The sequence below is a fragment of the Flavobacterium sp. 1355 genome, assembly GCF_017833415.1.
In the GTDB taxonomy this organism is placed as follows: Bacteria; Bacteroidota; Bacteroidia; order Flavobacteriales; family Flavobacteriaceae; genus Flavobacterium.
The window spans coordinates 1-333,258 of sequence record NZ_JAFICC010000004.1; the positions used below are offsets into that span (position 1 = coordinate 1).

316 protein-coding genes, 1 tRNA gene and 5 pseudogenes are annotated in these 333,258 nt (G+C 34.0%); 149 read left to right on the forward strand and 173 right to left on the reverse strand.

What is annotated here, in order from left to right; all coding sequences use genetic code 11:
- Both JOD96_RS05725 and JOD96_RS05730 read left to right on the forward strand, forming a co-directional pair.
- A partial coding sequence (locus JOD96_RS05725; protein ID WP_209563322.1) for a transposase occupies positions 1-541 on the forward strand: 541 nt, incomplete at its 5' end.
- A gap of 36 nt (positions 542-577) precedes the next feature.
- Positions 578-898 carry a transposase gene (locus JOD96_RS05730; protein ID WP_209563323.1) on the forward strand — a complete coding sequence of 107 codons (321 nt, stop codon included), beginning with the start codon at positions 578-580 and terminating at the stop codon, positions 896-898.
- A 250-nt stretch (positions 899-1,148) separates the two neighbouring features.
- Here the strand turns inward: JOD96_RS05730 and JOD96_RS05735 are convergent, their stop codons facing one another.
- The 4 genes from JOD96_RS05735 to JOD96_RS05750 are packed head-to-tail and all read right to left on the reverse strand — an operon-like array spanning position 1,149 to position 3,071.
- Positions 1,149-1,415, reverse strand: a complete 267-nt coding sequence (locus tag JOD96_RS05735) for a helix-turn-helix domain-containing protein (protein WP_209563324.1) — start codon at positions 1,413-1,415, stop codon at positions 1,149-1,151.
- A 35-nt stretch (positions 1,416-1,450) separates the two neighbouring features.
- Positions 1,451-1,882 carry a hypothetical protein gene (locus JOD96_RS05740; RefSeq protein ID WP_209563325.1) on the reverse strand — a complete coding sequence of 144 codons (432 nt, stop codon included), beginning with the start codon at positions 1,880-1,882 and terminating at the stop codon, positions 1,451-1,453.
- A 3-nt stretch (positions 1,883-1,885) separates the two neighbouring features.
- The gene (locus JOD96_RS05745; RefSeq protein ID WP_209563326.1) at positions 1,886-2,332 is read right to left on the reverse strand and encodes a hypothetical protein; all 447 of its coding nucleotides are present in this window, start codon (positions 2,330-2,332) and stop codon (positions 1,886-1,888) included.
- A 43-nt stretch (positions 2,333-2,375) separates the two neighbouring features.
- Positions 2,376-3,071 (reverse strand): XRE family transcriptional regulator, encoded by a 696-nt coding sequence (locus JOD96_RS05750; RefSeq protein ID WP_209563327.1) that lies wholly within the window; start codon positions 3,069-3,071, stop codon positions 2,376-2,378.
- A 293-nt stretch (positions 3,072-3,364) separates the two neighbouring features.
- Here JOD96_RS05750 and JOD96_RS05755 point away from each other — a divergent pair, with 293 nt between their 5' ends.
- From JOD96_RS05755 to JOD96_RS05870, 24 genes are all read left to right on the forward strand, one after another.
- Positions 3,365-3,646, forward strand: a complete 282-nt coding sequence (locus JOD96_RS05755; protein ID WP_209563328.1) for a hypothetical protein — start codon at positions 3,365-3,367, stop codon at positions 3,644-3,646.
- 20 nt (positions 3,647-3,666) lie between these two features.
- Positions 3,667-3,915: a hypothetical protein gene (locus tag JOD96_RS05760; RefSeq protein WP_209563329.1), complete on the forward strand. Its 249-nt coding sequence runs from the start codon at positions 3,667-3,669 to the stop codon at positions 3,913-3,915.
- A 99-nt stretch (positions 3,916-4,014) separates the two neighbouring features.
- On the forward strand, positions 4,015-4,245 hold the full coding sequence (locus JOD96_RS05765) for a hypothetical protein (protein WP_209563330.1): 231 nt from the start codon (positions 4,015-4,017) through the stop codon (positions 4,243-4,245).
- Between the two features lie 116 nt (positions 4,246-4,361).
- Positions 4,362-4,583: a hypothetical protein gene (locus JOD96_RS05770; RefSeq protein ID WP_209563331.1), complete on the forward strand. Its 222-nt coding sequence runs from the start codon at positions 4,362-4,364 to the stop codon at positions 4,581-4,583.
- Between the two features lie 150 nt (positions 4,584-4,733).
- Positions 4,734-6,740: a DUF2813 domain-containing protein gene (locus JOD96_RS05775; protein ID WP_209563332.1), complete on the forward strand. Its 2,007-nt coding sequence runs from the start codon at positions 4,734-4,736 to the stop codon at positions 6,738-6,740.
- 208 nt (positions 6,741-6,948) lie between these two features.
- Complete coding sequence (locus JOD96_RS05780; RefSeq protein ID WP_209563333.1) at positions 6,949-7,998, forward strand: recombinase RecT; 1,050 nt, start codon at positions 6,949-6,951, stop codon at positions 7,996-7,998.
- On the forward strand, positions 7,998-8,741 hold the full coding sequence (locus JOD96_RS05785; RefSeq protein ID WP_209563334.1) for an MBL fold metallo-hydrolase: 744 nt from the start codon (positions 7,998-8,000) through the stop codon (positions 8,739-8,741). The genes JOD96_RS05780 and JOD96_RS05785 overlap by 1 nt, the downstream gene beginning before the upstream one ends.
- Positions 8,742-8,753: 12 nt before the next feature.
- On the forward strand, positions 8,754-9,194 hold the full coding sequence (locus JOD96_RS05790) for a hypothetical protein (protein ID WP_209563335.1): 441 nt from the start codon (positions 8,754-8,756) through the stop codon (positions 9,192-9,194).
- The gene (locus JOD96_RS05795) at positions 9,191-9,478 is read left to right on the forward strand and encodes a helix-turn-helix domain-containing protein (RefSeq protein WP_209563336.1); all 288 of its coding nucleotides are present in this window, start codon (positions 9,191-9,193) and stop codon (positions 9,476-9,478) included. The genes JOD96_RS05790 and JOD96_RS05795 overlap by 4 nt, the downstream gene beginning before the upstream one ends.
- A 9-nt stretch (positions 9,479-9,487) precedes the next feature.
- The gene (locus JOD96_RS05800; RefSeq protein WP_209563337.1) at positions 9,488-10,312 is read left to right on the forward strand and encodes a DEAD/DEAH box helicase; all 825 of its coding nucleotides are present in this window, start codon (positions 9,488-9,490) and stop codon (positions 10,310-10,312) included.
- Positions 10,313-10,317: 5 nt separating this feature from the next.
- Positions 10,318-11,058: a hypothetical protein gene (locus JOD96_RS05805; protein ID WP_209563338.1), complete on the forward strand. Its 741-nt coding sequence runs from the start codon at positions 10,318-10,320 to the stop codon at positions 11,056-11,058.
- Positions 11,021-11,884: a hypothetical protein gene (locus tag JOD96_RS05810; protein WP_209563339.1), complete on the forward strand. Its 864-nt coding sequence runs from the start codon at positions 11,021-11,023 to the stop codon at positions 11,882-11,884. Before JOD96_RS05805 ends, JOD96_RS05810 begins: the two co-directional genes overlap by 38 nt.
- Positions 11,881-12,105 carry a hypothetical protein gene (locus JOD96_RS05815; RefSeq protein ID WP_209563340.1) on the forward strand — a complete coding sequence of 75 codons (225 nt, stop codon included), beginning with the start codon at positions 11,881-11,883 and terminating at the stop codon, positions 12,103-12,105. The genes JOD96_RS05810 and JOD96_RS05815 overlap by 4 nt, the downstream gene beginning before the upstream one ends.
- Before the next feature lies 1 nt (position 12,106).
- A complete protein-coding gene (locus JOD96_RS05820) occupies positions 12,107-12,328 on the forward strand; it encodes a hypothetical protein (RefSeq protein WP_209563341.1) in 222 nt (73 codons plus the stop codon).
- Positions 12,325-12,765, forward strand: coding sequence for a hypothetical protein (locus tag JOD96_RS05825; protein WP_209563342.1), 441 nt, complete (start codon positions 12,325-12,327; stop codon positions 12,763-12,765). Before JOD96_RS05820 ends, JOD96_RS05825 begins: the two co-directional genes overlap by 4 nt.
- Before the next feature lie 88 nt (positions 12,766-12,853).
- Entirely contained in the window at positions 12,854-13,108 is a 255-nt protein-coding gene (locus JOD96_RS05830; protein WP_209563343.1) for a hypothetical protein, read from the forward strand.
- Positions 13,092-15,680: a DNA methyltransferase gene (locus JOD96_RS05835; protein WP_245188359.1), complete on the forward strand. Its 2,589-nt coding sequence runs from the start codon at positions 13,092-13,094 to the stop codon at positions 15,678-15,680. Before JOD96_RS05830 ends, JOD96_RS05835 begins: the two co-directional genes overlap by 17 nt.
- On the forward strand, positions 15,680-15,991 hold the full coding sequence (locus JOD96_RS05840; RefSeq protein WP_209563344.1) for a hypothetical protein: 312 nt from the start codon (positions 15,680-15,682) through the stop codon (positions 15,989-15,991). Before JOD96_RS05835 ends, JOD96_RS05840 begins: the two co-directional genes overlap by 1 nt.
- Positions 15,969-17,084 (forward strand): DNA polymerase III subunit beta, encoded by a 1,116-nt coding sequence (gene dnaN / locus JOD96_RS05845; protein WP_209563345.1) that lies wholly within the window; start codon positions 15,969-15,971, stop codon positions 17,082-17,084. The genes JOD96_RS05840 and dnaN overlap by 23 nt, the downstream gene beginning before the upstream one ends.
- Positions 17,085-17,262: 178 nt before the next feature.
- Positions 17,263-17,577 carry a hypothetical protein gene (locus JOD96_RS05850; RefSeq protein ID WP_209563346.1) on the forward strand — a complete coding sequence of 105 codons (315 nt, stop codon included), beginning with the start codon at positions 17,263-17,265 and terminating at the stop codon, positions 17,575-17,577.
- A 2-nt stretch (positions 17,578-17,579) separates the two neighbouring features.
- On the forward strand, positions 17,580-17,870 hold the full coding sequence (locus JOD96_RS05855) for a hypothetical protein (RefSeq protein WP_209563347.1): 291 nt from the start codon (positions 17,580-17,582) through the stop codon (positions 17,868-17,870).
- A 165-nt stretch (positions 17,871-18,035) separates the two neighbouring features.
- A complete protein-coding gene (locus JOD96_RS05860) occupies positions 18,036-18,437 on the forward strand; it encodes a hypothetical protein (protein WP_209563348.1) in 402 nt (133 codons plus the stop codon).
- A 2-nt stretch (positions 18,438-18,439) separates the two neighbouring features.
- Positions 18,440-19,072: a hypothetical protein gene (locus tag JOD96_RS05865; RefSeq protein WP_209563349.1), complete on the forward strand. Its 633-nt coding sequence runs from the start codon at positions 18,440-18,442 to the stop codon at positions 19,070-19,072.
- 11 nt (positions 19,073-19,083) lie between these two features.
- Positions 19,084-19,341, forward strand: coding sequence for a hypothetical protein (locus tag JOD96_RS05870; RefSeq protein WP_209563350.1), 258 nt, complete (start codon positions 19,084-19,086; stop codon positions 19,339-19,341).
- On the opposite strand, the gene JOD96_RS05875 is transcribed toward JOD96_RS05870, so the two are convergent.
- Positions 19,323-19,643, reverse strand: a complete 321-nt coding sequence (locus JOD96_RS05875) for a hypothetical protein (RefSeq protein WP_209563351.1) — start codon at positions 19,641-19,643, stop codon at positions 19,323-19,325. The two genes, JOD96_RS05870 and JOD96_RS05875, sit on opposite strands and share 19 nt — an antisense overlap.
- Before the next feature lie 101 nt (positions 19,644-19,744).
- Here JOD96_RS05875 and JOD96_RS05880 point away from each other — a divergent pair, with 101 nt between their 5' ends.
- Together JOD96_RS05880 and JOD96_RS05885 are read left to right on the forward strand one after the other, a co-directional pair.
- Entirely contained in the window at positions 19,745-20,347 is a 603-nt protein-coding gene (locus JOD96_RS05880) for an ASCH domain-containing protein (RefSeq protein WP_209563352.1), read from the forward strand.
- On the forward strand, positions 20,328-20,543 hold the full coding sequence (locus JOD96_RS05885; protein WP_209563353.1) for a hypothetical protein: 216 nt from the start codon (positions 20,328-20,330) through the stop codon (positions 20,541-20,543). The genes JOD96_RS05880 and JOD96_RS05885 overlap by 20 nt, the downstream gene beginning before the upstream one ends.
- Before the next feature lie 5 nt (positions 20,544-20,548).
- On the opposite strand, the gene JOD96_RS05890 is transcribed toward JOD96_RS05885, so the two are convergent.
- The 3 genes from JOD96_RS05890 to JOD96_RS05900 all read right to left on the reverse strand — a co-directional run bounded on the left by JOD96_RS05890 (position 20,549) and on the right by JOD96_RS05900 (position 23,420).
- A complete protein-coding gene (locus JOD96_RS05890) occupies positions 20,549-21,097 on the reverse strand; it encodes a hypothetical protein (RefSeq protein ID WP_209563354.1) in 549 nt (182 codons plus the stop codon).
- Positions 21,098-21,205: 108 nt separating this feature from the next.
- A complete protein-coding gene (locus JOD96_RS05895; RefSeq protein ID WP_209563355.1) occupies positions 21,206-21,865 on the reverse strand; it encodes a hypothetical protein in 660 nt (219 codons plus the stop codon).
- A gap of 28 nt (positions 21,866-21,893) precedes the next feature.
- On the reverse strand, positions 21,894-23,420 hold the full coding sequence (locus JOD96_RS05900; RefSeq protein ID WP_209563356.1) for a hypothetical protein: 1,527 nt from the start codon (positions 23,418-23,420) through the stop codon (positions 21,894-21,896).
- Positions 23,421-23,647: 227 nt separating this feature from the next.
- Here JOD96_RS05900 and JOD96_RS05905 point away from each other — a divergent pair, with 227 nt between their 5' ends.
- Together JOD96_RS05905 and JOD96_RS05910 are read left to right on the forward strand one after the other, a co-directional pair.
- Positions 23,648-24,469, forward strand: a complete 822-nt coding sequence (locus JOD96_RS05905) for a hypothetical protein (RefSeq protein ID WP_209563357.1) — start codon at positions 23,648-23,650, stop codon at positions 24,467-24,469.
- An 80-nt stretch (positions 24,470-24,549) separates the two neighbouring features.
- Entirely contained in the window at positions 24,550-24,882 is a 333-nt protein-coding gene (locus JOD96_RS05910; protein ID WP_209563358.1) for a hypothetical protein, read from the forward strand.
- A 3-nt stretch (positions 24,883-24,885) separates the two neighbouring features.
- On the opposite strand, the gene JOD96_RS05915 is transcribed toward JOD96_RS05910, so the two are convergent.
- The 9 genes and pseudogenes from JOD96_RS05915 to JOD96_RS05955 form a co-directional block, all read right to left on the reverse strand.
- A complete protein-coding gene (locus JOD96_RS05915) occupies positions 24,886-25,221 on the reverse strand; it encodes a hypothetical protein (RefSeq protein ID WP_209563359.1) in 336 nt (111 codons plus the stop codon).
- An 11-nt stretch (positions 25,222-25,232) separates the two neighbouring features.
- Positions 25,233-25,859, reverse strand: coding sequence for an SOS response-associated peptidase (locus JOD96_RS05920; RefSeq protein ID WP_209563360.1), 627 nt, complete (start codon positions 25,857-25,859; stop codon positions 25,233-25,235).
- Between the two features lie 36 nt (positions 25,860-25,895).
- Positions 25,896-26,276: a hypothetical protein gene (locus JOD96_RS05925; RefSeq protein ID WP_209563361.1), complete on the reverse strand. Its 381-nt coding sequence runs from the start codon at positions 26,274-26,276 to the stop codon at positions 25,896-25,898.
- Between the two features lie 12 nt (positions 26,277-26,288).
- A complete protein-coding gene (locus JOD96_RS05930) occupies positions 26,289-26,606 on the reverse strand; it encodes a hypothetical protein (protein WP_209563362.1) in 318 nt (105 codons plus the stop codon).
- Between the two features lie 79 nt (positions 26,607-26,685).
- Entirely contained in the window at positions 26,686-27,570 is an 885-nt protein-coding gene (locus tag JOD96_RS05935) for a hypothetical protein (protein WP_209563363.1), read from the reverse strand.
- Between the two features lie 669 nt (positions 27,571-28,239).
- A pseudogene (locus JOD96_RS22420) lies at positions 28,240-28,687 on the reverse strand (DUF3109 family protein); the annotation flags it as partial.
- Positions 28,671-28,880 carry a hypothetical protein gene (locus JOD96_RS05945; RefSeq protein WP_209563364.1) on the reverse strand — a complete coding sequence of 70 codons (210 nt, stop codon included), beginning with the start codon at positions 28,878-28,880 and terminating at the stop codon, positions 28,671-28,673. The pseudogene JOD96_RS22420 and the gene JOD96_RS05945, both read right to left, overlap by 17 nt.
- 106 nt (positions 28,881-28,986) lie before the next feature.
- The gene (locus JOD96_RS05950) at positions 28,987-29,274 is read right to left on the reverse strand and encodes a hypothetical protein (RefSeq protein ID WP_209563365.1); all 288 of its coding nucleotides are present in this window, start codon (positions 29,272-29,274) and stop codon (positions 28,987-28,989) included.
- 46 nt (positions 29,275-29,320) lie between these two features.
- Positions 29,321-29,617 carry a hypothetical protein gene (locus JOD96_RS05955; protein ID WP_209563366.1) on the reverse strand — a complete coding sequence of 99 codons (297 nt, stop codon included), beginning with the start codon at positions 29,615-29,617 and terminating at the stop codon, positions 29,321-29,323.
- 149 nt (positions 29,618-29,766) lie between these two features.
- On the opposite strand from JOD96_RS05955, the gene JOD96_RS05960 reads away from it, so the two are divergent.
- From JOD96_RS05960 to JOD96_RS06040, 17 genes are all read left to right on the forward strand, one after another.
- Positions 29,767-30,390 (forward strand): terminase small subunit, encoded by a 624-nt coding sequence (locus tag JOD96_RS05960; RefSeq protein WP_209563367.1) that lies wholly within the window; start codon positions 29,767-29,769, stop codon positions 30,388-30,390.
- A 295-nt stretch (positions 30,391-30,685) separates the two neighbouring features.
- Positions 30,686-31,018, forward strand: a complete 333-nt coding sequence (locus tag JOD96_RS05965) for a hypothetical protein (protein WP_209563368.1) — start codon at positions 30,686-30,688, stop codon at positions 31,016-31,018.
- Between the two features lie 27 nt (positions 31,019-31,045).
- The gene (locus JOD96_RS05970; RefSeq protein WP_209563369.1) at positions 31,046-31,273 is read left to right on the forward strand and encodes a hypothetical protein; all 228 of its coding nucleotides are present in this window, start codon (positions 31,046-31,048) and stop codon (positions 31,271-31,273) included.
- 50 nt (positions 31,274-31,323) lie between these two features.
- Positions 31,324-32,751 (forward strand): phage terminase large subunit, encoded by a 1,428-nt coding sequence (locus tag JOD96_RS05975; RefSeq protein ID WP_245188360.1) that lies wholly within the window; start codon positions 31,324-31,326, stop codon positions 32,749-32,751.
- Positions 32,752-32,753: 2 nt separating this feature from the next.
- Positions 32,754-34,190, forward strand: coding sequence for a phage portal protein (locus JOD96_RS05980; protein WP_209563371.1), 1,437 nt, complete (start codon positions 32,754-32,756; stop codon positions 34,188-34,190).
- Positions 34,191-34,295: 105 nt separating this feature from the next.
- Complete coding sequence (locus tag JOD96_RS05985; protein ID WP_209563372.1) at positions 34,296-34,958, forward strand: hypothetical protein; 663 nt, start codon at positions 34,296-34,298, stop codon at positions 34,956-34,958.
- A 3-nt stretch (positions 34,959-34,961) separates the two neighbouring features.
- Positions 34,962-35,357 (forward strand): hypothetical protein, encoded by a 396-nt coding sequence (locus tag JOD96_RS05990; RefSeq protein WP_209563373.1) that lies wholly within the window; start codon positions 34,962-34,964, stop codon positions 35,355-35,357.
- A 10-nt stretch (positions 35,358-35,367) separates the two neighbouring features.
- Positions 35,368-36,645 carry a major capsid protein gene (locus JOD96_RS05995; RefSeq protein ID WP_209563374.1) on the forward strand — a complete coding sequence of 426 codons (1,278 nt, stop codon included), beginning with the start codon at positions 35,368-35,370 and terminating at the stop codon, positions 36,643-36,645.
- Position 36,646: 1 nt separating this feature from the next.
- Positions 36,647-37,225 (forward strand): hypothetical protein, encoded by a 579-nt coding sequence (locus tag JOD96_RS06000; RefSeq protein ID WP_209563375.1) that lies wholly within the window; start codon positions 36,647-36,649, stop codon positions 37,223-37,225.
- Between the two features lie 3 nt (positions 37,226-37,228).
- Positions 37,229-37,747 carry a hypothetical protein gene (locus JOD96_RS06005; RefSeq protein ID WP_209563376.1) on the forward strand — a complete coding sequence of 173 codons (519 nt, stop codon included), beginning with the start codon at positions 37,229-37,231 and terminating at the stop codon, positions 37,745-37,747.
- 16 nt (positions 37,748-37,763) lie between these two features.
- Positions 37,764-38,639, forward strand: coding sequence for a hypothetical protein (locus JOD96_RS06010; RefSeq protein WP_209563377.1), 876 nt, complete (start codon positions 37,764-37,766; stop codon positions 38,637-38,639).
- Positions 38,639-38,854, forward strand: coding sequence for a hypothetical protein (locus JOD96_RS06015; RefSeq protein WP_209563378.1), 216 nt, complete (start codon positions 38,639-38,641; stop codon positions 38,852-38,854). The genes JOD96_RS06010 and JOD96_RS06015 overlap by 1 nt, the downstream gene beginning before the upstream one ends.
- Complete coding sequence (locus JOD96_RS06020; protein WP_209563379.1) at positions 38,790-39,248, forward strand: hypothetical protein; 459 nt, start codon at positions 38,790-38,792, stop codon at positions 39,246-39,248. Before JOD96_RS06015 ends, JOD96_RS06020 begins: the two co-directional genes overlap by 65 nt.
- Entirely contained in the window at positions 39,245-39,847 is a 603-nt protein-coding gene (locus JOD96_RS06025) for a hypothetical protein (protein ID WP_209563380.1), read from the forward strand. The genes JOD96_RS06020 and JOD96_RS06025 overlap by 4 nt, the downstream gene beginning before the upstream one ends.
- Positions 39,840-43,997, forward strand: coding sequence for a hypothetical protein (locus tag JOD96_RS06030; RefSeq protein WP_209563381.1), 4,158 nt, complete (start codon positions 39,840-39,842; stop codon positions 43,995-43,997). Before JOD96_RS06025 ends, JOD96_RS06030 begins: the two co-directional genes overlap by 8 nt.
- Positions 43,997-46,237 carry a hypothetical protein gene (locus JOD96_RS06035; protein ID WP_209563382.1) on the forward strand — a complete coding sequence of 747 codons (2,241 nt, stop codon included), beginning with the start codon at positions 43,997-43,999 and terminating at the stop codon, positions 46,235-46,237. The genes JOD96_RS06030 and JOD96_RS06035 overlap by 1 nt, the downstream gene beginning before the upstream one ends.
- A gap of 3 nt (positions 46,238-46,240) precedes the next feature.
- A complete protein-coding gene (locus JOD96_RS06040; protein ID WP_209563383.1) occupies positions 46,241-48,250 on the forward strand; it encodes a hypothetical protein in 2,010 nt (669 codons plus the stop codon).
- Positions 48,251-48,333: 83 nt separating this feature from the next.
- Here the strand turns inward: JOD96_RS06040 and JOD96_RS06045 are convergent, their stop codons facing one another.
- Positions 48,334-48,531, reverse strand: a complete 198-nt coding sequence (locus JOD96_RS06045) for a hypothetical protein (protein ID WP_209563384.1) — start codon at positions 48,529-48,531, stop codon at positions 48,334-48,336.
- A gap of 108 nt (positions 48,532-48,639) precedes the next feature.
- Between JOD96_RS06045 and JOD96_RS06050 the strand changes: the two genes are divergently transcribed.
- Genes JOD96_RS06050 through JOD96_RS06075 form a run of 6 tightly spaced genes read left to right on the forward strand, consistent with a single transcriptional unit; the run spans position 48,640 to position 53,255 of the window.
- Entirely contained in the window at positions 48,640-51,180 is a 2,541-nt protein-coding gene (locus JOD96_RS06050) for a hypothetical protein (RefSeq protein WP_209563385.1), read from the forward strand.
- Positions 51,181-51,205: 25 nt separating this feature from the next.
- Positions 51,206-51,514, forward strand: a complete 309-nt coding sequence (locus tag JOD96_RS06055) for a hypothetical protein (RefSeq protein ID WP_209563386.1) — start codon at positions 51,206-51,208, stop codon at positions 51,512-51,514.
- A 2-nt stretch (positions 51,515-51,516) separates the two neighbouring features.
- Positions 51,517-51,732, forward strand: coding sequence for a hypothetical protein (locus tag JOD96_RS06060; RefSeq protein ID WP_209563387.1), 216 nt, complete (start codon positions 51,517-51,519; stop codon positions 51,730-51,732).
- On the forward strand, positions 51,729-52,277 hold the full coding sequence (locus JOD96_RS06065) for an N-acetylmuramoyl-L-alanine amidase (RefSeq protein WP_209563388.1): 549 nt from the start codon (positions 51,729-51,731) through the stop codon (positions 52,275-52,277). Before JOD96_RS06060 ends, JOD96_RS06065 begins: the two co-directional genes overlap by 4 nt.
- Positions 52,277-52,633, forward strand: a complete 357-nt coding sequence (locus tag JOD96_RS06070) for a hypothetical protein (RefSeq protein WP_209563389.1) — start codon at positions 52,277-52,279, stop codon at positions 52,631-52,633. The genes JOD96_RS06065 and JOD96_RS06070 overlap by 1 nt, the downstream gene beginning before the upstream one ends.
- A gap of 4 nt (positions 52,634-52,637) precedes the next feature.
- On the forward strand, positions 52,638-53,255 hold the full coding sequence (locus JOD96_RS06075; RefSeq protein WP_209563390.1) for a hypothetical protein: 618 nt from the start codon (positions 52,638-52,640) through the stop codon (positions 53,253-53,255).
- Positions 53,256-53,292: 37 nt separating this feature from the next.
- Here the strand turns inward: JOD96_RS06075 and JOD96_RS06080 are convergent, their stop codons facing one another.
- From JOD96_RS06080 to JOD96_RS06170, 19 genes are all read right to left on the reverse strand, one after another.
- Complete coding sequence (locus tag JOD96_RS06080; protein ID WP_209563391.1) at positions 53,293-53,760, reverse strand: hypothetical protein; 468 nt, start codon at positions 53,758-53,760, stop codon at positions 53,293-53,295.
- Positions 53,761-53,873: 113 nt separating this feature from the next.
- A complete protein-coding gene (locus JOD96_RS06085; protein ID WP_209563392.1) occupies positions 53,874-55,034 on the reverse strand; it encodes a tyrosine-type recombinase/integrase in 1,161 nt (386 codons plus the stop codon).
- 134 nt (positions 55,035-55,168) lie between these two features.
- Positions 55,169-55,253 (reverse strand) — tRNA-Ser (locus JOD96_RS06090).
- Between the two features lie 148 nt (positions 55,254-55,401).
- A complete protein-coding gene (locus JOD96_RS06095) occupies positions 55,402-55,803 on the reverse strand; it encodes an acyl-CoA thioesterase (protein WP_209563393.1) in 402 nt (133 codons plus the stop codon).
- Position 55,804: 1 nt separating this feature from the next.
- Positions 55,805-56,938: a 3,4-dihydroxy-2-butanone-4-phosphate synthase gene (gene ribB / locus JOD96_RS06100; RefSeq protein WP_209563394.1), complete on the reverse strand. Its 1,134-nt coding sequence runs from the start codon at positions 56,936-56,938 to the stop codon at positions 55,805-55,807.
- 2 nt (positions 56,939-56,940) lie between these two features.
- Positions 56,941-58,395 (reverse strand): LptF/LptG family permease, encoded by a 1,455-nt coding sequence (locus JOD96_RS06105; RefSeq protein ID WP_209563395.1) that lies wholly within the window; start codon positions 58,393-58,395, stop codon positions 56,941-56,943.
- An 8-nt stretch (positions 58,396-58,403) separates the two neighbouring features.
- Positions 58,404-59,096: a LolA family protein gene (locus JOD96_RS06110; RefSeq protein WP_209563396.1), complete on the reverse strand. Its 693-nt coding sequence runs from the start codon at positions 59,094-59,096 to the stop codon at positions 58,404-58,406.
- Positions 59,097-59,103: 7 nt separating this feature from the next.
- Positions 59,104-61,551: a DNA translocase FtsK gene (locus tag JOD96_RS06115; protein WP_209563397.1), complete on the reverse strand. Its 2,448-nt coding sequence runs from the start codon at positions 61,549-61,551 to the stop codon at positions 59,104-59,106.
- An 18-nt stretch (positions 61,552-61,569) separates the two neighbouring features.
- Entirely contained in the window at positions 61,570-61,944 is a 375-nt protein-coding gene (locus tag JOD96_RS06120) for a diacylglycerol kinase family protein (RefSeq protein WP_209563398.1), read from the reverse strand.
- A gap of 7 nt (positions 61,945-61,951) precedes the next feature.
- Positions 61,952-62,449, reverse strand: a complete 498-nt coding sequence (gene tpx / locus JOD96_RS06125; RefSeq protein ID WP_209563399.1) for a thiol peroxidase — start codon at positions 62,447-62,449, stop codon at positions 61,952-61,954.
- A gap of 610 nt (positions 62,450-63,059) precedes the next feature.
- On the reverse strand, positions 63,060-63,317 hold the full coding sequence (locus JOD96_RS06130) for a DUF6952 family protein (protein ID WP_017495510.1): 258 nt from the start codon (positions 63,315-63,317) through the stop codon (positions 63,060-63,062).
- 58 nt (positions 63,318-63,375) lie between these two features.
- Positions 63,376-63,684: a thioredoxin family protein gene (locus JOD96_RS06135; RefSeq protein ID WP_007805605.1), complete on the reverse strand. Its 309-nt coding sequence runs from the start codon at positions 63,682-63,684 to the stop codon at positions 63,376-63,378.
- Between the two features lie 150 nt (positions 63,685-63,834).
- Positions 63,835-64,473: a peroxiredoxin gene (locus JOD96_RS06140; protein ID WP_031453682.1), complete on the reverse strand. Its 639-nt coding sequence runs from the start codon at positions 64,471-64,473 to the stop codon at positions 63,835-63,837.
- A 135-nt stretch (positions 64,474-64,608) separates the two neighbouring features.
- Complete coding sequence (locus JOD96_RS06145) at positions 64,609-66,222, reverse strand: glycoside hydrolase family 3 protein (protein WP_209563400.1); 1,614 nt, start codon at positions 66,220-66,222, stop codon at positions 64,609-64,611.
- 2 nt (positions 66,223-66,224) lie between these two features.
- A complete protein-coding gene (locus tag JOD96_RS06150) occupies positions 66,225-66,674 on the reverse strand; it encodes a GNAT family N-acetyltransferase (protein WP_209563401.1) in 450 nt (149 codons plus the stop codon).
- Positions 66,675-66,688: 14 nt separating this feature from the next.
- Positions 66,689-67,030: a hypothetical protein gene (locus tag JOD96_RS06155; protein ID WP_209563402.1), complete on the reverse strand. Its 342-nt coding sequence runs from the start codon at positions 67,028-67,030 to the stop codon at positions 66,689-66,691.
- 22 nt (positions 67,031-67,052) lie between these two features.
- On the reverse strand, positions 67,053-68,372 hold the full coding sequence (locus tag JOD96_RS06160; RefSeq protein WP_209563403.1) for an MFS transporter: 1,320 nt from the start codon (positions 68,370-68,372) through the stop codon (positions 67,053-67,055).
- Positions 68,359-69,930 carry a glycoside hydrolase family 10 protein gene (locus JOD96_RS06165; protein WP_209563404.1) on the reverse strand — a complete coding sequence of 524 codons (1,572 nt, stop codon included), beginning with the start codon at positions 69,928-69,930 and terminating at the stop codon, positions 68,359-68,361. Before JOD96_RS06165 ends, JOD96_RS06160 begins: the two co-directional genes overlap by 14 nt.
- 325 nt (positions 69,931-70,255) lie before the next feature.
- On the reverse strand, positions 70,256-71,464 hold the full coding sequence (locus JOD96_RS06170) for an anhydro-N-acetylmuramic acid kinase (RefSeq protein WP_209563405.1): 1,209 nt from the start codon (positions 71,462-71,464) through the stop codon (positions 70,256-70,258).
- A gap of 213 nt (positions 71,465-71,677) precedes the next feature.
- Here JOD96_RS06170 and JOD96_RS06175 point away from each other — a divergent pair, with 213 nt between their 5' ends.
- The 7 genes from JOD96_RS06175 to JOD96_RS06205 all read left to right on the forward strand — a co-directional run bounded on the left by JOD96_RS06175 (position 71,678) and on the right by JOD96_RS06205 (position 83,802).
- On the forward strand, positions 71,678-75,481 hold the full coding sequence (locus JOD96_RS06175) for a fibronectin type III domain-containing protein (protein ID WP_209563406.1): 3,804 nt from the start codon (positions 71,678-71,680) through the stop codon (positions 75,479-75,481).
- A 566-nt stretch (positions 75,482-76,047) separates the two neighbouring features.
- Positions 76,048-76,476 (forward strand): hypothetical protein, encoded by a 429-nt coding sequence (locus JOD96_RS06180; protein WP_209563407.1) that lies wholly within the window; start codon positions 76,048-76,050, stop codon positions 76,474-76,476.
- Positions 76,473-76,871, forward strand: coding sequence for a hypothetical protein (locus tag JOD96_RS06185; protein WP_209563408.1), 399 nt, complete (start codon positions 76,473-76,475; stop codon positions 76,869-76,871). The genes JOD96_RS06180 and JOD96_RS06185 overlap by 4 nt, the downstream gene beginning before the upstream one ends.
- Before the next feature lie 69 nt (positions 76,872-76,940).
- Positions 76,941-77,390, forward strand: coding sequence for a hypothetical protein (locus tag JOD96_RS06190; RefSeq protein WP_209563409.1), 450 nt, complete (start codon positions 76,941-76,943; stop codon positions 77,388-77,390).
- Between the two features lie 546 nt (positions 77,391-77,936).
- Positions 77,937-78,335: a hypothetical protein gene (locus JOD96_RS06195; protein ID WP_209563410.1), complete on the forward strand. Its 399-nt coding sequence runs from the start codon at positions 77,937-77,939 to the stop codon at positions 78,333-78,335.
- A 219-nt stretch (positions 78,336-78,554) separates the two neighbouring features.
- Positions 78,555-81,461 (forward strand): FAD-binding and (Fe-S)-binding domain-containing protein, encoded by a 2,907-nt coding sequence (locus JOD96_RS06200; protein ID WP_209563624.1) that lies wholly within the window; start codon positions 78,555-78,557, stop codon positions 81,459-81,461.
- Positions 81,462-81,867: 406 nt separating this feature from the next.
- Entirely contained in the window at positions 81,868-83,802 is a 1,935-nt protein-coding gene (locus tag JOD96_RS06205) for an amino acid permease (RefSeq protein WP_209563411.1), read from the forward strand.
- Between the two features lie 222 nt (positions 83,803-84,024).
- Here JOD96_RS06205 and JOD96_RS06210 read toward each other — a convergent pair whose 3' ends face one another.
- Positions 84,025-85,227 carry an aminotransferase class I/II-fold pyridoxal phosphate-dependent enzyme gene (locus JOD96_RS06210; RefSeq protein WP_209563412.1) on the reverse strand — a complete coding sequence of 401 codons (1,203 nt, stop codon included), beginning with the start codon at positions 85,225-85,227 and terminating at the stop codon, positions 84,025-84,027.
- A gap of 411 nt (positions 85,228-85,638) precedes the next feature.
- Here JOD96_RS06210 and JOD96_RS06215 point away from each other — a divergent pair, with 411 nt between their 5' ends.
- The 3 genes from JOD96_RS06215 to JOD96_RS06225 all read left to right on the forward strand — a co-directional run bounded on the left by JOD96_RS06215 (position 85,639) and on the right by JOD96_RS06225 (position 88,659).
- A complete protein-coding gene (locus tag JOD96_RS06215) occupies positions 85,639-86,094 on the forward strand; it encodes an Lrp/AsnC family transcriptional regulator (protein ID WP_209563413.1) in 456 nt (151 codons plus the stop codon).
- 443 nt (positions 86,095-86,537) lie between these two features.
- Positions 86,538-87,941, forward strand: coding sequence for a dihydrolipoyl dehydrogenase (gene lpdA, locus JOD96_RS06220; protein WP_209563414.1), 1,404 nt, complete (start codon positions 86,538-86,540; stop codon positions 87,939-87,941).
- Between the two features lie 172 nt (positions 87,942-88,113).
- Positions 88,114-88,659, forward strand: coding sequence for a lipocalin family protein (locus JOD96_RS06225; protein ID WP_209563415.1), 546 nt, complete (start codon positions 88,114-88,116; stop codon positions 88,657-88,659).
- Between the two features lie 59 nt (positions 88,660-88,718).
- Here JOD96_RS06225 and JOD96_RS06230 read toward each other — a convergent pair whose 3' ends face one another.
- Together JOD96_RS06230 and JOD96_RS06235 are read right to left on the reverse strand one after the other, a co-directional pair.
- Entirely contained in the window at positions 88,719-89,093 is a 375-nt protein-coding gene (locus JOD96_RS06230) for a DoxX family membrane protein (RefSeq protein ID WP_209563416.1), read from the reverse strand.
- A 210-nt stretch (positions 89,094-89,303) separates the two neighbouring features.
- The gene (locus tag JOD96_RS06235; protein ID WP_209563417.1) at positions 89,304-90,197 is read right to left on the reverse strand and encodes a DUF4349 domain-containing protein; all 894 of its coding nucleotides are present in this window, start codon (positions 90,195-90,197) and stop codon (positions 89,304-89,306) included.
- Positions 90,198-90,336: 139 nt separating this feature from the next.
- Between JOD96_RS06235 and JOD96_RS06240 the strand changes: the two genes are divergently transcribed.
- The 3 genes from JOD96_RS06240 (at position 90,337) to JOD96_RS06250 (ending at position 95,236) form a co-directional block, all read left to right on the forward strand.
- Positions 90,337-91,623 (forward strand): anthranilate synthase component I family protein, encoded by a 1,287-nt coding sequence (locus JOD96_RS06240; protein WP_209563418.1) that lies wholly within the window; start codon positions 90,337-90,339, stop codon positions 91,621-91,623.
- A 206-nt stretch (positions 91,624-91,829) separates the two neighbouring features.
- The gene (tilS, locus tag JOD96_RS06245) at positions 91,830-93,140 is read left to right on the forward strand and encodes a tRNA lysidine(34) synthetase TilS (protein ID WP_209563419.1); all 1,311 of its coding nucleotides are present in this window, start codon (positions 91,830-91,832) and stop codon (positions 93,138-93,140) included.
- Positions 93,140-95,236 carry a protein-disulfide reductase DsbD family protein gene (locus tag JOD96_RS06250; RefSeq protein WP_209563420.1) on the forward strand — a complete coding sequence of 699 codons (2,097 nt, stop codon included), beginning with the start codon at positions 93,140-93,142 and terminating at the stop codon, positions 95,234-95,236. Before tilS ends, JOD96_RS06250 begins: the two co-directional genes overlap by 1 nt.
- Positions 95,237-95,375: 139 nt before the next feature.
- Here JOD96_RS06250 and JOD96_RS06255 read toward each other — a convergent pair whose 3' ends face one another.
- Positions 95,376-96,692, reverse strand: coding sequence for an ammonium transporter (locus tag JOD96_RS06255; RefSeq protein WP_209563421.1), 1,317 nt, complete (start codon positions 96,690-96,692; stop codon positions 95,376-95,378).
- Between the two features lie 316 nt (positions 96,693-97,008).
- Between JOD96_RS06255 and JOD96_RS06260 the strand changes: the two genes are divergently transcribed.
- Together JOD96_RS06260 and JOD96_RS06265 are read left to right on the forward strand one after the other, a co-directional pair.
- A complete protein-coding gene (locus JOD96_RS06260; RefSeq protein WP_209563422.1) occupies positions 97,009-97,980 on the forward strand; it encodes a Gfo/Idh/MocA family protein in 972 nt (323 codons plus the stop codon).
- A 78-nt stretch (positions 97,981-98,058) separates the two neighbouring features.
- The gene (locus tag JOD96_RS06265) at positions 98,059-99,594 is read left to right on the forward strand and encodes a YifB family Mg chelatase-like AAA ATPase (protein WP_209563423.1); all 1,536 of its coding nucleotides are present in this window, start codon (positions 98,059-98,061) and stop codon (positions 99,592-99,594) included.
- Between the two features lie 89 nt (positions 99,595-99,683).
- On the opposite strand, the gene abc-f is transcribed toward JOD96_RS06265, so the two are convergent.
- The 16 genes from abc-f to gltB form a co-directional block, all read right to left on the reverse strand.
- Positions 99,684-101,273, reverse strand: a complete 1,590-nt coding sequence (abc-f, locus tag JOD96_RS06270) for a ribosomal protection-like ABC-F family protein (RefSeq protein ID WP_209563424.1) — start codon at positions 101,271-101,273, stop codon at positions 99,684-99,686.
- Between the two features lie 168 nt (positions 101,274-101,441).
- On the reverse strand, positions 101,442-102,152 hold the full coding sequence (locus JOD96_RS06275; RefSeq protein ID WP_209563425.1) for a GNAT family N-acetyltransferase: 711 nt from the start codon (positions 102,150-102,152) through the stop codon (positions 101,442-101,444).
- Positions 102,153-102,486: 334 nt separating this feature from the next.
- On the reverse strand, positions 102,487-102,990 hold the full coding sequence (locus JOD96_RS06280; protein WP_209563426.1) for an SRPBCC domain-containing protein: 504 nt from the start codon (positions 102,988-102,990) through the stop codon (positions 102,487-102,489).
- A 49-nt stretch (positions 102,991-103,039) separates the two neighbouring features.
- On the reverse strand, positions 103,040-103,540 hold the full coding sequence (locus JOD96_RS06285; RefSeq protein ID WP_209563427.1) for an SRPBCC domain-containing protein: 501 nt from the start codon (positions 103,538-103,540) through the stop codon (positions 103,040-103,042).
- Positions 103,530-103,856, reverse strand: coding sequence for an ArsR/SmtB family transcription factor (locus tag JOD96_RS06290; RefSeq protein WP_209563428.1), 327 nt, complete (start codon positions 103,854-103,856; stop codon positions 103,530-103,532). The genes JOD96_RS06285 and JOD96_RS06290 overlap by 11 nt, the downstream gene beginning before the upstream one ends.
- Positions 103,857-104,043: 187 nt before the next feature.
- The gene (locus tag JOD96_RS06295) at positions 104,044-105,228 is read right to left on the reverse strand and encodes a hypothetical protein (RefSeq protein WP_209563429.1); all 1,185 of its coding nucleotides are present in this window, start codon (positions 105,226-105,228) and stop codon (positions 104,044-104,046) included.
- A gap of 283 nt (positions 105,229-105,511) precedes the next feature.
- Positions 105,512-105,901, reverse strand: coding sequence for a VOC family protein (locus JOD96_RS06300; RefSeq protein ID WP_209563430.1), 390 nt, complete (start codon positions 105,899-105,901; stop codon positions 105,512-105,514).
- A gap of 134 nt (positions 105,902-106,035) precedes the next feature.
- Positions 106,036-107,193: a DUF1624 domain-containing protein gene (locus JOD96_RS06305; RefSeq protein ID WP_209563431.1), complete on the reverse strand. Its 1,158-nt coding sequence runs from the start codon at positions 107,191-107,193 to the stop codon at positions 106,036-106,038.
- Between the two features lie 93 nt (positions 107,194-107,286).
- A complete protein-coding gene (locus JOD96_RS06310; protein WP_209563432.1) occupies positions 107,287-107,649 on the reverse strand; it encodes a hypothetical protein in 363 nt (120 codons plus the stop codon).
- 98 nt (positions 107,650-107,747) lie between these two features.
- Positions 107,748-108,200, reverse strand: a complete 453-nt coding sequence (locus JOD96_RS06315; RefSeq protein ID WP_209563433.1) for a hypothetical protein — start codon at positions 108,198-108,200, stop codon at positions 107,748-107,750.
- Between the two features lie 588 nt (positions 108,201-108,788).
- On the reverse strand, positions 108,789-109,178 hold the full coding sequence (locus tag JOD96_RS06320; protein ID WP_209563434.1) for a helix-turn-helix domain-containing protein: 390 nt from the start codon (positions 109,176-109,178) through the stop codon (positions 108,789-108,791).
- A gap of 927 nt (positions 109,179-110,105) precedes the next feature.
- Positions 110,106-111,350: a beta-ketoacyl-ACP synthase II gene (gene fabF / locus JOD96_RS06325; RefSeq protein WP_209563435.1), complete on the reverse strand. Its 1,245-nt coding sequence runs from the start codon at positions 111,348-111,350 to the stop codon at positions 110,106-110,108.
- The gene (locus tag JOD96_RS06330; RefSeq protein WP_209563436.1) at positions 111,350-111,907 is read right to left on the reverse strand and encodes a TetR/AcrR family transcriptional regulator; all 558 of its coding nucleotides are present in this window, start codon (positions 111,905-111,907) and stop codon (positions 111,350-111,352) included. The genes fabF and JOD96_RS06330 overlap by 1 nt, the downstream gene beginning before the upstream one ends.
- A gap of 379 nt (positions 111,908-112,286) precedes the next feature.
- A complete protein-coding gene (lysA, locus tag JOD96_RS06335; protein WP_262898515.1) occupies positions 112,287-113,579 on the reverse strand; it encodes a diaminopimelate decarboxylase in 1,293 nt (430 codons plus the stop codon).
- Positions 113,580-114,140: 561 nt separating this feature from the next.
- Entirely contained in the window at positions 114,141-115,595 is a 1,455-nt protein-coding gene (locus tag JOD96_RS06340) for a glutamate synthase subunit beta (RefSeq protein ID WP_209563438.1), read from the reverse strand.
- A 126-nt stretch (positions 115,596-115,721) separates the two neighbouring features.
- Entirely contained in the window at positions 115,722-120,239 is a 4,518-nt protein-coding gene (gltB, locus tag JOD96_RS06345; protein ID WP_209563439.1) for a glutamate synthase large subunit, read from the reverse strand.
- Between the two features lie 415 nt (positions 120,240-120,654).
- Here gltB and sucC point away from each other — a divergent pair, with 415 nt between their 5' ends.
- Complete coding sequence (gene sucC, locus JOD96_RS06350; protein ID WP_042566560.1) at positions 120,655-121,848, forward strand: ADP-forming succinate--CoA ligase subunit beta; 1,194 nt, start codon at positions 120,655-120,657, stop codon at positions 121,846-121,848.
- 184 nt (positions 121,849-122,032) lie between these two features.
- On the opposite strand, the gene JOD96_RS06355 is transcribed toward sucC, so the two are convergent.
- The 3 genes from JOD96_RS06355 to JOD96_RS06365 are packed head-to-tail and all read right to left on the reverse strand — an operon-like array spanning position 122,033 to position 124,356.
- Positions 122,033-122,491, reverse strand: a complete 459-nt coding sequence (locus tag JOD96_RS06355) for a DUF1456 family protein (protein WP_209563440.1) — start codon at positions 122,489-122,491, stop codon at positions 122,033-122,035.
- Between the two features lie 41 nt (positions 122,492-122,532).
- Complete coding sequence (locus JOD96_RS06360) at positions 122,533-123,543, reverse strand: dipeptide epimerase (protein ID WP_209563441.1); 1,011 nt, start codon at positions 123,541-123,543, stop codon at positions 122,533-122,535.
- A gap of 15 nt (positions 123,544-123,558) precedes the next feature.
- Positions 123,559-124,356: an alpha/beta hydrolase gene (locus JOD96_RS06365; protein WP_209563442.1), complete on the reverse strand. Its 798-nt coding sequence runs from the start codon at positions 124,354-124,356 to the stop codon at positions 123,559-123,561.
- Between the two features lie 52 nt (positions 124,357-124,408).
- Here JOD96_RS06365 and JOD96_RS06370 point away from each other — a divergent pair, with 52 nt between their 5' ends.
- Positions 124,409-124,810, forward strand: coding sequence for an excinuclease ABC subunit B (locus JOD96_RS06370; protein ID WP_209563443.1), 402 nt, complete (start codon positions 124,409-124,411; stop codon positions 124,808-124,810).
- On the opposite strand, the gene uvrB is transcribed toward JOD96_RS06370, so the two are convergent.
- The 12 genes from uvrB to trmD form a co-directional block, all read right to left on the reverse strand.
- Complete coding sequence (gene uvrB, locus JOD96_RS06375; protein WP_209563444.1) at positions 124,807-126,798, reverse strand: excinuclease ABC subunit UvrB; 1,992 nt, start codon at positions 126,796-126,798, stop codon at positions 124,807-124,809. The two genes, JOD96_RS06370 and uvrB, sit on opposite strands and share 4 nt — an antisense overlap.
- Before the next feature lie 61 nt (positions 126,799-126,859).
- Positions 126,860-127,795 carry an alpha/beta fold hydrolase gene (locus tag JOD96_RS06380; RefSeq protein ID WP_209563445.1) on the reverse strand — a complete coding sequence of 312 codons (936 nt, stop codon included), beginning with the start codon at positions 127,793-127,795 and terminating at the stop codon, positions 126,860-126,862.
- Between the two features lie 102 nt (positions 127,796-127,897).
- On the reverse strand, positions 127,898-128,128 hold the full coding sequence (locus tag JOD96_RS06385; protein WP_209563446.1) for a hypothetical protein: 231 nt from the start codon (positions 128,126-128,128) through the stop codon (positions 127,898-127,900).
- A 59-nt stretch (positions 128,129-128,187) separates the two neighbouring features.
- A complete protein-coding gene (rlmF, locus tag JOD96_RS06390; RefSeq protein WP_209563447.1) occupies positions 128,188-129,138 on the reverse strand; it encodes a 23S rRNA (adenine(1618)-N(6))-methyltransferase RlmF in 951 nt (316 codons plus the stop codon).
- Between the two features lie 248 nt (positions 129,139-129,386).
- Positions 129,387-130,049 carry a thiamine diphosphokinase gene (locus tag JOD96_RS06395; protein WP_209563448.1) on the reverse strand — a complete coding sequence of 221 codons (663 nt, stop codon included), beginning with the start codon at positions 130,047-130,049 and terminating at the stop codon, positions 129,387-129,389.
- 142 nt (positions 130,050-130,191) lie between these two features.
- Entirely contained in the window at positions 130,192-130,632 is a 441-nt protein-coding gene (locus tag JOD96_RS06400) for a DinB family protein (RefSeq protein ID WP_209563449.1), read from the reverse strand.
- Positions 130,633-130,637: 5 nt separating this feature from the next.
- The gene (locus JOD96_RS06405) at positions 130,638-131,120 is read right to left on the reverse strand and encodes a GyrI-like domain-containing protein (protein WP_209563450.1); all 483 of its coding nucleotides are present in this window, start codon (positions 131,118-131,120) and stop codon (positions 130,638-130,640) included.
- A 9-nt stretch (positions 131,121-131,129) separates the two neighbouring features.
- Complete coding sequence (locus JOD96_RS06410) at positions 131,130-131,951, reverse strand: DUF4249 domain-containing protein (protein WP_209563451.1); 822 nt, start codon at positions 131,949-131,951, stop codon at positions 131,130-131,132.
- 31 nt (positions 131,952-131,982) lie between these two features.
- Positions 131,983-134,364: a TonB-dependent receptor gene (locus JOD96_RS06415; protein ID WP_209563452.1), complete on the reverse strand. Its 2,382-nt coding sequence runs from the start codon at positions 134,362-134,364 to the stop codon at positions 131,983-131,985.
- A 133-nt stretch (positions 134,365-134,497) separates the two neighbouring features.
- Positions 134,498-136,720: an NADP-dependent isocitrate dehydrogenase gene (locus JOD96_RS06420; RefSeq protein WP_209563453.1), complete on the reverse strand. Its 2,223-nt coding sequence runs from the start codon at positions 136,718-136,720 to the stop codon at positions 134,498-134,500.
- A gap of 931 nt (positions 136,721-137,651) precedes the next feature.
- The gene (gene rplS, locus JOD96_RS06425) at positions 137,652-138,002 is read right to left on the reverse strand and encodes a 50S ribosomal protein L19 (protein ID WP_026981821.1); all 351 of its coding nucleotides are present in this window, start codon (positions 138,000-138,002) and stop codon (positions 137,652-137,654) included.
- 213 nt (positions 138,003-138,215) lie between these two features.
- Positions 138,216-138,893 (reverse strand): tRNA (guanosine(37)-N1)-methyltransferase TrmD, encoded by a 678-nt coding sequence (gene trmD, locus JOD96_RS06430; protein WP_192185512.1) that lies wholly within the window; start codon positions 138,891-138,893, stop codon positions 138,216-138,218.
- Positions 138,894-139,088: 195 nt separating this feature from the next.
- Here trmD and JOD96_RS06435 point away from each other — a divergent pair, with 195 nt between their 5' ends.
- The 9 genes and pseudogenes from JOD96_RS06435 (at position 139,089) to JOD96_RS06475 (ending at position 145,777) form a co-directional block, all read left to right on the forward strand.
- Entirely contained in the window at positions 139,089-139,553 is a 465-nt protein-coding gene (locus tag JOD96_RS06435) for a nuclear transport factor 2 family protein (protein ID WP_209563454.1), read from the forward strand.
- A 27-nt stretch (positions 139,554-139,580) separates the two neighbouring features.
- Positions 139,581-140,453, forward strand: a complete 873-nt coding sequence (locus JOD96_RS06440; RefSeq protein WP_209563455.1) for a sugar phosphate isomerase/epimerase family protein — start codon at positions 139,581-139,583, stop codon at positions 140,451-140,453.
- A gap of 14 nt (positions 140,454-140,467) precedes the next feature.
- A complete protein-coding gene (locus JOD96_RS06445; RefSeq protein ID WP_209563456.1) occupies positions 140,468-141,334 on the forward strand; it encodes an archaemetzincin in 867 nt (288 codons plus the stop codon).
- Positions 141,335-141,375: 41 nt separating this feature from the next.
- A complete protein-coding gene (locus tag JOD96_RS06450; protein ID WP_209563457.1) occupies positions 141,376-142,074 on the forward strand; it encodes an aspartate/glutamate racemase family protein in 699 nt (232 codons plus the stop codon).
- Between the two features lie 10 nt (positions 142,075-142,084).
- A complete protein-coding gene (locus JOD96_RS06455) occupies positions 142,085-142,630 on the forward strand; it encodes an NADPH-dependent FMN reductase (protein WP_209563458.1) in 546 nt (181 codons plus the stop codon).
- 10 nt (positions 142,631-142,640) lie between these two features.
- On the forward strand, positions 142,641-142,985 hold the full coding sequence (locus tag JOD96_RS06460) for a cupin domain-containing protein (protein ID WP_209563459.1): 345 nt from the start codon (positions 142,641-142,643) through the stop codon (positions 142,983-142,985).
- Positions 142,986-143,189: 204 nt separating this feature from the next.
- A pseudogene (locus JOD96_RS06465) lies at positions 143,190-144,352 on the forward strand (MFS transporter).
- 86 nt (positions 144,353-144,438) lie between these two features.
- Positions 144,439-145,371 (forward strand): peptidylprolyl isomerase, encoded by a 933-nt coding sequence (locus tag JOD96_RS06470; protein WP_209563460.1) that lies wholly within the window; start codon positions 144,439-144,441, stop codon positions 145,369-145,371.
- 91 nt (positions 145,372-145,462) lie between these two features.
- Positions 145,463-145,777, forward strand: coding sequence for a c-type cytochrome (locus JOD96_RS06475; RefSeq protein WP_209563461.1), 315 nt, complete (start codon positions 145,463-145,465; stop codon positions 145,775-145,777).
- A gap of 90 nt (positions 145,778-145,867) precedes the next feature.
- Here JOD96_RS06475 and JOD96_RS06480 read toward each other — a convergent pair whose 3' ends face one another.
- From JOD96_RS06480 to JOD96_RS06490, 3 genes are all read right to left on the reverse strand, one after another.
- Positions 145,868-146,248 (reverse strand): GreA/GreB family elongation factor, encoded by a 381-nt coding sequence (locus tag JOD96_RS06480; protein WP_209563462.1) that lies wholly within the window; start codon positions 146,246-146,248, stop codon positions 145,868-145,870.
- 378 nt (positions 146,249-146,626) lie between these two features.
- Complete coding sequence (locus JOD96_RS06485; protein ID WP_209563463.1) at positions 146,627-147,181, reverse strand: thioredoxin family protein; 555 nt, start codon at positions 147,179-147,181, stop codon at positions 146,627-146,629.
- A 116-nt stretch (positions 147,182-147,297) separates the two neighbouring features.
- Positions 147,298-148,191 (reverse strand): alpha/beta fold hydrolase, encoded by an 894-nt coding sequence (locus tag JOD96_RS06490; protein ID WP_209563464.1) that lies wholly within the window; start codon positions 148,189-148,191, stop codon positions 147,298-147,300.
- Positions 148,192-148,324: 133 nt separating this feature from the next.
- On the opposite strand from JOD96_RS06490, the gene JOD96_RS06495 reads away from it, so the two are divergent.
- The gene (locus JOD96_RS06495) at positions 148,325-148,660 is read left to right on the forward strand and encodes a tRNA-binding protein (protein WP_209563625.1); all 336 of its coding nucleotides are present in this window, start codon (positions 148,325-148,327) and stop codon (positions 148,658-148,660) included.
- Positions 148,661-148,728: 68 nt separating this feature from the next.
- Here the strand turns inward: JOD96_RS06495 and JOD96_RS06500 are convergent, their stop codons facing one another.
- The 4 genes from JOD96_RS06500 to JOD96_RS06515 all read right to left on the reverse strand — a co-directional run bounded on the left by JOD96_RS06500 (position 148,729) and on the right by JOD96_RS06515 (position 152,426).
- Positions 148,729-149,274 (reverse strand): RBBP9/YdeN family alpha/beta hydrolase, encoded by a 546-nt coding sequence (locus tag JOD96_RS06500; RefSeq protein WP_209563465.1) that lies wholly within the window; start codon positions 149,272-149,274, stop codon positions 148,729-148,731.
- Positions 149,275-149,296: 22 nt separating this feature from the next.
- The gene (locus JOD96_RS06505; protein WP_209563466.1) at positions 149,297-150,118 is read right to left on the reverse strand and encodes an alpha/beta hydrolase; all 822 of its coding nucleotides are present in this window, start codon (positions 150,116-150,118) and stop codon (positions 149,297-149,299) included.
- A gap of 92 nt (positions 150,119-150,210) precedes the next feature.
- On the reverse strand, positions 150,211-150,579 hold the full coding sequence (locus JOD96_RS06510; protein ID WP_209563626.1) for a PUR family DNA/RNA-binding protein: 369 nt from the start codon (positions 150,577-150,579) through the stop codon (positions 150,211-150,213).
- A 68-nt stretch (positions 150,580-150,647) separates the two neighbouring features.
- Complete coding sequence (locus JOD96_RS06515; protein ID WP_209563467.1) at positions 150,648-152,426, reverse strand: ABC transporter ATP-binding protein; 1,779 nt, start codon at positions 152,424-152,426, stop codon at positions 150,648-150,650.
- A 203-nt stretch (positions 152,427-152,629) separates the two neighbouring features.
- On the opposite strand from JOD96_RS06515, the gene JOD96_RS06520 reads away from it, so the two are divergent.
- From JOD96_RS06520 to yajC, 3 genes are all read left to right on the forward strand, one after another.
- Positions 152,630-153,739 (forward strand): amino acid dehydrogenase, encoded by a 1,110-nt coding sequence (locus tag JOD96_RS06520; protein WP_317195272.1) that lies wholly within the window; start codon positions 152,630-152,632, stop codon positions 153,737-153,739.
- A gap of 273 nt (positions 153,740-154,012) precedes the next feature.
- Positions 154,013-154,924, forward strand: coding sequence for a transcription antitermination factor NusB (gene nusB, locus JOD96_RS06525; protein ID WP_209563628.1), 912 nt, complete (start codon positions 154,013-154,015; stop codon positions 154,922-154,924).
- A 58-nt stretch (positions 154,925-154,982) separates the two neighbouring features.
- Positions 154,983-155,261 (forward strand): preprotein translocase subunit YajC, encoded by a 279-nt coding sequence (gene yajC, locus JOD96_RS06530; RefSeq protein ID WP_209563468.1) that lies wholly within the window; start codon positions 154,983-154,985, stop codon positions 155,259-155,261.
- Between the two features lie 244 nt (positions 155,262-155,505).
- Here yajC and JOD96_RS06535 read toward each other — a convergent pair whose 3' ends face one another.
- The 4 genes from JOD96_RS06535 to JOD96_RS06550 all read right to left on the reverse strand — a co-directional run bounded on the left by JOD96_RS06535 (position 155,506) and on the right by JOD96_RS06550 (position 159,745).
- Positions 155,506-156,093 carry a YdeI/OmpD-associated family protein gene (locus JOD96_RS06535; RefSeq protein ID WP_245188361.1) on the reverse strand — a complete coding sequence of 196 codons (588 nt, stop codon included), beginning with the start codon at positions 156,091-156,093 and terminating at the stop codon, positions 155,506-155,508.
- A 1-nt stretch (position 156,094) separates the two neighbouring features.
- Complete coding sequence (gene pepT / locus JOD96_RS06540; protein WP_209563470.1) at positions 156,095-157,372, reverse strand: peptidase T; 1,278 nt, start codon at positions 157,370-157,372, stop codon at positions 156,095-156,097.
- 121 nt (positions 157,373-157,493) lie between these two features.
- On the reverse strand, positions 157,494-158,630 hold the full coding sequence (locus JOD96_RS06545; RefSeq protein ID WP_209563471.1) for a formylglycine-generating enzyme family protein: 1,137 nt from the start codon (positions 158,628-158,630) through the stop codon (positions 157,494-157,496).
- Positions 158,631-158,785: 155 nt separating this feature from the next.
- Positions 158,786-159,745, reverse strand: a complete 960-nt coding sequence (locus tag JOD96_RS06550; protein ID WP_209563472.1) for a DUF6515 family protein — start codon at positions 159,743-159,745, stop codon at positions 158,786-158,788.
- A gap of 369 nt (positions 159,746-160,114) precedes the next feature.
- Between JOD96_RS06550 and JOD96_RS06555 the strand changes: the two genes are divergently transcribed.
- On the forward strand, positions 160,115-161,149 hold the full coding sequence (locus JOD96_RS06555) for a quinone-dependent dihydroorotate dehydrogenase (RefSeq protein ID WP_209563473.1): 1,035 nt from the start codon (positions 160,115-160,117) through the stop codon (positions 161,147-161,149).
- Here JOD96_RS06555 and JOD96_RS06560 read toward each other — a convergent pair.
- Both JOD96_RS06560 and JOD96_RS06565 read right to left on the reverse strand, forming a co-directional pair.
- Complete coding sequence (locus JOD96_RS06560) at positions 161,135-161,851, reverse strand: DUF3307 domain-containing protein (protein WP_209563474.1); 717 nt, start codon at positions 161,849-161,851, stop codon at positions 161,135-161,137. The genes JOD96_RS06555 and JOD96_RS06560 overlap by 15 nt on opposite strands.
- 4 nt (positions 161,852-161,855) lie before the next feature.
- Positions 161,856-162,461, reverse strand: a complete 606-nt coding sequence (locus JOD96_RS06565) for a hypothetical protein (protein ID WP_209563475.1) — start codon at positions 162,459-162,461, stop codon at positions 161,856-161,858.
- A gap of 210 nt (positions 162,462-162,671) precedes the next feature.
- On the opposite strand from JOD96_RS06565, the gene JOD96_RS06570 reads away from it, so the two are divergent.
- The 4 genes from JOD96_RS06570 (at position 162,672) to guaB (ending at position 167,252) form a co-directional block, all read left to right on the forward strand.
- Positions 162,672-163,538, forward strand: a complete 867-nt coding sequence (locus tag JOD96_RS06570; protein WP_209563476.1) for a hydroxymethylglutaryl-CoA lyase — start codon at positions 162,672-162,674, stop codon at positions 163,536-163,538.
- 79 nt (positions 163,539-163,617) lie between these two features.
- Positions 163,618-164,169 carry a hypothetical protein gene (locus JOD96_RS06575; RefSeq protein WP_209563477.1) on the forward strand — a complete coding sequence of 184 codons (552 nt, stop codon included), beginning with the start codon at positions 163,618-163,620 and terminating at the stop codon, positions 164,167-164,169.
- Positions 164,166-165,563 (forward strand): DUF5723 family protein, encoded by a 1,398-nt coding sequence (locus JOD96_RS06580; RefSeq protein ID WP_209563478.1) that lies wholly within the window; start codon positions 164,166-164,168, stop codon positions 165,561-165,563. The genes JOD96_RS06575 and JOD96_RS06580 overlap by 4 nt, the downstream gene beginning before the upstream one ends.
- Before the next feature lie 216 nt (positions 165,564-165,779).
- Positions 165,780-167,252: an IMP dehydrogenase gene (gene guaB / locus JOD96_RS06585; protein ID WP_209563479.1), complete on the forward strand. Its 1,473-nt coding sequence runs from the start codon at positions 165,780-165,782 to the stop codon at positions 167,250-167,252.
- 56 nt (positions 167,253-167,308) lie between these two features.
- Here the strand turns inward: guaB and JOD96_RS06590 are convergent, their stop codons facing one another.
- The 15 genes from JOD96_RS06590 to JOD96_RS06660 all read right to left on the reverse strand — a co-directional run bounded on the left by JOD96_RS06590 (position 167,309) and on the right by JOD96_RS06660 (position 182,939).
- Positions 167,309-167,809 (reverse strand): hypothetical protein, encoded by a 501-nt coding sequence (locus tag JOD96_RS06590; RefSeq protein WP_209563480.1) that lies wholly within the window; start codon positions 167,807-167,809, stop codon positions 167,309-167,311.
- A gap of 188 nt (positions 167,810-167,997) precedes the next feature.
- Entirely contained in the window at positions 167,998-168,888 is an 891-nt protein-coding gene (locus JOD96_RS06595) for a L,D-transpeptidase (protein ID WP_209563481.1), read from the reverse strand.
- A 71-nt stretch (positions 168,889-168,959) separates the two neighbouring features.
- Positions 168,960-169,544, reverse strand: a complete 585-nt coding sequence (locus JOD96_RS06600) for a hypothetical protein (protein ID WP_209563482.1) — start codon at positions 169,542-169,544, stop codon at positions 168,960-168,962.
- Positions 169,545-169,561: 17 nt separating this feature from the next.
- Positions 169,562-170,146 carry an NUDIX domain-containing protein gene (locus tag JOD96_RS06605; protein ID WP_209563483.1) on the reverse strand — a complete coding sequence of 195 codons (585 nt, stop codon included), beginning with the start codon at positions 170,144-170,146 and terminating at the stop codon, positions 169,562-169,564.
- 50 nt (positions 170,147-170,196) lie between these two features.
- A complete protein-coding gene (locus JOD96_RS06610) occupies positions 170,197-171,468 on the reverse strand; it encodes an adenylosuccinate synthase (RefSeq protein WP_209563484.1) in 1,272 nt (423 codons plus the stop codon).
- A 93-nt stretch (positions 171,469-171,561) separates the two neighbouring features.
- Positions 171,562-172,020, reverse strand: a complete 459-nt coding sequence (locus JOD96_RS06615; RefSeq protein WP_031453777.1) for a Fur family transcriptional regulator — start codon at positions 172,018-172,020, stop codon at positions 171,562-171,564.
- Between the two features lie 185 nt (positions 172,021-172,205).
- On the reverse strand, positions 172,206-172,748 hold the full coding sequence (locus tag JOD96_RS06620; RefSeq protein ID WP_209563485.1) for a hypothetical protein: 543 nt from the start codon (positions 172,746-172,748) through the stop codon (positions 172,206-172,208).
- A gap of 17 nt (positions 172,749-172,765) precedes the next feature.
- Entirely contained in the window at positions 172,766-174,985 is a 2,220-nt protein-coding gene (locus JOD96_RS06625) for a RelA/SpoT family protein (protein WP_209563486.1), read from the reverse strand.
- A gap of 231 nt (positions 174,986-175,216) precedes the next feature.
- The gene (locus tag JOD96_RS06630) at positions 175,217-176,005 is read right to left on the reverse strand and encodes a TrmH family RNA methyltransferase (protein WP_209563487.1); all 789 of its coding nucleotides are present in this window, start codon (positions 176,003-176,005) and stop codon (positions 175,217-175,219) included.
- A gap of 177 nt (positions 176,006-176,182) precedes the next feature.
- A complete protein-coding gene (locus JOD96_RS06635) occupies positions 176,183-177,268 on the reverse strand; it encodes a phosphoglyceromutase (protein ID WP_209563488.1) in 1,086 nt (361 codons plus the stop codon).
- 117 nt (positions 177,269-177,385) lie between these two features.
- On the reverse strand, positions 177,386-178,714 hold the full coding sequence (locus tag JOD96_RS06640; RefSeq protein ID WP_209563489.1) for a DUF58 domain-containing protein: 1,329 nt from the start codon (positions 178,712-178,714) through the stop codon (positions 177,386-177,388).
- A 202-nt stretch (positions 178,715-178,916) separates the two neighbouring features.
- Positions 178,917-179,930: an AAA family ATPase gene (locus tag JOD96_RS06645; RefSeq protein WP_209563490.1), complete on the reverse strand. Its 1,014-nt coding sequence runs from the start codon at positions 179,928-179,930 to the stop codon at positions 178,917-178,919.
- A gap of 40 nt (positions 179,931-179,970) precedes the next feature.
- Positions 179,971-181,176, reverse strand: a complete 1,206-nt coding sequence (locus tag JOD96_RS06650; protein ID WP_209563491.1) for a DUF4350 domain-containing protein — start codon at positions 181,174-181,176, stop codon at positions 179,971-179,973.
- Entirely contained in the window at positions 181,169-181,945 is a 777-nt protein-coding gene (locus tag JOD96_RS06655) for a DUF4129 domain-containing protein (RefSeq protein WP_209563492.1), read from the reverse strand. Before JOD96_RS06655 ends, JOD96_RS06650 begins: the two co-directional genes overlap by 8 nt.
- A 22-nt stretch (positions 181,946-181,967) precedes the next feature.
- On the reverse strand, positions 181,968-182,939 hold the full coding sequence (locus JOD96_RS06660; protein ID WP_209563493.1) for a stage II sporulation protein M: 972 nt from the start codon (positions 182,937-182,939) through the stop codon (positions 181,968-181,970).
- A gap of 20 nt (positions 182,940-182,959) precedes the next feature.
- Between JOD96_RS06660 and JOD96_RS06665 the strand changes: the two genes are divergently transcribed.
- From JOD96_RS06665 to JOD96_RS06690, 6 genes are all read left to right on the forward strand, one after another.
- Positions 182,960-183,703, forward strand: a complete 744-nt coding sequence (locus tag JOD96_RS06665) for an RDD family protein (protein WP_209563494.1) — start codon at positions 182,960-182,962, stop codon at positions 183,701-183,703.
- Between the two features lie 44 nt (positions 183,704-183,747).
- On the forward strand, positions 183,748-184,350 hold the full coding sequence (locus JOD96_RS06670) for a trimeric intracellular cation channel family protein (RefSeq protein WP_209563495.1): 603 nt from the start codon (positions 183,748-183,750) through the stop codon (positions 184,348-184,350).
- 24 nt (positions 184,351-184,374) lie between these two features.
- Complete coding sequence (locus tag JOD96_RS06675; RefSeq protein ID WP_209563496.1) at positions 184,375-185,352, forward strand: GNAT family N-acetyltransferase; 978 nt, start codon at positions 184,375-184,377, stop codon at positions 185,350-185,352.
- The gene (locus JOD96_RS06680) at positions 185,349-186,428 is read left to right on the forward strand and encodes a DegT/DnrJ/EryC1/StrS family aminotransferase (RefSeq protein ID WP_209563497.1); all 1,080 of its coding nucleotides are present in this window, start codon (positions 185,349-185,351) and stop codon (positions 186,426-186,428) included. The genes JOD96_RS06675 and JOD96_RS06680 overlap by 4 nt, the downstream gene beginning before the upstream one ends.
- 15 nt (positions 186,429-186,443) lie before the next feature.
- Positions 186,444-187,754 carry a CDP-glycerol glycerophosphotransferase family protein gene (locus JOD96_RS06685; RefSeq protein WP_209563498.1) on the forward strand — a complete coding sequence of 437 codons (1,311 nt, stop codon included), beginning with the start codon at positions 186,444-186,446 and terminating at the stop codon, positions 187,752-187,754.
- 83 nt (positions 187,755-187,837) lie between these two features.
- Complete coding sequence (locus JOD96_RS06690; protein ID WP_209563499.1) at positions 187,838-189,283, forward strand: lipopolysaccharide biosynthesis protein; 1,446 nt, start codon at positions 187,838-187,840, stop codon at positions 189,281-189,283.
- 7 nt (positions 189,284-189,290) lie between these two features.
- On the opposite strand, the gene JOD96_RS06695 is transcribed toward JOD96_RS06690, so the two are convergent.
- On the reverse strand, positions 189,291-190,427 hold the full coding sequence (locus JOD96_RS06695; protein WP_209563500.1) for a glycosyltransferase: 1,137 nt from the start codon (positions 190,425-190,427) through the stop codon (positions 189,291-189,293).
- A 32-nt stretch (positions 190,428-190,459) separates the two neighbouring features.
- Here JOD96_RS06695 and JOD96_RS06700 point away from each other — a divergent pair, with 32 nt between their 5' ends.
- Genes JOD96_RS06700 through JOD96_RS06710 form a run of 3 tightly spaced genes read left to right on the forward strand, consistent with a single transcriptional unit; the run spans position 190,460 to position 193,061 of the window.
- Positions 190,460-191,566, forward strand: a complete 1,107-nt coding sequence (locus JOD96_RS06700; protein ID WP_209563501.1) for a glycosyltransferase — start codon at positions 190,460-190,462, stop codon at positions 191,564-191,566.
- A gap of 11 nt (positions 191,567-191,577) precedes the next feature.
- Entirely contained in the window at positions 191,578-191,970 is a 393-nt protein-coding gene (locus JOD96_RS06705; protein WP_209563502.1) for a sugar 3,4-ketoisomerase, read from the forward strand.
- Complete coding sequence (locus JOD96_RS06710) at positions 191,967-193,061, forward strand: glycosyltransferase (protein ID WP_209563503.1); 1,095 nt, start codon at positions 191,967-191,969, stop codon at positions 193,059-193,061. Before JOD96_RS06705 ends, JOD96_RS06710 begins: the two co-directional genes overlap by 4 nt.
- A gap of 45 nt (positions 193,062-193,106) precedes the next feature.
- Here the strand turns inward: JOD96_RS06710 and JOD96_RS06715 are convergent, their stop codons facing one another.
- Positions 193,107-194,000, reverse strand: a complete 894-nt coding sequence (locus tag JOD96_RS06715; protein WP_209563504.1) for a glycosyltransferase family 2 protein — start codon at positions 193,998-194,000, stop codon at positions 193,107-193,109.
- A complete protein-coding gene (locus tag JOD96_RS06720) occupies positions 194,000-194,683 on the reverse strand; it encodes a cell division ATP-binding protein FtsE (protein WP_209563505.1) in 684 nt (227 codons plus the stop codon). The genes JOD96_RS06715 and JOD96_RS06720 overlap by 1 nt, the downstream gene beginning before the upstream one ends.
- Before the next feature lie 332 nt (positions 194,684-195,015).
- Between JOD96_RS06720 and JOD96_RS06725 the strand changes: the two genes are divergently transcribed.
- From JOD96_RS06725 to JOD96_RS06770, 10 genes are all read left to right on the forward strand, one after another.
- On the forward strand, positions 195,016-198,030 hold the full coding sequence (locus JOD96_RS06725; RefSeq protein WP_209563506.1) for a tetratricopeptide repeat protein: 3,015 nt from the start codon (positions 195,016-195,018) through the stop codon (positions 198,028-198,030).
- Between the two features lie 172 nt (positions 198,031-198,202).
- Complete coding sequence (locus JOD96_RS06730) at positions 198,203-199,063, forward strand: PhzF family phenazine biosynthesis protein (protein ID WP_209563507.1); 861 nt, start codon at positions 198,203-198,205, stop codon at positions 199,061-199,063.
- Between the two features lie 145 nt (positions 199,064-199,208).
- Positions 199,209-200,966, forward strand: a complete 1,758-nt coding sequence (locus JOD96_RS06735; protein WP_209563508.1) for a TonB-dependent receptor — start codon at positions 199,209-199,211, stop codon at positions 200,964-200,966.
- Between the two features lie 136 nt (positions 200,967-201,102).
- Positions 201,103-201,552, forward strand: coding sequence for a hypothetical protein (locus JOD96_RS06740; RefSeq protein WP_209563509.1), 450 nt, complete (start codon positions 201,103-201,105; stop codon positions 201,550-201,552).
- Positions 201,553-201,900: 348 nt separating this feature from the next.
- Complete coding sequence (gene asnB / locus JOD96_RS06745) at positions 201,901-203,577, forward strand: asparagine synthase B (RefSeq protein WP_209563510.1); 1,677 nt, start codon at positions 201,901-201,903, stop codon at positions 203,575-203,577.
- Positions 203,578-203,812: 235 nt separating this feature from the next.
- Positions 203,813-205,429 carry an asparagine synthase B gene (gene asnB, locus JOD96_RS06750; RefSeq protein ID WP_209563511.1) on the forward strand — a complete coding sequence of 539 codons (1,617 nt, stop codon included), beginning with the start codon at positions 203,813-203,815 and terminating at the stop codon, positions 205,427-205,429.
- A 237-nt stretch (positions 205,430-205,666) separates the two neighbouring features.
- Positions 205,667-207,607, forward strand: a complete 1,941-nt coding sequence (gene gyrB, locus JOD96_RS06755) for a DNA topoisomerase (ATP-hydrolyzing) subunit B (protein ID WP_209563512.1) — start codon at positions 205,667-205,669, stop codon at positions 207,605-207,607.
- A 110-nt stretch (positions 207,608-207,717) separates the two neighbouring features.
- On the forward strand, positions 207,718-208,653 hold the full coding sequence (gene mdh / locus JOD96_RS06760) for a malate dehydrogenase (protein WP_209563513.1): 936 nt from the start codon (positions 207,718-207,720) through the stop codon (positions 208,651-208,653).
- A 226-nt stretch (positions 208,654-208,879) separates the two neighbouring features.
- Entirely contained in the window at positions 208,880-211,867 is a 2,988-nt protein-coding gene (secDF, locus tag JOD96_RS06765; RefSeq protein WP_209563514.1) for a protein translocase subunit SecDF, read from the forward strand.
- An 86-nt stretch (positions 211,868-211,953) separates the two neighbouring features.
- Positions 211,954-212,565 (forward strand): acyloxyacyl hydrolase, encoded by a 612-nt coding sequence (locus JOD96_RS06770; RefSeq protein WP_209563515.1) that lies wholly within the window; start codon positions 211,954-211,956, stop codon positions 212,563-212,565.
- A gap of 53 nt (positions 212,566-212,618) precedes the next feature.
- On the opposite strand, the gene lgt is transcribed toward JOD96_RS06770, so the two are convergent.
- The 6 genes from lgt to JOD96_RS06800 form a co-directional block, all read right to left on the reverse strand.
- Positions 212,619-213,551, reverse strand: coding sequence for a prolipoprotein diacylglyceryl transferase (gene lgt / locus JOD96_RS06775; RefSeq protein ID WP_209563516.1), 933 nt, complete (start codon positions 213,549-213,551; stop codon positions 212,619-212,621).
- A 63-nt stretch (positions 213,552-213,614) separates the two neighbouring features.
- Positions 213,615-213,854 carry a membrane protein insertion efficiency factor YidD gene (gene yidD, locus JOD96_RS06780; RefSeq protein ID WP_209563517.1) on the reverse strand — a complete coding sequence of 80 codons (240 nt, stop codon included), beginning with the start codon at positions 213,852-213,854 and terminating at the stop codon, positions 213,615-213,617.
- A 20-nt stretch (positions 213,855-213,874) separates the two neighbouring features.
- Positions 213,875-215,353 carry a cysteine--tRNA ligase gene (gene cysS / locus JOD96_RS06785; RefSeq protein WP_209563518.1) on the reverse strand — a complete coding sequence of 493 codons (1,479 nt, stop codon included), beginning with the start codon at positions 215,351-215,353 and terminating at the stop codon, positions 213,875-213,877.
- A gap of 60 nt (positions 215,354-215,413) precedes the next feature.
- The gene (locus tag JOD96_RS06790) at positions 215,414-215,803 is read right to left on the reverse strand and encodes a four helix bundle protein (RefSeq protein ID WP_209563519.1); all 390 of its coding nucleotides are present in this window, start codon (positions 215,801-215,803) and stop codon (positions 215,414-215,416) included.
- Positions 215,804-215,840: 37 nt separating this feature from the next.
- Positions 215,841-216,512 carry a GTP cyclohydrolase I FolE gene (gene folE / locus JOD96_RS06795; RefSeq protein ID WP_209563520.1) on the reverse strand — a complete coding sequence of 224 codons (672 nt, stop codon included), beginning with the start codon at positions 216,510-216,512 and terminating at the stop codon, positions 215,841-215,843.
- 204 nt (positions 216,513-216,716) lie between these two features.
- Positions 216,717-217,916: a pyridoxal phosphate-dependent aminotransferase gene (locus JOD96_RS06800; RefSeq protein ID WP_209563521.1), complete on the reverse strand. Its 1,200-nt coding sequence runs from the start codon at positions 217,914-217,916 to the stop codon at positions 216,717-216,719.
- Between the two features lie 122 nt (positions 217,917-218,038).
- Here JOD96_RS06800 and JOD96_RS06805 point away from each other — a divergent pair, with 122 nt between their 5' ends.
- The 5 genes from JOD96_RS06805 (at position 218,039) to JOD96_RS06825 (ending at position 225,836) form a co-directional block, all read left to right on the forward strand.
- Positions 218,039-219,364 (forward strand): PDZ domain-containing protein, encoded by a 1,326-nt coding sequence (locus JOD96_RS06805; RefSeq protein WP_209563522.1) that lies wholly within the window; start codon positions 218,039-218,041, stop codon positions 219,362-219,364.
- A gap of 135 nt (positions 219,365-219,499) precedes the next feature.
- Positions 219,500-222,133: a gliding motility-associated C-terminal domain-containing protein gene (locus JOD96_RS06810; RefSeq protein WP_209563523.1), complete on the forward strand. Its 2,634-nt coding sequence runs from the start codon at positions 219,500-219,502 to the stop codon at positions 222,131-222,133.
- Positions 222,134-222,167: 34 nt separating this feature from the next.
- Positions 222,168-223,103 carry a type IX secretion system membrane protein PorP/SprF gene (locus tag JOD96_RS06815; protein ID WP_209563524.1) on the forward strand — a complete coding sequence of 312 codons (936 nt, stop codon included), beginning with the start codon at positions 222,168-222,170 and terminating at the stop codon, positions 223,101-223,103.
- Between the two features lie 10 nt (positions 223,104-223,113).
- Positions 223,114-225,243 (forward strand): OmpA family protein, encoded by a 2,130-nt coding sequence (locus JOD96_RS06820; protein ID WP_209563525.1) that lies wholly within the window; start codon positions 223,114-223,116, stop codon positions 225,241-225,243.
- Between the two features lie 110 nt (positions 225,244-225,353).
- Complete coding sequence (locus tag JOD96_RS06825; protein ID WP_209563526.1) at positions 225,354-225,836, forward strand: hypothetical protein; 483 nt, start codon at positions 225,354-225,356, stop codon at positions 225,834-225,836.
- 69 nt (positions 225,837-225,905) lie between these two features.
- Here JOD96_RS06825 and JOD96_RS06830 read toward each other — a convergent pair whose 3' ends face one another.
- Entirely contained in the window at positions 225,906-226,286 is a 381-nt protein-coding gene (locus JOD96_RS06830; protein ID WP_209563527.1) for a DUF1573 domain-containing protein, read from the reverse strand.
- Between the two features lie 219 nt (positions 226,287-226,505).
- Between JOD96_RS06830 and JOD96_RS06835 the strand changes: the two genes are divergently transcribed.
- Positions 226,506-229,139 (forward strand): valine--tRNA ligase, encoded by a 2,634-nt coding sequence (locus JOD96_RS06835; RefSeq protein ID WP_209563528.1) that lies wholly within the window; start codon positions 226,506-226,508, stop codon positions 229,137-229,139.
- Between the two features lie 163 nt (positions 229,140-229,302).
- Here the strand turns inward: JOD96_RS06835 and JOD96_RS06840 are convergent, their stop codons facing one another.
- The 6 genes from JOD96_RS06840 to JOD96_RS06865 form a co-directional block, all read right to left on the reverse strand.
- Positions 229,303-230,616, reverse strand: a complete 1,314-nt coding sequence (locus JOD96_RS06840) for an APC family permease (protein ID WP_209563529.1) — start codon at positions 230,614-230,616, stop codon at positions 229,303-229,305.
- Positions 230,617-230,743: 127 nt separating this feature from the next.
- Entirely contained in the window at positions 230,744-231,292 is a 549-nt protein-coding gene (locus JOD96_RS06845) for a PepSY-associated TM helix domain-containing protein (RefSeq protein WP_209563530.1), read from the reverse strand.
- 21 nt (positions 231,293-231,313) lie between these two features.
- Positions 231,314-233,560 (reverse strand): TonB-dependent siderophore receptor, encoded by a 2,247-nt coding sequence (locus JOD96_RS06850; RefSeq protein WP_209563531.1) that lies wholly within the window; start codon positions 233,558-233,560, stop codon positions 231,314-231,316.
- A 243-nt stretch (positions 233,561-233,803) separates the two neighbouring features.
- Complete coding sequence (locus tag JOD96_RS06855) at positions 233,804-234,529, reverse strand: DUF4198 domain-containing protein (protein WP_209563532.1); 726 nt, start codon at positions 234,527-234,529, stop codon at positions 233,804-233,806.
- 133 nt (positions 234,530-234,662) lie between these two features.
- Positions 234,663-237,092, reverse strand: coding sequence for a TonB-dependent receptor (locus JOD96_RS06860; protein WP_209563533.1), 2,430 nt, complete (start codon positions 237,090-237,092; stop codon positions 234,663-234,665).
- A 199-nt stretch (positions 237,093-237,291) separates the two neighbouring features.
- The gene (locus JOD96_RS06865) at positions 237,292-239,610 is read right to left on the reverse strand and encodes a TonB-dependent receptor (protein WP_209563534.1); all 2,319 of its coding nucleotides are present in this window, start codon (positions 239,608-239,610) and stop codon (positions 237,292-237,294) included.
- A gap of 226 nt (positions 239,611-239,836) precedes the next feature.
- Between JOD96_RS06865 and JOD96_RS06870 the strand changes: the two genes are divergently transcribed.
- Positions 239,837-240,997 carry an MFS transporter gene (locus JOD96_RS06870; RefSeq protein WP_209563535.1) on the forward strand — a complete coding sequence of 387 codons (1,161 nt, stop codon included), beginning with the start codon at positions 239,837-239,839 and terminating at the stop codon, positions 240,995-240,997.
- 277 nt (positions 240,998-241,274) lie between these two features.
- On the opposite strand, the gene JOD96_RS06875 is transcribed toward JOD96_RS06870, so the two are convergent.
- The 6 genes from JOD96_RS06875 to JOD96_RS06900 form a co-directional block, all read right to left on the reverse strand.
- Complete coding sequence (locus tag JOD96_RS06875; protein ID WP_209563536.1) at positions 241,275-241,751, reverse strand: DUF6265 family protein; 477 nt, start codon at positions 241,749-241,751, stop codon at positions 241,275-241,277.
- A 211-nt stretch (positions 241,752-241,962) separates the two neighbouring features.
- Positions 241,963-244,266 carry a DNA topoisomerase 3 gene (locus tag JOD96_RS06880; RefSeq protein WP_209563537.1) on the reverse strand — a complete coding sequence of 768 codons (2,304 nt, stop codon included), beginning with the start codon at positions 244,264-244,266 and terminating at the stop codon, positions 241,963-241,965.
- A gap of 357 nt (positions 244,267-244,623) precedes the next feature.
- Positions 244,624-245,052, reverse strand: coding sequence for a copper resistance protein NlpE N-terminal domain-containing protein (locus tag JOD96_RS06885; RefSeq protein WP_209563538.1), 429 nt, complete (start codon positions 245,050-245,052; stop codon positions 244,624-244,626).
- A gap of 48 nt (positions 245,053-245,100) precedes the next feature.
- Positions 245,101-245,595, reverse strand: coding sequence for an SRPBCC family protein (locus JOD96_RS06890; protein ID WP_209563539.1), 495 nt, complete (start codon positions 245,593-245,595; stop codon positions 245,101-245,103).
- Positions 245,596-245,714: 119 nt separating this feature from the next.
- Positions 245,715-246,512 carry a PhzF family phenazine biosynthesis protein gene (locus JOD96_RS06895; protein WP_209563540.1) on the reverse strand — a complete coding sequence of 266 codons (798 nt, stop codon included), beginning with the start codon at positions 246,510-246,512 and terminating at the stop codon, positions 245,715-245,717.
- A gap of 94 nt (positions 246,513-246,606) precedes the next feature.
- Positions 246,607-246,975, reverse strand: coding sequence for a hypothetical protein (locus tag JOD96_RS06900; RefSeq protein ID WP_209563541.1), 369 nt, complete (start codon positions 246,973-246,975; stop codon positions 246,607-246,609).
- A gap of 98 nt (positions 246,976-247,073) precedes the next feature.
- Here JOD96_RS06900 and JOD96_RS06905 point away from each other — a divergent pair, with 98 nt between their 5' ends.
- From JOD96_RS06905 to JOD96_RS06915, 3 genes are all read left to right on the forward strand, one after another.
- A complete protein-coding gene (locus JOD96_RS06905) occupies positions 247,074-247,268 on the forward strand; it encodes a hypothetical protein (RefSeq protein WP_209563542.1) in 195 nt (64 codons plus the stop codon).
- A 218-nt stretch (positions 247,269-247,486) separates the two neighbouring features.
- On the forward strand, positions 247,487-248,446 hold the full coding sequence (locus JOD96_RS06910; RefSeq protein WP_209563543.1) for a collagen-like protein: 960 nt from the start codon (positions 247,487-247,489) through the stop codon (positions 248,444-248,446).
- Positions 248,447-248,795: 349 nt separating this feature from the next.
- Positions 248,796-249,377 (forward strand): hypothetical protein, encoded by a 582-nt coding sequence (locus JOD96_RS06915; protein ID WP_209563544.1) that lies wholly within the window; start codon positions 248,796-248,798, stop codon positions 249,375-249,377.
- 83 nt (positions 249,378-249,460) lie between these two features.
- Here JOD96_RS06915 and JOD96_RS06920 read toward each other — a convergent pair whose 3' ends face one another.
- Complete coding sequence (locus tag JOD96_RS06920) at positions 249,461-249,955, reverse strand: DUF1877 family protein (RefSeq protein ID WP_209563545.1); 495 nt, start codon at positions 249,953-249,955, stop codon at positions 249,461-249,463.
- Between the two features lie 195 nt (positions 249,956-250,150).
- Here JOD96_RS06920 and JOD96_RS06925 point away from each other — a divergent pair, with 195 nt between their 5' ends.
- A complete protein-coding gene (locus tag JOD96_RS06925; RefSeq protein ID WP_209563546.1) occupies positions 250,151-250,471 on the forward strand; it encodes a hypothetical protein in 321 nt (106 codons plus the stop codon).
- Between the two features lie 244 nt (positions 250,472-250,715).
- On the opposite strand, the gene JOD96_RS06930 is transcribed toward JOD96_RS06925, so the two are convergent.
- From JOD96_RS06930 to JOD96_RS06945, 4 genes are all read right to left on the reverse strand, one after another.
- Positions 250,716-251,393 carry a hypothetical protein gene (locus JOD96_RS06930; RefSeq protein WP_209563547.1) on the reverse strand — a complete coding sequence of 226 codons (678 nt, stop codon included), beginning with the start codon at positions 251,391-251,393 and terminating at the stop codon, positions 250,716-250,718.
- Positions 251,394-251,401: 8 nt separating this feature from the next.
- A complete protein-coding gene (locus tag JOD96_RS06935) occupies positions 251,402-251,773 on the reverse strand; it encodes a superinfection immunity protein (RefSeq protein WP_209563548.1) in 372 nt (123 codons plus the stop codon).
- Between the two features lie 149 nt (positions 251,774-251,922).
- Positions 251,923-252,219: a hypothetical protein gene (locus JOD96_RS06940; RefSeq protein ID WP_209563549.1), complete on the reverse strand. Its 297-nt coding sequence runs from the start codon at positions 252,217-252,219 to the stop codon at positions 251,923-251,925.
- A complete protein-coding gene (locus JOD96_RS06945) occupies positions 252,206-254,347 on the reverse strand; it encodes a hypothetical protein (protein WP_209563550.1) in 2,142 nt (713 codons plus the stop codon). The genes JOD96_RS06940 and JOD96_RS06945 overlap by 14 nt, the downstream gene beginning before the upstream one ends.
- A gap of 283 nt (positions 254,348-254,630) precedes the next feature.
- Between JOD96_RS06945 and prfA the strand changes: the two genes are divergently transcribed.
- Entirely contained in the window at positions 254,631-255,707 is a 1,077-nt protein-coding gene (prfA, locus tag JOD96_RS06950; RefSeq protein WP_209563551.1) for a peptide chain release factor 1, read from the forward strand.
- A 414-nt stretch (positions 255,708-256,121) separates the two neighbouring features.
- Here the strand turns inward: prfA and JOD96_RS06955 are convergent, their stop codons facing one another.
- The 11 genes from JOD96_RS06955 to JOD96_RS07005 all read right to left on the reverse strand — a co-directional run bounded on the left by JOD96_RS06955 (position 256,122) and on the right by JOD96_RS07005 (position 262,587).
- Complete coding sequence (locus tag JOD96_RS06955; RefSeq protein ID WP_209563552.1) at positions 256,122-256,514, reverse strand: hypothetical protein; 393 nt, start codon at positions 256,512-256,514, stop codon at positions 256,122-256,124.
- 34 nt (positions 256,515-256,548) lie between these two features.
- Entirely contained in the window at positions 256,549-256,914 is a 366-nt protein-coding gene (locus JOD96_RS06960) for a hypothetical protein (protein WP_209563553.1), read from the reverse strand.
- 34 nt (positions 256,915-256,948) lie between these two features.
- Positions 256,949-257,233, reverse strand: a complete 285-nt coding sequence (locus tag JOD96_RS06965) for a YtxH domain-containing protein (RefSeq protein ID WP_209563554.1) — start codon at positions 257,231-257,233, stop codon at positions 256,949-256,951.
- Between the two features lie 48 nt (positions 257,234-257,281).
- Entirely contained in the window at positions 257,282-257,434 is a 153-nt protein-coding gene (locus JOD96_RS06970; protein WP_209563555.1) for a lmo0937 family membrane protein, read from the reverse strand.
- A gap of 32 nt (positions 257,435-257,466) precedes the next feature.
- Entirely contained in the window at positions 257,467-258,117 is a 651-nt protein-coding gene (locus JOD96_RS06975; protein ID WP_209563556.1) for a porin family protein, read from the reverse strand.
- A gap of 38 nt (positions 258,118-258,155) precedes the next feature.
- Entirely contained in the window at positions 258,156-258,722 is a 567-nt protein-coding gene (locus JOD96_RS06980) for a DUF4142 domain-containing protein (RefSeq protein WP_209563557.1), read from the reverse strand.
- A 134-nt stretch (positions 258,723-258,856) separates the two neighbouring features.
- Positions 258,857-260,641 carry a CHASE3 domain-containing protein gene (locus JOD96_RS06985; RefSeq protein ID WP_209563558.1) on the reverse strand — a complete coding sequence of 595 codons (1,785 nt, stop codon included), beginning with the start codon at positions 260,639-260,641 and terminating at the stop codon, positions 258,857-258,859.
- Positions 260,642-260,651: 10 nt separating this feature from the next.
- Positions 260,652-261,101 carry a response regulator gene (locus JOD96_RS06990; RefSeq protein ID WP_209563559.1) on the reverse strand — a complete coding sequence of 150 codons (450 nt, stop codon included), beginning with the start codon at positions 261,099-261,101 and terminating at the stop codon, positions 260,652-260,654.
- Positions 261,102-261,121: 20 nt separating this feature from the next.
- Positions 261,122-261,673, reverse strand: a complete 552-nt coding sequence (locus JOD96_RS06995; RefSeq protein WP_209563560.1) for a helix-turn-helix domain-containing protein — start codon at positions 261,671-261,673, stop codon at positions 261,122-261,124.
- Positions 261,674-261,832: 159 nt separating this feature from the next.
- A complete protein-coding gene (locus tag JOD96_RS07000) occupies positions 261,833-262,018 on the reverse strand; it encodes a CsbD family protein (RefSeq protein WP_209563561.1) in 186 nt (61 codons plus the stop codon).
- A 95-nt stretch (positions 262,019-262,113) separates the two neighbouring features.
- Positions 262,114-262,587, reverse strand: a complete 474-nt coding sequence (locus JOD96_RS07005) for a Dps family protein (protein WP_209563562.1) — start codon at positions 262,585-262,587, stop codon at positions 262,114-262,116.
- A gap of 160 nt (positions 262,588-262,747) precedes the next feature.
- On the opposite strand from JOD96_RS07005, the gene JOD96_RS07010 reads away from it, so the two are divergent.
- From JOD96_RS07010 to JOD96_RS07020, 3 genes are all read left to right on the forward strand, one after another.
- Complete coding sequence (locus JOD96_RS07010) at positions 262,748-264,931, forward strand: DUF5723 family protein (RefSeq protein WP_209563563.1); 2,184 nt, start codon at positions 262,748-262,750, stop codon at positions 264,929-264,931.
- Positions 264,932-265,044: 113 nt separating this feature from the next.
- Positions 265,045-265,896, forward strand: a complete 852-nt coding sequence (gene pyrF / locus JOD96_RS07015; protein WP_209563564.1) for an orotidine-5'-phosphate decarboxylase — start codon at positions 265,045-265,047, stop codon at positions 265,894-265,896.
- A 192-nt stretch (positions 265,897-266,088) separates the two neighbouring features.
- Positions 266,089-266,889 (forward strand): ABC transporter substrate-binding protein, encoded by an 801-nt coding sequence (locus JOD96_RS07020; protein WP_209563565.1) that lies wholly within the window; start codon positions 266,089-266,091, stop codon positions 266,887-266,889.
- A gap of 141 nt (positions 266,890-267,030) precedes the next feature.
- Here the strand turns inward: JOD96_RS07020 and JOD96_RS07025 are convergent, their stop codons facing one another.
- Together JOD96_RS07025 and JOD96_RS07030 are read right to left on the reverse strand one after the other, a co-directional pair.
- Positions 267,031-267,951: a helix-turn-helix domain-containing protein gene (locus tag JOD96_RS07025; RefSeq protein WP_209563566.1), complete on the reverse strand. Its 921-nt coding sequence runs from the start codon at positions 267,949-267,951 to the stop codon at positions 267,031-267,033.
- Positions 267,952-268,036: 85 nt separating this feature from the next.
- Complete coding sequence (locus JOD96_RS07030) at positions 268,037-269,047, reverse strand: aldo/keto reductase (RefSeq protein WP_209563567.1); 1,011 nt, start codon at positions 269,045-269,047, stop codon at positions 268,037-268,039.
- A 592-nt stretch (positions 269,048-269,639) separates the two neighbouring features.
- Here JOD96_RS07030 and JOD96_RS07035 point away from each other — a divergent pair.
- The gene (locus JOD96_RS07035) at positions 269,640-271,118 is read left to right on the forward strand and encodes a catalase (RefSeq protein WP_209563568.1); all 1,479 of its coding nucleotides are present in this window, start codon (positions 269,640-269,642) and stop codon (positions 271,116-271,118) included.
- A gap of 178 nt (positions 271,119-271,296) precedes the next feature.
- Here JOD96_RS07035 and purU read toward each other — a convergent pair whose 3' ends face one another.
- The 7 genes from purU to JOD96_RS07070 form a co-directional block, all read right to left on the reverse strand.
- Positions 271,297-272,151, reverse strand: a complete 855-nt coding sequence (gene purU, locus JOD96_RS07040; RefSeq protein ID WP_209563569.1) for a formyltetrahydrofolate deformylase — start codon at positions 272,149-272,151, stop codon at positions 271,297-271,299.
- A gap of 103 nt (positions 272,152-272,254) precedes the next feature.
- Entirely contained in the window at positions 272,255-272,971 is a 717-nt protein-coding gene (locus JOD96_RS07045) for a DUF4197 domain-containing protein (RefSeq protein WP_209563570.1), read from the reverse strand.
- A gap of 209 nt (positions 272,972-273,180) precedes the next feature.
- A complete protein-coding gene (locus JOD96_RS07050; RefSeq protein ID WP_209563571.1) occupies positions 273,181-273,753 on the reverse strand; it encodes a hypothetical protein in 573 nt (190 codons plus the stop codon).
- A 12-nt stretch (positions 273,754-273,765) separates the two neighbouring features.
- On the reverse strand, positions 273,766-274,185 hold the full coding sequence (locus JOD96_RS07055) for a cytochrome c oxidase assembly factor Coa1 family protein (protein WP_209563572.1): 420 nt from the start codon (positions 274,183-274,185) through the stop codon (positions 273,766-273,768).
- A gap of 300 nt (positions 274,186-274,485) precedes the next feature.
- Positions 274,486-275,352, reverse strand: coding sequence for a hypothetical protein (locus JOD96_RS07060; protein ID WP_209563573.1), 867 nt, complete (start codon positions 275,350-275,352; stop codon positions 274,486-274,488).
- 125 nt (positions 275,353-275,477) lie between these two features.
- Positions 275,478-275,819, reverse strand: a complete 342-nt coding sequence (locus JOD96_RS07065; RefSeq protein WP_209563574.1) for a hypothetical protein — start codon at positions 275,817-275,819, stop codon at positions 275,478-275,480.
- A 292-nt stretch (positions 275,820-276,111) separates the two neighbouring features.
- On the reverse strand, positions 276,112-277,683 hold the full coding sequence (locus JOD96_RS07070; protein WP_209563575.1) for a murein L,D-transpeptidase: 1,572 nt from the start codon (positions 277,681-277,683) through the stop codon (positions 276,112-276,114).
- A 347-nt stretch (positions 277,684-278,030) separates the two neighbouring features.
- On the opposite strand from JOD96_RS07070, the gene JOD96_RS07075 reads away from it, so the two are divergent.
- From JOD96_RS07075 to JOD96_RS07085, 3 genes are all read left to right on the forward strand, one after another.
- Positions 278,031-281,486: a methylmalonyl-CoA mutase family protein gene (locus tag JOD96_RS07075; RefSeq protein WP_209563576.1), complete on the forward strand. Its 3,456-nt coding sequence runs from the start codon at positions 278,031-278,033 to the stop codon at positions 281,484-281,486.
- A 204-nt stretch (positions 281,487-281,690) separates the two neighbouring features.
- Positions 281,691-283,337 carry a T6SS phospholipase effector Tle1-like catalytic domain-containing protein gene (locus JOD96_RS07080; RefSeq protein WP_209563577.1) on the forward strand — a complete coding sequence of 549 codons (1,647 nt, stop codon included), beginning with the start codon at positions 281,691-281,693 and terminating at the stop codon, positions 283,335-283,337.
- Positions 283,338-283,404: 67 nt separating this feature from the next.
- The gene (locus JOD96_RS07085; RefSeq protein ID WP_245188362.1) at positions 283,405-284,391 is read left to right on the forward strand and encodes a DUF2931 family protein; all 987 of its coding nucleotides are present in this window, start codon (positions 283,405-283,407) and stop codon (positions 284,389-284,391) included.
- 315 nt (positions 284,392-284,706) lie between these two features.
- Here JOD96_RS07085 and JOD96_RS07090 read toward each other — a convergent pair whose 3' ends face one another.
- The 3 genes from JOD96_RS07090 to JOD96_RS07100 all read right to left on the reverse strand — a co-directional run bounded on the left by JOD96_RS07090 (position 284,707) and on the right by JOD96_RS07100 (position 286,719).
- Positions 284,707-285,093 (reverse strand): secretion protein, encoded by a 387-nt coding sequence (locus JOD96_RS07090; protein ID WP_209563579.1) that lies wholly within the window; start codon positions 285,091-285,093, stop codon positions 284,707-284,709.
- A gap of 371 nt (positions 285,094-285,464) precedes the next feature.
- Complete coding sequence (locus JOD96_RS07095; RefSeq protein WP_209563580.1) at positions 285,465-285,869, reverse strand: T9SS type A sorting domain-containing protein; 405 nt, start codon at positions 285,867-285,869, stop codon at positions 285,465-285,467.
- A 442-nt stretch (positions 285,870-286,311) separates the two neighbouring features.
- Positions 286,312-286,719 carry a T9SS type A sorting domain-containing protein gene (locus JOD96_RS07100; RefSeq protein ID WP_209563581.1) on the reverse strand — a complete coding sequence of 136 codons (408 nt, stop codon included), beginning with the start codon at positions 286,717-286,719 and terminating at the stop codon, positions 286,312-286,314.
- A gap of 447 nt (positions 286,720-287,166) precedes the next feature.
- On the opposite strand from JOD96_RS07100, the gene JOD96_RS07105 reads away from it, so the two are divergent.
- The 4 genes from JOD96_RS07105 to JOD96_RS07120 all read left to right on the forward strand — a co-directional run bounded on the left by JOD96_RS07105 (position 287,167) and on the right by JOD96_RS07120 (position 291,774).
- On the forward strand, positions 287,167-288,039 hold the full coding sequence (locus tag JOD96_RS07105) for an AraC family transcriptional regulator (RefSeq protein ID WP_209563582.1): 873 nt from the start codon (positions 287,167-287,169) through the stop codon (positions 288,037-288,039).
- A gap of 88 nt (positions 288,040-288,127) precedes the next feature.
- Positions 288,128-290,164, forward strand: coding sequence for a M13 family metallopeptidase (locus tag JOD96_RS07110; RefSeq protein ID WP_209563583.1), 2,037 nt, complete (start codon positions 288,128-288,130; stop codon positions 290,162-290,164).
- 113 nt (positions 290,165-290,277) lie between these two features.
- Complete coding sequence (locus JOD96_RS07115) at positions 290,278-291,147, forward strand: alpha/beta hydrolase (protein ID WP_209563584.1); 870 nt, start codon at positions 290,278-290,280, stop codon at positions 291,145-291,147.
- 93 nt (positions 291,148-291,240) lie between these two features.
- Positions 291,241-291,774: a hypothetical protein gene (locus JOD96_RS07120; RefSeq protein WP_209563585.1), complete on the forward strand. Its 534-nt coding sequence runs from the start codon at positions 291,241-291,243 to the stop codon at positions 291,772-291,774.
- Positions 291,775-291,824: 50 nt separating this feature from the next.
- On the opposite strand, the gene JOD96_RS07125 is transcribed toward JOD96_RS07120, so the two are convergent.
- The 3 genes from JOD96_RS07125 to JOD96_RS07135 all read right to left on the reverse strand — a co-directional run bounded on the left by JOD96_RS07125 (position 291,825) and on the right by JOD96_RS07135 (position 296,138).
- Positions 291,825-293,624: a T9SS type A sorting domain-containing protein gene (locus tag JOD96_RS07125; RefSeq protein ID WP_209563586.1), complete on the reverse strand. Its 1,800-nt coding sequence runs from the start codon at positions 293,622-293,624 to the stop codon at positions 291,825-291,827.
- 185 nt (positions 293,625-293,809) lie between these two features.
- Positions 293,810-294,778 carry a TerC family protein gene (locus JOD96_RS07130; protein ID WP_209563629.1) on the reverse strand — a complete coding sequence of 323 codons (969 nt, stop codon included), beginning with the start codon at positions 294,776-294,778 and terminating at the stop codon, positions 293,810-293,812.
- 343 nt (positions 294,779-295,121) lie between these two features.
- Positions 295,122-296,138 (reverse strand): glutamine synthetase beta-grasp domain-containing protein, encoded by a 1,017-nt coding sequence (locus tag JOD96_RS07135; RefSeq protein WP_209563587.1) that lies wholly within the window; start codon positions 296,136-296,138, stop codon positions 295,122-295,124.
- A 427-nt stretch (positions 296,139-296,565) separates the two neighbouring features.
- Here JOD96_RS07135 and JOD96_RS07140 point away from each other — a divergent pair, with 427 nt between their 5' ends.
- From JOD96_RS07140 to JOD96_RS07150, 3 genes are all read left to right on the forward strand, one after another.
- The gene (locus JOD96_RS07140) at positions 296,566-298,755 is read left to right on the forward strand and encodes a glutamine synthetase III (RefSeq protein ID WP_209563588.1); all 2,190 of its coding nucleotides are present in this window, start codon (positions 296,566-296,568) and stop codon (positions 298,753-298,755) included.
- Between the two features lie 293 nt (positions 298,756-299,048).
- Positions 299,049-300,227, forward strand: a complete 1,179-nt coding sequence (locus tag JOD96_RS07145; protein WP_209563589.1) for an AIR synthase related protein — start codon at positions 299,049-299,051, stop codon at positions 300,225-300,227.
- An 86-nt stretch (positions 300,228-300,313) separates the two neighbouring features.
- Complete coding sequence (locus tag JOD96_RS07150) at positions 300,314-300,670, forward strand: hypothetical protein (RefSeq protein ID WP_209563590.1); 357 nt, start codon at positions 300,314-300,316, stop codon at positions 300,668-300,670.
- Positions 300,671-300,889: 219 nt separating this feature from the next.
- On the opposite strand, the gene JOD96_RS07155 is transcribed toward JOD96_RS07150, so the two are convergent.
- Positions 300,890-301,513, reverse strand: a complete 624-nt coding sequence (locus JOD96_RS07155; RefSeq protein ID WP_209563591.1) for a M949_RS01915 family surface polysaccharide biosynthesis protein — start codon at positions 301,511-301,513, stop codon at positions 300,890-300,892.
- Between the two features lie 104 nt (positions 301,514-301,617).
- Here JOD96_RS07155 and JOD96_RS07160 point away from each other — a divergent pair.
- Together JOD96_RS07160 and JOD96_RS07165 are read left to right on the forward strand one after the other, a co-directional pair.
- Positions 301,618-302,493: pseudogene (locus tag JOD96_RS07160) on the forward strand (glycoside hydrolase family 92 protein); the annotation flags it as partial.
- 776 nt (positions 302,494-303,269) lie between these two features.
- Positions 303,270-303,458 (forward strand): hypothetical protein, encoded by a 189-nt coding sequence (locus JOD96_RS07165; protein WP_209563592.1) that lies wholly within the window; start codon positions 303,270-303,272, stop codon positions 303,456-303,458.
- On the opposite strand, the gene JOD96_RS07170 is transcribed toward JOD96_RS07165, so the two are convergent.
- The gene (locus JOD96_RS07170; protein ID WP_209563593.1) at positions 303,439-303,720 is read right to left on the reverse strand and encodes a hypothetical protein; all 282 of its coding nucleotides are present in this window, start codon (positions 303,718-303,720) and stop codon (positions 303,439-303,441) included. The two genes, JOD96_RS07165 and JOD96_RS07170, sit on opposite strands and share 20 nt — an antisense overlap.
- 191 nt (positions 303,721-303,911) lie before the next feature.
- On the opposite strand from JOD96_RS07170, the gene JOD96_RS07175 reads away from it, so the two are divergent.
- A complete protein-coding gene (locus JOD96_RS07175; protein WP_209563594.1) occupies positions 303,912-304,811 on the forward strand; it encodes a hypothetical protein in 900 nt (299 codons plus the stop codon).
- A 139-nt stretch (positions 304,812-304,950) separates the two neighbouring features.
- Here the strand turns inward: JOD96_RS07175 and JOD96_RS07180 are convergent, their stop codons facing one another.
- Positions 304,951-306,153: a hypothetical protein gene (locus JOD96_RS07180; protein ID WP_209563595.1), complete on the reverse strand. Its 1,203-nt coding sequence runs from the start codon at positions 306,151-306,153 to the stop codon at positions 304,951-304,953.
- Between the two features lie 23 nt (positions 306,154-306,176).
- Positions 306,177-306,821 carry a hypothetical protein gene (locus JOD96_RS07185; protein ID WP_209563596.1) on the reverse strand — a complete coding sequence of 215 codons (645 nt, stop codon included), beginning with the start codon at positions 306,819-306,821 and terminating at the stop codon, positions 306,177-306,179.
- Positions 306,822-307,217: 396 nt separating this feature from the next.
- Between JOD96_RS07185 and JOD96_RS07190 the strand changes: the two genes are divergently transcribed.
- Positions 307,218-308,189, forward strand: a complete 972-nt coding sequence (locus JOD96_RS07190) for an IS1595 family transposase (RefSeq protein WP_410744173.1) — start codon at positions 307,218-307,220, stop codon at positions 308,187-308,189.
- A gap of 15 nt (positions 308,190-308,204) precedes the next feature.
- On the opposite strand, the gene JOD96_RS07195 is transcribed toward JOD96_RS07190, so the two are convergent.
- The gene (locus JOD96_RS07195; RefSeq protein ID WP_209563598.1) at positions 308,205-308,420 is read right to left on the reverse strand and encodes a hypothetical protein; all 216 of its coding nucleotides are present in this window, start codon (positions 308,418-308,420) and stop codon (positions 308,205-308,207) included.
- Positions 308,421-308,509: 89 nt separating this feature from the next.
- Here JOD96_RS07195 and JOD96_RS07200 point away from each other — a divergent pair, with 89 nt between their 5' ends.
- The 6 genes and pseudogenes from JOD96_RS07200 to JOD96_RS07225 all read left to right on the forward strand — a co-directional run bounded on the left by JOD96_RS07200 (position 308,510) and on the right by JOD96_RS07225 (position 312,027).
- Positions 308,510-308,782 (forward strand): hypothetical protein, encoded by a 273-nt coding sequence (locus JOD96_RS07200; RefSeq protein WP_209563599.1) that lies wholly within the window; start codon positions 308,510-308,512, stop codon positions 308,780-308,782.
- Between the two features lie 56 nt (positions 308,783-308,838).
- A complete protein-coding gene (locus JOD96_RS07205; RefSeq protein ID WP_209563600.1) occupies positions 308,839-309,114 on the forward strand; it encodes a hypothetical protein in 276 nt (91 codons plus the stop codon).
- An 89-nt stretch (positions 309,115-309,203) separates the two neighbouring features.
- Positions 309,204-309,410, forward strand: coding sequence for a hypothetical protein (locus JOD96_RS07210; RefSeq protein WP_209563601.1), 207 nt, complete (start codon positions 309,204-309,206; stop codon positions 309,408-309,410).
- 5 nt (positions 309,411-309,415) lie between these two features.
- Entirely contained in the window at positions 309,416-309,820 is a 405-nt protein-coding gene (locus JOD96_RS07215; protein ID WP_209563602.1) for a hypothetical protein, read from the forward strand.
- A gap of 38 nt (positions 309,821-309,858) precedes the next feature.
- Positions 309,859-311,319 (forward strand): annotated as a pseudogene (locus JOD96_RS07220) (GH92 family glycosyl hydrolase); the annotation flags it as partial.
- 264 nt (positions 311,320-311,583) lie between these two features.
- Positions 311,584-312,027 carry a hypothetical protein gene (locus JOD96_RS07225; protein WP_209563603.1) on the forward strand — a complete coding sequence of 148 codons (444 nt, stop codon included), beginning with the start codon at positions 311,584-311,586 and terminating at the stop codon, positions 312,025-312,027.
- A gap of 161 nt (positions 312,028-312,188) precedes the next feature.
- Here the strand turns inward: JOD96_RS07225 and JOD96_RS07230 are convergent, their stop codons facing one another.
- The 15 genes from JOD96_RS07230 to JOD96_RS07300 form a co-directional block, all read right to left on the reverse strand.
- Positions 312,189-314,048: a peptidase M61 gene (locus tag JOD96_RS07230; RefSeq protein ID WP_209563604.1), complete on the reverse strand. Its 1,860-nt coding sequence runs from the start codon at positions 314,046-314,048 to the stop codon at positions 312,189-312,191.
- Positions 314,049-314,156: 108 nt separating this feature from the next.
- Positions 314,157-314,435: a DUF2805 domain-containing protein gene (locus tag JOD96_RS07235; protein ID WP_035684082.1), complete on the reverse strand. Its 279-nt coding sequence runs from the start codon at positions 314,433-314,435 to the stop codon at positions 314,157-314,159.
- A gap of 110 nt (positions 314,436-314,545) precedes the next feature.
- On the reverse strand, positions 314,546-315,382 hold the full coding sequence (locus JOD96_RS07240) for a sterol desaturase family protein (RefSeq protein WP_209563605.1): 837 nt from the start codon (positions 315,380-315,382) through the stop codon (positions 314,546-314,548).
- 179 nt (positions 315,383-315,561) lie between these two features.
- Positions 315,562-315,801, reverse strand: a complete 240-nt coding sequence (locus JOD96_RS07245) for a GlsB/YeaQ/YmgE family stress response membrane protein (RefSeq protein ID WP_209563606.1) — start codon at positions 315,799-315,801, stop codon at positions 315,562-315,564.
- Positions 315,802-315,846: 45 nt separating this feature from the next.
- Positions 315,847-316,554 carry an aquaporin Z gene (gene aqpZ / locus JOD96_RS07250; protein WP_209563607.1) on the reverse strand — a complete coding sequence of 236 codons (708 nt, stop codon included), beginning with the start codon at positions 316,552-316,554 and terminating at the stop codon, positions 315,847-315,849.
- Between the two features lie 30 nt (positions 316,555-316,584).
- Positions 316,585-316,941 (reverse strand): DoxX family membrane protein, encoded by a 357-nt coding sequence (locus tag JOD96_RS07255; RefSeq protein WP_209563608.1) that lies wholly within the window; start codon positions 316,939-316,941, stop codon positions 316,585-316,587.
- 84 nt (positions 316,942-317,025) lie between these two features.
- Complete coding sequence (locus JOD96_RS07260) at positions 317,026-317,922, reverse strand: EamA family transporter (RefSeq protein WP_209563609.1); 897 nt, start codon at positions 317,920-317,922, stop codon at positions 317,026-317,028.
- Between the two features lie 213 nt (positions 317,923-318,135).
- Positions 318,136-319,263, reverse strand: a complete 1,128-nt coding sequence (locus JOD96_RS07265) for a peptidylprolyl isomerase (RefSeq protein WP_209563610.1) — start codon at positions 319,261-319,263, stop codon at positions 318,136-318,138.
- A 27-nt stretch (positions 319,264-319,290) separates the two neighbouring features.
- Positions 319,291-320,364 carry a peptidylprolyl isomerase gene (locus tag JOD96_RS07270; RefSeq protein WP_209563611.1) on the reverse strand — a complete coding sequence of 358 codons (1,074 nt, stop codon included), beginning with the start codon at positions 320,362-320,364 and terminating at the stop codon, positions 319,291-319,293.
- A 16-nt stretch (positions 320,365-320,380) separates the two neighbouring features.
- Positions 320,381-321,049, reverse strand: coding sequence for a gliding motility-associated peptidyl-prolyl isomerase GldI (gldI, locus tag JOD96_RS07275; RefSeq protein ID WP_209563612.1), 669 nt, complete (start codon positions 321,047-321,049; stop codon positions 320,381-320,383).
- 6 nt (positions 321,050-321,055) lie between these two features.
- Positions 321,056-322,060 (reverse strand): DHH family phosphoesterase, encoded by a 1,005-nt coding sequence (locus JOD96_RS07280; protein WP_209563613.1) that lies wholly within the window; start codon positions 322,058-322,060, stop codon positions 321,056-321,058.
- A gap of 152 nt (positions 322,061-322,212) precedes the next feature.
- A complete protein-coding gene (locus tag JOD96_RS07285) occupies positions 322,213-323,469 on the reverse strand; it encodes a voltage-gated chloride channel family protein (protein ID WP_209563630.1) in 1,257 nt (418 codons plus the stop codon).
- Positions 323,470-323,611: 142 nt separating this feature from the next.
- The gene (locus JOD96_RS07290) at positions 323,612-323,995 is read right to left on the reverse strand and encodes a RidA family protein (RefSeq protein ID WP_209563614.1); all 384 of its coding nucleotides are present in this window, start codon (positions 323,993-323,995) and stop codon (positions 323,612-323,614) included.
- Between the two features lie 162 nt (positions 323,996-324,157).
- Positions 324,158-324,463, reverse strand: coding sequence for a chaperone modulator CbpM (locus tag JOD96_RS07295; protein WP_209563615.1), 306 nt, complete (start codon positions 324,461-324,463; stop codon positions 324,158-324,160).
- Entirely contained in the window at positions 324,456-325,379 is a 924-nt protein-coding gene (locus JOD96_RS07300) for a DnaJ C-terminal domain-containing protein (protein WP_209563616.1), read from the reverse strand. Before JOD96_RS07300 ends, JOD96_RS07295 begins: the two co-directional genes overlap by 8 nt.
- Before the next feature lie 312 nt (positions 325,380-325,691).
- Here JOD96_RS07300 and JOD96_RS07305 point away from each other — a divergent pair, with 312 nt between their 5' ends.
- The 6 genes and pseudogenes from JOD96_RS07305 to JOD96_RS07330 all read left to right on the forward strand — a co-directional run.
- Positions 325,692-326,405, forward strand: coding sequence for a hypothetical protein (locus tag JOD96_RS07305; protein WP_209563617.1), 714 nt, complete (start codon positions 325,692-325,694; stop codon positions 326,403-326,405).
- Between the two features lie 162 nt (positions 326,406-326,567).
- Positions 326,568-328,097, forward strand: coding sequence for a glutamine-hydrolyzing GMP synthase (gene guaA / locus JOD96_RS07310; RefSeq protein ID WP_209563618.1), 1,530 nt, complete (start codon positions 326,568-326,570; stop codon positions 328,095-328,097).
- Positions 328,098-328,159: 62 nt separating this feature from the next.
- A complete protein-coding gene (locus JOD96_RS07315) occupies positions 328,160-330,082 on the forward strand; it encodes a LysM peptidoglycan-binding domain-containing protein (RefSeq protein WP_209563619.1) in 1,923 nt (640 codons plus the stop codon).
- A gap of 96 nt (positions 330,083-330,178) precedes the next feature.
- Entirely contained in the window at positions 330,179-332,272 is a 2,094-nt protein-coding gene (locus tag JOD96_RS07320; protein ID WP_209563620.1) for a LysM peptidoglycan-binding domain-containing protein, read from the forward strand.
- Positions 332,272-332,673, forward strand: a complete 402-nt coding sequence (locus tag JOD96_RS07325; RefSeq protein ID WP_209563621.1) for an OsmC family protein — start codon at positions 332,272-332,274, stop codon at positions 332,671-332,673. The genes JOD96_RS07320 and JOD96_RS07325 overlap by 1 nt, the downstream gene beginning before the upstream one ends.
- A 307-nt stretch (positions 332,674-332,980) precedes the next feature.
- Positions 332,981-333,258: pseudogene (locus tag JOD96_RS07330) on the forward strand (6-phosphogluconolactonase); the annotation flags it as partial.

Below are 333,258 nucleotides of genomic sequence, written 5' to 3' on the forward strand. Positions count from 1 at the left end.
AGCATTACAGGAGATTAGAATAAAATATCGTTGGGAAGCGATGGATACCGAGAATCGATTGATATTACAAGCGAAAAGAGAAAACAAAACCTATGCCCCAGAGCTTTTACCTAATGGAGACTCTGTAAAACAGTTGTTAGCCAGAAGCAGATATGTTCTTTATAAGTCCCGCGATAAATGGACCGAGAGACAAAACGAACGAGCCCAATTGTTATTTGGCTTGTATCCGGATATTAAAAAAGCCTACGGTTTAACCCAACAACTACGGGGTATTTACAACAATCAAAACAATAAACATATTGCGATGGCCAAACTGGCACATTGGTACAGGAATGTAGAGGATTCAGGGTTTAAAAATTTTAATATCCTTTTAAATACTATAACGGTTAATTACCAATCAATCTTAAACTATTTTGATAATAGAAGTACTAATGCTTCTGCAGAATCATTCAATGCTAAAGTAAAAGCATTTAGAAGTCAATTTAGAGGAGTGCGTAAAGTAGATTTCTTCTTATTCAGATTATCTAATCTTTTTGCTTAATCCCCAACTTTTGCACCTGATCCATTGTTATTTGGCTTGTATCCGGATATTAAAAAAGCCTACGGTTTAACCCAACAACTACGGGGTATTTACAACAATCAAAACAATAAACATATTGCGATGGCCAAACTGGCACATTGGTACAGGAATGTAGAGGATTCAGGGTTTAAAAATTTTAATATCCTTTTAAATACTATAACGGTTAATTACCAATCAATCTTAAACTATTTTGATAATAGAAGTACTAATGCTTCTGCAGAATCATTCAATGCTAAAGTAAAAGCATTTAGAAGTCAATTTAGAGGAGTGCGTAAAGTAGATTTCTTCTTATTCAGATTATCTAATCTTTTTGCTTAATCCCCAACTTTTGCACCTGATCCTTTTTGTATTGACCCAAAACATGTGCTTTTTGAAAAGTAAGCAAAAATGAAAGCCTTTAAACATTAATGTTTAAAGGCTTTTGATTTTTAAAACTTCTTTTGAAGCTTCTACTGGCGGAGAAAGAGGGAAACTCCAAATATCTTTTTATAAAATTTAAATGATTGATTTATATGACTTTACAAACAAATTAAAATAGGTTAATAATAAGTTTTGTTCACTTTTTTGTTCACTGTAGAAAATCAGCAATTTCAATGCTTCCCGACATGTTGAACACTTTTTTGTCAAGGCCAAAAATCCAATTTGCGTTTACATTATATTTTTCAATAATGTTCTCAATATGTGTAACGGTAAAATGATTAGTGCCTTTTTTAATTTTTGAAACTGTTTGTGGAAGAATGTTTATCTCTCTACAAAAGTCTATTTCACGATTTACTTTATTCTGAAATATCAGAACATCAATAAGTCGCAGAATACGTTGATCAGTTTTTTGCATTTAACATTAGTTTATTTCAGGCTATTACATTCGGGCTAATCTTCAATCCTTAAAAAATTAAATTTGTTATCACTGACAACAATTTTTTCATGTAGAACTGTAGCATTAAAATGGTTTTTTGCTCTGAATTTATACAAGAATTCTATTTCATTAGCTGGAAGCATTTGTGCTTTAGTAGAGCTAATTTCGTCTTCAATCTTCATCAAATTATATTCATTTTTGGCACTATCTTTTTGATATTCACTTTGCAATTTTGAAAGATCTTGCATTCTTTGATTAGTTTGCATCCTTTTGTTTGTGTCTACTACAAAACTTACAAATTCATAGGACTTTGGATCATTTAACTGAGGCAGTAAGCGTTTTTCTGCTTCGAGTTTTAGAATATCATTTGGTGCACTTGGTTTATTATCACAGTTATATAATAATACACAGATAATTAGAATTAATATTTTTTTGATGAATGACATGAATTAGAATGCATTAATTTTTATTAAGTTAAATTTATCATCATAGTAGGCATTTATTACGCCGTCTTTTGTTGAACCATAGTCATTTTGCGCTGCATATTCTATAGTTATGTACCATTGCTGACTTTCTGCTAAAAAGGATATCTTGACTATCTTACTTTCATAAGTATATTTATTTTTCACAAGTCCTTTTGCTTTCTCATTTACATCTGCAATCATAGAATTAAGTTTATCTACATCAGTATTTAAATATATCTCTGTCGGAATTCCGATTGTAAGAAATGCGTTTGACATTACATTGTTACCATTATTCAGGTTAATTGACTTATCGGTAATTCTCCAACGATTAGTCTCCACTTGTTTAAAATCGGTTTTTTTTACATAATCAACGACTTGACTATAAGAAAAGGTTGTGATCGTAAATACTAATAATAATAATGCTTTTTTCATTTTATAATTTTAAGGATGATAAAATTAACTATATGTAAATCTGTTACCTTCTATTTCTTTTTCTTTGAATATCTACAATATTGAAGATCTTGGAGACATTTCGTAGATCAATATCAAAATCTTCGTAATAGTCATTTAAAGAATGACATGTGATAATTCCTTTTTCAACATCATGTTTTATAATTCTTTTTACGCAGATTCCGTTGTCTTTATCAACAATTACAAAATCCCATTTATTGATATGTAATTTACTATGCCAAAAATCTTTTCTAACATTTCTACAAAGTAGAATGTCTCGCTCCAGGTAACTTTCGTGTGTACCGTTATCCATGCTATCTCCTTTGACTTCAAAGCAGATGTATTCTCCCTTATGCTCTTTTTCAACTAAAAATGGAATTTTTGGTAATTCCTCAATAAATTCTGGGTCATTATAACCATTCATATAACCTGCGTATGCGTATTGATTTACAAGTGGAACATTCATTATGTTTTCATTAAGATACAAAACTGGTTGCTTCTCAACTTTCTTTTTACTTTCATTATTGTCACCTACAAGGAGCCAAGACGGCTCAATTCCAAAATAATCGCTAATTACTTTCAAAGTACTTGCATTTGGCTTAGAATCTTTATTGAGAATTCTGCTCAATGTAGATTGCGATATACCTGTTACATCGGCCAGCATATATGCTGTTAGCCCTTTAGAATCTAGTAATTGCTTCAATCTTAATCCAATACTCATTTCAATTATTATTTAGAAACATTTTAAATAAAAGTATTAAGCAAGTATTTTAATGCTTTTTACTTGCATAATACTTTCATTTGATATATTTTTGCTCTGTACAAATGACAAATGCAAATGTACTCAAAAAAAGTTCTTTGAAATACTGAAAACCGTAAAATGAAAAAATAAGCTCTGTGGGTTTAAGAAAACCTTTTTGAGAATGAGCTGAAAAATAAAAATCGAATATGTAAGCCGTTGCGAGTAAGTCGTAGCATCGAAGCAACAACGGCGCGAATTTCAAAAGACGAATTATGAGAACATCAATATTTAAAAAAGCATGGGAATTATTTAGAAAGTTCCAAATGACATTTTCGCAAGCGTTAATTGAAGCTTGGAAAATTGTGAAAAGAGAAATGTTAGTGATTGCTTACAATAAGATTCCTTCAACAAGAAGTTTCCAAAAAAAGAAACTGGAAGCTAAAAAGAAATGGCAGGCAATTACAACTATTACTTATCCATGGAGAGATCATTTAGTGGTAAATAATGCAGCTGCAGCCGGATATTACGGAATTGGAAAATACTGCGGGGATTAACAAATTATAACTTCAAAAATATGTCTACAACAACTACAAAGAAAAAGCAGCTTAAAGACGAAATATATACCATCATCCGGAATGATATTCCTTTAAGAGAAAAAATTGCAGCTCAATTAAGTATTCAGGTTCAATCTGTGTACTTATTGGCTGTCAGAAAGTCAACCAAATTCAGTTTGCCTTTTGTGTTAGATGTAATTGCAGAGCATCTTCGAAAGCCAAAAGAACAACTTATTGATGAACCAAAAGAAGAATTAACCGATGTCTAGTTTAGTGTCAGCAGAAGATGTGATCATGTTTTTGATACTTCTGATTATCGGACTTGGCTTGATAAACTTAATTAACTGGATTTCTAAAAAAATAAACAGATGGCAGTAAAAACAATAACAATTCCATTGGAAACATACAAATGTCTGCGGGGGCATTTAGAACAGGCGAATGAAATTTTCAAGAGTCTGGGCATGGTTGGGAGTGTCGAAAGTAAAATTGATACTCCTAAATCAGCGCCGAAAGAAACAAGAACTCAAAAAGTCAATAAATATAAAGACTTAATAGCAAGTGGTAAGCGGGGCACAAAACCAGATTACCTTAAAAAGTAAAGCCACTATCGACAGTGGCTTTACTAATCAAAGAGATTGAATCCCCCGATCTAATCTCTACAAGTGATGATAATTTAATAAACAAATTGGACGTCCAAATCCTAATTCTATTTACTATGAGAGCAAATTTAGTACAAAAATTCGAAAAAACTAAGTTGTCAAATGACAAAACAAAACTCCTTTTAGGCAAGTGTTTGAAAAAAGCATTTGCAGATTCTATTTCAGATGCAGAAGAATCAGAAGAAATACTTGCTCTGGCTTGGAAATTCCAAGTTCCTCAATTTGATGAAATGTTTGAAGATCATCAAAATCACGATTATCCATCTTTTAATTGCTAAGCTATGGACTTCGATACAGAACGATCTATGAGAATGTTTAATCTGTTTATGATTGCATTCATTATCGCCTTTACAATCGGATTCATATTAGGTGCTTTTACTTGGTCCATTGTGGTTAACAATATTTAATCTAATTCAATATCTAACAAAATGAAAAATATAGAAATCAAAGGTTTAAACCTTACAAACTTTAAAGGAATTTTAAAATTATCGCTTTCTTTTAAGCACAATACAGATGTTTTTGGCGCGAATGGTACCGGAAAATCTACAATTTATGATGCTTTTCTTTGGCTGCTGTTTGGCAAAAATGCTGAGGAGAAAAAAGACTTCAGTATTAAAAATACGGTTGATACCTCTTTGAATAGACAAGATCATGAAGTCGAAGGATTCTTTGAAGTGAACGGAGATCGAATTACTTTAAAGAAGATCTACAAAGAAAAGTGGTCAAAGAAAAGAGGTGAAGAAACTGCCGAATATACAGGTAATGAAACTTTGTACTACTGGAATGAAGTTCCAATGAACCAAAGAGATTTTCAAGCCAAAGTTAGCGGAATTATGGATGAGACAATTTTCAAACTGATTACAAACCCTTTCGCACTTAACTCCATGAAGTGGCCAGAACGCCGAAGCATAATTACTCAAATGGCCGGTGAATTTACCGATGCTCAGATAGCAGAAGGGAATCCGGAATATCAAGCGTTATTAGCAAATCTGACACAAGATAAAACGATAGCCGAGTATCTAAGCCAGATTAAAGCGAGTGTCAAAAAATCTAAGGACGATCTAAAAGCAATTCCAACTCGAATTGATGAAGTTTCAAAAACGAAACCGGAGGCTTTCGACTTTCAGAATCTTAAAAATCTGCTTGGTGCGAAAGAATCACAGTTAACCAAAATTGACGAAGCAATCCTAAACAAATCTGCCGGTCTCGATTCTATTTTAAAAAGCAATGAAGATGCAAAACGAACAGCATCCAATTTAAGATCTGAAATTCAAAGTATCGAAAGTGAAACAAGAACTAAAGCAACTGCTTCTGGTAAAATAGACACTTCTGAATTAGACGCTTATAATACCGGGCTTATCAATAAAAATGGAGAGCTGACGACTGCGGAAAACAGTTTAAAAACTTTAAAAGGTCTGGTTGAAGGAAAAGAATCGGATATAAAAGCATTGGACGGAAAAATGCAAGCTAAGCGCGAGGAATGGGCCGCTGAAAACGCAAAGGAACTGACTTTTGATCAGGATTCTTTTTGTTGTCCAACTTGTCAACGTGCATTTGAAGAATCAGATGTTGAGGCCAAAAAGACTGAAATGTTAACCAACTTTAAAAGTAAAAAGGCCGCTAATCTAAGTGAGATAAACCGTCAAGGTGGTTTATTAAAAACTGACAAAGAAAACTTAGAATCTGAGCTTAAAACTTTGAAAGAAAGAGTTGAAAACGGTCAAACTGTAATTAATGCACTGAAAACAGAGATAGCCGACTTACAAACAAAAATTGACGCTGAAAACACCAAAAAAAATAATGCTACACCGGTTGATGTTGAAGCAGTTTACAACCAACTTCTTCTTGCAAACGCTGATTATAATGCTAAGAAGGCCGAGCTTCTAAAAGTTGAAGCAACTATTAAAGAAGAGCCAAAAGTTGATGATGAACAACTAAAAGCAGATAAAAAAACATTGTCTGAAGAAATTGAAGCAATCAAAGTCAAATTAAGAAACGAGGCTCAAATATTAGCTGTTGATGAAAGAATCAAACAACTTACTGATGAAGAAACAAGATTGGCTCAGGAGATTGCCGGAGTTGAAAAAACTCAATTCTTAATTGAGCGTTTCGAAAAAGATAAAATGTCAGCAATTGAAAACAATGTCAATTCAAAATTCAGAATTGTAAAATTCAAAATGTTTGAGGATCAAGTTAACGGAGGAGAATCTCCTGCATGTGAAATCATGGTAAATGGTGTTCCTTTCTCCGATGCAAATACAGCATCTAAAATTAATGCCGGTATTGACATTATCTCAACTCTTTGCCAATTCTACCAAGTATCAGCACCAATCTTTATTGATGGTGCAGAATCTATCCACTCTATTTTAAGCACCGATAGCCAATTGATAAGATTGGTAGTAAGTGAGCAGGACGAAACTTTACGTGTTGCATAATGACTGGCGTAAAAGTCAAAAGAGACTCCGACGGAAACCTTATAGAAAACTGTAAAGAAAACGTCGGAGTTAAAATAGGAAGTTTTGACTGTACTGCCAATTGTCCGCATAATCAAAACACCGCAAAAGAAATTCAAACGGAAGCTTTCGAATTAAGGTTCGTAAAGTGTTCCAAAATCCAAAGTAATCAACTTTTAATAGAAATATAATGAACACAGAAAACACCCCTGCACAAACTACAAATGCAAATGTTGCAAATGTGCAACCATCCCAAAGTGAAAGATTTACAAATGCAGTTTTAAAAGAGTTTTCCTCAAACAACGGTGCTGTTACGCTGACGCCATTTCAAAAGAAACTCTGCCAAAACTACTTTATAAAAGTTGATCAAACTTTAAAGGACAATGAGAAAAAGAGATTGGCCAAGCCGGAACACAGTCGTGATCTTTTACCATTCACTTGGGAAAATGTTAATATGGCAAAGCTTGCCGTTGATGTTATTGCTTATTCAAGTGTTGAATTGGACCCTACACAGCCAAATCATATTAGCATTGTCCCATATAAAAATACGGCAAACAATAAGTTTGACATGGGATTTTTGATTGGCTATCGTGGAATGGAAATCAAAGCTAAAAAATACGGATTAGAAGTTCCAACTGATGTTGTTTGCGAATTAGTTTACTCAACTGATAAGTTTAAGCAATATAAGAAAGATCTAAACAATCCTGTTGAAACGTACACTTTAGAAATAACAAACGATTTTGATCGAGGAACTGTTGTTGGCGGATTCTGGTACCATGAATTTAAAGATAGTCCTGAGAAAAATAAAATCAAGGTGTTCTCTTTAAAAGACATTGAAAAAAGAAAACCAAAATATGCATCTGCCGAGTTTTGGGGCGGGAAAAAGGATGTTTGGAAAAATGGACAAAAAGCAGGAACAGAAGAAGTTGAAGGATGGTTTGAAGAAATGGCCATTAAAACAATTTCAAGAAATGCTTACAATGCTATCACAATTGACAGTAAAAAGATTGATGATAACTATTTGGCAATTCTGCAGAAAGAAAATGAAATGAATGATTCTATAATCCAGAATCAGATTGATGCAAATGCGAATTCTGAATCGCTAGAATTTGACGATGCTGAACTTGTTGACGATAAGGTTTTAGAAATATCGGTGATCACAAGTGAGAACGCTTCTCCAGAGCAAAACTCTCAGCAAGCTATGAGCTTAGATGATGCAGGTAATCAACCTAATTTCTAATGAAATTAAAAGTTATCTCAACAGGTAGTATTGGTAACGCTTACATTCTCGACAACGGGAATGAAGCGTTGCTTATTGAGTGTGGTGTCAACATAATGGATATCAAAAAAGCTTTAAATTTTGATTTTTCAAAGGTTGTTGGATGCCTTGTCACTCACGAACACAATGATCACGCAAAATCAATTAATGAGGTTATGAAATTGGGGATTGATGTTTATGCGTCCGGAGGAACATTTGCTAAAACCGGTCATTCAATTAAAAGCCATAAGCAGAATGAAATTGTATCAAAACAAAATTTCAGAATTGGAAATTTTAAAATCATGGCTTTTGATGTTCAACATGATGCAGCTGAACCGTTAGGATTTTTAATTGATCATGCGGATTGCGGAAAGACACTTTTTCTTACTGACACAAATTATTGCAAGTATACTTTTCCGGGACTGAACAACATCATTATCGAGGCTAATTTCTCAAAAGAAATTATTGATCGAAAGTTTGGCGCTGATAGTGGAAAAGAGTTCTTGAGAAATAGAATTTTAAGATCTCACTTTTCATTAGATAATTGCAAAGACATGTTAAAAGCAAATGATTTAACGGCTGTCAATAATATTGTTTTGATTCACTTATCAGATAGTAACTCAAACGAAAAACAGTTTGTGAAAGAAGTTTATGACCTGACAGGAAAAAATGTAACAGCAGCTGTTAAAGGATTGCATATTGATTTCCATAAAACACCTTTTTAAAACTAATTAATTATGCTCTACAATCCAGCAAAACCGATAGATGTTCAAAGAGCTGCCGAAAAGCTTAAATACTTTGTAGAGCATAATAAAGTGTTTGAATTGTCGGCAAAGAAAGTTCCTAAAACATATCCCCAAATTAAGTATGCTCATTTAATCATGTCCTGGTTTGCTTTGGAATATGGCGAACAATTGGAATACATAAAGCTTGAGTACTTTAAAAAACTTGTGAATCCTGCAATCTTCGAATATGAATTTGTTAACAGGATTACTTCAGAAGTTCGTACAGAATATAGAAGCTTAGCGAACCTTACTAAAGATGAATTGACATTAGCAATTGATCGATTTAGAGATTATTCAAGTAAACATGCAGGTATCTATCTTCCGGAACCTAAAGATTTGGCTTTACTCAGAGAGATAGAAATTCAGGTAAAAAATAACGAGCACTATTTATGAACCAGCAAGAAATCAAATTTAATGATCTATTTCACATCGAAAATAAGATCAGTAACCAGGAACATTTTGAACGGAACAAAGAACAATTTTCCAATCAATGCAGAATCGTTTATGAAGCACTTTTAAGAGGCGAACGCTTGACAACGACAAAAGCTTTGTTAAATTATCAAATTGGTGATTTACGCAGGCGAATTAAAGATCTCAAGGACATCTGGAATGTTCCTGTTCAGTCGGAATACAAGGAAGGAAAATACAAAGAATTCTTTTTAATAATTAATGAATAACAAAATATCATGGCCAAAACAATCACAATTAACTCGGACAAGTTTACTGCAGCATTAGAAAAGATTTCAGAAAAAGAAGTTGAAATTAAGGGTGCTTCGATAAATGATGCATTATGTGCATACTCTTATGAGCTGTTAAAAGGTCCAACAAAAGGAGATACACTAAATCGAAAAGGAGCGCATATTGTTCACGATGATTTGCAGATAAAGTTCGATCAACTGGATGTCTTTTTTGCACATCTGGAGTATTACAATTTTGATGTTATTGACCGAAGTAAATTAGAACTTAACAGCTCAGGAACCGACTTTACACAAACTTCCCTACGAAGATATTATAAGTCAATCGACATGCCATCCAGAATAGTAAAAACAGCAACAACGATTTTAAGTAAGAGAAAAAATATTTTGATTTTCTGCTCTTTAATTGAAGAGGCCAAAGCTGTTCAAAAACGAATACCAGGATCTGCAATTTTAACCGGAGAAACAAAAAAGGAGGAAAGGGAAAGGATTCTGAGTCAGTTCAAAAAAGGTGTTATTAAATGCCTTATTAATGTTGGAGTTTTAACAACTGGGTTTGATTATCCGGCACTTGAAGCAGTCCTTATGGCACGATCAACAATGTCTCTTTCATTGTATTATCAAATTGTTGGCCGCGTAATGAGAATCTTTACCTATCCAGATGGGACAAAGAAAATAGGCTGGTTTATTGACATGGGAGGAAATATAAATTTCTTCGGAAAAATTGAGACTATGCAAATAAAACAAACTGAGGAAGGCTTATTCTCAATCTGGAATAATGGACGACAATTAACGAATGTACCATTCATAAAATAGAAAACATGGCTGATGATAAACTAGATTACTTCAAGCTCATGCGTGATTTTTGGGATTTTGCTTTTAAAAATCCTGAAAGCATAAAGCCAAACCATTGTGCTGTATATGCCTATGCTGTTGAACACTGTAACCGTTTAGGCTGGAAAGAGAAGTTTGGCTTTCCAACCTCGATGGTTTTAGATTATGTTGGAATTAAAAGCTATTCAGTTTATAAAAAAACCTTTGATGATTTAGTTCAGTTTGGTTTTTTTGAAGTAGTAGAATATAGTAAAAATCAGTATTCAGCCAACATAATTGCTTTGAAAGAAAATAGCAAAGCACATGTCAAAGCACCTATCAAAGCAACCGAAAATAATGAGGAACGCTTTGAAAGAAAATTACAAAGCACATATCAAAGCACCTTACAAAGCACATGCGAAAGCACGGTGAGTATAATAAAACAAGAAAACAATATAAACCTTATAAAACCTTTAAAAGAATTTACGCAAAATGAAATTTTTGGAAAAGAGCTTTTAGAAAGTCCAAGTTGGTTAGAAACAATTGCAATACAAAATAAAATCCGCCCGGATGAAATAGAAAGTTGGATTGAGATTTTTAACACCAAATTAATTTCCGAGTTCGACAACAAAAATTATAAACAAGATTATGCCGGCCATTTTTCAAGATGGCTTCCAGGTGAAATTTTAAAATCTAAAAAAGTAATCAACAATGGAAAACAATCAATTACAATCGAACGGAATAGGTAACATCGGCGTTACACCCATTGGACCGCACAAATACAATTATTTGAAAAGTAAATCTCTTGACGACTTGACCGATTTTGAGAAAACGCAAATTCAAACATACGAGGCAAAAAGAAATTATTCACCTGAAGAAACCATTTTAAAAACCGCTGATTACTTTGAAAAAATTTACAAGCCAAAAGAAATTAAGGTTTTTGAAATTACAGCACTTCAACTTTACAAACTATTTAAGGCCAAATTTCGACAGATACACGGGAAGAAATTGCAGATTGTGCAAAATGTTACAATTGAAAACTTAGAACCTCTGATATATTATTTCTCCAAAGATGAAAGATTCTTTAAGTGTAAAAATCTATCAAATATTACTGATCCAAGTTTTGACAAAGGTCTTTTGATTATTGGCCCATTTGGAAACGGTAAAACTTCCACAATGAAAGTTTTCGAGGAAATCTTCAAAGGCATTTCCGGAATTGGTTTCCGTGGTTTTTCTGCAAATGAAGTTGTTGTAATGTTTGAAAAATGCTCTTCCGAAACAGACAGAACAGATTTTGAAAACTTGATGTACAAAGGAACTCGCTATTTTGATGATGTTAAAACCGAAAGAATCGCGTCAAACTATGGAAAAGTAAACCTATTCAAAGAAATTATCGAAGAGCGTTACAACCGAAAAGTAAAAACTCACATTACCTGCAATTTCAAAGAAGGATATCAAGGCGATATTGAAATGGCTCTGGCAGAGTTTGGTGAAAAGTACGGAGCACGTGTTGATGATAGAATGTTTGAAATGTTCAACGTCATTGAATTTAAAGGGAAATCTTTTAGAAAATGAACCATATTCGCCAGCGGAATAACTTAGAAATTCAGCTTAAAAACTTCAAAGATTATGTTCCCTTATGTCCGAATGATTCGTTGCCAAAACTACTTCAGGAAATCACTAAAATTCAAAATCGCTTAGAAAAAATAAGGGAATTTACAATTGATCAATTACTTCAAGATGTTACAGTCGTCGAAGATACCAAGCAAAGCAAAATCAACTTTAGAACAATTTAAAATGGAAAGCACCGAAATATTATTAAAGCTGGTCGCTATAAAAGACCAAATCACAGACTTAGGAATCAAACATCTTGAAAACCAAATGCCAGTTGCTCTAAGCGATGTCGGCATATTGCTAAGGCCTTTTACAGGTATAGACACTGCTCTAATTTCGGCTATAAAAAAGCTTTCAGAAGAATGTCCTGGATCAATCCCAAAAGCAAACAGCCTGAAACCATGATCAAGAAAAAGGAAAAATATTTAATTGGTATAGATCCAGATGTTGATAAATCCGGAGTTGCTTTCTTAAGTGGGAATCAACTGCAGCTTGACAATCTTACCTTCTTTCAACTGTTCGATTACTTCGTCGAAATGAAAAAGCAGTATCCAGAGTTAGAGGTTTTTGTCGAATGTGGGTTCTTGAATAAATCTAATTGGCATCGTAAAAATGATCAATCAGCTGCTTTTAATGCTAAGATCGGATCATACACAGGTGCAAACTTTGAAACGGCCAAAAAGATTATTGAAATGTGTGAATATTTGAAACTCACTCATTATAAAATTAAACCAACAGCTCGAAAAATCACCAACAAATACTTTAAGCAAATTACAGGCTATACAGGACAAACCAATCAGGAACAGCGCGACGCCTTTATGCTAATATTCGGAAGGATTTAAGCAATTACATCATAAACATTTTACAGCTCTCTATCGAGGGCTTTTTTATTGGCTAACTAACAACAAAATAACATTGAAAACATATCGCATGGATTTAGAAAATATCAATATCGAAAAAATAGAAACTGAAAAAATCGTAAAAAGCATTTGGGTAGCCAAAACAACCTTCTTCATTCCAAATAAAACGGAAATTGAAATGAAAGGAGTAAGTGAGATAAACGCTTACGAAAAACTTTTAGAGTTTCTGTCTTTTGACCAAAAACCAACAGAAGTTAAGGAGCTGCCAAACGGAAATAAAATCTACTACTTTAAAAAACTACCGAGCCATGATAAAATCGTATGATGAATTTCTGCAATCAAAAATTAGAATAGCACAAAAAGAAGGTTTCGATTTAGATCTTTCTGATATCAGTCCAAAACTTAAAGACCATAATAAGCTAATGGTTAAGTGGCTTGTGGAAGGTGGTCGCCGCGCTTGTTTCGCCTCCTTTGGACTTCATAAAACTGTGACGCAACTTGAAGCAATTCGATGTACTTTATTAAAAACTGGTGGACGGGGATTGATTATAGCTCCTTTAGGTGTAAGAGCTGAGTTCTCAAAAGATGCTGTTAATATACTTGGATGGGATTCTGGCCCGAAATTTATCAGGAGAATCGATGAAGCTTCCGAAACAGGTATTTATATCACCAATTATGAAACAGTTAGAGATGGAAAATTAGATCCGAGATTGTTTCAGGTTGCGAGTTTAGATGAAGCATCAATTTTACGAGGGTTGGGAGGTTCAAAAACTTTCCGTGAATTTATGCGATTGTTTACCGGTGATGCCGGACCAAATGGAGATCGCCGAGGAACTGAATGTGTACCTTATCGTTTTGTTGCAACTGCGACACCTTCTCCAAATGATTATATCGAATTACTTGCTTATGCTGACTTTTTGGGAGTTATGGATGTTAGCCAGGCTAAAACGAGATTCTTTAAAAGAGATAGTACAAAAGCCGATAAACTGACACTTCACGCCCATAAAGAAGAAGAGTTTTGGTTGTGGGTTTCTTCATGGGCCCTTTTCGTTTCAAAACCTTCAGACATTACAGGTGAAGAGAATGATGATGCAGGATATATTTTGCCGCCGCTTGATATTAGATGGCACGAAATAGCTTCTGATCACTCGGACGCTGGAAACGATAAACGTGGCCAGTACCAAATGTATAACGAAGTTGCAATTGGTTTGGAAGGCTCAGCGAAGGAAAAAAGAAAAAGCCTCAGAGATCGTGTAAATAAAATGCTTGAATTAAGAGATCAAGATATTAATGCTCACAGAATATTGTGGCACGATTTGGAAGATGAGAGAAGATTAATTGAAAAATCAATTCCCGGTTGTAAATCGGTTTTTGGAAGTCAAAAACTGGAACTCAGAGAAGAAATTGTTTTAAAATTTTCCAATGGTGAGTTACAAGAATTAGCCGGAAAGCCTTCAATGTTAGGATCTGGTACCAATCTTCAAAAGCATTGTTCGTGGGCAATTTATTTAGGAATAGGCTTCAAATTTAATGACTTCATACAATCAATTCACAGGCTTTTACGATTCGGACAAACCGGAACTGTTCGAATTGATTTGATATATACTGAAGCCGAACGTGAAATCAGGAAACAACTTGAGCGTAAATGGAAACAACACAACTTAATGGTAATTAAAATGACGAACATCATCAAAGAATACGGATTATCTCAATCTGCAATGGCTCAGCATTTAGCCAGAAAGATAGGAGTTGAAAGAATTGAAATTAAAGGCAATAATTTTACGGCTGTCCAAAATGACAACATAAAGGAATTGCCGCTGATCGAATCAAATTCAGTGGGTTTAATTCTCTCATCAATTCCTTTTGCAAATCAATATGAATACTCTCCAAATTATGCAGATTATGGCCATACATCAAATACAGAAGAGTTCTTCGCTCAAATGGACTACTCAACACCGGAGGCCTTCAGAGTTTTACAACCGGGAAGAATAGCAGCAATTCATGTGAAAGATAGAATTATCCCCGGCGGCCTTTCTGGATTAGGATTCCAAACTGTTTATCCATTCCATATTGACACCGTAAACCATTACCGAAAACATGGATTTGAGTATATGGGGATGAAAACCATTGTTACCGATGTTGTTCGAGAAAACAATCAAACTTATCGTTTAGGTTGGACTGAGCAATGCAAAGATGGCTCAAAAATGGGAGTTGGAATGCCGGAATATCTTCTTTATTTCCGCAAACCGCCAAGCGATACTTCAAACGCTTATGCCGATATCCCAGTTGTAAAAGAGAAAAGAGAGTTTGATCATAAAATAGGGGAGTTTAACAACAGAGGATATTCTCGCGCCAGATGGCAAATGGATGCGCACGGTTATACTCGCAGTTCTGGTGAAAGGCTTTTAATTCCTGATGAGGTTGCCAAACTTGAACACGATCAAATTTACAAACTATTCAGGAGCTACAGTTTAAACGAAGTTTGGGATTTTGAACAGGTGGTTTCAATTGCTGAAAATCTTGAAATACAAGGGAAATTGCCATCCGGTTTTATGCTTTTGCAGCCTCAAAGCTGGTCGTCCGAAGTATGGACTGATATTACCAGAATGAGAACTTTAAACGGCTCACAATGGAGTTTAGGAAAAGAAATGCATATCTGCCCAATGCAGTTTGATATTGCTGACAGAGTTATCGAGCAAATGAGTAATCCGGGAGATCTTGTTTTAGATTATTTCGGTGGACTTATGACTGTACCCCTTCGAGCTATTAAAAAAGGTCGCCGCGGTTATGGAATCGAATTGAATCCAACTTACTTTTTAGATGGTGCAAATTATCTAAAAGCAGAGGAGTTAAAACAAAATGTGCCTACACTTTTTGATCTTAATGATGTTGCTTAATGGCGCAACTAAACCTTTTCACAGAATACGAAATAGAAGAGAAAAACGAAAAACTTTCACAAGCTGCTGATGAAATCTTAGCAGCTTTAAATGACGGAATGAAAGTAAAATTTGAACCTCATTATTATTTCCAAGATGGCGGCCTTATAATATTAATGGCCGTCAATAAATTAAAAGTTTCGGTTTTTAATATCCTTGATCTCGACGGTAACGTTCCAGATGGTTTTACATCTTGCTGGCGAAACATTCAACACATAAAACAAGATTTAACTAAATATAATTGTAAATATGAAACTAATACTAAACAGTAAAAATTTACTCGAAAAACTATTGATTTTAAACGGCGTAATCAATTCATCAAATACTCTTCCAATCCTGGACAATTTCTTGTTTGAGATCAATGAGAATTTGCTGAAAATCACGGCAACCGATTTGGAAACGACGATCAGCTCTACATTGGAAATCAGTTCATCAGATAAAGGATCTATCGCCATTCACGCAAGAATGCTAATTGATATTCTAAAAGCTTTCCCAGAGCAGCCACTTGAGTTTGCCGTATTAGAAAACAGTACAATGGATATCACTTCATCTTCGGGAGTTTATTCAATTGCTTATTCTTCGGCGAAAGAATACCCTACAGCTGTTTTATTTGAGGATGCTCAATCAGTAAGTATTAATTCTAAAATCCTGAGTAAAGCGATCACTAAAACTGTTTTTGCTACCGGAACAGATGATTTGCGTCCGGTTATGATGGGAGTATTATTTCAGTTCTCTGAATCCGGATTAAATTTTGTTGCAACCGATGCACATAAACTGGTAAGGTACACTCGAAAAGATATAACCACGCCTGAGCCTGTCGAATTAATTGTGCCAAAAAAGCCTCTGAACGTTCTAAAAGGGATTCTTTCGACATTAGATACCGACGTTGCACTTTCATTTAACCAGACAAATGCAATATTTGCTTTCACCGATTTTATTGTGATCTGCAGATTGGTTGACGGGAAGTACCCAAACTATGCCGGTGTTATTCCGAAAGAAAATCCAAACAAAGCAGTGATCAATAGAAACACTTTGTATAACTCTGTAAAATGCGTCTCGATTTTCTCCAACAAAACCACAAAGCAGCTAGTTTTAGATTTCTCAGGAAACGAGATCCATTTAACCGCTGAAGATGTTGACTACTCAAATAAAGCAAACGAAAGATTGGCCTGCAATTACATTGGCGAAAACACCAGGATTGGTTTTAATGCCAGATATCTTTCCGATATCATCAGCAATGTTACTTCCGAGGAAGTCAACTTTGAGTTCTCACTTCCAAGTCGAGCGGCAATTATGACTCCGGCAGACGGTGAAACGGAGGAGGAGAGCCTCTTTATGTTGCTCATGCCAACACTTATTAACTAAACCACATTAACCGCCCAATTAGGGCGGTTTTTTATTAACCCAAAAAACAGAATTATGAAAACAATTTTAGGAATCACAGTAAAAGAATGGATCCGGATTATTATCGGATTCATCATTATCATTTCAATCGCATTATATGTAGTTGAGCAAGGAAAAAATAACTCTTAAAAGACAGATCATGAATTATAATAAAGACTTTGAACCAGAAGAAGATTTCGAAGAAATGGAAATGCCAACCCCTTGCCAAAAATGCGGCGGTTGGTTTGACCTTAATGATGGTACCGCTTCGGAAAAGTGGTTTCCACGAACTGTAATTTGTTCCGATTGTGGAGAAAAAGAGCAAAATATAATTGAGATCGAACAGGACATTGAAGATTTTATAGAAGAAATTGATCAGGCTAAAGATTCTATTACATCTGCAGAACAAACTATTCGTGTCAATACACTAAAAATTTGTGCATTAAAAGAAAAACTAAAACTGCTAGAGGAATAATTATGAAGCGACTTAACTATTACCAGGTTCATAAAAACAAATCTCCACGAAAGGTACGAAGTCCAAAAGCGAAAAAATCTCATATTCCATTACTAGCCATTTTGATGGCGATGAGCGCAGTTCAAATAGCAATTGTTGAAAGTCAAATTCACATTAGTCCAATCGCTAAAATTACTAAAATGTTACTTGTTGCCGTTGAATCTGCTTTGGCGATTACCGAGATTGTAAAAAGAAATAACTCTAAAAGACTGTATTATGAAAGTCGTTTTCAGAAATCCAGTCCCTGCAATTAAAGCAGATTTAAAATATTATACATGCATTAACTGCAAAGTCGAGTTTAGATGGTCGGAGGGATGCATGAGCAGAATAATACCAGAAGGTAAATATCACGATAAGGTTGAGTGTCTTTGTGAAAAATGCTCAGAATCATATTTAACGAATCAATTAAAATTAGAATTATGAACGCAAATTATTATTTCTGCTCGCAGGCAGTTATTGATCAGTTTAAACCTGAACAACTCTCAAAACCTTTTAAAAGTGGTTTTGAATCAGATGGTGATACACCACATTATATAGCATGGTTAAATTTTGACAAAGTGAAAAACTACTTCGAAGCAGTAGTCGAACCAAACAATGAAGATGATGACAAAGAAGATATTGACTTTTGGTGTTGGGAAATTATTCCCGGAAACATTGATGTTGAAAATATTGATCTCGAGCAGGCTCAGCTGTTTGGCTTACTTTGGGAAATTCAATTCAGAACTGGCCTAACAAAAACCTGCAATCAGGCAATGACAATTTATAATCTTGCCGAACGTGAAAGTCTGAATCCGATTGAATTAATCAATAAAATCGCTTAGTTATGAAAAAGTTAACCTTGACAGAACAATTACATCAACTTATTTCGGAAGAATCACGAATTAAGGCTATTCATTTAGAAGAATTTTGGAGCAAAAACCATGAACCTCAAAAACTATTTAAAGTAAACAGGATTGGTGAAATCAAAGAAATTGAAATAACTGGAAGTCATGTGGGTTATGTTTTTACAGACAGGAACATATGGGCACCGCATTACGATAAAGATAAAAGACCTTCTAAAAATTTAGTTGTTGCATACTGGGAATATGTAGAAAATATCAAAACTGCTGAACAAATCATTTATGTCGATTATCGCGATATGGGTTCTGGATCTTATAAATATACTGATATAATAAAAGAGCCTCATTTTGCTTTCAATGAAGCTGATTTAAAAGAAGAATCAGAAAGACTTAAGGAGATTTATGCCCCAAAAGAAAATCATACTGCTTGTGGTTATTGTGGAAAACAAACGCCTGACGATAAAGTAGTGACAAGCACTATAATTGGACGTGGTCGAAAAGAAGTTTGGAACAGTTGGAAAGGTAGATACGAAAATAAGTCGTGTACGACCCAAGAACCGATGAAGTTTTGCTCCGGAACTTGCGCAGGAAATGAGCAAATGTCACGTGAAGGATAATTTTAATTAATATGAAACCTTCACCAAAACAAAAACAGATCCTGGACTTCGCTCTAAAAAACGATAACCAGATAACCAAAAAGCAAGCAATTGAACTTATTGGGCACTATTACTTTTTAAATGCTCAAAAGTATGTAGGTGAAGTGCTCAGCCGTATGGTAAAATCAAAACTGCTAAAGCGAGTAAAGAATGGTTTATTCGAAATCTCGACCGATAGAAAAGAAACTGCAAATGGAATTGTTAACCCTAATCAATTAGAATTATTATGACTTTGTTCAAGCCAACTTATTACCCAGTTGATGTGATTCTTAATTTTAATCAGGAACAATTTATCTACATTATCATCTTTAAATAGATCATCAATTTCATTTTTTTCTGTATTAATTGAATATTGTCTGTAAAAGTTTTTATAGTCTTCCCGAGTTTTAAAATCATTTTCGCGTAGCAATATTAAACCGCTAGTTAAGTGAATGTATTGGGATCTATCAATTGTTTTTTTACAGTAAAACTGAATAGGTGCATCATTTACATATTTTTCTAATCCTTGAATTAAATCTGTTCTAAACGTCATGGTAAGTATTTTAAGATTGATATATAAAATTACTCATAATTATAAGCTCTTCAACAGTGGCATAACTTTATTTTTCCAAACTAAAACATCAAATCATAGAAATGAAAGCACTATCAATAAAAAATCCGTGGGCGTATTTATGCGTATTAGGAATTAAAGACATTGAAAATAGATCCTGGAGAACAAATTTCCGGGGAAAAATTTACGTTCATGCTTCAGGGCAGATTTACCCATTTTTTAAAGGAGGTAATCTTGCTTTTCCAGCAGATCAATGGGCGGCAATCAATAGTAAGGTAGACGTTCACATAAAAGAAGAACACGACAAATTCTTTACAAAATCCGCTATAATTGGAGAAGTTGAAATTATTGATTGTGTTGTCAATCATCCATCAATATGGGCGGAGAAAACCGAAGTAATCGGAAAAACAATCGAAGGAGATCCTCTGTATAAAACAAAACCAATCTGGAACTGGGCTCTTGCTAATCCAGTACTCTATGAAAAACCAATACTAAATGTAAAAGGAAAGCTTTCTTTCTGGGAGCCGGATATTGACATTCAGGAATGCATCGGCTGCTCTCAAAAATTCGATCTTGAAGAAATGGAAGAAGATGATGGCGGCGAAAAGTTTTGTCCGGAGTGTTGGGAAGTATTATCGCCTGTCATGGCTCAAGAAGCAAAGGAAAATGCTACTGAATCCCAATAGTACCTACAGCCGAAAGTCTAGTATTGTTTACGACGAAAGCGGTTTTCCAGTATTGAAATTTAAATCCTATCTCCCGAACTTTGAAAAGCTGTCAGTAGATGCCATTAAATACATGAACAGGTATTATGAAGCCGATCCGGAAAAGTTTGAGGTGTATAATAAGGAAGATAGGGCAGCTCAATTGTCATTGTTTTAAAGTGGTCATAATATTGGCCACTTTCTTTTTTTCTCACCTAAAATATTACGAAACTCTTTTATTATTTCTTTCTTTATTGGATCAATCTTTTCTGGTATTTTTTTATGCACAAAAGCGGCATCGAATTGAATGTTCCTGTCCGGTTTGGTATATTCATCTGTCATTTGCAGCTTTAAGTCATAAATATTAAATATTTCTCCACATTCGGCAAAGTAGCTTGTAATGATTTTTTCAAGCGGTTCCGGAAAATATAGTACATTATCCTGAAAGTAATTCAGAAATTCATTGTGAGTATTTCTATAGTTGATGCTAAGTTCTCGCTCCTGTTCGATAAAAGTTTTTCCCTCTTCTACAAATTTAAATGGCTGAGTGTATTGCCTTAAAAGCCTTAAACTCAGATTTAAATATTTAAAAGTTTGTTCTAAAACATCAAGACGTTTCTCATGCAGTTTTACAAATTTAAAACTTTCGTTAGAGTGTTTTTTCTTAAGCAATTCAGTTACAAACAAAGTTGCGAATGTTACTATTATTGGTAAGGCAATATTTAAAATCATAATTTTTAGTTTTAGGCTTTATTTTAATTAATCCAGTACATTACAAATAAGATTATTTCAAATAATAATAAACAAATTACGAAACATTTATACTCTCTTTCAATGTAGTTATTTAAGCTCCTTTTGAAGTTTTTCTAGTACCAAAAAGAGCTTATTTATAACCTTAGGATCTTGATATTCTATAATTTCATCATCATTTTTATTTATCAAGTCATCGATGAATATCGTAAATTTTTCTGCTTCGTCAATTAGATCTTGAAACTCCTTTAACGAAAAATCATATTTGTATAAGTAGCTGTAACGTTGTTCAAATGTTGCAAGAAGTGAATAAAATTGTAAAAATACTTTGGCATCTTTTTCAATGTCCTCTTTAATCTTGTTAATCATTTCAATTGTCTGTCCTGGCTTGCGTATCTTTGTTACTTTTATTGTCATTGCATGTACAGAAGTGAATACTTCCGTTAGAAAATAGGCTAATTGTTCATAACTGTCAATGCGTTTTAAAAGTAGAGAAATGTTTTTGTTTTCTTCATTTGATTGCTTACCAATATTGTGAGTTAACAACCCTAAAATTATTAAGCTACTAAGTGCTAAAATCGTATTGATAGTTCCTCCTATAAAATCACCAAATGAAGCCCAAACGCTTAAATCATTTGAAATAATATTTCCTCCAAAATGGTAGAGAAATACCGTTACTGGAATAAGTAGAAGTATAAAAGAGATAACTGATATTGTTAGAAGGATGTTGTTTTTAATGTATTTTTTCATTTTACTATTTTCGGGATTAATTAGTTATTTACTGTCTAACGTGCTTTCTAAAAGAACGGATCATTTCAAACACTCCAATACCTGTAAAAATTCTTCCAAGTAGATCAATCAAACCAGACCAACTAGTTAAAGTTCCAGACTTTTCCATAAACTCAATTTTATGCAATGGATTTAGAAACTGAGGAAAGTAAGGTAGTAAGTTTTCTATAAAAAAAGAAGCACCAGTCTTATCTAGGCTTAGTGATATACCCTCAATAGTATTAATAAATAATAAGAAGAAAATAAAAGAAACCAGTATTGTTATAAAAATAGCTTTAAGCCAATTTGTTCCGTGATTACTATAAAGGCCAGAGACAATTATAGTTATGATTGATCCATAGTCTTTAGGTTTGGAGTCTTCAAATCTTAAATGTTGCAGTAAAAAGTGCTGAGAAATTCTATAATAATATACTTTGTCTTTTGTATTGCTTTGTTTATTTGCTGACGTATATAGGTCATTGTAAACATTATAGTAATTAAGATAATTGTCGCGATATAAAATATGTGGTATTTTCGAGTTAATCAATTTTAAGGAATTTAAATCTGAATTTTTAAGTTCAATATCATAATTTTCAAATTGTATGTTTTTAAATTCTAAGATCCCAGCGGATGAGTTAGTTATTTTAAATTTATATGTTGGATAACTTTCCCATAGTAAGAAATCATTATAATAATTTTGTTCAATAAATTTTTTGAATTCTATTAGCGAGTGATATCCTTTTATGAGATCTACTATCGTTAAATTTTTATCGAGAGCACGGACTTGTTTCTGTTCATACTTAATATTATTTGACCTAAAGACAGCGAAGCTTTCAATATATTCACTGATGCTGTTCTGTTTAAAGGCTTCTATAGCAGCAGCGGTAATATTTGAAAAATATATTTTACCATCATTATTCATTTCGTCAAGATAAATTTGTTTATTTAAAATGCTATTAAAGTCTAATCTTGAACTCGTATTAAAATAACCTGATAAATTTATCTGATTTATAATACAAGACTTTGAGACAAGTGTAATTCCAGTATTAGACTTTACAGTTAAACTATTTATAAATAAAAATTTTCCAATTAAAGTAAATTGAGTTTTATCACTTAATGGCTCTATTAGTAAGATTCTAATAATGCCAGCATTAAATTGTATTCCATTACTGCATTCGTTTTTGAGAAAAGTTAAATAAGATATATCACAATAATTAAAAATCAGACTTTTCTCAAATGTACAATTTTCAAATTTTAAGTTAGGTGCAACTATGGAAGAAACGTCAAAATTCATCGAAAATTTACAATTCTCGAAAAAAATAAAACCTGTCCATTCAACATCTACCAACATTAGACCTTCAAAGTGGCAATTTTCAAAGGTTATGTCATATGTAAATTTACTACTATGAATTACTAATGACCCCTCAATTTTCTTATCGTAAATGCTTTTGGAGTTGGGAAGGACTTCAAATTTACTTTCAAGTTTTTCAGGAGTGTGTAAGTCTCGTAGAAGTGTATGTGCAGATATTTTTTCCAATGTGATGATATTTCGTTTGACCAATATAATAATTCTCGGAGACTGTATTTTTATTTTGTGCTTATATGACTTTCGATCGTTTCCATTAACGTATATTTAACAAACATAATATTTAATTGAATAACTATGTCATGTGAGAATAAAACAGGTATTTATACTCGTTTTACTTGTGCTTTTTGTTCTTCTATTTTTCATATGTTTGCGAGAGCAAAACTCAACTTAAGATCATGACGGACTATATATCATCTTTTTTAGATAACTACAAAAATAAAATTAGAAATCCTTTTATTGGTACGATGATAAGTGTTTGGCTGATCAGAAACTGGATTGTTGTATATGCGTTTTTTTCATTTGACGCTGACAAAAACATGGAATGGAAAATTAAATATATTAGGGCATACTTTTCTAAAAAATATTTTTGGGAAGAATTTTTTAATGTTATTGGAATTGCATTCTTAAGTCTGCTCTTTTCGTTTATATTGCTTGGTGTGTCAAGAGCATTAACTGACTGCTATTATAAAATAATTGAAAATGCCATAGTGACTAAGATCGATAAAAAAGCAATATTTACTCTAAAAGACAAGGAACTGCTTGACAAGAAAATTGTTTCATTAACCGAAAAATTAGAAAAAGCTAATGATTTACATAATAAGGCAGAGAACTTAAATGAATTATTGGTAGCAAAAAACAAAATAAGTCAGGATAAATTTGATGATGAATTCAGAACTCTCTCGGCAGATACCGCCAAAACTTTAGAAATAAACAAAAGTCTTAGCGCAGAAGTTAACAGATCGAAATTTATACGTGATTCATATCATAACTTATTTATCAGACTTGCTCCCCATGATAAAAATTCACTTGTTACTCTTCTTCACAAAGGCCCAATAGAAATTGACAAATCGTTAGAAGGAACAAATCTGGATTTAGAACGATTAATAGACATCGGTTTCGTAAAGTTTAATGTTGAAAAAAAACGTTATTCCTTGACAGAGGCAGGTACGATATTTATGAACATTTATCAATATAATGAAGACAATCCGGGAACTTAACAGCTAACTAAAAATTAACACTTGATTTAAAATTTTAGTAATGCATTGTGTTTCTTCTGTAAAATTCCTATTTTTAGGTTATGAAAAATCACACACTCATATTATCAACTGCAAAATTATCACTCGAGAATGGTGTTAGTATTGACTTTGTGACTAATTTGCTAAATCGTGGCTTAACCGGGATAGAATATTTTGGCCCGGAATTAGATAATCCGGAATGCTATATTGATGATGACATGACTGCAGCAAGTGCCGGAATTACTTATTTAGAATTTCACTTTGAAACACCTGAGCCAATTGCTTATGATTCTTTAAATGAAATTGAAGTCGATAGGCTGATTTATGAAGAAATAAAAAAATCCGCCTGCATTGATCTGCGAGCGGATGAAAAAGATATTACTGTCTATCTTTAATTTTTATTTGCTTTCTCCGAGATACACAACTTTGCCAACACCAGTTTCAAATAAAGCTTCAATCTCTTTATTGCATAACTTGAATATTTCCCTTGCTTTTTCAGCAGCCAAAACGTCTATTTCATCTACCGTTATTTCATCATTAAACTCGGATAATTCGCTAAATATATAACTTTGTAGTATTTGCTGGCAACGCATTATGTGCGCATCTATTTCGCTGTGATCATCATAAAGATGATTTGGGTAAACATAAGCTGTTATTTCTTTTAAGGTATTTAAATCGGTTAAAAAAAACTCGATGAGTTCCTCGTTCTGTAAATTTTCAAAATATTTATTCATGGTATCTTTATTTAAGCTGCTTCAAAAGCAATTAACTTACTTTGATAAGGCAAAGCGAAATCTTGTATTTTATTGTTTGTGTCAAGCCAGGCTAATTCATCCTCTCGATTTAGCATGATCGGCATACGCCTTTTGTGATTATGGATAAACTGCATTAATTCGTTTGCCTCTGTCGTAACCATTGTAAAAGAGTTCAGGACTTGTCCATTTGCAGGATTTACCCAGCTGTCATATAATCCCGCAAAACAAAAGATTTCGTCGCTCTGGGAGAAGATTTGATACTTTTCTTTTTTCTTTCCTTTTTCATCGAGCCAGCGCCATTCGTAGTAACCGGTGGCGATAATCAAACATCGGTTTTCAGTTATATTTCTATACGAAGCCGTACTGTCTATAGTTTCAATCCTGGCATTTAAAGTTTTGCTTTTAAAATCTTCGTTTTTTGCCCAGCTTGGAACTAATCCCCAATGATAATCAGTAGATATAATATCCGCGCGTCCGTTTGTTATTACCGGAAGATTAGGATGTTCGAATCCATTAATAAAAACACCTTCATAAAACTGGCCACTATTATTTACTGCGATATTAAATCTAATTTTTACATCGCGTCTACTTGCTTTCTGATCTACGTAGTAACACATAATCAATATTTTAAATCAATACTCTAAGTTAAGAATTTAAGTTATATCATCTTCTTCTAAATTTAGATTTTGTGTCCTTTTCCAGCCGGAACCTTCATCCTTGCCAACGCTTAATGCTTTATCTCGTTTCGATATAGTATGATAGTCCGGTTCTGGTACACGGCCCATTACATTTACGTAGTATTTTTTAATTGCTTCATCAGTTACTGTTATCGCATCACTTCGAATTTCTACTTTTAAGCCAATATGCTCTAGCCACTTTGCATTTTGTATGCAGAACGGTTTTTCATACCAAATAAATGACCATTCACCCATGATTAACAGGCTTTGAATTGCATGATAACCTTTAGTCTTTATATCGAACCCACCAACTTTACTAATGTGTTCTGTCACTTCTTTTTTTTCTTCCCTTGTCATCACACCGCTTTTTTAATTATAATCCCAGTCCTTGTCATAAAAAATGTTTCCTTCCTCATGGTTTTTGGGGGTAAGCCCCATCACATTAACATAATACTTAAAGTATACTTCATCATTTACGATGATTTTATTCCAACGAATTCCACATTCGAATTTTAAAAACCACAGTTCTTTTCGTAAAGAAACGGCTTCATCATATCCCACTTCTTGAAACACTAACGCTTCTTCTTTTAATAATCTCTCTAGTAATTTGTAACGAGGAGTAGCGGGATGCATTCCATAAGCATTAAGTATATGCGCTTCAACTGCTTCTTTTTCATTTGCTTCCATATTGATTAATTTAGAAAAGCAAAATTAGCACAGGACATAACAAAGTGTATGTGTTTTAATGTTCTAAATTGGAACAAAATTATTTATTTTGGTCAGTATAGATATTTTGAAGTATTCCTACAATAATGCTTAGTATAAAAATAAAAATAAATAGATTGTGAATGAAGTATATAGTATTTGCAATTTTACTTTTCGGAACGAGATTCCCATTAGTGAATATGTTTAAGGAATAGGGCAGCACGCTTTTATATGACCAAAATTTATTAACCTTTATTTTATCAATTTCATTGTTCTTTTTGGTTTCTACACTTTTATATTTGTTAATTGCGTCTGCAAAAACGGAAGAAATGTTTCTAAATTCTTTTTCGTTTTCCACGAATAGTTTATAATTACCTTTTTTATCATATATAGTTAAAGATCTTATAGGCTCCGGGGGATGATTACCTCCAAAACTTAACTGATAATCAGCAACGATAATGTAATTCTTAAGTATGTACATTTGGTTATTTTTTATGCTATCTGTATTTGTCCTTGCAAATAGTGGTTCATGTGAAATTATGTCTTGTAGTATATTTTGTTTATGAATACTGGTTTCTCCATAAATTTCTTTTACTAAAACAAATTGATTTGATTTTTCAGATTCTAAAATGTCCTTTTCAATCCTTAAATTACTTGGATCCGAATTTAATAGATATGTATAGACTAATGGAAATGCGACACAATGAAAAAATACAAATACCGCAATTAATTTGAATAATAATTGATTTTTTAATTTACGTGAAGTGAAGTACCAAGAAGCAAGTACAATACCTGTAAAAACGCAAATAAGCATTATATCGTACACATAATCAATCACCTTTTCTTCCTGGATTAAAAGATATGGAAGTGAAGTTACCAACCCTGAAATTATAGCTACAATTTGTGCAATATTTTTGCTTCTGCTTTTAAAATCTTCTACGTCCATATTTTGAGTTGATAAGATGAATTTATTTTAGTATAAGTGATGTACATTGAGTCGTAACTTCTGCAATTATAGAATTGTAATAGAGTGGTTAGACACTTATAAACAGAATTAGTTAAATTGTTTATAATTTATAAATCATTTAAACGTAATTTAATTACGTATTTAGATTAGGTTTTCTATATTTGTAAACGAAAAAACCGCTTCAGTTTTTTAAAACGTCGGCGGCATTAACAATTATTCTATCTTTCGATAAATAATTTCACAAAGTCTAAAAGAAGTCTGCCAAGAATTGCTATAGACGGAGTGACTTTCATAAATTTGAGCCATAGACTTTCAGAGTCTTTAGGCTCATTTTTTTTATTTATCATTCTGAACTACAAAGATTGTCATTTGTTGCCAAAAAAGAAAGCCATACTTATTCACAATATGACGTAGTTTTTAACAACGGGAAAAAAGTGGTCAATTTTTCACACAATATTAAATTCTTGTAAATGAGAGTTTTAAAATTAACTTTTACTCGTTAAGTGCCGTAAAATATAGACTTTTTGGAATAAAAAGCAAGAAATTGTAAATTGTTTTTAAAAGTTTTTCTGAGTTAAAAACTTTCATTTTTTGAGTTAAAAAATACTGTTTTCGAAGTGTATTAATTGCACTCAGTTTTTTAGGAATTTTGAGTTCCTGGGCCACTTTTTCAAACTCCATATACCAGTCTTCACCAAAGCGACGAATTAAGCCTTCTATACAAACTCACAAACCGGAACCTCTAATTCTTTTCCTAAAGAACAGGCATCATCGCAAATATCCCACTTATCATAATTGACTGCGGCAAACTCTGTAAAGTTTTTTACACGTATTGGAAATAAATGGCATGAAACCGGTTTTTTCCAGTCTATAATTCCTGGATTATAGGCCTGTTCAATTACGCAAAGTGCTGTTTTTACATCAAAAATAACATAGGCACAATCTTTCTCGTCTGTTAAAGGCGTTTCACGATCACCCATCAATTATTTACTCATCTATCCTGCGCTTCAATAGCAGCATTTTCTTTAATTAGCCGACAAATAGATTCTTTTTTAAGAATATCCTCTAAAATAATGGTTTTACCTACTTGAAACATCTAACCTGGCTGCAAGTGATTTGATAAAAGTCACGAGATCTATATAATTCTTTTCATTAAATGAGTGACGATCATTATTAGGGTTTCTCTTGCTCTTAAAAGTAGCGTAGGTAATTCCCATAGCTTCGGCCGCTTTTACTCCTGTAATACCAAAATCATCTAAGACTTTGTTTATTTTGTCAATTGGTTCCATAAGCACTTAATTGGTATATTTGTAACAAATTTAATTTTAATAATTAAGTTTCCTTTCTACAAAAGGTAAAACCTCTCCGTAATAAGAGAGGTTTTTTTATTCCAGGCTAATCGATGTATTTTCCAATCAGCTTGTTCGCCGTTCCATAGGGAGAATATATAATATCTTCTACAAGGAACAATTTAAATGATTCCGGATTCGGATAGTTGTTTTGACTTATTTCAACTTTGGACCCAATCTGCGGAACCGCATACATAGTTTGAATACAAATTGTAATATCATCCTGAATAATCTGAATTTGAAATGTCATCTCGTTTTCTACAAATTCAATTAAAAAACCAAATAACAACCAATTCAAAATGCTTTTTCTTCTTTTGTGAAATTCTTTTTTCATGTGAAAGATTTTTAAAGAGGAGCCTTTCAGCCCCTCTTGATTAGTTTTAGATTAATTTTCCGTGAAGCTCCCAGCTCGTGCATGTTCTATTAACCTCGATCCTTTCAATAATAAATCGCTCTCTTTTCTCAGTTTGAACTATCATTCCAATTTGATATCCTGCTGACGTAGTTGAAAAGTGGTCCAGCATTTCGTTTTTCTCATCTATCAGAAAGATGTTCTTATTTAGCTGTTCATCTATCGCATAGGTTACTTGGTCACAAAACCAATCTTCTAACTTCCATTTAGGTGCGTTAATAAAGTTTTCCCATCTTAACGACCAAGACAATTTTTTCTTTTTCATTGTTTAAAATTTAATTGTTAATAATTGTTTCAATTCTACCCTGTAAATATACGATACCTTTTAGTATCGTACAAGTGATTTGTAAACTTTAACATATTATGTTATTAAATAATATTAATTGCTACTTTTGCTATACCAATCCTATGAACATGAAGATTAACAATTTGACTTTGAAACAAGAGACTTTCTGCCAAGCTTACATTCGTTTAGGTGACAAGACAGCGGCTTATCGAGAAGCTTACTCGACTGGAAATATGAAGAATGAAACGATTCATAGTAAGGCCAACTTGTTGAGTAATAAGGGCAATGTGGGGGCAAGGATAAAAGAATTACAATCAACTGTTGCTGATATCGCAGAAAAGGAGTTTAAGATCACGGCCGAAGAAATGCTTCGACATTTAAATATTCTTCGAAAAGCCAGGATTGATGAGTACGTTGAATATCACGAATTCGAAGTGCCAGTAACAACAACTACCGGAACCGGAAAGAATAAAACTGTGCAAACAACTATTGAAAAGCGAACCGAGCTAAGAATAAAGCCATTCGATAAACTTACTGAAGAGCAAAAGATGTGCATTGAAGGCATTAAGCAAACAAAATACGGTATTGAACTTAAGCTACATGGTAAAGAGTGGTCCATTGAAAAGATAAATAAGCATATTGGCTTCTATGAAAAGGATAATGAACAGAAGAATAAGGTTCTTGATATTTCTAACACAGAGGAACGTGAAGCACGAATTGCTGAATTGATTGCAAAGGCCAAACAGGCATAATTTCCTGTAATTAAAAACTAACATAATATGTTATTATATAATAAAATATATTAGTTTTGTAAAGTAATCAACATTTTAAATATAAAGGCAATGATCACCCTGATAAGTCAGGACATAGAACCATTCGGGGTTATAAGTAAACTCGTTAAATCATTCTATGATATGTGGATTAGTGGTCTGGCACATAGACAATCTGGATCGTTTAGCGTTGAGGTAATGAAGTCGAAATCCGTTATTACTTCTATAAAAAACCAGATGTGATCGCTTTTGTATTTGAAATAAAACCACCAGAACCATGAGTATAGAAATTGTAAACGGACGAGTATTTGTTGAAGGAAAAGAAACTGTTGATGCTGCATTCATTGGATATGCAATATTAGATCTGGCAGAGAATACTGATATTAAGTTAAGTACTGTAGAAGGCATAGTAAATCCTAAAATAAAAACACATGTTGTTCACTCGCAAACAAAAGACGCTTGGAATGTTATTGGTAAAAGCTTAGGAAGCAAGTATAAAATTGCAAGAATTCCATATATAAGTGGCGAAACAAAAGAAGCGTTTAATCATGCTGCGTTTATATCCGAATGTTTCAATAACTCAGATTCTTTGATGTCACTACTCAAGTAAAACACTATCACTCAAAAACAAAAAATTATGATGGCATTTTTTCAAAAATTAGTGAATTACTTCAAGGAAAAAAAGATACGTAAAGCTGCCAGAGCAGCAACGCTTGCTCGTGTTACTTCTGATTATGAAGCTTTGATCAATGAATTAAGGCTAATTCAGGAAAAGAAAAGCGTGCTTTCAAGAAGCGAAAGAGACTTTGTTGAACTAAGAATCAAACACCTTATCGCTAAAGGTCACATCCAAGTAAATAAATAATCAAGTGAATGTCATTAACCGATGCTGAAATATTAGAGCTGGAAGAATTGTTGGCAGCACGTGATATTGACATGTCTCGTAAGAGGCTTACGACGATTGATGAAGAAACAAATCCGAACTATTCTCTTCTATTTAACGCCATCCAAAACCAAAAATACGAAATCATTGACGGAAAGTCTGAACTGGTTTCGGGATATCGAGGCGCCGGTCTTGAAGGATCATCCCGTTCCGGAAAGACATGGTCCGGAATCGATATTATCATTTGGCTTTGTTTGTTCTATGAGCCGAACGGCTGTACAATCAACATATATCGTGAAACCTACAATGAGTTTAAAACAACTTTATACGATGATTTCAAGCGCCGATTAGATGATTACGGACTACCAAATAAGTTTAAAGACAATGATGAAATCAAAAGTTTTAAAATTGGAAATAGTAAGATCTATTTCATTGGAGATGGTAAGCATGGGGGAGGTTGTGATTATGCTTTCTTTAACGAGGTTATGTTCATTAAGAAATCAGTATTTGACCAGGTTAAAATGCGTTGCAGAAAATTCTGGTGGGCCGATTATAATCCATCTTTTACTGATCACTGGTTCTTTGATAGTGTATTGGCCCGTCCTGATGTTATTTTCTTAAGAACGACTTTCAAAGACAATAAATATATCTCAGCTCAGGAAAGAAATGAGATATTAATTACTGAGCCATGGAAGCCAGGTTCATATATAGTTAAAGATGGAGTTGTACAATGCTACAACAAAACCACTAATAAAGTTGAGCCGCTGTCGCCAACTAACCAACCGCCTCCACATCCAGATAATATAAGAAATGGTACCGCAGATGAAAGCTACTGGCGAATTTATGGTTTAGGATTAAGAGGAGCAATGAAAGGATTAATTTTCCCATTTGTTACATGGATTGATAAGTTCCCAGAAGATAAAGCGGCAATATATCCAAATGATTTTGGGTTTACAACTGATCCCAACACGCTTGTCAAATATGCTGAAGATGAATTCAACATCTGGATTGAACCTTTAAGCTATGAACCTATTGAGACGCCAGAGGCCCTTTCGTTATTGTTAGAGAGCTTGAATATAGATAAAGCAAAAGATATTATTCCCTGTGATTCTGCTGATAAATATACCGGCGAAAACAAAGGAACGGTTGAAATGGTCAAAGGTTTAAGAAGACAAGGCTTTATAAATGCTTTCAAAATAAAGAAAACCAAATCAGTTATGTTCTGGCTTACTTCTATGAAGAAGAAGAAGATTCACATCGTAAAAAACCATCTGTACAAGGAAGCGCTTAAAGAACAACAAAATTATAAGATGCGTGAAATTGCCGGAATTGCAATTAATCAACCATTGGATAAATTCAATCACATGTGGGATAGTGCTCGTTACGGCCACATTGCTCACAATTCCCCAAAACTAACGTTAGAGTCAACGCCACAAGCAATTAACAATATAAATTACTAATTATGGAAGAAGAATTATTACTTCAATTAAAAACAGATCCGGAATCTGTGATTGAAAAAATTAGAAAGCAATCAAAAGACAATGCGACGATTACTGAATATCAAAAAGAATTTAAAGACCACGATAGAACAATTCGCGAGTCTCAAGTCGGAAATATACAGAAAGATAAAGTTATCGGTTCGGGAGAGAAGTCGAAATCAGTTAAAACTGTAAAAATACCAATCGATTTTGCCAGAAAGATTGTTTCGACTGCCACTGCATTTGAAGTTGGTAAGCCAGTTACTCTTATTCCTTCAGAAGTAAATGCGTTGTCTGACCTGATTAAAATGATATGGAAAACAAATCGTATTGATTCATTGCTGCAAAAGCTGGTTTCACTTAAGAAATCTGAGACGCAAGGGGCTATACAATTTTACATTGCAGATATTGCAGATAATTCTTTATTTAAAAAGATCCTGAATTTTCTGAAGCTTGGAAAACAGGTAAAGGAAATAAAATCTAAATTACTTGATAATTCTAAGGGAGTAATGACGCCTTTCTTCGATGGTTCTGGCAATATGATTCTTTTTATGTGGGAATATAAAGCAAAGAATCAGAATGATCAAGAAATAAACCATGTGGAAATATGGGATTCGGAAAATTATCATTACTTAAATGATGAAGGCGGCAAAATGGCGTATTTGGATAAAGTTATGCTACACGGTTTTGATAGAATTCCGATTGTGTACGTTAATCAGGATGAGCCAGAGTGGTTTGTTGTACGAGAACTTATTGATAGGTTTGAAACTTCATTGTCAAAACTTGGCGGTTCAAATGATTACACTGCCTATCCTTTACTTCAAATCTTTGGTACAGTAAATTCATTTCCTGATAAAGATGACTCTGGTAAAATCTTGGAGTTTCCCATAAAAATAGATGATGATGGAAAGCCGGTGCACGGTAAAGCTGAGTTCTTAACAGCTGACAACGCAGCGGAAAGTGCCAAATTAGAGTTTGACAATGTTAAGGATCTGATTTATTCAATTTCACACACTCCGGATCTATCGTTTGACAACGTAAAAGGACTTGGTACCGTTTCCGGAGTAGCATTAAAGTTATTGTTCTTAGACGCAGTGATTAAAGCAACTATGAACGAAGGTGACAACCGTACCATGATTGAGAGAATATTAAACATTATCACCTCAGGTGTGGTTAAAACAACAAATACTGGTCTGGCCAAGTTTTCAGAATCGCTTTATTATGACATCGTTTTTAATTCAATTATTCCTGACGATGTTAAAACAGCAACTGATATCATAACTTCCCTGAAAGAAGCTGGTCTTATCTCAACTATTTCAGCTATTAAACTTCTTGATTTAGTTGAGAATCCAGAGGATGAGCTTAAACTGATCAATAGCGAAGTAAAAGTTCCTGAACCTGTCGAAAAGATACCTGCATAATCAATTAAAACTTAAAAAATAAAATCCTTATTTAGAATCATTCTAAATAAGGATTTTTTATTTACATTTGTTTCATAATTAGTAATCAACTAAATAATCATAAAAATGGCAGTAACACCAGAACAGATTAAGGCACGACTTAAGATCAAATATCCTAAGGCGAACTTTTCGCAAAAAAGGATAGACGCAATTGCGGCTAAACTTGCACCAAAACCAGTAGATGGAGCAGATGATGATGCTATTGACGCAGTTTTAGAAGCTGCTAATGACTTTATGTCCTTTGAAGATATCGCAAGACAGGATGATCGAGTTAGGACATTAGAGGCAAATCAAAAACCAAAAGCAGATCCACCAGCGCCAAATCCAAATGATCCACCAGCACCAGCAAAAATTGAGGTAGAGGATGATACGCCTAAATGGGCGAAAGCAATACTTGAATCAAATCAAAAGATGGCTGGAGAATTAGAATCATTCAAGAAAGGAAAAGTGATAGAAGATAAAAAATCAACTGTAGCTCAACTTATAGAAGGTTCTGAAATCTTGAAAGGATTAAAACCGGAAATTAAAAAGAAGTGGATGGAACGTGTAAATGTAGAATCTGAAACTTCATTTGAAGATCAGATCAAAGAACTAGAAACTGAATACTCAGAATTAGTTCAGATTAATGCGGACTCAAATTCTTATGCACCGGCAGCAGGTAGTGGTTCGACTGAATTTAAGCCAGATGAAAAAGTAGTTGATGATATAGTAAACAACTTAAATATTTAAAACATGTCTACAACAGCAGATTTAGCTAAGAAAGGACCAACTTATGATACTGGTAATGACAATATCGTCATTGTCAAACATCTCGAAGGAATTCCTGGAGGAAGAACATTAGATGTTACTTCTTATACACCGGATGTTATTCCGGCAGGTCATATCATTATTTGCACAAATGATGAAAAGACATTTAAACCAATGCCTGTAACAGGATCGGCTTACGACGCCTTGCCAGCTTCTCACAAATATGCAGGTGTTTTGATTTCAACAATCTTAAAATCAAAACCGTTTGCGGGAATTATGGTTAGAGGAACTGTAAACAAAGAAGCGTCATTCTATCCATTGACAGCGATTTTGTCAGCAGTTAAAACGGCATTACCATTAATTCGTTTCACACAAGATTAATTAGAAGAATATGAAAGAATCATTATTTGTAAAGTATGTTTCATGGTTAAGTGCCATCATACTTGGAGTAGTAACAAAAGTAAATGGCGGTACCACGGAATTAAGTTATTTGCATAAAGCAATGCTTACCGAAGAATTGTCAACCGATCTTAAGTGGTCTTCTTTATCTGTTAACAGTACCATCGTAGCAGCAGATGTTGTTTCCATGGATTCTGAAATGCCATTAAAGAAACGTGACGCGATTTCTACTGCTGACGGAGAGATTACCAAGTTAGGTATGAAAAAACAGATGACTGAAAAACAACTTTCGGACATCGATATTCTCATCAATAAAAAAGTAGAGAACAAAGTAATTATTGAAAAGATCTTCAATGATGCTGTTGCATGTACGATGGGAGTCTACGAGAAATTGGAATATATTTTCTTGAAAGGACTGTCAACAGGAATAACAGTAGTTGAAGATACCGAAAACGTTGGTACCGGAATCCGTATTGATTACGGTTATAAAGACGCCAACAAATTCGGAGCATCAATTAAATGGTCAGATGCTAATGCTAAACCACTTGATGATATAACAAGAGTTTTAAAAGCTGCTAAAGACAAAGGAGTGTCCATAAAGATCCTTATGATGGACCAGAATGTATTTGACATTTTAGCACAGAATGATCAAGTTCGTCAATACTTTGCTTTTTCTCAAAACTTCGTCGGCGGGAATGTTCCTATTCCGGATCTCGAACAAGTAAACTCTATGCTCCAAAAGAGATATAAAATTCAAATCAACATTGTTGACAGAACTATTATCGTCGAAAGAGATGGAAAGCGTGAAGTAAAAACTCCTTGGGAAGCTAACAAAGTAGTTTTCTTAGAAACTTCAAAAGTTGGTCGATTGATGTACGGTATTTTGGCCGAGGAAACCAGAAAGTCAAAAGCAGCAACTTACACAAAAGCCGGAAGCTTTATCCTGATCAAGAAATGGTCAAATGAAGAACCATTTGCAGAATATACTTCTTCTCAAGCTTTAGTTATTCCTGTAATTGACGCAGTTGACAGTATTTATTTATTAGATACTGAAGAGGCTGTTGCTGATGTTCAAACTGAAGGTGATGCTAACTTCAATTACAAAACTGTTAATTATACCAAAACATCGGTGATTGCTGCAATCAATTTAGCTACAGGTAAAACAACTGCAAAATCAACAAATACAGATGTAAAACTTCAGGAGTACATAAATGCCTTATCTGATGAACAGACATTGACTTTTGAAGCCAATATAACGCCATCAGCTTAATATGTACAGTCAAGAAGCTATAGAAGTACTTATAAACCGAATAGGTTGGTCTGAGTTATCCTCAGGCCTTCCATTCGTTTTAACTCCGGAAAATCTATCTGCCCAATCTGGAAAGAAATTCAATTGGTATCATTCATTGATATTGGTTGATAATATTTATGCAGCGGTACCGGATACTGAAATGTCAGAAACAGACTTTAATGCTTATTTATCTGACGTTAGAAAGCAGGCTGTTTTAAGCGTGCTTACTTCTCTTCTTGAAACTTATGTTGATTACGATCCGGAAAATGATTACTCACAAATAATCATCACAAGGCCTACTTTATTTGATGACGCTATTGGTTATTCAGTAGCGATAAAAATGATTGAACTATTTCTTTCAACGACCAGAAAGAATTTCAATGAGAGAAGCGCTAAAATGAGTTATCAGGCATTGAAAGTAGAGTTGGAAGGCGCAAAGAATGACAACGGTCATTTTATCGCAAAGGGAATCATCTTTAAGTTGGAACAAAGCATTAAAAAAGCACAAAAAATCATCTTTCCCTATAAAGTAATTGTTAATAGCCCATCAGTTTGGTAAAATATGAACTACCTAATCACAAAACCAAAAGGAATTGATAAGGAAATCCAGCTTATTCAAACCGCTTTGTTTGAAAAACTTGGCTGGTCACCGATTGATGTATTTGGCAGAGTTCATAAAAATCAATCGAAGGAAAAAGGTTTGGTGCCGGAATTTTACTTTGGTAAAGGTGAGTACAAAGATGTATTCACAAATGATCTAAAGGCAGCAAACATTTTCTTTATCGATGATGAGGTTCATACTACAGATAACCGGGTATTCTGGTACAGCGAAGTTAAAATTGTGTTCATGGTTGATCTAAAAAAAGTAAAACCAAGCATCACTCATCGCGCTGATATGGAAGCTGAAATTGAAGCTTTAACGATAGTGAAGAAATATAGAATGTTTCAAGTTGATGGTTTTGAAAAAGGTATTGAGTCTGTTTTTAAAGGTTTCAACACAAATCAAATAAAGCTTTTGGACATGCAACCCTTTCATGTATTCGCTATTACGGGGAAATTGAAGTACAAAATTAATTGTTAATTAAAAATTATACATCATGGTTTATCAAGAATGTAAAAACAAAAAGAAAGCCAAAAAGAACACTGGAGCAAAAGAGCAGTGTCTTGAAGGGCTTACTATTAAAACGGCGGTCCATATTCCGGGTTTCAAATTTGATTCCATTGCAGATGCAAAAGACAAAGCGAAATGGGACACGGCTATTGCGGCCAAACAAATCATTCCATTATACGAAGTGGAAGAATTGGCTTCCGCAAATACAGAGGACACTGTATTTGAAGGTAGAAGAAATCAATACATTACTTCTTCAGGTAAAAAAGTTAGCACTTACAATAGCTTTTTGAGCCTTTGTTCACACTCTGCTTTAAAAACTTACCATAAATCTGAATTAGGCTTGTTTGAGTTTACAGAAGATGGAGCAATCAAAGGAGTTATTAATGACGATGGAACTGTAAAAGGTCAATCTATTGTTATGAACGTTGGAAAGCGTATCGACCCTACAGCTGATAGACCAGCATCAACTCAAGTAACTCTTAACTATAAAGATTACAATGAGTTTGAAGATGATGGTGCTATTTTCCGTCCTGAAGGTTGGGGTGCTGATGATATCTACGGAATCTTTGACGTAACAATCAACCAGGTTTCGGCATCTTCTACAGAAATCGAATTCACAGCAACCGATGGTTGTTCTGGTGGTGATGAAGAGTTAACAGCATTCCTTGCTGCTAACATTGTTGTTAAAGATACTACCGGTGCTACTGAAACGGTTTCGTTTGTACCGGCAAACTCTGAAGGAGTTTACAAAGTAACTGGTACCGGCTTCGCAAATGGTTTTACTGTTGGTCTTAACGGTGTAATTACTCAAACCGGAATTTCTTATGAAGCTCCTACACCTCTCACAATCACATTAGATTAATGAGAACTTATAAAGGGATTGTTTTTGCAGAGGGCTACAATAAGCCCTTTGCAGAATTTAAAAAAGAGTTTGCTTCAACTCATATTTTTAAAGAAATCCCATCCGGAGAAAGAGAAGCGGAACTAAAAAAAGCTCATAAAATCGCAACCGATGGCAACATTTCAGGAACACCTAGCAAGAGCAAAGAAACTGAAACCACGAAAACTGCAGAGTGATCTTTTTAAGTATATCAAAAGCCTGGAGAAAGAATTGGTCGAGATGGAAAAGCGAAGGCTTTCTGTTGACAGCAAAGATATTTTCGGCAATCCAATAGGTTTTTATTCGGAAGGCACAGAGATTATGTCCGGCGGTAAAAAAAAGGCAGGAGATCCCTTTACTGCAATTGATACTGGTGATTGGTTTAAGGGCTTTTATCTGCAAGAAGTTTCAGGAGTGTTGAGGTTTGGTTCAACAGATCCCAAAACAAATGAAATACTTAGCGACGGACCTGACAATACATGGCTTTCTGATGAACTTTTTGGATTAACTGATAAAGAACTAAAGGAAGTAATCACACGCAGATTACTTCCTTTTTTTATTAAAAACGTTCGCAATACCCTTGAAATATGACTTATTCGACTTTAGATACCATACCATATAAAACGTTCTTAAATATTGCTAAAACGGGTGATCTTACATTGTTATCCACTACCGAAACGGATCCGGAAGCATTACTTAAAATATGGGACGATTTATACGAACAACATTTGAATCGTGAGAATGCGACATCTCAAGAGAAAAAGACATTTCGTATTTCAAAGGAAGTTGATTCGCTTGAAATCCAGTATAAGATTACTCTAATGGCATGTGATGCTCTAAAATTCGATTTTAGTGAGGAATTGCACCTTCTGTTGACTAAGGAATATGGCTTTAAGCTTAGACTGGATGATGAGGAAGTATACTATCAAGATATTGACAGAATTGAACGAGAGGCAAAATCTTTTAATGTGAAAGCTGGTGTATTGAAAAAGCATCTTCCGAAAAAAGAAGAGGGCCAGGAATATAGTATCGATGATATTATGGCATCATACGGTTCAATACTTGGCTATCCGATCACAGGCGACTTCAATCAGATCACTTATACCGCATTTTTCAGCTATGAAAAACAAGTTCATGCAAAAATCGATGCAATCAAGAAACAAGAATTAAAATCAAAGAAAAATGGCTAGTTCAAACGGTATAATTACAAGAAGACAAGTTATCGAAGATGAAGCGATGAACTGGGGGCCGGAATATGCTAAACAAGTTCAAGTTGCCATTGATAAAAACAAAGAATATGTTACTGGTATTCTTCAGATTGCTACTATCCAAAAACAAATTAAGGATGCTTCTAATAATACTGCTTACATCAATGCATTACAACAGGAAAGATTAGAAACACAAAAAAATATTTTAGCGATCAAGGAGCGAGAGGCTGCAGAGGTATCTGCAAACAAAATTAAAATTTCCTCGATTGCGCTTGCGGATAAAGAAGCAAGATCAAAAGATTCTTTAATTAAGAAAAGTCTTGATGAACGAATTCAGTTAGCTGAGACAAATAAGCAACTTAAAGAGCAAGCTAAAGAACGTTTAGGAATGATATCTGCCTATCAGAAGCTAAATAACGCCCGTCTGGCAGCACAAAAACGTTTGGCAGAGCTACTTTCTGCGGAAAAACAGAATGTTGGCCAAATTATCATTGCTCAAAAAGAATTTGATAAACTTGATGCAAGGGTAAAGGCGGTTGATGCTGCGATTAGAAATTACTCAAAGAACATTGGTAATTACAAAGAGGCGTTCAAAGGTCTAAATGAAACCCTAAGAGATTTAACTTCCACATTTGGTCTTGTTTCTGGTGTAGCCTTATTCGGTACCATTGTTAAGGATATCTTCTCTGTAATTAAAGATTTTGATAGACAATTGATTGCTGTTGGTAAAACAACAAACATGTCTGGAGAAGAATTGAAACAATTTGGTAGAGAAGTTGTCGAGCTTGGTGATAAAACTAACGGTATTACTGTTGACGGTTTAATTAAATCGGCTGAGGTGGCCGGACAATTAGGTGTAACCGGTACGGCTAACATCTTAAAATTTTCCAGTGCAATTGAAAAGTTAAAGCTTACTTCTGATATTATTTCTGACGAACAAGTTGCACAATTTGCCAAGTTTATCGAGGTTTCATCAGACAGTTTTGAAAATGCGGATCGATTAGGCTCTGTTATTACGCAATTAGGAAACGCGTTCGCCACTACCGAGAAAGAAGTTCTTTCAAACGCTACCGAAATTCAAAAAGGTGTTGCTGTTTACAATACTTCTGCTCAAGGTGTTCTGGCACTTGGTGCGGCGACATCTTCATTGGGATCTGAATCTGAGGTTTCGGCCAGTTCTATTCAGAAAACGTTTGGTGTGATCAATAAATCCATTGCTACAGGTAAAAACCTTGAAGCGATTTTGAAACTTACTAATTTAACTCAGAAAGAACTTTCGAAGCAATTTAATAAAGATGCAACCGGAGTATTTGTAAAATTCATCAAAGGATTAAGCAATGCAAAAAAGGAGGGGCAAAATTTATCGATTGTGTTGGGTGAACTTGGACTTGATGAGGTAAGATCTTTTAAAACGATTGGTTCGTTAGCAGCGAATTACGATTTGCTGGCTAATGCAATGGAGCAAGCGAAAAAAGAGTATGTAGATAATATCGCATTGAACAAAGAGGTAGAGGCCGCCTCTGAAAGTTTAGTTTCCATATTGGCCGATATCAAAGATAGGTGGGAAGCTTACATTCTTAGTACTGATGATGCAAATTCCGGTAGTGCTTCACTTGCCAAAACGTTAAAATTCGTGCGTGACAACTTCAAGGAGATAATGGATTTTGTGGTGAAATTTGGAACAATTCTTTTAACCTACATCGGTGTTTTAAGAACTGTAAATTTTGTTACTACAACATGGAGCGCAATTCAAACTGCTGCAACAGCTGGACAAATACGTTTTGCATTGGCCACTGGAATTGGTACCAAATCAATTTTGGCACAAGCCGCAGCTGCCCGAGCAGCGACAACAGCGCAAGAAGGATTAAATATTGCAACTAAAGCTACTCCTTGGGGCTTAATTCTCGCTTTTCTATCTGCTGCCATTGTTGCATACATGGTTTTCAATGATGAAATGAGTGACGCTGAGAAGAACATTCAACGTATTGTTGATGCAAATAAGCAGCTTGAAGAATCTGAGAAAAATTATGCAGATGCACGAGATCAAGCTAATAACGAAAGATTTAAGGATATCGAGAATGATATAAAACTTCGAAGAGCTCAAGGCGAAAACGGAGACAAATTAGATAAAGAGGAGATTGCAAGGAAGAAAAAAATTCTTGAGGCTTCTTTGGTGGTCTACTCTCAATTGAAAAAAGCTGAGCTTGAACGTACCGAGACCGAAATTAATACTTCGAGACAAAGAATTGTTCAGTTCCAGCTTGAGAAAAGTGTTTTAGAAAAGAGTGGGTACAGAGTTAGCAAGCAAGGAAATACCAGTGAAGAACTTGACGAAATGATACGAATTGAAAAAGAGAAATTAGACGTTAGAAAAGCTTCTTTGACCCAAAATTCGAAACTAACTGTAGCTGAGCAAAATCGTATTCTAAAACAAATCCAGGATCTTGATAAAGATGCTGCTGTAAAAGATGCCGAGTTTAAAAAAGAACAGTCTGAAAAAGAAAAAGCTAGAGAGCGAAAAAGATTAAAGGAATTGTATGAAGCAGAAAGAAAAGCTCAAGAAGATTTGTTTAAGCTCCAGCAGTTAAGAATTCAGATCGCTATTGATGTAAATGAGGATATTCTGAACAATGATAAAATGTTCTATGATGACAAATTGGACGCTCTTAATGAAAATATCCAACTTGAATCTGAAAAAAGACGGAATGCCGCAGAATATGAATTGTCTCAACTGGGAAAATATAATGAAAAAACCGGCAAGCTAATTCGTGAACTGTCTGATGAGGATATAAAAATTCTTCTGGAAAATGGTGAAAACAAGAAGAAGTTAACTTCCGGACAATTATTGATTTTAGAAAGATTTCAAGATGAGCAAAAGAAATTAATTCAAAAAGGAGTAAAGGATCGTCAGAAAATATTAGACAGTGAAGTAGAAGAGGTTAAAAAAAGAATTGATGCTGAAATTCTTAAACAGGACACAAGTCTTAATAAAGCATTAGAAGCTGAAAATATTCTTTATAACGCTTCATTAAGTTCAATGACTAATCTGGAAGATGCTCAGGAAGAGCATGAAAGAAGAATTCTTGAAATTAAAAAAGCGTTTGCTAAAGAAGGACTAGCTGCTCAGATTTCGGCTATTGAAGGACTAATAAAAGCGCAAGATTCTTTACCAGAAAATGAGAGAATTTCTGCGGAAAAGCGTGCTCAAATTGATAATGAATTAGCAAGATTAAAAAAAGAGAATTCTGATTTAGACGTTGAAAATAATGATGTTGCAGCCACAAAGAAATTGTTTTTCGAAGAAGAGAATTTTAAAAAGATTGAAGAGCGTTCAAGAGAATTACATTCCGTTTTAATGGATTTGGGAAATGCTATTTTCGATGCCAGAATTCAAAGTATTGATGCAGATCAGAAAGCGAATGATGAATTTTATGCACGACAAATTGAACTTGCCAAAAATGATGAGCGTCAAAAAGATATCCTTCAAAAAGAGCGTGATAAAAAGAATGATGAATTAGAGAAAAAGAAGCGTAAAGAGCAACAAAAACAAGCAGTTTTCAATAAAGCATTGGCCATTGCCGAGGCAGGAATGAACACTGGAAAAGCTGTAACGGCTGCTCTATCTGCCGGTCCGGGTATTGGTTTAGCATTAGCAGTTATCACTGCAGCTGTCGCAGCTGTCCAATTAGCTGCAATTGTAGCAACTCCAATACCAAAATATAAAGATGGACGTAAAGGTGGTAAAAAAGAGATTGCAGTTATTAATGACGGAATTGGTCCAAGTGGTGGATATGTTCAGGAGGTTATCGAACGTAGTCATGGGGGAATAGAAGTTCCAACTGGAAAAAATAAGATTGTTCAGCTATACGAAGGGGATACAGTTCATAAATCAGTGGGAGATTACAATAAATTACAACGTGCGGCAATGATGGCAAGTTTAAATATGGAAGGTAGAAAGATGAGTGATTTTCAGGCGTCACAATATTTTGAAGCTTCGTATGGAAAAGAACTTCTTGATGAAATGAAACTGACTCGAAAAGCAATCCAAAATCAAAAACCGGCTGTTTTTCATTCACAAAAAATCGATATCCCTCACGCTATTTGGAAATCTAAAAATACAAACTGGAACTAATGGGAAATATAAATCCACAATATAATGATCGCGTCCAATATATCCTTAGCAATAAGGATATGGGCGATATTGTAACAATAGAACCGATCGGATGGACAGCCGACGATAAGGAATATTCCAGACATGAAAAATATCACGGGATCTTTCCAAAATTCTCCAATGCTCTAAAATTTGTTGGAGAGGCTAAGGACTACATTCAGCTTATAAAAGATATTTATGGAATAATGGCCGAAATAAAATTGACCCGTAATGAAAAACATCCTCAAACAGATGTTTGGACGTTGTCATATTATGGTTATTTAGATTTATCCACTTATAGCAAGGAAGATGGACAATTATCTGTCAAATTCAATTCAGGTGGCTTAGAACAAGATTTAAAAGCCAGGGATGCAGAAAGTGTAGAAGTTGATCGTATCACAACAATGAATGATACTATTATTCCGGAACTTAAAACTATAGATGTTGAATTAGAGGGCAGAAGGATATTTCTTCAAACTAAGTACAAAACGAATCCTAGTGATAACTGGATTCAGCTTGTAAGTACATCTTCTGATGGAAATACAAGAGGGTGTACCGCGCCTGTTCCTATGGTTTTGGTGAATAAATCTCATGAATCTGCACAGTCACCTATTTCAGGAACATTGATTGATGATAATTCATGGCCGCGAACTGGCAAAGGTCAAGGATCATTACTTTTTTTTGCTTTATCTGACAAGGATAGGGACCTTAAAATTAATTTTAAGTTGCAATTTACGGTTGTAATGGACGTTTTTGATGATGTAGATAATTTTACATTTTATGCCAGGTTAGCAAAATATACAAATGGCGGTGAACTTGACAATAAGGATAATATCTTCCTGATGATGGAGAGTGATTACAATACTTTGTCCGAGCAAACATTTAACCTTAGTTTCAATGAAACTGTTACAGTTTTGGCAGGCGAAAGTTTAGCTCTTGTCTTTGATCAGAATGTTGATTTTAACAATACATCGTCTCAGAGATTGTCAATTGTCGTTAAGAACGTAAACGTGAGCATGGATGTCAACGAAGATAGTTTTCAGGAGAAATCAACGACAAAAGCAATTTTGGCTCATGAATTAGCTGATCGATTGGTAACAATCGCAACAAACAAAACTGGCGCATTTTATTCTGATTATTTTGGCCGAAAAGATTTAGGTTACCCGGAAGATGGGAAAGGAGCGTATATCGCTTTCACTCACGGTTTTTGGGTAAGACAGTTTGATAAGGAACCATTACCACAAGAAGAAACACCTATATCTACAGAAGTAAAAAATTTATTTAAGCCTTTGACAACTTCTTTCAATGAGTTTACTACTTCAACCGAAGCTATCTTAAACATTGGCGTAGGTATTGAGAACTTTGGAAATGTTGAACGTGTACGAATTGAAGAGAAAAGCTTTTTTTACAATAAAAATGTTACCATTAGATTACCTAACCAGGTTAAGAATGTGAAAAGAACAACAGCGGTTGATAAGTATTATTCCGCCATTGAAATTGGTTACGAAAAAGGAGGAGACTATCAAGAAGCTTTTGGTCTTGATGAATTTAATGTAAAATCAAATTTTTCAACCTTCATAAGTAGATTAAAAAACATTTACATACAGATTTCAAAATATCGTGCTGATAGTTACGGGATGGAATTTGCACGGAGAAAACCAAAGACTTTAAATGATACTGAAGACACCAGTTATGATGAGGATATTTTCTTTTTGGATTTAAAGAAGGGTCCGAATGATGTGTTTCTTCAACGTAAATGGCAAGACGATTTTGCTAAAGCACCTACCGGAATATTTAGCCCGGAGACAGCAACAAATTTGAGATTGTCGCCGGTTAATGCAATGCTGCGCCATGGTTGGTGGATATCTGCGTCATTGATAAAATATGCAACGCAAAAATTAAAGTTTGGGTCATCAACTGCAAACAGACAATTAAAAACGCAGTTTGTTGGCAGTAACGAGTATGGAGAAAATGATGATATCATTAATTCAGAACTTGAAACTGCAAGATTTGAACCTGAAGAAATAGAGTTTGAACATGTATGCGATTTTTACGTCATGCAGCAAATCAATGGCAGTACAATGATTTTAGGTAAAAGAGTTATTAATCTTTATGGCTTGGTAGAATTTATAAATGAAGATAATGAAATCGAGAAAGTATTTTTAATGAACTTGAAACCAAATGGAAACGGTAACTGGAAAGTATTAAAATTAAATAGATAGAAAATGGCATATTCTAAAGTAACAATAACATTTACCGAAATACCGGAACTAAACACCTATCTGACCATTCAGGAAACGACTAGGGCAAAAATATTTGTTGAAACGTTTAAGGGTAACAGACTAGCATCATATCAGGTAAAATTACCGGTTTTGGTAGGGCCTGATACTTATTCCGGTTTTGTGACCGATAATTTTAAAACCGCCTTTCAGCTTGATCATAATTTCGCAAATGAATATACAATTGATGTAATCAACGGACTTCCTAATTCCGGAATAGGTCAAGTTATAATTACTGCAAACTATCCAGGGGCTGTATTTTCTGTCTACGAAAATGATAGTGGCGCAATTCTAAATTTTTCAAATGAACCTGCAATCCCTGAAATAGCAATTTCAGATATTTCCTTCTCAGAAGCAAGCACAAATAAATGCCAAAATATAAAAGTTGACGTTGCCACAAGTATTCTTGCGGTAAAAGTATTGAGTCCTGTTGTCATAAATCCAAACAGCAATAATCCATTTTCTTTTGATTGGTTAAGAGGTGATTCAATAAACGTTTTAGTTGAAGATGCTAACGGAAAACAGGCAAATCAAACGGTGATTTTACCAAGTTTGTTGAATGCATCAAACTTTACGATCAATGTGAACAACAGCCCGAATGGTGCAACTGTAATAGTGGAAAATGTTAATTCGACAGGGCTTAATTTGCAGTATTCTTTAGATTCAGTAATCTGGCAAACATCCAATACATTTTCTGGATTAGCTGTTGATGATTTTATTTTATATGTCCGTGATCAGTTTGGATGTAGCTTCGAAAAAGGTTTTACTGTAAATGAATTTGGTATACAGACACCGTATTTTTATATAAGCAAATCTAATTCTATTCGATTTGCAAATAGGATAACCTGGGGAGATTCCGGGAACTATAAAACAGATGAAAACACCTTGAGCTGTGAAGTTGATGTTGACGTCCCATATAAAGAAGTACAGCAATTCCAAAGTGCCGATATTATCACAACACAGTTTAAGGCTAATTATAGTTCGAACGTCGCCAAAATCATAAAAGAAGATCTTTCTGAAGTTCTTATTCCTGTAGAAAAAAAGACAAATAATATTGGGATTAAGGATAAACGAGACGCGAGAAAATATAATATCGGCAGCGGTAAAACGGGTATTTATTTCATTTCTGGCAATAATTACGACTATCATACAAACACGATTACGGGGACATACTCATTAAATGGCCTATTGCCGGAATGGGCTGTTGAAGGAAATTATATTGTCATTGCCAGTGCATGGTTTTTAATTGAAGATGTTGTGTTTGATGAAACAAAGAACGCTGATGTCATTATTATTTCTCAAAATTACACTGGTCCGGAAGTTAACATTGTTGTAGGATCAGTCTTTAATAGATTCAATTATGAAGTTTATGAATTCTCAGTTGACATGGTTAACTATATTGATCAAAGATTTCAAGTTCAATTAGTAAATTCAGATCCGAATTTCCCGACTATTACCCACCTGAGTGAAGAGCTTTGGTGCAAAGTAAAACATGAGGATGTATTAGAGATAAAATACCGTAACACGACAAATACAGATGTCTTTTACGCCACCGGTATTGAGTTTAAAATCAGAGTGCCTTTTACCTTTGTGCGAGGAAGAATTGACGAAGAAAGTGAAACGCATAAAACTGATACTAATACATTACTGTTAAGTGCGGAACTTTATGAAGTAGATGAATTTGTTTTTGAGCCCGTAACAAAGGAAATTTGGCGAAAACTAATGATCGCATTATCACACGAAATTGTTTCAATTAATGGTGTTTCATACGTGAAAAACGGCAGCTTTTCAACAGAAGGACCTTTGGAGAGTTCAAACCTTTATGTGTTAACTGCTCAGATGATTAAAACAGGAAATATTTATAATTCTCAAGGAAGCGGTAATCTTGATTTTAGTGGAAGTGAAGTTGAAGTGCCAGGTCTGATAGCAACGGAGACTGGTTTTGTAAGATATTAAAAAAAAGCCTCTAAATGATTTTACATTTTAGAGGCTTTACGTTAAAATATAGGCGTATAATTAATCGTGGACATTCCAATAAATTATTTCAAATCTTTGATGTTTTTGCCATCGACATGAATACTTCTGTTATCGTGGTAATGGTGGTGGTGGTGAATTGTAGTTGATTTATCAACATACCCTGACCGATTATAGTTATCCGGAAATAAAGAATTCCCGGCAGCTTTTCCAAGCTTCCAGCATCCTCCAACAATAACTATGAACAGTAGTATAAAAAACATATGCGCAAAGTTATTAAAAATTAAAGCTTTACAGAATGCATTTTGTTATTTAGAATGATTCTAAATAGACTTTTTATTTCTACATTTGTTGAAATAAAAATATCTAAAATGGGTTTCGAAAGTTTTGTTACAGAGAGATTGGCTGCAATAACAGAAATGTTAAATGACTACAACACAAACGCTAAGACGATCGCGGAACTTCCGCCGCAAAATACATTAGATACTTCATCACTAATTCATGTTTCTCGAGCTGGTATTTCTGAAAAGCTTGAAATACAAAAAATTATTACTGCCATCTTAAATTATGAATTCAATAGATTGATTTCTATTGCTGGCGAAATAACTGTCTTAGGGAATGACGTTACAGTGCCTCCTGCAATATGGGTGATGGAAAATGTTCATTATCAAACAATAACTGATACGGTTATCAATGTTCCATATGCTGAAACTGGTTATACTAGAAATGATATTTTTGTTGCAAACAAATTCAGCCAAATATTTAAAGTCACAGGGCCAGAAACAGAAGGCATTTCTCCAACTCCTGCGATCCCAGTTGACACAGTCCTTGTAACAGTTTTAAATGTCACTGACTCAACTGTTAGTTATGTGCCACCTCCTTATGGAAAAAATCAGTTTTCTATTGCATTTGTAGAGATAAACGGCGACGATAGTAGTGCAGAAATTGGCAAAGTTGACAAACCATTTTTAACAATAGAGGCTGCTTTAGATGCACTGCCTTCAACTGGCGGTGTTATAAAGATAGGAATTGGCACCTTTCAAAGCCCTGACAAAACGAAAATAAAAGCAAATTGCTTTTTTATCGGTAGTGGAAAACCTTATCCAAATATTACGGTAAATTATACAGATGAAACAAGTGCTCCAAACTATTCCAGTCCTACGAAACTAGTCGGAGGCACAATTTTAACGGGTAATTTTTATATAGATAAGGTTGACAATGTTCAAGTCTCCGATTTAGGGATTGATTGCGGAAAAGATTTTATAGATGCATTTAGGGCTGGTGTGACGGAAGAGGGTTTAACTATAAACGGCGTTTTAACTTCGGCAAATAACAATAATACGATGCCACCTATAAAGGGCATAAGAATTAACAATGTCTCATCTTTAAATTACTCAGCAACTGCGCCAAGACATGCAGTATTGGTTCAGGATGGTTTTGATATTTCGTTTACAAATATTTCTACTTATTTCGGCGTTCATGGAATTGCTTTAAAGGGAAGAAATATAAACGCTAATAATCTACAATGTTTTGGACATAGTACAGATGGCTTAATTATTAAAAGCGATAAGTACTCGTATGCAAGTGACATATCTGTGAATAATGTCTTTATAACATCAATAGGAAGTTTTGATGGCGGAGGAATTATTTTTGAGTCTGGAGGAGACTCTGTTGGAGGTACTGATAATCGCCTGTATCGAGCCAATGTTAATAATGTAAATATAAGATTTGCAAAATTTGGGATAATAGATCTTGGTGGGTTATCTAAAACAGATAATATAAATGTAAGTAACGTCAATATATATAATGTATCAGCCAGTGCGATATATTCTAGAAGTAATTCTAAAAACGTAACCTTCTCTAATATAAACATAGACCGAGTATCTACCGGCAACGCAGTTACATTAATTTCCAATTCATCAGACGATGTAAAAACATTAAGTAATTGTGTTGTAAGAAATGCTAACGGAGTTGGTCAAAACGGATATTTTTTTAACGGTGTAGGCGGTAAGGTTAATTTAGTAAATGTATTTTCTCCTGACAGTAACATCGTGATTGATGGAGGTAGCACAAGCAACGTTTCAGGTTATGGAGTTAAAACATCCGCAACATTCTCAGGAACTCTCTTATTTGATGCAACAAACGCAACGGATATTTTACCATCAATTGATGCAAACGGATTGATAAAGAAAAGTTTGGCGACTGTTAGCGCTTTGGGTGGCGGCGTTTTCCCAAATGGAGTTTCAGGAAAATCGTTAAGTGCTACTTTTGGTGCAAGTAATACGGTGGGGTCAGGATCCTTTTTTGCTTTAACAAATGGTTTAGCAGCCGGAGCGCAACGGCAAATGGTTTCGCAGCTTAGTGCATCAAATGATATAATTTGGTTTTACTTTAATGGAACTACATTTGTTAATACTGGATTAGTTTTTAAAAATACCGGAGCAATAGAATTGCCCTCGTTGTCTTTAACAACCGCACCAGCTACAAGTGCGGCGACGTACGATGTACTGACTAGAAATACATCAACTGGGGTGACTGAAAAAATACCCTCTTCCAGACTTGCAGCATCCGGAACATATACTCCGACAATCACAGGAATAGCAAATTACACATCTTATACGTTTGTGTCGGCCACTTATACGATTGTAGGTGAATCGGTAACAGTACTGATTGATTTAACTGTAAAACCAACAGCAGCCAACTTATTAACAGAATTCAGTATTTCCCTTCCTGTAGCTGTGGCAACTTTTGTTGGTACACAGGCTTCAATTGGCGTTGGCACATTTGCTAATACGGATTATTTAGCTGTAAGAGTTAGCAAAACAAATAGTACGACTGCTAAAGCATCTTTTAAGACGCTCAGCGACATTAACAGTGGATCGATTTCTCTAATGTTTACTTATCAGAAGTAATTTTAAAAATATTAAACATTCATTTATGAAATTAGATTTACTCAAATATTTTACCGCGTTTTTTGATTATTTCAAAAAGCTGAAACCTAGTGAAAGGATTCACTTCGCATATATGACATTACTAATAGCCTCTTGGACATTACTCTACTTAAATGATAAAAGACATTGCGAAAATACTATTGTTCTTAGTGCTAGAGTTGAGCGTGGCGATGCTCTTCGTACCAAAGACCAAAGCGAATACAATAAGAATTTGGAACATTATACGGACAAGTTCGTTAGATTTTCAGAAATCATTCTGGAGCAAAATAAAAAGATTGAACAAATAAAAAAGTAACTATGAAAACAGCCTTATATGCATTAGTAATTATGGTGCTTTCTTTTGCAAGCATCAAAGCAATCATCCCTAAAGAATATCCACCAAAAAAGGTAAAAGAAGAAAGGGTATCAATCAGGCTTAAGGAACAAAAACTAAATAATCTGATTGATAAACTGGAATATGATCTTAAAGTTGACAGTATGAAATTAGAAACAATTAAAAACCAAAATTTATGACAGCATTTATTTCAGCAGGACATAATCCGAAAGGAATTAAAGTAGATCCGGGAGCGGTTGGTAACGGATATACAGAAGCTGATTTGGCAGTTGAATTTAGAAACTTGGTAGTTAGTGAATTACTTAAACGTAAAGTAAAAGTGATCACCGATAGCGATGATGAGCGTTTAGCGGATTATCTAAAACGAATTCAGACAGGCTCCGGATCAGTTGTTTTAGAGTTTCATTTTGATGCTGCAGTATCATCAGCAGCAACAGGAACGACCGCTTTAATAGGGAATGACGCAGATCGCCTTGATAAAGGCTTTGCAAAAGAATTAGTGGAATCGACTTCAACAATTTTAGGAATTAAAAATCGTGGAGTTTTATCGGAGAAAGATAGTCGCAGAGGAAGTTTAGGTTTGATGCGTGAGCAGGGAATTGTTTCTCTACTTGAATTGTGCTTTATTTCAAATCCGGATGATTTGAAAAAGTATCACGTAAATAAAAAGGTTTTGGCTATAAAAATTGCAGAAGTTGTTGAACGTTACGAAAACATGCTCTAATGGAAAAACCAATAAAAGCTAAACCTCATTTTTATGCATGTTGTTTTTTGGAGCTTCAAAAAATTGCTGTCGATTTTGGTTACAATTTATTGCTTCATGGTAGTATGGCCCGAGATATGGATTTGGTCGCAGTTCCATGGGTTAACGATCCTAAAACGCATTTAGAATTGTTGCAAGCTTTTTCACTGTATCTAAATGGCATTGTTGGGGAAGGCTTGGAAAATAATTATATGTTTTCAATGTTGCCAGGTGGAAGATCTTCGTATGTAATAAATCTTAATCGGGGAGGGCAGTACAATCATTATGTTGACGAACAGTATTATTTAGATATTTCAATTACACCTCTTCAAAAGTAAAATCATGCAATTATCAATTATTTCCCAAAACATAAAAACTATTCTGATAGGAATTGCAATTGCTGTTGCAGTTTGGTTTTACAAGGATTACAAGTACCAAATTTCAGAAAATCAAAGACAAACTGAAAATGCAAGTCAGCAAAGGAAAGCGGATAGCTTGCGTTTTAGTAGTCAGATCTTAAGTGAAAGAGAGCTTAAAGATTATCTGCAATATCAAAATTCAGATCTGAAAATGAAACTGGAAAATGCCGGTATAAAAGAAAGTCGAATTCAGAGTATAATTTCGCAGACTTTGAAGTATCGCGATACAACGAAAAGAGAAACTGATATTTCCGGATTGATCGATGCTATCAAAAATAGTGTTCCTAAACAGCAGCGGTGGATTGATTCATCTAAATGCTTAACAAATTCTGGGCTTGCATTATATGACGGTACAACTCTTAAAATTATAGTTGATGATCGCCAGTTTAATAATAAATCTGATGCTGTTGCATATTGGGAAAGGAGACAATGGAAATTCTTAGGAATTAAGACACGGTTACTTGGCCGTAAAGAATATACTTCTCAGTCTTTCGATGAATGTGGGGAGAGTCGGACAATTAAAATTGAAAAGAAAGAATAATATAAACAAAAAAGCATCCGATTGGATGTTTTTTTGTTTATCTCTCTTGGACTAAGCGCGTACCGAAAATATCGGCAGTGTCTAACATCTCGTGCTCATCAAAATCAGGCATAAATTTACATTTAATTAAACCTGGTGTCGCGGGTAATTTATTTTCCATACTTTCAAACATTTGCTTTACGTCTGTAGCGTTATATTCGATATTTGCTACCACTGTCTGTCCATATTTTTTATATGAGTTTGATCCAGGATAAAATACCAGTACCAATGTGGGATTCAATCCCCATTGCTTTAGCAACGTTGTTGTGGTCCACCTATTACCTTCGTTCCTTTTCGTGGAAGCGTGATCTTCTATTTCGGCCATTCTTTTCTTAAAGGTTTGTAGTTTTATAGATTGCACTTGAGTTAATAATTTATTTGTCTGTAATTCTTCTACTGAATGTTTATAAAGCTCGTACAGATTATAAACATGTTCTTCATCGAATAAATTAAGATTTAAAGACATAGTAATATATTTTTAGGTACTTTAAAGATAGGGAAATAACTGGAAATTTTTGCATTACAGAATATTTCTGATTAAGATGGGTTTTGATAATGTATATATACTTCTTAATAATTTTAAAGTGCTGGCGCATTCTCCAGTATGTTTCTACGATTGATTTCTTTAAGGTCCGTTATATAAATCTGGGTAGTGACTTGTGATGTATGGCCAAATAAATCCTTCAGAGCGTCAATAGAAACACCTGCTAAAATCATTTTATTTGCACCGTGTTTCTTCATTGCATATAAATTCATATCAATCCCTAATCCTTTTTTTACGATTCTTTCCCAGCGTTTAGTTGCTGTATCTCTCTTTAATTTAGTTGAGCCTGGAATAAAATCTAATTTTGCTCCGACATTCCCTTTTCCTTGCTGCCTAAAACTTCCAAATAAATAAAAGTACTCCGGTAGATTTTCAAATCTCATGGAGTGTAATATTTCACTGAGATGTTGATTTATTGGAACAATACGTTCTTTATTAGTTTTAGTAATCTCTGCAGGCAATGTTATTTTTGAATTAGAAAGATCAATCATTCCTAATGTAATTTTCAAGATTTCCTCTGGGCGAATTCCGGTATAAAATATTGTTGAGCAAAAATTCCAGAAATTACGATGATTGTTCTGCATTTCTATTTTGATTTTTTGAAAATCTTTATCGGAAGCAGGAACATTGGCTCGGCTTTCCGCAACGGCCATATTATTTATCTTATGTGCAGGATTGGTTTCTATAATATCCCATTGGATTAATTCACTCATGATCGCTTTTAAGTGATTCAAATGTTTATTATATGCATTGTTGGTCCATTTGCGCTGCTCTTTTGCTTTTTCCATTATCAGCTTTATGTGAACTCGTTTCGCATCAACGATAGGCAACTGTGACATATCAAGCGTCTTTACAGCGTCTTTAACGAATTTAATGGTGCCGTTGTATCCGGAGAGGGTTTTCACACCGATGCTGGATTTCTTTTTATCAATTGCAAAATCAAGAGCATCTATTAAAGTTAAATTACTTTGCGCTGTAATTACGTCCGGGATTTGAGGATTCCAACCTTCTTTAAGTTTCTGGTGCAGTGCATCGCGAAGCAGATTTGCTTCGATTTCTCTTTTTTTATAATTGTCAATGTAATTGATTCCGTACTTAAAACGGAAAAGAACCTTGTTGTATCTAAAGTAGACAAACCAGGATTTAGAAAGATCGTCATATTTGACCACCTTCGGGATAGTGTAGATTGATTTCATTTTAATTTGTTTAAGAATTAAAATGTTTGCGGGGGACATTTAATCAATCGTATGAACTGAAGCGATCACTTTTTGTTCACTTTTATTTATAAAAAAACGGGAAGCCTTTTGTTTATTAAGCTTCCCGAGTTCAGCGGAGAAAGAGGGATTCGAACCCCCGGACCTGTTACAGTCAACAGTTTTCAAGACTGCCGCATTCGACCGCTCTGCCATTTCTCCAGTATGTCGCTATCATTTTGTGATTGCGAGTGCAAATATAAGACGCTTTTTCGGTTCTCAAAACTTTTTGAGCACTTTTTTTAAACTTTTTTTTGAAGGATTTTTAAGTGCTTAATTATCAGTATTTCTGAAAAATATTTTTTTGCAGTTATAGTTCCAAATCATCTAAAATTGGTACTGGTGTCTTATTCTCATCGACTGCAACAAAAGAAAAAGTTCCTGAAACCACAGTTTCACGAAGTTCAGAATACATTTGTTCCATAAAAATGTCTACGTGAATCTTGCAGCTTGTTCTTCCGACACTCATAACTTTTGCAACTAATTCTATTAAAGTTCCGGCTGGAATTGCTTTTTTAAAATCAATTTGACCCGTAGAAATTGTAACAACCTTCTTTCGGCTGAATCTTGTTGCGCAAATAAAAGCAACTTCATCCATAAGATGAAGCGCAGTTCCGCCAAATAAAGTATCATAATGATTTGTTGTACTAGGAAAAACGGCTTTAAAAATGTGGGTTTCCGATTTTAAAATTCTCTCTTCTATTGTGCCCATATTAGTAATTTACGTATTCAGTAATTTCAAGTCCATAACCGATCATTCCAACACGTTTGGTTTGTTCTGTATTTGATACTAATCTAATTTTAGAAATATCTATATCATGCAGAATTTGTGCTCCGATCCCGTAGTCCTTGCTATCAATGATTACTTTTGGAGCTTTTAACGTACCATTAGATTGTAATGCTCTTAATTCTGAAATTCTGTTTAAAAGGTTTACAGCAGTCATATCCTGATTAATGAAAATTACGGCACCTTTTCCATTTTCATTAATGACTTTAAACATATCGTCTAATTGTTGTTCTGCATTATTAGTTAATGTTCCCAGAAGATCATTATTCACTTGAGAAGAGTGTATTCTGGTTAAGATCGGCTCACCCAGGTTCCATGTGCCTTTAGTTAAGGCAATATGAATTTGTTTATTTGTTGTTTGTTCATACGCTCTTAATCTGAAAGTTCCAAAACGAGTTTCAATATCAAAATCCTCTTTTTTAACAATTAGACTGTCGTGCTGCATTCTGTAAGCAACAAGATCTTCTATAGAGACTAATTTTAAATTAAATTTCTGAGCTACTTTTATTAATTCCGGTAAACGCGACATAGTCCCGTCCTCGTTTAATATTTCGCAGATAACCCCCGCTGGTTTAAAACCTGCTAATCTCGCAAAATCAATTGCAGCTTCTGTGTGGCCGGTTCTTCTTAAAACCCCCCCTTGTTTGGCAATAAGAGGGAATATATGTCCCGGACGTGCTAAATCATGTGGTTTTGTAGATGGATCAACCAGGGCCTGAACTGTTTTAGAGCGATCTGCCGCTGAAATTCCGGTAGTAACTCCATTTCCCTTCAAATCTATAGAAACTGTAAAAGCGGTCTCCATATGATCTGTATTGTTCGTAACCATTGCACGTAGATCAAGTTCTTTACAACGACTTTCAGTAAGTGGCGTGCAGATTAATCCGCGACCGTGTGTAGCCATAAAGTTGATCATTTCAGGTGTTACTTTTTCGGCTGCTGCCAAAAAATCACCTTCGTTTTCTCGATCTTCATCATCGACTACAATTATTACTTTACCCTGACGAATATCTTCTATAGCTTCTTCAATGGTATTAAGTTGTATTTTTGTTGCTGACATAATTATTGTTTGTTTTGAACAGGGAAAAACCGTTCGGAAATTTTTTGAAATAGTTGTGATATTGGTGTCGTAATGGCGTCAAAGTTGATTAAACCGTTATCATTTGTAGCGCGATAAGTCAGTAATACAGCCAATGGCGATAATATAAAAGACGACATCCATGATCCCATAAAAGGAGTCATACCGCCTTCTTGAGAAAGCCTTTTTCCAAAAGTATTGATGAAATGAAATGTAATAAAAATTAAAACGGCAAATACAATTGGCAAACCAAGACCACCCTTTCTTATAATTGCTCCTAGCGGAGCACCAATAAAAAACATTAAGAAACAGGCAAAAGCGATAACGAATTTCTCGTATAGTGCAGTAAGATGTTTGTTGATGTCTCTTTGCTTGTCTTTTAAATCTTTTTGAGTCGTTTCTATAGAGTAAATATTGCTGGTCACATTACTGGCAGCCATTTTTAGAAGATCAGATTTTTGTTTATTTGTATATAAGGACAAAAGATTGTTAGGAAGTGGTTTTTTCTTTTTTTCAGTCTTTAATACTTTCGGGGAACTTTTAATCCCAACCCGCTGATTAATATTTTCAGAAAAAGAAACTATTTCATTCTTTAGGTTTTTATTCAGGGAATCTAATGTATATCGCAATTCATTAACATTTAACATTCCGTTTGTGCTTCCGACACTTTCCTGGCTATCATCAGTTTTATTTAATTCTGATAAATCTATATTAATGATTTGTTTCTTAAATTCTCCTTTTATGAAAGGTAATTTTGTGCGATCCTCGTATTTTTTTGGTGTAACATCCTGATAATAATAGCCGTCATTTAAAACTAATTTTAAAATACTAGACTTTTCGTTACTTATCAGTTCACCATTTTTTGCTTTTATTACAGTTTTGTTTTCACCGTAGTTATTAGCTTTTTCATGAATTGTAACTCCGGTCAAAATATTACCATTCTCACCGGATTTTTTATTAACCTTGATATTATAGGTTCCTACATCATTAAACTGTCCTTCTGCAATTGCCATGGCAGGCTTTGCCTGAGCAATGTTTTTTCGGAAATTAACAAATTTATATTCAGCGTAGGGAATTACATTGTTTGCAAACCAAAAAGCAACAAAGCTTAAGACACAAATGAAGATAATTAAAACCCTCATTGCTCTTTGTAGTGATATTCCCGAAGATTTCATTGCTGCAAATTCATAATTCTCAGCAAGATTACCAAAAGTCATAATGGATGCTAATAAAACCGATAGTGGTAAAACCAGCGGAATAATTCTTGGCATTGAGAAAAGCAGGAATTTTACAACCAGAATCAAATCAAGATCCTTACCTGCAAGTTCAGAAATGAACAACCAGACTGTCTGAAGTATGAATATAAAAAACAGGATTACAAAAACCGTAGTAAATGTAGTCAAAAATGTTTTTAATAAGTATTTGTCTAAAATTTTCAACCTTGTAATTAATCTAATTTATTGATGTAGTATTTTGGATATTTGCTCGCTACAAAGGTAAATTGATTTTTTGATAAAGGCTGATTGGTTTTAAAAGAATTAACGGTCAAAGTGGTTTTTGTTCCATTTTTTCCGGTTTCAATCAAATTGTAAATATGTTTTGTTTGTACATCAATACCCAATAGGATTTCTTTTCTTTGATCTTTAGCGTTTGTAGGGGCTAATTTGATGTATTGGATTTTTCTTCCTTTTACATTCTGAACGATATCCATATTGTATTTATAACCAGAATTAAAGAAAGTAAGCATTTTTGAAGGTGTAATAGCTGTGTCATCTTTTTCGTTTACTTTAGAAATTGTAACTTCTTCATCTTCAGGGACAATTGTGTAGGTCTTCTGACCGTCAAATATCTTGGTAACTCCCATAAAATTTAATACATATTGATTTCCTTTCATGATTACATTTCCTTTGCTGTCCTGATTAATATTTTCTTTGGCGTTATTTAGAGAATATTTAAAATCAATTGAGATATTATCGTAGCTTTTTATTTTAGCTGTCACCTGGTTCAATAAATCTTTGGCTTTTTTATCCTGAGCCTGAATAGAAGTGATGTTTAATAGCAAAATAACAGCTATTTGCAGGCACTTTTTAGTCATGTTAGTGATAGAATTGTTTTGGATTTCCTGAATTTTCGTTTTCATGATGGGGTTAATTTTGTTCATTATTAAAAAATTGATCAAGAGCACTCAAATCTGAGATGTTGACACTGCGTGCTTTACTGCCTTCAAACGGACCAACAATTCCAGCTGCTTCCAGCTGATCGATCAGACGACCGGCTCTGTTGTATCCTAATTTTAATTTTCTTTGCAGTAAAGAAGCAGAACCTTGCTGTGCATTGACTATTATCTCTGCAGCCTCTCTAAATAAAGTATCTCTTTCGGAAATATCCATATCAAGATTAATGCCACTTTCTTCACCAACAAACTCAGGAAGTAAATAAGCAGTGGCATAAGCTTTTTGTCCACCAATAAAATCAGTAATTTTTTCAACTTCAGGAGTATCGATAAAAGCACACTGAACACGTACAACATCATTACCATTAGTATATAATAAATCTCCTCGTCCAATCAATTGATCGGCACCCTGAGTGTCCAAAATTGTTCTCGAGTCAATTTTTGAAGTTACCCTAAATGCAATTCTCGCAGGGAAGTTAGCTTTGATTAAACCGGTAATTACGTTTACAGACGGTCTTTGTGTAGCAATAATTAAGTGAATACCAATAGCACGTGCTAACTGAGCCAAACGGGCAATCGGAATTTCAACCTCTTTACCTGCCGTCATAATTAAATCGGCAAACTCATCGACTACCAAAACAATGTAAGGTAAAAATCGGTGTCCCGCTTCAGGATTTAATTTTCTCGATTTAAATTTTTCGTTGTATTCTTTGATATTACGAACCATCGCATCTTTCAATAGTGAATAGCGATTATCCATTTCAACACAAAGTGAATTTAAAGTGTTCACCACTTTTGCATTATCTGTAATAATAGCGTCTTCCGTATCTGGAAGTTTGGCCAGATAATGCCTTTCGATTTTATTGAAAAGTGTAAGCTCTACCTTTTTTGGATCTACCAAAACAAACTTTACTTCTGCCGGATGTTTTTTGTATAAAAGCGAGGTCAATACAGCATTTAATCCAACAGATTTTCCTTGTCCTGTTGCTCCGGCCATCAGTAAGTGGGGCATTTTGGCAAGATCGACAACAAAAGTTTCGTTAGAAATGGTTTTTCCTAAAGCAATTGGCAGCTCCATTTCAGCTTCCTGAAATTTAGCGGACCCAATAACGCTCTTCATGGAAACCATTGTGGGGTTTTTGTTCGGAACCTCAATACCGATAGTTCCTTTTCCTGGAATTGGTGCAATAATACGGATTCCCAGAGCAGATAATGATAAAGCGATATCATCTTCTAAACTCTTGATTTTAGAAATTCTGATTCCGGCTTCCGGTACTATTTCGTATAATGTTACCGACGGGCCAACTGTTGCCTTAATCTGTGCAATCTCAATTTTATAGTTACGAAGCGTATCTACAATCTTGTTTTTGTTTTCTTCTAATTCTTCCTGATTAATGGTAATTCCTCCAGTTGAATATTCTTTTAATAAATCAATGGTTGGAAATTTGTAATTTGAAAGATCTAAAGTTGGATCAAATAATCCAAAATCGGCCACAAGGCGAGAGGCAAGATTTTCTTCTATAATATCCTCTTCTTCGGCTTTTTCAATAACAAATTCTTCTGTATGTACAGGAGCTTCTGTTGTTGGGTTTATGTTCATTTGAAGGGGTTTTAAAACCGGATTCAAATCAATTTCTGATGAATTTGTAATAGTTGGTTTTAAAGCTTCTTTGTTGATTTCGAATTTAGAATCTTCGCTTTTTAAATGAATATTATCCTGTTCTTCCTCAAATTCTTCAACAGCAAATTCTTCAAGATTATATGCACTTTCTGGTTGGGGCTGTGTTTTAAGTGCGCTTAATTCGGTCTTAATGTCGTTTTTTGTTGAATCAAAATAAGATTGAATTTTTTCCGGAGATAATTTTATTTTAAAAATTAAATACACGATCAATCCAAAAAGAAGGGCTAATAGAGTCCCTGTTTTTCCGATATAATCCTGCGAAAACAAATTAAGCTCATAACCAATAGTTCCGCCCAATTCAGGTGCAGAAGTTGCAAAAAAGCCAAATAATATAGAAACAATTATTATGGCAAATAAATCCCAGAACCAAATATTTTTTAGTTTTTTGAGGGATAATTCCAATGCTAAAAACATTCCGGTAAGGAAAAATAGTCGCACAAAAATAAAAGATGCCAATCCAAAACCTTTGTATACAATTAAATCGGATAAATAAGCACCAAATTTCCCGAGCCAGTTCTGTACAACCTCTGTTCGGTCATCAAGCTGGCTGACAGCACTCTGGTCAGATTGTCCGTTGATATAAAAGGAAATAAATGCAACTAATAATGCAATAGAAAATAATACCAAAAGGCATCCTAAAACAAAACGTTGTTGTTTGTTTGGCCTCCAAGATCTTACAGTTGTCTCAGTTTTTGGTTCTTTTTTTTTGTCTAAAGTTTCTTTTTTGGTTGTTTTTGCCATTCTTTCGTTTAGTATTGCCTATACAAATTTTGGAATATAAATGATCAGTCCTATTGCGATAGCGGTCATTGCGGCAAAAAATACCGCTCCTGCAGCAATATCTTTAATAAACCCAATTTTTTCGTGATAATTGGGATGAATAAAATCGGCTACTTTTTCAACAGCAGTATTCAAACCTTCTACGCTTAGTACCAGACCAATTGCAAAAATTTGAAAAAGCCATTCTTCATGTGAAATATGAAAATAGAAACCGGCAATAGTCATTAATATTCCCAGTGAAAATTGTACCATAACACTATGTTCGGTACTAATTAATTTTACTGCTCCCTTAAAAGCGTACGTAACGCTTTTAAGTCGGCCTTTTACAAAAGTATTATCTTTTTGAAACTCCATTATGTCATTATAATGCCGCCAAAGCTGCTTCGTAATTTGGTTCGTCTGCAATCTCAGCAACTTGTTCTGTATGAGTGATTTTTCCGTTTTCATCAACAACAATAATGGCTCTTGAATGTAAACCTGCAAGCGGCCCATCAATGATATTTAAGCCATTTGTTTTTCCAAAACTTCCTTCTTGAAAATCAGATAGATTAACTACATTCTCTAATCCTTCCGCTCCACAAAAACGTTTTTGTGCAAAAGGTAGATCTCTTGAAATACACAATACAGTTGTGTTTTCTAAATTGCTTGCACTTGCATTGAATTTTCTAACAGAAGTTGCACAAGTTCCTGTATCAACACTTGGGAAAATATTTAAAACTAATTTTTTACCAGCAAAATTGCTTAGTGTAGCAACTGATAAATCATTTTGTACTAATTTGAAATCAGCTAATTGTGTTCCAACTGCTGGCAGCTCGCCTGATGTGTGAACCGGATTTCCTCCTAATGTTATTGAAGCCATGTTTTTTGTTTAAATTAATGAGGTTCAAAAGTAAGGATTAATATTTGAATCTAAAAGTATTTGTTGTTGCCAGTAAGAACAATTAGGCAAGTTTTAATACTAACGAAAAAAACGTCATAGTTAGTATTGATTTGTTGTTTAGAGGATTTGGCTAAAAGAAGAAATGGCACGCAGATGACAAGATTATGTTGATTATGTTATGATGAAACTGAAATCAAAACCGGTCTCCGCGAGAGGGATAGGAGCATACTACCGAAGTAGTGCGTATAGCCCGACAGTATTTGGAAAAGCAGGCGAATAAAGACAAAGTATGTTTGCCTGCTTTTTCCAAATACTGTCTCGCCCAAATTATTATAGATTTTGGAGGATAGATTTTAGATTTAGTATGACTGCGAGCAGAGCTTTGTCAAAATTTAGAACTTTGAAAGGTTTTATATTAATTACGGAGCTGCGTACGTGGGCTTCGCCTTCGCTCAGCCTGACAGACATTATATAATCTGAGGCAGGGGACTGAAAAAAGGGATTGGGAAAGCTGAAAATAAAAAAAGCGTCTCTAAATAGAAACGCTTTCTCCGTCATGTTTTTTTGTTTTTTCTCTGAAAGAGGCCGACTATTTGTCGATAGAACCCAGAACACGTTTCATGAACGCATTTAAAGCTTCTTTTTTATCGGTGCCCTGAACTACCATTTTATGGACTTCAAGTGCACCATACATATTCGAAATCAATTCGCCAATTACATCTAATTCTTCATCTTTTAGAGACGGAATCTCAGTCATAGCTTCAAGAACTTCAATCGTTTCGATGATATAATCCTGATCGTTTTCTTCGATGAACTGCGTTAATTGCTTTATTACAGGTAATTTCATTTTGTGGAGTTTTTAAAAGCTTTGTCAAAGTTTAAATTTTGATAAGCTTAATGATGAATTAAGCAATTGCGTTTACCAGGTCGATTAAAACTTCTTGTTTGTTGGTTTGCGTTTCGCCCACTAATTGTCCGTTTACGAAAGTGGCAAATGTTGGCAGGTTGCTCACATTGGCTAATTTTCTTGATTCAGGAGAATTTTCTGCATCAACCAAAACAAAAGTGATAGCTTCATTTTCTGTGGCTAATTTTTTGAATTTTGGTTTCATAATACGGCAATTTCCACACCATGAAGCTGAATATTGTACTACTACTTTTTCGTTTTTAGCAACTAAATCTGCTAACGTATCTTCGTTTAAGTCGATTAACATGTTTTTGTTTTTAGAGGTTCAAAGAGGCAAAGGTTCAAAGGGGCAAAGTTTTGAGCCTTTGTGAATTGGCAACAAAAAACTTTGTAAACATTAGCAGCAAAACCTTTGCTGCTTTGTACCTGTGAACCTTTGTACCTTTATATAAAAAAATTAGTTTGCGCTTAAGTACTCAGCAGTACTTACTCTGTCTGCAGACATAGCTTCTTTTCCAGCTTCCCAGTTTGCAGGACAAACTTCACCTTTAGTCTGGATGTGAGTGTAAGCGTCTACCATTCTTAAGTATTCGTTTACGTTACGTCCTAATGGCATATCGTTAACACTTTCGTGGAAGATTTTTCCAGTTTCGTCAATTAGGTAAGTAGCTCTGTAAGTTACGTTTGATCCTTCAACGATTACTGAATCTGTATCTTCGCTATAGCTTGTAGATTCGATATCAAGAATACCTAAAATGTTAGCTAAGTTACGGTTAGTATCAGCAAGGATTGGGTAAGTTACACCTTCAATACCACCATTGTTTTTTGGAGTGTTTAACCATGCAAAGTGTACTTCGTTGGTGTCACAAGAAGCTCCGATTACGATAGTATTTCTTTTTTCAAATTCTGGTAATGCAGCTTGAAAGGCGTGTAATTCAGTTGGACATACAAAAGTAAAATCTTTTGGATACCAGAACAATAGTACTTTTTTGTTGTTGTTTACTGCTTCTTCAAAAATATTGATTTTTAAGTTATCACCCATTTCTGAGATAGCATCTACTGCGATACTTGGGAATTTTTTTCCTACTAAAGACATATTTTTCGTTTTTAAATTAAATATTTATTTGGTGCAAAAGTAGGGTATAAGTAAGGGTACTTACAATAAGATGTAATTATTAATATTTATTAAGTAATAACTTTTAGTTATAATAGCAGATAAAAATTTTGTAAGTTATTGAATGTCAATATTTACCGGAAGAGTTCCGGGACAGTTGCTTTTTTCAAGAAATTTAATTCCTGCCATTTTTTGAAACTCATCAAAATCCTGATACACCTGAATTAGCCCGGACGCGTTTTTAAGATTTGGAATTAATGGTAAAACGTATGGATTACCGAAGACATAAATAATGCATTTCTTAGTTTGTAGTAATTCAGAAAGTAAATTAAAAACGGTATCATCTATCTCAAAGTTATTTGCCGGTTTTGCTTTTGGAACAAATAATGAAATTAGGATGGTTTCAAAATTTTGAATTTCTTTTTGAATTTCTGAAATCGTAGATTCTTCAGTGTTTTCAAAAGCAAATTCCGGTGAAACGAGTTTTGAATTTAAGGTTTTGAAGAATGTGTTTTCTGTGTTTTTATATAAACTGAGTTTGGCTAGTTTGTTGTTTTTCTGAGCTTCAAAAACTAGTTCTGTGTTTGAATTATGGATGATTTCTGTAATACAGTTTTCTGCAATTTCGCTATTTAAAACAGCTGCTTTTTTGAAGTTTAATTCTCCCGAAGCAAAAGTATCCTTTAATAGAATTCCGACTTTTTCTTTCGCTTTTCTTATTCTTTCATAACTTTCGAAGATGCGGTCCGGCGAAGCATTTTTAAGAATTGCTTCGATTCCTTCCGGAACATTTTCGGCGAAACACAGAATATCGTTTCCTGCATTAAAAGCTTCCCATTCTAATTGTCCTTTGGTGTCATATAATTTCGAAACGCTGTGCATATTCAAAGCATCAGAAATAACTAAACCATCATAACCTAGTTTCTCTCGCAAAAGTGTCTGGATGATTGGTTTGGATAAAGTGGCAGATGTATCTTTGCCGTCGTTTAAGCTCGGAACTGCTAGATGTCCAATCATAATTGAATCGACATTGTTTTCGATCCCTTTTATAAACGGATATAATTCATTTTCCAATAATTCTTCCAAAGTTTCCTTTAAGACCGGTAATCCCAAATGCGAATCGACATTGGTATTTCCGTGTCCGGGAAAGTGTTTCAGACAGCCCAAAACGCCAGCTTCAGACATTCCTTTTAAGTATTCTACAGCAAAATGGGCTACTTTTTCTTTGTTTTCACCAAAAGAACGATACCCAATTACAGGATTATTTGGATTATTGTTGATGTCCGCCAAAGGAGACAAATTGTAGTGGATTCCGGCTGCTTTTAAGTCTAAAGCAATTTGTTTTCCAACTTCGTAAACCAAATCAGATTTACTTTCCGGCAAAGCACCTAAGGTAATTGCGTAGGGATATTGCGGTGTTTTTTCGATACGCATGGCCAGGCCCCATTCAGCATCAATACTGATTAAAAGTGGAGTAGAAGCTGCTTTTTGGTAACGAACAATCAGGGCTTTGATTTTTTCGTAACTATCATCATTAAAAACAACTTTTTTCTTGCTTTCATAATTCGTTGCAGCGCTCGCCCGACTGTGAAAAAAAGTCAGCCCGCCAATATTATGTTCTTTTATAAGGCGTTCTGTTTCCTGAATATTTTCTTCGGTATCGTTTATAAAAACAGCGGGAAAAAAAAATTGTCCCACTTTTTGTTTTAATGCTTCGGCTGTCATTTTCATTATTATAAAGTCTTTTTCATGCAGACACTATTATCCATCTTTTCGTAAGGCGGATAATTTGGAATTATGGTATAACCTGATTTTTGGTACAAAGCAATGGCTTCGGGTTGTTTTTTTCCAGTTTCTAAAACTGCGTACGGATACTTAATTTCTGCAGCCCAGCGTTCTAATTCGGCTAAAACCTGAGAGGCAATTCCTTTTTTTCGATGATCCTGATGCACATACATCCGTTTTATTTCGACCGAATCAGTTTCTTTTTCTCTAAAAGCGCCACAGCCTATTGCGACATCATTTTCATAAAAAACAACGACATGTTTTATTTTATCAATTTTATTAAACTGATTGTAAAAACTGTGATCTTCTCCGTCTCTGATGGCTAAATCTTTGTCTAATAAAACAACGAGATTTATAAAATCGGTATCGTCTGAGTTGGTACGTTTTAAGGCAGCCATGATGTAGAGTATTTTTATTTCAATTTTGCTTTCTTTTGTTTTGCTAACTGTGCTTTGGTAAGTACTGCTTTTTCTAATCGGTTTTTAAAGCGGAATAATTTCGGAAGGCCCTCCAGACGGTCTTCAATGGTGATTTCTTCATAAACTACGATTGCTTTTTCTAAAACCCGGATTTCGTTATCGATATCGTTTTGGTTTTTGTAGATTGTAGCCAATCGATCATAGGGATGATTTCCTTTAAAGCTTTCTGCGACATTTTCCTCATACAATTCAATTGCTTTTTCAAAATTTCCGGCTTTCTCGAACTCAGCCCCTTTCAGGTTGCGTTCGTTTTGCAGATTTTCATTAATTTCCATAGATAAGATGTTTGATTTGGGGTTAAACTTCTTCTGATTTTTTCCCAAAATCTTTCGGGAAAATTAAAAAACGTGATAAAATAAGACCTGGAATTGTAGCTAGAAAAACCCATATAAAGAAGTTTTGATAGCCTAAATATTGTTGTACATATCCGCTCAACATTCCCGGAAGCATCATACCTAATGCCATAAAACCGGTTGCAAGTGCATAATGTGCTGTTTTTGATTCTCCTTCGGCAACATGAATCAAAAACATCATAAAACCTGTAAAACCAAAACCGTATCCAAATTGTTCCAATATAACAGTAATACAGGTGTAAAGATTAAGAGGAGAATTTATTTCAAAAAAATATAAGTTTATATGTAAATGAAAAAGTTCTTCCGGCTGAAAATGTGCCAACCCTATAAAACCAAGAATAGGAAGGTGCATCGCCAGAAACATTGGAAGCATCCATCTTGTCAGACCGTGTTTAGAAATGGCAATACCTCCTAAAATTCCTCCAACGGTTAATGCTAAAATCCCCAAAGTTCCATAAATAATTCCGACAGCTTCTGTGTCCAGAGCCATTCCGCCTAATTCTTTTTTGTCTAACAAAAAAGGGCTTAACATCTTCAGCAGCTGAGATTCACCTAATCTAAAAACCAAAATAAAAGCCAGAACCAAACCGATTTGTTTTTTCTTAAAGAAGCTTACAAATACAGAAGCAAAGTTTTGATGATGGTTTTTGTTGGTCTGGTCTGCATTAATTTCTGTTTTTGGTGTCGCAAAGAAATTATAAACCGTTATAAATGTCATTAACAATCCAACCGCGATCATCGTATACGACCAGGCTTTGGTATTATCACTGTATTTGTGTTCCAGATAACCGGCAAAAAGTACGATTAAACCGTTTCCTGCCAAAAGTGAAAGTCTGTAAAATGTACTTCTGATCCCGAGGAAAAAAGATTGTTGTTCTTTTGGTAAAACCAATAAATAAAAGCCATCACTTGCAATATCGTTGGAAGCCGAAGCAAAAGCAGCAACCCAGAAAATCGCCAGCGACATCATAAAAAAGCCGTTAAGCGGAATCGTAAACCCGACAAGCAAAAAGGCAATCGAAATAAGCAATTGCATGGATAAAAACCATTTTCGTTTTGTTCCGTTAAGCTCAATAAACGGGCTCCATAAAGGTTTTATTACCCATGGCAGATATAATAAACTGGTATAGACGCCAATATCCTCATTTGTAATCCCGAGGTTTTTGTACATAATAACCGAAACCGAAATTATCACGGCATACGGTAAACCGGAAGCAAAATTAAGAAGCGGAATCCAAAACCACGGTTTATTATCTGTTTTCATTTGGTTGGGCAGGTGAATATATTTTAAATGTCTTGTTTAGGTCGATAGTAGTCGGGGTACTTTCGTTTGCAAAATAGTCAATAAATGTTACTGCACAAGCTTTATACTGATTCATTTTTTGCGTAAGGACTGAAAATGTAATCGAGTCGTTGATTTCATTGACTTTTATCTTTTCTACAATTTGCGTTGCATCGTTTGTATTGATTTTTGAAATATGATCTGCACCGTAAACTACCATATAACGCACTTTTGTATTGAGTGGAGATTTGATAGTAAAGGTATAAAACGAACTGTCTTTTGCAAATTCTGTTACTGTTGGGATATCAATTACGATTCGTTTCAGGTTCGGTACAGCCGGAGGCAATGCAGGATATTTATATTGGTTTTCTTCTAAAAGGCGAACAATATCAAAGTTTTTATTTGTAAACCATTTGGCACTAAAATAAGCGCTTCCGCCCACTTTTTTGAAACTTCTGGCATAATCAATCTGAGTTGGGATTTCACTGGCAAAGTTCCAGCTTTTATCACCATCGGCTCTGATTTTATAAGAAGCATGACCAATATAAAGGGCAGTATTATTAGAGTTTTCAGACCACCATTTTACCAGTTTAGAATAAGAAGCTCTCGGGTTGTTCATACTCCAGTATAATTGCGGCATAATATAATCGATCCATTTCTGGTCCATCCATAAAACAGGATCAGCATACAAATCGTCATAATTAGAGGTAGATTGTGTTTCTGAACCCTTCGGGTCTACCGATTTGTTTCGCCAAACCCCAAACGGACTAATACCAAACTGAACCCACGGTTTGCTTGTTTTTATTGTGGTAGAAATTGTGTGAACAAAATTGCTCACATTGGCACGGCGCCAGTCGGCAAGGGATAAACCGGAGCCGTATTTTTTGAATGAAGCAGTATCGTTAAAGACTTTTCCCGGAACGGCATACGGATAAAAATAATCATCGAAATGTATGGCATCAATATCGTATTTGTCTACTACTTCTTTTACTACTTTGGTCAAATGTGCCTGAACTTCTGGTAGTGCAGGATCATAATAATATTTTCCTCCATATTCAATCATCCATTCCGGATGTTTGAAAACATCGTGGGTAGGGCTTAAAAGATTTTTGTTTAAATCAAAAGTTGCACGGTACGGATTCATCCAGGCGTGAAACTCAAAACCTCTCAGGTGAGCCTGTCCAATCATCCACTCAAGTGCATCGTAATACGGACTTGGGGCCTGACCTTCTTTTCCGGTTAAAAAACGGGACCATGGTGCCAGTTCTGATGGATAAAAAGCATCACCAACACTTCTTATCTGTACAATGACAGCGTTATAATTTAATTTTTTGTACGTATCTAAAATGTCAAGATAATCTGATTTTTCTTTTTCTACGTTATCTGTCGCTGTTTTTGGCCAGTCGATGTTGACAACGGTTGCAATCCAGACACCTCTAAATTCAGTTTTAGGATGCGTCGTATTTACCTGAGAATTGACATTCCATCCAACGGTTAGTAAAAATAAGAGAGTATATATTAGGTGCTGATTTTTATGCATTTCAATGTTTTTTAACAAGAACCAAAAATAGTTTTTTTGGCTGATTATAATAAATAATTCTGGAATTATAATTTGAACGGTAATTTCTGAGTTTTATTTTTTGTCACATATTAAAAGGATTTTTTACTCTGGTTTATTTTTTTGCCACGAATTACACTAATTTACACCAATTTCTAGTCATATTCTAAAGAAAAAATAATTCGTGATAATTCGTGAAATTCGTGGCAACTTTCTTCGCAACAGATTCCAGCATTAAAATGAAATCCTTTCTAATCCTTTTAATCTGTGGCAAAAGAAAAAAATCCAGTGCAAGTAGTACCATTTCTCAATCGGGAAATGAAATTTTACCCATCGTTACAGAAGGAATTCCTTTGTTGTTTCCGAAATTATAATTCCCTCCTGCGACAGTTTCGTTGGCCAGAATGGCAAATAAAACCGCTTCTTTGGCATCGCTCAAAATTCCGAGATCGTCGCTGGTATGAAACTGGCACGGCAATAATTCTTTTAACCATTTTACGAGTAACGGATTATTTGTTCCGCCACCGGACATATAAATATGAAAATCTTTAGAATCAATATTCACTCTATTTATGGTAAAAAGAATTCCTTCGGCTATAGTCTCGGCACTCAAACGTGTTAAAGTGGCAAGCAAATCTGATGCCGAAATCGTTTCTAAGCCAGTTTTTGAAAGTGCTTTTTGTACAAAATCAAAATTAAAAACTTCCTGACCAATTGATTTTGGGAAACTTTTCTGGAAGAACGAATCGTTTTTTAATTCGGTTAAAAGGGTTTGATTTACCGTTCCCATTTGGGCAATTTCGGCGTCTTTGTCGTAGCTTTTTTCAGGGAAATAATGTTTGGTAAAAATATCAATTAACGTATTTGCTGTTCCGGTATCGGTTACAAAAACGTCCTCAGCGTTTAGGGAAGCAGGGAGGTAAGTATAATTGGCGATGCCGCCCATGTTGAGCATAATGCGGTTTTCGCCTTTTTTGCTAAATAATAAATAATCGCCATAAACCGCCAAGGGTGCGCCTTCGCCACCTGCAGCAACATGTTTTTGCCTGAAATCGGATAAAGTTATAATTCCGGTTTTTACGGCAATATGATCGCCGTCTCCAATTTGCAAAGTTGCATTGGGAAATTTTTCCTGCTGATGCAAAAACTTTGGAGCGTGCAAAACTGTTTGTCCGTGCGAGGCAATTAAATCGACTTCGTGTGCGGGAATATTCCATTTTTGAAGACAATCGTTGACCATGCCGGCGTGCAAAAGACCGATCCATTCGTTTAATAAAGCCAAATGCTGAAAATCGATCGTTTTTTTGGCAAACACTTTACGGATTTCGGTTTTAATATCTTCTGTGTAACTGATGGTTTCGAATTCCAGAATTTTCACAGCCGTATTTTCGCCCGCACCAGAAATAGCACAAAGCGCAATATCCAATCCGTCAAGCGAAGTTCCTGACATTAAACCTACTATTTTTCGGGTCTCTTTTTGAGCGATTTCAAAAAGAGCGCTTATATTTTTATTCATTAAAATGAGGTTTTAAGGAAGTGTTGTATTTGGTAATGCTAAAATGGGATTTATTTTATAAAATTAGGAAAAATGCCGGCTTTTTAATTTAAGGAGCATTAAATTTTACTAAGAAAGAAAATAACCCTATTTTAATATAATATTACCTTCTAAGGGAGTGATCTAGTTTTTTACAGTTTTAAATTCGAGTATAACATAAACTCCTCATTTAAAATGAAAAAAAACTTTACACGCTTCTTATTTCTTTTATTATTTATTTGGAGTTTTGAAAGTCATGCCCAACTATTTCCCGTTCAGCTAACTCCTGTTTTCAATAGTCCCTATAGTCTTAAATTATCGGACTATGCGACCAGTATGGACACTAAAATGCAGTTGATGATCAACCCGACTGATATCATGATATCCAACAGGCCGGTTAGATTAAAACTATACATTCAGGGCAACGGGCTCAACATACAAAGCAGCGATTACATGCAGGGGCAAAAACCGCTCTTTATCAATGGAGGCGAACTGCAAACCCTGACCAATACAGATATCGCAGCCTTGTTCAGGCTCGAAAACCTGCAGGGAATTACGACGGCTCAATACGCCAACGGATTACCGGAGGGAATGTACAGTTTCTGTTTTGAGATGTATGACTTTGTCACCAACCAAAAAATATCGCAAAAAAGCTGTGCCAGTTTATACCTGATTTTAAACGATCCGCCACTCTTGAATACCCCGCAAAAAAACGAGCAGATTGCAGCCACTGATTTTCCTAATATTATGTTTACCTGGACACCGCGCCAGAGAAACGCAACCAATGTTTCTTATAAATTTGAATTAAAACAGCTTTTAGATCCTTCACTTGATCCTCAGTTTGCCTTTCAGATGGCTCCTGTTTTATACGAGGAAACACTTTTTGGCACTGCACTGCTCTACAATTTAAACATGCCGATCCTGACACCCGGCATGCGTTATGCATGGCGTGTAAGGGCAATATCAACCACGGGACTATCAGAAAATGCCATTTTTAAAAACGACGGGTATAGCGAGATTTATTCTTTTAAATATACCCAAAAGTGCGATCCTCCCACCTTTGCCTTATCTGAAATTGTATCGCCAAGCAGTGTAAAAATAAGCTGGCAGGGATTGCCCGATCACACCAAATATCAGGTACAATATCGCAAACAGGCTGTTGTAGAAGCCAACAAAAGAGGCAAAGAAAAACAAAAAAACTTTGAGTGGTTTTCTACTTATACCAATAACAATCAGGCTTTGCTTACCAATCTGGAGCAGGAAACAACTTATGAGTTCAAAGTAGGTTCAACTTGTACTTTAGAAGGTGATGGTGTGCAGAGTTTTAATTACTCTAATACGAACACTTTTAAAATTCCGAAAAAAGAAAATGGAATCGCCAGTTATAACTGTGGTATTGTTCCGAAAATCAATATTCAAAATCAAAAACCACTTACGAATTTAATTCAGAGCGAAACATTTACTGCAGGAGATTTTCCGGTAACTGTTTTAGAGCTGCAGGAGAAACATAGTCCTTATTCGGGAAAAGGTTATATAATAGTGCCTTATTTGGCGGATACTAAAATTGCCGTTGAATTCAATAATATTCTAATCAACACAGATTATCAATTGATTAGCGGTGTGGTTGAAACCAGTTATAATGCGGATTGGAAGAATGTTACCGATATTGAAGACTTTACAGGCGAAGGCCAGGGAGGGCAAATTGAAGAAACGGTTAAGTTTGAAATAAAAAACATCGTTATCAATGCCAATGGCGATATTGTAGTTAATGGTAAAAATGGGGAACAGGTAACAATTCCGGGAGGAAAAGATACTGTAATCACTGATAGCACAGGAAAAGTATACGGTGTAGACAGCAAAGGAAACGGAAGCAGTCAGGGTACAGAACCTGCGCCCGGAGGAAAACCAACTCCCGAGAATACTGATGGCGTTGATAAAAGTGGTCAGGCGACAGCTTTTACGGCACAAGGAGTTACAATTGCTTTTTCAGGAAATGGAAGTAAATATGCCTTTGATGTGATGCCAAATAACGCAACAGCTACAATACAAAAGTTATATAAAAAAGTAGATGATGCTGTATTGCCTTATAAAGCAGTTTTAAATGGAGATACTGATACAGTCGTTGCCACGGTAACCATTACCGATACGATTGTAAAACCGGACAAAATTGTTTTTAAAACCCAAAACGGAGCGAATGTGTCGTTTACCAGAAATGGAAAAACATTTATACTTACTGTAAAAGGAAACCAAACTTATGCAGAGGAGCAAATATTAGCAGTGATTCAGCAAGGTGAAAGATGGAAAGTGATTGGTGCTTTTATGCTGGTTCATATTTCGGCGAAGGAAGTAAATTTGGTTTTAGTCCCGTTAAATAAAGAAACTCAAATTCCGTCAAATGCAGAAAATGAGATCAGTGCTGTTTATAAAAAAGCAGGTATAAAAATGAATATTACAAGATCTGAAAAAGTTAATTATACAGATGCTGACGGAAAAATACAAGTGGGAGACAGTGATTTTTTTGAAACTTACACAAATGAAGAACAAACGATCAATAATTTAATAAAAAAATCTGGTAGCTATAAATCAGATTCTTATTATTTAATTTATTCTGATTTGCCAGCAAGTAATCCGGCTATTAAAGGATTTATGGCATTAAAAGGACAGTTTGGATATGTTTTTGCAAATGGTGATAATAGAATTGCTAGCCATGAATTAGGACATGGTATTTTTGGTTTGGAGCATCCCTTTAAAAATAAAACAGAAGAAGGTAAAACGGACTTTTTAATGGATTATGGAAATGGACTAAATCTTTGGCATAATGACTGGAAACAAATTAATGATCCTAAATTTAGATTGTATTTGTTTCAAGGTGATGCTGAAGGGGAATATGAAACGGATGGGCATTATTCTACCGTTTATTTGGTTTCTCTTATGTTAGGTATGGATCCTGTTAAAGCTTTAGAATTAGCTAAGGCTACAGAAGCACCAGATACGACAATTCATAGTCCTATGAATTTTGAGCTAAATGATACATGGGGACATCCAGGGGGGGCACAACAAGAAATACATTCATTAAATGGAGGATTTCATGGAATTGAAGAATTTTTTACAGCAATTAAATTTTTATATTCGGCAATTGGAGATATCAAAACTCAAGGAGAATTATTACATCGATTTGGAGATACTTATGCTCATACAAGGATCGGAAATCTAAAACCACAAGATATTAAGGAGAATTTAAATTTAAAAGAAGCAGATGACGCTACTATTAAAAAATATATAGATTCTTGGAAGAAGATAAAATCAGAAACAACACTTGGAAGTCAAGTGCAACCTTGGATTAAATTTTTTAATTATTATTTGCAAAAAGACGGATTGGAATTTTTAAATAGTGAGACAAAGCAAAAGGAAATTTTTAAAGGAAGAACTTTAAAAGAAGCTTTAAAAGATTTATATCTTACTAATAATTCAAGCGGTTTTATAATGTATGGAGAAGAAGGTTACACAGGAGATCATTTTCAGTCAGATGGTGGCTATCCAGATCAAATTTTTTTAAGGCCAGATTGGTATCATATTTACGTACAGAATTTATCTTGGCTTATTGCTTCAAAATACAAATTAAATAATTTACTTCTGAATTTATCTGTTTTTGATAAGATGATTAATTTTATTGTTAGAAATAAATGTTCAATGAAAGGAATTATAGATTATGAGATTGCTAAATTACGAAATGAAAAAGTTGTATATGTTCCTATTTATTATGCTAACGGTAAAATATTAGCTGCTGTAGATGAGGCTTTAAGTGATTATGAAAAAAGAGCTGTTAATGTAGTAGAATATACAGTAAAGTATTTAGGAGAACAGGGAATTCCTCCTTCACGAATAAAAGTTACAAGAACTGACAGGGTAGTTGTTAAACAATTTTCTTCAGCTAGTGGAGCAGTATCCTTGCCAAGTTCTTCAACAACTATTGAAGCATTTGTTATAACAATAAATTAATAAATTATGTTAAGTTACATTTTACAAATATTTTTTTTACTTTCTATTGTCTACATTTCATATAGAAGCAAATCTTACCTGTTGTTTAATTATTTCATAGGCTTAATCTTGCTTTTGTATTTTGTAGATTTAAATTTCCGTGGAGAATCTAGGTCATTAATGTTTGAAATCGTAATGCTTGTATATATTATACCATCATATACGGTTCTATTCGTTTCTTCTTTATCTATTTATTTTGACGAAACAAACTCTAAAGAATATCATTTTTTTATACCAATATTTTTTTATTGTGTTATTATATTTTTAGAGTTATTTTATTTTAAGATGAAAGAGGCATTCAGTTTTATTTATCTCCCAATTTTTGTAGCTTTTTTTCCATTATATATTTTGAAATATTATCGAAAATATATAAAAGGAGAAAATAGTTAATATTTGAGAATTTAGACGATTAGAGATTGATGATAATCCGTTCGATATCGCGGATTTGCAAACCGTGCACACACACACAGAAAAAATCGACAAAGTAGCAAAGAATAAGAAGATTGAAGAAAATTAAGATTTGATAATTGGAATGGGCACAGATTACAAATCCGCGCTATCGGGTTGATGCATCAGCAAGAGCTCATGATGTAGGATATGATTTTGTAGGTGCCGAGGGAGCTTATGGTGCGACAATGGATAAAAGCGCGCTTCAAGCAGATATTCAGCTTGTTCGAAGTGCTAATAAAGTTATTAATATGTATGCAAAGAAAGAAATTGATCCCTTTACTAAAAATTGTGTTTCTAAAGAAACATTAGAAAGAGCTAAAAAAGTTGTTACATTATTTTCGGTACTGTGCAAAATTAAAGGCATTGATAAAACGGAAAGTATTATTAAACAAAAAGCAATGTCTCAAGCATTAGATGTATGGCTGAGTAATATAGATTTGACAATTGATGATGTTATTAATCCAGTCAATGAATCAGGGAAAAAAGTTAAAAAATTCTACAAATGAAAATGATTAAGTGGTTAAGTGTCTTTATTGTGGTTATAGTTATTTCCATTTTTGTGTATTGGCTAAGTTTTGCAATTCTTTATTCTTATGGAGCAGGAGGCCAAGGCAGGATAAAAAACTATCAATTTGGAATAAGTACAAGTATCATTAAAAATGAAATATTTTCGATTTGTCATAAAAAATCAAGTATAAGTTGTAAAGATTCTATAAGTGATTTGGGAGGAGGATATAAACAAAAATTAATTGTTATTAAAATAGAGAAGGATTCATTTATAATAAAAGATGCTGAAGGAGGAGATTTATATACAAGTTACAATTTAATTTCTATTAATGGCAAAATCGATGATGATTTTGGCTGGTTTTCCTTTGAAAAACATAAAAACATAAAAACATAAAAACATAAAATTATTTGAAAAAGAAATTATCGACCCATTATCAAAGAAATACAAATATGAAAAATTAGAATGACAAAAAATATAAGTTATATTTTAGTTACACTTGTTTTAGGTTCTTTCATCTTTTATTTATCTCTATATTTTATTGGAGGTTACTATGTTGGAAGCTATGGAAGTGGTAAAATAAAAATATATGAATTTGCAACAAAAAAAGAGAATTTAGAAAAGGAATTAAATAGAATTTGTAGTGTTTCTAAAAATATTTCTTGTAAAGATTCGATTAATTATATTGGCAGAACTTATAAAAAATCATTAGTAATAAAATTAAATTCTCAACCAATTTATGTTCTAAAATTATCAGGTGAGGCAAACTATAGCGATCTTCATTTGATCTACATAAACGGTAAATCAAATGACGATTTTGGATGGTTTTCTTTTGAAAAACATAAAAAAGTAAAATTATTTGAAAAAGAAATTATCGAACCATTATCTAAAAAGTTTGAAAGAATTGACGAATAATGATTTGATGAAAAAAGGGAAATGAGTAAACTAATAAAATATATAGTTACCTCAAAAGTTTAAAAGAGTTGAAAAATATATACATATATGCTGAGTAATTTCATTCAAATAAGTTTACTAATTTTTATCATTTATATTTCTTATAAATCAGATTTTTTGATAGTGTTTAATTACATTATAGGTTTTGAGTTGGTAGTGTTTTTTACCAATTTAAATTTTCAAGGACATACTAGATATAAAGAAGAAATTATAGTATTCCTCTTAAATCTTTTTTTGTATTCAGTTTTGTTTTGCTCTTCCGGATTCATTTATTTTGATGAAGAAAATGATAAAAAACATTATTTTTTTATACCGTTTCTTGTGTATCTAGTTATTATGATTTTTTTAGGTAGGCAAGATTTTTTTATGGTTGTGTTACCTATTTCAATAGCTTTCTTTCCATTATATATTTTAAAATATTATAGAAAATATTAAAAATAAATGAATAAATAAATAAATTCAATTGACAATAAATTATAATTAATTCGCTAAAATCAAAAGTCTCAAATGAAAATTATTAAATGGTTAGCTATTTTAGGCAGTACAGCGCTTAGTATGGTTGTATTATATTGGATCGGTTTTGCTATTCTTTTTTCTTATGGTGCAGGCGGACCAAAAAGGATCGAGGCATATGAATTTAAAATAACCAAAAAGAATTTACGACAAGAGTTAAAAATGATATGTAGCAATTCAAATTATCTATCCTATAAAGATACTATTGATGATAACGGATTTACAAAAACATTAGTTACAATACAAATCACAGAAGAAAACAATAAAACAGTTTATGATTTACGTTTATGGAATATGGGAAGTGATGAAATTACAAGTTTTTATCTTTATTATATAAATAGCAGATCAAGTGATTATTTTGGATGGTTTTCTTTTGAAAAACATAAAAAGTAAAATTATTTGAAAAAGAAATTATCGAACCATTATCTAAAAAGTTTGAAAGAGTAGAATAGTAAATGAATATTAAATAGATTATAATCAATAATTAAAACATGGCGCTCCCGTCCAAAATCCCAATTTTATAATCCAATCACAAAAAAACTTAGAACCTTAGTATCTTAGAACCTCAGAACCTTAAAAAAAACTATTTTTGTGAAATCATATTCAGCAAAAATGTCAATACTTAAGGATTTAGAACAATTATCAGCGTCGTTGGAAGGAACACTTTTATACGATGATCTTCATAAAACGCTTTATTCGACCGACGCTTCGGTTTATCGAATAAAACCAAAAGCGGTTGCCGTGCCCAAAACGATTGAAGATATTTCCAAACTTATCAGGTTTGCGGCGCGCCATAATGTTTCGGTTACGCCGAGAACTGCCGGAACTTCGCTGGCCGGGCAGGCGGTTGGTGACGGAATTGTAATTGACGTTTCTAAAAACTTTACCAAGATTCTTGATTTTGATGCTGTAAAAAAAACGGTTACGGTACAGCCGGGTGTAATTCGAGATGAACTGAATTTGTTTTTGAAACCACACGGGGTATTTTTCGCACCGATTACTTCGACTTCAAACCGTGCTATGGTGGGCGGAATGGTTGGAAATAATTCGTCTGGAACTACTTCTATCCGCTACGGTGTTACACGTGATAAGATCGTGGAGCTAAAAGGACTTTTGAGCGATGGATCTGAAGTTGTTTTTAAGGATTTGACTTCTGCTGAATTTATCGAAAAAACCAAAGGAGATACTTTAGAAAATAAAATATATAAAACCATTTACGACGAACTTTCCGTTAAGGCGACTCAGGAAGAAATTGTAAAGGAGTTTCCAAAACCGGAAATTCACCGCAGAAATACAGGCTATGCTGTTGATATTTTACTGAAATCGGATTTGTTTGGAGGTCAGGAACCCACAATCAATCTGGGGAAACTGCTTTGCGGAAGCGAAGGAACTTTGGTTTTTACAACAGAAGTGACCTTAAAAGTAGACGATTTGCCTCCGGCACATAATATTATGGTTGTGGGGCATTACCACACCATTCAGGAATCACTGGAATCTGTGGTTGTGGCGATGAAGCATCATTTGTATACCTGCGAGATGATTGACGACACCATTTTGGATTGTACCAAAACAAATCGTGAACATGTTAAAAACCGTTTCTTTTTGGTAGGTGAACCCAAAGCAATTATGATGTTTGAAGTCGCATCTCACAGTCTGGAGGATGCCGAAAAACAAGCCGATGCCTTAATAGCCGATTTAGAAAAACATAATTTTGGCTATGCCCGTGTAAAGATTTACGGGAACGATATTGACAAAGCAAACGAACTCAGAAAAGCCGGACTTGGACTTTTGGGAAGTATTGTAGGCGACAATAAAGCGGCCGATTCTATTGAAGATACTGCCGTTGAATTGAGTGATTTACCGAATTATATTGCTGAATTTTCGGCAATGATGTTAAGTCACGGTCAGGAAGCGATTTACTATGCGCATGCGGGTGCGGGTGAATTGCACCTTCGGCCGGTTTTGAATTTGAAGAAAACGTCTGATTTAAAATTATTCAGGACCATTGCAACCGAAGTGGCTCATTTGGTTAAAAAATACAGAGGTTCGTTAAGCGGTGAACACGGCGACGGAATTGTACGCGGGGAGTTTATTCCGTTTATGATTGGCGAGAAAAATTATGAATTGCTGAAACGTATTAAATTGGCTTTTGACCCCAATTCGGTTTTGAATATAGGTAAGATTGTCAATGCTTTAAAGATGGATGAAAACCATCGTGTGGTTTCGGGCAGGGTAGAACCGGATATTAAAACGTTTCAGGATTTCTCAGACAGTTTAGGCATTTTGCGTGCTGCCGAAAAATGTAACGGTTCGGGCGATTGCCGAAAATTACCATCGGCAGGAGGAGCAATGTGTCCGAGTTATCGCGCAACCAAAAATGAAAAGGAAACAACACGTGCGAGAGCGAATGCCTTGCGTGAGTATTTGACCTATTCGGAGAAAGAAAACAAATTTGACCAAAAAGAATTATACGAAGTTTTTGAGTTGTGCGTAAGCTGTAAAGCCTGCGCGAGCGAATGTCCAAGTAATGTGGATGTGGCCACTTTGAAAGCCGAATTTTTATACCAATATCAAAAAGCAAACGGATTCTCTACCCGAAATAAGATTTTTGCCAATAACGCCAAGCTCAATAAAATGGGAAGTAAGTTTCCGTCGATTACCAATTTTATTTCAAATCAGTCAATTGTCAAGAAAACAATGGGGATTGCACCAGAGAGACAAGTTCCGTTGTTGGCAAAAACTACTTTCAGAAAATGGCATGAAAATCATAAACCAGCAGCAACAGATTTTCCAAACGGAAGATTATATCTGTTTGTAGATGAATTTACAAATTATTATGATGTCAATATCGGAATTGATGCTTTTGAATTATTAACGAAATTAGGGTATCAGGTTTTGGTCGTAGATCATGAAGAAAGCGGAAGAGCGTATCTTTCTAAAGGTTTTCTGGAAGAAGCCAAGAAAATTGCCAATCATAATGTAAATGTTTTTAAAGATTTAGTATTAGGAAACGCACCTTTGGTTGGTCTTGAACCTTCGGCAATTCTTACTTTTAGAGACGAATATCTGCGTTTGGCAGATGATAAGGAAAGTGCAGAAAAGCTGTCCGGAAATTCCTTTACGATTGAAGAATTCTTTAAAAAAGAAATTATCGATGGCAAAATCCGACCAGATTCTTTTTCAGAAGAAAAGAGAGAAATCAAAATTCACGGACATTGCCATCAGAAATCTTTGAGCTCTGTTGAAGCAACCTTTGCGATGCTCAATTTACCTACCAATAATACAGTGACAATTTACAACTCAGGCTGTTGCGGAATGGCGGGTTCTTTTGGGTATGAAAAAGAACATTATAGTGTGAGTATGCAAATGGGAGAAGATACACTTTTCCCCAAAATACGGGCCACAGCCGAAAATGTAAAAATCGCCGCAGCAGGAACAAGCTGTCGACACCAGATTTATGACGGAACGAAACGCGAAGCACAGCATCCGGTTAGTATTTTGAGAAATTGTTTGAAATGAGAAATGGCACGCGGATGAACACGGATTCACTTCGTGAAAACGCGGATAAACGCGGATTTTTTTTTGTTTCACGCAGATTTGGCAGATCTAGCGGATTTAATTCGATTTAGTTATAAATAAATCTGCGCGCATCTGCTTAAATCTTTTAAATCTGCGTGAAATAATTTGTGCTAATTTGTGAAATTTGTGGCGAAAAAAAAACTTTCCATCTTAGCGTCTAAGTGGCAAAAAAATAAATCTGCGTAAATCAGTTTAATCCGCATAATTCGCGGGCAAAATAATTCACCACAAAAAACACACAAAACAAAATCGTTTTATATATTTGAAATCAGGATAATTTTTGCATTATTTGCAAAATAAAACCACAAAGACCTAAATATATTAATTTATAAAAGCAAAACCACATATGGCATTATCAGGTTTATTCCGAAAAAAAACGGTGCAGGATATTCTCAAGCAAGTTGCAAAAAACGAAGCAGATGGTCATAATGCTCTTGGAAAACATTTGACGACCAGGGATTTAACTGCCTTTGGAATCGCAGCAATTGTTGGAGCAGGTATTTTTAGTACTATCGGAAAAGCCAGTGCAGATGGTGGTCCGGCTGTTATTTTCTTGTTTTTATTTACAGCTTTAGCTTGTAGTTTTGCAGCTTTTGCCTACGCCGAGTTTGCCTCTATGGTTCCGGTATCAGGAAGCGCTTATACATATTCTTATGTTGCTTTTGGAGAAATTATTGCCTGGATAATTGGCTGGGCTTTAATCATGGAATATGCCGTTGGAAATATAACGGTCGCCATATCGTGGAGTGATTATTTTACCGGACTGCTCCATAGCGGCGGTATAGATTTGCCACAATGGATACAGATGGATTATTTAACCGCTTCAAACGGTTATAATGATGCGATGGCCTTAAAACAGGCAGGCAAATTATATGAAAATTTAAGTCCATCGTTGCAAGCTGCCTATACCGCCTGGACAACTGCACCAAAAATTGGATCTTTTCATTTTGTGGCGGATTTACCTGCTTTATTTATCATTGTTTTAATTACTGCTTTGGTTTACAGAGGGATGAAAGAATCTCGTAATGCAAGTAATGTAATGGTTGTTGTAAAATTATGTATTGTTCTTTTAGTTATTGCTGTCGGAATATTTTATGTAGATACAGCCAATTGGGATCCGTTTGCACCAAATGGAGTAGGAGGCGTTTTAAAAGGAGTTTCGGCTGTATTCTTTGCTTATATTGGTTTTGATGCCATTTCGACAACTGCAGAAGAATGTAAAAATCCACAGCGTGATTTACCAAGAGGAATGATGTGGGCAATTATAATATGTACCATTTTATATATTGCCATTGCTTTGGTTTTAACCGGAATGGTTCGTTATAACGAATTAAATGTTGGAGATCCTCTGGCTTTTGTTTTTGAGAAATTAGATCTTAAATGGATGTCGGGAATTATTGCTGTAAGTGCTGTAATTGCTATGGCAAGTGTCTTATTGGTTTTTCAAATGGGACAGCCACGTATCTGGATGAGCATGAGCCGTGATGGTTTATTGCCAAAGAAATTCTCTACGGTGCATCCAAAATTCAAAACACCTTCTTTCGCAACAATCGTAACGGGTTTTGTGGTTGCAGTTCCGGCTTTGTTCTTGAACCTAACAATGGTAACAGACTTGTGCAGTATTGGGACTTTATTTGCCTTCGTATTAGTTTGTGCCGGAGTGTTGGTTTTACAAAACAAACCAGAAATTCCGAGAGGGAAATTTAAAACACCTTATGTAAACTCAAAATTCATTCTTCCATTATTAATGATTGCCGGATTGTATTACGCTTTTGCTTTCAACAATAAGGCAACAATGGCTTTTATTAATAATGAAGCACAAATTAATGATCCAACGACAATTATTACGTCTTTAGATAAAACAGAATCTGAAAAGGTTTTTAATTATTTAAAAAGCATAGAAGTAAATAACAAAACTGCCGAAACTTCAGATTTAGAGCATTTATTAGGACAATACCAGGACGATGAAGCAAAATATACAGAAGTTGTAAAAGGTCTGCCAATTAATGATTCATTAAAATACGAATCAGGTTTTAGCTTATTCAAACACAAGATCCCAATGTGGATTTTCCTATTCGTTTTAGTAGGATTAGCCGTTTGGGCTTTCAGAAAAAACCTTTCTCTAATTCCGCTTTTAGGATTAATCTGCTGCCTGTACATGATGGCCGAACTAAGCGTTTGGAATTGGATTTATTTCACGATCTGGTTACTAATCGGATTGTTTATTTACTTTACTTATAGTAGAAAAAATAGTAAGCTGAACTTCGTGCAGGAAAGCTAGAAGTTAGAATTTATATGTAAAAAACCGTTCTGAAAATAATTTCAGAACGGCTTTTTTTTTGTCATCCTGACGAAGGAAGGATCACACTAGAAATTCTGTACTGAAATTCGTCCCTGCCTGGCTGATCCGCTTGGCCGAACCGCTTGTGTGATTCACTTTGTCGAATTACTTGTGGGATCCTTCCTTCGTCAGGATGACAAAATAAGTGCTTTAAATTATTGTCTACAAAACCCCAAGCTCCACCATACAAGTCTTCATCATCTCATAAGTACGCTGAATATCATTATCCAATCCGATAGAAAAACGAATCAAACCATCCGTCAATCCCATTTCTTTTTGCTCTTCAAGTGGAATTTCACTAGAAGTCGAGGTTCCAGGCGCGCTAAAAAGTGTTTTATAAAATCCTAAACTTACCGCCAGATAACCCAAATTTCTTGCTTGCATCAACTCCATTAATTCATTAGCTTTTGCCAAAGTTCCAACATCAATTGTCATCATTCCGCCAAAACCATATTCAGGATTAATCATTGTTTTGTATAATTCATGGCTTGGGTGGCTTTTCAGTCCCGGATAAACAGTTTTTAAACCATCAGCTTCAAATTGATCCGCCAGAAAATGCGCATTATGACTATGTTGTTTAATTCGGATATGAAGAGTCCTTAAATTTTTCATTACAGAAGCCGAACGCAAACTGTCCATTGTTGGTCCCAAAAGCATACTTGCACCCGTGTTTACATTTTTCAGCGAATTAATAAATTCTTTCGATCCACAAGTTACACCCCCAACCGTATCACTGCTTCCATTAATGTATTTTGTCAAAGAATGAATTACAATATCGGCCCCAAGTTTTGCCGGAGAAACAGATAAAGGTGAAAAAGTGTTGTCAACAACCAACTTTAAGTTGTATTTTTTAGCAATTGTAGCCAATCCGGCAATATCCGCAACTTCCAAAAGTGGATTACTTACCGTTTCACAATACAAAACTTTCGTTTTAGATGTAATTGCATTTTCCACAACATCCAATTTTGTAATATCTACAAAACTGGTTTCTATTCCAAAGCGAGGAGTAAAATTCTTCAAAAAGGCATAAGTGCCACCATAGATGGTTCTGCTCGAAACAATATGGTCGCCCGCGCCGCATAATTGCAAGAGTGTAGGCGTAATCGCCCCCATTCCCGAAGCCGAAACATTTGCCGTTTCCGTTCCTTCCATCGCCGCCAAAGCCTGATCCAGATACAAATTACTTGGCGAAGAATGGCGTGAATACAAATAACAGCCTTCCATATTGCCCTCAAATGTATCAAACATAGTTTTCGCCGAAAGGAAAGTATAAGTCGAAGAATCAGAAATCGACGGGTTTACACCACCAAATTCCCCAAAGTATTGCAAATCCTGAATTTTATCTGCTGGGTTAAAGTTTTTCATATAGTTAGTTTTTGTTTGTTTTGTTTCAAGTTTCAGGTTTTCAAGTTCCAACAGCGTGAAAGTTTAAACCTGAAACAAAATTTTTTAAGAGCTATTCCAGCTTTCCGTTTCAAGTCCTCATAAAAAAGTCAAAGTTTCTAATGTTCTAAAAAGAGCTTCCGTTGGTCGCTTTTTTAGAACAAGAAACTTATGCCTTTTTTACTCCGGGCTTTCCACTGCAATCTGGGCTAGGGCAGTCATTTTCAAAAGAAATTCTATTCAAAATAAGATCTAATAAGAAAATTAATCAACTGTAAAGTAAAAAAATAGATTTTAAAACTATAATAATGTATTTGTAATGATTTTTAATCTAAATTTGGATTCATAAAGACCAATCAATAGATTTTCTTTCATTTTCCAAAACAAACAAAAATGACTTTAGACGCTACAGATAAAAAACTTCTGGTTTTGCTTCAAACCGATAGTAAAAAAACAACCAAAGAATTGTCATTAAAACTTGATCTTTCTGTTACAGCGGTATATGAGAGAATCAAAAAATTAGAGCGCGAAGGCATAATAAAAAACTACGTCGCCCTAGTCGATAAATCCAAAATTGAAAAAGGATTTGTGGTGTTCTGTCATTTAAAACTCATTCAGCACACCAAAGAATTCCTAACCAAGTTTGAAAGCGAGGTTGTCAAACTCAACGAAGTTCTTGAATGTCACCACGTAAGCGGTGATTATGATTATATTTTGAAAGTGCTGGTAAAAGATATGGAAGCGTATAGAGAATTCTTAGTAACCAAACTGACTTCGCTTCAACATATTGGCAGTACACAAAGTATGTTTATGATTAGTGAAGTGAAGAACTCGACAGTGATTTTCTAAGATACTAAGGTTCTGAGTTGCTGAGTTTCTGAGTTTAGGGCAAAAGGTTTTTTTACTCATTTTATGTCATCCTGAGGAACGAAGGATCACACAAGAGACTCCACATGCTGAGTCGACAATCTTTGTTGAGTTACGAATGCGATCCTTCGTTCCTCAGGATGACAAGTTTGTGTGTTAACTTCGTGTTCAAGACTTTATAAAAAAACAAAAATCTGCTAAAATCTGCGTGAAACCTTTTTTCATTTTTTTTTAATCAAATCAAAACTTTGCTACTCGCGACTTTGCGAGACTAAAAAATGAAGCTTAGCGAATATTGCGTAAATCTTAGCACCCCTCGCGGTTAAGTCCTCCCTTCAAATTTCAAACAAAAAACATTGAAATTTAAACTTTAAACAAAACTTTATTCCTTAATTTTGTATCGCTAAAAATAAAATAGACAAACTATGAGTTCATTTGACGTAGTCATTATAGGTTCAGGTCCTGGCGGATATGTATCAGCAATTCGTTGCGCACAATTAGGTTTTAAAACTGCTATCGTAGAAAAGTATAACTCTTTGGGCGGAACATGCCTTAACGTAGGTTGTATTCCTTCAAAAGCATTATTATCATCTTCTCATCATTATGCAGAAATTGCACATTTTGCAGATCACGGAATCGAAGTTTCCGGAGATGTAAAAATCAATTTAGAGAAAATGATTGCGCGCAAGCAAGCAGTTGTAGATCAAACCGTAGGTGGAATCAACTACTTAATGGATAAAAATAAAATCACTGTTTTCACAGGTTTAGGTTCTTTTGTAGATGCAACGCACATTGCAGTTGCAAAAGCAGACGGAACATCTGAAACTATTGAAGCAAAATATACTGTAATTGCTACAGGATCAAAACCATCTTCTTTGCCTTTCATCAAAATTGACAAAGAAAGAATCATCACTTCTACAGAAGCTTTGGCTTTAAAAGAAGTTCCAAAACACTTGGTAATTATTGGTGGTGGCGTTATCGGAATCGAGCTTGGACAAGTTTATCTTCGTCTTGGAGCCCAGGTTTCTGTAGTGGAATTCATGGACAGAATTATTCCTGGAATGGACGGTTCTCTGTCTAAAGAATTGACTAAAGTATTGAAAAAACAAGGAATGAAATTTTACGTTTCTCACAAAGTAAAATCAGTTGAAAGAAACGGCGATGCTGTTGTAGTTCAGGCTGAAAACGCAAAAGGAGAAACAATTACCCTTGAAGGAGATTATTCATTAGTTTCTGTTGGTCGTCGTCCGTACACAGATGGATTGAATGCTGACAAAGCCGGAGTTAAAATCTCAGACAGAGGACAAGTTGAAGTAAACGACCATTTACAAACTAACGTTCCGAATATTTATGCAATTGGAGACGTTGTTCGTGGAGCAATGTTGGCACACAAAGCAGAAGAAGAAGGAACTATGGTTGCTGAAATCTTAGCAGGTCAAAAACCTCATATCGATTATAACTTAATCCCTGGTGTTGTTTACACCTGGCCGGAAGTTGCCGCAGTTGGAAAAACGGAAGAGCAATTGAAAGCAGAAGGAATTGCATATAAATCAGGAAGTTTCCCATTCAAAGCTTTAGGACGTGCAAGAGCAAGTGCTGACTTAGACGGATTTGTAAAAATCCTTGCTGACGAGAAAACAGATGAGGTTTTAGGAGTTCACATGATTGGTGCCCGTACAGCAGACTTAATTGCTGAGGCGGTTACTGCAATGGAATTTAAAGCGTCTGCTGAAGATATTTCAAGAATGAGCCACGCGCATCCAACTTTCGCGGAGGCGGTAAAAGAAGCAGCACTGGCAGCTACTGAAAACAGAGCAATACACGTATAAGTTATTACGAAAATCATATTTTGACCGTCAGAAATTTATATTCTGGCGGTTTTTTTTGTTTTCTAAGATATTGATTAGTAACTTTATAAGATATAAGAAACAAAAATAATTCTGTAAATAGTTCTTTGAGTGTTGCATTAAATTTATATATAAATATAAAACAGAGCACATCATGAAAAATAAATATATAGCTCCGGTTTTGTTAGGAGCAGGTATAGCATACGTACTATATTCCTGCGGGGTTTCTACAATCCCAAAGAAAGCCACGGCCGTCACTAATTTTGATAAGGCCCGATATCTTGGAAAATGGTATGAGATAGCAAGATTGGATTATAAATATGAAAAAAATATGGATAACGTGACCGCAAATTATTCTTTGAATGATAACGGTACGATAAAAGTTGCTAATAAGGGCTATAACGTCAAAAAAGACGAATGGGAACAAAGCATTGGGAAAGCCAAATTTGTCAAAAAAGATGATGTCGGCATGCTTAGAGTCTCATTTTTTGGTCCTTTCTACTCAGGATACAATGTAATTGCAATTGATCCGGATTATAAATATGCCCTCGTTGCAGGTGAAAGTCTAAAATATCTGTGGATACTTTCAAGAGAAACTACAATCCCGGCCCATATTCACGCAGAATATGTAAAAAAAGCACAGGAAATTGGTTATGATGTTTCGGCACTGATCTGGGTAAAACATGATAAAGCAAGTTAAAATAAAAAACCCCGACAGTTTTAGTTCTGTCGGGGTTTATATTTTCAAAAGATAAAAGTTTACGGTCTGAAAACACTTCTGTAATTATCCCAATATCTGTAAATTAAAAATAAGTTTGCCAAAAATAATAATGCTGCAATTGGCAGGCCTTCGGGAGCCATAAAGTAATTAATAAACAAAATATTGATTGTAATTGGTAAGATCAGGATGTTGGCCAATGTTACAAAACGACCTGTTATAAATGCAATTCCACAAAGCAGTTCTATTGATTTTGCCAGTGGTAATAAATAAGTTGAAGCAACTAAGCCCATATTAAAAGCTTTAAAATTTCCTGTTACCTCCGGTTCGGGCGCCAGCTTGAAGAAAAAGCTGATGGAAGCAAAAAGTAACAATAAGCCAATCAAAACTCGAACGATAATGGTAGCAATTTTCATAATACTAGGATTTTTAATAGGTTAAAAAAATATAAATTATTTGCTGATATACATTACAAATGGAATTTTCTAATAAAATAAAAATCTCTTTTTGAGGGTGTTTTATTGAGGATATTATAATCAATAAAGCAGTATTTTAGGATTAATCTAAGCCTATATCAAATATAGTGATTTTTTTCTTATTAAATTGCTGTAATATTAACAGTTCGGCTAATTTTTTTTATATTTTTTGTAAAGCATCAATCCTCCGATAGTAATTAAAATTAATGGCCAAAGATTCAATAGAAAAACAAAGATTTCTTCCAGAATATACCAGCCATTTTTTAGCGAATCTACAATCTGGATTCCAAGATGTGGCTTGTATTCGTGACTATCTTTTTCTCCTGCAGTTATTTCCTGTTTAATAGTTTCATTTTGATAAAGCTGAAGCGTAATAGTGCTGAAATTAATTTGGTCCTGCATTGACAAATTATCAATTACACTAGTATCATTTGCTTCTTTTTGATTAGCCAGAGTCTTTTCTGCATCAATAATATCGTTTATTTTTTTGCCTTTATCATCAATCGCTTTTGCAACTCTTTTTTCGGTAGCAGCGCTTCTTTTTTGAGCCAGCTGATTGGATAAAAGTTTTAAGGAAACATCATCAGCTTTGATTACTCTGAAATCCAGAAAATCAATTTGTTTTGCTATGGTCTTAATTACAGTATCAAGCTGGGTATTGGGCACGCGAATAGTAATATTGTTTTCGACAATATATTTTGTAGTTTCAAGAGTACTGTCCTGGCTTATTTTTGTTTTAATCTGTTCATGAATGGTACTTTGTAAATTTGTATAAGTTACAAAACCTCCAAATTTCTGGACAGCGTTTTCAATTGCATAAGTTGACTTTGCGACATTTCTCACCTTAAATTTTAGATCTGCCGTACGGATAAATTTTTGTTTACTGTCTTTTTTTTCTACCGCAGCAGAGGAAGAAACAATGGTACTGTCTGCAACAGCATAATCTGCGGATTCTTCGCCAACGGATCCGTCTGATTTTTTACAGGAAAATAGTAATGCAAGAATTACTAATGAGGCCAAACTTAATTTTGCAATTGTTTTCATAAAAGGTTAAAGGGTTGATTAATAATTTTGATTGTTATACTAATCTCGTGTACTAAAAAGTGTGCCAATAATTTTTGATGATTACTTTTTTGGAAGGATTTTTTTTGTCGTAATTTTGAAATCTAAAATTTATCTATTTTTGAGAGTTTCAATCCATAAACATATTGCCAATCCCGAGCAGGTTAAACAACAGCTTTTAGTTTGGTCACAACAATTTCGAGAGGTTGTTTTTTTGGATAGCAATTCATATCCGCAAGAATATTCAAGCTTTGACTGTCTGCTGGCCGTCGATGCTTTTACTTCCTTAAAGACCGATTTTGAGAATGCTTTTGATGATCTCAGACAATACCAGACTACAACAAAAGACTGGCTTTTTGGTTATTTATCATACGACCTGAAGAACAATGTCGAAAATTTAAGTTCCTCCAATTTTGACGGATTGAATTTTCCGGATTTGTTTTTCTTTCAACCTAAAAAAATATTTCTGCTAAAAGAAAACCAACTGGAAATTAAGTATTTATTTCTTTGTGATGATGAAGTTGAAGACGATTTTGATGAAATTATCCAAATTCAGTCCGATGCTTATGAGACAGTAGCAAAACTAAATATTCAGCAAAGAATTTCAAAAGAATTTTATGTAGAAAAAATAGCAAAAATGCTGAATCATATCCACGCAGGTGATATGTATGAAGCTAATTTCTGCATGGAATTTTTTGCCGAAAATGCGGTAATAAACCCATTGGAAAAATTTCAAAAACTAAATGAAATTTCACAAGCACCATTTTCTGTTTTCTTTAAAAATAATAAACAATTTTTACTTTCAGCTTCACCAGAACGTTACCTGAAAAAAGTTGGAGAAACTATAATTTCACAGCCGATAAAAGGAACTTCAAAACGTTTTTCTGACCCGATTGAAGATGAAATTTCCAGGCAATATCTGGAAAACGATCCAAAAGAACGTGCAGAAAATATCATGATTACAGATTTGGTTCGCAATGATTTGTCGCATACAGCGCAAAAAGGTTCTGTTGAAGTAGCAGAGCTTTGCAAAATATATTCTTTTCTGCAGGTTCATCAAATGATTTCGACAATTACCTCAAAAATAGATGCTCAATATTCTCCAATTGATGTTTTAAAAACAACTTTTCCAATGGGAAGCATGACCGGAGCACCAAAAATTTCGGTTATGAAAATTATCGAAAATCTTGAAGAAACAAAACGCGGTTTATACAGCGGGGCCATAGGTTATTTTACACCAGATGGAGATTTTGATTTTAATGTCGTGATACGGAGTATTTTGTATAATCAGGAAAACCAATACGTTTCATTTTCTGTCGGAAGCGCCATAACTTCGCTGTCAATACCCGAAAAAGAATATGAAGAATGTTTGTTGAAGGCCAGGGCAATGCACAAGGTTTTGAAATAAAAAAAAGTTTGCCACAAATTGCACTTACTAATTTTTTAAAGGTCGGTAACTGCGTGAAACAAATCTTTTTAAGCAGTGGTTAAAAAGTCTATTGAATGCCGCATTAAAAAATAATTTAATTAAAAATTAGTGCAATTCGTGGCAAAAAAAATACACTTAACATTTCATTTAAGAATAGATACATTTTAATTTTTTACTTTTATCAAATGCTTTCAAAATTTCAAAATCATATCATTTCCAGATTTCCTTTTTTAGCAGAAAAAAAGCTGTTTCTTGCTGTAAGCGGAGGCTTAGATAGTATGGTTTTACTTCACTTACTGCAGCAATTGCCTTATGAAATTGCTGTTTTGCATTGTAATTTCCAGCTTCGGGGATTAGAAAGTTTTGGAGATCAGGATTTTATTCAAAATTATTGTGACAAAAACAATATTCCTGTTTTTACAACCCAGTTTGATACTGAAGCTTTTGCAAAAGATTATAAACTTTCGACACAAGTTGCTGCCAGAGAATTGCGCTACAGTTGGTTTTATGAACTTATAGAAACTAAAAATTTCGATTACATCCTGACCGCTCATCATGCAGATGATAATTTGGAGACTTTTATAATAAACCTGACAAGAGGCACAGGACTTGATGGACTAACAGGAATTCCGGAACAAAATGATAGAATTATTCGTCCGCTTTTGTATTTTTCCAGAGAAGAAATCCTGAATTATGCTCAGGAAAACAATATTGAATGGCGCGAAGACAGCAGTAATGCATCGAATAAATACCTTCGAAATAAAATTCGCCATAATTTGGTTCCGATTCTAAAAGAAATCAATCCCAATTTTCTGAATGCTTTTCAGAAAACACAATCTTATTTGCAGGAATCGCAGGAAATGGTTGAAGATGCTTCGATCATGATCTATCAACAGGTAGCAAAAGAAGCAGGAGATGATATCCATTTTGATTTAAATCAGCTTAAAAAATTGCCAAATTATAAATCATACCTGTACCAATGGCTAAATGAATTTGGATTTATCGCCTGGAATGATATTTATGATTTAGTAGAAAGTCAATCCGGAAAACAGGTGTTTTCTGAAGAATTTCGATTATTAAAAAACAGGGAAACGTTGATTTTGAGTCCTATTTCTGAAGTGAATGAAAATCAGGAATATGAAATTAACGAAGGCGAAACAGAAGTTAATTTTCCCTTAAATTTGAAGCTTTGTCAGGTAGATGACATTACAATAGATTCAAATAAGGCTATCTTTGTGGACGCCAAAAAAATCCATTTTCCTTTGATTTTACGTAAATGGAATGAAGGAGATGTTTTTCATCCCTTTGGTATGAATGGAAAATCCAAAAAAGTGAGTAAGCTGTTTAAAGACGAAAAACTCTCACTCATTGAAAAAGAAAAAACATGGATTTTAAGTTCTGATAATCAGATTGTATGGGTTGTTGGAATTCGTCAGGATGAAAGATTTAAAATTGAAAATACCACTAATAAAATACTCAAAATAGAACTACAATAATGAACTTTAATCAAACTTGTCAAGCGATATCAAAAAATGTCTGGAATCAAGCCATTCTGTTTTTGTTATTTTTCATTTTTGCTTTTGCAAAAGGAAATGCCCAAATACTGGAACCTGTTAAATGGACTGCTAAAATTGAAAAAAAATCAGGGAGCAATGCCATCCTGATTTTTGATGGAACGATTGAGAAAGACTGGCATATGTATTCGCAATTTACACCCGACGGAGGCCCGCTGCCGTTAGAAATTGTGTTTAAAAACCAAAAAGGAAACTACAACCTGGTAGGCAAAGCCAAAGAAGGAAAAACGAGAACTGCCTTTAATGATGTTTTTGGAGTTAATGAAACTTTTTTTGAAGGGAAAGCACATATTGAGCAGGAAATAATAATTACAAATTCAAACTTAAAAACGGTCGATGTTGATTTTGATTTTCAGGTTTGTAAGGAAGTTTGTATCAACTCAAGTAAAAAATTCTCAATACCAATTCCGGCATCATTTCAAATGGTAGCTGTTGCAACAGTTTCTGAAGCAAAACCTGATGAAACAAAAGTAACAGGAATTGCTATTGATACAGTAAAGCCAGTTGCTGTTGACACTGCTAAAACAGATGTTCATATTGCTCCAAAAGGAATTTCTGCTCAGGAAGAAATCCCGGCTCCCGATCAACAAGGAAGCTTATGGACTTTATTCTTTCTGGCTTTTTTAGGAGGTTTTACAGCATTGTTTACACCTTGCGTATTCCCAATGATACCGATGACGGTAAGTTTCTTTACAAAACAAAGTAAAACAAGAGCTGCAGGTATTAGAAATGCTATTATTTATGGCATCGCCATTATTTTTATATATGTCATACTTGGTTTTTCTGTTTCCTGGATTTTTGGTGCAGATGCTCTGAATTCGTTAGCAACAAACGTCTATTTTAATTTGTTGTTTTTTGTCTTATTAATTGTTTTTGCATCGTCATTTTTAGGCGCATTCGAAATTATGCTGCCTAATTCCTGGGCAAATAAAGTAGACAAACAAGCAGATAAAGGCGGAATCGTAGGAATCTTATTTATGGCTTTGGCACTTGCAATTGTGTCATTTTCATGCACAGGTCCAATTGTAGGCCCGCTTTTATTTCAGGCTGCAACTAACGGAGTTTTAGGGCCAATTGTCGGAATGTTGGGTTTCTCTTTAGCCTTGTCATTGCCATTTATGCTTTTTGCTATGTTTCCGGGCTGGCTAAATTCATTGCCAAAATCAGGCGGTTGGTTAAATACAGTAAAAGTGTTTTTAGGATTTTTAGAGTTGGCTTTTGCATTTAAATTTTTATCAAATGCAGACTTGGTTTTGCAATTGCATTTCTTAGAAAGAGAAGTTTTCATCGCAATCTGGATTGCGGTATTTGCAGCACTAACATTATATCTGTTCGGGAAAATTACCCTTCCACACGATAGTCCTCAGGAACGTATTTCTGTCGGAAGGTTATATGTAGGATTACTTTCTTTGGTATTTACCATTTATTTAATTCCGGGACTTTGGGGAGCACCATTAAAGTTAATAAGTGCATTTCCGCCGCCACAGCAATATAGTGAAAGTCCTCTTGGATTTGGCAGTTCAGGAAATTCATCCGGTTCTACTAATGAAATACAAGGTTTACCTGATGGAGCCGAATTAGGACCGCATGGTATAATGGTTTTTCATGATTACGAAGATGGGTTAGCATATGCCAAATCAATCAATAAACCAATTATGTTAGATTTTACAGGTCATGCTTGTGTTAATTGCAGAAAAATGGAAAATAATGTTTGGTCTGATCCGGGTATTTTGCCAATCCTGAAAAATGATGTGGTTTTGATTTCGCTGTATGTTGATGATAAAAGGGACTTGCCAAAAGAAGAACAATTTGTAACCGCTGCAGGAGATAAAATTGAGACAATCGGTGATAAATGGACAGATTTTATGATTTCGAAATACAAAACAAACACACAGCCTTTGTACGTTATAACAGATTTGGAAGGAAAAAATCTAAACAATTCTAAACCTACAATTAGTTATGTCACTACTGAAGAATATCTGGTGTGGCTAAAAGAAGGAATTTCTAATTTTAAATAGTTTTAAGAATATAGAATATAGAATATAGAATATAGAATATAGAATATTCTAAAATAACAGGTCAATTAATTCAAGCAAAAATCCCTCTGAAGTTATATTCAGAGGGATTTTTTATGGTGTGTTAGTTGTTTGAAAAATATTATAAGTATTCTCCGTGTTGAGAAATATCTAATCCTAATTCTTCTTTCTCTTCAGATACCCTTAGCGGAGTAATTTTATTTACAATAAAAAACAATGCATAAGAAGCAACAAAAGCAAAGATAGATACAACTACCAAAGCAGTTAACTGATTGATAAATAAAGTTGAAGTTCCGAAGATTAAACCTTGGTTATCACCTACAGCAGGGTTAATTGCTTTTGAGGCAAAAACTCCTGTTAACAACATTCCTACCATACCACCAACACCGTGACAGGCAAATACATCTAAAGCATCATCAATTTTTCCTTTAGGGAATTTGCTCACTACAATGTTACTTACAATAGCAGAGAATGCGCCTATGAAAATTGCATGAGGGATACTTACATAACCGGCAGCAGGCGTAATGGCTACAAGACCTACAACTGTACCGATACAAGCTCCAAGAGCTGATAATTTGTGACCTAAAATTTTATCAAGAAAAACCCATGCCATTGCAGCAGCGGCAGCAGCAACAGTAGTAGTTCCCAATGCTTGTACAGCCAATCCGTTTGCTCCAAGAGCAGACCCGGCATTAAAACCAAACCAGCCAAACCATAATAAACCTGTACCTAATAATACATAAGTTATTCTTGCAGGATTAACTTTTTGAATTTTTCTTCTTCCTAAAAAGATTGCTCCGGCCAATGCAGCCCAACCAGCACTCATGTGTACTACTGTTCCTCCGGCGAAGTCTAATACTCCCATTTTAAAGAAAACTCCATCAGGATGCCACGTCATGTGAGCAAGAGGAGCATATATCAATATTATAAATAAAACCATGAATAATAAATAAGCCCAGAAACGTACACGCTCTGCAAAAGCACCTGTGATTAATGCGGGTGTAATGATGGCGAATTTTGCCTGGAATAATGCGAATAACATAAAAGGAATTGTTGGAGCAAGACTCCATGCAGTATTGGTACCAACGCCTTCAAAAAATAAATTGTGAGTTGGGTCTCCGATAATTCCACCAATTGTTGGACCAAATGCTAATCCAAAAGCCACCACAACCCATAAAATGGTAACAATTACCATTGCCATAAAACTTTGTAACATTGTACTGATTACATTTTTCTTTCCTACCATTCCGCCATAGAAAAATCCTAATCCAGGAGTCATAAGCAGAACAAATGCTGTTGCAACGACCATCCAGGCGGTATCTCCTGTGTCAAACTTTACAGCTTCGGCAGGAATTGGATTGTCTGATAGAATAAAATTTGAAATGAAGGTTAGTACTAAAATCGTGATAAGAATCACACTTAAAATAATTTTTCGCATAGTTATTTAGTTTTAAATTTTTTGATAAAAGTATAAAATGAATTGACACCCCTAAAAAAAATAGAGTTCAATGGTTGATTTTTGCTGATTTTTTATTTTGACCCCCTATATTTTACATGTATTTGTTAAAATTGACTTAAAATTTACAATTTGACAACATTTTTTTTTCCTTATCTAAAAGATTCTGTCGTTTTGTGTTTTTTTTCTGATATTTTTATTTTGAATTTAGGCTGAATATTATTAAAAAACGCTTCTTTTGTTTTTATGATGATGTATATTTGATGTTTTTAACATTTTTTATAATTAAAATTTAAGAATGGAAAACCAAAAAATAAAATGGGGAATTGTAGGCTTAGGAAATATTGCCAATCAGTTTGCTACAGACTTATTATTGTTACAAGATGCTGAATTGGCAGCAGTTGCATCAAGAGACATAAACAAGGCAAATGAATTTGCCCAAAAATATAATTGTATAAAAGCATATGATTCTTATGATGCACTTTTTGCCGATGATCAGGTAGACATTGTGTATATAGCAACGCCACATGATTCTCATGCAGAGTTATCAATAAAGGCTTTAGAAAAAGGCAAACATGTTTTATGCGAAAAACCGATAGCATTATCTTATAAGGATGCCATTCGTATGATTGAAACTTCCAGAAAGAATAATAAATTTTTTATGGAGGCATTCTGGACAAGATTTATCCCTTCTGTTCAGGATACACTGGGGAAAATACAAGCAGGAGAAATAGGTGACATAAAGTATATCAATGCCGATTTTGCTTTTTATGTAAATGAATTAGAAGGAAATAGAATGACAGATAAGAATAGAGGCGGAGGTGCACTTTTTGATATCGGCGTTTATCCATTATTCCTAACCTATATCATACTCGGAATTCCTCAGGAAATTATCGCAAAATCAACCTATCATACTTCCGGAGTTGATTTGCAGACCAGTATGATTTTGCAATATGAATCTGCTCAGGCAGTTCTGCATGCTGGTTTTGTATCAGAATCTGATATGAAAGCTACAATTAGTGGAACTAAAGGACGAATAGAATTAAATTCTCCGTGGTTTATGGCAGATGGTTATTCTTTATTTAAAAATAATCAGGAAGCTGTTTTCAAATTGCCAAATTTAGGAAAAGGCTATGCGCATGAAGCTGTTGAATGTCATAACTGTATTAGAAACAATACAATAGAAAGTAAGCAGTGGTCACATCAGAATAGTCTGGACTTAAGTAAAATTGTTGATGAAATCAAAAATCAAATTGGGCTGGAGTTCTAAAACCATATTTTGTAGTAAAAAGATTATAAATTAAATATTTTTTGATTAGTTTTAGAAATATTTAATGAATAAATTTTTATGCTGATTAAAGTTTACGGAAGTGCCGTTTTTGGAGTAGAGGCCACAACAATTACCGTTGAGGTAAATATGGATAAAGGAATTGGTTATCATTTAGTTGGGCTGCCCGATAACGCCATAAAAGAAAGTAGTTATCGTATTGCAGCAGCGTTAAAGAATAATGAATACGCAATGCCCGGCAGGAAAATAACAATCAATATGGCTCCTGCCGATCTTAGAAAAGAAGGTTCTGCATACGATTTGCCTCTTGCAATCGGAATTTTAGTGGCATCAGATCAGATAAAGGCACCCGAAGTTGATCAATATATTATTATGGGAGAACTTTCGCTTGACGGAAGCCTGCAATCCATAAACGGAGCTTTGCCAATTGCAATAAAAGCCAAAGAAGAAGGCTACAAAGGTTTTTTTCTGCCAAAACAAAATGTAAAAGAAGCAGCTATCGTTGCGGGTTTAGATGTATATGGAGTTGAAAACTTGCAGCAGGTAATCGATTTCTTTGAAGGAAAAGGAACTCTGGAACCGACAACAATTGACACCAGAGTCGAATTTTATAAAACACTCGATTTTCCTGAATTTGATTTTTCTGATGTCCGCGGACAGGAAAGTATAAAACGCTGTATGGAAATCGCCGCAGCCGGAGGACACAATATCATTTTAATTGGCCCACCCGGAGCAGGAAAAACCATGCTGGCAAAAAGATTGCCAAGTATTTTACCGCCGATGACTTTGCGCGAAGCACTTGAAACTACCAAAATTCATAGCGTTGCGGGAAAATTAAAGGAAGTTGGTTTAATGAATCAAAGGCCATTTCGCAGTCCGCATCATACTATTTCTAATGTTGCGTTGGTTGGCGGCGGAAGTTATCCTCAGCCAGGTGAAATTTCGATGGCACACAATGGTGTTTTGTTTCTGGATGAATTACCGGAATTTAAACGTGATGTCCTCGAAGTAATGCGTCAACCGCTTGAAGATCGGGAAGTGACTATTTCAAGAGCCAAATTTACCGTCACATACCCATCATCATTTATGTTGGTTGCCAGTATGAATCCAAGTCCGAGTGGCTTCTTCAATGATCCAAGTGTGCCAAATACTTCGTCACCACACGAAATGCAGCGTTATATGAGTAAAATTTCGGGACCACTACTGGATCGAATCGATATTCATATTGAAGTGACACCTGTTCCTTTCGAAAAATTATCAGACGACAGAAAAGCAGAAAGTAGCGTCGAAATTCGAAAAAGAGTAACCGCTGCACGCGAGTTGCAAACCGCTAGATTTGAAGGATTGCCAAATATTAATTATAATGCCCAAATGAATACCAAACAAATCAGGGAATTTTGTTCGCTTGACGAGCAGTCAAAACAATTATTAAAAACAGCAATGGAACGGCTTAATCTTTCGGCAAGAGCTTACGACAGGATTTTGAAAGTAGCCCGCACAATTGCAGATTTAGATGCATCACAGCAAATTATATCATCTCATATAGCCGAAGCAATTCAATACAGAAGTTTGGATCGCGATGGATGGCTGGGATAATAAATGTAGATTTTTTTTGATAATATATGGTGATTGATTCTGTGTCAATCACCATATATTATCAGGGAGAGATTATATTTTAAATCTGTCTAATTAAGATTAATTGTTTTCTTAATGTTTATTTGTTCTAAAAAATATTCATCGTGCGAAATCACAATCAGTGTTCCCTGATATTCATTAATTGCGGTAGTAAGGATTTCGATATTCTGAATATCCAGATTATTTGTGGGTTCGTCAAGAATAATCAGATCAGGTGATTCGTTATTGATAGTAAGACAACAAAGTATCAATCGCATTTTTTCGCCACCGCTCAAAGAACTACAGGATTTATCCAGATCATTTTGCGGAAACAAAAACCGATTAAGTCTCATTCTGATATCATGTACCTGTAATCCCGAAATATTAAATTTTTCTGCCTGTTCGTACACAGAAAGCAGATTATCAATTAATGAATAATCCTGATCAATATAAACCGACTTCCATGTTGCTGCATAAATATTTCCTTGTTTTGGCGGCAGGGTTCCGGTAATAATTTTGATCAGAGTTGTTTTGCCTGAACCATTAGCTCCTTTCAGCGCAATACGTTCTCCGCTTAAAATCTGAAAATTGAGGTTTTCCTGCCAAAGTAAATCATCATTATAACCATAATTTACATTTGTGGCTGTAAATAATGTTTTACCATGGTGTAAATCGGCATTATTCAAACCAAATTTCATCTTATCAATTTCAGGTAAGCCTGAACGTAACTCCTGTAATTCCTGAGAAATTCCACCAATTTTTTCGGCGTGCATGCTTTTGGTTTTAGAAGTACTGTTTTCGGCATTGTTTCGCAGCGTATTCATCATAATACGCGAAACACCGGCTTTTTCCTGTTTCTTTTTTCCGCGTGAATCTAGTTTTTGCTGGCGTTCCATAGTTTCACGTTCCTTCTCTTTTGCTTTCCGTAAAGCTTTTTCCTTGCTCTGAATATCCTGACTTAACGCGTTATTTTCAATTTGTTTCTGTTCAGCATAAAAGTCATAATTGCCACCGTAAATTGTGATTCCGTTTTTGGTTAATTCATAAACCCTGTTTAAGAGATTGAGCAATTTTCTGTCGTGACTTACAACAATAAGCGTGCTTGTAGTATTTTGTATAAAATTGTATAATAATGTTCTTCCGGCAAGATCCAGATGATTACTTGGCTCGTCAAGCAAAATAAGCTGAGGCTGGTGAATAGAAATTCCTGCAAGAAAAACTTTTGTCTTTTGCCCACCGCTTAAACTTTCCAGTTTCTGGGTAAAATCCAAATCCTGTAACTGCCAGTATACCATAGCTTCTTTGCAACGGTCTTCTATTGTCCAGTCGTCATCTAATGTGTTTAAATTGGTTTCAGTCACATTGCCCTCGAGAATTTCTCTAAGGGCATTTAACTTATCTTCAATCCGCAAAGCTTCAGAAATAGTAAGATGATTAAATTGCCCGAAAATCTGGGGCACATAATAAGGTTTTGAATCCAATTTGAGCAATCCATCCGAAGCTTGTAATTCGCCGGAAATAATTTTTAATAATGTAGATTTTCCAACGCCATTGTTGCCAATCAATGCAATTTTTTCGTGATTGTTGGCTGTAAAAGTAATTTTGTCAAACAGCAAGTCCCTGTTCGTATGTAGGTATGAGATGTTTTGTAAAGTAAGCATAATTTCTTCTTTAGAGTGAATAATTATAGCGAACCACAATGGGTTTACTATCTAATTTTTCGGGAAGAAATTATTTTTCACATAAGGATTATGTTTCGTTTTTACTTCTGCAAATATAAGAATGTTTTTAAAAGCCTGCAAAATCTTTGTTTTACCAAGCTTTAAATTTTATTGCTTTTTTGAAATTGCAGAAGAATAGTCGTTTTTAGAAATATTCCAGAAACTCATCTTTCTTCGGGTTGCAAAACCTAGTTTCTCGTAGAGTTTTATCGCTCCGGGATTAGTTTCGACAACATGCAAAAAAGGAGTTTTATTTTCATCAAAAATGCTATTGACAACATGCGATGTTAATTGTTTGGCATAGCCTTTTCCGGTATGATCCGGATGTGTTACAATAGCACTTACTTCGGTAAAATCATTCATCTTCATACGTTCGCCTGCAATTGCAACCAATTGTCCATTGTTGAAAATTCCGTAATAATTACCCAATAAAAATGTTTTGGTTTTAAAATATCCGGGCTGAACCAAATTTACCAAATCGAATAATTCGTCTTTATGGGACTCAGTTAATTTAATAATTTCATTATCTAATGATATTTCAATTTTTTCGTGAATAATCATCTGAAGGCAAACCAGTTCTTTTACTATTTTTAGAGTATCAGCGATCTTGGGTTTTTCTCCAACAATAAAGAAATTGTCACATAATGAAGCATATTTTTCAGTTGCATATAAAGTGCTCTCAACCTCTGTAAAACCGCCAAACGGACAATAATCCGGATTATAAAAACGCGTACCATTATAATCAATAGCAAATTCATGATGGCTTTCTGATAATGAATTCCAAACGGGATTGTCTAATTTGTTTTCTTCAGTAATCATTTTTAATTTAAAGGTAAAAAAATTCAAAACAACAGGATGTAGAATTTTTCTTTGATTTTCTTTATTGTTTTTGATCTTTTAAAGCGATGACGTAAAGCTATCTTTTTATTAATTGATCAGTGTTTAATTTATTATGTTTATAAAATTGAATGTAAATATATTAGAATTTTTTATAGTAAAATATTCATTTTTTTCGAATTATTATTGTAGGGTAATTCTTGAAATTTAAGCTCTTGATTTCTATTATTATAGATAAATAAAAATATTTGATTATAAAATAAAAAAATCTCATTCCTGAAGAAATGAGATTTAATTGATTAATGATTGAATTTTTTTATTTCGCTCTTTCAGCAAAAATAGCGTCTAAACCTTCTGTGGCAATAGTGAAACCTTCTTTGAAACCCATTTCAATAATCATTTCCAAATCAGATAGTTTTTCATGTTTAATAGCGATGTCAACTATCGTCGATTCACCCTGCTCAGAAAAATTAATATTCCAGTCAGATCTGGGAAACTCTGTATTTAAATTACCTTCGCTGTCACAAAAAGCATCAAGATATTTAAAATTGTCATTTGGAGTGATCGATGTATAATCTGCTATCGCCCAATGCTCTTCGCCTTCGGGCCCAATCATTGCATATAGTCTTCGTCCACCTACATTAAAATCCATACTTTTTGTTTTCGACTTCCATGGCGCTGGCGCCCACCATTGGTCTAAAATTTCAGGTTCTGTCCATGCTGCCCAGACATTATCAATTGATGCTCTGAACTCGCGGTTTATATTTACAGTCTTATTTTCCTTATCTATGGTAAAATTCATTAATAGATTTGATTTCATTTTTTTAGATTTATTTATTAATATTTAATTCAATCTTTTTTGAAACGTTTTATTTTTTTGTTTCAAAGATTTTATCAAGACCTTTCATAGCACTTGTAAACCCTTCTTTGAATCCCATTTCAATCACTTTTTCTAATTCGGCCAGACTGTCGCGCTTTATTTTAATATCTACAACAGTCAAATCACCTTGTTCAGAAAAGGAAACATCCCAATAAGAACTTCCCATGTCCGGGATCGGATTAGCATCAGCATCACAAAAAGTAGAAGAATGCTTAAAGTTTGTTTTAGGAGTAATCGAAGTATAATCAAAAAAACTCCAGCCTTCCTGACCATCTGGGCCAACCATGGCATACAATCTTCGCCCTCCTTCTTTAAACTCCATGCTTTTTGTTTGTGACTTCCAGGGAGCCGGCGCCCACCATAGATCGAGGATTTCAGCTTCTGTCCAGGCAGACCAGACATTAGGCAATGATGCATCGAATTCGCGTTTTACATGTACAGTTTTATTTTCTTTGTCTACGATAAAATCCATTAAAAGATTAGTTTCCATTTTCTTTATTTTTTAAATTAATTAATACTTGATCCAGTTGGGTAAAACGTTTTTCCCAGATTTCCTTAAATTGTTCCAACCATTTATCTATTTCTTTCATTTTGTCTATTTTTAGTTGATAATAGATTTCCCGTCCTTCTTTTTTCTCTTCCAGTAAATCACATTCATTTAAGATTTTAATGTGTTTAGAAACCGCCTGTCTCGTGGTTTTAAATTGCTCAGCTATTGCATTTGGGGTTAATGCTGTAGATGAGATCAATACCAAAATAGCTCTTCGTGTCGGGTCGGCAATAGCCTGAAATATATCTCGTTTCATTTTGATTTATTTAAATATGCAATCAATCAGTTGCAAATATACGCAACTTTTTGGTTGCGCAATACTTTTTTTACTTTTTTTTATTTACAAGAATAAAATTTTACAAAGCATAATTATTTTGGCCTAATAAAAAGACAAAAAAAAATCCCATCTGCTTTTGGACAAATGGGATAGGAGAGGGCTAGTTTTATGATCTAAATCTGTTTCTGACTATAATATTTTTGAGTTTGGCTTTGAGGTCTTCTCCGGTATCAAAAACCATTTGCTCGTTGTTCGGAAACGGTACGGCACGTTTATTAAAATACCCCAGATAGCTTTCGTCGCAGGCATTTCGGTCACCGCGATACGTAGAATAAATATTCTCAAAAATATATTCGCTAGCCACAGGAAAAGATTGCAGCAGCTGATTCGATTTTAAATCGACATAATCCACTTTAGCAGTTACCTGACACGCTTTGAATTGTCTGAATTCGTAAATATTGATTTTGAGGGTTTTAAAATTATCAACTTTTACAGGTCGGCCCAAACTGTCCTTTACAGGATTTCCTCTGCTGTCGGTAAGCGTTCTTACGCCATCCTTAACTTGTTTTTCTTTAATAAATTCTTTCTCTTTTATCTGTTCCGGTGAGATGCTTATTTCTCTAAAATTAACAATCAATCCGTAATCGTACGAAATGTTTTTTTGTTTAACACTATGATAAACAGTCCATTTGTCATCCAATCCGTAAGTACTGATATCCAAAAGATCATTCTGCAGCTGTTTCGGAATTATCATATTGGTCTCGTTTGTGGCATAAACGTTTACAAAATCAGTTCCCTTAAACTCTGCATCAAGCATTAACTTTTTTGCATTCTTATAATTCGGATTAATACTTTCCACATAACTCAAATCATCAAATGCTTTTCTGGCATTTAGTTTATTCGGAGATTTTAAAAGTACTTGGGCATTATCATATAAGTATTTGGATAAGGCATTTTTACTGTTCACAATTTGATCCGAATAATTATCAAAAGGAAACTGCGCCGGTTTTCCCTGCTTCAGTAATTGAAGCGGCAACAAAGGCCTGATTTTTTCCTGACGATTATCTAATTGAATATAAGTTTTATAGATGCGCTCCAGATTGGCAGGATTTTTTTCTTTCTCCATCATTTCCAGATTGCGCAAATCACGGTCTTTAGCTTTTGCAAAAGCTTCTTCGAGAAGATAGACATAATCTTGTTTTCCTTTGGAGTCTTTTTTGGTTTTCAATGCTTCGACAGCACGATTGATAGCACCATCATAATCACCGTCGCTCAAAAGGGACTGCGTTGTTTTTACGCCGCACGAAACTGTTAAAAATAGGATAGAAACCAGTAGAGTAATTTTTTGCATGAGGTTGCTTTTTGAAGTGTAAATATATCTTTTTTTAACTTTTCAACAACTATGCCTTTTTTAAATTTATCAGAAGCAGAAAATTACTGTTTTCATAATCACCTTTAGTCCCGCTTTCGCCTTTATCTCTCCATCCCGATAGCCATCGGGATTACGAGGATACCGGCTCTATCGGGGCTAGGTTAGAGGTTTTTGTTTTCATAAGCAGTCTTGTTTAAGTAAGTGCGGGAAATTAAATAATTCCATTAATATTTAAAATACTGGTGCGGCAAATGGCTTAAATTTACTCTGGCCAGTACAAAATATTAAATTTATGACCATCCGGATCAGAAAATCCAAAGAAATAACCTTTTTCAAAACTTTGCGGTTCAGCAAAAATAGTCCCGCCTGCATTTTTAACATTCAACAACCATTGATGTACTTCATCTGTACTTTCGGCAGAAAGAGAAAAAATAATTTCATTTCCTTGTTTTAAGTCGGCAACTTCATCATTCACCGCCCATTTAAAACGTTCTTTTACAAAAAAATGAATCATAAAATTATCCTCTCCAAACATAAAACTGGTCAGTTCTGTATTTGTGCCGTTTGGTTTAAATCCAAGTTCACTATAGAATTTAGTTGTTCGCTGCAGATCTTCTACGCCTAAATTGGCCCATATTTTTTTAGTTTTCATAACATTCTGTTTTAAAAATTAAAACTATTTCGACTATTCTATAAAGTCTTATACTAAATTTACAAATTATAATTAACTAATAAAAAAGGAGATACACTATCTGTAGCTCCTTTGATGAATTTTATAAATAAAGTTTAGATATACTTCAGCCACCAATATTGATTTTCAGCCTTATATTTCCCAAACCATAGACAAGGTTTGTAAAGAATCACCACAACAAAAATCCAGATCAGATAGATTGCCCAAAGCGATAAACCGCTTTCTACTCCCTTTGGTCTTCCAAAAGTTCCCGATGCAAATTCCAATTGAGACCAATTAAATCCTTGTAGAATAAGCATAATCAAGGTGAGAATATGAATGACATAAAAATGAATCACAAAATAAAACAACGGCACTTTTCCGTAGACCAAAGCCACTTTTTTAATTCGGTTTTGAAATTGCTCTGCGAAGGCAAGCAACAAAAACAAAATCCCCAAAGTTACCAGGCAAAACAATAGTGAAGGCGGATATTTGGTCACATTCATAAAAGACAAAAATGTAAATACAGCATCTTTCTGTATTGACCATAAAACCGGATCACCATAAATATTGAGAAACCGAACGGCGATAAATAAGCCTAAAGCGCCGAGGCCAATTTGTACAAATAGTTTTTTCCTTTTTTCTGCAAGCATAAAGAATTTTCCTGTTGCAAAACCAACCAACATGATTCCCAGCCAGGGAATTGGCGGATACCCCATAATAAAAGCCCTGCCGGAAAACGGAATTACTATTGGACTAAAAAATGGCGATAAAACCGTTTTTAAAGTTGAGTTTTCTGCAAACGGAATAAGCGGTAAGAGATTGTGAGAAAAGATTATAATCAATCCGATAATTCCCAAAATTTTGGAACGGATTTTTAAAAGCAATCCTAAAATAATAAAACCAAAACCTATTGCGGCTATCACCTCGAATAATAGGGTATGAAAACCAATATCAAAGAAGAGCCCAAAATTGACAATAGTAAATTCAACAACGAGTAACCAAAAACCTCTTTTTAATAAATGTTGTCTTTTTTCTGCAATATTGTTTTTGTTCTGAAGCGAAAGATACACCGAAGTCCCTGCCAGAAAAACAAAAATTGGTGCGCATAAATGGGTAATCCAACGTGTGAAAAACAACAAAGGTGTAGTAGTAGCCAAATCGGTCGGACTCTGCGTAATAGAATCGACATGCATCAAATCCCGAACATGATCCAGCGCCATGATAATCATTACAATTCCGCGGACTATGTCTATTGATGGCTGTCGTTTCATGGGTTTGATTTTTAAATACTTAGCAGTAAATCTAATAAATATTTTTAAGTATTTAAAAATGAATTGCCTCAAGCTTTAGCTGGTGGCAATATTTTAGCTTTTCCTGATTTTCACCTGATACACAATTTCCCAAAAGATAATTGAAAAAATAGCATTGGCGAATATCGCAGTTTTAACCTGATAGGGATCATATTTTAAAAACAGATGCAAATTGGTAAATTTCAACGCTAAGAATAACGCTAAAGCTGCAATTGCAACAGAAAACAGTATGTTTAATAACGGGTTCCATTTTAAAGCCAAAAAAGCATAAATAAGATTTAAGCAGGCAAAACCAAATCCTAAAGTCAGGTAAGGGTCAGTTTTTAATATTTCGCCCAACGAGAGTAAAAAAGGAGTAGCCGTTAGGTATAAAAAAAACATTATTGAATACAGCAGAATTCGTATTTGTGGTTTCATTTTTTAGATTTAAGATGAAGAGTTTTTAATACGAAGATAATATTAAATGTTGAAAGCTGTAGACCTTCTGCAAGTTCAAAAACTAAAAGTCTCGTTGCTTATGGTAAAAGCGCTTCTATTTTTGCTTCTGATTTTTCTCTGACGGGGCTGTCTGGGTGAAAACTCCAGATAATCAGAAATTTTCCCTTTACCAGATATTCTTCCGGATGCTCATCGCTTGGCTGGCCTTCTTTTCCCCATAATAATCCCTGCAAAAAACGATCACCTTTGAACCTGTTTTCAAATTCAAAATACATGATTGACCCACCGTCTGCTTTGTTTTTAAAATTTTGAATGGCTTTACTCTTTACAGTTCCAACAATGTTGCTGTACGTTTCAATGTCATTATAAAAAGTGCAGGCCTGAGGCGTCACACAAATATTACCGTCGCTTAAAGTGTAACCGCCTTTCGGAATTTCTTTTGGTTTTAATTTTAAATCAGCAATGGTCTGGCTGAAGGTATTTGTGGTAAATATTAGGACTAATATCAGTAGGGGAAATGTGGTGTTCATGGTTTTTTGGGTTTGATTTGGCCTGCTAAAATAGTATTTTTATTTGAGTTTTTGAAGTTGGTTTTGATGTGGGAAGCAAAAAACTCGTTGACGCGAGCATCCCGCTAGTGCCTATTTGGTTTTATATTGATAGATTTGTCTGGCGTGTGTTCACGAGCGAGACGCTCGCTCTAGCGGGAAGATTTATTGTCATTACTTTGTATAGTAATATTAAATCGACAGAGTATAGAGACAAAATAAAAAAACAGAAATCAAAAAAACGACATTATAAATTATATACTTTATCTGTGTTTTTCTTGTTTCATTTTTCCATTGCGTTGTAAAATATTCATATTGTCTTTTAAATTCGTTCTTATTGAAATATTCAATAACGAGACAAATTGCTGCAAAAAAAACAAAGACAATAGGAAAGTCAATTTTTAAACTTGAAAATAGAGTTTTCTTTAAAATGATAAAAAACATCAATATTATAAAAGCTTCAATACACGAAAGTAAGGTCGTTGGTTTACTGCCGTTTTTCGGACCGGTATTAAGGTAAAAGAAACGTTGATATAATTTTTTAATGTCCAAAAAAGGTTTTTTAGAATATTATTTTCCTTTATATAATTTTTCTAAATATTCGTTTTTATCTTTTTCTGCCTGAACCAAGCGTTCATAAAGTTCAACAACTTTATCAAGTGGATTGAAATTACAAGAATTGTTAGTAATAAAGCTTCCTGTAACAGATTCATTAAAAGTATTGAAATAATTAAATACATTTTCTTCAGAAAAACTTTTGATAGCTTCAACCGTAACACCAAGTGCTTCTGCTATATTAGCAAGTTTTTTTTCATCAATTTCCTCACTACCTTCAATTCCGGAAATAGCTTGCTGATTTGTACCAATTGCCTGCGCAAGTGCTTCTTGTTTCATACCTCGAAGTTCTCTGATTCGGCTAATATTTCTGCCAATATGTTTTGGTTTTGATGTCGTGCTCATAATTCAAAGGTATTTAAAATTCTTTAAAAAAATTGTTATCAGTAAAAAACATAGTTATTTGGTGTGATACTATTCAGGTGCTTTTTGCAGAAAACAAATATATTATTTTTCTGATAGGAATTAATCATTGCTTTTCTGAAATTTTATTTTCATTGCAAGCGTTCAATACAGAATTGACTAATATAAATGAGTAAAAAAAACTAAAAAAAACATATAAAACTGCATCAGGGATAGAGGCGGTATCCTTTTGTGAAGTGGAACGGAGCAAAAGATATAGCCGAAAGCCCGGCCCGGAGGGAGATGCCCAGATTATTAATATTAAGGTTTAAAGTTTCAAATTCCAATCTTTGTCGAGTTACGCGTGCGATTTCTCCTTACGTCGAAATGACAAACTTGTGGTTACTTTGTGTGGGTTCTGCCGAAGTCTCGGGACACTCAGCCTGACAATATTGGAGTATAAAAATCCGTTTTAATCTGTGTTTTCGCAAAGCGAATCCGCGTCATCCGCGTTCTATTGCCAATCTTTGTCGAGTCTCGCATGTGATTTTTCTCCCGAAGTCTCGGGATCGAAATGACAAAAAAGGCTAGGCTTCTGCCAAAGTCACGGGACGCTCAGCCTGACAAGATTGAGTTAATATTATTATAAAAAATCCGTTTTAATCCGTGTTTTCGCAAAGCGAATCCGCGTCATCCGCGTTGTACATTGGCGATTTGCTTTGTGGGGCTTCTCCCTCCCGAAGCTTCGGGATCGGGACGCTTAGCCTGACAAAGATTGTGTAAAATGAAATCTGCTCAATCTGCAAAATCTGCGTGAAACTAAAAACAAAAAATCCCGCCTCAATTAAGAAACGGGATTGCAATGATATTCTCTTTTTTTTATTTTAAACTGTTGCAGCAATTTCTTGTGGCAACGTAATTGATTTTAAACTATTCAGTAAATTTTTTAAATATTGAACTTGCAATATGTCCTCCAAAACCAAATGTGTTGCTCATGGCGTAGTTTACTATTCTTGGTTGTGCTTTGCCTAATGTGAAGTTAAATTTATTTGCGAAATCGGGTTCGACTGTTTCTGTATTTATGGTTGGTGGAACAATGTTTTCCTGAACCGCTTTTATACAGGCAATTGCTTCTATTGCGCCGGCTCCGCCAAGTAAATGCCCTGTCATGGATTTTGTTGCACTAATGTTAGCATTAGGTTTTATCCCAAATACTTTTTCCATTGCTTTGAGTTCGCTCAAATCACCGGTTGGAGTAGAGGTGGCGTGTGCATTTATATAATCTATTTGATCTGGTGTTATTTGGGCTTCTTCAAGCGCCAGTTCCATTCCCAGAATTGCACCTGCACCATCCGGATGTGTTCCTGTTAAATGATACGCATCGCCGGCCAATCCTCCGCCAACAATTTCGGCAAGAATGACAGCATTTCGTTTTATGGCGTGTTCGTAACTTTCTACTATAACAGCGCCGGCACCTTCGCCTAAGACAAACCCGTCTCGGGTTATATCAAATGGGCGGGAAGCTTTACTGTAATCATCATTGAGGGTAGATAAGGCTTTTGAGGCGTTAAAACCACCAATTGAGGATGGGGCAACAGAGGCTTCAGAACCGCCACTAATAATCATATCGGCTTTGCCCCAACGAATGTAATTGAATGCATCGATAATTGCGGTATTGCTTGCAGAACATGCAGAAGCAGTGGTGTAATTAATTCCGCGAAGTCCGTATTTAATAGAAATTGCTCCCGATGCAATATTTATAATTCTTTTGGGAATGAAAAACGGACTAAATCTTGGTATTCCGTTGCCTAATTTGTATTCTCCAATTTGTTCTTCAAATGTCGAAACTCCTCCGTCACCAGAACCCCATATAACGCCGATTCTGTCTTTGTTTAAAGAATCAAAATTGATATTGGCATTCCTGATCGCTTCATCAGCCACGTACAATGCATATTGGGTAAAAAGATCATATTTTCTTATTTCATTTTTTTCAAATATATGCTGCGGATCAAAATTCCTGACCTCGCAGGCAAATTTGGTTTTGAAATTTGCGGTATCAAATTTTGTTATTTCAGCGGCTCCGCTAACTCCATTAATCAAAGAATGCCAATATTCTGCGACAGTATTACCAATGGGTGTTACTGCACCTAGTCCTGTTATTACGACTCTTTTCATTATTTTTTGGGTTTTAATTCTTGTAGGATTGTTTCTTTTACAGTTTCAAAATCGTGATGATCTGTAAGTCTTGATAATTGTACAATTGCAATCATATTAGTGATTATCATTAATGCTTTTGTTCTTGCAGGAATTTGAAAATCAAATACTTTGAGTTCTTTTCCTTCTGTTAAAATTTCGGTCACCCAGGTAAGAACAATGTTGGCAAATAATTGCAATTCTGTTTTTATACTATCATCCAGCGTGTTCAGGTCTGTTGCTAAAGAACCTACAATGCAAACTTTATTTTCATGTTTAATTTTTTCCTGAACAGCCAAAAAAGCTTCAAGTTTGATTTGGGGAGACTGGTTGGCAACTTCTTTTTTCAAAATTTCAACTCGTTCTATATGTTCTTTGATTGTAGCAACACCCAAATCTGACTTCGTCGGAAAATGATAATGAATTGAAGCAGTTTTTATTCCAATATCATTAGAAATGTCTTTAAAACTAAAAGCATTGTAACCTTTATTTCTAATTAGCTCGTCTGCTTTATCGATGATTATTTCTCGTGTTGTCATGTCCAATATTTTTCACAAAGATACTACCTATTAGTAGATAGGCAAATTAATTTTGATTTATTTTTTGGGCTTGAAATTTAGAGCCGTATTAATCTACAAAAGGGCATAGGCTTCTCCCTCCCGAAGCTTCGGGATCGTGACGCTCAGTCTGGCAAGATTTAGTTTAAAATATTAGGATAAAAAATCCGTTTTACCCCGTGTTTTCGCAAAGCGAATCCGCGTCATCCGTGTTCTATTTGGCGATTTTGCTTTGCGGGGCTTCTCCCTCCCGAAGCTTCGGGATCGGAACGCTCAGCCTGACAAACGATAACATCTACAATAAAAAAAATCCCGCCTCAATTAAGAAACGGGATTGCAATGATATTCTCTTTTTTTTATTTTAAACTGTTGCAGCAATTTCTTGTGGCAACGGAATTTGATTTTTAAGTAAATCTTCGAAAGTCTCGTGAGCGCGAATTAAGATCCCTTTACCGTTCATCCATAAAACTTCGGCTGGTTTGTATCTTGAATTATAGTTTGAAGACATTGAGAAACAGTATGCTCCTGCGTTTCTGAAAGCTAAAATATCACCTTCGGTAATTTCTGAAATTCTTCGGTTGTTGGCAAAAGTATCTGTTTCGCAAATGTATCCGACAACAGAGTAAAAACGCTCTTTTCCTTTTGGGTTTGAGATGTTTTCAATATAGTGTTGTGAGCCGTAAAACATCGGACGGATTAAGTGGTTGAAACCACTGTCTACTCCGGCGAAAACTGTTGAGGTTGTTTGTTTTACAACGTTTACTTTTGCTAAGAAGAAACCTGCTTCGCTCACCAGGAATTTTCCCGGTTCGAAAATCAACGTTAAATCTCTGCCATATTCTGCGCAGAAAGCGTTGAATCTTTTTGATAATTTTTTGCCTAATTCTTCAATGTCAGTTTCGATATCGTCTTTTTTGTAAGGTACTTTAAATCCGCTTCCGAAATCCAGAAATTCTAAATCTTTGAAGTGTTTTGCTGTATCAAACAGGATTTCAGCTGCATATAAGAAAACTTCAATATCAAGAATATCAGATCCTGTGTGCATGTGAATTCCAACAATACTCATTTTTGTATTTTCTACAATTCGCAAAATATGCGGTATTTGATGTACCGAAATTCCGAATTTACTATCGATATGTCCAACAGAAATATTAGCATTTCCTCCCGCCATTACGTGCGGATTGATACGAATACATACCGGAATTTGTGGATATTTTGTTCCGAATTGCTCCAGAATCGATAAGTTGTCTATATTGATTTGTACACCCATTGCAGCAACTTCTTCGATTTCTTCTAAAGAAACGCCGTTTGGTGTAAAGAAAATTTTGTCAGGATCATAGCCAGCATGAAGCCCCAATTGAACTTCCTGAATCGATACAGTGTCTAAACCAGATCCCATGTTCTTTAATAACTGAAGAATCGCAACGTTTGACAATGCCTTCATGGCATAATTAACTCTTAAGTTTTCTACCTTAGAGAAAGCTTTAGTTAATCTATTGTACTGTGATTGGATTTTTTCGGCATCATAAACATATAATGGACTTCCAAATTGGTCTGCTAACTGCAGTAAATCTTTTGCTTGCATTTTTAAATCATTTTGGGCAAAGTTATTACACTTTTGAGTAACGGCAAATTTTTTGTAGAAAAATAACAAATTATAACAAATTGTTTGTTTTTAAACAAAAAGTCGTGTATTTCGAATTTTTTTAAAATTCTTTTAGGTACTAAGGAGCTAAGACTCTAAGTTACTAAGTTTTTGCCACAGATTAAAGGATTAGCGCAGATTTTTTTGCCACGAATTGCACTAATTTTCGCGAATTTTTATTTTGAATTTCCTAAAAATGCATAAAAAATAACCCATGGTTTCAACCACGGGAACGTTGCAGATTTGCCGTAATTGGATATTATTTCCCCGCGGTTGAAACCGCTCGCTATGTCTGAAGATAAGATTTTTTAATTTTGGATTTTTCGTAAAGGCTCAAAACATAGCCGGTGATCTCAATAAGGGAAACGTTGGGAATTGGACGTAATCATCTATTGTGTCCCTGTGGTTGAAACCACGGGCTATGTTTAATTTTAGAAGCGCAAAAAAAAGAAATTAGTGGAAATTAGTGCAATTCGTGGCAAACAAAAAATCTTTTTAATCTGTGAAATCTGTGGCCAAAAAAAGCCCCTGAAATAATCAGAGGCTTATGTTAGTTGTGTGTTATAAGGTTTAGAGACTCGGTAAGTCTCCGTTTCCTTTGGTTGGCAAGTTGGTAGAGCCCATTAAGAACAAATCTACTTCTCTTGCTGCTTCGCGACCTTCTGAAATAGCCCATACAATTAACGATTGTCCTCTTCGCATATCACCAGCAGTGAAAATGTGTGGTACATTCGTTTGATAATTTTTTGCTTTATAGTTGCTTCTCATGTCAACTTCAAGACCCAATTGTTCGCTTAAAGTTTTTTCAGGACCTGTAAATCCTAAAGCCAATAAAGCTAAATCGCAAGGCCAGATTTTCTCAGAACCTTCTTTTTCGATCAATTCAGGACGCTGACCCGGAGTCATTTTCCACTGAACTTCAACTGTTTTTAATCCGGTTAATTCTCCTTTGTCATTAGAAATGAATTCTTTAGTATTGATTAACCAGTTTCTGTCGCAGCCTTCTTCATGAGAAGAAGATGTTTTTAACTGCAGCGGCCAGAAAGGCCAAGGAGTTGATTCGCTTCTTCCAACAGGTGGTTTTGGTAAAATCTCAAAGTTAGTAACTGATTTTGCACCGTGTCTGTTTGATGTTCCGATACAGTCTGAACCTGTATCTCCACCACCAATTACGATTACGTCTTTTCCTGTTGCCATTACCTGGTCGGGAATTGACTCTCCGTATAAAACTTTAGTTTGTTGAGTTAAGAAATCCATTGCCTGAACAACGCCTTTGCTTTCGATTCCTTTTGTTGGCAAACTTCTTCTTTCAGTTGCTCCACCACATAATACGATAGAATCAAATGCATTTAGTTCTTCAACGCTAAAGTTAACACCAACATTTACGTTAGTTTTAAAAGTGATTCCTTCTGCTTCAAGGATTGCTACACGTCTGTCAATAATTCCTTTTTCTAATTTGAAATTTGGAATTCCGTAACGTAATAAACCTCCAATGGCATTGTCTCTTTCAAAAACCGTAACCGTGTGTCCGGCTCTGTTTAATTGCTGTGCAGCTGCCAAACCAGCAGGACCTGAACCAATAACAGCAACTGTTTTTCCTGTTCTTGTTTTTGGTGTTTGTGGTTTGATCCATCCTTCTGCAAAACCTCTTTCAATAATGTTTTTCTCGATATTTTCGATAGCAACCGGTTCTTTGATTATTCCTAGTACACATGATTTCTCACATGGAGCAGGACATAAGCGGCCTGTAAATTCCGGAAAGTTATTAGTAGATTGTAAAATCTCCAAAGCACCTTGCCATTCTTCCTGATGCACCATGTCGTTGAAATCAGGAATTAAATTTCCTAACGGACAAGCACTGTGGCAAAAAGGAATACCACAATCCATACATCTTGATCCTTGTTCTTTTTTCTTTTCTTCAGATAACGGAATAGTAAATTCGTTGTAGTTCGAAACACGTTCTGCTACTGCTAAATTACTTTCGTCGGCTCTGCTATATTCTTTAAATCCGCCTATTTTACCCATGACATTTTTAATTAAAATAAAGTTTTAAAATTCCAATGTTTAAATTCCAAATTCCAAATCCTTCGACTTCGCTCAGGAAGACATCGTAAATAAATCTAAAATCTAAAATCTGAATTCTAAAATCATTTATCCAGCTATTAATTCTTCTATTTTTTTCTCTTCTGCAATTCGTTGTAATGCTTTTTTGTAATCAGTTGGCATTACTTTTACGAAATGTTTCTGCTCATTTTCCCAGTCTGCTAAAATTCTTTTTGCTAATGGACTGCTGGTGTACAATGAATGATTTTTGATTAATCGTCTTAGTTTTGTAACATCCTCTTCTTCCATCGGATCGAATGCAACCATTTCCATGTTACATAATGTTGAATCAAATTTTTGATTTGGATCATAAACATAAGCTACACCACCGCTCATACCAGCTGCGAAGTTTCTTCCTGTTTTTCCTAAAACTACCACTGTACCACCGGTCATGTACTCGCATCCGTGATCTCCAATTCCTTCAACAACCGCAGTTGCTCCGGAATTTCTCACACAAAAACGCTCTCCGGCCATTCCATTAATATAAGCCTCTCCGGTAATAGCTCCGTACAAGGCAACGTTTCCAATAATGATGTTTTCCTCAGGTTTGAAGGTTGCAGTAGGAGGGACTTTGATAATCAATTTTCCTCCCGAAAGTCCTTTTCCTAAATAATCATTACAGTTTCCGTGAATTTTAAACGACAATCCGTTTGTTGCAAAAGCACCAAAACTTTGTCCGGCAGAACCTTCAAAATCAACTAAAATAGTATCATCAGGTAATCCTTGTGCACCATAGATTTTTGAGATTTCATTACTCAAAATGGCACCTACAGAACGGTCTGTATTTTTAATTTTAAATGTAACTCTTGTTTTTTCTTTTCTATAAATAGAAGGAATTGCTTCTTTGATGATGGCAAAATCCAATACGTTTTCAAGCTGGTGATCCTGCTCTGTTGTATTGTGATTCGGAACCGTTTTCGCTTTTTCCGGTTTGTATAGAATAGAAGATAAGTCTAAACCATTGGCTTTGTAATGTTTGATCGCTTTATTCACATTTAATTTTTGTGACTGACCCACCATTTCTTTTAAGGTTCTAAAGCCTAATTGCGCCATGATTTCTCTTAGTTCCTCAGCAATAAAATACATAAAGTTGATTACGTGCTCCGGAGTTCCTTTGAAATTTTTTCTCAATTCTGGATCCTGAGTTGCAATACCAACCGGACATGTATTTAAGTGACAAGCTCTCATCATAATACAACCAGAAGCAACAAGCGGAGCAGTTGCAAAACCAAATTCTTCAGCTCCTAACAATGCAGCGATTGCTACGTCACGACCTGTTTTTAATTGTCCGTCACACTCTAAAACCACACGGCTTCTTAAATCATTTAAGATTAAAGTTTGCTGTGCTTCGGCTAAACCAAGTTCCCACGGAATTCCAGTGTGTTGTAATGAAGTTAATGGTGCAGCACCCGTTCCTCCATCATAACCTGAAATAAGGATAACGTCAGCTTTTGCTTTGGCAACACCGGCAGCAATAGTTCCAACACCCACTTCAGAAACCAATTTTACGTTTACACGTGCTTCACGATTTGCATTTTTCAAATCATAAATCAACTGAGATAAATCCTCAATAGAATAAATATCGTGGTGAGGCGGAGGCGAAATTAAACCTACATAAGGTGTAGAGTTTCTCGTTTCGGCAATCCACGGCACTACTTTTTCTCCAGGAAGCTGCCCACCTTCACCAGGTTTTGCTCCCTGAGCCATTTTAATCTGGATTTCTTTAGCGTTTGTCAAATAGTTGATCGAAACACCAAAACGTCCAGATGCCACTTGTTTGATTGCACTATTTCTCGAATCTCCGTTAATTTCTTTCTGGAAACGTTTCGGATCTTCTCCACCTTCTCCAGAGTTACTTTTTCCGCCAATTCTGTTCATTGCAATTGCTAAATTCTCGTGTGCTTCTCTACTGATAGATCCGTAAGACATTGCACCTGTTTTGAATTTTTTTACAATTTCTGTCCAGGGTTCTACTTCATCAATAGAAATTGGATCTAAATTATTGAATTCAAACATTCCTCTAATAGTCATTAAGTTAGAGCTTTGCTCATTGACCATATTAGAGTATTCTTTATAACTTTCAGGACTGTTTAAACGAACAGCTTGTTGTAATTTTGCAATAGTTGTTGGATTAAACATGTGTTTTTCACCGCCACGTCTCCATCTGTAAATTCCTCCAATTTCTAAAGGTAGCAAACTTGCCACTTTTGAATTTGGAAATGCTTTTTGGAAACGTTTTTTCACTTCTTTCTCCACTTCAATCAAACCAATTCCTTCGATTCTTGAAGGTGTGTAAGGGAAATATTTAGAAGTAAAGGTTTTGTTTAAACCTAAAATCTCGAAAATCTGGGCAGCTCTGTACGAATGTAAAGTAGAGATACCAATTTTGTTCATGATTTTAACGATTCCTTTTGCAATCGCTTTGTTGTAATTTACAATTGCATAATCAGCTTTTACACCTTTAATGAACCCTTGATTTACCTGATCGTGAATGATTTCATTTACCATGTATGGATTGATCGCACTTGCGCCGTATCCGAACAATAAAGCAAAATGATGCGGTTCACGAGGTTCTGCAGATTCGATTATGATTCCGAATTTAGAACGAACCTGTAAAATGTTCAAAGAGTGGTGAATGTAAGAACAAGCCAGTAACATAGGAATTGGCGCCATTTGCTCACTAACACCTCTGTCTGATAATATGATTACATTGCAACCTTCAGAAACAGCTTTAAAAGTTGCCTGAACACATTTTTCAAGAGCACGTTCTAAACCATTCACTCCTTTTTCTATTTTATATAAAGTAGAAATTGTAGCCGATTTAAAATCTGCGTGATCAATGTTTCTTATTTTATCTAAATCCTCATTAGAAATAACCGGATTTTGGATTTTTAATTTTTTACATTGTTTCGATTCAATTTCAAAAATATTGAAATCTCCACCAACTGCTAAACTAATATCAGTAATGATTTCTTCACGAATACCATCCAAAGGGGGGTTGGTAACCTGAGCAAATAATTGTTTGAAATAGTTGTACAACAATTGAGGCTGGTCTGACAATACAGCCAAAGGCGTGTCGTTACCCATAGAACTGATAGCTTCAGCTCCCTGACCTCCCATTGGGTTGATGATTGTTTTTAAATCTTCAATTGTATAACCAAATAATTTTTGTCTCGTTAAGAAATCCAGTTTCTCAACCGGAGTTGGATTATTTGTGTACGGAACTTTAGATAATGGCAATAAGTTGGCATCTAACCATTCTTTATAAGGACGTTTTGTAACTATCGCTTTTTTAACTTCTTCGTCTTCGATAATACGGCCTTCGTTCATATCCACAAGGAACATTTTTCCTGGCTCTAAACGACCATGCTGAATTACATCTTCGGGATCGATATCCAATACACCAATTTCTGATGACATGATTACGAAACCACTTTTTGTCAATGTATAACGAGAAGGGCGCAATCCGTTTCTGTCTAATAGGGCACCAATTACGTTACCATCTGTAAACGGAATAGAAGCAGGGCCATCCCAAGGTTCCATAATACAAGCGTTAAACTCGTAAAATGCTCTTTTTTCAGGAGACATGGTCTGGTGTTTTTCCCAGGCTTCAGGAACTACCATCATCATGGCTTCAGGCAATGAACGACCTGTCATTAATAAAAGCTCTACCACCATATCCATAGAAGCAGAATCTGATTTTCCTTCTAAGATAATTGGGAATAATTTTTTGATGTCATCACCAAAAACTTTGCTTTGCATTAATTCTTCACGGGCGCGCATACGGCTTACGTTTCCACGAAGCGTATTGATTTCACCATTATGACACATGTATCTAAACGGCTGTGCTAAATCCCATGAAGGGAAAGTATTTGTAGAGAAACGTTGGTGTACAAGCGCCAAGCGTGTCACTAAATCGGGATCTTTTAAATCAACATAATAACGGCTGATGTCTTCCGGCATCAATAAACCTTTATATATTATGGTAGTTGTCGATAAACTAGAGAAATAAAACATGTGGCTTTCAGAGGTTTTAGATCCTCTAATAGCATGTTCAGCGATTTTTCTAGCTGCAAAAAGTTTTGCATTAAATTCTTGTTCTGTTAAATCCTGACCGTTTTTGCTAACAAAAACCTGTTTAACAGTTGGTTCTTTTTCTGCGGCAATCTGCCCTAAATTTTCTACTTCAACAGGTACATCTCTCCAGCCTAAGATCTTTAGATTTTGATCTTTAACTGTTGATTCAAAGGTGTTCATGCAAAATGATACCTGGTTTTTGCTTTTTGGTAAAAAAACCATTCCTACTGCATACTCACGCGTTTCAGGGATTTCAAAATCACATACTTTTTTAAAAAAATCATGTGGGATATCAAATAAAATTCCGGCTCCATCACCAGTTCGTCCGTCAGAACTTACTGCACCACGATGTTCCAATTTTATTAAGATGTCCAATGCTTTGTGAATGATGTCATTAGATTTAATACCATTCAAATTACAAATAAATCCTGCACCACAATTGTCGTGTTCAAATTCAGGCAAATAAAGCCCTTGTTCTTTAACTCTCATTCTTGATATTTTTTCTACAAAAATAAAGATTTCGTTAAACATAATGTATTGAAAATGTCATTTGGCTTACATTTTTATAGTAATATTAGAAAAAGGGTTCTTAAATGATAATAATTTTATTTAAACCATTGTGAAATGATAAAATCACAATATGTTTTAAATAATATTAGGAAAAATTGGCGCTTAGCTATTGAAACCATTGATATTTTTGTTAAATATCAAACGATATAGTGATTTTTAGTTAACAATTTGCATGCAATTGTTTAACGATTACTTTTCTTTAAAAAAGAATAACTCCCTTATATAAATTTGAGGCATTTTTTAATTAAAAAAGATTTTACTTTTAAGTTGAATTTTGCTATTTTTGTCGCACTTTTATTCTGAACTAAATTCAGAACCAGACAAATTCTATATTATGAACATACACGAATATCAAGGAAAAGAAATTTTAGCAAGTTACGGAGTACGCATTCAACGCGGAATTGTGGCTAACAATGCAGTTGAAGCTGTAGCTGCTGCAAAACAATTAACGGCCGAAACCGGAACAGGATGGCATGTGATTAAAGCACAAATTCACGCAGGTGGTCGTGGAAAAGGTGGTGGAGTTAAGTTGGCTAAAAATTTACAACAAGTTGAAGAAATTGCAGGACAAATTATAGGAATGCAATTAATTACGCCTCAAACTTCTGCTGAGGGTAAAAAAGTAAACAAAGTTTTAGTTGCTGAAGATGTTTACTATCCTGGTGAAAGTGAAACTTCTGAATTTTATGTTTCTGTTTTATTGAATAGAGCTACAGGACGCAACATGATTATGTATTCTACTGAAGGTGGAATGGATATCGAAGAAGTTGCTGAGCACACACCACACTTAATCTTTACTGAAGAGGTTGATCCTTCTGTAGGTTTACAAGGTTTTCAGGCTAGAAGAATTGCTTTTAACTTAGGTCTTTCCGGAAATGCTTTCAAAGAAATGGTTAAATTCATCGACGCACTTTACAATGCTTACATTGGTTCTGATGCTTCTATGTTTGAAATCAACCCGGTTTTGAAAACATCTGATAACAAAATTATGGCTGTTGATGCTAAAGTAAATATCGATGATAATGCTTTATACAGACAACCAAAGTATGCTGAAATGAGAGATATCCGTGAGGAGAACCCAATCGAAGTTGAAGCTAAAGAAGTAGGATTGAATTATGTAGATCTTGACGGTACTGTAGGATGTATGGTAAACGGAGCTGGTCTTGCAATGGCAACTATGGATTTAATTAAATACGCTGGTTTTGAGCCTGCTAACTTCCTTGACGTTGGTGGAACTGCTGATGCTAAACGTGTTGAAACTGCTTTCAGAATTATCTTGAAAGATCCAAACGTAAAAGCTATTTTGATTAACATTTTTGGAGGAATCGTTCGTTGTGACCGTGTTGCTCAAGGTGTTGTTGATGCTTACAAAAATATGGGTGATGCTATTAAAGTGCCAATTATCGTTCGTTTGCAAGGAACAAATGCTGAAATTGCAAAAGAATTAATTGACAATTCTGGTATGCCAATCTTATCTGCTGTTCAGTTTCAAGAAGCTGCAGATCAAGTTAAAGCTGCGCTTTCTTAATCAAATAAGAAATCAATTATATAGAAAAGCCTCCGATATCGGAGGCTTTTTTTTTCAGGTCAATTTAACCGCAAAGTGCGCAAGGTTTTTACTTGTAGGGTTTTATATAAACGCAAAAGTTCGCAAAGCTTTATCAATATAGCTTTGCGAACATTGCGTAATTCTTAGCGCTCTTTGCGGTTAATTATTTTTTATTCTTTCCGTTTTTATAGACAACCTTTTCTACCACCTGTATTTTAGGTGCAGCAGGTTTTTTCTTAAAAGGTTTTTTAGCCGCAGTTCCTGTTTTAGAAGGTGCTTTATCGCCTCTTCCTTTTTCAGCATCTTTCGCACTTGCTTTAAATTCAGGTCTTTCTTTTGTGCTGTCTTTCTTCGGAATTTCTGCTTTATGTTTTGCTAAAACATCGTTTGGGTTTTTAGGATTTTCTTTTGTTCCTCTTAAATGAATTACCAATCCGTTCAGGAAATTACGCAAAACCTGATCGCCGCATTCCATATAATTTTCATGATCTTCGGCTCTGAAAAAAGCTCCTAATTCTGATTTTGAAATTCTAAAATCTACTAATTCTAAAATCTCAACTATTTGGTCATCACGGAGCATTAAAGCCACGCGAAGTTTTTTTAAGATATCGTTGTTCGTCATCGTTTAATTTTTTACAAAGGTACATTATTTTCCAAGGAATGTCAGAACAAAATTACGCCAGTTCCGGTTCTGTCAGGGTAAAATGTTTTGCCGTTTTCAATTGTTATACCGCTGGCTATATCTTCGGCCAATAATAAAGGACCATCCATATCGACATAATCTAATTCGGGTAATAAATGAGCAATCGAAGAAATTCCAACAGTTGATTCTGTCATACATCCTACCATTGTTTTTAAACCAAGTTTTTTAGCCTCAGCAATCATTCTTCTGCCGGGTGTAATTCCGCCACATTTCATTAATTTGATATTTACGCCATGAAAATGATTGTAACATTTTACAACATCACTTTCTATAATGCAACTCTCATCGGCTATGATTGGCAAAACGGAGTTTTTAAAAACTTCCCGCTGACCTTGCCAATCGTTTGCTTTTAGGGGCTGTTCGATAAATTCCACATTTAATTTTTTTAGAATTTCAGCATTCGATAAAGTTTCCTCAACCGTCCAGGCGCAATTGGCATCAACCCTAAAAACAGCATCGCTCTGTTTTCTTAATTCGGTTACAATTGCAATATCTTCCGGAGTGCCCAGTTTTATTTTATAAATCGGCCACGGAAGTTCTTTCATTTTAGCAATCATATTTTCGATACTTCCAATACCGATTGTGTAATTTGTTAACGGATTATTTGCTATGTCGTAATTCCATAATTCATATAGTTTTTTGCCTTTTTTGCGCGCATACAAATCATTATAAGCATTATCTAAAGCGCATAAAGCAAATGGATTGTTTTGTAAAAAAGGACTTAATTTGAGCCAGAATTCCTCGGGAGTTTCATTCGAAGTATTTTCAATATTATTACGAATTAGTTCAATATCGTTTTGTATGATATCAATTGTGATATTATAATACGGATTTGAAGTTGCCTCACCAAAACCGGAAAAACCATCTTCTTGTAGCTCGACAATAACTGAAGGCTGAAAATCAATTGATTTTCTCGAAATCCTAAAAGTGTGTTTCAGTTTAAGATCGTAAGCTCTTACTATTAATTTCATATTATAAAATTATTTTTAATAACCAAGCCATACTATTGCTTTTGCAAAACCATCGCGCCAGAGTTTTTCATTATGCTGTCCGTTTTTTACAACTTTAGTTTTGGTAAGATGAAGGCAATAGCAGCGTTTAGTGTCTAGTAAATACTCCATTTTAGTCACATCTTTTACCATATTTTCATCTTCATTGTCTCCACATAAAAAATATATTTTTGTTTTGATTTTTGGGGCTTTTTCGGTAAAAGTGAAAATTTCTTTTGAAAACCAAAATGAAGGAGAAAAAATGCCGGCCTTACCAAAAACTTCGGGATATTTTACAGCAGCATAATAAGATACCAAACCACCCAGCGAACTTCCCATAATTATAGTGTTTTTGGGTTTTGTTTTGGTTCTGTAGTTTTTGTCGATATATGGTTTTAAAGTTTTTACAATAAAATCAACATAATTATCGGCATTTCCGCCGCCGTATTTTTCATTTTTATAAGGTGTTAATTCTTCTATGCGTTTTTCGTTTCCATGCTCAATTCCGACCACAATTACCTGTGCTTTTAAACTATCCAGTTTTTCATCGACATTCCATTCACCAACAAAAGAAGTCTTTGTATCAAATAGATTTTGCGCATCATGCATGTAGATTACACTAAATTTCTTTTTTACTGCTGTTGCATAATCCTCAGGAAGATAAATCCAGATTTCTTTTGTGGTTTTGAGCTGAGGTGCCTCGATAGTAAAAGTCGATACATTTTTTGAAGCGGTGCTTTGGGCATTCCCGGATATCATCCAAAAGAATATAAAAATGAAGAAACCTCGAGTCATTAGTTTTGTGTTTATACTTAAAAACAATATTTTAGCTAAAAATACAAATTTGATGAATACGCAAATAGAAAAGAAAAGTTTACTTTTAGAAATGATCGCTTTTTCTACAATCGATGGGAATCTGCATAAACGTGAGCATGAATTTCTATGGATTGTGGCACAGGAATTAAATATAGATCGTACTGAGTTTAATGATTTATTTCATCAGGAAATAAAACCATTAGTTATAAGATCAGAGTTTCAGCGTATTCAGCAGTTTTACAGACTGGCTTTAATTATGCATTGTGACGGCATTCTGCATGCAAAAGAGGCCAAAGCCATTCAGCAAATTGCAATCGAAATGGGACTGAATCCAAATGCAACAAAAAGAATTCTGGATTTAATGAAAAAAGCACCAAATGCGATAATTGATCCTAAACTTCTGCTAAAGGTATTTCAGGAACAACACAATTAAGCCAATTGTTCCTGTAGTTTTTTAATATCATCACGCAATTTAGCAGCTTGTAAAAAGTCAAGTTCTTTTGCTGCTTTTTCCATAGATTTACGTTTTTCACGAATCATTTTCTCCAAATCTGCCTTAGACATATAAGCCGTTTCCGGTTCTGCAGCAGCAGTCAGTGTATGGCCTAATTCATATTCTACTAATGGATTTTTAGTAAAAGCACTTTCGATTTTTTTATTCAATGCCTGAGGCACAATATTGTTAGCTGTATTAAAGTTAATTTGCTTTGTTCTTCTGTATTCGGTTTCGTCAATTGTTTTCTGCATACTGGCTGTAATTTTATCAGCATACAAAATTGCTTTACCGTTTAAGTTTCTTGCGGCACGACCAATAGTTTGGGTCAAAGACCTGTGATTACGAAGAAACCCTTCTTTATCGGCATCAAGAATCGCTACAAGAGAAACTTCGGGCAAATCAAGCCCTTCACGAAGCAGGTTTACACCAATAAGAACATCAAAAATACCTTTTCTTAAATCCTGCATGATTTCGATACGCTCCAAAGTATCTACTTCTGAGTGAATATAACGGCATCGAACGTTAACTTTGGTTAAGTATTTTGCCAGTTCTTCGGCCATTCTTTTGGTCAGGGTTGTAACTAAAACCCGTTCATCTAATTCGCAGCGTACCTGAATTTCTTCGATTAAATCATCAATCTGATTTAGACTCGGGCGAACTTCTATTGTTGGGTCTAATAATCCCGTTGGACGAATAATCTGTTCTACATATATACCATCAGATTTTTGCAATTCATAATCAGCAGGGGTTGCAGATACATAAATTACCTGATTTTGTAATGCCTCAAATTCCTCGAATTTCAACGGACGGTTATCCATCGCAGCCGGAAGCCTAAAACCATACTCTACCAGATTTTCTTTACGGCTTCTGTCTCCGCCGTACATGGCATGAACCTGAGAAACCGTTACGTGACTTTCATCAACGATCATCAAAAAATCGTTTGGAAAATAATCTAACAGACAGAAAGGCCTTGTGCCGGCTTGTCGTCCGTCAAGATAACGCGAATAATTTTCAATTCCCGAACAATAACCTAATTCCCGAATCATTTCAAGATCAAAATTAGTTCGTTCTTCCAAACGTTTTGCTTCGAGGTGTTTGCCTATTTCTTTAAAATAATCTACTTGTTTGACCAAATCCTGCTGAATTTCCCAAATAGCTCCTTGTAGAACTTCGGGAGAAGTCACAAACATATTGGCGGGATAAATCGTGAGTCTTTTAAATTTTTCGATGACTTGCGATGTCTTGGCATCAAATGATTCTATTTCTTCAATTTCGTCTCCAAAAAAGTGGATTCTAAATGCGTCATCGGCATAACTTGGATATACTTCTACCGTGTCGCCTTTAATTCTAAAAGTTCCCGGATTAAAATCGGCTTCTGTTCTGGCATATAAACTCTGTACCAGACTGTGCAATAATTTTGTTCTCGAAATAACCTGATCTCTTGTAATTTCGATTACGTTTTTCTTAAATTCAACCGGATTTCCTATACCATACAAACAAGAAACCGATGCTACGACCAAAACATCACGACGCCCTGAAAGGAGAGAAGAAGTGGTGCTTAAACGCATTTTTTCAAGCTCTTCGTTGATAGATAAATCTTTTTCAATAAAAACTCCTGTAACAGGCATAAAAGCTTCCGGCTGATAATAATCGTAGTACGAAACGAAATATTCTACAGCGTTATTGGGAAAAAACTGTTTGAACTCCGAATACAATTGTGCTGCCAAAGTTTTGTTGTGTGCCAAAACCAGTGTTGGTCTTTGCACTTCCTGAATAACATTGGCAACAGTAAAAGTTTTACCGGAACCCGTAACTCCCAGTAAGGTTTGGTATTTTTCTCCATCAACGACACCTTGTGCCAATTTCTGGATTGCCTGAGGCTGATCACCTTTTGGGCTATATTCTGAGAAAACTTCGAATTTCATTTTGAATGGCTGAAAATTAAGTCTTGTAAAGATACAAACTTTGAATTCTTATAAGAAATCATCATTCTAAAAAGTCTATCATAGCTGTATTGGTTATTTTAGACTGATCGATGCTTAAGAAATGTCCGGCATCTTTTATAATTTTGGTTTTGCTGTTTACCAGATATTTTTGCGCTCTTTCAACACTGTCTTCGCCGTTAATCACATCATGATCACCAATTAGAACCAAAACAGGATTTTGAATTGATTTTAATTCGTCGTCTGAGAATGGATGCATTTTAAGCATGCTGGAATTTGATTTTGCATATTTATTAGCAAGATAAAATTGCCTTTTGTAAGCCGGGCTTATTTTTTCAGGATGTGTGGAGAAAGTGTTTAATGTTTTTCCGAATTTTTTTTCGCTCGGAAAAAGCTTGAGCATCAAGGCTGAAGATGTTTTTCCTATTTTGTCAATAAATTTAAAAGTCTGCGCCGGACTTAATAAAACTATTTTGTCAATAGAATTATGTTTCTGGGTTGCTAACAAAGTTGCTATCCATCCGCCACGAGAAGCTCCAACAATATCAAATTTCTTTAATTTATAATGATTGAAAATCTCGTTGTACCAAATCACAATTTCTTCTAAAGAAAGTGGCTTATCTTTTAAAACAGATTTGTTTGGCTCCATTAAAAAATCGATAGCATAAACACGGTGCGTTTTGGCCAAAACCTTAATGTTGGGATACCACATTGTAGAACTGGCGTCCATTCCGTGAAGTAAAACCAAATCTTTCCCATTTTTTGGCCCTGCAATAATAACATGTGCAGTTCCGTAAGAGGTTTTAATATTTTCTTCTGTATAGGGAATATCCCAAAGTTTGAGGGCCTTATTGTATGAAGCTGTATAAGAATCTTTTTCTTTTTTGGTTTTAAAGCTGTAATCTTCAAATTTTGTTTTTGTGGAAGAACATCCTATAAAAAGAAATAAGATAACAATTTGTAGCGATTTTTTTAGCATAGTAGTGAATTAGATATACTAAAATTACCTGAAAATAAAATTTAACATGTAATACAATTATGTTTTAAACTATCATAATTATAATGTTGTTTAAATAAATTTTTAAGACAACTTCCACTTTTCAACTTCTGACAGTATTTCTGATTGCGAATAAAAATCATTGGCCACAATATCTTCTTCAGATAATGTAAGTTCATAATTGTTTTCCTTAAAATTATTTTCCAGAGATGTTTTTCTGCTGTCAACAATTATTTTTAGGGCAGACAAAAAAGCTGTATCATCAATTTGACTGATTTCAGAAATCAACGTATTTTTTAGTTTAAGACTGTTCATATAGAGGTGTTTTTATCTCTAAGTTACAAAACTATATGTTATAAATTGCTTTCAAAAGCTTAAATTTTCCAGTCCAATTGTTCTTTTTCGTTTAAAAAACTCCAGGCTACAATACGACTATTTTTCTGTCCTTGCGACATTTCGATTGTTTTTATCGAAACTGCATTTACCTTTTTTAAAATTTTATAAATAGAAGAGAGATTTTCCTTTTTAGAAACCAAAGTTGTAAACCATAAACATTGCGAAGCATATTTTGCACTTTCGTAAATCATTTGTGTTACAAAACCAATTTCGCCTCCATTACACCATAATTCAGCATTTTGACCTCCGAAATTTAGAACAGGATTGGAAGTTTTCTTTTCCTTCGGATTTAAATTAGAAACTTTTCTAACGGTACTTTTATTTGCTTCTTCTGCAGAAGCATGAAATGGAGGATTACACATTGTAAAAGTAAAGCGGTCTTCGGGTGTAATGATATTTTTAAAAATAAAACGCGATTCGGTTTGTTGTTGTAAACTTATAGCGTCAATTAGTTTTGGATTGGCTTCTATAATTTTACTACAATTCTGGATTGCCATTTTGTCAATATCTGTACCTACAAAGCTCCAATTGTAAATGCTGCATCCTAATATCGGATAGATTAAATTTGCGCCTGTTCCGATGTCTAAACCTAAAACATTAGAAGTATTTGGAGTTTCATTATTATGACTTTCTGCCAATAAATCTGCGATGTAATGTATATAATCTGCACGCCCTGGAATTGGCGGACAAAGATAATTTTTAGGAATACTCCAGTTTTGAATATCGTAATACGTTTGTAATAAAGCTTTATTCAACGTTTTTACTGCAATCGGATTGCTAAAGTCAATAGTTTGAATTCCGTGTTTATTGATGGAAACAAAAGCTTTCAATTCAGGACAATTCGAAATCAGTTTTTTGAAATCATATTGCGAACGATGGAGATTTCTTGGGTGTAAATTGTCTTTTTGTAAATTGTTTTCTGCTTTCATTTGTCTTGATTTCTGTGTAAAGATAGCGATTCCTTTTTTGGATGCTTAGAATTTCACCCCGATGGCGCTTTGCCTAAATGTGTGATTAATATTTCTATAAATATTTCATCGCGATGGGATTTCTTTATGTGGTTTTAAAAAACTCAGCGGAGCGTAATATTTATAGCAAAATTAGTTTGCGTTATCAATAAAGCTCCATAGGAGCGACATTTATTAATATTTCACAATTCACTCCTCTGAGATTCATTTTAGTCAAAACATTCCATCAAAAGAAGATCACCTTCAAGATGTGTAATCGTCACAATACCGTCTTTTTCTACAGAATTACTGCTTCCGGTTCTGTAGCCCATTGTAAGTGTATCATTGTTTAATTCGTATTTTAAGTTATTCGAAAAAATACCATTTACAACACCAATTGGAATAAGAGAAATTGGTGTTTTTGCTGTATACCATTTCTCGAATTTGTTGGGTAATAAAAATATTTTAGAATGATCGTCGAGAATTACAATTTTAAGCAAATTGCGATAACGCACAATATTGGTAAGATTTGTAATAGTATGATCGGCGCGTTTTCCTGTGGCCCAAACAACATTTGCGGCAGGAATTTGTCTTTGTATTAAATAATCAAAAGCTTTTTCAAGATCTGTTTTATTTTGATCCGGTGCGTATACAATTTCGATAGGATATTGTGACGTTCTGTAAATTTCGGGATCAAAACCACGATCGAAATCTCCCAGAAGTACATCGACTTTAATGCCCAATTCAAGAACTCTTTCTATGGCAGAATCGAGTACCACAACCAATGGAGACCATTCTAATAATTGCCCTAGTAACTCTGGGTCACAGGCTGCTCCGTTGGCAATGATTAAGGCAGGTTCCTGGTCGTCGCGTACAATATGGTGTGATGACATGTTGATTTTTTTTTGAGATGCAAAGGTACGGGTAGAATTTTAGAGTTCTGATTTTAGATTTTAGATTTTTTGCCGCAGATTAGATTAATCTGCACCAAATATTTTGAGCCAGTGATTTTAATCTAAAATCTAAACTCTAAAATTAAATAAATCTTCTATGATAATTTATCTGACCTAAATGATATGCCAAATGTGTAGAAAGATGCACCAGAAAATATCCGGTTGTCATTTCTTTTTCGAAAACAATTTCCGGATAAATGGCTTCTAGATCAGCTTCGGTTAAAGAATCGAAAACAGTATTTACCATGGCAATTGTTTGTTCTATTTTATGGATTAATTCTGATTTCGGAATATCTTTTAAGGAAAATTCCAAAGGTCTGTTGCGAATGTAACCGGTTTTTCCAAGTTGTGCACCAATATAGGTATTAATATTGCCAATTAAATGAAGGCAAAGATTTCCGGCAGAATTTGAGATATTTTTGTCGATTGCCCAAATTTTAGATTCGTCCTGATAGGATTCTATTTCTAATTTGAGTTTATTAAGATCACGGGTAAAAAGCGATTTTAGTGTTTCGATTAGCATGATTTTTATAATTTGTTTTTTATCGGAATCCAGATTTCTTCTTCAGAGTCAGGATCATTTTTTTTGTACTTCTCACCCATTATGGCAAAATGCGGGCGGTCATCAACAGTATATTCTGAGTTTGGCAGCCATTCTACAAATATACCATGATAGGTTTTATAAGCCTCATTCTGGTCACCTTTATGAATAAAAACAGCGTATAATTGTGGAGGAATTATTAAGCTCTCCATTTCGGCTGGAATTTCGCTAAAATCTGAGACTTCAACGGCTGCCCATTTTTCGAAATGTTCTTTGGGATCAAATTCATTAAAATGCCCCGGAGTAAAAACTTCTAAGGAATATAAATCAGAGCCAATCTGGTTTTTTATTTCTTTGCGGCGAGGCATGAATGAAGACCACAATTCAAAGGTTTTATTTTCAAGAAATGACATTGTAATATGTTTTCCTATAAGTTTTTTTTCTGTAGCAATTTCAATTCTGGCTTCCATTTATAAGTATTATTCAATAATATATTTTCTTGTATCTATTTCGCTTAGCGAAAAATAGCCCAAAGGATAATTCGCTTTATCTGTTGTATTTACAATATTTCCTTTTACAGTAGCCGGCGGTGACTGAAACGGACCTCCAACATTGCTTCCTGCAATACTGACAAGGATATTCATATAATTATAATATTGTTTTGAGATTCCAATATGGGTAATTTCAATTTCATCTCCGGCTTTTAGCTCGTCATCATCTGAAATACTGAAAAATTCATTACCCTGAAAAAACTTGTCTTCATCAACATAAAAAGTAGATGCTATTTTATTCGAATATACATATCTATATAAATAATAATTTGTTTCATCAGCGGGATCATTATAAAACGCTTTGATCTCAATATCTTTTCCGGTAAAACCACCTTCATTATTTTGTTCAATCCTGGTTATGGGCGCAATAGCTTTCATGGTTTCTTTTGCTGTATACGTATTACCGTTTGTCACAATAGTCAGTGTATATTCTTCATTAATTACGGGTTTAAAATTGGGACAGATATAACGTCCGCTTTTAGGTACTTCAATAAAATTAAATTGTTGGTTCTCACTGTTCTTTATAAAAACAGTTGCCCCCGAAACTACGGGAATCTGATCTTCAAAATATCCTGTTGTGGTCGTTAGCCTAATAACCTGTTGTGCACCGTTGGTTCCTTTTTTCCAATTGATTGCAGCTTCAATAACCAATTTTGGCGGTGCTGTATCGAGATCAACATCAACAACTTCTTCACAACTTGTAAAGAAGAGTGAAATCAAAAAAACAGTTAATAAAATTACTTTTTTCATATTGTATTTATTTCTTGAAGAAATTAATTTTCTAAAATTTAAAATTATAGCTAACAGCCGGGACAATTCGAAAAATCGATGTTTTTACTGCTTCATTTATACCGGTATCAACATTTTGGCGAAAATTTATCGAAGCGGCATTTTTTCGATTATACAAATTGTAGATACTAAAAACCCATTCGCCTTTCCAGTTCCTGTCCTTGTTTTTTCTCGGCGTCAGCGTTGCCGAAATATCCAGATGATGATAAGCCGGTAAACGATGCTCATTTCTCAGTCCATAGCTTGGTACTGTTATTCCTAAATACTCATATTGACCATTGGGATACGTAACAGGCTGCCCGGACTGCAAAGCGAAGTTCGCACCAAAGGACCATTTTTCATTGAGATTGTATGCAGATGTTATGGCCAGATTATGTGTTTTATCATACGCAGAATTATACCATTGGCCGTTATTGATTCCGATTTCGTCAGGAGTTCTTCCCGGAGTCTGTTGTTCTGATTTTGATATGGTATATGAAATCCATCCATTGAATTTGCCTTCATTTTTTTTGACCATAATTTCCAGACCATAACTTCTCATACGGCCATTTAAAATCACCTGTTCAATAGCTTCATTTGCAATGAGATCGGCACCATCAATATAATCTAAACGATTCTGGACTTTTTTAAAATATGTTTCGGCCTCAAGAGAATAAGCGCCGCCATTGATGTTTCTAAAATAACCCAAAGCAACCTGATCTGCAATTTGCGGCTTTATGTAATTGTCACTTGGCATCCAGACATCCAGCGGAGTAGGAGATGAGGTATTTGAAATCAATTGAAGATATTGCGCCATTCTGTTATAACTGACTTTTATTGCTTCTTCATCATTTAACTGATAAGAAAGAGCAAATCGGGGTTCCAGATTATTATAGCTCTGAACCACTTTGTTTTTGCCATAATATTTAGTTGAAGATGGCGTGCCTTTCTCATAAATCTGCAAATCAGAATTGAAAACAACGGGACTATTATTATCATAAAAATTAATAGTTGACTCTCCCAAACGATAGAACAAACTATAGCGTAATCCGTAAGCAACTGTTAGTTTGTTGGTAATCTGGTTTTCTGCATCAATGTAAACAGAAGGCTCAAAAGCATATTTTTTATCTAACTGATCTGGATTTATGCCAGACACATCACTGCTTGGCTTGATAGTTCCGGGATTGAACTCATAATAAATCCCGTTTAAGCCATAATTTAATTTGAATTTATCTGAAATGTAATTCTTGAAATCGTATTTTATGTTGTAGTTTTTAATTCCTGAATCCCATTTAAAACCTACAAAATCCAAATCAAGTCCGTAATAATAATCGCTGTAAATAAGGGATAAATTAGAAAATAATTTATCTGAGAACAAGTGATTCCAACGAAGGTTCAAAGTTGCATTTCCGTAAATATTAGTAAAACTTTTGTTCAGGCTAAAAACATCACGGCCAAAATATCCTGATAAATACAAACTGTTATTGTCATTGAGTTTATAACTCAATTTAGTATTCAGATCATAAAAATAAGCCGAATTGTCTTTTTGGTCTTCAGATAGTTTTAAAAATAAATGTGCATAAGAAGCCCTTCCTCCGATAAGAAAAGAACCTTTGTCTTTTACCAAAGGACCTTCGGCAAGAATTCGGCTTGAAATTAAACCAATTCCACCATTTACATGAAAATCTTTACTGCTCCCGTCTTTTTGGTAAATATCCAGAACAGAAGAAGCTCTTCCTCCGTATCGGGCAGGAATTCCTCCTTTATAGAGTTTTAAATCTTTGATGGCATCCGGATTAAAAACCGAAAAGAAACCAAAAACATGCGAAGAATTAAATATAGTAGCTTCATCCAGCAAAATTAAATTCTGATCGGCACCACCACCGCGAACGTTAAATCCCGAAGCGCCTTCGCCGGCATTGGTAACACCCGGAAGTAATAAAATAGATTTTAAAACATCTACTTCTCCCAAAACAACAGGCATTTTTTTGATTGTGGCTATCGAAAGTTTATTGGTGCTCATTTCAGGAGATTTAGTATTGATTCTGCCTTTATTATCGGTAATCACAACTTCCTGAAGTTCTTCGCCCCCTTCGCTAAGTGCAAAATTATTTTTGGTATTTTGATTTAAATTAATTGTTTTCTGAATAGTCTGATAACCAACATAACTTATTTCGATTTGGTGTTCACCATCCGGAATTGTCAATGAATAAAAACCATATTCATTAGTAGTAGTTCCAATTTTTAAGGCAGGAATATAAAGGTTTACACCAATTAAGGTTTCATTGTTTTTTGAGTCGCTAACGATTCCGCTTAAAGTGAATTTTTCCTGAGAAAATGAAGTTAAAGTCGTTAAAATAAGAAGAATAAAAAAACTAATCTTTTTTGTAATCATGTTCTCAGTTTTTGATTTACATAGTTAACAATTCTTATTAAAAGTCATTACCTCAAAATTGTTAAATATGAGTTAAGAAAAAAAAGACAACCGTTTAGAGTTGTCTTTTTTGTGAAAATAGTAAAACTATATGTTATTTGATTTCAGCAAGAATTGCATTAAAAGTTGCACTAGGACGCATTGCTTTGCTTAATAACTCCGGAGTTGGCTGGTAATAACCGCCCAAAGTTTGTGGTTTTCCTTGCGCACCAATTAGTTCAGCATCGATTTTTGCTTCATTCGCTTCAAATTGAGCAGCAATTGGAGTGAAGATCGCTTTTAATTCAGCATCTTTATTTTGAGCAGCCAAAGCCTGAGCCCAATAGAAAGCTAAATAAAAGTGAGAACCACGGTTATCAATCTGTCCAACTTTACGGGCAGGAGATTTATCGTTTGCTAAGAATTTATCATTTGCCTGATCCAAAGTTTCAGATAAAACAATAGCTTTAGAATTGTCTAAAGTTTGTCCTAAGTGTTCTAAAGAAGCACCAAGTGCCAAAAACTCTCCTAATGAATCCCAACGCAAATATCCTTCTTCTGTAAATTGCTCAACGTGTTTTGGAGCAGAACCTCCCGCACCAGTTTCGAACAATCCTCCACCATTCATTAGGGGAACGATAGATAACATTTTTGCAGAAGTTCCTAATTCTAAAATTGGGAATAAATCTGTTAAGTAATCACGAAGCACGTTTCCTGTTACAGAAATAGTATCCAAACCTTTGATGATTCTGTCTAAAGTAAATTCTGTAGCAGCAACCGGGTTTAAAATACGGATATCTAAGTTTGTAGTATCGTAGTCTTTTAGGTATTTTTGCACTTTTACGATCAATTCTCTGTCGTGCGCTCTGTTCTCATCTAACCAGAAAACAGCAGGAGTGCTTGATAAACGAGCTCTGTTTACAGCCAGTTTAACCCAGTCCTGAATAGGAGCATCTTTTGCCTGACACATTCTGAAAATATCGTTTGTTTCAACGTTTTGCTCCATTAAAACATTTCCTTTTGCATCAACAACACGAACAACTCCGTCGCCTTTCATTTGAAAAGTTTTGTCGTGAGATCCGTATTCTTCTGCTTTTTGCGCCATTAATCCAACGTTTGGAACACTTCCCATTGTTTTTGGATCAAAAGCACCGTGTTTTTTACAGAAATCGATAGTAGCAGTATAAATTCCGGCATAAGAACGGTCCGGGATCACAGCAATTGTATCTTGTTGTTTTCCTTCTTTATTGTACATCTGTCCAGAAGTACGAATCATTGCCGGCATAGAAGCATCAACAATAACATCAGATGGAACGTGTAAGTTTGTAATACCTTTATCAGAATTAACCATTGCCAAAGCTGGTCCATTTTCGATAGCTTTAGTAATGTCTGCTTCAACTTCTGCCTGTTCAGGTCTACCTGCAATTTTTGCATAGATATCACCCAAACCATTTCTTGTATCAATATTTAATTCATTAAATAAAGTTTCATATTTTTTGAAAAGATCAGCAAAATATACTTCAACGATAGCGCCAAAGATAATCGGGTCCGAAACTTTCATCATAGTCGCTTTTAAATGCACAGAAAGAAGAACACCTTCTTTTCTAGCATCAGCAATTGCTTCAGCAGCAAATTCTTTTAATTTTTTTACACTTAAAACAGCGCTGTCGATGATTTCACCGGCTTTAAGCGGAGTACTTGCTTTTAAAACAGTTACAGATCCGTCTTTAGCCACAAATTCGATTTTTACATCATTAGCATCTGCAACAGTCAATGATTTCTCACTTCCGTAAAAATCACCGTTTGGCATAGAAGCCACTTTTGTTTTAGAATCAGCAGACCATGCACCCATTGAGTGAGGATTTGCTTTTGCGAAGTTTTTAACTGCTCTTGGCGCTCTACGGTCAGAGTTTCCTTCACGTAAAACCGGGTTTACGGCAGAACCTAAAACTTTAGCATATTTTCCTTTAATTTCCTTTTCAGCATCATTTTGAGGCTCTTCCGGATAATTAGGAATGTTGTAACCATGAGATTGCAATTCAGCAATTGCAGCTTTTAACTGCGGTACCGAAGCCGAAACGTTTGGCAATTTGATGATGTTGGCTTCTGGCTGCGTTGCTAATTGACCAAGTTCTGCCAAAGCATCTCCGGTTTTTTGAGCATCTGTTAGAACTTCAGGGAAATTTGATAAGATTCTACCTGCCAACGAAATGTCTCTGGTTTCAATTGCAATACCTGCCGTAGCAGTAAATGCCTGAACAATTGGTAAAAAAGAATAAGTCGCTAACAATGGCGCCTCATCAGTTAAGGTGTAATAAATTTTTGAATTCTGTGTCATTTCTTTTTTTTTTATGGTCGTATCGCCAAAGTACAGCGATGTAAAGGTGTATTCGGCTCAAAACGAGCGGAGCAAATATAATAAAAACAGTCCGAAAACGGTATAGTTTTACAGAGAAATACAGGAATTATCAAATTGTTATTTCGGAATCGTTAAATTGCTAAATCGATGATTTTGATATTAAAATATTACAGTTTTGATGAATCAGAGTTAAAAACGGAAGATTTTGAAAATGAAAAATGCTAAAAGTTATAAAATCTATTGAGATCTTATTTTTTTGTATGAAAAATTGTATTTTTAACTAAAATGCAATAGCACGACAATAGATGTATAGAATATCATTTTTTTATAAAAATACAAACCGATGCTTTTATGAGTGTCGGTTTTTTTATTTTGGGCGTGTTCGCCGCGGCGAACCGGGCTATCCGTTTCAAGTCCTCGCACTTCCTTCGTCAGGCTGTGGGCTTTCCACTTCTATCCCTCACGCAAACAGTAAAACAAGAACTTTTTGTTTACTAAGTCCAACAATTATCCACAATCTTGTCATTTCGACGAAGGAGAAATCTCCGTAAGTAACTCCACAACGAGAGTCTAATCTTTATCGAGCCTCGTATGAAGATTTCTCCTTCGTCGAAATGACATAAAATGCTTAAAATTTTCGACATGGGCGGATTTTAATCCGTTGAAATAATTTAACAGTTTATCAAGAAAGTAATTGAAAAAATCCGTTTTTATCAGCGTTTTCGCTTTAGCGAATCAGTAAAATCAGCGTCTAATTTTGACGCGTATAAAACAGATTTACTTCGTAAAAACGCGATGAAAACGGATAGCAGGATTAGCTTCTGAAAAGAGTTGGTATTAAAAAACAGGCACAAAAAAAACTCGTTTCAAATAACATGAAACGAGTTTTTTATAACAAATAGATAAATGATTATCTTCTTTTATCTTTAATCTTAGCTTTTTTACCAGTAAGTTCTCTGAAGTAGAAAATTCTAGCTCTACGTACAGCTCCTTTTTTGTTGATTTCAATTTTTTGTAAAGCTGGTAAGTTTACCGGGAAGATACGCTCAACTCCAATAGCTCCAGACATTTTACGGATAGTAAAAGTTTCTGTGTTTCCAGAACCTCTTCTTTGAATAACAACTCCTTTAAAAAACTGAGTTCTTGTTTTTTCACCCTCTTTAATTTCGTAGAAAACTGTGATAGTATCTCCAGCTCCGAAAACAGGGAAATCTTTTTTAGCAACTAATTCGTTTTGAACGAATTTCATTAAATCTGCCATGATATCTTATAATTATGGTTTTTTATATAAAGCAACATTCACGGATCTCGCCAGAGGTTGGTTTAATTCGGGTGCAAATGTAGTTAAAAAAATATAAATTCCAAATTTTAAAAACTCCAAAATTCAATAAAAAAATATAAATTCCAATGAAAGGAAATTCCAAATTCCAATTTATTAACTAGCTGATTAATTGGAATTTTTAAATTTTGGAATTTATTCCTGAAGCAAATCAGGTCGTCTGTTCTTCGTATGCTCATAAGCCATATCCTCACGCCATTTGTCGATTTTTGCAAAATGTCCGCTGGTTAGAACTTCGGGAACTTTCCATCCTTTATAATCTGCAGGTCTTGTATATATAGGCCCGGAAAGTAAATTATCCTGAAAACTGTCTGTCAATGCCGAAGTTTCGTCACTCAAAACGCCCGGAATTAATCGGATCAAAGCATCAGACAAAACCAAAGCTCCTAGTTCTCCGCCAGATAAAACATAATCTCCAATCGAAATTTCTTTTGTAATAAAATGATCCCTTACGCGTTGATCTACACCTTTATAATGTCCGCATAAAATGATAATGTTTTCATACATAGACATGGTGTTGGCCATTTTCTGGTTCAGGGTTTCGCCATCGGGGGACATGTATATAATTTCGTCGTATTCGCGCTGGCTTTTCAAATGCGTGATGCAATCGTCAATTGGCTGAACAGTCATTACCATTCCGGCACCGCCGCCAAAGGGATAATCATCTACGCTTTTTTGTTTGTTTGTTGTATAATCGCGTAAATTATGAAAATGAACTTCTACCAGACCTTTGTCTATAGCGCGTTTCATAATCGAAGCCTCAAACGGGCTTTTTAATAATTCTGGCAAAATCGTTATAATGTCAATTCGCATTTCTTTTCTTCAATTGTTCTAGGCACAAAGATACAAAGTAAATATTTGAGAATTTTAATGTTTTAAAACTGATAGCAGAACAACTTTCCAACAAATTTGCTTTCCCGGAAATTTATCAGAAGCTTTTTTACTATTTTTAATTAAAATTTAATGATTTTATCGTCTCAAAAACTAACTTTTTTAAATGTACTTATGATGAAAAATATACTCCTTTTGTTTATCGCTTCTTTTATGCTTTTGGCATGCAATACTAAATCTCAGGAATCAAAACTGGATCCGACAGAAAAGGAGAAAATAGTGAAACAATATTTTGAATATTTCAACAAACATCAATGGAAAGAACTGGCTGATATGTATTCGCCGGTATCAGATTTTAAAGATCCGTCTTTTGGAACAGAAATGATAACGCAGACCAGAAAACAAACCATTGAAAAATACGCACAGCTTAATGCTGTTTTTCCTGATTTGCACGATGAGGTTGTAAATGTTTATCCCTCAGATGAAAAACATATTATAGTAGAATTTGTTTCTACAGGAACCGCAGCCGACAGCACAAAATTTAAGCTGCCGATTTGCACTATATTTACAATCGAGAACGGAAAAATAACCAAAGACTTTACTTATTTTGATAATTTTGATGATTCGAAATCTGATAAATAAAAGTAGTTTTACTTTAAATTAATAACCATGACTTCCCGACGAACCTTTATAATCAATGGCAGTCTGGCAGCAGCAGCTGTTTTAGCCATGCCTTCATTTGCATTTAATATGAATAGAAAAGAAATAGGTTTACAATTATACACGCTGCGCCACGAGCTCCCAAAGGATGTAAAAACGACTTTAGAGAAAGTAGCTTCGGCAGGATTTACGACAGTAGAAACCTATGGGTTTTCTATAAAAGATCAGTTTTGGGGATTGTCTCCAATGGAATTAAAGAAAATTCTGGACGCCAATAAATTAAAAGCCGTAAGCGGCCATTACGGAGTTGGCAGTTTTTTAGCCGATGGAAATACTACTGAATTAGAAGCTGCAATTATTGCCGCCAAAATATTAAAAAGTGAATACCTCACAATTCCGTGGGTTGATCCGCCTTTCAGACAAAATATTGAAGATTATAAGAAAATTGCCGGCCGGTTAAACGAAGCGGCAAAAATGTGTCATAAGGCAGGTTTAAAACTGGCATATCATAACCATGATTTTGAATTTGAAAATTATAACGGAACGACAGGTTATGAAATTTTATTAAAAGAAACCAATAAAGATTTGGTGTTTTTTGAATTGGATTTATACTGGGTTGTACGTTCCGGAAAAGATCCTTTACAATTGTTTAAAGAAAATCCCGGACGTTTTAAAATGTGGCACGTTAAGGATATGGACAAACTTAACCCGGGTTTGAATACAGAAATTGGGGCTGGTTCAATAGATTTTAAACCTATTTTTAAAGAAGCAAAACTGTCGGGAGTGAAACATTTTTTTGTAGAACAAGAAAATAACTTCGCAGTTGATTCTTTTAAATCAATAAAAACAAGTTGTGATTTTATTTCAAACCACTTAATTTAGAATTACTGCTATTTATGAAGAAACTTTCTCTTTTTATTCTTGTGTTGCTGTGTGCCTGTAAAACGGATAAAAAAAACGAATACTTTGATGCGATTAAAGCCAACGATGTTGCGCTATTTGCACCTGCGTCAGGTGAATGGCTATACTCACATAAAGAGAAGGGACAAACTTTTGAACAATTTGAGAATTCAAAACATATTACCCCGACAAAAGAGGCTAATATTATTTACATCAAGCCTATTGGTAATTTTACAGCTATTCAAAATAAGCAAATCGAATTGCTTAGGGAATATTTAGAAATATACTTTCAGCTAGAAACTAAAATTGGAGAACAAGCTTCGGATGATATTATTCCTGCTCATGCCAGAAGAGAATTGACCAAAGATTATGAACAATTACTGGCAGGTTATATTCTGGACAGCGTTCTGAAAAAAGAGAAACCATTAAACGGAATTGCCCTAATGGGTTTGACAGAAAAAGATCTGTACCCAAAACCAGAGTGGAATTTTGTTTTTGGACTGGCTTCTTACAGTCAAAAAATTGGCGTAAGTTCAATCTACAGGCTGCAAGACGAAAAACTAACCGATTCAAATTTTAATTTATGTTTATCCCGATTATTAAAAATATGTTCACACGAAATTGGACATATGTTTGGGTTACATCATTGCATAGATGCTAATTGTGTGATGAATGGTACAAACAGCTTACCTGAAACAGATGAACACTCCATAAGATTATGTTCTGTGTGTCAGAAAAAATTAAATACCGGCATAAATTACGATAATAAGAAAAGGCTGAATGAACTCGCTGATTTTTTTCAGCGCAATAAATTAATAGAAGAACTGCAATTAATGAAGAAAGATATGGTGAGTACCCGATGAGAAATAAGCAGTAAAAAAAATAAATGCAATAAAGCACAAATATGAAAAAACTAGGACTTGTAGGCGGAATCAGCTGGGTTTCGACAATTGATTATTATAGATTTATCAATGAAGGAATCAACGAAAAATTAGGCGGACTTAATTTTGCCGAATGTATAATTTACTCTTTAAATTTTGATGATTTTCAGCGTAATAACACCAATGGAGACTGGGATGCCAGTTTTAAATTACTTTTAAATGCCTGCAAAAGTTTAGAAAATAGCGGAGCAGAAGGTATTGTTTTATGTGCCAATACAGCGCACGCGGTTTCGGACAGACTTGAAAAAGAAATTAAACTTCCTATAATTCATGTGGCAACAGCTACGGCAACAGCAATTAATAGACAAGGATTAAAAAAAGTGGGTTTATTGGGAACAAAATTTACTATGGAAATGGATTTTTACCTAAATAAGCTTGCCGAAAATAATGTAGAAGCAATTGTTCCATATTTACAGGAAGAAAGAGATTTTATACAGCAAACCTTAAAAGAAGAATTAGGGCGGGGCATTGTTAAGGAACAAACCAAAAGAGCCTATCTTAATATCATTGAAAAATTAATTGAAAACGGAGCTGAAGGCATCATTCTGGGTTGTACAGAAATTCCGTTGCTCATAAGCCAGGAAGATGTTTCGGTCCCTGTTTTTGATACAACAAAAATTCATTCTGAGGCAGCCGTAAATTTTGCTGTTTCAGCAGAATAAAGTACTGAAAATGACTGATGTTAAAAATAAAATATTTGCCATTTCAGGAAGCACGAGAAAGAATTCCAGTAATTTTAAAATCCTGAAATTCATATCAGAAAATATCAATAATAAGTTTGAAGTCGAAATATTTGAGGATTTAGAAAGCATTCCTCATTTTAATCCAGATTTAGATACCGATAATCCTCCGGCAGTAATAACTCTTTTGAGAAATAAAATTGCTGCTGCAGCCGGAGTAATAATCTGCACACCAGAATATGTTTTCAGTCTGCCGGGAAGTTTAAAGAATGTGTTAGAATGGTGTGTATCAACTACCGTTTTTTCAAATAAAAAAGTCGGTTTAATAACGGCTTCGGCATCAGGAGAAAAAGGCCATGAACAATTGGCTTTAATTATGCAAACCGTTGATGCTGGATTTACAGAAGAAACCCAACTTTTAATTCAGGGAATCAGAGGAAAATTGGACAGTGATGGAAATATTTCAGACAAAAAAACGTTCAGTAGTCTTCTGGAATTCGTAATGAATTATGAAAAACAAATTGAAGATTTAAATTAAAATAAAGAGCATGAAAGCAACAAGCAAAGAGTTTATAAAAGGAGATGAAATAGAGTGGGAAGTAGTAGGTGAAGGGATTAAACGCAAAATCCTGGCTTATGATGATAAAGTAATGTTGGTAAATGTTCATTTTGAAAAAGGCGGTATAGGCGTGTTGCACGATCATTACCACTCTCAGGTGACGTATATCGCAAGCGGAAAGTTTGATGTCACAATTAGTGGCGTAACACAAACGCTAAAAGAAGGAGACAGCTTTTATATTCCGCCTCACGCTATTCATGGTGTAGTATGCCTGGAAACCGGAATGCTCACTGATGTTTTTAGCCCAATGCGTGAAGATTTTTTGAAGAGTTAAGGGTTAAGAGTTAAGGGTTATGGGTTATGGGTTATGGGTTAAGGGTTATGAGTTAAGGATTAAGAAATAAAAAAAAATCCGTTTTAATCAGCGTCTTTGCGAAGCAAATCAGTATAATCAGCGTCAAATCTCAAGACTCGCTCACATGGTTTTTTTAGTTAGAAAAAACTTTTTAAAGTTTAATTTACATAGTATTTTTGCAACATGAATTTATCCAAAACGAATGTCTTATTTATGGCAGTTTGCACTGGACTTATAGTTGCAAATCTTTATTACTGCCAGCCTCTAATTGTTTTAATTGCCAACGAATTTAAAATTCCTGAAGCCAATGCGGGAACAATAACCTATCTTACACAAGCAGGTTATGCAATCGGATTGTTTTTTATGGTGCCGCTTGGCGATAAAATAGAACGAAAAAAACAAATCCTTATGACGACTTTAGCGTCTGTAATTGCTTTAATAATTGCAGCTACTGCACAAAGTTTTTTTATTTTGCAAATTGCTTCCCTGCTTTTAGGAATCACTTCAATCGTGCCACAACTTATTTTGCCACTGGCAGCCTCATTAACAGCTCCCGAACAGCGCGGAAAAGTAGTCGGAACTATTATGAGTGGTTTACTGATCGGAATTTTGCTTTCCAGAACTTTAAGCGGTTTTATAGGTCAGCTTTGGGGCTGGAGATCCATGTTTTGGATTGCAGCAGGAATTTGCCTTCTGATCTTTTTTGCCATTCAAAGAAAATTTCCCGTTAACAAACCTCAATTTCAGGGTTCGTACGGACAATTGATACAATCACTTTTTACGCTAATAAAAACACAACCTGTTTTGCGTGAAGCTACTTTAATAAATGTATTTTGTTTTGCTCAATTTGGAGCTTTTTGGACTACTATGGTTTTACTGCTGTCAGGAGAGCCTTTTTCTTTTAATAGCGCTACAATAGGGCTTTTTGGGATCGTAGGAGCCTCCGGAGCTTTGGCAGCGCCTTTGGTTGAAAAATGGGAGACAAAGGAAATCCAAGAATTGCAGTAGGTTACGGCTGCTTATTAATGTTAATCAGTTTTATTGTTTTTTACTTTTCTATAGAAAGTATAATTGGGGTGATTATCGGTATTGTCTTCATTGACGTCGGGATTCAGGGGGTTCATATCTCAAACCAGACCAGAGTATATTCACTTTTGCCCGAAGCAAGAAACAGATTAAATACTGTATTTATGTCGTTTAGCTTTTTAGGGACTGCCGCAGGTTCAGCTTACGGTTTGTTTTTATGGAAGTTAGGCGGATGGCATGCTGTTGCTATTGGATGTGCTGTTCTGGCTTTACTCGCATTAACAGTTTATGCGGTGACTTATAAATCATCCCGTCCCTAAGCTTCGGGATCGGGACTAAAAAATAGAAAGCACAAATTGATAAAAAATTAATTTGTAAATTTGCGTTTAAATTTAAAATCACGAAAATGGAAAACGGAATATATGCTAAATTCAATACTAGCAAAGGTTCAATATTAGTAAAATTGGCACACGACTTAGTACCAGGTACAGTGGGTAACTTCGTAGGTTTAGCAGAGGGAAATTTAGAAAATAAAATCAAACCACAAGGGAATAAATTTTACGACGGATTAAAATTTCACCGTGTAATTCCTGATTTCATGATTCAGGGAGGTTGTCCTTCGGGAACAGGAACAGGTGGTCCTGGTTATAAATTTGATGATGAATTCCACCCAAGTTTAAAACACGATCGTCCGGGAGTTTTAGCTATGGCTAATTCAGGTCCTGGTACAAACGGTTCTCAATTTTACATCACTCACGTTCCAACTTCATGGTTAGACGGAAAACACACTGTTTTTGGTCATGTTGTAGAAGGACAGGATATTGTAGATGCTGTCGCTCAGGGAGATGCTTTAGAATCAGTAGAGATTGTGAGAGTAGGAGAAGAAGCTCAAAAATGGAATGCTATTGAGGCATTTAGAGTTTTTGAAGGTTCTCGTGCAAAACGTGAAGCTGCAGAAAAAGCTGCTGCTGAGGCAAAAATGGAACAATTGGCTGCAGGTTTTGATAAAACTGAAAGCGGTTTACGTTACAAAATGATTCAAAAAGGTGATGGTAAAAAAGCAGAAGCCGGAAAAACTGTTGCTGTACACTATGAAGGATCTTTAGAAACAGGAAAAGTTTTTGATTCTTCTTACCCAAGAAAAAAACCAATCGAATTCAGATTAGGTCAGGGACAAGTGATCGAAGGATGGGATGAAGGTATTGCCTTATTACAAGTTGGAGACAAAGCACGCTTTGTGATTCCATCTCATTTGGCTTACGGATCTGCCGGAGCAGGAGGGGTTATTCCGCCAAATGCAACTTTGATTTTTGATGTTGAATTAATGGAGGTAAAATAAAACCAAGGTTAGTTTTAAATAATCTATAATGAATCCCATTCGCTAGCCGAATGGGATTTTTTTTATATTTACTTCATAAAAAACAAATTCAATGATATCAAAATTTTTAGCCCTTGCCGCAGTAACTGTCTTTTTGGTTTCGTGCGATACTCAAAAAACGGCAGTAGCTGCAACAACTGCTGTAGCTCCTCCGGTAACTGAAACTCCAACGACAGTAGTGTCAACTGAATTAACAGAAGGCCAGAACTTATATTCTAATAATTGTGCAAATTGCCACAAATTATTTGAACCGAAAAAATTTACAAAAGAAGAGTGGGCGCCGATTTTGGTGAGTATGGGAAAAAAAGCACATTTGGATGGCACTCAGATGGCATCAATTACGAATTATATTCATTCGCAATTATAAAATTTAATGAAAGCATTCTTAAAAGGATGCTTTTTTTATTTCAATTTAAGACATAAAAAAACACCTTCATTCGTTGAGGTGTTTAAGAAATTATTGATTGCTGACAGCAATTATTTTTAAGGTTTTGATTCCGGCAGGTAACTCCCAATCAACTTCGTCATTTTCCTTAAAGCCAATTATAGCAACGCTCAAAGGAGCCAAAATCGAAATTTTCCCTTCTTTAACATCTGCAATAGAAGGTAAAACAATCTGAATCTTCATTTGTTTTTTTGCTTTTACATCTTCAATAGTTACAAAAGAATTGATTCTGATAACAGAACTGTCTAACTCGTCTTCTTTGCTAATAATAGCACGGTCTAATTCCTGCGAAAGCTGATTTGCTTCTTTTGTATTGGTTGAATTTTTACTTTTTAAAATCAGTTCTCTGAGGAATTGATAATCTGTTTTACAGAAAGTGGGTGTTGGTTTCATATCTATAAATTTAGTGTTATACTTTTTGAATGATTTTCTCCTTTTTTTTATTTCAAAAAAAGAAATTATTTTTCTCCATTTAAAATGGAAATAACTGAAAAACTTTGATTTTTGGAAAAAAGAAAATACCTGACAGATTTGAATTTGTCAAATAATAAAATATTTAAACTGATGTAAATCCTCCGCCTGAAAGAAGAATCGAAATAGACGGAGGCCTAATTGATAAAGGCCTTGTTATGTGAAATAATTACAGCAGCAAGCGATTCTCTTATAAAAGAAAATGAGAAATTGAAGCCGGTAAATGATATTATATTTCGCATAGCATAATAAGCATGATTAGCAAAGATAACCAAACTTTTTAGAATTGAAGGAAATTATTTACTTCCACTTAATATTGCAGCCAATACTAGGTTTTTGAGAATCGTTTAGAGTTCTGTTATAAATTAAAGCATCTATTGCACCTCTCAAATCGTTTCCGCTTAACGGAATTCCATTATTTGGCCTTGAGTCATCTAATTGACCACGATAAAATAAGCGATCACGATTATCAAATAAATAGAAGTCAGGAGTACACGCAGCATCAAAAGCTTTTGCCACTTCTTGTGTTTCGTCAAATAGATAAGGAAAATCTATTTTGTTTTTAAAGGCAAATTCAGTCATTTTTTCAGGTGAATCCTGAGGAAATTTTTTAATATCATTGCTGGAGATAGCAATTACACCAATTCCCTGAACACGATAATCGTTTGCAATCATAACGATTTCATTGATTACATGAAGTACAAACGGACAATGGTTGCACATAAAAATGACAAGTGTTCCTTTTGTTCCTTTCAGATCCTCAAACGAATACTCATAATTCGAATTTGTGTCTTTCAGTCTGAAATCCGGAGCAATAGTTCCGAGCGGTAACATGTTAGAAGGGGTTTGTGCCATTTTTATAGAATTAAGTAGATCAAAAATAACTTTAAATTCTGTATAAAAAAGCACCTAAGCAGTAAAAAAAATCCGGAACGTTTTTTTATCAAAAACTTTCCGGATGTATGTATGTTTTATGAATTAAGAAAATTCAACAAATCGTTGTTTAGTTTTTCTCTTTCGGTGTAGAACAAACCGTGAGGCGCACCTTCGTAAACAATATAAGTACTGGTACGAATACCTTCTGCAGCCTTCTTGGATGTTAAATCAATCGGCACAATTTTGTCGTCGTCACCATGAATAATTAACGTAGGGACTTTTACAAAATCTAATTCATCTCTAAAGTCAGTAAACGAAAAAGATTCAGCACATTTTAATGTTGCTCTTGGCGAAGCAACCGAACAAAGGTTTCTGTAATATTCTAATAATGCAGAACTTAATGGTTTATTGATGATATTAACACCAAAAAATGTTTTTCCGAAATTATCTATAAAAGCGATCCTGTCTTCTTTAATGGCAGCTGCTGTAGCTTCACTTTTTTCTCTGGGATGCCCATCAGGATTGTCATTTGTTTTTAATAAAAAAGGAACCACAGAAGAAATTAAAGCTGCTTTGGTAACACCTTTACCACCATGTCGGCTAAAATAACGTACAACCTCGCCGCCACCCATAGAAAACCCAACTAAAGTAGCATCGGTTAATTCCAGCTGTTCAATGATTTCTTGCAAGTCATCAGACAAAGTATCATAATCATATCCGTCCCATGGTTGAGATGATTTACCAAATCCGCGACGGTCATATGCAATTACCCTAAATCCGTTTTGAACCAGAAACTCTATCTGATATTCCCACATTTCATTAGAAAGAGGCCAGCCATGAATAAGGATTACAGGCTTACCTGTACCATAATCTTTTACATATAAGCGTACATTCTGCGCTGTTTCTATATATTTATCGGTATGCACCTGTTTCAAATTAGATTCAAAATCCTTAATTGTCATGCATGCATTTGGTTCAGTATGTTCCATTTTATATATTTTTATTGTTAGCTTATTAGTTTTTATACAGTAAAATTAAATGCTATGTCAAAAAAATAGGTTATAGAATTAGTATTATTAATTACAAAATTAATAGGTTTGTAAACCAAGCAATTAAATGAATATGGACTTAACCTGGAACGAATTTGAAAGAACCGATATGCGTGTCGGAACCATAATAGCTGTAAATGATTTTCCCGAAGCCAGAAAACCGGCTTATCAGCTTACGATTGATTTTGGTGTGGAAATCGGAATCAGGAAATCATCGGCGCAAATAACAAAACGATACTCAAAAGAAGAATTGTTAAACCGCCAGATTGTGGGTGTTGTCAATTTTCCTAAAAAACAGATAGGAAAATTTATGAGTGAATGTTTAGTTCTTGGCGCTGTAGGTGAGGAGGGAGATGTAATTTTACTTGCTCCCGATTTTAAGATTGAAAATGGCTTACGAATAGGGTAGTCAGTTTCAGTCACAGTTTTCAGTCACAGTTTCCAGTCTGAAAACTGAAAACTGTGAGTAAAAAAAAACTAAGAAACTTTCGCAATCAGTTGTTGTAAAATCAATTGTCCTTCTTCCCAGTATTTCAAATCAGAATCTGAGTTAATGTGTCCTTGCCGGCCTACATTTACAAAGTCACTTCCCCATTGTTCTGCAAAATATTTTTTTCTTTCAAAAGAAGCATAAGGATCATTTTCACTTGCCACTACAATAGATGGAAAAGGTAATTTTGTGATTGGTATAGGAGCAAAATTTCGAATTACTTCAGGGGTATGTTCCGGTGAATCAACATCTGCAGGAGCTACTAATAAGGCACCGACTATATTTTTATCATTATTGGAAGATGCCCAGTGTAATACCAGAGAAACAGCCAAACTGTGCGCTACAAGAATGGTTGGTCCTTCAAGTTTTAGTACTTCTTCTTTTAATCTTGCGATCCAGTCTTCAAGAATTGGTTCATCCCAGTTATCCTGGATAATCCTTTTTGAATTTTTAAATTTTTCATGCCAGAAGGTTTGCCAGTGTTTTTCGCCAGAATTACCGAGCCCGGGTAATATTAATAAATTTGTTTCCATTGCCGTGGATTTTATTTAAAGGTTATTTATTTCGTTCTTTTATAATTCGGTTCACCTCATTTACAAGTAGCGGAAAGCCCGGTTCTGTCATTCCGTGTCCGTAACCGTCTAATTCAAAAAGTTTAGTTTGTTTGTGCCCTGCAATTTTCATCATGCGTACCATATAAGCGTTTTCTTCATAACGGCCTAACATTTCCATTTCGCGGTCTCCGGTAATAAGCAATAAAGGCGGAGCATCTGCACGAACATAAAAAAGTGGTGCAAAACTATCTATAGTGGGTTGTGTTTCAGGAATTCCGTTTTCTCTTCTGATTTCAAAATGAGTAATACACTGACCGCTAAACGGAATCAGTCCTGCAATTTTATTAGCATCAATACTTTCTTTTTGCAGCCATTTTTTGTCCAGTCCAATCATAGAGGTCAGGTATCCTCCGGCAGAATGGCCTGATACAAAAATCAGCGAAGGATCACCTCCGTAACTGGTAATGTTATTAAAAGCCCACGCAACTGCAGCTGCGGCATCTTCAATACATTTAGCGGCCTTAACTTTTGGAGATAATCTGTAATTTACACCAATAATAGCAAAACCTTTATTTTTTAATGCTTCAGGAATTTCTTTACTTCCTCCGGTAAGGCCTCCTCCATGAAACCAGACTACAGTAGCAAAATTTTTACTGTTTCTTGGATAATAAATATCCAGCACACAACGTTCATTAATGTAGCTGTCATTTTTGTTGATTGCAGAATTGTAATATTGAATGTTAGATTTTGTTTCATATTCTGCTTTCTGTGCAAAAACGGTAATTCCGAAAAAGAAGAAACAAAGAAGAAATATTTTTTTCATTTTATAAATTTTAAGAGCGAATGATTTAAAGATATAAAAAAAGTCCAAAATGCTGGACATGTTGGACTCGTAGTTTTTAAATGGTATTGGGACTAAATATCGTCAAAATCAATATCGGTAAAGCTTGATATCTGGCCTTCTGTTTTATCAGAACCGTATTCTTTTTTAAAATCCTTTTGATGTCTCTCAGAAATCACTTCTTCACCTTTGTGGTTTAAAACATATGAAGTCATTTCTTCCAGTATTTCGGCAAAAGATCCAAAATCTTCTTTGTATAAGTAAATTTTGTGTTTTTTAAAGTGGAATGAACCATCTTCTTCGGTAAATTTTTTGCTTTCGGTAATCGTAATATAATAATCGTCAGCTTTGGTAGCTCTTACATCAAAGAAATAGGTTCTTCTTCCTGCTCGTAATACTTTAGAAAAGATCTCTTCTTTTTCTAACATGTCATTTTCTCTCATAATACGTTCTATCATTTTTGGAATTAATAGTACTCAAAAATCATAAAAAATTATCTATTACGCAACATTTAAAGTAATTCTTTTTCCGAAAGTTGTTTTAAATATAACGATGCATAATACCCCTCCTGATTTATTAATTGATTATGAGAGCCTTGTTGTATGATCTTACCTTCTTCTAAAATGATTATTTTATCAGCATTTTTGGCTGAAGAAACACGATGGCTGACAATAATTGTAGTTTTATTTTTACAAATTTCAAATAAATTATTCAAAATAGTTTCTTCTGTTTCAGTGTCTACAGCAGACAGACAATCATCAAAAAGTAAAATAGCAGGCTGCTTGATAATGGCTCTCGCTATCGAAACACGCTGTTTTTGCCCACCAGAAAGTGTTATACCTCTTTCGCCCAAAATAGTATCATATTGTTTGTTGAAAGTGATAATATTATCATGAACAACAGCACTTCTGGCAGCTTCAATTACTTCTTCATCTGTTGCGTTTTGATTACCAAATTTGATATTGTTTTTGATGGTATCCGAGAATAAAAATGCATCTTGGGGTACAATTCCAATATTGTTTCTTAAATCATTCAGGTTTAAAGTGCTGATTTCATTCTGGTCAATTGTTATTCTTCCGTCTGTAACATCATACAATCTGGAAATCAATGACAAAATAGTAGATTTTCCGGAACCTGTTTTTCCTAAAATGGCCAGAGTTTCTCCTTTTTTTACTGTAAAAGTTACATTTTTTAAAGCTTGAATATTAGTATCCTGATAAGTAAAACTGACATCTTCAAATGAAATTGAACCCTGAATATCCGATGGATTATTATTGTTGTTTTTGATTTCCGGTTCAATTTTCAAAAATTCATTTAAACGCTTTTGAGAAGCTTCTGCCTCCTGAACCATAGACGAAACCCATCCCAAAGAGGCAACTGGCCAGGTGAGCATGTTTACATATAAAATAAATTCTGCTATCGTACCGATATTCTGAATTTTTCCGTTGATATACATCACTCCTCCAAAGTAAATCACAACCAGATTACTGATTCCTATCAACGCAATCATTAAGGGGCCAAACAGCGACTGCACTCTTGCCAGGCTTAAGCTCTTGCTTTTACTTTCTTCTGCAAGCGCCACCATGTTATTTTGATGCTGATTTTCTAAAGAATAAGCTTTTATAACCCGGATTCCAGAAAATATTTCCTGCGAAAAACTCGAAACTTTAGATAAATATTGCTGAAAGATTGTGCTTCGTTTATTGATTTCTGAACTCAGTTTGAAAATACAATAAGACAAAATTGGTAAAGGCAAAATCGTATATAATGTCAATAATGGTGAAACATTATACATGTATATAATAACAATTGCAAAACGTATAAATGTATTTATCGTATACATTACGGCAGGTCCCACATACATACGGACTTTAGAAACATCTTCGCTGATTCGGTTCATCAAATCCCCGGTTCTGTTTTGTTTGTAAAAGTTCTGCGAAAGATTTTCGTATTGTTTAAAAACCTCATTTTTTAAGTCAAACTCAATATGACGCGACATTACAATCAGAGTTTGTCTCATGAGGAAGGTAAGTACTCCGCCTACAACAGCACTTCCAATAATTAAGTACACATTATGAAGCAGTTCCTGTTTATGAAAACTTCTGATTATCTGTAATTTTTGATCGCTTTCTGATAATTTCAAAAAGCGCTCTATGATATCAAAAGACTCACTAACCAGTTTTGGAGTGAATAAAAAGAAAATTTGTGCGATTATGGTGATTAAAATACCTAATAAAAAACTGTATTTATATTTAATGAAATATTTGTTTAAATAGCGTAATTCTTTCATTTTTTTAAGATATTCAATGTTGAAATGATATTGTTTTTATAAATTACTTTCAATATAAAGCAATGTAAAATACAATTTAATCAAAATAATTTGATTGATAATTTGTTATTTTAAAGATAAAAAATTAGCACAAGTGTATTTTTTGCTTATGTTTGAGATGTCTTTTTGACAAATTCATAATTTAACAAATAAATAGTAGCGCTATGGATGCAACTTTCGCAACTGGAAAAGAACTTCAAAAAATGGATCCTGTTTTTGGTCAGTTATCTTTTGACGATCATGAACAAATTGTATTTTGCAATGACAAAGATACAGGTTTAAAAGCAATTATTGGTATTCATAATTCTGTTATGGGGCCAGCTTTAGGAGGTACTAGAATGTGGAATTATAATACTGAATGGGAAGCTCTAAATGATGTTTTGCGCCTTTCAAGAGGTATGACTTATAAATCTGCCATTACAGGACTTAATATTGGTGGTGGAAAAGCAGTAATTATTGGTGATGCTAAAACACAAAAAACGCCTGAATTAATGCGTAAGTTTGGTGAATTTGTTCACTCTCTTGGCGGAAGATATATCACTGCTGAAGATGTAGGAATGGAAACTAAAGACATGGATACTGTAAGAGATGTAACGCCTTATGTTACGGGTATCTCTGAAGAAAGAGGTGGTTCTGGAAACCCTTCTCCTGTAACAGCTTACGGTGTTTATTTAGGAATGAAAGCGGCTGCAAAAAGTCAGTTTGGATCTGATGTTCTGGATGGCAAGAAAGTTTTGGTTCAGGGAATTGGGCATGTAGGTGAAACTTTGGTTGAATACTTAACTAAAGAAGGAGCACAGGTTACTATTACCGATATCAATGAAGAAAAATTATATCAGGTAGCTTCAAAATATAATGCAACGATTTATACCGGAGAAGATTTATATACAGCAGATGTAGATATCTATGCTCCATGTGCAATGGGGGCAACTATTAATGATGCGACAGTAAATAAAATTAAGGCCAAAGTAATTGCCGGTGCTGCCAACAACCAGTTAGCAGATGAAAATGTTCACGGTGCAAGATTGCAGGAAAGAGGTATTTTATATGCACCGGATTTCCTGATCAATGCTGGTGGAATTATCAATGTATATGCTGAATTGGAGCATTATGGTAAAGCTGAAATCATGAGCAAAACCGAAAATATCTATAATACTACCTTAGAAATTATCGATTATGCTGTTAAGAACGGAATTACAACGCATAAAGCTGCTCTGACAATCGCTCAGAATCGTATTGATCAGAGAAAATTAGAAAACGCTGCTAAGAAATAATTATTAGTTTACAATTTGCCAGTCCCGGTATTCAGTTTCAGTTTGCAATATAAACTGTGATTGAATACCGGGACTTTTTTATGCAGTTTCTAAATTACTGAAAACCGCGACCGAAAACTGGGACTCAATTGAGTAATATTGAAATTCGAGACTGAAAACTGCGACTTTTTTACGAATTAATTTTATTATAAGCTGTGAAATTCTTATTTTTGCACCCTAATTTTTAAATGTTCTTACAAGGTGGTAAATAGAAGACACATACGCGTTAAGGTAATGCAATCCATTTATGCTATGCATCAAAGCGGTTCTGACAATCTGGAAAAAGAAGAGAAATTTCTTTTCTACAGTATAGATAATATTCAGGACTTATATTTAGTAATGTTATCTTCATTGATAGAGATATGTAAAAAAGAATCTGTTTTTTTACATCTTTCAAGTAAAAAACATCTTGCGACTGCAGCAGAACGTAACCCAAACGAAAAATTTATTAAGAACAAAATTTTTCAGATTCTTGCAGAAAGCAACTCTCTGAGTATCGCTTTAGAAAACCGTAAAATCAACAACTGGTCATTAAACGATGATTATATCATTTTACTTTTAAATGATATTAAAGCAAGCGATTTGTATAAAAAATACATGAGCAACACTGTTAATACTTTTGAAGAAGACAGACAATTTATAATCGATTTATTTGAAAATGTAATTGTTCCGAATGAAAAATTATATGAGTATCTGGAAGATGATAAACTGACCTGGGTTGATGATATTCCGGTTGTAAATACACACATCATCAAACAGCTGAAAGCTATTAAAACAGAAGATTCAGATGATTTTAGAGTTCCAAAATTGTATAAAGACGTAGAAGACAAAGATTTTGCAAAAGACCTGTTTAGAAGAACAGTTTTAAACGAAAAAGTTTTAGCAAAAGAATACGAAGACAAAACACCAAACTGGGATAGTGACCGTATTGCAGAAATTGATACTATTATTTTGAAAATGGCAATCTGCGAGTTTTTAAAATTCCCTTCGATTCCGGTAAAAGTAACTCTTAACGAATATTTAGAAATTGCAAAAGAGTATTCTACACCAAAAAGCAGTATTTTTATCAACGGAATTTTAGACAATTTGGCTAAAGAACTGGAAGCCAACAAAAAGTTGATTAAAGTTGGAAGAGGTTTGATGTAATTGAAAATAAATTCTCAAAAAACAAACATAAATTCTAAAACAATAAAAACAAAAAATTATGCAAGATATAATGAAATTTGCTCCTTATTTATTAATGTTCGTAGTGCTTTATTTCTTTATGATTATGCCGGCACAAAAAAAGGCTAAAAGAGAAAAAGAATTCGCTCAAAGTTTAAAAATAGGAGATAAGATAATTACTATTGGAGGTATTCATGGAAAAGTTACTGAAATATCTGAAGCTACTTTAGTTATAGAAACAATGTCAGGAAAATTAAAAATAGACAGATCTGCTATTTCTGTAGAAAAAACAGCTGCTCTGAATGCTAAAAAAGCTTAATTTTTAAATTCACAAAATATAAATCCCAAATTCCATCCCGATACTTATCGGAGGAGTTTGGGATTTTTTTTGCTACTATCTTGTCATCCTGACGCAGGAAGGATCACAAACGGAATTCCGCAAAGAATGTCGATGATATATCTCAAGCTGTTAGTGTGATCCTTCCTGTGTCAGGATGACAAAATGTGAAAAACGTCAATATAGTATTGGAATTGGAATTTTAAAAATATTGAATTTTAAATTTCTACCTGTATTTATCATTCAACCCAATATTTCCTAATATCATCGGAATCACTTTTTCAATTCTAGATAGCTTAGTTTTTTCCTGTTTAGCCGTTTCAATATATTCTAAAAACTCATATTGTTTATAAGGAGAAAATTTTTCAAAAGCTTCTTTTAAGTCCGGATTCTGAATCATTTCTTTATCCAGAAGTTCAGATGTAATCGTTTCCTTTTTTGAAGGTTTAATGATTTTTCCCTGCTTTTCATTTTCGATTGCTTCCCGGATATATTCTAAAATCTCCTTTTCGTTTACCTCTTCTTTTGATTTAAAACGCCATTGACGAAGTGATTTGGTTTTATCTTCCTGAGCATTCAATAGTTTCTTTTTTTCGTCTTTGAGAAAAACGCCATTGAAGAACCAAATAGCAAAATATTCTTTGAAACCGCCAAGGCCAATAACGTTCTTTTTATTAAAAACATAAACCGGGCCGCCCCATTTTGTCGTTTCCGTTAGTTCAGTTTTATCAATAATTGATTTTAGGAGAAGTAATTCCTCCTCCCATTTTTGACTAAATTTCCAAAGTCCTTTACTATCAGATTGAGATTCCAATTTACTTGTTTTTTTTAGTTTTTTCAGTGACATCAAAAATTCCCGGAATAGCTGTTAGCTCAGCAATTTTTACAATTACATCTGTTGCTTTCTGGATACTCTCTGCCGGAACATATTCGTATTTTCCGTGAAAGTTATGCCCGCCTGCAAAAATATTAGGACAAGGCAATCCCATGTAAGATAACTGAGAGCCATCTGTACCGCCACGAATTGGTTTTATGATTGGTTTAATATGCAATTCACGCATTGCTTTTTCGGCAATATCAACAATATGTTTTACCGGAAGCACTTTTTCTTTCATATTATAATACTGATCTCTTATTTCGGCTATTACAATATCTTCGCCATACTGTTTAGCAAATTTTTTATTGATTTTTTTGGCAATCCTTTCAATTAAACTTTTACGTTTTTCGAATTTAGCCTTGTTATGGTCACGTATAATAAGTTCCAGAACAGTTTCTTCAATACTTCCTGTTAAATGGTGCACATGAAAGAAACCTTCATAACTCTTTGTTTCCTGTGGAGTTTCACCTTTAGGAAGTTCATTAATAAATTCATTTGCAATTAACATTGAATTGATCATTTTTCCTTTGGCATATCCCGGGTGAACACTTTTTCCTTTGAAAGTGATTTTTGCTCCTGCCGCATTAAAGTTTTCGTACTCTAGCTCGCCAATTTGGCTTCCGTCCATTGTGTATGCCCATTGAGCACCAAATTTCTCTACATCAAAATGATGAGCGCCACGGCCAATTTCTTCATCTGGAGTAAATCCAATTCTGATTTTCCCGTGTTTAATTTCCGGATGCTGAATTAAATATTCCATTGCAGAAACAATTTCTGTAATACCGGCTTTATCATCTGCGCCCAAAAGAGTAGTTCCGTCTGTAGTGATTATGGTCTGACCTTTGTATTGCAAAAGATCCTTGAAATAGTTTGGGGATAAAACGATATTTTTTTCAGCATTTAGAATAATGTCTTTTCCATCGTAATTTTCAACAATCTGCGGTTTTACATTCGCCCCGCTAAAATCTGGTGAAGTATCAAAATGAGAAATAAAACCAATTGTTGGAACTTCATGTTCAACATTCTCTGGCAAAGTGGCCATGATATAAGCTTTCTCGTCTATTGTAACATCTTGCAGGCCAATTGCTTTTAATTCTTCGACTAATTTATTGGCAAGATTCCACTGTTTTTCTGTACTTGGCGTTGTTTGTGAATTTGGATCAGATTCCGTGTCAATTGTTACGTAACTAATAAAACGATCGATTATATGTTGCATTTTTTATTTTTTTAGCAAAGATAAGGCATTTTTGTTAGCTGGAAAATTACAGCTTTTTATATAAAATCAAACAAAAACGGATTCTAATAAATAGAATCCGTTTTGTGTTATTTATATTTTTTTATATACTTTTTACGCATCGAAAACCAAGATGATTAGCAGCAGACCTTACTTCTCCTTTTCCTCTTGTTCCGACCATGTAGCGTGTACAGTATTGATCGGTACATAAAAAAGATCCTCCACGATGTACTTTTTTTATTTGATTGGGATCGTTGGGATCATGATAAGCCTCAGGCCCCTGTGGATTTTTAGCGACTTTACCATTTTCACTTAGAGATTTGTAATAATCTACACTATACCAGTCATTAACCAATTCCCAAACATTTCCTGCCATATCGTATAATCCGTATGAATTTGGGGCATACTGTGCAGTAGGAGCAATACCTATAAAACCATCTTCACCAGTATCACCATCCTTTATAGGAAAATGTCCCTGATAAATATTAGCCTGAAATTTTCCTTTTTGTTTCAAGGTATTTCCCCAGGCGTATAAGTTTCCGGTTTTTCCACCTCTTGCAGCAAATTCCCATTCTGCCTCGGTTGGTAGCCTTTTGCCGGCCCATTTTGCATAAGCTGCTGCATCTTCATAAGCAATCTGAACTACAGGATATTTTTCTCTTCCTTTTATAGAGCTCCCGGGCCCTTCAGGATGTTTCCAGTCAGTTCCGCCAATATAAGCCCACCATTGTAGAAAATTATTTAAATTAACTGCTGAAGGAGTAGGCGAAAAAACTATAGAGCCAGCAATTAAATCTTCATCGGCTGCCGTTGGAAATTCTTCTTTAGTCGGTTTCTGTTCTGCAACTGTAATATAGCCTGTAGCTTTTACGAACGCCGCATATTGTTCATTTGTCACTTCTGTCTCATCCATAAAATAGCCATCAACATAAACCCTATGAATCGGGGCGGCGTCTTTTGTAATACCCTTTATGCTGCATAGACTTTCGTCTTCGACATTGCTTCCCATAGAGAATTCGCCACCCGGAATCCACACCATTCCTTTCGGTGCCTTAGACGGAGCCGAAGTGTTATTTACGATGGTAGGTTTAAATTCAGATTCTGCCGAAACATTCGGAGTCGCCTCACATTCAGCTACTTCTTTTTTGTCTTTTGGATCAATTAATTTGGTAAAACCATATGCAATTGAGACAATAAAAATGGTAATTATGGCAAAAACCCAATACGTTTTGTTTTTCATTTTGGTTAATTTAGGAGTAATTCTGGTTTGATATTAAGATACGATTATAAAAACCTCAATTACAGTTACATCAATGAGGTAATTAATATTTTTTTTCCAAATATATAAAATTCTACTGAATCTATAGGATAAATAGTTTTTAAAACAACTAACATTTATTTGTCTTTTTCTACTAAAACTACTTCGTATTTATTTTTACCATCTACCTGAACAGGCTGATAATAAGTTTCGCCAAACTGAATATATTTTACATCTCCAATAGTTACTTCTTTGCCGCCTTCCGGAAGGCTTTCTACTATAGTCCCGGCTGTAGGAGCGACAACCTTGTAAGAGTTTCCGTCTTTTTCATAATAAGTTCCTCCGTAATAATAATTATTAACCGTTCCTGTATTTACAGTTTGTGCCCCGCTTGGAATATTGTTTACAGTTCCTCCAACCGGTGCTGGTACTGCCGTATATCCACCATTTGACGGTGCATACCAAACTCCCTGATCATAATGATATTGAGTGCTTTCTACACTTACAACAATTGCTGTAACGGCCAGGGTAGCTACAAAAAAGCCCCACGGATGCCAAACCGGTCCCCAGTAATAAGGTCTGTAAGGATGATAATAATAAGGATGATAACTGTGATATCTGTAACCGCCATATACATAAGGTGGTCGTGTGTAAACTACAGTATTTCTGCGCACTACAGTATTACGATTGTTGTTAATAGTAATATCCCTGCTTCTGTCAACATTAATATTATTTCTGGTATTACCACTTATGTTAGTGTTTCTGTTACCATTATTTCTATTTATTGTGTTGGAGTTTCTATTTGTGTTAGTTCTGTTAGTATTATTTCTATTACTGATTTTTGAGTCTGAACTATTTCCGGGTCTTGTTACTTTAGTTCCGGAATTATTCGATCCGGGTCTGGTTGTCGTTGGCCTGGTAGCATTAGGCCTTGTCTGCGTAGCTGGTTTTGTTGGTCGATTATGTGTTGCGCCGCCGGATCTTTTAACCCCGCCGCCATGATTGCGTTGCGCAAAACTATCAATTGAAATGAGGAAAAATGTACCAATCAAACACAGAAGTGCAGATTTTTTTAGAGTTTTGGATATGTTTTTCATTTTCAGCGATTTATATGATTAAAGTTATGAAAAAAAGATATTCAATTTGTATTTAAGAACGTAAAACTTTGAATTATAGTGAAATATCCCATTAGATTTTAAAACGCCAGCCCTGTTTTCCAGGGGAAATGTTTTGTCCTGAAAACTGTTTTAAAATGATTTGCAGTTTAAATAAAACACAATTCACAATAAGAATTTTCTTAATTTTATCAAAATTAATTAATATAAGTTTCAGATGAACTTATCAAAAGGCGTGACTTTGTTTCATTTTATAATTTGCAACCTCTTATAATTTTGTTTTTGTAAAAGAGTACCTTTTTAAACTATAATATTTAAATTTGCATCCAAAAAAAACACAACAACACTCTTATGTATAAATTGATAATTCGCCCGATACTTTTTTGGTTTGATCCAGAAGAAGTACATTACTTTACTTTTTCATTTATTAAATTCATTTCAAAGATCCCAGGCGTTTCAGCAATTATAAGATCAGTTTATGAAGTAAAAGACAGTCGTTTAGAAAGAGAAGTTTTTGGAATTAAGTTCAAAAATCCGGTTGGACTTGCAGCGGGTTTTGATAAAGATGCAAAATTATACAAAGAACTAGGCGATTTTGGTTTTGGTTTTATCGAAATCGGAACTGTAACCCCGGTCGGGCAGGAAGGAAATCCAAAAAAGCGTTTATTCAGATTAAAAGAAGACCAGGCAATTATTAACCGAATGGGTTTTAATAATGGCGGAGTTTTAGAAGCTGTTGAGCGTTTGAAAAAAAAATCGGGTGTTTTGATTGGCGGAAATATCGGAAAGAATAAAGTAACTTCTAATGAAGATGCAGTTAAGGATTATATCATTTGTTTTGATGCATTGTTTGATCATGTTGATTATTTTGTAGTAAATGTAAGTTCACCAAATACACCAAATTTAAGAGCTTTACAAGATAAGGAACCTCTGACGGCTTTGTTACAGACATTGCAAAACAGAAATATCGAAAAGCAAAAAACAAGCACTCAGAAAATAAAGCCAATTCTTTTGAAAATTGCTCCTGACTTAACAGACGAGCAGTTATTGGATATTATTGATATTGTAAAAACGACGCAAATAGCAGGTGTAATTGCAACAAATACAACAATTTCAAGAGAAGGTCTGCAATCTGCGAACCAAACAGAAACAGGAGGTTTGTCTGGAAAGCCGTTAACAAAGCGTTCGACAGAAGTGATTCGTTTTCTCTCAGAAAAAAGCAATAATGCATTTCCTATTATCGGAGTAGGAGGAATACATTCTCCTGAGGACGCAATCGAAAAATTAAATGCAGGAGCCAGCTTAGTACAGCTTTATACCGGTTTTATTTATGAAGGCCCGGCTTTGATTAAGGCAATTAATAAAAAAGTATTAAAGCAGCTGTAAAAGCAATCCCTGGACAATAAGTCCGGTAATAATTGCAGATCCGAAACTTATCAGAGTTCCGATTAGGACATATTCGGTTAGTTTTCTGTCTTTGGCTTCTTTAAGGTCGCCAAACCTGAAAATAGATTTCGCAGCCAGTAAAAAACCTATAGCTTCAAAATGACCCGTCAGGATAAAACAGAAAACAAATAAGCGTTCTAATATTCCAATATAATTTCCTGCATTGGCAAGAGAATTATCACTATCATTATTGCTGTTTTCGGGATTCCAGACAGAAATGATTGTTTTAATGAGAATTGATATTGGTTTTGTTATAAATAAAAATCCGGTTATAAGAATCCAAAACCGATTGTCAATCCAAAACATATAGATTGTTTTATTTTCATACAAAAACACAATTCCGGTTAATACCAGCAGATGTAAAATTTGATCAACAATAAACCATGTCCTTTTTGTTGTATTTTTTTGGAAATTTAATTTGATTAAATCAATAATTCCGTGGGTAAGAGCAATTAATACAGCATACGGAATAAACTGAACTTCCCAAACCAGAACTGCAGCCAAAATTCCGTGTAGTAGAATATGAAAATATAAATAAATACTCTTGTGTTTTTTTGCTTCCTTATCGGTTACCCATGAGTTTGGCTGCCATATAAAATCGCCTAATAAATGGGATAACAGCAGTTTTATAAATAAAATCATAAGATTATAATTGGTTTATCTGAGTTCTAAAATAACGGTCTAAATTCATAACCAGATCAAACTGTGCACGTTTTTGTCTCCGGCTGACAGCAGCCTGGTTTATTCCTAATTTCTGACCTAACTCTTCTTGTGATAAGTTTGGGTTTTCTATTGCCGCGGCCATAAATTCTGCCGATTGTACAAGCCAGTTGTCCATAAATGTCAACGCCAGCCGAATCATTAGATTCATTTTTTCGTCTATTGATTGATTACCGGTACGCATAGCCAAGGTTACTTTTTGTTTTTTTAAAGTCTCAAAAAGTTCTCCGGAATTTATAAAAGCAGAACCATAACTTTCGGATATTTTTTCACCATTATGCGTTTTGTCTCCAAAACCAATACTCATGCGTGCATCTAATTTTAGCGCCCTTAAATGTGCTTTAATTAAAATAGCAGTCAATAAGGCGTCTTCGGGATTTGTTATTTCGATTTGAAATTCATCTCCCCTGTACACTTCCCATTGAATTGGTGTTTGCCCAAATGGAGACAGAATTTTTTTTAAACTTTCTATCCAGTTTTTCGATTCCTGCTTTCTTGAATCTATTATGTCGCCTGTAATTACACTAGTCATGATTTCAAATATAATAAAAAAATACTACTATTCTTATTTGCAAATATATGTAATAATATTAATTATTACATTTTTATGTAATATTTAATATTATTACTTTTTTTCGTAATAACAACAATTATTACAATATTGAGTAATATAATTAAAAGGGAGTATAGTTTTTATTTCTTTAAAAAAGAAACTAACTTAGCATTCACTAAAGAATACGCCTTGAATAAAGAAATCAAAATTATTGAATGTCCACGCGATGCCATGCAAGGTATCAAAACGTTTATTCCGACAAAAAATAAAGTTACTTATATACAAGCCTTACTTAGGGTTGGCTTTGATACTATTGATTTTGGAAGTTTTGTTTCTCCAAAAGCTATTCCGCAAATGCAGGATACAGCTGAAGTATTGGCACAACTTGACCTTTCTAAAACGACAAGTAAATTGCTCGCAATTATTGCAAATACCCAAGGAGCGATTCAGGCATCAGAGCATGAGCCGATTCGGTATTTAGGATTTCCTTTTTCTATTTCAGAAAATTTTCAGATGCGTAATACCCACAAGACAATCGCAGAATCTTTAGTCACACTGCAGGAAATTCTCGAAATTGCCGATAAAAAAAACAAAGAAGTAGTAACGTATCTTTCAATGGGTTTCGGAAATCCATACGGAGATCCGTGGAATGTTGAAATAGTGGGAGAATGGACAGAGAAATTGTCAAAAATGGGAGTGAAAATCTTATCACTTTCAGACACTGTAGGCAGCTCAACGCCAGAAGTAATTACCTACCTTTTTTCACACCTGATTCCAAAATATCCTCAAATAGAATTTGGTGCGCATTTGCATACAACACCCAATACCTGGTTCGAAAAAATAGATGCTGCATACCAGTCAGGCTGTACACGTTTTGATGGCGCTATTCAGGGCTTCGGAGGATGTCCGATGGCAACAGATAAGCTTACCGGAAATATGCCAACAGAAAAACTGATTTCTTATTTTACGGCAAATAAAAAGATAACTGGCTTAAATTCACTAAGTTTTGAAAGCGCTTATAATGAAGCTTCAAAATTGTTTGGAAAATTTCATTAAAAATATAGTATCTTTATTATCAATGTAATAATAAACAATAACATTACACGTTGTAAGTTTAATCTTATTTTATGTGGTTATGAAATTATTTTTTGAAAATAAAGTATTCAGATTCCTCTTTTTGCCATTATTATTTATTTCATGTACTAGTGATTTAGATTTTGATCAGGTCAGGGATTTAAAATTAAAGCCGGTAGTAGTGGCCAATCTTGCTTATTTTGATGTGCCTGCAAGCCAGCTTACAGATGATGGGGGAACTCATATTGCTTTTGATACGCGTGAATTTGATATTTTTAAGGATAAATTTTTCACAGAAGATTTATTAAAAGCAGAATTTGATTTTGAAATAGAAAATACAATTAACAGAGCTTTTGCCGTACAGCTGTTATTGCTAAATGCCAATAATGAAACTCTCGATACCATTTCTTTTCCTGTTCCAGCCTACATAGGAAGTCCGAATGTTATAAAATATCCTACTGAAGTATTTGAAAACCAAAGATTGGAGCTGCTAAAACAAACTGTAAAAATTGGGTTTGTTCTAATTGTAGCTGCAGGACCTCCATTGGATGAAAATAGTACCGGAAATATAAAACTGAAATCAGGTGGAACCGCTTATTTAGAGATAGAATGAAAAAAGTATTACTATTATTAGTCCTTTTTCAGTTTTCTTCTTATTCTCAAAATAAAGAAGTGCTTTATAATTTTACTTCAATCCCTCAGTCATCCCTTGTCAATCCGGGTGCCGATGTATCCTATAAATTTTATTTCGGAGTTCCTGTATTATCCGGAATTTCTGCTAATCTCGGGTCAAGCAGTTTCTCAGCCTATGACTTATTTGCAGATAATGGGGTTGATTTTAATGATAAAGTTCGAAATGTTATTAATAAGTCATCAAGCAATGACAGAATGGTGACAAATCAACAATTGGAATTATTTTCGGGCGGTTTTAGAGTAGGAGGGAGAGAAAGCGAGTCTTACATATCATTTGGAATGTATCAGGAATTTGATTTTTTTATGTACATGCCCAAAGATCTGGCATTGCTGGCCTTAGACGGAAACAAAAATTACATGGGAAAAGCATTCAATTTAGGAGATCTCAGCCTAAAAGCCGAAGTTCTTTCTGTATTGCATGTAGGGTTTCATAAAAAAATAAACAAAAAACTTGTCTTAGGCGGACGTGCAAAGATTTACTCAAGCGGAGCCAATGCCACTTCAACAAAAAATTCGGGATTCATCTATACAGGACAGAGCACAACAACGCCAAATATGTATAACCAGTCCATATCATCAAATTTAGAACTTAAAACCTCAGGAATTTCAAAATTTACAAAAGACGAATACGAAGGAAACGTAGCCAAAGATATTGCACACAATACTTTTTTTAACGGAAGTCTCGGTTTAGGTATTGATGCCGGACTTACTTATTATTTTAAAGAAAACCTGCAATTTACAGCCAGTGTTATAGATGTTGGTTTTATAAAGCAAACCAAAGATATCGAAACATTAACCTACAAAGGCACTTATCAATATAATGGTGCAAATCCCGATTTTTTGGGATCAGACAATCCTGAAAATGTTTTTGACGAATTTGACCAAGCCATTCCCAGAGATACGCTTTATAATAAATACACCACATGGAGGCCCGTAAAAGTATATTCATCCCTTCAATATTCATTTGGAGAATACAGGTCAGATGAAGATTGTAATTGCAGAGGACAAATACAAAGACGTTATTTGAATGATGTCGGAGTTCAGTTTTTTGCCATGTCAGCTCCACGATCACCAATTGCTGCAATAACAGCATTTTATAAACGCAGTATTTTCAAAAAATTAGATGTAAAGGCTACTTATACATTTGATACTTTTTCAAGCAAAAACATTGGTCTCGGACTTTCGGGTACTTTAGGAAAATTCAATATTTATGCATTGGTAGATAATGTTTTAGAATACAAAGATGTTTCAAAAGCCAATAGTGTAGCATTTCAATTTGGTCTCAATTTTGTTTTTCAAAATAAGGAGGATTAGATTTTTTTAAATCTAATTTTTGTAATTTCGACTCAAGGCCCAAAATCTCCGGGTATTCAAAAAAATACTGTCGCTATTTGGAATTTAGAATTCAAAAAAAATTGAACTTTAATATTGTAAGTAGTTTCCTGTAAATACAATTTTATGAAGGAGAGAGTGAACAAGTTGCCGATTTATTCACTATATTTGCACGCAATTCAACTAGAAATTGCAACAATGATAGCACACAACTCCAAGATTATCGGCGAAGGTTTAACTTACGACGATGTATTATTAGTACCTAACTACTCGAATGTGCTTCCCCGCGAAGTGAGTATCAAATCAAAATTCTCAAGAAACATAACATTAAACGTTCCAATCGTATCTGCTGCTATGGATACAGTGACCGAAAGTGCAATGGCAATTGCTATGGCGCAAGAAGGCGGAATTGGAGTTTTACATAAAAACATGACCATCGAGCAACAAGCGGCGAAGGTTAGAAAAGTGAAACGAGCAGAAGCCGGAATGATTATCGATCCGGTAACATTACCAATGAATTCAACTATTGCAGATGCAAAAAATGCGATGAAAGAATTCGGAATTGGCGGTATTCCAATCGTTGACGAAAACAGAATTCTTAAAGGTATTGTAACGAATCGTGATTTACGTTTCGAAAAAAACGGTGCAAGACCAATCGTTGAGGTAATGACAAGCAAAAACCTGGTTACAGTTGCCGAAGGAACTTCACTAGAACAAGCCGAAGTAGTTTTGCAAGGTCATAAAATTGAGAAACTACCGGTTGTAAATGCTCAAAATGAATTAGTTGGACTAATTACTTTTAGAGATATAACAAAGCTGACTCAAAAACCAATCGCTAATAAAGATATTTTTGGTCGTTTGAGAGTTGCTGCTGCAATTGGTGTTACAGGAGATGCAGTTCTAAGAGCAGAAGCTTTGGTTGCTGCCGGTGTAGACGCCATAATTATTGATACAGCACACGGACATACTGAAGGTGTGGTAAATGTATTGAAAGAAGTAAAATCAAAATTCCCTGAAATAGATGTAATTGTTGGAAACATTGCAACGCCGGAAGCTGCTAAATATTTGGTAGAGAATGGTGCTGATGGTGTAAAAGTAGGAATCGGTCCTGGTTCTATCTGTACTACACGTATTGTTGCAGGTGTTGGTTTTCCTCAGTTTTCTGCAGTTCTTGAAGTTGCAGCTGCTATTAAAGGAACTGGTGTTCCTGTAATTGCTGATGGTGGAATTCGTTATACAGGTGATATTCCTAAAGCAATCGCAGCCGGAGCCGACTGTGTAATGTTAGGTTCATTATTAGCAGGAACAAAAGAATCTCCGGGAGAAACTATTATTTTTGAAGGAAGAAAGTTCAAATCTTATCGCGGAATGGGTTCTGTTGAAGCAATGCAGACAGGTTCTAAAGACCGTTATTTTCAAGATGTTGAAGACGATGTTAAAAAATTAGTTCCGGAAGGAATTGTCGGTCGCGTTCCTTACAAAGGAGAATTAAACGAAAGTATGCTTCAATTTATTGGAGGCCTTCGTGCCGGAATGGGATATTGTGGTTCTAAAGATATACCGACTTTGCAGGAATCTGGACGTTTTGTTAGAATTACATCAAGCGGAATTACAGAAAGTCACCCACATAATGTAACGATTACTAAAGAAGCTCCAAATTATTCAAGATAATTTTTAGTTTTAATATAGAAAAGGCATAAGAAATTAAATCTTATGCCTTTTTTGTTTTAGTTAATAATCGAAATCCCATTATTCAATTCATCAATAATATTCTGATTTTGTTCTATTGCTTCTGCCTGAGCGCCATATTGCATTTGTATAGAACCACCTTTTCCGTTGTAGATAAATCCCTGATATTTGTACAGCATATCGTTGTAATCCAACTCACACTCAAAGTAATTCACCGTTAAATCGTTTATTTTCTTTTTGGTGATTTTTAGATTTTTGATTTTACCAAACGCTTTGTATTCGTCTTCAATTGTACTTTTGAGCTTTTTATCTGTAATGAAATAATCATATTCAATAAAATAGGCATTGACCAAATTGTATTTGTCATGAAATTGTACATCCCAGTCGGACGTCTCTGTCAAAATCCATTTTTCAGGATTGTATTTTATTTCATAAATTTCTTTTCGGCTTGTATAAGTTTCTAATTTTGAAGCCTTTTTTGTTTGCCCAATTGCAAAAAGACTTGATAGAAAGAACAGGAAGATAAATTTCTTTGACATTTTATATCGGTTTTGATTTTAATTCTCCACTTTTGATGGAGACATTTTCTAACGAAAATAAGAAATTTATAAGATTATTAAAGGACTAAATTTAAAAAAGATTTTTCAATATTAGTTTAATAAAAATAAAAACAGCCAACACAATTTTTGATTGTGCCAGCTGTTTTTCAGGAAAGAAATAATATAGTTTATTTAGCAGTTGTCTGATTGGTTTCTCTGATATTTTGATTGTCCAATATCTGTTTAAGAAATGGTTTTACCTGAGAGTCAATTTCAGATTCAGAGATGTCCAAAGCTTTAGGGTCATTAATTAACGCATACCAGGGTTTTGGACCATCAAAATTATAACTCCCAAAAACAATGACAGGAGTTCCTTTAACCTTTACATTTTCTTTGTCTTTTAAGATCCATTCATCGGCCCACTTGTATAAGTATTTTGCATCCTTTTCAAGAAGTCTTAGACAAGAATGCGATGCCGGATAGCCCGGTAATTCATATTCGTGAAAACCAACTCCAAGTTTGTTTTCTATATTGAAATTCCATTTTAGATCCCATTCGTCATTAAATGTGCTGGTTGTTTTCTCTGCTTTCCAATTGGTAAAGAATAAACCCGTTGGTGTCGGGTCTTTTTTTCGTCCCATATTTGTTGGCCCGGTATAGACTAATTGTCCGTTTTCATAAGCTGCAAACGTCTGGGCAGGATAAGAGAAAATAAGAACTTTAGAAACATCTTCTAAAGCACTGACATGTATAGGGAAAGGCATATAATAAACCAAATCTCCGCTAAAATCTTCAGGAACAATAATAGAATCTTTTTTTGCAAGATTGGCTTTGTCTGTTCTGTTTATAGCATAAACAATAGCTGTTTTGCTGCTGTCGGCTTCGTTTGTTTTTAGCCATTCTTTTGTTTTCTCAAAGTGATAAGAAACAGCATTCGGCTTTTTATATTCAATTTTCTTGTGTTTTTTGGCTTTTATTTCCGGCTCATTTTTTTTCGTTTTATTTTGGTTGTTACAGGAAACCAATAAAACCAAAACTAAAAGGAGAAATGCGTTTGATATATAGTATAACTTTTTCATAGGTCGTTTTTTTATTATGATAAAGTTCTCTTTTTTATACCGGCTTACCCTTATAGAATTTTTTGAAATGTTTATTTGATTTGCATTTTATTAATGGAGTTCATTTGAAATAATTCATCAAGCATTAGCTTAAAAAGCTGAAGCAATAACTGTAAGACTTCTAAATTATCAATTTCGCCGTCTGCAAAATAAGATAATTCATATTCTCCTTTGGGAAGCTCTTCCTCCCAAATACCTTTGATACTGCAGATTTGAATGTTAGTAATTTTTTGGGATTCGATTAAGCTCCGGATTTCTTTATTTCTGAGTAGCGTTTTTATTTTAAATTCATTATTGCTTTTTACTGTAAAAGCATTATCAAAATCTGAATATCCAATTTGAATATCCTGCGCTCCAAAAAGCTTTTCAACTTTTCGAATAAATCCTTCATTATAAATTTCAAACTTAAAATTGTCATTAAGGAGAATAGGAGCAACTACTCTGGTCATTTTACTGCTATATTTTCCAGACCATAAAGTATAGTAGTCAAAAATGATTTTCCATTGTTTATATTCAATTGTTGTTGAATCAGAATTCCATGAATAACCTTCGGTAAAAATTCCACCTGTTTCTTTGGTGAATTCTTGCCAGATATTACTATTTTGGTTTTGTTTCATCAATATGATTGGTTTATTTAGATCAGCCCTTTTATCTTCGCATGCTGCAGTAACAAAATAGTTTTAGCATCTGTAATTTCACCAGATTCGATCATGGCGTACGCCTCATCAAAAGTATATTCCAGCACTTCAATATTTTCCTGCTCAGCATCCAATCCACCGCCATCTCCTACTTTCATAGTTTCATCATATTCTCCGACAAAAAGATATAAAATTTCTGTGACAGATCCTGGAGACATATAGGTTTCTATGACTTTCTGAACTTTCTTTAAACGATAACCAGTTTCCTCTTCAGTTTCACGAATAATAGCCTGCTCGGCATTATCCTTGTCCAGAAGTCCGGCGCAAACCTCAATCATCATTCCGGTTTTATTTCCGTTAAGGAAAGTCGGTAAACGAAACTGTCTCGTCAGGATAACTGTTTTCTTTGTTGTATTGTAAAGTAAAATCCCGGCTCCGTTGCCACGATCGTAAACTTCACGAATGTGCGATTCTGTTGGTTGGTTTTCTTTTTTATAATTAAAGGTAACCTTATTCAATATATACCAATTATCAGATAGTAACTTAGTTTCTGTAATTTCAATTTCAGGATTTTTTCTCATGATAAAATTTTATAAAAAAAAACGCTCTGATTACCAGAGCGTTTAGAATATTATTTTGTTATAGTTTGCTTTCTGTCTGGTCCAACCGATACAATTTTGATTGGCACTTCAACTTCCTTCTCAATAAATTCGATGTACTCTTTTAGCTCAATCGGTAATTGATCATAAGTCGTCAATCCGGTCAAATCTGCTTTCCATCCTTTAAACTCTTTGTATATCGGAGTAACATTTTCAGGTTCGATGTTGTATGGGAAATGAGAAATATTTTGTCCTTTATAATTGTACTCTGTACAAACTTTTAAAGTTTCAAAACCAGAAAGAACATCACCTTTCATCATCATCAATTGCGTTACACCGTTAACCTGAATGGCATATTTTAACGCAACCAAGTCTAACCAGCCACAACGTCTTTGTCTTCCTGTTACAGATCCAAATTCATTACCAACTCTTGCCATTGTAGCACCAACTTCGTCAAAAAGTTCTGTTGGAAAAGGACCGCTTCCTACACGTGTAACATATGCTTTAAAAATTCCGTAAACCTCTTTAATTTTGTTTGGCGCAATTCCTAAACCAGTACAAGCACCGGCTGCAGTAGTATTTGATGACGTTACAAAAGGATAAGTTCCAAAATCAACATCCAACAGGGATCCCTGAGCACCTTCACAAAGAATAGATTTACCTGCTTTTTGGGCTTGGTGGATATATTCTTCACTGTCAATAAAATCTAATTTTTTTAATTCTTCAACAGCTTCAAAAAACTCTTTTTCAAGTTCTGCCAGATTGTATTGAATATTAACATCGTAAAAAGCAATCATGGCTTCGTGTTTGTCAGCCAGAGCTCTGTAACGATCTTTAAAATCTTCTAATTCAATATCTCCAACGCGTAAACCATTTCTACCGGTTTTGTCCATATAAGTTGGCCCAATTCCTTTAAGGGTAGAACCAATTTTTGCTTTTCCTTTAGAAGCTTCAGAAGCTGCATCAAGCAAACGGTGGGTTGGTAAAATTAAATGCGCTTTTCTTGAGATGATTAATTTACTTTTGATATCAAGGTTAAATTTCTCTAAACCTTCAATTTCTTTTTGAAAAACTACCGGGTCAATTACAACCCCATTTCCGATGATATTTACTGAGTTTTTATGGAAAATTCCTGAAGGAATAGTTCTAAGTACGTGTTTAATTCCATCAAATTCTAATGTATGCCCTGCATTTGGTCCTCCCTGAAAACGTGCAATAATATCATAATTTGAGGTAAGTACGTCTACAATTTTTCCTTTACCTTCATCTCCCCATTGTAATCCTAGTAATAAATCTACGGTCATTCTGTTTTAATTTGCGTTGGGACAAGCTAAGCCGTCCTACTGATTAATGTAGTTAATTTTCTTTTTTATTTTTTTAAATAATTCCCTTCCGGATTATTGATTTTGTTTCTTGTTTCCGTAGAAATACAATGAGTGATTGGTGATCTCAATATCAAATATTTCTTCGATTGTTTTTTTGATGGTTTGAATTCTCGGGTCACAAAATTCAATTACTTCTCCGGAATCTGTCATGATAATGTGATCGTGTTGCTTATCAAAATAAGATTTCTCGTAGTAAGCCTGATTTTGCCCAAATTGATGTTTTCGAACCAAGGCGCAGTCTAACAATAACTCGATCGTGTTGTATAAAGTTGCTCTACTCACACGATAGTTTTTGTTTTTCATTTTGATATAAAGATTTTCGATATCAAAATGCTCTTCACTATCATAAATTTCCTGAAGAATAGCATAACGCTCAGGAGTTTTACGATGTCCTTTCTGCTCAAGATACATTGTAAAAACATTTTTTACAATTTCTTGATTTTTAGTATTGTCAGTTGAAATTAGTGTCATAATCTCGCAAAGATAATTTTTTATTTTAATGAATAAAAGTTTAAGGTTTAAAGTTTAACTTTCACAATATGATTTTGGCATTGCCAACACTTCTGTTTTAAAGGTTTTTCAATACATTTTGGTTGTCCTTTATACCTTGCTTTATTAACATATTAATTTTAATTTGAGATAAAACTAACAAACAATTATTCGGTTTTAGTCATAAACATATACCAGTTCCATTCCCAGTTTTTTCCTTTGTCATCGCTCATTGCCTGACTCCAGACCGGATTTTTTTTGTCTCTTGCGTCCCATCTGAAAACCTGTATGACATCCCTGCCTTCAAAAACATCTTCTGAGAAAAAATGTCCTACATTATTTTCAAAAGAGCCTACAACAGGCCTGTCTAAAACCCCTGTATTAGAATCTGACCAATAGATACTCCATAGTTTTGTTGCCGGGTTAAACAGACGAACCGTCATTCCCTCAAAAGGTTCGCCATCAAAAGTGGCAAGAAAATTATCGATATTGCCAATTCCGTTGAGAATCTTATACATTTCCTGTGTTGATGGAAATTCAATCCATTCGGTACAATTGTCAAAACGTTTTTTTAATTTTTTGTTCCGGATATTAGATTTTCCCTGAAAGAAATCAAAATCATCTTTTGAAGAAGATTCAGATGCGGTAATTATAAGTTTGCCATCCTCATCAAAGTTTAATTTTGGAATTTCTAAAGAATCATTTAGCATAATGATTTAGTTATAAATTATGTTCTGTATTCTCTTGTTACCTTGTCCACACCGTCGATTTTCTTGATTGCATTGATCATTTTCTTCAGAATAGTATTGTTTTTTACAATTACTGCAATCTGACCATGAAAAATTCCCGCATCTGTACTCAGAGAAATACTCTGGATATTCACGCTCATATTGTTCGAAATTACTCTTGTCAATTGGTTTGTAAGACCCAAAACATCCATTCCGGTAATATTGATAATTGCTTTGAATTCTTCCTGAGACGAATCAATCCATTTAGCGCTCATGATGCGATACGCATAATTAGACTGCATTCCGATTGCATTTGGGCAATCTTTTTTATGAACTTTAATACCTTCGTTTATCGTTACAAAACCAAAAACATCGTCTCCCGGAATTGGGTTACAACACTGTGAAAGTTTATAATCCAGCTTATCATGCTCGGTTCCAAAAACCAGCATATCATAATTACTGCTTATAACAGGTTTATGGATATCTTCGGCAGCAGTGTCTTTATTTCGCTTAATTTTATTTTTAAAGAAATTGATAAACGTATTGCCTTTTTGCGCCGCGTAATCCTTTAATTGTTGGTTTTCGATAGCACCAATTCCAACTCTGAAAAATAAATCTAAACTTGTTTTTAGTTTAAAGAAGTTTACCAACTCATTGATAACCTGCTCGTTGATTGTTATTTTTAAATGCTTTAATTTTCTGGTAAGTAATTCTTTTCCTTCTTCAGCAATTTTTTTGGTGTTCTCGTTAAGAACGTTTTTAATTTTATTTTTGGCTCTTGAAGTCGTTACATATTCAAGCCAGTTTACTGTTGGTTTTTGATTTGGAGAAGTAATAACTTCTACCTGGTCGCCACTTTTAAGCTCATGATTTAAAGGAACAAGACGGCCATTTACACGTGTTCCTCTTGTTTTTATTCCGATTTCTGAGTGAATACTAAAAGCAAAGTCAAGAGAAGTGGCACCTTTTGGCAGTGATTTAATTTCTCCTTTTGGAGTAAAAACAAAGATTTCTTTTGAATATAAATTCATCTTAAAATCTTCTACAAAATCAACTGCATTTGTTTCCTGATTTTCCAGAGCTTCACGAAGTAAGTTCAGCCATACGTCTAAACCGCTTTCTTCTGTTGCACCATTTTTGTATTTATAATGAGCAGCATATCCTTTTTCGGCAATTTCATCCATTCGTTCGCTTCGAACCTGAACTTCAACCCAGCGGCCTTTTGGTCCCATTACTGTAATGTGCAAAGCTTCATAACCGGTTGATTTTGGAGATGAAATCCAGTCACGCAAACGGCTAGGGCTTGGTCTGTAATGATCGGTTACAATTGAGTATATTTTCCAGGCAACGAATTTTTCATCATGAGGATCTGATTTATAAACAATTCTAAGAGCAAATTTATCGTAGACTTCATCAAAACTTACGTTTTGGGCACGCATCTTTCGTCGTATCGAATAAATAGATTTTGGTCTGCCTTTTATGATATAATCTATATTTTCTTTGTCTAAGGATTTTTTTAAGACATCTGAAATATCTTTTATATAAGCATCCTGTTCTTCTTTGGTCTCCCTAATTTTGCTTACAATGTCATCATAAACCGCAGGTTCAGTGTATTTTAATCCTAAGTCTTCGAGTTTTGTTTTAATATTATAAAGTCCAAGACGATGGGCAAGGGGAGCGTAAATATATAAAGTTTCAGAAGCAATTTTAGTTTGTTTGTATTCTGCCATAGAATCCATGGTTTGCATATTATGCAGACGATCGGCCAGTTTTATCAAAATAACACGAACATCATCATTGAGCGTCAGAATCATTTTTCTGAAATTTTCTGCCTGCATAGAAGCGTTCAGGTCTTTTTGTACCAATGAAATTTTGGTCAGGCCTTCAACAAGCTGTGCTACTTTTGGATTAAATAAGCGTTCAATTTCTTCAACCGTAACCGGAGTATCTTCTACAACATCATGAAGTAAGGCCGCAGCAATAGAGGTCGCTCCCAAACCAATTTCAGAAGCAACGATTTTTGCAACTGCAATAGGATGAAAGATATAGGCTTCTCCAGATTTGCGACGTTGTTCTTTATGCGCATCAACCGCTACATCAAAAGCTTTTCTGATGAGTTTTTTGTCAGCGGGCGATAAAGTCTGGTAGCTAATTCGAAGTAATTCTTTGTATTCCTGCGCAATTGCTTTGTTTTCTTTTTCAATATCTATTTCAGTCATAACGGCATAGTTCAAGTACTAAAAATAGCAATAAGTTGCAACATACACAAGGTTTTTGGTTGTAGATTTAGGATATTGGATTTTAGGTTTTTGCCGTATAAAAAGGACTTCGACTTTGCTCAGTCTGACAATAGAAATATCCAATTTTTGCTCAAAAATTAACAGTAAAAATATTTGATAACCAGTAAAGTAAAGCCAGTAATTTTTAATTTTAACCTCAGAGCCTCAGAACTAAAATCCTCTCTGGCGTTTGGCTTCAAAAATCAAAATAGCCGCTGCAACTGAAACATTCATACTATCGATTTCGCCCTGCATCGGTATAATAATATTCTGAGTAGAAGCGTCTCTCCAATCCTGTGTTAAGCCTGTAGCTTCTGTTCCCACAACTAAAGCTGTCGGAGTGGTAAAATTTTGAGTATGATAAGAAGTTGAATCCTGTAGCGTAGCACAGTAAAAATCAATTTTTCTGTCTTTTAAAAATGAAATAATTTCTGATGTAGTTCCCGTTGCAATTTGATTGGTAAAAAGACATCCCACGCTTGAGCGTACAATATTCGGATTATATAAATCACTTTTTGGGTTAGCAATCAGGACAGCATCCAGATTTGCAGCATCAGCTGTACGCAAAAGGGCTCCGATGTTTCCTGGTTTTTCTGGTGCTTCGGCGACTAAAATTAATGGATTTCCAGATAATTTTAAATCTGATAATTGCAACGATTTGGTTTTGGCTACGGCCAAAATTCCTTCGGTTGTATCACGATAAGCCAGTTTCTGATATACTTCTTTGTTGATTTCAATTAATTGAAAAGAAGATTTAATCAAGTTACTGATTTCATTTTCAGACACTAATTCAGGTAAAAACAAAACGGTTTCTATTTCATAATCACCTTTTATGGCTAATGAAATTTCGCGTAACCCTTCAATCAAAAATGTACCGGTTTGTTTTCTGGCTTTTGCTTTTTCCTGCAGTAAAACAAGAGATTTTATAAACGGATTTTGAACTGAAGTGATTTGTTTCATTTTTTTTAAGGTACTTAGATTCTAAGGTGCTAAGGTACTGAGATTTTTTTAAAATAGGTTGGTTAAGGTTGAGAGTCGCCAAGGATTAAAGGCGTTTTGTCCCGAATTACACTAATTTTCTCGAATTATAAAACATTTTAATTTGTGAAAATTAGTGTAATTCGTGGCGAAAGAAAACTAGTTTTCAAACACTGCTTTGATCTCTTCTGCTACCTCATGATCTGCTTTAAAAGTATATCCCATAATTTTGGCAATTGTCTGCGCAAATTGTTTTTGATATATTTGAGATTCTGTTTTAATTTCGCCTTTTGGAGCAATTTCAGGTCCCATTACAGCAAACCAAATTTCTGATGCTCCCTCAATATCGTCACCATGGCTGGTCCATTCTGGTTTCTTTTTGTCGCCGCGTCCGTGATCTACCGTAATCAACAGGGTTGTTTTGTTTTTGTATTGCGGATCATTTTGCACAAAATTCCAAATTTCTTTTATCCAGGTATCTACTTGATTTGCAGCATCAAGATATGATCTGTAATGTCCTCTGTGCGCCCATTCATCGGTTTCACCGTAGGCAATATAAAGCACTTTTGGCTTGTTGGTTTGGAGTTCGTTAAAGGCTTGATAATGTGTAAAAACATCCAGGCATTCATCTTCATGAAATGGTTTAAACGAATTGGCTTTCATTTCGTTTAGAAGTTTCTGAATTTCTGTTGGTTTGTTTCCACCAATACTGTCAAAAGCAGAAATAACCGGAAAGTTGCTTCTTTTTTCATTCAGAATACGATCAAAAGCATTCCATGCTCCAAAAGCAATGGTCTTTCCTTTTATTTGTGGCTGTTGGTTTAAGAACTCCAAAACGTTTACATTAGGATTGGCTTTATGTCCATTTGTATTGATTCTTTTATCTACGTTTCCAGTCATGATTTCGCTGTATCCGGGATAACTAAACCAATAAGGATTTGATACATCAACCTTATTTCCCAAATCACGATTGCCATAAATCTGACCTTTTGATGCAATTTCAGACCAAAGGAAAGGCATTATTTTTTTACGGCTTTCCTTATCGTCAGAGCTTTTATATTTTTTATTAATATAGGATTTGTCATCCTGATTGAAATCTTTATCGTTGGCAATTTTTGAATCCATTCCCTTGAAGACTTCCTGCCATCTAAAGCCGTCTGTCGTTATGATAATAATGTTTTCTGTTTTTTGTGCGCTGGATAAAGAGCTTATAAATATAAGTGCGAGTATAAATATTTTTTTCATTTTGTTAAATTAAGACTGGAAGTTATAATAGTTTAAAACTAACGAATAATACCGATAGCTCTAAGGCTATTGTTTATTCATATCTTAAAAATAACTATAAATTTACAAAACAACAAATTACAAAATCCCTCTCGATTTTATTTCAAGATATTTATTGATCGCATCCAAAGTCAGGTTTTTCGGCTGCGTTAATATCGAATGAATTCCGTATTTCTTGAGTTCATTGGCAATAAGACGTTTTTCGAACATGAACTTTTCTGCAATTACCTTGTCATAAACTTCCTGAATAGTGTCGGTTTTTTTATTGATAATTTCATTTAATTCTGTATTGCTAAAGAATATAACAACCAATAAATGACTTTTTGCAATCCCTTTTAAATAAGGTAACTGACGATTTAAACCGTCCATTGTTTCAAAATTGGTGTACAGAATAATTAAGCTTCTCTGATTGATGTTTTTCTTAATATCAACATATAAACGGCTGTAATCACTCTCAAAAAAATCAGTTTTTACATTGTATAAAGTTTCGAGTATTTTTTGCATTTGCGAACCTCTTTTTTCAGCAAACACTCTGTTCTCAACCTTTTTGGAGAATGAAAATATGCCGGCTTTATCCTGTTTTTTTAGAATCACATTCGATAAAACCAAAGTCGAATTTATCGCATAATCCAGCAAACTTAGTCCGTTAAAAGGCATTTGCATTACGCGCCCTTTATCAATTGCCAAATAAACAGATTGTGATTTCTCATCCTGAAATTGGTTGACCATTAAGGAATTTTTCTTAGCTGTTGCCTTCCAGTTCAAAGTTCTCAAATCATCACCCTGAACATATTCCTTAATTTGTTCAAACTCCATTGTATGGCCAATACGGCGAATCTTTTTTATCCCGTATTGATGATTATTCGAAAAGGCAAAAAGATCATATTTTTTTAATTGAATAAAAGACGGATAGGTTGGAACCATCTGATCCTTATCAAAAGTAAACCTTCTTGAAATCAGTTTTAATGGTGAAGAAACATATACATTTAGGTTTCCAAAATAATATTCACCACGCTCTGTAGGACGCAAATCGTAACCCATTTCTTCGTGGGCAGAAGCTTTGATGCTTTTTAAGATTTTAAAATCACGCACCTGAAACTGAAAAGGAATTTCGTCAATAATTTTAACCAAAACAGAGAAACTATAATGGTTTTTTATGGAAATTTTTATCGGGTTTAAATCCCCGTTCGAAAGTTTCTCCGGCGTATGCCTGTTAGCTTCGATTCCTGTTTTGGCTAAATATAAAAGCAAAACATCGAGTACTAAAAAAGTACTTAATACCAAAACGATAAACCAGACTCCGTTGTATAATGCCGGAAAAATAAAAGCACCGATAAACATTCCGATGATGCCCAAAAGCACATAGAAAAAGAAGTTATTAAGATATAGACTTTTTATGAATTTCAATTTTTAAAATTTTTTAAAGTTTAATTGTATATTTTAGTAAGACTATCGTAATCAAACCCTTCTAAGTAAGCTATTTTCCATATCCCGTTTTCTTTAACAGCTTTTACTTTATATTTCGAATCATCTTTCCATTTCGTCCATGTCCAAATAAAGGTCAGGAGGTAAAGTTTAGAAAATTTCATTAAAAAAGTTTAGATTAAAATTACCTTGGTATTTCAACCGTTTCTATAATTTGTTTAATGATTTCAGAACTTGTAATGCCTTCCATTTCGCGTTCCGGAGTAACGATTACACGATGTTGCAAAACAGGAACAGCAGCTTCTTTAATATCTTCCGGTGTTACAAAATCACGGCCATTTATAGCAGCAAAACCTTTAGAAGCATTAAGAATTGCAATCGATGCACGAGGTGATGCTCCTAAATACAAAAATGCATTTTCACGAGTATTTACTACAATTCTGGCAATGTATTCCAATAGATTTTGTTCTACTCTGATTTGTTTAATAAGAGCCTGATACGATTTTATTTCCTCAGCAGAAAGAACAGTTTTTATTGCTTCTAATTTGCCATGATCCTGCAATAAATGCTCTCTTTGAATAATTAAAACTTCTTCGTTTAGTTTTGGGTAATCAATTTTAATTTTGAATAAAAAACGGTCTAATTGCGCTTCCGGTAAACGGTACGTTCCTTCCTGTTCAACAGGATTTTGTGTAGCAATAACCAAAAACGGAGTTTGCAGCTGATAAGCAGAACCGTCAATTGTAATCTGACGTTCTTCCATAACTTCAAAAAGAGCGGCCTGAGTTTTGGCAGGAGCACGGTTGATCTCGTCAATTAAAATTAAATTAGAGAAAATCGGCCCTTTTTTAAATTCAAATTCAGAACTTTTTAAATTAAAAATCGAAGTTCCCAAAATATCAGAAGGCATTAAATCGGGTGTGAACTGAATTCTGCTAAAACCAATATTCAAAGTTTTTGATAATAACTTGGCAGTAATTGTTTTGGCAACTCCGGGAACACCTTCCAGCAGAACGTGTCCGTTTGATAAGATAGCAACCAAAAGCTGGTCAATCATTTTGTGCTGACCCACAATTACAGTTTCAAGCTCTTTCTTGATAGTGTTAACATGCTCTAAAAGAGGTGCTAAATTTAATCTTGTTTCAAAATTTACATTTTCGTTTGTAATTTCTGTTTCTGATGTATTAAAATCGTCCATGGTTTGGTATGTTTTCTTTTGAATGAATTCTGTTAAAATATTAATGTAAAACTTTCTCGATTGCGTTATTGATTCTTATCAGATCTTCTTCGAGACTTCCGTGATAACTTTTTCGATGTTCGTTAATCAAAAATACAAGATCCCGGATATCATCTTCATTTTTTCCGGATTTATGATGCAGTTTTTTTATAAAATCTTCGTCAAGTTTTGTGGTATCGAGTAAATATTCATTTCGCATTCTTTCTAAAAAGTAAATGATTTTTTTATCGATAATATTACCATGATCGCCTTCCTGATAATATAGATTTCCGATAGTTTTGGTAAAATCAACCGTGAGGTTTGGCAATGGTTTCAATATCGGAACAATTCTTTGTTTTCGTTTTACATTAAAAAGAATAAAAATCAATATTCCGATTATGAATAAATACCAGGCCCATTTTAGCGCAGGCTGACTTAAAATATATCGCAAAGGCGAATCGGAAATCGATTCGTTGTTTTGGCCTTTTGTATACCAGTATATATTTCCTTTTGGCATGTAAGAAAGTACTTTTTCAGCATATTGGTAATGATCTGCTTTTAATAAATTATAATTTGTAAAAGCAATAGGCTGCATGTGCAGATAAAAATAACCATTGACATACGGAACTTTTATAAAATTGACGTGTTTCTGATTTTCGTTGCCCTGGTATCCAAGTACTGTAGTTGTTGCGGTGTCGATTTTCGCAAAATAACTTTCGATACCCACATCTTTTAAACGATATTTTTTGGTACCCAAATTTTTATTTGCCAGCCAAACTGATGAATTTTCAACAGCCTGGAAATCTGAATTTAATTCGATTTTTAAACTGTCCATTAATGTCTGAGGAAAAGTTTTCATGCTTAGAAATACATTGTTTCCATGAGAAACAAAATAGAAAAGCTCTTTTATAGACTGATCATCGATTTCGTTGTTTTGGGTAATATTAAAAAATGTTCCTTTTATCTTATATTTTCCAACAATTGTATCAGGAATATATTTTGAATCTAAAAACTCATAAGGAGTTAAGGCAGAAACTCTTTCAATTTTCTGATTTTTTAAAATGCTGTTTACTTCTTTATCAAAGACATATAATCCGTACGGAATTTTATCATTAACAGAATAGGTTTGACGCCAGTCGATAGGTTTACGCTGACCTGAACTTGCTATTAAAATCAATCCGAAAACAAAAACCAGAATAGCGATGTAAATTTTGATAGATTTATTCATTGCCAAAGGTTTTTATAGATTTCTTAAATCGGTTTTCGGCTTTGTTGAAAGTAGTTTCATCAATTTCAAATTCGCCATACCAAATGTAATTGTATAAATAAGACAAATAGGTAAAATCTTCTTTATAGACCGGATTTTGAAGCTCGTATAAATAATCAGAATTGGTTTTTTCGATATCCCATTCAATATAATGATTTTGCGCCATAACTTTTAGCAACCATAAATAATAGTAGCGGATTGCAATCCTTCTTTCGCCTTTTTCAAGACTTTCATGAATTAATTTTTTAAAATCCAATAAATGAATGTTTTTCTCTAATTCAGAATAATGAATTGTTTTTTTGTTGGCATCTTTACCAAAAATCCACTTTCCTTCTTTTCCTATTAAGGCCTTGACAATAAGGTAAATTACAAAAACAATAATCAGGACAGCTAGTACTCTCAGTATGATAGCCACAACATTTAGTGCCGCTGCAGGATTTTTAAAAGTAAAAAGATTTCTTAAGATACTTGCCAGCCATTCTTTAAAATGGTCCCACCAATTTTTCTCGGGCGCTTTGTATTCATATACAAAATCACTGTCGGTATATTTCTTTTTGAATTTTTTCTGGAAAGTCTTAACCTCCACAGTATCCGAATCGATGTAGATATCTTTTTCGGTATATTTTACAGAAGATATTTTGGGTGGATCTGTACTGATCTCCAAAGAATCCTGGGCATTTGATATGCAAAAGAAAAAAAGAAAGGATAAAACAAGTAAAATTTTATTCATTATTGGTTTCTGGTTAAGTCAATTAGGCTGATAGTTGTTGTGTTTTTTTGTGAACAATAAATGGGTAAACCAGATAATAAAATGAAATTATACCTAAAGTAAACAATATAATAAAACTGCTTAGCCAGTTAGGCATGTCAATAGAATATCTTGTGATAAAACCTTCAAGAAATCCGGCACTAATTGTGAAAGGAAATGTGCTTAAGAAAATTTTGAAGCTGTTTTTGAAGCCTATTTTAAAAGAATTTATTCTCGAAAAAGTTTTAGGAAAAAGGATTGAAGCTCCTAAAATAAATCCGGCAGCAGTTTCGATTACGATGGCAAAAATTTCCATAGAGCCATGAATCCAGATTCCTCTAACGCTTTTCCAGAAAACTCCCTGTTCATAGAAAAAGTATTGAAATGAGCCTAGCATAATACAGTTTTGCATCGAAATATAAAAAGTTCCAAGTCCGCCAAAAATGCCATAAATGTAACATCTGGCTCCTACATAGAGGTTGTTCATCGTAATCCCGATAAAACTTCCCCAATTGCTGCCGGTACCATAGACAGCCATTGGATCTCCTTTTTTAATATTTTCTAAAGTCATATTAACGTAGCCATCGCCCAAAATTAACCGGACAAAATTCTGATCATAAATAGCAGAAACTACACCAATGCCAACGGTTATAAAAAACAGCACAAATGAATAGATTAAATATCTTCTGTATTCGTAGACAAGCAACGGAACTTCGGTTTTGAAAAATTCCATAAACCTGTTTTTTTCTGCCCGTTTGGTTTTGTAAATCTTCTGATAAATCTGCGATGCCAAATGATTTAGGTAAATCACAGTCTTACTTTTTGGGTAATACGTCTGGGCATACGACAGGTCATTCATCATTTGAATGTACAAATTAGCTAACTCATCAGGATTTTTTTTAGCTTTACCGAAAATTGCTAGCTCAAATTCCAGCCATTTTTCTTTATTTTGTTTTATGAAGGCGATCTCTCTCATTGAGGGCTAAAATATAAAATATGTCAGAATTATCAATAAATACGACACAAAATGTCAAAATAAATTTTATAGCTGCCTCTCCAGGCGAGCGAATAGGTTCTTATTTCATAGATCTTGCTATAAAAATAGCCTATGTTATAGTGATTACCATGATATTTTTTTATTGGCTAAAGCTTGGTTTGCTACTGGATAAATTAGATAACTGGTCCAGAATGTCGATTATTTTCTTGTTTTATCTGCCAGTAATAATTTATTCGATCACTTTAGAAAGCATTTTTGAAGGACAAACGATTGGAAAAAAGATTTTAAAAATTAAAGTTGTAAAAATTGATGGTTACCAGGCAGGTTTTGGGGACTATCTTATGCGTTGGTTTTTCAGGCTAGTTGATATTTCTCTTTTTAGCGGAATAATTGCTTTAATAACTGTAGTTTCAAGTAAAAAAGGCCAGCGATTAGGCGATATGGTTGCGGGTACGTCTGTAATTACTTTAAAAAATAAAATCAACATAAGCCACACTATTCTGGAGGAAATCGGATCAGCTTATGTACCCACATACCCTTTGGTTATAAAGTTGTCTGACAATGATATGCGTATTGTTAAAGAAACTTTTCAAAAAGCAGATCTCAAAAATGACTACGAAACAATAGCAAAATTGGTTGCTAAGGTTGAAAGTGTTACCGGAATCAAAAATCAATCGGGAAACCAACGTGATTTTCTTCGTATAATTTTAAAAGATTACAATTTTTATACACAAAATATGTAATTGAAAATGCATTAAGCACTCGCAACTTTGTAATTCAAAAAAAAATGTTTCACTTATTAGATATAGTCGGCACGATGGCCTTTGCAATGTCGGGAGCTTTGACAGCGATGCACAAAAAACTAGATCCGTTTGGAGTTTTTATTATAGCATTTGTCACTGCAGTTGGCGGCGGAACACTACGTGACGTTTTAATTGGCAGAACACCAGTTGGCTGGATGATGAACCTGCAATATGTGTATGTTATAATTTTAGGATTTGGGCTTGCTATTTTATTTCGTAAAAAGTTTGATAAATTAAGGACGTCGTTGTTTTTATTTGACACCATCGGATTGGGCGTTTTTACTCTGATTGGTCTTGAAAAAGGACTTACTGTCGGACTGCACCCTGTAATATGTATTGCCTTAGGAACAATGACAGCATGCTTTGGGGGAGTCATTCGTGATATTTTGTGTACAGAAATCCCAACTATTTTTAGAAGGGAAATTTATGCAACGATTTGTATTTTTGGTGGAATCATTTTTTTTCTGCTCAGAAAATTAAATCTCGAAGATGATGTCTTGTATTTGGTAACTTCTTTGATTATCATTGCTATACGATTATTGGCTGTAAAATATAAATGGTATCTAAAAGCATTTGATCACAAATAGGAGACGCGAAATCAAGAAATCAGGATGACTAAATTTACCGTAAAAAAATACGAACAAAAAGATTTCGCAATTTGGAACGATTTTATCGGTCAGGCCAAAAATGCAACGTTTTTGTTTCACCGTAATTTTATGGAATATCACAAAGACCGTTTTGATGATTTTTCTCTTTTAATTTTTGAAAATCAGAAGTTAGTCGCTGTTATACCGGCCAATAAGCATGGAAATTCAGTACATTCGCATCAGGGACTTACGTATGGAAATTTGGTTTATAATGATTTGGCCCGACAGAGTTCCATAATTGAAATTTTTAAGTCTGTTTTGATTTTTTTGAATGAGAATAAAATTTCCAAATTAAATATCAAAATACTGCCGTCAATTTATAATCTCAAACCTGCAGAGGAAATTTTATACAGTTTGTTTTTAGCAGAAGCAAAATTGATTCGGAGAGATTCACTTTCTGTAATTGATTTGTCTCAGAGCAACAATCTTTCAAAAATTAGAAAGAGAAATTTTAAAAAAGCAGCTTCAAAGGAACTGATTATTAAAGAAGAAAATAATTTTGAATCTTTTTGGGATAAAATTTTAATTCCGAATCTTTATAAAAGACACAACGCAAAACCAGTTCATTCGATAGAAGAAATAAGCCGTTTACAATCTCTTTTTCCTCAAAATATTCATCAGTTCAATGTTTATTTTGAAGATAAGATAATAGCAGGAACGACTGTTTTTGAAACAGAAACAGTTGCCCATTGTCAGTATATTTCCAAAAATGAAGATGAAAATAATTTAGGAGCCCTTGACTTTTTATTTCAATATTTAATTCAGGAAAGATTTGCTAAAAAGCGTTTTTTTGATTTTGGAATCTCTAATGAAAATCAGGGAAAAAACCTAAATGAGGGATTGTCTTACTGGAAAGAAAGTTTTGGCGCCGGTACAATTGTCCATGATTTTTATGAAGTTGAAACGTCCAATTATCCTCTTTTAAATAATGTTTTTATATGATTTCCTTCCTAGATCTAAAAAAAATAAATCAACCTTACGAAAACGCTTTTCAGGAAAAACTGAAAACGGTTTTGAATAATGGCTGGTATATTTTAGGAAAGGAAACAGAAACATTTGAAAAAGCTTTTGCAGCATATTGTAATGCTAAATATTGCATAGGAGTAGGAAATGGCTTAGATGCTTTAACATTAATCTTCAAAGGTTATATTCAGTTAGGAAAACTCAAAAAAGGAGATGAAGTTATAGTTCCTGCCAATACCTATATCGCCAGTATTTTAGCAGTTTTAGAAGCAGGCCTTGTTCCGGTTTTAGTTGAACCAAGACTCGAGACTTACAACATAAATCCTGATTTAATCCGAAAAAAAATTACTTCTAAAACAAAAGCAGTTTTACCAGTTCATTTGTATGGACAATTGGCGGAAATGGATGAAATCAATGCAATTGCAGAGGAATATAATTTGTTGGTTATAGAAGATGCTGCACAGGCTCACGGAACATTCAGCAATTTAAAATCGGCAAGTGCTTATAGTTTTTACCCGGGGAAAAATTTAGGTGCTTTGGGCGATGGCGGCGCTATTGTCACAAATGATTATGAGTTGTCAAAAGTTATTTTAGCGCTTCGTAATTATGGTTCAGAAAAAAAATATCATAACCAATATATTGGTGTAAATTCAAGATTAGATGAGTTGCAGGCAGCATTTTTGAACCTGAAATTACCAAATCTGGATGCTGATAACGATAAACGCCGCGCAATTGCAAAACGCTATCTTTCTGAAATTAAAAATGAGAAAATCATATTGCCATTTTGGAATTTTTCGAGCAATCATGTATTTCATTTATTTGTAATCAGAACAGAAAATAGAGCAGCATTACAAGAGTATTTAGCTCAAAACGATATTCAGACTGTCATTCATTATCCCATTCCGCCGCACAAACAAAAGGCATTTTCAGGCTGGAATAATTTATCGTTTCCCATAACAGAAAAAATTCATGATGAAGTTTTGAGTTTGCCTATTAGTCCTGTTTTAACTGATGACGAGGTTGGGTTTGTTATTGAGATTTTAAATCGATATTAATTTGAAATAGGTAAAATGACAGAATTAAAATTAGTTATCAAGAGATATGTACCAGAAAAAATTTGGATTTCGCTTATTAAAATTTATAATTTCACACATTTAAGAGAGTTGTATGATTTGTATTTAATTGGCAAAGCAAAAAAAAAGCATCAAAAAGCACTTCAAGTTGTCAAAAAAAAAGAAAAAATTAAAGTTGCTTTCTTTTTGATTCATGAATCTGTTTGGAAATATAATGTTCTTTATGACTTAATGCTCAAACATCCCAGATTCGAGCCTATAGTGTTTGTTTGTCCTGCCGTAAATTTTGGTATGGAAAATATGTTGTTTGAAATGAATAAAACATATGATGCATTTAAAAAGAAAGGCTATAATATTATCAAAACATATGATAACGAAAAGGGAGAATATCTGGATATAAAAAAAACATTTTCACTGGATATAATCTTTTTTACAAATCCATATGAAGGCCTTCAGGATTATAGGTACTATATAAAACAGTTTTCAGATACATTAACCTGTTATGTACCGTATGCAATCATGACAGTTAATTATGATTTTATCTATAATTTAAAATTCCACAATCTTGTTTGGAAAATTTTTTCTGAAACTCCCATTCACAATGAAATAGCATTACAAAAACAAAAAAATAAAGGAAGAAATAATGTATTAACAGGTTATCCGGGATTTGATCAATTATTGATTAATACAAAGCCAAACAATGCTGTTTGGAAAAATACAAGTTCTCGTCTGAAAAAGATTATATGGGCACCACATCATGCAATAGCAGAGTGGAATAAAGTCGCAAATTTTTTAGAATATTATGATTTCTTTTTAGAATTAGCTGATAAGTACAGCGATAAGATACAAATTGCATTTAAACCACATCATTTACTAAGAATTAAATTAGAACAAGAATATTGGGGAAAGGAAAAAACGGATATTTATTATAATAAATGGATGAACCTAAAAAATGGGCAATGTGAAAATGGAGAATATATAGATCTTTTCTTAACGTCAGATGCGTTAATTCACGATTGCGGCTCATTTATGGCAGAATATCTTGTTACTGGAAAACCAACACTTTTTATGGTTAGAAATGAATCAGTTATGGAGCATTGGAATGTTTTTGGAGAAAAAGCAGTAAATGCACATTATCAATCCAGGAATAAAAAACAATTAGTAGATTTTATTGAAAATGTTGTGTTGAATGAAAACGATTGTATGAAAGAAGAACGTAATAGTTTTGTGCATAACAATTTGATTCCAAAAAACAAACTCACTGCATCAGAAAACATATTAGATTATTTAGAAGGCCAAATCTTTTAATACCATAGAGTTTAAAGTATCTGGGTTTTAGCAGAAAAAAACAGAATCATCATTATAATTTAATATATAAATAATTTATATACATGCACAATGCCTCTCTAAAATCCGTTGCAACAAAAGGAATTTTTTGGTCAGCAGTTGATAAGTTTGCTGTTCAAATCGGGCAATTTATTGTGAGTGTATTGCTTGCCCGGATTTTACTGCCGGAAGATTTTGGATTGATAGGAATGTTATACATTTTTATAGCCATATCACAAACGTTTATTGAAAGTGGACTAGGCACAGGTTTGATTCAGCGTCAATCTAGATCGGATATTGACTTTTCGACTCTGTTCGTATATAATTTAATTGTAAGCTGCTTTTTTTATTTGGTTTTATTTTTGCTAGCACCTTTTATTTCCTCTTTTTTTGAACAGCCACGCTTAACGGATCTGACCAGAATTTTGAGTTTAACCTTGTTTTTAAATGCTATAGGAATAGTTCAAAGAACCAAATTAACAATTGCAATTGACTTTAAATCCATAGGAAAAAGCAACATAATTGGAATGATTACAGGAGGATTATGTGGTATAATTGCTGCTGCAAATGAATTTGGAGTTTGGTCATTAGTGATTCAAATGCTTGTGAGTTCTCTGGCTTCGTCAGTTTCTTTATGGTTTTTAAGTAATTGGAGACCTTCTATTGCTTTTTCTCAAAAATCTTTTAAATCTTTATTTGGCTATGGTTCAAAACTTTTAATGGCTGGTCTCTACGCTCAATTACTAAATAATATTTATAATATTAGTTTGGGAAAATTTTATTCTACTGCTTCATTAGGATATTATACAAGAGCTAAAAGCTTGGCAGATATATCTGCAGGTACAATTGTTAGTGTTTTGCAGCAAGCCACATTTCCAATACTTACATCTGTACAGCATGACACAGAGAAGTTAATTTCTATTTGCAGTAGAATGATTCGTATGTCGGCTTTTTTTATTGTTCCAATTATGACTCTTATCGCTTTGCTTGCTAAACCAATCGTAGTTCTGTTACTTACTGACAAATGGATTGGTCTAATTCCACTTTTACAATGGCTGGTTTTTTCACGTATTTTTCTTCCTTTGAGTACTATGAATTTAAATTTATTGAATGCTGTTGGACGTTCTGATTTATATTTTAAAGTTGATTTATCTAAACTGCCTATAACAGTTTTAGTGATGGTAATTACAATTCCTTTGGGAGTAAAAGCTATAGTAATTGGACATGTTTTTACATCAGCTCTTTTTTTTGTTGTAAATGCCTATATTCCGGGTAAGTTATATGGTTATGGCCCACTACATCAATTAAAAGATATGTTACCAGTTTTTTTTGCAACAATAGTAATGGCAATTTTAGTATTTGCGTTGTCTTGCTTTATAAATAATCTAATATATCAATTGCTTTTTGGAGGTGTACTTGGAGTGATAAGTTATTTGTTTACCTGCTGGCTATTAAAAATAAAAGAATTAAATGAGGTTTGGGAGGTATTTTTGAAGTTGAAAAAAGATTAAAAATTAATCAATTCTTTGCCCAGGTTTCTAAATATTTTTCAGCAATTTTTATATAATTATGTTCTTTTTGTACAAATGTTGCTGCACGTTTCCCAATAGCTATTATTTCTTCAGGGTTTTCAATTAAAAAAGATAATTCCTGAAATAAATAATCTACATCAGGAAGAGCATTTACACATACTTTGTCTGAGATTTTATAGTAATTTGTAAAATCATTTTCAGCACCCGTAAAGACTACTTTGCCTTTCGCCATTGCTTCAAGTGCATTAAAACCCTGATCTTGAGAAGTACACTGATCTAAAAGAATATGAGCTTTATTATAAAGATTTATGTATTCAGGATAGGGAATTGTATTGGCAATAATTATTTCAACTTTCTCATTATACTTTTTCTTAACCAAATCTAAAGCTTTTTCAAAATAGAGAATTCCTTTTTGATGGTAACTGTATCTACTTATTCCAAGAAAAATAATTACTTTTTTTGTGATTAATAATGGCTCAGATTTTAATTTAGTAATATCAATTGGGTACGGTATAAAACCTTTATAAATGCGGCTTTTTTTATTGGCTTCAACATAATCAAAATCTGTCGCTATTAATCCGTTAAAATGAGCTGTGATAAAATCATGGATTTTAATATGTCTTTTACTAAAATAATCAAAGAAATGTATATGTTCTTTTAATTTTGGATTATCAAAAAAAGGTATCATTAACGACTTGTAACTTTTATTTTCCATGTAAAATTTTAAAGTTAAATAGTCAATACCTGCTGATAAAACAAAGCTCTTTTTATTAGAGTAGAATATTTTTTTTATAAAAAAGTATTCCAGAGATTTAAATGTTTTTATCGGAGCTTCATTTACAAATTGAACAATATCAAAGTTTTTTAATTTTGATAAATGTAAATAAAAACGAAATCCATATTCTAAACCAACTATATCAAACTTAAATAAGCGAAATAAGATTTTTCGTGGAATTAGAAAGATTTTTTTTGTTAGAAATTTTGCTTCATGGTCATAATCAACAGGGTAGGATCTGTATCCGTTACTGTTGCCAATAAGAATTACTTCATGTCCCAGTTCAATCAATCCCTTTTTTAAGGAATTATGCAATAAACTATATTCTCCAACAAGTAAAATCTTCATTAATGTTATATTTGTTGCTAAAATAGTCAAAAATGCGCAAATCAACCAAGCAAAAGCCCCGTGTTTGTATTGTTTCTGATCAGCTTGCCGGAGGTGGTGCAGAGCGCTGTTCCGGATTATTGTCTGTTTTTTTTGAGCGAAATAATATTGATGTTTGTCATGTAATTGTTTTGGATAAAGTAGAATATGAGTACGCGGGAAAGCTTATAAATTTTGGAAAATTAAAGAATGCGAACAATGATTTTTTAAATAAACTTAAAAGATTTTATTTTCTTATAACTTTTTTTAAAAAAAATAAGTTTGATTTTATAATTGATACTAGAGTCAAAAACTATAATTTACAGGAATATTTCATTTCTAAATATATTTTCTCTTCTCCTTTAATACAAATTGTTCATAGTTATATGATTGATTTATATTTTCCTAAAAATAAATTTATAGCAAAGAACATATATTCACATTACTATAAAATACTGGGAGTATCTCATGAAATTAGAAAGAAAATAATCCTGGATCATAAATATTTTAATGTAGAAACAATTTATAATCCTATTGATTTTGAATATGTAAACAGACAGTTGGTAAAAGACGAAGTTCCGGTTTTAAATCACTATATTCTGGCAGTTGGAAACATGGAAAGTAATGTAAAACAGTTTGATGCATTAATAGATTGTTATTCTAAATCCAATTTAGTAAATGAAAATATAAAATTGATTATTATTGGAGAAGGAACTTTAAGAAGTAAATTAGAACAATATGTAAGGAAACTTCATTTAGAACATTTAATCACATTCAAAGGTAAAATTGAAAATCCATTTCCGTATTATAAAAATGCTTTTTTTACAGTTTTATCCAGTAAGAATGAAGGATTTCCAAATGTATTGGTTGAATCATTAGCTTGTTCTACGCCAGTAGTAGCTTTTGACTGTCAGTCAGGACCAAAAGAAATTATTTTAAATAGAGAGAATGGTTTGCTTGTAGAAAATCAAAATAGAGACAAATTAACCGAAGCGATGAACTTATTTATGATTGATAAAGCATTATATGATTATTGTAAAAGCAATTCTTTGCAAAGCGTACAACATCTGGATCTGGATTTGATAGGTAAAAAATGGCTGGAATTAATGAAATTTAATTAGAAAATTTAATTATGCATATAGATTTGATTGACATTCCTTCTATTGAAAACAGGTTAGGCAACCTTGGTATTATTGAAAATGATGTAGTTCCTTTTGAGATAAAAAGAGTATACTATCTTTATGATATTCCAAGTAATGCAACTCGTGGAGGGCATTCACACAAAAAATTACAACAAATTCTGATTGCTATATCCGGAAGTTTTGATGTCATTCTTAAAGATGGAAATTCAGTTGAGAAAGTGACATTAAATAAGCCGAATAAAGGACTTCTGATAAAAAATAATACATGGAGAGAATTGGAAAATTTTTCTTCGGGAGCAGTTTGTTTAGTGTTAGCGTCAACAATTTATGATGAGGATGATTATGTAAGAGATTTTAATGAATTCCTGACCCTAAAGAAATGAAAATTTTATACATAACTCCGGATATAACAAACTCAGGAGGAATTGCTAGAGTTATTTCCTTAAAAACAGATTATTTAATTGATAAGTTGAATTATGAAATCTGTATCCTGACAGTAAATAATAATTCTTCGGATTTTTTTTATGAATTTAATCCCAAAATTAAATGGTTTAAAATTACTCAATCAAAAAACAAACTGCTGTTTTTATGGCGTTATAGGAGTTTGATTAAAAAAAGTGTTTCTCAAACAAATCCTGATGTTGTAGTTTTTTGTGATTCCGTTCTCTCGGTTTTTATCCCTTGGATGATAAAAGTTAAAAAGCCAATAGTTTTTGAAACTCATGTCTCTGCTTACCTGAAAAAAGTAATAAACAAAGGATTTTTAAATGCGTTAAGATTTGTAGTTGTTCATTTTTTTAAAAAGATTACATTTAAGAAAATCGATAAATTTATTGTATTAACAAACGAAGCAGCCAGTGAATGGGATATTAATAATTGTAAAATAATCCCAAATCCAAGAAGCTTTTCTTTACTACATAAATCAAATTTAGAAAATAAAAAAGCTATAGCAATCAGCAGACATAGTTATGAAAAAGGTCTGGATAGATTATTATTAATATGGAAAAAAATTGTAGAAAAACACCCAGATTGGAGTCTTGATATATATGGAGAGTGGAATACTGATATGACATATCAAAAGATGGCGGTAAACCTTGAAATCTCAAATAGTGTAAATTTTATTGCTCCTGTAGTTAACATACAAGAGAGTTATCAAAACGCTTCGGTTTTTTTAATGACTTCACGCTCAGAGTCATTTCCTATGGCACTTATTGAAGCAATAAGTTCCGGATTAGCCTGCGTTGTTTATGACTGCCCGAATGGTCCAAATGCAATTATTAAAAATAATGAAAACGGATTTCTTATTGAAGATGAAAATGAAAGTTTATTTTTAGAAAAGCTGGAGCTTTTGATTGATAATAAAAGTTTGCGTGTTGAATTAGGCGAAAAAGCATTTAAAAGCGCTGAACAATATGACATTGAAATAATAATGCAAATTTGGGATGATGTATTTCAGGATTTAAAAAAAAAATAAGAATAAACAAAACGAAACCAAGATTGAATAAAGATTTTTTAAGACTCATTTTGCATATTTCTTCAAAGTACAATAATAGCCCAAACGATAAATATCAAAAATAAACAGAGACGGTTTTTTGCCCAGTAATTGCTTCAAAAACAAAGGTCTTATTATTTTGAATCCAAAAGCAATTATAGATTGAAGATTATATTTTTTTATGATTTGAAAGTAGTGCGAAAGTTTTACATAGTCAGAAGAAATTAAATTAGAATCGACTAAGTTTTTTAATCCAACAACTGCTTCTTCAGATTTTTTCAAAAATGTTTTGCTATCCTCAATTCCTAAATGATAAACAGGGTTTTTGATGTGAATAATTTCAATTTTATTTTGCATTAATTCATACGAAAACAAAGTGTCTTCATGTCTTAGATTCGGAATGTTTTCATTAAAAGTTACAGTAGAAAAAAGACTTTTTTTAATTAAAAAGTTCAAAGTCAAAAACGAGAGATGCGGATTTTTTTTCCGGTCCGAAACATGTAAAGCTTCTCTTTTTTTACCATAAATCCATCTCAGAAGTTCATTTGCCGAAGGTTTTGAGGTCTTATATAAAATACCGCCATAAACAACTTTTTCACTAGCGTTTATATGTGAGATATAGTTAGAAATAAATTTGTCATGAACCGGAATTGTATCTGCATCCAGAAAAAGCAGATTTTCATAAATTGCCTTTTTTGCCAATAAATTCCGAATAGCACTTCGGCCGATATTCTTTTCTAAAACAGAATATGTGGAATTTTTAAATTGATTTATTTTCTGATTCTCAGGCAAAAAAACATCGGAAGCATCATCCAAACAAACAATCTCAAAAGGAATATTACATTTCAAAACCTGATAATACAATGTTTCGACAAGTGTAAAAACATTATAATTATAAACAGGAATTAAAATAGAAAGCATTATACGCTGCGTTGCACAACCTCAAAAATTCTTTCGTCCTCACATTTTAATGTCTTAGACGGAAATTTCATCAATAAAGCATAATCATGGGTTGCCATGATAACGGTTTTACCATTTGCATTAATTGTTTTTAATACCTCTAAAACTTCTGAACTGGTCTGCGGGTCAAGATTTCCCGTTGGCTCATCTGCAAGAATAAACTCAGGATCATTAAGTAAAGCTCTTGCAATCGCAACACGCTGTTGCTCACCACCTGAAAGCTGATGAGGCATTTTGTTTACGAATTCTTTCATTCCTACCTTATCCAAAACTTCATCGATTTTGTGTTCCATAGCGTCTTTTTCTGTCCAGCCTGTTGCTCTCAGAACAAAAAGCATGTTGTCTTTAACAGAACGGTCGGGAAGTAGTTTGAAATCCTGAAATACAATTCCGATTTTACGTCTCAGGTAGGGAATGTCTTTTTCTTTTAAAGTTGCCAAATCAAATTCAACTATGTGGGCTTCACCTTCTGTTAAAGGCAAATCGGCATATAAAGTTTTTAAAAAAGTACTTTTTCCGGAACCTGTTTTTCCGATAATATAGATGAACTCACCATGTTGAACATCTAAATTAATATGAGAGATAATTTTTCTTCCTTCTTGATATATAGTGACTTCCTTAAGAGATAGTACGGTTTGTGACATAATAAATTGATTTGAATGGTAAAAGTAATAAGATAACGGGTGGATTCAAAATAAATTTCAATGATTTCTAAAGAAAATCTTTCAAAAAAGCATCATAAAAACCAAACCCAATAAGGGATGCAACCTAAACTCTTTGCAAAAAAATGAAAACATACCCATAGATTACACTACAAGGTAGTGAAATATTTGTTTTGATAGTTTGAGTACCAATAATTTGTGGCTCACAATGCGGTAAAATAACAACTATTAAAAAAAATGTTCATAATAAAAGCCCAAAACGTTTCGTTATAAACGGTATAAAATGATAAATTTGAATACTAAACATAATTAAAATGCGTAAACTTTCCTGGTTCTTTTTATTGCAAATTGTCCTTTTTTCGACCATGGTTTCGGCACAAAAATCAGCTATATATACTTACGACTTAAAGGATTTTGACAAAGCACTGGCTTTATATAATGACAAACAGTACGCTTCGGCACAACATATTTTTGAGTATGTAAAAAACAATGCAACGACTGAAGAAGTGAAGTCTGACTGCGCTTATTACATTGCAAACTGTGCTATCAGGACCAATCAGCCAAATGCTGATGCCCTGATGGAGAAGTTCGTTGAGGAGTACCCAACAAGTACAAAACAAAATCAGGCTTACATAGAAGTGGCTCATTTTTTCTTCGAGCAGGGAAATTATCCAAAAGCCCTGCAGTGGTTTGATAGAGTAGATGAAAGCTATATGAGTAAATCTGATTTGGATAAATTTAATTTCCAAAAAGGTTACAGTTATTTTAATGCCAAAAAGAAAAAGGAAGCTACAACTTATTTTAATAAAGTTGTTAATTCGCCGGAATTTGGTTCGCAAGCCAAATATTATTTAGGTTTCATGGCTTATGAAGGTGACGATTATAAAGAAGCTACCAAATATTTTGATGAAGTCTCGGGCGAAGAAAAATACAAAGAAAAGCTTTCGTATTTTCAGGCTGATATGAATTTTAAATTAGGGAATTTTCAAAAAGCAATCGATTTAGGGCAGGCTGCCATGAGCAAATCAAATGAACTTGAAAAATCAGAATTGAATAAAATTATTGGAGAAAGTTATTTCAACCTAAAACAATACGGTAAAGCGATTCCGTATTTAGAGCAATATGCAGGCCGAAAAGGAAAATGGAATAATACTGATTTCTATCAATTGGGATATGCTTATTATGAGCAAAAAGAGTATGAAAAAGCCATTTCTCAATTTAATAAAATTATTGAAGGAAAAGATTTTGTGGCTCAAAATGCCTATTATCATTTGGGTCTGAGTTACTTAAACACGGGCAAAAAACAAGAAGCACTGAACGCATTCAAAAACGCTTCAGAAATGGATTTCAATGCACAAATCCAGGAAGATGCTGCTTTAAATTATGCTAAACTGAGTTACGAAATTGGTAATGCCTATCAAACTGTTCCGGGAATTTTACTTGATTTCTTAAAAAAATACCCAAATAATTCAAGCAGGGCTGAAGTAGAAAAATTATTGGTCGATTCTTATATTTCATCTAAAAACTACAAAGAAGCGCTGGTTTTATTAGAAAAAAACAGAACTCCCGAAAATAAATTAGCGTACCAAAAAGTGCTTTTTTACAGAGGGTTAGAATTATACAATGATACAAATTATACAGAAGCACTAAAAATGTTCAACAGTGCCGTAAAAGAACAAAAAGACCCTGATTTTACCGCTCGTGCCACTTTCTGGAAAGCAGAATCAGAATATGTTACCGATGATTTTCAGTCAGCATTAATTAGCTATAAACAATTTGCAGGTTTGGCTGCAGCAAAAGCTACTGATGAATATAAAAACATTAATTATAACATTGCTTATACTTATTTTAAACTAAAGGAATACGATCAGGCCGGAAATTATTTTCAGGCACAAATTGATAATTCAAAAGAAGATAAAGTTCGCTTAAACGATTCATATTTGCGTTTGGGGGATTGTCGTTTTGTAAACGCAAAATATGGCCCGGCGATGGAAGCTTACGCAAAAGCAATGGATGCAAAAGGAGTTGATGCCGATTATGCACAATATCAAAAAGCGCTTTCGTACGGATTTATGTCCAGAAATGACAAAAAAATTGAGGAGCTGAATAATTTTCTTTTGATGTATAAAAAATCATCTTACAGAGATGATGCATTGTATGAATTAGGAAATACTTATGTAGCCCAAAAGAAAAATGATCAGGCTATAAAAACCTATGATCAGCTGATTGCTGAGTTTAAAAATGGTCCATTTACCTCAAAATCAATCCTAAAGCAAGGTTTAATTTATTACAATACAGATCGCGATGATCAGGCATTAGTAAAGTTTAAAAAAGTAGCTGCTGAATTTCCGAAAACTCCCGAAGCATTAGAGGCCGTTTCTACCGCAAGATTAATTTATGTTGATTCAGGAAAAGTGGATGAATATGCTTCATGGGTACGAACTTTGGATTTTGTTGCTGTAACAGACGCAGAACTCGATAATGATACTTACGAAGGAGCTTTTAAACAATACAGTCAAAATAACAGCAAAGTTGCCATTACAGGTTTTACAGGATATATAAGCAAATTTCCGACAGGAATTCATGCGCTTGAAGCCAATTATTATTTAGCACAATTATACTATGCAGAAGGTTCAGAAAATAAAGCTGCTGCTAATTACCAATATGTAATAGATCAGCCAAGGAACGAATTTACAGAGCAATCATTAAACAAATTAGCTCAGATATTTTTGAAAGCAAAAGATTGCGATAAAGCAGTTCCGGTTTTAGTTCGCTTAAGCGAAGAATCTGATTCATTTCAAAATCAAAACTTTGCACAGGCAAATTTGATGAAGTGCTATTATGATAAAAAAGATTATAACAACTCGGTTATTTACGCAGATAAGGTATTGCAAAACCAAAAAGCAGATGCAAACGTAAAAGCAGATGCTCAAATTATCGTAGCTCGTGCAGCAATGCAGACCGGAAACGAAGAGAAAGCAAAAGCGGCATATGCAAAATTATTGGCAACATCCAAAGGAGAATTGGCGGCAGAAGCATTGTATTATGACGCTTATTTTAAAACCAAAGAAGGCAAGTACGATGCCTCTAACATTGCAGTTCAAAAATTAGCCAAAAATTATTCAGCCTATAAATATTACGGAGCAAAGAGTTTGGTTTTGATGGCAAAAAACTTTTACGGATTAAAAGACAGTTATCAGGCAACTTACATTTTAGACAATGTAATAAACAATTTTACAGATTATCCGGATGTAGTTGAAGAAGCGAGAAAAGAGTTAAGCGCAATTAAATTAGAAGAATCAAAAACCAATTCGTCAATCACAAAATAAGAATAAAGAGAATAGAGAATAGAATAAAGAAAATAGATGCAGGATGAAAGAGAAAAGATTTAAAAAAGTCAATTTCTTGATTCTTTCTTACTCTAAAAAAACAGAAAACAAAGATTGAAAGTCTATTTTCTTTATTCTTTGCTCTATAATTCTAAAAAAAAAGAAAAAAGAAATGAGTTTACCTTTTTATATAATTGATGTTTTTACCGATAAAAAATACTCAGGAAATCAGCTGGCGGTTTTTTTAGAAGCAGAAAAATTGAGTTCAGAAGAAATGCAGCAGATTGCACGCGAAATTAATTTTGCCGAAAGCACTTTTATTACCAGGCTTGACAAAGAAAACAATAGCGCTGAAATTAAAATATTTACTCCGGCCAATGAAATGCAATTTGCGGGTCATCCCATTATTGGAACTTCTTGGGTTTTGATGAATAAGATTTTTAATTCACCTAATGAGATTAAACTGGAAGTTCCTATTGGTCCAATTGCGATTCATAAATCTGGAGATTTAATTTGGCTAAAAGCAGCACAGCCGAAATTTTGGGACACTTTTTCGAAAGTCGATTTTACATTTTTTAGTAATCTGGAAGTAAGCGATTTTGAAAATCAGTTTCCAATACAGGAAGTAACAACCGGAAGTGCTTTTGTTATGGTTGGGTTAAGTAGTAAAAGAGCGCTTGAAAATTTGGTTTTAGACAAAGATAAAACAGATGAATGGCTGAAACAGCATTGCAAAACCAGTCACAGAGGGCTATATTTTTACTATCTGGAAGGTTCAAAAGTTTTTAGCAGAATGTTGTGCGTAGAACATAATCAATTGGTTGAAGATGCTGCAACCGGAAGTGCCAGTACCTGTCTTCAGGCTTTTCTGTTAAAATATCATAAACCTGAATTTGAATTAATAAATTATCAGGGGGATTATATAAACCGCCCGTCGCAGATTCATTTTAAAGGAAAATTAACTGACAATGATTTTGACATTAAAATAGGTGGAAACGCACAGTTTGTGGCCAAAGGAGAGTGGGAAAGTTAATTAGGAATAAAACCAGATTTTTAGAAAATAGAATAAAGAAAATAGAATATAGATTTTAGAATAAAAAACAAAGAGTTTGAAAGAATCAGAACATAGGCAAAGTCGATTTTCTATATTCTTCTCTATACTCTCAAATAAAATAAATATGAAAATTAATTTCCAGAATAAAACCATTATTTTGATTTTGCTGTTTGTTTTTCAGCTTTCATCTGCACAAGTAAAGAAGGAAGAAAGCATCGGAACAGAAACAGTAAATGTTGTAAAACCATATTCGCCAACAATTTCGGATGCTTTTAAGGTTAAAGAAACTCCTTCGCTTGACGACTCAGGAAATCAGCCAAAAGAAACTATTAAATATAGTATTTTGTCGGTTCCTGTTGCCTCAACTTTTACCCCTTCAAAAGGAAAAGCAGCAGGTGTTGAAAAATCAAAACAAGACCGTTTATTTAGTAATTATGCTACATTGGGAGTTGGAAATTATGCTACTCTTAATGCTGAATTATTTGTAACACAGGATTTAGGAAATAATGATTATCTGTCAGGAATGTTTCGTCATCATTCGTCTCAGGGTGGAATAAAAGATGTAGAACTAAATGATGAATTTTACGATACAGGTCTGAATATCGGTTATGGACAAAATAACCGTGATATATCATGGGCTGTCGATTTGGGCTATCAGAATCAAATATATAACTGGTACGGTTTGCCTGCTGATTTTGGTGCCACTTTGCCTCTTGATGACCGTTTTGACTTAGTGAATAAAATAAATCCTAATCACTCTTACAACACAATTTCGTTAGGTGGGCATATTGATTTTACTGAAAGCGTTTTTAATAAAATTGCTACACGATTTACCCATTTTTCTGATAATTTTTCTTCGTCTGAAAATCGTTTTTATGTCAAGCCTTCTTTTAAAGTTGATGTAATGGACCAGTCTATAAACACCAATATTATTGTAGATCACGTAAGCGGTTCTTTTGAACGTAATTATTTTAATGATAATACAAAGCCTTTAGATTACAGCCTTACCAATTTTGGAATTGAACCAAGTTTTGTAATTCTGGAAAATGACTGGACTCTGGAATTGGGAGCCGGTATTTATTATGGTCTGGATTCTGAAAATAGCGGAAACAAATTTTATTTTTACCCAAAAGTAAATGCTTCTTATAAACTGGTTGGTGACTTAATGATTTTTTACACTGGAGTAAATGGAGCATTGAACCAAAATTCGTATGCCGATTTTGTAACAGAAAATCCATTTTTGTCTCCAACACTCAACATGAGACCGTCCAGTACTCAATATAATGTTTTTGCAGGTTTAAAAGGAAAGCTGGCCAACAATATAAGTTATAATCTAATGGGTTCTTATCTAAATGAAAAAGATAAGGCATTGTTTAAGAGTAATGATTATACAGAAGATTTGTTAAATCAAAATTATGCTTACGGAAACTCTTTTGGTGTGGTGTATCAGGATGTAAGAACGTTACGTTTTTATGGTGAACTAAAAGCTGATTTTTCTGAAAATGTCAGTTTTGGAATCAACGGAACTTTTAATAGTTACAAAAATGACGGACCTCAAGAAGCCTGGAATTTACCGACTATGAAATTAAGTTCTAATCTTGATGTTAATATTACAAAACAATGGTTTGCCGGTGTGAATGTTTTTTATGTAGGAGAACGTAAAGATATGCAGACCAATTTGGATATTTCGCCAAGTGCAACTGTAATAAATTTAAAAAGCTACTTTGATGCCAATGCACATTTGGGATATAAATTTAATGAACGTCTGACTTTCTTTTTAAAACTTAATAATATAGGAAATCAGGCTTATGAGAAATGGCTGAATTACCCGGTACAAGGATTTCAGGTTTTAGGCGGGGCAAATTATAAATTCGACTTTTAATTTATTTGCCACAAAGGTGCTAAGTCTAAAGTTTTTAGCCACAAATTCATGAACTAAATTAATATTTATTCGTGAATTCGTGGCTTGCTTTTTTTTTACGATCTTTGCGACTTAGCGTCTTTGTGGCAAAAATACTATGGAATTTAAGCAAAAAATACATACGCATTACTTACAAATGGTTCAGGATCGAATTGATGTTTTTAGGGACATGATTACAAACCTGACTGAAGATTCTAAAAATGATGCAAAAGGTTCTGCCGGCGACAAGCACGAAACCGCTCTGTCGATGATGCATATTGAACAGGAAAAACTTACCAATAAACTAAAAGAAGCAATTTCTCAAAAAGCCATTTTAGATAAAATTGACTCTTCAAAAACAACAGAAAATATTATTTCAGGAAGTTTGGTAAAAGCAAACGGAATTTATTTGTATGTGAGTGTTGCACTTCCTAAAATAACTATTGATGGTATTAATGTAATTGCACTTTCTCCGCAATCACCACTTGGCACTCACTTAATGGGAAATAAGGTTGGTTTTCAATTTGAAATTAATAAAACACATTATACTATTGAGAGTGTTGAATAATGCGAGAGCCTATTTTTATCATCCTGACGAAGGAAGGATCACATAAGAAATCCGACAATAATTAGCGACTTTGTTTGCAGAGTTTGTAGTGTGATCCTTCCTTCGTCAGGATGACAAACAAGCTGCTTAAAATTATTGCACAAACCTTCAATCTTATCCTTCTTTATCCTTCAAAATTAAAATTTTCAATTTCAACCCAATTTTTACTGCTAAAATTTTACAGTTTATATGTAAAAATGAGTTTATGGTTTTAAATTGTAACCGAAATTAGGTTTTGTGTTTTGTAATTATAACCATTATTACATCTTTGCCTTATCAAAATAAAATTTACAATAAAAATATATAATTATGTGTGGAATCGTATGTGCCTTCGATCTAAAGCAAAAAGCTGAAACGTTAAGACCTCAAGTGTTAGAAATGTCTAAAATCATTCGCCACCGCGGACCAGACTGGAGCGGAATTTACAGCAATGAAAAAGCTATCTTATCTCACGAGCGTTTGGCAATTGTAGACCCTGCTTCAGGAAAACAGCCTTTGTTTACAGAAGATAAAAAATTGGTTCTGGCTGCAAATGGTGAAATCTACAACCACAGAGAATTGCGAAAACAATTTGAAGGAAAATATAACTTTCAAACAGAAAGTGACTGTGAGGTTATTTTAGCATTATACAAAGAAAAAGGACCTCATTTTATTGATGAGATGAACGGAATTTTTGGATTTGCCATTTACGATGTCGATAAAGATGAGTATTTTATTGCTCGTGACCACATGGGAATTATTCCATTATATATTGGTTGGGATCAGCACGGAACTTTTTATGTAGCTTCTGAATTAAAAGCTTTGGAAGGATATTGCACAAAAATCGAATTATTTCCTCCGGGACATTACATGACAAGCAAAGATGGTGAGTTTGTACAATGGTATAAAAGAGACTGGACAGAATATGATGCAGTAAAAGATAATGAAACCAGTATTCCTGAAATCAAAAAAGCGCTTGAAGCTGCAGTTCACAGACAATTAATGAGTGATGTGCCTTATGGAGTTTTACTTTCAGGAGGTTTAGACTCGTCTATTACTTCGGCTGTAGCCAAAAAGTTTGCTCAAAAACGTATTGAGTCTGACGATACTACAGATGCATGGTATCCGCAATTGCACTCTTTTTCAGTTGGATTAGAAGGTTCTCCGGATTTGGCAGCAGCAAGAAAAGTGGCCGATCATATTGGGACCATTCACCACGAAATTAAATTTACAATTCAGGAAGGTTTAGATGCTGTTCGTGATGTAATTTATAACCTGGAAACGTATGATGTAACTACCGTTAGAGCTTCAACACCGATGTGGTTAATGGCGAGAGTTATCAAATCAATGGGAATCAAAATGGTTCTTTCAGGTGAAGGTGCAGATGAGTTATTTGGAGGATATTTATATTTCCACAAAGCGCCAAACGCCAGAGAGTTTCATGAAGAAAACGTTCGTAAATTAGGTAAACTTCATATGTACGATTGTTTGCGCGCCAACAAAAGTTTAGCAGCGTGGGGAATTGAAGGGCGTGTGCCATTTTTAGATAAAGAATTTATGGATGTTGCAATGCGCATCAACCCACAAGATAAAATGATCAACAAAGAGCGCCCGATGGAAAAATGGGTGGTTCGTAAAGCTTTTGAAGATATGCTTCCTGAAAGTGTGGCATGGAGACAAAAAGAACAGTTTTCTGACGGTGTTGGATATAGCTGGATTGATACTTTGAAAGAAGTGGTAGGAAGAGAAGTTTCTGATGAACAACTGGCAAACGCGAAATATAAATTTCCGTTACAAACTCCGGCTTCAAAAGAAGAATATTATTACCGTTCTATTTTTGCAGAACATTTTCCAAGTGATGCAGCAGCATTATGCGTGCCTCAGGAAGCAAGTGTGGCTTGTAGTACAAAAATTGCTTTGGAGTGGGATGAAGCTTTCAAAAACATGAACGACCCTTCTGGAAGAGCAGTTGCAAGCGTACATGATGATGCCTACGTTAAAGCATAAATTCATATTTAAATTTTATTATTTTAAGAAAGACGTTCTCATTTTGAGGACGTTTTTCTTGGTTTAAATATTAAATTGTATTATTTCAGCTACTTAAAAATAATTATTAGTAATTATTTAACTTTCTTTTCTATATTTGACATTCCCCAAAAATGCCTGACCTGATCTGAAAAAGTAATGAAATAAAATATGTTTACTTTTAAAAACATTTAGAAATAAAAAAAACTAGAAAGGTATGTCTGGAATATTAGCCGTTATTGGCAAAGGAAAAGACCCGCAGCTCGTGAGAGAGCTTTCTGCAAGAATGTCGCACCGCGGTCCCGATGAAAGAGGTTATCATATCATGGAAAATGGCAGTATTATTTGCCATGAAAGCTTGTCAATCATAGATTTAGATTCGGGTAAGCAGCCTATTCAGGGCGCACAAAAAGCCTGGATGGTTCATGATGGAGAAATTTACAATTACCAGGAATTAAAAAACGGAGTTTTAAAAGATTACAATTTCAGAACAAAATCAGATTCAGAAGTCATTGTGCATTTGTATGAGGAATTTGGATATGATTTTTGTAACAAATTAGATGGTGACTGGGCTTTTGTAATTATTGATGGTGACGATTATATTGCAAGCAGGGACCCTCTTGGCATAAAACCTTTATATTATGGTTTGGATGAAAGAGGAAGAATATATTTTTCTTCGGAAATGAAGCCAATTGCAGACCAGTGCAAAACATTTTCAACCTTTCCTCCCGGACATTATTATACCCCAAAAACAGGTTTTGTAAAATATTATCAGCCTGAATATGAAGATTACGAAAATGCAAATAACGATCTTAAATTAACTGAAATAAGAGAAGCATTAACAGAAGCGGTACGTAAACGTCTGATGGGAGATTTACCTGTCGGGGTATTACTTTCCGGCGGCTTAGACTCTTCTTTGATATCTTCGATTGCGGCAAGATTACTAAAGGAATCAGGAAAAAAATTACAATCATTTTCAATTGGTTTAAATGCAGATACGCCTGATAATAAAGTGGCGAGAAAAGCAGCTGAATTTTTAGGCACAGAACACCATGAAATTCATTTTTCTGTAAAAGAAGGAATTGAACTTTTGGATCAAATAATCCAGAACATCGAAACTTATGATATTATATCAGTAAGAGCAAGTGTTCCAATGTTTATATTGTCTAAAGCTATTGCTGACCAGGGAATAAAAGCGATACTTTCCGGAGAAGGTGCCGATGAAATATTTGGCGGACATTTGTATTTCAGAAACGCTCCGTCAACAGAAGAATTTCAAAAAGAAACAATAGAAAGAGTTCAGAAGTTATTTACAGCCGATTTATTGCGTGCAGATAAATCTACAATGGCAAATAGCATAGAGACAAGGATTCCGTTTTTAGATAAAAATTTCCTTGATACTACAATGTTAATCAAGCCAGAGGAAAAACAGCCTAAAACATATGACGGAATTGAAAAATATATTCTAAGAAAAGCATTTGATACTCCGGAAGACCCTTATTTGCCATCGGAAGTCTTATGGCGCCAGAAAGAGCAATTTTCTGATGGAGTAGGATATAACTGGATCGATGAATTAATTGAATATTGCGCAACTCAGGTATCAGATGAGCAATTGGAAGGAGCTGCAGCAGAATTTCCATATAACTCACCAACCACAAAAGAAGCTTATTTGTACCGATCGATTTTTCACAAATATTATCCACAGGTCAGTGCGGCACAAACCGTGCGAAAATGGATTCCAAAATGGCAGGAAAACCAGGATCCAAGCGGAAGAGCAAATGCAGCCCATTTAAAAGCAGATATAAAAATTGCAAAATCAGGTGTAGCAGTTTAGAAACTAAATCTGTTTTTAACATATAATTTATTAAAAAACCGAAATACATTTAAGATGTTATTTCGGTTTTTTTTGTGCTATTTTTATTTTTAGAATTGGAATTTAAAGAATTTTGAATTTAAATTGGATTTTGTGTTAATAACTTAAGTGCTTTAAGTCAGATTTTAATGGGTATATAGTCCGCGTTTTTATATATTTGCGTGTTAGACAATAAATACATTTTTTAGAATAAATTATATGAGCGAAGAAATCAAGAAGAACAATTATTCAGCAGATAGTATTCAGGCATTAGAAGGAATGGAGCACGTAAGAATGCGTCCATCGATGTATATTGGAGATGTAGGAGTTCGAGGGCTACATCATTTGGTTTATGAGGTTGTTGATAACTCTATTGATGAGGCGATGGGAGGACATTGTGATACCATTGGTGTTGCAATAAACGAAGACGGTTCTGTAACAGTTGAAGACAACGGTCGTGGTATCCCGGTTGATTTACATAAAAAAGAAGGGGTTTCTGCACTAGAGGTTGTAATGACAAAAATTGGTGCCGGAGGTAAATTTGATAAAGATTCTTATAAAGTTTCCGGAGGTTTGCACGGTGTTGGGGTTTCGGTTGTAAATGCGCTTTCAGTTCATATGAAATCTACTGTTTTTAGAGACGGTAAAATCTACGAACAGGAATATGAAAGAGGAAAAGCAATGTATCCGGTAAAACAAATCGGAGAAACAGATAAAAGAGGTACACGTCAGACTTTCTATCCTGATGATACAATCTTTACGCAGACTACAGAGTTCTCTTATGATACCTTATCGGCTCGTATGCGTGAGCTTTCTTTCTTAAACAAAGGAATTACAATTACTTTTACTGACAAGAGAGAAGTAGATGAAAAAGGTGAATTTAAAGTTGAAGTTTTTCATTCTGATGAAGGTCTTAAAGAATATATTCGTTACTTAGACGGTAACCGTGAGCCAATTATCTCTCACGTTATCAGCATGGATCACGAAAAAGGTGAAATTCCGGTTGAAGTTGCCTTGATTTATAATACAAGTTACACGGAGAATATTTTCTCTTATGTAAATAATATCAATACTCACGAAGGAGGAACGCATTTACAAGGTTTTAGAAGTGGTTTGACAAGAACCCTTAAAAAATATGCAGATGCATCCGGAATGTTGGATAAACTGAAATTCGAAATTGCGGGCGATGACTTCCGTGAAGGTTTAACAGCCATTATCTCAGTAAAAGTTGCAGAACCACAATTCGAGGGTCAGACTAAAACCAAACTTGGAAACAGAGAAGTAGTTTCTCCGGTTTCTCAGGCAGTTGGAGAAATGTTAGAGAATTATCTGGAAGAAAATCCAAATGATGCCCGAATCATTATCCAGAAAGTAATCTTAGCTGCACAGGCACGTCACGCTGCAAAAAAAGCACGTGAAATGGTACAGCGTAAAACCGTAATGGGCGGCGGTGGATTGCCAGGAAAATTATCAGATTGTTCTGAGCAGGATCCTGCAAGATGTGAGGTTTACCTTGTCGAGGGAGATTCGGCTGGTGGAACAGCAAAACAAGGTCGTGATCGTAACTTTCAGGCGATTTTGCCATTACGTGGTAAGATTTTGAATGTGGAGAAAGCAATGCACCATAAAGTATTCGAAAACGAAGAGATTCGTAACATCTTTACCGCTCTTGGAGTTACCGTTGGTACTGCAGAAGACAGTAAAGCCTTAAATCTTGAAAAACTAAGATACCATAAAGTAATCATCATGTGTGATGCCGATGTCGATGGTAGTCACATTTCTACCTTAATATTAACCTTCTTCTTCCGCTTCATGAAAGAGCTAATCGAAGAGGGACACGTTTATATTGCGGCTCCACCTTTATACCTTGTTAAAAAAGGAAATAAAAAGGAATATGCATGGAATGATGTTCAGCGTGATCAGGCTAATGAGAGAATGGGAGGAAGTGCAGCTATCCAGCGTTATAAAGGTCTTGGAGAGATGAATGCGGAGCAATTATGGGAAACTACAATGGATCCGAGCTTTAGAACTTTACGTCAGGTAACAATCGATAGTCTGGCAGAAGCCGACAGAGTTTTCTCAATGTTAATGGGTGACGAAGTACCGCCGCGTAGAGAGTTTATCGAGAAAAATGCGGTTTATGCAAATATTGACGCATAAATTATAAAATTAATAATTCTAATTCGTTTAATTGTTTAAATTTACTAAACAATTAAACGAATTTTTTGTTTAAGATATAAAGTTAATTAATAACCGATAAAGTATAAAATATGAAAGTTACCATTGTAGGAGCAGGAAATGTTGGAGCTACATGTGCTGATGTTATTTCTTATAGAGGAATTGCAAGCGAAGTAGTATTGTTGGATATTAAAGAAGGTTTTGCCGAAGGGAAAGCACTGGATATTACACAATGTGCTACAAATACAGGTTTTAATACCAAAGTATCCGGAGTAACCAATGATTATTCTAAAACTGCTGGAAGCGATGTAGTAGTAATTACATCAGGAATTCCAAGAAAACCAGGAATGACACGTGAAGAATTAATAGGTATTAATGCAGGAATTGTTAAGGGAGTTGCTGAAAATGTACTGAAATATTCACCAGATACAATTATTGTTGTTGTTTCTAACCCAATGGATACTATGACGTATCTGGCCCTAAAATCTACCGGATTGCCAAAAAACAGAATTATAGGTATGGGAGGAGCTTTAGACAGTTCTCGTTTTAGAACTTATTTATCTTTAGCACTTGATAAACCTGCAAATGATATTTCAGCAATGGTTATTGGCGGACATGGTGATACTACAATGATTCCATTAACACGTCTGGCATCATATAATGGTATTCCGGTAACAGAATTCCTTTCAGAAGAAGTATTACAAAAAGTAGCTGCTGATACTATGGTAGGCGGGGCAACTCTTACAGGTCTTTTAGGAACTTCTGCATGGTATGCGCCCGGAGCTTCTGTAGCCTATCTTGTAGATAGTATTTTAAATGACCAGAAAAAAATGATTGCATGTTCTGTTTTCGTAGAAGGAGAATATGGGCAAAACGATATATGTATAGGAGTCCCATGTATAATTGGTAAAAACGGAGTTGAAGAAATTCTTGATATTAAATTAAATGATCAGGAGAAAGCTTTGTTTGCTAAAAGTGCAGATGCCGTTAGAGGTATGAATGACGCTCTAAAATCAATTTTAGCATAATGAAATTGGTAAAAAAAAGATAAGGCTGCACTTTTGCAGTCTTTTTTTTGAGATTAATTAATAAATAAATTGGTTAATCTTTTCGTAAATTATATATTTGCTCGGTTTAAAAAAAATGTTGTAATTCGTGATCTAGTTTTTTTGTTTTAAAAAAATCTGTCAGGGCTTATTTTATGGCACTTTAAAACAAAAACAAACAATAAAACATAATTAATTTTTAGTAATAATGCAGAATAAAGGACTTATTAAATTTTTCGCAATTCTATTTGCATTGGTAAGTATTTACCAACTTTCGTTCACTTACCTGGCAAGCAATGTCAAAAGTGAGGCTAAAGCTTTTGCAGGAGATAATCCTGATAAAGAGCTAAAATATTTAGATTCTATTGGTAAAGTAGAGGTGCTAAATCTTGGTTTTACGAGTTTTACTTACGATGAAGTAAAAAACAAACAAATCAATAAAGGTCTTGACTTAGAAGGAGGAATCAACGTTATTCTTCAAATTTCTATTAAAGACGTTTTAAAAGGATTAGCAAACAATTCTAAAAATCCGGTATTTAATAAATCATTAGCCGACGCGACTGCAAATTTAGAAGGTAATAAATCTTATTTAGATAAATTTTTTGAAGCCTTTGATGCAAATTCAAACGGAACAACAAAATTGGCTTCTCCGGAAATTTTTGCTAACAGAAATTTACAAGGTGAAGGTGGTATTGCTTTTGAAATGACCGATGCTCAAGCTCAAAAAATAATCAGAAAAAAAGTTGATGAGTCAATCGAAAGTGCTTACAAAGTACTAAGAGAGCGTATCGATAAATTTGGTGTAACACAGCCAAATATCCAAAAACTGGGTGCTACAGGAAGAATCTTAGTTGAACTTCCAGGTGCAAAAGATGTAGACAGAATTAAAAAATTATTAGGTGGAAAAGCTCAGTTAGAGTTTTGGGAAACTTATAAGATTGAAGAAATCGGAAACTTTTTGGTATCGGCTAACGAAGCTTTAAAGAAAACTGAAATCAAAAAAACAGAAACTAAAACAGTTGCTAAAGATTCATTAAATGCTTTATTGACTGATACTAAAGATTCAACTGAAGCTAAAAAAGGAAATAACCCATTGTTTGACAAAATTGTTATGCAGGGTGGTGGACCAATTTTAGGTTATTTTGCACCAAAAGATACTGCAACTATTAATTCTTATCTTAAAAGACCTGAGATTAGAGTTTTATTAGGTGCTGATCAGCACTATGCAAAATTTGTATGGAGCAAACCAACTACTATATCTGGAGCTACTGCAAAAGATCCAAAAGCAAAAGATCTTGAAGTAGTTGAATTATATGCATTAAAAGGAAACAGAGACAATATCCCGGCAATGAATGGTGGTCTTGTTACTGATGCCAAAGATACTTTTGACCAAATGGGTAAACCAGCTGTTTCTATGCAAATGAACAGTCAGGGAGCTAAAGTTTGGGAAGAATTGACAGGAAGAGCTTATAATCAAAAAAGCTACATCGCTATTGTTTTAGATAATATCGTTTATTCTGCGCCAGGTGTTACAAGCGGACCAATTGCTGGAGGAAGATCTGAAATTACAGGTTCTTTTGATGTAGCTGAAACTAAAGATTTAGCAAACGTATTAAATGCAGGTAAATTACCGGCTTCTGCAGATATTATTCAATCAACAGTTGTAGGACCATCTTTAGGTCAGGCTGCAATTGATGCAGGAACAATCTCTTCTGTATTAGGATTTTTATTAGTTTGTTTATGGATGGTATTCTATTATGGTAAAGCAGGTTGGTATGCTAACCTTGCCTTATTATTGAACTTACTTTTCTTATTTGGAATTATGGCTAGTTTTGGTTTTGTATTAACATTACCAGGTATCGCAGGTATCGTATTAACATTAGGTACAGCGGTAGATGCCAACATTATTATATTTGAAAGAGCAAAAGAAGAATTACGTGATGGTAAATCGCTGGCTGAAGCAGTAGCTGCATCTTACGGATGGCATGGTGCAATGCGTTCGATTATTGATGCAAACGTTACTCACGTTTTAACTGGAGCAATTTTATTTATTTTCGGAACTGGACCTATCAAAGGATTTGCATTAACATTGCTTATTGGTATCATAACTTCTATGTTTACCTCAATCTTTATTGCGAGAATCTTTATCGATAGAAATATTGCAGGAAAAGGTGATTTGACTTTTTCTACAAACATTACTAAAAACTGGTTTACAAATTTCCACTTCGATTTCATCAAAATCAAAAAGTTTACTTATATTTTCTCTTCTATTGTAGTTGTAGTAAGTTTAATTTCTATCTTTTTCGTTAACGGATTAGATCAGGGTGTTGATTTCGTTGGAGGTAGAACTTTCCAGGTTAAATTTGAAAAACCAGTTGATGCAACTGTAGTTTCAGATGAATTATCTGCTGCTTTTGGAACTCCGGTTGAGGCTAAAATTTTAGGTGATGATGATCAGTTAAAAATTACAACTAAATACAAAATCCAGGAAGATGGAGTAGCAGTTGACGAAGAGGTGAATCAAAAACTTTACAAGGCATTAGCTAAGTATTATCCAAATACTACTTATGAAAAGTTTACTAATACTTATGACGGTAAAACGGTTGGAGTATTACAAGCTTCTAAAGTTGGAGCTTCTATTTCTGAGGATATCAAAACAAACTCTTACTGGGCAGTTTTAGGAGCTATGGCAGCAATCTTCTTATACTTAATGATATCTTTCCGTAAATGGCAATATTCATTAGGTGCGATTGCAGCTGTTGCGCATGACGTTATCTTCGTATTAGGAATTTACTCTTTATGTTATAAATTCATGCCTTTCCACATGGAAATGGATCAGCACTTTATTGCGGCGATTCTTACTGTAATCGGTTACTCTATGAATGATACTGTAATTGTATTTGACAGAATCAGAGAGTTTATCATCGGAAACCGTAAAGGAAGTTTTGAAGATATTGTAAATGCTTCTATTAATACTACATTATCAAGAACATTGAATACTTCATTAATGATGATCATTGTATTATTAACAATGTTTATTTTTGGTGGAGAATCAATTAGAGGATTTATCTTTGCAATGTTAGTTGGTATTATTGTAGGTACTTATTCTTCATTATTTATTGCAACACCAGTATTGGTTGATACGATTTCTAAAGATGATAAACACACGATTGAAGATAAACATAATAAGGCTTAATTTAAACCTTATAGTTTTATATAACAGAAAGATCCAGTGAAAGCTGGATCTTTTTTTTATGCTTATATTTAACTTAAAAAGTATATATGAGAAGATGTTTACTATTGACTTTATTTTCTTTTTTGGTTCTTACTTCAGTGTATGGGCAATATCCGGGTAAATTCATTATTGGTTTTAATTATGGATTTGGGAATGAGTTTAAAAATAAGGATTATATCTTCGATAATCATTTTTACAAATTTGAAATCTATTATAACTTAAAAGAAAATAGAAACTTTCAGTATCAAATCCTTTTGCAGCCTGAAATTAATTTTGCCAAACACAAATTGTTGAATTTATATTTTGTGAAACCGGAAACCGCTGATTTTGAAGAAAAGAGACTCGTATATACACAATTAAAAAATGTTCGTGAATATGTGTTAAATATAGGCTTTTTGGTAAGGAAACCCATAAATGAGAAGCTCTCGGTTTATGCTTTGGGAAGTATTGGTCCTATGATTACAGATACAGAAACAGAACGAATGTCTGAGGGGTTTGCTTTTGCAGATGTTTTAGCAATTGGTTTCTGTATAAAAGTGCTAAGATTTCAGCTTGATATCCGTCCGGGCATCAGACATGTTTCAAATGCGGGATTAGGTAATTCTAATGCAGGATATAATACAAAGAATATTGAATTTGGAATTTCTTATTGCCTATAAAAAAACACCCGGTAATTTTAATTACCGGGTGTTCTATATTTATGTTGCAATTATTATGAAGTTGCTAAAGGATTTCTTTTGGCTCTTATAATGAAAAAAGCGCCGATAATTATAAAAGGTATGCTTAGCCATTGCCCGGTGGAGAATAAGCCTAATTCACTTTCAATACCACCTTGACTTTCTTTTACGAACTCTACTATAAATCGTACTACAAATAAGAGTACAAGAAATAACCCAAATAAATAGCCTGATCTTAATCTTGCATTTGTTTTCCAGTACAAAAAGAATAAAATAGCGAATACAAAAATGTAACAGAAAGCTTCATACAATTGAGTAGGATGTTTTGCCGGAACTGTGGCTAATAAATCTGCAAATTTCGGATCTGTTGCAATTGCTGTATAAGCGTCTTTTGGATTTGGAATATTAGTAGCATTTACGGCTTCGGCTTTGCTAAATTTATCATGCAAAAAACGAATGCCAAATGCCGAAGCAGTTTCATGGCCAATAATTTCTGAGTTAAAAAAGTTTCCTAAACGTACAAAAATTGCACCACTCGCAACTGGAATAACAACTCTGTCCAAAATCCATAAAAGTGGACGTTTTAAGATAATTTTGCTGTAGTAATACATTGCTATAATGATAGCAATGGCAGCACCGTGGCTTGCTAATCCCTGAAATCCTGTGAATTCGAATTTAGGTTCAAATTTAAATGGAAGGAAGATTTCAAGTAAATGATTTCTAAAATATTCCCAATCGTAAAATAAAACATGTCCCAGACGTGCGCCGATTAAAGTAGCTAAAACGGTCCAGACGAATAAAGAATCTAATTTATCAATTGATTCGTTTTCGCGTTCAAAAATCTTCTTCATTAAGAACCATCCAAGGCCAAAAGCGATTACGAACATTAAACTGTAGTAGCGAATCATAAAAAATCCTAAATCAATTCCTTCAGAAGGATTCCAAATGATATTTAAGGCGTGTGTCATATGTTAATTTTTTAGTTTGTTGTAAAAATAAATATTTAAAACAGAGTATATCTTTATTTAAAGTTAATGTTTGTGCGAACATTTCTTTTCAGGGACAGGGTCATAGCCGGTTCTTCCCCAGGGATGACAGCTCAGGATTCGTTTTGTTCCTAAATACCCTCCATAAAATAATCCATGCATTTGCAGTGCCTGAATCATATAAGAAGAACACGTCGGTTCAAACCTGCAGCTTGCTGGTGTGAAAGGTGAAATCGCTGTCTGATAAAAGCGTACTAATAAAACAAATGGAGTGATTAATTTCATAGTTTATTAGATTGGATGATTTATATAGAAAAGCTTGTACCTTCTTTTCCGTCTTTTAATTGAATTCCTAAACCAATTAACTGGTCACGAATCTGATCAGAAAGCGCGAAGTTTTTATCGGCTCTGGCCTGATTTCTCATTCCGATAAGCATATTAACAACACCTTCTAATTTATCATTATTACTGTCAGCAGCCTTTTCATCGCTTAAGCCTAAAACATCAAAAATAAAAGTATTAATTGCAGTTGTAAAGATTTTTAGATCCTCTGCAGAAATGGTTTCTTTTCCTTCTTTTAATAAATTGATATAGCGAACGGCTTCAAATAAATTTGCAATTAAAATTGGCGTATTAAAATCATCATTCATAGCATCGTAGCACAATTGTTTCCAGGATGCTATATCCAGAGAACTTGTTGCACTAGCAGAAATAGCAGGTAAAGTGTCAACAGCTTCCATCAATCTTTTATATCCTTTTTCGGCAGCTATGATAGCATCATCAGAAAAATCTAAAATACTTCTATAATGAGCCTGTAACATAAAAAAACGGGTAACAGAAGCAGAAAAAGCTTTGCTCAGAATGTTATTATCTCCGCTTAAAATCTCGCCCGGCAAAATGTTATTGCCAGTTGATTTTGCCATTTTCTTTCCGTTTAAAGTAAGCATATTGGTATGCATCCAGTAATTTACCGGCGACTGACCAGTGCATGCTTCATTTTGTGCAATTTCACATTCATGGTGAGGGAATTTTAAATCCATTCCACCTCCGTGAATGTCAAAATGATTACCAAGATATTTAGTACTCATTGCAGTACATTCCAGATGCCATCCGGGAAAGCCATCGCTCCAGGGAGAAGGCCATCTCATAATATGTTCAGGTTCGGCTTTTTTCCAAAGCGCAAAATCCTGCGGGTTTCTTTTGTCTGATTGGCCATCCAGATCACGTGTATTAGCAAGCATGTCTTCGATGTTTCTGCCGCTTAAAATTCCGTAATTGTTGGTTTCGTTATATTTAACTACATCAAAATAAACCGAGCCGTTGGCTTCATAGCCAATTCCGGTATCGATGATTTTTTTGATGATTTCAATCTGTTCTATAATATGCCCGGTAGCAGTTGGTTCAATACTTGGCGGAAGAAAATTGAATGATTTTAAAATATCATGAAAATCTACCGTATAGCGCTGTACAACCTCCATAGGTTCTAACTGCTCTAAACGTGCTTTTTTTGCAATTTTATCTTCACCTTCGTCAACATCATCAACTATATGCCCTACATCAGTAATATTTCTTACATAACGAACTTTATAATCCAGATGAAGAAAATATCTAAAAATGACATCAAAGGACATAAACGTCCTTACGTTTCCTAAATGTACGTTGCTATAAACTGTAGGACCGCAAACATACATTCCAACATTTCCTTCATGAATAGGGTTGAAACTTTCTTTTTCACCCGAAAGTGAGTTGTATATTTTTAGCGATTGTGAGTTGTATAAAGGCATTGTAAATTGTTTATTGTTTTTAGTTTATTGTTTATTGTTTTTAGTTTGAAGGTCGGAATATTATTTGAATTTGAGTCCTTTAATTTCACAATTGTTTAAATAGTTCATCATCGCTCCAATTTTGTTTTTTACTAATTCAACTGTTTCATTTAATTTTAAATGTTGCTCTTCAGAAATCAATTTTTTATCAAAAGCCCTGTAAGATTGTGATTTTACTTCTCCGGCTGAACCTTTTGCAATGCTTAAAAACTGAATGAATTCTCTATTGCCATTTCTCTCAAAACCCTCAGCAATATTATCCATAATAGAGCCAGAGCTTCTGTCAATTTGATCTTTTAAAGCGTAATTTGTTTTTAAGTTTGTATTTTGTATAAGGAATTCGATCTGTTGGCATATTAGTCGAGCTAATCTCCAAATATCGAGATCTTCAAATTTTTGTATTTTTCCCATAGTAACTACAAACAAAAAACAAAAAACAATTAACTTTTTAAAACTGAGTATCTAGTTTGATATAGTCAAGAAATTCTCTCTTTGTCTGAGGATCTTTGAACTTTCCGCCGAATTCAGACGTTACTGTACTGCTTTCGATATCCTTGATTCCTCGTGAATTAACGCAAAGATGTTTGGCGTCAATGACACACGCAACATCTTCAGTACCTAAAGCTTTTTGAAGTTCCTGAACAATTTGCATTGTCAGACGCTCCTGAACCTGAGGTCTTTTTGCATAGTACTCAACAATTCGGTTCATTTTTGATAAACCAATAACTCTTCCGCTTGAAATATAAGCAACATGCGCTCTTCCGATAATTGGTAATAAATGGTGTTCGCAGGTAGAATATACGGTAATGTTTTTCTCAACCAACATCTCACCGTATTTGTAATTATTCTCAAAAGTAGAAGCTTTTGGTTGTTTTGAAGGGTTTAAACCACCAAAAATCTCCTTTACAAACATTTTTGCTACTCGGTTTGGAGTACCTTTTATACTGTCATCTGTCAAATCCATTCCAAGAGTCTGGAGGATGTTTTCGACATCTTTTTTTATTTTTTCTATTTTTTCTTCGTCACTTAAGTCAAAAGCATCCTTTCTTAAAGGGTTTTGTGCATTACTGCTGAAGTGATTGTCACCTATTTCGTCTAAAAAATCTTCGTTATTTGTCATTAAAAACTACAATTATAATGGGTATATCTTTTTAAGGAGGTAAAGATAATTAATAAAAAGGAAAACTTTTCTATCGTTTTTACTATTTAGTGCTTACTTTTTAGTAATAGTACAAAATCAACTTAATCAGTATTCTTTAAACGAAAAAGACAATAACCGCAATTAGGTTATTGTCTTTTTCAATTTAAGACTTTCTTCTATTTATTAATGTCTGCTGTTGTAAGCTAAAAGTGCTTCCTTTAGTATGTTAACAGCAGTTGTTAAATCTTTTTTATTTAGAACGTACGCAATTCTTACCTGATTTAAACCCATTCCCGGAGTAGAATAAAAACCTTTGGCCGGAGCAATCATTACTGTTTCTCCGTTAAGATCATATTTTTCTAAAAGCCATTGTGCAAAATCATCAGAATCTTTTATTGGCAATTGTGCTATGCAGTAAAAAGCTCCTTTTGGTTTGGTTACGATGACGCCTTCAATTTTATTTAATTCAGTTATCAAAGTATCGCGTCTGCTTTTGTATTCTGAAATTACTTCATCAAAATAACTCTGTGGAGTATCAATAGCAGCTTCGCAGGCAATTTGCTCAATGGTTGGCGGACTTAATCGCGCCTGTGCAAATTTCATTACTGTTGCAAGTACATTTTTATTTTTGGTCACCAGACAGCCAATTCGTGCACCGCACATACTGTAACGTTTAGAAACAGAATCGACCATAATAACATTTTGCTGTACATCTTCTAAATTCATTACAGAAAAATGAACATCATCTCCGTCATACAAAAATTCACGATAAACCTCGTCAGCAATTAGATACAAGTCGTGCTTTTTGATCAGACCTGCCAATTGTTTAATCTCTGCTTCTGTGTATAAATAACCGGTTGGATTTCCAGGATTACAAATTAAAATGGCTTTGGTTTTAGGCGTAATCAGTTTTTCAACTTCATCAATCCCTGGCAAAGCAAATCCGCTGTCTATTGTTGATATTACCGGAATTACAGTTGCACTTGTAGAAGATGCAAACGCATGATAATTAGCATAAAAGGGTTCGGGAATAATAATTTCGTCCCCAGGATCTGTAATAGTGGCCAGTGCAAATAACAAAGCTTCAGAACCACCAGTAGTTACAATGATATCTTCTGAGTTGACATTTACATTCTGGCGTTGGTAGAACTGAGCTAATTTTTTTCTATAACTTTCATATCCGGCAGATGGACTGTATTCTATAATGCTTAAATCAATATTTTTTACCGCCTCGATGGCCACTTCGGGTGTCTTGATATCCGGTTGACCAATGTTTAGATGATACACTTTATGTCCTTTTTGTTTTGCAAGATCTGCATAAGGAGCAAGTTTACGTATCGGTGATTCGGGCATGTTTCTGCCTTTGTGTGATATTGTTGGCATGAGTTAAATTATTGAAGTGCAAATTTGCATTTTTTTTTCGAATATAACATGCAGAATACTAGTAGTTGTGAAAATGTAACAATTATCAATTTTTTTATTAATTTTATATTAAAAAATTATCAATGAAAAAATATATTGCGTTGTTTTTTGGGGTTTTAACACCTTTTCTTTTAAATGCTCAAAGTGATTTTTTGATTGAAAGCGGACATTCGAAGGTTACAATTCCTTTTAAATTAATAAACAACCTTATTTTTATTCCAATAAAAGTAAACGGTGTAGAATTAAATTTCCTTTTAGATTCTGGCGTAGAAGAAACTATTTTGTTTAGTATGGAAGACAAACAGGAAGTTAGTTTTAATAATGTCGAAAAAATAAAACTTAGAGGATTAGGAAGTGAGGAAGAAATAGAAGGATTAAAATCTACCAACAATGTTTTGACAAGTCATGGTCTTAAGTCACAAAATCATTTGTTATACATTATTTTAGATCAAACTTTTAATTTGTCCTCACATATAGGTATCCCGGTAAATGGAATAATTGGTTATAAGTTTTTTAAAAACAATATTGTCGAAATCAATTACCAAAGGAAGAAAATTACGATACATTCAAATAATGAAGAAGTAAGAAAAAAACTGGGCAAAAAATTCAAATCAATTCCTATTACGATAGAAAAATCAAAACCATATATTGAAGCTGTCGCTGTTGTCGATTCACAAAATATTCCCGCCAAATTGCTTATAGATATTGGGAATAGTGATTCTTTTTGGGTTTTTGAAAATAATAAAATTAAATTGCCAAAAAAGAATTTTCCTGATTTTTTGGGCAAAGGATTTAGTGGTGATATTGAAGGACATCGTGCTAAAATTGAAAAATTTTCTCTGGCAGATTTTAGTTTTAAAAATCCTATTGTATCCTTTCCTGATTCATCATCAATTAAGAATGTAAGAATGGTTCCGGGAAGAATTGGTTCTGTAGGAGGAGAAATTTTAAAACGATTTACCGTGGTTTTAGATTATGCCGGAAGAAACTTATACCTGAAAAAAAACAGTAAATTTTTTGAGCCTTTTACTTATAACAAAAGCGGAATCACAGTCCAGCACAATGGTTTGCAATGGGTCCAGGAAACTGTGCATTTGCAGACAGTTCAGGTTGCTTCATCAGTGGGAGAGGTTGAGCAAAATCTAAAAAAAGATGATAATTTCAGGTATAAATTTTCATTAAAACCAGTTTACGAAATAGTGAATATCCGAAAACACTCTGCTGCAGAAAAATGTGGTTTGCAAAAGGGGGATATCATTGTAAGCATCAATAATAACTTACCTTATAAATATTCATTACAGCAAATAAATTCTCTTCTAAAATCTGAGGAAGATATCTGGATTAATCTGGAAGTGGAAAGAAACAGTTTGATTTTGAAATTTAGATTTAAATTAGAAGATGAATTATAAAATAAGAAATTATTTGTAGAAATAAAAGTCAAACAGGGCTGTTTTTGTTTGAATTTTCTTTAAAATATTGGTTAACTTGCATTTTTGTTTACTTAGAGATATAATTTCACTAATTTTATCCCAAAATAGAAGTTTATGATCAAAAAATACGCACATTTCCTACTAATTTTAATATTTTTTATTTTTTCTTCATTTTTACCTAATGGACTTTATGCACAATGTGCAGGAGATGATGCAGACTTAACTGTATGTGATATAACCGATTCGGCTAGTCAAACGATAAATTTGTTTGCCGCCTTAAACGGAACTCCAACACCGGGTGGTATATGGACAGACGATGATGGTTCGGGAGGTTTAAATCTCACTACAGGTATTTTGAATGCGCAGCTTATTCGCCAGAGCGGTATTTTTCACTACACCTATACAGTAGAAGGTGTGGGAGGATGTACAGATAACTCTGCTATGGTGACTGTTACAATAGGAGGATATTCAGGAGTTACTTCGCCAAATGTTTCCGTTTGCAGCGCAGTTAAAACGTTTAATCTTTTTCAGGCATTCAATGGTGTTTACCTAAGTCCGCATTCTAACGGACTGTGGCATAATGATACTACCAATGAAGATGTACGCGGTCTTATCAATGTAGAAGACATAGAAGGCACTTTTCAATTTACATATACAATGCCTGCAATAGGTACTTGTCCGGCAGTATCTTCTACAGCAGTAATAACAGTTTTTAGGGCACCGGAATCTGGAGATAGTCCAGGTTTGTTTTTGTGTGCAAGCGATGGATTATCAGCTTATACCAATTATGATTTGTTTAGTTCGCTTTCAGGTCAGGATCCAGGCGGTACATGGAGAGATGCTAATCCCAGATCTACTGGCGAATTGACTACTCCGGGAGATCATTTTATTGATATAGAAAAAATATACAATAGATTTGGCGCCGGTAATTTTTATTTTACCTATGCCGTTCCTTCAACCAATCCTATTTGTCAGGACGCACAAACAACAGTCAGAATATATCTTGAAGATAAACTTGATTTTACAGGGGCCACAATGAATGTAAGTAGTGATATCTGTGAAACAGAAATTCCGACAGCAAACTATTCCATAAGAATCAATAAAGGCCCGGCGCCAATACCAAACGGCTCTTATTTGGTTTCTTTTAGGGTTTCAGGACCAAATAGCGCTACAGAAAGAGTAACAGCAACTTTTAATAATGGTGTGATGTCATTTTTTATAAAGCCAGATTATTTTCAACAGGCAGGTACTTTTAATGTAAATATCTTGAGTATAATTCCATCAAATAGCGCAGGTATATGTGCAAACATTATTAATAACTTGTCCGACGATTTGATTATTTATGCCATCCCGGATTTAGATGGTGCGAAAATCACAGAGTCACACATCTGCCGTAATAATGATGCATTGATACAAATCACAGATGCCATAAAAGTTACAGATGGTACATATGAAATTAGATATAACCTCTCAGGAGCTAATACAGCATTTAATCAAATAGCTGTAGCTACATTTACAGGCGGTAACGCAAGTTTTACTATCCCGGCAGTATTTAATACAGCCAGCGGGACTACAAATATTATGATTACCAATATCACACATGCCCCTTCTCAATGTACGAATACAGCCAATCTTACAGGGAATTTAATTATCGATCCGCTGCCGGATTTATCAAGTTTAATAATACGGGCAAATGATGTTTGTTTTGGAGGTGTTGTTACGGCAACCGTTTCAGGATTTAGAAGTTTAACAGATGTTACACTGTCTTATGTTCTTTCAGGAAGCAATACATCAACAGTACAGGTGATACCGTTAACATTAACGAATGGTTCAGCTAATTTTGTAATCCCTTCAAACCTAATCCCAAATACAGGGGCTACAACAATATCGGTGACGAATTTGGTTAATAACACGACAAATTGTGCAGTGAATGTAACCAATGTGACAGATGCCTTTTTAATAAACCCTTACCCAACAGCTCCGGTTGTAAATAATCAGGATTTTTGTAAAATAGAACTGGCAACAGTTGCCAATTTGGTTCCTAGCGGAAATCAATACAAATGGTACGATTCGGCTACAGCTACAACACCTCTGGCAGATACCGATCTTCTTATGTCTCAAAATTATTATGTAAGAGAAACTATAAGGGATTGCACATCAGATCCAAGCATGATTACTGTTACCATAAATGATTTGCCTGCACCGGTATTAAATCAGGACGGACAAAATTTCTGTGGTTTAAATAATCCAACCATTGCAGATTTATCAAATAACACAAATGTACCCGCTACAATAGTTTGGTATGATGCTCCAAATAATGGAAATTTATTGCCGTCAACCACACCATTGATTGATAAGGGAATTTATTATGGATTTGATTTTTCCAGTACAACCAGCTGTATATCAAATGAGAATATTGAAGTTACTGTGTCATTGCTAGATTGCGATTCACCGGAGTATTCTTTCTTTATTCCTGATGGATTTTCTCCAAATGGAGACGGAGTAAATGATGTTTTTGTTATTCCGGACATTGATTTTTTATATCCTGATTATACGCTGGAAATTTTTAACAGATATGGAAGCGGAATGTACAAAGGACATAAAAATAAACCGGGTTGGGACGGAATAAATTATGAAACTAATGGGATTGCGAGCGGAATAGCACCAAATGGGGTTTATTTCTATGTTCTATACTTTAATAAAGATAATAAACCACCTAAACAAGGACGTCTTTATTTGAATAGATAAATTCCTTCTCACATTACTTAATATAGTTTTTCAGATGAAAAAAATAATACTTTTTATAAGTTTTCTCTTTTATATAACCTCAGTTTCAGCTCAACAGGATCCCGAGTACACACATTATATGTATAATATGAGCGTTGTCAATCCTGCGTATGCAACAGGAACTCCTTCTATGTTAAATCTTGGCGGACTATACAGAACCCAATGGGTAGGAGCAGTTGGAGCACCAAAAACGTTTACTTTTTTCGGGCACAGTGCTTTGTCTGATAAGGTCGAAGTAGGGTTATCTTTAGTATCCGATGATATTGGTGACGGTGCTAAAAAAGAAAATAACGTGTATGCTGATTTTGCTTATGTTTTGGATTTAGGCAAAAAAAATAAACTTTCATTAGGGCTTAAAGCGGGAGTTTCATCCATGCAAACCAATTTTAACGGTTTTGTTCTGCAAAGTGGAAATGCAGATACAGATATGGCTTTTGCCGAAGATGTTAATGTGACAAAACCCAATATTGGAGCAGGGGCTTATTATTTCAGGGATAATTTATATGTAGGATTATCAGTTCCTAACTTATTAAAATCAAAACATATCGAAGAAAAATCAGGAATAAATGCTTTTGGTTCAGAAAATATTCACACCTTCCTGACTGCAGGATATGTTTTTCAGATCAATGATATGCTAAAACTGAAACCTGCATTTATGTCAAAATTTGTAAAAGGAGCTCCGGTTTCGTTAGATCTGACGGCCAATGTTTTATATAATGAAAAATTTGAATTAGGCGCGGCATACAGAATAGACGATTCGGTAAGTGCTTTGGTAAATATAAACATTACACCATCTCTGAGAGTTGGTTATTCATATGATTATACACTGACAAACTTAGGTCAGTTTAATTCGGGAACGCATGAAATTATGCTGTTGTTTGATTTGGATTTATTAGGGAAAGGATATGATAAATCACCAAGATTCTTCTAAAATGAAAAATATGAAAAAACTACTCGTTATTATATTCGTATTTTCAATACAGTTTATAAATGCTCAGGATAAAGACCTGCTCAGAGCAAAACGTTTTTTTGATAAAACGTATTATACTGAATCTATCCTCTTGTATGAGAAATTGGCAGAAGAAAAGCCTTCTCAGGAAGTAATTAAAAATCTGGCAGACTCTTATTATTACACTAACAATCAGATCAAAGCACAACAATATTACAGGCTTTTATTTCAAAATTATAATAAGGATTTAGAAAAAGGATATTATTTTAGATATGCCCAAACCTTAAAAGCGACAAATAATTATGATGAAGCTAATGTTATTTTAAAAGATTATTATGCTAAATCATCCAATCCTGACGATATTGTTTCTTTTGAAAAAGAATTAAAAGAACTCGAGAACGTTTCTGCTATTGGTAATAGGTTCGAGATTAAAAATCTGGCAGTCAATACTCCAAATTCTGAGTTTGGAGCAGTTAATTACAATGATAATTTAGTTTTTGCAGCAGTAAAATTAAAACCCGGATTATTTGATAAAAAATTTAAATGGGATAATGAAACGTATTTAAATCTGGTAAAAGTACCGATGAAAAATATTAATTCCAAAGATTCTGTTGCGCAGTATTTTGCCAGCGAATTAAAAACCGGAATGCACGAATCTAATGCTGTTTTTACAAAAGACGGCAAAACGATCTATTTTACAAGAAACAATTCCAAAAACGGAAAGAAAAGAAAAAATGACCAGAAAATTTCGAACCTTCAGATTTTCAAAGCCGAATTAGTAAATGGAAAATGGACCAATGTAACATCACTGCCATTTAATAGTCCAAATTACTCTACAGAGCATCCGGCTTTGAGTGCAGATGAAAAAACACTGTACTTTTCTTCTGATATGCCCGGATCAATTGGTTCATTTGATATTTATGCTGTAAATATTAACAAAGGAGCATTTGAGACCCCAAAAAATTTAGGTCCGGTAATTAATACCGACAAAAGAGAACAGTTTCCTTTTGTAGCAGCAGATAATAAACTTTATTTTTCTTCTGACGGACATTTAGGATACGGATCTCTTGATGTATTTGTTTCTGAAATAAATGGAAATGAATATTCTAAACCAGTAAACATAGGATTGCCCTTAAACTCAAATTTGGACGATTTCTCATTTAATATAGATTCAAATACCAAAGAAGGTTACTTCGCGTCAAACAGAGAAGGAGGAAAAGGGAGCGACGATATTTACCAGTTCAAAGAAACAAAGGAACTAATAGTTGAAGATTGTAAACAATTTATAGCCGGAACCATTACAGATATTGATACCAAACTGGTTTTAGAAAACGCTACAGTATTGCTGCAGGACTCTGATAAAAAAACTTTGAATACAATTGTAACGACTGCAGATGGTAAATTTAGTTTTACAGTTGCCTGTGAAACTTCTTATACAGTGGTTGCATTTAAAGAAAAATATACAAATGAATCCAAATCATTCACTTTAGATAAAACCAGAAATGTTATAAATGACGGATCATTAGCATTGAAATCTTTGGATGCTATTAAATTAGAAGAAAAAGAAACCGCAGAAAAGAAAAGAAAGCAGGAGATTATTATAGAAGAAGAGAAGAAGAAAAAAGAAGAATTGGCTATTATCGAATTAAAACAAAAAGAGAAAAAAGCCAAAGAAGACGAAATTGTAACTGCAGAAATAAAAAAGAAAGAAAAAATAGATCAGATCTTAAAACAGGAAAAAGACGTTGTCAGAGACAAAGACCGCTTAATCATCAAAACAGATCCTATTTATTTTGATTTTAATATGTGGTACATCCGTAAAGAATCAAAAGTAGTTTTAGGAAGAGTAGTGGCTTTGATGAATAAATATCCCGGGATGACCATCGAAATAGGATCGCATACCGATACTCGGGGAAATGCAAAATTTAATGCAGATTTGTCCCAAAAAAGAGCCGATTCAACCAGAGATTTTATAATTCAGTCCGGTATAGATTCCAAAAGAGTAACCTCAAAAGGATATGGAGAATCGATGCCAATCGTAAAATGCAAAACCGACGATTCCTGTACAGAAGAAGAACACGAACTCAACAGGAGATCAGAGTTTGTGATTAAGAAGTTGTAGAAAATTTCAAATTACGGAGAAAAGAAAAGCTTCAAAATAAATATTTAATTTTGAAGCTTTTCTTTTTTTTTAATTATTTTTATAGAATAACAATGACTAAAAAAATAATTATGAAAAAACTTGTCTTATCTTCCTTACTTCTGACTTTTATTGGATTGCAAAGTTGTAAAAATGAAGAAAAACAGAAAGAAGCCGAAGCCGCAAAAGCCGCAGCCGAAAAAGTGGTAAGTTCTGAATGTTACAAAGCAATTTATGAAAAGGATACTATTGATTTAAAACTAAATACTTTAAAAAATGGAAAATTAACTGGAGATTTGATTATGAAAGTGGCTCCTTCAACCGTAAGAACTGGTGAAGTTGCAGGTGAATTTCACGGGGATACCTTGTTTGTCGATTATACATTTACCGACACAGCAAATAAAGGCAAAACATTCAAAAATCCTATGGCATTTTTAAAAAGAGACAATCAGCTTATTTTAGGAAACGGAACCATGCAGACAACAATGGGTGTTACTTATTTGGTTAAAGACAAGCCTATCGATTTTGAACGTGTCAAATATAAATTTTCAGTTGCAGAATGCGCTACAAAGTAAAATAATAAACATATGTCATAAAAAAGCCGTTTCTTAGAAACGGCTTTGCTATTTAAATTTTAAATTTTTTTATAGAACTTCTCCTTTAATTTTTAAGGCGACTCTGCCTTCAGGCTGATTTACTGCATTTGTTTCAACAGTAATTGTCTTGCGAATCGGACCGGGAGTCATATTGTATTTTACATCAATTTTTCCTTTTTTTCCGGGCATAATTGCAGTTCCGGGTTTTGTAACAACAATTGAACTTACGGTAGATTCTGCAGATATAATTAATAATGGGGCATCTCCTGTGTTTGTGAATTCAAAAGAACGAACCCCATTATCACTTTTAGAAATTTTTCCATAATCAATTGTGTTGTCTGGTGCTGTAAATTCAATTTTCGGGCCGTTTTGTGCATAACCGATTGCGCTAAACAATACGATTATAATAAAAGAGGCAACATTTTTCATTTGAAATTGTTTTTAAGTTGTAAGTAAATATACTTTGTTTTAATTAATACACAAATTATTATTTCGCTTTTTATAGTGTACTTAATTATTTACTTTTGCTGTCAACACAAATACAAAAACTGAACCAAAGTGTAAAAGTGATTTGTTTAGCCATTTTGTTAAGGCAAAAGGTTAAGGCAAAAAATAGATAATTTAACAGAAAAACATATCCACGATAAAATGACAATTCCAGCACAATTTGACGCTAAGACGATCGAGAATAAATGGTATGCGTATTGGATGAAAAATAATTATTTTCATTCAGAACCAGATCACAGAACACCTTATACAATTGTAATCCCGCCGCCAAACGTCACTGGAGTCCTTCACATGGGGCATATGCTGAACAATACTATTCAGGATGTTTTAATTCGAAGAGCACGACTAAAGGGTTTCAATGCCTGCTGGGTTCCGGGAACGGATCACGCTTCTATTGCTACTGAGGCAAAAGTTGTAGCAAAATTAAAAGCAGAAGGAATCAATAAAAATGATTTAACCCGCGAAGAATTCTTAAAACACGCCTGGGAATGGACCGACAAATACGGAGGAACAATTCTGGAGCAGCTCAAAAAACTGGGAGCTTCATGCGATTGGGAACGTACCAAATTTACTATGGACCCGGATATGTCGGCATCTGTAATTAAATCGTTTGTAGATTTATATAACAAAGGATTAATCTACAGAGGATACCGTATGGTAAACTGGGATCCTGAAGCAAAAACAACTTTGTCTGACGAAGAAGTAATTTACGAAGAGCAGCAAGGAAAATTATTTTTCCTGAATTATAAAATTGAGGGAAGTGAGGAATTTTTAACCATTGCTACAACACGCCCCGAAACTATCTTTGGAGATACTGCAATTTGTATCAACCCAAATGATGAGCGTTTTACACATTTAAAAGGTAAAAGCGCCATCGTTCCGATTTGCGGAAGAGTAATTCCGATTATCGAAGACGAATATGTAGATGTAGAATTCGGAACAGGATGCTTAAAAGTAACTCCTGCGCACGACATGAACGATAAAACGCTGGGAGAAAAACACAATCTTGAAATCGTTGATATTTTTAATGAAGATGCTACGCTAAATAGTTTTGGATTACACTATCAGGGAAAAGACCGTTTTGTGGTTCGTACCGAAATTGCAAAAGAACTGGAAGAAATCGGAGCTTTGGCAAAAACAGAAACGCATTTGAATAAAGTGGGAACTTCTGAAAGAACCAAAGCTGTAATCGAACCAAGATTATCAGATCAATGGTTTTTGAAAATGGAAGATTTAGTAAAACCGGCAATCAAATCGGTTTTAGAAACAGGCGATATTAAATTGCATCCAAAACGTTTTGAAAATACGTATGCGCACTGGTTAAACAATATTCGCGACTGGAATATCTCTCGTCAGCTTTGGTGGGGACAACAAATCCCGGCCTATTATTATGGAGACGGAAAAGAAGATTTTGTAGTTGCTGAAAGCATAGAAGATGCTTTAGCTTTAGCTAAAGAAAAAACAGCTAACAATTCACTTACAGCTTCTGACCTTAAACAAGATGTAGACGCATTAGATACCTGGTTTTCTTCATGGTTATGGCCTATGTCTGTTTTTGGCGGGATTATGGATCCGGAAAGTGCAGATTACAAATATTATTATCCAACAAATGACCTGGTTACAGGTCCGGATATTTTATTTTTCTGGGTTGCCAGAATGATTATTGCAGGTTACGAATATGCGGGTGAAAAACCATTTACAAACGTATATTTAACTGGTTTGGTAAGAGATAAACAACGTCGTAAAATGTCTAAATCATTAGGAAATTCTCCTGATCCTTTGGATTTGATCGATAAATTTAGTGCCGATGGTGTTCGTGTAGGATTACTTTTGAGCGCTTCTGCAGGGAACGACATTATGTTTGATGAAGACTTGTGTAATCAGGGAAAAGGTTTTTCAAACAAAATTTGGAATGCTTTTAAACTAATTAAGGGATGGGAAGTTTCTGAAACTATCGCGCAGCCGGAATCATCAAAAGTGGCAATCGAATGGTATGAAGCGAAGTTACAGCAGACTCTGGTTGATATTGAAGATAACTTTGAGAAATACAGGATTTCAGATTCATTAATGGCAATTTACAAATTGGTTTGGGATGATTTCTGTTCGTGGTTCTTAGAAATGATCAAACCAGGATATCAGCAGCCAATAGATAAAGTGACGTTTGATAAAGCAATCGAAATGTTAGAAAGTAACTTGAAATTGCTTCACCCTTTTATGCCTTTCTTAACGGAAGAAATCTGGCAGTTAATTGCTGACAGAACTACAGAAGAAGCTTTAATTGTTTCAACATGGCCGGAATTAAAACCATTTGATGCTAAATTAATTGCTGATTTTGAAAATGCTATCGAAGTAATCTCAGGAATCAGAACGATTCGTAAAGACAAAAATATTCCGTTTAAGGACACAATTGAATTAAAAGGAATTAACAGCGAAAATGTTTCTGCTTATTTTGATTCAATCATAACGAAATTAGGAAACGTATCGGCATTCGAATATGTTTCGGAAAAAGTTGAGGGCGCATTATCTTTCCGTGTAAAATCGAATGAATATTTTATTCCGATTACAGGAAATATTGATGTTGAAGCAGAAATCGCAAAACTGACAGAAGAATTGAATTATACAAAAGGATTCCTGAAATCTGTAGAGGCAAAACTTTCTAACGAGAAATTCGTAAACGGAGCTCCGGAAAAAGTATTAAATATAGAAAAACAAAAACAAGCCGATGCTTTGGCAAAAATTGCCACAATAGAGCAGAGTTTGGCTGGTTTGAAATAAAATCAAATCTATTTTAAATATAAAAGCTGTCCAAAATGGACAGCTTTTTTTGTTTTGTCATTCCGAGGAACGAGGAATCACACTCATGAGTGACAAAGATTAGCGACTTTTTGTGTGGGATTTCGCGTGTCATTCCGAGGAAACGAGGAATGACAATATTGTACTATTTTTTCTTCGTCAAAACCAAAAACAAAGGATAAGAAATCAAAGTAATTCCAACAATGATAACAAAGCTTTTTGGATCACTGTAAATAAATCCGATCAATAATGCAATCGAGGCTATAATAGCGATTATCGTGCTCCAAGGATACCAAAAAGAGTGATACGGTCTAGGTAAATCGGGTTCTTTTGTTCTTAATTTCAGGAGCGAAAAATAAGCCAGCCCCCAAACGATAATCGAGATAAAAGCGGCAAAAGAGAACAATACTTCAAAAGAGCCAATACAAATTAAAAATAAGCTGAAAAGTGATGAAACTAAAAGTGCCACAATTGGAGTTCCTCCTTTATTTACCGTTGTTCCTTTCCTGATAAAAAATCCGTCGCGGCTCAATCCATAAAGAATTCTTGGCGGAATCATCATAAAGGCATTTAAAATACTGATTAAAGAGAAAATAGAAATTACAGTAACGATTTTAGCCCCGTTTTCGCCAAAGAGAATCTTAGCAACATCGGCAGCAGCAAGGCTTGATTTGGCCAAAGTTTCAATAGGCAAAACATGAAAGAAAGCTGCATTTACCAAAACATAAATTACAATCACAAGTAATACACCGCTATATAATGATTTAGGAATATTTTTACCCGGATTCTCATTTTCTTCCGCAAAAAAGCAAACGCTGTTCCAGCCATTATAAGTTCCGATAATAAGCTGTAATGACTTGAAAAAACCAAAAATAAGCCCAATTTGAAAAATTGAATTATCTGTTTTTATTTTCGGAACCTCAACGCCCGAATATATAAAACAGGCTATTACCAGAGCCACAAAACAAATCACTTTTAAAAAACTGGTAATTTGCTGAATAACGCTTCCGTTTTTTACCCCGCTCAAATGAAGAAGGACAAAAGCAGCTAATAAGGAAACAGATATTACAGTTGAATAATTGGCAAGCTCAGGAAATAAAATAATAGTATATTCACTAATAACAATGCAGTAAAATGCAGGCGGAATGGCATTTACAATGTAATCAAACCATCCGGAAAGAAAACCTGCATATTCACCCAAAGCTCTTTTGATGTAATTATAAGATCCGCCGGCTTTTGGCAGCATGGTAGCAAGTTCAGAATAGGAATTGGCACCTAATAAAACGTAGAAACCTCCAAAAAGCCAGGAAGCAATAATTAACCAATAATTATCAAGCATTTCTGCAATAGTTCCCGGCGTGCGCAAAATTCCGACTCCAATTGTTCCGCCAATTAAAACGGCAATATTAAAACTTAGACCTAAACTCTTTTTTAATTGATTTTTTGCGGCATCTGACATTTTTAAATTTTGTTTTGTTGTGATTTCTGGCGGTAAAAGTAATTATAATAAAACTAGTTTCTTTTTTAAAATCAATAAACCTCATCTATTGCTAAATGAGGTTTATGTGTATTAAAGTATTGTTTGTTTAAGAAAATACGAATAAGAAAATTAAAGGAAAAACTAAACCTGCCAAAGCTAATTTCCAGCCACGGCTTTTAAAACTAAATTTTCCTGCTTTAATAATAAATGTGCCCGTAATCGCAATTGTAATTAAACTCAAAGCAAAAATATCAGAATAATAGATCCACCAGTTCGAAGTACTTTTATGAATTTTCATTGTCTGACTAATAATTGGAGTTTTTGTAAAAGAAACAATTTCTCCTCTTCCCGTTTTCATATCAATTTCGACATCATGATTTTCAAAAGAAATTTTATAAGTTCCTTTTTTAATTCCCTGACGACGAATTTTATCATCAATATTTAATTTCTTTCCTAATTCTTCAGCAAATTTTTCATTTAGATTTTCCTCAGCAGGAAGGCTAATCTGTATTGCTTTTGTTTCGGTTGTATATTTTTCGGGATGCCAGTATTCACGATGATTCATCATAAGTCCTGAAAAGGCAAACGAAACAATTAACCCAATATAGAAATAACCCAAATCACGGTGTAGATTTCTTGCTTTGATTTTTTTCATGATTCAATTTAATAATAGCTGTTAGAATTTATACCTCAAACTTGTCATCACCTGACGCGGAGCGATTGGATTTACACTGTAATTCTCATGTACAGTATAATTCAATTCGTTGGTAATATTTGATAATTTACACAATATTGAAAATTTTCTCCATTCATAACCTGCTGAAACATCAATAGTGGTGTAGTCATCTAGCGGAATATCACGATCTCTTATTGTTACAGTATATGGAAGTGCCGGTGGAGCAGGTGTTGGTGTGATTGGTGTCCACAAATAATCATCATTCCATCCGCCTAAACGTTCTCCGATATAGTTGCCAATAGCTCCAACACTTACTCCTTTAAAGAATCCGTTTGGTACTTTGTAAAAAAAGCTTAAGTTGGCCGTAGTTTGTGGTGTTCTTGCAACACGATCTCCCTCAATAAAACTTCCGTTTGTACCAGAAGTTTTTGTGTAACGCATATCATTATAACTGTATCCCGCCATGATATTCAAACCTTCAACAGGATTTGCTGTAACATCAATTTCAATACCTTTACTTTTTGTTGCTCCGCCTAATATTTTAAGAGAATTATCGACATTTAAACTTCCGTCTGCTTTAGTAGGAGCAGTCTGAGCGAGATTACTGTTAGTAATTTGATAAACAGTAACATTAGTTGTTAATAAACCTTTTAAGAAATCAGTTTTTATTCCAGCTTCGTATTGATCAATTATAGAGGCCTTTATAGGCTGCAAATCTACCGTTGTACCTGTATTTGGAGTAAATGAACTAGAGTAACTACCAAACACAGAAATTTCTTTTGTTGGCTGGTAAACTATTCCCGCTTTTGGCGAAAAAGCATTATCTAAACGTTTTGGAGTAATTGCAGGAACTGCTTTTTCAGGATCTCCAGCTCCGGAAGCGGTCTCTTTATAAGTACTAACTTCTGCTTCCTGCCATGACCATCGTATACCAGCCAAAACTTTAATTTTTTCTGTAATTGAAATTAAATCCTGAAAATAAGCTCCAAAACGATTTGTATCTGTTTTTACAATTTGAGTAGCTCTTGCATTCGGAATATCATTTCTTTGCATAGAAGGATCAAAATTGTAAAGATTTATAGTATCGTAATTTGCAGGATTAAATGCATACGTGTAAGCAGTAGCAAAAGAATTTTCCCAGTCTGCTCCTGTATAAATTTGATGTTTAATAGTTCCGGTTGCAAAATTGCCCTGCAAACTTAATTGATCACCAAATACTTGCTCCAGGTTTTGATTTTGTACCAATGGTCTTGTCCAGTCACCGTTTTGTTTTACTGTAGATAATTGTGCTGTAGACTTTGAGGTTCTGTCATAAGTTTGAAAAGAACTATTAAAATTTAGTTTCCAGTTTTTATTAAAATCATGATTTAATAATACCGATGCACTAGAAGATTTTGTATTTCCATTTGACCAAAGCGATCCGTAAAAAGCATTTCGTGGTAAATCAAGAATTTCTTTTCCAATGATTCCCGTTCCGAAATCAGGAGTCCAGTCTGCTGTTAAATAATCACCCTGCAGGGTAATTTGAGTTTTTGTACTGATATCAAAAAGTAAAGAAGGATTGATATATAAACGCTCGTTTTTTACGACATCTCTAAAGCTTTCTGAATTTTCGTAAGAACCATTAATCCTAAAAGCAACAGATTTACTAAGTGGTCCGTAAAAATCAAAAGCAGGTTTGTAGAAAGAATAACTTCCTGTTTGCATCGAAATTTCTCCACCACGTTTAAATGATGGTATTTTGGTCACCAGATTCAATATTCCGCCTGGAGCAACATTTCCAAACAATAAAGCAGAACCTCCTTTTAAGAATTCCACTTTTTCTAAACCGGAAACTTCAGGAATAGAACCGGCATTATATCGAAAACCATTTTTAAACATATTGTTTGCGCTCATATCGTAGCCTCTCGAAAAAAAAGATTCCTGAGCACCACCACGGGCAGAACCTACATAAACACCATTTGCATTTTTTATAACTTCGCTTAAACGAATTGCTTGTTGCTGTTCAATTATTTCAGAACCTATGACTTGTATACTTTGAGGATTGTCCATTGGTTTTAAACCAGAACGTACTGCAGTAACAGGCTTTGGTTCTTTGTTTTTTGTAACAATTACTTCGTTTAGAATTTCTCCTTTTTTATTTTTTACGGTATCAGTTGCACGCTGGGTCGTTTCATTGTTTGAATAATCCTGACTGTATGAGGCAAAGCTTATTAATCCTAATGCAAATAGTAAATTAAATTTCATGGTATTTATTTAGATTCAATTAAAATAATTGAGCGCAAATATACTATCACAATGTTTTTTTAACAATTTATTAAGGAACTTTTAAACTTAAACTTTGCTTATTATTTTCTTAAGATTAGCTTAATTTTTTAGGAATATAAAATATTTCATTATTGAATTTTTGCCGCGGGGTATAAATAAGAAATAAAAAAACCTTGCATTGCAAGGTTTATAAAAAAAAAATCTAAGAATAAGGTTTGTAAATTATTTTACAACTATTTGGTAAGTGGCCATTTTCCAGATTTCATCATATTTTTTACCGTTGTGTTCACCTGCAGATTTATCTGTATGCGCGTATTCAACCATGTAATTTCCTGACCAGATTGGTGTGAAAGAAAATTCACCTTTATCATTTGTCCATAATTCTTTTTCCCATCCGTTTGGAGCGATTACTTTAATTTTTGTTTCTTTTGCAGAAGCTCCGTCATAAGTAGCAAAACCTGATACCTTTTGGTTCTTTTTTGCAACATCAGCATTTTCAGAAAATAAACCGATTTGATTTTTATTTGCCATAGCATAATTTCCTGCAGTTTTGTTGCCAACTACAACAGTGGCACTTGAGTTATAGTCTAACTTCATAGTTCCGTAAACATCTCCAACAGTATGGTGCATTACGATAGTATAAACTCCTTCTTCATCTGGTGTAAAAAAGGCCTGGTATTTATTGTCTAAAGCTTTTGGAGTAAGTTTTGTTTCTTTTTTTGAAGGGCTCACTAATACTAAACTAAAATCTTTTAAATCAGAAAACCATTTATCAGCTTTTGTGATGTCGTTCTCAGAGAATTCTCCAAAATAAACAGAAATTTCCTGAGCTTTTCCTTTTGTTCCTGTAGCTTTGGTTTCAATCCAAAGGGCGTGAGCAAATAATTGCGGACTTGCAACTAACATTAAAAGTAAAAATGTTATTGTTTTTAAAGTATTTGATTTCATACGATCAAGTTTAAATTGTTAGAATGATATTTTTTACAAACATAAGTCTTATTTAGAACAATTAAAAATAAAAAACCTTAAAATCAAGTTTATAAATGATTTTAAGGTTTCTCTATAATGAATAAATCAGGGTTTAGAATTTATAAGCAAAACTTGCCACAATATTTCTTGGTTTTTGAGGATTAACGGTAGACCACCCGCCATTGTAATACTCTTTATTTCCTATATTGTTTACATTTAAGGCTACACGAAATTTTTGTGCGTTATAAAAAACAGAACCATTGATTACTGTATACTCAGGAAGAACAAATTTGCCGGTTACCGGACTGTCCAGTATGGCATTGTCGCTTGCGTAATTTCCTCCGAAACCAACACCAAAATTATTCAGGAAGCCTTCATCAAATTTATAGGTTGCCCAAAGATTTACTAAATTTTTAGGCCCTGACCAAAATGGTCTTTTTCCTTGTTGAAGCCAGACATTTTCTTCATCACCTTTTGTAATTTTACTATCGTTATGACTATAGCCGGCAATAATACTTAATCCTTTTACAGGAGCAGCATTCAGATCAAATTCAAAACCCTGGCTTCTGGCTTCGCCACCCTGCAAACTTCCCAACAGGGGATTGCTCGTAACGAGGTTGGCTACATTAATCACATAATAACTTGCCGTTGCAGTTACTTTATCACTAAAAAGATTGGCTTTAATACCTGTTTCTAATTGATTAGCATGCTCAGGTTCAAAAACTACAGAACCCACAAATTTTCCATCAACATCATAAACAGGTGAAGGAGCAATATTCCTGAATCCATTCATATAATTTGCAAACACAGACAATTGATTTATTATAGGCTGATAGACTAAACCAAATTTTGGAGAAAAGGCAGTTTGATCGTAATCGTCAATAGTAGAATTGACATCGCCTTTGGTATCAAAATGATCCACTCTAATACTTGCCATAGCTATCAAAGATGGCAGAATATTAAGCACATCCGAAACATAGGCACTATAAGTAGCATCTTTAGAGTGGTACATTTTTCCCGGCTCTGCAGCAAGAAGATTATTAACAGATTCGGTAGTAAGATAATTTGGATTCTGGTCATCAATTTGTCTGACTTCTCCCTGTGCGGTAAGATTATAAAGTTTGACATAACCCGTACCTTGAAAAATAACATCCCTTTTAAAATAATCAAGTCCAATTACAATGCGGTTGCGCATATTTCCGATTTTAAAATCGCCTGTAAAATTTTGTTGAATATCTGTAGTTGAGGTTTGTGAATTTTCGTTGGTAATCCATAGTCCAAAATCTTTGTTTCCGTCTTCATTATCATAAATATAAGAGTAATAACCTCTTGACTTAGAGGTTCCTCTTGAAAATACGGTTTGAGAATTCCATTTAGGAGAAATTTTATAATTCATATGGGCCTGCAAACTGAATTTCGGGTTTTTGATCGGTAAATCATTACTATAAAATGATAAATCGGTATTGTAATTCAGTTCATCCAGATTCGCATATTGCAATGGTGCATCCCTTCCTAAAAACAACATGGATGGCGTTGTTTTTTCTTCATCCATAAATTCGGTATTGACAAGAAAAGACAGTTTATCATTTACCTTATAAGATAGCGTTGGAGCAATAAAAAACGAAGTACGGAAACCGGCATCCTGAAAACTGTTTTCTGTCTGAAAAGCCGAATTAACCCTAAATAAAATGTTTTTATTCTCGTCCAGAGGCGTGTTGACATCTACCGTAGCTCTGTTTAATCCAAAGCTTCCGGTGAGATATGAAATTTCACCTCCAAAACCTTCATATGGTTTTTTTGTTACAGTATTAATAAGACCTCCGTAACTTACCAGACTACTTCCGAATAAAGTTCCGGAAGGACCTTTTATTACCTCGATTCTTTCAATATTCGCAGGATCAAGAGTTCCGTTGGTTAAGCCTGGCAATCCATTTACTATATTGGCCTGGATTTCAAAACCTCTCAAAGAATAATAAGAGCCTCCGTCTCCGCCGCGTCCGGTCGATTCCCAAAGTTTCTGAATTCCCGGAACATTTTTCAATGCATCCTCATAGCTTGTAATGGCTTGTTCTTTCATTATTTCAGAAGAAACAATATTGTAAACCTGCGGATTTTCGATGTTTTTCAGAGGCATTTTAGAAACATAAGTACTTTGCTTCGGGAAAGCTTTTCCTCTGTTATTGGTAATGACAACTTCTTTCAATTGTTTATTAGAAACCGTAAGTTTCAGCTGTAGGGTAGTAGTTTTATTCTCTGTGACTGTTACTTGTTGTGTAAGAGTTTCATATCCTGCCAATGAAATTTCTAAAATATACGTATTTGGTTTTACTCTGTTTAATTCGAAGGCACCATATTCATTAGAAGTAGTGGAGTATTTTGAGTTTTTCAAGATTAGAAAAACTCCTTCTGCCTGTTCACCATCGGAGGTTGTTATAGTGCCTTGTATGCTTCCAAAACTTTGCTGTGCTGAGGCATTAATTGCAAATACGAGTAAAAATAAAACAAAAAGAATTTGTTGTATTTTTTGATTAAGGTAATTCATGGTATTTTATTTGGTTAGATTAGTAGTTTACTATTTAGAATGAGTAAAAACAACACAAAAATAAAAATTAATATTATTTTAAAGCCTGATAATTTTAAAAGTTTAGCCGTAAAATTGTTAAATATGGGCTTTTAAAAAAAAAGCTCCTTATTCAGTTACGAATAAGGAGCTCTTTTGAAAAAATTTATTTTGAAAAATCTTAGAATCTAACGGTAAGATTAGCTGCTATATTAGAACTGGGCTGACCCATTGCATAAGAATCCCAATATTTTTTATCAGTCAGGTTATTCCATTTTACACCAATTCTCCAGCTTGGCCTGTCATAAAAAACAGTAGCATTGTACACAGAATAAGACGGGCTGTAGAATCCTTCATCATCATATTTATATTGTTTGTCAACATAATTTCCGCCAAAACCAAGGCCAAAATCCTTTAATACGTTTTGCAGTTTATAAGAAATCCAAAAATTTGCTACATTCTCCGGTGCACCGCTCACCCTGTAATCTTTGCCTGCATCGTCTGAAGATTTAATGCGGTTGTCATTATAAGCATAACCAGCCATAATATTTAAACCAGCTATAGGATTTGCAATTAATTCAAAATCAAATCCTTTGCTCACTTGTTTGCCATCCTGAAAAGTATAACCATCAGAATCACTTCTTGTGGCATTATCAATTGCAATATTGTAATAACTAAGTGTTGTACTCAGTTTTTTGTCAAATGCTTCTACTTTAACACCACCTTCATATTGATTTGCATAGACAGGTTTTAAGATCAGTCTGCTTCCGTCAGGCTGGTCTATTGGTGAAGTATTTTGAAAACCATTCATATAATTCCCAAATAAAGAAACCTGATCCTTTACCACCTCGTAAACCAACCCTAATTTTGGTGACAAAGCCGTCTGATTATATCCAAAGCCTTCTTCATCTTTTATTTTTTTCTGTACAAAGTTATCTACTCTAAGGCTTAACATAACCGATAAGCGATCTGTAAAACTGATCACATCTGAAGCGTAAGCGCTAAAAGTCTGTTCATTCGGGATAGCAAATTTCTGATCTTTCAGGAATGGATCAACGTCTTTTTTTCTGATAGGTTCAAAATCTTTTGTAACATCTATGACATCCAGTGCCTTGGTTGCTGCATAGTTAAACGTTCCTTTTGAAAATCTGGCATTAACACCGGCCAACAATTTATGTTTAATACTTCCTGTAGAAAATTCACCATTAATATTCTCCTGCAAATTGGTAAATTTAGTACTAATAGGACCAAAACGGGAAACCATTCTCTGAACCTCCGTTGGTGAATTCCAAACTGTGTAGTATTGATAACTATACGCTACATTTTCGTCTACAAAAGAAAAAAGAGTAGTAGATTTCCAATTGTCAGCTAATTTATATTCTGCCTGAGCAAAGATTTTTGGAGATGAGGTTTTAGCATCGGCATCATCATGAAATAAACTTTTTCTGTAATCCAGTTTCAGATCTGTTGGATTTGTGATTCCCGGTGCATAAGAACGCCCGTAAGTAGGTCGCGTATTATTTGTATTGTAGATTTCGGTGTCCAGGCTTAAAGTTAATCTGTCGGTTGCTTTGTAAATGATACTTGGGGCAAATAAGATCGTGTTATTGAAACCATAATCTAAAAAGCTGTTTTCTGTATTTGCAGAAGCATTCATCCTGAACAATACTTTTTTATCCTGGGTCAAAGGCATATTAAAATCGACAGCCAGGCGTTGTAGGCCAAAACTGCCTCCGGTATATGAAATCTCTGTTTTTTGAGTTTCAAAAGGTTTTTTGGTAACCAGATTTACAACACCTCCAAAAGAAGAAACAGAGGATCCGAATAAAGTTCCCGATGGGCCTTTCAAGACTTCAATGCGCTCAACATTATCAATAGAAATTGAACTTCTTCCCGTAAGGGTTTCCATACCGTTTCTGGCATTTACGCCTGTACTAAATCCTCTAAAACTAATTTCAAGCCCGCCCGAAGGATAAATTTTTGTCACTACTCCCGGTGCATTTTGAACTGCGCTTCTAATATCTATCGCGATTTGCTCTTTTAGAAGTTCTTTGCTTACAACATTGTAAACCTGAGGATTTTCCAGATTATTCAAAGGCATTCTCGCCACATAATCTGTTTTTTTGGTAATCATTTTGTTATTACTAATGATTACTTCCTGCAATTCTTTATTAGAAACTTTTAATTGTAAATTAAGTAACGTTGTTTCGTTTTCTTTAACTGTGATTTCTTTTTCCAGCGTTTCGTAACCCGTTAAGGAAACCTGTAGTGTATAAGTATTAGGTTTTACTTTGCTAAACTCAAAAGCACCATATTCATTTGCAGCTGTTCCGTATTTTGAGTTTTTTAGTAAAATATTTACGTCAGATGCCGGTTTGCCATCAGAAGTTGAAATCGTTCCTTTTATTTTTCCGTTATTTTGTTGTGCAGATAAAGTAGAAACAGAAAAAAATAGTACGGCAGATAGATATTTTAAATGCTTTGATTTTAAAAAATTCATTGGTTTTAAACTTTGGTTTATAATTAATTATTATTTAGACTCAATAAAAACAATGCAAATGTATGTATAAAAATTTCTTCAACAATTCTTTTTGAAGTAAATTTTTAATGTTATTTTAATGGTAAAAAAGTTTAAATGTTAAAACCACATTTAAATGAGTTTCTTTTAACTATTTGGGTTACTTACGTCTTAAATGTTTTACTTTTGCATTCAGAAAAATTATTTCATGATTTTACCTTTCTTCAAAAAGATTCAAAATACTCCCAGAGGATATCGTATAGCCAATACTGTGTTTTTTTTCCTTTCAGGTTTTGGATATTCTTCATGGGTATCCCGAATTCCGCATATACAAGCACAGCTGCATTTGTCTGAAGCACAATTTGGAGCAGTTTTGTTTGCATTTCCGATTGGTCTGATGTTAACAATGCCCTTTACAGGAAAGCTTTTAAATAAATACAGCAGCCGCTACATTATGCTGTTGGGAGCCATAATGTTTAATATTGTGTTGTCTTTACCCGGTTTAGTGGCTTTTGTATGGCAGCTGGTAATTGTGCTTTTAATTTTTGGCGCTTCCCGTAATATTTTTAATTTATCTATCAATGCACAATCTCTTGAGGTGCAGAAACTATATCCAAAATCTATCATAACCCGTTTTCATGCAGTTTGGAGTATTGCCGTTTTTTCTGGAGCAGGGTTGGGGTATGTAATGGTAACACAGCACATTGCACCATCACATCATTTATTGGGCGTAAGTGTTTTTATGCTGGCTCTTACAGCTTGCTTTTATCCCATGAGTATTCACAATGAGCCTGTACCGGTTAAAAAGAAATTCTTTTCGATGCCGGAAAAAAATCTGGTAAAGTTTGCCGTGATTTGCTTTGTTTCTATGGCCTGCGAAAATACAATGTACGACTGGAGCGGTATTTATTTTGAAAATATATTAAAAGCTTCTCCAAAAATGACCAGCGCAGCATTTGTGTTTTTTGCAACTGCAGTTACTTTAGGCCGTTTGTTTGGAGATCATGGCGTAATGAAATTTGGTACTAAACGAATTCTGCTTTACAGCGGTATTTTGATCACTGCAGGATTTGGTATTTGTTTTGTCCTTCCTTATGCTTATCCTACTATTTTTGGGTATGTTTTAATCGGATTTGGAGTATCCTGTGTAGTTCCGTTGGTATTTAGCATTGCCGGGAGATCATCAAAAATGAGCAGTGGCTCGGCATTAACTTCTATTTCTACGATTGGTTATCTGGGCTTTTTACTTGTTCCGCCAATGGTGGGTTTTATTTCTGAATATTTAAGTATGAAATGGGCATTTTTGATCATGGCACTCTTAGGAATACTCATGATTTTTATGGTAAATAAGATAGGGGAGAATGAGTGAGTTTGGAGTTTTTAAGATGCTAAGCGACTATTCTGAGTTTTTTTGATTTTATTATCGTGGATCTTTGTTAAACTGGACTAAAGTCCAGCCCTACAAAATATGGCGAACCTATGGCTCTTTTTTGACTTTTTAAAATTTCGGAGGATCTCTTTATACTGTTTAAAAATTCCGGAGGAATGAATTATATTTTGTAGCAACGGATTTTTAATCCGTTGAAAAATAGATTGCAAGAGTTTAAAAGTTCCGTAGGAACGATATATTAAATCAATTATAAAAATTACTTCTTCTTCATAATAAACCTTTCCGTTGTCATTTTTCCATTCAGTTTTCCTGAAATTTCAGCCGTTAAAGTATTATTAGCATTTTTTGTATAAGTAATTTTTTGAGGATAATCGTGTTGCGGATTTTCAAAAACCAATTTTGTTGCGGTTTCACTAGTCGAAGGAAAATCAATTGCTTTGTTATCATTTTGTCCATTTACTGTGGCACTGTAAGTTAGTTTTTCACCATTTTGCGACAAAACGATTTTTTCCAAATGCAGCGTATCTTTTCCTTTTATAAAATAAGAAGTAGCACTAAAAGTACTATCGTTTACTTTTTGCCAGTTTTCGGTTAATACACCATCTGGGTTTTTATTTTCCCAGTTTCCGATAAGCCAGTCGGCAATTTTGATTTTATCTTTTTCGGTTGTTTCTTTTTTCTGGCAGGAAACAACTACTACTAAAAACGCTAAAAAAATAATTTTCTGAAACATGTCTGTAAGTTTATATCATACTAAAGTACAAAAAAAATGTTTGCCACAAATTACGCTAATTTTCACGAATTAATTTTTGATAAATCAGTGTAAATATTTGATACAGATTATAAGGATTAAAAAAAATACCAGATTTTATAACTCAAAATAATCTGCACAATCTGCGTGAAAAAATGAATTAGTGGCAAAAAAAAATAAATTCGTAAAAAATCTAAACGCTTTCCTGTAAAATAGAATACACCAATTCCTTAGTTGGTTTTTGATCTTTTAATTTGGCCCTGACGTCATCAAAAGTAACTTTAAAATCACAACCTGATTTATATTCCGCACAGCCGTAAGCGGTTTTACCTTTTAATATTGTTCCTTTTTTGCATTTCGGGCAGGCCAAAGAATCTGACGTTTCTGTTTTAGAAGCTTTTGTTTCTATCTTTTTGGGCTCTAATTTCAGTTTGTAATTTTCTTCAAAACGAATTAAACCTTCAACAGTTTCAGAATTGATTTTAAAGCCTTTTATGTTTACCGTTGAGCCTTTTTGAACCAATCTTAAATACTGGCTTTCAGTAATCTTTTTATCATGAAAAACAAAAGGCAGTACAAAATTGCAGCCCGATTTGTATTCACTGCACCCAAAAGCCGATTTTCCTTTGATCAGATTGCCTTTCTGACATTTGGGACAAGTCTCTGCCAAAATTCCCGAAGCTTTCTTTTTCTCTGCTTTTGCAACTGGTTTTTGAATCGTGGCGGCATGCGAAATGTTTGCATGTTTGGTTTCGCTTCTTACTTCATACACCAAAGCCTCCACCATGCGTTTCATGTTTTTAATAAACGCAGCAGCTGTAAAAGTGCCTTTTTCGATATCCTTAAGTTGTTTTTCCCAGGTTCCTGTAAGTTCAGCCGATTTGACCAGTTCGTTCTGGATCGTATCGATTAGCTGAATACCGGTTATTGTTGGTAAAACCTGTTTTTTATTTCGAACAATATACTGACGCTTAAAAAGCGTTTCGATAATATTCGCGCGCGTTGACGGACGCCCGATTCCGTTTTCTTTCATCAGTTCACGTAAATCTTCGTCATCAATCTGTTTTCCAGCGGTTTCCATGGCGCGCAGTAAAGTCGCTTCGGTAAACTGATTGGGTGGTTTTGTTTCTTTTTGGAGAAATGACGGTTCATGCGGCCCTTTTTCGCCTACAACAAAAGTAGGCAGTAAATCGGGTTCTTTTTCTTTGGCGTTTGGATCTTCAAAAACAACACGAAAACCTTTTTTGAGGATTTCTTTTCCTGTAGCTTTAAAAGTAACATCGGCTGCTTTTCCGATTACTGTCGTATTGGCAACCAGACAATCATCATAAAAGACGGCAATAAAACGTCTTGTGATAATATCATAAACCTGTTGCTGATTGTATGCCAGATTATTTTGAACTCCTGTTGGAATAATCGCATGGTGATCGGTTACTTTTTTATCGTTGAAAACCTTTGGTGATTTTTTTATTTTTTTGGCTAAAACAGGCTGTGTTAATTCGCTATAATTGGTTAATTTCTGCAGAATGCCGGGTACCTTCGGATAAATATCATTTGGTAAAAAAGTCGTATCAACTCTGGGGTACGTAATTACTTTTTGTTCGTACAGAGTCTGTGCTATTTTAAGCGTTTCTTCTGCCGAGAATCCGAATTTCTGGTTGCAATATACTTGTAAACCAGTCAGGTCAAAAAGTTTTGGTGCATACTCATTTCCGTTCTTTTTATCTACAGAAACAATTTCAAAATCACTTTCTTTTACTTTTTCTGCCAGAATTTCACCATCTTCCTTTTTTAGAAAGCGGCCTTCCTCATAACTAAAAAGTGTTTCCCTGTATAAAGTCTGCAATTCCCAATACGGCTGAGGTTTAAAGTTTTCGATTTCCCTAAAACGGTCTACAACCATAGCCAATGTTGGCGTCTGCACACGCCCGATAGACAAAACCTGTTTGTATCCGCCATGTTTTACGGTATACAAGCGCGTCGCGTTCATACCGAGAAGCCAGTCGCCAATGGCTCTGGAAAATCCGGCGTAGTATAAATTATCGTAATTAGCAGAGGGTTTTAAGTTTTCAAAACCTTCTTTTATGGCTTCTGTGGTAAGTGATGAAATCCATAAACGCTGAATTTCTCCTTTATAATTTGCTTCGTTCATTACCCAACGCTGAATCAATTCTCCTTCCTGTCCGGCATCCCCGCAGTTAATAACCACTTCGGCTTTGTCGAAAAGACTTTTTATGATTTTAAACTGTTTTTGAATTCCCGAATTTTGAACGACTTTGGTTTCAAACTTTTCAGGAAGCATCGGGAGATTGTTTAAATCCCAGCTTTTCCAGTGCGGTTTATAATCGTTGGGCTCTTTTAAGGTACATAAATGACCAAAAGTGTAGGTCACAGCATAGCCGTTGCCTTCGTAATATCCGTCGTGCTTGGTATTGGCACCCAAAACGGATGCGATTTCGCGTGCTACACTTGGTTTCTCGGCAATACAGACCTTCATTTTTCTCTTTTACATTTGAAGAGCGAAATTAGGGAATTTTTTCTTAAAGCTAATGAGGCGCTAAGGGTCTAAGATGCTAAGTTTTTCTATTATCATTAATGAGCTGGATATGAAGTTTTTTACGTTTGTTTTTTTTTAAATCGCGCAGAGGCGCAAAGATTTTGCTGTGAATTATTTCACGCAGATTTTAAAAAGATTTAAGCAGATGTACGTTCTGTATTCGAAACATCTTTATTAAAGCACTTCGATTCAGGACATCTATGGTTCTTTCTGCCTTCTGGTTTGAGAAAAAAACAAAAACTGTAAAAGTTTTTATGGTCATTTTGTTTCACGTTTTGGTCTTAATTGAATGTTATTTTACACTTTAAAAATATCAATTCTTTTCATCCAGAAAATTTCTGATTCCAGAAACTGAAGTTTTGTCTTCACTATTTTATCGCTTTTATCTCTCGGATTTTTAGTAACAAATCTCGCTATAGAATTATTAAAATCCAAAGTATATTTTGTGTCAAAATCTTCATTTTTGTCAGAAGAAAAAGTAACCATATTGTCTTTTGCACTCCATTTTCCTTTTCCATATTTGTTTACCTCCGGCGGAATCCCGCCCTGAATTTTTGTATACGAATGAAATAGAAATGTACCATCCTGGTTTAAAGTCAATTTATATTCAATGATATGTTTTCCTTCTTCTGAAAGTGAGCGCGTATATTCGCCTGAGAATTGATTGGATTGTGCAAATAATGCTAAGTTTGAAATTAATAGGAGGGTGGTAATCAATAGTTTCATAGGTTTAGATTTTGTAAAAAGTCAGTTTATTGTAAATTATATTGCAAACTAATTATTAATCATAGGATTTAAATTACTGTCCTTGTTTCGTAAATCCAAACCGCCTTCGTAAACCGATTTAAGATTGGTAAGATAAAAATGCCAGCCGTTTGAACAGCCCAGTCTGATATATTGTTTTGAATTGTCATCTGTTGGAATATTATGATGGCGAAGTTCAATTAAAGTATACCCATTTTCTTCACTCAATTTTATATCTACAAGACAAGTTCCTTCAAAAGTAAACTGCAATTGGTCTTTTCCGTTGGCAAAAGTAATTTTCCCCAACATCGGATCACGGTACAAATACCAAAACCATTGATATGTAAAGCCTTCTGAAATGTTTTTGTCTTTACTTACTTCCTTCTGATTTTCATCAAGGAAAGATACTTTTTCGAGAAACCATTTTTCCAGCCCATCTGCTGTTGTCCAGGCATTATAAATGTCACCGAGTTTAGCTTTAATTGCTATTTTTTTTGTGAAGGATGTCCAGTCGAAATTTTCCATTTTAAACTAATTTTATTGTTTTGAGCAATTTTAAAACTGAATTTATCAAGTATTTAGGGCTAGAATATATCATGTCCCCAATAGATTTCCAATTGAAATACTCCAAATATAGTTTTTATTTACAAAATAAACTGACCTTCCAAAACCGTTACTGCTTCGCCAAAAATAAAAACTTTGTCCTCTGCAAGTTCTGTACGCATTGATCCTGTTCTTAGCGAAGACTGATAAGCATTTAATTTTGTTTTGTTGAGTTTTTGTGCCCAATACTTAGTCAAAAACGTTTGTATACCGCCTGTTACGGGATCTTCATTAGTGCCTGCCCAGGGCCAAAAATATCTGTAATGAAAATCGAAACTTTCATTGTCAGAAACCGCAGTTACCAAAACACCATTTATTCCGGTATGTGAATTTATCAAAGCAGCAAAATCAGGTTTCAGATTTGCCAGTTCAGCGGCGCTTTTAATTTCAATTAAAATTATTTTATTTTTTGGGCTGTACCTTTTATTTACAATTTCAGAAATTCCGAGTGCGGCTGTCATTTTTTGAGGCACTTCTGTTTCTTCGGTGTCGTAAACAGGAAATTGCATTTTGATTTTAGCAGCTGTTTTTTCAATAAATAGCTCTACATTTTCGCAGTTAATGAATTTTATATTTTCAAAAGAAGTAGTATCGAAAATAATTTTTGATGAAGCCAATGTAGCATGTCCACATAATGGAATTTCTGTCTTTGGCGAAAAAAATCTGATGCTGTAAATGTTGTCGGAGATTTGTTTTATAAAAGCAGTTTCAGAAAATCCGATTTCGATTGCAATGCTTTGCATGGTTTTGCTGTCTAACTCTCTTTCAGGTAAACAAACAGCAGCCGGATTTCCTTTAAATTTTTCATTTGTAAATGAGTCTACAAAATAAGTTTTCATTTTTGGCAGTTAGTGTTAAGTGTTCAATGGTTTTTTATCTGGTTTTTTCCAAAAACTTTTGAAATTGGATTTGTGATTTAAAGATAATGGAATGTTATTTCTTCGAAGCTTTCAATTGTTTTATTTCTTTTGTCAGTGTTGCAATTTTATCATTTTTCATTTCTATAATTTCAAGTCTTGCTTCGGCTAATTCTTTGAAATTTAAATCATTTTCAGATTCTGTGTTTTGAGTTTTAAGCATAGATCCGCGACCTGTTAAAAGCCAGTTCGCATCGATATCATTAAATTGCTGCACTAAGTTTTGAATTGGTGTTATTCCTGCATTGGTTCTTTTTTTACAGATTTCTGTAATTAAAGATGTGCTTACATTTAATTTTTCTGCGAATGCGGTAGGGTTTTTAACAATTTTTGTTTTTTTTAAATGTTCATAAGTTTCTAAAAATCTTATCGTTACACTATTCATTAGGAAAAGGTTTACAAAATTATGTATTTGTAAGTTTTTTTATACAGATTTATGTATATATTTGTACTTGCAAATGCTGTCAAAGATAAACTTTTGTTATGACAATCGAACAAATTAAAGAGAAGACATTGTACGGAGATTATACACTTCTTGGACAAGTAATGGGTATTAAAGCACCTGCGGCTAAAATGAGATTTCTACGTGGTGATGAAAATGCAAAAAGAATGCTGCAAAAAATCATCATTAATCGCGAAAACCTGATTATGGAATTTCAAAAAGAAAAAGAAGCATAACACTGTGTGGCTGCTTATAAATCAAGTTATGATTAAAAAAGAATACCATATGTTTAAAATAAAAACAATAGAAAACTAATATAAATAATACATTACTAATCTAGTTAATTTTCCCCCCAGGAATTTTTAAATTTTCCAATTAGAAATGTTCAACTTATAATAGTAAAACTACCGAGTGTAAACTTCGGTTTATCCATTTGTTTAATAATTAGTATGTTATGAAGAATAGATTACTCGCTTCGTTTTTTGTTTTAGGAATTTATACAGCTCACTCGCAGGCAGGTATTGGAACAAAAAATCCTAATCCTTCTGCTGCATTAGAAATTTTTTCTACTAATAAAGGTTTGCTAATACCACAAATTGCCTTAACAAGTATTATTGATACAGAGACAATTGTGTCTGGTAATGTGGTTAGTTTATTAGTTTATAACACAACTAATAGTACCGAGATCACACCTGGTTATTATTATTGGTTTGATAATAAATGGAACAGAATTCTAATTGCAGAAGATGTTAATGTTTTTGCTGGCAGCTCAGTGCCTGACAGTAGAGGTGAGGCCGGTTATCCCGGAGAAAATATTACACTATATACAGATAAAACCACTGGTGATGTTTATGTTCAAAAGCAAGACGGAACATGGAAAGCCGTAACCGGAATAAAAGGAGACACCGGAGAGCAAGGTATTCAGGGGCCAGCCGGAGCAAAAGGAGATACCGGAGCCAGAGGTATTCCTGGTATTCCTGGTGCACCTGGAAGTGACGGGGATAAAGGAGAGAAGGGAGATAAAGGTGATACGGGAAATACCGGAGCACAAGGTATTCAGGGAGTTCAGGGAGTTCAGGGTGCTCAGGGGCCAGCTGGAATTGGTGGAAAAACAATTGGTGGCGTAGGAATAACAGTAACAGGATCAGGAAGTGAACTACAGCCTTATGTTGTCAATGCTGCACTTCCCAGTCAAGAAGTAAGTGATCAATTTATTCCATTCGAAGGCCAGCTTAACTTTACACTCAGTGCTACTCCAGCTTCAATATCTAAAGTAAAAATGTATATAAATGGTCTTCGTATTAATAATTATGCAGTAAGCGTTACTGGCAAAGCAGTGACTTATATTCCTGATTACAATAACTACTATGAATTAAAGGATACGGATAATGTAATAATAGATTATTTAAAATAATATCTATAGTTTAGAAAGCACTGAAAACACCTAACATAAGCGATAACGCAGCTTTCAACAATATTTGGAATAGCATCTTTAAAAGATTGAAAAATGCTATAAGTACATATTAGGAAAAAAATAATTACCAAATTTTTATTTTTCTTTCTTAAGAGAGGGGGCTTTTGCCTCCTCTTTTTTTTGTTTTAATGTAAGCCTTTTTCTTTGCAATTATTTTATCAAAATATTTGTAGCTACAATCCTTGTCATTATATTAAGTTTTATGGTTGTTCGTTTTTTTGCATATATTTATCTGCGATAAGTAAATACCAAATCTAATATTCATCTGGTCAAAAACTAAACCCAAAGAATGAAAAACGCCTCTAAATTATTTTTTATCCTGATTGTATTAATGGCAATTGGCTGCAAAAACGAAACACAGAATACGCCTGTTTTACAAGAAAACACTGCATCTGCTGAAATTCTGGTAGAGGCAGTGCCCAAAGCATTACATAAAATGAATGGCGCTACAGCATTTGCATTAAAACCAAGCGAAATCTACAGCAAAGATTCTCTTCCAAAAAGCAAAGAAGCATATTGTGTCATCATGGATGTAGCACTAAACGACAAAAAAACTTCTATTGTAGCTTTTAAAACAGGAGAGGCTACTTTTAGTATAAACAATATGGATCTTCAGTTTGAGAAGAACCCACAGTCTTTTAATTCCCTTTCGACTTCTCTGGTAGAAAAAGCCGAAAAATCATTGTCTCAATTTACGCCTGCAACTACAAGAGAAGAACCAAATCAAAACCAGGTTAAGATCTATGTTTTAACTGGAGATAATAAATATGTATACGAGAATAAAATTACTGAACTTAAGAAAAATAAAGAAATTCAGGATATTTTTGAGTCTGCTATGACACTATTTTCAGAATCGAGAAAAGCATTATAAAAAGAAAAATCCTCTAAAAACATTTATAAAAAGCTGCTGCAAAGTAGGGTTTGATTTTTTATAAAAGTTTAGAGATATATTATTTATCCTTTGCATACAATAATTCCCTTGCCATTTTCAGCAGCTTTTTTAAATGCTGTAAAGATGGTTTCTACATCATGCAAAATATAATCCCAACTTTTTTCTTTAGTGATATATCCCGCATTGTAGATGTAAGGATCTTGCATTTTTGATTCGTCATATGCTTCTTCAATTTGCTGCAAAGAAATTTGATTCAATATTTTATTCATTTCAGCTACATTGATTGCTTTGATGTAACTTAGACCTTCTAAATTTTCTAACGGCTGACCTAATAAGCCAGATAATATTTTTTCTTTCGAAGTATCGTTTTGACGAATTAGAAAACTGGCAATATCCCAAGCTTTGTCACAATAAAAGTTATCTTCACCTTCATGATGAAATTCGCCGTCAGGACTAGCATAATTATCATAAAAGTGTCTTTCAAACGCTTCTGGATTTTCTAAGAACTCATTAATAAAGTTATTATATACCAGATAAAATTCGCACACAATTCCCATATGATTATTTGAAGATATTAAATATAAGACTATTCAAATTTAGAATTTTTACGAACACAAAATTTAAAGTTAGAGACATTCCAGGATTAGTTATAAATTCATTTATTAATATCAGTTGTATACACTCGGTTGTATACAATCACATGAAATTAATCTATTGCTTGTAATTTTGTTTTCGAAGAAAAAAATAAAATCATGGAAATACAACATACACAAAAAGTCATTGAATTTCTGGAATCAATGAAAAGATTAAATAAATTCGATAAACTAAAATCAGATAATATTAGTGACAATTGGTTTAGCGTAAAGCTAAAAGTTTCCAGTTATAACGAATTAAATCTAATGGTTTCAGATCTTCTAAAAGCTAGTATTATTTTGCTTAATAATGATGCGCGGGATACTTCAATTATAAAAGATAGTGTCAACGTAATGACGCTGCTAGAAATTGCTTTACAGCTTCTGCCAGAAGGTGAAATGGAATTGCTGGACGATTTGCATGAGATTTATTTGAGGTAAAGCTTTTTTGTGGTTTACGCGAGAGTGAAGGTTAATTGCTAAATTTGCTGTGCGAAGTCTTGCGTTGTGCGAAGTCTCCCAACTTCGTACCCATCTTTATGCTAGCGCGAGCGTCCCGCTCGTGCCCGCAAAGTATTACATTTTTTTGTGTTGACAATGGCTTGTGTTCACGAGCGGGACGCTCGCGCCAGCGTGGGGGATTTGTGTAAGCTGAGTCTACAAGTTTGACTTATTTTAGATAGCACTAGTGGCTAGTAAGTATGATTTTTCTTTTCTCAGAATTTTTGAAATTTGCATTTTCGATCAATAAATTATCTAAATGTCTATTTGAAAAAGTAATATTAAAGTTTTGTTGAATTTCTTTTTTTAGCTCATAACATTTACAAAAGAATTTAGCATATTCAATATCAATATTTTCTAATTCAGTAAGATATTTTAATGTTGCAGGAACTTTTGTTTTATAATTTCTTAAAGCTTCAACTGCTCTTGTATCGTAAATAAAAAATAATTCGGGTAAGTGAAAATGTAAATATTTCGAAACTAAAGAACGTTTGTTCTGGTCCGTAATTTTATGTATAACTTTTGTCAAATAATAATGAGTTTCTAAGACAAGTTCTAGATTTTTAGATTCTAAAGATTGAATGTTTTTTAGTTTATTTAAATACTTATCAATGTCTGAATTTTGAAATGTTGGAGCAACTGTATCTATGTAGAAATTATCATTAATGTCGTTGCTTTTTGTTTTGCGTCTTTCAATTGCAGCGGCATAAATTCTACCGATAAATAAAACTTTAGCTAAAATGTGTTGATTGTTCTTGTGTTCGAAATTTTCTCTACACATTTTGTAAAGAACTTCATTGCCAAAATGCCACGCATTATTTTGCATTGCGATTTCAATTTCTTTAAGTTTTAATTCTTTCATATCAAAATTTACGATTTCAATAATTTTGATTTTTGTTGCTCAAACTCTTCTTGAGATAAGACACCAGAGTCTAATAAAATTTTTAGTTTTTGTAAACTATTTAATTTTTCATCAAAATCATTATTTTTTTGTATGGGATTTTCTTCTTTAATATAAGGGGTATTATTTACGACAATTGTATGAGTTTCATTATCTTTTAAACAAGCCCAAACTAATGCAGCTATCCATCCAATGAATGTCCAACCCAAAAAGAAATTCAATAATGTTATTGCAGTGCGATTAGTTTTTTTTCGACTTACTGCAATAAGTGTGGGTAAAAAATAAATCGCTAAAAATGGAATTCCAACTACAAATAATTCTGTTACTCCAAGTTTTCCCATAATTTTTGTTTTATTAATTAATATTTACTTTCTTATGCTAGCGCGAGCGTCCCGCTCGTGCCCGCAAAGTATTTCCATTTTTTTGTGTTGACATGGCTTGTGTTCACGAGCGGGACGCTCGCGCTAGCGTGGAGTTAGATATGCTATTTTTAAAACAGATCATTTAATAGTCCATTGTCTTCTAATTCTATATATGTACTTTTAAGTTCTGCGTTGAGTTGCGTTATATATTCTTTGCAAATATGAAAATATAAATCTTCTTTGTCGTCTACCAAATTGAAATCAATTTCATCATCCTTTAAATGAATTAACAGTTTATTAAAAATTGATTTGACTTCATTAGGATTATCATCTGTTAGGACAATATTCAATTCTTCTTTACCAATTGCAAGTTTTAATGTTGCACCAGTTTCCTTTCTTTCAATTGTTGCGTTATGTGTTGCCATATATTTTCCCTCTTTCTCCGAAAGCTGATTTTCCGCCTTCTAATGTTTTCATACTAATTAATTTCCAGTCTAAGTTTGTTTTTGCGCTTGAATTACATATTAAGCTATTTGAGAACGGATTACCTGAATAAGTGTAATATCCGTTAATGTCGTGTTCACGATAAATAGAATTATAAGGTAATGTTCTAACAGCAATATTGGCATCGTGTGTAGCTATAATTACTTTTTTTCCACTTTTTGCAATTTCTTTGATCAACGGTACAATTACTTCGCTGATATAATCGTTTCCTAAACTTTTCTCGGGTTCATCAATTAAATAAATTTCTTTGTCTTTCATCAACTCATTGTGTAATAACACCATTGAAGATTCACCATTAGAAGGTTTATAAACTTTACCGTCTAAAATAAAATGTTTATGAAAAAGTAATAAATCATCTATTGAAGCAACAGTTTCAGCTCCCTCAATTTTCTTTAACTCGTCAATTTTCTCAAATAATGTGTTTTCATAAATGTGCTTTGAAATAATTTCTATTTGAGAAGCAACAGTTTTTTGTGGAATTTTAGTTTTGCTTTGAATATGTTTGTAGTCAGAATCTGAAATTACTCCGTTTTGTATTAGTAAATTAGTTTGACAAAATAATTTTCCCTTTTCACCCAAATCACCAACTTCTTCAAGTATAGGCGAAATTGATTTTAAAATATTATCACGGATTTTTTTTATATTTTTTTCAATAGAAATTCGATTACTCGCATATTCAGAAAAACCAGTTTTTGTTGGTTTTTCTGGTTGTCCGGTCTTTTTAGAAATTTCAGAAACAAATACTTGAATTAAATTATTGAAAAAGCTAATGCTTTTAAAATCAATAAAACGCTTATCTTTTTCTAAATTAATTTTTTCTAAAACTTTTGTAATTAAAGTGTCTAATTCCGTTAAAAGTTCATCACCAACAGTATCTTTAAGTTTTGCATCTTCATTAAAATAGTTTTTAAAATTAGTAAAGTTTTTAAAATAGTTTTTTACTTCTTCAAAATTCCTTTTAGTAGAGTTTTCATCAAGTAGGGTAAATTGATTTACTTTAATGTTTTTAGTTATTTTATTAGTTGCTTCTGCTGAATAATACCTTAAATAAGTTGATAAGCTTGTAACTTCTTTTTCTGATGCATTTCTTAATGACGCCAATTCGTTAGAGCAATTATCTATACCTAAATTTTGTACATCAATAATTAATTGATTTCCTTTTAAATCAAAAACATCGTCAAGTTTTTTTGAATTTGATTCATAAACTTCTGTGGTAAAGCCTTTTCCATTGTAATAAGTTGATAGAGCTTTTAAAATATCTGTTTTTCCAGTTCCTTTTGAGCCAAAAAAAATATTTATATCATTATAAATATCAAGGTCAATAAGTTCTGCAATACCAAAAGGGTTTATTTGAATAGACTCTTTTGTCTTTTTATCTAGTATTGTTTTAATAGTTGTATCGTCTTTATCCAAAAGCAAACAAAATTGCTCAAAGCTTTCAACTGGCAATCTTAATTCAGGTAAGTTATTTGAATCCTTCACATAATTATCCCAATTATGAACATCTGAACCGTGAATAGAATTATGACCATGATTTATATAAATTCCGGCAGAAATTGAGTTAGATGCTTCTTTCAAAACTCTTTTTTGATTGGTTACTAATTCTAAGAGTTTGTCTACATCTTTATCTAATAAATTTGGTTTCTTTGAATGATAATGGGCGATAAATATTACATCTAAATCATCAAAATTAGAAACAACATCATTTATGCTGATTGTAAAATTGTCAGCAGTTGTTGTTCCAATAACTTTATTTACTCTCTGATTAAAAGATTCAGAATTTTTAGGATTGGCAATAACTATTAAGTGTGCTCTATTTTCATCTTCAACAACATCAAATTCAATACCTGGCCATATTTGACAAATTCCGTCAACATTTGTTTTAAATTGTAAGTATTGTTCGTAGTCAAAATGATTATGATTTGTTATAGCTAAGATTTTAACATCAGTTTCCTTAATGATATTGGAAAATTTATTTACATCAACATTTCTATGTTCAGAATCTCCTTGTTTTATTTTCTTTGTATGAGTATGTATGTCTATTTTCATATTCGTGTTTTTCTTCTGTAATAGGGTCGTTTAATATTGTCAAAACTAATTCCTTTAAAGTCAATTAAATTACGGAAAACCATAACTGTTATAAAAAATAAGATTATGTTACACTTTTAAACAAAACAAACATCGCATTTAATTTAAATCTATCACTACGTAAAAACACCTGATTTATAAAAAGAAAAAACAACAAAATTCACCATAAAAAACTCAAAACCTCAATACTAGAATTTTCAACAAAAATTTCGTAATTTTGCAGTCCAATAAAAGGAATTAGAAAATGTTAGATAGACTTCAATATGTAAAGCAGCGTTTTGATGAGATTTCGGATTTGATTATTCAGCCGGATGTTATTGCTGATCAAAAGCGTTATGTGCAACTCAACCAAGAATATAAAAGCATCAAAGCTTTGGTTGAAAAGAGAGAAGAATACATTCTTGTTTTAGCAAATATTGACGAAGCAAACGAAATTATTGCCGACGGCAGCGATGCAGATATGGTTGAAATGGCCAAAATGCAGCTGGACGAAGCAAAAGAGCGCTTGCCTCAACTGGAGGAGGAAATCAAATTTATGTTGATTCCTAAAGATCCTGAAGATGCTAAAAATGTAATGGTGGAGATTCGCGCCGGAACGGGTGGGGACGAAGCGAGTATTTTTGCAGGTGATTTATTCAGAATGTACACCAAATATTGCGAAAGCATGGGTTGGAGAACTTCTGTTGTAGATATGAACGAAGGAACTTCGGGAGGTTTCAAAGAGGTTATTTTTGAGGTTTCGGGAGAAGATGTATACGGAACGTTGAAGTTTGAAGCAGGTGTACACCGTGTACAGCGTGTTCCGCAGACAGAAACGCAGGGTCGTGTGCATACATCGGCAGCTACTGTTATGGTATTGCCAGAAGCAGAGGAGTTTGATGTACAGATCGATATGAACGATGTTCGTGTAGATTTCTTCTGTTCATCAGGACCTGGAGGACAATCGGTAAATACAACGAAATCGGCAGTACGTTTAACGCACATTCCGACAGGATTGGTGGCGCAATGTCAGGATCAGAAATCACAGCATAAAAACAAAGATAAAGCGTTGACAGTTTTACGTTCTCGTTTGTACGAAATGGAATTGGCCAAAAAAGAAGCTGAGGATGCTACAAAACGTACTTCTCAGGTAAGTTCTGGTGACCGTTCGGCTAAGATTCGTACGTACAACTACGCTCAGGGCCGTGTAACGGATCACAGAGTTGGTTTGACACTTTACGATCTGGGAAACATCATGAATGGTGATATCCAGAAAATTGTTGCCGAGTTACAATTGGTAAACAATATGGAGAAACTAAAAGAAGCTTCGGAAGTTTACTAACGTAAACTTCTTAGGTTCAAAGGTACATAGTTACAAAGGTTCAGAGGTTTCTTTTCTGACGTAAAATAGTAAGCCGAACATTTGTTCGGCTTTTTTGGTTTTAAATCTATGTTCCTATGCAACTCTGCATCTTTGCACCTTAAAAAAAAACAAAAAAGCAAAGTACACTTTTATAAAAAGTAGACTTTGCTTTTTCCTTATAAGGCTCTAATTATAAAAATTAGAATTTATATAGTGAAGTATTAGCTGCTTAACCGTTATTTAATTGTTATAGCAGAACGTATAAACGAGCTAGATACCGAGAAATACTCTTGTAAATTCAAAATATTTATATAGATTGGAGTAAATGTGAACACCATTTTTTAATACTATTTCGCTAAACTTTTCCATAATAATTTATATATAGTTAAACAATTACTCTCTTGATGGTTCATATTGTTTAGATTCTTCTTCTTCTTCTTCTTCTTCTTCATCCTCTGAAGAATCGTCTTTTTTAGAAACTAATTTTGTTACTACGAGTTGTAACAGTGTGCCGAAAACATTTTTCATCATAGAATCGGTTTTTCCTATTACAAATCTTTTAGCGAGATAGCCAATTCCGATACTTATCGCAGATTGTGCTATATTGCCCTTAAAGCCGACAGTTTCATTGATTTCTTCAATCGTGTTGCGAATAAGATTAAGAGGTTTCAGGTTCTCCTTAATATCGTCGATTTCATCTTTTATTGCACACCATTCTTCATCCTGTCGATTTTCCAGTAGCTGAATCCTCTGATTTAAAGTTTCAATATTATAAATAGTTTCCATAACCAGTCTTCGTTTATAATTTTTAAATCAGGGTTTAATTTTCTTTTTTAGTTTCTTTTAAAATACTGGAAACAATCATATTCCCAATTGGAGTCTTAATTAATTTGTGCTGTGTTTTGTGCATTACAATGGCAACTATCAGATAGAATAAAGCCATTATAAAAAAACCGTAATAATACTCACCAAGTTCTTTTCCAATCCATAAACTGATTCCTATATTAAGAAACAAGGTAAAAAATGCAACAACAGCTCCGACCGCTATTCTAGATGTTACTGTTGACAAGGCGTCAGCAGCAGCTGAAACAGTTTTAAGTTTAATTAATTCTAAACTCGTTTTTGTATAGTTTTCGGCTTTTTCATAAAGATTAAGGTTTTCATTTGTTGTTGCATTTGTTTCCATGATAAAGGTATTTATGGTTTAAAAATTTCACTTATTAATAGTTAGTTTTTACAGTTTTTGCTTCATCTTTAATAGAATTGAAGTCTTCTTTTGCAGCGTTAAATTTTGCTTTACCTTCTTCGATGATATCTTTACCGTTTGAAGTAATTGTACTGATGATTCCATCTACTTTACTTTTTAGGTTATCTCCGTAATCTTTAGATTTATCTGAGATTTTTTTTCTTGTGTTTGAACCTTTGTCCGGTGCAAACAATACTCCTAAAAATGCTCCCGCTGCTGCGGCTCCTAGAATTCCTAATAATGTGCTACTTGCTTTCATAATATTTGATTTAATGGATTAATGAATTTTATAATTAATTGTTGTTTTTTAAACTTCCCGACCTTTAATAAGTCTGAACAGAATTGCGATAATGGCAATTACCAGTAATATGTGGATAACACTTCCAAGGCTATAAACGAAGAACCCAAGGGCCCAAAGAATAACCAGTATTACTGCGATTGTATATAATAAATTTGACATGGTCTTTATTATTTATGGTTAATAATTAATTTTTAATTTAGTTTGTATGATAAGTATACACTCAAATTACTGTTTTTTGCGTCTGGGAATGTATAAGTACCTCCAAAACCATCGTTTCTTTCTTTACCAATAGTTGTTAAACCATAGTTGTAACGAACACCAATGCTTATTGGGCTAAAGTCAACTCCAACACCTGCTACAATACCTGCATCAAATTTGTTTAAGTCATCAGTATCAACTGGTTCTTCAAAATCAACAGTTCCCTCTCCAGTAACTTTAGAACTTACAAGATAAGATGCGTAACCACCTGCCTGAAGGTTAAAGTTTTTAGTGATATTTACTCTTACCAATAATGGAACTTCTATATAATTTAATTTGAATTTTGCTTTTTGATCACCTAAATCGCTGTTATATTCTAACTCTGAACCTCGTGTAGTGAACAAAACTTCTGGTTGAATAGCAACAAAATCTGAGATTGGTAATGTGGCATATACACCGGCATTAAAACCATACAGGATATTTTCGTCAGTTACTTCATCGTTATCTGATAAAAAATTAGACATGTTGAAACCTCCTTTTACACCGAACTCAGTTGTAACGTTGTCATTTTGAGCGTGTAGCATTCCGAATGATGCTGTTAGAAATAGTGTTAAGGCGCATAAAAAATTTGATTGAATTTTCATAATTTAATAATTTAGTTAATAAATTGCTTTACGGGCTTTTAATAAATTTGTTCTTTAATTTGTTTAGTTTCTCTTAGAAACTGGTAATCTGTCGGCAAATACTGTAATACTAACTTTAAAATCATTTTATCATTTGTGTCTCTGGAAATTGATTCGAACAACTTAATCTGAGCATCTAATGATTCTATAACCGAATCGAGATAAGCCTCATTAAATTTTGCATTGTCCTTATCAATTAAATCGTATAAATCCTCTTTATTAATTGTCTCTATATCTGTAACAATCACGAGCCTGTTGTTGGCCATTTTTGTTACTTCCTGTAACAAAAGATTCTGATGATTTTCCAGCTTTATACTCATTTCCCTTATATTACTTTCTGAACTTTTTTGCTGAGCAACCTGACTTTTAGAAATTACAGACTTACTTATACCTGCCGTCGCAATTAAAAAATAAGCTGCAGTAAGTTCTTTGTCACTTTTTATAAAAACCTGATTTTTTAGAGTTGTTTCTATTTGATTATTTTTTTGACAAGAATTGCATATTAATATAATCAGTAAAAAAAAGACCCTTAAAAAAAATGCTTTTACAATGTGTTTTGCTTTCATCAATTACTTCATAAAGTATTACATTACAAAGATGCTAATGAAATGATTATTTTACTTTACAGCATAAAAAAGAAACGTTATATAATTCCCATTATGGATTATATAACGTTTTTTATGTAGTCTTTTTGTAGGATTTATTCAGGAAGGAAAACCGTAAAAACTGAGCCTTCATCGGGCGTGCTGTCTGCGGTTATAGAGCCTTTGTGGTTCTCAACTATTTTCTTGCAGATGGCTAAACCTATTCCGGTACCAGGATAATCCTGTCTGGAATGTAAGCGCTGAAAAAGCACAAAAATAGTTTCTTTAAATTGTGGGTCAAAGCCCATTCCGTTATCCGTAAAAGTGATCTTGTAGAATTTCTTAATATTCTGATCCAGCAATTCGGGAAACTGATCCGAGTTTACTTTTTCACTTTCAATACTTATTTCAGGTACCAAATCGGGCTGACTGTATTTTAAGGAATTTCCGATCAGGTTTATAAACAGCTGTTCGATCTGATATGGGATCACAGAAAGCTTTGGTAATTTTGAAGCGGTAATGATTGCCTTTTTTTCGTCTATAATTTCTGTTAGTTCAGATTTGGCATTTTCAAGCAATTCACTCAAGTTTGATTTTATGAATTCCTTTTTAGTAGTATTGGTTCTTGAAAATAAAAGTAAATCATCAATAAGTACACGCATTCTTTTGGCCGATACTTCTATCTTATATATATAGTCTTTGGCGCTGTCAGACAAAACGGCTTTGTCTGCATCAGAAACTCTCGAAATAAAAGTCTGAATTTTTCTCAAAGGTTCCTGCAAATCGTGACTTGCAACGTGGTTAAAAGAAGCCAGTTCTTTATTACTTGCTTCCAGCTCAGCGTTACGTTCCTTAAGTTCAATATTTAATAAGTGTTCGTCTGTAATATCAAAATTGATTCCCAATAAGATATTGCCGCCCTGCTGATCTGACAATATTTTTCCGGTAGATTTAAAATATCTAATTTCATTATCCGGACGCAACACCTTATAATAGATAAACGGCAACTGCTTTTTTTCTAAGATATTTTCAATAGATTCGGCAACAGCTTCTTTGTCATCAGGATGCACAAAATCCAGAAAAGTCTTTTTTTCAGGTACAAAACTATTTGGCCACACACCTAATAATCGATATTGGTTTTCTGAATAATCAATTTTTTGTGTGTCAAGGTCCCATTGCCATGTACTGAACTTACCAATAGTTTCAGATTCTGACATTAATCGCGAAGAGATAAGGAGTTTTTTATTATAAACTTTTAAGCTTTTGATGTCTCTGCTTATTTGTCTGTAAGATAATATGATAAAGATAAGGGCAGTAAGAAACAGGGAAATAGAGAAGACAGGACTTAGGGAAATTTCCTCTGCATAAATTTTTAGTTTTTTTTGCAGATAAGCTTTTTCGATATCATTCATTTTATCAACCTGAAAACGAATGTTCTCCATTAAAACCCGACCGCCAAACATATGATTGTCGAGTTTTCTCTTATCATATGTTTTGGGATCGCTGTATTTGAAACAATTTTCGAACGAAGTAAAACGCTGAATTATTAGTTTGAATAATCTGCGCAGATTTTGTTGCTGTGCCGGATTATCTGCCGTTAGTTTTTTTAAGGTAATAAACGAAGTATTGACCTTGTCGCGCGAATAAAGATAAGGCGAAAGAAAACGATTATTGCGTGTTATGATGTAACCTCGCTGACCCGTTTCGGCATCTTTTATAGCCGACATTAACCGCTCTAACTGTATATTTATTTCATAAGTATGCATTACCAACTTACTGGATTCGTTTAAGTCCTGGTTGTGTTTGTAAGCAATTGAGGAAAGAAATAACAGAATAAAAACTGCAATTACAAATATAACTCTTAACGAGTTAGAAGAATTAAACCGGGGTAACCATTTCATGGAAATGCTATTATTTTAGGCGCAACAAAAAATTATCACGGTTAAGGCCAGACGTGTGATAGTGCCAATTTAAAGTAACGACTTCATTAATTATTTTTTTTAACGTATTAAAATCACTTGGCTTTTTAATATAAATATTGGCCCCTTCAATAAAGGTATCTTCAATATCTTCTTCAGAAGATGAAGTAGAGTATATGGCAATAATTATATTTTTAAGATGCTCGGTTTTTTTGATTTCGATCAAACATTCTTTACCAGTCTTTTTTGGCATATTTAAATCCAGAAACAGAATATCGGGTAATTTGACATCAGGTGTCATAAGGTATTCCATAAGTTGAAGACCATCATGAACAAATTGTACTTTTGTTTGTACCCTTACTTCTTCAAAGGCATCTTTAAAAAAAAGTCTGTCATCTTCATCGTCATCAGCGAGCAAAATGTGTAATGCGTTTTTTTGCATTGATTATAGTGGTATTAAATTTATTTTAAATTTTCTCTTCTCTTTTTAATAATCCTCTGGAAAGCAGACGGAGTAATCCCGGTTGTGTTTTTAAATTGCGTACTCAAATGCGCAACACTCGAATAATTAAGTAAAAAAGCAATCTCGGTTAGACTCATTTCATTAACCAGCATAAGTTGTTTGGCTCTTTCTATTTTTTGTAAAATAATGAAATTTTCAATCGAAGAATACGTCACTTCCGAAAAAACATTCGATAGGTAACCATAACTGTGATTTAATTTTTCAGCCAAAAATACAGAACTTTTAAAGTTGTTATTATCGTCCATATAAACAAGTTCGATAATAGCATCCTTAATTTTCTGAACTAAAACGCTTTTTTGATTTTCTACAACTTCAAAACCAAACGGACCCAGACTGTTTTTTAAACTTTCAAGTCCTTCAACATCCAGATTTTCATCTAATTCAATTTCACCAAATCCCAATGTGGTAAAATTAATATTTTGTTCTTCGAGTTTTTCTTTTAAAAAAAGAGAACAAATGGTGTTAATATCGAACTTTATAAATAGTTTCATAGGATAAAAATAGGGTTAAAGATAATTAATTTTTTTTTGGTTTTGGAAGGGTTTTGTATTTATTAAGATAATATTTTAAGAATTTGTTGTTTTGACCCAGCCAAAAAAATACCGTCTAAGCATAAAATTTAGACGGTATTTCTATTGGGTCAAAAGGGTTTACAAATCTGATAACAATTGATTAAACTCTTCTTTAGTTTTGCCTAATTTCTGCTGAAGTCTTCCATACAATTCGTCCTCTTTTCCTTCTTCATACATTAGGTCATCATCTGTAAGATCAGCATATTGTTGTTTCAGTTTCCCTTTCAACTCATTCCAATTTCCTTTTATTTCTGTAGTATTCATGATATTTTTTTTTACGATTTTTATTATTTGTAAAATTGCAATTTAATATCAATTCCTCCCTTATATCAATTTTCAGGAATGTTCTATAATTCACATTATGCCTGATAGCGGCGCAGGATCCACGCCATTTTTTCATGTTGCTGAAGCAAACCCGTAATAAAATCAGCAGAACCTATATCGTGATTGTCATTTTCAAAGGCCGGAATATAGTCCCGAAATTCAGTTACCATTTGTTCATGATTTTCCAAAAGCTCCTGTAGCATGTTTTTTTGAGAAGCATATTCTTTTGGAGATTCCTTTAATGTAGAATTTTCTATAAACTCCGTCATTGTTCCGATTGTTTTTTCACCCAACTGGCTAATGCGTTCAGCAACTTCATCAATGTTATTCTCCAAAATTCGATATTGATCTTCAAACAGTTTGTGCAGTTCCATAAAACTGTTACCTGAAATATTCCAGTGAAACTTTCTGGTTTTTACATACAGTGTCATTTCGTTAGATAAAATCGTGGCTAATATGTTGGTGCTTTTCTTTAAATTCTTGGTACTAATTCCAATATTTGGACTCATATAACTGTATTTTTTGGGTTTGTTCAAAAATATAGAAGTAGAAAGTTTTATTTCTTACATAATTAATTGCAGATGTTACATGAATTCAATGTTTTGTTAACATCTTAATAAATGTTTTATTGTAGTTTTGCCGCCGAACTAAACTAAAACCCCTATTTGAATGAAAAAGAAATTACTCGTTTTATTAATTTTAACTGCCTCAATTCATTTAAAAGCCCAATCTTATCTAGGTTATTTTCATGATAATTATGCAGGTGTACAAAGTGTACTTTTTAACCCGGCATCTATAGCCGATTCCCGTTTTAAAACAGATATCAACTTATTTTCAATCAGCGGATCGGTGCAGAATGATTTGTACGGAGTACGACTTTTTGATGTATACAAAGATGGATATGATTTTGACAGGGAAGCGAAAATGACGCCGTCAAATGCCAATAATGGTCTTGCAAATTTTGATATTATGGGGCCATCCTTTATGTTTAATATTGCTCCTAAGCATACCATTGCCGTATTTACAAGAGCAAGATCGGTAAGTAACGTAAGAAATATAAACGGATATCTTGTAGATCAGGTTAAAGACGGTCTCGATGAGTCCAGTGATTTTAATTTTAACGCCGGAAATGCAAACGGTTCTTCCAATACCTGGGGCGAGTTGGGTATTTCCTATGCAGCCGTTTTGTATCAAAAAGACCAGCATTTCTTAAAAGGAGGTTTCACCGCCAAATATCTTCAGGGAGGTGTAAATGGATACGTTAGAGGAAAAGACGTAAATGTAACGTATGTTGAAAATACAGTAGACCCAAGTCAGGGAGTTTTGATGTCCAGCGGAGAAATTACGGTTGGTGCAAGTCAGGATTTTGAAGCAAATGAAGATTATGATTTTGATGCCAAATCAAGAGGTTTCGGTTTTGATTTCGGACTTGTTTACGAATGGAGACCAGATTATGCAGATTATGATTTAGACAGAGCTAAACCTGCAGATAACAATTTCAGAGATTTAAACAAATACAAATTGCGTTTCGGATTATCTGTAACCGATATAGGTTCTATTGATTATAAAAATGCAAAACAGGATACCTATAACGTAAATGGTGTTATAACACAGCAAATGATTGATGATGCAGAAAATCTGTATGATTTCTTAAACGAACATTATACCAAAACCTCAACATCAAAAGGAGCAAAAACAAATTTGCCAACAGCACTTCATGCTGATGTAGACTGGAACATGTACAGAAAATTCTACCTGAACCTTAACGGAGATATTAATATGGTTTCTGCCAATAAGCTGAACAGCTACGGAATCGCCGACAGAGTATCTCTGACGCCACGTTACGAAAGCAGATGGTTTAGTTATTACATGCCATTGACATGGATGGAATACAGCGGGATGCAGGTAGGATCAGGAATTAGAGTAGGAGTATTCTTTATTGGTTCTGGTTCTGTCGTTAGTAATTTAATTTCTAAAGAATCAAAAGGAGCTGATTTTCATTTAGGAATGAAAATCCCGGTGTATGAAAAGAAATTTAAAGACACAGATGAAGATGGTGTGATTGACAAAGAAGATGCGTGCAGAAAAGTAGCAGGACCAGCCGAAAATAGTGGCTGCCCTTGGCCGGACACAGATGGAGACAAAGTTTTTGATAAAGATGATGCCTGTCCGGATGTTAAAGGTCCTGTAGAAAATAAAGGCTGTCCTTGGAAAGATACAGACGGAGATACATTACTGGACAACGTTGATGCTTGTCCGGCAGTAGCAGGTCCTACAGAAAACAAAGGCTGTCCATGGCCTGATACAGATATGGATGGTGTTTTAGATAAAGACGACGCTTGTCCTAATGAAGCCGGATTACTAGAAAACAAAGGATGTCCAAATCTGGATGCAGATAAAGACGGTGTTTTGGACAAAGATGATGCATGCCCATTAATCGCAGGTCCAGCTGACAATCAGGGCTGCCCAAAAGTTTCTAAAGCAACATTAGAGCAATTAAAAGTAGAAGCAAAGTCTATCTTTTTTACAACAGGAAAAGCAACTCTGAGTGATGCCAGAAAAGGAGAAACATCAGGAAGATTAGATGCCATAAAAGAGATTTTGAAAAATTATCCAAATGCAAAATTTGCCATTAACGGTCACACCGATAACGTAGGAAATGCAAAAGCAAATCAAAAATTATCCGAAGCCAGAGCAAAAGTAATCATGGATCTTTTGATTGAAAAAGGAGTAAATCCTGCCAATCTAACTTCTCAGGGATTTGGTGCATCAAAACCGGTAAAATCTAATAAAACTGCTGCAGGAAGAGCAGAAAACAGAAGAACAGAAATTGTTTACTTAGGTAATTTGTAAGCAGAACTGAATATAAAACCAAAAAGCCATTCTTAATTGAGTGGCTTTTTTTATTTTTGCATACTTCTAAAAAAGAACAGCTTCTAATCGAACAGAAGATTAAAAAAACACGAATGACAACACAACAGCTACACGAACAAATTCTTCAGAAAAAATCATTTTTATGTGTCGGATTAGATCCTGATCTGGACAAAATTCCACCGCATTTACTAGAAACAGAAGATCCTATTTTCGAATTCAATAAAGCAATAATTGATGCAACTCACGATTTGACTGTCGGATATAAACCTAATACTGCTTTTTTTGAGGCGTATGGCCTAAAGGGATGGCTTTCACTGCAAAAAACAATTAATTACATCAATGAAAATTATCCTGATATTTTTACCATTGCCGATGCCAAGCGTGGTGATATAGGAAATACTTCGAGTATGTATGCAAAAGCTTTTTTTGAAGATCTTAATTTTGACAGTGTAACCGTTGCCCCTTATATGGGAAAAGATTCTGTAGAACCTTTTCTTGCCTTCGAAAATAAACATACTATCATGTTGGCATTAACATCAAACGAAGGTGCTTTTGATTTTCAAACCTTAACCACAAACGGAACTCGAGGCGAAGCCGAACAGAGCGGAGCTAAAGAATTATACAAACAGGTTTTAGAGACTTCTAAAACATGGAAAAACAGTGAAAATTTAATGTATGTGGTTGGTGCTACAAAAGCAGAATATTTTGCAGATATAAGAAAAATTGTTCCCGATAGTTTCCTGTTAGTTCCGGGAATTGGTGCTCAGGGCGGGAGTTTGTCGGAAGTATGCAAATACGGAATGAATGATAAAATCGGTCTTTTGGTAAACTCTGCCAGAGCTATTATTTATGCTTCAAAAGGAACTGATTTTGCAGAAAAAGCCAGAGAAGAAGCTTTATCTGTTCAGAAAGAAATGGAAGCGATTTTAAATTCCAGGTTTTAGTTTACGTTAAGAATAATTATATCACAGAGATTCACAAAGTTTTCACAGAGCTACACTAAGATAATTTTAATTTTTTGAGCTTTAATCTAAATAAAATAATTAAAAAAACTTTGCGAATCTCTGTGAAAAACTTTGTGCAACTCTGCGGTAAAAAAACAATTCAACAACTTAAAAAACTGAAACAAAAATCAAATGAAACAACTTACAGATCAAATTGGTCAAATCCATTCTTTTGAGAAAACACCAAAACGAATCATTTCGTTAGTGCCATCTCAAACAGAATTGTTGTATGATTTGGGTTTAGAAGAAAAAATTATCGGAATAACGAAGTTCTGTGTGCATCCTTACCATTTCAAATCAACCAAAAAAGTTGTTGGCGGAACCAAGAAAATTCACTTCGAAAAAATAAAATTATTACAGCCGGATATTATCATTTGTAATAAAGAAGAAAATACAGAAGAAATCGTAAATCAATTAAGTGAAATTTGCCCGGTTTGGGTAACCAACATTATTACTATTGAAGATAATTTTCAAATGATTTCAGATTTCGGGCAAATCTTCAATTGCAGAACCGAAGCTCAAAAGTGGAACGACAAACTGGCTTTCGCTTTAAGCGATTTCAGAAAATATATTCAGGATATAGAAGTTAAAAAAGTGGCTTACTTTATTTGGAAAGATCCTTATATGGTTGCCGGAAATGATACATACATCAATGAATTATTAAAACTGAATCATTTTAGAAACATCTACGAAGACAAAGGTCGTTATCCTGAAATCGAGCTCAAAAAAATGCGATTAGAAGGCGATCCGGATTTGGTTTTTCTTTCCTCAGAACCTTATCCTTTTAAGGAAGAAGATGCTTTTGAAATCGGACGTTTTACGCACCACGCCAAAACTGTTTTTGTCGATGGAGAAATGTTCTCCTGGCACGGAAGCCGATTATTAAAGGCATTTCCTTATTTTAAATTACTTCATGAACGATTAAAGAGTTAGTTTTCAGGTTTTATGTAGATTTTACCACAGAGATTCACAAAGTTTTTTCACAGAGATTCACAAAGTAATTATTTTTCCTTTGCGAAACTTTGCGTAACCTTTGTGAATCTCTGTGATATAAAAGCTTAATCACACAACGGGTTAATTAAACGAGCTTCTAAATTCCAACGGTGATACGTTTGTTTTGCTTTTGAATAATTTATTAAAAGATTGCGGATATTCAAATCCCAACTGAAAAGCAGTTTCGCTCACGCTTAAAGAAGTTGTAGTGAGGAGTTCTTTTGCTTTTTCAATAATTTTATTGTGAATATGATGTTGCGTACTTTGCCCGGTTAAGGCGCGTAACATATCACTCAAATAATTGGGAGAAACATTTAATTCTTCCGATAGATAAGTTACGGTGGGCAATCCAAATTTTTGCACTTTATCACCTTCAAAATAGTTATCCAATAAATTTTCTAATTTGCTTAAAAGCGTGTTATTGGCAATTTTTCTAGTAAGGAATTGGCGGTTGTAAAAACGATTGCAATAATTAAGCAGCAGTTCGATGTGCGAAATCATGACGTCCTGACTAAAAGCATCAATAGACGAACAATATTCCTGTTCGATATTTTTCATGATTCCGGTAATCATAGTTTGTTCTTTATCAGAAAGATGTAAAGCTTCGTTAACCGCATACGAAAAATAACCAAAATCTTTAATGTTTTTTGATAAAGCATAATTTTGAATGAAATCAGGATGAATGACCAGCATTGCGCCATAAACGGCAGTGTCAACCGAAACTTCGGTAGAAATTACCTGGCCCGGCGACATAAACGTCATTACGCCTTCATCAAAATCATAAAAATTCTGTCCGTATTTCATTTTTCCGGTAAAACCTTTTTTAATGCATACAGTATAAAAAGAATACACAACACTTTTGAGGTTATCATCAAAATGACAGGTTATTTTGCTTAAATCGACAAAGCTCACTAAAGGATGTTCCGGTTTTGGAATTTTTAGCAACGAATGTAATTCTGAAATAGACTGAATCGTATACGGAATATGAACTTCTTTTTTCATGGCAAAATTTTTAAAGTATAATCAGGAAAGCCATCGTAAAGATAACTTTTCCTGATTAAATTATATAAGCAATTAGTTTAGTAAATTATTGATCAATTCCGGCCATATTTGCAGCATCATATCTAGCACCAGTCTGAGTCCCAAGCGGAATGATGGTTTCAAGATGGTTTATTTCTTCCGGACTTAAAACCATTTGTGCAGCAGCAATATTTTGTTCTACATATTTGACACGTTTTGTACCCGGAATCGATAAAATGCCTTTTGAAGCAATCCACGAAAGTGCCAATTGCGAAGCGGTAATATTTTTTCCTGCTGCCATTTTTGTAATATCATTTACCAATTCTATATTTTTATAAAATTGTTCTCCCTGAAAGCGGGGAATTGCTTTTCTGAAATCATTTTCAGGAAAATCGTCTGGTGTTTTGATATCTCCGGAAATAAAACCTCTGCCAAGTGGAGAGTAAGCAACAAATCCTATTTCTAATTCCTTTAAAGTATCTAAAATTCCGGCTTCTTCAACCGTTCTCTCAAATAAGGAATACTCAGTCTGGACAGCGGTTAAAGGATGAATTTTATGTGCTTTCCGAATCGTTTCTGATGAAACTTCCGATAACCCAATGTAACCCACTTTTCCTTCTTTTACCAAATCTGCCATAGCTTCGACTGTTTCTTCAATTGGCGTGTTCGGATCAAGACGGTGTAAATAGTACAGATCGATATAATCTGTGCCCAAGTTTTTCAGGGAACGTTCTACCGCTTTTTTCACGTATTCTTTTTTGCCGTTAAAATTCCAGGTTAATTGTTCGTTATCATCGATTTCATAACCAAATTTTGTAGCAATAGTATAGAAATTACGATTGCCTTTTATAGCCTTTGCTATTAATCTTTCATTTAATAACGGACCATATAAATCTGCAGTGTCCAGAAAATTTCCACCTAATTCCAATGATCGATGAATTGTGGCAATAGCTTCTTTTTCGTCGGCTTTGCCATAAATATCCATTCCGGCGATCTGAGTCATTCCCATACACCCTAAACCAATATTAGGAACCACAAGTCCCTGATTTCCTAAATTTATTTTTTTAATTGTATCCATAACTAGTTTATTTTAATTATAATTATAATACAAAGTTCCGTTAAGTATAACATTATAAAGTAGCCAAATCCCTTGTAGTTGTATCCAAATAGAAGGACGGGAAAGTTTCAGGTTTTCTTTGTTTCAGGTTCAAGTTTAATTGTGTTGATTTAATTGCGATTTCTACGACAGATTCCACAAAAGTTTTCACAACTTACATGGAGTAATTTAGAGGGATATTATAAAAGCTTGCGCATCTCTGTGGAAAGATTATTCAAGTATAGCAACCTGAAATTTGAAGCTAAAAAATCAAAAAGTTTATAAAAAAAGAATGCCGGCATCTCGTAGACGCCGGCATCATTTAACTAACCAAAACCAAAATAATAAATAACCAGTTTATTACATTACAAAGGTCAGACATATATCAATGTATTGATGTTAAGGTTTTGTTATTACTTTGTTGGACATAAGTTAAGATTTATAAATGCTTCATTTTGCAGTTTTTATAAGCAAACATAGCTTTTGATTATTAAAATATAATAACAATCAATTTTGATTATTAATATCAAAGTGTTTTGTTTGTATATTTGATAAAACATTAAATATCAGCAACATGGATTCAAACAAAAAATTAACAACTGCTACAGGTACCCCTGTTGCAGACAATCAAAACATTCAGACTGCAGGACCTCGTGGTCCCGTTTTATTACAGGATTTTTGGTTTCTAGAAAAGATGGCACACTTTGATCGCGAAGTGATTCCCGAAAGACGAATGCACGCAAAAGGATCTGGTGCTTACGGAACTTTTACAGTAACTCATGATATTACAAAATATACGAGAGCTGATTTGTTTTCTGAAATTGGTAAAAAAACAGATATGTTTGTACGCTTTTCTACTGTTGCAGGAGAAAGAGGCGCTGCCGATGCCGAAAGAGATATTCGTGGTTTTGCCATGAAATTTTACACTAATGAAGGAAATTGGGATTTGGTAGGAAACAATACACCGGTTTTCTTTTTTCGTGATCCTATGAAATTCCCTGATTTAAATCATGCAGTAAAACGTGATCCAAAAACCAATTTGAGAAGTGCTGATAACAATTGGGATTTTTGGACATTATTGCCTGAAGCTTTACACCAGATCACTATTGTAATGAGTGACAGGGGAATTCCGAAAAGCTACAGACAAATGCATGGTTTCGGAAGCCATACTTTTAGCTTTTTAAATTCTAAGAATGAAAGACACTGGGTTAAATTTCACTTTGTATCGCAACAGGGTATCGAAAACTTATCTGATGAAGAAGCAGCCGTATTGGTTGGTGGCGACAGAGAAAGTCATCAGAGAGATTTATTTAATGCCATTGAAGACGGAAATTTCCCTAAATGGAAAATGTTTGTTCAGATCATGACTGAAGAACAGGCTAATAATTATCGTTTTCATCCTTTTGATTTAACTAAGGTTTGGTTAAAAGGTGATTTTCCGTTAATTCCTGTTGGAGAATTTGAATTAAATAAAAATCCCGAAAACTATTTCGCCGAAGTAGAACAGGCTGCCTTTAATCCTGCGCACGTTGTTCCGGGAATTAGTTTTTCTCCGGATAAAATGCTGCAAGGGCGTTTGTTTTCTTATGGAGATGCCCATCGTTACCGTTTAGGAGTAAACAATTTTCAGATTCCTGTAAACTCATCAAGATGTCCTTACAATACTTTTCACAGAGACGGGGCAATGCGTGTAGACGGAAACAATGGAGGCCGAAAACATTATGAACCAAACAGTTTTGGAGAATGGCAGGAACAGCCAGAGTTTAAAGAACCACCATTGGCACTGCACGGAGATGCCTATGCCTATAATTTCAGAGAAGATGACAACGATTATTTTACGCAGCCAGGATTATTATTCCGTTTACTGACCGAAGAGAAAAAACAATTGTTGTTCAAAAACACTGCTGCACAAGTAGGAGGAGCGCAATTATTTATCCAGATTCGTCATATTAGAAACTGTTACAAAGCCGATCCCGCTTATGGAGAAGGAGTTGCAAATGCTTTAGGATTAACCATGGAGCAGGTACACAGTTTTGCAGATCCAAGAGTGTGATTTTTTTTTTTTGAGGTTCTGAGATGCTAAGGGACTAAGATTCTGAGTTTAGATTCAGATGTTCAAGGCATAATAAACAAATAAAGCCCGACAGATTAAACCTGTCGGGCTTCTTATTTATAGTCAAACCTAAAAACCTTAGCATCTTAGTCCCTCAGAACCTTAGAACCTCAGAACCTTAAGAAAAAACCACTGTTTTATTGCTGTAAACCATTGTCTTACGTTCAGAATGAAGTTTGATAGCGCGTGCCAGAACAATACGCTCCAAATCACGTCCTTTCATAATAAAATCTTCCACAGAGTGAATGTGTGACACCCTGGCAATATCCTGTTCGATAATCGGGCCTTCGTCTAATTCTTCAGTAACATAATGACTAGTTGCTCCAATAATTTTTACACCACGTTTAAAAGCGGAGTGATAGGGTTTTGCACCCGGAAAAGCCGGTAAAAAGGAATGATGGATATTGATGATTTTGTTTTCGTAAAGCGAAATCAGTTTTGGAGTAATTATCTGCATGTAACGCGCCAAAACAATAAAATTGATTTGATATTTTTTCAGCAGTTCAATTTGTTTGGCTTCACCTTCGTCCTTGTTTTCTTTTGTAAAAGGCACACAGTGAAACGGAATATCAAATCGCTCTGCAATAGATCTTAAATCGTTATGATTGCTAATAATTACCGGAATTTCAACATTTAATTCTCCCGCGCTGTAACGGCCTAAAATATCAAAAAGGCAATGATCGTATTTTGACACAAATAGGGCCATTTTTGGTTTTTGTTCCTGATTATACAAATCCCACGACATGCTAAAATCGGCAGCAATAGTTTGATTAAAATCTTCTTTTAAGCGTTCAATAGTAATGTGGTGATTCGTTAATTCACATTCTAATCGCATAAAAAATACATTTTGCTCTACATCAACATGTTGGTCAATGTAAGTAATATTTCCTTCTACTTTTGCAATAAAGGTAGTGACTGCTGCAATAATTCCTTTTTGGTCTTTGCAATGAATCAGAATGGTAATTTTTTGCATTGTTTTGGTTGGTTTGTTATAGTTTTTTTGTTTTGCAGCTTAAGTGCAAAGTCCGAAAAGCTTTGAACCTTTGGAACTCTGCACCTTTGAACCTTCGAAAAAATTATTTTCCGTCCTGCATTGCAAAAACGCTTTTCAATAAAGGCGTTGTTCTTTCACTGATATTATTACGGATTTCTTTTTCTTCAACAGCAATCATCTTAAAAACACCGACAAGAGCTTTATTTGTTGTGTAATCAGTTAAATCAGGATTTACCTTTTTAACCAACGGAATCGTATTGTATTTATTGATGATTTTTGTCCAAACGACATCAGCACCCACTTTTTGGAATGAACTTTTAATCACAGGATTAAATTTTCCGTATAATGCTGTAGTGGTACTATTTTGCAAATAACTTGTAGCAGCACTATCGTTGCCCAGCAAAATATTTTTGGCATCAGTAAAAGACATATTTTTTACAGCAGTAACAAATATCGGAGTTGCTTCTTTTACAGCATCTTCGGCAGCTCGGTTCAGTACTTTAATTCCTTCATCGGCCAACGAGCCAAGACCTACTTTTCTAAGTGTTGCATCTACTTTCTGCAGTTCTTCGGGCATAAGAATTTTTACCGCTTCGTTTTTATAAAAACCGTCTACTGCAGTCAGTTTACTTACTTGTTGCGTAATACCTTTGTTTAAGGCTTCTCTCAGTCCGGCAGCAATATCAACACCTCCAACGCCGGGTATTTGCGATAATTGTGGTAATTGGTTTAGTGTTTGCTGCATCTCAGCACATGATGTAAGTGAAAATGCAAACGCAAGAATAATAATCTTTTTCATTTATTGGGGATTTATTAGTTTCAAAAATACTACTTATTCAAAAATAAAGCCACAATTTTATTTCAGGAGCACAAACATTTTGTTTCATAATTAACAATAGTCCCGCTATCATTCCAAATCTTTTGTGCCAACAATAGCAATGCAGAGTGGCACAAAAGGATTTTCCCTTCTATCGGGGCTAGATTAGCGGTTTTCGTTTTTTTATGAAATTAAGGCCAGTACTTTCTAATATTGTACTCCCAATATATTTTACTCGAAATATATCGGGGCTTGTCTTCATTTACAGGCAGGTGATTAGAATCCAGAAGCTGAATTCTGATGATTTTTTCGCTGCTATCGTCTTTCATGTCAATATTGCCTTCTGCCTCATCAATAATTTTCTTTTTCCGAAGATATAATTCCGGTTTTTCAATAATAAAAATTATTGTAGCTTCATTTTCTGATTCCCTTTCTCCGGCAGGTTTTCCGTTTATATCATAAGTATCAATCCTTTGAAGAAAATTTTTCTCATAATAAAAAAGCTGGTATACCATTCTGCTATGAAGAAGCTGCGGCTTATGATTAAAAAGGCGAAACCTCAAAACCTGATTTTTGGGATTCGTATATTCAATAGTCCCATTTCCGTTTTTATCCACATAATTGGATAAAACCCTGAACGGTTTTGAAAAAGCTTCAATACCATTCGCATACACACCATATCTGTTTTGAGACTGAATACCAAATGACAGAGTCAGAAAGAAAAATAGAAATATTCTAAAATTCTGATTTTGCAGTATTTTCATCAAATAATGAGTTTATTTTTCCAGCAAATTAATCTCTTCGTCTGTTGCGTTTACATAGACCGACAATTCATCAAAATTCCATTTTACTTTTTTGTGTGCAACTACAAATAAAACTCCGGTTCCTTTTGAGCCTTTTATCGGAATTTCTAAATTACAATTTCCGGTGTTGCCGCTTGTATTAATGCTTCCGGAAACCATTCCGTCTTTCTCAATAGCGGTTCCTAATTTTTGAATTACAATTTCGTTGTGCTGTGCTTTATTCATGGCCTCTTTATAAGCATCAGAATTGGTCATCATTGATGTAACCCCATAGAAAAGACCTCCAATAAACAAACAGAAAAGTAAAATAAGGCTTAAGCATCCTGTAGGAACAAACCATTTCCAGTTTCTGTCCCACCAGTTTTTCTTGGGCTGATAGTAATCTTCAGACATACATTTAAAATTTCAGTTAATGAGTGAAAGATATAATTATTTCTTGTGTAATAGCCAGTATTTATATGATCAATAAAAATTATTTTTTTAAAATTTGTTCAATATCCGTATCGCATTCATTTATTAAATCATAAAAGCCGATATGTACTTCCTGATTATATTTCCAAAGAAGGTCTGTTCCATAAGGAGCATCAAATAACTCTAAAAGTACTGGAGCTATTTTGTAAATTGACTCTGCGCTTTTAAAAAAAAAATCATCTCATAAAATTATAAGATGATTTAAATTTTGTTATCTGATTTTTATCGATTACTAAAAGCTATTTCTTCAAGCGCTTTTGAATTACTAATCGCTTTACTGATTTCTTGTTTTTCCATTTCATCATCATCTCCTGTTCCTGTACTTAATGTAAGTTCTTTTGGGATTATAGGTTTTTGGTCAAAAATAGTTGCATACAATAAGACGGCCTGCATAAATCCTCCGTCGTTTAAAAGATGTAATGTGTTTTCGCCAAAACGAAGATTATCTTTGTTGGCTACTAAATATTTGTAATTATTTTTGCCATTGTAAGCGTCATTAATAGCATCTCCAACTCTTAGCATTCCTGAGTTCTTTGTAGCCTTAGTAACTGCAACTGCATTTTTACGTATCTCATCAAAATAATCCTTGTATTCAGGATCTGTAAAAGCTAACGGAGACATTCCTTCATAAATATAAATCGCCACGTCAGGACTGTTTTTGCGTAATTTTTCTGTGATCATTTTCACGTTAGCTTCATATTTCTCAGGCTCTGCCAGCGCAACAGGAGTCGATTCCTGAATAACTACAAAGTCATAATAATTTCCATCAGCATCTGTTTTAGCAAAATTTTCTTCTGCTTCCGCCTTATGATCAGCATAAATTTTGTCAATAGAAACACCCATTGTTACCAATTGATCAATGTTCATTGGCTTCTTATTAGCTTTGCAAAATTCATCAAACAATACTGGTGCACTTACAAAATACTCGGTATGACTATTTCCTATAAATAAAATTCGCGGAGTTCCCTGAGCTTTGGGGATTTTTGGACTGCTTATTTTTTCTTCAGTAATCGGATTATCAGTTTTAGATTTGTTGCAGGCAGAAATAAGCAGAGCAATGGTACTAAAAAATAAAAAAAGTTTTTTCATTGTGATTAATTAAAAGATTTTGTGATTTTTTATATTCTGTAAAAATCTTTTTAATTAATTTTTTTAATAGTACATAAGAGTTTTATGATTTATAGTTTAAGCCTTATTAGCTTGGTTTTAAAATATTAAACATATTCCAGACAATATAAATTAGGATTGTAAACCGGATTTATTTGTTTTAAATCTGCTAATATGTTGTGAGTGTAATCTTTACCTCCAATTGCTAAATAAAATAAAGATTTTGAAACATAAAATGGTCTTAAAGGAAATGTGCGCCAAAAGTTAGATAGATTCTTTAAAAAGTGTTTAATAATATATTTAAACTTTCTTTCATCCGGGCGAACAAAATAAATAGTTGAACTTTTAGCTTTGGTCATCAAATTTGGAAACATTATAAATTTTCCTCCTTGTTGAATTAATAGATTTATTTCAAAAAGTGTTAATCCTTCGATATTCTCTGTTTTCATGATAAATTAATTTTTAATTAAAAAATTAGTGATATTATTATGATGCAAATTTCCGTCGGTTTTAAGTTTATTTTGTCCTCTAAAAGCTTTTAAATTAATAAGTTACGTTTATTTTAATTCAAAAAATCTAATTTTGTAATAAACGGATTACAGTTTAATGTTAAAATATACACCCCAAATTTAAAAACATAAAAAAATAGCTTCTTGTTACCCTTCCAAAAATCAATTTTTAAAAGTGTAACAAGAAGCTATGTATAGTTAAAATGTAAGTTTTTCTAAATTTGATTTAGTATTAATTATTCGCAACAGATTTTGCTGGAAATTCGCTGGTTGCTTCCTGGTCTTTTTCATAAACATCCTGAAAGAAACCAACTTCACCATTTTCATTTACTAATGAAGTAAAATAGCAAATATAAATAGGCACTTTTTTAGTCAATTTAAAACTGGTTTCTGTTTTGCCTTCCATAGCTTTGCTTATTTTTTCAGGAGTCCATTCAGGATAATCCTTAAGCATGGCAGTTGCCAATTCTTTGGCCATTTTTAGATTTATACAACCATGGCTGAAAGTTCTTTTTTCAAAATCGAATAAAGTTTTAGACGGTGTATCGTGCATATAAATGTCATCTGGATTAGGAAACATAAATTTTACAAGACCCAAAGAGTTTTTCGGTCCCGGTTTTTGTCTCACCTGTCCATTTACCATTTCCATATTGTGATCAGCCAGATAGTTTTTATCTGCAGCTATTTTCATTTTCAATTCGTTATCTACAATACTTTGTGGTACAGTCCAGTAAGGGCTAAAAACGATTCTGTCTATTTCAGAGTTAAAAATAGTTGTTTTAGTTACCGGAGAACCCACAAAAACATTTGATTTCAATTCCACTTTTCCGTTTTTCACATACACCATTTCATAAGAAGGAACATTTACCAAAATGTATTCGTCTTTGTTTACCAACTCAGGCGAGATAGAACGGAATCTCTCCATATTAAGCATTAATGTTTTTACCTTATCAGAAAGCGGCACATTCATTTCCTTAATATGCTCTTCTGCCAGAATATAATTTGGTTTAAATCCGTTACGGACTTTGTATTTCATCACCGCATCCATTAATTCACGGTCATACACATCACTTTTAGAATCTTGTTTTAAGTCTCCTAATAAATATAAACGTGTTCTTACCTGAGCAATAGTGCTTGATACCGCATCCGGGCGTAAATCTTTGTATGGAACTTCGGTAACGATTGGTTGCCATTTGTTGGATTTTTCTAATTTTTTATAATCTTTTAAAACATCTTTAAGTTTATAGTATTGCTCAAAAAGCATTCCGTCATCTTCTGCTTTTGCAGCATTTGCTGTATATTCCTCAATTGTATTATAATTCAAAAAATCGGCCAGCATTGTATTATAAGACAATTTCTTTGCATCAGGATTGGTTTTTTTAGCATAAAGTATATATAGGGAACTCAAAAGCATATCTGCATCTGTTTTGGACAGATTTGATGAGGAGTCAAAAATCTGTTCAATTTCACTTTGATACGGAATAATCAGATCATTAGTCTTTTTTGCTTTTTCATATAAGATACCGGCAAATTCATTAATTTCTCCTTCATCATACCATATTGTACCCAATGATCTGTTTTTGTATAATGACATTACATCAGATCTATACTTTTTCAAATCAGAATATCTTCTAAAAAAGTCATTGACTACTTCAGAATCTGCAAGAGGATCAGTACCTTTTACAAAATCAAAATAAAAATCGTATGAGTTGTGATCTTTGGTAAACTCATTTTTTTTCAAATCAAATGAAGAGGTTAAAAAACCTGTGATTAGAATTATGGCGATTGGATAAAATGTTTTCATTTCTTTAATTTTTTAAATTTTTACGTTTTTCTTCAGTAGGAAAAAAACCAGGGTAAAAACTTGGGGAATTTCTACAGCATTTTAAGATCATTTTCTATACGGCTAAATTACTTTAGGATGTTGAAAAACAAGTTGTTGTATTTCTTTTAAATTTTTCAAGATTGCCATGTTATTAACATTTTTATAAGACTTATATAAGATAAATACGATAGTTTAGAAAAATGTTACCTTCTTGAGGACTTAATTTTAGAAAGACATTGCTATTTTTTATTAACATAAAGCATCAGTGATAAACAAATATTAAAATATTTTGTAAATTGCTCCCTTAAAATTATCATATTCATAAAATGGAACAACAAAAACCATATAATCCTAAAAATAAAGTAAGAATTGTCACAGCTGCGTCACTCTTTGACGGTCATGATGCCGCTATTAATATCATGCGCCGAATCATACAATCTACAGGTGTAGAGGTTATACACCTTGGACATGACAGAAGTGTCGAAGAAGTGGTGAATACTGCCATTCAGGAAGATGCCAATGCAATTGCCATGACATCATACCAGGGTGGGCACAATGAGTACTTTAAATATATGTATGACTTGCTTCATGAAAAAGGAGCGGGGCATATAAAGATTTTTGGCGGTGGGGGCGGAGTTATCCTGCCAAGCGAAATTTCTGAATTACATGAATATGGAATTACCAGAATTTATTCTCCTGATGATGGCCGCTCTTTGGGCTTACAGGGAATGATCAATGATCTGGTAGAACGTTCTGATTACAGCCCCCCAGCCCCCGAAGGGGGAGTTTCCGGAATTGTAAATAATTTGTTGTCCAAAGAGGTAAATACTATTGCCAGATTAATTTCATTAGCCGAAAATAATCCTGATGAATTTTACCAGGCATTTCCGCATTCATCATTAGCTCCCCCATCGGGGGCGGGGGGGGCGCCAGTTCTTGGAATCACAGGAACGGGCGGAGCAGGAAAATCATCTTTGGTTGATGAATTGGTTCGTCGTTTTTTGATTGATTTCCCGGAAAAAACAATCGGGTTAATTTCTGTCGATCCATCCAAAAGAAAAACCGGAGGAGCACTTTTAGGAGACAGAATTAGAATGAATGCCATAAATAATCCACGCGTTTATATGCGTTCGCTGGCGACACGTCAGTCAAATTTGGCATTATCTAAATATGTAGCCGAAGCGATTCAGGTTCTAAAAGCTGCAAAATACGATCTCATTATCCTTGAAACTTCGGGAATCGGGCAATCTGATACCGAGATTATGGATCATTCTGATGTATCCTTATATGTAATGACACCGGAATTTGGTGCTGCAACACAATTAGAAAAAATCGACATGCTTGATTTTGCTGATTTAGTTGCCTTAAATAAATTTGATAAACGCGGTGCATTAGACGCCATTCGCGATGTCAAAAAACAATACCAGCGTAATCATAATCTTTGGGATAAAAATCCGGATGACATGCCGGTTTTCGGAACGATTGCTTCGCAATTTAACGATCCGGGAATGAATACGCTGTACAAAGCGATTATGGATAAGATTGTCGAAAAAACAGATTCAGATTTGAAATCGACTTTTGAAATTACGCGAGAAATGAGCGAGAAAATCTTTGTGATTCCGCCACACAGAACGCGTTATTTATCTGAAATTGCAGAGAATAACAGAAGTTATGATGAAATCGCGCTTTCACAGCAAAAAGTTGCGCAGAAATTGTACGGAATCTTCAAAACGATAGAATCGGTTTCTGGTAAAATTCCTCAAATTAATAAATCAGGCATTGACGACACTAGTGTCATCCTGAGCGCAGTCGAAGGACTAGACGAAAATAGAATCTTCGTTAATCTTTTACTCAATCAATTTGATAAAGTAAAAATGGACTTAGATCCGTACAATTGGGAAATTATCCTGAATTGGGAAGAGAAAGTAAACAAATACAAAAATCCGGTTTACTCGTTTAAAGTCCGTGATAAAGAAATTAAAATCGCAACACATACAGAGAGTTTATCACATTTGCAGATTCCTAAAATTGCTTTGCCTAAATACGAAGCCTGGGGTGATATTTTGCGTTGGAGTTTACAGGAAAATGTTCCCGGAGAATTTCCGTTTGCTTCAGGATTATATCCTTTTAAACGTGAAGGCGAAGATCCATCGAGAATGTTTGCAGGCGAGGGCGGACCAGAAAGAACCAACAAACGTTTTCATTATGTAAGCGCGGGATTACCGGCAAAACGACTTTCGACTGCTTTTGATAGTGTAACTTTATACGGAAACGACCCGGATATTCGTCCGGACATTTACGGGAAAATCGGAAATGCAGGAGTTTCAATCTGCTGTTTGGATGATGCTAAAAAACTGTATTCCGGTTTTGATCTGGTTCATGCCTTGACATCGGTAAGTATGACTATAAACGGGCCTGCGCCAATGTTGCTGGGCTTTTTTATGAATGCCGCGATCGATCAGCAATGTGAGTATTATATTAAGGAGAATGAGTTAGAAAAAGAAGTTGAGGAAAAAATCAACAAAATATATAAAGAAAGCGGATTAGCGCGCCCAAAATACCAAGGCGATTTACCGGAAGGAAACAATGGTTTAGGATTAATGCTTTTGGGTGTTACCGGAGACCAGGTTTTGCCTTTGGAAGTTTATAATGAAATTAAAGCGAGAACATTATCGCAGGTTCGTGGAACGGTTCAGGCTGATATTCTAAAAGAAGATCAGGCACAGAATACTTGTATTTTCTCTACCGAATTTGCTTTGCGATTAATGGGTGACGTTCAGGAATATTTTATTACCAAAAATGTTCGTAATTTTTATTCCGTTTCCATTTCAGGATATCATATTGCCGAGGCGGGAGCCAACCCGATTACGCAATTGGCCTTTACGCTTTCTAATGGTTTCACTTACGTGGAATATTATTTGAGCCGTGGCATGAGTATCAACGATTTTGGACCAAATTTATCGTTCTTCTTCTCCAACGGAGTAGATCCTGAATATTCGGTTATTGGTCGTGTGGCACGTAAAATTTGGGCAAAAGCCATGAAAAACAAATACGGAGCCAACGAAAGAGCACAAATGCTGAAATATCATATTCAGACTTCGGGACGTTCGTTGCACGCACAGGAAATTGATTTTAATGATATCAGAACCACTTTGCAGGCCTTGTATGCGATTTATGATAACTGTAATTCATTGCACACCAATGCGTATGACGAAGCGATTACAACACCGACAGAAGAATCGGTGCGTCGTGCTATGGCGATTCAGTTGATTATTAATAAAGAATTAGGTTTGGCGAAAAACGAAAACCCAATTCAGGGATCGTTTATTATCGAAGAATTGACCGATTTGGTAGAAGCTGCCGTTCTGCAGGAATTCGACAGAATCACAGAGCGTGGCGGTGTTCTTGGTGCAATGGAAACCATGTACCAACGTTCTAAAATTCAGGAAGAAAGTTTGTATTATGAAACCTTAAAACACAACGGAGATTTCCCAATTGTGGGTGTAAATACATTTTTGAGTTCAAAAGGTTCTCCAACAGTAATTCCGGCAGAAGTAATTCGCGCCACCGAGGAAGAAAAACAATATCAAATTACAATGCTGGAAAATTTACACCAGTTTCACGAAACAAAAGTAAACGAGCATTTAAACAAGCTACAAGAAGCCGCCATTAAAAACGAAAACTTATTCGATCATTTAATGGAAGCTACAAAGGTTTGTTCGCTGGGTCAGATTACTTCGGCTTTGTTTGAAGTTGGTGGACAGTATAGAAGGAATATGTAATTTTTTACTTTTTTATAGATTTAGAAAACCTCTCAGAAATGAGAGGTTTTTTTATGCCATTTCCATTTGTATATAAGCTTTACCTTATTCTGTTATTTTAAAAACGTATTGTTTTTTTTATTACTCAATCATTGCAATAAATTTACTAAAACGATTTCGTTGTGAATTTAATAAATATAGGCGAAGAACTATAAACGGTTAATTATGAGCATAACAAGAATTATTGGCGGAACACTAACCAAAACCGCTACAGGAGATATAGATATACGGGCAACTGACGGAGATGTTACTTTTGTTGCAGCCAAACATAACACCTGGAATGGCGGAGAAGGAATTACGTATTATGATTATGAGCCATTGCACCCTGCAGATTCATTGGCTACTGATATTGATATTACATTGAACATTTTTTTTGACGGCACTCAAAACAATAAAACCAATACAGAAGAAGGTAAAGATTATGAAGCATCAAATCACGAAGACGACAGTTATACCAACGATTATACTAATGTAGCGCGTGGATATGATTCTATTGATACCACAATTTTCAATCAATTATCAATTTATGTAGAAGGAATTGGTACAGAGGATCTAAAAGAAGATGATGTTTTACCTGATGTGGCAATGGGCATGGGAAGCCGTGGGATTGTCGCCAAAGTTGCAAAAGCTTGTATCGAGGCAGGTAAAAAATTTAAACAGAAGAAATATCAAGATAAAAAAATAGATGAAATTAAAGTAAATGTCTTTGGGTTTAGCCGTGGTGCAGCTGCAGCCAGACATTTCTTGCATGTAGCCAATAGTCCGGCTAAATTACAGTTGATAGATTGGGAATATGCTTATGCTGTTCCTCCGTTTGTAAGCCATACCAATTCAGATTATATTAAAATTAAAACAGATGAACCTCTTGTGCATAAGCATGGCTATTTTGCTGCCTGTCTTTTAGATAAAGAGATAAGACCTAAAAAAATCAATTTTAATTTCGTGGGTTTATACGATACAGTGGCCTCACACGGGGTTTATCATGGCAATGATGTACAAGATTTACATCTTGATGCAGTAAAAAAAGCCCATTTTGTTTTTCAGCTCTCGGCAGATGATGAATATCGTGAAAACTTTGACTTAACTGATATAACCAGCGCCGGTATCAATGGGCTGGAATATACACTGCCGGGTGTACATTCAGACATTGGAGGTTCTTATATAGACCATGCTTTTGAGAGGGCTGTTTTATATTATAAAAAAGAATCGCTTTACAATGCGATGATTCACAACGCTAAAGAAGAAGTAGCCCAATTTAAAGAAATTGTTATAAGAGAAGGCTGGTACAAAGACTATCAAATGGACGCGGACTTATTTCCAGAATCATTTATTAATCCAAAAAAGAAAAAAGAAAAATTTGAAAATATGGAGGATACTTATTACAGCGTAATAGGCACAAGGAAAATGCGAAATACCTATGATAAAATCCCACTCAAAAAAATGCTTTTTTATTCTAAACAATTCGGGGTAATTTATGATGACTTAATTATTAAAAACAATCACGAAATTGAAGATCCATTTTTACAAAAAGTGTATAATCAATTGTTAAACTATATGGTAGCCTGCAATGATTTGCGCAACAGTTACGTAAGACAAAAATCTTGGGATGCTGAAAAATATTTAGCTGAATTAAGACAAATATCTTATCTGGATTATATTGATTTTCAAGATTTAAAAACATTACGAAACGAATATTTGCACTGGTCTGTAAAAGCCAATGAATTTGGTTTAGGATCCAGAGAAAGTCAGGCACCCTCAAAGGAAGGAGCACTAGAGCATCAATATCGAAAAAGAGAAATTCATCATGGTTAAGAAAAAAAACAAGCTGTTGTATTCTACTCTGTTAATTATTTTATTCATCCCAATAATAAGCTGTCAAATGAAAAAAGAACTGCCTGAATTTCATGTACAAATGTCACATCCCGAAAACAAATATAGAATTGAGCCTGTTTATGATCGTATTAAAACACTCGAAGGCACCAGGGCATCATTCCCATACGGAGGCTCTTCAGGTGAATGGGGAGAATCTCGTAAAGTATGGACAGCGCAGCACGGTACACCTATTGGTGCCGATATTACATATTATGCAAAATATGAAGATACTTTTTATCATTTAAATGTCGATTTTCCAATTGATACTATAAAAGACTGGACTAAAAGATTTTATCCAAATATAGAAATTAAAGAAAACCATGATGAATTACAAGAATACATTTATGATCGAAAACCATTACAGAGACGAGTTTACGACGAATTTAGCGACCTTATTTTCGGATTTGCTCCAAAAGGAATGGTGGTCGTTTGGCTGAGTTTTAGTGGTACTCAAAAAGAGGTTGGGCGTTATCAGGCAGAAGTAGTTAAGGATGATCAGGCTCTAGCTGCAAAATTGTTCTCAAGAACGATTACAGTTCCAAGAGAACAGATAAGAATCGAAAATGCCGTGCCTGATGCAAATCCTGAAAAATGGGACAACTACCGTATAAAATACTTTTGGAAACCTGAAATCACTTCTGAAAATAAAAACTTCAGGCTTTTTTGGGTATTGACCGAATATTTTAATGCTGAATTTGAAAACAAGCTGCGCCCGATGGTACTGCATCCTAAAAAAGAAAAAAGGGCTATTCCGAGTCTTATTACTTTTTTTTGGGAAACCGGTAAGGGAGAAAAGTTTGAAGGCAGGGCATTTTTTAACTGGGAGAAAACAAACCAACAATTTAAAAATGAAGACAACGGCGACAACGAAATTCAAATAAAAATCGAAGAAAATAATAGTGATTTTCAGGTAATGCTAAACGGAAAACCACTGGAAACAGTTAATAAAAGAGTTTTTACAACAGACAGAGAATTCAAGGAATCGTATAGATAGAATCTTTTAAAATTTATTTCAGTAACTACTTCATTTAGTTTAGGATCCAGAGAAAGTAATGCAACCCAGCTCTTTAAAGTGTTCAGTTATAAGATTAGTTGATCGCTGTGCGAAGTCTCCCGACTTCGTACCCGTTCCAATAATCTACAAAGAGAATCAAAATATAATTGTTACGGAATATAACAACTTGTGCAAAGTCAGGAGACTTCGCACAGCAAAGAGTGCTATGATATATACTTTTAGGATTTCAATAATGGTCATAAAATAAAAAAGCATCAGCCGCGGCCGATGCTTTAATTTTGAGGCAAAAAACGATTAACGACGAAATGCAGGACTTTCGTTTACTGATTCATCTAACACAACTGTTTTTACTTTTTTAGCAGAAACCGTAATTCTGTGTTTAACTACTTTACCATTCTCAGCCACTGATAAAAAATAAGTTCCGGCTGGATAAGCCTCTAAACTTAAAGTTTTTGAAATCTCTAAATTGCCTACAGCAGATTCTCCTGTGTACAACAAGTTATTGTTTTCGTCTGATATTGAAAAATTTGCTTTTTCAACGGTGTTCAAAGTAAAGCTTACTACTTTTCCATTTCCGGTTTTTATATACAAGATATAATCCCCTTTTCCGTCAATTGCATACGTAAAGATAGTTGTTAAAAATACGGCAACAACCAGGCCCATTTTTGTAAAATTTGTCATGTTTTTTTAAATTAATTATTAATCGTGGAAGCGTAAAACTAGCAAATACAAATTAAATTTTATTCAAAAAAGACGATTTTTTAATGGCCTAAGTTGCTGAATTGAAACTCTTTCTGTACTTTGTTTGAACTATGTACGTAATTATTGGGATTGTGGATGTTTTTGAATTCATTATTTTTTTGAACAAAAATTTGAGCTACAGACATTTATTAAGAATAATTTTTCAAAATAAAATGGTGAACTATATTTTGCTAAAATCCGGGCATGAAAAAACAGCTCAGTAACCACAAAGAGCTGTTTCTCAAAACAATCAAGTTTTAACTTTTACTAACTATCTAAACTCATTTTATACTGTATGAAGTATAAATTTTTTAGCGTGTTGCCACGCTGGAATTTTTAGCAGAAAAACCTGCTTTGTAAACTGATGAAAATGCTTTTGATGACAAAATAGTTTTGTTGTCTACTATCGTAATTTCATGTTTCACTTTTTTTACATTATCTTCAACTTCTAAGAAGTAAGTTCCCTCAGGAAATTCTTCCAGATTAAAAGTTCTCAAAATTCCTTCTCTGCCTGAAGCATTTTCAGAATAGATTAAAGTACCTTCTTTGTCATAGATTGTAATAGTTGCTTTTTTAACCTGGTTAAGAGCAAATGTTACCACCTTTCCATTAGATCGAATTACATGAAGATTAAAATCTTCATTCCCGTCAATTGCATAAGTGCTTCCTGTGAATAGCACCGCGCATACTAAACTTAATTTTAAAATCTTTTTCATGACCTTTGTTTTTAATTATTAGTTCTAATTCTCTGATGCTAAATTACTTCACTCTTACATAATTATTCACAACTGTGTTTGCAAATTTATATGCTGTATTCTCATTTACGAAACCGTTATAGGTTAAAATGTGAATTATATTTATCGTTTTGGTTAATTCGGTAATTATTTTTCAATGTTTTGTCTGGATTAAGGAAATGTAAAATAATCTGCATTTCTTACAAATATTGGAGATTTATCCGCAAAGGCCGCAAAGTTTTTATTCGTTTAAAAAAAAACAAAAATCTTAGTGCCTTTGCGCCTTAGTGGCAATCTCAAAAAATAAGGCACAAAAAAAACAGCTCAATAACCACAAAGAGCTGTTTTAAAAAACAAATGAATGTTTTTAAACTTTACTAACTATCTAACCTCATTTTTATACTTTATTCGAGTATAAACTTTTTTAGCGTGTTGCTACGCTAGTACCTTTAGCAGAAGAATCTGCTTTATAAATTGATGAAACTGCTTTTGATGATAATGTAGAAGTCTCATCAGTTACAATAATTTCATGTCTTACTTTTTTTGCATTGTCTTCAACTTCTAAGAAGTAAGTTCCTTCCGGAAATTCTTCTAAGCTGAAAGTTCTTAAAATACCATCTTTACCAGAAGCATTTTCAGAATATAATAAAGTTCCATTTTTGTCATAAATAGCAACAGTTGCTTTTTTAACCTGATTAAGAGCAAACGTGATAACTTTTCCGTTTCCTTTTAATACGTGAACATTTAAGTTGTCTCCACCTTCAATTGCATAAGTACTCATTCCTGTAAAAAGCACTGCACATACTACACTAAGTTTTAAATTCTTTTTCATGGCTTTATTTTTAATTTGTTTACTTCTAATTTTCTGATGCTAAATTACTCCGGATATAGATTTTATATCACAACTCTATTTTCCAATTTATGTGCTATATTCTCATTTACGAAACCGTTATATGTTAAAATTTGAATTATTTTAGGTGTTTTAGTTAATTCAGCTATTTTTCTTCAAGTTTTTTCAAAATTAACATTTTACCAAAAACTTCTATATTTCTTACAAAATGAGATATCTTCATTAAAACCTTGAATTAAATGCGATTTGTAAAAAAAAATCCAAGTAAAAAAACAGAGGCTTCAAAAAATGGCGTTTTTATAGAAATGGAATTTTATATTGTTTTCAGTTTTAATGAAATATTCTCAGTTACGAAACCGTTATAGGTTAAAATATGAATTATTGTAGGTGATTTTGTTAAATTTGCTATTATTTTTTAAAGGTATTACCATGAAGACATTAGCCCCCGCCCTCGAAGTGATATCCAATTCATATGGAAGCTCTTTTACCTATACTAAACACGCTCAAAAAGCAAATAGTAAAGCGCATTTGTGGCATTATCATCCCGAAATTGAATTAGTATATATTAATGGTGGAGCAGGGAAGAGACAAATCGGAAGTCATGTCTCTTATTATACTAATGGAAGCTTAATCTTAATTGGTTCTAATTTGCCTCACTGCGGTTTTACCAACGAGCAAACCGGAAATATCAACGAAACCGTAATTCATATTAAACCCGAATTTTTAGGCAATGACTTTTTTGTATTGCCGGAAATGAAAAGGATTCAGAATATCTTAAGCCAGTCAAAGGCCGGAATTGCTTTTGGAGGTGAAACTAAAAAGAGAATCGGTGAAAAAATAGAAAAAATGGAAAATCAGCTTCCGTTTGAACGTTTATTGACGCTTCTCAATGTTTTGGACGAATTAGATTCTTCTGAAGAATATACTATTCTAAATGCTGATGGGTTTTCTCTGGAATTGAATACACAGGACAATGATCGTATAAATGTGGTTTTTAATTATGTAAAGGATCATTTTCAGGAATCTATTGCCATAGATGAAGTCTCGAGTCTGGTTAGTATGACTACACCATCTTTTTGCAGGTATTTCAAGAAAATATCCAATAAAACATTTACAGAATTTGTAAACGAATACCGTCTGGTTCATGCCTCTAAACTTTTGGCCGAAAAACCGATAACGATAAATGAGGTGTGTTACGAAAGTGGTTTTAATAATTTTAGCCATTTTAGTAAATCTTTCAAACAATATACCGGCAAAAGTGCTTCGCAATACCGTAATGAACACAAAATAATAATTAAGTAGCCTTAACTTTTTTTGATTTATCTGTTTTGTAAAAGTTTATTGATTATTTTTAATTTTTATAATCATAAAATAATATCTGACAAAACACATGAATTTACTAAAAGTTTCTCTTCTGACACTTTTTGTTGCTACTGGATTTTCAAGTTGTAATAAAAAAGAAACAACCTTCTCTGATCCTTTGATAACCAACAGAGATACAACTATTAATCCGGGAAATGATTTTTTTAGTTATGCCAATAACGGATGGTTTAAGAAACACCCAATTAATAAATCTGAAAGCAGTAACGGAATCTGGAGAACAATTCAGGATACAATTGATTCCCAAATAAAACAAATCTGCGAAAAATCATCAAAAGATGAGGACGCAGCCAAAGGAAGCAATAAGCAAAAAATAGGCGATTTTTATGCTTCCGGCTTAGACACAATAGCCATAAACAAGGCAGGTATTACTCCGCTTGACGGAGAATTAAGAAAAATCCAGGCCATAAACGATATTCCTTCCCTCAACAAATCTATAGCGCATTTGCAAACGCTTGGTGCAGCTCCGGCATTTGCGTTTTATGTTTTTCAGGACAGTAAAATAAGTTCGCAATACGCCATGTACTTTTATCAGGGCGGATTAGGACTTGGAGACCGCGATTATTATTTTGATAATGAAGAAAGAAATGTCAATATCAGAAAAGAATACCTGAAACATATTGAAGCAATGATGAAGCTGACTGGTGAAAATCAGGAAACAGCAGCAAAAAATGCTTCTATGATTATGAAACTGGAAACGGATTTGGCATCTTCTTCAAGAAAGCTTGAAGATCTTAGGGATCCTGTTAAGAACTACAATAAAATGACAGTTGCCCAATTTAATAAAATGACGCCAAATGTAGATTGGAAAGCTATTTTGCCAATTTTAGGAGTTCCAAAAGGTGATTCCTTAATTGTAGCCCAACCGGAATTCTTTAAAAACCTGAATACCTTATTAAAAAAATATTCTATTGAAGAATGGAAAATATATTTAAAATGGACGCTCGTTAATACGTATTCTTCTTCTTTGAGTAAAGACTTTGAAAAACAGGATTTTTACTTTTTTAGTACTGTAATGAATGGGATCAAAGAACAAAAGCCAAGATGGAAAAGAACGGTTAAGCAAACAGATGCCTTGTTGGGAGATTTGATCGGTCAGGTATATGTAGCCGAATATCTGCCTAAGGGATCTAAAGAAAAATTACTCGAAATTGGTAACAATATCAGGGATGTTTATGCATCGCATATCAAAAAACTCGACTGGATGAGTGAAGCTACTAAGAAAAAAGCATTGCAAAAGCTTAGCAAAATTGTAATGAAAGTAGGGTATCCGGATAAATGGAAAGATATGAGTGCACTTTCTATTGACAGAAAATCTTATTGCTTAAACGTAATGAATGCCAATATCTGGCATTATAATGATATGGTTCGTAAGTTCGGTCAAAAAGTAGATAAAACAGAATGGAGCATTCAGCCTCAAACTTATAATGCATATTACAGTCCAAATAATAACGAGATTGTAGTTCCGGCTTGTAATATTATTGTTCCGGGTTTTGAAGGACGTATGCCGGATGATGCTGTTTTGTACGGAATTATCGGAGGATCAACTTTTGGTCATGAAATCACACACGGTTTTGATGACCAGGGAAGTAAATATGATGAAAATGGAAATTTAAAAGATTGGTGGACAGCTGAAGACCTTAAAAAGTTTAAAGAAAAAACAAAAGCTGTTGTTGCTCAATATAATGGTTATGAAATCGTTGGCAAACATGTAAATGGTGAAGCAACTCAAGGAGAAAATATTGCAGATTTGGGTGGTGTAGTTGTTGGTCTTGAAGCGTTTAAGAAAACAGAACAATATAAAAGCCAGGAAAAAATAAGCGGACTAACTCCGGAACAGCGTTATTTTCTTTCGTATGCTTATGCCTGGATGATAAACAGAACCGATGAATCTACTTTGAGAATGTTGATGACAGATGTACATTCTCCATCTAAATTTAGAGTAAACGGGCCACTGAGCAATATACCTGAGTTTTATAAAGCATTTAATATAAAAGAAGGTGACAAGATGTTTGTACCAAAAGACAAACAAGTAGTAATCTGGTAAAATATTTTTGAGTTAAAAAGCAGAATCCGGCTGGGAAAAAACCAGTCGGATTTTTCATATATATTATTTGGAAAAAAGTATATTTACAATCCCTAATCAGAAAAAATATCAAAATGAAAAACTTTAAAAAATTAGTATTTGCTGCGTTATTATGCATTTCTTCACTGAGTTATGCGGCAAAAGTCGATACGCTTCAGATAGCAAGTACAGCAATGAGCAAAACGTATAAAGCCGCAGTTGTAACACCAAATTCTTATGCTAAAAGCAAATCATCATTTCCTGTAATGTATTTATTGCACGGAGCGTACGGGCATTTTGGTGATTGGTTAAAAAATACGCCAAACAAAAAGCTGGTTCAGACCTTATCTGATCAATATAATATCATTATTGTAATGCCCGAAGGCGAAACTTTTAGTTTTTATCTTGACAGTCCGGTAAATAAAGAAAGTCAGTTTGAGACTTTTATCACTCAGGAAGTAATTCAGAAAGTTGATAAAACATACCGAACTATTGCCAACAGAACAGGCCGTGTGATTACAGGACTTTCAATGGGCGGTCACGGAGCCTTATATTTGTCGGCCAGACACCCTGATTTATTTTGTGCTGCCGGAAGCATGAGTGGGGCAGTAGATATGAGCGCAATGCTCAACAGAGATTCTTCTGCACAGGTTGTAAAATTAATGCAGCCCGTTTTTGGAGATAAAAGCGGAAATTCTGAAATGTACGAGCAGAACTCTGTTCTGGGAATGCTGGATAAAATAAAAGACAACAAATTACCTCTTATCATAGATTGTGGTGTAGATGATTTTCTAATAGAACCAAATAGAGAACTTCATAGAAGACTGGTTTATAACAAAGTTGAGCACGATTACACAGAGCGTCCGGGAGCACACACCTGGGATTATTGGGAAAACTCACTTCCGTATCATGCATTATTTTTTAATAAAATATTGCTTAAAAATCAGGTAGTTGTTAAAAAATAGGAAAAAGTTATCCTCAAAGTCGTTTATTTATCTTTTTTGGTTTGATTTTTGGAATACCTTTAATATATATAAACCTTAAAAATAAATTTTATTATGAAAAAGATACTTACACTTTTCGCAGTCGTTGGATTGATTGTTTTTTCTAGCTGTGAAGGACCAGAAGGACCAGAAGGGCCTCCGGGAGCTCCGGGAGATGCATTAATTGCTGAAGTTATTGATGTCAATAACGTTAATTTTGCTTTGAATGGAGATGGAGAGGTTATAGATTTTGGTTTTACCCTTTATCCTGGCGATGTAGTTTTGGCTTACAGAGCGACTGGAGTAGCAAATGGAAGTACCGTTTGGACTCAAATTCCAGAATCTCATTATTTTGACGACGGAACTTTATTTTTTACTTATAAATTTAATTTTAGCCGAGTAGATTTTGAACTTTATCTAGAAGGATTCGATTTAAATACTGTACCAGCTGACTTGAGAACTAATCAAAAATTTCGTATTGTAGTTGTTCCGGGAGCAGATCCTAAAATTAGTAACAAATCAGTTAATAAGGAGGATTACTCTGATTACAATGCGGTTATTTCAAAATATAATATTGATGATACCAATGTGAAAACAATTAATTTATAATTTATAAAAAAAAGGAAATCGTAAGATTTCCTTTTTTTTTATGATAATCTCTACTGTTTTATAAATATCTTATTGATAATCCCTAAATTATCATTTTCAATTGTGAGAAAATATGTTCCGGGTGTTAAATTTGATACATTTATGCTTATCAAATTTGAGTTTTCTAATGTGAAATTATTTGTATTTACAATTACTCCTGTAATATTAGAAATTGTAATCTTTGAATTTGTAATATTTGAAGTGGTTTCAATATTTAATATTGTTGTGGAAGGATTTGGGAATAATTTTATATATGGTTCATATTTTGTACCATTTAAAAATGTTTCATTACTATAGCTAGAAACATTTTCATAAATCCATTTATTTGTAAAATATTTATAATAAATCTTAGCAATTCTTCTGTAATTATATGAAGTTTCAAATCCCCTACCTCTATCTGAAGTATTGACTATTAAAGGCTGGGTAGGCAAATAGTCTTTTGATGTTGCGTTAACAATGTTTGACCAAATTGAAGTTGATCCATTAATAGGGCGGCTTTGATTCTGCCATTGATATGTAATCTCTTGAATGAAAAAATTTGGTTGTCCAGAAATTGCTTTATCAACAGCAGGAGTTGAGCCTACTATTGTTTGAGGTTTTTCAAAATCGGTTGATGAAAATATTTTTAAGATTTGATCGCAGCAAATAGTATTATTATTACGTATTCCTTTGATGGCAATTTTTATTATATTACTGACTCTTGATATGTTTTTATATATAGCTATTCTTCTTATTGAATAATTTTCATCATTTAAATTTAAGGAATTTGGGTTGGTAAAATCTATTGTTCCAGTAGTTTCATTAGGTATGACAATCCAAGGATTATTGTATAATTTGTCATCATGATATTCCCATCTGTAACCGTCTACATCAACGATATTGTCTCCTCTTTGATTTGTATGATTTGGATCTTGTAATATGTTTAAATTAACAAAAGAAACATATCCACTTAAATTTATTGTCTTTGTGCCTGATAGCTCATAGTATCCATCAGGATTTATTGGGATATCATTTGGGAAAATAGTATTTGTAAGTATTGGAGTTGGTACAACTGTAATAATTACATCATTACTCTTATTAGGGAATTCTCCACCATATCTATATCCTAATTTTCGGTAAACAGTAATATTTTTTAATTCTTTAGTGTAATCTAAAGTTAGAACTCTATTAACGTCGTCCAAGTTTATAATTGAACCATTTGCAGCACCCCATTGTGAGTTAATTCCATACGGTTCTTCCTTATATGGATTTAAATATTGGGAACCTGTTATTGGAGCAGGTTTATCCCCCAATCGAATAGTTTGATTACAGCATAATGTATTCACAATTTTTGTAGGGTTTGGTGCGTCTGCAGGAGGGTTTAGAGTTGTTCCTGATGTCATAGTCGCATTTTTAATAACAGCAATATTTGAACTGTTATAAGAAACACCACTTTTGTATTCGGCATAAATAAAACCTCCCGAAGTTAAAAAATCTGTCCAGTTTAGGTTTATAACAAAACTTTTGGTTGCCACTTTGCCACCTCCAAAATATAATGTGCCACCATCACCTCCAATAGCGACATTTCCGCCTAGAGCTAAACCTTTTGAAAAGAAAATTTTTATAGTTCCATTATCTCCAACCGCAACATTCGTAGGAATTTCGACTTTTATCGCTAATGAAATTGTGGATGTTGGTACAGAGGCTAAATTTATTGCACCACCACTAAAACTTGCCCCATTAACAACAGTTGGAGTAAGTGTAACTTTTTGTCCAACCATAGCTGAACTAAAAATTAAAAAAATAAACAAAAAAATGTAGTTGTTTCTCATAATAAAAAATTAAGAATTATATAATTCGTTAAAAGTATTTGTTTTATAAGATAATTCCTAATTTTTTAATTTAATAGTTAAAGATATATGATAATTGTAAATTATAGGTAAAAATATGAAGTTTAAAACAACAAAAAAGGAAATCGAAAGATTTCCTTTTTTGTTATAACATATGTTTTTAAAAATTAATCCAAATCGGCATCAGTAAGTTCTTTCTCTTTTCCAAACTTTAGAGAAACCAATATTCCGACTAAAAGTGAGACTGCAATAAAACCTAAAGAAGCCCATTCTGGTAGGTGAATCCAATCGTGAAGTAACATTTTTAATCCAACAAAAGCTAGAATAGCAACTAAGCTATATTCTAAGTAACTGAATTTTGCCAGCATATTGGCAAGGAAAAAATACATAGAACGCAATCCAAGAATAGCAAAGATATTAGAACTGAATACCAAAAATGGATCAGATGTAATAGCAAGAATAGCAGGAACACTATCTACGGCAAAAAGAACATCCATCACTTCAATTACAATCAAAGCAACAAATAAAGGTGTTGCGGCTTTTCTGGCCGTTTTTGTCGAAATAAAGAATTTCTCCCCATCCATTTCAGACGTAATCGGAATAATTTTTCCCAGAGTTTTATATATAAAAGAATCCTTTGGATGAAAATCTTCTTCTTCTCCTGTAAATAACATTTTTATAGCAGTAAATAATAAGAAGGCACCAAAGAGATAAGTCGTCCAGGTAAATCTGTTAATCAGCATTACACCAAAGAAAATCATTAAGCCGCGAAAAACCACAGCACCAATAATTCCCCAGAATAAAACACGGTGCTGGTATTTTTGAGGTATTTTGAAAGAAGCAAAAATAATCGCAATAACAAAAATATTATCAACACTTAATGAAAGCTCTATTAAGTAACCCGTAATAAACTTCATCGAAGCAACTGCAGGTTTCAGTTTATCAGGATTGGCAATATAATCTGTTGTGTAAAGCCAGTAGATTACGCCAGAAAACAAAAATGACAATGTGACCCAAATCAGAGTCCATTTGCTTGCCTCTTTGGTACTAATAATATGCGGGTTTTTATTGAAAACTCCCAAATCTAAAGCAAGAATAAGTACAACGCCTACCAAAAATAAAATCCAGACCATTATAAGATAATTTTTAAATGATTTACAAAGATAAGTTTTGATGTTTAACTTAAAAATTAATTATTAGAAAATTACTTTCAATTTTAGTTAAGATTTAGGTGTTAATACCAGACAGGTGTTAAAAAGCTGTCTGGTTTTGGTTATGCAGGCTCAGCTTTGGTAAAAGTTTCCACATGATCTTGTCATTCCGAGGAATGAGGGATCATACTGGCAGATCGATAAAGATTGGCGGCATTCTTCGTGGAGTTTCTTGTGTGTTCCCTCATTCCTCTGGATGACAAACTGTGCGACAAAAAAAAAGAGGCTGCCTTTTGGGCAGCCTCTTTAGGTATAATCTAAGCTTAAATTACAACGCTGATTTAACAGTTTTGATAATTCTTGCAGCAATTTTGTATGGATCTCCGTTTGAAGCTGGTCTTCTGTCTTCTAACCATCCTTTCCATCCTTTTTGAACAGTCATTAAAGGAATTCTGATAGAACATCCTCTGTCTGAAACTCCATAAGAGAAATCGTGAATAGAAGCAGTTTCGTGTTTACCAGTCAAACGTTGGTCATTGTAAGCACCGTAAACCGCGATATGCTCAGCAGTAACAGGACGGAAAGCCTCACAAATTCTTTCGTAAGTTGCCTGATCTCCACATGTTCTTAAAACTTCGTTAGAAAAGTTAGCGTGCATTCCAGAACCATTCCAGTCAGTATCTCCTAGAGGTTTTGGGTGGTATTCGATATAGTAACCATATTTTTCAGTCAAACGATCTAATAAGTAACGAGCAACCCAAATTTCGTCTCCGGCTTTTTTTGCACCTTTAGCGAATAATTGGAATTCCCATTGTCCGCAGGCAACCTCTTGGTTAATACCTTCAAAGTTAATTCCGGCAGCGATACATAAGTCAGCATGTTCTTCTACTAATTTTCTTCCGTGAGTGTTTTTTCCACCTACAGAACAGTAGTACATACCTTGTGGAGCAGGATAACCTCCAACAGGGAAACCTAATGGCAATAAAGTTTTAGTATCCATGATAAAGTATTCTTGTTCAAAACCAAACCAGAAATCTTCATTATCATCATCAATAGTAGCTCTACCGTTAGAAGGGTGTGGAGTTCCGTCAGCATACATAACCTCTGACATTACTAACCAACCGTTGATACGAGTTGGATCAGGATAAATTGCAACAGGTACTAAAAGACAGTCAGAAGAACCACCTTCAGCTTGTTTTGTTGATGAACCATCAAATGACCAGTTTCCAAGTTCTTCTAATGTTCCTTTGAAATTTTCGTGTTCTTCAACTTTAGTTTTACTTCTAAGATTTTGAGTTGGTTCATATCCATCTAACCAAATGTACTCTAACTTAATTTTAGCCATAATAATATAAATTTATTTTTTTTGTTTTTTCGCTGGGTCAAATATAGATTTATTTTTTTGACCGTAAAAATTAGGGGGCTATTTTGTTTAATGAAGTATTATTTTTTAGAGAAGCGCAATTTTCACAGGGGTATATTTTTAAAAAATCATTTTTTAATACCTTAAAAATATAAATTCGTAATAATTAGGGGTAAATTTTGAATTTACTACGCAATGAATTACGAAAAATTGTTTATTTAATCAAGAATATTACTATAAAATGTTATATTTCTTTAAATCAATTTCGATATTCTTTGAAAAAAGCATCTTTTGTTGAAAAATCTTCGCATAAAATTTTACTGTTTAAGTTCTAAACGGGCTGTTTAATTATTTATATTTGTTCCTCTGTTTTTATAGAAAAATAATATGAATTTTAAAACTTATATACATGTCAACATTACGTTTTCAGGCTTTAAAGGAAGCTTCTACGAGAAAGCCGGTGCATTTTGAAGAAATTGATAGAAAATCTAACCTTTTTGGTGCAAATGTGTTTAATGAAAAAGCAATGAAGCAATATTTGACTTCAGATGCTTTTAAAGGAGTAAGAGATGCAATTCAGCACGGGACTAAAATAGAAAGAAAACTGGCCGATTATATCGCGATGGGCATGAAGGAATGGGCACTTGCCAAAGGTGTAACGCATTATACACACTGGTTTCAGCCACTTACGGGGACAACTGCAGAAAAGCACGATGCTTTTTTTGAAACCTCTTATGATGGAAGTGACCCTGTAGAAAAATTTGGCGGAGCACAATTGGTACAGCAGGAACCGGATGCATCGAGTTTTCCGAATGGCGGAATCAGAAACACATTCGAAGCAAGAGGTTATACAGCCTGGGACCCGACCTCTCCGGCATTTATATATGGTACAACTTTATGTATTCCGACAGTATTTATTGCTTATACAGGTGAAGCTCTGGATAATAAAATTCCGTTGTTAAGAGCCTTATCTGCAATGGATGAAGCAGCAACCGAAGTCTGCAGATATTTTGATAAAAACGTAAAAAAAGTAACAGCAACGCTAGGATGGGAACAGGAATATTTCCTGATTGATAAAGCTTTGGCTAATTCTCGTCCCGACTTAATGATGACAGGAAGAACCTTATTAGGACATACTTCTGCAAAAGGACAACAATTAGACGATCATTATTTTGGTTCAATTCCAACTCGTGCCTTAACTTATATGAGAGATTTGGAGCAGGAATGCATGTTATTGGGAATTCCGGTAAAAACACGTCATAATGAGGTTGCACCAAATCAGTTTGAGCTGGCACCTATTTTTGAAGAAACCAATCTTGCAGTCGATCACAACTCCTTATTAATGGATGTAATGCAGAGAGTAGCAGAACGTCATGACTTTAAAGTATTATTTCACGAAAAACCATTCAAAGGCGTAAACGGTTCAGGAAAACACAATAACTGGTCACTGGCAACAGATACAGGAGTTAACTTATTAAGTCCGAGCAAGACACCAATGAGTAATTTACAATTTCTGACTTTCTTTATCAATACTATAAAAGCTGTAAACGATTACGAAACCTTGTTGAGAGCCTCTATTGCAACAGCAAGTAACGATCACAGGTTAGGAGCAAACGAAGCGCCCCCGGCAATTATTTCTGTTTTTATCGGAGCACAATTGACGAAAGTTTTGTCTGAATTGGAAAGTGTTACGACAGGTAAGTTATCTCCTGAAGAAAAAACAGATTTAAAACTAAATGTAGTGGGGAAAATTCCGGATGTTCTTTTAGATAATACTGACCGAAACAGAACATCACCTTTTGCTTTTACCGGAAACAAGTTTGAGTTCAGAGCGGTGGGTTCAAATGCAAACTGTTCAAATGCAATGACTACACTAAATGCAATTGTGGCCAAGCAATTAAAAGACTTTAAAATAGAAGTCGATTCTTTGATTGATTCAAAAGACATGAAAAAGGACGATGCTATTTTTAATGTCCTAAGAGAATACATCAAACAATCTAAAAAAATACTTTTTGAAGGTGACGGTTACAGCGACGCCTGGGAAAAAGAAGCTGCAAAAAGAGGGTTAAGTAATTTTAAAACTACTCCCGAAGCTATCAAAGCAAAGGTTTCTAAACAAGCATTAGACTTATTCGCTGAATTAGGGATTTTTAATCATGTCGAAGCCGAAGCACGTTATGAGATTGAATTAGAAGAGTATACTAAGAAAATTCAGATTGAAGGAAGAGTTTTGGGTGATATTTCAAGAAATCACGTAATTCCGACAGCTATTCGTTATCAAAATACTTTGATTGAAAACGTAAAGGGATTAAAAGAGATTTTTGGTAAGGAGTTTGAAACTATTGCCAAAGAGCAAATTGTCCTTATAAAAGAAATCTCAGGTCACATTGAAGGAATCAATTCTAAAGTTTTGGCAATGACCAACGAACGTAGAAATGCAAATCAATTAACAGATGCCCAACAAATGGCAGAAGCGTATTGCAATAAAGTTAAGCCTTATTTTGAAGACATTCGTAATCACTGTGATAAATTAGAATTATTAGTAGACGACGAAAGCTGGACATTGACTAAATACAGAGAACTGTTATTTACTAAATAATTTTTTTTGCCACGAATTGCACAAATTTTCACGAATTCTATTTTGGATTTTTCGCTAAATAATAATGAACAAAAATCATCCGCTAAGGATGATTTTTGCTTTATAAAAATTTGTGCTAATTCGTGTAATTTGTGGTAAATAATTCTGCTCAATCCTTAAACCATAAAATAATTTTAATTAGTGAAAATTAGTGCAATTCGTGGCAAAAACTTTTTCACAATCAATATAAGGAATCATTCAAAGAATTAAAAAAAGGGATTATCTTTGCACCACATCAACACAAACAAATTTTCATGAGTTCAGATTCTAGCAAAAGGTACGCACAAAGAGGTGTTTCGGCATCAAAAGAAGACGTACACAACGCCATAAAAAATATCGATAAAGGTTTATTTCCTCAGGCATTTTGTAAAATTGTTCCTGATTATTTAACTCAGGATGCTGATTATTGCTTAATTATGCACGCAGACGGAGCCGGTACAAAATCATCTTTGGCTTATATGTACTGGAAAGAAACTGGCGATATTTCGGTTTGGAAAGGAATTGCTCAGGATGCTCTTATCATGAATATTGACGATTTATTATGTGTTGGTGCAACAGATAATATCTTGCTTTCTTCAACAATCGGAAGAAATAAAAACCTAATTCCGGCAGAGGTAATCTCTGCAATTATTAACGGAACAGAAGAATTAATCAACGAATTAAAATCTTTTGGAGTAACCATTCATTCAACAGGTGGAGAAACCGCCGATGTTGGAGATGTTGTTCGTACGATTATTGTAGATTCTACCGTAACAGCTCGTATGAAACGCAGCAATGTTGTAGATAATGCTAATATAAAAGCAGGAGACGTAATTGTTGGGTTGGCATCTTTTGGTCAGGCAACTTACGAGAAAAGCTATAATGGCGGAATGGGAAGTAACGGATTAACTTCTGCACGTCACGACGTTTTCGGAAAATATCTGGCTAAAAAATACCCTGAAAGTTATGACGCCCTTGTTCCGGAAGAATTGATTTATTCTGGTCAGGTAAATTTAACAGATGAAGTGGAGAACAGCCCAATAAATGCGGGTCAGTTGGTACTTTCTCCAACAAGAACGTACGCACCAATAATCAAGAAAATTTTAGATACTTATACTCCAAATGAAATTCACGGAATGGTACATTGTAGTGGAGGAGCACAGACTAAAATTCTACATTTCGTTCAAAATCTACATATTATAAAAGACAATTTATTCCCGGTTCCACCATTGTTCAAACTAATTCAGGAGCAGTCAAAAACCGATTGGAAAGAAATGTATCAGGTTTTTAACTGCGGTCATAGAATGGAAATTTATGTACCTGAAAATATTGCTCAGGATATAATTGAAATTTCAAAATCATTCAATGTTGATGCACAAATCGTTGGTAGAGTAGAAGTGGCCGATGCTAAGAAACTTACTATTACAAGCGAATACGGAACATTCGAATATTAGAACAAACACGAATTTCACAAATTTCACAAATTTCACAAATTTATTCGTGGAAATTGGTGAAATTTGTGTTTAAAAAACAGCAGGCTATGTACGAATTACTTTTTTGGAGATATTTAGACGAAATTTACCTAAACCATCATGAGGTTTACGAATCCCTTGTTGAGAAAGAAGAAGTTGAAGGTCTGGAAATTCTTCCGGTTGAAGTAATCCTAAATCGTATCAATTCTGTTTTTTCAAAATGGGAAAGAGTCGATGAAAACAGCTGGAAAAATAACGACGGAAAAGGTGCTTTTCAGGTAATTACAACACCACAAAGCGTAAAAATAGATTGTTACGGAACCGAAGGAAAAACAATGAATAAGTTAGTCGATGTAATGGCAGAATTCAAATGTCCGCTTTACGATCCTCAAGTTCCTGAGCGTTATGATGAAATGAGTGAATAGGTTTTTATTTTAAACTTTGCGCAACTTCGTGAAATCTTGGCGAGTCTCTGCGAAATAAGTAAGTTATAACACAAAGATGCACTAAGATTTCACAGAGGCACACAAAGAATAAAAATAGGAGTTCAACAACTAATTTTAATTTCTCATACAATATTATCCTAGAAGACGATTTAATTTTATTCCATTGGAATTTAAAATTTTGGAATTTAAATTTAATAACTACCCATCCTTCAATAATAAACCCTGTTCTTTTCTAATTTTAGCGACCAATTGATCAACATAGGTTTTTATTTTCTGCGGAAGTGAATTCCAGGTGGGATCCTTTTTAAAACTTCTTCCATAATCTAAATCAGATTCGACTGCGCGAATAACATATTTTTTGTTTTTATAAACAATAATAATTTTTACACGTCTTATTTCGTCATATTCTGTTCTGGTTCCATAGACAATTACGGGATCAATATAACCATCACCATCTAGATCTTTGGTATTGCAGTATTTTGTCCAAAACCAAATAGTTGTTTCCTTCGGAATAGTATCTTCGAGCAAATCATTGATTCTCCATTTTTCAATAAAGCCTCCATGATCATTCATGACACAAATTGTCTGAATCTTAGTATTTAAAGTATCTTTTTTTGAGATGCTTTTTTTGTTTTCAGTAAAAATTAAATCATAAACTCCGCCTTTATCGCTGTATTCAAAAGCCTTATAAATAGGAAAATCCGAAACTTCATTAAGCTCTCTTTGTGTTATTTGTTCTTTTGTTAATCTATAACTTTCAGTTTTTTGAGAAAAACCAAGTATTGAATTTATTAGAAACAGAAATAAAAATATTTTTTTCATCAGGCGTTTAGTTTATAATCCAAAGATATTTAAATGTATTTAGTTTAAAATTTAAATTTATTGTAATTTTCTAAACTCGAAATAATTATAAAAACTTCATGAATATGCCTCAAAAAACCGACTCTCGTTTTGTGATTGGAATTTTACTACTTGCCTTTACAATTAGTATAAATGCACAGAAAAAGACTGACGAACTTAGAAATCTAATTCAATATGTTGATCCAATGATTGGAACAGCAAAAATGGGACATACTTATCCCGGTGCAACAGTTCCTTTTGGAAGTGTTCAGTTAAGTCCCGAAACAGATACAATTGCATACAGTTTAAACGGGAAATATAATGGCGAAGTTTATAAATACTGTGCAGGTTATCAGCATGAAGATAAAACTATTGTTGGGTTCAGCCACACACATTTCAGCGGAACCGGGCATTCTGACTTAGGAGATTTTCTAATTATGCCGACAACAGGAAAATTACAATTAAATCCCGGAACAGCTTCTAAACCTTTATCAGGGTACAGATCATCATTCTCACATTCATCAGAGAAGGCAGAACCGGCCTATTACAGTGTTCTTCTGGAAGACCATAATATCAAGGCTGAATTGACGGCAACAACCAGAGTTGGGATGCATCAATATACTTTTCCAAAATCAGATGACGCCCATATTATTCTGGATTTAACTTCCGGAATTTATAATTATGACAAAAAGAATGTCTGGACATTTGTTCGGGTCGAAAACGATACTTTAATCACAGGTTATCGCCAGACCAATGGCTGGGCAAGAACCAGAACGGTTTATTTTGCTATGTCTTTCAGCAAACCAATAAAAAGCTACGGACAGGCAGCACAGGAAAAAAGTGTTTACAGAGGTTTTTGGGGAAGATTTGATCAAACTAAAAACTTTCCGGAAATGGCGGGTCAAAACCTAAAATTGTTTTTTGATTTTGATACCAAAGAAGGTGAGAAAATTAAAATAAGGTAAGTATACCCACTTTACACCAAAATTAAAAAAGAGCAAATAATATCTACTTGCTCTATAACTTAATCTATAAGAGAAACCAAAAAAATCGTAGCTTGATGTTCAGGTTAATTCTAATAGTTCTGTTTCTGTGTTTGTTCTTACTCATAGGGTTTTCGGGTTTAAAAATGATTCATTTTATTAAACCATCCTATTTGACAACACATCTCAAATATATTAAAAATACTAATACTTAATAAAACTATTAAAAATTTCTATATGTTTATTGACATTATTACGTCATTTGTTGTATATTTGTCACCACAATCAAAATTATGGTTTTCCATAAAAGCACTAAAAAAGAAAACCCGATAGTGTAGGAACTACCGAGTCTCTTTTAAATCTTACATTATAAGTGTAAGATATAGTTAATAAATTCTACTATTACTTTTATTGATCCCGCAAAAGATGCAATATTTTTAATCATAGTAGTTAATTTCGTCACGACGGACTTTGGCGTAGTTACTTTCTCTACGCGGTCTATTTCACAATAGTCCTCTTTGTTTTTCATAACGATGAAAGTTTAATTATACAATAAAAGCAATGAACTTTTAAAGCTTCTGTAATTGGAGAGCTTTATTTTTATAAAGGTAGTTCTTATCTTTATTCTCACTAATACGCATTTTAATACATTCAAACAAAGTTATTAACAATATAGGTACACTTTTTATCTTTATAATTATTCACTAACAACAAAGCCACTTCATTACGGAGTGGCTTTTTTAATACTTAATATCATGGACTTAAAACAATTTGAAACAGCAACAAAAGAACAACAGAACGAATTTCTTATTTCATTAAAAGACACAGATAAAAACATATCTGATTATATAGTAAAAGAGAGAGTGACTAATATGAGAAATATAACTTTGGAAGCAATGTCAGAAGAAGAACAATTAGAGTATCCTAGATGGTATCGCCCTTAAATCTTAAAGTTTCTAACACCATTACTGCATCTTTTATACTTTTAGGGATGTGAGGATGTGAATATTTCAGAAAATCCCCACTAGAAGTACCATTATCTATTCCTGCTATCCTTAAAATAGTTACTGAATTAGTTGTAAATTTAGTTTTGTCGCATTCAATCACTTTAAAATAGAATGATTCCTTATGTGGATAATCTTTAGATATAGGTTTTTCTGAGTAGTAGAAAATCCTTTCATCAGGACTAGAAGATAGTAGAGACATAGTGTATGGATTTTTAATCAAATATATTAAAAACATTATAGGCCAAACTAGGTATAAATACTTGTTTTATTTTTATGAAATATAATCTTTCAGTTTTTGGAAACAGTTTGTACCCTTATTTAGACTCTATACATTTTGAATAATAAAAGGTATATTTGATAATAAATTTAGTCAATTCCAACAAAAGTTTTATGTCAAATATTTACTGGCCTGTTTATAAAAATTTAGAAGCAGGGGTTCTTAATTTAAGTTATTCAATTCACATTGATGATAATCAACTAAATGTTTATTCATCTCAAATCTCCGATCTTATTTTAAGAGCGTCTGCCGAAATAGAGTCCATATCAAAAGAATTATATAAATTAAACGGAGGAACAAAAACAACAAAGATAAGGTATGATACAGATGCATTAGAACATTTAAATTCTCTATGGAAGTTGGAACAAAAAGTAGCATTGATAAGTTCTGCAAATTGTTTTCAAACTATCAAGGAGCTCAAACCATTTGTCAAAAATGAAACTAGTACATTTCATGGACAGCCAACATATACATGGAACAATTCGTATCAAAACCTTAAACATGATAGAGCTAATTCCTTGCAGTTTGGTAATTTAAAATATCTATTTGATATTATGTCTGCATTATTTATTCTGAATTTATATTATAAAAATGATGTAATTTCTTTGTATAATGACGGTGGGGGAATTAATTTTCCTTTAAACATGGGATCTGATATTTTTTCTGTAAAATTTCATAAATGGTTTCTTTATGACCAAAATCTGAATTATGGAAAGAAAGATTTTTTTGATGAGTGTTTATACTATATGCACTACACAGAAGGGACTATTGAAAATATAAAAGAAGCATATAAGAAAGATTTAAATGGTATGAAAGAATCATTTTTAAGGTATCCTGCAACAACAGAATATTTACAAAATAATACAATTGCAGATGTGGTTGATGAGGATTTCATGAAGAATATATTAGGAAGAGACGATTATTTAAATCTTTGTTTACGTAATATGGAAAACCAATCCGAGGCAGCGAAATACTATCAATGGCAGGCATTCATAAATAAGAATGAATTTTAATTTAAAAATAAAGCCACTCGTTAGTTGGAATGGCTTTATAATACTTAATATCATGGAAAAAGAAGTAGAAGTTCCTTATCAAACATTAGCATTAAAAACACGTAGAAATACCTAGTTTGTTTGATCTAAATTATCAGAATTAATTACAATATTTGGTGTTAGCATCTTTAACCCATTTTTTAGGATCAGGAGTAAATCCATTATCAACAGTTATACAATTGATCTTGTTTTTTGTTGCAGACATTGAATTTATAAAAGTATTTCTACCGTTTTTTAAGTTCAGAGTTTTTAACTGGTTATTCTCTAACTGAATGTAGTATATGAGTTTGTTGTTAGATAAGTCTATATTTTCAATCAAAGTATTAGTGCAGTAAAGACTTCTTAGGTTTGCCAATTCTTTAAGATTTAACAGAGAAATAAGAGTAGAACTTACTTTTAAGTGTATAATCTCTTTATTATTTGTCAAATCAATTTTAAGAATTTTATTGAATGTAATATCAAGAAGAGTTAATTTTGGGTTTTTAGAAATATCTACAGATGTTAGCTTATTATAAGACAAGGCTAAACTTTCAAGATTAGGTAACATTTCTAAATTTATAGATGTTAAACTATTATTGTTATCATTAACACCATCTATTGGACTTCCTCCTAAATTAATTTCTTTTAAAGATATAACAGGTGTTTTTGGAAATTTTATTTCCGTTATTGCATTCTTACTTAAATTAATTGTTTTTAGTTGTGTGCTCCCTGATAAATCTATAACGCCAATTACTCCAGAGTTTTGAAAATCTATTGATTCTAAGTTTGTCTGAGTATTTAAGTTCAAAATGTTTTTAATTCTAGCTAATGAACAATCTAACTTAGTAAGTTTACTGCTTTTTGGAAGAATTATAGTTTGCATGGTGGTTATTGCATTGGATTTAGCCCGAACATTAAAGTTTATCTCTTGTAGATTAGAATTATTGTAAAGATTTAAAATATTGGCATTAGGGTTAATATTACTATCACGAAGTAAAACGTAACCTGTAATTGTTTGTAAATTTTGGAACGATTCAATACCCCCAAGATTGCTTACAGCACCACTATTTCCTAAATCAAGTTTAGTAATTTTTGAAGCTTCTTCGCATGAAATCTTAGAATCATTATTTAAATCATACCCTTTGGATATTAAGAAATTTAAAAAAGAAGAATTATTGGAGTCAAACTTTACATAACCTGAACACTCTACAATATATTTAGAAAGCTCAGAATTATTTGTTTCAGAACCCTCAGCCGAAGAATCATCAGAACTGGAACAGCCAAATAGCAAAATTGACGTAAACAAATGGAGTAATTTTTTCATAGTTTTTAAATTAGAAGGTATTATTATTTAGAGAGTACAATAGAGGAATTTGATTTGCCAATGACATATAAGTATCTTTTAGTTTTATTAATTGCGTCGTAAAACAATACAAACCTAAGACCTTCGTCTAAAAGAGTTATTCCATATTCACTTTCATAGATATATACTTTTGATTGCGAATTATATTCTACAAAATTTTGAGATCTGCCTAACCATTGATTTTGCCCACGTTTAAACCATACTGTATTTTTATCGAAATACAAATAGCCGTTAAATTTTTCTTCTTTAACTGATTTCCATACTCCATTTTCAAGTACTTGGTCTACAATCGTAGGAACACCATAACCGCCAGTTAAAGATGTTGTAACATTGATTTTATAAGAAGGTTTATTGTATGTTGAGTTATAAGAGGTATTTTGAATTGGAGTTGAATTTGTAAAGGATTGGATAGGATAACCATTATCCCTAGCTAATGTTCCGACTTTTCCAGTATAGGGATTGATATTTCCTACAGTTGTAAAATTATTGTTTACAGTATAGTCACGGTTTGTTCTGTAATGCGAAGGTACAACTGTACCATCTGTACGTGCATAAGAATTTACCCAGACATCTTGAGCGAAAGAATTTAAACAAAGAAAAAACAGTAAAAGAGAAGTAAATTTTTTCATAGGGTTTAGTTTGTATCACTAAAACCCAAAGTGAAGTTGTTATACAAAAAAGCGTGGGTTTGTAACCGTACCAAGAATCGGGGTTCTGGACAAACCTTGCACCAATGATAAGTTACGCCCACGCCGTAGCATGAGCATAGTCTTATTATCGTGTGGTGCTTTTGAAATTGTCCAGATTTCGATACCATGATAATAGCTAACGCTAATATTTTAATTCAATCGCAAATGTAATAAATTACAGCAGATTTCAAACATTTGTTATTGAAAAATACCCGAAGTACATTTGTAATCAGGTCTTTAAAGAATTAAAAATCGTTAAAACTAGAATTTAGTTACACTAAAATTTTGTTTAAGTGTAAAAATCTGCTAAATTTGCGTAAAGAAAAACGAAGACCCATGTTTAATAAGGATTTCAATTCAATATTGGAAGTTGCGAGAGAATTCTCTACAGAAGAAAAATGCATAGAACATTTAGAAGCTTTGTATTGGAGTAACAAACCAGTAAGTCCTTTTCACGAGGATAGTATAGTTTATAAATGTAAAGGCAATAAGTACAAATGCAAAACAAGCGGAAAATACTTTACTGTAAAGACAGGTTCTATGTTTGATAACACAAAAATTGAATTACCTAAATGGTTTATGGCTATCTTTTTAGTAACAAACCATAAAAAAGGTATCAGTTCAGTACAGCTTGGAAAAGATTTGCAAATTAGTCAGAAGTCTGCTTGGTTTATGCTACATAGAATCAGAAAATGTTTTGGAATAGAAAATGACATTGATGATAAATTTGAGGGTATTTGTGAGGCGGACGAATCTTTTTTCGGCGGGAAAAATAAAAATAGGCACAAAGACAAAAAAGTTCCAATGTCACAGGGTAGAAGTTTTAAAGACAAAACACCAGTGATAGGAGTTTTACAGAGAGGGGAATCTGAAATAATAGACGGTAAAAAGATTATGTTATCTCACAGTAAAGTAAAATGTATTGTTGGTAAAAACACTAAGAGTGAAACAATCCAACCCTTTATTAAATCAGTTGTTATAAAAGACAGCGTTTTAATTTCGGATGAATGGTGGGGATATAGAGGATTAGAAAATACATACGACCATCATGTAGTAGACCACGGCAAAAAACAATATGTAAATTTTGATAATCCTGAGATACACAGTAATTCTATGGAAGGATTTTGGGGAATAATGAAACGTTCCTACAATGGTATTTACAATTGGTGGTCAAGAAAACATATTCAAAACTATGTAGACGAGCATGTATACAGATTTAACCTTAGAGAATTAAAAAACTCTGAAAGATTCAACTACTTGCTTAAAAATTCGCAAATCAGAACAAAATACAAACAATTAACAGCTTAATTATGAAAGAAAAATCTACTGAATACCAAGTTGCTTTAGCACTTCAGCAAGCCGCTGAGGCTTTGAACCTAAAGCTAATTCCAATTGCTTACGAAGCCCATTCTTACTCTCTAAAAGAGAGGCTTCAAATACTTTTCTTTGGTCATCTGTAAGACAGCTTTCTAAAGCTTTAATTCTTAAACCATGTACCGCAAGACTTAAGTTAATATCATTTATATCTTTTGCATTCATAATAATGAGATTTAAAACACATAGTTAAGAAATTATTTACAGAAACACAAATGATAAATTGCTAACTTTGAAACTTTAAACATAATGATTTGAAAATACTAGAAAAAGAGAAGCTTTTACAAGATGAAAGCATACACAAGACAGAATTTGAAAAACAATGGTATTTCAGTCTTGAAGATATGGCGATATATTTACAAGAGGATTTATCAGAGGTTGAAAATATAGAACTACCGTTATTAATCGACGGAAAACGAAAGACAGTCCAGACTGCAACTTTTGAGGACATAGAAAAAGGGCGGAAAAAAGAACCTTTATCAGAATTTAATAAAGCTCTTTTGAAAGCCAGACACTTTAAGAAATGACATATAGTTGGAAATCAAATAAAAAACAATACCTTTGTAAGGTAAATAATCCAATTATGAGCGAAGAAAAAATTGCCCATCTAGAAAAAAGAATAGATAAATTAGAGTATAAAATAGATAAAATCATAAGTACTCTAAAAGATTTAGCTCCAGCTTTAGATGGAAACTTTGTAGAAATTAAAGATAAACTAGATAGTTTAGAAGTTAAAGTTGATAAGCTTGATGGTTCAACTGAACAAGGTTTTAAAGAAGTTAAGTGGGAACTCCAAAAAATTCAAGATGTAACTAAATATGCAGATGAATACTCAAACATTCCGCCTGCAAAAGCTTAATTTATACGCCTAAAAAATAATTCCTAAGCCTCTACTAATTTAGAGGCTTTTTTATTTGCTATATTTGAGAAACTTAAAACTAACTAATTATGAAAGGATTTATTAAAATAACAAACTTACGTGGTCAAATAATTTACTTAAACATCGACTACATAATTAAGTTCAATGAGCTACCAAGTAAGAACGGCACAAAAAATACTGTTATTAGAGTAACGTCAGGGCAAGAGGTGGCGACATTACTGACGAACACTAGTGCAGAAGAAATTGCAAATATGATAGAAATTTCAAAAGGATAATTCTAATGGAAATCTTTATAGGCGTAGCTGCTTTACTTATAGCTTGGTTAACATATCAAAAAACTTTCAATTCAAAACCTGATGAAGAAAGAAACAATTTACTAGCTGTTTTTATTACCACTCAAAAATTACATTTAGAAGTTCAATCTATTCTTCAAAAGTATATCGATGATAACGATGGTGCTAATCACGAACTCTATCCAAACATAACATTTCAGAAAATGTTGGATATGTACAAACAAGAGTATGAAAAAGGCTTATCTGATAAAGTTTACAATGAGCTAAAAAACAATGAAATTTATACTAAAAGTAATATTGCAACTTTTCAAAATATGATTGACACGCAACATAATGCTTTACTACAATTTAAAAATCAATTACTATTTTTAACCCCACCCGCAAAAAACTAGAAACAAGTAGATCTGGTGTAAAGTGGGTATACTTACCTAAAATAAAAATGGCTCTTTCTCCAGTAAGCTCAGCAGGTGCCTTAGAGAACATGAAAAAAGAAGTCCCGGGCTGGGATTTCGAAAAAGTAAAAAAACAAAGTCAGGAAATTTGGAATACTGAGTTGAATAAAATTCAGATCGAAACCATTCAAAAAGAAGATTTAGTGAATTTTTATACCGCAATGTATCACGCATTTCTTGGTCCGACAGAATATATGGATTTAGATAAAAATTATAAAGGTTTGGATATGAATGTTCATAAAGCAGAGAACTTTACAAACTACACCAGTTATTCGCTTTGGGATACTTATAGGGCTTTGCATCCGTTGTTTAATATTGTTCAACCAAAACGAAATGCAGATATGGTGAGTTCTATGCTGGCACATTCAGATCAGAGCGTGCACAAAATGCTTCCGATCTGGTCGCATTATGCCAATGAAAACTGGTGTATGATTGGCTATCATTCTGTTTCTGTTGTTGCTGATGCGATTGTAAAAGGCAATATTAATTTTGATGCCGAAAAAGCGCTTCAGGCCTGTGTTACTACAGCAAAAGTACCTTATTATGACGGATTAGAATATTATATGAATAAAGGTTATGTTCCCGAAGACAAAAATGGTTCTTCGGTTTCTAAAACTCTCGAATATGCTTATGATGACTGGGCAATTGCTCAGGCTGCAAAGAAATTGGGCAAAACAGAAATTTATAATGAATTCATAGAAAGATCTAAAAATTATAAAAACGTTTACGATGCCAAAACAGGATTTATGCGTCCTAAATTAAACGACGGAACTTTTAAGAAAGAATTTGATCCTTTAGACACACACGGACAAGGTTTTATTGAAGGAAATTCATGGAATTACAGTTTGTATGTGCCACAGGACCCCGCCGAAATGATTAAAATGATGGGAGGAAATGAAAAGTTTAATGTTCGGTTAGATTCATTGTTCAACATGCATTTGCCTGATAGATATTTCGAAAACACAGAAGATATCACCAGAGATGGAATTATAGGGAATTATGTTCACGGAAATGAACCTTCGCATCATGTGGTCTATTTGTACAATTGGACAAACTCTCCGTGGAAAGCGCAAGATAAAATCAGAATGATTTTGAAAAAAATGTACCGAAACGGAGCAGACGGTTTAGGAGGAAATGACGATTTCGGACAAATGAGTGCCTGGTATATTTTTAGCAGTTTAGGGTTTTATCCTGTTGCGCCGGGCTCAGATGAATATGCATTAGGAAGTCCATTAGTTAAAAGCGCTGTTTTCAACCTGGAAAACGGTAAGAAATTCGAAGCCGAAACCGTAAATCAATCGGACAAAAATGTGTTTGTAAGTAAAGTAATTTTGAATGGAAAACAATTAGACAAGCCTTTTCTCAGACATGCAGATGTTATTAGTGGAGGAAAGATTACTTTTTATATGAGTTCGAAACCGAATAAGAAGAATTATTAAATCCGATGAGTTAAACCTGTCAGGTTTGTTGATGCTAAGGCTTCGACTCCTATAAACCTATCGGTTTTCTCGATGTCACCCTGAGCGGAGTCGAAGGGCGCTCCAATTGGACATGGGCTTCGACTTCGCTCAGCCTGACAACACCTAAATACAGAATTAAATTCGAGAAAATTAGTGCAATTTGTGGGGAAAAAATTAATAAGAACAAAAAACAACAGACTTTGTAAAAACTTCACGAAATTTGCACTTTAAACAATAATAAATATGAAAATAAATCTAAAATCAGGAATTGATAAATTGCTTTTCGGAATGAAGCAAAACGATGTAACGGCTGCTTTAGGAAAACCTGATAAAAATTATAAAGACGAAGATGATAATGTGATTTTTGTGTATAACGCACATAAAATCAGATTAACATTTTATGAGGAAGAAGAATTAAAATTAGGCTATTTAGTAGCTTCAAGTAATGATTTAGAAGTTTTTGGATTCAAACTTATCGGAAGAAAAATTGCTGATGTAAAGAAAGATTTCACTGCAAAGGGAATTACAAAATACACTCAGGAAACTTTTGATACTTTTGAGAATTATTTCAACGAAGACAATTGGTTTATTTTGCAAACCGAATTTGATGAGGTTGTAAAATTTGAAATTGGAGCAATCATTAACGATAAAGATGAATTTGACTGGAAGTTCCCGGTTAAGAAGTAAGCAGAATTTTGTCATACTGAGGAACGAAGGATCACACTAGATGATCGCGTGATTGGTGATATTCTTTGTAGAGTTTCTCGTGTGATCCTTCGTTCCTCAGGATGACAAAGCAAAAAAACCGACAAGTGATTGTCGGTTTTTTTGTTGTTAATCAAAAGAAATTACCCTTTCAACCATGCAGTTTTAAGTTTCTCTTTTGAAGCATCTGTAGCTTTAAAAGTTTCTGTTTCTTCATATGGTAATTTCACAGTTCCTTTGATGGTTTGTTCAGTACCGGAACGTTTTATTTTAACTGTAATTGGATCGTTCTCTTTCCAGTTTTCGCTTTCTCCAATTAAGTCATAAATATTGTCTAAGTTATATGCTTTGTCATTAATGGAAATAATTGCATCCCCGGCTTTAAGATTTAAGTTAGTAAAGAATACGTTTAAATCCATATCAGGTCTAACACTTATAACTTTTGTTGCTTTATCGATTCCAATGTAAGGAGTTTGTCCTTTAATGAAAATTGATCCCGGTTTTTTCTCAGAAGATTTTGTTACACCAACTTTGGCTAAATAGAAATCGTAAGGAATTGGAGTAGTTCCGGCAACATATTTGTTTAAAAACTCACCAACTTCAGGATAAGTCAATTCAGTAATTTTTGCAAAAAGTTCGCTATCATTAAATGGTTTTTCAACACCATATTCATTGGATAATTTATGCATTAAATCAAGAATTCCTCTTTCTCCATTGCTTTTTTCTCTAATAATAATGTCAATACACATTCCGATTAAAGCTCCTTTTTGATATACGTTTAAGTACTGGTCTTTATACGGCTGCTCTAATACATTTTTACTCATTACAGTAAACGACATAGTATCGTTTAAACCTTTTGCCTGTTCGATTTTATCAGCTATACGAGTGTAAAATTCAGCTTCGTCAATTAATCCCTGATTAATTTGGAAAAGGTTTGCAAAATATTCAGTTACACCTTCATACATCCATAAATGCTCAGACATTTTTGGTGCATTGTAATCAAAATACTGAATTTCTTTTGAGTGAATAGTCAAAGGAGTTACAATGTGAAAAAACTCGTGAGAAACCACATCTTTCATTGATTCAACCAATTTTTCTTTTGGCATAGATTCAGGTAAAACAACTGTTGTAGCTGTTGGATGCTCTAAAGCTCCAAAACCATGCGCATCATCTTTTGCCATGCTTGATAAATACAATAAAACAGTATATTTTTTAGTCGCATTTACTTTTCCTAAAAAGTTCTTTTGCGCTGTCATCATTGTTTTCATTTCCGGTGTAATACTTTCTGCAGTAAATTTTCCGTTAGGAGAATACACGGCAATCAAAATATCCATTCCGTTTACGTTAAAGGTTGTATAATCCGGTTTAGAATACATAATAGGATTTTCAACCAGAACAGCATATCGTGGTGTTGAGAAAACATCGCTTGTTTTGCTGGCATCTTCGTCTGTCATTGAAGTAGCCCCCCAAAGTGTTTCTGGATGTGTAATGGTAACTTTGTATGGAGCATCTAGTTTATCCTGAAAATAACCTACAAAACCATGAGTGTTTACCATGAAATTAACTCCTGCATTGATGTTTGTACCTGCTGGTGAAAAAACATCATCATTTCCAAAACCAGTTCCTTTTTCTGTATCAAATGTATCGCCAACTAAATAAGTTACTTTTTGTAATGTTTTAGCATTAGAAATCGACCATGAATTATCGTCAATTCTTTTTACTGTCAATGCATTTCCTTTAGCATCATACGCCTTAAAATCATCAGAGTATTTACCGTAATTATCTGTAGAATATGTTCCAGGTACAGTTTTAGGAATACTGTAAATGACTTCGTCTGTTTTGATAGCCGGAGGAGTTACCGTTACCAGAACTTTATCGTCTTTTACATCAACAAGATTAATATTAACGTCTACTGTCTTGTTTTTTGCAGCTCCGGAAGTAGTCCCGGTTTTACAGCTCCAGAATGTTACAGCAAGTGCTAAAGTGTAAATTATTTTTTTCATTTGTTTATATTTAGTTATTCGTATATGACACGTAAAGGATAAAAAAGTTACAGAATTGTTAGAAAACTTATAAAAATAAAAAAACTCCTGAATTTCAGGAGCCTTATTTTAGTCTAATTTATTTTTTATATAATATTTCCCATCCAAATCTTCATCAAAATCATCAATTTTAACGGGTTTTGGTTTCGGTTTATTTGCAAGAGCTTTCTTTTTCCACATTTCAAATTTTTCAAGTGGCATTTTCTTCTTCAAAATTTCCAATACTTCTTTTTCTGCCAATCCAAATTCTTTTTTTATAATTTCAAATGGATTTCTTTCTTCTAAAGCCAGAGAAACAAGTTTTTCCGTTTGTTCCCAATTCAATTCTTTGCGGTTACTCTTTTTCATCTCGTGAAAATTAATTCAAAATAGGTGTTAATGATTAATAGATTGATTTTCAATTTATATATCAATATTAATAAAAAAAATAATTAGTTGGTACGTCGTAGATGTTTTTTTTAATGATTTTGATTGTTTTTTGCAGATCGTGATTTTTGAAACGGAATATTTAGCAAATTCTTCAATTTATTATTTTCTTCTGGCAGCATATGCGTATCTACGCCATAAATTAACTCTTCTTTGGGCAGCGATGTAAAAGTGCCAAAAAGACGGTCCCAAACAGAAAAAATATTACCATAATTACTATCTGTATAAGGTAAAACATAATGATGGTGAACTTTATGCATATTGGGTGAAACTATAAAATAGCTCAAAACGACATCCAGTTTATTCGGAAGAGAAATATTAGCATGATTAAACTGAGACGCAATAACAGATAAAGATTGGTAAAGGAAAACCATCCACATAGGGCTTCCTACAAATAAAACTCCAAGAGTTGTAAACGTAAAGCGTATGACGCTTTCACCAGGATGATGTCTATTGGCACTTGTTGTGTCTATCCAGGTATCAGTATGATGAATAATATGAAATCGCCATAGAAATTTTACTTTATGTTCTACTAAATGAGCCAGATAAGCACCAATTAGATCGAGTAGAAGCAAACCTGTTATTGTATATAACCATATCGGAATCTTTGGCAGCCAATTTAGAATTCCAAATTGATTTTCAGTTGTCCATGCGGCAGTTTTTATTAAGATAAAAGCCAGAATAAAATTGACAATTATTGTAGTAAGGGTAAAAAAGAAGTTAATTCCCGCATGATTCCATTTTTTGTACTTCATTTTAAATAATGGAAATGTACTTTCAATCAGCCAAAAGATTGTTATTCCTCCAACAAGAATGAGACTCCGATGAGAAGAAGGTATTGTACTAAAATATGTAATTATTTCATTCATGATTCAATAATGTATTATATCAAATTTAAATAATTTAATGAATCTAATAAAAATAGAATGTTAAATGTGTAATTATTTAACAATAAGTATGTAGGCTCAATATCTTAAAAAATAAAAAAGAGAAAAGCAAAATTCTAATTTCACTTTTCTCTTATATGATTTATTATGTTATCCAGGGTTTATCTCCTTATCAGACTGATAATGAATAATAAAATCCATGCACCTCCAGCGGCTATAATAATTTGCCACAGCAGTCCGCCACCGCCGATACCAAACTTTGCTGCAAGCCATCCGCCAAAAATTCCGCCAATAATACCAACAACGATATTACCAATAATACCAAATCCTCCGCCTTTCCATAATTGTCCGGCCAGCCAGCCAGAAATAGCTCCGATAAGTAAAAAATATAAAAAGCCCATAGAGATATATGTATTAATGATTATTAATTTTTTTAGAATAATATTTTATGCTTCTTCGTGATTTTGAAGCAAAGTTTTATAAATAAATCCAGCTACAACGGCACCCAGGATAGGAGCAACCCAAAATAGCCAAACTTGTGACAATGGTTCTCCCCCGGTAAAAACAGCCTGAGATAATGACCTTGCAGGATTTACAGAAGTATTTGTAATAGGAATACTGATTAAGTGAATTAATGTCAGGGCTAAACCAATTGCAACTCCACAAAAAGGAGTACTGGCAAATTTATCAGTTGCACCTAAAATTATTAGTAAGAAAAATAATGTCAGTACAAACTCAGCGATCAGGCAAGCGAGCATTGAATACCCATCTGGTGAAAATGCGCCAAAACCATTTGTAGCAAAAGCTCCCGCTCTGGTATTGTCAATTACAAACCCGGCTTTTCCGGATGCAATGGTAAATAAAGTTCCGGCAGCAGCAATTGCTCCAACACATTGAGCAATAATATACGGAAGAAGATCTTTGGCAGGAAACCTTCCGCCAGCCCATAGTCCAAAAGAAACAGCGGGATTAAAATGCCCTCCAGATATATGCCCAACGGCGTATGCCATTGTGAGAACGGTCAAACCGAATGCTAAAGCAACACCTGCAAACCCAATCCCCAGCTGAGGATAAGCGGCTGCAAAAATGGCACTTCCGCAACCTCCAAAAACAAGCCAATAAGTTCCGAAGAACTCAGCAAATAATTTTTTCATGGTAAAATAGTTTTAATTAATAGTTGATTGTTAACGGGTATATTGAAAAGCCCAAAAAACCAATGCAATTTGTAAGGGCAAACGTATTAATAAAATTAGTTTAAACAAAGAAAAACCACCTTTTTTCTTACAGAACATATAAACATTAGCAGGGAAAACGGCTATTAATAATGCGATAATTCCCCACGCAGCAAAACGGGTCGCGACAGGAACAGCTAGGAGTATGCCTAAAATAATTTCGGCTGCACCACTTAGAATATTTAGCAATTTGGGATTAGGAAAAAATGGAGGAATGATTCTGATGTACATTCCCGGATTTTTAAAATGATTGATTCCGGCAATTATATAAAGAAAAGCCATTAAATATAAATGCCAGGGTAAATTCATATATCGTATTGTTTGACACGAAATTATGAAAAATAGTAACAGTTATAACGTTATCGTAGCTTTTTTTTGAAAGATATAAAATTGTTAAGCCTTTCGTTTGAAATTGACATTCATAATAATGATTGCCAGAATGATTAATACAATGCCAATCCATTGAATAAAGAGAACTTCCTCATTCAATAAAATATAGGCCATCATCACCGAAACCGGAAGCTCCAGTGCAGAAACAATACTCCCTAATCCAATACCGGTCAAAGGAAATCCTGCATTCATCAGCATAGGCGGTATAATGGTTCCGAATAATGATAAAACAATTCCCCATTTCATAAAAATGGCAAGATTAAAAGGTGTAACCTGTGTAAAGAATGCAAACGTAAATACAATTATTGCCCCTCCCAAAAGCATATACAGGCTACGTTGTGCAGATGAAATTTCTGTAGCCACACGATTTGCAGTAAACATTGTTGTTGTAAAAGAAGCTGCTGCCAAAAGGCCCCATGCGATTCCCCGCCAATCTAGTTTTATATCATTATTGATAATGTTGGTTGCAAGCACCGTTCCTGTCAGAACAATGAATACAGCAATAACTTTTTGTTTTGAAGGTAATTTTTTTTCTAAAATCATTTCAAGTAAAACTCCCATCCAAACGGTCTGCATTAACAAAACAATTCCAATTGATACAGGAATAAATTTTACAGCCAGGTAATAGAATAAACTTGTCATTCCTAATGAAGTTCCGGCAGTCATTAAGCTAATAATATTCTTTGGAGTTGCTTTTACAGCAGTATTTTTGTTTTTTATTTTTTGAAAAGAATTAATCAATAAAATACCAATAATACCAAGTACAAACTGAGAGGTTGTAACTTCGGCAGTTGTATATCCTTCAGAATAAGCCATTTTTACAAAAGTAGCCAGCATTCCGTAAGTTGTAGCTCCTAAAGCAACGAAAAACACTCCTTTTAATACATTATTTTGTGACATTTTATTGTATGGGTTTTGAAAATTCAAGCCGGCAAAGATAACGTATTTTGTTCGGAATTAAATGTAAAAAGTATGTAAAGCTTGTAGTTGTTGTAATTTCAGGGGTTATTTTGAAATGTAAATTGCATATTTAATAAAACGAGAAATAAAGAAAGCCATTAAAAAATTAATTTTAATGGCTTTCTTTTATACTGAAAAAAAAATCTTAAATAATTATTTAACAGGTTGGTTATTATACGTTTCAATTTCAAAAATCAAAGTTGCATTTGGCGGAATAACTCCTCCGGCACCTTTTTCTCCATAAGCTAGATTTGCAGGAAGAAAGAAAATTGCCTTATCACCATCAGTCATCATGTTCAGTGCTTCAATAAATCCGGGAATCATTCCGTCTTTTTTACCGGCTACAAATGGAAATGCCTGATATCCTTTTTGAGCATCTCTGTTGGCATCGTATTTACCGTAAGCTTTTGCTACTTCAGCCATACTGCTGTCAAAAAGATTTCCGTCCTCAAAATAACCTGCATAATGAAAGAAGAAAGTAGTTCCTTCAGCTGGTTTTACACCAGATCCTTTTTGTGTGATTTTATATTTTAAACCAGAAGCTGTTGTTGTTGCTTCAGCTTTGGTACTGGCAAAATAAGCCGCTTTTGCAGTAATTACTTTTTGGCTTTCAGCTTTTTTGGCTTCTTCCTTTTTTGCTTCATCGGCAATAACTTTTACGGCATCAAATTTTTTGGCAGCAGCACCTTTGCGTGTAATCGTGATTTTCGTCATAATATCATCCTGAACAATTTTGTTTACATTGTCCATTCCAGAAACCACATGGCCAAAAATAGTGTGTTTGCCATTTAACCATGGAGTATCCTTATGCGTGATAAAAAACTGGCTTCCGTTTGTAGCTGGTCCCGAATTAGCCATTGCTAAAACACCGCCTTTTTCAAACTTTAACTCAGGTACAAATTCATCTTTAAAAGAATATCCCGGGCCGCCTGTACCATTTCCGTCAGGATCACCACCCTGAATCATAAAATCATTTATAACTCTGTGAAATTTTAATCCGTCATAAAAAGGTTTGCCTTTTAGTCTTTCCACTTTTACATTTGGATTTTTACCTTCTGCCAAAGCGATAAAATTTGCCACTGTTAAGGGTGCTTTTACATACTCTAAGGACAGAACGATATCGCCTTTGGTTGTAGAAATTGTTGCAAAAATCCCTTCAGCAGGATTTTTAGCAGCTACGGTTTTTGTTGCAGCCGGTTTTTTTGCAGCCGTTTTTTTTGTCGTTTGTGCCTGAATATTTGCTATTGCCAGGCAGAATATAAATAGATATTTAAATTTCATTGTATTTAGAATTTAAGTCTATGTTGATTATTGTGGTTTTTCTAATAGTTGTACTTCGAAGATAATATTTGCATTAGGCGGAATAACTCCTCCGGCTCCTGTTGCTCCATAAGCTAAATGCGATGGAATAAAAAGTACCGCTTTGTCTCCAAAAGAAAGCTTCTCAATACCTTCAATAAATCCAGGAATCATGCCATCTTTACGGCCTGCCTGAAAAGGAATTGGCTGATACGCTTTTGCTTCTGCTCTTGCAGGATCAAATTTTCCAAAGGTTTTGGCAACATCTTCAATACTGGTATCAAATAAAGTTCCGTCTTCTAGAAAACCTGCATAATGAATGTATAACTGTGTTCCGGCAGCTGGTTTTTTTCCTGCACCTTTTTCTGTTATAACATATTCTAAGCCACTGCTTGTTTTAGTTGCTTTTGCTTTTAATGCAGTATAAGAATCTATTTTTTCTTTTTGAATTCCGGCAAATTTACTTTGCTCTTTTGCTATATCCGAAAAATAATCGTGAAATACTTTTACAGCGTCAAATTTCTTAGCTGCTTCACCATTTCTGATAATAGTTACAGAAACAATATTATCACCTTGGACTACCTTATTCACTACTTCCATTCCCTTATCAACTACATGACCAAAAATAGTATGTTTTCCGTTTAGCCATGGAGTCTCAACGTGTGTGATAAAAAATTGGCTGCTGTTTGTTCCAGGGCCATTATTTGCCATTGCCAAAACGCCGCCTTTATCAAATTTTAAATCTGAGAATTCGTCTTTAAATTTATAACCAGTATCTCCGGAACCAGTTCCTAACGGATCTCCGGTCTGGATCATAAAATCTTCAATAACTCTGTGGAATTTCAAACCATCAAAAAATGGTTTTTTTCTAAGGCTTTCAGTAACAAATTCATTTTTACCTTCAGCCAAAGTGACAAAATTTGCAACCGTTATTGGTGCTTTTTTATAGTCTAATTCAACAATAATGCTTCCTTTATTAGTTTCTATCTCGGCGTATAAACCGTCTGGCAGATTACTGTGTTTGTCTTTACAAGAATAAAACGAGGTAACGGCCAATAGTAATATTGCAATACTTTTTTTCATTTTAAAATGTTGTTTTTTATGGGTTTAAAGTGTCTTTTTTGATCTGGGCTGCCGGTTTGGAATTTGTGGGCTTAGGTGTTTGTGTACTTGGGGTATTCGACTTACTTGGCGTACCTGGCGTAGTCGTTTTAGGAGCTTCTTCCGGAACAAAATTTCTAAGGGTAACAGTACAAATTAAGGGTTCATTTGTTCCTATTTTTTTATTGTCTCCATGATAGCCATAAGCAATATGCGACGGAAACAGAAAAGTAACAGTTTCGTTTTTATGCATCAGTTTAATACCATGGCGTAACCCCATCATGATTTCTTGTTTGTCAACATGATAAGTTTGCGGGCCCAAATCTGCTTCGGCATAAATAACTTTGCCGTCAATATCTTTTACTTCTAAGTTGTAATAGGCGATATCACCTCTTTTCGGTCTCAATGTGTCGGTTAGATTTTGCTCTTCGTACGTATACCAATATCCTTTTTGAGAAGCATAATATTTTACTTTCGGATTGCTTTTGATGATTTTTTTAATAACATCTTCTTCACTGCTGACTAATTTTTTATTTCGGTCAACCGATTTTTTCATAAAAGTACCCGAAGACCTGTGAATAGGCATCCTTACATCTTCGTGTTGTTTACAGCTTACCAATAAAACAGCAAAGAGCAGGCTATAAATGCTTAGTTTTAAGTAGTTCATAAGGGGTTATATTTTTAGTTTAGTTACTAAATCTTCAAACTTTTTAACAGTCTCTTCCATAGTTGCTTCAGATCTTCCGCCGGCTGCATTACTATGCCCGCCGCCATTAAAATGATCTCTGGCAAACTGATTCACATCAAAACCTCCTTGTGAACGGAATGATATTTTGATTATTTTTTCGTCTTTATTTTCTATAAAAATAGCAGTGAGATTAATTCCTTTTATACTTAATCCGTAATTAACAATTCCTTCCGTGTCTCCTTTTATATAATTAAAAGAATCGAGTTCGGCCTGAGTTAGTGTCGTATATGAGGCTTTGTGTTCTTCAAACACTTTCATATTTTGCAAAGCGCGGCCTAACAATTGTAAACGGCTGTAGGAACTATTATCAAATAAAAGTACAGGAATCTGTGTATTTTCGACTCCTAAATCTATCAATTCTGCAATAATACGGTGTGTATTTCCCGTTGTTCCGGGAAAACGGAAAGATCCGGAATCTGTCAATATTCCGGTATAAATACAAGTAGCAATTGTTTTGTCTAAGTCTTCTTTTTTATCTAAAAATGAAATAAAATTATAAAGCATTTCGCAGGTAGATCCAAAAGATGTGTCAGAATACATATAAGCAGCATAATCATCGGGTTTTTGATGATGATCAATCATAATAAACGGAACTTTTAGTCTGGCTAAAGTATGTTCCATTTCGCCTGTACGATGAAAAGCATTAAAGTCAAGAGTAAATACCAACTCTGCTTCTTCTAAAATTTTAGTGCAGTTATCGGTATCTTTTTCAAATATTTTTACAGTTTCTGAACCCGGCAGCCAGGCTAAGAAATCAGGGAAATCATTTGGGGCAATCACAGTTGGCTGATGATTGTTTTTGATTAAAAAATGGTATAAACCAAGCGTAGAACCCATGGCATCACCATCTGGGCCTCTGTGCGGAATTATTGCAATTTTTTTTGGTGTTGCAAGCAACAATTGTACTGCTTGAATATCTTGTATTTTCATAGTGTGCGAATTTACATTTTTTTAATGTAATGCTGAAAACATTTTAGACATTAACACACTTTTAAGGGTTAAAAATTGCAAGTTATGAGTTGTGAGTTTTAGGAATTTGTACCCGGCCGGCTTGGACACGCAGTATTTTATATTAGAATTAATTACAAATGTTCCAATTCCTTTTTGGTAAACTTCTGGTATAATTTATATTTTGCACCCCTTACAATCTGCGATTTGTAAATACCTACAGAACCTGAAGAAAAATAAGCAATTAGGCAGGCAAGAGCAATGAAAAGACCTGGCTGTAATCCGAATAATTCAATTCCCATAACCGTACACGCAATAGGAGTGTGGGTAGCGCCCGAAAAAACTGCGACAAAACCCATTCCTGCCAAAAGCGCTATTGGCATCGGGAGTATGACTGACAATGCACTTCCTAAAGTAGCTCCGACAAAGAATAATGGTGTTACTTCACCACCTTTAAAACCAGCTCCAAGCGTAAAACCGGTAAATAATATTTTGAGTAAAAAATCATACCACGGATTTGCATTCGAAAATGAATCTACAATAGAAGGAACCCCTAGTCCTGAAAATTTTGTAAATCCCAGACCTGCGATCGCGATGGCTAAGAAAATCCCTCCTATAAAAGGGCGCAACGGTGGATATTTAATGTTTTTTGAAAAAAGAGAACTCCAGAAATGAGTGCTTCTTGCAAATAAAAATGCAGCAAAGCCAGCTAAAAGACCAATTATTATGGAGTAAAATAAATTATTAAAATTAAATTCAGGAACAACAGGAATACTGTAATGTGTATGTTTAACTTTCCAAAATTCGACTGTAAAATAAGCAATGTAGGCAACCAAAAAAGAAAGTATCAGACTTTTGAAATTGATTTTACTAAAGTACAGAACCTCCAATGCAAAAATAGCTCCCGCCAGAGGTGTTCCAAAAACAGAGGCAAAGCCGGCACTAATGCCAAGAATAATTAAAATTTTACGTTCAGAATTGTCCAGTTTGAAAATCCTGGTAAACTGGTCAGCAATTGCGCCTCCCATTTGCACGGCTGTGCCTTCACGACCAGCAGAACCTCCAAATAAATGTGTCACTAAAGTTCCAAAAAGAACTAAAGGTGCCATTTTGAACGGAATTACTTTTTTTGGTTTTTCGTATTCTTCCAATAATAGATTATTCCCTTTTACCACAGATTCTCCCCAGTAATAATACATTAGTCCAATCAAAAGTCCGCCAATTGGCAGGAACCAGATAATCCAGTGGTTATGGATTCTGAATTGTGTAACAAATTCTAATGAAACTAAAAAAAATGCTGATGCTGATCCTGAAAAAATACCTGTCAGGACACAGATTACGATCCATTTGAGAATTGTCGGGAATATTTCTTTTAGTTTTTGGGAAGTCATTAATTGTGAAAAGTTTTTGCCACGAATTTCACTAATTTTCACGGATTAATAGCTTTTTAATTGAGAAAATTTAAAAAGAAAATCTTTTTTTTAAATTCTTAATTTGTGGCAGAAAAGTAGTAAAAATTCGCGGCAGACTTTTTTATTGTATTACGGCTGTAAATTCAATTTCGACAAGATATTCAGGAGCAACAAGCTTGCTTATTTCATAAAAACCAGTTGTCGGTTTTACATCTTTAAAAAAAGAGGCATGTGCTCTTGCAACTTCTTCAAAGGAATTAATATCAGTTGTAAAAATACGGGTTCTGATTACGTCCTTCATTCCGACATTCAAATCCTCAAGTACTTTTTCAACGCGCTCTAAAATGTTATAAGTTTGGGCATAAGCATCATCAGCTTTTACTTTTTCTCCATCAACAATAGCTACAGTTCCCGAAACTTCAATAATATTGCCAATTCGCACTGCACGGCAATATCCCATTTTATCCTCCCAAGGTGAGCCTGTTAAGATGTTTTCTCTTTTCATTTTTTTATGTTTTTAGAATTGGTTTATTAATTTTTAAAACAAATTCTGGTTAGTTAATTCTGTTGCAATTTAAGAAATATGAAATTTAAAAGAGAATTATTAATTTGAAATCAATGTGCAAATCAGCATTTTTTGTGATATTTAAAAGAGTTATTTGAAGCTTTATTCTGTTTGCCGATGTTCAAAAAGCCGAAGCTTATTTTGTGTTGCAATTAGGTTTTGTTGTAAAGTCTCAATTTTATTCAATAAATGTGCGATAGCATCAATTCCTTCCATATTTATTTTAAGATCATAATGTAAACGGATCATTTTTTCTATTTCAGGCAATTGTTTAGAATGAAAATACTGGTCGTCTTCCTCAACAATGATTTCTACCAATCCGTAATTATTCAGTTCCATTATAAAGTTGTTCTCAATTTCGTGATAAACGCAAAATTGTTTTATCTGGATTAAATTTTTGCTATTCATGATTTCTCATTTTAGATAATTCCTCAAATAATTCTTTTTCTTTTTTAGTCAGTTTTGTTGGTACTTTTAATTTATATGTAATGTATAAATCTCCAAACTGATTTTCTTTTTTATAGACGGGAAATCCTTTTCCTTTTAGCTTGACTTTTGTCCCTGGCTGAGTTTCTTCTGGAACTTTTATTTTTACTTTTCCATCAAAAGTAGTAACGAAGATTTCGCCTCCCAAAATTGCCGTATACAAATCAAGATCGACATCTGCATAGAGATTATTGCCTTCTCGTTTAAAATCTGAATTGTTTTCAATAGAAAAAGTAATATACAAATCACCATTTGGCCCTCCGTTTGCTCCTGGTCCTCCATGTCCCGCAATTTTTATAATTTGCCCGTTTTCTACACCGGCAGGAATTGTAATGCGAATATTTTTGCCATTAACAGTCAGGTTTTGTTTGTGCGTTGTGTAAGCAGAGGCAAGATCTAATTGCAACTCGGCATTAAAATCCTGACCTCTGTACTTCGATTGCGTTCTGCCACTTCTTGCTGAACCATACATAGAATTGAAGAAGTCAGAAAAATCACTTCCTGAGAAATCACCTCCAAAACCTGAAAAATCTCCACCAGAAAAATCAGCGCTGCTTTGCTGTCTTGTTCGCTGTTGGTTTGGGTTATAACCGGCTTTTTCGAATTCATCAGCATGTTGCCAGTCTTTTCCATATTTATCATACTTCTTTCTATTCTCAGCATTGCCCAAAACTTCATTGGCTTCGTTTATTTCCTTAAATTTTTTCTCCGCCTCTTTATCATTCGGATTCAAATCAGGATGGTATTTTCGGGCCAGTTTTCGATAGGCCTTTTTAATTTCTGCTTCTGTTGCTGTTTTTGGGACTTCCAATGTTTTATAATAGTCTATATAATCCATTTTGTAAGTTTTTAATGAAGTAAATTAAACATTGAATTTAAGAATAAGTTGGTAATTATCAAAATGATGTCTGTGTTTAAATAAAAAATAACGAATCTTTTTTATGTGAAAGATAAATTTTGAATTTGGATTTTTTAATTGGAATTTTAAAAGCTAAATGATTTCTGGCAGGTTTTTTGTTTTCAAAAAAATAGCATAAGATATTGTTATAAAAGTCTTAAAGTTGCCGAGCCTAATTAAATTATATTATTTTTGCGAAGCACTTGATTTTTATAATAATTATAAAAGCCTACTCGATAAAAACTTTTTTTAATGAAGCAGATTTTATTTTTCATATTATTTTTTACTGCGGTAACCGTATCAGCCCAAACTGAATTCAGTACAAAATTCAAGTCTATTCCTGCGCCAAAGTTTGGTGCTAAACCTAAAAAACTTCCAACTCCGGAAATTAAGGACCCTCAGGCCGATAATTTAGACATGCCTGCTATTAAGACACCAAATGTATTTGATAATACAAGTATTACTCCAAAATCTAAATTTCAGATTGGCGAACAAAAAAGTACTTTTTCAATGTCAACAGAAAATGACTTTGCAAATCCCGGTGATCGCTATGTTCCCAAAATGGAAAAAGATCTGGATAAGGCTTTAAAAGCAGAAGGCCTAAGAGAAGGAAGGGGAGAATTAGTTAAGAAAAATATTTCTCTGGGGGATTTTAAAACCAAGTCAGATTATTTTATTGTAAAATTCCGTGATTTTGGTGCTATCGATGGAGACTTAGTAAAAGTTTCTGCCAATGATAAAATAATAAGTTCTCAAATATTATTAGATTCTAATTTTAAGCAAGTAAAAATTACACTCGGAAATGGGTTTAATAAATTGGATTTCGAAGCACTGAATATTGGAACATTAGGAGGGAACACTGCCGAAATACAAGTCTATGATGATAAGGGTGCTTTGGTGACAAATGATTACTGGAATAATCTTGCTGCAGGTTTTAGAGCATCAATTGTAGTAACAAAAGAATAATTTTTGAGGTTCAAAGCAACAGAGGTTCAAAGAGACAAAGAGAGAAGCCTCTGAACCTTTGTTACTCTGAACCTTTGTGCCTAAAAATGGAAGATGTGAAAAAAAATATTTTTTTTCACATCTTCCATTTTTCATTTTCGAATATAAAAAGTATTTTTGCGCATGCAACACAACGTACTTATTTTAGATTTCGGATCGCAATATACACAGCTTATTGCGCGTAGAGTTCGCGAATTAAATATATTCTGCGAAATTTTCCCTTACAATCACTTTCCTAGTGATTTATCACCTTACAAAGCAGTAATTTTAGGTGGAAGCCCTTTTTCTGTTCGTGCAGAAGATGCTCCACATCCTGATTTATCGCAAATAAGAGGTAAACTTCCAATGCTTGCCGTTTGTTACGGAGCACAATATTTAGCACACTTTAGCGGAGGCGAAGTTGCAGCTTCAAATACAAGAGAATACGGCAGGGCTAATTTATCTTATATTAAGGAGAATGAAGTTTTCTTTGAAGGTGTTTCAGAAAACAGCCAGGTTTGGATGAGTCATAGCGACAGTGTAAAAGCTTTGCCAACCAATGCTGTAAAATTAGCCAGCACACATGATGTAGAATTTGCAGCTTATAAAATAGAAGGCGAAACTACATACGGAATTCAATATCATCCGGAAGTTTTCCATTCTACTGATGGATCAAAAATGCTGGAAAACTTTTTAGTAAAAATTGCCGAAGTTCCTCAAAACTTTACACCAAATGCTTTCGTAGAAGAAATGGTGGCAGAGCTAAAAGAGAAATTAGGAAATGACAAAGTAGTTTTAGGACTTTCCGGAGGAGTAGATTCTACTGTAGCCGCAGTTTTATTGCACCAGGCCATTGGAAAAAACTTATACTGTATTTTTGTAAATAACGGTTTACTCCGTAAAAACGAATTTCAAAATGTATTAGATCAATACAAAGGAATGGGATTGAATGTGAAAGGTGTTGATGCCGGAGATCGTTTTCTTGGCGAATTAGCCGGAATCAGCGATCCTGAAACCAAGCGTAAAACAATTGGCCGTGTATTTATTGAGGTTTTTGATGATGAATCACATTTAATTGAAGATGTAAAATGGTTGGCACAAGGAACTATTTATCCTGACGTAATTGAGTCTGTTTCTGTAAAAGGACCATCGGCAACAATTAAATCACACCACAATGTTGGCGGATTGCCGGATTATATGAAATTAAAAATTGTAGAGCCGCTTAGAATGCTTTTTAAGGATGAAGTAAGAAGAGTTGGAGCTACTTTAGGAATAGATCCTGAATTATTAGGAAGACACCCTTTCCCGGGACCAGGATTATCAATCAGAATTTTAGGAGATATTACTCCGGAGAAAGTTCAGATTTTGCAAGATGTTGATTCTGTTTTTATTGAAGGATTAAAATCCTGGGGACTTTATGATAAAGTTTGGCAGGCCGGAGCAATTCTGCTTCCTGTAAATAGTGTTGGTGTGATGGGCGATGAACGTACTTACGAAAAAGTAGTTGCGTTGAGAGCTGTAGAATCAACAGACGGTATGACAGCAGACTGGGTACATTTACCTTATGACTTTTTGATGAAAGTATCAAATGATATTATCAACAAGGTAAAAGGCGTGAACCGTGTAGTTTACGATATAAGTTCAAAACCACCTGCAACAATTGAGTGGGAATAGTAATATTTTTCAAATTAAGGCGTTACATTTGTAACGCCTTAATTTTTTATAACCTACTATTTATGAGAGAACTTTTAACGATTTCTCTTGTGTTTGTTTTGTCTTTTAACAAAATAATTGCGCAAGATTCAATAATTGAACACAAAATTCAAAAAGGAGAAACGGCTTATTTTATTGCCCAAAAATATAAGATCTCCGTTGACGAAATCTACAAACTCAATCCTGAATCTCAAAGCGGTATAAAGGATAATCAAATTATTAAGATTCCTGTTCATTCTTTAGAAAATACGAATCGAAATCAAAACCAGCAAAACAAACATGTTGTTGGTGCAAAAGAAACACTGTATGGTATCTCAAAACAATACAAGGTATCGGTTGAAGCCATTCAGAATGCAAATCTGGAAGTTCTTTCTAACGGACTTCAGGCTGGTCAGGAACTAATAATTCCACAGGACGCAGCAAATCAATTAAAAGCAGAAATTACAACTTCTTCAAAAGCTACTCACATTGTCGCTGCAAAAGAATCTTTGTTTGGTATTGCAAGACAATATAATGTTTCGGTTCAGGACTTGGAAAATTTAAACAAAGAACTGCTTTTAAACGGATTACAGATTGGGCAAACTATTGTAATTCCAAACAAAAGAAAAACCTTAGACGGAAGAGTCCGTGTTATAAATCAAGAAACTATTTTTCATGTAGTTGAAGCAAAAGAAACTAAGTTTTCAATCGCAAAAAAATACGGCATCTCAATTGATCAGTTAGAATCTCAAAATCCTGAAATTGTCAATGGGCTTGTGATCGGCAATAAATTAGCCATCAATACAAAAGAAATCAAACCAACAAACGAAAGCGAGGAACTAATGCTGGCTTTGGCTGAAAAACAGGTTGTAGTCGAAAAAACAAAGGCTAAAACAGTTGAGCTGGAAGATTTAAAAGATCGCCTGGTGATTCAGAAAGAAATGAATGAGAAAATCATAAAAATTAATGATTTGAAAGTTAATCTGAATGATATGAATGGTTCTAAAGAAAACGGTTTTGAAAAACTGCGTTTAGTTCTGGAGGCCAATAAAAATGTGCAGGATATTTTAATGGCAAAACTCGATTCGCTGGTCAATACAATGAATAACGACCTGGTTGAATTAAAAAGAATGGATGTTCTGAATGTTGACGAATCAAAACGTTTAGAAAAGCAATCGTATGAAAGTATAGGCAAAACAAGTGAGTTGTCTTCTCAGTTAAAGAAAGAACTGGCAGAAAACAGAAAAGCGTATGCCGGTTTGATGAACAAGGCAGAGCGAATTGCACTTGAGGAAAATCAGGAATACAAAAAGAAAATCCGCGAAAGCGAAAAAAATAATAATGCGACATCCTTACAGCAGCGTCTTTCGCTTGACGAAATAAAGCGTTATAAAATACAACAGGAGCAAGGTGATGCTCAGAATCAATTGTTGATTAATAAAATCGACTCACTTGATATTCAGAAAACCATAGAAGTAAAACGTCATATAAGTAAAGCGGCTTTTTATAGTATGGAAGCCCGTAAATTTGATGATAAAGTGGCTTTGATAAAACTAAAAAAGTATCAGGATGAAGCTATTAAAAATCAGACTAAAACAGATACAAAAGAAACTTCAAAATCAGTTTCGTTAGAAGAAATGAAACGTGAACTAAAAGAAAATCCGTTTAAAAATGAAAAAAATGTTAAGATAGAAGTTTATGATAATCTTAAAGAAGTTTCAAACGGCTATTATTTAGTTTTAGGTATATTTACCGATGCAACCCTGCGAGATAAGTTTATTATGCAACTTATTGATAAAGGGGATTTTAATGCCAGCTTCTTTTTTAATGTAAACAGTCTTTCGTATTATGTTTATTCATATAAATGCCAAAATATTGAAGAAGTTCTATATGAATGCAAGAAAAATGAAGAAGATGAGTTATATAAGAACATTATTATTGCTAAGGTTGAGATCGATTTGAGATAATATTTGTCAAAAAATAACAAGTGGCGCGAATCTTGCTTTGAACAAAAAATAGTATAATTGTTTTCGAAATAAAATTAAATTGTTTAAGTCCTGTATATGAAATATTATTTTACATTATTGTCGTTTGTTTTTTTAGTTACATCCTCTGCTTTTTCACAAGAAAAAGTAGTAAAGTATACTATTTCCAGCGGAGAAACGATTAATCAGATTGCTCAGAAATTTAAGATCACTCCTTATGACATCTATCAGTTAAATCCGGATGCGCGAGGAGGATTAGTACCAAATACGGTTTTGTTAATTCCAACCAAAAATGGAAAAACTGAACCTGCTGCTGCAAAAACGAACACATCGGGAAAGGGAATTACTCATGAAGTACAGCCAAAAGAAACTCTTTTTGGTATCGAAAAAAAATATGGTGTTTCTGATGAAGCCTTAAAAGCGGCAAATCCATTTTTAGTTTCAAATGGACTGCAAATTGGTCAGACACTTGTAATTCCGTCAAAAGGTGCTATTGCAAAAACTACAGCTTCTGCAGAAAAAAAGAACAAAACTGCTGTTGCAGAAAAATATGTTTATCACGAAGTTTTGCCGAAAGAAACTAAATATTCAATAGCAAAACAATATAAAACTACAGTTGAGGATTTAGAAAAACGCAATCCTGAAATCGTAGCGAATTTACCTGTTGGATATAGGGTTACTATAAAAGGTACAGCTCCAAAAACAGAGGCAAATTCTTCTGTAGCTGCAGCTGTTACGAAACCTGCTGAAACTAAAAAGGTTGATGAGTCTTCAAAAAAAGGAACAACTTACATGGATTATCAGGTAAAGCCAAAAGAAACTTTATATAGTTTGTCAAGAACATTTCAGTTAACTCAGGCAGAATTGACAGAACTAAATCCGTCACTTTCTGAAGGTGTAAAAGAAGGAATGGTTTTAAAAGTTCCGTCAGGATTCCTGGCGCCAGCTCCTATAATTGTACAGCAACAACCACAACACGTAGAGAAAACTATCGAGAAACCAGTTGAAAATTCAGGCTCAGCTGGTGGAATCAGGATTCTTGAAAAAGTAAAATCAGAAACTGTTTCTGTTGATCCGGAAGTTGTTGAGCTGACTAAAAAACGCGGACAAAACGAGCGTAAAAAAATAGCTTTATTGTTGCCTTTTAACCTGGCTAAAATGCAAAATGATACAACAAGCACCGCAAACAGGATCAAAAATGATAAATTCCTAAACATGACTCTTGATTTTTATTCCGGAGCTATGATGGCAATCGATTCTGCAAGAGTATTAAAGCTGCCAATTGATGTGTCCATTTATGATTCTCAGGAAACAAAAAGCACATCAAATGTTTCGGGTTTAATAGCTCAGAACAAATTACAGGGAGTTGATGCTGTTATCGGACCATTTTATCAAAGTAATGCAGAAAGTGCTGCAAATTCTTTGCGCTTGTATAATGTGCCTGTGATATCTCCATTATCAAAAGATACAGCAAATCCAATTGATAATTTGTATCAGTCAATACCAACAAATGATGTTGTCAGAAATGCTGTGTTTGATTATATGCGAGCCAAAAACGGAAACATTGTGGCTGTTGTAGATAAGAAAAAAGAGTCGGTTATAAATTATATCAAACAAAACCAAAGAGGAGTCGTATTTGCTGCTTTGTCTGAAACAGGAGGTTTGGATGTTGCCAATTTAAAAAGCCTTTTATTGCCTAACAGAATGAATTATGTGGTGATGGAAACTGCAAATACAGCAATGGTTAAGACTACCATTAAGGCTTTGATAGATGCGCAAAGAACCTGTCAGATTCAGTTGGTGATTTTAGAGCCAAACAGTACTTTGGATACAGATGAAATTAGTTTTGATAATTTAGTAAAACTAAAATTAATGTATCCGTCAGTAACCCGTGAAAGTGATGAACCAGCTGTTTTAATCTTTGATAAAGAATATAGACTGAAAAACAAAGTACATCCAAATACCTATGCAACACGTGGTTTTGATGTGACTTTTGATACTATGATGCGTTTAGTGCAGGGAAAAACATATCAGGAAACTACAGATTTAATCACAACAGAACAGGTTGATAATAAATTTCAGTATTATAAAAAAGAAGATGGCGGACACGCTAATAAAGGTGTCTACATTTTATATTACGATTCAGACTTAACTTTAAAAGTAGCAAATTAATGACATCAAAAGTAACCTATTTGGGTGATTTAAGAACAAGTTCAATTCACGTACAATCCGGAAATGAAATTATTTCTGATGCACCAATTGATAATAACGGAAAAGGAGAAGCTTTTTCTCCTACAGATACTGTTGCCAACGCACTTGCAAGCTGTATGATGACTATTATGGGAATAAAAGCCCGTGATCTTGAAATCAACATCAATGATTCGACTGCCGAAGTAACTAAAATTATGAATGCAGAGCCAAGAAGAATAGGGGCAATAGAAATTGTTTTTGAAATGAAAGGTGACGCAGACCAAAAGAACAAAACTATACTTGAACGTGCGGCTATGACTTGTCCGGTATTTTTGAGTTTAAATACTGATATCGAAAAACGAATTTCTTTTAACTGGAAATAAATTTGAAACAAATATCTTAGAGAGCCATCAGGAAACTGATGGCTTTTTTTTTTGCATATAGAGATTTCATTCTAATAAATTAACATAAAATTGATATTTAATTTTGGCATTAAATAATAGGATTGCAGTATATTTGCAAAAAAAATGCATAAATTTGCTTAAAAATTGCAGCCTAAGAATGTTTATTTGTAAAATATTTTAGAATAATTATTTGTGAAATAATTCGTGTTATGTAATTGATTTTTAGTAAATTAACTGTATTGTATTGACCCCAAATAAACTTAACTACGAATAAAACTTGAATACCATGTTAAAAAGTAAAATAGACAAAGCAACAGGCTTTGAAAAGAGGTTTGAGAATATTAATACCATTGTTTTTGAAAACTCTGGCGAAGCATCAAAAGCTGTTGCACAGCAAATAGCAGCTTTAATTCAGGAAAAACAAAAGGAAAATAAACCTTGTATTTTAGGTTTGGCAACAGGATCCTCTCCAAAAGGATTGTATGCAGAACTGGTGCGTCTGCACAAAGAAGAAGGCCTGAGTTTCAAAAACGTAATCAGTTTCAATCTCGATGAATATTATCC

What these genes read in the sequence shown, in the direction of transcription:
- JOD96_RS06550 (WP_209563472.1), bottom strand. Translation starts at nt 159,745, where the DNA reads ATGAAAAACATATCCAAAACTCTAAAAAAATCTGCACTTCTGTGTTTG.
- JOD96_RS06285 (WP_209563427.1), bottom strand. Translation starts at nt 103,540, where the DNA reads ATGGAAACTAATCTTTTAATGGATTTTATCGTAGACAAAGAAAATAAA.
- JOD96_RS07045 (WP_209563570.1), bottom strand. Translation starts at nt 272,971, where the DNA reads ATGAAAAAGATTATTATTCTTGCGTTTGCATTTTCACTTACATCATGT.
- JOD96_RS05990 (WP_209563373.1), top strand. Translation starts at nt 34,962, where the DNA reads ATGTCTACAACAGCAGATTTAGCTAAGAAAGGACCAACTTATGATACT.
- JOD96_RS06275 (WP_209563425.1), bottom strand. Translation starts at nt 102,152, where the DNA reads ATGATTACTGAAGAAAACAAATTAGACAATCCCGTTTGGAATTCATTA.
- JOD96_RS07290 (WP_209563614.1), bottom strand. Translation starts at nt 323,995, where the DNA reads ATGAAAAGAGAAAACATCTTAACAGGCTCACCTTGGGAGGATAAAATG.
- lpdA (WP_209563414.1), top strand. Translation starts at nt 86,538, where the DNA reads ATGAGTTCATTTGACGTAGTCATTATAGGTTCAGGTCCTGGCGGATAT.
- JOD96_RS06455 (WP_209563458.1), top strand. Translation starts at nt 142,085, where the DNA reads ATGACTGATGTTAAAAATAAAATATTTGCCATTTCAGGAAGCACGAGA.
- JOD96_RS06990 (WP_209563559.1), bottom strand. Translation starts at nt 261,101, where the DNA reads ATGCAAAAAAACGCATTACACATTTTGCTCGCTGATGACGATGAAGAT.
- JOD96_RS07260 (WP_209563609.1), bottom strand. Translation starts at nt 317,922, where the DNA reads ATGTCACAAAATAATGTATTAAAAGGAGTGTTTTTCGTTGCTTTAGGA.
- JOD96_RS06595 (WP_209563481.1), bottom strand. Translation starts at nt 168,888, where the DNA reads ATGAAAAAGTTATACTATATATCAAACGCATTTCTCCTTTTAGTTTTG.
- JOD96_RS07060 (WP_209563573.1), bottom strand. Translation starts at nt 275,352, where the DNA reads ATGAAAAAACTTTTTTTATTTTTTAGTACCATTGCTCTGCTTATTTCT.
- JOD96_RS06485 (WP_209563463.1), bottom strand. Translation starts at nt 147,181, where the DNA reads ATGGCACAAACCCCTTCTAACATGTTACCGCTCGGAACTATTGCTCCG.
- JOD96_RS05770 (WP_209563331.1), top strand. Translation starts at nt 4,362, where the DNA reads ATGAGAGCAAATTTAGTACAAAAATTCGAAAAAACTAAGTTGTCAAAT.
- JOD96_RS05950 (WP_209563365.1), bottom strand. Translation starts at nt 29,274, where the DNA reads ATGAAAAAAGAATTTCACAAAAGAAGAAAAAGCATTTTGAATTGGTTG.
- JOD96_RS06965 (WP_209563554.1), bottom strand. Translation starts at nt 257,233, where the DNA reads ATGAAAGCAAGTAGCACATTATTAGGAATTCTAGGAGCCGCAGCAGCG.
- JOD96_RS06445 (WP_209563456.1), top strand. Translation starts at nt 140,468, where the DNA reads ATGAAGAAACTTTCTCTTTTTATTCTTGTGTTGCTGTGTGCCTGTAAA.
- JOD96_RS07090 (WP_209563579.1), bottom strand. Translation starts at nt 285,093, where the DNA reads ATGACAAATTTTACAAAAATGGGCCTGGTTGTTGCCGTATTTTTAACA.
- JOD96_RS05870 (WP_209563350.1), top strand. Translation starts at nt 19,084, where the DNA reads ATGAAACCTTCACCAAAACAAAAACAGATCCTGGACTTCGCTCTAAAA.
- JOD96_RS05955 (WP_209563366.1), bottom strand. Translation starts at nt 29,617, where the DNA reads ATGAAAAAGAAAAAATTGTCTTGGTCGTTAAGATGGGAAAACTTTATT.
- JOD96_RS06035 (WP_209563382.1), top strand. Translation starts at nt 43,997, where the DNA reads ATGGGAAATATAAATCCACAATATAATGATCGCGTCCAATATATCCTT.
- JOD96_RS07100 (WP_209563581.1), bottom strand. Translation starts at nt 286,719, where the DNA reads ATGAAAAAGAATTTAAAACTTAGTGTAGTATGTGCAGTGCTTTTTACA.
- JOD96_RS07180 (WP_209563595.1), bottom strand. Translation starts at nt 306,153, where the DNA reads ATGAAAAAATTACTCCATTTGTTTACGTCAATTTTGCTATTTGGCTGT.
- JOD96_RS07285 (WP_209563630.1), bottom strand. Translation starts at nt 323,469, where the DNA reads ATGACTTCCCAAAAACTAAAAGAAATATTCCCGACAATTCTCAAATGG.
- JOD96_RS06395 (WP_209563448.1), bottom strand. Translation starts at nt 130,049, where the DNA reads ATGTCATCACACCATATTGTACGCGACGACCAGGAACCTGCCTTAATC.
- JOD96_RS05895 (WP_209563355.1), bottom strand. Translation starts at nt 21,865, where the DNA reads ATGAAAAAATACATTAAAAACAACATCCTTCTAACAATATCAGTTATC.
- nusB (WP_209563628.1), top strand. Translation starts at nt 154,013, where the DNA reads ATGCAATCCATTTATGCTATGCATCAAAGCGGTTCTGACAATCTGGAA.
- JOD96_RS06185 (WP_209563408.1), top strand. Translation starts at nt 76,473, where the DNA reads ATGAAAATGATTAAGTGGTTAAGTGTCTTTATTGTGGTTATAGTTATT.
- JOD96_RS07280 (WP_209563613.1), bottom strand. Translation starts at nt 322,060, where the DNA reads ATGAAAATACAAGATATTCAAGCAGTACAATTGTTGCTTGCAACACCA.
- JOD96_RS06155 (WP_209563402.1), bottom strand. Translation starts at nt 67,030, where the DNA reads ATGGAAATTAATGAAAATCTGCAAAACGAACGCAACCTGAAAGGGGCT.
- JOD96_RS05785 (WP_209563334.1), top strand. Translation starts at nt 7,998, where the DNA reads ATGAAATTAAAAGTTATCTCAACAGGTAGTATTGGTAACGCTTACATT.
- JOD96_RS06000 (WP_209563375.1), top strand. Translation starts at nt 36,647, where the DNA reads ATGTACAGTCAAGAAGCTATAGAAGTACTTATAAACCGAATAGGTTGG.
- JOD96_RS06620 (WP_209563485.1), bottom strand. Translation starts at nt 172,748, where the DNA reads ATGCTAAATGATTCTTTAGAAATTCCAAAATTAAACTTTGATGAGGAT.
- JOD96_RS06010 (WP_209563377.1), top strand. Translation starts at nt 37,764, where the DNA reads ATGGTTTATCAAGAATGTAAAAACAAAAAGAAAGCCAAAAAGAACACT.
- asnB (WP_209563511.1), top strand. Translation starts at nt 203,813, where the DNA reads ATGTCTGGAATATTAGCCGTTATTGGCAAAGGAAAAGACCCGCAGCTC.
- JOD96_RS05995 (WP_209563374.1), top strand. Translation starts at nt 35,368, where the DNA reads ATGAAAGAATCATTATTTGTAAAGTATGTTTCATGGTTAAGTGCCATC.
- JOD96_RS06805 (WP_209563522.1), top strand. Translation starts at nt 218,039, where the DNA reads ATGAAAAAATATATTGCGTTGTTTTTTGGGGTTTTAACACCTTTTCTT.
- JOD96_RS05980 (WP_209563371.1), top strand. Translation starts at nt 32,754, where the DNA reads ATGGAAGAAGAATTATTACTTCAATTAAAAACAGATCCGGAATCTGTG.
- JOD96_RS05840 (WP_209563344.1), top strand. Translation starts at nt 15,680, where the DNA reads ATGGCGCAACTAAACCTTTTCACAGAATACGAAATAGAAGAGAAAAAC.
- JOD96_RS06900 (WP_209563541.1), bottom strand. Translation starts at nt 246,975, where the DNA reads ATGAATAGTGTAACGATAAGATTTTTAGAAACTTATGAACATTTAAAA.
- JOD96_RS05890 (WP_209563354.1), bottom strand. Translation starts at nt 21,097, where the DNA reads ATGATTTTAAATATTGCCTTACCAATAATAGTAACATTCGCAACTTTG.
- JOD96_RS06460 (WP_209563459.1), top strand. Translation starts at nt 142,641, where the DNA reads ATGAAAGCAACAAGCAAAGAGTTTATAAAAGGAGATGAAATAGAGTGG.
- JOD96_RS07245 (WP_209563606.1), bottom strand. Translation starts at nt 315,801, where the DNA reads ATGGGCTTTTTATATTTTTTACTTATCGGAGCTATTTCTGGCTGGCTG.
- JOD96_RS06970 (WP_209563555.1), bottom strand. Translation starts at nt 257,434, where the DNA reads ATGTCAAATTTATTATATACAATCGCAGTAATACTGGTTATTCTTTGG.
- JOD96_RS06420 (WP_209563453.1), bottom strand. Translation starts at nt 136,720, where the DNA reads ATGACACAGAATTCAAAAATTTATTACACCTTAACTGATGAGGCGCCA.
- JOD96_RS06845 (WP_209563530.1), bottom strand. Translation starts at nt 231,292, where the DNA reads ATGAAAAAAATCAAAGCAAGAAATCTACACCGTGATTTGGGTTATTTC.
- JOD96_RS07205 (WP_209563600.1), top strand. Translation starts at nt 308,839, where the DNA reads ATGAGCGAAGAAAAAATTGCCCATCTAGAAAAAAGAATAGATAAATTA.
- JOD96_RS07155 (WP_209563591.1), bottom strand. Translation starts at nt 301,513, where the DNA reads ATGAAAAAAATATTTTTATTTCTGTTTCTAATAAATTCAATACTTGGT.
- JOD96_RS06655 (WP_209563492.1), bottom strand. Translation starts at nt 181,945, where the DNA reads ATGAATAAAATTTTACTTGTTTTATCCTTTCTTTTTTTCTTTTGCATA.
- JOD96_RS06045 (WP_209563384.1), bottom strand. Translation starts at nt 48,531, where the DNA reads ATGTTTTTTATACTACTGTTCATAGTTATTGTTGGAGGATGCTGGAAG.
- rplS (WP_026981821.1), bottom strand. Translation starts at nt 138,002, where the DNA reads ATGGCAGATTTAATGAAATTCGTTCAAAACGAATTAGTTGCTAAAAAA.
- JOD96_RS07255 (WP_209563608.1), bottom strand. Translation starts at nt 316,941, where the DNA reads ATGAATTTACCCTGGCATTTATATTTAATGGCTTTTCTTTATATAATT.
- JOD96_RS07070 (WP_209563575.1), bottom strand. Translation starts at nt 277,683, where the DNA reads ATGAAAACATTTTATCCAATCGCCATAATTCTAATCACAGGTTTTTTA.
- JOD96_RS06545 (WP_209563471.1), bottom strand. Translation starts at nt 158,630, where the DNA reads ATGAAAAACAAAACGTATTGGGTTTTTGCCATAATTACCATTTTTATT.
- JOD96_RS06675 (WP_209563496.1), top strand. Translation starts at nt 184,375, where the DNA reads ATGACTAAATTTACCGTAAAAAAATACGAACAAAAAGATTTCGCAATT.
- prfA (WP_209563551.1), top strand. Translation starts at nt 254,631, where the DNA reads ATGTTAGATAGACTTCAATATGTAAAGCAGCGTTTTGATGAGATTTCG.
- JOD96_RS06685 (WP_209563498.1), top strand. Translation starts at nt 186,444, where the DNA reads ATGACAGAATTAAAATTAGTTATCAAGAGATATGTACCAGAAAAAATT.
- pepT (WP_209563470.1), bottom strand. Translation starts at nt 157,372, where the DNA reads ATGCAACATATAATCGATCGTTTTATTAGTTACGTAACAATTGACACG.
- tpx (WP_209563399.1), bottom strand. Translation starts at nt 62,449, where the DNA reads ATGGCTTCAATAACATTAGGAGGAAATCCGGTTCACACATCAGGCGAG.
- JOD96_RS06380 (WP_209563445.1), bottom strand. Translation starts at nt 127,795, where the DNA reads ATGCTAAAAAAATCGCTACAAATTGTTATCTTATTTCTTTTTATAGGA.
- JOD96_RS07230 (WP_209563604.1), bottom strand. Translation starts at nt 314,048, where the DNA reads ATGAAAAAAATAATTTACACTTTAGCACTTGCTGTAACATTCTGGAGC.
- JOD96_RS06865 (WP_209563534.1), bottom strand. Translation starts at nt 239,610, where the DNA reads ATGAATTTTTTAAAATCAAAGCATTTAAAATATCTATCTGCCGTACTA.
- JOD96_RS06565 (WP_209563475.1), bottom strand. Translation starts at nt 162,461, where the DNA reads ATGACTAGTGTAATTACAGGCGACATAATAGATTCAAGAAAGCAGGAA.
- JOD96_RS07140 (WP_209563588.1), top strand. Translation starts at nt 296,566, where the DNA reads ATGTCAACATTACGTTTTCAGGCTTTAAAGGAAGCTTCTACGAGAAAG.
- gyrB (WP_209563512.1), top strand. Translation starts at nt 205,667, where the DNA reads ATGAGCGAAGAAATCAAGAAGAACAATTATTCAGCAGATAGTATTCAG.
- JOD96_RS07305 (WP_209563617.1), top strand. Translation starts at nt 325,692, where the DNA reads ATGAAGCAGATTTTATTTTTCATATTATTTTTTACTGCGGTAACCGTA.
- yajC (WP_209563468.1), top strand. Translation starts at nt 154,983, where the DNA reads ATGCAAGATATAATGAAATTTGCTCCTTATTTATTAATGTTCGTAGTG.
- guaB (WP_209563479.1), top strand. Translation starts at nt 165,780, where the DNA reads ATGATAGCACACAACTCCAAGATTATCGGCGAAGGTTTAACTTACGAC.
- dnaN (WP_209563345.1), top strand. Translation starts at nt 15,969, where the DNA reads ATGAAACTAATACTAAACAGTAAAAATTTACTCGAAAAACTATTGATT.
- JOD96_RS06495 (WP_209563625.1), top strand. Translation starts at nt 148,325, where the DNA reads ATGGACTTAACCTGGAACGAATTTGAAAGAACCGATATGCGTGTCGGA.
- lgt (WP_209563516.1), bottom strand. Translation starts at nt 213,551, where the DNA reads ATGACACACGCCTTAAATATCATTTGGAATCCTTCTGAAGGAATTGAT.
- JOD96_RS06255 (WP_209563421.1), bottom strand. Translation starts at nt 96,692, where the DNA reads ATGCGAAAAATTATTTTAAGTGTGATTCTTATCACGATTTTAGTACTA.
- JOD96_RS06190 (WP_209563409.1), top strand. Translation starts at nt 76,941, where the DNA reads ATGACAAAAAATATAAGTTATATTTTAGTTACACTTGTTTTAGGTTCT.
- JOD96_RS06955 (WP_209563552.1), bottom strand. Translation starts at nt 256,514, where the DNA reads ATGGAAACTATTTATAATATTGAAACTTTAAATCAGAGGATTCAGCTA.
- JOD96_RS06320 (WP_209563434.1), bottom strand. Translation starts at nt 109,178, where the DNA reads ATGAGCACGACATCAAAACCAAAACATATTGGCAGAAATATTAGCCGA.
- JOD96_RS06140 (WP_031453682.1), bottom strand. Translation starts at nt 64,473, where the DNA reads ATGTCTTTAGTAGGAAAAAAATTCCCAAGTATCGCAGTAGATGCTATC.
- JOD96_RS06015 (WP_209563378.1), top strand. Translation starts at nt 38,639, where the DNA reads ATGAGAACTTATAAAGGGATTGTTTTTGCAGAGGGCTACAATAAGCCC.
- purU (WP_209563569.1), bottom strand. Translation starts at nt 272,151, where the DNA reads ATGCAAAAAATTACCATTCTGATTCATTGCAAAGACCAAAAAGGAATT.
- JOD96_RS06615 (WP_031453777.1), bottom strand. Translation starts at nt 172,020, where the DNA reads ATGACACTAATTTCAACTGACAATACTAAAAATCAAGAAATTGTAAAA.
- JOD96_RS05930 (WP_209563362.1), bottom strand. Translation starts at nt 26,606, where the DNA reads ATGGAAGCAAATGAAAAAGAAGCAGTTGAAGCGCATATACTTAATGCT.
- tilS (WP_209563419.1), top strand. Translation starts at nt 91,830, where the DNA reads ATGCTTTCAAAATTTCAAAATCATATCATTTCCAGATTTCCTTTTTTA.
- JOD96_RS05920 (WP_209563360.1), bottom strand. Translation starts at nt 25,859, where the DNA reads ATGTGTTACTACGTAGATCAGAAAGCAAGTAGACGCGATGTAAAAATT.
- JOD96_RS06770 (WP_209563515.1), top strand. Translation starts at nt 211,954, where the DNA reads ATGAGAAGATGTTTACTATTGACTTTATTTTCTTTTTTGGTTCTTACT.
- JOD96_RS07320 (WP_209563620.1), top strand. Translation starts at nt 330,179, where the DNA reads ATGAAATATTATTTTACATTATTGTCGTTTGTTTTTTTAGTTACATCC.
- JOD96_RS06165 (WP_209563404.1), bottom strand. Translation starts at nt 69,930, where the DNA reads ATGCATAAAAATCAGCACCTAATATATACTCTCTTATTTTTACTAACC.
- JOD96_RS06700 (WP_209563501.1), top strand. Translation starts at nt 190,460, where the DNA reads ATGCGCAAATCAACCAAGCAAAAGCCCCGTGTTTGTATTGTTTCTGAT.
- JOD96_RS05885 (WP_209563353.1), top strand. Translation starts at nt 20,328, where the DNA reads ATGCTACTGAATCCCAATAGTACCTACAGCCGAAAGTCTAGTATTGTT.
- JOD96_RS07225 (WP_209563603.1), top strand. Translation starts at nt 311,584, where the DNA reads ATGAAAATAAATCTAAAATCAGGAATTGATAAATTGCTTTTCGGAATG.
- JOD96_RS07215 (WP_209563602.1), top strand. Translation starts at nt 309,416, where the DNA reads ATGGAAATCTTTATAGGCGTAGCTGCTTTACTTATAGCTTGGTTAACA.
- JOD96_RS06405 (WP_209563450.1), bottom strand. Translation starts at nt 131,120, where the DNA reads ATGGAAGCCAGAATTGAAATTGCTACAGAAAAAAAACTTATAGGAAAA.
- JOD96_RS07020 (WP_209563565.1), top strand. Translation starts at nt 266,089, where the DNA reads ATGAAACAACTTACAGATCAAATTGGTCAAATCCATTCTTTTGAGAAA.
- JOD96_RS05965 (WP_209563368.1), top strand. Translation starts at nt 30,686, where the DNA reads ATGAGTATAGAAATTGTAAACGGACGAGTATTTGTTGAAGGAAAAGAA.
- JOD96_RS06410 (WP_209563451.1), bottom strand. Translation starts at nt 131,951, where the DNA reads ATGAAAAAAGTAATTTTATTAACTGTTTTTTTGATTTCACTCTTCTTT.
- JOD96_RS07300 (WP_209563616.1), bottom strand. Translation starts at nt 325,379, where the DNA reads ATGGATTATATAGACTATTATAAAACATTGGAAGTCCCAAAAACAGCA.
- JOD96_RS06850 (WP_209563531.1), bottom strand. Translation starts at nt 233,560, where the DNA reads ATGAAATTTAATTTACTATTTGCATTAGGATTAATAAGCTTTGCCTCA.
- JOD96_RS06960 (WP_209563553.1), bottom strand. Translation starts at nt 256,914, where the DNA reads ATGGAAACAAATGCAACAACAAATGAAAACCTTAATCTTTATGAAAAA.
- JOD96_RS06665 (WP_209563494.1), top strand. Translation starts at nt 182,960, where the DNA reads ATGTCAGAATTATCAATAAATACGACACAAAATGTCAAAATAAATTTT.
- folE (WP_209563520.1), bottom strand. Translation starts at nt 216,512, where the DNA reads ATGACAAATAACGAAGATTTTTTAGACGAAATAGGTGACAATCACTTC.
- JOD96_RS07150 (WP_209563590.1), top strand. Translation starts at nt 300,314, where the DNA reads ATGTACGAATTACTTTTTTGGAGATATTTAGACGAAATTTACCTAAAC.
- JOD96_RS06625 (WP_209563486.1), bottom strand. Translation starts at nt 174,985, where the DNA reads ATGACTGAAATAGATATTGAAAAAGAAAACAAAGCAATTGCGCAGGAA.
- JOD96_RS05790 (WP_209563335.1), top strand. Translation starts at nt 8,754, where the DNA reads ATGCTCTACAATCCAGCAAAACCGATAGATGTTCAAAGAGCTGCCGAA.
- JOD96_RS06680 (WP_209563497.1), top strand. Translation starts at nt 185,349, where the DNA reads ATGATTTCCTTCCTAGATCTAAAAAAAATAAATCAACCTTACGAAAAC.
- JOD96_RS06555 (WP_209563473.1), top strand. Translation starts at nt 160,115, where the DNA reads ATGTATAAATTGATAATTCGCCCGATACTTTTTTGGTTTGATCCAGAA.
- JOD96_RS06725 (WP_209563506.1), top strand. Translation starts at nt 195,016, where the DNA reads ATGCGTAAACTTTCCTGGTTCTTTTTATTGCAAATTGTCCTTTTTTCG.
- JOD96_RS06650 (WP_209563491.1), bottom strand. Translation starts at nt 181,176, where the DNA reads ATGAATAAATCTATCAAAATTTACATCGCTATTCTGGTTTTTGTTTTC.
- JOD96_RS06340 (WP_209563438.1), bottom strand. Translation starts at nt 115,595, where the DNA reads ATGGGTAAAATAGGCGGATTTAAAGAATATAGCAGAGCCGACGAAAGT.
- JOD96_RS06030 (WP_209563381.1), top strand. Translation starts at nt 39,840, where the DNA reads ATGGCTAGTTCAAACGGTATAATTACAAGAAGACAAGTTATCGAAGAT.
- JOD96_RS05760 (WP_209563329.1), top strand. Translation starts at nt 3,667, where the DNA reads ATGTCTACAACAACTACAAAGAAAAAGCAGCTTAAAGACGAAATATAT.
- JOD96_RS06120 (WP_209563398.1), bottom strand. Translation starts at nt 61,944, where the DNA reads ATGGAGTTTCAAAAAGATAATACTTTTGTAAAAGGCCGACTTAAAAGC.
- JOD96_RS06280 (WP_209563426.1), bottom strand. Translation starts at nt 102,990, where the DNA reads ATGAAATCAAATCTATTAATGAATTTTACCATAGATAAGGAAAATAAG.
- JOD96_RS07170 (WP_209563593.1), bottom strand. Translation starts at nt 303,720, where the DNA reads ATGTCTCTACTATCTTCTAGTCCTGATGAAAGGATTTTCTACTACTCA.
- JOD96_RS06605 (WP_209563483.1), bottom strand. Translation starts at nt 170,146, where the DNA reads ATGAGAAAAAATCCTGAAATTGAAATTACAGAAACTAAGTTACTATCT.
- JOD96_RS07050 (WP_209563571.1), bottom strand. Translation starts at nt 273,753, where the DNA reads ATGAAAATACTGCAAAATCAGAATTTTAGAATATTTCTATTTTTCTTT.
- JOD96_RS06560 (WP_209563474.1), bottom strand. Translation starts at nt 161,851, where the DNA reads ATGATTTTATTTATAAAACTGCTGTTATCCCATTTATTAGGCGATTTT.
- JOD96_RS06215 (WP_209563413.1), top strand. Translation starts at nt 85,639, where the DNA reads ATGACTTTAGACGCTACAGATAAAAAACTTCTGGTTTTGCTTCAAACC.
- rlmF (WP_209563447.1), bottom strand. Translation starts at nt 129,138, where the DNA reads ATGAAAGCAGAAAACAATTTACAAAAAGACAATTTACACCCAAGAAAT.
- JOD96_RS06835 (WP_209563528.1), top strand. Translation starts at nt 226,506, where the DNA reads ATGACAATTCCAGCACAATTTGACGCTAAGACGATCGAGAATAAATGG.
- JOD96_RS06975 (WP_209563556.1), bottom strand. Translation starts at nt 258,117, where the DNA reads ATGAAAATTCAATCAAATTTTTTATGCGCCTTAACACTATTTCTAACA.
- JOD96_RS06645 (WP_209563490.1), bottom strand. Translation starts at nt 179,930, where the DNA reads ATGGACGATTTTAATACATCAGAAACAGAAATTACAAACGAAAATGTA.
- JOD96_RS06985 (WP_209563558.1), bottom strand. Translation starts at nt 260,641, where the DNA reads ATGAAATGGTTACCCCGGTTTAATTCTTCTAACTCGTTAAGAGTTATA.
- JOD96_RS06080 (WP_209563391.1), bottom strand. Translation starts at nt 53,760, where the DNA reads ATGTCTTTAAATCTTAATTTATTCGATGAAGAACATGTTTATAATCTG.
- sucC (WP_042566560.1), top strand. Translation starts at nt 120,655, where the DNA reads ATGAACATACACGAATATCAAGGAAAAGAAATTTTAGCAAGTTACGGA.
- JOD96_RS06935 (WP_209563548.1), bottom strand. Translation starts at nt 251,773, where the DNA reads ATGGGAAAACTTGGAGTAACAGAATTATTTGTAGTTGGAATTCCATTT.
- JOD96_RS05925 (WP_209563361.1), bottom strand. Translation starts at nt 26,276, where the DNA reads ATGACAAGGGAAGAAAAAAAAGAAGTGACAGAACACATTAGTAAAGTT.
- JOD96_RS06475 (WP_209563461.1), top strand. Translation starts at nt 145,463, where the DNA reads ATGATATCAAAATTTTTAGCCCTTGCCGCAGTAACTGTCTTTTTGGTT.
- JOD96_RS06385 (WP_209563446.1), bottom strand. Translation starts at nt 128,128, where the DNA reads ATGAACAGTCTTAAACTAAAAAATACGTTGATTTCTGAAATCAGTCAA.
- JOD96_RS06740 (WP_209563509.1), top strand. Translation starts at nt 201,103, where the DNA reads ATGGAATTTAAGCAAAAAATACATACGCATTACTTACAAATGGTTCAG.
- JOD96_RS06500 (WP_209563465.1), bottom strand. Translation starts at nt 149,274, where the DNA reads ATGGAAACAAATTTATTAATATTACCCGGGCTCGGTAATTCTGGCGAA.
- JOD96_RS07165 (WP_209563592.1), top strand. Translation starts at nt 303,270, where the DNA reads ATGGACTTAAAACAATTTGAAACAGCAACAAAAGAACAACAGAACGAA.
- JOD96_RS06885 (WP_209563538.1), bottom strand. Translation starts at nt 245,052, where the DNA reads ATGAAACTATTGATTACCACCCTCCTATTAATTTCAAACTTAGCATTA.
- JOD96_RS06895 (WP_209563540.1), bottom strand. Translation starts at nt 246,512, where the DNA reads ATGAAAACTTATTTTGTAGACTCATTTACAAATGAAAAATTTAAAGGA.
- JOD96_RS05800 (WP_209563337.1), top strand. Translation starts at nt 9,488, where the DNA reads ATGGCCAAAACAATCACAATTAACTCGGACAAGTTTACTGCAGCATTA.
- JOD96_RS06870 (WP_209563535.1), top strand. Translation starts at nt 239,837, where the DNA reads ATGATTTTACCTTTCTTCAAAAAGATTCAAAATACTCCCAGAGGATAT.
- JOD96_RS06170 (WP_209563405.1), bottom strand. Translation starts at nt 71,464, where the DNA reads ATGAATAAAAATATAAGCGCTCTTTTTGAAATCGCTCAAAAAGAGACC.
- JOD96_RS06020 (WP_209563379.1), top strand. Translation starts at nt 38,790, where the DNA reads ATGGCAACATTTCAGGAACACCTAGCAAGAGCAAAGAAACTGAAACCA.
- JOD96_RS06660 (WP_209563493.1), bottom strand. Translation starts at nt 182,939, where the DNA reads ATGAGAGAGATCGCCTTCATAAAACAAAATAAAGAAAAATGGCTGGAA.
- JOD96_RS06115 (WP_209563397.1), bottom strand. Translation starts at nt 61,551, where the DNA reads ATGGCAAAAACAACCAAAAAAGAAACTTTAGACAAAAAAAAAGAACCA.
- JOD96_RS06310 (WP_209563432.1), bottom strand. Translation starts at nt 107,649, where the DNA reads ATGAAACCACAAATACGAATTCTGCTGTATTCAATAATGTTTTTTTTA.
- JOD96_RS06580 (WP_209563478.1), top strand. Translation starts at nt 164,166, where the DNA reads ATGAAAAAAGTATTACTATTATTAGTCCTTTTTCAGTTTTCTTCTTAT.
- JOD96_RS06095 (WP_209563393.1), bottom strand. Translation starts at nt 55,803, where the DNA reads ATGGGCACAATAGAAGAGAGAATTTTAAAATCGGAAACCCACATTTTT.
- JOD96_RS07135 (WP_209563587.1), bottom strand. Translation starts at nt 296,138, where the DNA reads ATGGCTAAAATTAAGTTAGAGTACATTTGGTTAGATGGATATGAACCA.
- JOD96_RS06130 (WP_017495510.1), bottom strand. Translation starts at nt 63,317, where the DNA reads ATGAAATTACCTGTAATAAAGCAATTAACGCAGTTCATCGAAGAAAAC.
- JOD96_RS06830 (WP_209563527.1), bottom strand. Translation starts at nt 226,286, where the DNA reads ATGAAAAATGTTGCCTCTTTTATTATAATCGTATTGTTTAGCGCAATC.
- JOD96_RS05740 (WP_209563325.1), bottom strand. Translation starts at nt 1,882, where the DNA reads ATGTCATTCATCAAAAAAATATTAATTCTAATTATCTGTGTATTATTA.
- JOD96_RS06920 (WP_209563545.1), bottom strand. Translation starts at nt 249,955, where the DNA reads ATGGGAATTGTGTGCGAATTTTATCTGGTATATAATAACTTTATTAAT.
- JOD96_RS06370 (WP_209563443.1), top strand. Translation starts at nt 124,409, where the DNA reads ATGAATACGCAAATAGAAAAGAAAAGTTTACTTTTAGAAATGATCGCT.
- JOD96_RS06450 (WP_209563457.1), top strand. Translation starts at nt 141,376, where the DNA reads ATGAAAAAACTAGGACTTGTAGGCGGAATCAGCTGGGTTTCGACAATT.
- aqpZ (WP_209563607.1), bottom strand. Translation starts at nt 316,554, where the DNA reads ATGAAAAAATTATTTGCTGAGTTCTTCGGAACTTATTGGCTTGTTTTT.
- JOD96_RS06880 (WP_209563537.1), bottom strand. Translation starts at nt 244,266, where the DNA reads ATGAAGGTCTGTATTGCCGAGAAACCAAGTGTAGCACGCGAAATCGCA.
- JOD96_RS06290 (WP_209563428.1), bottom strand. Translation starts at nt 103,856, where the DNA reads ATGAAACGAGATATATTTCAGGCTATTGCCGACCCGACACGAAGAGCT.
- JOD96_RS06515 (WP_209563467.1), bottom strand. Translation starts at nt 152,426, where the DNA reads ATGAAAGAATTACGCTATTTAAACAAATATTTCATTAAATATAAATAC.
- JOD96_RS05830 (WP_209563343.1), top strand. Translation starts at nt 12,854, where the DNA reads ATGGATTTAGAAAATATCAATATCGAAAAAATAGAAACTGAAAAAATC.
- JOD96_RS07080 (WP_209563577.1), top strand. Translation starts at nt 281,691, where the DNA reads ATGAGCATAACAAGAATTATTGGCGGAACACTAACCAAAACCGCTACA.
- JOD96_RS06600 (WP_209563482.1), bottom strand. Translation starts at nt 169,544, where the DNA reads ATGAAACAAAACCAAAATAGTAATATCTGGCAAGAATTCACCAAAGAA.
- JOD96_RS06060 (WP_209563387.1), top strand. Translation starts at nt 51,517, where the DNA reads ATGAAAACAGCCTTATATGCATTAGTAATTATGGTGCTTTCTTTTGCA.
- gldI (WP_209563612.1), bottom strand. Translation starts at nt 321,049, where the DNA reads ATGAACTACTTAAAACTAAGCATTTATAGCCTGCTCTTTGCTGTTTTA.
- JOD96_RS06160 (WP_209563403.1), bottom strand. Translation starts at nt 68,372, where the DNA reads ATGAAAACAGATAATAAACCGTGGTTTTGGATTCCGCTTCTTAATTTT.
- JOD96_RS07175 (WP_209563594.1), top strand. Translation starts at nt 303,912, where the DNA reads ATGTCAAATATTTACTGGCCTGTTTATAAAAATTTAGAAGCAGGGGTT.
- JOD96_RS06440 (WP_209563455.1), top strand. Translation starts at nt 139,581, where the DNA reads ATGACTTCCCGACGAACCTTTATAATCAATGGCAGTCTGGCAGCAGCA.
- JOD96_RS06360 (WP_209563441.1), bottom strand. Translation starts at nt 123,543, where the DNA reads ATGAAATTAATAGTAAGAGCTTACGATCTTAAACTGAAACACACTTTT.
- JOD96_RS05865 (WP_209563349.1), top strand. Translation starts at nt 18,440, where the DNA reads ATGAAAAAGTTAACCTTGACAGAACAATTACATCAACTTATTTCGGAA.
- JOD96_RS06940 (WP_209563549.1), bottom strand. Translation starts at nt 252,219, where the DNA reads ATGGCAACACATAACGCAACAATTGAAAGAAAGGAAACTGGTGCAACA.
- JOD96_RS06915 (WP_209563544.1), top strand. Translation starts at nt 248,796, where the DNA reads ATGAAAAACGCCTCTAAATTATTTTTTATCCTGATTGTATTAATGGCA.
- JOD96_RS05835 (WP_245188359.1), top strand. Translation starts at nt 13,092, where the DNA reads ATGATAAAATCGTATGATGAATTTCTGCAATCAAAAATTAGAATAGCA.
- JOD96_RS05875 (WP_209563351.1), bottom strand. Translation starts at nt 19,643, where the DNA reads ATGACGTTTAGAACAGATTTAATTCAAGGATTAGAAAAATATGTAAAT.
- JOD96_RS06720 (WP_209563505.1), bottom strand. Translation starts at nt 194,683, where the DNA reads ATGTCACAAACCGTACTATCTCTTAAGGAAGTCACTATATATCAAGAA.
- JOD96_RS07125 (WP_209563586.1), bottom strand. Translation starts at nt 293,624, where the DNA reads ATGAGAAACAACTACATTTTTTTGTTTATTTTTTTAATTTTTAGTTCA.
- JOD96_RS06815 (WP_209563524.1), top strand. Translation starts at nt 222,168, where the DNA reads ATGAAAAAAATAATACTTTTTATAAGTTTTCTCTTTTATATAACCTCA.
- JOD96_RS06860 (WP_209563533.1), bottom strand. Translation starts at nt 237,092, where the DNA reads ATGAATTACCTTAATCAAAAAATACAACAAATTCTTTTTGTTTTATTT.
- ribB (WP_209563394.1), bottom strand. Translation starts at nt 56,938, where the DNA reads ATGTCAGCAACAAAAATACAACTTAATACCATTGAAGAAGCTATAGAA.
- JOD96_RS06200 (WP_209563624.1), top strand. Translation starts at nt 78,555, where the DNA reads ATGTCAATACTTAAGGATTTAGAACAATTATCAGCGTCGTTGGAAGGA.
- JOD96_RS06195 (WP_209563410.1), top strand. Translation starts at nt 77,937, where the DNA reads ATGAAAATTATTAAATGGTTAGCTATTTTAGGCAGTACAGCGCTTAGT.
- JOD96_RS06995 (WP_209563560.1), bottom strand. Translation starts at nt 261,673, where the DNA reads ATGAAACTATTTATAAAGTTCGATATTAACACCATTTGTTCTCTTTTT.
- JOD96_RS06210 (WP_209563412.1), bottom strand. Translation starts at nt 85,227, where the DNA reads ATGAAAAACTTTAACCCAGCAGATAAAATTCAGGATTTGCAATACTTT.
- JOD96_RS05820 (WP_209563341.1), top strand. Translation starts at nt 12,107, where the DNA reads ATGGAAAGCACCGAAATATTATTAAAGCTGGTCGCTATAAAAGACCAA.
- JOD96_RS06980 (WP_209563557.1), bottom strand. Translation starts at nt 258,722, where the DNA reads ATGAAAGCAAAACACATTGTAAAAGCATTTTTTTTAAGGGTCTTTTTT.
- JOD96_RS07085 (WP_245188362.1), top strand. Translation starts at nt 283,405, where the DNA reads ATGAAAAAAGAACTGCCTGAATTTCATGTACAAATGTCACATCCCGAA.
- gltB (WP_209563439.1), bottom strand. Translation starts at nt 120,239, where the DNA reads ATGAGAGTTAAAGAACAAGGGCTTTATTTGCCTGAATTTGAACACGAC.
- JOD96_RS07185 (WP_209563596.1), bottom strand. Translation starts at nt 306,821, where the DNA reads ATGAAAAAATTTACTTCTCTTTTACTGTTTTTTCTTTGTTTAAATTCT.
- JOD96_RS06890 (WP_209563539.1), bottom strand. Translation starts at nt 245,595, where the DNA reads ATGGAAAATTTCGACTGGACATCCTTCACAAAAAAAATAGCAATTAAA.
- JOD96_RS07030 (WP_209563567.1), bottom strand. Translation starts at nt 269,047, where the DNA reads ATGGATACAATTAAAAAAATAAATTTAGGAAATCAGGGACTTGTGGTT.
- JOD96_RS07035 (WP_209563568.1), top strand. Translation starts at nt 269,640, where the DNA reads ATGGATTCAAACAAAAAATTAACAACTGCTACAGGTACCCCTGTTGCA.
- JOD96_RS05735 (WP_209563324.1), bottom strand. Translation starts at nt 1,415, where the DNA reads ATGCAAAAAACTGATCAACGTATTCTGCGACTTATTGATGTTCTGATA.
- JOD96_RS06435 (WP_209563454.1), top strand. Translation starts at nt 139,089, where the DNA reads ATGAAAAATATACTCCTTTTGTTTATCGCTTCTTTTATGCTTTTGGCA.
- JOD96_RS06630 (WP_209563487.1), bottom strand. Translation starts at nt 176,005, where the DNA reads ATGAAACAAATCACTTCAGTTCAAAATCCGTTTATAAAATCTCTTGTT.
- JOD96_RS07010 (WP_209563563.1), top strand. Translation starts at nt 262,748, where the DNA reads ATGAAAAAGAAATTACTCGTTTTATTAATTTTAACTGCCTCAATTCAT.
- JOD96_RS06490 (WP_209563464.1), bottom strand. Translation starts at nt 148,191, where the DNA reads ATGGAACATACTGAACCAAATGCATGCATGACAATTAAGGATTTTGAA.
- JOD96_RS07235 (WP_035684082.1), bottom strand. Translation starts at nt 314,435, where the DNA reads ATGAAAAAGAGTAACCGCAAAGAATTGAATTGGGAACAAACGGAAAAA.
- JOD96_RS06355 (WP_209563440.1), bottom strand. Translation starts at nt 122,491, where the DNA reads ATGACGAACAACGATATCTTAAAAAAACTTCGCGTGGCTTTAATGCTC.
- JOD96_RS05775 (WP_209563332.1), top strand. Translation starts at nt 4,734, where the DNA reads ATGAAAAATATAGAAATCAAAGGTTTAAACCTTACAAACTTTAAAGGA.
- JOD96_RS05855 (WP_209563347.1), top strand. Translation starts at nt 17,580, where the DNA reads ATGAAGCGACTTAACTATTACCAGGTTCATAAAAACAAATCTCCACGA.
- JOD96_RS05905 (WP_209563357.1), top strand. Translation starts at nt 23,648, where the DNA reads ATGACGGACTATATATCATCTTTTTTAGATAACTACAAAAATAAAATT.
- JOD96_RS05810 (WP_209563339.1), top strand. Translation starts at nt 11,021, where the DNA reads ATGGAAAACAATCAATTACAATCGAACGGAATAGGTAACATCGGCGTT.
- JOD96_RS06945 (WP_209563550.1), bottom strand. Translation starts at nt 254,347, where the DNA reads ATGAAAATAGACATACATACTCATACAAAGAAAATAAAACAAGGAGAT.
- JOD96_RS07095 (WP_209563580.1), bottom strand. Translation starts at nt 285,869, where the DNA reads ATGAAAAAGATTTTAAAATTAAGTTTAGTATGCGCGGTGCTATTCACA.
- JOD96_RS06690 (WP_209563499.1), top strand. Translation starts at nt 187,838, where the DNA reads ATGCACAATGCCTCTCTAAAATCCGTTGCAACAAAAGGAATTTTTTGG.
- JOD96_RS06305 (WP_209563431.1), bottom strand. Translation starts at nt 107,193, where the DNA reads ATGAAACGACAGCCATCAATAGACATAGTCCGCGGAATTGTAATGATT.
- JOD96_RS06055 (WP_209563386.1), top strand. Translation starts at nt 51,206, where the DNA reads ATGAAATTAGATTTACTCAAATATTTTACCGCGTTTTTTGATTATTTC.
- JOD96_RS06925 (WP_209563546.1), top strand. Translation starts at nt 250,151, where the DNA reads ATGGAAATACAACATACACAAAAAGTCATTGAATTTCTGGAATCAATG.
- JOD96_RS06800 (WP_209563521.1), bottom strand. Translation starts at nt 217,916, where the DNA reads ATGCCAACAATATCACACAAAGGCAGAAACATGCCCGAATCACCGATA.
- JOD96_RS07265 (WP_209563610.1), bottom strand. Translation starts at nt 319,263, where the DNA reads ATGAAATTTAAATATCTATTTATATTCTGCCTGGCAATAGCAAATATT.
- JOD96_RS06330 (WP_209563436.1), bottom strand. Translation starts at nt 111,907, where the DNA reads ATGACAACACGAGAAATAATCATCGATAAAGCAGACGAGCTAATTAGA.
- JOD96_RS06085 (WP_209563392.1), bottom strand. Translation starts at nt 55,034, where the DNA reads ATGAAATCAATCTACACTATCCCGAAGGTGGTCAAATATGACGATCTT.
- pyrF (WP_209563564.1), top strand. Translation starts at nt 265,045, where the DNA reads ATGACAACACAACAGCTACACGAACAAATTCTTCAGAAAAAATCATTT.
- JOD96_RS05985 (WP_209563372.1), top strand. Translation starts at nt 34,296, where the DNA reads ATGGCAGTAACACCAGAACAGATTAAGGCACGACTTAAGATCAAATAT.
- JOD96_RS06050 (WP_209563385.1), top strand. Translation starts at nt 48,640, where the DNA reads ATGGGTTTCGAAAGTTTTGTTACAGAGAGATTGGCTGCAATAACAGAA.
- JOD96_RS05860 (WP_209563348.1), top strand. Translation starts at nt 18,036, where the DNA reads ATGAACGCAAATTATTATTTCTGCTCGCAGGCAGTTATTGATCAGTTT.
- asnB (WP_209563510.1), top strand. Translation starts at nt 201,901, where the DNA reads ATGTGTGGAATCGTATGTGCCTTCGATCTAAAGCAAAAAGCTGAAACG.
- JOD96_RS06205 (WP_209563411.1), top strand. Translation starts at nt 81,868, where the DNA reads ATGGCATTATCAGGTTTATTCCGAAAAAAAACGGTGCAGGATATTCTC.
- JOD96_RS07325 (WP_209563621.1), top strand. Translation starts at nt 332,272, where the DNA reads ATGACATCAAAAGTAACCTATTTGGGTGATTTAAGAACAAGTTCAATT.
- JOD96_RS06110 (WP_209563396.1), bottom strand. Translation starts at nt 59,096, where the DNA reads ATGAAAACGAAAATTCAGGAAATCCAAAACAATTCTATCACTAACATG.
- JOD96_RS05935 (WP_209563363.1), bottom strand. Translation starts at nt 27,570, where the DNA reads ATGGACGTAGAAGATTTTAAAAGCAGAAGCAAAAATATTGCACAAATT.
- JOD96_RS06470 (WP_209563460.1), top strand. Translation starts at nt 144,439, where the DNA reads ATGGAAAACGGAATATATGCTAAATTCAATACTAGCAAAGGTTCAATA.
- JOD96_RS06825 (WP_209563526.1), top strand. Translation starts at nt 225,354, where the DNA reads ATGAAAAAACTTGTCTTATCTTCCTTACTTCTGACTTTTATTGGATTG.
- JOD96_RS05795 (WP_209563336.1), top strand. Translation starts at nt 9,191, where the DNA reads ATGAACCAGCAAGAAATCAAATTTAATGATCTATTTCACATCGAAAAT.
- JOD96_RS06910 (WP_209563543.1), top strand. Translation starts at nt 247,487, where the DNA reads ATGAAGAATAGATTACTCGCTTCGTTTTTTGTTTTAGGAATTTATACA.
- JOD96_RS06930 (WP_209563547.1), bottom strand. Translation starts at nt 251,393, where the DNA reads ATGAAAGAATTAAAACTTAAAGAAATTGAAATCGCAATGCAAAATAAT.
- mdh (WP_209563513.1), top strand. Translation starts at nt 207,718, where the DNA reads ATGAAAGTTACCATTGTAGGAGCAGGAAATGTTGGAGCTACATGTGCT.
- uvrB (WP_209563444.1), bottom strand. Translation starts at nt 126,798, where the DNA reads ATGAAATTCGAAGTTTTCTCAGAATATAGCCCAAAAGGTGATCAGCCT.
- JOD96_RS06730 (WP_209563507.1), top strand. Translation starts at nt 198,203, where the DNA reads ATGAGTTTACCTTTTTATATAATTGATGTTTTTACCGATAAAAAATAC.
- JOD96_RS06250 (WP_209563420.1), top strand. Translation starts at nt 93,140, where the DNA reads ATGAACTTTAATCAAACTTGTCAAGCGATATCAAAAAATGTCTGGAAT.
- JOD96_RS05750 (WP_209563327.1), bottom strand. Translation starts at nt 3,071, where the DNA reads ATGAGTATTGGATTAAGATTGAAGCAATTACTAGATTCTAAAGGGCTA.
- JOD96_RS07270 (WP_209563611.1), bottom strand. Translation starts at nt 320,364, where the DNA reads ATGAAAAAAAGTATTGCAATATTACTATTGGCCGTTACCTCGTTTTAT.
- trmD (WP_192185512.1), bottom strand. Translation starts at nt 138,893, where the DNA reads ATGCGAATTGACATTATAACGATTTTGCCAGAATTATTAAAAAGCCCG.
- JOD96_RS06510 (WP_209563626.1), bottom strand. Translation starts at nt 150,579, where the DNA reads ATGAGAGAAAATGACATGTTAGAAAAAGAAGAGATCTTTTCTAAAGTA.
- JOD96_RS05880 (WP_209563352.1), top strand. Translation starts at nt 19,745, where the DNA reads ATGAAAGCACTATCAATAAAAAATCCGTGGGCGTATTTATGCGTATTA.
- JOD96_RS07105 (WP_209563582.1), top strand. Translation starts at nt 287,167, where the DNA reads ATGAAGACATTAGCCCCCGCCCTCGAAGTGATATCCAATTCATATGGA.
- JOD96_RS07120 (WP_209563585.1), top strand. Translation starts at nt 291,241, where the DNA reads ATGAAAAAGATACTTACACTTTTCGCAGTCGTTGGATTGATTGTTTTT.
- JOD96_RS07190 (WP_410744173.1), top strand. Translation starts at nt 307,218, where the DNA reads ATGTTTAATAAGGATTTCAATTCAATATTGGAAGTTGCGAGAGAATTC.
- JOD96_RS06710 (WP_209563503.1), top strand. Translation starts at nt 191,967, where the DNA reads ATGAAAATTTTATACATAACTCCGGATATAACAAACTCAGGAGGAATT.
- JOD96_RS06005 (WP_209563376.1), top strand. Translation starts at nt 37,229, where the DNA reads ATGAACTACCTAATCACAAAACCAAAAGGAATTGATAAGGAAATCCAG.
- guaA (WP_209563618.1), top strand. Translation starts at nt 326,568, where the DNA reads ATGCAACACAACGTACTTATTTTAGATTTCGGATCGCAATATACACAG.
- JOD96_RS07065 (WP_209563574.1), bottom strand. Translation starts at nt 275,819, where the DNA reads ATGAAAACAGAGAATATCGAAGGATTAACACTTTTTGAAATAAATCTA.
- JOD96_RS06230 (WP_209563416.1), bottom strand. Translation starts at nt 89,093, where the DNA reads ATGAAAATTGCTACCATTATCGTTCGAGTTTTGATTGGCTTATTGTTA.
- abc-f (WP_209563424.1), bottom strand. Translation starts at nt 101,273, where the DNA reads ATGCTTACTTTACAAAACATCTCATACCTACATACGAACAGGGACTTG.
- JOD96_RS06480 (WP_209563462.1), bottom strand. Translation starts at nt 146,248, where the DNA reads ATGAAACCAACACCCACTTTCTGTAAAACAGATTATCAATTCCTCAGA.
- JOD96_RS06365 (WP_209563442.1), bottom strand. Translation starts at nt 124,356, where the DNA reads ATGACTCGAGGTTTCTTCATTTTTATATTCTTTTGGATGATATCCGGG.
- JOD96_RS06295 (WP_209563429.1), bottom strand. Translation starts at nt 105,228, where the DNA reads ATGCAAAAAATTACTCTACTGGTTTCTATCCTATTTTTAACAGTTTCG.
- JOD96_RS06520 (WP_317195272.1), top strand. Translation starts at nt 152,630, where the DNA reads ATGGATGCAACTTTCGCAACTGGAAAAGAACTTCAAAAAATGGATCCT.
- JOD96_RS06400 (WP_209563449.1), bottom strand. Translation starts at nt 130,632, where the DNA reads ATGCTAATCGAAACACTAAAATCGCTTTTTACCCGTGATCTTAATAAA.
- secDF (WP_209563514.1), top strand. Translation starts at nt 208,880, where the DNA reads ATGCAGAATAAAGGACTTATTAAATTTTTCGCAATTCTATTTGCATTG.
- JOD96_RS05915 (WP_209563359.1), bottom strand. Translation starts at nt 25,221, where the DNA reads ATGAATAAATATTTTGAAAATTTACAGAACGAGGAACTCATCGAGTTT.
- JOD96_RS06025 (WP_209563380.1), top strand. Translation starts at nt 39,245, where the DNA reads ATGACTTATTCGACTTTAGATACCATACCATATAAAACGTTCTTAAAT.
- JOD96_RS06590 (WP_209563480.1), bottom strand. Translation starts at nt 167,809, where the DNA reads ATGTCAAAGAAATTTATCTTCCTGTTCTTTCTATCAAGTCTTTTTGCA.
- JOD96_RS06225 (WP_209563415.1), top strand. Translation starts at nt 88,114, where the DNA reads ATGAAAAATAAATATATAGCTCCGGTTTTGTTAGGAGCAGGTATAGCA.
- JOD96_RS06300 (WP_209563430.1), bottom strand. Translation starts at nt 105,901, where the DNA reads ATGAAAACTAAAAAAATATGGGCCAATTTAGGCGTAGAAGATCTGCAG.
- JOD96_RS06610 (WP_209563484.1), bottom strand. Translation starts at nt 171,468, where the DNA reads ATGACCGTAGATTTATTACTAGGATTACAATGGGGAGATGAAGGTAAA.
- JOD96_RS05765 (WP_209563330.1), top strand. Translation starts at nt 4,015, where the DNA reads ATGGCAGTAAAAACAATAACAATTCCATTGGAAACATACAAATGTCTG.
- JOD96_RS07075 (WP_209563576.1), top strand. Translation starts at nt 278,031, where the DNA reads ATGGAACAACAAAAACCATATAATCCTAAAAATAAAGTAAGAATTGTC.
- JOD96_RS05780 (WP_209563333.1), top strand. Translation starts at nt 6,949, where the DNA reads ATGAACACAGAAAACACCCCTGCACAAACTACAAATGCAAATGTTGCA.
- JOD96_RS06840 (WP_209563529.1), bottom strand. Translation starts at nt 230,616, where the DNA reads ATGTCAGATGCCGCAAAAAATCAATTAAAAAAGAGTTTAGGTCTAAGT.
- JOD96_RS06150 (WP_209563401.1), bottom strand. Translation starts at nt 66,674, where the DNA reads ATGGCTGCCTTAAAACGTACCAACTCAGACGATACCGATTTTATAAAT.
- JOD96_RS07240 (WP_209563605.1), bottom strand. Translation starts at nt 315,382, where the DNA reads ATGAATGAAATAATTACATATTTTAGTACAATACCTTCTTCTCATCGG.
- JOD96_RS05755 (WP_209563328.1), top strand. Translation starts at nt 3,365, where the DNA reads ATGAGAACATCAATATTTAAAAAAGCATGGGAATTATTTAGAAAGTTC.
- JOD96_RS06715 (WP_209563504.1), bottom strand. Translation starts at nt 194,000, where the DNA reads ATGCTTTCTATTTTAATTCCTGTTTATAATTATAATGTTTTTACACTT.
- JOD96_RS06575 (WP_209563477.1), top strand. Translation starts at nt 163,618, where the DNA reads ATGAAATTATTTTTTGAAAATAAAGTATTCAGATTCCTCTTTTTGCCA.
- JOD96_RS05945 (WP_209563364.1), bottom strand. Translation starts at nt 28,880, where the DNA reads ATGGAACCAATTGACAAAATAAACAAAGTCTTAGATGATTTTGGTATT.
- JOD96_RS06790 (WP_209563519.1), bottom strand. Translation starts at nt 215,803, where the DNA reads ATGGGAAAAATACAAAAATTTGAAGATCTCGATATTTGGAGATTAGCT.
- JOD96_RS06810 (WP_209563523.1), top strand. Translation starts at nt 219,500, where the DNA reads ATGATCAAAAAATACGCACATTTCCTACTAATTTTAATATTTTTTATT.
- JOD96_RS07055 (WP_209563572.1), bottom strand. Translation starts at nt 274,185, where the DNA reads ATGTCTGAAGATTACTATCAGCCCAAGAAAAACTGGTGGGACAGAAAC.
- JOD96_RS07195 (WP_209563598.1), bottom strand. Translation starts at nt 308,420, where the DNA reads ATGAATGCAAAAGATATAAATGATATTAACTTAAGTCTTGCGGTACAT.
- JOD96_RS07110 (WP_209563583.1), top strand. Translation starts at nt 288,128, where the DNA reads ATGAATTTACTAAAAGTTTCTCTTCTGACACTTTTTGTTGCTACTGGA.
- JOD96_RS06875 (WP_209563536.1), bottom strand. Translation starts at nt 241,751, where the DNA reads ATGTTTCAGAAAATTATTTTTTTAGCGTTTTTAGTAGTAGTTGTTTCC.
- JOD96_RS06705 (WP_209563502.1), top strand. Translation starts at nt 191,578, where the DNA reads ATGCATATAGATTTGATTGACATTCCTTCTATTGAAAACAGGTTAGGC.
- yidD (WP_209563517.1), bottom strand. Translation starts at nt 213,854, where the DNA reads ATGAAATTAATCACTCCATTTGTTTTATTAGTACGCTTTTATCAGACA.
- JOD96_RS06265 (WP_209563423.1), top strand. Translation starts at nt 98,059, where the DNA reads ATGCTGATTAAAGTTTACGGAAGTGCCGTTTTTGGAGTAGAGGCCACA.
- JOD96_RS06070 (WP_209563389.1), top strand. Translation starts at nt 52,277, where the DNA reads ATGGAAAAACCAATAAAAGCTAAACCTCATTTTTATGCATGTTGTTTT.
- JOD96_RS06670 (WP_209563495.1), top strand. Translation starts at nt 183,748, where the DNA reads ATGTTTCACTTATTAGATATAGTCGGCACGATGGCCTTTGCAATGTCG.
- JOD96_RS07025 (WP_209563566.1), bottom strand. Translation starts at nt 267,951, where the DNA reads ATGAAAAAAGAAGTTCATATTCCGTATACGATTCAGTCTATTTCAGAA.
- cysS (WP_209563518.1), bottom strand. Translation starts at nt 215,353, where the DNA reads ATGCCTTTATACAACTCACAATCGCTAAAAATATACAACTCACTTTCG.
- JOD96_RS07145 (WP_209563589.1), top strand. Translation starts at nt 299,049, where the DNA reads ATGAGTTCAGATTCTAGCAAAAGGTACGCACAAAGAGGTGTTTCGGCA.
- JOD96_RS06695 (WP_209563500.1), bottom strand. Translation starts at nt 190,427, where the DNA reads ATGAAGATTTTACTTGTTGGAGAATATAGTTTATTGCATAATTCCTTA.
- JOD96_RS06175 (WP_209563406.1), top strand. Translation starts at nt 71,678, where the DNA reads ATGAAAAAAAACTTTACACGCTTCTTATTTCTTTTATTATTTATTTGG.
- JOD96_RS05805 (WP_209563338.1), top strand. Translation starts at nt 10,318, where the DNA reads ATGGCTGATGATAAACTAGATTACTTCAAGCTCATGCGTGATTTTTGG.
- JOD96_RS05745 (WP_209563326.1), bottom strand. Translation starts at nt 2,332, where the DNA reads ATGAAAAAAGCATTATTATTATTAGTATTTACGATCACAACCTTTTCT.
- JOD96_RS06075 (WP_209563390.1), top strand. Translation starts at nt 52,638, where the DNA reads ATGCAATTATCAATTATTTCCCAAAACATAAAAACTATTCTGATAGGA.
- JOD96_RS06415 (WP_209563452.1), bottom strand. Translation starts at nt 134,364, where the DNA reads ATGATTACAAAAAAGATTAGTTTTTTTATTCTTCTTATTTTAACGACT.
- JOD96_RS07210 (WP_209563601.1), top strand. Translation starts at nt 309,204, where the DNA reads ATGAAAGGATTTATTAAAATAACAAACTTACGTGGTCAAATAATTTAC.
- JOD96_RS06040 (WP_209563383.1), top strand. Translation starts at nt 46,241, where the DNA reads ATGGCATATTCTAAAGTAACAATAACATTTACCGAAATACCGGAACTA.
- JOD96_RS05825 (WP_209563342.1), top strand. Translation starts at nt 12,325, where the DNA reads ATGATCAAGAAAAAGGAAAAATATTTAATTGGTATAGATCCAGATGTT.
- JOD96_RS05960 (WP_209563367.1), top strand. Translation starts at nt 29,767, where the DNA reads ATGAAGATTAACAATTTGACTTTGAAACAAGAGACTTTCTGCCAAGCT.
- JOD96_RS05815 (WP_209563340.1), top strand. Translation starts at nt 11,881, where the DNA reads ATGAACCATATTCGCCAGCGGAATAACTTAGAAATTCAGCTTAAAAAC.
- JOD96_RS06235 (WP_209563417.1), bottom strand. Translation starts at nt 90,197, where the DNA reads ATGAAAACAATTGCAAAATTAAGTTTGGCCTCATTAGTAATTCTTGCA.
- JOD96_RS05910 (WP_209563358.1), top strand. Translation starts at nt 24,550, where the DNA reads ATGAAAAATCACACACTCATATTATCAACTGCAAAATTATCACTCGAG.
- JOD96_RS07000 (WP_209563561.1), bottom strand. Translation starts at nt 262,018, where the DNA reads ATGAATACTACAGAAATAAAAGGAAATTGGAATGAGTTGAAAGGGAAA.
- JOD96_RS07295 (WP_209563615.1), bottom strand. Translation starts at nt 324,463, where the DNA reads ATGAATAGCAAAAATTTAATCCAGATAAAACAATTTTGCGTTTATCAC.
- JOD96_RS05970 (WP_209563369.1), top strand. Translation starts at nt 31,046, where the DNA reads ATGATGGCATTTTTTCAAAAATTAGTGAATTACTTCAAGGAAAAAAAG.
- JOD96_RS07315 (WP_209563619.1), top strand. Translation starts at nt 328,160, where the DNA reads ATGAGAGAACTTTTAACGATTTCTCTTGTGTTTGTTTTGTCTTTTAAC.
- JOD96_RS06820 (WP_209563525.1), top strand. Translation starts at nt 223,114, where the DNA reads ATGAAAAAACTACTCGTTATTATATTCGTATTTTCAATACAGTTTATA.
- JOD96_RS06260 (WP_209563422.1), top strand. Translation starts at nt 97,009, where the DNA reads ATGGAAAACCAAAAAATAAAATGGGGAATTGTAGGCTTAGGAAATATT.
- JOD96_RS06135 (WP_007805605.1), bottom strand. Translation starts at nt 63,684, where the DNA reads ATGTTAATCGACTTAAACGAAGATACGTTAGCAGATTTAGTTGCTAAA.
- JOD96_RS06065 (WP_209563388.1), top strand. Translation starts at nt 51,729, where the DNA reads ATGACAGCATTTATTTCAGCAGGACATAATCCGAAAGGAATTAAAGTA.
- JOD96_RS07005 (WP_209563562.1), bottom strand. Translation starts at nt 262,587, where the DNA reads ATGAGTCCAAATATTGGAATTAGTACCAAGAATTTAAAGAAAAGCACC.
- JOD96_RS06855 (WP_209563532.1), bottom strand. Translation starts at nt 234,529, where the DNA reads ATGAAATCAAATACTTTAAAAACAATAACATTTTTACTTTTAATGTTA.
- JOD96_RS05850 (WP_209563346.1), top strand. Translation starts at nt 17,263, where the DNA reads ATGAATTATAATAAAGACTTTGAACCAGAAGAAGATTTCGAAGAAATG.
- JOD96_RS06735 (WP_209563508.1), top strand. Translation starts at nt 199,209, where the DNA reads ATGAAAATTAATTTCCAGAATAAAACCATTATTTTGATTTTGCTGTTT.
- JOD96_RS07115 (WP_209563584.1), top strand. Translation starts at nt 290,278, where the DNA reads ATGAAAAACTTTAAAAAATTAGTATTTGCTGCGTTATTATGCATTTCT.
- JOD96_RS06315 (WP_209563433.1), bottom strand. Translation starts at nt 108,200, where the DNA reads ATGAACACCACATTTCCCCTACTGATATTAGTCCTAATATTTACCACA.
- JOD96_RS06635 (WP_209563488.1), bottom strand. Translation starts at nt 177,268, where the DNA reads ATGAAAAAAATATTTATACTCGCACTTATATTTATAAGCTCTTTATCC.
- JOD96_RS06505 (WP_209563466.1), bottom strand. Translation starts at nt 150,118, where the DNA reads ATGAAAAAAATATTTCTTCTTTGTTTCTTCTTTTTCGGAATTACCGTT.
- JOD96_RS06905 (WP_209563542.1), top strand. Translation starts at nt 247,074, where the DNA reads ATGACAATCGAACAAATTAAAGAGAAGACATTGTACGGAGATTATACA.
- fabF (WP_209563435.1), bottom strand. Translation starts at nt 111,350, where the DNA reads ATGAAAAGAGTCGTAATAACAGGACTAGGTGCAGTAACACCCATTGGT.
- JOD96_RS06145 (WP_209563400.1), bottom strand. Translation starts at nt 66,222, where the DNA reads ATGAAAATGACAGCCGAAGCATTAAAACAAAAAGTGGGACAATTTTTT.